The 456,776-nt window shown below is 71.2% G+C and carries 415 protein-coding genes, 4 tRNA genes, 13 pseudogenes and 2 riboswitches (2 of these 434 cut by a window edge); of the genes and pseudogenes, 279 read left to right on the top strand and 153 right to left on the bottom strand.

Translation table 11 applies throughout. The annotated features are described in order from the left end of the window. Both ACN26Z_RS28875 and ACN26Z_RS28870 read right to left on the bottom strand, forming a co-directional pair. A protein-coding gene (locus ACN26Z_RS28875; protein ID WP_421464286.1) for an APC family permease crosses the window boundary here: on the bottom strand, positions 1-434 show its beginning. Its footprint begins 799 nt before the window's first position; only the first 434 of its 1,233 coding nucleotides appear in the window; the start codon lies at positions 432-434; the stop codon falls past the left edge of the window. 9 nt (positions 435-443) lie between these two features. Further along, a complete protein-coding gene (locus ACN26Z_RS28870) occupies positions 444-1,205 on the bottom strand; it encodes a phosphatase PAP2 family protein (protein WP_421464284.1) in 762 nt (253 codons plus the stop codon). A gap of 103 nt (positions 1,206-1,308) precedes the next feature. Here ACN26Z_RS28870 and ACN26Z_RS28865 point away from each other — a divergent pair, with 103 nt between their 5' ends. Then, positions 1,309-2,517: a DUF4032 domain-containing protein gene (locus ACN26Z_RS28865; RefSeq protein ID WP_093403325.1), complete on the top strand. Its 1,209-nt coding sequence runs from the start codon at positions 1,309-1,311 to the stop codon at positions 2,515-2,517. Between the two features lie 17 nt (positions 2,518-2,534). Here ACN26Z_RS28865 and nagA read toward each other — a convergent pair whose 3' ends face one another. From nagA to ACN26Z_RS28850, 3 genes are read right to left on the bottom strand one after another with little or no spacing between them, the layout of a single operon-like run. Then, a complete protein-coding gene (gene nagA, locus ACN26Z_RS28860) occupies positions 2,535-3,644 on the bottom strand; it encodes an N-acetylglucosamine-6-phosphate deacetylase (RefSeq protein ID WP_421464282.1) in 1,110 nt (369 codons plus the stop codon). Continuing rightward, complete coding sequence (locus ACN26Z_RS28855) at positions 3,641-4,603, bottom strand: ROK family protein (RefSeq protein ID WP_421464280.1); 963 nt, start codon at positions 4,601-4,603, stop codon at positions 3,641-3,643. Before ACN26Z_RS28855 ends, nagA begins: the two co-directional genes overlap by 4 nt. Further along, positions 4,600-5,529, bottom strand: a complete 930-nt coding sequence (locus tag ACN26Z_RS28850; RefSeq protein ID WP_282236664.1) for an SIS domain-containing protein — start codon at positions 5,527-5,529, stop codon at positions 4,600-4,602. The genes ACN26Z_RS28855 and ACN26Z_RS28850 overlap by 4 nt, the downstream gene beginning before the upstream one ends. A gap of 196 nt (positions 5,530-5,725) precedes the next feature. Between ACN26Z_RS28850 and ACN26Z_RS28845 the strand changes: the two genes are divergently transcribed. From ACN26Z_RS28845 to ACN26Z_RS28820, 6 genes are all read left to right on the top strand, one after another. Then, positions 5,726-6,511 (top strand): DeoR/GlpR family DNA-binding transcription regulator, encoded by a 786-nt coding sequence (locus ACN26Z_RS28845; protein WP_093403331.1) that lies wholly within the window; start codon positions 5,726-5,728, stop codon positions 6,509-6,511. A gap of 155 nt (positions 6,512-6,666) precedes the next feature. Next, positions 6,667-7,677, top strand: a complete 1,011-nt coding sequence (locus tag ACN26Z_RS28840) for an ATP-binding cassette domain-containing protein (protein WP_421464277.1) — start codon at positions 6,667-6,669, stop codon at positions 7,675-7,677. Beyond that, positions 7,674-8,687 (top strand): ABC transporter permease subunit, encoded by a 1,014-nt coding sequence (locus ACN26Z_RS28835; protein ID WP_421464275.1) that lies wholly within the window; start codon positions 7,674-7,676, stop codon positions 8,685-8,687. Before ACN26Z_RS28840 ends, ACN26Z_RS28835 begins: the two co-directional genes overlap by 4 nt. Positions 8,688-8,834: 147 nt before the next feature. After that, complete coding sequence (locus tag ACN26Z_RS28830; RefSeq protein WP_421464273.1) at positions 8,835-9,224, top strand: DUF3263 domain-containing protein; 390 nt, start codon at positions 8,835-8,837, stop codon at positions 9,222-9,224. Between the two features lie 62 nt (positions 9,225-9,286). After that, positions 9,287-10,243, top strand: coding sequence for a hypothetical protein (locus ACN26Z_RS28825; RefSeq protein WP_421464271.1), 957 nt, complete (start codon positions 9,287-9,289; stop codon positions 10,241-10,243). A gap of 103 nt (positions 10,244-10,346) precedes the next feature. After that, positions 10,347-10,853, top strand: a complete 507-nt coding sequence (locus tag ACN26Z_RS28820; RefSeq protein WP_282236668.1) for a GNAT family N-acetyltransferase — start codon at positions 10,347-10,349, stop codon at positions 10,851-10,853. Positions 10,854-10,862: 9 nt separating this feature from the next. On the opposite strand, the pseudogene ACN26Z_RS28815 reads toward ACN26Z_RS28820, so the two are convergent. From ACN26Z_RS28815 to ACN26Z_RS28780, 8 genes and pseudogenes are all read right to left on the bottom strand, one after another. Further along, a pseudogene (locus ACN26Z_RS28815) lies at positions 10,863-12,422 on the bottom strand (AAA family ATPase); the annotation flags it as partial. A 182-nt stretch (positions 12,423-12,604) separates the two neighbouring features. Then, positions 12,605-13,208 (bottom strand): annotated as a pseudogene (locus ACN26Z_RS28810) (ATPase); the annotation flags it as partial. A gap of 34 nt (positions 13,209-13,242) precedes the next feature. Further along, positions 13,243-13,758: a hypothetical protein gene (locus ACN26Z_RS28805; protein ID WP_421464269.1), complete on the bottom strand. Its 516-nt coding sequence runs from the start codon at positions 13,756-13,758 to the stop codon at positions 13,243-13,245. Between the two features lie 42 nt (positions 13,759-13,800). Next, entirely contained in the window at positions 13,801-14,565 is a 765-nt protein-coding gene (locus tag ACN26Z_RS28800; RefSeq protein WP_421464267.1) for a GTP-binding protein, read from the bottom strand. Next, entirely contained in the window at positions 14,543-15,025 is a 483-nt protein-coding gene (locus tag ACN26Z_RS28795) for a DUF742 domain-containing protein (RefSeq protein WP_396884920.1), read from the bottom strand. The genes ACN26Z_RS28800 and ACN26Z_RS28795 overlap by 23 nt, the downstream gene beginning before the upstream one ends. After that, complete coding sequence (locus tag ACN26Z_RS28790) at positions 15,022-15,492, bottom strand: roadblock/LC7 domain-containing protein (protein ID WP_093403345.1); 471 nt, start codon at positions 15,490-15,492, stop codon at positions 15,022-15,024. Before ACN26Z_RS28790 ends, ACN26Z_RS28795 begins: the two co-directional genes overlap by 4 nt. Next, a complete protein-coding gene (locus ACN26Z_RS28785) occupies positions 15,489-18,056 on the bottom strand; it encodes a nitrate- and nitrite sensing domain-containing protein (protein ID WP_421464264.1) in 2,568 nt (855 codons plus the stop codon). Before ACN26Z_RS28785 ends, ACN26Z_RS28790 begins: the two co-directional genes overlap by 4 nt. After that, on the bottom strand, positions 18,043-19,215 hold the full coding sequence (locus ACN26Z_RS28780; protein ID WP_421464262.1) for a hypothetical protein: 1,173 nt from the start codon (positions 19,213-19,215) through the stop codon (positions 18,043-18,045). The genes ACN26Z_RS28785 and ACN26Z_RS28780 overlap by 14 nt, the downstream gene beginning before the upstream one ends. Before the next feature lie 368 nt (positions 19,216-19,583). Here ACN26Z_RS28780 and ACN26Z_RS28775 point away from each other — a divergent pair, with 368 nt between their 5' ends. Both ACN26Z_RS28775 and ACN26Z_RS28770 read left to right on the top strand, forming a co-directional pair. Next, a complete protein-coding gene (locus tag ACN26Z_RS28775; protein ID WP_421464260.1) occupies positions 19,584-22,451 on the top strand; it encodes an alpha/beta fold hydrolase in 2,868 nt (955 codons plus the stop codon). Next, positions 22,451-23,350 carry an ABC transporter permease gene (locus ACN26Z_RS28770; RefSeq protein ID WP_282236675.1) on the top strand — a complete coding sequence of 300 codons (900 nt, stop codon included), beginning with the start codon at positions 22,451-22,453 and terminating at the stop codon, positions 23,348-23,350. Before ACN26Z_RS28775 ends, ACN26Z_RS28770 begins: the two co-directional genes overlap by 1 nt. Before the next feature lie 41 nt (positions 23,351-23,391). Here ACN26Z_RS28770 and ACN26Z_RS28765 read toward each other — a convergent pair whose 3' ends face one another. Next, positions 23,392-24,129: a DUF4232 domain-containing protein gene (locus ACN26Z_RS28765; RefSeq protein WP_421464257.1), complete on the bottom strand. Its 738-nt coding sequence runs from the start codon at positions 24,127-24,129 to the stop codon at positions 23,392-23,394. 203 nt (positions 24,130-24,332) lie between these two features. On the opposite strand from ACN26Z_RS28765, the gene ACN26Z_RS28760 reads away from it, so the two are divergent. From ACN26Z_RS28760 to paaN, 5 genes are all read left to right on the top strand, one after another. After that, a complete protein-coding gene (locus ACN26Z_RS28760) occupies positions 24,333-24,779 on the top strand; it encodes a DoxX family protein (protein WP_093403352.1) in 447 nt (148 codons plus the stop codon). A 118-nt stretch (positions 24,780-24,897) separates the two neighbouring features. After that, positions 24,898-25,033, top strand: a riboswitch (SAM riboswitch). 9 nt (positions 25,034-25,042) lie between these two features. After that, the gene (gene thrC, locus ACN26Z_RS28755; protein ID WP_282236677.1) at positions 25,043-26,329 is read left to right on the top strand and encodes a threonine synthase; all 1,287 of its coding nucleotides are present in this window, start codon (positions 25,043-25,045) and stop codon (positions 26,327-26,329) included. Positions 26,330-26,568: 239 nt separating this feature from the next. After that, positions 26,569-27,588 carry a GNAT family N-acetyltransferase gene (locus tag ACN26Z_RS28750; RefSeq protein ID WP_421464254.1) on the top strand — a complete coding sequence of 340 codons (1,020 nt, stop codon included), beginning with the start codon at positions 26,569-26,571 and terminating at the stop codon, positions 27,586-27,588. Positions 27,589-27,638: 50 nt separating this feature from the next. Continuing rightward, positions 27,639-28,658: a GNAT family N-acetyltransferase gene (locus ACN26Z_RS28745; protein WP_421464252.1), complete on the top strand. Its 1,020-nt coding sequence runs from the start codon at positions 27,639-27,641 to the stop codon at positions 28,656-28,658. Positions 28,659-28,711: 53 nt separating this feature from the next. Continuing rightward, positions 28,712-30,385: a phenylacetic acid degradation protein PaaN gene (gene paaN / locus ACN26Z_RS28740; protein WP_421464250.1), complete on the top strand. Its 1,674-nt coding sequence runs from the start codon at positions 28,712-28,714 to the stop codon at positions 30,383-30,385. Positions 30,386-30,447: 62 nt separating this feature from the next. On the opposite strand, the gene ACN26Z_RS28735 is transcribed toward paaN, so the two are convergent. Beyond that, positions 30,448-30,978, bottom strand: a complete 531-nt coding sequence (locus ACN26Z_RS28735) for a GNAT family N-acetyltransferase (protein WP_282236681.1) — start codon at positions 30,976-30,978, stop codon at positions 30,448-30,450. A 211-nt stretch (positions 30,979-31,189) separates the two neighbouring features. Between ACN26Z_RS28735 and ACN26Z_RS28730 the strand changes: the two genes are divergently transcribed. From ACN26Z_RS28730 to groL (ACN26Z_RS28720), 3 genes are all read left to right on the top strand, one after another. After that, entirely contained in the window at positions 31,190-31,393 is a 204-nt protein-coding gene (locus tag ACN26Z_RS28730; RefSeq protein ID WP_013288855.1) for a cold-shock protein, read from the top strand. Between the two features lie 258 nt (positions 31,394-31,651). Further along, positions 31,652-32,575 carry a hypothetical protein gene (locus ACN26Z_RS28725; protein ID WP_282236682.1) on the top strand — a complete coding sequence of 308 codons (924 nt, stop codon included), beginning with the start codon at positions 31,652-31,654 and terminating at the stop codon, positions 32,573-32,575. A 275-nt stretch (positions 32,576-32,850) separates the two neighbouring features. Continuing rightward, entirely contained in the window at positions 32,851-34,473 is a 1,623-nt protein-coding gene (groL, locus tag ACN26Z_RS28720; RefSeq protein ID WP_093403361.1) for a chaperonin GroEL, read from the top strand. 103 nt (positions 34,474-34,576) lie between these two features. On the opposite strand, the gene ACN26Z_RS28715 is transcribed toward groL (ACN26Z_RS28720), so the two are convergent. Further along, positions 34,577-34,819, bottom strand: coding sequence for a hypothetical protein (locus ACN26Z_RS28715; protein ID WP_421464247.1), 243 nt, complete (start codon positions 34,817-34,819; stop codon positions 34,577-34,579). Between the two features lie 161 nt (positions 34,820-34,980). After that, positions 34,981-37,536, bottom strand: a complete 2,556-nt coding sequence (locus ACN26Z_RS28710) for a S8 family serine peptidase (RefSeq protein WP_421464245.1) — start codon at positions 37,534-37,536, stop codon at positions 34,981-34,983. Positions 37,537-37,651: 115 nt separating this feature from the next. Here ACN26Z_RS28710 and ACN26Z_RS28705 point away from each other — a divergent pair, with 115 nt between their 5' ends. Beyond that, positions 37,652-39,475: a glycerol-3-phosphate dehydrogenase/oxidase gene (locus ACN26Z_RS28705; RefSeq protein ID WP_282236685.1), complete on the top strand. Its 1,824-nt coding sequence runs from the start codon at positions 37,652-37,654 to the stop codon at positions 39,473-39,475. Between the two features lie 83 nt (positions 39,476-39,558). Then, entirely contained in the window at positions 39,559-40,083 is a 525-nt protein-coding gene (locus ACN26Z_RS28700) for a hypothetical protein (RefSeq protein ID WP_421464243.1), read from the top strand. Positions 40,084-40,096: 13 nt separating this feature from the next. Here the strand turns inward: ACN26Z_RS28700 and ACN26Z_RS28695 are convergent, their stop codons facing one another. Further along, on the bottom strand, positions 40,097-41,497 hold the full coding sequence (locus ACN26Z_RS28695; protein ID WP_421464241.1) for an FAD-binding oxidoreductase: 1,401 nt from the start codon (positions 41,495-41,497) through the stop codon (positions 40,097-40,099). Positions 41,498-41,563: 66 nt separating this feature from the next. Here ACN26Z_RS28695 and ACN26Z_RS28690 point away from each other — a divergent pair, with 66 nt between their 5' ends. Beyond that, on the top strand, positions 41,564-41,938 hold the full coding sequence (locus ACN26Z_RS28690) for a DUF4031 domain-containing protein (protein WP_421464239.1): 375 nt from the start codon (positions 41,564-41,566) through the stop codon (positions 41,936-41,938). A 29-nt stretch (positions 41,939-41,967) separates the two neighbouring features. Here ACN26Z_RS28690 and ACN26Z_RS28685 read toward each other — a convergent pair whose 3' ends face one another. Continuing rightward, positions 41,968-42,606, bottom strand: a complete 639-nt coding sequence (locus ACN26Z_RS28685) for a metal-dependent phosphohydrolase (RefSeq protein WP_093403370.1) — start codon at positions 42,604-42,606, stop codon at positions 41,968-41,970. Between the two features lie 109 nt (positions 42,607-42,715). Between ACN26Z_RS28685 and ACN26Z_RS28680 the strand changes: the two genes are divergently transcribed. Then, complete coding sequence (locus tag ACN26Z_RS28680; protein ID WP_421464237.1) at positions 42,716-43,978, top strand: FUSC family protein; 1,263 nt, start codon at positions 42,716-42,718, stop codon at positions 43,976-43,978. A gap of 87 nt (positions 43,979-44,065) precedes the next feature. Continuing rightward, entirely contained in the window at positions 44,066-45,562 is a 1,497-nt protein-coding gene (locus ACN26Z_RS28675; RefSeq protein ID WP_282240678.1) for a PrsW family intramembrane metalloprotease, read from the top strand. Positions 45,563-45,620: 58 nt separating this feature from the next. Here the strand turns inward: ACN26Z_RS28675 and ACN26Z_RS28670 are convergent, their stop codons facing one another. Both ACN26Z_RS28670 and ACN26Z_RS28665 read right to left on the bottom strand, forming a co-directional pair. Then, the gene (locus ACN26Z_RS28670; RefSeq protein ID WP_166458800.1) at positions 45,621-45,788 is read right to left on the bottom strand and encodes a hypothetical protein; all 168 of its coding nucleotides are present in this window, start codon (positions 45,786-45,788) and stop codon (positions 45,621-45,623) included. Positions 45,789-45,876: 88 nt separating this feature from the next. Further along, entirely contained in the window at positions 45,877-46,215 is a 339-nt protein-coding gene (locus ACN26Z_RS28665) for a GroES family chaperonin (RefSeq protein WP_093403375.1), read from the bottom strand. A gap of 166 nt (positions 46,216-46,381) precedes the next feature. Here ACN26Z_RS28665 and ACN26Z_RS28660 point away from each other — a divergent pair, with 166 nt between their 5' ends. Then, positions 46,382-47,680 (top strand): AI-2E family transporter, encoded by a 1,299-nt coding sequence (locus tag ACN26Z_RS28660; protein ID WP_282236689.1) that lies wholly within the window; start codon positions 46,382-46,384, stop codon positions 47,678-47,680. 39 nt (positions 47,681-47,719) lie between these two features. On the opposite strand, the gene ACN26Z_RS28655 is transcribed toward ACN26Z_RS28660, so the two are convergent. After that, on the bottom strand, positions 47,720-49,951 hold the full coding sequence (locus ACN26Z_RS28655) for an ATP-dependent DNA helicase (RefSeq protein WP_421464234.1): 2,232 nt from the start codon (positions 49,949-49,951) through the stop codon (positions 47,720-47,722). Between the two features lie 57 nt (positions 49,952-50,008). Here ACN26Z_RS28655 and ACN26Z_RS28650 point away from each other — a divergent pair, with 57 nt between their 5' ends. The 4 genes from ACN26Z_RS28650 to ACN26Z_RS28635 all read left to right on the top strand — a co-directional run bounded on the left by ACN26Z_RS28650 (position 50,009) and on the right by ACN26Z_RS28635 (position 53,319). Next, complete coding sequence (locus ACN26Z_RS28650; protein WP_421464232.1) at positions 50,009-50,515, top strand: DUF402 domain-containing protein; 507 nt, start codon at positions 50,009-50,011, stop codon at positions 50,513-50,515. A 102-nt stretch (positions 50,516-50,617) separates the two neighbouring features. Beyond that, positions 50,618-51,550: a PPK2 family polyphosphate kinase gene (locus ACN26Z_RS28645; protein WP_421464230.1), complete on the top strand. Its 933-nt coding sequence runs from the start codon at positions 50,618-50,620 to the stop codon at positions 51,548-51,550. Between the two features lie 133 nt (positions 51,551-51,683). Next, on the top strand, positions 51,684-52,310 hold the full coding sequence (locus ACN26Z_RS28640; RefSeq protein WP_093403380.1) for a DUF47 domain-containing protein: 627 nt from the start codon (positions 51,684-51,686) through the stop codon (positions 52,308-52,310). Positions 52,311-52,314: 4 nt separating this feature from the next. Then, positions 52,315-53,319, top strand: coding sequence for an inorganic phosphate transporter (locus ACN26Z_RS28635; protein WP_093403382.1), 1,005 nt, complete (start codon positions 52,315-52,317; stop codon positions 53,317-53,319). 49 nt (positions 53,320-53,368) lie between these two features. On the opposite strand, the gene ACN26Z_RS28630 is transcribed toward ACN26Z_RS28635, so the two are convergent. Continuing rightward, positions 53,369-54,337 carry a Gfo/Idh/MocA family protein gene (locus tag ACN26Z_RS28630; RefSeq protein WP_421464227.1) on the bottom strand — a complete coding sequence of 323 codons (969 nt, stop codon included), beginning with the start codon at positions 54,335-54,337 and terminating at the stop codon, positions 53,369-53,371. 77 nt (positions 54,338-54,414) lie between these two features. Here ACN26Z_RS28630 and ACN26Z_RS28625 point away from each other — a divergent pair, with 77 nt between their 5' ends. Beyond that, a complete protein-coding gene (locus tag ACN26Z_RS28625; RefSeq protein WP_421464224.1) occupies positions 54,415-55,245 on the top strand; it encodes an NUDIX hydrolase in 831 nt (276 codons plus the stop codon). Between the two features lie 9 nt (positions 55,246-55,254). Here the strand turns inward: ACN26Z_RS28625 and mshD are convergent, their stop codons facing one another. The 3 genes from mshD to ACN26Z_RS28610 all read right to left on the bottom strand — a co-directional run bounded on the left by mshD (position 55,255) and on the right by ACN26Z_RS28610 (position 57,921). Then, positions 55,255-56,181, bottom strand: a complete 927-nt coding sequence (mshD, locus tag ACN26Z_RS28620) for a mycothiol synthase (RefSeq protein ID WP_282236694.1) — start codon at positions 56,179-56,181, stop codon at positions 55,255-55,257. Between the two features lie 57 nt (positions 56,182-56,238). Then, positions 56,239-57,114, bottom strand: coding sequence for a polysaccharide deacetylase family protein (locus ACN26Z_RS28615; RefSeq protein ID WP_421464222.1), 876 nt, complete (start codon positions 57,112-57,114; stop codon positions 56,239-56,241). A gap of 69 nt (positions 57,115-57,183) precedes the next feature. Further along, the gene (locus tag ACN26Z_RS28610) at positions 57,184-57,921 is read right to left on the bottom strand and encodes a winged helix-turn-helix transcriptional regulator (RefSeq protein WP_093403700.1); all 738 of its coding nucleotides are present in this window, start codon (positions 57,919-57,921) and stop codon (positions 57,184-57,186) included. 253 nt (positions 57,922-58,174) lie between these two features. Between ACN26Z_RS28610 and ACN26Z_RS28605 the strand changes: the two genes are divergently transcribed. The 5 genes from ACN26Z_RS28605 to ACN26Z_RS28585 all read left to right on the top strand — a co-directional run bounded on the left by ACN26Z_RS28605 (position 58,175) and on the right by ACN26Z_RS28585 (position 61,641). Continuing rightward, complete coding sequence (locus ACN26Z_RS28605) at positions 58,175-59,203, top strand: hypothetical protein (protein ID WP_421464220.1); 1,029 nt, start codon at positions 58,175-58,177, stop codon at positions 59,201-59,203. Positions 59,204-59,307: 104 nt separating this feature from the next. After that, positions 59,308-60,093 carry a DUF2993 domain-containing protein gene (locus ACN26Z_RS28600; protein ID WP_093403390.1) on the top strand — a complete coding sequence of 262 codons (786 nt, stop codon included), beginning with the start codon at positions 59,308-59,310 and terminating at the stop codon, positions 60,091-60,093. A gap of 72 nt (positions 60,094-60,165) precedes the next feature. Continuing rightward, positions 60,166-60,243 carry an Ms5788A family Cys-rich leader peptide gene (locus ACN26Z_RS28595; RefSeq protein WP_311202345.1) on the top strand — a complete coding sequence of 26 codons (78 nt, stop codon included), beginning with the start codon at positions 60,166-60,168 and terminating at the stop codon, positions 60,241-60,243. 209 nt (positions 60,244-60,452) lie between these two features. Next, positions 60,453-61,301, top strand: coding sequence for a sulfurtransferase (locus ACN26Z_RS28590; RefSeq protein ID WP_093403392.1), 849 nt, complete (start codon positions 60,453-60,455; stop codon positions 61,299-61,301). Position 61,302: 1 nt separating this feature from the next. After that, positions 61,303-61,641, top strand: coding sequence for a DUF1416 domain-containing protein (locus tag ACN26Z_RS28585; protein ID WP_093403394.1), 339 nt, complete (start codon positions 61,303-61,305; stop codon positions 61,639-61,641). Between the two features lie 398 nt (positions 61,642-62,039). Here the strand turns inward: ACN26Z_RS28585 and ACN26Z_RS28580 are convergent, their stop codons facing one another. Then, the gene (locus tag ACN26Z_RS28580) at positions 62,040-66,416 is read right to left on the bottom strand and encodes a S8 family serine peptidase (protein ID WP_421464217.1); all 4,377 of its coding nucleotides are present in this window, start codon (positions 66,414-66,416) and stop codon (positions 62,040-62,042) included. Between the two features lie 288 nt (positions 66,417-66,704). Between ACN26Z_RS28580 and ACN26Z_RS28575 the strand changes: the two genes are divergently transcribed. Both ACN26Z_RS28575 and ACN26Z_RS28570 read left to right on the top strand, forming a co-directional pair. Next, entirely contained in the window at positions 66,705-67,244 is a 540-nt protein-coding gene (locus ACN26Z_RS28575; RefSeq protein ID WP_421464215.1) for a winged helix-turn-helix domain-containing protein, read from the top strand. A 12-nt stretch (positions 67,245-67,256) separates the two neighbouring features. After that, positions 67,257-68,114, top strand: coding sequence for a hypothetical protein (locus tag ACN26Z_RS28570; RefSeq protein ID WP_421464213.1), 858 nt, complete (start codon positions 67,257-67,259; stop codon positions 68,112-68,114). Positions 68,115-68,147: 33 nt separating this feature from the next. Here ACN26Z_RS28570 and ACN26Z_RS28565 read toward each other — a convergent pair whose 3' ends face one another. The 3 genes from ACN26Z_RS28565 to ACN26Z_RS28555 form a co-directional block, all read right to left on the bottom strand. Beyond that, positions 68,148-70,199, bottom strand: a complete 2,052-nt coding sequence (locus ACN26Z_RS28565; protein ID WP_421464211.1) for a glycogen debranching N-terminal domain-containing protein — start codon at positions 70,197-70,199, stop codon at positions 68,148-68,150. Continuing rightward, on the bottom strand, positions 70,196-70,576 hold the full coding sequence (locus tag ACN26Z_RS28560) for an SCP2 sterol-binding domain-containing protein (protein ID WP_421464209.1): 381 nt from the start codon (positions 70,574-70,576) through the stop codon (positions 70,196-70,198). The genes ACN26Z_RS28565 and ACN26Z_RS28560 overlap by 4 nt, the downstream gene beginning before the upstream one ends. A gap of 94 nt (positions 70,577-70,670) precedes the next feature. Beyond that, a complete protein-coding gene (locus ACN26Z_RS28555) occupies positions 70,671-71,045 on the bottom strand; it encodes a DsrE family protein (protein WP_093403402.1) in 375 nt (124 codons plus the stop codon). Positions 71,046-71,057: 12 nt separating this feature from the next. Between ACN26Z_RS28555 and mtfM the strand changes: the two genes are divergently transcribed. Together mtfM and ACN26Z_RS28545 are read left to right on the top strand one after the other, a co-directional pair. Then, positions 71,058-71,162: a small membrane protein MtfM gene (gene mtfM / locus ACN26Z_RS28550; protein ID WP_046570768.1), complete on the top strand. Its 105-nt coding sequence runs from the start codon at positions 71,058-71,060 to the stop codon at positions 71,160-71,162. Between the two features lie 63 nt (positions 71,163-71,225). Further along, positions 71,226-71,828 carry an FABP family protein gene (locus tag ACN26Z_RS28545; protein WP_421464206.1) on the top strand — a complete coding sequence of 201 codons (603 nt, stop codon included), beginning with the start codon at positions 71,226-71,228 and terminating at the stop codon, positions 71,826-71,828. A gap of 66 nt (positions 71,829-71,894) precedes the next feature. Here the strand turns inward: ACN26Z_RS28545 and ACN26Z_RS28540 are convergent, their stop codons facing one another. Continuing rightward, positions 71,895-72,743, bottom strand: a complete 849-nt coding sequence (locus ACN26Z_RS28540) for an aminotransferase class IV (protein WP_282236702.1) — start codon at positions 72,741-72,743, stop codon at positions 71,895-71,897. A gap of 68 nt (positions 72,744-72,811) precedes the next feature. On the opposite strand from ACN26Z_RS28540, the gene ACN26Z_RS28535 reads away from it, so the two are divergent. From ACN26Z_RS28535 to ACN26Z_RS28520, 4 genes are all read left to right on the top strand, one after another. Then, on the top strand, positions 72,812-73,240 hold the full coding sequence (locus tag ACN26Z_RS28535) for a Fur family transcriptional regulator (protein ID WP_093403408.1): 429 nt from the start codon (positions 72,812-72,814) through the stop codon (positions 73,238-73,240). Further along, the gene (locus tag ACN26Z_RS28530) at positions 73,237-74,349 is read left to right on the top strand and encodes a YgfZ/GcvT domain-containing protein (RefSeq protein ID WP_421464203.1); all 1,113 of its coding nucleotides are present in this window, start codon (positions 73,237-73,239) and stop codon (positions 74,347-74,349) included. Before ACN26Z_RS28535 ends, ACN26Z_RS28530 begins: the two co-directional genes overlap by 4 nt. Before the next feature lie 44 nt (positions 74,350-74,393). After that, on the top strand, positions 74,394-75,221 hold the full coding sequence (locus ACN26Z_RS28525; protein ID WP_282236704.1) for a 3-keto-5-aminohexanoate cleavage protein: 828 nt from the start codon (positions 74,394-74,396) through the stop codon (positions 75,219-75,221). Positions 75,222-75,314: 93 nt separating this feature from the next. Further along, complete coding sequence (locus ACN26Z_RS28520) at positions 75,315-76,301, top strand: asparaginase (RefSeq protein ID WP_421464201.1); 987 nt, start codon at positions 75,315-75,317, stop codon at positions 76,299-76,301. A gap of 53 nt (positions 76,302-76,354) precedes the next feature. Here the strand turns inward: ACN26Z_RS28520 and ACN26Z_RS28515 are convergent, their stop codons facing one another. Beyond that, positions 76,355-77,152, bottom strand: a complete 798-nt coding sequence (locus tag ACN26Z_RS28515; RefSeq protein ID WP_421464199.1) for an alpha/beta fold hydrolase — start codon at positions 77,150-77,152, stop codon at positions 76,355-76,357. Positions 77,153-77,263: 111 nt separating this feature from the next. Between ACN26Z_RS28515 and ACN26Z_RS28510 the strand changes: the two genes are divergently transcribed. The 5 genes from ACN26Z_RS28510 (at position 77,264) to ACN26Z_RS28490 (ending at position 81,105) form a co-directional block, all read left to right on the top strand. Next, entirely contained in the window at positions 77,264-77,866 is a 603-nt protein-coding gene (locus ACN26Z_RS28510; protein WP_421464197.1) for a helix-turn-helix domain-containing protein, read from the top strand. A 2-nt stretch (positions 77,867-77,868) separates the two neighbouring features. After that, on the top strand, positions 77,869-78,681 hold the full coding sequence (locus ACN26Z_RS28505; RefSeq protein WP_421464195.1) for a hypothetical protein: 813 nt from the start codon (positions 77,869-77,871) through the stop codon (positions 78,679-78,681). A gap of 70 nt (positions 78,682-78,751) precedes the next feature. Beyond that, on the top strand, positions 78,752-79,066 hold the full coding sequence (locus ACN26Z_RS28500) for a DUF2516 family protein (RefSeq protein WP_093403419.1): 315 nt from the start codon (positions 78,752-78,754) through the stop codon (positions 79,064-79,066). Then, positions 79,063-79,950, top strand: a complete 888-nt coding sequence (locus tag ACN26Z_RS28495) for an alpha/beta fold hydrolase (protein ID WP_093403420.1) — start codon at positions 79,063-79,065, stop codon at positions 79,948-79,950. The genes ACN26Z_RS28500 and ACN26Z_RS28495 overlap by 4 nt, the downstream gene beginning before the upstream one ends. Before the next feature lie 240 nt (positions 79,951-80,190). Next, the gene (locus tag ACN26Z_RS28490; protein ID WP_093403422.1) at positions 80,191-81,105 is read left to right on the top strand and encodes an SDR family oxidoreductase; all 915 of its coding nucleotides are present in this window, start codon (positions 80,191-80,193) and stop codon (positions 81,103-81,105) included. A 62-nt stretch (positions 81,106-81,167) separates the two neighbouring features. On the opposite strand, the gene ACN26Z_RS28485 is transcribed toward ACN26Z_RS28490, so the two are convergent. Genes ACN26Z_RS28485 through ACN26Z_RS28465 form a run of 5 tightly spaced genes read right to left on the bottom strand, consistent with a single transcriptional unit; the run spans position 81,168 to position 85,803 of the window. Further along, positions 81,168-82,169, bottom strand: coding sequence for a helix-turn-helix transcriptional regulator (locus ACN26Z_RS28485; RefSeq protein ID WP_421464192.1), 1,002 nt, complete (start codon positions 82,167-82,169; stop codon positions 81,168-81,170). A gap of 6 nt (positions 82,170-82,175) precedes the next feature. Continuing rightward, complete coding sequence (locus ACN26Z_RS28480) at positions 82,176-82,826, bottom strand: response regulator (protein WP_421464190.1); 651 nt, start codon at positions 82,824-82,826, stop codon at positions 82,176-82,178. Continuing rightward, positions 82,823-84,145 carry a sensor histidine kinase gene (locus ACN26Z_RS28475; protein ID WP_421464188.1) on the bottom strand — a complete coding sequence of 441 codons (1,323 nt, stop codon included), beginning with the start codon at positions 84,143-84,145 and terminating at the stop codon, positions 82,823-82,825. Before ACN26Z_RS28475 ends, ACN26Z_RS28480 begins: the two co-directional genes overlap by 4 nt. 4 nt (positions 84,146-84,149) lie before the next feature. After that, positions 84,150-84,884 (bottom strand): ABC transporter permease, encoded by a 735-nt coding sequence (locus tag ACN26Z_RS28470; protein WP_093403426.1) that lies wholly within the window; start codon positions 84,882-84,884, stop codon positions 84,150-84,152. A 10-nt stretch (positions 84,885-84,894) separates the two neighbouring features. Continuing rightward, the gene (locus ACN26Z_RS28465; protein ID WP_421464186.1) at positions 84,895-85,803 is read right to left on the bottom strand and encodes an ABC transporter ATP-binding protein; all 909 of its coding nucleotides are present in this window, start codon (positions 85,801-85,803) and stop codon (positions 84,895-84,897) included. Between the two features lie 128 nt (positions 85,804-85,931). On the opposite strand from ACN26Z_RS28465, the gene ACN26Z_RS28460 reads away from it, so the two are divergent. Together ACN26Z_RS28460 and ACN26Z_RS28455 are read left to right on the top strand one after the other, a co-directional pair. Beyond that, positions 85,932-86,753: an EI24 domain-containing protein gene (locus ACN26Z_RS28460; protein ID WP_093403429.1), complete on the top strand. Its 822-nt coding sequence runs from the start codon at positions 85,932-85,934 to the stop codon at positions 86,751-86,753. A gap of 1 nt (position 86,754) precedes the next feature. Then, on the top strand, positions 86,755-87,270 hold the full coding sequence (locus ACN26Z_RS28455) for an O-acetyl-ADP-ribose deacetylase (RefSeq protein ID WP_421464183.1): 516 nt from the start codon (positions 86,755-86,757) through the stop codon (positions 87,268-87,270). Here ACN26Z_RS28455 and ACN26Z_RS28450 read toward each other — a convergent pair. The 7 genes from ACN26Z_RS28450 to ACN26Z_RS28420 all read right to left on the bottom strand — a co-directional run bounded on the left by ACN26Z_RS28450 (position 87,267) and on the right by ACN26Z_RS28420 (position 95,058). Beyond that, positions 87,267-88,175: a GNAT family N-acetyltransferase gene (locus tag ACN26Z_RS28450; protein WP_421464181.1), complete on the bottom strand. Its 909-nt coding sequence runs from the start codon at positions 88,173-88,175 to the stop codon at positions 87,267-87,269. The genes ACN26Z_RS28455 and ACN26Z_RS28450 overlap by 4 nt on opposite strands. Before the next feature lie 131 nt (positions 88,176-88,306). Further along, a complete protein-coding gene (locus ACN26Z_RS28445; RefSeq protein WP_282236714.1) occupies positions 88,307-89,314 on the bottom strand; it encodes a LacI family DNA-binding transcriptional regulator in 1,008 nt (335 codons plus the stop codon). 19 nt (positions 89,315-89,333) lie between these two features. Further along, positions 89,334-90,704 (bottom strand): GH1 family beta-glucosidase, encoded by a 1,371-nt coding sequence (locus ACN26Z_RS28440; RefSeq protein WP_421464179.1) that lies wholly within the window; start codon positions 90,702-90,704, stop codon positions 89,334-89,336. Further along, positions 90,701-91,534 carry a carbohydrate ABC transporter permease gene (locus tag ACN26Z_RS28435; RefSeq protein WP_093403439.1) on the bottom strand — a complete coding sequence of 278 codons (834 nt, stop codon included), beginning with the start codon at positions 91,532-91,534 and terminating at the stop codon, positions 90,701-90,703. The genes ACN26Z_RS28440 and ACN26Z_RS28435 overlap by 4 nt, the downstream gene beginning before the upstream one ends. 103 nt (positions 91,535-91,637) lie before the next feature. Next, positions 91,638-92,645 carry a carbohydrate ABC transporter permease gene (locus ACN26Z_RS28430; RefSeq protein ID WP_421464177.1) on the bottom strand — a complete coding sequence of 336 codons (1,008 nt, stop codon included), beginning with the start codon at positions 92,643-92,645 and terminating at the stop codon, positions 91,638-91,640. Positions 92,646-92,757: 112 nt separating this feature from the next. After that, positions 92,758-94,065 (bottom strand): ABC transporter substrate-binding protein, encoded by a 1,308-nt coding sequence (locus tag ACN26Z_RS28425; RefSeq protein WP_282236717.1) that lies wholly within the window; start codon positions 94,063-94,065, stop codon positions 92,758-92,760. Positions 94,066-94,293: 228 nt separating this feature from the next. Continuing rightward, a complete protein-coding gene (locus tag ACN26Z_RS28420) occupies positions 94,294-95,058 on the bottom strand; it encodes a maleylpyruvate isomerase family mycothiol-dependent enzyme (protein ID WP_093403706.1) in 765 nt (254 codons plus the stop codon). 70 nt (positions 95,059-95,128) lie between these two features. Between ACN26Z_RS28420 and ACN26Z_RS28415 the strand changes: the two genes are divergently transcribed. Beyond that, positions 95,129-96,211, top strand: a complete 1,083-nt coding sequence (locus ACN26Z_RS28415) for a UDP-N-acetylmuramate dehydrogenase (RefSeq protein WP_421464174.1) — start codon at positions 95,129-95,131, stop codon at positions 96,209-96,211. An 84-nt stretch (positions 96,212-96,295) separates the two neighbouring features. On the opposite strand, the gene ACN26Z_RS28410 is transcribed toward ACN26Z_RS28415, so the two are convergent. Both ACN26Z_RS28410 and ACN26Z_RS28405 read right to left on the bottom strand, forming a co-directional pair. Then, entirely contained in the window at positions 96,296-97,093 is a 798-nt protein-coding gene (locus ACN26Z_RS28410; protein ID WP_421464737.1) for a class I SAM-dependent methyltransferase, read from the bottom strand. After that, positions 97,090-97,854 (bottom strand): SDR family oxidoreductase, encoded by a 765-nt coding sequence (locus tag ACN26Z_RS28405; protein ID WP_421464172.1) that lies wholly within the window; start codon positions 97,852-97,854, stop codon positions 97,090-97,092. Before ACN26Z_RS28405 ends, ACN26Z_RS28410 begins: the two co-directional genes overlap by 4 nt. 184 nt (positions 97,855-98,038) lie before the next feature. Between ACN26Z_RS28405 and mshA the strand changes: the two genes are divergently transcribed. The 3 genes from mshA (at position 98,039) to ACN26Z_RS28390 (ending at position 101,091) form a co-directional block, all read left to right on the top strand. Beyond that, positions 98,039-99,388: a D-inositol-3-phosphate glycosyltransferase gene (gene mshA / locus ACN26Z_RS28400; RefSeq protein ID WP_421464170.1), complete on the top strand. Its 1,350-nt coding sequence runs from the start codon at positions 98,039-98,041 to the stop codon at positions 99,386-99,388. A 73-nt stretch (positions 99,389-99,461) separates the two neighbouring features. After that, positions 99,462-99,995, top strand: coding sequence for a YbjN domain-containing protein (locus ACN26Z_RS28395; RefSeq protein WP_421464168.1), 534 nt, complete (start codon positions 99,462-99,464; stop codon positions 99,993-99,995). Positions 99,996-100,101: 106 nt separating this feature from the next. Beyond that, positions 100,102-101,091: a hypothetical protein gene (locus tag ACN26Z_RS28390; protein WP_421464166.1), complete on the top strand. Its 990-nt coding sequence runs from the start codon at positions 100,102-100,104 to the stop codon at positions 101,089-101,091. Between the two features lie 370 nt (positions 101,092-101,461). Here the strand turns inward: ACN26Z_RS28390 and ACN26Z_RS28385 are convergent, their stop codons facing one another. Further along, positions 101,462-102,763, bottom strand: a complete 1,302-nt coding sequence (locus ACN26Z_RS28385; RefSeq protein WP_421464164.1) for an MFS transporter — start codon at positions 102,761-102,763, stop codon at positions 101,462-101,464. Positions 102,764-102,815: 52 nt separating this feature from the next. Further along, on the bottom strand, positions 102,816-104,123 hold the full coding sequence (locus ACN26Z_RS28380) for an MDR family MFS transporter (protein ID WP_282236725.1): 1,308 nt from the start codon (positions 104,121-104,123) through the stop codon (positions 102,816-102,818). 151 nt (positions 104,124-104,274) lie between these two features. On the opposite strand from ACN26Z_RS28380, the gene ACN26Z_RS28375 reads away from it, so the two are divergent. Further along, a complete protein-coding gene (locus tag ACN26Z_RS28375; protein ID WP_421464162.1) occupies positions 104,275-105,042 on the top strand; it encodes a phosphoglyceromutase in 768 nt (255 codons plus the stop codon). 64 nt (positions 105,043-105,106) lie between these two features. Here the strand turns inward: ACN26Z_RS28375 and phoU are convergent, their stop codons facing one another. Next, positions 105,107-105,757 (bottom strand): phosphate signaling complex protein PhoU, encoded by a 651-nt coding sequence (gene phoU / locus ACN26Z_RS28370; RefSeq protein WP_282240680.1) that lies wholly within the window; start codon positions 105,755-105,757, stop codon positions 105,107-105,109. 199 nt (positions 105,758-105,956) lie between these two features. Here phoU and ACN26Z_RS28365 point away from each other — a divergent pair, with 199 nt between their 5' ends. Together ACN26Z_RS28365 and ACN26Z_RS28360 are read left to right on the top strand one after the other, a co-directional pair. Further along, positions 105,957-107,189 carry an ATP-binding protein gene (locus ACN26Z_RS28365; RefSeq protein WP_282236726.1) on the top strand — a complete coding sequence of 411 codons (1,233 nt, stop codon included), beginning with the start codon at positions 105,957-105,959 and terminating at the stop codon, positions 107,187-107,189. After that, the gene (locus tag ACN26Z_RS28360) at positions 107,186-107,869 is read left to right on the top strand and encodes a response regulator transcription factor (RefSeq protein ID WP_093403456.1); all 684 of its coding nucleotides are present in this window, start codon (positions 107,186-107,188) and stop codon (positions 107,867-107,869) included. The genes ACN26Z_RS28365 and ACN26Z_RS28360 overlap by 4 nt, the downstream gene beginning before the upstream one ends. A gap of 340 nt (positions 107,870-108,209) precedes the next feature. Here the strand turns inward: ACN26Z_RS28360 and ACN26Z_RS28355 are convergent, their stop codons facing one another. After that, positions 108,210-109,019: a hypothetical protein gene (locus ACN26Z_RS28355; protein WP_421464159.1), complete on the bottom strand. Its 810-nt coding sequence runs from the start codon at positions 109,017-109,019 to the stop codon at positions 108,210-108,212. Between the two features lie 72 nt (positions 109,020-109,091). Here ACN26Z_RS28355 and ACN26Z_RS28350 point away from each other — a divergent pair, with 72 nt between their 5' ends. After that, a complete protein-coding gene (locus ACN26Z_RS28350; RefSeq protein WP_093403459.1) occupies positions 109,092-110,036 on the top strand; it encodes a Ppx/GppA phosphatase family protein in 945 nt (314 codons plus the stop codon). Positions 110,037-110,111: 75 nt separating this feature from the next. Next, positions 110,112-110,918 carry a sugar phosphate isomerase/epimerase family protein gene (locus tag ACN26Z_RS28345; protein WP_170863399.1) on the top strand — a complete coding sequence of 269 codons (807 nt, stop codon included), beginning with the start codon at positions 110,112-110,114 and terminating at the stop codon, positions 110,916-110,918. Positions 110,919-110,949: 31 nt separating this feature from the next. On the opposite strand, the gene ACN26Z_RS28340 is transcribed toward ACN26Z_RS28345, so the two are convergent. From ACN26Z_RS28340 to ACN26Z_RS28330, 3 genes are read right to left on the bottom strand one after another with little or no spacing between them, the layout of a single operon-like run. Continuing rightward, the gene (locus tag ACN26Z_RS28340; protein ID WP_093403462.1) at positions 110,950-111,507 is read right to left on the bottom strand and encodes a CGNR zinc finger domain-containing protein; all 558 of its coding nucleotides are present in this window, start codon (positions 111,505-111,507) and stop codon (positions 110,950-110,952) included. An 18-nt stretch (positions 111,508-111,525) separates the two neighbouring features. Next, positions 111,526-112,692 carry a glutathionylspermidine synthase family protein gene (locus ACN26Z_RS28335; protein WP_282236729.1) on the bottom strand — a complete coding sequence of 389 codons (1,167 nt, stop codon included), beginning with the start codon at positions 112,690-112,692 and terminating at the stop codon, positions 111,526-111,528. A gap of 2 nt (positions 112,693-112,694) precedes the next feature. Next, the gene (locus ACN26Z_RS28330; protein ID WP_421464156.1) at positions 112,695-112,976 is read right to left on the bottom strand and encodes a hypothetical protein; all 282 of its coding nucleotides are present in this window, start codon (positions 112,974-112,976) and stop codon (positions 112,695-112,697) included. A 96-nt stretch (positions 112,977-113,072) separates the two neighbouring features. Here ACN26Z_RS28330 and ACN26Z_RS28325 point away from each other — a divergent pair, with 96 nt between their 5' ends. From ACN26Z_RS28325 to ACN26Z_RS28270, 12 genes are all read left to right on the top strand, one after another. Beyond that, positions 113,073-113,993, top strand: coding sequence for a proline dehydrogenase family protein (locus ACN26Z_RS28325; RefSeq protein WP_282236730.1), 921 nt, complete (start codon positions 113,073-113,075; stop codon positions 113,991-113,993). A gap of 91 nt (positions 113,994-114,084) precedes the next feature. After that, positions 114,085-114,885: an alpha/beta fold hydrolase gene (locus ACN26Z_RS28320; protein WP_421464154.1), complete on the top strand. Its 801-nt coding sequence runs from the start codon at positions 114,085-114,087 to the stop codon at positions 114,883-114,885. Continuing rightward, on the top strand, positions 114,878-115,456 hold the full coding sequence (locus tag ACN26Z_RS28315) for a TetR/AcrR family transcriptional regulator (RefSeq protein WP_421464152.1): 579 nt from the start codon (positions 114,878-114,880) through the stop codon (positions 115,454-115,456). Before ACN26Z_RS28320 ends, ACN26Z_RS28315 begins: the two co-directional genes overlap by 8 nt. Positions 115,457-115,527: 71 nt before the next feature. Further along, the gene (locus ACN26Z_RS28310; protein WP_282236733.1) at positions 115,528-116,940 is read left to right on the top strand and encodes a hypothetical protein; all 1,413 of its coding nucleotides are present in this window, start codon (positions 115,528-115,530) and stop codon (positions 116,938-116,940) included. 128 nt (positions 116,941-117,068) lie between these two features. Next, entirely contained in the window at positions 117,069-118,283 is a 1,215-nt protein-coding gene (locus ACN26Z_RS28305; RefSeq protein WP_282236734.1) for a hypothetical protein, read from the top strand. A 42-nt stretch (positions 118,284-118,325) separates the two neighbouring features. Continuing rightward, positions 118,326-119,714: an efflux RND transporter periplasmic adaptor subunit gene (locus tag ACN26Z_RS28300; protein ID WP_282236735.1), complete on the top strand. Its 1,389-nt coding sequence runs from the start codon at positions 118,326-118,328 to the stop codon at positions 119,712-119,714. Beyond that, complete coding sequence (locus ACN26Z_RS28295) at positions 119,711-120,421, top strand: ABC transporter ATP-binding protein (protein ID WP_093403472.1); 711 nt, start codon at positions 119,711-119,713, stop codon at positions 120,419-120,421. The genes ACN26Z_RS28300 and ACN26Z_RS28295 overlap by 4 nt, the downstream gene beginning before the upstream one ends. Beyond that, on the top strand, positions 120,418-121,602 hold the full coding sequence (locus ACN26Z_RS28290; protein ID WP_093403473.1) for an ABC transporter permease: 1,185 nt from the start codon (positions 120,418-120,420) through the stop codon (positions 121,600-121,602). Before ACN26Z_RS28295 ends, ACN26Z_RS28290 begins: the two co-directional genes overlap by 4 nt. Before the next feature lie 226 nt (positions 121,603-121,828). Beyond that, positions 121,829-122,038, top strand: coding sequence for a helix-turn-helix domain-containing protein (locus tag ACN26Z_RS28285; protein ID WP_007465625.1), 210 nt, complete (start codon positions 121,829-121,831; stop codon positions 122,036-122,038). A gap of 221 nt (positions 122,039-122,259) precedes the next feature. After that, complete coding sequence (locus ACN26Z_RS28280) at positions 122,260-122,361, top strand: 30S ribosomal protein bS22 (RefSeq protein ID WP_007465623.1); 102 nt, start codon at positions 122,260-122,262, stop codon at positions 122,359-122,361. Between the two features lie 117 nt (positions 122,362-122,478). Further along, positions 122,479-123,552, top strand: a complete 1,074-nt coding sequence (locus ACN26Z_RS28275; RefSeq protein WP_210937827.1) for an NAD-dependent epimerase/dehydratase family protein — start codon at positions 122,479-122,481, stop codon at positions 123,550-123,552. 161 nt (positions 123,553-123,713) lie between these two features. After that, positions 123,714-124,523 (top strand): lysophospholipid acyltransferase family protein, encoded by an 810-nt coding sequence (locus ACN26Z_RS28270; protein WP_282240681.1) that lies wholly within the window; start codon positions 123,714-123,716, stop codon positions 124,521-124,523. Positions 124,524-124,592: 69 nt separating this feature from the next. Here ACN26Z_RS28270 and ACN26Z_RS28265 read toward each other — a convergent pair whose 3' ends face one another. The 3 genes from ACN26Z_RS28265 to ACN26Z_RS28255 form a co-directional block, all read right to left on the bottom strand. After that, complete coding sequence (locus tag ACN26Z_RS28265) at positions 124,593-125,453, bottom strand: DUF5667 domain-containing protein (RefSeq protein WP_421464148.1); 861 nt, start codon at positions 125,451-125,453, stop codon at positions 124,593-124,595. Between the two features lie 283 nt (positions 125,454-125,736). Then, entirely contained in the window at positions 125,737-126,684 is a 948-nt protein-coding gene (locus ACN26Z_RS28260; protein WP_093403478.1) for an ECF subfamily RNA polymerase sigma factor, BldN family, read from the bottom strand. Further along, entirely contained in the window at positions 126,681-126,827 is a 147-nt protein-coding gene (locus ACN26Z_RS28255) for a hypothetical protein (protein WP_282236737.1), read from the bottom strand. The genes ACN26Z_RS28260 and ACN26Z_RS28255 overlap by 4 nt, the downstream gene beginning before the upstream one ends. 449 nt (positions 126,828-127,276) lie before the next feature. On the opposite strand from ACN26Z_RS28255, the gene ACN26Z_RS28250 reads away from it, so the two are divergent. From ACN26Z_RS28250 to ACN26Z_RS28205, 10 genes are all read left to right on the top strand, one after another. Continuing rightward, on the top strand, positions 127,277-128,857 hold the full coding sequence (locus ACN26Z_RS28250; RefSeq protein WP_421464145.1) for an AMP-binding protein: 1,581 nt from the start codon (positions 127,277-127,279) through the stop codon (positions 128,855-128,857). Beyond that, positions 128,850-129,101 carry a glutaredoxin family protein gene (locus tag ACN26Z_RS28245; protein ID WP_357584156.1) on the top strand — a complete coding sequence of 84 codons (252 nt, stop codon included), beginning with the start codon at positions 128,850-128,852 and terminating at the stop codon, positions 129,099-129,101. The genes ACN26Z_RS28250 and ACN26Z_RS28245 overlap by 8 nt, the downstream gene beginning before the upstream one ends. Positions 129,102-129,139: 38 nt before the next feature. Continuing rightward, complete coding sequence (locus tag ACN26Z_RS28240) at positions 129,140-129,802, top strand: HAD family hydrolase (RefSeq protein ID WP_396884871.1); 663 nt, start codon at positions 129,140-129,142, stop codon at positions 129,800-129,802. Positions 129,803-130,146: 344 nt separating this feature from the next. Next, entirely contained in the window at positions 130,147-130,917 is a 771-nt protein-coding gene (locus tag ACN26Z_RS28235; RefSeq protein WP_093403720.1) for a redox-sensing transcriptional repressor Rex, read from the top strand. After that, a complete protein-coding gene (locus ACN26Z_RS28230) occupies positions 130,914-132,242 on the top strand; it encodes a glutamyl-tRNA reductase (RefSeq protein ID WP_093403482.1) in 1,329 nt (442 codons plus the stop codon). Before ACN26Z_RS28235 ends, ACN26Z_RS28230 begins: the two co-directional genes overlap by 4 nt. Next, entirely contained in the window at positions 132,239-133,210 is a 972-nt protein-coding gene (hemC, locus tag ACN26Z_RS28225) for a hydroxymethylbilane synthase (protein ID WP_421464142.1), read from the top strand. Before ACN26Z_RS28230 ends, hemC begins: the two co-directional genes overlap by 4 nt. Beyond that, on the top strand, positions 133,207-134,787 hold the full coding sequence (locus ACN26Z_RS28220; RefSeq protein ID WP_396884869.1) for a uroporphyrinogen-III synthase: 1,581 nt from the start codon (positions 133,207-133,209) through the stop codon (positions 134,785-134,787). The genes hemC and ACN26Z_RS28220 overlap by 4 nt, the downstream gene beginning before the upstream one ends. A 35-nt stretch (positions 134,788-134,822) precedes the next feature. Continuing rightward, on the top strand, positions 134,823-135,806 hold the full coding sequence (gene hemB, locus ACN26Z_RS28215; protein ID WP_421464140.1) for a porphobilinogen synthase: 984 nt from the start codon (positions 134,823-134,825) through the stop codon (positions 135,804-135,806). A gap of 237 nt (positions 135,807-136,043) precedes the next feature. After that, the gene (locus tag ACN26Z_RS28210) at positions 136,044-137,330 is read left to right on the top strand and encodes an IS256 family transposase (protein ID WP_421460383.1); all 1,287 of its coding nucleotides are present in this window, start codon (positions 136,044-136,046) and stop codon (positions 137,328-137,330) included. Positions 137,331-137,633: 303 nt separating this feature from the next. Next, positions 137,634-138,140, top strand: a complete 507-nt coding sequence (locus ACN26Z_RS28205; protein WP_421464138.1) for a helix-turn-helix domain-containing protein — start codon at positions 137,634-137,636, stop codon at positions 138,138-138,140. A 19-nt stretch (positions 138,141-138,159) separates the two neighbouring features. On the opposite strand, the gene ACN26Z_RS28200 is transcribed toward ACN26Z_RS28205, so the two are convergent. Together ACN26Z_RS28200 and ACN26Z_RS28195 are read right to left on the bottom strand one after the other, a co-directional pair. Continuing rightward, positions 138,160-139,176: a GNAT family N-acetyltransferase gene (locus ACN26Z_RS28200; RefSeq protein ID WP_093403488.1), complete on the bottom strand. Its 1,017-nt coding sequence runs from the start codon at positions 139,174-139,176 to the stop codon at positions 138,160-138,162. Between the two features lie 72 nt (positions 139,177-139,248). Next, positions 139,249-140,463, bottom strand: a complete 1,215-nt coding sequence (locus tag ACN26Z_RS28195; protein WP_421464136.1) for a lytic transglycosylase domain-containing protein — start codon at positions 140,461-140,463, stop codon at positions 139,249-139,251. A gap of 56 nt (positions 140,464-140,519) precedes the next feature. Here ACN26Z_RS28195 and ACN26Z_RS28190 point away from each other — a divergent pair, with 56 nt between their 5' ends. Further along, entirely contained in the window at positions 140,520-140,738 is a 219-nt protein-coding gene (locus tag ACN26Z_RS28190) for a zinc ribbon domain-containing protein (protein ID WP_396884865.1), read from the top strand. 165 nt (positions 140,739-140,903) lie between these two features. Then, positions 140,904-143,732, top strand: coding sequence for an ATP-binding protein (locus ACN26Z_RS28185; RefSeq protein WP_282236744.1), 2,829 nt, complete (start codon positions 140,904-140,906; stop codon positions 143,730-143,732). A gap of 91 nt (positions 143,733-143,823) precedes the next feature. On the opposite strand, the gene ACN26Z_RS28180 is transcribed toward ACN26Z_RS28185, so the two are convergent. The 4 genes and pseudogenes from ACN26Z_RS28180 to ACN26Z_RS28165 all read right to left on the bottom strand — a co-directional run bounded on the left by ACN26Z_RS28180 (position 143,824) and on the right by ACN26Z_RS28165 (position 147,334). Then, the gene (locus ACN26Z_RS28180; protein WP_421464133.1) at positions 143,824-144,360 is read right to left on the bottom strand and encodes a phospholipase; all 537 of its coding nucleotides are present in this window, start codon (positions 144,358-144,360) and stop codon (positions 143,824-143,826) included. Positions 144,361-144,545: 185 nt separating this feature from the next. Beyond that, positions 144,546-145,271 (bottom strand): methyltransferase domain-containing protein, encoded by a 726-nt coding sequence (locus tag ACN26Z_RS28175; protein WP_093403496.1) that lies wholly within the window; start codon positions 145,269-145,271, stop codon positions 144,546-144,548. Between the two features lie 136 nt (positions 145,272-145,407). Further along, positions 145,408-145,659 (bottom strand): annotated as a pseudogene (locus ACN26Z_RS28170) (hypothetical protein); the annotation flags it as partial. A 37-nt stretch (positions 145,660-145,696) separates the two neighbouring features. Further along, positions 145,697-147,334 carry an ABC-F family ATP-binding cassette domain-containing protein gene (locus ACN26Z_RS28165; RefSeq protein ID WP_282236747.1) on the bottom strand — a complete coding sequence of 546 codons (1,638 nt, stop codon included), beginning with the start codon at positions 147,332-147,334 and terminating at the stop codon, positions 145,697-145,699. A 60-nt stretch (positions 147,335-147,394) separates the two neighbouring features. On the opposite strand from ACN26Z_RS28165, the gene ACN26Z_RS28160 reads away from it, so the two are divergent. From ACN26Z_RS28160 to ACN26Z_RS28150, 3 genes are all read left to right on the top strand, one after another. Further along, a complete protein-coding gene (locus ACN26Z_RS28160) occupies positions 147,395-148,147 on the top strand; it encodes an ROK family protein (protein WP_421464131.1) in 753 nt (250 codons plus the stop codon). Between the two features lie 91 nt (positions 148,148-148,238). Then, complete coding sequence (locus ACN26Z_RS28155) at positions 148,239-148,604, top strand: tetratricopeptide repeat protein (protein ID WP_093403502.1); 366 nt, start codon at positions 148,239-148,241, stop codon at positions 148,602-148,604. Positions 148,605-148,752: 148 nt separating this feature from the next. After that, complete coding sequence (locus ACN26Z_RS28150; RefSeq protein ID WP_013736060.1) at positions 148,753-149,007, top strand: Smr/MutS family protein; 255 nt, start codon at positions 148,753-148,755, stop codon at positions 149,005-149,007. Between the two features lie 5 nt (positions 149,008-149,012). Here the strand turns inward: ACN26Z_RS28150 and ACN26Z_RS28145 are convergent, their stop codons facing one another. After that, complete coding sequence (locus tag ACN26Z_RS28145) at positions 149,013-151,391, bottom strand: M28 family peptidase (protein ID WP_421464128.1); 2,379 nt, start codon at positions 151,389-151,391, stop codon at positions 149,013-149,015. Between the two features lie 157 nt (positions 151,392-151,548). Between ACN26Z_RS28145 and ACN26Z_RS28140 the strand changes: the two genes are divergently transcribed. The 7 genes from ACN26Z_RS28140 to ACN26Z_RS28110 all read left to right on the top strand — a co-directional run bounded on the left by ACN26Z_RS28140 (position 151,549) and on the right by ACN26Z_RS28110 (position 160,461). Next, a complete protein-coding gene (locus ACN26Z_RS28140; protein ID WP_170863401.1) occupies positions 151,549-152,799 on the top strand; it encodes a PP2C family protein-serine/threonine phosphatase in 1,251 nt (416 codons plus the stop codon). Further along, positions 152,796-154,586, top strand: coding sequence for a sensor histidine kinase (locus tag ACN26Z_RS28135; protein WP_421464125.1), 1,791 nt, complete (start codon positions 152,796-152,798; stop codon positions 154,584-154,586). Before ACN26Z_RS28140 ends, ACN26Z_RS28135 begins: the two co-directional genes overlap by 4 nt. Beyond that, positions 154,583-155,035, top strand: a complete 453-nt coding sequence (locus tag ACN26Z_RS28130) for a response regulator (protein ID WP_093403507.1) — start codon at positions 154,583-154,585, stop codon at positions 155,033-155,035. The genes ACN26Z_RS28135 and ACN26Z_RS28130 overlap by 4 nt, the downstream gene beginning before the upstream one ends. Continuing rightward, positions 155,028-155,837, top strand: coding sequence for an inositol monophosphatase family protein (locus tag ACN26Z_RS28125; protein WP_421464123.1), 810 nt, complete (start codon positions 155,028-155,030; stop codon positions 155,835-155,837). The genes ACN26Z_RS28130 and ACN26Z_RS28125 overlap by 8 nt, the downstream gene beginning before the upstream one ends. Before the next feature lie 296 nt (positions 155,838-156,133). Then, a complete protein-coding gene (locus tag ACN26Z_RS28120; protein WP_282240682.1) occupies positions 156,134-157,138 on the top strand; it encodes a coiled-coil domain-containing protein in 1,005 nt (334 codons plus the stop codon). 36 nt (positions 157,139-157,174) lie between these two features. Next, the gene (locus ACN26Z_RS28115) at positions 157,175-158,728 is read left to right on the top strand and encodes a fused MFS/spermidine synthase (protein WP_421464121.1); all 1,554 of its coding nucleotides are present in this window, start codon (positions 157,175-157,177) and stop codon (positions 158,726-158,728) included. Between the two features lie 71 nt (positions 158,729-158,799). Then, positions 158,800-160,461 (top strand): serine/threonine-protein kinase, encoded by a 1,662-nt coding sequence (locus tag ACN26Z_RS28110; protein ID WP_421464119.1) that lies wholly within the window; start codon positions 158,800-158,802, stop codon positions 160,459-160,461. A gap of 9 nt (positions 160,462-160,470) precedes the next feature. Here the strand turns inward: ACN26Z_RS28110 and ACN26Z_RS28105 are convergent, their stop codons facing one another. Continuing rightward, positions 160,471-161,142 (bottom strand): potassium channel family protein, encoded by a 672-nt coding sequence (locus tag ACN26Z_RS28105; protein ID WP_421464117.1) that lies wholly within the window; start codon positions 161,140-161,142, stop codon positions 160,471-160,473. After that, entirely contained in the window at positions 161,132-162,466 is a 1,335-nt protein-coding gene (locus ACN26Z_RS28100) for a TrkH family potassium uptake protein (protein WP_421464115.1), read from the bottom strand. Before ACN26Z_RS28100 ends, ACN26Z_RS28105 begins: the two co-directional genes overlap by 11 nt. A 290-nt stretch (positions 162,467-162,756) precedes the next feature. Between ACN26Z_RS28100 and ACN26Z_RS28095 the strand changes: the two genes are divergently transcribed. The 7 genes from ACN26Z_RS28095 (at position 162,757) to ACN26Z_RS28065 (ending at position 169,213) form a co-directional block, all read left to right on the top strand. Beyond that, a complete protein-coding gene (locus ACN26Z_RS28095) occupies positions 162,757-163,212 on the top strand; it encodes a hypothetical protein (RefSeq protein WP_421464113.1) in 456 nt (151 codons plus the stop codon). 325 nt (positions 163,213-163,537) lie between these two features. Then, entirely contained in the window at positions 163,538-164,743 is a 1,206-nt protein-coding gene (locus ACN26Z_RS28090; protein WP_282236779.1) for a substrate-binding domain-containing protein, read from the top strand. A gap of 6 nt (positions 164,744-164,749) precedes the next feature. Next, entirely contained in the window at positions 164,750-165,493 is a 744-nt protein-coding gene (locus ACN26Z_RS28085; protein ID WP_093403522.1) for an ABC transporter ATP-binding protein, read from the top strand. Next, positions 165,490-166,266 (top strand): ABC transporter ATP-binding protein, encoded by a 777-nt coding sequence (locus ACN26Z_RS28080; RefSeq protein WP_421464110.1) that lies wholly within the window; start codon positions 165,490-165,492, stop codon positions 166,264-166,266. Before ACN26Z_RS28085 ends, ACN26Z_RS28080 begins: the two co-directional genes overlap by 4 nt. Further along, complete coding sequence (locus tag ACN26Z_RS28075) at positions 166,266-167,156, top strand: branched-chain amino acid ABC transporter permease (protein WP_093403525.1); 891 nt, start codon at positions 166,266-166,268, stop codon at positions 167,154-167,156. The genes ACN26Z_RS28080 and ACN26Z_RS28075 overlap by 1 nt, the downstream gene beginning before the upstream one ends. Beyond that, positions 167,153-168,283 carry a branched-chain amino acid ABC transporter permease gene (locus tag ACN26Z_RS28070; RefSeq protein WP_093403527.1) on the top strand — a complete coding sequence of 377 codons (1,131 nt, stop codon included), beginning with the start codon at positions 167,153-167,155 and terminating at the stop codon, positions 168,281-168,283. Before ACN26Z_RS28075 ends, ACN26Z_RS28070 begins: the two co-directional genes overlap by 4 nt. 183 nt (positions 168,284-168,466) lie before the next feature. Then, positions 168,467-169,213, top strand: a complete 747-nt coding sequence (locus tag ACN26Z_RS28065; protein ID WP_421464108.1) for an SDR family NAD(P)-dependent oxidoreductase — start codon at positions 168,467-168,469, stop codon at positions 169,211-169,213. Positions 169,214-169,217: 4 nt separating this feature from the next. On the opposite strand, the gene ACN26Z_RS28060 is transcribed toward ACN26Z_RS28065, so the two are convergent. Beyond that, the gene (locus ACN26Z_RS28060) at positions 169,218-170,015 is read right to left on the bottom strand and encodes a hypothetical protein (RefSeq protein ID WP_282236783.1); all 798 of its coding nucleotides are present in this window, start codon (positions 170,013-170,015) and stop codon (positions 169,218-169,220) included. Between the two features lie 92 nt (positions 170,016-170,107). Here ACN26Z_RS28060 and ACN26Z_RS28055 point away from each other — a divergent pair, with 92 nt between their 5' ends. Both ACN26Z_RS28055 and ACN26Z_RS28050 read left to right on the top strand, forming a co-directional pair. Beyond that, a complete protein-coding gene (locus ACN26Z_RS28055; protein WP_421464106.1) occupies positions 170,108-172,282 on the top strand; it encodes a DEAD/DEAH box helicase in 2,175 nt (724 codons plus the stop codon). A gap of 69 nt (positions 172,283-172,351) precedes the next feature. Further along, complete coding sequence (locus tag ACN26Z_RS28050) at positions 172,352-173,377, top strand: hypothetical protein (RefSeq protein WP_421464104.1); 1,026 nt, start codon at positions 172,352-172,354, stop codon at positions 173,375-173,377. Positions 173,378-173,385: 8 nt separating this feature from the next. Here ACN26Z_RS28050 and ACN26Z_RS28045 read toward each other — a convergent pair whose 3' ends face one another. From ACN26Z_RS28045 to ACN26Z_RS28035, 3 genes are all read right to left on the bottom strand, one after another. After that, positions 173,386-173,838 carry a helix-turn-helix domain-containing protein gene (locus ACN26Z_RS28045; protein WP_210937859.1) on the bottom strand — a complete coding sequence of 151 codons (453 nt, stop codon included), beginning with the start codon at positions 173,836-173,838 and terminating at the stop codon, positions 173,386-173,388. 118 nt (positions 173,839-173,956) lie between these two features. Beyond that, entirely contained in the window at positions 173,957-175,132 is a 1,176-nt protein-coding gene (locus tag ACN26Z_RS28040; RefSeq protein ID WP_421464102.1) for a class I SAM-dependent methyltransferase, read from the bottom strand. Between the two features lie 228 nt (positions 175,133-175,360). Then, the gene (locus ACN26Z_RS28035; protein ID WP_282236787.1) at positions 175,361-177,067 is read right to left on the bottom strand and encodes a DEAD/DEAH box helicase; all 1,707 of its coding nucleotides are present in this window, start codon (positions 177,065-177,067) and stop codon (positions 175,361-175,363) included. A gap of 332 nt (positions 177,068-177,399) precedes the next feature. Between ACN26Z_RS28035 and ACN26Z_RS28030 the strand changes: the two genes are divergently transcribed. Beyond that, on the top strand, positions 177,400-178,053 hold the full coding sequence (locus tag ACN26Z_RS28030; RefSeq protein WP_282236788.1) for a ferritin-like fold-containing protein: 654 nt from the start codon (positions 177,400-177,402) through the stop codon (positions 178,051-178,053). A gap of 90 nt (positions 178,054-178,143) precedes the next feature. Here ACN26Z_RS28030 and ACN26Z_RS28025 read toward each other — a convergent pair whose 3' ends face one another. Both ACN26Z_RS28025 and ACN26Z_RS28020 read right to left on the bottom strand, forming a co-directional pair. Beyond that, positions 178,144-178,371, bottom strand: a complete 228-nt coding sequence (locus ACN26Z_RS28025; protein WP_093403539.1) for a DUF3107 domain-containing protein — start codon at positions 178,369-178,371, stop codon at positions 178,144-178,146. A 63-nt stretch (positions 178,372-178,434) separates the two neighbouring features. Then, on the bottom strand, positions 178,435-179,073 hold the full coding sequence (locus ACN26Z_RS28020; RefSeq protein WP_093403541.1) for a TetR/AcrR family transcriptional regulator: 639 nt from the start codon (positions 179,071-179,073) through the stop codon (positions 178,435-178,437). Between the two features lie 1,386 nt (positions 179,074-180,459). Here ACN26Z_RS28020 and ACN26Z_RS28015 point away from each other — a divergent pair. The 6 genes and pseudogenes from ACN26Z_RS28015 to ACN26Z_RS27990 all read left to right on the top strand — a co-directional run. After that, positions 180,460-182,100 (top strand): annotated as a pseudogene (locus ACN26Z_RS28015) (hypothetical protein); the annotation flags it as partial. A 23-nt stretch (positions 182,101-182,123) separates the two neighbouring features. Next, complete coding sequence (locus tag ACN26Z_RS28010; protein WP_093403545.1) at positions 182,124-183,098, top strand: alpha/beta fold hydrolase; 975 nt, start codon at positions 182,124-182,126, stop codon at positions 183,096-183,098. Positions 183,099-183,195: 97 nt separating this feature from the next. After that, a complete protein-coding gene (locus ACN26Z_RS28005) occupies positions 183,196-184,044 on the top strand; it encodes a DUF3152 domain-containing protein (protein WP_421464098.1) in 849 nt (282 codons plus the stop codon). Positions 184,045-184,216: 172 nt separating this feature from the next. After that, positions 184,217-184,936: a DUF3152 domain-containing protein gene (locus ACN26Z_RS28000; protein ID WP_282236790.1), complete on the top strand. Its 720-nt coding sequence runs from the start codon at positions 184,217-184,219 to the stop codon at positions 184,934-184,936. 101 nt (positions 184,937-185,037) lie between these two features. Next, positions 185,038-186,258, top strand: coding sequence for an adenylyltransferase/sulfurtransferase MoeZ (moeZ, locus tag ACN26Z_RS27995; RefSeq protein WP_170863402.1), 1,221 nt, complete (start codon positions 185,038-185,040; stop codon positions 186,256-186,258). 32 nt (positions 186,259-186,290) lie between these two features. After that, positions 186,291-187,211 carry a prenyltransferase/squalene oxidase repeat-containing protein gene (locus ACN26Z_RS27990; RefSeq protein WP_282236791.1) on the top strand — a complete coding sequence of 307 codons (921 nt, stop codon included), beginning with the start codon at positions 186,291-186,293 and terminating at the stop codon, positions 187,209-187,211. A 111-nt stretch (positions 187,212-187,322) separates the two neighbouring features. On the opposite strand, the gene ACN26Z_RS27985 is transcribed toward ACN26Z_RS27990, so the two are convergent. Both ACN26Z_RS27985 and proB read right to left on the bottom strand, forming a co-directional pair. After that, the gene (locus ACN26Z_RS27985) at positions 187,323-188,567 is read right to left on the bottom strand and encodes a glutamate-5-semialdehyde dehydrogenase (protein WP_421464096.1); all 1,245 of its coding nucleotides are present in this window, start codon (positions 188,565-188,567) and stop codon (positions 187,323-187,325) included. A gap of 28 nt (positions 188,568-188,595) precedes the next feature. After that, positions 188,596-189,705, bottom strand: coding sequence for a glutamate 5-kinase (proB, locus tag ACN26Z_RS27980; protein WP_170863403.1), 1,110 nt, complete (start codon positions 189,703-189,705; stop codon positions 188,596-188,598). 61 nt (positions 189,706-189,766) lie between these two features. On the opposite strand from proB, the gene ACN26Z_RS27975 reads away from it, so the two are divergent. The 3 genes from ACN26Z_RS27975 to ACN26Z_RS27965 are packed head-to-tail and all read left to right on the top strand — an operon-like array spanning position 189,767 to position 193,049. Continuing rightward, positions 189,767-190,072 (top strand): MGMT family protein, encoded by a 306-nt coding sequence (locus tag ACN26Z_RS27975; protein WP_421464093.1) that lies wholly within the window; start codon positions 189,767-189,769, stop codon positions 190,070-190,072. Positions 190,073-190,113: 41 nt separating this feature from the next. Further along, entirely contained in the window at positions 190,114-191,589 is a 1,476-nt protein-coding gene (locus tag ACN26Z_RS27970; RefSeq protein ID WP_421464091.1) for an MFS transporter, read from the top strand. Then, complete coding sequence (locus tag ACN26Z_RS27965; protein ID WP_421464089.1) at positions 191,586-193,049, top strand: pyridoxal phosphate-dependent decarboxylase family protein; 1,464 nt, start codon at positions 191,586-191,588, stop codon at positions 193,047-193,049. Before ACN26Z_RS27970 ends, ACN26Z_RS27965 begins: the two co-directional genes overlap by 4 nt. Before the next feature lie 105 nt (positions 193,050-193,154). Here ACN26Z_RS27965 and ACN26Z_RS27960 read toward each other — a convergent pair whose 3' ends face one another. Continuing rightward, positions 193,155-194,108 (bottom strand): hypothetical protein, encoded by a 954-nt coding sequence (locus ACN26Z_RS27960; RefSeq protein WP_282236797.1) that lies wholly within the window; start codon positions 194,106-194,108, stop codon positions 193,155-193,157. 253 nt (positions 194,109-194,361) lie between these two features. Here ACN26Z_RS27960 and ACN26Z_RS27955 point away from each other — a divergent pair, with 253 nt between their 5' ends. The 3 genes from ACN26Z_RS27955 (at position 194,362) to ACN26Z_RS27945 (ending at position 197,218) form a co-directional block, all read left to right on the top strand. Beyond that, a complete protein-coding gene (locus ACN26Z_RS27955; protein WP_282236798.1) occupies positions 194,362-194,940 on the top strand; it encodes an NADH-quinone oxidoreductase subunit B in 579 nt (192 codons plus the stop codon). A gap of 129 nt (positions 194,941-195,069) precedes the next feature. Continuing rightward, positions 195,070-196,386 carry a DUF2252 domain-containing protein gene (locus ACN26Z_RS27950; protein WP_282236799.1) on the top strand — a complete coding sequence of 439 codons (1,317 nt, stop codon included), beginning with the start codon at positions 195,070-195,072 and terminating at the stop codon, positions 196,384-196,386. A gap of 1 nt (position 196,387) precedes the next feature. After that, positions 196,388-197,218 (top strand): hypothetical protein, encoded by an 831-nt coding sequence (locus ACN26Z_RS27945; protein ID WP_421464086.1) that lies wholly within the window; start codon positions 196,388-196,390, stop codon positions 197,216-197,218. On the opposite strand, the gene ACN26Z_RS27940 is transcribed toward ACN26Z_RS27945, so the two are convergent. Beyond that, the gene (locus tag ACN26Z_RS27940) at positions 197,123-198,169 is read right to left on the bottom strand and encodes a glucose 1-dehydrogenase (protein ID WP_170863404.1); all 1,047 of its coding nucleotides are present in this window, start codon (positions 198,167-198,169) and stop codon (positions 197,123-197,125) included. The two genes, ACN26Z_RS27945 and ACN26Z_RS27940, sit on opposite strands and share 96 nt — an antisense overlap. 148 nt (positions 198,170-198,317) lie before the next feature. On the opposite strand from ACN26Z_RS27940, the gene ACN26Z_RS27935 reads away from it, so the two are divergent. Then, on the top strand, positions 198,318-199,121 hold the full coding sequence (locus ACN26Z_RS27935) for an NADH-quinone oxidoreductase subunit C (protein WP_282236801.1): 804 nt from the start codon (positions 198,318-198,320) through the stop codon (positions 199,119-199,121). Continuing rightward, the gene (locus ACN26Z_RS27930) at positions 199,121-200,083 is read left to right on the top strand and encodes a complex I subunit 1/NuoH family protein (protein ID WP_093403566.1); all 963 of its coding nucleotides are present in this window, start codon (positions 199,121-199,123) and stop codon (positions 200,081-200,083) included. The genes ACN26Z_RS27935 and ACN26Z_RS27930 overlap by 1 nt, the downstream gene beginning before the upstream one ends. Positions 200,084-200,177: 94 nt before the next feature. Here ACN26Z_RS27930 and ACN26Z_RS27925 read toward each other — a convergent pair whose 3' ends face one another. Both ACN26Z_RS27925 and ACN26Z_RS27920 read right to left on the bottom strand, forming a co-directional pair. After that, complete coding sequence (locus ACN26Z_RS27925) at positions 200,178-201,227, bottom strand: glutathione S-transferase family protein (protein WP_421464083.1); 1,050 nt, start codon at positions 201,225-201,227, stop codon at positions 200,178-200,180. 186 nt (positions 201,228-201,413) lie between these two features. Continuing rightward, positions 201,414-202,139 (bottom strand): CPBP family intramembrane glutamic endopeptidase, encoded by a 726-nt coding sequence (locus ACN26Z_RS27920; RefSeq protein WP_421464081.1) that lies wholly within the window; start codon positions 202,137-202,139, stop codon positions 201,414-201,416. A gap of 61 nt (positions 202,140-202,200) precedes the next feature. On the opposite strand from ACN26Z_RS27920, the gene ACN26Z_RS27915 reads away from it, so the two are divergent. Further along, positions 202,201-202,791: a TetR/AcrR family transcriptional regulator gene (locus ACN26Z_RS27915; RefSeq protein WP_282236804.1), complete on the top strand. Its 591-nt coding sequence runs from the start codon at positions 202,201-202,203 to the stop codon at positions 202,789-202,791. A 4-nt stretch (positions 202,792-202,795) separates the two neighbouring features. Here the strand turns inward: ACN26Z_RS27915 and ACN26Z_RS27910 are convergent, their stop codons facing one another. After that, positions 202,796-202,999: a hypothetical protein gene (locus ACN26Z_RS27910; protein ID WP_421464079.1), complete on the bottom strand. Its 204-nt coding sequence runs from the start codon at positions 202,997-202,999 to the stop codon at positions 202,796-202,798. Between the two features lie 312 nt (positions 203,000-203,311). Here ACN26Z_RS27910 and ACN26Z_RS27905 point away from each other — a divergent pair, with 312 nt between their 5' ends. The 9 genes from ACN26Z_RS27905 to ACN26Z_RS27865 all read left to right on the top strand — a co-directional run bounded on the left by ACN26Z_RS27905 (position 203,312) and on the right by ACN26Z_RS27865 (position 213,158). Continuing rightward, the gene (locus tag ACN26Z_RS27905; protein ID WP_421464077.1) at positions 203,312-203,950 is read left to right on the top strand and encodes a NuoI/complex I 23 kDa subunit family protein; all 639 of its coding nucleotides are present in this window, start codon (positions 203,312-203,314) and stop codon (positions 203,948-203,950) included. Next, the gene (locus tag ACN26Z_RS27900; RefSeq protein WP_421464075.1) at positions 203,947-204,483 is read left to right on the top strand and encodes an NADH-quinone oxidoreductase subunit J; all 537 of its coding nucleotides are present in this window, start codon (positions 203,947-203,949) and stop codon (positions 204,481-204,483) included. Before ACN26Z_RS27905 ends, ACN26Z_RS27900 begins: the two co-directional genes overlap by 4 nt. Further along, positions 204,480-204,866 (top strand): NADH-quinone oxidoreductase subunit NuoK, encoded by a 387-nt coding sequence (nuoK, locus tag ACN26Z_RS27895; RefSeq protein ID WP_421464073.1) that lies wholly within the window; start codon positions 204,480-204,482, stop codon positions 204,864-204,866. The genes ACN26Z_RS27900 and nuoK overlap by 4 nt, the downstream gene beginning before the upstream one ends. Beyond that, positions 204,863-206,812, top strand: coding sequence for an NADH-quinone oxidoreductase subunit L (locus ACN26Z_RS27890; RefSeq protein ID WP_421464071.1), 1,950 nt, complete (start codon positions 204,863-204,865; stop codon positions 206,810-206,812). Before nuoK ends, ACN26Z_RS27890 begins: the two co-directional genes overlap by 4 nt. Before the next feature lie 76 nt (positions 206,813-206,888). Then, entirely contained in the window at positions 206,889-208,430 is a 1,542-nt protein-coding gene (locus ACN26Z_RS27885) for a complex I subunit 4 family protein (RefSeq protein ID WP_421464069.1), read from the top strand. Positions 208,431-208,506: 76 nt separating this feature from the next. Next, on the top strand, positions 208,507-209,979 hold the full coding sequence (locus ACN26Z_RS27880; protein WP_421464067.1) for an NADH-quinone oxidoreductase subunit N: 1,473 nt from the start codon (positions 208,507-208,509) through the stop codon (positions 209,977-209,979). A 125-nt stretch (positions 209,980-210,104) separates the two neighbouring features. Continuing rightward, on the top strand, positions 210,105-210,980 hold the full coding sequence (gene htpX, locus ACN26Z_RS27875; protein ID WP_093403731.1) for a zinc metalloprotease HtpX: 876 nt from the start codon (positions 210,105-210,107) through the stop codon (positions 210,978-210,980). Between the two features lie 224 nt (positions 210,981-211,204). After that, entirely contained in the window at positions 211,205-212,464 is a 1,260-nt protein-coding gene (locus ACN26Z_RS27870) for an MFS transporter (protein ID WP_282236811.1), read from the top strand. A gap of 223 nt (positions 212,465-212,687) precedes the next feature. Then, the gene (locus ACN26Z_RS27865; RefSeq protein WP_421464064.1) at positions 212,688-213,158 is read left to right on the top strand and encodes a GNAT family N-acetyltransferase; all 471 of its coding nucleotides are present in this window, start codon (positions 212,688-212,690) and stop codon (positions 213,156-213,158) included. 116 nt (positions 213,159-213,274) lie between these two features. Here ACN26Z_RS27865 and ACN26Z_RS27860 read toward each other — a convergent pair whose 3' ends face one another. Further along, complete coding sequence (locus tag ACN26Z_RS27860; protein WP_210936658.1) at positions 213,275-213,769, bottom strand: YajQ family cyclic di-GMP-binding protein; 495 nt, start codon at positions 213,767-213,769, stop codon at positions 213,275-213,277. Positions 213,770-213,918: 149 nt separating this feature from the next. Between ACN26Z_RS27860 and ACN26Z_RS27855 the strand changes: the two genes are divergently transcribed. From ACN26Z_RS27855 to truA, 59 genes and pseudogenes are all read left to right on the top strand, one after another. Next, a tRNA-Tyr gene (locus ACN26Z_RS27855) sits at positions 213,919-214,002 on the top strand. 580 nt (positions 214,003-214,582) lie between these two features. Next, entirely contained in the window at positions 214,583-214,756 is a 174-nt protein-coding gene (locus ACN26Z_RS27850) for a hypothetical protein (RefSeq protein WP_170863405.1), read from the top strand. Between the two features lie 38 nt (positions 214,757-214,794). Beyond that, positions 214,795-217,320, top strand: a complete 2,526-nt coding sequence (locus ACN26Z_RS27845; RefSeq protein WP_421464062.1) for a putative bifunctional diguanylate cyclase/phosphodiesterase — start codon at positions 214,795-214,797, stop codon at positions 217,318-217,320. A 92-nt stretch (positions 217,321-217,412) separates the two neighbouring features. Next, positions 217,413-217,485, top strand: a tRNA-Thr gene (locus tag ACN26Z_RS27840). Between the two features lie 25 nt (positions 217,486-217,510). Next, positions 217,511-217,583 (top strand) — tRNA-Met (locus ACN26Z_RS27835). 134 nt (positions 217,584-217,717) lie between these two features. Beyond that, positions 217,718-217,885, top strand: coding sequence for a 50S ribosomal protein L33 (gene rpmG, locus ACN26Z_RS27830; RefSeq protein WP_093403583.1), 168 nt, complete (start codon positions 217,718-217,720; stop codon positions 217,883-217,885). 123 nt (positions 217,886-218,008) lie between these two features. After that, positions 218,009-218,455, top strand: coding sequence for a MaoC family dehydratase N-terminal domain-containing protein (locus ACN26Z_RS27825; protein WP_282236832.1), 447 nt, complete (start codon positions 218,009-218,011; stop codon positions 218,453-218,455). Position 218,456: 1 nt separating this feature from the next. Next, complete coding sequence (locus tag ACN26Z_RS27820; protein ID WP_093403586.1) at positions 218,457-218,849, top strand: MaoC family dehydratase; 393 nt, start codon at positions 218,457-218,459, stop codon at positions 218,847-218,849. 126 nt (positions 218,850-218,975) lie between these two features. Beyond that, a tRNA-Trp gene (locus ACN26Z_RS27815) sits at positions 218,976-219,048 on the top strand. A 210-nt stretch (positions 219,049-219,258) separates the two neighbouring features. Next, positions 219,259-219,648 carry a preprotein translocase subunit SecE gene (secE, locus tag ACN26Z_RS27810; RefSeq protein WP_093403588.1) on the top strand — a complete coding sequence of 130 codons (390 nt, stop codon included), beginning with the start codon at positions 219,259-219,261 and terminating at the stop codon, positions 219,646-219,648. Positions 219,649-219,685: 37 nt separating this feature from the next. Then, positions 219,686-220,408 carry a transcription termination/antitermination protein NusG gene (gene nusG, locus ACN26Z_RS27805; RefSeq protein ID WP_093403589.1) on the top strand — a complete coding sequence of 241 codons (723 nt, stop codon included), beginning with the start codon at positions 219,686-219,688 and terminating at the stop codon, positions 220,406-220,408. A 200-nt stretch (positions 220,409-220,608) separates the two neighbouring features. Continuing rightward, positions 220,609-221,040 carry a 50S ribosomal protein L11 gene (gene rplK, locus ACN26Z_RS27800; RefSeq protein ID WP_093403591.1) on the top strand — a complete coding sequence of 144 codons (432 nt, stop codon included), beginning with the start codon at positions 220,609-220,611 and terminating at the stop codon, positions 221,038-221,040. Between the two features lie 83 nt (positions 221,041-221,123). After that, entirely contained in the window at positions 221,124-221,840 is a 717-nt protein-coding gene (gene rplA, locus ACN26Z_RS27795; RefSeq protein WP_281564774.1) for a 50S ribosomal protein L1, read from the top strand. A 74-nt stretch (positions 221,841-221,914) separates the two neighbouring features. Further along, a complete protein-coding gene (locus ACN26Z_RS27790; RefSeq protein ID WP_421464058.1) occupies positions 221,915-222,703 on the top strand; it encodes an ABC transporter ATP-binding protein in 789 nt (262 codons plus the stop codon). Further along, on the top strand, positions 222,700-223,389 hold the full coding sequence (locus tag ACN26Z_RS27785) for a hypothetical protein (RefSeq protein WP_421464056.1): 690 nt from the start codon (positions 222,700-222,702) through the stop codon (positions 223,387-223,389). Before ACN26Z_RS27790 ends, ACN26Z_RS27785 begins: the two co-directional genes overlap by 4 nt. Positions 223,390-223,798: 409 nt before the next feature. Continuing rightward, positions 223,799-224,344 (top strand): 50S ribosomal protein L10, encoded by a 546-nt coding sequence (rplJ, locus tag ACN26Z_RS27780; RefSeq protein ID WP_013735964.1) that lies wholly within the window; start codon positions 223,799-223,801, stop codon positions 224,342-224,344. A gap of 56 nt (positions 224,345-224,400) precedes the next feature. Further along, positions 224,401-224,790, top strand: a complete 390-nt coding sequence (gene rplL, locus ACN26Z_RS27775; protein WP_210829560.1) for a 50S ribosomal protein L7/L12 — start codon at positions 224,401-224,403, stop codon at positions 224,788-224,790. Between the two features lie 570 nt (positions 224,791-225,360). Next, entirely contained in the window at positions 225,361-228,792 is a 3,432-nt protein-coding gene (locus tag ACN26Z_RS27770) for a DNA-directed RNA polymerase subunit beta (RefSeq protein ID WP_204000258.1), read from the top strand. 128 nt (positions 228,793-228,920) lie between these two features. Continuing rightward, positions 228,921-232,808 carry a DNA-directed RNA polymerase subunit beta' gene (locus ACN26Z_RS27765; protein ID WP_093403734.1) on the top strand — a complete coding sequence of 1,296 codons (3,888 nt, stop codon included), beginning with the start codon at positions 228,921-228,923 and terminating at the stop codon, positions 232,806-232,808. A 77-nt stretch (positions 232,809-232,885) separates the two neighbouring features. After that, entirely contained in the window at positions 232,886-233,233 is a 348-nt protein-coding gene (locus ACN26Z_RS27760; RefSeq protein WP_170863407.1) for a VOC family protein, read from the top strand. Between the two features lie 27 nt (positions 233,234-233,260). Further along, positions 233,261-233,635, top strand: coding sequence for a hypothetical protein (locus ACN26Z_RS27755; RefSeq protein ID WP_093403601.1), 375 nt, complete (start codon positions 233,261-233,263; stop codon positions 233,633-233,635). A 627-nt stretch (positions 233,636-234,262) separates the two neighbouring features. Next, positions 234,263-234,634 (top strand): hypothetical protein, encoded by a 372-nt coding sequence (locus ACN26Z_RS27750; protein WP_210936517.1) that lies wholly within the window; start codon positions 234,263-234,265, stop codon positions 234,632-234,634. A 577-nt stretch (positions 234,635-235,211) separates the two neighbouring features. Beyond that, entirely contained in the window at positions 235,212-235,586 is a 375-nt protein-coding gene (gene rpsL, locus ACN26Z_RS27745) for a 30S ribosomal protein S12 (RefSeq protein ID WP_013735958.1), read from the top strand. 1 nt (position 235,587) lies between these two features. Continuing rightward, entirely contained in the window at positions 235,588-236,058 is a 471-nt protein-coding gene (rpsG, locus tag ACN26Z_RS27740; protein WP_093403604.1) for a 30S ribosomal protein S7, read from the top strand. Between the two features lie 74 nt (positions 236,059-236,132). Further along, the gene (fusA, locus tag ACN26Z_RS27735) at positions 236,133-238,229 is read left to right on the top strand and encodes an elongation factor G (protein WP_093403605.1); all 2,097 of its coding nucleotides are present in this window, start codon (positions 236,133-236,135) and stop codon (positions 238,227-238,229) included. Between the two features lie 223 nt (positions 238,230-238,452). Further along, positions 238,453-239,646, top strand: coding sequence for an elongation factor Tu (tuf, locus tag ACN26Z_RS27730; RefSeq protein ID WP_093403606.1), 1,194 nt, complete (start codon positions 238,453-238,455; stop codon positions 239,644-239,646). 349 nt (positions 239,647-239,995) lie between these two features. Continuing rightward, on the top strand, positions 239,996-240,304 hold the full coding sequence (gene rpsJ / locus ACN26Z_RS27725; protein ID WP_007073037.1) for a 30S ribosomal protein S10: 309 nt from the start codon (positions 239,996-239,998) through the stop codon (positions 240,302-240,304). 11 nt (positions 240,305-240,315) lie between these two features. Then, a complete protein-coding gene (gene rplC / locus ACN26Z_RS27720) occupies positions 240,316-240,981 on the top strand; it encodes a 50S ribosomal protein L3 (protein ID WP_093403607.1) in 666 nt (221 codons plus the stop codon). After that, positions 240,978-241,628 carry a 50S ribosomal protein L4 gene (rplD, locus tag ACN26Z_RS27715; protein WP_093403609.1) on the top strand — a complete coding sequence of 217 codons (651 nt, stop codon included), beginning with the start codon at positions 240,978-240,980 and terminating at the stop codon, positions 241,626-241,628. The genes rplC and rplD overlap by 4 nt, the downstream gene beginning before the upstream one ends. Further along, positions 241,625-241,927 (top strand): 50S ribosomal protein L23, encoded by a 303-nt coding sequence (gene rplW, locus ACN26Z_RS27710; RefSeq protein ID WP_093403611.1) that lies wholly within the window; start codon positions 241,625-241,627, stop codon positions 241,925-241,927. The genes rplD and rplW overlap by 4 nt, the downstream gene beginning before the upstream one ends. 12 nt (positions 241,928-241,939) lie before the next feature. Then, positions 241,940-242,779: a 50S ribosomal protein L2 gene (rplB, locus tag ACN26Z_RS27705; protein ID WP_093403613.1), complete on the top strand. Its 840-nt coding sequence runs from the start codon at positions 241,940-241,942 to the stop codon at positions 242,777-242,779. Between the two features lie 12 nt (positions 242,780-242,791). Continuing rightward, on the top strand, positions 242,792-243,073 hold the full coding sequence (rpsS, locus tag ACN26Z_RS27700; RefSeq protein WP_013735950.1) for a 30S ribosomal protein S19: 282 nt from the start codon (positions 242,792-242,794) through the stop codon (positions 243,071-243,073). A 40-nt stretch (positions 243,074-243,113) separates the two neighbouring features. Continuing rightward, on the top strand, positions 243,114-243,569 hold the full coding sequence (gene rplV / locus ACN26Z_RS27695; RefSeq protein WP_093403614.1) for a 50S ribosomal protein L22: 456 nt from the start codon (positions 243,114-243,116) through the stop codon (positions 243,567-243,569). Beyond that, the gene (gene rpsC, locus ACN26Z_RS27690; RefSeq protein WP_093403615.1) at positions 243,569-244,435 is read left to right on the top strand and encodes a 30S ribosomal protein S3; all 867 of its coding nucleotides are present in this window, start codon (positions 243,569-243,571) and stop codon (positions 244,433-244,435) included. The genes rplV and rpsC overlap by 1 nt, the downstream gene beginning before the upstream one ends. Before the next feature lie 3 nt (positions 244,436-244,438). Continuing rightward, positions 244,439-244,864: a 50S ribosomal protein L16 gene (rplP, locus tag ACN26Z_RS27685; protein ID WP_007465292.1), complete on the top strand. Its 426-nt coding sequence runs from the start codon at positions 244,439-244,441 to the stop codon at positions 244,862-244,864. Next, positions 244,864-245,100: a 50S ribosomal protein L29 gene (gene rpmC, locus ACN26Z_RS27680; protein WP_076466662.1), complete on the top strand. Its 237-nt coding sequence runs from the start codon at positions 244,864-244,866 to the stop codon at positions 245,098-245,100. The genes rplP and rpmC overlap by 1 nt, the downstream gene beginning before the upstream one ends. Next, positions 245,097-245,375 carry a 30S ribosomal protein S17 gene (rpsQ, locus tag ACN26Z_RS27675; protein ID WP_093403616.1) on the top strand — a complete coding sequence of 93 codons (279 nt, stop codon included), beginning with the start codon at positions 245,097-245,099 and terminating at the stop codon, positions 245,373-245,375. The genes rpmC and rpsQ overlap by 4 nt, the downstream gene beginning before the upstream one ends. 95 nt (positions 245,376-245,470) lie before the next feature. Continuing rightward, on the top strand, positions 245,471-245,839 hold the full coding sequence (rplN, locus tag ACN26Z_RS27670) for a 50S ribosomal protein L14 (RefSeq protein ID WP_007073026.1): 369 nt from the start codon (positions 245,471-245,473) through the stop codon (positions 245,837-245,839). Beyond that, positions 245,836-246,156, top strand: a complete 321-nt coding sequence (gene rplX, locus ACN26Z_RS27665) for a 50S ribosomal protein L24 (RefSeq protein WP_170863408.1) — start codon at positions 245,836-245,838, stop codon at positions 246,154-246,156. The genes rplN and rplX overlap by 4 nt, the downstream gene beginning before the upstream one ends. Beyond that, positions 246,156-246,725, top strand: coding sequence for a 50S ribosomal protein L5 (rplE, locus tag ACN26Z_RS27660; protein ID WP_093403618.1), 570 nt, complete (start codon positions 246,156-246,158; stop codon positions 246,723-246,725). Before rplX ends, rplE begins: the two co-directional genes overlap by 1 nt. Position 246,726: 1 nt before the next feature. Further along, on the top strand, positions 246,727-246,912 hold the full coding sequence (locus tag ACN26Z_RS27655) for a type Z 30S ribosomal protein S14 (RefSeq protein WP_007073023.1): 186 nt from the start codon (positions 246,727-246,729) through the stop codon (positions 246,910-246,912). A gap of 97 nt (positions 246,913-247,009) precedes the next feature. Continuing rightward, entirely contained in the window at positions 247,010-247,417 is a 408-nt protein-coding gene (gene rpsH, locus ACN26Z_RS27650; protein WP_093403619.1) for a 30S ribosomal protein S8, read from the top strand. 16 nt (positions 247,418-247,433) lie between these two features. After that, positions 247,434-247,976 carry a 50S ribosomal protein L6 gene (gene rplF / locus ACN26Z_RS27645; protein WP_093403620.1) on the top strand — a complete coding sequence of 181 codons (543 nt, stop codon included), beginning with the start codon at positions 247,434-247,436 and terminating at the stop codon, positions 247,974-247,976. Further along, positions 247,973-248,362, top strand: coding sequence for a 50S ribosomal protein L18 (rplR, locus tag ACN26Z_RS27640; RefSeq protein ID WP_093403621.1), 390 nt, complete (start codon positions 247,973-247,975; stop codon positions 248,360-248,362). The genes rplF and rplR overlap by 4 nt, the downstream gene beginning before the upstream one ends. Before the next feature lie 34 nt (positions 248,363-248,396). Then, positions 248,397-249,011, top strand: coding sequence for a 30S ribosomal protein S5 (gene rpsE, locus ACN26Z_RS27635; RefSeq protein ID WP_093403623.1), 615 nt, complete (start codon positions 248,397-248,399; stop codon positions 249,009-249,011). Further along, a complete protein-coding gene (gene rpmD, locus ACN26Z_RS27630; RefSeq protein WP_018784560.1) occupies positions 249,011-249,193 on the top strand; it encodes a 50S ribosomal protein L30 in 183 nt (60 codons plus the stop codon). Before rpsE ends, rpmD begins: the two co-directional genes overlap by 1 nt. Further along, entirely contained in the window at positions 249,193-249,636 is a 444-nt protein-coding gene (gene rplO, locus ACN26Z_RS27625) for a 50S ribosomal protein L15 (protein ID WP_093403624.1), read from the top strand. Before rpmD ends, rplO begins: the two co-directional genes overlap by 1 nt. A gap of 233 nt (positions 249,637-249,869) precedes the next feature. Next, positions 249,870-251,192 (top strand): preprotein translocase subunit SecY, encoded by a 1,323-nt coding sequence (gene secY / locus ACN26Z_RS27620; protein ID WP_093403626.1) that lies wholly within the window; start codon positions 249,870-249,872, stop codon positions 251,190-251,192. Beyond that, positions 251,193-251,846: an adenylate kinase gene (locus ACN26Z_RS27615; protein ID WP_093403627.1), complete on the top strand. Its 654-nt coding sequence runs from the start codon at positions 251,193-251,195 to the stop codon at positions 251,844-251,846. Between the two features lie 88 nt (positions 251,847-251,934). Next, the gene (map, locus tag ACN26Z_RS27610; RefSeq protein WP_093403628.1) at positions 251,935-252,786 is read left to right on the top strand and encodes a type I methionyl aminopeptidase; all 852 of its coding nucleotides are present in this window, start codon (positions 251,935-251,937) and stop codon (positions 252,784-252,786) included. A gap of 92 nt (positions 252,787-252,878) precedes the next feature. Continuing rightward, positions 252,879-253,368: pseudogene (locus ACN26Z_RS27605) on the top strand (DUF1707 SHOCT-like domain-containing protein); the annotation flags it as partial. A 474-nt stretch (positions 253,369-253,842) separates the two neighbouring features. Continuing rightward, entirely contained in the window at positions 253,843-254,064 is a 222-nt protein-coding gene (gene infA / locus ACN26Z_RS27600; RefSeq protein ID WP_007073013.1) for a translation initiation factor IF-1, read from the top strand. Between the two features lie 91 nt (positions 254,065-254,155). After that, positions 254,156-254,269, top strand: a complete 114-nt coding sequence (rpmJ, locus tag ACN26Z_RS27595; protein ID WP_012184307.1) for a 50S ribosomal protein L36 — start codon at positions 254,156-254,158, stop codon at positions 254,267-254,269. A 214-nt stretch (positions 254,270-254,483) separates the two neighbouring features. Beyond that, positions 254,484-254,864, top strand: a complete 381-nt coding sequence (gene rpsM / locus ACN26Z_RS27590; protein WP_093403631.1) for a 30S ribosomal protein S13 — start codon at positions 254,484-254,486, stop codon at positions 254,862-254,864. A gap of 132 nt (positions 254,865-254,996) precedes the next feature. After that, the gene (gene rpsK / locus ACN26Z_RS27585; RefSeq protein WP_013288613.1) at positions 254,997-255,404 is read left to right on the top strand and encodes a 30S ribosomal protein S11; all 408 of its coding nucleotides are present in this window, start codon (positions 254,997-254,999) and stop codon (positions 255,402-255,404) included. A gap of 13 nt (positions 255,405-255,417) precedes the next feature. Further along, positions 255,418-256,044 carry a 30S ribosomal protein S4 gene (rpsD, locus tag ACN26Z_RS27580; RefSeq protein ID WP_093403633.1) on the top strand — a complete coding sequence of 209 codons (627 nt, stop codon included), beginning with the start codon at positions 255,418-255,420 and terminating at the stop codon, positions 256,042-256,044. Between the two features lie 95 nt (positions 256,045-256,139). Further along, the gene (locus tag ACN26Z_RS27575; protein WP_013735931.1) at positions 256,140-257,162 is read left to right on the top strand and encodes a DNA-directed RNA polymerase subunit alpha; all 1,023 of its coding nucleotides are present in this window, start codon (positions 256,140-256,142) and stop codon (positions 257,160-257,162) included. Positions 257,163-257,196: 34 nt separating this feature from the next. Further along, positions 257,197-257,757: a 50S ribosomal protein L17 gene (gene rplQ / locus ACN26Z_RS27570; RefSeq protein WP_282236837.1), complete on the top strand. Its 561-nt coding sequence runs from the start codon at positions 257,197-257,199 to the stop codon at positions 257,755-257,757. Between the two features lie 91 nt (positions 257,758-257,848). Continuing rightward, positions 257,849-258,679, top strand: coding sequence for a tRNA pseudouridine(38-40) synthase TruA (gene truA / locus ACN26Z_RS27565; RefSeq protein ID WP_421464042.1), 831 nt, complete (start codon positions 257,849-257,851; stop codon positions 258,677-258,679). Positions 258,680-258,713: 34 nt separating this feature from the next. Here the strand turns inward: truA and ACN26Z_RS27560 are convergent, their stop codons facing one another. Then, on the bottom strand, positions 258,714-259,817 hold the full coding sequence (locus ACN26Z_RS27560; protein WP_093403638.1) for a hypothetical protein: 1,104 nt from the start codon (positions 259,815-259,817) through the stop codon (positions 258,714-258,716). A gap of 128 nt (positions 259,818-259,945) precedes the next feature. Between ACN26Z_RS27560 and ACN26Z_RS27555 the strand changes: the two genes are divergently transcribed. From ACN26Z_RS27555 to ACN26Z_RS27545, 3 genes are all read left to right on the top strand, one after another. Next, a complete protein-coding gene (locus ACN26Z_RS27555) occupies positions 259,946-260,551 on the top strand; it encodes a class I SAM-dependent methyltransferase (protein WP_282236840.1) in 606 nt (201 codons plus the stop codon). Positions 260,552-260,598: 47 nt separating this feature from the next. Next, positions 260,599-262,278, top strand: a complete 1,680-nt coding sequence (locus ACN26Z_RS27550) for an ABC-F family ATP-binding cassette domain-containing protein (RefSeq protein ID WP_421464040.1) — start codon at positions 260,599-260,601, stop codon at positions 262,276-262,278. A 68-nt stretch (positions 262,279-262,346) separates the two neighbouring features. Next, positions 262,347-263,297: an aldo/keto reductase gene (locus tag ACN26Z_RS27545; protein ID WP_421464736.1), complete on the top strand. Its 951-nt coding sequence runs from the start codon at positions 262,347-262,349 to the stop codon at positions 263,295-263,297. Between the two features lie 130 nt (positions 263,298-263,427). On the opposite strand, the gene ACN26Z_RS27540 is transcribed toward ACN26Z_RS27545, so the two are convergent. Both ACN26Z_RS27540 and ACN26Z_RS27535 read right to left on the bottom strand, forming a co-directional pair. Beyond that, the gene (locus ACN26Z_RS27540; RefSeq protein ID WP_421464038.1) at positions 263,428-269,232 is read right to left on the bottom strand and encodes a ThuA domain-containing protein; all 5,805 of its coding nucleotides are present in this window, start codon (positions 269,230-269,232) and stop codon (positions 263,428-263,430) included. A 289-nt stretch (positions 269,233-269,521) separates the two neighbouring features. Then, complete coding sequence (locus ACN26Z_RS27535; protein WP_373870651.1) at positions 269,522-274,153, bottom strand: ThuA domain-containing protein; 4,632 nt, start codon at positions 274,151-274,153, stop codon at positions 269,522-269,524. Positions 274,154-274,549: 396 nt separating this feature from the next. Next, positions 274,550-274,659: riboswitch (TPP riboswitch) on the top strand. On the opposite strand from ACN26Z_RS27535, the gene thiE reads away from it, so the two are divergent. The 7 genes and pseudogenes from thiE to thiC all read left to right on the top strand — a co-directional run bounded on the left by thiE (position 274,654) and on the right by thiC (position 280,743). Beyond that, positions 274,654-275,277: a thiamine phosphate synthase gene (gene thiE, locus ACN26Z_RS27530; protein WP_421464036.1), complete on the top strand. Its 624-nt coding sequence runs from the start codon at positions 274,654-274,656 to the stop codon at positions 275,275-275,277. Its footprint overlaps the riboswitch before it by 6 nt. Continuing rightward, entirely contained in the window at positions 275,274-276,452 is a 1,179-nt protein-coding gene (thiO, locus tag ACN26Z_RS27525) for a glycine oxidase ThiO (RefSeq protein ID WP_421464034.1), read from the top strand. The genes thiE and thiO overlap by 4 nt, the downstream gene beginning before the upstream one ends. Next, positions 276,443-276,643, top strand: a complete 201-nt coding sequence (thiS, locus tag ACN26Z_RS27520; protein WP_093403646.1) for a sulfur carrier protein ThiS — start codon at positions 276,443-276,445, stop codon at positions 276,641-276,643. Before thiO ends, thiS begins: the two co-directional genes overlap by 10 nt. Before the next feature lie 5 nt (positions 276,644-276,648). Further along, positions 276,649-277,434 (top strand): thiazole synthase, encoded by a 786-nt coding sequence (locus ACN26Z_RS27515; protein WP_093403648.1) that lies wholly within the window; start codon positions 276,649-276,651, stop codon positions 277,432-277,434. A 65-nt stretch (positions 277,435-277,499) separates the two neighbouring features. Continuing rightward, positions 277,500-278,174 (top strand): annotated as a pseudogene (locus tag ACN26Z_RS27510) (thiamine phosphate synthase); the annotation flags it as partial. Positions 278,175-278,347: 173 nt separating this feature from the next. Then, on the top strand, positions 278,348-279,136 hold the full coding sequence (gene thiD, locus ACN26Z_RS27505) for a bifunctional hydroxymethylpyrimidine kinase/phosphomethylpyrimidine kinase (protein ID WP_093403649.1): 789 nt from the start codon (positions 278,348-278,350) through the stop codon (positions 279,134-279,136). Positions 279,137-279,150: 14 nt separating this feature from the next. Beyond that, complete coding sequence (thiC, locus tag ACN26Z_RS27500) at positions 279,151-280,743, top strand: phosphomethylpyrimidine synthase ThiC (RefSeq protein ID WP_093403650.1); 1,593 nt, start codon at positions 279,151-279,153, stop codon at positions 280,741-280,743. A 163-nt stretch (positions 280,744-280,906) separates the two neighbouring features. Here thiC and ACN26Z_RS27495 read toward each other — a convergent pair whose 3' ends face one another. The 4 genes from ACN26Z_RS27495 to ACN26Z_RS27480 form a co-directional block, all read right to left on the bottom strand. Beyond that, positions 280,907-282,757: a hypothetical protein gene (locus tag ACN26Z_RS27495; protein WP_093403740.1), complete on the bottom strand. Its 1,851-nt coding sequence runs from the start codon at positions 282,755-282,757 to the stop codon at positions 280,907-280,909. 78 nt (positions 282,758-282,835) lie between these two features. After that, entirely contained in the window at positions 282,836-283,165 is a 330-nt protein-coding gene (locus ACN26Z_RS27490) for a cupin (protein ID WP_093403652.1), read from the bottom strand. Further along, positions 283,162-284,112, bottom strand: coding sequence for an LLM class F420-dependent oxidoreductase (locus ACN26Z_RS27485; RefSeq protein WP_093403742.1), 951 nt, complete (start codon positions 284,110-284,112; stop codon positions 283,162-283,164). The genes ACN26Z_RS27490 and ACN26Z_RS27485 overlap by 4 nt, the downstream gene beginning before the upstream one ends. 73 nt (positions 284,113-284,185) lie before the next feature. Next, positions 284,186-284,995, bottom strand: coding sequence for an ABC transporter ATP-binding protein (locus ACN26Z_RS27480; RefSeq protein ID WP_093403653.1), 810 nt, complete (start codon positions 284,993-284,995; stop codon positions 284,186-284,188). A 267-nt stretch (positions 284,996-285,262) separates the two neighbouring features. Here ACN26Z_RS27480 and ACN26Z_RS27475 point away from each other — a divergent pair, with 267 nt between their 5' ends. Both ACN26Z_RS27475 and ACN26Z_RS27470 read left to right on the top strand, forming a co-directional pair. Further along, on the top strand, positions 285,263-286,288 hold the full coding sequence (locus ACN26Z_RS27475; protein ID WP_093403654.1) for an ABC transporter substrate-binding protein: 1,026 nt from the start codon (positions 285,263-285,265) through the stop codon (positions 286,286-286,288). 97 nt (positions 286,289-286,385) lie between these two features. Continuing rightward, positions 286,386-287,246, top strand: coding sequence for an ABC transporter permease (locus ACN26Z_RS27470; protein ID WP_093403655.1), 861 nt, complete (start codon positions 286,386-286,388; stop codon positions 287,244-287,246). Positions 287,247-287,272: 26 nt separating this feature from the next. On the opposite strand, the gene ACN26Z_RS27465 is transcribed toward ACN26Z_RS27470, so the two are convergent. Beyond that, a complete protein-coding gene (locus tag ACN26Z_RS27465; RefSeq protein WP_093403657.1) occupies positions 287,273-288,454 on the bottom strand; it encodes an ABC transporter substrate-binding protein in 1,182 nt (393 codons plus the stop codon). Between the two features lie 446 nt (positions 288,455-288,900). On the opposite strand from ACN26Z_RS27465, the gene ACN26Z_RS27460 reads away from it, so the two are divergent. From ACN26Z_RS27460 to ACN26Z_RS27445, 4 genes are read left to right on the top strand one after another with little or no spacing between them, the layout of a single operon-like run. Next, positions 288,901-291,996: a nitrate- and nitrite sensing domain-containing protein gene (locus ACN26Z_RS27460; RefSeq protein WP_421464029.1), complete on the top strand. Its 3,096-nt coding sequence runs from the start codon at positions 288,901-288,903 to the stop codon at positions 291,994-291,996. Further along, positions 291,993-292,400: a roadblock/LC7 domain-containing protein gene (locus ACN26Z_RS27455; protein WP_093403659.1), complete on the top strand. Its 408-nt coding sequence runs from the start codon at positions 291,993-291,995 to the stop codon at positions 292,398-292,400. The genes ACN26Z_RS27460 and ACN26Z_RS27455 overlap by 4 nt, the downstream gene beginning before the upstream one ends. Before the next feature lie 46 nt (positions 292,401-292,446). Continuing rightward, the gene (locus ACN26Z_RS27450; protein WP_093403660.1) at positions 292,447-292,809 is read left to right on the top strand and encodes a DUF742 domain-containing protein; all 363 of its coding nucleotides are present in this window, start codon (positions 292,447-292,449) and stop codon (positions 292,807-292,809) included. Continuing rightward, positions 292,790-293,413 carry a GTP-binding protein gene (locus tag ACN26Z_RS27445; protein ID WP_093403661.1) on the top strand — a complete coding sequence of 208 codons (624 nt, stop codon included), beginning with the start codon at positions 292,790-292,792 and terminating at the stop codon, positions 293,411-293,413. The genes ACN26Z_RS27450 and ACN26Z_RS27445 overlap by 20 nt, the downstream gene beginning before the upstream one ends. Before the next feature lie 49 nt (positions 293,414-293,462). Here ACN26Z_RS27445 and ACN26Z_RS27440 read toward each other — a convergent pair whose 3' ends face one another. The 6 genes and pseudogenes from ACN26Z_RS27440 to ACN26Z_RS27415 all read right to left on the bottom strand — a co-directional run. After that, positions 293,463-294,551, bottom strand: coding sequence for a uroporphyrinogen-III synthase (locus ACN26Z_RS27440; RefSeq protein ID WP_282236851.1), 1,089 nt, complete (start codon positions 294,549-294,551; stop codon positions 293,463-293,465). Beyond that, complete coding sequence (nirD, locus tag ACN26Z_RS27435) at positions 294,551-294,898, bottom strand: nitrite reductase small subunit NirD (protein WP_093411477.1); 348 nt, start codon at positions 294,896-294,898, stop codon at positions 294,551-294,553. The genes ACN26Z_RS27440 and nirD overlap by 1 nt, the downstream gene beginning before the upstream one ends. Next, on the bottom strand, positions 294,895-297,417 hold the full coding sequence (nirB, locus tag ACN26Z_RS27430) for a nitrite reductase large subunit NirB (RefSeq protein WP_093411474.1): 2,523 nt from the start codon (positions 297,415-297,417) through the stop codon (positions 294,895-294,897). The genes nirD and nirB overlap by 4 nt, the downstream gene beginning before the upstream one ends. Next, positions 297,414-298,859, bottom strand: a complete 1,446-nt coding sequence (locus ACN26Z_RS27425; protein WP_421464025.1) for an FAD-dependent oxidoreductase — start codon at positions 298,857-298,859, stop codon at positions 297,414-297,416. The genes nirB and ACN26Z_RS27425 overlap by 4 nt, the downstream gene beginning before the upstream one ends. Beyond that, positions 298,856-299,440 (bottom strand): annotated as a pseudogene (locus ACN26Z_RS27420) (molybdopterin oxidoreductase family protein); the annotation flags it as partial. The gene ACN26Z_RS27425 and the pseudogene ACN26Z_RS27420, both read right to left, overlap by 4 nt. A gap of 84 nt (positions 299,441-299,524) precedes the next feature. Next, positions 299,525-300,934 (bottom strand): annotated as a pseudogene (locus tag ACN26Z_RS27415) (molybdopterin oxidoreductase family protein); the annotation flags it as partial. A 237-nt stretch (positions 300,935-301,171) separates the two neighbouring features. Between ACN26Z_RS27415 and ACN26Z_RS27410 the strand changes: the two are divergent. From ACN26Z_RS27410 to ACN26Z_RS27375, 8 genes are all read left to right on the top strand, one after another. Continuing rightward, complete coding sequence (locus ACN26Z_RS27410) at positions 301,172-301,864, top strand: class I SAM-dependent methyltransferase (RefSeq protein WP_421464023.1); 693 nt, start codon at positions 301,172-301,174, stop codon at positions 301,862-301,864. A 32-nt stretch (positions 301,865-301,896) separates the two neighbouring features. After that, positions 301,897-302,154 (top strand): DUF6364 family protein, encoded by a 258-nt coding sequence (locus ACN26Z_RS27405; protein WP_093411463.1) that lies wholly within the window; start codon positions 301,897-301,899, stop codon positions 302,152-302,154. Next, positions 302,093-302,437 carry a type II toxin-antitoxin system PemK/MazF family toxin gene (locus tag ACN26Z_RS27400; protein WP_282236856.1) on the top strand — a complete coding sequence of 115 codons (345 nt, stop codon included), beginning with the start codon at positions 302,093-302,095 and terminating at the stop codon, positions 302,435-302,437. The genes ACN26Z_RS27405 and ACN26Z_RS27400 overlap by 62 nt, the downstream gene beginning before the upstream one ends. Positions 302,438-302,544: 107 nt before the next feature. Next, positions 302,545-303,912: a NarK family nitrate/nitrite MFS transporter gene (locus tag ACN26Z_RS27395; protein WP_093411458.1), complete on the top strand. Its 1,368-nt coding sequence runs from the start codon at positions 302,545-302,547 to the stop codon at positions 303,910-303,912. 210 nt (positions 303,913-304,122) lie between these two features. Further along, complete coding sequence (rplM, locus tag ACN26Z_RS27390) at positions 304,123-304,566, top strand: 50S ribosomal protein L13 (protein WP_093411456.1); 444 nt, start codon at positions 304,123-304,125, stop codon at positions 304,564-304,566. 20 nt (positions 304,567-304,586) lie between these two features. After that, positions 304,587-305,051, top strand: coding sequence for a 30S ribosomal protein S9 (gene rpsI / locus ACN26Z_RS27385; RefSeq protein ID WP_018784602.1), 465 nt, complete (start codon positions 304,587-304,589; stop codon positions 305,049-305,051). A gap of 134 nt (positions 305,052-305,185) precedes the next feature. Then, positions 305,186-306,538, top strand: coding sequence for a phosphoglucosamine mutase (gene glmM, locus ACN26Z_RS27380; protein ID WP_282236857.1), 1,353 nt, complete (start codon positions 305,186-305,188; stop codon positions 306,536-306,538). A gap of 238 nt (positions 306,539-306,776) precedes the next feature. Further along, complete coding sequence (locus ACN26Z_RS27375) at positions 306,777-307,757, top strand: hypothetical protein (protein ID WP_421464019.1); 981 nt, start codon at positions 306,777-306,779, stop codon at positions 307,755-307,757. An 11-nt stretch (positions 307,758-307,768) separates the two neighbouring features. Here the strand turns inward: ACN26Z_RS27375 and ACN26Z_RS27370 are convergent, their stop codons facing one another. Next, positions 307,769-308,962 (bottom strand): pyridoxal phosphate-dependent aminotransferase, encoded by a 1,194-nt coding sequence (locus ACN26Z_RS27370; RefSeq protein WP_421464017.1) that lies wholly within the window; start codon positions 308,960-308,962, stop codon positions 307,769-307,771. Positions 308,963-309,119: 157 nt separating this feature from the next. Here ACN26Z_RS27370 and glmS point away from each other — a divergent pair, with 157 nt between their 5' ends. After that, complete coding sequence (gene glmS / locus ACN26Z_RS27365) at positions 309,120-311,033, top strand: glutamine--fructose-6-phosphate transaminase (isomerizing) (protein WP_093411444.1); 1,914 nt, start codon at positions 309,120-309,122, stop codon at positions 311,031-311,033. 45 nt (positions 311,034-311,078) lie between these two features. On the opposite strand, the gene ACN26Z_RS27360 is transcribed toward glmS, so the two are convergent. After that, positions 311,079-312,677, bottom strand: coding sequence for an alpha/beta hydrolase (locus ACN26Z_RS27360; RefSeq protein WP_282236860.1), 1,599 nt, complete (start codon positions 312,675-312,677; stop codon positions 311,079-311,081). Next, complete coding sequence (locus tag ACN26Z_RS27355; RefSeq protein WP_282236861.1) at positions 312,674-312,973, bottom strand: type VII secretion target; 300 nt, start codon at positions 312,971-312,973, stop codon at positions 312,674-312,676. The genes ACN26Z_RS27360 and ACN26Z_RS27355 overlap by 4 nt, the downstream gene beginning before the upstream one ends. A gap of 192 nt (positions 312,974-313,165) precedes the next feature. Here ACN26Z_RS27355 and ACN26Z_RS27350 point away from each other — a divergent pair, with 192 nt between their 5' ends. The 10 genes from ACN26Z_RS27350 to ACN26Z_RS27305 all read left to right on the top strand — a co-directional run bounded on the left by ACN26Z_RS27350 (position 313,166) and on the right by ACN26Z_RS27305 (position 322,200). After that, the gene (locus tag ACN26Z_RS27350) at positions 313,166-314,635 is read left to right on the top strand and encodes an NAD(P)H-hydrate dehydratase (RefSeq protein WP_421464015.1); all 1,470 of its coding nucleotides are present in this window, start codon (positions 313,166-313,168) and stop codon (positions 314,633-314,635) included. 41 nt (positions 314,636-314,676) lie between these two features. After that, positions 314,677-315,795 (top strand): alanine racemase, encoded by a 1,119-nt coding sequence (gene alr, locus ACN26Z_RS27345; RefSeq protein ID WP_093411434.1) that lies wholly within the window; start codon positions 314,677-314,679, stop codon positions 315,793-315,795. After that, the gene (locus tag ACN26Z_RS27340; protein WP_282236864.1) at positions 315,792-316,895 is read left to right on the top strand and encodes an alpha/beta fold hydrolase; all 1,104 of its coding nucleotides are present in this window, start codon (positions 315,792-315,794) and stop codon (positions 316,893-316,895) included. Before alr ends, ACN26Z_RS27340 begins: the two co-directional genes overlap by 4 nt. Positions 316,896-316,900: 5 nt before the next feature. After that, entirely contained in the window at positions 316,901-317,380 is a 480-nt protein-coding gene (gene tsaE / locus ACN26Z_RS27335; RefSeq protein ID WP_093411481.1) for a tRNA (adenosine(37)-N6)-threonylcarbamoyltransferase complex ATPase subunit type 1 TsaE, read from the top strand. A 60-nt stretch (positions 317,381-317,440) separates the two neighbouring features. Continuing rightward, positions 317,441-318,142: a uracil-DNA glycosylase gene (gene ung, locus ACN26Z_RS27330; RefSeq protein ID WP_093411429.1), complete on the top strand. Its 702-nt coding sequence runs from the start codon at positions 317,441-317,443 to the stop codon at positions 318,140-318,142. Between the two features lie 297 nt (positions 318,143-318,439). Then, positions 318,440-319,591, top strand: a complete 1,152-nt coding sequence (locus tag ACN26Z_RS27325) for a glycoside hydrolase family 11 protein (RefSeq protein ID WP_396884795.1) — start codon at positions 318,440-318,442, stop codon at positions 319,589-319,591. 160 nt (positions 319,592-319,751) lie between these two features. Continuing rightward, positions 319,752-320,429 (top strand): tRNA (adenosine(37)-N6)-threonylcarbamoyltransferase complex dimerization subunit type 1 TsaB, encoded by a 678-nt coding sequence (gene tsaB / locus ACN26Z_RS27320; RefSeq protein ID WP_421464011.1) that lies wholly within the window; start codon positions 319,752-319,754, stop codon positions 320,427-320,429. 5 nt (positions 320,430-320,434) lie between these two features. Beyond that, positions 320,435-320,878 carry a ribosomal protein S18-alanine N-acetyltransferase gene (gene rimI / locus ACN26Z_RS27315; RefSeq protein ID WP_093405449.1) on the top strand — a complete coding sequence of 148 codons (444 nt, stop codon included), beginning with the start codon at positions 320,435-320,437 and terminating at the stop codon, positions 320,876-320,878. 7 nt (positions 320,879-320,885) lie between these two features. Beyond that, on the top strand, positions 320,886-321,932 hold the full coding sequence (gene tsaD / locus ACN26Z_RS27310; protein ID WP_210936597.1) for a tRNA (adenosine(37)-N6)-threonylcarbamoyltransferase complex transferase subunit TsaD: 1,047 nt from the start codon (positions 320,886-320,888) through the stop codon (positions 321,930-321,932). Between the two features lie 13 nt (positions 321,933-321,945). Next, entirely contained in the window at positions 321,946-322,200 is a 255-nt protein-coding gene (locus ACN26Z_RS27305) for a hypothetical protein (protein ID WP_421464009.1), read from the top strand. 22 nt (positions 322,201-322,222) lie between these two features. On the opposite strand, the gene ACN26Z_RS27300 is transcribed toward ACN26Z_RS27305, so the two are convergent. The 7 genes from ACN26Z_RS27300 to ybaK form a co-directional block, all read right to left on the bottom strand. Further along, positions 322,223-323,896 (bottom strand): copper resistance protein CopC, encoded by a 1,674-nt coding sequence (locus ACN26Z_RS27300; protein ID WP_421464007.1) that lies wholly within the window; start codon positions 323,894-323,896, stop codon positions 322,223-322,225. An 18-nt stretch (positions 323,897-323,914) separates the two neighbouring features. Continuing rightward, entirely contained in the window at positions 323,915-324,652 is a 738-nt protein-coding gene (locus ACN26Z_RS27295; RefSeq protein WP_093404904.1) for a DUF4142 domain-containing protein, read from the bottom strand. Between the two features lie 142 nt (positions 324,653-324,794). After that, a complete protein-coding gene (locus ACN26Z_RS27290; protein ID WP_093404906.1) occupies positions 324,795-325,976 on the bottom strand; it encodes an ROK family transcriptional regulator in 1,182 nt (393 codons plus the stop codon). A gap of 28 nt (positions 325,977-326,004) precedes the next feature. Further along, complete coding sequence (locus tag ACN26Z_RS27285; protein ID WP_093404909.1) at positions 326,005-327,264, bottom strand: sugar ABC transporter permease; 1,260 nt, start codon at positions 327,262-327,264, stop codon at positions 326,005-326,007. Beyond that, the gene (locus ACN26Z_RS27280) at positions 327,261-328,079 is read right to left on the bottom strand and encodes an ATP-binding cassette domain-containing protein (RefSeq protein WP_210936605.1); all 819 of its coding nucleotides are present in this window, start codon (positions 328,077-328,079) and stop codon (positions 327,261-327,263) included. The genes ACN26Z_RS27285 and ACN26Z_RS27280 overlap by 4 nt, the downstream gene beginning before the upstream one ends. 103 nt (positions 328,080-328,182) lie before the next feature. Further along, complete coding sequence (locus tag ACN26Z_RS27275; RefSeq protein ID WP_093404913.1) at positions 328,183-329,277, bottom strand: sugar ABC transporter substrate-binding protein; 1,095 nt, start codon at positions 329,275-329,277, stop codon at positions 328,183-328,185. A 211-nt stretch (positions 329,278-329,488) separates the two neighbouring features. Continuing rightward, a complete protein-coding gene (gene ybaK, locus ACN26Z_RS27270; RefSeq protein WP_421464003.1) occupies positions 329,489-329,968 on the bottom strand; it encodes a Cys-tRNA(Pro) deacylase in 480 nt (159 codons plus the stop codon). Positions 329,969-330,139: 171 nt separating this feature from the next. Between ybaK and ACN26Z_RS27265 the strand changes: the two genes are divergently transcribed. Continuing rightward, a complete protein-coding gene (locus ACN26Z_RS27265; RefSeq protein WP_421464001.1) occupies positions 330,140-331,324 on the top strand; it encodes a THUMP-like domain-containing protein in 1,185 nt (394 codons plus the stop codon). Between the two features lie 167 nt (positions 331,325-331,491). On the opposite strand, the gene ACN26Z_RS27260 is transcribed toward ACN26Z_RS27265, so the two are convergent. Both ACN26Z_RS27260 and ACN26Z_RS27255 read right to left on the bottom strand, forming a co-directional pair. Next, positions 331,492-331,683, bottom strand: a complete 192-nt coding sequence (locus ACN26Z_RS27260; protein WP_421463999.1) for a DUF397 domain-containing protein — start codon at positions 331,681-331,683, stop codon at positions 331,492-331,494. Beyond that, the gene (locus tag ACN26Z_RS27255; protein ID WP_421463997.1) at positions 331,674-332,474 is read right to left on the bottom strand and encodes a helix-turn-helix domain-containing protein; all 801 of its coding nucleotides are present in this window, start codon (positions 332,472-332,474) and stop codon (positions 331,674-331,676) included. Before ACN26Z_RS27255 ends, ACN26Z_RS27260 begins: the two co-directional genes overlap by 10 nt. A 360-nt stretch (positions 332,475-332,834) precedes the next feature. Between ACN26Z_RS27255 and groES the strand changes: the two genes are divergently transcribed. The 3 genes from groES to ACN26Z_RS27240 all read left to right on the top strand — a co-directional run bounded on the left by groES (position 332,835) and on the right by ACN26Z_RS27240 (position 336,634). Continuing rightward, positions 332,835-333,149: a co-chaperone GroES gene (groES, locus tag ACN26Z_RS27250; protein WP_089155197.1), complete on the top strand. Its 315-nt coding sequence runs from the start codon at positions 332,835-332,837 to the stop codon at positions 333,147-333,149. 76 nt (positions 333,150-333,225) lie between these two features. Continuing rightward, positions 333,226-334,875, top strand: a complete 1,650-nt coding sequence (groL, locus tag ACN26Z_RS27245) for a chaperonin GroEL (protein WP_421463995.1) — start codon at positions 333,226-333,228, stop codon at positions 334,873-334,875. Between the two features lie 145 nt (positions 334,876-335,020). Next, the gene (locus ACN26Z_RS27240) at positions 335,021-336,634 is read left to right on the top strand and encodes a molybdopterin-dependent oxidoreductase (RefSeq protein WP_421463993.1); all 1,614 of its coding nucleotides are present in this window, start codon (positions 335,021-335,023) and stop codon (positions 336,632-336,634) included. 106 nt (positions 336,635-336,740) lie between these two features. Here the strand turns inward: ACN26Z_RS27240 and ACN26Z_RS27235 are convergent, their stop codons facing one another. Further along, on the bottom strand, positions 336,741-337,124 hold the full coding sequence (locus ACN26Z_RS27235) for a WhiB family transcriptional regulator (protein ID WP_093405453.1): 384 nt from the start codon (positions 337,122-337,124) through the stop codon (positions 336,741-336,743). 253 nt (positions 337,125-337,377) lie between these two features. On the opposite strand from ACN26Z_RS27235, the gene ACN26Z_RS27230 reads away from it, so the two are divergent. Continuing rightward, entirely contained in the window at positions 337,378-338,178 is an 801-nt protein-coding gene (locus ACN26Z_RS27230; RefSeq protein WP_421463991.1) for a response regulator transcription factor, read from the top strand. A gap of 99 nt (positions 338,179-338,277) precedes the next feature. Here ACN26Z_RS27230 and ACN26Z_RS27225 read toward each other — a convergent pair whose 3' ends face one another. Further along, positions 338,278-338,688, bottom strand: coding sequence for a DUF5319 domain-containing protein (locus ACN26Z_RS27225; RefSeq protein WP_093405456.1), 411 nt, complete (start codon positions 338,686-338,688; stop codon positions 338,278-338,280). A gap of 194 nt (positions 338,689-338,882) precedes the next feature. Between ACN26Z_RS27225 and guaB the strand changes: the two genes are divergently transcribed. The 4 genes from guaB to ACN26Z_RS27205 all read left to right on the top strand — a co-directional run bounded on the left by guaB (position 338,883) and on the right by ACN26Z_RS27205 (position 344,828). Next, positions 338,883-340,445 carry an IMP dehydrogenase gene (gene guaB, locus ACN26Z_RS27220; protein ID WP_282236876.1) on the top strand — a complete coding sequence of 521 codons (1,563 nt, stop codon included), beginning with the start codon at positions 338,883-338,885 and terminating at the stop codon, positions 340,443-340,445. 37 nt (positions 340,446-340,482) lie between these two features. Continuing rightward, on the top strand, positions 340,483-341,601 hold the full coding sequence (locus ACN26Z_RS27215) for a GuaB3 family IMP dehydrogenase-related protein (RefSeq protein WP_093404935.1): 1,119 nt from the start codon (positions 340,483-340,485) through the stop codon (positions 341,599-341,601). A 102-nt stretch (positions 341,602-341,703) separates the two neighbouring features. Further along, entirely contained in the window at positions 341,704-343,134 is a 1,431-nt protein-coding gene (locus ACN26Z_RS27210) for a M1 family metallopeptidase (protein WP_421463988.1), read from the top strand. Positions 343,135-343,358: 224 nt separating this feature from the next. Beyond that, positions 343,359-344,828, top strand: a complete 1,470-nt coding sequence (locus ACN26Z_RS27205; protein WP_093404937.1) for a M1 family metallopeptidase — start codon at positions 343,359-343,361, stop codon at positions 344,826-344,828. 50 nt (positions 344,829-344,878) lie between these two features. On the opposite strand, the gene ACN26Z_RS27200 is transcribed toward ACN26Z_RS27205, so the two are convergent. After that, positions 344,879-345,991: an LCP family protein gene (locus tag ACN26Z_RS27200; protein WP_421463985.1), complete on the bottom strand. Its 1,113-nt coding sequence runs from the start codon at positions 345,989-345,991 to the stop codon at positions 344,879-344,881. A 239-nt stretch (positions 345,992-346,230) separates the two neighbouring features. Here ACN26Z_RS27200 and ACN26Z_RS27195 point away from each other — a divergent pair, with 239 nt between their 5' ends. Together ACN26Z_RS27195 and guaA are read left to right on the top strand one after the other, a co-directional pair. Continuing rightward, a complete protein-coding gene (locus ACN26Z_RS27195) occupies positions 346,231-347,916 on the top strand; it encodes an FAD-dependent oxidoreductase (RefSeq protein ID WP_421463983.1) in 1,686 nt (561 codons plus the stop codon). 88 nt (positions 347,917-348,004) lie between these two features. After that, positions 348,005-349,561, top strand: a complete 1,557-nt coding sequence (guaA, locus tag ACN26Z_RS27190; RefSeq protein ID WP_396884784.1) for a glutamine-hydrolyzing GMP synthase — start codon at positions 348,005-348,007, stop codon at positions 349,559-349,561. A gap of 327 nt (positions 349,562-349,888) precedes the next feature. Here the strand turns inward: guaA and ACN26Z_RS27185 are convergent. Next, a pseudogene (locus tag ACN26Z_RS27185) lies at positions 349,889-350,209 on the bottom strand (PspC domain-containing protein); the annotation flags it as partial. 144 nt (positions 350,210-350,353) lie between these two features. On the opposite strand from ACN26Z_RS27185, the gene ACN26Z_RS27180 reads away from it, so the two are divergent. The 3 genes from ACN26Z_RS27180 (at position 350,354) to ACN26Z_RS27170 (ending at position 353,672) form a co-directional block, all read left to right on the top strand. Beyond that, a complete protein-coding gene (locus ACN26Z_RS27180) occupies positions 350,354-351,301 on the top strand; it encodes an NUDIX hydrolase (protein WP_093404949.1) in 948 nt (315 codons plus the stop codon). 153 nt (positions 351,302-351,454) lie between these two features. Continuing rightward, on the top strand, positions 351,455-352,348 hold the full coding sequence (locus tag ACN26Z_RS27175) for an NUDIX hydrolase (protein ID WP_421463980.1): 894 nt from the start codon (positions 351,455-351,457) through the stop codon (positions 352,346-352,348). Positions 352,349-352,724: 376 nt separating this feature from the next. Next, a complete protein-coding gene (locus tag ACN26Z_RS27170; RefSeq protein ID WP_282240686.1) occupies positions 352,725-353,672 on the top strand; it encodes a CDP-alcohol phosphatidyltransferase family protein in 948 nt (315 codons plus the stop codon). Between the two features lie 206 nt (positions 353,673-353,878). On the opposite strand, the gene ACN26Z_RS27165 is transcribed toward ACN26Z_RS27170, so the two are convergent. The 3 genes and pseudogenes from ACN26Z_RS27165 to ACN26Z_RS27155 form a co-directional block, all read right to left on the bottom strand. Further along, on the bottom strand, positions 353,879-355,126 hold the full coding sequence (locus ACN26Z_RS27165) for a phosphatidylserine decarboxylase (RefSeq protein WP_093404954.1): 1,248 nt from the start codon (positions 355,124-355,126) through the stop codon (positions 353,879-353,881). A gap of 431 nt (positions 355,127-355,557) precedes the next feature. Then, positions 355,558-355,740 (bottom strand): annotated as a pseudogene (locus ACN26Z_RS27160) (hypothetical protein); the annotation flags it as partial. Then, positions 355,737-357,551 (bottom strand): PspC domain-containing protein, encoded by a 1,815-nt coding sequence (locus tag ACN26Z_RS27155; RefSeq protein WP_421463977.1) that lies wholly within the window; start codon positions 357,549-357,551, stop codon positions 355,737-355,739. The gene ACN26Z_RS27155 and the pseudogene ACN26Z_RS27160, both read right to left, overlap by 4 nt. Positions 357,552-357,723: 172 nt before the next feature. Between ACN26Z_RS27155 and ACN26Z_RS27150 the strand changes: the two genes are divergently transcribed. The 8 genes from ACN26Z_RS27150 to ACN26Z_RS27115 all read left to right on the top strand — a co-directional run bounded on the left by ACN26Z_RS27150 (position 357,724) and on the right by ACN26Z_RS27115 (position 367,394). Beyond that, positions 357,724-358,989: a PspC domain-containing protein gene (locus tag ACN26Z_RS27150; protein WP_421464735.1), complete on the top strand. Its 1,266-nt coding sequence runs from the start codon at positions 357,724-357,726 to the stop codon at positions 358,987-358,989. Continuing rightward, positions 358,989-359,675: a response regulator gene (locus ACN26Z_RS27145; protein WP_093405465.1), complete on the top strand. Its 687-nt coding sequence runs from the start codon at positions 358,989-358,991 to the stop codon at positions 359,673-359,675. The genes ACN26Z_RS27150 and ACN26Z_RS27145 overlap by 1 nt, the downstream gene beginning before the upstream one ends. Before the next feature lie 178 nt (positions 359,676-359,853). Then, positions 359,854-361,038 carry a thioester domain-containing protein gene (locus ACN26Z_RS27140; RefSeq protein ID WP_421463975.1) on the top strand — a complete coding sequence of 395 codons (1,185 nt, stop codon included), beginning with the start codon at positions 359,854-359,856 and terminating at the stop codon, positions 361,036-361,038. A 425-nt stretch (positions 361,039-361,463) separates the two neighbouring features. Further along, entirely contained in the window at positions 361,464-363,098 is a 1,635-nt protein-coding gene (locus tag ACN26Z_RS27135) for a peptide ABC transporter substrate-binding protein (protein ID WP_093404958.1), read from the top strand. A 100-nt stretch (positions 363,099-363,198) separates the two neighbouring features. Next, complete coding sequence (locus tag ACN26Z_RS27130; RefSeq protein ID WP_421463973.1) at positions 363,199-364,260, top strand: ABC transporter permease; 1,062 nt, start codon at positions 363,199-363,201, stop codon at positions 364,258-364,260. A gap of 72 nt (positions 364,261-364,332) precedes the next feature. Further along, complete coding sequence (locus ACN26Z_RS27125) at positions 364,333-365,268, top strand: ABC transporter permease (protein ID WP_421463971.1); 936 nt, start codon at positions 364,333-364,335, stop codon at positions 365,266-365,268. Between the two features lie 85 nt (positions 365,269-365,353). Next, positions 365,354-366,391, top strand: a complete 1,038-nt coding sequence (locus ACN26Z_RS27120; RefSeq protein ID WP_093404964.1) for an ABC transporter ATP-binding protein — start codon at positions 365,354-365,356, stop codon at positions 366,389-366,391. Further along, on the top strand, positions 366,384-367,394 hold the full coding sequence (locus tag ACN26Z_RS27115; protein ID WP_093404968.1) for an ABC transporter ATP-binding protein: 1,011 nt from the start codon (positions 366,384-366,386) through the stop codon (positions 367,392-367,394). Before ACN26Z_RS27120 ends, ACN26Z_RS27115 begins: the two co-directional genes overlap by 8 nt. 229 nt (positions 367,395-367,623) lie before the next feature. Here ACN26Z_RS27115 and ACN26Z_RS27110 read toward each other — a convergent pair whose 3' ends face one another. After that, positions 367,624-367,983 (bottom strand): chorismate mutase, encoded by a 360-nt coding sequence (locus tag ACN26Z_RS27110; RefSeq protein ID WP_374224716.1) that lies wholly within the window; start codon positions 367,981-367,983, stop codon positions 367,624-367,626. Positions 367,984-368,316: 333 nt separating this feature from the next. On the opposite strand from ACN26Z_RS27110, the gene pcrA reads away from it, so the two are divergent. Together pcrA and cpt are read left to right on the top strand one after the other, a co-directional pair. After that, positions 368,317-370,719 carry a DNA helicase PcrA gene (pcrA, locus tag ACN26Z_RS27105; RefSeq protein ID WP_282236884.1) on the top strand — a complete coding sequence of 801 codons (2,403 nt, stop codon included), beginning with the start codon at positions 368,317-368,319 and terminating at the stop codon, positions 370,717-370,719. A 21-nt stretch (positions 370,720-370,740) separates the two neighbouring features. Further along, the gene (gene cpt / locus ACN26Z_RS27100; protein ID WP_421463968.1) at positions 370,741-371,256 is read left to right on the top strand and encodes a chloramphenicol phosphotransferase CPT; all 516 of its coding nucleotides are present in this window, start codon (positions 370,741-370,743) and stop codon (positions 371,254-371,256) included. A gap of 39 nt (positions 371,257-371,295) precedes the next feature. Here cpt and ACN26Z_RS27095 read toward each other — a convergent pair whose 3' ends face one another. Next, positions 371,296-372,072, bottom strand: a complete 777-nt coding sequence (locus ACN26Z_RS27095; protein ID WP_421464734.1) for a M23 family metallopeptidase — start codon at positions 372,070-372,072, stop codon at positions 371,296-371,298. Between the two features lie 277 nt (positions 372,073-372,349). Continuing rightward, positions 372,350-373,063: a M23 family metallopeptidase gene (locus ACN26Z_RS27090; RefSeq protein WP_093404982.1), complete on the bottom strand. Its 714-nt coding sequence runs from the start codon at positions 373,061-373,063 to the stop codon at positions 372,350-372,352. A 471-nt stretch (positions 373,064-373,534) separates the two neighbouring features. Between ACN26Z_RS27090 and ACN26Z_RS27085 the strand changes: the two genes are divergently transcribed. From ACN26Z_RS27085 to sucD, 3 genes are all read left to right on the top strand, one after another. After that, on the top strand, positions 373,535-373,939 hold the full coding sequence (locus ACN26Z_RS27085) for a cobalamin B12-binding domain-containing protein (RefSeq protein ID WP_093404985.1): 405 nt from the start codon (positions 373,535-373,537) through the stop codon (positions 373,937-373,939). A gap of 508 nt (positions 373,940-374,447) precedes the next feature. Beyond that, a complete protein-coding gene (sucC, locus tag ACN26Z_RS27080; protein ID WP_093404988.1) occupies positions 374,448-375,626 on the top strand; it encodes an ADP-forming succinate--CoA ligase subunit beta in 1,179 nt (392 codons plus the stop codon). Between the two features lie 3 nt (positions 375,627-375,629). Next, positions 375,630-376,517 (top strand): succinate--CoA ligase subunit alpha, encoded by an 888-nt coding sequence (sucD, locus tag ACN26Z_RS27075; protein WP_093404991.1) that lies wholly within the window; start codon positions 375,630-375,632, stop codon positions 376,515-376,517. A 40-nt stretch (positions 376,518-376,557) separates the two neighbouring features. Here sucD and ACN26Z_RS27070 read toward each other — a convergent pair whose 3' ends face one another. Then, the gene (locus tag ACN26Z_RS27070) at positions 376,558-376,818 is read right to left on the bottom strand and encodes a hypothetical protein (RefSeq protein ID WP_093404994.1); all 261 of its coding nucleotides are present in this window, start codon (positions 376,816-376,818) and stop codon (positions 376,558-376,560) included. 179 nt (positions 376,819-376,997) lie between these two features. On the opposite strand from ACN26Z_RS27070, the gene ACN26Z_RS27065 reads away from it, so the two are divergent. Further along, on the top strand, positions 376,998-378,290 hold the full coding sequence (locus tag ACN26Z_RS27065) for a DUF6350 family protein (RefSeq protein ID WP_421463965.1): 1,293 nt from the start codon (positions 376,998-377,000) through the stop codon (positions 378,288-378,290). Positions 378,291-378,525: 235 nt separating this feature from the next. Here the strand turns inward: ACN26Z_RS27065 and ACN26Z_RS27060 are convergent, their stop codons facing one another. Together ACN26Z_RS27060 and ACN26Z_RS27055 are read right to left on the bottom strand one after the other, a co-directional pair. Beyond that, complete coding sequence (locus ACN26Z_RS27060) at positions 378,526-379,164, bottom strand: DUF4190 domain-containing protein (RefSeq protein WP_421463963.1); 639 nt, start codon at positions 379,162-379,164, stop codon at positions 378,526-378,528. Positions 379,165-379,171: 7 nt separating this feature from the next. Further along, positions 379,172-379,471 carry a CD225/dispanin family protein gene (locus ACN26Z_RS27055; RefSeq protein ID WP_093405475.1) on the bottom strand — a complete coding sequence of 100 codons (300 nt, stop codon included), beginning with the start codon at positions 379,469-379,471 and terminating at the stop codon, positions 379,172-379,174. Positions 379,472-379,626: 155 nt separating this feature from the next. Between ACN26Z_RS27055 and purN the strand changes: the two are divergent. Both purN and purH read left to right on the top strand, forming a co-directional pair. Further along, a pseudogene (purN, locus tag ACN26Z_RS27050) lies at positions 379,627-380,238 on the top strand (phosphoribosylglycinamide formyltransferase); the annotation flags it as partial. Then, the gene (gene purH, locus ACN26Z_RS27045; RefSeq protein WP_421464733.1) at positions 380,233-381,813 is read left to right on the top strand and encodes a bifunctional phosphoribosylaminoimidazolecarboxamide formyltransferase/IMP cyclohydrolase; all 1,581 of its coding nucleotides are present in this window, start codon (positions 380,233-380,235) and stop codon (positions 381,811-381,813) included. The pseudogene purN and the gene purH, both read left to right, overlap by 6 nt. 124 nt (positions 381,814-381,937) lie before the next feature. Here the strand turns inward: purH and ACN26Z_RS27040 are convergent, their stop codons facing one another. Together ACN26Z_RS27040 and ACN26Z_RS27035 are read right to left on the bottom strand one after the other, a co-directional pair. Next, positions 381,938-382,234, bottom strand: coding sequence for a hypothetical protein (locus ACN26Z_RS27040; protein WP_282236889.1), 297 nt, complete (start codon positions 382,232-382,234; stop codon positions 381,938-381,940). Continuing rightward, positions 382,231-382,614 carry a hypothetical protein gene (locus ACN26Z_RS27035; RefSeq protein WP_421464732.1) on the bottom strand — a complete coding sequence of 128 codons (384 nt, stop codon included), beginning with the start codon at positions 382,612-382,614 and terminating at the stop codon, positions 382,231-382,233. Before ACN26Z_RS27035 ends, ACN26Z_RS27040 begins: the two co-directional genes overlap by 4 nt. Before the next feature lie 504 nt (positions 382,615-383,118). On the opposite strand from ACN26Z_RS27035, the pseudogene ACN26Z_RS27030 reads away from it, so the two are divergent. Continuing rightward, positions 383,119-384,538 (top strand): annotated as a pseudogene (locus tag ACN26Z_RS27030) (helix-turn-helix domain-containing protein). On the opposite strand, the gene ACN26Z_RS27025 reads toward ACN26Z_RS27030, so the two are convergent. The 7 genes from ACN26Z_RS27025 to ACN26Z_RS26995 form a co-directional block, all read right to left on the bottom strand. Continuing rightward, the gene (locus ACN26Z_RS27025) at positions 384,539-385,105 is read right to left on the bottom strand and encodes an NUDIX hydrolase (protein ID WP_282236891.1); all 567 of its coding nucleotides are present in this window, start codon (positions 385,103-385,105) and stop codon (positions 384,539-384,541) included. It abuts the pseudogene before it with no gap. A 62-nt stretch (positions 385,106-385,167) separates the two neighbouring features. Next, positions 385,168-387,537, bottom strand: a complete 2,370-nt coding sequence (locus ACN26Z_RS27020; RefSeq protein WP_421463960.1) for a putative bifunctional diguanylate cyclase/phosphodiesterase — start codon at positions 387,535-387,537, stop codon at positions 385,168-385,170. Positions 387,538-387,631: 94 nt separating this feature from the next. Next, positions 387,632-388,660: an ABC transporter ATP-binding protein gene (locus ACN26Z_RS27015; RefSeq protein WP_421463958.1), complete on the bottom strand. Its 1,029-nt coding sequence runs from the start codon at positions 388,658-388,660 to the stop codon at positions 387,632-387,634. Further along, positions 388,644-389,681, bottom strand: a complete 1,038-nt coding sequence (locus tag ACN26Z_RS27010; RefSeq protein ID WP_421463956.1) for an ABC transporter ATP-binding protein — start codon at positions 389,679-389,681, stop codon at positions 388,644-388,646. Before ACN26Z_RS27010 ends, ACN26Z_RS27015 begins: the two co-directional genes overlap by 17 nt. Positions 389,682-389,688: 7 nt before the next feature. Further along, complete coding sequence (locus ACN26Z_RS27005) at positions 389,689-390,645, bottom strand: ABC transporter permease (RefSeq protein ID WP_421463954.1); 957 nt, start codon at positions 390,643-390,645, stop codon at positions 389,689-389,691. Further along, entirely contained in the window at positions 390,638-391,576 is a 939-nt protein-coding gene (locus ACN26Z_RS27000) for an ABC transporter permease (protein ID WP_421463952.1), read from the bottom strand. The genes ACN26Z_RS27005 and ACN26Z_RS27000 overlap by 8 nt, the downstream gene beginning before the upstream one ends. An 81-nt stretch (positions 391,577-391,657) precedes the next feature. Then, entirely contained in the window at positions 391,658-393,262 is a 1,605-nt protein-coding gene (locus tag ACN26Z_RS26995; protein ID WP_093405017.1) for a peptide ABC transporter substrate-binding protein, read from the bottom strand. A gap of 437 nt (positions 393,263-393,699) precedes the next feature. On the opposite strand from ACN26Z_RS26995, the gene ACN26Z_RS26990 reads away from it, so the two are divergent. From ACN26Z_RS26990 to ACN26Z_RS26980, 3 genes are all read left to right on the top strand, one after another. Further along, positions 393,700-394,560 carry a bifunctional methylenetetrahydrofolate dehydrogenase/methenyltetrahydrofolate cyclohydrolase gene (locus ACN26Z_RS26990; RefSeq protein ID WP_093405019.1) on the top strand — a complete coding sequence of 287 codons (861 nt, stop codon included), beginning with the start codon at positions 393,700-393,702 and terminating at the stop codon, positions 394,558-394,560. 80 nt (positions 394,561-394,640) lie between these two features. Further along, the gene (locus ACN26Z_RS26985) at positions 394,641-395,591 is read left to right on the top strand and encodes a malate dehydrogenase (RefSeq protein ID WP_282236895.1); all 951 of its coding nucleotides are present in this window, start codon (positions 394,641-394,643) and stop codon (positions 395,589-395,591) included. Positions 395,592-395,778: 187 nt separating this feature from the next. After that, positions 395,779-396,996: an NADP-dependent isocitrate dehydrogenase gene (locus ACN26Z_RS26980; RefSeq protein ID WP_093405024.1), complete on the top strand. Its 1,218-nt coding sequence runs from the start codon at positions 395,779-395,781 to the stop codon at positions 396,994-396,996. Between the two features lie 338 nt (positions 396,997-397,334). Here the strand turns inward: ACN26Z_RS26980 and galT are convergent, their stop codons facing one another. The 4 genes from galT to ACN26Z_RS26960 all read right to left on the bottom strand — a co-directional run bounded on the left by galT (position 397,335) and on the right by ACN26Z_RS26960 (position 401,525). Next, complete coding sequence (galT, locus tag ACN26Z_RS26975) at positions 397,335-398,411, bottom strand: galactose-1-phosphate uridylyltransferase (RefSeq protein WP_421463948.1); 1,077 nt, start codon at positions 398,409-398,411, stop codon at positions 397,335-397,337. Continuing rightward, positions 398,408-399,196: a DeoR/GlpR family DNA-binding transcription regulator gene (locus ACN26Z_RS26970; protein WP_282236897.1), complete on the bottom strand. Its 789-nt coding sequence runs from the start codon at positions 399,194-399,196 to the stop codon at positions 398,408-398,410. Before ACN26Z_RS26970 ends, galT begins: the two co-directional genes overlap by 4 nt. A 95-nt stretch (positions 399,197-399,291) precedes the next feature. Then, positions 399,292-400,821, bottom strand: coding sequence for an adenylyl-sulfate kinase (gene cysC, locus ACN26Z_RS26965; RefSeq protein ID WP_421463946.1), 1,530 nt, complete (start codon positions 400,819-400,821; stop codon positions 399,292-399,294). A 128-nt stretch (positions 400,822-400,949) separates the two neighbouring features. After that, entirely contained in the window at positions 400,950-401,525 is a 576-nt protein-coding gene (locus ACN26Z_RS26960) for a DM13 domain-containing protein (RefSeq protein WP_421463944.1), read from the bottom strand. A 177-nt stretch (positions 401,526-401,702) separates the two neighbouring features. On the opposite strand from ACN26Z_RS26960, the gene ACN26Z_RS26955 reads away from it, so the two are divergent. From ACN26Z_RS26955 to ACN26Z_RS26940, 4 genes are read left to right on the top strand one after another with little or no spacing between them, the layout of a single operon-like run. Continuing rightward, on the top strand, positions 401,703-402,617 hold the full coding sequence (locus ACN26Z_RS26955; RefSeq protein WP_396884766.1) for an ABC transporter ATP-binding protein: 915 nt from the start codon (positions 401,703-401,705) through the stop codon (positions 402,615-402,617). Beyond that, positions 402,610-403,491, top strand: coding sequence for an ABC transporter permease (locus tag ACN26Z_RS26950; protein ID WP_396884765.1), 882 nt, complete (start codon positions 402,610-402,612; stop codon positions 403,489-403,491). The genes ACN26Z_RS26955 and ACN26Z_RS26950 overlap by 8 nt, the downstream gene beginning before the upstream one ends. Next, entirely contained in the window at positions 403,488-404,441 is a 954-nt protein-coding gene (locus ACN26Z_RS26945; protein ID WP_421463942.1) for an ABC transporter ATP-binding protein, read from the top strand. Before ACN26Z_RS26950 ends, ACN26Z_RS26945 begins: the two co-directional genes overlap by 4 nt. Then, entirely contained in the window at positions 404,441-405,151 is a 711-nt protein-coding gene (locus tag ACN26Z_RS26940) for an ABC transporter permease (protein ID WP_421463940.1), read from the top strand. The genes ACN26Z_RS26945 and ACN26Z_RS26940 overlap by 1 nt, the downstream gene beginning before the upstream one ends. Before the next feature lie 97 nt (positions 405,152-405,248). Here the strand turns inward: ACN26Z_RS26940 and valS are convergent, their stop codons facing one another. The 5 genes from valS to ACN26Z_RS26915 form a co-directional block, all read right to left on the bottom strand. Then, the gene (valS, locus tag ACN26Z_RS26935; protein WP_421463938.1) at positions 405,249-407,813 is read right to left on the bottom strand and encodes a valine--tRNA ligase; all 2,565 of its coding nucleotides are present in this window, start codon (positions 407,811-407,813) and stop codon (positions 405,249-405,251) included. A 57-nt stretch (positions 407,814-407,870) separates the two neighbouring features. Next, a complete protein-coding gene (locus ACN26Z_RS26930; protein WP_396884761.1) occupies positions 407,871-409,748 on the bottom strand; it encodes an ABC transporter ATP-binding protein in 1,878 nt (625 codons plus the stop codon). After that, the gene (locus tag ACN26Z_RS26925) at positions 409,745-411,595 is read right to left on the bottom strand and encodes an ABC transporter ATP-binding protein (RefSeq protein ID WP_093405050.1); all 1,851 of its coding nucleotides are present in this window, start codon (positions 411,593-411,595) and stop codon (positions 409,745-409,747) included. Before ACN26Z_RS26925 ends, ACN26Z_RS26930 begins: the two co-directional genes overlap by 4 nt. Positions 411,596-411,662: 67 nt before the next feature. Then, on the bottom strand, positions 411,663-412,178 hold the full coding sequence (locus ACN26Z_RS26920; RefSeq protein ID WP_421464731.1) for a methylated-DNA--[protein]-cysteine S-methyltransferase: 516 nt from the start codon (positions 412,176-412,178) through the stop codon (positions 411,663-411,665). 99 nt (positions 412,179-412,277) lie between these two features. Beyond that, on the bottom strand, positions 412,278-413,771 hold the full coding sequence (locus tag ACN26Z_RS26915; protein WP_421463935.1) for a DNA-3-methyladenine glycosylase 2 family protein: 1,494 nt from the start codon (positions 413,769-413,771) through the stop codon (positions 412,278-412,280). 153 nt (positions 413,772-413,924) lie between these two features. Here ACN26Z_RS26915 and ACN26Z_RS26910 point away from each other — a divergent pair, with 153 nt between their 5' ends. The 3 genes from ACN26Z_RS26910 to ACN26Z_RS26900 all read left to right on the top strand — a co-directional run bounded on the left by ACN26Z_RS26910 (position 413,925) and on the right by ACN26Z_RS26900 (position 416,584). Further along, positions 413,925-414,407, top strand: coding sequence for a hypothetical protein (locus ACN26Z_RS26910; protein ID WP_093405057.1), 483 nt, complete (start codon positions 413,925-413,927; stop codon positions 414,405-414,407). Positions 414,408-414,491: 84 nt separating this feature from the next. Beyond that, entirely contained in the window at positions 414,492-415,577 is a 1,086-nt protein-coding gene (ychF, locus tag ACN26Z_RS26905) for a redox-regulated ATPase YchF (protein WP_093405060.1), read from the top strand. Between the two features lie 122 nt (positions 415,578-415,699). Further along, a complete protein-coding gene (locus tag ACN26Z_RS26900; protein ID WP_421463932.1) occupies positions 415,700-416,584 on the top strand; it encodes an LPXTG cell wall anchor domain-containing protein in 885 nt (294 codons plus the stop codon). Positions 416,585-416,626: 42 nt separating this feature from the next. On the opposite strand, the gene ACN26Z_RS26895 is transcribed toward ACN26Z_RS26900, so the two are convergent. The 4 genes from ACN26Z_RS26895 to ACN26Z_RS26880 form a co-directional block, all read right to left on the bottom strand. Further along, positions 416,627-417,349, bottom strand: a complete 723-nt coding sequence (locus ACN26Z_RS26895) for a SanA/YdcF family protein (RefSeq protein WP_093405062.1) — start codon at positions 417,347-417,349, stop codon at positions 416,627-416,629. Between the two features lie 109 nt (positions 417,350-417,458). Further along, positions 417,459-418,193, bottom strand: coding sequence for a class I SAM-dependent methyltransferase (locus tag ACN26Z_RS26890; protein WP_421463930.1), 735 nt, complete (start codon positions 418,191-418,193; stop codon positions 417,459-417,461). A gap of 237 nt (positions 418,194-418,430) precedes the next feature. Next, positions 418,431-418,793 (bottom strand): PH domain-containing protein, encoded by a 363-nt coding sequence (locus ACN26Z_RS26885; RefSeq protein WP_093405480.1) that lies wholly within the window; start codon positions 418,791-418,793, stop codon positions 418,431-418,433. Positions 418,794-418,832: 39 nt separating this feature from the next. After that, entirely contained in the window at positions 418,833-419,138 is a 306-nt protein-coding gene (locus ACN26Z_RS26880; protein WP_093405066.1) for a 4a-hydroxytetrahydrobiopterin dehydratase, read from the bottom strand. Between the two features lie 183 nt (positions 419,139-419,321). Between ACN26Z_RS26880 and ACN26Z_RS26875 the strand changes: the two genes are divergently transcribed. Then, positions 419,322-419,765, top strand: a complete 444-nt coding sequence (locus tag ACN26Z_RS26875; RefSeq protein ID WP_093405068.1) for a (deoxy)nucleoside triphosphate pyrophosphohydrolase — start codon at positions 419,322-419,324, stop codon at positions 419,763-419,765. A gap of 121 nt (positions 419,766-419,886) precedes the next feature. Here ACN26Z_RS26875 and ACN26Z_RS26870 read toward each other — a convergent pair whose 3' ends face one another. The 6 genes from ACN26Z_RS26870 to ACN26Z_RS26845 form a co-directional block, all read right to left on the bottom strand. Next, on the bottom strand, positions 419,887-420,957 hold the full coding sequence (locus ACN26Z_RS26870; RefSeq protein ID WP_093405069.1) for a succinate dehydrogenase/fumarate reductase iron-sulfur subunit: 1,071 nt from the start codon (positions 420,955-420,957) through the stop codon (positions 419,887-419,889). Then, positions 420,957-422,915, bottom strand: a complete 1,959-nt coding sequence (locus tag ACN26Z_RS26865; protein WP_093405072.1) for a fumarate reductase/succinate dehydrogenase flavoprotein subunit — start codon at positions 422,913-422,915, stop codon at positions 420,957-420,959. The genes ACN26Z_RS26870 and ACN26Z_RS26865 overlap by 1 nt, the downstream gene beginning before the upstream one ends. Positions 422,916-422,926: 11 nt before the next feature. Further along, positions 422,927-423,733: a hypothetical protein gene (locus ACN26Z_RS26860; RefSeq protein ID WP_093405074.1), complete on the bottom strand. Its 807-nt coding sequence runs from the start codon at positions 423,731-423,733 to the stop codon at positions 422,927-422,929. Between the two features lie 257 nt (positions 423,734-423,990). Further along, positions 423,991-425,439 carry a TldD/PmbA family protein gene (locus tag ACN26Z_RS26855; RefSeq protein ID WP_421463926.1) on the bottom strand — a complete coding sequence of 483 codons (1,449 nt, stop codon included), beginning with the start codon at positions 425,437-425,439 and terminating at the stop codon, positions 423,991-423,993. A 73-nt stretch (positions 425,440-425,512) separates the two neighbouring features. Beyond that, on the bottom strand, positions 425,513-426,949 hold the full coding sequence (locus ACN26Z_RS26850) for a TldD/PmbA family protein (RefSeq protein WP_093405079.1): 1,437 nt from the start codon (positions 426,947-426,949) through the stop codon (positions 425,513-425,515). Between the two features lie 94 nt (positions 426,950-427,043). After that, positions 427,044-427,592 carry a Uma2 family endonuclease gene (locus ACN26Z_RS26845; RefSeq protein WP_093405081.1) on the bottom strand — a complete coding sequence of 183 codons (549 nt, stop codon included), beginning with the start codon at positions 427,590-427,592 and terminating at the stop codon, positions 427,044-427,046. 269 nt (positions 427,593-427,861) lie between these two features. Here ACN26Z_RS26845 and ACN26Z_RS26840 point away from each other — a divergent pair, with 269 nt between their 5' ends. From ACN26Z_RS26840 to ACN26Z_RS26820, 5 genes are all read left to right on the top strand, one after another. Continuing rightward, positions 427,862-428,839 carry an ABC transporter ATP-binding protein gene (locus tag ACN26Z_RS26840; RefSeq protein ID WP_093405483.1) on the top strand — a complete coding sequence of 326 codons (978 nt, stop codon included), beginning with the start codon at positions 427,862-427,864 and terminating at the stop codon, positions 428,837-428,839. 8 nt (positions 428,840-428,847) lie between these two features. Continuing rightward, positions 428,848-429,861, top strand: coding sequence for an ABC transporter ATP-binding protein (locus tag ACN26Z_RS26835; RefSeq protein WP_093405083.1), 1,014 nt, complete (start codon positions 428,848-428,850; stop codon positions 429,859-429,861). Then, the gene (locus ACN26Z_RS26830) at positions 429,858-430,865 is read left to right on the top strand and encodes an ABC transporter permease (protein ID WP_093405085.1); all 1,008 of its coding nucleotides are present in this window, start codon (positions 429,858-429,860) and stop codon (positions 430,863-430,865) included. Before ACN26Z_RS26835 ends, ACN26Z_RS26830 begins: the two co-directional genes overlap by 4 nt. A gap of 68 nt (positions 430,866-430,933) precedes the next feature. Continuing rightward, on the top strand, positions 430,934-431,920 hold the full coding sequence (locus tag ACN26Z_RS26825) for an ABC transporter permease (RefSeq protein ID WP_421464730.1): 987 nt from the start codon (positions 430,934-430,936) through the stop codon (positions 431,918-431,920). Positions 431,921-431,967: 47 nt separating this feature from the next. After that, positions 431,968-433,710, top strand: a complete 1,743-nt coding sequence (locus tag ACN26Z_RS26820; RefSeq protein WP_093405089.1) for an ABC transporter substrate-binding protein — start codon at positions 431,968-431,970, stop codon at positions 433,708-433,710. A gap of 7 nt (positions 433,711-433,717) precedes the next feature. On the opposite strand, the gene ACN26Z_RS26815 is transcribed toward ACN26Z_RS26820, so the two are convergent. After that, entirely contained in the window at positions 433,718-435,865 is a 2,148-nt protein-coding gene (locus ACN26Z_RS26815; protein WP_093405091.1) for a S9 family peptidase, read from the bottom strand. A gap of 86 nt (positions 435,866-435,951) precedes the next feature. Between ACN26Z_RS26815 and mshB the strand changes: the two genes are divergently transcribed. From mshB to ACN26Z_RS26800, 3 genes are all read left to right on the top strand, one after another. Next, the gene (mshB, locus tag ACN26Z_RS26810) at positions 435,952-436,911 is read left to right on the top strand and encodes an N-acetyl-1-D-myo-inositol-2-amino-2-deoxy-alpha-D-glucopyranoside deacetylase (RefSeq protein ID WP_421463923.1); all 960 of its coding nucleotides are present in this window, start codon (positions 435,952-435,954) and stop codon (positions 436,909-436,911) included. Between the two features lie 14 nt (positions 436,912-436,925). Continuing rightward, positions 436,926-437,360 carry a hypothetical protein gene (locus tag ACN26Z_RS26805; RefSeq protein WP_093405489.1) on the top strand — a complete coding sequence of 145 codons (435 nt, stop codon included), beginning with the start codon at positions 436,926-436,928 and terminating at the stop codon, positions 437,358-437,360. Positions 437,361-437,472: 112 nt separating this feature from the next. Beyond that, on the top strand, positions 437,473-437,937 hold the full coding sequence (locus ACN26Z_RS26800; RefSeq protein ID WP_093405093.1) for a hypothetical protein: 465 nt from the start codon (positions 437,473-437,475) through the stop codon (positions 437,935-437,937). Between the two features lie 9 nt (positions 437,938-437,946). Here the strand turns inward: ACN26Z_RS26800 and ACN26Z_RS26795 are convergent, their stop codons facing one another. Further along, positions 437,947-438,957, bottom strand: coding sequence for a GNAT family N-acetyltransferase (locus ACN26Z_RS26795; protein ID WP_093405096.1), 1,011 nt, complete (start codon positions 438,955-438,957; stop codon positions 437,947-437,949). A gap of 79 nt (positions 438,958-439,036) precedes the next feature. On the opposite strand from ACN26Z_RS26795, the gene fdxA reads away from it, so the two are divergent. Next, positions 439,037-439,363: a ferredoxin gene (gene fdxA, locus ACN26Z_RS26790; protein WP_091422126.1), complete on the top strand. Its 327-nt coding sequence runs from the start codon at positions 439,037-439,039 to the stop codon at positions 439,361-439,363. Next, positions 439,360-440,463 (top strand): succinyldiaminopimelate transaminase, encoded by a 1,104-nt coding sequence (gene dapC, locus ACN26Z_RS26785; protein WP_275415530.1) that lies wholly within the window; start codon positions 439,360-439,362, stop codon positions 440,461-440,463. The genes fdxA and dapC overlap by 4 nt, the downstream gene beginning before the upstream one ends. Positions 440,464-440,554: 91 nt before the next feature. Here the strand turns inward: dapC and ACN26Z_RS26780 are convergent, their stop codons facing one another. After that, on the bottom strand, positions 440,555-442,399 hold the full coding sequence (locus ACN26Z_RS26780) for a M48 family metallopeptidase (protein WP_093405101.1): 1,845 nt from the start codon (positions 442,397-442,399) through the stop codon (positions 440,555-440,557). A gap of 345 nt (positions 442,400-442,744) precedes the next feature. On the opposite strand from ACN26Z_RS26780, the gene ACN26Z_RS26775 reads away from it, so the two are divergent. Genes ACN26Z_RS26775 through ACN26Z_RS26765 form a run of 3 tightly spaced genes read left to right on the top strand, consistent with a single transcriptional unit; the run spans position 442,745 to position 445,098 of the window. Then, entirely contained in the window at positions 442,745-443,755 is a 1,011-nt protein-coding gene (locus tag ACN26Z_RS26775) for a prephenate dehydrogenase (protein ID WP_421463920.1), read from the top strand. Positions 443,756-443,803: 48 nt separating this feature from the next. Continuing rightward, on the top strand, positions 443,804-444,451 hold the full coding sequence (locus tag ACN26Z_RS26770) for an SIMPL domain-containing protein (RefSeq protein ID WP_093405106.1): 648 nt from the start codon (positions 443,804-443,806) through the stop codon (positions 444,449-444,451). Next, the gene (locus ACN26Z_RS26765) at positions 444,451-445,098 is read left to right on the top strand and encodes a nucleoside/nucleotide kinase family protein (protein ID WP_282236925.1); all 648 of its coding nucleotides are present in this window, start codon (positions 444,451-444,453) and stop codon (positions 445,096-445,098) included. The genes ACN26Z_RS26770 and ACN26Z_RS26765 overlap by 1 nt, the downstream gene beginning before the upstream one ends. Here the strand turns inward: ACN26Z_RS26765 and ACN26Z_RS26760 are convergent. Together ACN26Z_RS26760 and ACN26Z_RS26755 are read right to left on the bottom strand one after the other, a co-directional pair. Further along, a complete protein-coding gene (locus ACN26Z_RS26760; protein ID WP_421463917.1) occupies positions 445,075-447,705 on the bottom strand; it encodes a hypothetical protein in 2,631 nt (876 codons plus the stop codon). The two genes, ACN26Z_RS26765 and ACN26Z_RS26760, sit on opposite strands and share 24 nt — an antisense overlap. Positions 447,706-447,808: 103 nt before the next feature. Continuing rightward, positions 447,809-448,366 carry a sugar O-acetyltransferase gene (locus tag ACN26Z_RS26755; protein ID WP_421463915.1) on the bottom strand — a complete coding sequence of 186 codons (558 nt, stop codon included), beginning with the start codon at positions 448,364-448,366 and terminating at the stop codon, positions 447,809-447,811. A 140-nt stretch (positions 448,367-448,506) separates the two neighbouring features. Here ACN26Z_RS26755 and ACN26Z_RS26750 point away from each other — a divergent pair, with 140 nt between their 5' ends. Beyond that, positions 448,507-451,836, top strand: a complete 3,330-nt coding sequence (locus tag ACN26Z_RS26750) for a S8 family serine peptidase (protein ID WP_421463913.1) — start codon at positions 448,507-448,509, stop codon at positions 451,834-451,836. Positions 451,837-451,883: 47 nt separating this feature from the next. Here the strand turns inward: ACN26Z_RS26750 and dapD are convergent, their stop codons facing one another. Beyond that, positions 451,884-452,843, bottom strand: coding sequence for a 2,3,4,5-tetrahydropyridine-2,6-dicarboxylate N-succinyltransferase (gene dapD / locus ACN26Z_RS26745; RefSeq protein WP_421463911.1), 960 nt, complete (start codon positions 452,841-452,843; stop codon positions 451,884-451,886). Between the two features lie 128 nt (positions 452,844-452,971). Here dapD and dapE point away from each other — a divergent pair, with 128 nt between their 5' ends. Continuing rightward, a complete protein-coding gene (dapE, locus tag ACN26Z_RS26740; protein WP_093405494.1) occupies positions 452,972-454,042 on the top strand; it encodes a succinyl-diaminopimelate desuccinylase in 1,071 nt (356 codons plus the stop codon). A 37-nt stretch (positions 454,043-454,079) separates the two neighbouring features. Here the strand turns inward: dapE and ACN26Z_RS26735 are convergent, their stop codons facing one another. Beyond that, positions 454,080-454,232 carry a hypothetical protein gene (locus tag ACN26Z_RS26735; protein WP_170863441.1) on the bottom strand — a complete coding sequence of 51 codons (153 nt, stop codon included), beginning with the start codon at positions 454,230-454,232 and terminating at the stop codon, positions 454,080-454,082. Positions 454,233-454,371: 139 nt separating this feature from the next. On the opposite strand from ACN26Z_RS26735, the pseudogene ACN26Z_RS26730 reads away from it, so the two are divergent. The 3 genes and pseudogenes from ACN26Z_RS26730 to ACN26Z_RS26720 form a co-directional block, all read left to right on the top strand. Further along, positions 454,372-455,196: pseudogene (locus ACN26Z_RS26730) on the top strand (TIGR00730 family Rossman fold protein); the annotation flags it as partial. A 143-nt stretch (positions 455,197-455,339) separates the two neighbouring features. After that, a complete protein-coding gene (locus ACN26Z_RS26725) occupies positions 455,340-455,885 on the top strand; it encodes a TIGR00730 family Rossman fold protein (protein ID WP_093405120.1) in 546 nt (181 codons plus the stop codon). A 244-nt stretch (positions 455,886-456,129) separates the two neighbouring features. Further along, on the top strand, positions 456,130-456,776 hold the 5' end (the start) of the coding sequence (locus tag ACN26Z_RS26720; protein WP_421463908.1) for a PD-(D/E)XK nuclease family protein. Its footprint extends 2,983 nt past the window's final position; the window shows 647 of its 3,630 coding nt (coding positions 1-647); it begins with the start codon at positions 456,130-456,132; its stop codon lies beyond the right edge, outside the window.

Raw genomic sequence — 456,776 nt, 5'->3', positions numbered from 1 at the left:
ATCCGGGTGGCGGCGGCGGTCTTGCCGATGCCGCGCAGGTTCACCGCGGTCACCGCGACAACCGCCAGCACCGCGACGAGCCGGGCCTGCCCCGGCCAGAGGTACGCGCCGATGGTCAGCGCCATCGCCGCGCAACTGGCCGTCTTGCCGATCACGAAACCCCAGCCGGCGAGGAACCCGGCGAACGGGTTCAGCCGCTCCCGACCGTAGACGTAGGTGCCACCGGACTCCGGATAACGGGCGGCCAGCCGGGCGGAACTTGTCGCGTTGCAGAACGCGATGAACCCGGCCAGGGCCAGAGCGAGAAGCAGTCCGGTGCCGCCGGCCGCCGCAGCGGCCGGGGCGAAGACCACGAAGATGCCTGCGCCGAGCATCGATCCGAGGCCGATGACGACGGCGTCCGGTACACCCAGCCGGCGCGCGAGTCGGTCCACGCCGGCACCCTACCGGTGCCGGGCGAACGGCCCGTCCCACTGCCGAAGGTGCCCGGGCAGCGGCAGGTCGTCCCAGGGCACCCGGTGCAGCAGCCGGTCCAGCAGCAACCCCAGCAGCAGGGCGGCCAGCCCGTCGGTGAGCCAGTGGAAGTTGAGGTAGGTGGTGGTGACCAGCAGGATTCCCGGCGGCGCGTACCGCACCAGCCGGTACAGGCCGGCCGGCAGCCGACCGACGGTCAGCGACACCAGCAGCAGGGCGATGACGCCGTACCAGACGATCGCGTTGGCCACGTGCCCCGACGGGTACGACATCGAGTAGGCACCGGCCGGCAGGTGGTTGAAGACCTGCACAGCCTCCTGCGGCGCCAGGAACGGCTCCTTGACCGAGGCGGTGGGCGCCGCCCGGTCGGTCCAGAGCTTGAGCGGACCGATGGTCACCATGGTGATCAGGAGGGCACCCGCGACCAGCAGGAACGGCCGGATCGTCCGGCGACGCCAGGCCACCGCCACCGCCAGTGCGCCGGAGAGCGGCAGCAGCAGACCGCCGCCCTGTCCGAGCAGGTTGAACGCCCGGGCGGTCCAGTACAGCGGGGCCGGGTCGTGGGTGAAGGCCCACTCGCTGACGGCGAGGTCGAGATCGAGCAGATGACCGCTGGCGAGCACGGCGGTCAGCGCCACGAACCCGGCCAGCAGCACGGCGTCGAACCACCAGCCGGCCGGGCGTACCGGTGCCGGGCGGATTCTCCGGCGTACCGATGTCGTCTCCCGCACCCCGATCACGCTACCGGCCCGCGCGGTGCCTCCGGCGGACGGCGACTGTGGGCCGAGCCACGTAGGGAGGCGTTCCGGCGGAGGAAACGTCAAACTTGACGCCGTGCGGATCACCTCGGCCCTCGTCGACCCGGCGCTGCTCGACCTTCCCTGGTCGACACCGCTGGAGCAGTGGCCGGCCGAACACCTGGTCGCGCTGCCGCAGGGCATCTCCCGGCACGTGGTGCGGTTCGTGCAGTTGGGCGGGCACGTCTACGCGGTGAAGGAGACCGGCGAGCGGGTGGCCGAGCGGGAGTACGACCTGCTGCGTGCCCTGGAACGGATCGACTTCCCGTCGGTGAAGGCGGTGGCGATCGTCGCCGACCGGGAGTCCGACGCCGGTGAGCCGCTGGACCCGGTACTGATCACCCGTCATCTCCAGTTCTCCCTGCCGTACCGGGCGCTCTTCTCCCACACGCTGCGGCCACCGACGATGGGGCGGCTGCTCGACGCGCTCGCCGCGCTGCTGGTCCGGATGCATCTGACCGGCTTCTTCTGGGGTGACTGCTCGCTGTCGAACACGCTGTTCCGGCGGGACGCCGGTGCCTTCGCCGCCTATCTGGTCGACGCCGAGACCGGGGCGCTGCGCAGCGTGCTCTCCAACGGCCAGCGTGGCGAGGACCTGGAGATCGCCCGGGTCAACATCTTCGGCGAGGCGCTCGACCTCCAAGCGGCCGGGCTGCTGCACGACTCAATCGACCCCGAGGTGGTCTGCGAGGAGGTGGTGCAGCGCTACGAGCGACTCTGGCACGAGATCACCTACGAGCAGCAGGTCGAGCGCGCGGCCCGGCACGACATCGAGGGGCGCATCCGCCGGCTCAACGAGCTGGGCTTCGATGTGGCGGAGGTGGCCATGTCGAGCATCGACAACGGCCGGTACCTGATTCGGCCGAAGGTGGTCGACGCCGGGTACCACCATCGCCGGCTGCTCCGCCTCACCGGGCTGGACGCGGAGGAGAACCAGGCCCGCAAGCTGCTCAACGACCTGGACGCGTACCGGGCGGAGAGCGACCTGACCGACGAGCAGCAGGCCGCGCACCGTTGGCTGACCGAGGTGTTCGAGCCGGTGGTCCGGGCGGTACCGGCGCACCTGCGGCGCAAGCTGGAGCCGCAGGAGCTGTTCGCCCAGATCATCGAGCACAAGTGGCTGCTCTCCGAGCAGGCCGGTCGGGACGTCGGGATGCGCCACGCGGTGCAGTCGTTCCTGTCGGACGTGCTGGTGCACCGCCCGGACGAGCAGGCCGTTCTCGGCGTGGAGATCTCCGCGGGCTGACCTGGCGGCTGCCGGGTTCACTCCACCCAGGCACCGGCCCGCATCACCCGGACGATCTCCAGGTCGTCGTCGAGCACCACCAGGTCGGCGCGGAGCCCGGTCTGGAGGGTGCCCACCTCGTCGCCGAGGCCGACGGCCAGCGCCGGCGTGGTGGACGCCATGCGTACCGCGTCGGGGACCGAGACCCCGGCGGCGACTGCACGGCGCAGCGCCGCGTCCATGGTCAGCGTGCTCCCCGCGATCGCCCCGTCGCGGGAGAGCCGGGCCACCCCGTCGCTCACCGTCACCGCCTGGCCGCCCAGCTCGTACTCGCCGTCCGGCATGCCGGCGGCGGCCATCGCGTCGGTGACCAGCGCGCACCGTTCCGGTCCGGCGGTCGACGTGGCGAAGGTGAGCGTCCCTTCGTGCAGGTGCACCCCGTCGGCGACCAGCTCGCAGATCACGTTCGGCGCGCCGAGCAGCGCCACCACGGGGCCGGGGTCGCGGTGGTGCACCGGGCGCATCCCGTTGAACAGGTGGGTGCCGACGGTCGCGCCCGCCGCCACGGCAGCGCGGGTCTGGTCGTACGTGCCGTCGGTGTGGCCGACAGCGGCGACCACCCCGTGTCGGGTGAGCAGTTCCACGGCCTCCAGCGCGCCCGCACGCTCGGGAGCGAGGGTGACCATCCGGACCGCGCCGTCACCGATCTTGATGAGCTCGGTCAGCTCGTCGGCGGAGGGATCCCGCAGGAACTCCGGATTCTGCGCACCGCACCGGGCGGCGGAGAGGTAGGGCCCCTCGAAGTGGATGCCGCCCAGCACCCCGTCGCGGACCAGCGGCGCGAAGGCGGCGGTGGCCGAGCGCATCAGCTCGAACGGGGAGCTGACCAGGCTGGCCAGCAGGCTGGTGGTGCCGTGCCGCAGGTGGAACGCGGCGGCGGCCCGGGCCTGGTCGGCGTCGCCGGTGGTGAAGGTGTGCCCGCCGCCGCCATGGCTGTGGATGTCCACGAACCCGGGCACGATCCAGTGCCCGTCGCGCACCGACGGGTACTCGGCGACCGCACTGATCCGGTCGCCTCTGACCTCGACGCAGCCCTGCCAGATCACCCCGCCGGGGGTCACTACCTTGCCGTTCACCCGTACGGTCATGGCGTCTCCAACTGGTCGAGGGCGAGTAGGGCGGCGCCGAGGCAGCCCGCCTCGTCGCCGAGGACGGCCGGGACCAGTTGCGGCTCCCGGTGGAAGGTCAGCCGGTCCCGCAGCGCGGCACGCAGCGGGTCGAACAGCCCGGCGCCGGCCTGGGCCAGGCCGCCACCGAGGACGATGGTCGCCACGTCGAACAGGGCCTGGGCGGTGGCGAGGCCGTCGGCAAGTGCCTCGACCGCCTCCCGCCAGACCCGGGTGGCCACTTCCTCGCCGGCCGCCGCCCGGGCAGCCACCTGGGCGGCGGTCACCATGGTCCGCCCCGGGCCCGGTCCGGCGGCGGACCCACCGTCCGGTGCGGTGGTCAGTTCGGCGTAGCGGCGGGCGACGGCCGAGGCGGAGGCGAGCGCCTCCAGGCAGCCCGACCGTCCGCAACCGCAGACCGGCCCGTCCGGGCGGACCAGGATGTGACCGAGTTCCCCCGCGGCACCGTGCGCCCCGGTGGCGGCCGAGCCGGCCACCACGTGCGCGGCGGCGATGCCGGTGCCGATCGCAACGAAAAGCACATGCCCGGTGGTTCGGCCGGCACCCAGCCGCGCCTCGGCGAGGCCACCGGCGCGTACGTCGTGGCCGAGCGCCGTGGGCAGGCCGAGTCGCGCGGACGCCAGGTCGCGCAGGGGTACGTCCCGGAAGCCGACGTTCGCCGACCAGACCGCGACGCCGCGCGCCTCGTCCACGACGCCGGGCACCACGATGCCGAGCGCGATCGGGGTGAGCCCGTCCGCGCGGGCCTTGCCGGCGAGTCCCTCGGCCACCGTCAAAATCGTCTCGACCACGGCGTCGGGGCCGCGCCCGGCGTCGGTGGGGTGTCGTTCGGCGTGCCGCACCACACCGTCCGTGTCGACAAGCGCGCATTTCATTCCGGTGCCACCCACGTCCAGCGCGACGGCAACCTCTCCGATCACGTGAGAACCACGGACCGGCTCAGGTGCCGGGGTGCGTCGGGGTCGAGGCCGCGACTGGTGGCCAGCGCGACGGCGAAGCGCTGGGCCAGGATCAGGTCGGCCATCGGGTCGACCGGGGTACGCCCGGCGGCCCACCGACCGAGCACCGTGCGGTAGCCGTGGGTGCGGCTGTGTGCGAAGGATGCGCCGGTGGCCGCGACGTCCTCGGGCAGCCCGTCGGGCAACTCGCCGAAGGCCCAGACCAGCCGGCCGGGAGCGGCCACCGAGATGGGGCCGTGCCGGTAGTCCATCGCGGGGTACGCCTCGGCCCAGAAGGTGGCCGCCTCGCGGCACTTCAGCGCGGCCTCCTGGGCCAGGCCGATCGTCCAGCCCCGACCGAGGAAGGTGACCTGCTCGATCAGGCTCGGGTCGATCGGCAGTGGGGCCCGGACGGCGACCTCCGCGTCGGCGACCAGTGCGGTCATGTTGTCGCCGAGGTTGGCGCGGAGCAGCGCCAGCGCGGTGGTGGCGAAGCGGGTCTGCACCACGGAGCGTTCGTCGGCGAACGGCAGGGTGACGGCGGCGTCTGCGATCTCCACCACCGGAGACCCGGGATCGCCGACCAGCACCGTGGTCGGTGTCCGGCCGCGCAGCGCGGCGAGCAGGTCCAGCACCTCCGTGGTGGTGCCGGAGCGGGTGATCGCCAACAGCCGGTCGTAGTGGCGGCCGGCGGGAAACTCGCTGGCCTGGAAGGCGTCGGTCTCGCCCTGGCCGGCTGCCTCGCGGCGGGCCGCGTACGCCATGGCCATGAACCACGACGTGCCGCAGCCGACGACGGCGACCCGCTCACCGGGGCGGGGGAGGCGGTCGAGCATCGCCGGGGCCAGCTCGCTCGCCTGACGCCAGCAGTCCGGCTGGCTCGCGATCTCCGCGTGGACGTACGCCATGAGAACTCCTCGCAGGGGCGGAGCCTTGCGCATTACGGCTCGTTAATCCCGTCTTTCGCGCGCCATTCTGCGTGAAACTTACCGGAAATGGCAACCACGGGAGCGATCGCGCAGAGATGGTTTTTGCCTCTTCGTAGTTTCGAGCACTACTGTGCACGCAACCAATCACCGATCGTGCAGACACGGGAGGCCCGGGGTGGACCGCTACGCGAGATGGAACGCCCTGCTCGAAATGCTTACCGACTCGGGCCGGGTCACCGTGGAAGAGGCCGCCGAACGGCTCGACGTCTCCCAGGCGACCATCCGCCGGGATTTCGACCAACTCGCGCAGCAGCAGATGATCACGCGTACCCGGGGTGGAGCGGTCGCCAACGGGGTCTCGTACGACCTGCCGCTGCGCTACAAGACGGCCAAGCACTCGGCGGAGAAGCAGCGCATCGGCGCGGCGGCGGCCGCGCTCGTCTCGCCGGGCACGGTGGTCGGCCTCAACGGTGGCACCACCAGCACGGAGGTGGCTCGGGCGCTGGCGGTGCGCCCGGATCTCAACACCAACGCCGAGGGCGCCCAGCTGACCGTGGTCACCAACGCCCTGAACATCGCCAACGAGTTGCTGGTCCGGTCCCGGATGAAGGTGGTGGTGGCCGGCGGCGTGGTGCGGCCCAAGTCCTTCGAGTTGGTCGGGCCGCTGGGCGGGGCGCTGCTACGCGAGGTCACGCTGGACGTGGCGCTGCTCGGGGTGGACGCCATCGATCCGCTGCTCGGTGCGGCGGCTCATCACGAGGGTGAGGCGGCGATGAACAACCTCATGGTGGCGCGGGCCAAGCGGGTCGTGATCATCGCGGACTCGTCCAAGCTGGGCGGTCACGCCTTCGCTCGGATCTGCCCGGTCGACCGGGTCGAGACGCTGGTCACCGATTCCGGCGCCGCGCCCGAGGTGGTCGACGCCTTCCGCGCCGCCGGGGTCCACGTCATCTGCGCCTGAGCGCTCCGGCCCCGAGCCTGACCTGGCGTCGCTTCGTCGACGCTCACGGTATTGAAATCTTCCGTTCGGCGTGGCGCTGCATACCGGGTATTGCCTGCGGCTGCATACCGCGTATGGTGTCGTCGTCGCCCACACACCAACGGGGGAGGTGCAGCTTGCCAGCTGTCCTGGAAATCGAAGGTCTACGAAAGACGTACCGAAGCCGACGCCGTGGCACCCGCAACGCCCTGGACGGCTTCGACATGCGGGTCGAGGCGGGCCAGGTGCACGGCTTCCTCGGTCCCAACGGGTCCGGCAAGACCACCACGCTGCGTACGCTGCTCGGCCTGATCCGGCCGGACGGCGGCCGGATGGCGATTCTCGGGCACGAGGTGCCCGGGACGCTGGACCAGGTCGCCCCGCAGGTCGGCGCGATCGTGGAGAGCCCGCAGTTCTTCCCGCACTTCACCGCGCGCTACACGCTGTCGCTGCTGGCCGGTGCCGGTGACCTGCCCGAGCAGCGGGTCGACGAGGTGCTGGAGCTGGTCGGTCTACGCGATCGGGCCGGTGAGCGGGTCAAGACGTACTCGCTCGGCATGAAGCAGCGGCTCGCGGTCGCCTCGGCGTTGCTCAAGAACCCGCGGCTGCTGATCCTGGACGAGCCGGCCAACGGCCTCGACCCGGGCGGCATCCGGGAGATGCGCACGCTGATGCGCAACCTCTCCGAGGCCGGCATGACGGTGGTGTTGTCCAGCCACATCCTCGGCGAGATCCAGCTGATCTGCGACTCGGTCACCATCATCTCGCTGGGCCGGCGGGTCGCCTTCGGCCCGGTCGACGAGGTGCTGGCACAGCACTCCTCAGGCGCGGTCCGGGTGCGGCTGGAGGCGGTCACCGACCTTCCGGTCGCCGCCACGGCACTGACCCGGGCCGGCGTACGCGTCACCACGAACGACGACCACCTGATGCTCGCCGGGGTGGACAAGCCGGCCACGGTCACCCGGATCCTGGCCGAGCAGGGCCTCTACGTCAGCGAACTCGCGCCGATCGCTGTCGACCTGGAGAGCGTCTTCCTCGAACTGACCGCCACCGCGCCGGTACCCGGCCAGCACCGGCAGGTCGACCAGTCCGTACGAATCGACGGGACGGCGCCGTCCGCACCCGCCGGAGGAGGTTGGGGCGCGTGAGTCTCTTCCGTACCGAGCTACGCCGGCTGGCCAAGCGGCGCTTCGCCCGTTGGATGACCGCCGGTGGCCTGCTGGTGCTCGTGCTGGTGGCGGCGGGCATGTTCCTGAGCAACCAGAAGATCGGCCCGGACCAGCTTGCGGAAGCGCGGCAGGCCGCCGACCGGCAGCATCAGGAGCAGGTCCGCTGGGCGGAGCAGGAGCGCGCAAACTGCGAGCGGGCCAAGGCAGCAGGCGAGAACGTCGACTACTACCCGGCCGACTGCGCCGAGATCAATCCGCCACCACGGGAGTCGATCGAGGAGCAGTGGTTCCTGCCCTCGACCTTCGACTTCCGCAAGAGCTTCGGCGAGATGCTGATTCCGCTCGCCGCGATTCTGGCCCTGGTCGGGTTCGTGGTCGGTGCCTCGTTCGTGGGTGCCGAGTGGAACACCGGCGGGATGATGAATCTGTTGCTCTGGCGGCCGAAACGGCTGACCGTCCTGCTGACCAAGCTGGGCGCGCTGCTCACCGGTCTGCTGGCGCTGGCACTGCCCGCCACGGCGGCCTGGTTCGGCAGCATGTGGCTGGTCGCCAACCTCCGCGGCACCACCGAGGGGATGACCTCGGGTACCTGGCAGTCGTTCCTCATCACCGGGCTGCGCGGCATCGTGCTGGCACTGGTCGCGGCGACGGTGGGCTTCGCTCTGGCCTCGCTCGGCCGGCACACCGCGATGGCGCTCGGCGGGGCGATCGCGGTCATGGTGGTCGGCCAGGTCGGGCTCGGCATCCTGCTGTCCATGGCGCAGGTGCGCTTCGCCGAGGCGTGGCTGCTGCCCACCTACGCCATCGCCTGGATGACCAAGACGGTCACGCTCCAGGACTGGCAGGCGTGCAACGCGACCTACACCGGTGAGTGCGAGCCGGCCACCCTGGACATCACCTGGCAGCACTCCTCGGTGCTGTTCAGCGTCGGGATCGTGCTCTTCCTCGGCGCGGCGCTGTGGACGATGCGGCGGCGCGACATCACCTGAGCCGGCCGGTGGCGGACCGTCCTCGCCGGAGCGGTCCGCCACCGCCCCTCTTTGTCGCGGTGGCCCGCCGGCTGGTGGGATGCGGCAGGTGGTGGCCCTCGTTAGGCTGATGGGCCAGGTTGGCCTTGCCGTGCCGGCCGCCCCCGGATGAGGAGCACGATGCAGCCCGCCGACGCCACCCCGGCAGCGCAGACCGGTCCGGACGCCGTCACGGTGCCACCGCCGAGATCCGCCCCCGAGGTCGAGTCGACGTCACCGGACCCTGCGGAGTCACCTGCCGACGCCGGTGGGGAAGCGGCCACGGCCAGCGGGCTGGACGAGCGGGAACGGCAGATGCTTGCCTTCGAGCGGCAGTGGTGGCGGCACGCCGGTGCCAAGGAACAGGCTATCCGCGACCGGTTCGGGCTCTCGGCCACCCGCTACTACCAGCTGCTGAACGCGCTGCTGGACAATCCGGCGGCCCTGGCCGCCGACCCGGTGCTGGTGGGCCGGCTGGTGCGGCTGCGCGCCTCCCGAACCCGCAACCGCCGCCGCTAGGCTTGCGACCTCGACGTGTCGTCCGGTGCTGAGTGGGTAGCCGGGGGCGCGGGGAGGTGGCGATGAGCGGCGGGGGGCCCAGACAGCCGGGACGAATCGCGCAACCGGAGACCAGCGTGCCCGAGGCGGCCCCGGACGAGCGCCGGCGAGGTGCGGTGGTCGGGACCGCACCCACCATGCGGGTACGATCCGCGTCCGCCCCGCCACCCGGCCGGGCAGTCAACGAGGACCTGGTGTTCCGCTTCGGGCCGCTGGTCGGGGTGCTCGACGGTGCCACCGTGCCGGAGGGCTTCGACACCGGCTGCGTACACGGGCCGCAGTGGTACGTCCGGCACCTGGCCGCCCGGCTCGGCCTGGCGGAGGCCGCCCGCCCGGCCGCCACGCTGGTGAGCAACCTGGCCGCGGCGATCCTCGCGGTCCGTTCCGACCATGGCGAGCAGTGCGACCTCGACCACCCCGGCACCCCGTCGAGCACGGTGTGCCTGCTCCGCGACGGCGGTGACCAGGTCGACTACCTCGTGCTCTGTGACAGTCCGCTGGTGCTCGACACCGGTGAGCGCGTCGACGTGGTGGCCGACGACCGGCTCGCGGCCTCGGCGGACAACCTGCGCGAGACCGCCGACCTGCTGCCCGAGCCGACCGACTGGGCCACCCGGTTCCGACGCGCCGTCACGGCGCAGCGGGAGCGGATGAACCGTACCCACGGTTACTGGGTCGCCGCCGCCGACCCGGACGCCGCCTACCACGCGGTGGTCGGCACCGTGCCACGGCACGGGCCGGCGGCGTTGCGCCGCGCCGTGCTGCTCTCCGACGGTGCCTCCGCCCTGGTCGAGGAGTTCGGACTGCTCGACTGGTCCGGCCTGTTGAACGTGGTGGCCACGGAGGGTCCGGACGGGCTGATCGACCGGGTCCGCACCGCCGAACGGGACCACCCCGACCGGCGACGCCGGCACAAGGCGGCCGACGACGCCTCCGCCGTCTACTGCGAGTTCGCCCGGCCGGACGATCGCGGAGCGTGACCCGGGAGGTGATTCGACCCGACCGGTCGGACCGGTCCGCCGGAGGGGCCGGTCGTCGCCAACCGGGTGGACGTGCGCCGCCGGGCGCGGGAGACTGCGGCACGTGACTGGTGCGGTCCGGTTGGAGCCGGTGGACGAGCGGAACCTCGAACCGTTGCTCTCCGTGGCGGTGGCCGAGGCGGAGCCGGCCGACGTGATGCCGCCGGTGGAGGCGCCGGCCGGCTGGTCGAACGCGCGGCGGGAGGCGTTCCGTGAGTTCCACCGGGCCAGCTTCGGTGGGCTCGACGCGACCGCCCGCAGCGCGATGTACGCGATCGTGGCGGGCGGCGAGGTGGTCGGAATGATCCGGATGAGCCGACGGGACGAGCCCGGCGTCGCCGAGGTCGGCATGTGGCTCGGCCGGTCGGCCCGGGGCCAGGGGATCGGCGCGGCAGCGCTACGCGAACTGCTGCACCTGGCGGCGGCGGCTGGCATGCGGACCGTGGTCGCGGACACCACACCGGAGAACCGCGGCGCGCTGTCTGTGCTGGGGAAGTGCGGCGCGAAGCTGCGCGAGGCCGATGACCGGGTGTACGCCGAGATCTCGCTGGACGACGCAGCTCCCTGTTGACCGGGATGCTCAGCCCCGTTGTTCGGCGTACGCGGCGAGCCAGGCGACCTGGGCCGGGTCCAGGGACGGGCGGACCCGGGACCGGGCCGCCGCCACGTGCTCGGCGGTGACCGTGGAGGCGGTGAGCGACTCGCGCATCGCGGCCAGCGCTGCCTCCCGGACCAGCGCCGCGCAGTCGGCGGCCGAGAACCCGTCCAACTCCGCGCCGAGGGCGGGAAGGTCGACGCCCTCGGCGAGGGGCACGTTGCGTGCTGCGGCGCGCAGGATCTCCGTCCGGGCCTCGGCGTCCGGTGGTGGCACGTAGACCAGCCGTTCCAGCCGCCCCGGGCGCAGCAGCGCGGGGTCGACCAGGTCGGGACGGTTCGTCGCGGCGACCACCACCACGTTGCGCAACGCCTCCACCCCGTCCAGCTCGGTCAGCAGCGCGGCCACCACCCGGTCGGCGGTGCCGCCGTCGGTGGCCTGGCCGCGTACCGGGGCGAGGGCGTCCACTTCGTCGAGGAAGACAAGCGTGGGGGCGGCCTCCCGGGCCCGACGGAACAGCTCCCGTACCGCGCGTTCGCTCTCGCCGACCCACTTGGACAGCAGCTCCGCGCCCTTGACCGACAGCACGTTCGCCCGGCCGGTCCCGGCCAGCGCGGTCACCAGGTAGGTCTTGCCGCAGCCCGGCGGGCCGTAGAGCAGCACCCCGCGCGGCGGTTGCACGCCGAGCCGGGCGAAGGTGTCCGGGTAGGTGAGCGGCCACAGCACCGACTCGGTGAGCGTCTGCTTGACCTCCACCAGGTCACCGACGTCGTCCAGGGTGACCCGGGCCAGTTCGAGGGTGGCGGCGGCCATGGTGGTCGGCCGCACCACCTCCAGAGCGGCGGTGAAGTCGGCCATCAGCACCGTGGGGGTCTGCGCCGACTTCTGCCGCAGCGCCGCGCGCACCCCGGCCTCGCGGACCAGCGCGGCCAGGTCGGCGGCGACGAAACCGGGGGTACGCGTGGCGACCTCGTCAAGCCGTACGTCGTCGGCGAGCGGCACCGGACGGGTCAGCACGGTCAGCTGCTCCCGGCGCAGCGCGGCGTCGGGCAGCGGCACGTCGATCCGCAACGAGAGCAGGTCCGGGGCGCGTAGCGCCGGGTCGACCGCTTCAGGTCGACTGCTGGTGCCGACCACCGCAGCTCCGGCCCGTACGAGTTGTGCCACGCACTGCCGGAACACGGTCGCCACCGGTCCGGGAGCCTCCGCCGGGGCCAGCGCCTCCACGTCGGTGACCAGCAGCACGGCCGGCCCGGCGGCCAGCGCCTCGGCCGTCACCGCCCGGAGCCGGGCTGCGGCCGAGTCGTTCGTCAACGCCGCGATCTCCGGCGCCCAGAGCGGATGCACCCGGGCGCCGACCTGGGCGGCCACCGCCCGCACCAGGGCCGCCTTGCCGGAGCCGGCCGGCCCGCTCACCAGCACCCCCAGCGCCACTGCGGTGCCCAACCGGCTGAGCACCTCCCGATGATGGAAACCGAGGTCGAGCAGCTCGGTCAGCTCCTCCGCCTGGGCGCGCAGGCCCGGCAGCTCGTCCACCGACGGCACGGCGCCGACGTTGGCGTCGGCGTCCGACTCGATGTCGGAACCACCAGCCGTCCCGGGCTCCGTCGAACGGCCGTCGACGCTACCGTCGCCAGTGGTGCCGCCCGTCGGCCAGCTGCCCTGCCCGACGCCCGTCGCCTGGCCGCGCGTTCCGTCGCCCGCCGCCCGGCTGGCCGCAGCGGTCGTCCGGGGGACGCCGGTGCCATTGTGGGTCGCGGGACCGTGTTCCCAGGCGACGAGGGTGTCCATGGTGACAAGCGCGCCCGGATCCGGTTCGGCGGCCAACACCCGCAGCAGGGTGCTGGTCCAGGCGTAGCCGACCCGGGTGGAGAGGCTGCGCCGGGCCGCCTCGACCAGGGCGCGGGTCGAGGCGTCCGGCAACACATCCTGCGGCAGCAGGGAAACGTCGTCCCCGGTGGTGACCACCTTGCCGAGCAGTGCCAGCCGCAGCATCTCGGGGGAGACCACCGCGACGACCTCGGCCGGCCCGGCGAGCAGCACCCGGCGGGCCGGGGTGACCGGAGTCGGGCTCAGTCTCACCTGCCCGCCGTCGCGTACGCCGAGGTTGCCCAGCATCAGGTCGTCGGCGTGCAGCAGGGCCGCGCTGGCGGTGCCCTCGGCCGCCGCGACGAGGCCGGCGGTCACCCGCCGTCCCGCGAGCCGGACCGGATCACCTGGGCGCAGCGCGAGGGCGGTGAGCGCCTCCGGGTGCAGCCGGACGATGCCCCGCCGGGCGTCCAGTGCGGCCGGCCGCAGGCTCGCGATCAGGGTCAGCTCGGGTTCGCCCACCGCCCGACCCTAGCGTGCGTGTGGAAGCCCCTGGTCAGCCTGCGGGTTCCTCCCCGGTGAGCAGGGACGGGTCGCGGCGGATCAGCTCGGCCAGCCGGGCTGCCGGATCCTCGCTCAGCCCGTCCTGGGCGGCGGACCAGCCGGGCACCGTCTTGACCGACAGTGGCCAGGAAGGTGGCGGCGCGGCCGGCTGTCCGCTGACCGTGACCTCCTGATCGACCCAGGCCACCCGCAGGTCGTACGCCTGCCCGTCGTGCTCGACCCGAGCGGCGATGGACGCCCCCGGGTGCGCGGCGACGGCCGCGCGCAGCGCCTCGGCCACGTCCTCCACCGGGTGCCGTGGCGGGGCCTCGTGGGCCGGTTCGTGGACCCCGGCCCAGCCGGGTCCCGCGTTGCGGCTGTCGGTCCGACCCCAACCGGCGCCGGACCCGTGGCCCGGCTCCGGACCGGGCTGGTCGTCGGCCGCCACGGTCGGGTCCGTGGCCCGTCGACGCAGCGCCTCCTCACGCCGACGCATCCGGGCCAGAGTCTCGTCCAGTCCGCCTCTCATCCGCCTCACCCCTTCCCACGAGGGGCCTGCGAGCCGGTCGGCTCAGGCCCGTTTCTCCCGGGTGGCCCGGTCCAGCGCCCGGTCCAGGACGACCAGCAGGGCGTCCCGGACCGAAAGCCGGTCCCGTGCGTCGAACTGCACCAGGGGTACATGTTCGCCGATCGCCAGAGCCCACCGGATCGCACCCAGGTCGTGCGCCAACCGCCCGTCGAAGGCGTTGACCCCGACCACGAACGGCAGTCCTGACCGTTCGAAGAAGTCGATCGCCGGGTAGCAGTCGTCGAGCCGGGCGCTGTCGACCACCACCAGTGCGCCGAGCGCACCCCGGGCCAGGTCGTCCCACATGAAGCCGAAACGGGTCTGGCCCGGCGTACCGAACAGGTAGAGCTTCAGGCTTCGATCGATGGTGACACAACCGAAGTCCATCGCCACCGTGGTGGTGGTCTTTCCGGAGCGCTGACCAGGGTCGTCGACCCCGATCCCGGCGGTGGTCATCTCCGCCTCGGTGGTCAGCGGAGCGATCTCCGAGATCGAGCCCACGGTGGTGGTCTTGCCGACCCCGAAGCCGCCGGCCACCAGGATCTTCACCGGTATCGGCGGGGTCACCCGGTGCGTACCCGTGGTGGCGGGCGTCGCGGCCGGCGGCCGGTACGGCGCCGGTGCGGCGTGGGCCGGTGGCGGGGGCGCGGTGGCCCGGCCGATGGACGGTGGGGTAGGTGTCGGACCGCCGTAGCGGGCCGCGGCGCTGTTGGCGGCGAGCGCGCCCGGTGGCGCGGCGGGCCAGTCAGGAGATTGCACGGAGTCCATCAATCACTCGCAGGATGACGTCGGGGTCGAGGGCGTCGTCGGCGTCGGTCACGTGTACGTCCAGGTGGCCGGCGGCGCGCAGATCGCCCACCAGCACTCGGGTCACGCCGAAGTGCAACCGGGTCTTGGCGGAGATCTCGGCCACCGAGATCGGCTCACCGCAGAGCGCCACGATCGCCTGGAGTTCCGGGCTCAACCGGGTGGCCGTGACGTTCCACGCTTCGGTGGTCGGTCGGGCGGTCACCTGGGTCTCCAGGCCGATCGTGGGGTCGGCGCCGGCCACCCGGCCGGCGGTCAGCACGAAGGGGCGAGGTCCGGTCGGCCCGGCCTCCTCGGGCTCCGGTCCGATCGCCGCCGGTGCGCCCGCCGGGCCGGCGGAGCCGGCCGGGGAGGACTCGCGCAGGTAGGGCCGGATGCGGATCACCGGCTCCTGTTCGGCACCGGCGGCGTCGGGATTCATTGCTGTACGGAGTTCTTGAGCTCGGCGATCAGGCGCGGGGTGAGCGCACCGCCGGCCCGACCGGCGAAGAGGGTCATCTCGTAGGCGACGGTGCCCAGGTTCGCCGACCGGTCGGCGACCACGCCGAGCACCGAACCGCTGCTGATCGCACTGATCAGGAGATAACCCTCGGCCATGTCCACCACGACCCGGTTGAGACCGCCCAACGCGTACCAACTGGCGGCCCCGCCGGCCAGGCTGGTCATCCCGGAGACGACCGCGGCGAGCCGCTCCGCGTTGGACCTGTCCTTGATCGCGGACATGGCCATCAGCAGGCCGTCCGACGACACGGCGATCGCCTCCAGCACCCCCGCGGTCCCGGAGGTGAAGGAATCCAGCAGCCAGTTGAAGGTGCGGGCCTCGGGGCTGAGGTCGCCGGCGGGGTGGCTCTGGTGGTCGAGGTTCTCGTGCACGTGCGGGCTGGTCAACGTGGCGTTCCTTCGTCGTCGCTGCGGTCGTTACGGACATCGCGCAGAGCCCGGGCGACGCCCGTCTCGAACGCGTTGATGCGATCGCGGACCTCGGCCGGATCGCCCGGGTCCTGGGTGAGCGGTTGTTGCGGTAGCTGCGCGATCAAGTTGGCGCCGGGCACCCTGCGGGACAGCTGAGTCAGCCCCGGCGGAGCGGGCGGCTCGACCGGCTGCGGCAGCGCGTCGGCCTGGCTCAACTCGGCCCGGCGTACCCCCGACTCGAACGCCTCGACGGCGGCGCGAGCGGCGCTCGGGTCCACGCTGCTGGAGGCGGCCCGGCCCACCTTCGGTGCCGTCCTCGGCAGGCTGGCGCCGGGCACCCGCTGCCGGATGCCGGGCATCGGGGCCGGCGGGGTGGCCGACGCCGGTGCGACCTGCGGAACCGTCACGGTCGCCGCGTCGATTGCGGCCGATTGCTCGTCGGTCTTCCCGACGGGCTCCGGGCCGGTGCCGAACGCGTCCCAGGACTCGGACAGTTCCATGCTCTCGGTTGCCCGGGTCAGCAACGTGGGATTGAACCCGACCGGTTCCGGCACGGGGGTGGCCAGGTCCACTGACGCCTGGGTGTCCCGGGTCGGTGGCGCCGGTTCGAGCTGGTGCCGGGCCGGCAGGGCGGCCACCGGCGCGGCCCGGCCGACCGGTGGAACGGGGAGGCCGGCCGGCTCGGGCGTCCCGACGACCAGCGACGTACGGGGAATCTGGAGGGTCGCGGTGACGCCGCCGCCCGGGGTGGCGGAGAGACCGACCGCCCACCGGTGCCGGCGGGCCAACCGACCCACCACGAACAGCCCCAGCACCTCGGTCGGAGCAAGGTCCAGCCGCTCCCGTCGGGTGATGCGGGCGTTCTCGTCGGCCAACCGCGCCTCGGTCATGCCGATGCCGTGGTCCACCACGGTGAGCTGTACGCCGTTCTCGGTGAGTTCGCCGCTGACCAGCACCCTCGTCTGCGGCGGCGAGAAGACGGTGGCGTTCTCCATCAGTTCGGCGAGCGCCAGCACCAGGTCGCCGACGATCGCGGGTGCGGCGGCGGCCTCGGTCGGCACCTGGACGTCCACCCGGGTGTAGTCCTCGATCTCACCGAGGGCGAGGCGGACCACGTTGGCCAGCGGAACCGGCGCGACGTGCGCGACGTCACCCACCGCGCCGGAGAGCACCACCAGGTTGCCCGCGTTGCGCCGCAGCCGGCTGGAGATGTGGTCGAGCCGGTACAGGTTCTCCAGCCGCCCCGGATCGGTCTCCTGCTGCTCCAACCGGTCGATCAGGGCGATCTGCCGACCGACCAGGTTCTGGGTACGCCGGCCGACGTGGCCGAACATCTGGGCGACGTTGCGTCGGCTCGCCGCCTGCCGCTCCACCAGCCGCGCGGCCGTGTTCTGTACCCGTTCGAAGGCACGGGCCAGGTCGCCGACCTCGTCCCTGGCGCGGACATCGACGGGATCGAGGCGAACGGGTTGGGCGTTGTCGACCTCGTCGTCGGCCACCCGGACCAGCTCGGACTCGGCGACCCGGGCGACCCGGTCCGCGGAGCGGGTGAGCCGGGTCAGCGGCCCGGTCACCGTGCGGCCGATGGCCAGGGCGAGCAGCACCACGCCGACCAGGATCACCGCGACCAGCACGGTCACCCAGTACGCCCCGGAGAGCGCCGTCTGCCGTTGTGCGCGTACCTCGGCGGTCACGTCGGCGACCAGTTTCTTCTCGACGAACTGACCCAGCGTGATCAGCGAGGAAACGGTGGGGAAGAGAGCCTGGATGGGGATGTCCGCCACCGCGGCCACCGGGTCCAGGGCGCTCTGTTGGAGGAACTCCGGGCTGGTTCGGGCGTCGACAGCGGTCTGCTCGATGTTCACAAGCGCCTGCTGCTCCGGGGTGAGCAGGCCGAGCATCTTGCTGCTCTCCGACTGGAGGGTGGCCATGTTGGCCACGAAGGCGGTGGCGAACTGCGGGTTCGGCGAGGCGGCGACCAACACGATCAGGGCACCGCCGCTGCTGAGGCCCTCGCTCTTGCGCAGGATGCTGTCCAGGGCCAGCGTCTGGCGTCCGGCCGGGGTCCGGGTGTCCACGTCGTGCGGCAGCCGCAACGAGTCGATCAGGGCGATGTGGACCGGCCCGTACGCGCCGATGACCTGCGGCGGCGCGGCCTGTCCGGCCAGTACCGCCGTGCGTACCTCGGCGAGTTGCGCAACGCCGTCGAGTGCCGTGTCCACCTCGGCCGGAAGGTCACCGTCGAAATCGGCCCGCAGATCGACGATCCGGTCGTCCACCTCCGCGATCTCCTGCACCAGCGTGGTGCGCTCGACCTGCCCGAGCAGGAGCCCGACGGCGAGCATCCGTTCCCGCTGCAGGTGTTGAAGCAGGGTGCCGACCCGGCTGGCGAGCTGGACGGTCTGGTCGATGTCGGCGGCCCGCTGGGCCACACCGGCTCGTTCCCAGACCACCGGCAGGGTCAGCCCAAGCATGCCGAGCAGGGGAATGGTCACCAGCAGGCTGAGTTTGCCGCGGATGCGGAGCCTACCGAGCAGCATCGAAGGGCCTCCACCGATCCGGCTCGTGGACCTGTCCCACCGGCTGAAGCGCCGGTGGTGGTTCGACGGGACGTGACCCGACGGCACCCCACTGGACGCCGGACGGCGGAGTCGGCACGCCGCCGCCTGCCGACGCGGCGGAGGTGTCTCTCGGACGGGACATCCAGCCGCTCACCGCGAGACCGGCCAGCAGCAGTGCGGCGAGGCCGCCCGCGCCGAGAATCAGCAGGCGATCCTGGTCCAGCCCGTCGAGTCGCTCCACCAGCAGCCGGTCGATCTCGTCGAGAAGGACCGGGTGGAGTTGCTTCGCGGCCTGCTGCGCCTCGTTGCGGGCGGCGAGGAGCCGCGTCGTGTCGACCGTGCCGGCCCGATCGACCGGCTGGGAGTGCAGGGCCATCGTCTCGACCGCGCGCTGGTAGGCGTCGAAGGGGGTGAGCACGTTCGCACCCAGGTCGGCGCTTTCCGTGTTCTCCACCACCGCCCGTAGGTTGCTGGCCAGGTCGTTGGCGGGTTGCAGGGCGGCAGCCCGGAGGGTGGCCAGCTGGCTGAGCGACTGGATCCGTTCGGCCGTGGGCCGGCGGTTCATCAGGACGGCCAGGTCGGTGAGGCGGCCGGCGGCCACCATCGCCTCCGGCATCTCCTCCGCGACGCCGTCCTGCATGAAGTACGCGTCGACACCGGGGTCCCGGATCAGGCCGGAGGTCTCCCGGACCTTGCCGTGCAGGGCCAACAGCAGGTCGGTGACCTCGCCGTACACGGTGAAGGCGGTCTCCGGGTCGGCCAGTGAGCGTTCGGGGAGCGCCTCCAACTTCGCGCGGAGCCCGGCCCACCGCTCGCTGGTGCTCAACTCACCACCGATGCGCGCGTCGACCGCGGCGGCCCGCTCGACTGCCTGGTCGAGGGTGTCCCGGCGCAGCGACCGGCCGGTGACGGCGGCGCTCTGCGCGTCGACAAGCGCTTCGGTCACCGGACCGAGAGCGCGGAGGTACTCGACGCCGAGACGTTCCCGCGCGACGACGTCGCGGTCGTTGTCGACGAACTGGTGTGCCTGTACGACGAGGAACGCCACCGGCAGCAGCAGCGCGGTGGCGAGTAGCAGCGGCAACAGCCGGCCCGGTGTCCGGGGCCGGCGACGGACCCGCGGAGCGGGAACGGTCATGGTTGTCTCCTCCGGCATGGCGCAGGTTGTCCGACGGCGTCGACGAGCCGGTCCCGTGCGCCGGACCGGAAAACTAATCGAAGGCTGGTGCTATCGGTCGGCCGGCAACCGTCAGCTTTGCGTCACTTCGAGCGATGTGACTCACGGCGAACAATTCGCTCACGGTAAGTGCCGTTCATGTGGGAGATAGGCGTACTTGAGTATAGATTCGAGCGAAAGGCAGGAATTTCCGCGATGCGAAGTCATCCCAAAGGTTCGCCGACTGGACGCTGTGCGGATGACCTTCGCCGGATGACGATCGGGCTACCAGAACGGACGTACGGCGGATCTCAGCTAATACCCAGGTTTCGGGCCGTACCGTGTGCCCAATGAGATCGCCGTTCTCGGCCGCGCGGATCCGACGTGCCCTGCCCACCGGTCGCCGGGCCGTCGCCGCCACCGCGGCTGTCGTCCTGCTGGCGGCGGCCGTGGTCTGGGCGGTGTGGCCGGACCGGCCGGCCTTCCGCACGGAGTCCGCGATGCTCACCGTCCGGTCCGGACCGGACGGTGACGAGCCGGTCGACCTGGACACCACGCTGTACCTTCCGCTCGACGCCGCCGCCGGCCGCGAGGTGCCGGCGGTCCTGCTCGCCCACGGCTTCGGTGGCACCAAGGAGTCGGTCCGCACCGACGCCGAGGATCTGGCGGACCGGGGGTACGCCGTACTGACCTGGACCGCGCGCGGCTTCGGTCGCAGCGGCGGCCAGATCCACCTGGACAGTCCCGACCACGAGGTACGCGACGCGCAGCGGCTGCTGGACTGGCTCGCCGCGCGTCCGGAAATCCGCACCGACGCCACCGGCGACCCCCGGGTGGGTGTGGTCGGCGGCTCCTACGGCGGTGCCCTGGCACTGCTGCTCGCCGCCCAGGACCAGCGGGTCGACGCGATCGTTCCCATGATCACCTGGAACGACCTGTCCCGCGCCTTCCTGCCGGAGAGCACCGGCGGCGAGCCGACCGAGGGCGTGTTCAAGTCCGGCTGGGCCGGCATCTTCTTCGGCGGCGGCGGAAACGTCGGCTCCGGCCCGGCCGGGATCTCCGGCACCGGCGCCGAGACGCCGGAGGGCGCGCCCGGCGCCGGGCCGCCCAGCCCCGCCCCGGGCCAGGGACCCGGCACCGCACCCGGCGCACCGGCCGTCGGCGGTCTGCCCGATCCCTCCTGCGGACGGTTCGCCGCCGACGTCTGCGCCGCGTACCTGCGCATCGCCGCCACCGGCCGGGCCGACCAGGGCGCCGTCGACCTGCTGCGCCGGTCCAGCCCGGCCGGGGTGCTGGACCGGATCACCGCGCCCACCCTGCTGGTGCAGGGCGCCGCGGACACCCTCTTCCCGCTCGCCGAGGCCGACGCCAACGCCCGGGGCATCGCCGCGAACGGCACCCCGGTCCGGGTCGCCTGGTTCACCGGCGGCCACGACGGCGGCTCCGGACCGCAGACCGACTCCGACCGGGTGAAGTTCCTGACCGCGCAGTGGCTCGACCACTACGTGTCCGGCGACGGTGACTCGCCCGGCGACACCTTCACCTTCTCGCGGATCGCCGGCTTCGACGCCATGGACCGTGGTTTGGTCGCCACCGGTTACCGCACCGAGGACTATCCCGGTATCAGCGGCGACTCCCGGGTGGAGGTGGCCGTGGCCGGCCCGGCTCAGCCGGTGGCCAACCCGCCCGGCGGCAACCCGGCCGCGATCTCCTCGGTGCCGTTCGCCGGCTCGCTGAGCTCGCTGCTCGGCGGGGTGGCCGGCGACATACCCGGGCAGCACGCCCGGTTCGAGTCCGAGCCGTTGACCGAGGCGGTCGACATCGTCGGTGCGCCGACCGTGTCGCTGCGCGCCGCGTCGAGCAGCGGCGAGGCCGTCCTCTTCGCCAAGCTCTACGTGGTCGACCCGGAGGGGGCGGCAACCCTGCCCAGCGGCCTGATCGCGCCGATCCGGCTCACCGGCCTGCCGGCAAGCGTCGACGCCGCCGCGCCGGTCACCGTCACCCTGCCGGCGATCGTGCACCGGGTGGAGGCCGGGCACCGGCTCCGGCTGGTGGTGGCCACCTCGGACCAGGCGTACACGACCCCGATCGAGCCGGCAGTCCACACCGTCGCGGTCGGCGACACGCCGATCAGCCTGCCGACTGTCGACAGCGACCCGATCCCCACCGAGGCGGCGCTCTGGCGCTGGATCCTGGTCGGGCTGCTCGCCGCGATCGTGGTCGGGCTCGTCGTGCTCGTGGCCGTGCTGCGCCGCCGGCACCGTCGCCAGGACACCTCCGTGCATCCGGAGTACGCGGACACCCCGCTGGCCGTGCGCCGGCTGCGCAAGGAGTACGCCGACGGCTTCGTCGCGGTCTCCGAGGTGGACTTCGAGGTGCACCCCGGTCAGGTGGTCGGCCTGCTCGGGCCCAACGGCGCCGGGAAGACCACCACGCTGCGGGTGCTGATGGGGCTGACCCAGCCGACCGCGGGGGAGATCTACGTCTTCGGGCACCGTCTGGTGCCCGGCTCGCCGGTGCTGTCGCGGATCGGTGCACTGGTGGAGGGGCCGGGGTTCCTGCCGCATCTGTCCGGCCTGGAGAACCTTGAGGCGTACTGGCGGGCGACTGGCCGGCCGAAGGCCGACGCCCACTTCGAGCAGGCACTGGAGATCGCTGGGCTGGGTTCCTCGGTACACCGGCGGGTGCGTAAGTACAGCCACGGCATGCGGCAGCGCCTCGCCATCGCCCAGGCCATGCTCGGTCTGCCGGAACTGCTGGTGCTCGACGAACCGACCGACGGGCTGGACCCACCGCAGATCGCCGAGATGCGCCGGGTACTCCAGCGGTACGCGACCGACGGTCGGGCGGTGCTGGTCTCCAGCCACCTGCTCGCCGAGGTGGAGCAGACCTGTACCCACGCCGTGGTGGTGAACAAGGGCCGCATCGTCGCCTCCGGACCGGTCGAGGAGATCGTCGGTGACTCGCCCAGCGTGCTGTTCGAGGTGAGCGACCCGACCGCGGCCCGGACCGTGCTCGACGGCCTCGGCGGCGTACGGGTGCTGGACGACGCCGACGGGCAGTTGGTGGTGGACACCAACGGCACCGCCCGCAGCGAAGTGGTCGCCGAGCTGGTCCGGGCCGGCATCGCGGTGGACCGGGTGGTGCCCCGGCGCCGCCTGGAGGACGCCTTCCTCGCCCTGGTGGGCGAGAACTCTCGGGGAAGCGGGGACCGGTGATGGCGGGATCGACTGTCGAGCCGACGCGGGACACGACAAGCGTCGCCGCCTCGGGAGCGGCGGCGGGTTACCGGCCCGCCCGGACGCTGCCGTTCGGTGCCGAGTTCCGCCGGCAGGCGTCGCGTCGGCGTACCCAGTTGGCGCTCGGCTTCATGGTGCTGCTGCCGCTGATCATCCTGATCGCGTTCCAGTTCGACACCAACGACGACGACAACGGCGGGGGCGAGTTCGGCAGCCTGATCGATCTCGCCACCTCTGGTGGGTTGAACTTCACCCTCTTCACCATCTTCGTGTCCGCCTCGTTCCTGCTTGTCGTCGTGGTCGCGCTGTTCTGCGGCGACACGGTGGCGAGCGAGGCGAGTTGGGGAAGCCTGCGCTACCTGTTGGCGATTCCGGTGCCCCGCGCCCGACTGCTCACGGTGAAGCTGCTTGTCGCGCTCGCGTACTCGGCGCTGGCACTGATCCTGCTCGCCGGTACGGCACTGGCCATCGGCACCCTGCGCTACGGCTGGTCGCCGCTGCGCAGCACGGTCGCCGCGCAGTTGGAGCCGGGCGAGGGGCTGCTGCGGTTGCTCGCGGTGCTCGGGTACCTGGCGATCGTCCTGCTGGTGGTCGCGGGCCTGGCCTTCCTGCTGTCGGTGACCACCGACGCGGCGCTGGGCGCGGTGGGTGGCGCGGTGCTGCTGTGGATTCTCTCCAGCATCCTGGACCAGATCACCGCGCTCGGCGCGATCCGGTCCTTTTTGCCGACCCACTACAGCACCGCGTGGTTGGGGCTGCTCTCCACGCCCGTACAGACCGACGACATCGTGCGGGGCACGGTCTCGGCGATCTGCTACGCGACCGTGTTCTGGGGTCTGGCGTTCTGGCGTTTCACCCGCAAGGACATCACCAGCTGAGCCCGCTGTCCGCGCCCGCTCCGCCCGTGTGCTCCGTCCGGTCAGAGTAGCGGGACCGGTGTGGTGGGCGGCGGGTTGGGCACCGCCCGCGTCGGCTCCGGCGTGCTCGGCTCGCGTTTCTGCCAGGCGCTGACCCCGAGCCGGTCGGTGTTGCCCAGGTCGATGTGGCCCTCTATGACGACCCGTTGCGCGGGCCGGCCGCGCAGCGGGGCGACGTCGAGGTGCTCGGCGTTGGTCGCCACCACTGTCGGGTTGTCGACCAGGTTGCGCCAGAGCAGGGCGGTGCCGGCCGCCTCGCCGGGGGCCAGGACCAGGGGGCGGGGTGGGTCGTCGAAGCCGGACGTGATCCCCTTCGCGCCGCGGATCACCCGAACCGGGATGACGTCGCCGTCCGCGTCGCGCAGGCGCGGCTCAGGGTAGCCGTGCAGCCGGTAGGGGCGGTCGCCGCAATTGACAAGTTCCAGGCCCATCGCCCGCAGCCCCATCGCGGCGCTGACGCCGCGGTAGGTGATCCGTACACCGGAGTCGGGGCAGCCGGACGTAGGGCCGTTGCTTCCCCCGGGATCGCCGTCCCGGGAGGGCGTGCCGCCGAGCTCGGCGGCGTCGGACGGTGCGCTGCCGGGCCCACGGGAAGCCGGGGTCGGGCCGGGCGGCGCACTCGCGAGGCCGCCGGCCGGGGCGCAGCCGGCGAGCAGGCCGAGCGTTGCGGTGATCGAGACCGACACGGCGACGAGCCGACGCCCACCGGGGGCCGGGCTGCGGACCGTTGTGGGTGGCATCGGAGCATCGTCGCACCCGGCCACGGCGGCTTGTGCTCCCGCCACCCACGTAAGCAGACCATAAGGTTTCCGTGGTAGGGGTGCCCCCGAAAGTTTCGGCCGCTAGACTGAGTGTGGGAGCGTTCCCAACAAGAGAGATTGCATCGACAACTATCTATAGATTCCGCATTCTGGTACCACCACCCCACTCGTAGGAGGTACCAATGCGTACTGACCGGTTCGGCGGGCCGGCTCTGTCCCTGTTCCGCATTGTCATCGGGCTGTTATTTCTCATTCACGGCATGTCGTCCGTCTTCGGCGTCTTCGGCGGCAACCGTGGCACCGGCGAGGCGGTGCCGCTCGGCCAGTGGCCGGGCTGGTACGCCGCGATGATCCAGTTGATCTGCGGTGCCCTCGTTCTCCTCGGCCTGTTCACCCGACCCGCGGCTCTGGTGGCGTCGGGCTCCATGGCCTACGCGTACTTCGTCGTCCATCAGCCCGAGGCGCTACTGCCGCTGCGCAACAACGGCGAACTGTCCGTCCTCTTCTGCTGGGCGTTCTTCCTGGTGGCGGTGCTCGGCCCGGGCACCTGGGCGGTGGACACGCTCTGGCGACGCGGGGCCGCCACGGTCGCCCTGGCCGAGGACGAACGGCGGTCCGTGCCAGCCTGACGGCGATGCTCAGCGGCGCCGGGGGGCACGAACGGCGCCGCTGAGGTTTCGCTCACAGGCTGAGATTGACAGGCGACGGCTGCGTCCGGATTGCCTAGACTCGGCGACACAACTGCATACCTCATCCAGAGGGGCTGAGGGATACGGCCCGACGACGCCCCGGCAACCACCTCGCGCGCTCACCGTTGAGCGTCCGGCGGGGCAGGTGCCAATTCCGTCCCCGCCGCAGGGTGCGATGCGGGGAAAGATGAGAGGACTTCGACATGACGTCGACGCTCGCCCCGTCCGGCATCGACACCGCCGCCAGCCCCGCCCGTGCCCTGGTCTGCCGGGCCTGTTCGGCCCGCTACCCGCTCGCCGCCCAGCACGCCTGTTACGAGTGTTTCGGCCCGCTGGAGGTCGACTACGACCCGGCCGCACTCGCCACCGTCACCCGCGAGCAGATCGAGGCCGGCCCGCGTAACCTCTGGCGCTACGCCGCCCTGCTGCCCGCCGGCCAGGACCCGGCCGCCCGGGTCACCCTGGACCCGGGTTTCACCCCGTTGGTGGCCGCCGACCAGCTCGCCGCCGAGTTGGGCATCACCGCTCCGCTCTGGGTCAAGGACGACAGCGCCAATCCCACCCACTCCTTCAAGGACCGGGTGGTGTCGGTGGCGCTGACCGCCGCTCGCGCGCTTGGCTTCTCCCGGTTCGCCTGCGCCTCCACCGGCAACCTGGCCAACTCGGTGGCCGCGCACGCCGCCCGGGTGGGTACGCCCTCCGTGGTCTTCATCCCCAGCGACCTGGAGCAGGGCAAGGTCGTCACGACCGCCGTCTACGGCGGTGACCTGGTCGCCATCGACGGGTCGTACGACGACGTGAACCGGCTCTGCGGCGAACTGGTCGAGACCGACGAGTTCGAGGACACCGCCTTCGTCAACGTCAACGTGCGGCCGTACTACGCGGAGGGGTCCAAGACGCTCGGCTACGAGGTGGCCGAGCAACTCGGTTGGCGGATCCCCGCCCAGGTGGTCATCCCGATGGCCTCGGGTGAGCTGCTCACCAAGATTGACAAGGCGTTCAGCGAGCTGGTCGAGATCGGCCTGGTCGAGGCCCCGGCCGGTGGCTGGAAGGTCTTCGGGGCGCAGTCGGCCGGCTGCAACCCGATCGCCACCGCACTGCACGGCGGCACCGACGTCATCACCCCGGTCAAGCCGACCGGGATCGCCAAGTCGCTGAACATCGGCGACCCGGCCGCCGGGCTGTACGCCCTGGAGGCGGTGCGCCGCACCGGTGGCTGGATGGACTACGCCGACGACGACGAGATCCGATCGGCGGTACGCCTGTTGGCGCGTACCACCGGGGTCTTCGCGGAGACGGCCGGCGGGGTGACCGTGGCGGTGCTGCGCAAGCTTGTCGAGTCGGGCCGACTGGACCCGACCGCCGAGACGGTGGTGTTCAACACCGGCGAAGGGCTGAAGACCCTCGACGCGGTCGCCGGCGAGGTCGGCCCCACCCACCGGATCAAGCCTTCGTTGCGGGCCGCTCGCGACGCGGGCCTGCTGAGCTGACGACGAACGGATTAGTAAGCGGCATTTCGCAGGGAGTGAGCGAAACACGCCGCCAGGGACTTGACGACCGCAAACGGACGGCGCAAGATGCTCCGTGCGGGAGGGCGCTTCGCCGTAGACTTTCAGTCTTTACGACCCAGCGCCGGAGGCGTTGTGCGATCGTCCCTCCCGACCAACGTCCGAGCGGGCCAGCGAAAATTCGCTGGCCCGCTCGTCTGTCGCTGGCGCAGGCTGCCGGCATGACCATCACCATCACCCCGGTCTGGGCCGCCGACGAGGCGGCCGTCGAGCAGGCGTATCAGATCGGTGCCGCACAGGTGGCCGCCGACGAGCCGGACTTCCCGCCGCTCTGCCGGCGACGATTCACCGCCCTGCTCCGCCATCCGATGCCGGGCTACGAAACCAGCATGCTGCTGGCGCGGATCGACGGTGTGCCGGCCGGTTTTCTCCGACTGGACCTGCCGCAGCTGGACAACACCGAAAACGCCTCCGCTGAGCTGATCGTGCATCCGGCACGACGCCGCCGAGGCGTCGGCCGAGCGTTGGCCGAACATGGCCTCGGCCTGCTACGCGATCGCGGGCGTAAACGGGTGAGTGCGATGAGCCGGGCGGAGCTTGCCGGCGAGCCCGGCCGTCGGTCGCCGGGTAACGCGTTCGCTGCGGCCATGGGCGCGGTCGACGCCCTGACCGATGTGCGGCGACGCCTCGACACCGCCGCCCTCGATCAGGCGAAGCTGGACGCGCTGCTGGCCGACGCCCGGGATCGCTCGACCGGCTACCAGGTGCTGTGCTGGCGCGGGTACACCCCCGACGACCTGGCCGCCGACGTGGCGTACCTCGACGGACGGCTGCTGGCCGACGCGCCGATGGGCGATCTGGCGTGGGAGCCGGAGCAGGTCGACGCCGACCGCCTGCGCGGCACCGAGTCGGCGCTGGACGCGCGGGGCCGGCGGCGTTACCACGTCGGCGTCCGCCACGAGGCATCCGGTCGGCTGGTCGCGTGGACGCTGTTGGACGTCGGTGCCTCCACGGACTGGCACTCGTTCCAGCAGATCACAATCGTCGACCCCGAGCACCGGGGACACCGGCTGGGCCTGCTCGCCAAGATCGAAAACTTGCGGCACCTGCTCGCCCACGAGCCGGGCGTACGAGTGATCGACACCTTCAACGCGGCAAGCAACGACCACATGATCGCCATCAACGAGCAGCTCGGTTTCCGGGTGCAGGACCGGTGGAGCAACTGGCAGCTCAACGTGTGACAGGCGAAAACCGGTGGCGGTGGCCGGGCGGTGCCGGCACGCTCACCGCCATGGACATCGCCGTCATGCCGTACGAGTCCACCGACGAGGCAGCGCTCGACGAGGCGTACCGCGTTGTCGCGGCGGCGCAGGCGGTCGACCTGCCCGATCTGCCGGTGGGAGACCGTGCCGAGTTCGGGCTCCTGGTCGCTCATCCGCCGCACGGCAACGTGATCCATCAGGCGTTGGCCCGGCGGGACGGCGAGGTGGCCGGTCACCTGCGGATGCGGCTGCCGCAACTGGAGAACACCGGCATCGCCACCGTCGAGCTGACCGTCGATCCGGCGCAGCGGCGGCGGGGATTGGGCCGAGCACTGCTGGCGTACGCCCGGAAGGTGGCCGCCGAGCACGGCCGCGAGCGGTTGATCGGTGAGACCCCCGGGCCGCTACCCGGCGGACCGGGGCGGGAGGCGCCCGGGGCGGCCTTCGCGGCGGCGGCCGGCGCGCAGGCCGCGTTGGCAGAGGTGCGGCGTCGACTGGACACCACGCGGCTCGACCCGGCGGCCCTGACCGCCCTGCACGATGCCGCCCGCGTCCGCGCCGCCGGTTACCGGACGGTGGCCTGGCGGGGGCCGGTGGCCGAGGAGTACGTGGTCGACATCGCCAGGCTGGAGAGTCGGCTGCTCGTCGACGCGCCGATGGGGGATCTCGCGATCGAGGCGGAGCAGGTGGACGCCGCGCGGCTGCGGGAGATCGAGCGGATCCAGCGATTGCGGGGCCGACGGCGTTACCACGTCGGCGCGGTGCACGAGGCGACCGGCCGGATGGTCGCCTGGACGATGATCGACAGGGGCCCGTCGACGCCGTGGCACGCCTGGCAGGAGATCACCATCGTCGACCCCGCACACCGGGGCCATCGCCTCGGCCTGCTCGTCAAGGTCGAGAACCTTCGGCACGCACTTGCCCACGAGCCGGCCCTGACCGCGATCGACACCTGGAACGCGGCGGTCAACGATCACATGATCAGCATCAACGAGCAGCTCGGGTTCCGCCCGGTCGACGCCTGGACCGATTGGCAGCTGACCATCTGAAGTTGTGACACGCCCCTACTGATCTGAGGGCTTCGTGTTGCATGATGGCGAGCATGACGGAGACCCCGCACCCCCGCTACGACAGGCACGCCGAGACCCTCAACCGCGCGCTGACCGCGATCACGGAGCGGGGATACTGGTCCGCCTACCCGGAATCACCAAGCCCACGGGTGTACGGCGAGACCGCCGCCGCCGACGGCAAGGCCGCCTTCGAGGCGTACCTGGGCGGGGACTTCCCGCTCGACCAGCCGGGTGACGGCGACCGGGTCGCCACCGAGCACAGCCCGTTCGGCGTCGCCCTGAACGTCCGCTACCCGCACGCCGACGCCGAACAACTGGTCACCGCCGCGTCAGCGGCGCTGCCCGCCTGGCGGGACGCCGGCCCGCAGACCCGGGTGGGTGTCTGTCTGGAGATCCTCGACCGGCTGCACAAGAACATCTTCGAGCTGGCCAACGCGGTGCAGTTCACAAGTGGTCAGGCGTTCGTGATGGCCTTCCAGGCCGGTGGCGCGCACGCCCTGGACCGCGCGCTGGAGGCGCTGGCCTACGCGTACGCGGAGATGACCCGGCACCCGGGCACCGCCGGCTGGGAGAAGGCCGCCGGCAAGGGCGACCCGCTGCGGATGTCCAAGACCTTCCACGTGGTGCCCCGGGGCGTGGCCCTCGTCATCGGCTGCAACACCTTCCCGACCTGGAACTCGTACCCGGGACTGTTCGCCTCGCTGGTCACCGGCAACCCGGTCGTGGTCAAGCCGCACCCGCGCGCCGTGCTGCCGCTGGCCATCACCGTGCGGTACGCCCGGGAGGTGCTCGCCGAGGCCGGCTTCGACCCGAACCTGGTGCTGCTGGCCGCCGAGGCCCCCGGCGAGAAGCTCGCCTCGACGCTGGCCCTGCACCCGGCGGTGAAGATCGTCGACTTCACCGGTTCCACCGAGTACGGCGACTGGCTGGAGGCGAACGCCCGCCAGGCGGCGGTGTACACCGAGAAGGCGGGGCTCAACACGGTGGTGATCGACTCCACCGACGACTTCGCCGGGATGTGCCGCAACCTGGGCTTCACGCTGACGCTCTACAGCGGGCAGATGTGCACCACCTCGCAGAACATCTTCATCCCCCGCGACGGCATCGACACCGACCAGGGGCACAAGAGCTTCGACGAGGTGGCCGGCGGCATCGCCGCGGCGGTCGGCAAGCTCACCGGTGACCCGGCCCGCGGGGTGGAACTGACCGGCGCGATCGTCAACGACGGGGTGCTGGAGCGGCTGAATGAGGTGACCAAGGTCGGTTCGCCGGTGCTGGAGTCGCGTACCGTCGAGCACCCCTCGTTCCCGGACGCCGTGGTGCGTACGCCGGCCATCGTGAAGTTGGACGCGGGTGACACCGAGACCTACTCGCGGGAGTGGTTCGGGCCGATCTCCTTCGCCATCGCCACCGACTCCACGGCACACAGCCTGGAGATCCTGCGCTCGACCGTGGGCGAGAAGGGCGCCCTCACCGCGGCGGTCTACTCCACCGACGACGCGGTGCTGGACGCCACCGAGGCGGCGGCGATCGAGGTCGGGGTGCATCTGTCAGCCAACCTCACCGGCGGCGTCTTCGTGAACCAGTCGGCGGCCTTCTCCGACTTCCACGGCAGCGGAGCGAACGCGGCGGCGAACTCGGCGTTGACCGACGGGGCGTACGTGGCGAACCGGTTCCGGGTCGTGCAGAGCCGCCGGCACGTCTGAGAGCTGATGCGGCTCCGGGGTCTTCCCCGGAGCCGCCCGGGTCGGCGATCGTCCGTCGGGGTCTACGCGGCCCTGCGCATCTGGAGTTCGCGCAGGGTGGGGATGTTGGGGTGCGGGACGCGGACACCTGTGTCGACGAAACCCAGCCGCTGGTAGGCCCGGTAGGCGAGGTCGTTGCCGACCACAACCTCGAGCATCAGCTCGTTCCGTCCGCAGGCCCGGGACCAGTCCGCCACCCCACCGACCAGCTCCGCGAGCAGGCCGGTGCCCCGCCAGCTCGGAGTGATGTAGACGGCGTAGAGCACGGTCACTCCCGGCTCGGCCGGGTGTGCCATGCCACCGACGTGCCCGACGAGCCGGCCGCCCGGATCCGCCACGAACTGCGCCGTGTCAGGGCCGGCGGAGACCCGGGCGACCCGGGCGGCGTACTCGGCGTGCGGTCGGGCCGCGGCCTCGGCGATCGTCTCCAGGAAGGCCAGCGGCGCGTCCGCGAGCATCTCCAGGCGCAGCGCCCGCATGCGAGCTGTGTCGGCTGGCTCGACTCGGCGGATGACGGCCCGGCGCAGGGCCGTCCCGTCGGTGACGCTTGTCATGCCGGAATGCTTATCACAATGACGTACGACGATACGGACGACTGTAATACGCCCGATTTGTGGTCGTGCGCCGTCGTCACTCCTCGTGTAGCGTGCGATTTCGGTCACCCGTTTCAGTGGTCGTCGCCGACCGCCGAAACCGGTGGTTTCCGGGTGTCGGTTCGCTGGCGACCCGAGGTAGTGGAACGCCGTGCAGAGTGAGGAAAACACCGTGGCACAAGGCACCGTGAAGTGGTTCAACGCCGAGAAGGGCTACGGCTTCATCGCCGTCGACGGCGGGCAGGACGTCTTCGTTCACTTCTCCGCGATCGAGATGGACGGCTACAAGGCGCTGGACGACGGTCAGCGGGTGGAGTTCGAGATCGCCCAGGGCCAGAAGGGGCCACAGGCCGAGCGGGTGCGCGTCATCGCCTGAGCGCCGACCACCCACCCCCCACCGACCGATCGTCGTCGGGGTGGCGTGACCATCGCCGGAGGGGGCAGCGGTGCCGGCGCCCCACAAGGGAAGATCATGGGCCGAGCCAGCCGTCGCTGAGGAGGTCCCATGTCCGACCAGCCGCCCCCGACAGGTCCGTCCTCTCCGCCTCCGGGTGAGCCGCAGCCGCCCGCCGGATGGGTTGGTCAACCACCCCTCCCGGGCCAGCCCGCGTACGGTGCGCAGCCGGCTCATCCCATGCAGCCGTCCCACCCCGGCATGACGCCGTATCCCGGCCAGCCGTTCTACGGCTGGTACCCCCCGGGCGGCTACGGCCTCGACCCCTCCGACGCCCTGGTGACCCCGCCCGGGGCCGGGCTGGGCGGCTGGTTCGCCCGGTGTGTGGGTGCCGCCCGCCGGGGGTGGCGACCCCTGCTGCCGATCCTCGTACTCACCCAGGCGCTGCCGGCCGCGGTGCTGTCGGTGCTCGTGTTGGCCGTGGACCCCTCGGCCCGCTGGGACGCCCAGCTCGCCAGCGACTCCGCCGCGCTGCCGGCGAACTTCTGGTCCGATCTCGCGACGCTCCTGGTCGTGGTGCTCGGTGGCAGCCTGCTGCTCGGTGTGGTGCAGGCCGTCGGCTGGGCCGCCGGCACCTGGGTGATCGCCCGGCAGGCGGTCGGCGAGTCGGCCGGCCTCGGTGCCGCCCTGCGCTACGGAGCGCGTCGGGCGCTCGGTCTGTGGGGCTGGACACTGCTCATCACCCTGATCATCACCTTCGGATTCTGTCTGTGCTTCCTGCCCGGCGTGTACGCGGCGTTCGCGCTGGCCCTGGCCGGCCCGGTCTACCTCTTCGAGCGGCACGATCCGCTCAGCAGGTCGCATCGAATGCTGCGTGACCGGCTGGGGCTGCTGCTCGGCCGGGTGGCGCTTGTGGGTGCCGCCGTGATCGGTTTCTCACTGGCCGCGAGCGTGCTGGAGTCGCTGGCGATCCTGCCGTTCGGCACCACTCCGTTGGACTCGCCGGGCACGGCGGTGGGCGCGGTGCTGACGATTGCGGTGGTCGCGGTGCTGACGCTGCCGGCGTACCTCGCGCAGCTGGTCGGGCTGGTCGTCACCTACGCCGAGCAGCGGGCACACGAGGGTCCGGTGAACGCCGCCCAACTGGCAGCCGAACTCGGCTGACCCGGGCCATCGTGCTTGCACTCGGCAGGGCAGAGTGCTAAACAAGTCATTGGCACTCGCATGGCGTGAGTGCCAGCTGGTCGGGACGGTGGGGCTGCGGTCGCGCTCGTGACATAACCACGGGTGGGGCACGTGGCCGGTCGTCGCGGGCTATCCGGCCCGGCCGAGGAGACGTCGCCGTCGCCAGGTGGCGACGTCCCAAGGTGCGTACACCAGACGGCCCATCCGGGGCACACACTCGGGTGGCCCGTGAGTGTCCAGGAGGACAACGCCGTATGGCCAAGATGATCGCGTTCGACGAAGAGGCGCGCCGCGGCCTCGAGCGGGGCATGAACCAGCTCGCCGACGCCGTGAAGGTGACCCTCGGCCCCAAGGGCCGCAACGTCGTGCTCGAGAAGAAGTGGGGTGCCCCCACCATCACCAACGATGGTGTGAGCATCGCCAAGGAGATCGAGCTCGAGGACCCCTACGAGAAGATCGGCGCCGAGCTGGTCAAGGAGGTCGCCAAGAAGACCGACGACGTAGCCGGTGACGGCACGACGACGGCGACCGTCCTGGCCCAGGCACTCGTTCGCGAGGGCCTGCGCAACGTGGCCGCCGGTGCCAACCCGATGGCCCTGAAGCGGGGCATCGAGGCTGCGGTCGCCAACGTCTCGGAGGAGCTGCTGAAGCTCGCCAAGGACGTCGAGACCAAGGAGCAGATCGCCTCCACCGCCTCCATCTCCGCTGGTGACGCCAGCGTCGGCGAGATCATCGCCGAGGCGATGGACAAGGTCGGCAAGGAAGGCGTCATCACCGTCGAGGAGAGCAACACCTTCGGGCTGGAGCTGGAGCTCACCGAGGGTATGCGCTTCGACAAGGGCTACATCTCGGCCTACTTCATGACCGACCCGGAGCGTATGGAGGCCGTCTTCGACGACCCGTACATCCTGATCGCGAACAGCAAGATCTCGTCGGTCAAGGACCTGCTCCCGATCCTGGAGAAGGTCATGCAGGGCGGCAAGCCGCTGCTGATCATCGCCGAGGACCTGGAGGGCGAGGCCCTGGCCACGCTGGTGGTCAACAAGGTCCGTGGCACCTTCAAGTCGGTCGCCGTCAAGGCGCCGGGCTTCGGTGACCGCCGCAAGGCCATGCTGACCGACATCGCCATCCTCACCGGTGGCCAGGTCATCAGCGAGGAGGTCGGCCTCAAGCTGGACGCCGCCAGCCTCGACATGCTGGGCCGGGCCCGCAAGGTCGTGGTGACCAAGGACGAGACCACCATCGTCGACGGTGCCGGCGACGCCGAGCAGATCCAGGGTCGGGTCAACCAGATCCGGGCCGAGATCGACAAGAGCGACTCCGACTACGACCGGGAGAAGCTGCAGGAGCGGCTGGCCAAGCTGGCCGGCGGCGTTGCGGTGATCAAGGTCGGCGCGGCCACCGAGGTCGAGCTCAAGGAGCGCAAGCACCGCATCGAGGACGCGGTCCGCAACGCCAAGGCCGCCGTCGAGGAGGGCATCGTCCCGGGTGGTGGTGTCGCGCTGGTCCAGGCCGGCAAGACCGCCTTCGACAAGCTCGACCTGGCCGGCGACGAGGCGACCGGCGCGCAGATCGTGAAGATCGCGCTGGACGCCCCGCTGCGGCAGATCGCCGTGAACGCCGGCCTTGAGGGCGGCGTCGTGGTGGAGCGGGTCCGCAACCTCGACTCGGGTCACGGCCTCAACGCCGCGACCGGCGAGTACGTCGACCTGCTGGCCGCGGGCATCATCGACCCGGCCAAGGTGACCCGTTCCGCGCTGCAGAACGCCTCGTCGATCGCCGCGCTGTTCCTCACCACCGAGGCCGTCGTGGCGGACAAGCCGGAGAAGACCCCGGCCGCACCGGCTGGCCCGGGCGGCGGGGACATGGACTTCTGAGTCCAGCTCCAACGCCGGAAGGGGCGGGCCGCGTCAGCGGTCCGCCCCTTCCGCTTTGTCGGCGGTGGCCGGCCGACCCTGCGTCGGCGGTGGCGGCTGGTCGCTACGTCGGCAGTGGCCGCTGGTTCCGTCGCTTCCGCGCCCGGTCGTACGGTGGTCGGTGCTGAACCGGCTCGTCCACCAGGATGAGCGGCTCCTCGGGTGGCTCGTCCACACCGGTCATCTCGGCCAACTGCTCGGCGTCGCCGTAGTCGAGCCGGTCGATCGGCAGTTGGCCGGGGACTCCGTGGACCGCAGCCCCGGTGGCTGGTGGGGCTTGCCGGGCCTGATCGTCGTCCGTGCTCATCGCTGCCTCCTCTACCGAAACGGTAGGGGCGTGCCGAGCACCGGGATGGGCGATTGGCATTATCGGGATCTATTTGCTATTTGCGCTTTTGCGGTGGCCAAGGGCGCTACGCCCGGAAGAAGACACGTCCGGTCCGAACGCCGCTACCGCCCGAATGACGATCAGTCACGGGCCGCCGACACGGCCGCGTACGCGTCGACCAGACCGGCACCCACGATGTTCGCCGGGCCGCCACATTCGTCGGTCCGCGCCCGGGCCGGGTCGTTGGTCTCGATCGGGTCGGCCGTGTCGCGGAGGATCCGCCGCGTCCGGTCAAGGTCGCCGACGAGTTCCGGGTTGGCTGACCACATCAACGCGACCACACCAGCCACCTGTGGTGTGGCCATCGAGGTGCCGTCGAGCACGGCGTACCCGCCGCCGGGCATCGCGGAGAGGACCTCCGCCCCCGGTGCCATCAGATCCGGTTTCGTCACTCCGGCGATCGTCGGGCCACGTGAGGAGAAGGCGGTGACCCGCCGCCGGTCGTCCACCGCACCAACGGTCAGCACGTCCGCGTACGGTGCGGGCGGGTCCTGCACGGAGCCGCAGAACGGGCCGGTGTTGCCGGCCGCCGCGACGACGAGAATCCCGGCGGCCTCCAGCGCTGCGGTGGCCGGCCGCAGCGCCGAGAGATCGCAGCCTTCGATCGGTGGGCAGCCCCACGAGTTGGTCAGGATCTCCGGCGCCCGGGCGGGCCGCCCCTGTCGGAACGGGTCGCCGCCGAGCGGGAAAGGCGCCAGCATGAACTGGAGGCAGTCGAGGTAGGCGGCCGGGTTCCCCAGATTGCGGTCGAGGTTGACGCAGCCGACCCACCGCGCGCCGGGGGCCACACCGATGCCGTCCCGCCCGACGGCGCTGCCCATCGTGTGGGTGCCGTGTCCGCTGCGGTCGGTCGGTGCCCCACTGCCGTTCCACGGGTCGAACCACGAGTCGTCGCCGCCCCGGAAACCCTGGGCCAGGGTCGGATGCCGCCCGTCCACTCCCGAGTCGGAACTGCCCACGGTCACGCCGTCGCCGGTCACGCCGAGTTCGGACCAGACCCGATCCGCGCCGATCATGGTGATGTTCCACGGCGGGCCGGACGGGGGCGGGGCGCTGCCGGTGGCGCTGTCGGCGGGCGCCGGCAACGGACGCAGTTGCTGGCTGACCAGTACCCGGGCCACCTCGGATCGGCTGGACAGCCAGGCCCGTACCGCCGGCCCACCAGCCACCTCGATCGCGTTGACGAGATAGTAGGGGGTGTGTGGCAGTCGAGCCCGCCGCAGATCGCGCCGCAGGTCGGCCTGGGTCCGGTCGGCGGTGTCGACCAACCGCCGGTAGACCTCCTCGGCGCGTGCGTCCCGGCCCGCCCGCCCTGGCTCGCCGCGCACACCGCTCAGGTCCGCCTGTTCGCGGAGCAGTACGAAGAGTCGCTCCCCGTGCAGCCCGGGCTGTCCGGCGGTCGCGCCGACCAGACCGACCGTGACCAGTAGCGTCAGGGCGCTCGCTGCGGCCAGCACCCGGCTCGGCGTGCGGGCCGAGCGGCGGGCCAGCAGCAGGCCGTACCCGACCGCCAGCACCAGTCCGACGGCGAGGCCGACACCGGTCGCGGCCGCGACCCAGAACGGCACGTCGCGGTTGCCGACCAGCAGCAGGCTGACCTCCTCCGGGTCGGTGAAGGCAAGCGGGCCGAACACGCCGAGCCCGACCAGCCAGGCGGTCGGCGTCCGACCGCCATCCCCGGCCGAATGGTGGGCCACGACGCCCCCGGCGATCGGTTGATCCGGCAGAACGCGGCGGGTGCCCGGGTGGGCGACACCACGTCCGGTGGCCGGCTGGCGGCTCATGGCCCGCAACGCGGCCAACGCGAAACCGGCCGGCGGCAGCGTCACCAGCAGGGGCAACTGCGCGCCGGAATGGCCGGTGCCGGCACCGATCAGCAGCAGCAAAACCCCGGCGACGAGCCCGCCCAGCAGCACCAGCCGGGCCGGTCGAGGTGGTTCGTCGGCCCCGAAGTGGCCCCAGAACCGAACGTCGAGCAGCGTCGCCGCCAGCACGCCGACGGCCACCGCAGCCAGCCCGGCGAGCATGGTCTCCAACAGCCCGCCGAGTGCGCCCCACCAGACCCAGGGCAGTAGCAGGGCGAGCCCGGCGGCCACCGCCAGCAGGGCCGCCACCGACGGCCGTCCGTCCAGTCGCGCCTGACGCCCGGTCGGGGCACCCACACGGACGTCCGATGCGGGCGGATGCGCCTGCCGCCCGGTCTCGGCTTGCCGGCCGGGGCCGAGGACGTGGGAGGGCAGCCGGGTCGTCACCACCGCCAGCAGCGCGGCCACGAGGGCCAGCGCGCCGAGGTACGCCTCGTGGTGCACCGGGGGGATCGTCCGCAGCAGCCCGAGCAGACCGAGTACGAGCGCACCGGCGAACCAGAGCCGGCCGGTGACGCGGACCGCCGCCGAGCGGGGAACGAGGGCCAACGGCAGCGTCGCGGCGGCGATCAGCAGCACGGTGAGCAGGCAGGCCACCGGCCAGAGCGGCACCAGCCGGTCCAACCCGCCGATCAGCACCACCTGGTCCACGGCCCAGCCGCCGGTCTGCGCCAGGACCGTGACCGCGACCGTCCAGCAGCCGGCGAGTACCGCCGCGACGATCGCCCAGGGGCTGGCGGTCGAGCCGGGTGTGGTGGGTTCCGCCCGCATCCGCACACAGTACGACGCAGCCGCCGCGCCGTCGGACGGATCTGGCGGGCAACGGATCCGAGGCCCCCGGGGCCGGCACGTGTCGGGGGAGGACCGGGCCGGTTAACGTGGACGGGTGCGTGATCCGAACGTTCTGCGGTCCGTTGCCGGGCAGCTGTCGCCCGCCCGCCGCGCCGCCGACCTGCGTCGGCTGCGGGCCGAGCGGTTCGACGTGCTGGTGATCGGGGGTGGGGTGACCGGTGCCGGCGCGGCCGTCGACGCCGCGTCCCGGGGCCTCAAGGTGGCCCTGGTGGAGGCCCGCGACTTCGCCGCCGGCACCTCCAGCCGGTCCAGCAAGTTGATCCACGGTGGCCTGCGCTACCTGGAGCAGTTGGAGTTCGGCCTAGTGCACGAGGCGCTGACCGAGCGCGGGCTGCTGGCCACCCGGCTGGCGCCGCACCTGGTGCGGCCGGTGCCGTTCCTGGTGCCGCTCCCGGCTGGGCAGGGCGTCCGCGACCTGCCCGCCCGACTGCTGCGGCGGGCCTACTACGGTGCCGGGGTGGCCGCGTACGACGCCTTCGCCGGCCTCTTCGGCGGCGGTCGGGGCATGCCGCTGCATCGGCACCTGAGCCGGGAGGGTGCCCGCCGGGTCTTCCCGAGCCTGCGCTCGGAGGGCCTGGCCGGGGCGATCCGCTACCACGACGGGCAGGTCGACGACGCCCGCCTGGTGGTCACCCTGGCGCGCACCGCCGCCAGCCTGGGCGTGACCGTGGTGAGCAGTGCCCGGGCGGTCGGGCTGATCCGGCAGGCCCGGGAGGTCACCGGGGTCCGGGTCCGTGACCTGGAGGCGCCCGCCGGTGCACCCGAAGCCGAGTTCGAGGTACGCGCCCGTACGGTCATCGCCGCCACCGGTGTCTGGACCGACGACATGTCCCGCATGCTCAACGACGTCGGGCTGCGGCCCGGGGTCCGGGTCCGGGCGTCCAAGGGGGTGCACCTGGTGGTGCCCCGCTCGGCGATCACGGGCGAGACCGGGCTGATCCTGCGTACGGCCACCAGTGTGCTTTTCGTCATCCCGTGGGGTGGGCACTGGATCATCGGCACCACGGACACCGACTGGCGGCTGGACCGTTCGCACCCGGCGGCCTCCGCCAGCGACATCGACTATCTGCTCCGGCAGGTCAACACGGTGTTGGACCGCCCGCTGACCACCGCCGACATCGAAGGGGTCTACGCCGGGCTACGTCCGCTGCTGGCCGGTGAGGCGGACTCCACCTCGAAGCTTTCCCGGGAGCACGCCGTCATCGAGCCGATGCTCGGGCTGCTCCTGGTGGCCGGCGGCAAGTACACGACGTACCGGGTGATGGCCGCCGACGTGGTCGACCGGGCGATGCGTCGGCTCGGTGGCCAACGGGTGTCGCGTACGGCTGATCTGCCGCTGCTCGGCGCGGACGGGTACGCGGCCATGTGGCGGGACCGGGCGGACCTGGCCCGCCGCCACGGCTTGCCGGTGGGCGTGGTGGAGCATCTGCTGGAGCGCTACGGAAGCCTGACCCTCGACCTGCTCGCCCTGATCGACGCCGACCCGTTGCTGGCCTCCCCGCTGGCGGGCGCGCCGGAGTATCTCGCCGCCGAGGTGACGTACGCGGCCCGCGCCGAAGGGGCATTGCACCTGGAGGACGTGCTGACCCGGCGTACCCGGATCTCGATCGAGACCGCCCACCGGGGCCTGGAGTCGGCCGAGCACGCGGCCGAGCTGATGGGCGCGGTGCTGGGCTGGGACGCGGCTCGGCGGGCACGGGAGGTCACCCACTACCGGGGCCGGGTGGAGGCCGAGCGACAGTCCCAGCTGATGCCGGACGACGCGACCGCCGACGCCGCACGACTCGGCGCGCCGGACGTGCGCGGCTACGCTGCGGATCGGGGCGCCGACGACGGCGCGGCGGGTGTGGCCCGCTGAGATCCACTCTGGAGATCGTCGAGCATGGATATCTCTTCGACGGGTTACGCTTCCTACCTACGGTGGGGTAAGTTCCGCGAGTGATGGCGCTTTCCCGATCACGACTGGCATTCCTGCCCGGCATCGTCCTGCTGGCGGTCGCTCTCGGCGGCTGTGCGCCCTTCGGCGACAACTCCGAACCGCCCGTGGAGGCGAGTCCGCCGGCCGCCGGGCAACCCGGCGGCGCAGGGGCCACCACAACCGGAAAGGGCCGGGTCAGTCTGCTCCAGAACGACGGGGCCGACGGTCCGCTGCGCACCCTGAACGTGGAGCCGGACGGGCGTTGGGAGTGCATAGACTGTGCCGGCGACGGAGTCACCTCGACCGGCGCGTTGACCGAGGAGCAGCGGGAGCGGCTGCAGCAGCTGCTGGCCGAGCCGGACTTGGCGCGGGAGACCGACGAGGCCCGCGGCTACCGGGTCAGCTGCGTCGGCGCGCTCACCTCCAGCCTGCTGACCGCAGCCGGTCTGATCACCTCGCAGGACTGTCCGGGGGAGGAGCGACCGCCGGTGGCCGAGGAGATCCTGCTGCTGCTCACGCAGAACACGCCCGCCGAGATGGTCGGCTGAACCGCCCCGACGGTCAGAGGACCTTTCCGGGGTTGAGCAGGCCGGTCGGGTCGAGCGCCGCCTTGATCGCCTGATGCACCCGTACGCCCACCGGACCGATCTCCCGGGCCAGCCAGTCCCGCTTCAGCAGCCCGACGCCGTGCTCACCGGTGCAGGTGCCGCCCAGGTCCAGCCCCAACCGCATGATCTCGTCGAAGGCCCGTCGGCCACGCTCCAGGCTCGCCGGATCGGCTCGGTCGACCACGATGTTGGGGTGCATGTTGCCGTCACCTGCGTGACCGACCACCCCGATCGGCACCTGGCACTCGGCCGAGATCCGGGCCACCCCGTCGAGCAGCGCGGCGAGCGCTCCCCGGGGCACCGCCAGGTCGTCGATGATCAGGCCGCCGCTGCCGCCCGGGTACGCCTCCGCGGCGTACTTCTCCATGGCCGGGTGAGCCGACCGACGGGCCTGCAACAGCGCGGCGGCCTCCACGGCGTCGCTGGCCGCGTACACCTCCTCGGCGCCGGCCGCCTCGCAGACCGCAGCCAACTCGGCCAGGTCCGCCGCCGCTCGGGGACCGGTGTCGGCGGCGGCCAGCAGCAGCGCCTCCGCGTCGGTGCGCAACCCCATCGGCCGGTACGCCTCGATCGCCCCCAGATGGGTGCGGTCGAGCAGTTCCAGCAGGCTGGGGGAGAGTCCCTGGGCCGCGATCCGGGCCACCGCCTCGCCGGCGCCCGCGGTCGAGCCGAACACGGCCACCAGGGTCAGCGACTCCGCGGGCGCGGGTCGCAGCGCCACGGTGACCTCGGTGATCACTCCGAGGGTGCCCTCCGAGCCGACGAAGAGCCGGGTCAGGTCGTAGCCGGCCACGCCCTTGGCGGTGCGCCGTCCAGTACGCAGCACCTCGCCGGAGGCGAGCACCACCTCCAGGCCGAGCACGTACTCGGTGGTCACGCCGTACTTGACGCAGCACATGCCGCCCGCGTTGGTGGCGACGTTGCCGCCGATCGTGGACGACTCCCAGGAGCCCGGGTCGGGCGGGTACCACAGACCCTGCTCACCCACGGCGGCGGTGAGCGCGGCATTGACCACCCCCGGCTGGACGACCGCGATCCGGCTCACCGGATCGATCTCCAGGATCGCGTTCATCGAGGTGGTGCTGATCACCACCGCGCCGGCGACGGAGTTCGCCGCGCCGGCCAGCCCGGTACGGGCACCCTGCGGCACCACCGGCACGCCGTGCCGCCCGGCCGCCCGGACCACCGCGACGACCTCCTCGGTGCTGCTCGGCCGGGTCACCACCAGCGGCGTGGCCGAGGCACACAGGTCGGCCTCGTCCCGCTCGTGCCCGCGCAGCAGGTCAGAATCGGTGAGCACCGCGTCCGGCCCGAGGGCGGCACGCAGGTCGTCGAGGAGCGGGGAGGTGGCCATGCGGCCGAGGTTACGACCGGCCACTTGTGATCATCAACCTGAGTCGGCGGCGGGTACGGTGGCGGGGTGATCTACGTGGACCGGCCGGCCTGGCCGGGGCGCGGCCGGCTCTGGTCGCACCTGATCAGCGATGTCGCCCTGGCTGAACTGCACGTCTTCGCCGAGATGCTGGGCGCCCCCGGGCGAGGCTTCGACCGGGATCACTACGACATTCCCGCCGAGCGCTTCCCGATGGCTGTCTGGCTCGGTGCTCAGGTCGTACCCAGCCGCGACATCGTCCGCCTCCTGCGCGCTGCCAACCTGCGCCGCCCGAAACACCTCTCCCGCCCCACTCGCCCCTCCCACCCGCCGCTTCCCCCGGCCGCCCCCGCCGCCGATCACGCAGGCGTGGTACGCATCAAAGCGGACGAAGCATCCATAACGCCTGCCGTAACTGCATGATCGGGGCGGGGCGGGGGTGGTGGGGCTTGTCAGGGGGTGAGGTGGGTCAGTTCGCGGGTGAGGTTGGTGTGGGCCGGGTGGGTCCAGCGGGCGGCCAATGCGGGAATGCGGTACAGGGAGGGCAGGGCGAGCAGGCCGGAGAGCACCCGGGCCCGGCCGGCCCGGTAGTCCGGCTCGGGCACGTGGGCGTACTCCCGGCGGATCGCGGCGGCGTACCTGTCGTACTCCGGTGGTGACGCGGCCAGCACGGCCAGGTCGGCGTCGCAGAGCAGCGCGCCGTCGGCGTCCGCCGGAGCCACCACGTGACCAGCGGTGAGCAGGACCAGTCGCTTCACCTCGGCCACCTCGGCGGGAGGCAGCCCCAACCGGGTGAGCAGGGCGTCGGCGAGCGCCGCGCTGTCCTGCTCGTTCCGGTCACCCGCCGCGCGGGGGTCGTACACCGCGTCGTGGCACCACGCGGCGAGTCGCACCAGGTCGGGTCGCGACGCGGTCGAGGCGTACCGGTCGATCACGTCGAGCACGGCGGCCAGGTGCGCGATCGTGTGGTAGTGCCGATGCGGCTCCCGCCACCGTTCGAGCAACTCCGCCCCGGCGGCGTCGACCGACGCGGGGTCACCCGCTCCGGCAGCCCGGGCGGCGGTACGCCATCGCGCGATCAACCCTGTCACCGGCCCGAGTCTGCCCGATCCCGGCGACGAGCCGTGATCCGGTGCCGCCGTCCGGAGTGATGTGCCGCTTCGGCGGGAATGTCCGGGCGTCAGGTGGGTAGTCCCGGCCATGACGGTGGCCCGGCGCGGACTTTCTCGGCTGCTGCGCCGAGACGGCGCGCGCGACGGACGGTCCGACGTCGACACGGCTCGGATCGCCGGGACCATGGCGCAGCTGCATCACCGGAGCAAGGCGACCCTGCGCGACCGCCTGCACCGGGTGCGCCTGTCACTCGGCCTGGCCGCGCAGGCGGGTCTGGCCGCCGGGCTGTCCTGGGTGGCCGCGCATGAGCTGCTGGGCAATCCGCAACCGGTCTTCGCCCCGATCTCCGCCGTCGGCACCCTGGCCGTCTCGGTGGGTCAGCGGTTCCGCCGGACCATCGAGTTGATCCTCGGGGTGGGCGTCGGGGTGTTCGTCGGCGACCTGCTGATCTATTTCCTCGGCACCGGGCCGTGGCAGCTCGGGCTGGTGGTCACCTCCGCCATCGTGCTCACCGTTTTCGCCGGGGGCAGCGTCGCCATCGTCATCCAGGCCGCGGCGACCGCGGTGCTGATCGTGACGCTCAGCCCGTCGGTGGAGGATCTGGAGATACCCCGGTTCATCGACGCGATCGTCGGCGGCAGCATCGCGCTGCTGGTCACCGCGATCCTGCTGCCGCTCAACCCGCTGCGGGTGCTCAACCGGGCGGCCCGGCCGGCGCTGGACCTGCTCGCCGCCCAGCTCGATCTCGCCGCCGACGGGCTGCGGGAGCGCGACGCGGGCAAGATCCAGAGCGCGCTGGACCGGCTGCGCGACAACAAGGAGGAGCTGGCCACCTTCTCCGAGGCGATCGAAGGTGCCAAGGAGACTGCGCTGCTCTCCCCGGCACGGTGGCATCGGCGCAGCGAACTCACCCATTACGCGGAGGCGGCCGACCCGATCGACCGGGCGATGCGCAACAGCGGCACGCTGATCCGGCGTGCGGTGACCCTGGTGGAGGACGACGAGCCGATTCCGGAACCGATGCCGGACGCCGTCGATCACCTGGCCGAGGCGGTGCGCCAGCTACAGAAGGAGTTCGCTCAGGGCGAGGAGCCTGAACAGGCCCGGGAACGGTCGCTGCGCGCCGTCAGCGAGGCCGGCCGGGCGTACGGCGACGGGGTGGGGTTCTCCGGCAGTGTGGTGGTGGCCCAGGTGCGTACCACCGCCAGTGATCTCCTGGTGGCCTCCGGCATCAGTCAGGAGGAGGCGAACCGGCTGGTGCGGCGCTCCTTCGGTGAACTGGACCGACCGGGGGCACCGGCCGGGCCGGAACCGGCCGTACAGCGGCCCACCGCACCCCCGGTCGGCTAGGCCGTGTGTCGAAGTCCCTGGCGGGGCTGCGGCGCGCCCTGGCACGTCGGCTGGCGGCGTTGCCGTCGCTCTGTCCTCGGGGTGGCCATGCGCCCGGCCCGACGGGCCGGGCATGACTACGCTGACCGCATGGCCGTCACCCCGTCCGGCGGATCACTGCCGCCGTCGCCGTCCGTGCCCGTCGCCCCAGGCGTGGAGGGTGGCGTACCCGGAATGCCGCGACGCCGCCTCAGCTGGCGACGGGCACTGGTGCTGATCGGGGTGATCATCCTGATCGCGGCCTGCGCGATCTTCATGATCTTCACGCTCGGCACCAGCCTTGGCGCAGAGGCGTTGCTGGTCGGCACCGCCGCCGCGATCCTGCCGGTCCCGGTGCTGGTGGCCTGCTTCCTCTGGCTCGACCGGTACGAACCCGAGCCGCTGAAATACCTGGTCTTCTGCTTCGCGTGGGGCGCCTTCGTCTCCACCGCCGCGTCACTGATGGTCAACGAGACGGCCGCCAACTGGTTCGACGACCAGGGGCTGCCCGTCGGGCTCACCGCCGTTCTGGTCGCGCCCTTCATCGAGGAACTGACCAAGACGCTCGGCCCGATCCTGCTGCTGGTGTTTCGGCGGCGGGAGTGGTCCGGCATCACCGACGGGCTGGTCTACTGCGGGCTCTCCGCGATCGGCTTCGCGATGGTGGAGAACATCCTCTACCTCGGCGGGCTCGGGTACGCCTCGGGCGTCGAGCAGTACGGGCCGGCGACCGGGGCGCAACAGGTCATCGCCATCTTCATCGTCCGGATCCTGCTCTTCGGGTTCGCCCATCCGCTGTTCACCTCGATGGCCGGTATCGGGCTCGGTATCGCCGCACGGTCGGCGGACCGTCGGGTGCGGTTCTTCGCCCCGGTCGCCGGGCTGCTGCTGGCGATGATGCTGCACGGGACGTGGAACCTGCTGCCGACGCTGACCCAGGCCACCGGTCAGGTGCTGATCTCGCTCTTCGGCTTCGTCGGCGTGATGGTTCCGATCTTCTTCGGCATGGTCGGCCTGGCGGTGTGGCTGCGGGCCTGGGAGGGACGGCTCACCGAGCGGGTGCTGCCGGACTACGTCCGGGCCGGTTGGCTCACGCCACCCGAGGTGGCCGCGTTGAGCAGCCTCGGTCGACGACACGCGGCCCGGGTGTGGGCCCGGCGGGTGGCCGGCGACGCCGGTCTACGGGCGATGCGTGGCTACCAGTTCGCGGCGACCCGGTTGGCGTTGCTTCGGGACGGCGCCACCCGAGGTCTGGACCGCCGCCCCGTCGACCGGGACCGGACGGCCCGGGAGGAACAGGAACTGCTCCACTCCATCGCCGCGTACCGGTCGTACTTCGTGGGCCGGGACCCGCAGTCGCCGGTCGGTGTCTGGGACGGGCACCGCTACCACCTGCGGTTCCCGGACGGTTCGCAGCGGGCGGTGGAGGCCCCCGAGGAGCCGGTGGTCCCGATCCCGGTGGTGCTCACCGCGCCGCCCCCGCCGCCCGCGTTCCCCGCCGGATACGGCCACCCCGGCTGGTACGGCCCCCGTCCCGCCGCCCCCTGGCCACCCGGCCACCGCTGACCGCCCCCGTCCGCCCGGTTCCGGCCCGGCCGGTGACCGGGGCGACCGCTCGGTGGGCTCACGTCATCAGGCTGGTGAGGAAGTCTCCGAGCCCCTGGGCCATCATCATCAGGGCCGCACCGATGGCCTTGAACATCTGTGCGGCGCCCTCCGGCCGGAACGCCATGAAGTAGATCAGAAACGCGAGGCTTCCCCAGGCCAGCACCTTTTTCACGAATACCGGCATCGTCCCTCCCCAGGCCGGTGGTGCGGCTGGCTTCCCGCCGGGGAGCGCGGCAAACGACGCGTGGGCCGTTCGAGGGGACCGAAGCCGGTCAGAGATAGAGACCTGTCGCGTTTTCCTCGATCCGCTCGGCGGCCACCGCGTGCACGTCGCGTTCGCGCAACAGCACGTAACCACGGCCGTGCAGCTCGACCTCGGATCGGTCATCGGGGTCGAAGAGCACCCGGTCGCCGGAGACGATGGAGCGTACGTTGGGCCCGACCCCGACGGCGGTGGCCCACGCCAGGCGTTTGCCCACCGCCGCGGTGGCAGGAATCACGATGCCGGCGCTGGAACGCCGCTCGCCTTCGCTGCCCTCCATCCGCACCAGCACGCGGTCGTGCAGCAGTCGGATGGGCAGGCCGGAGTCGAGGTTCGGATCGGCGGTCACGCCGCAGACGCTACCGTGTCGTCCCCCGTGGGCCGTCGGTGGTCACCTGGTTAGCGGACCGGTCGGGCGGGGCACTGTGGGTGGCGAATTCGTCCTACCGTTGCCTGGTCGGGCGTATCCTGTCCGACCTGACGCAGTGCGCAGGCCGATCTGCCGGGAGGTGCGCTTGAGCCGCTTCGAGCGGATACGCGGACGGCTGCGTCGCGCGTACGAGTCGGGCCGGGAATCGGTCAGAGCGGGTCGCCAGAGTCCCGCCGACGTCTCGGAGCCGCCCGGCCTGGCGTCGCCGTCGAACCCTGGGCCGGTGGCACCGGCGGCGGCGACGGTGGTCGGTGCCGAGACGCCCACCGCGCTGCACAACTCCACCTCCAGTCGGGACGACGCCGACGTGCCGCACGCACTGCGGATCGCCGCCGCGTGGTGCTGGCGGCTGATCGTCATCGGCATCGTCTTCTGGGCGCTGCTGAAGCTCGTCGGCACGATCAGCATCGTGATCATCCCGTTGGCGGTGGCGCTGCTGCTGTCGGCGCTGCTGGCACCCGCGGTCGGCTGGCTGCTGCGGGCCCGCCTGCCGCGATCCCTGGCGACCGCGGTGGTGCTGGTGACCGGGCTGGCCGCGGTGATCGGCACGCTCACCCTGGTGGTCAACGAGTTCATCAAGGGCGTTCCGGAACTGACCGCGAAGTCCACCCAGGGGTTGCAGCAGATCCAGGAGTGGCTCAAGACCGGGCCGCTGCACCTGTCGGACAACGACCTCGACCGGTACATCGAGGAGACCCAGCGGTGGGTCGACAACAACACCGAGCGGTTCACCAGCGGTGCCCTCTCCACCGCGGCCACCCTGGCCGAGGTGCTGACCGGCACGGTGCTGGTCCTCTTCGCCACCTTCTTCTTCCTGCGCGACGGCAACATCATCTGGCGGTTCCTGGTCCGGCTGCTGCCCGTTGCCGCGCGTTGGAAGGTCGACGACGCCGGTCGGGCCGCCTGGGCGACGCTTGTCGCCTACGTCCGGGCGACGGTGCTGGTCGCCTTCATCGACGCCGTCGGCATCGGCATCTTCCTGGTCATCTTCGACATCCCGTTCGCCTTTCCGCTGGCCGCCCTGGTCTTCCTCGGCGCGTTCATCCCGATCGTCGGTGCGACCCTCTCCGGGGGCGTGGCGGTGCTTGTGGCGTTGGTCGACAGCGGCCCGGTGACCGCGTTGATCATTCTGGGCGTGGTGATCGGTGTGCAGCAGGTGGAGGGACACATCCTCCAGCCGCTGATCATGGGTAGGGCGGTCGCCATCCACCCGCTCGCAGTGATCATCGGTCTGGCGGCCGGCGTCGTACTCGCCGGGATCACCGGCGCGCTGGTGGCGGTGCCCATCATCGCGGTGCTCAACACGGCGGTACGCCGCCTCGCCGCCCGGCGCGTTCCGGACACCCCGCCCGACGCCGTCGTCGTCGCCGCCCGGGCACCCTGACCCGGTCCGCGCGGTCGCCGGGCTGCGCCGTCGGCCGGATCAGCTCGCGGCGAGGCGGGTCAGCGCGCCCCGGGCCACTTCCGGGCGGGTCGTGTACCAGAACGGGGGCAACGAGCGGCGGAGGAACGAGCCGTAGCTGCGGGCCGTCTCCAGTCGGGAGTCGAGCACCGCCACCACGCCCCGGTCACCGCTGGCCCGGATCAACCGGCCCACGCCCTGTGCGAGCCGAACCGCCGCGATCGGGACGCTCACCGCGGCAAAGCCGGAGCCGCCCTGCGCGTCGACCGCCGCCGCCCGGGCCGCAGCGAGCGGTTCGTCGGGGCGAGGAAACGGAAGCCGGTCGATCACCACGAGCTGGCACGCGTCGCCCGGCACGTCGACGCCCTGCCACAACGACATCACCCCGAACAGGCAGCTCGACCGTTCCTCGCGGAAACGTCGGACCAGCAGCGGCAGCGTCTCCTCACCCTGAAGCAGCACCGGCAGGTCGGTCCGCGCGCGCAGCAGCTCCGCCGCCTGCTGCGCGGCCCGGCGCGAGGAGAAGAGCCCGAGCGTACGCCCACCGAGCGCGGTGACCAGCGCGAGCAGTTCCTCCCCGGCGGCCTCGGGCAGCCCGGAGGCCCCCGGGCGGGGCAGGTGGGCGGCCACGTAGAGGATGCCCTGCCGGGGATAATCGAACGGCGAGCCAACGTCAAGTGAACGCCACCCGAGCCCGGAGTCCGTCAACCCGTCGGCGGGGTCCGGCGGGCTCGGTGTCGTAGCACCCGCCGAATCGTCCGGCGTGGACGGTCGCCGGGTGGCCTGGGCGAGGGCGGCGGCGGCCGGCGACGGTGGGCCGGGCGGAGGCGAGTCGAGGCCCAGCGCCCGGGCGACCGTGTCGAACCGCCCGCCGAGCGCGAGCGTGGCCGAGGTGGCCACCACGGTCCGCTCGTCGTAGAGGTGGGTGGCCAGGGTGCCGGCAACCGAGAGCGGCGCCACCACAAGTGCCCGCCGTCCGGTCACGTCGTTGCGCTCCACCCAGGCCACGTCGTGCTCGGCCTCCTCCAGCAACCGCTGAGCGGTGGTGGACAACTCGTCGAGGACGGCCTTGGCCTGCTGCTTGCGTACCGGGTCGGGGTCGTCGGCCTTGACGTCGCCGATGCTGTCCAGAGCGGTACGGGTGGCGGCGTCCAACAGCGTGCAGGCCTCCCGTAGCGGGCCGGGCAACCCGCTCGTGATCCGCCCGACCGGTGCCTCGGCCAACCCGACCGCGAGGGCGTCACCCGATGCGGTCAGCGCTTCGGCCGTCTCCGGGCGCAGCAGCGGCCGCGCCCGCCGGGCGGACCTGTCGATCAGTTCCGGGGTCAGCTCCGCCTGGGCCGCCGAGGAGACCCGGTCCGCCAGTTCGTGGGCCTCATCGACGACCAACAGCCGGTGCGGCGGGACGATGTGTCGGCCGGCGAGCATGTCGACCGCGAGCAGGCTGTGATTGGTCACCACGATGTCCGCTTCCCGGGCCCGGGCCCGGGAAGCCTCGGCGAAGCACTCCGCACCGTACGGGCAGCGGGACGCGCCGACGCACTCGCGGGCGGGCATGGAGACCAGCCGCCACGTCTGGTCGTCGACGCCCGGGTCCAACTCGTCGCGGTCACCGGTGTCGGTCTCCAGGGCCCAGTCCCGCAGGCGCTGAATCTGCTTGCCCAGCCGGCCGGCCTCACCGAGCCAGCGGGTGCCGCCGGGGCGCTCGGCCGGAGCGTCGAAGAGAGTGTCCTCCGGCTCGTCCGCCGTGGAGTTCTCCAGCCGGGCGAGGCAGAGGTAGTGGTGGCGGCCCTTCAGCACGGCGAACGTGGGGCGGCGTCGGAGCAACGGTTCGACGGCGTCGGCCAACCGGGGCAGGTCGTGCTCCACCAGCTGGGACTGCAACGCCAGGGTGGCGGTGGAGACCACCACAGGGCCGTCCACAGTCAACGCGGGGGCGAGGTACGCCAGGGACTTGCCGGTGCCCGTGCCGGCCTGCACCAGCAGGTGGTCACCGGTGCTGACGCATTCCTCGATCGCCGCGGTCATCCGCTGCTGGCCCGGACGGGCCGTACCGCCGGGGACGGCGCCGACCGCAGCGGACAACAGCTCGGCGCCGCCCGGCCGGTCGCTCCGCCGACGTGCCTTGTCGCGGGCGTTGCCGGTGGCGGTGGCGGTGCGGGGCGGAGTCACCGTGGCACGGTACCCGCCGGGGCGGACGCGGTCGGTACCGAGCAGGCCGTGTCGCGGTCGCGCGGCACGGAATATCGCCATGTCGTCCGGTAACTTCCCGACGGCGAGGCGTGGGCGGAATCGGCTAGGGTGCGACTCATGTCGAGCGACGTGATCCGTGTGATCTACCGCAAGTTCGACGGCAGCGCCCACCGCGACTACCCGGCCCGTCGGTTGGCCGAGGACGATCTCGGCATCTGGCTCGGCGTGCCGGCCGGCACCAGCTCGGTCTACCACGGCCGGCCGTCGGTCGAGCAGATTCCCTTCGTGCTGTTGGTGCCGCACCACGCCTGGTGGACAGGCATGTTCAACCCGCCGCCCCGCACCAGCGAGGTCTACTGCGACATCGCCAGCCCGGCCCGGTGGGAGGGCGAGGACACGGTTCATCTGATTGACCTCGACCTGGACGTGGTCCGGCGTCGCGAGACCGGCCTGGTCGAGCTGCGCGACGAGGACGAGTTCGCCGAGCACCGGGCCCGCTTCGGGTATCCCGACGACCTGGTGGTGGAGGCTGAGGCGGCGGCACGCTGGCTGTTGGGCGCGCTCGGGGATGGCACGGAGCCGTTTGCCACCTCGTACCGCAAGTGGTTGGCCCTGGTGGTCTGACCGCTGCCGGCGGGCGGACCGTCCCCGACATCCCCGGCCCCGCACCCCGGCACGATGCGACTCCGTCGCGCGGACCGGCGGCGGGCGGGTGATGATGCTCCGATGGTGGACGACAGTGGCTTTGACGTGGTGGCGCCGAACGGCGGAGCGGTACGCGACCTGCTCCGGGTACGGCCCGGTGGCCCGGTGGACCTCGCGGAGATCGATCCCCGCTCGACTCCGGGGTTGCCCGGCCCGGAGGTGACCGGGCCGGACCGCAAGACCTGGGCCCGCCGGCAGCTCACCCGGCTGGGTGCGGGACTGGCCCGGCAGCAGGAGATGCTGTTCGCTGGCGCGAAGGCCGACCCGGGTGCCGGTCGGCGGGTGCTGCTGGTGCTCCAGGCGATGGACTGCGGTGGCAAGGACGGCACGGTCAAGCGGGTGGTCGGGGCGATGAATCCGCTCGGCGTGCACATCCGGGCGTTCGGCCCGCCGACCGCCGAGGAACTGCGGCACCACTTCCTGTGGCGGATCCGCCGGGCCCTGCCGCCGCCGGGCAGCCTGGGGGTCTTCAACCGCTCGCACTACGAGGACGTGCTGGTGCCCCGGGTCCAGGAGCGGGCGCCGGAGGAGGTCTGGCGACCCCGGTACGCGGAGATCGGCGAGTTCGAGCGGGAGTTGACCGACACCGGGGTGACCGTGGTCAAGGTCTTCCTGCACATCTCGAACGCCGAGCAGGCGGAGCGGCTGCTGGCCCGCCTCGACGATCCGACCAAACACTGGAAGTACCACCCGTCCGACGTCGACGCCCGGGCCAGGTGGGACGACTACCAGGCCGCGTACGCCGAGGTGCTCGCCAGGTGCGGTACGGACCTGGCGCCGTGGTACGTGGTGCCGGCGGACCGCAAGTGGTACCGGGACTGGGCGGTGGCGCACCTGCTGCGTGAGACGTTCGACACTCTTGATCTGGGGTATCCGCCAGCCGACTTCGACATCGAGCGGGAACGCGAGCGACTGATGGGAACCACGGGGCCGGTGAAGGTGAACGGAAGTTGAACGAGCGGTGAATGCTATCTGGCCAGGGGTGGGCCGGATAATCGCCGATCTGACGGTTCCCTAGCATTCCCCTCAGCAGGGCGCCGGAGCGACGGCCGCCACCCCTTCCACCCGACACGACGAGGTCCGTGCTGTGAGGTTTTCCTTCCGCCCCAACGAGGGCGCTTTCTACGAGCTCTTCACCAGGGCCGCGCAGAATCTGGTCCGGGGTACCGAGCTGCTCAACGAGCTGGCCCTGCCCGATGTCGAGGTGCAGTCGGTGAGCGAGCGGCTCACCGAGGTGGAGCACGACAGCGACCAGATCACCCACGATCTGTACAAGAAGATCAACTCCACCTTCGTCACCCCCTTCGACCGCGAGGACATCTACCGGCTCGGTTCGCTCCTGGACGACGTCATGGACCACCTGGAGGCGGTGGGCAACCTGCTCTACCTCTACGGGCTGACCAAGCTGCCGTCGCTGCCCCGGGAGATGCACGAGCTGGTGCACGTGCTCGACCAGCAGGCGAAGCTGACCGCCGACGCGATGCCCCGACTCAAGTCGATGAAGGATCTTGAGGATTACTGGATCGAGATCAACCGACTGGAGAACGACGGCGACCAGGCCTACCGGATGCTGCTGGTGCGGCTCTTCTCCGGTGAGTACGACGCGCTGACCGTGCTGAAGATGAAGGAGGTCGCCGACGAGCTGGAGGCCGCCTGCGACGCCTTCGAGCACGTCGCCAACACGGTCGAGACCATCGCGGTCAAGGAGTCCTGATCCTGTGAGTCCCGAGCTCATCGCCGTGCTGGCGGTGATCGGGGTGGCCCTGGTGTTCGACTACACCAACGGCTTCCACGACGCCGCCAACGCGATCGCGACAAGCATTTCCACCCGAGCGCTGACACCCCGGGTCGCCCTGGCCATGGCGGCGGTCGGCAACTTCATCGGCGCCCACTTCGGCGCCGAGGTCGCCAAGACCGTCGGCAGCGGCCTGGTCGAGCTGCCTACCGGCGTCTCCAGCCTCGGCATCGTCTTCGCCGGTGTGATCGGCGCGATCACCTGGAACCTCATCACCTGGTACTTCGGCCTGCCCTCGTCGTCCTCGCACGCCCTGATCGGTGGCCTGGTCGGCTCGACCGTGGCCGCCTCCGGCACCGTGCTCTGGACCGGCATCGGCGAGAGCGTGATCATCCCGATGATCCTGTCGCCGATGGTCGGCTTCATCCTCGGCTACATCGTGATGATCGCTGTGCAGTGGGTCTTCCGGAACGGGCACCCGGGCAAGCTCAACCGCGGTTTCCGCTGGGCACAGACCGCTTCGGCGGCGGCCATGTCGGTCGGCCACGGCATGCAGGACGCCGCCAAGACCATCGGCATCGTGGTGCTCGCCCTCTTCGTCGGTGGCTACCAGGACGATGCCACCTACATCCCGGAGTGGGCGTTCTGGACCTCGGCGGCCGTGCTGGCGGCCGGCACCTACGCCGGCGGCTGGCGGATCATCCGGACCCTGGGCCGGAAGATCATCGACCTGCGTCCGCCGGAGGGTTTCGCGGCCGAGACCGTGGCCAGCGGCGTGCTCTACTTCAACGCCCTGGTGCTTGGTGCGCCGATCTCGACCACGCACACGATCACCTCGGCGATCATGGGTGTCGGCGCCACCAAGCGGCTCTCCGCCGTGCGTTGGGGCGTGGCCGGCAACATCATCGGCGCCTGGATCCTGACCTTCCCGGCGGCCGGCTCGATCGGTGCCCTGATGTACTTCCTGGTCCGTCCCATCTTCAGCTGAGCACGGTCGAAGGGCCCCTGGGACACCCCAGGGGCCCTTCGACAGGCCGTCAGATGTAGGAGACGCCGATCTGGGCGCGGATGTCGTCCAGCAGGCCCATGATCTCCAGGGTGGCCGAGTGCGGTACCAACGGGCTCTCGGTGAGCCCCTCGGCCAGGCACCGCTGCACCTCGATGGCCTCGTGCTGGTAGCCCGAGCCGACCAACTCCTCGGTGATCGTCTCCGGCTCCGCGTCGCCCCGGTGGAGGGTGAACCTGTCGGGTCGGAAGAACGGCTCGGGCAGATCGATCCGACCGGTGCTGCCGGTGATCGAGGCGGTGAGCCCGGTGGCCCCCACCATGCCGCAGCTCAACGTGGCCACCGCACCGGAGTCGTAGCCGAAGACCAGGCCGGTGTTCTCGTCCGTACCCTCCGGACCCAGCTTCGCCCAGGACCGTACGTGCTGCGGCGTGCCCAGCAGCAGGTGGGCCAGGCTGATCGGGTAGACGCCGAGATCCAGCAGAGCGCCACCGCCCAGCGCCCGGGCGCGCATCCGGTGCTCGGGCGGGAAGGGGCCGGCGACGCCGAAGTCGGCCCGGACCCCGGTCAGGGTGCCGATCGCGCCGTCGGCGATCAGTTGACAGACCCGCCGGATGAGCGGGTTGCACCGCATCCACATCGCCTCCATGAGGAAGACCCCGGCGGCGCGGGCGGTGTCGATGAGTTCGGTGCTGGTGGCCAGGTCGAGGGTGAACGGCTTCTCCACCAGCACCGGCCGGCCGGCGGTGAGGCAGGTCAGGGCCGCCTCGTGGTGGGCGGCGTGCGGGGTGGCGACGTAGATCACGTCGACGTCGGCGTCCGCAGCCAGTTCCGCCCAGGAGCCGTACGCCCGTGGTACGGCATGCCGGTCCGCGAAGCGTTCCGCGGTCTCGGCGGTGCGGGAACCGACCGCGACGAGTTCGGCCCCCGGCACCAGCCGGAGGTCCTCGGCGAAGCGGGCGGCGATGTGGCCGGTGGCCAGGATGCCCCAACGAGTCATGGCGCGACGCTACCGAAGATCAGCAGAGGGCTGTACTGGGCATCCACGGGTCGGGACCAGGGGCCTAGTCTCGGCGCATGACGACCGACAGTGGCTTCCCGGCTCCGCCCGCGCTGGTGGAGCACGCCCGCAGGTTCCGGGCCTCTGGCGCGGTGCCTGCGGTACCCAGGGTGGCCGCCACCGTGCTGCTGCTCCGCCCGGCCGACGAGGGCTTCGAGGTCTACCTGATCCGCCGGGTCGTGGCGATGGCGTTCGGCGGCATGTATGCCTTCCCAGGTGGTGGAGTGGACCCCTCGGACTCCACCACCCACCTGGACTGGGCGGGCCCGGCACCGAGGGACTGGGGCGTACGCCTCGGGCTGGCTCCGGCGGCGGCGCAGGCGGTGGTCTGCGCAGCGGCCCGCGAGGTCTTCGAGGAGGCGGGGGTGCTGCTCGCCGGGCCGGACGCGACGCGGGTCGTCGGCGATGTCAGCGACGACGGCTGGGAGGCTGCCCGGGCCGACCTGGAACAGCGGCGAACCGGGTTCGCCGACCTGCTCGCCGGGCGCGGGCTCACCCTCCGGTCGGACCTGCTGCTGCCGTGGAGCCGCTGGGTGACCCCGGAATTCGAGGCACGTCGGTTCGACACGTACTTCTTCGTGGCGCTGCTGCCCGAGGGACAGCGGACCCGCGACGTCTCCGGTGAGGCCGACCACACGCTGTGGATCCGGCCCGACGAGGCGGGCCGGCAGGCGGCGGCCGGCGACCTGACAATGCTCCCGCCGACCCTGGTCACCCTCGGCGAGGTGGCCGCCTGCACCGATCTCGCCGCGGTGGCAGCGGCGGCGGCGGACCGCGACGCGGTCACCGCTATCACGCCCCGGCTGGATCTGTCCGACCCCGACCGGCCCCGGTTCCACCTGCCCTGACCGGACGGATCAGCCGAGTTGGTAGTTGACGTGGGCGGACCAGCGGGCGAAGCCGAGCCGCTCGTAGAGCGCCACCGCGCCGGTGTTCGACTCGTCGACGTACAGCATCACCCGGTCCAGTCCACGTCGGTCGCGCAGGTACGCCAGCCCGGCCATGGTCAGGGCCCGGCCGAGCCCGCCGCCGTGCACGGCGGGCTCCACCCCGAGCACGTACACCTCGCCGATGCGGGCGGAGCCGGGTCGCTCGTGCACCTTGGTCCAGTGGAAGCCGAGCAGCCGGCCGGTCGCCGACTCGACGGCGAGCAGGAAGCCGGCCGGGTCGAACCACGGTTCGGTGAGGCGTACCCGCAGGTCATCGGCGGTCCACCGGCCCTGCTCCGGATGGTCGGCGAAGGCCCGCGCGTTAAGCGTCAACCAGGCTTCCTCATCGCTGCCGGGGCGGAACGCGCGCAGCGTCACCCCGTCGGGCAGGCGCGGTTCGGGTAGCGGCGCGGCGAGCGGTCGACGTAGCTGCCAGAGGACCCGGGCGCGGTGAAATCCGAGGTCGACCGCGAGGGCAGCGGCCGAGGGGTGGTCGCCGTGCGCCCACGCCCGCAGTGGCCCGGCGGCGGTGGCCAGCACCCCCCGGGCCAGCGCCCGTCCGGTACCGCGCCGCCGGTACGCCGGGTGCACCATCAGCTCCACGCCGACGCCGCTGTCGGGGTCGGTCGTGTCGAGGTGCGCGTACCCGGTGAGCGTGCCGTCGGTGGAGCGGGCAACCAGGTGGCTCGCGGCAGCGTGCTCGTCGCGCAGGCGGAGCAGCACGTGCTCGTCCATCGGGTCCGCCCCGTCGGCGTCGCCGGCCGTCCGGGCGAGCGCCAGCACGTCGGTGATCTCCGCCGGGCCGAGTCGGTCGACGCGGCTGACCTGGTCGATGCCCGACTGGGTGCTGCTCATCGCATCACCGTAACCGCACCGGAGGTGCGCCGCCCGGAGGGACGGTTGGTACACCCGTCACAGTCCGCGCGGTGGCAGCGCCTGAACGTCGAACCGGCCGGCCAGTTCCGGCAGGATCCGGTACAACGAGTTGACGGTGCCCTGACGGTCGCCACCCGCGTCGTGCAGCAGGACGATCGAGCCGGGTCGTACCCCGTTGAGCACGGAGGCGGCGATCCGGGTGGCGCCCGGCGCCCGCCAGTCGGACGGGTCCAGCGTCCAGTGCAGCGGTGCCATGCCGAGGTCACGGGAGACGGAGATGACCGAGTAGGTCCAGGCGCCGCCCGGCTGCCGGTACCAGGCGATCGGCGCGTCGGGCACGGCGGCGCGGATCGCCTCGCTGGTCCGCATCAGGTCGGCGCGGATCCACTCGATCGACCGGGCGCCCAGGGCGACGTCATGGTCCCAGCTGTGATTGCAGAGGGTGTGCCCCTCGGCGACGATCTGCTCGACGAGCCAGGGGTACGCCTGGGCGTTCTTGCCGACCACGCAGAAGGTGGCCGTGACGTGGTAGTCCCGCAGGATCGCGAGAACCTGAGGGGTGTAGTCGGGGTGCGGTCCGTCGTCGAAGGTGAGCGCGACACCGGCGTCGCCGGTGCTCACACGGGTGCCCATCGGGCCGAAGTTCGGGTCCTGCCCCTGCTCGTCGGTGCGCTGCGACCCGTCCGACCCGGTGTCGGGTGCGCGGGTGGCGTCGGGCTCGGCGTCGATCGGGGCCGACTGGTCCGCGTACTCGGGGTGATCGGCGCCGGTCGCGGTGACGGCGGTGTCGGTCCGCGTCGCCTCCGGCACCAGGCTTCGTCCGAGCAGGTACGCCGTGCCGAGGACCGCCGTCACCACGAGCGTGATGATCCCGACGGCCCGTGCCGCCCCCACCTGGTTACCGCCCACCAATGCCCCCCGCTGGTCAACTGGCAGTCACCATAAGGCGCACTAGTCGACCAAAAAGGGCATATAGGAAATTTAGCCCTCGACGGTGAGGGCCCGCATCGGTAGCGGCGAGTGCTCGGCAGCCTCCGACAAGGTCCGCGACGACGGCACCACGAACTTGTAACCCACCTGCCGGACTGTGCCGATCATCGACTCGTACTCGGAGCCGAGCTTGGCGCGCAGGCGACGCACGTGCACGTCGACCGTCCGAGTGCCGCCGAAGTAGTCGTAACCCCACACCTCGCGCAGCAACTGGTCGCGGGTGAACACCCGCCCCGGGTGCTGGGCGAGGAACTTCAGCAGCTCGAACTCCTTGTAGGTCAGGTCGAGCGGGCGGCCCTTGAGCTTCGCCGCGTAGGTGTCCGGATCGATCATCAGCTCGCCGGCCCGGATGGATCCGCCGGCGCCGGCGGTCGCGTTGCTCAGCCTGCCGACCGCGAGGCGCAGCCGGGCCTCCACCTCGGCGGGGCCGGCGGAGGCGAGGATGACGTCGTCGACGCCCCAGTCGGCGTTGAGTGCGATCAAGCCAGCCTCGGTGACCACCGCGACCAGCGGCACGCCGAGCCCGGTGGCGTGCAGCATCCGGCAGGTGGCCCGGGCCTCGCTCAGCTCGGAGCGGGCGTCGACCAGCACGGCGTCCGGGCTCGGGCCGGCGACCAGGGTGCGGACGTCGCGGGGTGCGGTGCGGACCGAGTGCGGCAGCAGGTCCAGTGCCGGTAGCACTGCGGATGGTTCGCCTGCCCGTGCGGTCACCAACAGCAGGATCTCCACGATCACCTCCGTCCCGGCGGCCCGTTGCGGCCGCGCGCGACCAGCGGCACTCCTGCGGGGTGTGGCGCTGGGAACTTCCGTGGGTCCCGGCGTCGCTGACGGGCGGGTTTCGCCGTTGAGCGTAACCGATTGCTCGCGTACGACCCTGGCGCGGTTTCCTCTTTGCCCTATCTGCCCCTGATCGCGGCCCAGGTTTTAACGTCGCGGAAACGCTGGCACCCGCGATGTGAGGTTGGTCTGGCACGATCGGTGGGTGTTTCCCTCCAACTCGTCCGAGACCGGCCGTGACCCGTGGGCCGAGGATCCGTCCGTCCCGGGAGGCTCGGCGCCCCGTACCGGTCCGGCCGTGGAGACCGACGAGCGGCCCTCGCGTGGCCCCCGCCGCCTGCGCCGCGGCGGTTCGGCCCGCCGCGCCGACGACGCGGCGGATGCCGACGACGAGGAGGAGGAACCACCGGTCGAGGTACGCCGGCAGCTCTCCCTCGCCATCGGCGGCTTTGCCGCGCTGCTCGGTCTCGGCCTGGTCGTCGCCGCGCAGACGTCCATCCCCGGGCACCGGCTGCCCTTCACCCTCGTGGTGTTCGCCGTGCAGGCGCTGTTCGTGCTCGTCTGGACCATGGTCACCAGGCCACCGGCACTGGCGGTCGTCCTCGGGGTCGGCGCGGTGACCGCGGTGGCGGCCGACGTGGTGGCCGTACGGTCGGCTGAGGCCCGGTTGGCACCGCTGCTCTACCTCGCGGTCGGCGGGGTGCTCGCCGCGGTGCTCGGTCAACTGGTCCGACGGGTGGACCGGGTCCGGGTGACCGACTCGCTGCGGACCACCGCGACCATCGTGTTCGGAGTGGTCGCGTTGGCCACGCTCATCATGCTCAGCCGGATCCCGGCGGGCACCCAGACGATCGCCGTCTGCCTGACCGCGGCCGGCGTGGCGCTCACCGTCGCCCGGGTGACCGACGCCGTCGCGGCCTGGCCGAGGCTGGCCCCCCAGGTGCCCAGGGGGGCGGCGGGGGTGGTTGGCGGCGCGATGGTCGGCACGCTGATCAGCGCGCTTCTCGGTGGCTACCTGGTCACCCCGTTCACACCCACCCGGGCCGCGATCATCGGCCTGGTGGCGGCCGTCGTGGCCGTGCTGGCCGACCTCGCCGTGAGCTACGCCGAGGCGGGCCGGCTGATGGCCGGTGAAGTCCCGTCGGTCTGGGCCGTACGGCACGTGCAGGGGCCCCTCGGTGGCTTCGCGATGGCGGCGCCGGCCGCGTACCTGATGTGTCGGCTGGTGCTCTGACCGTCAGCGCGGCGACCGTCCGGCCGCGCGATTGAGAAATCCGGACCACGGGTACCACCGGTCCACCGCTGGCGGCATCGAGGTACGACGAGACAGGAGACGGCGTGGAGCAGGAGCAGACGTACGAACGGCGGCCGCGGCGACGTGGACGCAAGGTGCTGATCGGGTTCGTCGTCCTGCTGCTCGTGCTCGCCGGACTGATCGCCATCGCCGACCGGGTGGCGGCGAGCGTGGCCGAGCGCACCATCGCCGACGAGGTGCGCCAGCAGGTCGCCGAGCAGGGCGCGCAATCCTCGCCACCCGAGGTCGAGGTGGGTGGCTTCCCGTTCCTCACCCAGGTGCTCGACGGCCGGTACGAGCGCATCTCGATCAAGCTGCGGGACGTGCGGGCCTCGGTGCAGGGCGACGCGGTCGCACTGCCCAGTCTGGACGTCGACGCCCGAAACGTGCGGGCCTCGCTGGACACCCTGCGCACCGGCCAGGGTGAGGTCGTGGCCGAGACGGTCAACGGCACCGGCACCATCAGCTACCAGAGCCTGTCGGCCCTGCTCGATCGGGAGGGGCTGACCCTCGGTGAACGGGACGGGCAGCTCGCCGTCACCGCCCCGGTGGACATCCTCGGCCAGCGGTTGACCGTCACCGGCACCGCCGACATCGTCGTCGGTGAGCAGGGGCAGGTGGCCCTGCAGTTCGACGACCTGGACGCCGAGGGGCTGCCGGACGTGCCGTTGGCCCGCACCCTGGTGAGCAATTTCGCCCGCAGCATCTCGGTCGACGTGCCCCTGCCGGAGTTGCCGTTCCAGCTCACCGTCCGCGAGGTCCGGCCGCAGCCGCAGGGGCTGACGGTGACCGCCGACGCACGGGACGTGCCGATCAACTCGGTCGGCTGACCACCGGCTCGGCGTCCCGGATGCTGGTCGGCCCGATAGAGATATCTGGGATCGCTGGTAGGCTCCCTGCTCATGGGGACGCTCCTCACCAAACGGCGCGCGGTCGACCTGTGCCGCGTGGCCACCTGCCTGTGTCGCCCCGTCATCTGACGGCGGGGCTGACTCGGGCCGCCTAGCGGCCAAGGCACCAGGGGCACGCGTACCTCGTTCCCGGTGCACCCCACCGGACGCCCGGCAGCGGCGCCGTCGCACGAACCCGTGATCCGTTCCGAGCTATGGGTCCCGCGCGTGGTGCGACACCTTGACATCCCGATCTCCGCGCGCTGGCTCACCATCCATCCTCACCAGGGAGTGATCTGATGAGTCGCGACACCGCACTCGTCTCGGCCGAGTGGGCCGAGAAGAACCTCGACGCCCCGGGCGTCGTCTTCGTCGAGGTCGACGAGGACACCTCGGCCTACGACTCCGGCCACATCGCCGGTGCCATCAAGCTGGACTGGAAGAACGACCTCCAGGACCCGGTCCGCCGGGACTTCGTCAACAAGACCCAGTTCGAGGCGCTGCTGTCCGAGCGGGGCATCAGCAACGACGACATCGTCGTCCTCTACGGCGGCAACAACAACTGGTTCGCCGCGTACGCGTACTGGTACTTCAAGCTCTACGGCCACCGCGACGTCAAGCTGCTCGACGGTGGTCGTAAGAAGTGGGAGCTGGACGCCCGGCCGCTGGTCACCGACGCCGTGACCCGCCCGGCGACGCAGTACGTCGCCAGCGAGCCGGACACCAGCATCCGAGCCTTCCGGGACGAGGTCGTCGACGCGATCGGCACCAAGAACCTGGTCGACGTGCGTAGCCCCGACGAGTACGCCGGCCGCCTGCTCGCCCCCGCCCACCTGCCGCAGGAGCAGGCACAGCGCGGCGGCCACATCCCGACCGCGATCAGCGTGCCGTGGTCGAAGGCGGCCAACGAGGACGGCACCTTCAAGTCCGACGACGAGCTGCGCAAGATCTACGGCGAGGCCGGGCTGGACGACGGCAAGGAGACCATCGCCTACTGCCGCATCGGCGAGCGTTCCTCGCACACCTGGTTCGTGCTCCAGGAGCTGCTCGGCCACCGCAACGTGAAGAACTACGACGGATCGTGGACCGAGTACGGCTCGCTTGTCGGTGTGCCGGTGGCGCTCGGCGATGAGCCGGGGGAGGCCTGAGATGACCGCACCCACCGCAGCAAGCACCGCCGCCGCCGGTTGCGCGGCTCCCGATCAGGCCGCCCCGCTGCCGGCCGGCCTCGACCTGGAGCGGGAGACCGTCATCACCGGGGTCGTCCGCTCCGCGGAGGGCGAGGCGGTGCCGGGCGCGTACGTCCGTCTCCTCGACTCGACAGGTGAGTTCACCGCCGAGGTGGTGACCTCACCGGCCGGCCAGTTCCGCTTCTTCGCCGCGCCCGGCGCCTGGACGTTGCGGGCACTCTCCCGTCAGGGCAACGGAGACACCACCGTGACCGCCGGTCGCGGCATCAACGAGGTGGCCGTCACCGTCACCGACTGACAGCTCTGGCTGACCCGCTCTGATCGGCCTCGTGGCCCGCATCCCTCCCAACAGGATGCGGGCCACCCGCCGTCTGCACCCCACCCCGCCCTGAGCTGCGCACTCCCTGCGCCGCACGCCCCCCGCCGCACGCTGCCCGCCGCGCCCTGCGCGCTCCCCGCCCCCGCCCCCGCCTCCGCCCCCGCGAGGCTGTGGCAGCAACTTCGCTGATGTTGCTGCCTCGACGACGCCGGATACAGCAGTATCCCTGAAACTGCCGGGGGTTCCGGGCCGCTGGCCCCGGGGCGCCGCCCGGGGGCCGGGGGGCGAGTGTTGGCGGGGGTCCCGGGTGGGTGTTGGCGGGGGTCGGGGGCGGGGCGCCGGCCCGTGCGGGCCGGCGCCCCGCCGTGTGGGTCGGGTCAGATGCCGGTGGCTCTGGTGCAGGTGGAGGCGGGATCAAGGGCGAAGTCGAGCGTGCCGACGATGCCCGCCTCGATGCGGTGGCGCTGTACCTGCGGTACCCAGCCGTCCTTGGCCACGATGACCTCGTAGCGGCCCTTCGGCAGCCACCAGGCGTAGCGGCCGTTGCCGTCGGCCGTCAGGGTGGTTCCGGTGCCGGCCGAGATCAGGTTCACCCGTACCGTCGCCGGGATACCGACCGTGACACCGCCGCAGGTGGTGCCGGTGACGGTGCCCCGGATCTTGCCCCAGCTGGCCGGCGGCGACACGTTCATCTCCACCGAGACCGGGGTGACCGGGTAGGGGCTGTCGGAGGCGATGGCGAGTTCGCCCGCGTACCGGCCCGGTTGGGCGACGCCCGCCGCCTCGGTGGCCGTCAGGGTGACGGTCACCGTCCGCGACTCGCCCGGCGCGAGGGTGAAGGTGGCCGGGGAACTGTCCAGCCAGGGCAGGTCGGCCTCGGCTGCGCAGAGCTCCAGACCATCGAGCCGTTCGCTGTCCGCGCTGCCCACGAAGGAGCTGGGTGACCCGCCGATCTTGTACGCGCCGCAGGTGGCGGCCCCCCGGTACCGGCTGAACCGGGCGTTGGGCAGGTCACGCCAGGCGCCGGTGACCGGGTCGAAGCCGACCGTCCGGTTGGTGACCGCCGTCGAGCCGTCGGTCACCCCACCGGCCAGCACCAGCAGCCCGCCGGCCGCCGCGTACTGCGAGCCCCACAGCTCCACCGGCAGGTCCGGCAGCGGACTCCAGTTGTCGGCGGCGGGGTCGTACCGGTAGGCGTCGGTGTACTCCGTGCTGCCCGTGCCACCGGCACAGTAGACCGAGGCACCGATCCCGCCGCAGGCCAGCCACGACACCGGGTGTGGATAGGCGGCACCGGTGCTGAACGAGCCGGTGGCCGGGTCGAACACCACCAGGCCGTCGCTGTCGGTGCAGGTGGCGTCGGCGCAGCCACCCACCAGGTACACCTTGCCGCCGACCACGGCCGAGCCGGCCGCCGCGACCGGGGCCGGATTGGTCACTCCCGGCAGGGTGCTCCACGTGCCGCTGGCCGGGTCGAAGACGTCGACCGTGGCGACGGTGGCGTCATCGGCGCCCCAACCTCCGATCACGTAGAGCTTGCCGTCGACCGCTGCCGCAGCGGGCTTGGACCGTACCGTCGGCAGGTCGGGCAGGGCGGTCCAGGCACCCGGCGCAGGGTCGTACACCCATGCCTTGCGCTCGGTGCCGGTGCCACCGCCACCACCGACCGAGTAGATCTTCCCGTCCAGCCACGCGGCGGCGTTGTCGTAGATCGACGCCGGCAGCTTGGCGATCTCGGTCCACGCCTCGTCCTCGGCGGTAGCGGCCTGGGATGCCGCCCCGCCGTACGGGGTGCCGGTGCGGGCCTTGCTGATCCCCTTCATCTTCTGCTCCCGCAGCGGCGCGCTGTCGCGCCTGAGCAGTTCGAACTGACCGGCCCGTTCCAGCAGGTCGACGCTGGCCGGCGCGGTACCGCTGTTCCGAACCGTCACCCGGGTGGTGCGGCTGCTGCCGTACGGCTGATGTGACTCGATCGATGTCGGGCTGACCGTCAGCCGGCCTGCGGCGAGGGCGAAGTTGGCCCGCTTGACCCGGTCGGCGGTGACCGTCACCTCCTTGGTGACCGGCGCGTACGGGGTGCGGTCCGCGGTGAACGGGTGGGTGCCGGTGAGTCCGGAGAAGAGCCAGTAGAAGCCGTCCGGCTCGGCCGGGTCCTCGGGCGTGGCCGCCGAGACCGCCCGGTCCTCGGGACGGTGGTCGCTGGCCACCGTCACGCCGTTGAGCGGGTCACCGGTGTTGCGGTCCGTGGTGGTGCCTACCACCAGCCCGCCGGGCACCGGCGAGCATTCGCGGTTGACGACCTCCACGTCGTCCACCTGCCACCACCAGGCGAAGGTGCCGTTGAACCGGAAGCGGAACAGCGCGGAAGCGGCGTTCGCGGCCGGGTCGAGCGGTACCTCCTCGGTCCGGGGGCCACGCCGGCTGGCGGTCTGGTGCCAGACGTTGGTCCAGTTGGCCCCGCCGTCGGTGGAAACGTCGATGTCGGCGGTGTCGCTGATGCCGACGGCCCGCCAGTCGCTGCGGAACCGAAGCACCGGTGCGGCCGTCGTGGACAGGTCGACCGGCGGGGCGATCAGGTCGGTGTCCTGCGTGTTGCCGGAACCGAGGGCGTCGCTGTCGATGATGGCGAAGCCGCCGGTGCCGCCGGTGAGGTTGCCTCGGGAGTCGGGATCGTCGAAGACCCAGCCGCCGGAGGCGGTGCGGTTCTCCACTCTCCAGCCGGGCGGCGCGCTCGTGCCGTCGAAGCTCTCGGTGAGCAGCGGCGTACCGAACTGTGCCGTGTAGCCGGCGGCGTTGCAGGCGGCATCGACCGGTACCGCCACATTGATCTTGGTGGCGTCACCGCCGACCGCCACCTCACGGGTGACGGTGCGGTAGCCCGGGTACTGCGCGGTCACGGTCAGCCGGTACGAGGTGTTGCCGGGCAGGGTGACGGAGTACCGGCCGGTCACCGGATCGGTGAAGACCGGATCACCGGGCCGGCCCGCCACCTCGATCTTGGCGTACAGCGGCCAGTCGTGGCCGGAACCGTCGGTGACCTTCCCGCTCACCGTGACCGCCGGCGTGGCCAGCAGGGCGAAGTCCAAACTGACGGTGTCACCGTCGGGCACCGTGACGGTAGCCGACTCGTCGGCGTAGCCGTAGGCGCTGACCGTGAGCGTGGTCTCGCCGGCCGGCAGGGTGAGCGCGTAGCGCCCGTCGTCGTCGGTGGTCGTGCTGCGGGTGCCGTCGGTCACCGTCGCACCGGAGAGCGGGTCGTCGTCACCGGAGTCGGTGACCACCCCGGTGACCCGGCCGACCGGTCCACGGGGTGCGTCCCGCACCGCCGCGTACGCGTCGAGCCGCCCCTCACCGAAGACGTTGTTGTCGGCCGGCGTGCCACCGCAGGTGGTGGCGTCAACATCGCGGGCCGTACGGTCCAGCAGCTCCTCGGTCGCGGCGAGGTCCCCGCGCAGCCCGGGTGCCGCCGCCCAGAGCAGCGCCACCGTGCCGGCGACGTGCGGCGCGGCCATCGACGTGCCGCTGAACGAGGCGTATCCGCCGCTGGGAACGCTGGACCGGACGCTGCTGCCGGGGGCGGCGATGTTCGGCTTCAGCGGGTCGGTTCCGGAGCCGCGCCCGGAGAAACCGGCGATCACGTTGTTCACGTCGTACGCGCCGACGGCGTACGCGTCGGTGTAGTCACCAGGTGAGCCGGCGCTGCCACAGGCCGGACCGTCGTTGCCGGAGGAGAAGACGGGGAACATGCCGGCGGCCCGCCAGGCGGCCACGGTCTGCTGGTACCAGGGGTCACCACCGTCACCGCCCCAGGAGTTGTTCACGATGTCGGGCCGCAGGTCCGGCCGGGGATTCTGGCCGTTGGCGTCCGTGGGCGCGAGCACCCACTGGCCGGCGGCGAGCAGCGAGGCGTCGGAGCAGTCGTTCGACTCGCAGCCCTTTGCGGCGATCCACTTCGCGCCGGGGGCGACGCCGATCTGGTTGCCCGCGCCGTCGTCACCGACCATGGTGCCCATGGTGTGGGTGCCGTGGTCGTTGTTGTCACAGGGTGCGGTACCGGCGCACACACCGGCCGGATCGAACCAGTTGTACGCGTGGTCGAAGCTGCCGCCGCCGAGGTTGCCCCGGTAGGAGCCGACGAGGGCGGCGTGGTCGTAGCGCACGCCACTGTCGATGTTCGCCACCACGACGCCCTCGCCACGGGTGCCGAACTCGTCCCACACCCGCGGTGCGCCGATGTTTGTCAGTCCCCACTCGACGGCGGCGGTGCGCGCCCGAGCGGTCTCGGTCGCGGTGGGCCGGACCAGCGGGTAGCTGCGGCTCGGTTCGATCCGGGCCACCTCGGGCCGGCGGGCGATCTCGTCCAGCAGTGCCTTGTCGCCCTCGACCCGCACCGCGTTGGCGATCCAGTACGCAGTGTGCGGCACCTTGCGATCGTCGAGCAGCGTACGCAGGTCGCGTTGGGTGCGGGTGGCCGTGGTGGTGAGCAGTCGGTGTACCTCGCCGGCCCGGGCGTCGGGGTCACGCAGCCGGCTGGCCTGCGCCAACGGCGCGGTGTCGGCCAGGTAGACCAGGAAGGGCGCGGTCGACGTGGTGCCGAGCTGGTCGAGCAGCGCCGGGTCGACGGCGGCCCGGTGGGCCACCGGCGGTTGAGCCGGCGCGGCGAGCGCGGGCTGGCCGGTGACGCCCAGCACGGCAGCGGTCAACACCGCCACCGCCCGCCATCGTGGCGACCGGGTGGATGGTCGTGTGAACAATGTTCCTCCCCACGTCGTCGGTCCCGATCCGTTCGGGCCCGCACACCCGCGCGCCGCGACGCGGCTGCGCGCAGCGGCCGGGGCGATGTGGGTGGCCGGTGGTGGTGCCTCCGCCCGCTGAAAGTCATGCTCTTGCTCCGACCGTCGGTGATCAATGGACGGCGTCGGTCAGTACTCGGTCAGTGACGAGGCGCGATCCTGACAGTTAGGCTGCAACCGGGCGTCATCGGTGACCGTCACTGGCGATCGGTGGGAGTCGCAGGTCAGGGGCGCCCTGGGGGAGGCTTCGTGTCCGGTCCAGAGTTTCCGATCGTGGTCTGCGTCAGCTCCGACGCCACCGTCCGGCAGCGCGTGGTGCAGCGGCTGGAGGGTGTCGGGCCGGTGGTGATCTGCGCAGACCTCGCCCAACTGCGGGCGGTGTTCCCCGCCCCGTCGGCGGAGCCGGGAGGGCCGCTCGACGAGCCCGCCGAGCGTCCTCCGGAACGGCCGGCCACCTGGGGAGATCTGACGGTCGACCGGGCAGGGCACCTGGTCACCTGGCGCGGCGCACCGCTGGGGCTGACCCGTACCGAGCGGGAGTTGTTGGCCCGCCTGGTCAGTCCGCCCATCACGTTGTGGAGCTACGAGCGGCTGTTCGCCTCCGTCTGGGGTGGTGCCTACCTCGGCGACACCGCGATCCTGCACTCGGCGGTGAAGCGGCTGCGTCGCAAGCTACGGACGCTGCCCGACGGGCCGCAGGTGCAGACCGTACGCGGCGTTGGTTACCGGCTGAGCGTGCCGCCGGAGGCTGGCGACGGGCGTCCGGACGGACGGTCGCGCCAGGCGTGACACGATGGCCGGGTGAGCAACGCCGTCCACACCACCGCCCCACCGACCGGTCCCCGACCGCCGGCCGCCGGCTCCCGATGGCCGCGCTGGCTGATCACGGTGACGGCGGTCTGGGTGGTGCTGCTGGCCGGCCTCACCTGGATGTCGTCGGCCGAGGACCCACCGACCGTCCGGGAACAGCGCACCCTCACGCAGGCCGGGCCGGTGGTCGACGGTGCGATAGGTGAAATCGTCGCGGCGGCTGACGCGGGTGTGCCGGCGCTGGTCCCAGCCGAGGTCGACCGGGGCTGTCGGATCAGCCCGTTCGCAGACGGTGCGACGCTGACCCGCGCGGTCGACCTGGCCGCGCCGGTGGGCGAGGAGCAGGCCCTGCTGCGGCAGGTCGCCGACCGGCTGCCCGCGCGGTGGCGGGCCGGTGTCCGGCTCACCCCGGACGGCCCTCGCCTGCGCGCCGACGCGGGTGAGTTCGTCACCGTGACGGGGCGGCCGGCGACCGACGGTCGGATCCGGTTCACCGTCGACACCGGCTGCCGCCCGGTGGGCGACGACTACGACAGCGCCGGGGCCGCCCCGGCCGGCCCCGAGGCCGGGGTGCTGGCTGAGGTGGTGCGTGCGCTGAACGGCCGCGTCGACGACCCGGAGTCGGTGGTGAGCGCGCCCTGCCCCGGTGGCGGCGTGGCCCGCACCATCCGCGCCGTCGTCGACCCGGTGGCCACGGCGCCGCAGGCCGCACTCGCGCCGTTGGCCGGCGGCACGCCGGTGGTGGAAACCCCCGAGGTGTACGCCTACCGGCAGGACGGCGTCGCGGTGCTGGCCGATTTCCAGCCGGAGCAGGTCGTGGTCGCCGCGACGACGGGGTGCGCCGGCTGAGCCTCGCCGCTCTGCCGCCGAAGCTGAGGTCATTCAATCCGGTCGGCGCGGCCCCTCGTCGCGGCTGCGACCCAGCGCGTCCACCCGGCCCCACCGGCCGGGAATGTCCAACAGTTCCACCCGGCCCATCCCGGCTGGCACGTACGGGTCGATGATCAGGTGCTCGCCCTGCGGTTCGAGTCCGAGCATCACCCGCAGCAGCAGCAGCGGGGTGCCCGCCGACCAGGCCTGTGGGCTGCACGCGGTCGGATACTCCACCGGGTAGTCGGTCAGATCACGTTCGTAGCCGGCGAAGGCTTCCGGAAGCCGGCCGAAGAAGTAGCGGGAGGCCGCGAACATCGACTCGCAGATCCGACCCGCCTCCTCGCGGAGACCGTACTTCCACAGACCCCACGCGATGATCGAGTTGTCGAACGGCCAGACGGTGCCGACGTGGTATCCGATGGGGTTGTAACGTCCCTGGTCGTCGGCGAGGGTACGGACGCCCCAGCCGGAGAAGAGCCGGGGACCGAGCAGGTGCTCGGCGACCCGCTGAGCCCGGGAATCGTCGACGATGCCGCTCCAGAGCAGGTGCCCGATGTTGGACGTGAGCGCGTCGACCGGGCTGCCGTCGGAGTCCAGGGCCAGCGCGTAGTACTCCTTGTCGGGCAGCCAGAAGTCCCGGTTGAAGCGTTCCTTCAACTCGGCGGCCTCACGTTCCAACCGGTCGGCGTAGACCGGGTCGTTCCAGCACAGTCGAGCCAACCGGGCACCGCGCAGCTTGGCGTCGTAGGCGTAGCCCTGCAACTCGCAGGTCGCCCGGGGGAAGCTCGGCAACCGACCGTCGGAATAGCAGATCGCGTCCCAGGAGTCCTTCCAGCACTGGTTCTCCAGGCCGATCTTGGGGTTGCGGGTCTGGTACCAGACGTACCCGGTGCCGAGCAGGTCGCCGTACGTGTCGATCCAGGTCAGCGCGGCCCGTACCGAGAACTCCAACCGTTTGACCAACTCGACGTCGCCGGTCCACCGCTCGTACTCGTCGAGCAGGATCACGAACAGGGCGGTCGAGTCGGCCGCGCCGTAGTAGGGCGAGTGTGGTTGTTCCTCGAAGCCGGCGGATTCGCCGTAGCGCAACTCGTGCAGGATCTTGCCCGGCTCCTCGTCGCGGAAGTCGTCCACGCGGTGGCCCTGGAGACCCGCCAGCATGGTCAACGTCGGTGGGATCAGCTCCGGCACGAACGGCAGCACCTGAAGCGAGGTGAAGATGCTGTCCCGGCCGAACAGCGTCATGAACCACGGCAGGCCGGCGGCCATCAGCCGGACGCCGAGCGCGATCGACTCGTACCGCAGCGCGGCCAGGTCGGTCAGGCTGCGCCGGTACGCCCCGGCCATCGGCTCGCAGTCGCAGCCCAGCTTGGGTGCCCGGGCGACGAACTCGGCGTGTTCCGCCTCGATCGCCGGCGTGGTCCGGCTGCCCGCGAAGGGCAGCAGCGAGCGGACGTCCTGACCGCGGGCGCCGTAGATGACGACGTTCACCGTCAACCGGGTGGTCCACTCGCCGTGCGGCCCGATCATGATCGGAAAGGTCATGCCCCGGCGGTCGACCTGGGCGGCGGCGCTGCTCGTGATCGTCGTCTCGCGGTGGAAGGCGTCCCGCCGGTAGGTCAGCCGCAGCGAGTTCTCGCCGGGCGCGGCGGTGTTGTGCCCCTTCTTGCGCTGGGTGTCCTTGATCTCGAAGATGTCCGCGAAGTCGGAGGCCATCTCCATCCGGACGGTGAAGCTCATCTCCTGCCCGGAGTGGTTGAGCACGGTCAGTTCCTCGGACAGGTCGCCGCTGATCGCCCGACTCCTGATCACCGAGACCTTCGCGTCCAGGAAGTGGGTCGGCTCGCCCGGCACCAGGAAGTAGCGGGTCCGGTGGGACTCGGCGTCGTCGATGGAGAGGGCGTGCAGCCGCTCGCCGTCGATCAGCAGCAGCCAGGTGGACAGGAACCGGGTGTCGAAGGCGAACAGCCCGGTGGGAAAGTCCAGCGAGGGCTCGACGTCCCCACGGCGGTCGCTGACCAGGAACGTGTTGCCGTCGAGGATGCTGACCAGTTCCTTCACCGGGTCCACCTGGCGTGCTCGCGGGCGACCTCGCGCGGGTCGCGGGTGCCGGGTGCGGACGGGAAGAACAGCCGGAAGGCGAGAAACAGCACCACGTCGCCGCGAAAGGTGCTCTCGTTGCGAAGTACTGCGGAGATCGCCTGCGCGCGTCCGGTGACCAGCCGTTCGAAGAGATCGGCCGCGCAGTACCAGGTCGCGTCGCCCGGCTCCACCCCCTGGTCGACCTCCACGGCGCCGGGCCGCATCCGGACCAGCCAGTGCTCGGTGCGGTGCCCCTCGGACAGGTCGATCCGCAGCGTTCCCGCGACCGGAGTGCGGAGGACTTCCGGGGCGCGGGCCGGCAGGGTCGCGAAGAACTGCTGGGTGGCCTCGGTCACACCCGAATCGTAGGCATTCGCCCGCCTTGTCGGGCGGGTTCCGCCGCCTTCCCAGGCAGCGCCCGGCGAGCCTGGCCGGGCACTGACCGGCGAGTCAGTAGACGAGCGCCTGCGCGCCCTCGGCCATCGTCTCCTCGACGAAGACAGCCGCCCCGGCGATCCGTACTCCGGGGAGCACGTCACCGGAGTCGATGTCCCGGCGAGCGGCGCACTGGGTACAGGCCGTCACGGTGCCGGTGGCGAGGATCACGTGCAGCAGCTCGGCCAGCGGGGCGGAGTGCGGCAGTTCGAAGTTCTGCGCCCGGCCGGGCAGCGCGAACCAGGTCGACTCCCCGGTCAGCCAGAGGGAGACGGGCACCCCGGCGGCGGCTGCGGTGGCTGCCACGGTGAACGCCTGGGCGCACCGTTCCGGTGCGTCGGCGCCGGCGGTGGCCTTGACGACGAGAGTGCGGGCCATGACCGCCAGCATAGGATGACCCGGATGGTCACCGAGATCGGGTTCGTCAGCCTGCTGGTCGCCGGCCTGGGCGCGCTCGCCGGTGGCCTGGTCTATCTGGCGGTACGCATATCGAGAGGCAAGTGGTGATCCGGTGAGTGCGAGGAGTGAGCCGGTTTTGCGAGCCCCGCAGTCGCGAACGAAGGTGATCCGGTGAGCGCGAGGAGTGACGACAATCCGTTGGCGCCGCCGCCCTGGCTGAACGCGCCGCCGGTGGACGCGTACCCCTTCGAGGAGAGTCACGACCTGCGGGTCGGCCCGAAGCTGCACCCCACGCTCGACGGCCTGCTGCCGTACATCGGGGTGTGGCGGGGGCGGGGGCGGGGCGGTTTCCCCACCATCGAGGACTTCGACTTCGCCCAGGAGATCCGGATCAGCCACGACGGGCGTCCGTTCCTGCACTACGAGTCGCGGGCGTGGATCCTCGACGAGCAGAGCCGGCCGGTGCGGCCGGCCGGCCGGGAGGTCGGCTGGTGGCGTCCGGTGCTGAACGGCGACCGGGCCACCGACGAGCTGGAGGCCCTGCTGACCACCCCGACGGGGGTGATGGAGCTGCACGTCGGCCGGCGCAAGGGCACCCAGGTGGAGTTCGTCACCGACGCGGTGGTGCGCACCTCCACCGCCAAGGAGGTCACCGCCGGCCACCGTCTCTTCGGCATCGTCGAGGGCGCCCTGCTCTACGCGCAGGACATGGCCGCCGTCGGTCAGCCGTTGTCCCCGCACCTGTCGGCCCGCCTCATCCGGGTCGCCGGCTGATCCGCTTCCGCCTCCGGCCCGCCCCGCCGGAACGCCCGGCCCGGGTCAGCCGCCGCCGGTCCCGGTTCAGGGCAGCGGGAAGTCGAGCAGCTGCTGCAACGCGCGGGTGAGCGGGCTGGGCGGCAGCGGCTCACCGTCGAGGGTGTGTACCGCGACCAGGCCGCGTACCGACGAGGTGAGCCAGACCCCCTCGGCCTTGCGCAGCTCCGTCGGGGTGACCATGCGTTCGGCGGCCCCGCAGCCGACGTCGGCGGCGTGGGCGAGCAGCCAGGCGACGGTGGTGCCGGGCAGGATGCCGGTGCGTCCGGCGGGCACTGTGCACAGCGTCTCCCCGGCCAGCCAGACGAGGTTGGCGGTTGGTCCTTCCAGGGCGTACCCGTCGGAGGAGATCCAGAGCACGTCGTCCACGCCGGCCCGGGCGGCCCAGCGCCGGGCGGCGCTGCTGGCCCCGTACGACGTGGACTTGATGCCCGCCGGCAGCCAGTCCAGTTCCGGCCGGGCCTCGGCGGGCACCCCGAGGGAGAGGGTGGCGACGCTCACCCCGTCGTGCCGGGCTCGCCGGGCCGCGGGGGCGACCTCCGACAGGGTGGCGTAAACAGTCGGCGGGCCGCCGCGCTCCGGCCCCCGGGTGCAGACCAGCCGCAGTGCGCCCTCCACCTCGGCCGGCCAGTCGGCGGCCACCTCGTCCAGCAGTTCGACCAGGGCGTCGTCCGCCGGCAGGGCCAGTTCCACGGCGGCCGCGCCGCTCCGCAGCCGGGCCAGGTGCTCCTGGCGCAGCCAGGCTCGCCCGTCACGTAGGTGCATGGTCTCGAAGAGCCCGTCACCTCGCAGCACGCCGAGATCGTCGGCGCGCAGCACCGGCTCGTCGGCCGGTAGCCGCCCGCGACCCAGCACGCCGATCCGCGAGGTCACCACGGGGGCCGAGCATAGTGCGGTGCCGGTCGCGCCGGGAGGTACGCGCGCGGCCGAACTATGATCGGGGGGTGTCCGAATCCTCCCTCGCGGAACTGCTCCGCGCCCGTGGGCTCCGGCTGACGGCGCAACGACAGCTGATCCTCCAGGCGGTGCTGGACCTGGGGCACGCCACCCCCGAGCAGGTGCACACCGCCGTACGCGAGGTCGCCGCCGGGGTCAACATCACCACCATCTACCGCACGCTGGAGCTGCTGGAGCGGCTCGGCCTGGTCACCCACACCCACCTCTCGCACGGGTCGCCGACCTACCACGCTGCCGGTGAGGACCAGCACGTGCACCTGGTCTGCCGCGAGTGCGGCGCGATCGACGAGATGGATCCGGAACTGATGCGTCCGCTCTCCGACCAACTGGCCGGGGAACGGGGCTTCCGGGTGGACATCGGGCACGTCTCCTTCTTCGGCTTGTGCGCGCGGTGCGGAGACGGGGAAAAGACATGATCGACATCGCGGGCGCGGTGGCCGTGGAGAGCATCGACGAGGCCAGCCGGGATCAGCCGGAGCCGGCGCACGCCGCAGCCGGGGTGCGGGGGGTGGCCGCGCACTACGGCGACCCGATGCGCGAGCAGCGCCAGTTGGACACCGAGGTCGGCCTGGTGGACCGCTCCCACCGGGGCGTCGTCGCGGTGCCGGGTGCGGAGCGCATCTCCTGGCTGCACACCCTCACCACCCAGCACCTGGCCGAGTTGGGCCCGTGGCAGGGCACCGAACTCCTCGTGCTCTCGCCGCACGGCCATCTGGAACAGCACGCCATGGTGGCCGAGGACGGCGACACCACCTGGCTCGACACCGAGCCGGGGGCGACCGCGGGACTGCTGACCTACCTGGAGAAGATGCGGTTCTTCAGCCAGGTCGACCCCCGCGATGCCACCGCCGAGCACGCGCTGCTGTCGTTGGTCGGGCCGAAGGCCGCCGAGGTGGTGGCCCTGCTCGACGTACCGCCGCTCGCGGAGCCGGACGTGGTGGGGTTGCCCGGCCCGAAGTTCCGCTCCGGCGAGCTGCCGCCCCGCCCGACCGCCCGCTACGACGTACAGCCGCTGCCGCAGGGTGGCTGGGCCCGGCGCGGTCCGCTCGGGGTGGACCTGCTGGTTCCCCGACCCGCGATGGACCAGGTTGTCACGCGGCTGCGCGACAACGGGGTGCCCCCGGTCGGGCTGTGGGCGTACGAGGCGGTGCGGGTGGCCGCTCGGCGGCCCCGGGTCGGCGTCGACACCGACCACCGGACGATCCCCGCCGAGGTGAACCTGATCGCCCCGGCCGTGCACCTGGACAAGGGCTGCTACCGGGGGCAGGAGACGGTGGCCCGGGTGCACAACATGGGCCGTCCGCCACGCCGGTTGGTGCTGCTGCACCTCGACGGGGTGGCCTCGGACCAGTTGCCGGTCGCCGGTTCCCCGGTGACGCTGGACGGCCGTACGGTCGGTTTCGTCGGTACCGCGGTGCTTCATCACGAGCTGGGGCAGGTCGCGCTCGCGGTCGTCAAGCGTTCGGTGCCCGACGATGCCGCGCTCCGGGTGGGCGACAGCGTCGCCGCCATCGACCCCTCGTAGACACCGACACAGCTGGTGGCCGGGGGCGCTCTAGGATCGCCGGCATGACGACAGGGACGTTGATCACGGTTGCCCCCACCGGCGCGGAGTCGGCGAAGACCGAGGTGCCGGCGCTGCCGGTGACCCTCGACGAGCTGCTGCTCACCGCCAAGGAGTGCGAGGCGCTGGGCGCCTCCGTGATCCACGTGCACATTCGCGACGACGACGCCCGGCCGACCCTGGACCCGGGTCGGCTCCGGGCGACCGTGGCGGCGCTGCGGGAGAGCACCGACCTGATCGTGCAACTGTCCACCGGCGGTGCGGTCACCGACCCGGAGGCCGACCGGCTCGCCGTGCTGGACGCGGCCCCGGACATGGCCTCCTGCACCATGGGCACGGTCAACTTCGGTGACGAGGTGTTCCTCAACCGCTGGGAGTTCGTCGTCGACCTGCACACCAGGATGCAGGAGCGGGGCATCGTGCCGGAGTACGAGATCTTCGACCTCGGCCACCTCAGCGCCCTCCAGCGCCTGTTGGGGAAGTACGGCCTGCCGCACGGCGGTCACGTTCACGTCGACTTCGTCATGGGTGTGCCGGGAGGCATGCCGGGAACCACGGCGACGCTGGTGGCGGCCCAGCAGATGCTCCGGGATCTGCCGGAGGGCACCACGTTCTCGGCGACCGGGATCGGCCGCACCAGCCTTCCGGTGCTGCTCGCCGCGCTTTCCACCGGCGGTCACCTGCGGGTCGGGATGGAAGACACGGTCACGTACGCCAAGGGCCGCCCGGTGGAGTCGAACATGCAACTGGTCGCGCGTGCGGTCGGCTTCGCTCAGCTCGCGCAGCGTCCACCGCTGAACACCGCCGAGGCCCGCGAGCTGCTCGGCCTGTAAGGCACGAGTCGCCCGGCATCCTTTACGCCTGCAGGTGGAGTCCCAGCTCACCCCGGCGTGAGGTCGGCCGGACACCTCGGTACCGTCCACGTTGTGGGAAAGACGTACGAGGGCGGCGTACCGCTCGCCGAGGTGGTCCGGTCCGGCTTCGTGGAGGGCGTGCACCGCGGCTCGGTGGTGGTGCTCGACAGCGCCGGTGCGTCGCTGGCCGCGGCGGGCGACGTAACCTCGCCGATCTTCCCGCGCTCGTCGAGCAAGCCGATGCAGGCGGTCGGCATGCTCCGCGCCGGGCTGTCCCTCACCGAGCCTGCCGACCTGGCCATCGTCGCGGCCAGCCACGCGGGGGAGGAGTTCCACCTGGCCAGGGTCGCCGGGCTGCTCGCGGGTGCCGGGCTGAGCGAGGACGACCTGCACTGCCCGCCGGACCTGCCGGCGGGCGATCTCGCACGGATGGCGGTGCTGCGGGCCGGCGGCGGCCCTGCCCGGGTCCAGATGAACTGCTCCGGCAAGCACGCCGGGATGCTGTTGACCTGCCGTGCCGCCGGCTGGCCGCTGGAGGGTTACTGGCGGATCGAACATCCGCTCCAGCGACGGCTGCGCGCGACGGTGGAGGAGTTCACCGGCGAGGAGGCGGTGGCCGTCGGCGTCGACGGTTGCGGCGCTCCGGTGCTGTCCGCGTCGTTGACCGGACTGGCCACGGCATACCTACGGTTGGTGACGGCCGAAGGCGACACCGGGGCGGGCCTGGTGGCCGACGCGATGCGGGCGCATCCGGAGGTGGTCGGCGGTACGCAGGCGGACGACACCCGACTGATGCGTGGCGTACCCGGGCTGCTGGCGAAGATCGGCGCGGAGGGTGTCATCGCCGCGGCCCTGCCCGGCGTCGGCGCCGTGGCGCTCAAGATTGACGACGGCGCCGGCCGGGCCCGGATGCCGGTCCTGGTCTCGGCCCTGCGCCGGCTCGGCGTGGATGCGCCGGTCCTGTCGGAGTTCGCCGAGCTGCCGCTCTTCGGCGGCACCCTCCCCGTAGGCGCCACCCGCCCCTGCGACTCGTTGATCAAGAAGTTTGGTCGGGAGTAGCGTGAAATCCGACCAAAACTTCTTGATCAACGCGGAAAGGGGGGAGTGCGGGGTTAGGGGAGGAAGGTGAGGAGTTGCTGGTTTACCTGGGTGGGGTGTTCCAGGGGGAGTAGGTGGGCGGCGTTTGGGATGTCGGGTGGGCGTATCGCGTGGGGTGCCTCGGCCGCGATGCGATCGGCCAGGTGGCGGATGTCGGGCACGTCCGCCGCGCCGGCCGCGACCAGCACGGGCATGGTCAGCTCGGCGAGTCGCCCGATGGCCGGTGGGTCGAGCTCGGCCACGTCCACGGCGCTGAGCGCCAACTCGGCGGCGAGTGCGCGCTCGTCCATCGCGGTCGCGAAGGCGACCAGCTCAGGGTCGACGTCGGCGGGCTCGCGGTCCGGACCGACCACCCAGAACCGCACCTCACCTGCGGCAGTCGCGGCAAAGTCCTCCGGATCGACGTCGCCGACCAGGTGCTCCCACAGCTCGTTCGTCTGCTCTGACCATTCGTGGCCGGAGACCGCGGTGCCGAGCAGGGCCAGCGCGCTCACCCGGTGGGGGTGGGCGAGTGCGGTGTCGATCGCCACCGCCCCACCGAAGGAGCAGCCGACCAGTGCCGCGCTGGCCAGTCCGAGAGCGTCGAGCAGGCCGACCACGTCATCGTGGTGGGCGAAGGCGCTCGGTGGCAGCTCGGACTCCCCGTACCCGCGCAGGTCGAGGGCGATCACCCGGTGTCGGGTCGCGAGTGGGGTGATCTGGTCCCGCCACATCCGGCGGTCGGCGATACCGGCGTGCAGCAGGACGACCGGCGATCCGCTGCCGGCCTCGTCGTACGCCAGCAGAGCGCCATTTACCTGGATCTTGGTCACCGCAGGACGGTACGACCGGGCGGGAGCGGTGCGCAAGCCGGCGATGAGACATCGCTAACTTTGGCTAGCACTTTGCTTGCAGCTGCTAGCAGTGCGGGCTAGCGTTGAGTCATGGCCACTCCCAAGGACCTTCCCGACGTCGGCGGGTTCATTCGTGACCTGCGGCGGAACGCGAAGATTTCGCTCCGGCAACTGGCCGAGCAGGCGGGGGTCAGTAACCCCTACCTCAGCCAGATCGAGCGCGGCCTGCGCCGGCCGAGCGCGGAGGTGCTCCAGCAACTCGCCAGCGCGCTGCGGGTCTCCACTCCGGCGATGTACCTCCGGGCCGGACTGCTCGACGACAAGGAGGGGCAGGGTGTGCTGGCCGCCATCGCAGTCGATCCGGACCTGACGATGGCCCAGAAACAGTCCCTTACCCAGATCTACGAGACATTTCGCCGGGAGAATGCGCGGCTGACCGAGGCGACCGCGACGACGCCTGGCGCGAATGGTGAGACCGGCACCTCCGACGCGGATAACGTCACCGCCCCCGACGTGGCCAACCTGGCCGCGACCGGGCCCACCACCGCGGCGGGTACCCCGACCGAGGCGGTGCTCGAATCGGTCGCCGTGACCGAGGCAGGTTCCGCTCCCGCCCCGAACAGCACCCCGCCCAGGAAGGCCGCCCGCAAGGTGGTCCGCAAGACCGCGACAGCGGTCCAGGAGGAGAAGTAACGATGAGCCAGCCGAAGACCAATCGCATCCCTGCCCCGATCTACGCTGCGGCCGGCGCTGGTGAACTGGCCTTGCAGCAGCTGCGCAAACTGCCCACCGTGGTCGGTGAGCTGCGTGACCGCGTCGTCGCCGACGGTGGGCGGGTCGTCAACGAACTCGGCGGCAAGGCCGTCGTCACCGGCTTCGAACTGCGCCAGAAGGCCAACGACACGCTGCGCAACGCCAACCGGACGGCCGAGTCGCTGCGGCAGAAGGCCGCCCCGACGACCGACCTGAACCGGCTGCGTGAGCACGCCGACCTGGCCAAGCTCCGCGAAGCTGCGGACCTCAACAAACTGCGCGAGACGGCCGACCTGAACAAGCTGCGGGAAGCAGCCGACCTGGACCGTCTCCGCGAGATGGCGAGCCGCAACGCGGCGGTCGTCGTCGCCGGCGCCCAGGCCGCCCAGGTGCGGGCGCTGGCCGCGTACGGTGCGCTGGTGGCGCGGGGCGAGCGTGTCGTGGGCGCCGGCGTGCTGGAGGCCGCCGACACGGTGAACGCCGACATCGAGGCGACCGGGACGACCACCCCGACGGCGACCGTCGAGCAGACCGCGACCGTCGGGAAGTCCGCGCCGACCGAGACGACCGCGACCGTCGGGAAGGCCACGCCGGCCGAGGTGCCGAGCCCGGCGGAGGTGGCCGAGATCGTGGAGGCCAAGCCGGCCGCCGCGAAGAAGACCACCCGGGCGAAGTCGACCACCCGGCAGGCCGCTGCCAAGCGGACCGACAGCCCGTCGGCGAAGCTGCCCCGGGGTACCAAGCGGAGCCAGTGAGTCAGCAGCCGGCGGCCCCGGGACCGTCCCATCGCCACGGATCCGGGGTCGCCGGCATAAGCTTGCCGTCATGGCCAACGCCGCGCCGATCTTCGTTTTCGACGTCCGCTACGTGATCGAGCTGATCCTCTTCGTCTTCGCACTGATCGTGCAGGGGGTGGCTCTCGTGCACGCCGTCACGCAACGCTCCGATGCCTTCCCGGCGATCGGGACCCTGCCGAAGGGCGGCTGGATCGCGATCCTGGCGGTCACTCTCCTGCTCACCCTGCTCACCCGCTCCACCCTCAGCATCTTCGGGCTGATCGGTGTGGCGGCGGCTCTGATCTATCTGCTCGACGTCCGGGTCGGACTACGTGACCTAGGCGACAACAGAGGGTCCTGGTGAGATCTTTCCGCTGGCCACCACCGCCGGACGGCGGGCCACGCAGCTGGGGTCCCGGCCCGGGTGCCCCGCGGACCGGCCGACCGCCGTTACCCGACCCGGAAACGGAACTGGTCGCCACCCCGCACGGCGTACGTCTGGAGCGGCTGGTCACCGGTGTTGGTGACCCGGTCACCGTCTTCGCGCACGGGCTGGCCAACGGCATCGCCACCACCCGACCCTTCGGCAGCGGGGTCACCGGTCGCCGGGTCTTCTTCCAGTTCCGTGGCCACGGCCGTTCCGACGCGCCCGACGGGCCGTGGAGCTACCTGGACCTGGCCCGCGATCTGCGGGCGATAGCCGACCTCAGCGGCGCGACGCGCGCCTTCGGGGCCAGCCTGGGCGCCGGTGCGCTGTGCCGCCTGCTCGCCGAGAGCCCGGAGCGGTTCGAGCGGCTCGTCTTCTTCCTCCCCGCCGCGCTCGACCGGCCGCGCGGACCAGTCGCCCGGGCGCGGCTGACCGAACTGCTGGCGGCTGTGGAGAGCGGGGACGCCTCGGCGGTGGCGGAAGCCGTCTCCACCGAGCTGCCGCCGGCTGTACGCAACACGCCGGCCGGCTGGGCGTATCTGCGGCAACGGCTGGACCACCTGCTGCGCGACGGCCTCGCCGCCGGGCTGATCGACCTGCCGGAGCAGGCGCCACTGCCCGACGCCGGCGTGCTCGCCCGGGTGACCGCGCCGGCACTGGTCATCGCCGCCGAGGGCGACGACCTGCATCCGGTGGAGGTGGCCGAACAACTCGCCGCCACGTTGCCCCGGGCCACCCTGCACCGCTACGACCGCCCCGGTGTCCTCTGGACGGAGCGCGCCGACCTCCGCAGCCGGATCTCCGACTTCCTCAACGGCTAGCCCGTCGCGTGCCACCTAGCGCCCCCGCCCGCCACCCGTGGGATGCGGCATGCCGCGGCATCCGGCGTGCGGGAGGGCGCGACATGCGGTATGTCGGGGCATCCGGCGGGCGGTAGGACCCGGGATGCCGAAACTCGCGAGCCGGATTGTGGCCCTCCCGGGTCGATCAGCCGGCCCCTGTCGCGACGAGTCGCGAATACCTGCCACCAGATGGCAGGTATTGCTGGCAGCGTGGAGCGCATGACTAAACCGCTGATCGGAAAGGTGGCGCTGGTCGCCGGGGCCACTCGGGGGGCCGGCCGGCAGATCGCCGTGCAACTAGGCGCCGCAGGTGCCACCGTTTACGCGACCGGCCGCAGCAGCCGCGCCGGCCGTTCCGAACTGGACCGCCCGGAGACCATAGAGGAGACCGCCGAACTGGTCACCGCGGCCGGCGGCACCGGCATCCCGGTCCGGGTCGACCACCTGGTACCCGACGAGGTGCAGGCCCTGGTCGCGCGAATCGACGCCGAGCAGGGCAAGCTTGACGTGCTGGTGAACGACGTGTGGGGTGCCGACCCCTTGATCACCTGGGAGAAGCCGGTGTGGGAGCAGTCGCTCGACGCCGGCTTCCGGATGCTGCGGCTGGCGGTGCACACCCACGTGATCACCAGCCACTTCGCGTTGCCCCTGCTGATCCGCCGGCCCGGCGGACTGGTGGTGGAGATCGGTGACGGTACGAAGGCGTACAACGAGGAGAACTACCGGCTGTCGGTCTTCTACGACCTGGCCAAGACCTCGGTCAACCGGCTCGCCTTCAGTTGGGCCCACGAGGTCAGGCCGCACGGCGGTACGGCGGTCGCGCTCACCCCGGGCTGGATGCGCTCCGAGGCGATGTTGGAGCACTTCGGCGTCACCGAGGACAACTGGCGCGATGGCGCGGCCAAGGACCCGCACTTCCTCATCTCGGAGACTCCGACGTTCGTGGGTCGAGCCGTCGCCGCGCTCGCCGCCGACCCGGACCGGGCACGCTGGAACGGTCGGTCCGTCTCCGCCGGAGAACTGGCCAAGGTGTACGGCTTCACCGACGTCGACGGCTCCCAACCGGACGCCTTCCGCTACCTCAGCGAGGTGGTCGACGCCGGCAAACCCGCCGACACCACGGGTTACCGCTGATCCTCCCGCCCCGGCGTCCGCCCGTCTGAGCGGCCCGACCGGCGTGCACCCGACCGGCCGTACTACGCCGGCCGGTCGGGGAACCGGTCGTCGGCGGTGGAGTACAGGGCGGCGGCGCTCATCGCCGCCTCGGCCAGCCGCGACCGTAGCTCCGGCGGCTCGATCACCTCCACCTCCGGCCCCAGCGCGAGCAGTTGGGTGTACGCCACCTCGACGGACTCGACGGGCAGGCGGGTCACCACCCAACCCTGCCCGTCGGGTTCGCCCGCGGCGGCGACCGCCGCCTCGTACACGAAGGGGGCGTCGGCGAGGAAGCGGAGCCGGCGCAGGCCGGCGGGGCTCAACCGGATCGTCACCTCGACCCGGAGCATGCTTCGCAGGAACGCCTCGGCCTGCTCCCGCCAGTACCCCGCCAGGTCGAAGCCGGCGTCCCGGTCGAAGGTCTCCGTCCCCACCTCGACGTGGGTGACCCGGTCCACCCGGTACGTGCGGTACGCGTCGTCGACCCGGGCCACGAGATACCAGACCCCGCTCTTGAGGACCAGCCCGTACGGGTGCGGCTCCCGCTCGACCTCGCGGTCGCCGCGGCGGTAGCGCAGCCGCACCATCCGGTCCCGCCAGACCGCGCCGGCCAGGTCGCTCAGCCACGGCGGCGGCCCGGTCTCCCGGAACCAGCCGGGCACGTCCAGGTGGAACCGCTGGCCGGTGCGCGCGGGGGCGTCGCGCAGGCTCGGCGGTAGCGCCGCGAGGAGCTTCAGTTCCGCCGCCGCAACGGCGTCGGCGAGACCCATGTCACCGGCCGGGCCGGGCAACCCGGCCAGGAAGAGCGCCTCCGCCTCGTCCCGGGTCATCCCGGTCAGCCGGGTCCGGTAGCCGCCGAGCAGCCGGTAGCCGCCGGCCCGGCCCCGGTCGGCGTAGATCGGCACCCCGGCGGCGGAGAGCGCCAGCACGTCCCGGTAGACCGTCCGCTCGGAGACCTCCAACTCGCGGGCCAGTTCCGCCGCCGTCAGCGCCTCACGGGTCTGCAACAGCAGCAGCAGGGAGAGCAATCGCGACGCCCGCATCGACGCTCACCGGCCACCGGGGGTCAGCAACCCCCGGTCGTACGCGACGGCCACCGCGGCGGCCCGGTCGTTGACCCCGAGCTTGGCGTAGACGTGCAGCAGGTGGGTCTTCACCGTGGCCTCGCTGATGAACAGGCGCGCCGCGGCCTCGCGGTTCGACGATCCCCGGGCGACCAGGGTGAGCACCTCCAACTCACGCTGGCTCAGCGGTTCCTCGGCCGGTTGGCGTGGCGTCCGGAGGCGACCCATCAACCGGCCGGCCACGCTTGGCGCGAGCACCGACTCGCCTCGGGCGGCGGCCCGTACCGCCCGGACCAGTTCGTCGCGGGGCGCGTCCTTGAGCAGGTATCCGGTGGCGCCGGCCTCGATCGCCGGGAGCACGTCCGCGTCCGTGTCGTACGTGGTCAGTACCAGCACCTTCGCCGGGCTGTCCGTCGCGACGAGGCCACCGATCGCGGTCACCCCGTCCATCCCCGGCATCCGCAGGTCCATCAGCACCACGTCGGGGTGGTGCCGGGCGGCCATCGTCAGCGCCTCGGCGCCGTCCGCCGCCTCGCCGACCACCTCGAATCCAGGGTCGCCGGCGAACATGCCGCGCAGTCCGTCCCGCACCACTGGATGATCATCCACGATGAGCAGGCGTACCGGATCGGTCATGCGGCGGCTCCGGGCAGGGCCGGCACGGAGGCCGAGACGGCGGTCCCGCCACCCGGTTCGGACTCGACGGCGACCTGGCCACCGACCCGGTTGACCCGCTGCCGCATTGCGGTCAGGCCGTAGCTTCCGTCCTGATCCGGGGTGGTCGACTGGTTGGCCACGTCGAATCCCGATCCGTCGTCGCGGACGTCGAGGGTGACCACGTCCGACATGTACGACAGGGTGAGCCCGACCCGGGACGCGCCGGCGTGCCGGGCCACGTTGCTCAACGCCTCCTGCGCCGCCCGCAGCAGCGTCACCTCGATCTCCGGGTGCAGTGGGCGGGGCGTCCCGGTGGTGCTGACGCTGGCCGTCACCCCGTGCACTGCCGACCAGCGTTCACCCAGCTCGGAGAGCGCGTCGGGAAGGCGGGCCGTCTCCAGCGGCTCGGGGCGCAGCGCCCGGACCGACCGGCGGGCTTCGGTGAGGCTCTCCCGGGCCAGCGCCAGGGCGTTGTCCATGTGGCGTCGCCAGTCGGCGGAGCGGTCGCGGGTCTGCTCGGCCGCCTCCAGCTGGGTGATGATGCCGGTCAGGCCCTGGGCCAAGGTGTCGTGGATCTCCTGAGCCATCCGCTGCCGCTCGTCCAGTACGCCGGCCTCGCGGGCCTGGGTGAGGAGCTGGGCGTGCAGTCCTTCGTTCTCCCGCACCGTCTCGGCGAGCTGGCGGTTGGCGGCGGCGAGTTCGGCAACCAACCGCTTACGCCTGGCGTCCTCCCGCTCACCGACCAGGTTGAACCAGCTCACCGCACCGGCCAGGACCAGGTTGACAAGCACCAACACCAGCCACAGCGGCCAGTTCGACCACGAGGACGGCAGACCGCCGCCCTGCGCGGTGGCCACCAGCACGGCTGTCGCGGCCATACCGGCGAACCGCCATCGTCCGTTGAGCACGAGGAAGGCGTGCAGAAATCCGACCCAGGCGAAGAAGCCGTACCACGGGCTCGCGGCCACCAAAACGGCGGCGAAGGCGAGCAGCCCGACGTAGTAGACCGCCATCGACCGCTGCTGTCCCTGCCACTGAGGAGACAGCACGACATACCAGGTGACCCAGCAGGCGGTCAGCCCGGCGATCACCAAGGTGAGCGGCATCGGCAGCCCACGCGGTGCCGGCGCGAAGGCGGCCAGCAGCGAGCCCACGAGCAGGCCGCCGTAGGGCAGCACCCGGTGCAGCCGCGCCTCCCGCGCCCGCCAGTGGGTTAGCCAGTCGTCGGCGGGCAGGGTGTCGTCGCGGCTGGCCGTCGAGCCGTCCCCGCCGTAGGTCATCCCGTCCCCGCTCACCATGCGCTCACTCCCAGCGGAACAGCCTCGCCGCAGCGGCGCCGGCCGCCACGGCGATCACGGCCATTATCCCCAGGTGCAGCGGGTGCGGTGCGGTGCCGGTCCAGGCGTCGAGCAGCGCCTGGACCCCGGGCGGGGTGTAGGCGCCGATGTCGGCGAGGAAGTCGGGCAGCAGGAACCGGGGCAGGTACACCCCGCCGAAGAACATCGTCACCATGAACAGTGGTACCGCCAGCGCCTGGGCCGCCTTGGCGGTGGGCGCGACCGCCGCCACCAGCAGCCCCACCGCGAGCAGAGCGGCCGTACCCAGGACGAGCGCCACCGCGAACCCGAGCGGGTGCTGCGGCAACGGGGTGCCGAACGCCAGTCGGGCGATCACCGCGAGGAGCACCGCGCTGGCCAGGATGCCCACCAGGGCCAGCACGAGTTGAGCGGTCAGCAGCGCCAGCGGACTTGCCGGGGTGGTGGCCAGCCGGCGCAGGATGCCGCGCTCCCGGTAGGTGGCCAGCACGGTGGGCAGGGCGTTGATGCCAACCATGGCCAGCGTGACGACCAGCAGCGAGGGGGTGAAGTACGTGACGAAGGACTGGTTGCCGAATTCGGGGCTGGGTTCCCGAAGCGACGGAATCAGCCCGAGCACCACCAGGATCAGGGTGGGCAGGGCGACGGTGAGCATCAGCGTCGGAATGTCCCGTAGGTAGAGCTTTGCTTCAGTCCTGAGGATCTGGCCGAAGGCGTGCATCGTGTCCCCTTCAGTCGACGAACCGGCGCCCGGTCAGCTCGACGAACGCGTCGTCAAGCGTGGCCTGCTCCAGCCGTAGTTCGGCGGCGGTGATCTGGTGGCGGGCGAGCACCGAGGTGACCGCGTGCAGCACGTCACCGGTGCCGGTCACCACGATCTGGCTGCCGCTGCGCGTCACGGCCGTGACCTGCGGCAGGCCGGTCAGCAGCCGGTCGTCCAGTGGAGTGGACGGGCGGAACCGGATGCGCTGCTCGGGTGCTACGGCCGAAACCAGCCCGGCCGGGGTGTCCAGGGCCACAACCCGCCCCTTGTCGATCACCGCGAGGCGGTCACAGAGCCGCTCGGCCTCCTCCATGAAATGGGTGACCAGCAGGATGGTCACCCCGCGATCCCGGACCCGCTCGATCAGACCCCAGGTGTCCCGGCGTGCCTGCGGATCCAACCCGGTGGTCAACTCGTCCAGAATGGCGATCCGCGGGTTGCCGACCAGCGCCAACGCGATTGAGAGCCGCTGCTTCTGACCGCCGGATAGCTTCTCGTACGGGGTGTTCCGCTTCTCGTCGAGGCCCAACTCGCCGATGAGCTGCGTCGGGTCGGCCGGCTCGCGGTAGAACGACGCGTAGAGCTCCAACGCCTCGGCCACCCGGAGCCGGTCGGGCAACTGGCTCTCCTGAAGTTGCACCCCCACCAGCTGGCGCAGCCGGGTGGCGTCCCGGCGAGGGTCGAGCCCGAGGACCGACACCCCGCCCCCGTCTGGGACGCGCAGCCCGGCGACACACTCCACAGTGGTGGTCTTGCCGGCGCCGTTCGGGCCGAGTACGCCGAAGATCTCGCCGGCCTCGACGTCGAAGGACACGTCCGCCACCGCCACCGCCTCGCCGTACCGCTTGTGCAGGCTGGTCACCTCGATGACCGGCATGGCAGCCGCCTCTCGTCGTCAGTTCCGGGTACCGCTCAAGCGTCGCGGGAGGCGGCCGGCGACGAATCGACCGGCTGTAGGTGACCTTGGTCAGCTCCGGTTGATTCCGGCGATCCGTCAACCGGTGGATGCGCCGACGAGTGACTACGCTCCTGGACGTGCACGCATCCGAGCTTCCCTCCACCGCCGTGGGCGCGGGCCGCCGCTTCGTCGGCGGGGCCACGCTGCTCCTGCGGGGCATCGGCCTGTACGTACGCAGCCCAGGTCTGATGCTGCTCGGCGTCGTCCCGGCGCTGATCTCCGGGGCGATCTTCGCGACCGCGTACGCTCTCCTGGTCTTCTTCGTCGGCGACCTGGCCGCTGCGGCCACTCCGTTCGCCGACGACTGGGCGGCGACACCGCGCAGCGTGGTCCGGGTGATCGCCGCGCTGGCCTTCCTCGGTCTCGGTGGCCTGCTCACCGTTCTCACCTTCACGGCAGTCACCCTGGTCATCGGCGATCCCTTCTACGAGAAGATCTCCGAGCGGGTCGAGCGGCGCTACGGCGGTACGCCGGACGAGGTCGAGGTCCCGTTCTGGCCGTCGCTGCGTCGCAGCGCCGCCGACTCGCTCCGGCTGGTCGCCCTGGCGGCGTTGTTCGGCGTGCCGTTGTTCGCCGCCGGTTTCATTCCGGTGGTCGGGCAGACCGTGGTGCCGGTCATCGGCGCGTTGGTGGGCGGCTGGCTGCTCGCCGTGGAGCTGACCGGCGCGCCCTTCTCCCGGCGCGGCAAGCGACTGCCGCACCGGCGCGCGGCACTGAAGGTGGACCGACCCACCTCACTCGGCTTCGGAGTCGCGGTCTTCGTCTGCTTCCTGATCCCACTCGGCGCGGTACTGCTGATGCCGGCCGCGGTGGCCGGCGCCACCCTGCTGGCCCGCCGCTCCCTCGGCCAACCCATCACGGAGGGCTGACATGCACATCGCCCTGGTAGCGGGAGACATCACCACCGAACAGGTGGACGTGGTGGTGAACGCGGCGAACTCGTCGCTGCTGGGCGGCGGGGGAGTCGACGGCGCCATCCACCGCCGGGGCGGACCGGCGATCCTCGCTGAGTGCCGCGCGCTGCGCGCCTCGCGCTACGGGCGGGGCCTGCCGACCGGACAGGCGGTGGCCACCACGGCAGGTGACCTGCCGGCGCGTTGGGTGGTGCACACCGTCGGCCCGGTCTGGTCGGACACCGAGGACCGTGCCGCGCTGCTGCGCGCCTGCTACACCAACAGCCTCGCTGTCGCGGACGAACTGGGCGCGGCAAGCATCGCCTTCCCGCTGATCTCCGCCGGGGTCTACGGCTGGCCGGTCGAGGACGCCGTCCGTCAGGCCCTGTCGGTGCTGCGCGCGGCAACCCCGACGAACATCACCGTGGCTCGGCTGGTGCTCTTCGGCGCCGACACCCACGCGATCGCCGACCGGGTGTACGCGGAGGGTTAGCGCATCTCGCGTACGCAGGACCACTGCCTGGCCACCCGCCGGTAGCCGAGCCGGTCGTTGACCGCCAGCATCGCCGCGTTCGCCGCGTCGTTTCCGGTGTACGCGACGGTGACGCCGCGCGCCGCCGCCCGATGTAGTGCGGCCAGCTTCGCCAACCGGGCCAGCCCTCGGCCGCGGAAGTCCGGCACGGTGCCGGTGTAGTCCGACCACATTCGTGCGCCGTCCCGCTTCACCAGGCTGATCGCCACCAACTCGCCGTCGACCTCGGCGCCCATGCTGGCCTCCCGGTCCAGCCCGACGTTGTCCCAGGTGTCGGCGCACCAGGTGGCATATCCGATGGCGTCGGAAGTCACGTCACCCGGCTCGTCGGCGCTGGCCAGCACGTCCACCCGGTGGACCCGGCGGGGGTCGACCTCGGCCAGCGGGACCACCCGGACATCGTCAGGGACCGGTGGCAGCGGTGGCAGCGCGTGCAGCTCCAGAGCCGAGAAGTGCTCCTGACGACTCGGGATGAAGCCGTGCCGGCGGGCGAACGGCAGCGCCTCCGGCAGCGTACGGCCCCGTAGCCGGTTCAGGCCGAGCGGCGCGAGGTGCTCCAGCGCCCGGCCCAGCAGTGCCCCGCCGATCCCGCGTCGCCGCTGGTCCGGGTGCACGTGCAGCAGGGACACCTCGCCAACGGCTGCGCTGGTGTTGGTGTTGCGGGACGCCGACACCCAACCGATGACCTCCCCGTCGACCTCGGCGACGAAACCGCCCCAGTGCTGCTCCGCCGGTGGCGTCGAGATCAGCTGCCGGGTGGACGCGACACCCCGGATCAGGAAGGGAAACACGAGGGTACGCAGCGCCACCACGGCTGGGGCGTCGTCGGGATGTGCGGGACGGATCAGCGCGGACGGTTCAGGCATGCGCGGCAGGCTAACCAAACCCGACGGACCTCCGCGCCCGCTTTCCCACCCCTACCTCCGCTACGCCCGACGCAGCACCCAGGCGGTGGGTACGTTTCTTGTCGCCCGGGCGACAAGAAACGTACCCGGGTTCAGGCGGATTCGCGGATGATCAGCTCGGTGGGCAGGATGAGCGCCGGCTCGACGTCCTCCCCAGCGGCGAGGCGGAGCAGCAGCCGGGTGCCCTGCCGACCCAGCTCCACTATCGGTTGCCGGACGGTGGTCAACGGCGGATCGGTGTACGCGGCGGTCTCGATGTCGTCGAAGCCGATCACCGCCACGTCCTCGGGTACCCGACGTCCCGCCTCGCGGAGCGTACGCAGGGCGGCGTGGGCCATCAGGTCCGACGCGGCGAAGACGGCGTCCAGGTCGGGGTGGGCGGCGAGCAACTCCCGCATCGCCGCCGCTCCGGACTCGCGGGTGAAATCGCCGACCGCCACCATCTCGGGCAGCCCGGCGGCGGCGACGGTGTCCCGGTAGCCGGCCAGCCGCTCGATGCCGGCGACCATGTCCTGCGGTCCGGCGATGGTGGCGATCCGACGCCGGCCGCTGTCGATCAGGTGCCGTACCGCCCGGGTGACCCCGCCGACCTGGTCGACGTCGATGTACGGCACGTCCGCCCCGTCGAGCGGTCGGCCGCTGCACACCACCGGGATGCCCAGCGCGGCCAGTCGGGCGGGCAGCGGATCTGCCCCGTGCAGCGAGGCGAACAGCACCCCGTCGACGTGCCGACCGGTGGTGTACCGGGCGACCCGTTCATGCCCGGCCGGCGACCCGGCCAGCATCAGCACCAGCTGCTTGTCGGCGGCCTCCAACTCCTGTGCCGCGCCCCGGATGATCCCCGGGAACACCTGGTCGTCGGAGAAGACCCGGGTGGCCTCCTCCGGCATCACCAGGGCGATCGAGTCGGTCCGCTGGGTGACCAGGGTGCGTGCGGCCAGGTTCGGCACGTACCCAAGCTCGGCGACCGCCTGACGGACCGCCTCCTGGATCGGCTCGGCGACCGTGGTCGAGCCGTTGACCACCCGGGAGACGGTGGCCCGGGACACACCGGCCCGTCGTGCCACCGCTTCCAGAGTGGGCCGTTGCGCCCCCGTCATCGGAGAAACCACCACCTCGTCACAGCCCGTTCCGGGAGATCACCTCCTGGTACCACCGGGCGCTGGACTTCGGTGTACGCCGCTGAGTGAGGTAGTCGACGTGCACGATGCCGAATCGCTTACGGTACCCCTCGGCCCACTCGAAGTTGTCAAGCAATGACCATACGAGATAGCCGCGCAGGTCGACGCCCCGGGCGATGGCCTCGTGCGCGGCGCGCAGGTGGCCGTCGAGGTAGGCGATCCGGTCCGAGTCCTGGAGCGGGGTCGTCGGGTCGGCGGTCTTGTCCGGGAAAGCCGCGCCGTTCTCGGTGATCAGCAGCGGTACCGCCGGGTAGTCGGTGGCGATGCGCTCCAGCAGCCGGGTCAGTCCGGCCGGCTCGATCATCCAGCCCATGTCGGTGAGCGGCCCGACCGGTGCCAGGAACTGCACCTGTCCCTCGGTGCCGGGGTACGCCCCGCCACCACCGGCACCGTCCGTCCGGCCGGCGACGTAGGTGGGCGCGTAGTAGTTGATCCCGAGCAGGTCGATCGGCGCCGCGATGATCTTCTCGTCGTTGTCCTGCACAAAGGTGGGTTCGACGAACCGCGCCACATGCTCCCGGATGTCGTCCGGGTACCCGCCGACCAGCAGCGGATCGAGGAAGATCCGGTTGTGCAGGCCGTCGACCAGGCGTGCGGCGGCGGCGTCGGCCGCGCTGTTGGGATCGGCCGGGCATACGTCGGCGGGATTGAGCGTGACGCCGACCCGGCCGGCGCCGGCCGCGCGCAACGCCTGGGTCGCCAGGCCGTGCGCCAGCAGCAGATGGTGTACGGCGCTGAAGGCCGCGCCCGGATCCTGCACCCCGGGGGCGTGCACACCGTTGCCGTAGCCGAGGTACGCCGAGCACCACGGCTCGTTGAGCGTGGTCCAGGTGCCGACCCGGTCACCGAGGCGGGCGTACAACGCGGAGGCGTAGGTGGCGAAGTGCTCGGCGGTGTCCCGGCTGGTCCAACCGCCGCGATCCTGAAGGGTCTGCGGCAGATCCCAGTGGTAGAGCGTGATGATCGGATCGATGCCCCGGCCCAGCAGCGCGTCCGTCAGCCGGTCGTAGAAGTCAAGGCCGCGCGGGTTGACCGGGCCGCTGCCGTCGGGCTGGATGCGGGGCCAGGAAACCGAGAAGCGGTACGCCTGCAAACCCAGCTCCGCCATCAGCGCGACGTCGTCGGCGTACCTGTGGTAGTGGTCGCAGGCGACGTCGCCGGTGTGGCCGGCGTGCACCTTGCCCGGCGTACGGCTGAAGGTGTCCCAGATCGACTCACCGCGCCCGTCGTCGCGGGCCGCCCCCTCGATCTGGTACGCCGCAGTGGCCGCACCCCAGAGAAAGTTGTCCGGAAATCTCAACTCAGTCACGCCTTGACCGCACCTTCCATGATCCCGCCGATGATCTGGCGGCCGAACAGGACGAATACCAGCAGCAGGGGCAGCGTGGCGATGGCCGTGCCGGTGAAGACCTGGGACATGTCCTGGTAGTAGCCGTCAGACAGGGCCCGCAACGATAGCTGCACGGTGGGATTCTCCGGGTCGTTGAGCACCGCGTACGGCCAGAGGAAGTCGTTCCAGGTGGTCATGAAGGTGAGCAGGCCGAGGACGGCGGCGGCCGGCCGCAGCGCCGGCACCACCACGTTCCAGTAGATGCGGGCGGTGCCGCAACCGTCCACCCGGGCTGCCTCGATCAGCTCGCTGCTGACCGCCTGCCCGGCGTACTGCCGCATCATGAACACCCCGAAACCGGTGACCAGTGCGGGCATGATCACCGCCGGCAGCCGGTCGTTCAGGTTGAACTTCGTCATCAGGATGTACAACGGAATCACGCCCAGTTGGGTGGGCACCATCATCGTGGCAATGATGATCATCAAAAGTGCGTTGCTGCCCCGGAACCGCAGCTTGGCGAAGGCGAACCCGGCGAGGGTGGAGAAGAACACCACGGAGGCGGTGACCGTGATCGCGACGATCGCCGAGTTGATCAGACCGGTCAGGAAGTAGGCGTCGGTGTTGGCGAACAGCCGGGAGATGTTGGCCCCCAGGTTGCCGCCGGGCGTCACCGGCGGTGGCAGCTGGCCCATCGCATCGCTGGACCGGCTGGCCACCACGAACATCCAGTAGATCGGAAAGACCGACAGGACCCCGGCGGCGACGAGTGCGAAGTAGGTGAGCGGGCTCGCCCGCCACAACTGGCTCATCGCGCCACCTCGCTTCGCTCGGCGTCCCGATGAGCTTTACCAGCACTGAGCCGAATTGTTCGCTCGCTGCGCTCGCTCACCCGCGCCACCTCGCTGCGCTCGCTCATCGGGAGCCTCCCTTCCGCTTGCCGGTGTCCGGCCGGGCGCCGGCGCCGAGCCGGCGGATGATCAGTACGTTGATCGCCGCGACGATGGCGATCAGGGCGAAGAGCAGCCAGGCGACCGCCGACCCGTAGCCGAAGTTGTAGTACGGCGCGAAGGCGTTCTCGAACATGTACATGGTCATCGTCTGCGACTCGCGAAGCGGCCCGCCCCGGATCGCGTTGGTGCCGGAATGGAACAGCCGGGGCTCGGTGAACAGTTGCAGGCCGCCGATGGTGGAGATGATGACGCAGAAGATGATCGTCGGCTTGAGCAGCGGCACAGTGATGGTCCAGAACTGCCGGGCCCGGTTCGCGCCGTCGATCGCCGCCGCCTCGTAGAGGTCGCGGGGGATGGCCTGCATGGCGGCCAGGAAGATCAGCGCGTTGTAGCCGGTCCAGCGCCAGTCGACCATCGTTGAGATGGCCACCCAGGAGGCGAACCGGTTGGATTTCCACTCGATGCCGTCGACGCCGACCAGGTCGAGCAGCCAGTTGACCATGCCGAACTCACGGCCGAACAGCACGCCGAACACGATCGCCACGGCTGCCGTGGAGGTGACGTTGGGCACCAGCACCGCCATCCGCCAACCGGTACGCATCCGCAGCTGCCGGTTGAGCAGGTTCGCCAGCCAGAGCGCGGCGAGCAGCTGGGGGAGCGTGCTGATGACGAAGATGCCGAGGGTGTTGACCACCGAGTGCCAGAAGTCGCTGTCCGCCAGCAGCCGGGTGTAGTTGTCCGCGCCGACGAATGTGGGATTGCTGCCGAGCAGGTCCCAGTCGTGCAGGGAGACCCAGAAGGTGTACGCCAGCGGCCAGGCCCCGAAGATCGCGAAGATCACGAAGAACGGGGCGATGTAGAGGTAGGGCGAGTACTTCGCGTCGATCCGGCTCAGCCGGCCGGCCCGGGACGGGCGGCTGTCCCGCGGCGCCGGTCTGGCCGGCGGTCGCGCGTCGAGTTGCAACGCCATGACCCGTTGACTCCTTTCCACGCCCCCGCCCCGCGCCGGCCCAGGGCGAGCCGCCGTACGCGTACGACGCGGCGGACCTGGACCGGCGGCGGGGATGGGGCCGTCGGGCCGGTTACTTGGCGGCGGCCTTCTTGGCGTTGTTGATCGCGTCCTGCCAGCCCTGGTCGGGGCTACGCTGGCCCAGCTCGACGGTGCGGACCGCGTTCTCCACCTCGGTGCGGACGGCCTGGTTCTTCGGGCCCATGTAGACCGGCTTCAGGGTCTTCGCGCCCTCGCCGAAGATCTTGCCGACCGGTGCGTCGGAGAAGTACGCGTTGGTGGCCTCGGTGATGGCGGGGTCGTCCAGCGCCTGCGGCGAGGACGGCAGTGGACCCTTGGCCTTGAAGGCGCCGATGTGACCCTCGGCGCTGGTCAGGAACTTGACCAGCTTGACCGCCTCGTCCTGGTGCTTGCTCTGCTGCGGCACCGCCAGGTGCGAGCCGCCCCAGTTGCCACCGTTGCCCGGCACCCGGGCGATGTCCCACTTGCCCTTGGCCTCCGGCCCGGCGTTGCCCTCGATCACGCCGGTCATCCAGGCGGGGCAGGCGATGGTGGCGAACTTGGCCTGCTTGAAGGCGGAGACCCATTCCTCGGACCAGGAACCGTACTTGCCGGACAGGCCGGCGTTGACGATGTTCATGGTGATGTCCCAGGCCTGCTTGACCGCCGGGTTGGTGTCGACCACCAGGTTGTCGCTGGTGTCGTAGTAGTGGTAGCCCTGCGCGTTGCCGGCCGTCTGGAGCACGATGGTGTTGAAGGTGTTGGTGGCCGCGTCCAGGAACGACGCGCCGGTGTTGGCGGCCTTGAACTTCTCGCCGGTGGCGATGTAGTCCTCCCAGGTCGGCCAGAGTGCGGAGACCTGCTCACGGTCGGTCGGCAGGCCCGCCTTCTCGAACAGGTCGGTGCGGTAGCACATGGCCATGCCGCCCACGTCGGTGCCGAGCCCGATCAGCTTCTGGCCGTCGGCGGTGAGCCCCTGGTTCCACTTCCACTCCAGGAAGTTGCCCTTGAGGTCGGCGGCGCCGTGGTCGAGCAGGTTCACGAAGTTGTCCGGGTTGGCCTTGTACTCGACCATCAGGCCCTCTTCGATGGCCACGACGTCACCGGCGCCCTTGCCCGCGGCTAGCCACTGGGTCAGCTTCGGTGAGTACTCGTCGAGGTTGCCGCCGGTGCCCCGCTCGACGATCTTGATGTTGGGGTTGGCGTCCATGTACTGCTGGTAGAGCTGCTCGTAGCCGAACTGCCCGAAGACGTCGACGGTGAGCGTTATCTTGCCGTCCCCGGCGGCCTCGTCGCCGCCGCCGCAGCCGCTGCTGACGAGCAGGACGCCGGTGGCGGCCAGAGCGACCGCCGCGAGGCGGTGACGCGGGAATGTGCCCATTGTCTGATGACCCCTCTCAGGTCGGGGTGGTGGTAGAAGGTTCTGAGAGCGCTCTCTCGTAGCCTGCGGTCCGCCCCGGGACCGTGTCAAGAGAGCGCTCTCTCAGCCTCCATCACAGAATGGCCACAACCGGACCGCCGCCCACCCGCACTGATTGATCATGAGGTTGGCGGCAACCGGAGAGATCAACTGCCGCCCAACCTCATGATCGACGAGGGTGGGCGGGGGTCAGCCGGTGCGTACGCCGTCGAGCAGGGTGCGGTCGCCGGAGACGGTCAGGGTGTCGAAGCTGACCCGGCCCCAGAGCGCCAGCAGCAGGTCGCTGGCGGTGCCGGTGACCTGCACCCGGGCATGGTGGTCGTCGTGGTCGAGGATGGTGCCGGTGTCGAGCAGGGCCACCCCCTCGCCGCGCAGCCGCAGATACCACTCCTGGTCGGCGTCGGTGGCGGTCAACCGGACCACGCCCGCCCACGGGCCGCCCGACCTGCGGCGGCCCGCCGGCAGCCAGGTGTCCAGCACCTCGCTCACCCCGTCGGCCGCGAGCTTGGCCTCGACCGGCTCACCTGCGGCAATGGCGAGCTGGGCGTCCCAGCGGTGCACCGCCGTCTCATGGGCCATCCGACGTGGCCAGAAGCCCGCCTTCTTCGGCTGCGGAGCCCAGTTCCAAGCCGGCGCCTCCGGGTCGAGGGAGTCGAAGAGCGCCATCAGTTCGTCGTACGCCTGCTGCCACTGCTGCACGGCGGTGACGTCCGCCGCCGGCTCGACCGGCTGTGACCGGCTCTGCTGTGGTGCCGACGGGTCGCCTGAGCCGGCCACGGCATGCACCCACCGGTAGACGCCGGCGAGATGGCGGGTCAGGTCGGTCACGGTCCAACCGGGGCAGGACAGCACAGGTGTCTCGGGCGGTGCCTCGGCCACCGCGGCGGCGAACGCCGGGCCCTCCGCCCGGAGCGCGCCGATCCAGAAATCCTTGGTGCCGTGCAATCTGCTCATCGCCATCCTCCCGGGGGTGACCGGGCCACCAGTGGGTGCCACGGCTACCCCTCAGCCTAGGGTGAGAGGCGTGTCTGACGTCTACGCCCAGCCGACAGCCGCCGCGCAACCCGCCAGCACGGACGATCTGGCGCAATACACCACATTGTGCCTGGGTGGGCCCGCCGGCCGGGTGGTCAGCGCCACAAACGCCGACGAGATCGTCAGCCGGGTACGCGAGGCGGGCGCCGAGATCCTCCTGATCGCCGGCGGTAGCAACGTGGTGATCGGTGACGGTGGCTTCCCCGGCACGGTGGTGCTCGTCCGCTCCCGGGGGCTGCGGGTGCTCACCGAGGACGAGCAGACCGTGACGGTACGGGTCGAGGCCGGCGAGCCGTGGGACGACCTGGTCGCCGCGACGGTACGCAACGGCTGGTCAGGGCTGGAGTGCCTGTCCGGCATCCCCGGCTCGACCGGTGCCACGCCGATCCAGAACGTCGGGGCGTACGGGCAGGAGGTCGCCGAGACCATCACCGCCGTGCAGGTCTACGACCGGACGGCCGGCGCGGTCGGGCAGGTCGAGGCCGCCGACTGCGGCTTCGCCTACCGGTCCAGCATCTTCAAGTACAACGAGCGCTGGGTGGTGCTCTCGGTGGACTTCCGGCTGGCCCGTTCGCCGCTGTCCGGCCCGGTGCGCTACGCGGAGCTGGCCCGGGCGCTCGGCGTCGAGGTCGGTGACCGGGTGCCACTGGACCAGGCCCGGACCACGGTGCTGGGACTGCGCGCGGGCAAGGGCATGGTGCTCGACGCGGGCGACCCCGACACCCGCTCCGTCGGCTCGTTCTTCACCAATCCGGTCCTCGACGCCGCCGCGTACGAACAGTTGCGGCAGCGGGCCAACGGGCTGGGTGAGCCGCCGGCGTGGCCCGGTGCCGGCGGCGTGGTCAAGGTCAGCGCCGCCTGGCTGATCGACAAGGCCGGTTTCGGCAAGGGGTATCCCGGCCCCGAGGGCACGGCCATCTCCACCAAGCACACCCTCGCCCTGACCAACCCCACCGGCAACGCCAGCACCAAGGCCCTGCTCACCCTGGCCCGCGAGATCCGCGACGGCGTCCAGTCCCGCTTCGGCGTAACCCTCCACCCCGAACCCGTCCTCATCAACTGCACCCTCTGACCGGGTTGATCAAGACGTTTGCGTCAGCTTCCGCGCGGAAGCTGACGCAAACGTCTTGATCAACTCCGTGTCCGCCGGGCTCGTTCAGGTGGGGGAGACTGCGGGCCAGGGGACGGTGAGGTGGCCGTGGCGCCAGTGGCGGGGGCGGCCGAGGACGGGCCAGCCCTGGGCGCGGACAGCCGACACGGTGTGCAACCAACGTTGGCGCGGGCCAAAGGGGGCGTAGCCGGCAGCGGCCCGCCAGGCGTCGTCCAGGGCCCGGATCAGGTCGTGGATCCGCTCGCCCGGTACGTTGCGGTGGATCAGCGCCTTCGGTAGCCGTTCGGCCAGCTCGGCCGGACTTTCCAGCGTCGTCAGCCGAGCGGACAGGGTCAGCGAGCGCGGTCCGTCGGCATCGAGCAGCACCCACCCGCCGAGGCGTCCCAGCTCGTCGCAGGTACCCTCCACCAGCAGCCCACGCGGCGCCAGCCCGGCGCACATCGTGGCCCACGCGCCGGCCACCTCGCTCTCGTCGTACTGGCGCAGCACGTTGAACGCGCGGACCAGGGTGGGACGCAGACCGGCCAGTTCGAAGCCGCCCCGGGCGAAGGTGAGCCCGGGTGGGTCGGCGGCGGGCTGCGCGTCGGCGACGCGTACCGGATCGATCTCCAGCCCGACCACCCGCACGTCCGGGCGGACCCGGGCGGCGAGCCGGTCCCGCAGCTCCACCGCGGTCACCGGGGTCGCGCCGTAGCCGAGGTCCACCACAAGCGGGTCTGGCGCGGCGCGCAGCGGATCAGCGCAGGTCTCCACGACCCAGTTGTCGACCCGGCGGAGCCGGTTGGGATTCGTGGTTCCCCGGGTCGCCGCGCCGAGCGGCCGGGACGCCGGCGTCACCGTCAGCCCGTCCGGTGCACCTTGTGCTGGGCGGCCTGGGCCAGCGGCCGGACCACGAGACGGTCCACGTTGACGTGCTGCGGTCTGGTGGCGCACCAGGCGATGCAGTCGGCGACGTCCTCGGCGAGCAGCGGCTCCGCGACCCCGGCGTAGACCGCCTCCGCCCGCTCGACGTCCCCGTTGAAGCGGGTCAACGAGAACTCGTCGGTCTTCACCATGCCCGGGTCGATTTCGATCACCCGCACCGGGCGCCCGCACAACTCCAGCCGCAACGTGCCCGCGATCGCGGTCTGTGCGTGCTTGGCTGCGGTGTAGCCGCCCCCACCCTCGTAGACGGTGAAGCCGGCGGTCGACGAGACGACGACGACGGTGCCGGACCCGGAACTCTCCAGCGCTGGCAACAGCGCCTGGGTGACCCGCAGCGTGCCGAGCACATTGACGTCGTACATCCACTGCCAGTCACCGACCGCGCCGGACTCCACCGGATCCAGCCCACGTGCCCCGCCCGCGTTGTTCACCAGGAGGGTCACCGGCCCGCCGGCCTGCTGCGCGGCCCGGGCGAGGTCGGCCACCGACCCGTCGGAGGTGACGTCACAGCGCACCGCGGTGGCGGAGCCGCCGGCTGCGGTGATCTCCGCGACCAGTTCGGCCAGGCGGTCGGTACGCCGCGCCGCGGCGAGCACGTGGAACCCCTCGTCCGCGAGCCGCCGGGCGGTGGCGGCGCCGATCCCGCTGGATGCTCCGGTGACGATCGCGACACGACTCATCCGGCCATTCTCGCCCCCCGCCATCGGATGGCGGGCGGCACGGTCGCCATGAGGTCGGTCACGCCCGAAGGCCTGCCCGACGTATTACCCGTCGCCGATCGGGAAGATGACATCCGGCGCGGAGTGTTGACGCAGAAGCGCCGGTCGTGCGGGGACGGCATCAACCGTGGCAAAGGGAGCGGAAGTGGCGGAAGAGCACACCGGTGTCGGTCGTCAGCGAGGTTCCCTGCCGTGGCCGCGTCCCCGGCGGATCGCGACACTGTCGGTACACACCTCACCGTTGCACCAGCCGGGCACCGGGGACGCGGGCGGCATGAACGTCTACATCCTGGAGGTGTCCCGGCGACTGGCCGAGGCGAACGTCGAGGTCGAGATCTTCACCCGGGCCACCTCGGGCGACCTGCCGCCGGTGGTGGAGGTGGCCCCCGGAGTGCACGTCCGGCACGTGATGGCCGGCCCGCTGGAGGGCCTGACCAAGGAGGAACTGCCCGGCCAGCTCTGCGCGTTCACCGCGGGCGTGCTGCGCGCCGAGGCGGCCCGCCCGCCGGGCCACTACGACCTCATCCACTCCCACTACTGGCTCTCCGGGCAGGTCGGCTGGCTGGCCAAGGACCGCTGGGGGGTGCCGCTGGTGCACACCGCGCACACCCTCGCCAAGGTGAAGAACGCGCAGCTCGCTGCCGGTGACCGGCCGGAGCCGAAGGCGCGCGTGATCGGTGAGGAGCAGGTGGTCGCGGAGGCGGACCGGCTGGTGGCGAACACCCGGGTCGAGGCGCGGGACCTGATCGGCCGGTACGACGCGGACCCCACTCGGGTGACGGTGGTCGAGCCCGGGGTGGATCTGGAGCGGTTCCGTCCCGCTGTCGGCGACCGGGACGCGGCGACCACCGCCGCCCGGGTTCGGCTGGGCCTGCCGACCCGTGGTCATCTGGTCGCCTTCGTCGGGCGGATCCAGCCGCTGAAGGCGCCCGACGTTCTCATCCGCTCGATCGCCGCCCTCCGGGCGCGGGATCCCGAGCTGGCCCGTGAGGTGGCGGTGGTGATCTGCGGCGGGCCCAGCGGCACCGGGCTGGACCGGCCAACCGCGCTTATCGAACTGGCCGCCTCGCTCGGCGTCACCGACCGAGTGCACTTCCTGCCGCCGCGCACCGGAGTGGAACTGCCCCTGCTGTACCAGGCGGCCGACCTGGTCGCGGTGCCGTCGTACAACGAATCCTTCGGCCTGGTCGCACTGGAGGCCCAGGCCTGCGGTACGCCCGTCGTGGCCGCCGCCGTCGGCGGACTGGTCACCGCGGTGCGTGACCAGGTCAGCGGGGTGCTGGTGCGCGGACACGACCCGGCGGACTGGGCGGGTACGCTGGCCCGCCTGTTGCCCGACCGGGCCCGACGGGCGGAGTTGTCCGTCGGAGCCGCCCGGCATGCCCGAGCCTTCTCCTGGCATCGCACGGCCGCCGGCCTGCTCAGCGTCTACGGTGAGGCGATCGCCGATAACCGGGCCGGCCTCACCGCAGAACTCACCGCCTCCTGCTGTTGAGCGCAGGACTGGCTCGGCCCACCGGTCCGGTCCCTCCCGGCGACGCGGTGGTGATCGTCGTAGAGTTGGCCGGATGAGCGACCTCGGTGCACTGATCGAGTCCGTCTGCGCGGAGCGGGACCTCGCCTGCGAGTCCACCGGCCCGGGGTCGTACGCGGTGACCCTGCCCGGTACGCACAAGCTCAAGACGATCTGCAACCTGATCGTCGGTGAGCACGCGCTGCGGATCGAGGCGTTCGTGATGCGTCAGCCGGACGAACGGCGCGAGGAGCTGTGGGCCTGGTTGTTGCAGCGCAACGCCAAGATGTACGCGGTGTCGTTCTCCATCGACGCGGTCGGTGACGTCTACCTCACCGGCCGGGTCAACCCGGACAGTGTCGACGCCGACGAGTTGGATCGGCTGCTCGGCGCGGTACTGACCTACGCCGACGAGTCCTTCGACACGATGCTGGAGATCGGCTTCGGCAGCTCGATCCGGCGCGAGTGGGAGTGGCGGGTGAAGCGCGGTGAGTCGACCGCCAACCTGGCCGCCTTCGCGCACCTGTTCGAGCCCTCGGAGGCCGCCCGGTCGGCTCCGCCGGCAGCCGGGAACTCGGACGCCTCTTGACGGCAGCCGGAGGTTCGGACCGCTCCTGACGGGTAAGCCGCTGCGCGCGGTGCGGCGTTGGGACCCGCCGCGCCGAGACGGCGAGTGGCGAGGAGCGTGAGCATCCATGGCTCAGCGAAGCAGCTCGGGTCGCGGCGGGACCGCGACCAGGACCAGGCGGCAGGGCGGCAACCAGACCCCGAACACGCCACGGATCTCCGAGTCGGAGATCTCCCGCATGCGGGTGGACGACATTCGGGGACAGCTGCGGCGACACGGGGTCTCCGGCATCTCGGCCCTGCGTAAGCCGGAACTTGTGAAGACACTGGCGAAGACGCTGCGATCCAGCGGCGCCGGGCGCCGCAGCAGCGGCCCGGCCGGCCGGGCCGGCGCCACGAAGGCGTCCGGCACGAAACAGGCGGCTTCCGGCCGGACGGCGCCGGGACGGGCCAAGGCAGCGCCCGGGCGGGCCAAGGCGGCACCGGGGCGGGCCAAGGCGGCACCGGCGAAACGGGCTGCTCCGGCGCGCAAGGCGACCGGCGCGGCGGCCAGGTCGACCGCCGGCACCGCCCGCAAGGCGACAAGTGCGGCGCGCAGGTCCGAGACGGGTACGGCGCGGAAGAGCACGGCCGGAGCGCGGAAATCGGCCCCGCGCAAATCGGCCCCGAGCGGCACGACCACCACCCGCGCCCGTAAGGCGGTACCCACCCGCCGTCCGGCCGAGGCTCGGCCGGCCCGTGGTGGCGCGGCCCGGACCGGTCGGTCGACGTCACGGTCGGTCCGGTCGTCGCAGCTGATCTCCTCGCTCCAGGACCGGCCGGAGCGCCCCGGCCGCAGCCTGGTGACCACCAACCATGACGTCATTCGGCGGTGGGCCCGGGAGCGGGGCGCCAAGCCGGCGACGATCAGCGGTACCGAGCGCGCGGGTCGGGCCGGGGTGCTGACGTTCAACATTCCGGGTTACCGGGAGAGCAGCCGGATCCGCGAGATCACCTGGGACGAGTGGTTTCACACCTTCGACCTGCGCCGGCTGAACCTGATCTACCAGGAGCAGATGCGGGACGGCCGGCAGAGCAATTTCTTCCGGACCGAATCACCCGATCGTGAGGATGGGTGAGAGGTTTGCGGGAATAGCACTCGGGTACCCGCAGTTGGCCTTGACCGAGGGCCTAAGCGCCGTCTCCAAGGGGATCGCGCTGTGACGGGCGAGACAGCCGCTCAGGTTGAATCGCGAGGTCGGGCCGCACTAGCTTTATTGCACCGCGTCACGCTCGGTACCGTTCGGGGGAGCGGCGGATCGATCAGATCTGTGCAGCCGGGCGAGACGCGGGGGACGGGTGGACCGACACCGTTGGGGGACGGTGGCCCACCTGTTTGGACCGGCGGCGCGAGCGGGCGTCGCTTACGGGGGTGAGTGCCGCCCGCCGCCGCCGGTCGTACGACGTGAAATGCCCGGCACGACTTCGTGCCGGGCATTACGCGTGGGCTCAGGAATGCCCGGCCAGCGACGGCTCGGCCCGTTCGCCCTGACCACGCAGGGTGGCCACGCGTCGCTCCCGCGCCGGCCCGGCGAGCAGGTGCGCACCGGCGGCCAACAGACCCAGTGCGCCGACCAGCAGCCAGTGCCCGTCGCCCCAGCGTTGCAGGCTGAAGCCGCCGAGCGTCGGCGCGATGAAGGACGCTGCCGGGAAGGCCAGGTAGAACACCGACTGGTAGCGGGCCCGCAGCGCCGGTGGCGCCAGGTCCGCGTTGATCTGTGCGTTGGGTGGCGCGGCCAGCATCGAGCCGACCGTCCAGACCAGGCAGGCGCCCAGGTAGAACACGAGGTCGTCGGCGACGGCGAGCGCGCCGAAGCCGACGGCGAGCAGCGCCGTCGACAGGGCCAGCACGTGGGCCTTCCGGTGCCGGTCGATGAGCCGGGGTACGAACAACTGCCCGAGCACGATCAGGACGCCACCGAGGGCCACCACCGCGCCGTACGACGACGGCCCCAACCCGTCGGCCCGCATGGCCAAGGGCATGATCGTCGACGCCTGCATGGTCAGTACGGCGAGGACGAAGGTCAGCCCGACGAAGACCAGGAAGTGCCGATCGGTCAGCGCGGTGTGCAGCCCCGGGCGACGCGGGCGGCGGGGGCCGGCGGCCGGACTCGCCCGCATTTGCCGACGGGCCAGCGTCTCCGGGACCTTCCAGGCGATCAGCGCGGCGGTCGCCACCGTGGCGACCGCGTCGACCAGGAAGAGGGCCACGTAGCTTGCCTCGGCCAGCAGACCGGCCAGCAGCGACGCGACGGCCATGCCGAGGTTGAACGCCCAGAACTGCAGGTTGAAGGCGCGGGACCGGCGATGTTCCGGTACCACGTCGACGATCGCGGCCACGAAGGCCGGGCTCGGCATGGAGTGCGTGACCCCGACCAGCAGGGCGAGTGCCGCGATCACGCCCAGGTGCTGGCTGAGCGCCAGCGCGACCATCAGGGCGGCGGTGACCAGGTGAGCTGCCACCAGGGTCGAGCGTCGACCCCACCGGTCGGCGAGAACCCCACCGAGCAGCACCCCGACCGCGCCACCCGCGCCGTACGCGCCCACCACCACGCCGGCCAGCGACTCGCTGGCCCCCCGGGCCGCGGTCAGGTAGAGCGACAAAAAGAGCATCGCGAACGCGCCGGCCCGGTTGATCAGCAGGCCGGCCCAGAGGTACCAGAAGGTTGCGGGCAGGCCACCTGCGGTGTCGGTCAGCCAGCGACGAAGCGCCCCGGCCGGCACCCCGACCTTGCCAATCTGTTCGGACACCTAACAGATCTTGCCCGGGCTGATCGGCGGGTGGGACGCGGGGTGGCGGGGTTCACCCCCGGGAGGTGGCCACCGGCTCGGCCGCCTGCGGTGCGGCGGGCTGCGGTGCGGTCGACTGCACCGTCACCACCGGGGCGGTGCCAGCGGTACGCAACGCGACGGCACGCCGTTCCCGCGCGGGCCCGGAGAGCAGGTGGCCCACCGCCATCACCAGCCCGATCGCCGCACAGGCCGCCCAGAGGGTCGCGTTGCCGGCCTGCTCCCGCACCAGTCCGCCGAGGATCGGCGCCGCCGCTCCGGCGAGCTGCCAGGAGAGCGAGAAGACGCCCTGGTAGCGACCACGCAGCTGGGTGGGGGAGAGTTCGGCGATGAGGGTGGCGTTGGACGGCGAGTTGAGCATCTCGCCGAGGGTCCAGATCAGCACCGTCAGCCCGTAGAACCAGGCGACGTCGGCGAACGCGGTCAGCCCGAAGCCCACGCCCATCACCACCGCGGCCAGGGCGAGCACGTGTGAGCGGTTGCGCCCCTTGATCAGCCGGGGCACGAAGAGTTGACCGGCCACGATCAGCACGCCGTTGAGCGCGATCACCGATCCGTACGTGGCGGGGCTCAGGCCGGAGTCGGCCATCGCGATCGGCAGCATCGAGATGTGCTGGAGGAACACCAGCGCCCCGAGGAGGTTCAGCGCGACGAAGCCGAGGAACACCCGGTCGGTCAGGATGGTCCGCAGGGCTCTGGCCGGCACGCCGCCGCGTGGCATGCCGACGGTGACCGTCCGGGTCTCCTTGACCTTCACGAAGATGATCAGTGCGGTGACCACCGTGGTGGCCGCGTTGACCACGAAGAGCAGCAGGTAACCGGCCTGCGCGGCGAACCCGGCGAGCACCGCGGCGCAGGCGAACCCGAGGTTGATCGCCCAGTAGTTGAGCGAGAAGGCGCGCAGCCGGTCCCGCTCCGGCACCACGTCGATCATCATGGCGCCGAACGCGGGGCGGGCCGCCTCGGCGAAGAGGCCGAGCAGCAACGCCCCCGCCGCGACCGTCCACAGGTCACGGGCGAAGCCCATGGCGAGCATCATGGTCGCGGCGCCGAGATGGGCGGTGAGCAGGGTCGGCCGGCGACCCCACCGGTCGGTCAGGGTGCCGCCGGCGGTGGTGCCGACCGCGCCGCCGACGCCCCAGGCACCGAGCACCAGCCCGGCCTGCGAGGCGGAGAAGCCGCGTTCCTGGGTCAGGTAGATGGCGAGGAAGACCAGGACGAACGAGCCGAGTCGATTGATCAGCGTGCCCGTCCAGAGGTACCAGAAGGTCCTCGGTAGCCCACCTGTGGTGTCCCGGAACCAACCCCGCATCGCGCGCACGCCCGCGCCCCCGTTTCCGTAATGCCTGTTGCTCTTTTGGATCCTTACCAACCTAGTGGCGCGCCGGAATCAAGGTCACCTGTATTTCCACGTGGTGGTCGTCACCACCCTTCCCGCGCGGGCCATTGCGGGTTGCGGCAGGATGATCGGCATGACAGCTAGCGAGGGGCCCACCGTCGGGACGCTGGTCCTGCTGCGGCACGGCGAGAGCGACTGGAACGCCAAGAACCTCTTCACCGGCTGGGTCGATGTGGACCTGACCGCGAAGGGGGAGAACGAGGCGCGCCGCGGCGGCGAGCTGCTGCGCGAGCACGGCCTGCTGCCGGACGTGGTGCACACGAGCGTGATGCGCCGCGCCATCCGGACCGCCGAGTTGGCGCTGAACGCCGCCGACCGGCACTGGATCGCGGTGCGCCGGTCGTGGCGGCTGAACGAGCGTCACTACGGGGCGTTGCAGGGCAAGAACAAGAAGCAGACCCTGGATGAGTACGGCGAGGAGCAGTTCATGCTCTGGCGCCGGTCGTACGACACCCCGCCGCCGCCGATCGAGGACGACGACGAGTGGTCGCAGGTGGGTGATCCGCGTTATGCGCTGCTGCCGACCGAACTGATGCCGCGTACCGAGTGCCTCAAGGACGTCGTCGAGCGGATGCTGCCGTACTGGTACGACTCGATCGTGCCGGACATCCTGGCCGGCCGTACGGTGCTGGTGGCCGCGCACGGCAACTCGTTGCGGGCGCTGGTCAAGCACCTGGACCAGATCAGTGACGAGGCCATCGCGAAGCTCAACATCCCCACCGGAATCCCGCTGCGCTACGACCTGGACCCGCTGCTGCGTCCCCAGACGCTGGGCGGCACCTACCTCGACCCGGAGGCCGCCAAGGCGGCCGCCGCCGCCGTCGCCAACCAGGGCCGCTGAGCCGCCCGAGGACTTCGAGACGGACCCGAGGGGCCCCGGCGCTGGCCAGGGCCCCTCGCCGTGCTCAGGGGGAGGTTACGGGTTCGCCGGTGATCAGGTAGACCACGTGTTCGGCGCTGTTGACCGCGTGGTCGGCGAAGCGCTCGTAGAAGCGACCGAGCAGGGTGGCGTCGATCGCGGTCTCCACCCCGTACGGCCAGTCCGCGCCGAGCAGCACCCCGAACAACCCCTTGTGCAGCTCGTCCATCGCGTCGTCGTCGCCGTCCAGTTCCGCGGCGAGGTCGGCGTCAGGGTGGGCCAGCACCGAGGCGATCTTCTCGGCCATCCGGTCGGCGATGCCCGCCATGTCGGTGAAGACCGGGCGCAGCTCCGCCGGAACGGCCGGCGACGGGTGCCGGCGCAGCGCGGTCTTGGCCACGTGGTCGGCCAGGTCTCCCATCCGCTCCAGATCGGCGGCCACGTGCAGTGCAGTGATCATGGCGCGAAGGTCGGAGGCGACCGGTGCCTGGCGGGCCAGCAGGTCGCAGACGCGCTCCTCCACCTGGCGGTACAGCCCGTCGATCTCCGCGTCCCGCTCGATCACGGACTCGGCCGCCCGACGGTCGGCGGTGAGCAGGGCCCGGGTCGCCTGCCGCAGTGCCGCCCGAACTCCCTCGGCCATCTCGACCAGCAGTTGGCTGACGGCCTCAAGTTCGGCCCGGAACTCGTCGCGCATTGTCACGTCCTGTCCGTCGGTGCCGGCGAGCCCGCCGGCGGGATTTCCGCAGGTGCGCCGTCAAGCTATGACGCCCGGGCGGATCGGAGGTGAACGCCGATGAACTACGCCGGACGCGCGAGTGAACTTTCCCGGAAGTGAGAGTGCTTCGTCCTGTTCTGGGCGATAGCCAGGTTAACAATGACCATACGATCGCCGAGTGACGTGGGCGGTGACGGTGGGCGTGGCTGCGGCCCTGGTGGTCGGGGTGGCCGTCGGCCTGTGGTTGTCCCGGTTCGGTAAGGGGAGGCTCGCGATCGTCGACGAAGTGCAGGTCGGGCTCGGCCGCCGCGCGATCGATTCGCTGCGCGCGGGGGTCGTGGTGCTCGACGCGGACGATGTGCCCGTACTGGTCAATCCGGCGGCGCGGGCGATGGGACTGCTGCGGACCGGTGGGCGGCCGGGTTCGATCATGGCGCATCCGCTGATTCGTACCCTGGCGGGGCAGGTACGGCGCACCGGCGTGCGGCGCGAGATCGAGCTCGACCTGCCCCGAGGCCGCGACAACGCCGGGGAGAACCCGCTCGGCGTGCACCTGCGAGCGATGGGGCTGGGCAACGGCTACATCGCGGTGGAGGCGGCCGACGTGACCGAGTCGCACCGGTTGGCGAGGGTGCGCCGAGACTTCGTGGCCAACGTCAGTCACGAACTGAAGACCCCGATCGGCGCGTTGCAACTGCTCGCCGAGGCACTGCTGGACGCCACCGAGCCGGCCGACGAGGGGCGTCCGGATCTCTCCGAGGACCTGATCGCCGCCCGGCGGTTCGCCGAACGTATCCAGCACGAGTCGACCCGGTTGGGGCGGTTGGTGCAGGAGTTGCTGGAGCTGACCCGACTCCAGGGTGCCGAACCGCAGCCGGCCCCCGAGCCGGTCGGGGTGGACTGGGTGATCTCCGAGGTGATCGATCGCACCCGGACCGCCGCCGCCGCCCGCCGGATCGAGGTCACCGTCGAAGCGGAGCGGGGCCTGACCGTGTACGGCAGCGACAACCAACTCGCCACCGCGGTGGCGAACCTGGTGGAGAACGCCCTCAACTACTCCGGCGAGGACACGACGGTACGCATCGCCGCCCGGGCCGCCGGAGAGCAGGTGGAGATCGCGGTCACCGACCAGGGCATCGGCATCGCCCCCACCGACGTCGACCGCATCTTCGAGCGGTTCTACCGCGCCGATCAGGCGCGCTCGCGGGCAACCGGCGGCACCGGCCTCGGGCTGGCGATCGTCAAGCACATCGCGAGCAACCATGGCGGTCGGGTGGAGGTGGCGAGCACTCTTGGTGGTGGGTCGACGTTCACTCTCCGGCTGCCCGCTCGCCCGCCGGACGACCTGCTGGCGACACTGCCGCCTGCTGGGATCGAGCCCGGTCCGACCGATGAAAGGAAACGCCGTTGAGTCGCGTTCTGGTGGTCGAGGACGAGGAGTCGTTCTCGGACGCACTGTCGTACATGCTCCGCAAGGAGGGGTTCGAGGTTTCCGTGGCCGCCACGGGGACGTCGGCTCTCACCGAGTTCGACCGGACCGGTGCCGACATCGTCCTGCTCGACCTGATGCTGCCGGAGATGTCCGGTACCGAGGTCTGCCGGCAGCTGCGCCAGCGCTCGCACGTGCCGATCATCATGGTCACCGCTCGGGACAGTGAGATCGACAAGGTGGTCGGCCTGGAGATCGGGGCGGACGACTACGTGACCAAGCCGTACTCTCCCCGGGAACTGGTCGCCCGGATCCGCGCGGTGCTGCGCCGGCAGAGCCCGGAGGCACCCGAGTCGGGCGCGCCGACGCTCGCCGCCGGGCCGGTCCGGATGGACATCGAGCGGCACGTGGTGACCGTGGACGGCGGCGCGGTGCAGCTGCCGCTCAAGGAGTTCGAGCTGCTCGAACTGCTGCTGCGCAACGCGGGCCGGGTGCTCACCCGGGGCCAGTTGATCGACCGCGTCTGGGGTGCCGACTACGTAGGCGACACGAAGACGCTCGACGTGCACGTGAAGCGGCTGCGCTCGAAGATCGAGCCGGAGCCCTCCACCCCGCGCCACATCGTCACGGTGCGCGGTCTCGGCTACAAGTTCGAGCCCTGATCGGGCCGATCCGCACCCGCTCCTGACCGCCGTCGTTGGTGACGGCCTGTCACGACCTGGCGTAAGTGCGTTGCGTAACGGCGCAGCCGCCTGTCCGGTGCACTGTTCCGCTCCTTTGCTCTGCTTACACATACGCACAGCTCGGTGACCAGGATTTATGCGGTCGCCCTCGCGGCTGATTGTCGTGACGCCGACCACGCAGAGCTACCTGTGCGTATAGGTAAGCAGAGCAAAGGCGGCGAGGGAGTTGGTCGGGCCGGGTGCCGATAGTTACCCGGTGTGAGGATTGCTTCGGCGCGCGGCCAGGCCCGCGCGGCAAGCGACTTCGCGGCCGCCCGCGTCAGGCGCCGTCGGCAGGGTGCGGGGCGACGAGGCCCTGCCGGGTCCGCGCCGCGCACAGCTCGGCCAGCCTGGCGTACGCCGGCTCGCCGATGAGCGCGGTCAACTCCGGGGCGTACGACAGGTACATCGGGTCGGCCCCGACGTGCGCGTCGGTGGAGGAGGTGCACCACCAGTCGAGGTCGTGCCCACCGGCACCCCAGCCACGCCGATCGAACTCGGCCAGCGTGGACACCAGCACCTTCGTGTTGTCCGGCCGCTTCACCCACTCCTGATCACGGCGGATCGGCAGCTGCCAGCACACGTCCGGCTTGTACTCCAGCGGATGCGCCCCGTCGCGCAGCGCCTGGGCGTGCAGCGCGCAGCCGCTCCCGCCCGGGAAGTCCGCGTCGTTGAGGAAGACGCAGGGCCCGTCCGCTCCCTGGGTGGCGGTCCGCCGGGCCGGGTTCTTGCCGTCGACGGTGTCGTTCTCGGTCCAGTTCTTGAACCCACGCCGATAGTGCTGCCAGGTCTGCGGGGTCAGCCGCTTCACCGCGGCCCGTACCCGCGACTCGTCGTCGGAGTCGGTGAAGAACGCGCCGTGCGAGCAACAACCGTCGGCCGACCGGCCGGCGATGATGCCGTGGCAGCCCCGGCCGAAGATGCACGTCCACCGGGACAGCAACCAGGTGAGGTCGGCCCGGATCAGATGCCGCTCGTCCGCCGGGTCGACGAACTCGATCCACTCCCGGGGGAAGTCCAGCGGCACCTCCCGGCTGCGCGGGTCGGTCGGGTCGTCCACCAGCACGCGGAGTTCGATCTGCCCTGTCACCCGGCCAGCGTACGCGCGGTGCGGCGGGCAGGTCGCCGAGTGACGCGAACCGGGTGGGCCTAGGGTTCTTCCATGCGACTGGGTGTCCTCGACGTCGGTTCCAACACGGTGCACCTGCTGGTGGTCGACGCCCACCGCGGCGCGCACCCGTGGCCGGCGCATTCGGAGAAGGCCGTGCTGCGTCTCGCCGAGCAGATCGGCCCGGACGGCGCGCTCCGCGAGGCCGGCGCGGACGCCCTGGTCAAGGCGGTCGAGGCGGCGCGTACGTCGGCTGCCGGCCTGGAGGTGGACGACCTGATCGCCTTCGCCACCTCCGCGGTGCGTGACGCCACCAACGCGGCCGACGTCCTGACCCGGGTGCGGGACTCCACCGGCGTACGGCTGGAGGTGCTCTCGGGCGCCGACGAGGCGCGGATGACCTTCCTCGCGGTCCGGCGGTGGTTCGGTTGGTCCGCCGGGCGGCTGCTGGTGCTGGACATCGGTGGCGGCTCGCTGGAGATCGCGGCCGGCATCGACGAGGACCCGGACGTCGCGGTGTCGCTGCCCCTGGGCGCCGGTCGGCTGACCCGCGACCGGCTCGGGGTGGATCCGGAAAGCACCGTCCCGCCCGCACCGGAGACGGTGGAGGAACTGCGGCAGTACGTCGACGCCCACCTCGATCCGGTGGTCGAGCGGATGACCGAGGTGGGTTGGGAACGGCCGGTGGCCACCTCCAAGACCTTCCGTACGCTCGCCCGGCTCGCCGGTGCGGCACCCAGCGGTGCCGGGCTCTGGGCCCGACGCCGACTCACCCGGTCCGGGCTGCGACAGGTGCTCGGCTTCATCCGGCACATCCCACCGGCGCAGCTCGTCGAGTTGGAGGGGGTCAGCGCCGGGCGTGCCCACCAGCTGCTGGCCGGTGCCGTGGTCGCCGAGTCGGTGATGCGTCGACTCGGCGTGGACTCCCTGGACGTGTGTCCGTGGGCACTGCGGGAGGGCGTGATTCTCAGCCGGATGGATCGACTGGCTCCGGTGTGATCCCCGTCGTCCTCGCTGTCCGGTTTACGTACTCTCGTCAGGGTGTCTGAACGCGAGGCGGCTACCCTCGGTGGTGTGACTTCCCGCGTCCCGGTGCTCCTGTCCAGTTCCTCGGTCTTCCCTGAGCGGACCGCGGCGGCGTTTCAGCTGGCCGCGACCCACGGCTATGACGGCCTTGAGGTGATGGTGTGGACCGACGCGGTCAGCCAGGACGCGGGCGCGCTGCGCGGACTCTCCGATCACTACGGGGTGCCGGTGCTCTCCGTGCACGCTCCGTGTCTGCTGGTCACGCAGCGGGTGTGGAGCCCTGATCCGTGGGAGCGGCTCCGCCGGGCGGCGGTGCTCGCTGAGACGCTTGAAGCGCCGACCGTCGTGGTGCACCCGCCGTTCACCTGGCAGCGGGATTACGCGCGAGGCTTCGCCGAGGGGCTGGACCGGGTGGCCGGCGAGTTCGGTGGTCTGCGGTTCGCGGTGGAGAACATGTACCCGGTACGGATGGCCGGCCGCCAGTTCGTCCCGTACGTGCCCGGTTGGGATCCCACCGAAGCCGGTTACGCCTCGTACACCCTCGACCTGTCGCACTGCGCGGCCTCGCACACCGACGCATTGGCGATGGCCGACCGGATGGGCGACGGTCTGGCGCACGTGCACCTCGGTGACGGCACCGGCGAGGGACGCGACGAGCACCTGGTGCCGGGACGCGGCAACCAGCCCTGCGCCGAGCTGCTGCGCTCGTTGGCCGGGCGGGGCTTCACCGGCTCGGTGGCGGTGGAGGTGACCACCCGGGGCGCGAAGAGCCGACAGGTCCGCGAGGCGGATCTGCGTGAGGCGCTGGCGTTCGCCCGTCAGCACCTCAGCACGCCGTCCCCGGTCGACGCCTGAGCATCGGTTCCGACCGTCCCGGCACGCCAGGTCAGGAAACCGGTGTCAGCGGGTCCGGCTGGCTGGGCACGGCGGCCCGCTTGCGGGCCCGGTGGGCGGCCACGTGCGAGCGGGTGGCGCAGCGCTCCGAGCAGAACCGCCGGCAGCAGTTCGATGAGGTGTCCAGGTAGACGTTGCCGCAGCGGTCGTCGGCGCAGACGCCGAATCGGGCGCTGCCGTACTCGCACAGCCACACCGACAGGCCCCACACCGCGCCGGCCAGATACTCCGAACTGACCGATGCACCCCGGCTGGTCACGTGCATGTGCCAGTCGCTGGAGTCGTGCCCCGAGATGCGCGGCTGCACCGGGAATGCCTCCAGCAGGGAGTTCAACTCGCCCACCGCCTCGACGTCCCGCCCCGAGGTGCCGTACTCGAAGACGTCGCGCAGTCGCTTCTGCGCGCGCCGGAAGGTCGGCAGGTCCCGTTCCGCGACCTCGTGGCGCATCCACTCCTGGTCGTCGCAGAAGATGGCGCGCAGATCGTCGAGGTCGTCCAGGCGCGCGTTGACGAGGTCAACCCCGGTCCGGGCGTACGCGTCGAAGTTCACGCCCCAACGGTAGACGACTCAACCCGGGCGTGGCGCATCGATGTAGTGCGGCAGGAACCGCGCGTAGCCGTCGGTGATCAGGCTCGCGCTCTCCCGCAGCCCAACCCCCGCCGACTCCCCGTCGACGATCCAACTGCCCAGCACGAGGTGGCTCCCGGCGAATTCGGGCAACGCCCGGAACTCCTGGTAGCAGAAGCCCTCGTCGCCGTAGTCACCTGGATTGCTGATCTCCTCGCCGGGGGTGACGATCCGCACCGCGGCCCCCTCCCGACCGAGCAGCGGCTTGGCCACGTACTCGGGCATCCCGCGCGGCGAGTCCAGGTACGCCGGCAACAGCAGCTCGTGCCCCGGGTACAGCTCCCAGAGCACGGCCAGCAGCGCCTTGTTGGACAACAGCAGCTTCCAGGCCGGCTCGATCCAGGTGGTCGGGGTGCCCGGCTCCAGCGCCAGCGGGCCGTACGGCTCGGCGAGCATCCACTCCCACGGATAAAGCTTGAAGCAGGTGGTGACCGGGCGGTCGGCGGTGTCGACGAAACGTCGGCCGTCCCAACCGAGATCCTGAATCGGCAGCAGCTCGACGTCCAGCCCCGCCTGGCGGGCGGTCTCGGCCAGGTAGCCGGCGGTCATGTGGTCCTCGCCGGTCTCCTCCTCGTTCGACCAGACCACGTGCACCCGCCGGTCGTGCAGCCCGGCACCGATCTTCGCCCAGCTGCCGACGAGCCGTTCGTGCAGGCTGTTCCACTGGTCCAGGTCCGGTCGGGTGTGCTCCAGCCAGTACCACTGGATGATGCTCGCCTCGACCAGCGCGGTCGGGGTGTCGGCGTTGTACTCCAGCAGCTTCGGCGGCCAACTGCCGTCGTACCAGAGGTCGAAACGGCCGTAGAGGGTCGGTGGCGTCTCCCGCAGCGAGCGGGCGACCGCCTCGGCCGCCCACTCGGGGATGCCGAACTCGGCGTACCGGTTGCGCGCCACCACGTGTTCGGCGGCGGCCACCGACATCCGGTGCAGTTCCTCGGTGGCCTCCTCCAGCCGCAGCACCTCGTCCAGCTCGAAGGCGTACGCGGCGGTCTCGTCCCAGTACGACATCACTCCGCCGTCGGGCAGTTCCGTGTCGACGTAGACCAGGCCCTGCTCACGGATGGTGGTGTCCCAGTCGGGGCGCGGTGTGGTCGGCTCGCGACGCACGTTCAGCCGCCGCAGGAGGCGAGGTGGGTGCCGAAGCCGCCCCGGTCGGGCACGGCCGCGCCGACCGGCTCGGGCGCGGCCCGACCGACGCTGGTCTCGGCGGCGGGGGCAGGCACCCGCAGGGCCAGGGCCACCGTCTCGCCGCCGCCGGTCGGGCCGAGGGCGCAGTCGTCATCGTCGTCGTCGGAGGTCATGTTGCAGCCGGAGAGGGCGAGCGCCAGAGCGGTGATCGCGCCGAGCTGTACGGAGGCCGATCGGAGTCGGCGGCGAGGGCGTTGTTCCACGACATGGTTGTAACCGATGAACGCCATCCCGTCCGCCCCGGGCCCGGGGCGGACGGGGAACGTACCTGGCGGTCGGGTGGGCGTTACGCTCGGCTCATGCTCCGTTCCGTCATCCTCGCCGCCTCCCGGTCATCCCGGGTCGAGCGGCTCGTCGCGACGGCCCCGTTCTCCCGGGACGTCGTCCGCCGGTTCGTCGCCGGCGCCAAGACCGACGACGCGTTGCGCGCGACCCGCGAACTCGTCGACGACGGTCTCGCGGTCACCCTCGACAATCTCGGCGAGGACACCGTCACCGGTGAACAGGCAAACGCCACCCGGGACGAGTACCTCACACTGCTGCGAATGCTCGCCGAGGCGAAGCTGGCGCCCGCCGCGGAGGTGAGTGTGAAGCTCTCCGCGCTCGGCCAGGCGTTCGACGAGCAACTCGCCTACGACAACGCCCGGGCGATCTGCGCCGCCGCCGAGGCGGCGGGCACCACGGTCACCCTCGACATGGAGGACCACACCACCACCGACTCGACCCTGGACATCCTGACCAAGCTCCGTAAGGACCACCCGTCGACCGGGGCGGTGTTGCAGGCATACCTGCGGCGTACCGAGTCCGACTGCCGGGAGTTGGCGTCGGCCGGGTCACGGGTGCGGCTGTGCAAGGGCGCGTACCGGGAGCCGGAGTCGGTGGCTTACCAGTCGGCCCGCGAGGTCGACAAGTCGTACGTCCGGTGCCTCAACATCCTGATGTCCGGCGACGGCTATCCGATGCTGGCCACCCACGATCCGCGTCTGATCGCCATCGGCGAGGACCGGGCGCGCTGGTTCGACCGTGGCCCTGACCGCTTCGAGTTCCAGATGCTGTACGGCATCCGGCCGGAGGAGCAGGCCCGCCTGGTCGGCGAGGGCTACACGGTGCGCACCTACGTGCCCTACGGCGACGACTGGTACGGCTATCTGATGCGCCGTCTCGCCGAGCGCCCCGCCAACCTGGCCTTCTTCGCCCGCGCGCTCGCCTCCAAGAAGTAATCCTCGCCCGCACCCGTACCGCCGATCGACCCGGTCGGCGGTACGCGGCGCAGCCTTGACGTCGTCGGCTAATGCCATTAGCCTACTGGCTATGACAGCTAGCTTGGTGGAGCGTGCCGGCGGCCGGATCGCGTACGAGGTGCACGGGCAGGGGCCGCTTGTGGTGCTCTCGCACGGCATGGGAGAGAACCGGCACTCCTACCGGCATCTGATTCCGCTGCTGGTGGCGGCGGGCTACCGGGTCGCCTCGATCGACGTACGCGGGCACGGCGACTCCAGCGCCGACTGGCCGTCGTACGCCCCGGCGGAGGTGGGTGGCGACCTGCTCGCGGTGGTTCGCGACGTCGGTGGCGGTCCGGCCGTCCTGGTCGGCAACTCGTCCAGCGGCGCGGCCGTGGTCTTCGCCGCCGCCGACGCACCGGACCTGGTCAACGGCATCGTGCTGGTCGGCGCGTTCGTCAACCAGCCGAAGCTCAGCCCGTTCCTGCGGCTGGCCCAGACGGTGGTGCTGCGCAGTCCACGGTTGTTCGGCCTGTTCCACCGCACGCTCTTCCCGGTGCACCGTCCGGCCGACGACGCGGAGTACCGCCGGCAACTGGTGACGGCACTGCGTCGCCCCGGCCGGATGGTGCCCGTGCGGGGCGTCATCCACCCGGTGCAGCCGCACTGGACCGCCCGCGCCCCGCAGGTGCGTCAGCCGGTGCTGGTGCTGATGGGCACGAAGGACCCCGACTTCCCCGACCCGGGTGCCGAGGCGCGGGCCGCCCGGCGGCTCTTTCCGGTCGCCGAGGCGCGGATGCTCACCGACGCCGGGCACTACCCGCACGCCGACCGTCCAGAGGCGATGGCGAACGAACTGGTCGGCTTCCTGGCGGCGGCCAACCGTGCCTAGGGCCGGGCTCAACGCGCAGATCGTGGTGCGCGAGGCGGCCCGGCTGGTCGACGAGGTTGGGTATCACCGGCTCACCCTCGCCGCGCTGGCGAACCGGCTCGGCGTGGCGCTGCCCAGCCTCTACAAGCACATCAAGGGTGCCGAGGCGCTCGCGCAGCAACTGTCCGCGCTGGCCACCGCCGAGATAGCCGAGGAGATGACCACCGCCGCCGCCGGTCGGAGCGGTGAGGACGCACTGCGGGCCGTCGCCACCGCCTACCGTTCGTACGCCCGGCGGCACCCCGGTCGCTATCCCGCCACCCAACGGGTACCGGATCCGGCCGACCCGGCGCACCTGGCTGCCGGGGAGCGGGCGGTCGGCGTCGTCTACGCCATCCTGCGGGGTTACGGCATCGACGGTGACGCCGCGGTGGACGGGGTCCGGATGTTCCGGGCAGCCGTGCACGGTTTCGTCTCGCTGGAAGCGGCCGGCGACTTCGGGCTGCCGCGCGAACTCGACAGTTCCTTCGACCAGATGATCGCCGCGCTGGGCGTGGCGCTCCGTTCCTGGCCCGCGCCCGGCCCTGCCTGAACGTACGAACCGTGGCAACGGCCGGATGATCACTCTTCCGTCGGCACCACCACAGGCCTTACCCTGCGCCGGTGAATCACGGGGGCCCTGAGGGCGACGAACAGCCAGCGCCGACCGGTGCGACACCGGACGAGGTGACGGCGCAGCCGGCACAACTCCCGGCGGTGGGGGTGCCGCCCGTCGGCCCGACTCCCGACAGTCGGCCGCGTCGCCGATGGCCATTGTGGGCCGCGGTGGTCGCGGTGGTGCTGACGCTGAGCGTCGGCGTACCGGTGGTGCTGCTGACCGGCGGAGTGTCCGATGTCGAGGTCGGCGAGCCGGCGACCGCCGCCTCACCGACGGAGAACCCGACCACCGTCGCCGCCCGACAGGTCGCCGAACGGATCACCGCGCAACTCGACAAACAGGCCGCCGCGCTGCTCGGCGGCGACCGGTCCGGGTTCGCCGCGATCGCGTCTTCAGCCGTACGCCCAGATCTGCGCCGTCGGTTCGACGCGCTCAGGGCGCTGCGGGTCACGCACTGGCAGGGACGCCCGAGTGGCCTGCCCACCTCCGCGGGTCGGGCAGGCGAATGGCGGGTGTCGATCGAGTTCCAGTACTGCTTCGTCGTACCGAACTGTCATCCGAGCCCGGTGGCGGTCGAGACCCGGTGGCGTGACGGCGCGGAACCCCGGCTGCTGACCTTTCCGAAGTCGAAGTCCTCGGCGTATGTGAACGGCCGCTACAACGGTCAGCCCGGCGTCCTGCCCTGGGAGGTCAGCAAGCTTGCCGTCCTGGTCGGCAAGCGCGTGATGGTGGCCAGTACCCCGGCTCACCGGGATCGGTTGCCGGGACTGCTGAAGCGGGCCGAGGCGGCGGCGAAGGTGGCCGACAGCTACGTCGTGGCCGGTGCGCCACCTGACCTGTACCGCGTCTTCTATGCCGGGCCGAAAGAGTGGGACCGGTGGTACGGCGGTGACCAACCGGAATGGGGTGCCGGGTACGCGGTGAACGTCGGCGGCGGTCACCACGAGGTGGTGCTGGCGCCCGAGACGCTCGGTTACGGTCCCGGGCTGGACGAGGTGCTTCGCCACGAGTTGGCCCACGCCGCCTCGCTGCCCGACAAGAGCTACTGGGACGAGTCGGCGTGGTGGCTGATCGAAGGGTTGGCCGAGCACGCGGGTGCGGATGGCCAGCCGGTCGCCCGGTACGAGGGACTGGTACCCACCCGAGGGCTGGTGAAAGGCGACTGGGACGGCAAGCTCGACAAGCTCCTACCCGCCGACGACGCGTCCGACGAGGAGGTGGCAGGCACCTACGGGATCGCGTACCTCGCCTTCCGGCATCTGGTCGACCGCTTCGGCGAGGAACGGGCCTTCGCCTTCTTCAAAGCGGTGGTCCACGACCTGCGGCTACCGGCGCAGACCACCGAGGAGATCTTCGATGAGTCCTGGGCGAGCCTGCGCAAGGAGTGCGTCGCGTACATCCGCAAGGCCGTGCGGTGACCGGCATGACAGGTTCAGAGGTTCCTGCTGATCCGCCGGTTCCGGCACCCGGGCGACCTCAGCGGCGTTGGGGACTGTGGGCCGCGCTGCTTGTGGTCGTTTTGCTGGTGGCTTGCAGCCTGCCGGCGGTGACGGTACTGATGATCGGGTCCGGTCGCGAGGGCGCCGACGGCGCATCGAGCGAGTCGGCCGACCCGACCGAGAACCCGACCACTGCGGCAGCCCGGCAGCTCGCCGAGCGGATCGGCGCGCAGCTGAACCGTCAGGCGGCCGCCCTGCTCGACGGGGACCGGGCCGGGTTTCTGGCGATCGCCGAAACCGCAGCCGCGCGCACCGAGCTGCGCCGCCGGTACGACTCGCTCAGAGCGCTGCGGGTGGCCCGTTGGGTGGCCAGCCCGAGCGGCCTGCCCACCAGGGCGGGCGAGGCGGGCGAGTGGCGGATGCGTGTCTCGATGAACTACTGCTTCGTCACCGCCTCGTGCCAGCTCAGCCCGATGGTTGTCGACACCAGGTGGAGCGACGGGCCGGAGCCGCGGCTGCTGGAGATCGAGAGGTCAAAGCCCTTCCCGGACGTGCTCGGCCAAGCCAGCGGTCAGCCCGGCAACGTGCCCTGGGAGATCAGCGAGTTGACCGTGGTGGTGGGCAAACGAACTCTCGTGGCGACCGTACGGGAGCATCGCGAGTTGCTGCCGATCCTGCTGCTGCAGGCCGAGGCGGCAGCCAGGGTGGCAGATCGGTACGCGGTGGACGGCACGCCGCCGGACCGGTATCGGGTCTTCTATGCCGGCAAGAAGGAATGGCAGAGCTGGTACGGCGGCGAACAGCCCGAATGGGGGATCGGTACGGCGATAGGCATCGGCGGCGGCCACCACGAGGTCGTACTCGGGCCGGACAGCCTGTACTACGGCCCCTACCTCGACCAGGTGCTCCGGCACGAGTTCACCCACGCGGCGACGATGCACGACGGCTACTGGGAGGATTCGGCCTGGTGGCTGGTTGACGGGTTGGCCGAGTACGCGGCGGCGAACGGTCAACCGATTGCCCGTTACCCCGCGCTCGCCGAAACCCGGCGGCTGGTGCGTGGCGACTGGGACGGCAGGTTCGACGACCTCTACCCGACTGCCGAATTCTCGGGCGAAGAGGTGAACGGAACGTACGGCATCGCGTATCTCGCCGTGGGGTACTTCATGGAGCGGTTCGGTGCTGAGCGGTTGCTCCCCTTCTTCAAAGCTGTGGTGCACCAAGGCCGTCGACCTGCCCAGACTTCCGAGGAATTGCTGGGCGTGCCCTGGTCCGAGCTGCACAAGGAGTGCGTCGCGTACATCCGCAAGGCCGTGCGCTGACCTGGTGCCCTGGCAGGGTCGACATCGACAGGGGCTCGTAGCATGTGTCGCGTGCGCCGCCCCGACTCGCCGCGGCTGCCAGCCCCGCGGCTCCGCCTGCTCACCGTCCTGCTCGCCGTCACCGTCCTGACCCTCACCACCGCTGCCTCCTGCGGTGGCGACGAACCGTCGATCACGCTCGCCGCCGCGGCACGGGCCGCCGTGGCGGAGGAGATCGACGCCCCCGCCACTGTCGTCGCGCGGGCGGCGGCCACCCTGACCGCCCCGGCCGACGGCACGTTGGCCCGCCTCCGGGTGCAGCCGGGCCAGCGGGTCAAGCGGGGCCAGGTGCTCGCCGTGATCAGCTCACCGTCGGCCCGGGAACGGCTGCGCCAGGCGCGCAGCGCCCTGGCCGCCGCGAAGCGCGCCGGTGCCGGCGGTGGCGGCGGCAACCTCGCCGGTTCGCTGCGTGTCACCGACCGCGCCGCCGACGAGACGCACGCCGCCGCCCGTGCCGCGGCGGCGAAGATCAGCGATCCAAAACTCCGGAAGGCGTTGCTCACCCAGGTCGAGGCGGCACAGCGACGGTACGACTCGGCGGCCCGGGCCGCCGACCAGGCGGTACGGGAGGTGCAACGCGGCGTCCGGAACCTGAACTCCGCCGTCGGCGCGCTCGCCACCGCCCAACGACTTCAGGCCCAGCAGGCGTACGACCTGGCCAAGGCGACCGTCGACGCGTTGACCCTGCGCGCGCCGATCGCCGGGGTCGTGCAACCTGGCGGAGTCAGCACCGGCGGTGGCTCGGCGGGGGCGCTCGCCGGGCTGCTGGAGTCGGGCGGGGTGCCGGCGGGGCTCGACCCGGGGGCCCTCGGCGCGCCGGCCGGCCCGCCGCCCGGGGTGGACACCGCGATCCCGGTGGGTGGTCGGGTCAGCGCCGGCACCCCGGTGCTGACCGTGGTGGACACCCGCGACCTGGGCCTGCTCGCCGAGGTCGACGAGACGGACGTGCTGCTGGTCCGGCCCGGGCTCACCGGGACCGTCGAACTGGACGCCGTCACCGGTGCCACCTACGAGGCGACGGTCCGCTCGATCGACGTGCTACCCACCACGTCGGCGCGGGGCGGGGTGAGCTACCGGGTGCGACTCGCCCTCGGCGCCGGCCGCTACGGCGAGGCCGAGCCGGCGCCCGCGCCGCGGCCCGGGATGAACGCGGTGCTGCGGCTGCGGGTCCGGGAGGAGGCGGACGCGGTGACCGTGCCCGCGTCGGCACTCTTCTCGGTCGACGGCCGGGACACCGTGTGGCTGGTCCGCGACGGCCGTGCCGACCGGGCGGTGGTCACCGTCGGCGTGCAGGGCCAGGACCTGGTGCAGATCGTCGACGGGGTGCAGGCCGGCGACCGGATCGTCGTCCGGGGTACCGACCAGGTCCGCGAGGGCCAGGAGATCGGGTGAGCCGGGCACCGGCGATCGAGGCTTTCGACGTGTCCCGGACGTACGAGTTGGACGGGGTCTCCGTGCCCGCCCTGCGGGGGGTGTCGCTGACCGTCGCGGCTGGGGACTACGTGGCGCTGACCGGGCCCTCCGGATCCGGGAAGTCCACGCTGATGCACCTGCTCGGCGGCCTGGACCGGCCCAGCGGCGGCCGGCTGGTGATCGGTGGCCGGGAGGTGGGCACGCTCTCCGCCCCGGAACTGGCCCGGCTGCGCAACGAGACCATCGGCTTCGTGTTCCAGGCGTTCCACCTGCTGCCGCGTACCTCGGCGGTGGACAACGTGGCGTTGCCGCTGGTGTACCGGGGGGTGGGCGCGCGCCAGCGGCGTGAGCGCGCCGCCGCGATGCTGGGACGGGTCGGCCTGGGGCACCGGTTGCACCACCGGCCGAACCAGCTCTCCGGCGGTGAGCAGCAGCGGGTCGCCATCGCGCGGGCGCTGGTCACGGACCCGACGGTGCTGCTGGCCGACGAGCCGACCGGCAACCTGGACAGCACCACCGGCGCCGCCGTGCTGGAACTGCTGGAACGGCTCAACGTCGAGTCCGGGGTGGCGCTGGTGATGGTCACCCACGACGCGGAGGTGGCGGCCCGGGCCCGGCGACGGGTCGCGATGCGGGACGGCGTGGTCGTCACCGACAGCGCGACGGACGGCGGGGGCGGCGCGTGAGGCTGGCCGAGGCGTGGCGGGTGGCGTGGGACGCGCTGCGTGCGAACCGGATGCGCAGCGCCCTCACCATGCTCGGGGTGGTCATCGGGGTGGCCTCCGTGGTGCTGCTGGTGGCCATCGGGACCGGCACCAAGCAGCGGGTGGAACAGCAGGTGGAGGGCCTCGGCTCCAACCTGCTGCTGGTCGTGCCGGGGCGGCTGGACGTGGGCAGTGCGCCGGCGCTCTCCCCGCTCACCCTTCAGGACGTGGACGCGGTCGGCCGGGTGGTCGGTGATCCGAACCGGGTGGCCGTGACGGTCGCCTCGGGTGCGACCGTGCGGGCCGGCAACCGGGAGGACTTCACCACCGTCCAGGGGGTGTTGGAGACGACCCCCACCGTTTTCGCCCGGGAACTGGCCCGCGGGCGGTACCTGACCCGATCCGACGTGGACACCGGCCGGCGGGTCGCGGTGCTCGGCGACTCGGTGGCCCGGTCCCTCTTCCCGGATCGGGAGGCGGTCGGCCAGCAGATCAACGTGGCCGGCGTCCGCTTCCGGGTGATCGGCGTCTTCGTCCCGCTCGGGCAGAGCCTCGGCGTCGACCGGGACGACGAGGTGCACGTACCGGTGACGGCGGCGCAACGGCTCTACGGCACCCAGCGGGTCGACGCCATCGCGGTGAAGGCACCGGACCGGGAACGAATCGACGAACTGGGCGAGCGGATCGTGGCCGAGCTGAACGGTCGGCACCCCGGCACCGAGTTCAGTGCCGTCACTCAGGAGCAGATCCTCGGTGTGCTGGGCGACATCCTCGGCATCCTGACCGGCGTACTGGCCGCCATCGCGGGCATCTCGCTGCTGGTCGGCGGGGTCGGCGTTTCCAACATCATGCTGGTCTCGGTCCGGGAACGGACCCGGGAGATCGGGCTGCGCAAGGCGGTTGGCGCCCGTCCCCGGGACATCGGCGTTCAGTTCCTGCTGGAGGCGGTGCTGCTGACCTCCGTCGGTGGACTCACCGGGATGGCCCTCGGGGTGGGCGGCGCACTGCTGGTGGCCGCCGTCTCACCCATACCGGCGGCGGTGACCTGGTGGTCGCTGGCGCTGGCGTTCGGCGTCTCGGCAGCTGTCGGCATCGTCTTCGGGGTGGTACCCGCGCAGCGGGCCGGTCGGCTCGACCCGGTGGTGGCCCTGCGCACCGAGTGACATCCCCGATACCCGCGGCCGAGGTTGATCGTTGCCGAAATCCCGGGTACGGCACCCGACCAGGGGTTTTTCGTCACCAGGCCGACCCCGATCCATGATCAGTTGCAGGAAGGGATCGCGCCGGTCACAGCCGTCCCGCTACCGTACTGGTAACACGCGCGTCGCCGGCCGCGCGGGAGGACCCGTGTGGCGGCACGCGCCGGGCATGGGATGGGTCGGGTGAGCCATGGCCGGGTCGCAGTCCGACGGTCGGCTGTCGGAGGTCAAGTTCCTGACTGTCGCGGAGGTGGCGACGGTCATGCGGGTGTCGAAGATGACGGTCTACCGCCTGGTGCACAGCGGTGAGCTGACCGCCGTACGGGTGGGCAGGTCGTTCCGGGTGCCGGAGCACGCGGTGCACGAGTACCTGCGCGGCGCCTTCCAGGAGACCGCCTGACCCCTGGTGCGGCCGGGTCAGGTGGCCCGGCGGAAGGGGCATCGAGCGGGGGCGCGTTGGTCCTGCTGACGCAGTCCCGCTACGCTGGACTCCGATCGTGACCGCTGGTGCGCTCCGCCGCCCTTCCCGCCGGTCCGATCCCTGTCCGCAAGCGGTCGCTGACGCCACGGGTTCGTGGTGTCCTCCCGGTCGCGCCGCACGTTGCATCGAAAGGCTGTCGTATGGGCTCGGTGGTCAAGAAGCGCCGCAAGCGCATGGCTAAGAAGAAGCACCGCAAGCTGCTGCGCAAGACCCGCGTCCAGCGTCGCCGTCTCGGCAAGTGACCGATGCCGGGCCTGGTCCCGGCATTCGTCCCTCGCCAACTGTCGACCCTCGGAGGCTCAGGTGATCAGGCCGTGGCTGCCCCGGCTCGGTCCCACCTGCCGGGGTAGGTGCCAGACATGACCCCCGGTGGCTCCCAGAGCCCTCCGGGGGTCGTCGTCGTGACCGGGGTCAGCCGCTATCTCGGCGCGCACGTCGCCGCCCGGCTCGCCGACGACCCGCGGATCGACCGGGTCATCGGCATCGACCTGCCGGAGCCGGGGCCCGACATCGACGTGCTGCTCGACCGGGTGGAGCGGATCCGGGTCGACGCCGGCTCGGTCGGTGGCCTCCTCGCCGACCTCGACGTGGACACCGTGGTGCATCTGGCCCTGGTCAGCTCCCCGGATCCGCAGCACGGTGGCCGGGCGGCGATGAAAGAGCAGAACGTCATCGGCACCATGCAACTGCTCGCCGCATGCCAGCGCGCACCACGGTTGCGCAAGATCGTGATCCGCTCCTCCACTGCGGCCTACGGTGCCTCGTTCCGTGATCCGGCCGTCTTCACCGAGGAGACCGAGCCGCGCGAGGTGCCGCGGGGCGGCTTCGGTCGCGACATCCTCGACATCGAGGGGTACGTCCGAGGCTTCCGTCGTCGACGCGGTGACGTCACCGCCACCGTGCTGCGCTTCGCGCCGTTCATCGGCTCGACGGCGGACACCACGCTCACCCGCTACTTCGCGCAACCGGTGGTGCCCACCATCTTCGGCCGGGACGCCCGACTGCAGTTCCTGCACTTCGAGGACGCGCTGGAGGTGCTGCACCGGTCAGTGGTCGAGGATCATTCCGGCACCTTCAACGTCGCGGGGCCGGGGGTGCTCGCGTTGTCGCAGGCGATCCGCCGAGCCGGGCGGGTCGCCGTGCCGGTGCTGGAGCCGGGCCTGTCCGGCGCTGTCGCGCTCGCCCGGGTGATGGGGTTCGGCCGTTACGGTCTCGACCAGGTCGACCTCTTCGTGCACGGCCGGGTGGTGGACATCTCCCGGCTGGAACGGGAGTTCGCTTTCACACCCCGCTCGACCGCCGCCGCCTTCGACGATTTCATCCGGGCGCACCACGGGCGTGCCGTGGTGACCCGGGACCAGTTGGCCGCCGCCGAACAGTTGGTGCTGAACAACATCCGGCAGGTGCGCGCCGCCGTCCGGGAGCGGTCGTGACCGAGCCCGAGGAACGGCATGACGAGGGGGGCCTCGACGACCGGTACGTGGTGCCGGCGCCGGTGAGCCCCGATGCGGACCCGGCGCGGCGCAACGGGCACCGCCCGGGCGTACCGGACCAGGCGGGCGGCGACGTCTGGGACCGCCGGGTCGCCACCGGACTGGCCTTCCTGCGGCGACGGCTGGCCGGCGACTACGAGGTGGACGAGTTCGGCTTCGACCGTGACCTGACCTCGGCGGTCTTCCATCCGCTGCTGCGCCGGCTCTACCGTGACTGGTTCCGCACCGAGGTCACCGGCCTGGAGAACGTGCCGGCGGACGGGGCGGGACTCATCGTCGGCAACCACTCCGGCACCGTGGCCCTGGACGCGTTGATGCTCTCCACCGCGCTGCACCACGAGCATCCCGAGCACCGCTACCTGCGGCTGCTCGGTGCGGATCTGGTCTTCCGGATGCCGGTGGTCTCCGAGATCGCCCGTAAGACCGGCGGCACGATGGCGTGCAACCCGGACGCCGAGCGGCTCATGCGCCACGGCGAACTGGTGGGTGTCTTCCCGGAGGGTTTCAAGGGCATCGGCAAGTTGTACGCGGAACGGTACAAACTGCAACGCTTCGGGCGGGGTGGCTTTGTCTCGGCGGCGCTGCGCACCGGCACCCCGATCATTCCGGCGGCTATCGTCGGCGGCGAGGAGATCTACCCGATGCTCGCCGACATCAAGCCACTGGCCCGGCTGCTCAAGCTTCCGTACTTTCCCGTGACACCCACCTTCCCCTGGCTCGGGCCGCTGGGCATGGTGCCGTTGCCGAGTAAGTGGCTGATCGAGTTCTGCCCGCCGATCCCGACTGAGCACCTGATGGATTCGGCGGACGACCCGCTTGTCGTGTTCAACCTTGCCGACCAGGTACGGGAGACCATCCAGCAGACCCTGCACCAGTTGCTGAAGCGTCGACCCGACCCGTTCGGTCCCTGACCGACCGCGACAGTGACCGGCTGCCCGACGCCGTGCCGACTTCCCGGCGGGCTCGCGGTGCCCGCCCGGTCAGGAGCAGACGGCGGGCATCGGGCCGAGTGTGTCGCTGGTGACGGTGAGCTCCTGACCGCAGGCGATGGCGGCGCGCATGGCGTCGGCCCGCTCGGCGACGGACTCGAGCAGCGCCAGCGATTCGCTGGTGCGCGCCCGGTCGATCCGGGAGCCCCGGCCTTCCAACGCGTTGAGCGAACGTCGCTGGTCGGTGAGGAAGGCGTCGACCGCGGCCAGCGCCGCAGGGTCCGAACGCTGGGCGGCCGCTCCGGTGAGCAGGCGTACGCCCTGCCGGGTGTCCGCGTCCATGTCGTCCAACACGGCGCTGTAGCCGCTCGGGTTGCTCCGCAACGTGGCCGCCTCGGCCAGTCGGGTACGGGCGAAGTCGAGGAAGAGCTGTCCCCGGCTGATCTCGGAACTGGTGAGCGCGAGTTGCGCCCGTTCGGTGCCTCGCTTCATGCCGTACAGCGCGTCACCGGGCACCGCGTTCTCGCTGGCCGCCGAAATGCCGGAAACGGCCACCGCACCGGCGGCGATGCCGATCAGGATCGCACCGCGGGCGCGGGCCCGGCGGGCAGTCACCGCGGGCAGTAGCGACCCACGACTGGAAGCTGCCTTCTCGGCCGGCCGGGCCGCGGCAGGCGTCCCGATGCCCTCGCGAGCAGCGGTGGCCAGCAACATGGCCCGCAGGCCGGTGCGGAATTCCGGGTCGACCTCGGCCGCCGGCGGGTTGACGCCGAGGTGACGACCGAGCGTCACGAGCGGCGCGAGCCGATCGTCGTCCCTGGATCGCACGTGATGACGTCGGCCGCCGTTTGCTTCGTCGAGAAGCTGCGCGAAGCGCTCGGCGCGCCGACGGGAGAAGAGGGCGTTGTCCACCGTGGCACCTCCTCTCGCTGGTCACGGCCGGTCGGCCGTGTTCACCGCCAGCGACCGATGATCCCGTGACATCACGGCGGAGGGCCGTCGTCGGCTCCGTCGCAGATCATCCGAGGACCCCGTGGGTTCCCGACCTGTCACCGGTCGCACCCGGAGAAACGCGCCGCGCCGGGGGCGGGTTACGGCCCGGCCGGTGCCGAAATTACGCAAAGTGATCGCTGTCAGGTCGAGAATGCTCGGGATTCGGCCGGGCCGGACGACCCTCGTCGCGGTGCCGGGGAGGTCACGGCTGGAATCCGTCCGGGAGCAGCCGGGCCAGGGCCCGCACCGCCCGGTACTGCAACGCCTTGATCGCGCCCTCGTTCTTGCCCATCGCCCGGGCGGTCTCGGCAACCGAGAAGCCCTGGAGAAAGCGGAGCACGATGCACTCCTGTTGCTCGGGGTTGAGGCGTTTCACCGCACTCAACAGGGCGACGTTTGTGATGTGCTCCACCACCGCCGCCTCCGGGCTGCCCTCGGGACCGCGATCCTCCCGGTCGGCGTCGAGGACATCGCCGGTGGTCACCTCCAGCCGGTACCGGCCGGACTTGAAGTGGTCGGCGACCAGGTTGCGCGCGATGGTGACCAGCCAGGCGCCGAGGTCGCGGCCCTGCCAGGTGAAGCTGCCGATCCGCTTGAGTGCGCGTAGGAAGGTGTCCGAGGTGAGATCCTCGGCGAGTTGTCGATTGCCGACCCGGAAGTAGACGAAGCGGAACACGGTGTCCACGTAGCGGTCGTAGATCAGCCCGAACGCCTCGGCCTCACCGGCCTGGGCGCGTTCGACGAGGGCCCAGACCTCGGTCGCCGGATCGGAGGGATCCGGACGGCTCGGGAACCCGGTCGAGGTGCCGGTGGTCTCGGGTACCGCCGGAAGGATCGCCGTCTCGGTGGTGGACACCTCGGTGACCGGTGCATCCCCGCTGCGCCGGGCCTGGGCCGGCATCGTCGGCCGGTTCGGGGAGGCGACCCGGCCGCCAGCGGGTTTGGCGTTTCCCCCGGGCACGGGTGGTCGATGCGGCGGCTCGTTCTGATGGGGCCGGCTGCCCACCCGACGCGCGGTACCGTCGCCCCGGACTGCGAGGTTGGCCGACGCGTCCGGGGCACTGTGGGCGCCGCCGCGCTCGTTGATCGGAGTGCGGGCGGCCGGACCGGTCAGGCCGACCGGACGTTCGGCGAAGCCGAAGGTGGTCATCGCGCCGCCTCCGTTCCGCCGGTGGCCGGCGGGCTGGCGACGGCCGGTCGCCCGGTCGTCGCCCCGTCGGGCAGGTTGGCTCCGGGGTGTGCCGACGGGCGGCAGATCCCCTTGAGGTGCTGGTCCAATGCGCTCAACGGCACGGGGGCCTCCTCGGGCTGAGGGGTGTCGACTCACGGCAAATGGGGTGAGCCGACCCGAGTGATGATAGGGCCAACGTCACCCGCGCGTGGCAAGTCCGTTACACAGGGCCGAAGTATTTCCCGACGTGTCGCCGACCTGGCGGACCGGTTGTCCGTCGGGTGTGGTTGACAACCGGCGGTCCGGCTGATCCCCATTGGAGCCGCTGTTCGTGCTGGTGAGGGGGCGGATCGACGGTCGGCGTCCCGGGCCGGTGGAGGCTGGTGCCGGAACTGGAGCGGGACACCTGCGGTGCGTTGTCGTCGCGGCCGTGCCGCACCGTCGGTGACGTGGTCCGGTTCCGTGCACGGGACTCACCGGGCCCTGCGGGACGGCTGGCGCGTTCCTCCGGGTGCGGCCGGTGGTTCGCGGGCGTGGCCGTGCGGACCCGGCTGTGCCAGACTCAGCCACCGTGCAGGATCCTGACTCGGTTTCCGGTCCCAACCTCGCCGACCGTCTCCGCCGGGCGGCGGAGCTGTACGCCGGCAAGCCCGCACTGCACTGGCAGGATCGGACGATCACCTGGTCCGAACTGGACGAGGCGGTGAGTGGTACGGCCCGGGCGCTTGCCGACGCGCTGCCGGGGGCCGATGCGACCGGGCCCGGCGCGCGAGTCGCCGTGGCGCTGCCCAACGTGCCGGATTTCGTGATCAGCCTGCTCGGTGCGTTGCGGGCCGGCATGACAGCGGTACCCGTGAACCCCGGCCTGACCGCCCGCGAGCTGCAACACGTCCTGGCGGACTCGGGAGCATCGGTGCTTATCGCTACCGAGCGGATCCGGGCTCTGGTCGGGGAGCTGGATCTGCCCGCGTTGGTGGCGGTACACACCAGCGCGCCGACCGCCGGAGGCGACCAGAGGTTTCCGGTCCGGGGCGCTGACGACCTGGCGGTGCTGCTCTACACCTCGGGCACCTCGGGGTGGCCGAAGGGCGCCATGCTCTCGCACGGGGCGTTGGCGGCCAACCACGAGCAGGTCGACCGGATCGAGCCGCCGGTCGTCGGCCCCGACGACAGGGTGCTGCTGGCCCTGCCGCTCTTTCACGCCTACGGGCTGAATGCCGGGCTGGGCGCGGTGGTCCACCACGGTGCGACCGGGGTGCTCGTCGACGATCCGGGCGCCGACGCGGCGCTCACCGAGATCGCCCGGCACCAGGTGAGCGTGCTGGTGGGCGTACCGTCGATGGTGCAGACCTGGTCCCGGGCGGACGCCGAAAGCCTCGCCGCGGCGATGACCGCGGTGCGGATCGTGGTCTGCGGCGCGGCGCCGCTGGAGCCGGCCGACGCGGCCCGCTTCACCGAGGCCGCCGGCCGTCCGGTGCACGTCGGGTACGGCCTGACCGAGACCGCGCCGGTGCTCACCTCGACCCTGGTCGGCGGCGAACCCCGGCCCGGATCGATCGGCCGTCCCTTGCCCGGCGTGCAGGTGCGGCTGGTCGGGGCGGACGGTACGGAGTTGTGGCGCGACGGGATCGCCGCGCCCGACGACGACCCGGACGAGATGGATCTCACCGATCCGGCTACGGGCACCGATCCGGGTCAACTCGTGGTCCGCGGCGCGAATCTGTTCTCGGGATACTGGCCGGACGGCGCGGGCGGACCGGATGCCGACGGTTGGTGGGCGACCGGCGACGTCGCGTACGCCGATGCCGATGGCGATCTCTACCTGGTCGACCGGGTCGGTGAGCTGATCCTGGTCAACGGCTTCAACGTGTACCCGCACGAGGTGGAACTGGTGTTGTCGGCGCATCCGGCGGTGGCGGAGTCCGCCGTAGTGGGCGTGCCGCACCCGAGGACCGGAGAGACTGTCCGGGCGTACGTGGTGCCGATGCCGCAGGCCACGGTGGCCGGTACCGAGCTGATCGCCCACTGCACGCGTAATCTGGCCAGATTCAAGTGCCCGACCGAGGTCGAGTTCGTCGATGTGCTGCCGCGCTCGGTGATCGGGAAGGTACGCAAGACCCTGCTCGGTACGACGGAGGAGACCGATGCGTGAACCCCGCCTGACGCTCATCACCCGCCCCGGCTGTCACCTCTGCGAGGACGCCAAGGCGGCGCTCGACCGGGTGGTCGCGGTCACCGGCGACCGGTGGACCGAACGGGACGTCAGCGGTGACGTGGAGATGGAACGTGAGTACGGCGACCGGCTGCCGGTGGTGCTCCTCGACGGCCGGGAGCACGGCTACTGGCGGGTCGAGGAGGAACGGCTGCTGCGCGACCTGACCACCCCGCAGCTCTGAGCCCCTCGCGCCCTCCCGCGGCCGGATAGGGTGCGGCGATGACCCCTGCGAGCCCTCATCTGGTGTGGGACTGGAACGGCACCCTGCTCAACGATCTCAGCCTCGTGGTGGCCTGCACCAATGCGGTGTTCGCCAGCGAGGGCGGGCCGAGCGTCACCCCCGACGAGCACCGGGTCCGGTTCCGTCGGCCGATCGCCGACTACTACGCGGAGGTGCTCGGTCGCGCGGTGGACGACGACGCCTTCGGCCGGCTGGACAAGATCTTCCACGACGCGTACCGGGTGGGTCTGACCACCTGTGAGCTGGCGCACGACGCCGTGGAGGCGATGGCGGCCTGGTCGGGCAGCCAGTCTTTGTTGTCGATGTGGTTCCACGACGAGTTGGTACCCACCGTCGAGACGTACGGTCTGACCGGCCGGTTCGCCCGGGTCGACGGGCTGCGGGCGCAGGTGGGCGGCGACCGCAAGGCAGAGTCACTGGCACGGCATCTGGACGCGTTGGGCGTCGACGGCCGGTCGGTGGTGCTGATCGGCGACTCGCTCGACGACGCCGACGCGGCCCGCTCCGTCGGTGGCCGCGCCGTCCTCTACACCGGCGGATTCACCGACCGCGCCCGACTGCTCGCCTCCGGCCATCCCGTCGCCGACAGCCTCACCGAGGCCGTGACCCTCGCCACCGATCCCACCGCCAAACCGCGCTGATCATGAAGTTTGTGGCCCCCCAAATCGGCGTGTCGGGGCGATAACCTCATCATCGGCCAATTGGAATGGGAGCCAGGGGCTGCGTGTGATTGGTCAGAGAAGTCGGGATTGAGCGATAATCGCGCGGGCGCCTATGGCGAGGTGGTGATCGATCTTGCGGGATGGAGGGGCCGGTGGGGGCGCGGGCCGTGCCAGCAAGATCGCGATTTGTGCACGTCTTCACAAGCGCCTACTCTGTAATTCCGACGCGCCCTGCTAGCACAGCCGGCAACATCGGTCGCCAGCGGGAGTCCCGAAACGGCCGGCCGGTGGAGTTGGTCGAGGATCGCACCGCACGGAGTCTCATGAGTCAGCACCGTCACCCTGGCGCGCCCGGTCGCGCAGGTGCCGTACCGGCGCTCCCGGATCTGCCGGAGGCGACGGTGGCCCGGCTCCCCGAATATCTTCGTGCCCTGCACAACCTCGCCGAAACCGGTCACGAGACGGTTTCCAGTGAAGGATTGGCCAACGCCGCCGGCGTCAACTCGGCCAAGCTTCGCAAGGACCTCTCCCAGCTCGGCTCGTACGGCACCCGGGGCGTCGGCTACGACGTCGGGCTGCTGATCGACCAGATCGAGTACGTGCTCGGGCTCACCCAGCGTCGGGCCGTCGCCCTGGTAGGGGTGGGTAACCTCGGTCACGCCCTGGCCGGCTACGACGGCTTCGCCAGCCGCGGGTTCCGGATCGCCGCCCTCTTCGACGCTGATCAGGAGCGGGTCGGCGAGGAGATCAACGGTCTGGTCGTGCAGCACATCGACGAACTGCCCCGGGTCGCCGCCGAGGAATCCATCGCGATCGGTGTCATCGCCACCCCGGCAACCGCCGCGCAACGGGTGGCGGATCAGTTGGTCGCGGTCGGCGTGACGAGCATCCTGAATTTCGCTCCGTGCGTACTCTCGGTCCCCGAGGGGGTCGACGTGCGCAAGGTCGACCTGGCCATCGAGTTGCAGATCCTGTCGTTCCACGAGCACCGCAAGGCATCCCTGACCGCGCTTCCCGCCGCCGGTGGGTCCGCCCTCACCGCCCTGCCGGGTGGTCTCGCGGTCACCGAGAGCCAGGAGGCGATCGGCACGTGAAACTCCTCGTCGTGGGCGCGTCGTACCGCACCGCACCGGTCGCCACCCTGGAACGACTCGCGGTGTCACCCAGCGGGCTCGACCGCACCCTGGGGCGCCTGGTCGCGCAGCCGTACGTGAGCGAGGCCGTCCTCGTCTCCACCTGCAACCGGGTGGAGGTCTACGCGGCGGTGTCCGGCTTCCACGGCGGCCTCGGCGACATCTGTGCCATCCTCGCCGAGCAGGCGGGCTGCCAGCCGGCCGCGCTGGCCAACCACCTCTACGTGCACTTCGACTCGGCCGCGGTGGATCACGTCTTCCGGGTCGCCGCCGGGCTGGACTCGATGGTGATCGGCGAGGCGCAGATTCTCGGGCAGCTCCGGGACGCGTACCACTGGGCAAGTGCGGCCGACACCGCCGGGCGGCTGCTGCACGAGCTGATGCAGCAGGCCCTGCGGGTCGGCAAGCGGGCTCACTCGGAGACCGGCATCGACCGCGCCGGCCAGAGTGTGGTCACCGCCGCGCTGGGGCTCGCCGCCGGACACCTCGACGACGACCTCACCGGCCGACCCGCGCTGATCGTCGGAGCCGGGGCGATGGGCTCGCTGGGCGTGGCGACACTGTCCCGGCTCGGTGCCGGGCCGCTGACCGTGGCGAACCGCAGCACCGACCGCGCCGTCCGGCTGGCCGAGTCGTACGGTGCCGGTGCGCGACCGATGGCCGAGCTGGCCGAGACGCTCTCCACTGTGGACATCGTGGTGGCCGCCACCGCCTCCACCGAGCCGGTCCTCACCCGCGAGGTGGTCGCCGCCGCGGCGGCCGACCGCGACCCCGGGCGCGGCCCGCTGGTCCTGCTCGACCTCGCGGTACCGCGAGACGTCGGCCCCGGCGTCGCCGAGCTGCCCGGCGTCGAGGTGATCGACATCGACCGGATGGCGGCACTGCTCGCCGACGGTCCGGTCGCCGCGGACGCCGCCGCCGTCGAGCGGATCGTGGCCGGCGAGGTCGAGTCCTTCCTCAGTTGGCTGCGCGGCGCCGACGTCGCCCCGACCGTCGCGGCCCTGCGCGGACGGGCCGACGACGTGGTCACCGCCGAACTGCGCCGGCTCGCGCAACGCCGTCCCGACCTCAGCGACGACCAGCGCGCCGAGGTGGCGCGTACCGTGCACCGAGTGGTCCAGCGGCTGCTGCACCAGCCGACTGTCCGGGTCCGTCAGCTCGCCGCCGAACCCGGCGGTGACCAGTACACCGCCCTGCTGCGGGAACTGTTCGATCTCGAGGTTCCGCAGACCTCGCCGGTGGACACCGTGCCCGACATCACCCCACCGACCGGAGGCGAGCGATGAACGAGGCCCCGCTGCGCCTCGGTACCCGGGGCAGCAAGCTGGCGATGGCCCAGTCGGGCCACGTCGCCGAGGCGCTGACGGCCCGTACCGGACGCCCCGTCGAGCTGGTCGAGGTGGTCACCGCCGGTGACCGGTCCAGCGCGCCGGTGCACCGGCTCGGGGTCGGCGTCTTCGTCTCCGCGCTGCGTGACGCACTGGTCGCCGGGACGATCGACTTCGCGGTGCACTCGTACAAGGACCTGCCCACCGCGACCGCGGCGGGGCTGCACATCGCTGCGGTGCCGCCACGACAGGATCCGCGCGACGCGCTGATCGCCCGCGACGGCAGGACTCTCGCCGAACTTCCACCCGGCGCGGTTGTCGGCACCGGTGCGCTGCGCCGGATCGCCCAGCTGCACGCGCTGGGCATGCCCCTGTCGGTCACCCCGATCCGGGGCAACATCGACACCCGGCTTGCCCGGGTGCTGGGCCCAGAGGCCGACCTCGACGCCGTCGTCCTGGCCCGAGCGGGCCTGGCCCGCATCGACCGGAGCGACGTCATCACCGAGACGCTCGACCCGATGCTGATGCTGCCGGCACCCGCGCAGGGTGCCCTGGCGGTCGAATGTCGGGTCGACAACCCGGATCTGGTCGAACTGCTCGCCCTGCTCGACCATGCGCCGTCCCGTGCCGCGGTCACCGCGGAACGGGCGATGCTGGCCACCCTGGAGGCCGGATGCTCCGCTCCGGTCGCCGCCTACGCCGAACTCGCCGAAGGCGAGAACGGCGATGAGATCTACCTGCGCGGAGCGGTGATCAGCCCGGACGGTACCCACGAGGTCCGGCTGTCCCGCACCGGTACGCCCGCCGACGCGGCGGAGATCGGTAAGGCACTCGCCGCCGAACTCCTCGACCTCGGCGCCGACTCGATCCTCGGCCCGCAAGGACACGACGGCCCGGGGACCCAGCAATTTGGGAGCACAGAATGACCCGCACCCGTAAGCCCGTAGGCCGCATCGCGTTCGTCGGGGCAGGACCCGGCGACCCGGGCCTGCTGACCCGCCGGGCGCACGACGCCCTGGTCGACGCCGACCAGGTGGTGTACGACCGGGGAGTCCCCGAGTCGCTGCTCGACGTCGTCCGGGCCGAGGCCAGCTCCGATGCCCAGTTCACCCCGGCCGAGGGCGCGCCGGGCGACGTGGCCAAGATCCTGATCTCGGCGGCCCGTTCCGGGCAGAACGCGGTGCACCTGGTGGCCGGCGACCCGTTCGGCCACGACTCGGTGGTCAAGGAGGTGCAGGCGGTGGCACGTACCGCCGCGCACTTCGAGGTGGTTCCCGGCGTCGGCCAGGCCGAGGGGGTGGCCACCTACGCGGGCGTGCCGCTGCCGGGCGTACGCACCGCCGCCGACGTCGAGGACGTCAGTGCCCTGGACTTCGACGCGCTGGCAGCGGCCGTGCAGCGCGGTTCGCTGGCGCTGGCGGTCGACGCCGGCGACCTGGCCGCGATCCGGGACGGGCTGCTCGCCGCCGGCGTGGACGGCGGCACCGACGTCGGGGTGACCGGGGACGGCACCGGGGAGACGCAGTACACCACCACGTCGACCGTGGACTCCTTCGTCGCGGCGGCACTCGGCTTCACCGGCCGGGTCGTGCTGACCGTCGGTGACGGCGTGGGCCAGCGGGACAAGCTCAGCTGGTGGGAGAACCGCCCGCTGTACGGGTGGAAGGTGCTGGTGCCCCGCACCAAGGAGCAGGCCGGCGCGATGAGCGCCCGGCTGCGTGCGTACGGGGCGATTCCCTGTGAGGTGCCGACCATCGCGGTCGAGCCGCCGCGTACCCCCGCCCAGATGGAGCGGGCGGTCAAGGGCCTGGTCGACGGCAGGTACGCCTGGGTGATCTTCACGTCGGTCAACGCGGTACGGGCGGTCTGGGAGAAGTTCGCCGAGCACGGCCTGGACGCCCGGCACTTCGGCGGCGTCAAGATCGCCTGCATCGGCGACGCCACCGCCGACGCCGTCCGCGCCTTCGGTATCCAGCCGGAGCTGATCCCCACCGGTGAGCAGTCCTCCGAGGGGCTGCTGGCCGAGTTCTCGCCGCACGACGAGGTGCTCGATCCGGTCGGCCGGGTGCTGCTACCGCGTGCCGACATCGCCACCGAGACGCTCGCCGCCGGGCTCACCGAGCGCGGCTGGGAGGTCGACGACGTGACCGCGTACCGGACGGTCCGGGCCGCTCCGCCGCCCGCCGAGATCCGGGACGCGATCAAGTCGGGTGGGTTCGACGCGGTGCTGTTCACCTCGTCCTCCACGGTGCGGAATTTGGTCGGCATCGCCGGCAAGCCGCACACGCGTACCGTTGTTGCTGTCATCGGGCCCAAGACGGCGGAGACCGCGACGGAGTTCGGCCTGCGGGTCGACGTCCAGCCCCCGCACGCCTCGGTGCCCGATCTGGTGGAGGCGCTCGCCGGCTACGCCGTCGAGCTGCGGGAAAAGCTCGCCGCGATGCCGGCGAAGCAGCGCCGTGGTTCGAAGGTCCAGGGGCCGACCGCGCTGAGGTTCCGGTAGCCGTCTCGGCTCCGGCTGGTCGTCAGGGAGGGTTCGTGCCGTACCCAGAGATCCGGCCCCGCCGGCTGCGCCGCACCGCGGCGATGCGTCGGCTGGTCTCCGAGACCCGCGTCGACCCGGCCGAGCTGGTCGTGCCGATGTTCGTCAAGGAGGGGCTGACCGAGCCGCGCGCCATCGCCTCGCTGCCGGGTGTGCTCCAGCACTCGCGCGACTCGCTGCGCAAGGCGGCGGTGGAGGCGGTGCAGGCCGGCGTCGGCGGGATCATGCTGTTCGGCGTGCCGGCGTCACGCGACGAACGCGGCTCCGGCGGCATCGACCCGGACGGCATCCTCAACGTCGCCATCCGTGACGTGGTCGCCGAAGTGGGCGACGCCACCGTGGTGATGAGCGACCTCTGCCTGGACGAGTTCACCTCGCACGGCCACTGCGGGCTGCTCAACCCGGCCGGTGAGGTGGACAACGACGCCACCCTTGCCGCGTACGCCGAGATGGCGGTGGCCCAGGCCGCCGCCGGGGTCGGGGTGGTCGGGCCGTCCGGGATGATGGACGGCCAGGTCGGGGTGGTACGCCGGGCACTCGACGCGGCCGGTCACACCGACGTGGCCGTGCTCGCGTACGCCGTGAAGTACGCCTCGGCCTTCTTCGGCCCCTTCCGTGACGCGGTGGAGTCGGCGCTGGAGGGGGACCGACGGGCCTACCAGCAGGATCCGGCCAACCTGCGCGAGTCGCTGCGCGAGGTCGCGCTGGACGTCGCCGAGGGCGCCGACATGGTGATGGTCAAGCCTGCGCTGCCGTACCTCGACGTGGTGTCGGCGGTCCGCGCCGCCGTGGACGTGCCCGTGGCGGCCTACCAGGTCTCCGGCGAGTACGCGATGGTCGAGGCGGCTGCCGCGAACGGCTGGATCGACCGGGAGCGGGTGATGCTGGAAACCCTCACCTCAGTCCGCCGCGCCGGTGCCCAGATCATCCTCACCTACTGGGCCGTCGAGGCTGCCCAACTGCTCCGCCAGCGCTACTGACCTGCTCGACGGCCCTGCTCGCCTCTCCCACGACACCCGTCAGCACTGGTCGGCCAGCGGCACCTCGGCCACAGCTGTCACTCTGAGTGTTTCTCCTCCAACCCCACCGATGCACTCGCCCATCCTTTGCTCTGCTTCAACCCACGCACAGCTTGCGGAGGAGTCGTGGGTCTGTGGATCTAAAGGTGTTTCCGGCCTGACCTGCCGGGCGTTGTGCCTGGTGAGGAGGGTGCCGTGATGACCGCGACACTGAACGACCAGACCGGACGGAAGAAGCGGCCCGAGCCGTCGGCGGAGGCGAAAGCCGCCGCTGAGCTGGTTCGGGCCGCGAAGGAGCAGGGCTTGTCGTTGACGGGTCCGGACGGGCTGTTGAAGCAGTTGACCAAGACGGTCCTGGAGACCGCGTTGAACGAGGAGATGACGGAGCATCTCGGTTATGCCAAACACGAACCCGACGGCGCCGGCTCGGGCAACATCCGCAACGGCACTCGGTCGAAGACGGTGTTGACCGACGCGTCGGGACCGGTGCAGATCGACGTGCCGCGGGACCGGGCGGGCACGTTCACCCCGCAGATCGTGCGCAAGCGGCAGCGTCGCCTGTCGGGCGTCGATGAGGTGGTGTTGTCGTTGTATGCCAAGGGTTTGACCACCGGGGAGATCTCGGCGCACTTCACCGAGATTTACGGGGCTTCGGTGTCCAAGGAGACGATCTCGCGGATCACCGACAAGGTGATCGAGGAGATGACCGACTGGTCCCACCGGCCCCTGGACGAGATCTACGCGGCGGTGTTCATCGACGCCATCGTGGTGAAGGTGCGGGATGGGCAGGTGGCGAACAGGCCGTTCTATGCCGCGATCGGGGTCACCCTCGACGGGGACAAGGACATCCTCGGGTTGTGGGCCGGCTCGGGTGGTGAGGGCGCGAAGTTCTGGATGAGCGTGCTCACCGACCTGCGCAACCGGGGCGTGAAGGACGTGTTCTTCCTGGTCTGCGACGGGTTGAAGGGCCTGCCCGATGTCGTCACGAACGTGTGGCCGCAGACGATCGTGCAGACGTGCGTGATCCACCTGATCCGCAACACCTTCCGGCTCACCTCGCGGCGCTACTGGGATGAGCTGAAGCGCGATATCAAGCCGATCTACACCGCCGTCAACGCCACCGCCGCGAGGGCCGCGTTCGACGACCTGGCCGAGAAATGGGGCGGCCGGTATCCGGCGGTGATCCGGCTGTGGGACAACGCGTGGGCGGAGTTCATCCCGTTCCTCGACTACGACCTGGAGATCCGCACCGTCATCTGCTCGACCAACGCGATCGAATCGTTGAACGCCCGCTACCGGCGGGCGGTCAAGGCCCGCGGCCACTTCCCCAACGAGCAGGCCGCGTTGAAGTGTCTGTACCTGGTGACCCGATCCCTGGACCCCACCGGGGCAGGCAGAACCCGATGGACGATGCGCTGGAAACCCGCCCTGAACGCCTTCGCCATCACCTTCAGCGACCGCTTCCCAGCCGCTGAAACCTACTAACCAAGATCGCCGGAAACACCCTTAGCGAGACAGGCCCGTAGTCGTCGGCGGATGGCGCGTTGAGGACTCGGCCTTGCTCAGCTGCTGGTCAGAGAGGGTTGCGTGGGTTGAAGCAGAGCAAAGGGCGTGGAGGTGCTAGTAGGAAGGTCGGAGGGAGGAACCCTTTCGGTCACTCAAGGTGATCGTCGCTCACGGTGGCGGTCGTCTGCCTGGTGCGGGGTCAGTGGATGCCGCGGGGCTTGATATCCACAGGTTTTTCCACAGGGGTTGCTGCCCTGGTTCGTGCAGCGGCAAGGTCGGGGCATGTCCACCGTCTTCGAGCCGCCGGACCTCGGCCCCACCGTCGGTCCCTTTCCCATCGCCGGTCTGGTGCGGCGTGCCCGTCGGATCGTCGGGCTCAGCCAGTTGCGGATGGCCCGGTTCGCCAAGGTCTCCCCGTCGACCGTCGCGCGGGTCGAGGCGGGCAGCCTGACACCGAGCCTGGCGGTGCTGGAGCGGCTGCTGGCTGCGGCCGGGCTATACCTCGTGGCCGTCGACCAGGAGGGGCGGGTCGTGCTGCCGATGGAGGTCTGGGACGACACCCGGGACGGAGCCGATCGCCGCTACCCGGCTCACCTGAACACCATTCTCGATCCGGAACCGGGTGAATGGTGGGCGGACATCTACGGGCTGGCCCGACCGCCGGAGACCTACCACCGTTCCCGGGCCGATCGGGAGGCGCGGCGACGCCGCAGTCAGTGGGAGGTGCGGGTGGCCAGATACCGGAACGTGCCGCCTCCGCCCGACCCACGGGCCTGGTACCGGGACTGACCGCCGGAGGGCCGCCTGGTCAGCGCGTGGTGTCGATCCGGTGGACCAGCTCGGCGACGTCGATGCTGTATTCGCACCAGTCCCGGTCGGTGCGGTAACCCAACTCGGCGTTGACCTTGAGCATGGCCTCGTTGGCCTGCGCGTTCCAGGTCTGCACCTCGGTCAGCTGCGGCTCGGCCGAACGCAGCTCCAACAGCATCCGAGCCTTGATCGCGCGGTCGATGCCGTAGCCCTGGTGATCCTGCACCACGATCGTGTCGTACTGGTCGGCGCGGGTCGGATGCTGAGCCGGCACGACCACCTCGGTCAGGCCGGCCACCTCACCGGTCTGCTCGTGCAGCGCGAGCACGATGTACGGCTTCATGCCCCGTCGGTGCAGGCAGTCGAGGCTGTCCCGGAGCCGCTGCGGATCGTACGAACTGGGCCGTAGCTCGCCGTCCTCGATGTCCCGGATCTCGGCCTTGGCCCGCGCGTACGCCTCGATCAGTTCGTCCGGCGGGCCGCCGGGGTGGAACTGGACCTGGTAGCCCGCACCGAGCCCGGTCGACATCTCCGCCAACTCGGCCCAGTCGACGCTGGAGAGGTCCAGGACGCTTCGGGTCTCGACGTACTCCCGGCTGAAGCCGAGCGATTCGTAGAAGGCGACGGCAGGAGTGTCGCCGACCACCTCCACCCCGATCGACTCGAAGCCCTCCTGGTAGACGCGACGGGCCGCGCGCAGGACGAGATCACGGCCCAACCCGCTGCGCCGTGCGCTCGGGTGGACCAGGACCTCAAGCACGCCGATGTTGCCGAGCAGCAGCACGTGCACCTGCCCGAGGATGGCCCCCGGGCTGCCGTCAGCAGCTGGATCCTCCTCGGCGATCCAGGAGATCCGCCGTTCGCCCGGCATCACCTCGGCGAGGTACTCCCGCAGGGAACTCTCCCGCCACGGCGGATCCTGCGGGAGATCGGCCGCCAGGACCGCGTTCAGCGTGTCCAGCAGCGACGCGATCTCGGCGGACGACGCGGTCCTGGGGTCCCACTCGCGCACCATCACCCGTCTAGCTTGCCGTTAACCGCAGCCGGGGGGAAGTGTCCAGTTCTCCAATGTATGCGGACGATCACTTCACGTGCGACTGGCCTGTCCGTACCGGTTGGCGGCGTCGAAGACATCCTGGGCGTACCTTCGGACGTCGTTGTACGACAGAATCGCGTTCCACCAGTCACCCGGAATGGTGAGGTTCCGACCGCCCTTGCACAGGTACATGCCGGCGGCGAGCGCGGCGTCGTGGATGTTGTGCGGGTCCTTGCGGCCGTCGTTGTCCGCGTCGGCGCCGATCTCCGCCCAGGTGGTCGGAATGAACTGCATCGGCCCGATCGCCCGGTCGTAGGTGGTGTCGCGGTCCAACTCGCCCCGGTCGGTGTCGGCGATGCGCATCCGGTTGCCCTGACCGTCCAGCGGCAGACCGATGATCTCCGGGACCGCCCGGCCGTCCGCGCCGAGCTGGGCGTTGTTGGCCTGGCCGTGGCGGGACTCGACCAGACCGATCGCGGCCAACGTGGTCCAGCTCAGGCCGCAGGCGCGATCGGTCTCGGCAAGCACCAGCTCGGCGTAGCCGTACGCCTGCATGGCGATCGGGTCGATGCCGACCTTGGCGCCCGTGTCGCGGGCCCAGCCGGCCAGGGCGTCGGACGGGCGTCCACCGGCCGGCGCGGCGGCGCCCGGCGGGGTCACGCCCGGCGGAAGGGTAGCGGTGGGTGGCGGGAACTGCCCCGGCGGCGGCACCGCGCCGGACGGCGGCAGGTCGCTGGGCAGCGCGTCGGGCACCTCGGCGGTGGCGTCGACCGCCACCGGACGCGGGGCGCCGAGGGTGGCCGGCACGAGCAGTGCGCCGGCCGTGGCGGTCGCAGCGATCAAGGCCAGCAGGAACACGCCGGGCAGGGTCAGCCGGCCACTCGGCCGGCGCGACCAGTCGCGGGTCGCCCGGGCCGCGACCCGCGGCCCCGGCAGACGTACGGCGTGCACGAAGCGCACCCGGCGACGCCGGGCTGCCGGTGCGCCGGAGTCCGGAGTGGACTGCTCGACAGTGGTCTTCGGCGTCGATCCGGGAGCCGCAGCGCCGGTCGAGGCGCCTGCGGCGCTGTCGATGGCCGCTGCTGGGTCCGACTCGGTGGTTGGTGAGTCCAATGCCGCGTCGTCGGCCGGCTTGCCGGAACTCAGCCAGGGTCGGCGGGGCCGGGGCAGCCTGGTCGCCGGCCCGTCCGGGCCGGCACCGGAGTCGGCGCGCGGCGTGGCCGGTCGGAGGGGTCGAAGGGTGCTGCGCTCTTCGCCGTCTGCCACCCGTCGAGTATCACCCATGTCCCCGCCGACGTCAGGTCCGGTCGTAGGCTGATGGCATGCCCCGGTACGAGTTCCGTTGCCGCGCCTGCGGCGCCACCTTCGAGGTCAACCGTCCGATGGCGCAGGCCGGTGAGCCGGCGCCCTGCCCGCAGGGGCACGCCGACACGGTGAAACTGCTCTCCACGGTCGCGGTCACCGGTCGCGGCGGTGGCGGCTCCGGTGCCGCGTCCGCTGCCGGCGGCGGCGGTTGCTGTGGTGGCGGCTGCGGCTGCTGACCGCGCCGGCAATCTTCGTGGATGGGTGGTACGGGTGATGCCGGCCTTGCCCGGATGCCGGGTCCGATGGCACCTTGGGTCGGAGTCTTGGCCGGCCGTTCTCACGATGCGTGATGATCTGGTCTCGGGAAGTATGGTGCCGAGACCAGGGGGGAGGTTCCACGCATGCCGCCACGGATCCACCTCCCGACCGGCTGGGTGACCTTCGTTTTCACCGACATCGAGGGCTCCACCCGGCTGGCGCAGCTGCTCGGGTCGGGCTATCGGCCGGTGCTGGCCGAGCATCGACGGCTGCTCCGCCGCACGATCGCGGCGACCGAGGGCGCGGAGTTGCTGACCGAGGGCGACTCGTTCTTTCTCGCCTTCGATGACGCCGGAGCGGCGTTGACCGCCTGTCTGACCGCCCAGCGGGCGCTCGGTGAACACGACTGGCCGACCCCCGAGGCGGCCCCCCGGGTCCGGATGGGACTGCACACCGGTTGGGCGGAGCCACGCGACGGCGAGTACGCCAGTCCCGAGGTGCACCGGGCGGCCCGCGTCGCCGCGGCGGCGCACGGTGGGCAGATCCTCTGCTCCGGTGCCACGGCGCGGCGGGCCCGTCCACTGCCGGCCGGCGCCTCGCTACTAGACCTCGGGCTGCACCGGCTACGCGGCTTCGATGACCGGGAACGGCTCTTCCAGCTCGTCGCACCCGGCCTGGAACGGCAGTTTCCGCGACCGCGCACCGCCGACGCGGTGGCGCACAACCTGCCGATCCAGGTCACCACGTTCGTCGGCCGGCAGACCGAACGCGCCGAGCTGAGGCGACTCGTGGCCCGACACCGGCTGGTCACCGTGCTGGGCGCGGGTGGCAGCGGGAAGACGCGGCTGGCCGTGGAGTTCGCCACCGACCTGGTGGACGAGTACCCGGACGGCGTCTGGTTCGTCGACATCGCCGCGGTCACCGATCCCGGGCTGGTCGCCTTCGCGGTCGCCGCCGTGCTCGGGCTGCGTCCGGAGCCGGGCCGCCCGATGGTCGACACGCTTGTGGAGTACGCCGCTGCCCGCCGGATGCTGATCGTGCTCGACACCTGCGACGCCCAGCCGGCGTCCTGTGCCGAGGCGGTGTCCCGGTTGCTGGCCGGTGGCGGTGGCGTGCGGGTGCTGGCGACGACCCGGGAACCGCTCGGGCTGCCGGGCGAGGTGGTGTGGCGAATCCCGCCGTTGTCCGTCGACCCGGCACCCGACGGCACCGAGAGCGACGCGGTGGCGCTGCTGCTGGACCGTACGGCGGCGGCCCGAGGCGGACGGCAGCCCGACCCGTCCGAGTCGGCCGACATCCGCCGGGTGGTGCGCCGCCTGGACGGGTTGCCGCTCGCCATCGAGCTGGCCGCGGCCCGGCTGCGGGTGCTCTCGGTCGGTCAGCTCGCCGAGCGTCTCGACGACGTGCTCGGCACGCTCGACGCCGGCCGCGAGGATCCGCTGCCGGCACCGGCCGATCGGGGCAACACCGGCAACCAGCGGGACACGGTCGACCTGGCCGCGGCGGCCACCGGCGTCAACCCCTCGGCCCCGGCGACCCGAGCGGCGGCCCGCTCGGCTGTCGAACGGCACCTGACCATGCAGGCGACGGTGACCTGGTCCTACCGGACCCTCGGGCCACGGGCTGCGCGACTGTTGCGCTGGCTGGCCGTCTTCGCCGGCCCGGTCGACCTGCCGACGGTGGAGTGGCTGCTCGACGACGACCCGCTCGACCCGTTGTCGGTGCTTGTCGACAAGTCCATGGTGCTGGCGGAGCCGCATGCGGCCGGCTGCACCTACCGGATGCTCGACCCGATCCGGGCGTACGCGGCACGCCGGCTCGCCGAAGCCGGCGAGGAACAGGCGGCCCGTGACCGGCATGTGGCCTGGTCGGCGCACGCCCTGGAGCGAGCACACCTCGGCCCGGACGGGCAGCCGGTGACGCTGTCGCTGTACGCGCTGGATCCACTCGCCGGTGAGCTGCGTGCCGCGCTGCGCTGGTGCGCCACGGGTGGCAGTGCCCGGATCGGACTGCGGCTGGCTGGCGGGCTGGACCAGTGGTGGCGTGAGCGCGGACTGGCCCGGGAAGGCCGGCTCTGGCTGTTCCGGCTCTACGGCCGCCTGGCCGAGACCGGCGAGGTGATCCCGGAGGACGAGCTGGCGGCGGCCTACCACATGCATTCGCTGCACGCCGGTGGCGACGGCGAGTTCGGCGAGGAGCTGCGCTACTCGCAGCGGGCCGAGGCGGCGGCCCGCCAGGCCGGGGACGCCGGTCTGCTGGCCCGGGTGCTCGCCGGCCGCGCCGCCCCGCTCGTCGACATGGGACAGTTCGCCGAGGCGGAGCGGGTCTGCCGGGAGGTCATCGACTGGGCGCAGGACCAGGGGGTCGAGTCGGAGGCGTTGTTCGCCGTCTTCCGCCTGGCCGAGTTGCTGTGGCGGCGGGGCGCACTGGGCGAGGCGGCGGAGCTGCTCGGTGCGGCTCGTCCGGTGGAGGCGTCCCGCCCGGTCGACCGGGGACGCCGCTCGGTGGACATGCTGCTCGGCATGGTCGCGCTGGCGCGGGGTGACCTGGTGGCCGCGCACGAGCACCTGCTGGTGGCGCTGCGGTCGCGGATGAATCACGGCTTCCACGGGCGGGCCTGCGACACATTGAACGCGGTCGCGGTGCGTTGCGCGGTCGGTGGCCAGCCGCTGACCGGGGCTCGGCTCTTCGGTGCCGCCCAGGCGACCCGGGCGGGTCTGCGGTCGACGCCGGGCATCTTCGAGGCGTACTGGACGGAGCGGCAGGCGGCGCTGCGGCGGATGTTGGGCGACACGGCCTTCGACGAGGCGTACGGCGAGGGTGCCGAACTGGGGCTGGATGAGGCGGTCGCGTTGGCGCTCGGTGTCGAGCATCCCGACCTGGCGGCCGATTCGGGGCGGTTCGCCTCGGGGGCGGGTCGCTCCGCTCCACCTCGGCCCAGCGCTGTCGACCGGCACACCGAGCACGCCTGAGACCGTCGGGAATCCGCGCGCGGTTTCCCGACGGTCCCTGAGCGGCGGGACGCCCGACCACGGTTGCTGCCGGGCCGTTCGTCACTGTTCGTCAGGCGCGAGCGCGGCGCTCGGCGTCGGCCTTCATCCGGGCGGCCCGGTCGATGTCGGACTGCTGGACGGCGGCTACCGAGCCGAAGATGGCGACGGCCTGGTAGTAGGTCCACGCCAGGCTCAGGCAGGCCGGCCGGACGACGGAGTTGTAGGTGGCGCAGGACCGCTTCAGATCCGCGTAGAAGGCGCTGTCGAGGCGCGGCTTGGTGGCACTGAACTGGCCGACCGCCTTGTAGTTGCGGTAGCCGAAGTCGTGGCGGGCGCAGGAGAGGCTGAACTTGAATCCGAGCGGGTTGTCCGGGCTGGACGAGCAGTAGTCGGTGGACCAGTCGAAGTTGTACTCGGCCCAGGGCGCGCGGTTCTGGCGGGCGGAGTACCAGGCGTTGTAGCTGCTGGCGCTGGTCTGGGTCCAGCTGGACAGGACCGACAGCTTCTGCTGTGGAGTGACGGCCGCCGTGGCGGGGGAGGCCACGGCGAAGGCGGTGAGCAGCGCGAGTACGCCGGAGGTGAGGATGGTGGCGAAACGTCTGGGCATGGTCGTACCTCCGCGGGGGTGTGCGGTGGGGCCAGTTGTTACCGGCGAGTCACCGGGGTTAGATCAGTGTCGATCGATGACGCGGCCTGCCGGTGTTACCCGCGAGAAATATTGGTGACCTGTGCCGAAACAGACGAATGTCCTGGACACCGCCGGTGTCCAGGACATTCGTCGAGCGGACCTGCCTAGTCGAAGAAGCGGGCCAGGTGGGTGGCGGTAGGGCCGTCGTCCTCCGGTCCCAGCGGAGTGAGGTCGGCGAAGATGGACGCACCATCGCTGCCGGCGTGCAGGGGGTACCAGCGCGGCGTGCCCGGGGGGCGCATGACGCAGATGCCCTTGACCGTCTGCACGTCCAGCAGCCGCACGTGGGTCGGGTCGGCAACCGCGTTCACATGACCCCACCAGGGGCTCATCACGTGCAGCACACCCCCTGGGCGGAGCACCCGGTGACACTCGTCCAGCAGCGGCAGAAAGTCGATCAGGTGCTCCAGGATGTGTACCGCGAACAGCACGTCGACCGAGTCGTCGGCCAGTGGCAGGGAGCCGGAGAGATCGGCGACCGCGTCCACTCCGGGGGCGGGGAAGATGTCCAGGCCGAGATTGCCGGGCCACTGCTTGGTGGCGCCACAGCCCAGGTCGACCACCACCGGGTCGCGTCCGCCGACCCGTACCCGGCACCAGACGCCGAAGACGCCGGCCAGCCGGCCGACCTGCTCGCGTACCAGTCGCAGCTGTGCCGGCTCGTCGACCTCGCCGGTCAGGTGGGCGACGCCCCGGTCGAAACGGACCTCGACACCGAGCGGGCGCAATCGCTCGTCGTGGCGGACCTGGTCCAGCCACGCCTCGGTGAGGAACCCGTCCATCGCCCGCAGCCGCTCGGCGGAGGACGGGGTGTGTGCCAACGCGACCATACCGGCCACCTCCGGCCGGCCCGTTACCCGGATAGTTGCCCGGTATGCGCCGGTTGTCCCGGAAATCTGCGCCAGGTCAACGCGCGATGGGCCGTCGAGGACGTCCGGTACGCATCCGCTGCCGCGGTGCGGCCGCCGTCCGGGGCCGCTTCAGGTGATAGCGGTGCAACTCGTTGTTCCCGGGCAGGGACGGGTCCTCGCTCATCGCGACCAACTCCCAGCCCTGGTCGCCGGCCCGGTTGAGATGAGCCAGCGCGGTGTCGCCGTACGGCGTGACGTCGATCATCGAACCGTCGGGGCCGTACCAGGAGAAGATGACCTCGAAGCCGAGGTCGTTGGTGGCGGCCTGGCGGCGGCGCACCAGTAGGGCGTACTCCCACCTGAGCATGGGGTCATTGTCGCCCCACCGTCCGGATTCCGCCGGATCAAAACTCGGTGATCCGCCCGGCGTCCACCCGCAACCGCCGGTCGAGGCGTACCGCCTCCAGCATCCGCCGGTCATGGGTCACCAGCAGCAGCGTGCCCGGGAAGCTGGCCAGCGCGGACTCCAGTTGCTCGATCGCCGGCAGATCGAGGTGGTTCGTCGGCTCGTCCAGCACCAGCAGATTGACGCCGCGCCCCTGCAACAGGGCCAACGCGGCCCGGGTCCGTTCGCCCGGGGAGAGCGTCGCGGCCGGTCGCAGCACGTGCTGCGCGCGCAGGCCGAACTTGGCCAGCAGCGTACGCGCGTCGGCCGGAGACACGTCCGGCACCGCGGCCCGGAACGCGTCAAGCAGCGGTACGTCACCCAGGAACAGTCCCCGGGCCTGGTCCACCTCGCCGACCACCACGCCCGGCCCCAGCGCGGCCTGGCCGGCGTCCAGCGGCAACCGGCCGAGCAGGGCGGCCAGCAGGGTCGACTTGCCGGAACCGTTCGCCCCGGTCACCGCCACCCGGTCCGCCCAGTCGATCTGGAGGTTCACCGGGCCGAGGGTGAAATCGCCCCGGCGTACCACGGCGTCGCGGAGCGTGGCCACGACGGCGCCGGCGCGCGGCGCGGCGGCGATCTCCATCCGCAGCTCCCACTCCTTGCGTGGCTCCTCCACCACCTCCAGACGTTCGATCAGCCGCTCGGTCTGCCGGGCCTTCGCCGCCTGCTTCTCGGACGCCTCGGACCGGAACTTGCGGCCGATCTTGTCGTTGTCGGTGGCCTTACGCCGGGCGTTGCGGACCCCCTTCTCCATCCAGGCCCGCTGGGTACGCGCCCGTGCCTGGAGTCCGGCCCGCGTGTCGGCGTACTCCTCGTAGTCGGCGCGCGCCTGGCGGCGGGCCACCTCCCGCTCCTCCAGGTACGCCGCGTAACCGCCGCCGAAGTGGTTCACCTGCTGCTGGTGCAGGTCCAACTCCAGCACCGAGGTCACCGTGCGGGCCAGGAACTCCCGGTCGTGACTGACCAGGACCGTGCCGGCGCGCAGCCCGGTCACGAAGGTCTCCAGCCGGTCCAGCCCGGCCAGGTCGAGATCGTTCGTGGGCTCGTCGAGCAGGAATATGTCGTACCGGCTGAGCAGCAGCGACGCCAGGCCGGCCCGGGCGGCCTGGCCGCCGGAGAGACTGGTCATCTCCTGGTCGAGATCGACGGCGAGGCCCAGCTCGGCCGCCACCTCCTCGGCCCGCTCGTCCAGGTCGGCGCCGCCGAGCCCGAGCCAGCTCTCCAGCGCGGCGGCGTACGCGTCGTCCGCGCCCGGGGTGCCGGCGGTCAGCGCCTCCGTCGCCGCGTCGAGCGCAGCTTGCGCCCCGGTCACGCCGGTGCGGCGGGCCAGGAACGCCCGGACCGTCTCCCCGGGGCGGCGCTCCGGCTCCTGGGGCAGGTGCCCGATGCTCGCGCCGGGCGGGCTCACCGCGACGCTGCCGGCCTCGACCGGCAACAGACCGGCGAGCGTACGCAGCAGCGTCGACTTGCCGGCCCCGTTGGCCCCGACCAGGCCGACCACGTCGCCGGGCGCGACCACGAGGTCCAGGCCGGCGAAGAGGGTGCGTTCCCCGTGCCCGGCGGCGAGGTCCCGGGCGATCAGCGTGGCGCTCACAAACAGCCGAGCCTACCCGTCGCCGCGCGGCGGACCCTGCGACGAGGCAGACTCACGTGCGTGTTGACCACTCTGGCGATCGACTGCGGGGGCGGCGGAATCAAGGCCTCCGTCCTCGACGGCGCGGGCACGATGCGGGCCCAGCCGATGCGGGTGCCGACGCCGTACCCCCTGCCGCCGGACCTGTTCGTCCGCACGCTCGTGGAACTCGGCGGTCGGTTGCCGGCGGCCGGGCGGGTGACGGTGGGGATGCCCGGCATGATCCGGCACGGCGTGGTGGTGGCCACCCCGCACTACGTGACCCGGTCGGGCCCGCGCAGCCGGATCGACCCGGCGCTGCTCGCCGAGTGGTCCGGGTTCGATGCCCGCAGCGCGCTCTCGGCCGCGTTCGGCCTGCCCGCGCTGGTCCTCAACGACGCCGAGGTGCACGGTGCCGGGGTGGTCGCCGGCACCGGCTGCGAACTGGTGCTGACCCTCGGCACCGGGCTGGGCAGCGCCCTCTTCGACGGCGGGGTGCTCGCCCCGCACCTCGAACTGTCACATGCCCCGGTGCGTTGGGGCACCACCTACGACACGTACGTCGGTGAGCCTGAGCGCCGCCGGCTGGGCGACGCCTTCTGGTCCCGACGGATCCGGCAGGTGGTGGAGGGGCTGCGTCCGGTGTTCCGCTGGGACCGGCTCTACCTGGGCGGCGGGAACTCGCGGCGGATCCGCCCCGAGCAGCTCACCCGGATGGGTGACGACGTGGTGGTGGTCCCGAACAGCGCCGGCATTGTCGGCGGCGTCCGCGCCTGGGACCTCGCCACCGTGTGAGGCGGGCAGGAAAAGCCACCGGGAACAGTCGCGGTACGGCCGGTGTTGTGCCAGCGTCGGAGCAGTGGTGCGACACGGAGGGGGTGGCGGCATGGATCTTCTGGCCGAGTACCGACGGGCGACCCTGTTCTTCGAGGCGGGCGACCCCAGCAGCGCGGCCCGGCTGCTCGAACCGATCATCGAGGCGGAGCCGGACAACGCCTCCGTGCGCCAGTTGCTGGCCCGGGCCTACTTCCAGTCGGCACAGCTCAACCGGGCCGAGGAGCAGCTGCGGGAACTGGTCGACCGCAACCCCAGCGACCACTACGCCCACCACGTGCTGGGCCGGACGCTGGAGCGGCTCAACCGCTACACCGACGCGCTGCGTCACCTGCGCATCGCGGCGGCCATGCACTCGTCCAACGACGACTACACGACCGCCCTGCGCCGGGTCGAGACCCGGGTCGGCGGTCGCTGATCCCGGACACGTGTCGAGAGGGCAGCCCGAGTGGGCTGCCCTCTCGACGTCCGGGGGGCCCGGCAGCCGGCGTGCCCACGATGGCCTGGCCGGCGCCCGGCGTGCCTACCATGAGCCGCATGACAGCCGACCGGACGGTGGACGTGGCATGAAGCTGAAGCTGGACCTGCACGACATCTTCAACAAGGGCCACGACATCGACCGGGCACTGCGCGGGATCATGGACGAGGCGGTGGCCAAGAAGGCCACCCTCGTCGAGATCATCCCGGGCAAGGGCTCCGGTCAGCTCAAGAAGCGGGTGCTGCGCTTCCTCGACCAGAAGGACGTCAAGCAGCTCTACCACCGGGTCGAGAAGGACTCCAAGAACTTCGGCCGCCTCTTCGTTCACTTCCGCTGGAAGTAGCTGCCCTACAGCGGGTAGGTGCGGGCGACGGCGAGCATCTCGGAGCTGTGCGAGCCGGCGACGCCGACGTCCGGTGGGCGGGGGCGGAAGCCGGGCAGCGTGTCGAGGCCGTCGCTGGCGTCCATCGCGCGCAACGCGATCCGGTCAGTCTTCGGCGTGACGGTAAGCGTGACCTCGATCCCGTCGGGCGGTGGGGCGTGGAAGACCACCCCGAATCCCCAGCGGCCGTCGCGGGTCTCCACCGGAACCGGGCGGCCGGCGACCTCGACCCGCCGCACGTCAGCGGTGTTCGTGTCGACGTGCAGGGTGGTCAGGCGTACCTGGCGCTGCGGAGTGAGCCGGAGCGTCAGTGTGCGTTCGCCTGCGGTGGTGGTGTCGGTCAGCACATCCAACCGGGGCGCGGGTAGGTCCGCCGGCTGTGCCGGGCCGCCGAGCAACTCGTCGCCGCCGATTCCGGGGAACTCGTCGGCGACCTCGACCGGGCCGTCCACGTACTCGTCGGTCCAGGGCTGCGGCTCGCTCTCGTGGCTGAGCCAGCGGGCCTGGCCGGTGCCGGCGTCCAGCGCGTACATCAGGTGGGTGGGTGCGGGGTGCGTGGCGTCGAACCGGTCGACGGCGAGGCCGATCCCGGCGAGGACCACCGCGGCCAGTGCGGCGGCCCCGGCCGGCAGGGCGCCGAGTCGGCGGGCCCGCAGCGCGATCATGCCCCGCTGACCGCCGGCCTGTGGATGCAGCAGGTCGATCACGGGCAGCGCGGCGAGACCGAGCAGCACCGCGAAGAGCGCCGCGACGCCGCCCATCGCCATGCCCAGCGCCGGGAAGAGCAGCACGACGGTGGGGAGCAGCAGGAGCACCGCGACCGCGGCCGCGACGGTCACCGCGATCACCGGTACCGGGCCGTCGAGCCGGGTGGCCAGCGCCACCAGTCCGCCGAGCGCCCCGGCCAGGGCGGGCAGGGTCGCCAGGTACGCCCCGCCGGGCGCCAGGAAGGCGAGCAGCACGCCGAGCAGCGCCAGCCAGCCGAGTCCGCCGATCGCCAGGGCGGCCGGGCCGATCCGGCGTCGGCTCAGCGCGTACCAGGCGAACACGACGGCGGCGGCGAGCGACAGTACGGCCAGCCGGTACCAGGTCGGCCGGTACGGGTCGAGTAGTTCGGCGTAGCCCGGCCGGAGCGCGACGATCGCCGCCCAGAGCAACTGGGCGCCCAGCGGGGCCACCACGATCGGCACCAGGGCCAGGCCGAAGCCGGCGGCCAGCCGACCGGTGGTGACCCGGTGCCGGCGTCGGGCCAGCCAGCCGAGCCCGACCACGCCGCCCAGCGCCAGCAGCGCCAACGGCAGCACCAGCCAGCCGGGGTAGCGGGCGAGCCCGCCGGGCACGGGGAAGTAGGTGGCGTCGTGACCGGCGCGCAGGTCGCCGAGGTCGATCCGGCCGAACTCCCGGGCGAGACCGAGGGTGTTGTCACCGTGGTGCTGGAGGCTGGCCTGGTCCATCGAGGCGGGGGTGTCCAACGGCGTGTGGTAGATCGCACCGCCATCCAGGTACGCCGAGTTCAGCCCGAGGAACCCCTCGTCGAGGAAGGCGGTGAAGTCGGTGTCGTTGGGCAACGCGCGGTACACCTCCACCGCGAACGAGGTGCCCACCGGGTGCGGTGCGGCCCGGCCGAAGACCTCGACCAGACGCGCGTTCTCCGGCGACGTCTCGAACATGATCACCGGGCCGGTTCGACCCCTCGCCTCCAGGTTGAGCACCACACCCTTGTCGGCGGCGAGCGGGTGCTCGGAGGCGAACGTCGAGGCTCCGCAGAGGCACGCCTCCTCGGCGTCGGTGAGCACGAAGACGACGTCGTTGCGGGGCGCTGGGCCGTCGGTCAGCGCACGGGCCACCTCCAGGATCGTCGCCACCCCTGCGGCGTCGTCGTTGCCGCCCGGCCCGGTCTGCACCGCGTCGTAGTGCGCGACCAGGAACACCGTGCCGGTGGGGGCGGTGCCGGGCAGCCGCGCCACCACGTTGCGGACCCGGGCCAGGGTGGCGCCGCCCGCCGCGCCGCTGAGCTGCCCGGCCTCCTCGGCGACGGTGTCCTGCACCTGCGTCTCCAACCCGAGGCCACGCAGCGCGCCTTCCAGGTAGCCGCGGACCTCCTCGTTGGCTGGGCTGCCTGCAACGTGTGGCCGCCCGGCGACCTGCGTCACGTGTGGGTACGCGCGCCCGGCGCTGAACTCGTCCGTCGGCGCGTCGGTCGGCCGAGGGGCCGGAGGACGCAGGTCGAGCAGCGCGCCCGCGCCGACGGCGACGAGCGCGACGAGTGCCGCCAGCGCGGCGAGGGGACGTCGACGCGGCCGGGTGAGGGCGCGGTCGGCGGCGGGGGTGGGGGGTGCGCCCACGGGTGGCTCCTTGCGAGGGGGGTCCTGGGGTGGACATCATCCTCCATGCCACCTGAGGGTGCCCCGTCGTGTTGTGTGCGAACGTTGTCTAATACAGGATCAGCAGGGCACTCGGAAGGAGCCCGACATCACCAGCGATCAGCCGCCAATCGCGGCGGTGACCCGGCCGGCCCGGGGGACCGGGATGACCGGTCCCTCCGTCGTGTCGTGGCCGTACCCGCAGGGAGGGCTGGGTGGCAACCCGAACCTGCCACCCGGGGAGCGCCTGAGCGTGCTGCTGGTGGAGGACGACGAGGGTGACGCCTTCCTGGTCGGCGAGTTGCTGGCCGAGACGAACTCCGGAATCGACCTGCTGGTGGCGACCAGCCTGAGCGAGGCCCGCCAACGGATCGCGGGGGTCGACTGCGTACTGCTCGACCTGGGGCTGCCCGACGCGCAGGGGCTGGACGGGCTGCGGCAGGTGCTGGAGATGTCCGGCAGCGCGGCCGTCTGCGTGCTCACCGGTCGCACCGACGAGCACCTGGGCATCGTGGCGGTTGCCGAGGGGGCGCAGGACTACCTGGTCAAGGGCCAGGTCGACGGGGTGCTGCTGACCCGGGCACTGCGCTACGCGGTGGAGCGCAAACGGGCCGACGAGAACGCCCGCCGGCTGCGTGAGGTGGAGCTGCGCCAGGCCGAGTCGGCCCGGTTGGAGCGCGGCCTGCTGCCCCAGCCGCTGATGTCGACCGATCAGATCGCCGTACACACCTTCTACCGGCCCGGCCGGCACGCCGCCCTGATCGGCGGGGACTTCTACGACGTGGTGCAGACCCGTCCCGACCGGGTGGATCTGATCATCGGCGATGTCTGTGGGCACGGCGTGGACGAGGCGGCCCTCGGCGTCGAGCTGCGGGTGGCCTGGCGGGCGCTGATCCTCGCCGGGGTACCGGACGACGAGGTGCTCCCCGCGCTGGAACAGGTGCTGATGAGCGAGCGTCGGCTTCAGGAGATCTTCGCGACCGTGGCGACGGCCCGGCTGGACCTCAACGCCGGCCGGGCGACGGTGCGGCTGGCCGGCCACCCGCCACCGGTGCTGCTCGCCGGTGGGCGGGTGACTCCGGTGCCCGCCCCGGGTGGTCTGCTGCTCGGCGTACGGCCGCGTCGGCCCGTCGCCTTCGACCTGAAGTTCGACACCGAGGACTGGTCTCTGCTGATGTACACCGATGGTCTGATCGAGGGCCGGGTGGGCGCGGGCGACGAACGTCTCGACGTGCCCGGCCTGACCCGCCTGCTGACCGAGCCGGCCAGTCGGGCGGTTGCGCTGCCCGATCTGCCGGCCTGGCTGGTCGGGCGGGCCGAGCAGCTCAACGACGGCCCGTTCGCCGACGATGTGGCGATGCTGCTGGTCACGCGGGGTGGTGGCCGGTGACGGCCACGGGTGCCGGCTGGAGCCTGCGCGGCCGGCTGGCCGTGCTCGTCGCCGTCGTCGGGTTGCTGTTGCTCGGGGTGGCCGTCGCGGAGGCGGTGGTCGCCACCCGTAGCCGGGCGCACATCGACGCGGTGCTCAACGAGACAGGTCCGTTGCGGGCCCAGTCCCAGGAACTGCTCGCGGTCCTGGTCGACCAGGAGACCGCGATCCGGGGGTACGCGCTGACCGGCGAGCGGGAGGATCTCGCCCCGTTCGACACCGGCCGGCAGCGGGAGCAGGAGCTGGCCGCCTCGATGGACCGGCTGTTGGCCAGCTACCCGGAGCTGCGTGACGAGTTCGGCACGGTGCAGCAGCGGGCGGAGCAGTGGCGGCAGGCGGTTGCCCTGCCGGTCATCGCCGCCATCGAGACCGGTGGCGCCACCGCCGGCCAGCAGTTGCTCACCGACCAGTCGCGGCAGCAGTTCGACCAGATCCGGGTCGCCGTCGACGTGTTGCAGAACGGCATCCTCGAGGTTCGCGACGAGGCCGCGGCGAACGTACGCAGCACGAGCAACCTGCTGGTGCTGCTGCTGGTCATCGCGGCGCTCGTGGTGCTGGTCACCGGGGTGGTGCTGCTCACCTCGCTGGAGCGGATGGTGATCCGTCCGCTGACCAGCCTGGCCGGGCAGGTTCGGGAGGTCGCCGTCGGCGACTACGGCCACCGCATCGCCGGCACCGGTCCGCCGGAGTTCCAGCGCCTCGGCGAGGACGTGGACGCCATGCGCCAGAAGATCGCCGCGGACCTGGCCGAGGTGCGTGAGGCCCGGGAGCGCATCGAGTGGGTCAACGCTCAGTTGCAGAAGCAGGCCGAGGAGCTGACCCGGTCCAACCGTGACCTGGAGCAGTTCGCCTACGTCGCCTCGCACGACCTGCAGGAGCCGTTGCGCAAGGTGGCGAGTTTCTGCCAGCTGCTCCAGCGGCGTTATGCCGGGCGGCTCGACGAGCGGGCCGACCAGTACATCGCCTTCGCGGTGGACGGCGCGCAGCGGATGCAGCGGCTGATCAACGACCTGCTGGCCTTCTCCCGGATCGGCCGGCTCACCACGGGCTTCACCGATGTCGACCTGAACCGCCTGATGGCCGAGGTGGCGGCACAGACCGAGCCGGCCCGGCAGTACGCCGACGCCGAGCTGACCTGGGGCGAGCTGCCGGTGATCCGCGGCGAGGAGCCGCTGCTGACCAACCTGCTGGTCAACCTGGTCAGCAACTCCGTGAAGTTCCGTCGGGCGGATGTTCCGCCGAAGGTGCACGTCTCGGCCCGGCTGATCGGCGAGGATTGGGAGATCACCTGCCAGGACAACGGCATCGGGATCGAGCCGGAGTTCGCCGACAAGATCTTCGTCATCTTCCAGCGACTGCACGCCAAGGACGCGTACCCGGGTACCGGAATCGGGCTGGCGATCGTCAAGAAGATCGTGGAGTACCACGGCGGTCGGGTCTGGGTGGACACCGACGTGCCCGAGGGGACGGCGATCCGTTTCACCCTGCCCGCGCTGCCCGCCGACGCGGAGGCTGCGCAGAGCGCCACCGGCGCGGACGGGTCCGCTGCGGACGGGGAGGCTGCGGACGCCGCCGCTGCAGCGGCGGTGGGGACGGACGCGGCGGCAGGCCGGGCCGATGACGAGGTCCCGGCGGGTGACGGTACCGTCGGCGCCGAGGCCGGCGGCGACTCGCAACGCCCCTCGGCCGTCGCTGGCCTGCCACAGGCCGGCGGTGGGACAGGTGGCATGAAGGAGGCGGTGGGATGACCGCGCCGGCGGACGGTAACAGCCCGATCGAGGTGCTTCTGGTCGAGGACGACCCGGGCGACGTGTTGATGACCCAGGAAGCGTTCGAGGAGCACAAGCTGCGCAACCGGCTCAACGTCGTGTCCGACGGTGCCGAGGCGCTTGCCTACCTGCGTCGCGAGGGCCAGTACGCGGACGCGGAGCTGCCGGACCTGATCCTGCTCGACCTGAACCTGCCCCGGCGGGACGGTCGGGAGGTGCTGGAGGAGATCAAGAAGGACGAGCAGCTCCGCCGGATCCCGGTGGTGGTGCTTACCACCTCCCAGGCCGACGAGGACATCCTGCGCAGCTACCAGCTGCATGCGAACGCGTACGTGACCAAGCCGGTCGACTTCGAGCAGTTCATCGCGGTGGTCCGGCAGATCGACGAGTTCTTCGTCAGCGTGGTGAAGCTGCCGCCGCGTGGTTGACACCCTGCTCGACGACGTCGGCGAGCTGCTGCGGGAGACTGCCGACCGCGTCGTGCTGCCCTTGTTCCGCCATCTCGACGCCGCCGACGTGAGCGAGAAGGCCCCCGGTGAGCTGGTCACGGTCGCCGACCGGCGGGCCGAGGAAATGATCAGCGCCCGGTTGCTCCGGCTGCGCCCCGGCTCGGTGGTGGTCGGCGAGGAGGCGGTGGCCGACGATCCCGACCTGCTGCGTCACCTGCGTGCCTCGGGGGACGTCTGGCTGGTCGACCCGGTCGACGGCACCGCGAACTTCGCAGCGGGCCGCCGCCCGTTCGCCTTGATGGTCTCCCTGCTCACCGATGGCGAGCCGGTGGCCGCCTGGGTGTTGGACCCGTTGGCCGACGCGCTGGCGACTGGCCGTAACGGCGAGGGCACGTACCTGGACGGTCGGCCGTTGCACCTGCCCGACGGGGCACCGCCAACGGGTGAGCTGCGGGGCACCGCGATGACGAAGTTCCTGCCGGGGCCTTCACGACGCACGGTGGAGGCGGGCGGTGCGCGGCTCGGCGAGCTGCTACCGGGGCAGCATTGCGCCGGTCGCGAGTATCTCGACGTGCTCACCGGCCGGCAGCAGTTCGTGCTGTTCTGGCGGACCCTGCCCTGGGACCACGGCCCAGGCACCCTGCTGGTGCGGGCCGCAGGCGGAGTCGCCCGCCGGCTCGACGGCACGGACTACCACCCCGCCGACACCGAACACGGCCTACTGGTAGCCGCCAACCAGGAGGTCTGGACCAAAGTCCACACCACCCTCCTCCCCACCTGATCCCCTGCGCCCACCCGGTGTTGATCATGAGGTTGGCGGCGAGTTCGATCCGAAAGTGCCGCGAACCTCATGATCAACGCGGGGTAGGGGTGCGGAGAGTGAGGGGATGGTTGCGGGCGGTTGAGGGTTGGGCGGGGTTGGGGGTCGGCGGGCTGGTCGGGAGGGATGGTTCCGGTATCCTGACCGGCGGCCTTCCGCCAGCAGGCCGCCGACCGGCGCCGGCGGGGGCCGCCGCCGCGCAGTGGAAACCATCGGGGGCCGGCGGCCGACGAAAGGATGCTTTCGTGCGCAGGTCCATGCCCGTCCGGCGGTACGCCCACCGGCCGCTGATCGCCCTGCTCGCCGCCGTGGCGCTGCTGCTCGGCGTGGGTGCCGTGCCGGCGTACGCCGAGCCCAACGAGGGTGGCAGCAAGAAGCTGCGGGACGCTCTGGAAGCCACCGCCAAGGCGCACATCGACGCCAAGCGCAAGCTGGACGGCTCCAAGAAGCGGCAGAAGCAGATGGCCAAGGAGTTGTCCGCGATGGAGGGCCGGCTCAACGAACTGACCGCCATGGTCGGCGAGGTGGCCGCACAGTCCTACCGGGTCGGGCGGCTCAGCCCGGCGGCCGTACTGCTGGACAGCGCGACGCCGGAGGCGTTCGTGCAGCGCGCCGCCAACCTCGACATGATGGCCCAGCGGGACAGCCGCCGGATCCGGGAGCTGACCGAGGCGCGTGAGCAGGCCCGGCAGGCCAAGCTGGCGATCAACGCCGAGGTGCGCGAGCAGACCAAGCAGTTGGCCGTGATGGCTAAGAAGAAGAAGGAGGCCGAGGCGGCCCTGGCCGCGGTCAGCTCGGGTAGCGGCGGCGGGTTCAGCGGTGGCAGTTCCACCTCGGCGAAGCCGGCACCGCGTAACTCCGACGGTTCCTGGCCCGGCGAGTCGTGCTCGGTGAACGACCCGACCACCTCGGGCTGCATCACGCCCCGCACGCTGCACGCGCTGAAGCAGACCCAGGCCGCCGGATACAAGCGGCACGTCTCCTGCTACCGCAGCGGCGGCTCCGGCGAGCACCCCAAGGGTCGGGCCTGCGACTTCTCCGCCGCCACCAACGGCTTCGAGGACCGCACGGCGACCGGTGGCGACAAGTCGTACGGTGACAGCCTGGCCGCCTGGCACGTCCGCAACGCCGACCGGCTCGGCGTGCTCTACGTCATCTGGTACCGCCAGATCTGGCACCCGGGCACCGGCTGGCGGGCGTACAGCGGTAGCGGCAGCCCGGCCGCCGACCACACGAACCACGTTCATCTCTCGATGTACTGACCCGCCGGCCCGGGGCCGCTGCGTACCATCGCCACGATGAACTCTCCATCGCCTGACGTGGCGGCCCCAACCGCGCCGTCTTCGCCGGAGGTGCCCCGGGCCCTGCCCAACGGGCTCGCCGCGTTCCTGGTCTTCTACTCCAGTGGTGCCGTTCTGGTCCTGGAGACCGCCGCGCTGCGCCTGGTCGGGCCGTACGTCGGGGTCACCCTCCAGGTGACCAGCTCGGTCATCGGCATCGCGTTGGCGGCGATCGCGTACGGGGCCTGGGCGGGCGGCTGGCTGGCCGACCGGCGCAACCCGCGTACGCTGCTGGCCCCGGCGCTGGTGCTCTCCGGCATCGCCACCGCGATCACCCTGCCGGCGGTGCGGTACGCCGGTGAGGTGCTGCGGGGCGGTGCGGCAAGCGCCGTTCTGCTGCTGGTCGCGGTCGCCGTGTTCGCGCCCGCGATGCTGCTCTCGGCGGTCAGCCCACTGGTGATCAAACTTCAGCTCGCCGACCTGCGCCGCACCGGCCAGGTCGTCGGCCGGCTCTCCGGCATCGGCACCCTCGGCGCCGTCACGGCCACCCTGGTCACCGGCTTCGTGCTGGTGGCAGCCCTGCCGAGCACCGTCATCCTGTTCGGGTTGGCCGCCTCCCTCGGCATCACCGGCATCGCGCTCGGGGTGTACCTGCACCGGCAGGACCGGGCCGCCCTACCCGGGCCGGCCCGGGTCAAGGCCGTCCTGGCGGTGCTCGGCCTGGCCGGGGCCGGGCTGACCATGGTCGCCCCGAACCCGTGCGACGTCGAGACGGCGTACCACTGTGCCCGGGTACAGGCCGACCCGGGTCGGTCCAGCGGGCGGACGCTGCTGCTCAACTCGGCCCAGCACTCGTACGTGGACCTGAACGACCCGACCCACCTGGAGTACGCGTACACCCGGTGGATCGGCGCGGTGGCCGACGTGCTCGCCCCGTCGGGCCAGCGGCTCGACGCGCTGCACCTGGGCGGGGGCGGGTTCACCGTGCCGCGTTACCTGACCGCCACCCGGCCCGGCACCGACAACCTGGTGTTCGAGATCGACGGCGGGCTCGTCGAGCTGGGGGAGCGGCGACTCGGCGTACGCCAGGGACCGGACCTGCGGGCGGTGGTGGGTGACGCCCGGATGCTGGTGGCCGACGAGGCGACCGACAGCCGCGACTTCGTGGTGGGCGACGCCTTCGGGCACCTGGTGGTGCCCTGGCACCTGGCCACCCGGGAGATGGCCGCCGAGATCCGCCGGGTGACCCGCCCAGCTGGCGTGTACGTGCAGAATGTCATCGACTACCCGCCGCTGCGGTTCATCCGCAGTGAGGTGGCCACCGTCGCCGCCGAGTTCGGGCATGTCGCGCTGATCGCCCCGCCCGAGGCGCTGGCCGGCGAGCGGGGTGCGAACTTCCTCATCATGGCCTCCGACGCGCCACTGCCACTGGCCGCGGTACGGGCCCGGCTCGACGACGCCAACGAGCCGGCCAGTCTGCTCAGCGGCGGTGACCTGACGGACTTCGTCGGCGACGCGCTGGTGCTCACCGACGACTACGCTCCGGTGGACCAACTGCTCGCCACCGCCTGATCGGGTGACATCCGTGACCGAATCAGACCAGAAAGGTGTAGGCGGCCTCACGTCGGGCAACAACGCCGACCATGGGTGGTGCGGTGAGCAGAGGCGCGCAACTGCTCGGTGAGCGGTACCGGCTCATCGAACAGCTCGGCGCGGGCGGCATGTCGGTGGTCTGGCGCGGCTACGACGAGGTGCTCGGCCGGCAGGTGGCGGTCAAGGTGCTCGCGTCCCGGCTGGCCAGCGACCGCGCGTTTCGGCACCGGATCCGGATCGAGGCCCAGGCCGCCGCCCGGCTCTGCCACCCCAACATCACAAACGTGTACGACTACGGCGAGTCCGTGCAGGTCGGGTTGACCGTGCCGTACGTGGTGATGGAACTGATCGACGGCGGTCCGCTGACCGCGAGGTTGGCCCGCGACGGACGCCTGCCGTGGCGGGAGGCGGTGACGGTGGCGGCCGAGGTCGCCTCCGCGCTGGCCACCGCGCACGCCCGGGGTGTGGTGCACCGCGACGTCACCCCCGGCAACGTGATGCTCACCGCGACCGGGGTGAAGGTGGTCGACTTCGGCATCTCCGCGCTGGTCGGTGAGAGCGAGAAGGGGCCCGACGGCAACCTGCTCGGCACCCCGGCGTATCTCGCTCCGGAACGGCTCGACAACGGCCAGGTCAGCCCGGCCACCGACGTGTACGCGGTCGGGCTGCTGCTGTACCGGATGCTCACCGGTCGGCTGCCCTGGCAGGCCGACACCACCACCCAGATGCTGCGTGCCCACATGTACCGCGAGCCGGAGCCGATGCCCGACGTGCCGGGCCTGCCCGGTGCCGTCGCCGACCTCGTGCGGCGCTGCCTGGCGAAGCGGCCGGCGGATCGTCCGGCCACCGCCGAACTGGCCCGGGTGCTCGCGGAGGCGGCCGGCAAGGTGCCGACGGTGCCGGTGGGCAGCGGTGTGGGTGAGATCGGCCCGTCGTCGCTGGCCGACGCCGGTACCACGATCCTGCCCTGGTCCGCGGCGACCGACGCGCTGCCCCTGGCCGGCCTGCGCACCCGGCGCCGGCTGAACCGTCGGCGCCGGATCGAGGCGGTGACGGCCGCCGCCGGGTTGATGGCGGTCACGGCGGCGGTCTGGGGGGTCACGTCGCACAGCCCCGCCAGCGGCGGAATCGATCAGCCGACCCAGGCGCGTATCGGCGGCGAACAGGAGATTCCCTGCCAGGTGACGTACGCGCTGCGCAAGGATTCCGGCAAGGACTTCACCGCGGAACTGAGCCTGACCAACACCGGCGATCGTGAACTGCGCGACTGGACCATGAGCTTCGCGTTCCCCGGCGAGCAGCAGGTGACCGACGCGACTCCGGTGCCGGTGCGTCAACAGGGCCGGTCGGTGGCGGTGCAACCGGTCCCACAGCGGCCGGCGCTGGCACCGGGTGCCACCGAGAAGGTGAACCTGACCGGGCGGTACTCCGGGACGAACCCGCTGCCGGTGGAGTTCCGGATCGGCACGGCGGTGTGCGGGGTTCAGGTCTCAGGGGTGGCTGGCACCGCGCCCACCACCAAACCGGCACCCACCAAGTCGGCCACCGCCAAGACGGTGAAGGCAACGGCCGGCAAGGCCGGGTCCGGTGACACCAAACCGAAGGCGAAGAAGCCCAAGGCCGAGAAGGCCAAGCCGGACGACGACAAGGCGAAGGGCAAGGGTGGAGGCAAGCCGCAGCCGGATAAGCCCGGCAAGGGCTCCAGCCGGTGAGTTGAGCGGTCAGGACAGCGCGGCGAAACGCTGGATCTGTTCGATGGTTCCCTCCACGATGAGAATCGTGTCCTCGGTGAGGTCCAGGACGTGCGAGGCGTACCGGTACCGGTTCTCGCCCGGCCGCTTCACCCCGATCACCCGTACGCCGTAGCGGTCCAGCAGTTGAATTTCGCTGGTCGGGCGACCGGCGAGCGACCGCGGAACGCGGACCCGTGCCACTGCGAAGGCCTCATCGAACTCCACGAAGTCGAGCGTCCGGCTGATGATCAAATGGGCGAGCCGCTCGCCGGTCTCCGCCTCGGGAAAGATCACGCGGTGCGCGCCGACCGAGGAGAGGATCTTCGCGTGCTGGCCCGAGGTCGCCCGGGCCCAGATCTGCGGTACGCCCAGCTCGACCAGGGCGAGCACGGTGAGGACGCTGGCCTCGACGGAGGCGCCGATGGCCACCATCACCCGGGGCAGGTCGGACAGGCCGAGCTGGCGCAGCGCGCCCTCGTCGGTGGCGTCGGCCTGCGCCACCTGGTCGAGCATCGACGACCACTTCTGCACCTGCTGAGCGTCCCGGTCGATGGCCAGCACCTCGCGGCCGAGGGCGGAGAGCGATTCGGCCAGATGGCTGCCGAACCGGCCGAGGCCGATCACGGCGATGCCGCCCGGGTCCGATTTTCTATCCGACAATGGGTTGCTCCTCTGGGTATCGGTACAGCCGACGTCGGGTGTTCAGCGCGATCGCCGAGCCGAAGGTGAGCGGCCCGACCCGGCCGACGTACATGAGCGCGGTCAGCAGGAACTGGCCACCGTCGGACAGGGAGGACAGGACGCCCACCGAGAGCCCGGTGGTGCTGAAAGCCGACGTGACCTCGAACAACGCGGCGTAGAACGGAAGCTTGTCGGTCATCGCGATCAGCGTGGCGGTCCCGCCGGCCACGATCGCGACGCTGAGCAGCGCGACGGTGAGGGCCTGCCGCTGGCTGGCGGTGGCGATCCGACGGTGACCGACCGTGACGTCCGGCTCGCCGCGGACCTCCGCCCAGATGACGAAGGCGAGCAGGAAGAAGGTGGAGACCTTGATCCCACCGGCGGTGCTGGCGCTGCCGCCACCGATGAACATCAGCCCGATCAGCAGGATGTGACTCTCCTCCCGGAGCAGGTCGGTCGGCACCACCTCGAAGCCGCCGGTGCGGGCCAACGCGATCTGCGTGAACGCGGCCACCACCTTGCCGGGTACGTCGTACTGGCCGACGGTCCACGGGTTGGCCCACTCGGCGGACAGGAACGCGACCGCACCGAACACGACAAGCGCCGCGCTGCCCCAGATGGTCAGCTTGGTGGCGACCGCCCAGCGCGCCGGCTGCCGCCACTCGCGGACCGCTTCGAACAGGGCCGGGAAGCCGAGACCGCCGACGATCGCGCCGAGGGCCAACGGCAGGCTGACCCACGGGTCACGGGAGAAGGCCAACAGCCCGTCGGGGTAGAGCGAGAATCCGCAGTTGTTGAAGGCCTGGATGGAGTGGAACGCGGCGGACCAGAGGGACTGCCGGAACGGTTGGTCGTAGCCCAGCCAGAGCCGGCCGGTGACGACGACGGTCATCGCCAGCTCGCAGGCGAAGACCGTGGTGGCGATGCGCAGCAGCAGTCGGCGTACGTCGCCGATCCCGTACTCCGCGGTCTCGGCCCGCAACAGCAGCCGGTTGTGCAGCCCGAGCCGCCGGGACACGGTGAGGATCACCAGCGCGGCACCGGTCAGGATGCCGAGCCCACCCAACTGGGTGAGCACGGTGATGAGCGCCAGCCCGGAGCCGGACCAGTAGTTCGGGGTGTCGGTGACGGTAAGGCCGGTCACCGAGATGGCCGACGTGGCGGTGAACAGCGCGGTCATGAACGAGGTGTGCTGGTACTCGATGGTCATCGGCCGCAGCATCAACAGGCCGGTGCCGATCAGGATCGCCACCAGGAAGACCAGCGGCACGAGCCGCACCGGGTGACGAAGAAACCGACGCACCAGACAATCTTCCGATTCTGCGCGCGGTTCCGGGCCTGAACCGACATCCCGACGCCCCGCACCCCGACCCGCCCTTGCTCTGCCCCGTCCCGTCCCGGTCTAGCCGGCAACTTCGGGGATACTGCCGCCTCGGGCGCTGGCGACCCTGCAACTTTGGGGATGTTGCTGTCTCCCGCGACCACCGCCGTTCTCGAAGGGTTGCGGGGTATTGGATTGTGGGTCGTGGACGTAGCGTCGGCGAGGTAGGTGGGTGGGCTGCGGAGGGACGTCGGGTTGGGCGGCGGATGATCATGGATGCGACGTTGGTGCGCATCGGCCACGGGGTCGAGTTGCATCATCAACAAGGCCAGCGCGAGGCCGCTCGCGACCTGTTCGCGCAGATCTGGGACGAGATCGGCGGGGAGCGGGGCGACCCCTTGCACGTCTGCGTCCTCGCCCACTCGATGGCCGATGTGCAGGACGACCTTCACCGGGAGCTGCTCTGGGATCAGCGGGCGCTGGCAGCGGCCGACCAGCTCACCGACGCCCGGGTCGCGGAGGCCGGCGTGCCGATGACCGTGGCCGGCCTGTATCCGTCACTGCACCTCAACCTCGGTGACTGCTACCGCAGACTGGGTGATCTCGACCTGGCCCGCGACCACCTCCACCGCGCGGAGGCGGGGATGGTCGAGCTCGCTGACGACGACTACGGCCGGTTGATCAAGAGCGGCCTGGACCGACTGGCCGAGCAGCTGTCCGCCGGGTAGGAAACGGGCCGCCGTCCCGCGAGACACCGCGACCTGTGCCTTCGGCTGGCCCGGACGCCCCGACATGCCGCAACTCGTCGTCGCCGGAGAGCGTTCGCGAGTGGGCGGCGGACCGTGGCGGGGGGCGACACATGACGGCCGCGAACCGTGGCAGCGGGCGACCGCCGTTGTGCTGGGCCGGTGCGCCCGGGCTCCGGGCTTGTAAGTGCCGGCCACCTCGGCCCGGTTACTTGTGTGTTTCGACCACATGGCCCGTGGGTGACGTCACTTCTAGCGTGAGCCGACACATAAGGTTCCTCCCTCTGAGTCCTCACGTGGAGTCGCAATGACGGTCCGGACGACACGGCGGGTGTTCATCTCCGCCGCCACGATGATGGCCGCGGCGATCGCCGCCACGGCCTGTGGCAGCCCTCAGGACACCGCCAACGGCGGCGGCGACAGCGCCGCCCCGGTGAAGGTTGGTCTGGTCTACTCCCAGTCGGGAGCGCTGGCCAGTTACGGAAAGCAGTACATCGAGGGGTTCAGGGCCGGCCTGGACTTCGCCACCGACGGCACCAACAAGGTCGGCGACCGCACGATCGAGATCACCGAGGTTGACGACGCCGGTGACCCGGCTAAGGCGGTCTCCGCAGCCAAGGATCTGATCGGCAAGGGCAACAAGATCATCGCTGGTTCGACGGCCTCGGGCGTGGCGCTCCAGGTCGCCCCGATCGCCGCGCAGAACAAGGTGCTGTTCATCTCCGGCCCGGCCGCCACCGACGCGGTGACCGGCGCGAACAAGTACACGTTCCGCTCCGGCCGGCAGTCGTACCAGGACGTGGTGACCGCGAAGTCGTTCATCGGCGACCCGGCCGGCAAGAAGGTGGTGGTCTTCGCCCAGGACGGCGCCTTCGGCGACGCCAACGAGGCCGCGGTCAAGGCCGTCATCGGTGGAGCCGGCGCGAGCGTCAGCGCCGTCCGGGCGCCGGCCAGCGCGACCGAGTTCACCCCGTTCGCCAGCCAGATCAAGTCCGCCAAGCCGGACCTGCTCTTCGTGGCCTGGGCCGGTACCACCGCCCCGGCCATGTGGCAGACCCTGGACCAGCAGGGCGTGCTCACCTCCACCACGGTCGTCACGGGCCTGGACATCCGCGCCTCCTGGCCGACCTTCGGTGCCGCCGGCAGCAAGATCTCCTTCCTGTCGCACTACTTCGACGGGGCCAGCGACACCGAGGCGGCCAAGGCCGCCAAGGCGAAGGTCCCCGGCGGCACGCTCGACCTGTTCCACCCGGACGGGTTCGCCGCCGCCCAGATGGTGGTCCGCGCCGTGACCGAGGGTGGCGACGACGTCGAGAAGATGGTCACCGCGCTGGAGGGCTGGAGCTTCGAGAGCGTCAAGGGCAGCATGACCATCCGTGCCGAGGACCACGCGCTGCTCCAGCCGATGTACCAGGCGAGCCTGACCGGCAGCGGCGACACGTTCACCGCGACCGCTCAGAAGGCGCTCACCGGTGACGAGACCGCGCCGCCGGTCCAGGCAATGAAGGGCTGACGCGAGATGCTCGCCACCCGCGGTCTGACCTGGCGGATCGGTGAGGTCTCCATCGTCGACTCCGTCTATCTGGACCTGGCACCCGGGGAGTTTCTCGGCGTGATCGGTCCCAACGGCGCCGGCAAGACCTCACTGTTCAACCTGATCACCGGCCTGCGCCGGGCCACCGAAGGCCGGGTGACCCTGGACGGACAGGACATCTCTGCCCTGCCGCCGTACCGGCGGGCCCGGCTGGGCCTGGGCCGTACGTTCCAGGCGTCCTCGGTGTTCGGTTCGTTGAGCGTGCGGGAGAACGTCCGGCTCGCCGTGCAGGCACACCGCGGGGGTTCGCTGAAGCTGTGGCGGCGGGCGGCGGCCGACCGGGAGGTCGCCGCCGCCGCCGACGCGGCGCTCGACCGGGTCGGCCTGGCCCACCGGGGTACGGCGTTGGCCGGCACCCTCGCCCACGGCGAGAAGCGGAAGCTGGAGATCGCCCTGCTGCTGGCCGGCGAGCCACGGGTGATGCTGCTCGACGAGCCGATGGCCGGGGTCAGCGCCGAGGACGTGCCGGAACTGGTCCAGGTGATCCGTGCGTTGACCGGGGACAGCGGTCGAGCGGTGCTGATGGTGGAGCACCACATGGACGTGATCCTCGAACTGGCCGACCGGATCGCCGTCATGCACCACGGCGCGTTGCTGGCGTGCGACACGCCGGAGACGGTGATGGCCAACCCGACCGTACAAGAGGCCTACCTCGGGGAGTCGCTGTGAGCGAACCCGTATTGACCGTGGAGGATCTGTCGGTCCGGATCGCCGGGCTGCACATCCTCCAGGGAGTGTCGTTCACGGTCGCGCCGACCGGGGTCACCGTGCTGCTCGGCCGTAACGGGGTCGGCAAGACCACCACGCTGCGCGCCGTCGTCGGGCTGACTCCGCGCAGCGGCGAGGTACGCGGCACGGTCCGGATGGGCGCCCGGAGCCTGCTTTCCCAGCGGACCCACCGCCTGGTCCGCGATGGGCTCGGCTACGTGCCCGAGGACCGCTGCGTCTTCGCCGGACTCACCGTCGCGGAGAACCTGCGGCTCGCCGAGCGGCGCGGCACCACCCCGGCGTACGACCGGGTGTTCGCACTCTTTCCCGAGCTGGACCGGCGTTCCCGGCAGCGGGCCGGATCGCTCTCCGGTGGGCAGCAGCAGATGCTCGCCATCGGCCGGGTGCTGCTCAACGACAACCGGCTGCTGCTGGTCGACGAGCCGACCAAGGGGTTGGCGCCGAAGGTGGTGACCGAGGTGGCCGAGGTGCTGGAACGGGTCGCGGAGTCCGTGCCGGTGCTGCTGGTCGAGCAGAACCTGGCGGTGGTCCGGCGGCTGGCCCGCGACGCGGTGGTGCTCGCCGCCGGACGGGTCGCCTGGGCCGGCGACGCCCAGGAGTTGCTGTTGGAAACCGCGCTGACCCGGTCCCTGCTCGGCGTCGGCTCGGCAGAGGGCCACCAGCCCGCCAGCCAGCCGTCCGCCGCCGCGTCGGCCTCGGAGGACGGCAACTGATGGACGCGATCATTCTGCTGACGCTTACCGGGCTCGGCCTGGCCGCCCTCTACTTCCTGGTCGCCTCCGGGCTGTCGTTGGTCTTCGGCCTGGCCGACGTGCTCAACTTCGCGCACGGGCTGTTCCTCGGCGTCGGCGCGTACGCCACCTGGTGGGCGGCGGGGAACCTGCCCGGCGCCGGCCCCGACGGCCTCGGTTTCGTGGTCGCGGTCGCCTTCGGGGTGGCCGCCGGCACGCTGATGGCGGTGCTTGTGGAGCTGGTGCTGATCCGGCCGCTCTACTCGCGCACCATCGAGCAGGTGCTGGTCACCGTCGGCCTCTCGCTGGCCGGCGTGGCGTTGTTGCAGGCCACCTGGGGCGCCGACGCCCGACCTTTCCCCCGTCCGGCATGGACCCGCGAGGTGACCTCGATCTTCGGCGCGCAGGTGCCCAACGGAGGTCTCCTGCTGATCGTCGCTGCGGCGCTGGTGCTCGGCGCGATCCTCGCCTTCCTCCGCTGGACCCGCTACGGCCTGATCATCCGGGCCGGCGTGGAGAACCGGGAGATGGTGACCGCGCTGGGCATCGACGTACGCAAGGCGTTCACCCTGGTCTTCGCCATCGGCGGGGCGGCGGCAGCGTTGGCCGGGGCGCTGGGCAGCGTCTACTTCGGCACCGTCTCGCCGCAGCAGGGCGGCTCGCTGCTGATCTTCGCGTTCATCGTGGTGGTCATCGGCGGCATGGGCTCGGTGGTCGGGTCCGCGTACGCGGCGGTCGCGGTCGGGCTGCTGCAACAGTTCGTCAACTACTACGGCACCTCCGGACTGGGTGACATCTGCGTGGTGGCGTTGCTGGCCGTGGTGCTGCTGCTGCGTCCGCAGGGCATCGCCGGGAAGGCGGTTACGGCATGACCGAGGTCAAGAGCCCCGAGGTTTCGGCACCACCGGCGGCGGTGCCCGACGAGTTGACCGAGCAACCAGGCCGCTGGGGCCGGCTCCGCCCGTTCCTGCCGCTGGTCGCGCTGGTGGTGGCGCTGATCCTGCCGTACTCGACGCTGCACCTGCCGGGCATCTTCGAGGGCGCGCTGAACTCGCCGGGCACCCTGCAACTGCTCGCCGTGTGTCTGGTCTTCGGCGGTCTGGCGGCCGGTTACGACCTGCTTTTCGGGCGCACCGGAATGCTCTCCTTCGGCCACGCCCTCTACTTCGCCGCCGGCGTCTACGGCACCGACATCCTGATCACCCGGGCCGGGCTGCCGCTGTGGCAGGCCGCACCGCTGGCCATCGTGGGCGGAACCATCCTCGCCGGGCTGCTCGGTGCCGTGGCGCTGCGTACGGTCGGCATCGCCTTCGCCATGGTGACGCTGGCGTTCGCGCAGGTCGGGGCGATCCTGGTGGCCCGGGACTTCGGTGGCCTCACCGGTGGTGAGGAGGGGTTGCCGCTTGACGTCGCCGGGCTGCCGGACGGGCTGGTCGGGGTCACCAACACGGTAAACCTGTACTGGTTGGCGCTGGCGTATCTCGTGGTGGTGGTCTTCGTGGTGCACCGGGTCAGTGGCTCGCCGACCGGGCGGGTGCTGGCCGGGTTGCGCGACGACGAGCGCCGCATCGGCGTGCTCGGGCTGGATCCGTACCGCTTCAAGCTTGTCGCCTTCACGCTGGCTGGCGGCTTGGCGGCGGCCGGCGGGGCGGTCTACTGCCTGATCGTCGGCGGTGCCTCGCCGCACATCACCAGCAGCGAGCTGACCCTGTCGCTGCTGGTGATGGTGGTCCTCGGCGGGCCGGGTACCCGGTGGGGTCCGGTGCTGGGCGGCATCCTCTACATGTACCTGGACCACCGACTGGTGTCGTTCGGCACCTCCGACGCGGTGAACGCGCTGCCGGCGTTCCTCAGCCGGCCGCTGTCCCAGCCGCTGTTCGTGCTCGGCACGGTCTTCATCCTGGCCGTCTACTTCTTCCCCGGTGGCCTGGCCAGCCTCGCTCCTCGCCTGGCCCTGCTCCGTGACTCCCTGCGTCCCGGCTCCCGCCAGCGAGGTTGATCAGGCGGTCGGCGGGACGGCACGGACGGCGTGCCGTCCCGCCGCGCTAGCCTCATGATCGGTGGCCGGACCGACGCGTCGGTCCGGCCAGCCGGGCATCCGGCTGGTCACCGTCGCGCTGCGGCACGGCGGTGGCGGGTCCGGCCGGGCGCGTGCGGGAAAAGCAGCGACGGGGAGGACGGCATGAGCGAGCGGTTGGCCGTGGTCAGTGGCGGCGGTACGGGGATCGGGGCGGCGGTGGCACGGTCGCTCGTCCTGGACGGGTGCTCGGTGCTGGTTCTGGGCCGGCGCGCGGAGGTGCTCAGTGCGACGGTCGAGCGGATCGGCGCCGAATGTGGCCGTCCCGAGGCGATCCGTGCCGTGACGGCGGACCTCACCGACCCGGACCAGGCGGCGAAGGTGGTCGAGGCGGTGGGTGGTCGGCCGGTCGACGTGCTTGTCAACAACGCCGGCGGCTACCACAGCGCGGAAAGTGACACGCTTGCCGGGATCGCCGCGAACTGGCGGGCGACCCTGGACACCAACGTGCTCACCGCGGTGCTGCTCACCGAGGCGCTGCGGCCGGCACTGCGCCGGCCCGGCGGTCGGGTGATCCTGATCAGCTCCATCGCCGCACAGCGCGGTGGCGGTGACGCGTACTCGGCGGCGAAGGCGGCGCTGCACGGCTGGGCGTACAGCCTCGCGGCCCAACTCGGGCCGGATCAGATCACGGTCAACGTGGTCAGCCCGGGCTACGTCGCGGAGACCGAGTTCTTCGACGGCCGGATGACCCCCGAGGGCCACGCGCAGCGGGTGGCCGCGACCCTGGTCGGCCGGGCCGGGGTGCCGGACGACGTCGCCGAGTCGGTGCGCTACCTGGCCAGCCCCGCCGCCGGCTACGTCACCGGGCAGGTGCTCGGCGTCAACGGGGGGTCGGTGTTCGGCCGCTGACCCGTCAGCCGTTCAGCAGGTCGTACGCGGCGTTCGGGGCCTGCTGGGCCTGCTCCTCGGTGAACGCGACGACGGCGGGGGCGGCACCGAAGTCGAAGTACTCGACCACGTACTCGGACGCCTTCTTCTTGCCGGCCGGCGGGATCTCCAGCGTCAGCGAGGACAGGTTGCCGTCCGCGCCGACCACCGCGCTGAGCGGAAGCTGCCCGTCGGTGTCGTCGAGCGCGGCCACGCCCTCCAGGGCGTCAGCCAGCTCCGGCACCACGGACAGGTCCACCACACCGGTGTACGTCCCGGGCTCACCGGCCTGGACATCGGAGGCCGCGCGGATGATCGCGTCGGCGTTGCCCGGGTCGGTGCCCTCGTAGGTGGGCAGCGAGTCCGGTCCCTCGATCTTCGCCGGATCCAGCTCCATCCACTTGGTTGGCAGCTTCATCAGCTTCTGGATGTCCTTGGCACCCTTGAAGTTGACCTTCATCCAGGTGCGTGACTCGACCATCCGGAAGGACATCTCAAGCGTGAAGTCCTTGTCCTTGGTGACCGTGTCGATGTCCATGCCCCGGTTCACCGGGTCGACCACCCCGGAGACGTCCCCGGACGAGTCGCTGGTGGTGAAGCGGAAGGCCGGGTCCTGCTCACCCGGCACGGCCGCCAGCAGCTCCTGCTTCGGGTCCGGCGGTGGTGGCGCCGCCGCCGGAGTGGCCTCGTCGTCGCAGCCGGCCACCACTGTCGCGGCCAGCAGGGCGGCGGCCACGGCCGCGAGACGGCGGGTCGTGGCGGTGGTGCCGGTTCGCTGAGTCATCTCGTCTCTCTCTCCGGTATCGAACGGGAATGGTAGAACACACTCCCGGACGCGGCCCGGCTCTGCCGCCGCGACGCTGGTAGAAACGTCGGATGGGCCAGGAACGGACGGTGGTACGGCAGCGGGCCGAGGCGGTGCTGCGGCGGCTGGCCGGCGCGCAGGCCCGGCTCCGCGAGGACCAGTGGCGGGCGATCGAGGCGCTGGTGGTGGACCGGCGTCGGGTGCTCTGCGTGCAGCGCACCGGGTGGGGCAAGTCGGCTGTGTACTTCGTGGCGACGGCGCTGTTGCGCGACCGCGACGGCCAGGGCGCCGGGGCCGGACCCACCGGCCCGACCGTGATCGTGTCGCCGTTGCTGGCCCTGATGCGGAACCAGGTCGACGCGGCGGCCCGGGCCGGCATCCGGGCCCGCACCATCAACTCGGCGAACCTGGACGAGTGGGACGCCATCACCGCCGAGATCCACGCCGGCACGGTGGACGTGCTGCTGATCAGCCCGGAACGGCTCAACAACCCGGACTTCCGGGACGCCGTACTGCCGAAGCTGGCCGCCACCACCGGTCTGCTGGTGGTCGACGAGGCGCACTGCGTGTCGGACTGGGGGCACGACTTCCGGCCGGACTACCGCCGGCTGCGCACCTTCCTCGGTAACCTGCCCGAGCGCACCCCGGTGCTCGCGACCACCGCCACCGCCAACGCCCGGGTGACCCGGGACGTGGCCGAGCAACTGGGCACCGAACCGACAGCGGCGGCCGGGCCGCGACCGGACGTCCTGGTGCTGCGCGGCAGCCTGGACCGGGAGTCGCTGCGGTTGGGCGTGCTCGACCTGCCCAGCCCGGCGCACCGGCTCGGTTGGCTCGCCGACCACCTGGACCGGCTCCCCGGTTCGGGCATCGTCTACACGTTGACGGTGGCCTCGGCGACCGAGACCGCCGAGTTCCTCCGCTCGCGCGGTTGGGCGGTGGCCGCGTACACCGGGCAGGCCGAGGACGCCGACCGCCGCGCCGCCGAGCAGGACCTGCTGGACAACAAGATCAAAGCCCTGGTGGCCACCAGCGCGCTCGGCATGGGTTTCGACAAGCCGGATCTCGGCTTCGTCGTGCATCTCGGCGCGCCGCCGTCGCCGATCGCGTACTACCAGCAGGTCGGCCGGGCCGGGCGGGCCGTCGAACATGCCGAGGTGCTGCTGTTGCCCGGTGCCGAGGACGCGGCCATCTGGCGGTACTTCGCCTCACTGGCCTTCCCGCCCGAGGAGCAGGTCCGCGCGGTGCTGGCCGCGCTGCACACCGACCGGCCGCTGTCCACGCAGGCCCTGGAGCCGCTGGTGGATCTGCGCCGGGCCCGGTTGGAACTGATGCTCAAGGTGCTCGACGTGGACGGCGCGGTCCGCCGGGTACGGGGCGGCTGGCTCGCCACCGGGGAGCCCTGGACCTACGACGAGGCCCGGTTGCGTCGCGTCGCCGCCGCCCGCACCGCCGAACAACAAGCCATGGTCGAGTACGCGGCGACGACCGGCTGCCGGATGCGCTACCTGCGCGAATGTCTGGACGATGCGGAGGCGGTCGACTGCGGCCGGTGTGACCGCTGCGCCGAGCCGCTGTTCCCGCCCGAGGTGTCGGCGGCCGCGCTGACCGCCGCGCAGACCTTCCTCGGCCGCCCCGGGGTGCAGGTCGCGCCGAAGAAGCTCTGGCCGACCGGGCTGGAGTCGGTCGGCGTACCCCTGAAGGGGCGCATCGCCCCGACGGACCAGGCATTGCCGGGCCGCGCCGTCGGCCGGCTGTCGGATCTCGGCTGGGGCGGTCGGCTGCGCGGGCTGGTCGGCCCGGACGCGCCGGACGGCCCGGTGCCCGACGACGTGGCCGCCGCCGTCGTCGAGGTGCTCAAGGCGTGGGCGCACGGTGACGACCCCTGGCCGGACCGCCCGGCCGGGGTGGTCGCGGTCGGCTCCCGGACCCGTCCGGCGCTTGTCGGTTCGCTGGCCGAGCGGATCGCCGCCGTCGGCCGGCTGCCGCTGCTCGGCCAGGTGATCCCCACCGGGTCGGTGGCCGCCGACGGTCCGCGCGGCAACAGCGCGCAGCGGGTACGCGCCCTGCACGGCACCCTCACCGTCCCCGACCGTCTCGCCGAGGCCGTCGCCGACCTGGACGGCCCGGTGCTGCTGGTGGACGACCTGGTCGACTCCGGCTGGACCATGACGATGGCGGCCCGGGAACTGCGCCGCGCCGGCGCCACCGGCGTGCTGCCGCTCGCACTCGCCGTCGCCGCCTGAGGATGCGACCGGAACCACGATCCGGTCGGCCCGCCGGGTGTCCGATTCGCCCGGCGGTACGGTGGGCGCATGGCTGACCAGGCACCCGACGCGCCCGCGCTCGGGTCGGTACGCACCACCGAGCGACCAGTCGCCGGTCAGGACTCCGGCGTGACGCCGGCCCGCCGGGCGCCTGCCGCGGCCTCGGCCGTACCGGATCGCGCCACGCTGCGGCTGGCGCTGGTGGTGGGCGGGCTCGTGCTGGCGGTGCTGCTCGGATTCGGGCTCGGGCGGATCAACGGGGGCGGTGGCCCCACGGCGGCCGGCGGCACCGACAGCGCGCTGGCCGATCACCCCCACGCCCCCGGCGCCGGCGCGCACTCGCACGGCGCCGACCAGGACGCGGCGGCCGAGGCCGGCGGTCTGGCCGTCAGCCGCGACGGCTACACCCTGGCCCCGATGACCGCCGAGTTCACCGTCGGTCAGGCAGGTGAGCTGCGATTCCAGATCCGGGACGGGCAGCGGCGGACGGTCACCCGGTTCGCGGTGGTGCACGACAAGCCGATGCACGTGATCGTGGTGCGTCGGGACCTGTCCGGCTATCAGCACCTGCATCCGACCATGGCGGTGGACGGCACCTGGTCGGTGCCGCTCACGCTGCCGTCGCCCGGCGTCTGGCGCGCGTACGCCGATTTCACCGCCGTCGCCGACGACGGCCGACAGACGGCGACGACGCTCGGGGTGGATCTGGTCGCGCCCGGCAGCTACACGCCTCGTGACCTGCCCACACCGGCGACCACGGCCAGGGCCGACGACTTCACCGTCACGTACCAGGGGGTTCCCCAGCCCGGGCTCACCGTGCCGGTCGACTTCCGGATCACGGGGGCGGACGGCGCCGGCCCGGCGCTGGAGCGCTACCTCGGCGCGTACGGTCACCTCGTCGCGTTGCGCGAGGGCGACCTCGGCTATCTGCACGTGCACCCGGAGGCGGAGCTGGCCGACGGGGCGATCCGGTTCTGGCTGACCACGCCGGGGCCCGGGCGGTACCGCCTCTACCTGGACTTCGCCACGGGGGGAGAGGTACGCACGGCAGAGTTCACGGTGTCGGTGCCTTAGGCCCTGTGTCAGCCCGCCGTCCGGCGCATCGGTGCGGCGGTGGGGTCCGCCGGCCGGCGGACCGGCCGGCGGGCGAGGTAGCGCAGCAGGTCGCGGATGTGGTGTTTCTCTTCGGCCGGCACCGCCGGATCCGCCAACCGTTGCAGGATCACCCGCACATCGGCCTCCACCGGGCCGTCGTCGCCACGTCGCCAGGACCCGGGGCCCGCGTCGGGCAGACCGAGAGCGCGGAAGGCAGCCGCCACCGGCAGATCGAGCGCGGCGCAGAAGCCTCGGACCTTTGCCAGTTCGGGATAGTCCTGCCAGTCACCGGCGAGCCAGCGGAAGACGGTCGAGCGACCGACGCCGGTATGGGCGGCCAGGTCGGTGACGGTCCAGCCGCGCTCCTCGCGGGCATCGTCGATGGCGCGGCGTACGAAACGCGCGAAGGCCATCTGCGGCGAAACCTCTGCCGAACCCATCCGGTGGGTCTTCCCTCCCGACCGGCACCCGACGGTGCGCTCTTCGAGAGTAGTACGGGAAGGGCGCTCGACAACTGACTGATCGACCAGACGATTCCGGTGGCGAGCCGCTAATCCGTCACACCGTGGGCGAAGCCTGCGTGAGCAGCGTCTCCAGCCGGGGTGTGACCTGCCACTGGGAGACCAGGTCCCGGTACTCCGTGCGCTGGGCGGCGGTCGGGTCGGCACCGGTTCGCCGGGCCCGGATGAGCAGGTTCCGGGGGGTGTGTGCGGAGTCGACGAACTCGACCACCTCGGCCCGGTAGCCGTGCAACCGGAGCAGCCCGGCACGCAGCGCGTCGGTGAGGACGTCCGCGAAGCGCTCCCGCAGGATGCCCTGCCGGGTGAGCAGGTCGTACGGCCCCGGTGCCGGCCGGTTACGCAGCTGCCTCGCGACGTCGTGGTGGCAGCACGGCGCGGCGAGCACCCAGCGGGCGTGCCAGCCCACCGCCCGGGCCAGCGCCTCATCGGTGGCGGTGTCGCAGGCGTGCAGTGCGAGCACCAGGTCGGGCGGTGGTTCGACAGCCGCGTCGGCGATCGTGCCGGCGACGAACCGCACCCGTCCGGCCCAGCCCAGCCGCTCGGCCAGCTCGGTGTTGCGGCGGCGCTGGTCGTCGCGCACGTCCACGCCGACCAGCTCGACGTCCAGGCCCGACCGGGACAGGTAGCGGTACGCGGCGAAGGTCAGGTACGCGTTGCCGCAACCCAGGTCCACCACCCGCAGCGGTCGGTCCAACTGCCCGGCCAGCCCGTCCGGAAGGGTGGCGGTCAGCGCCCGCAGGAACGCGTCCACCTGTCGTCGCTTGGCCGCCGAGCCGCCGATCTCGGCGAAGAGCGGATCGCCCGGATCGAGCAGGTACTCCTTGGTCCGGTCGTGCCCGGTCGCTGCCGCTGGAGCGGCCGACCGGCTCGCCGTGCTGCGGTGCACCTGGGCCTCGCCCGACTTGGTGACCCGCAGTTGCAGGGTGGCGTCGGCGGTCTCCACATGCCAGTTGCCGAACGGCTCGGCCAGCAGCGCCTCCACCGCGGCGTCCGCCTCCGGCCCCGGGCTCAGGTTTCGGGAGTGTGGCCGGGCTCCGTCGGAGGTGGAGATCTGCAACCGCTGACCGGCCTTGAGGGCGACGGGCCGCAGTTCGGCCCGGATCACCGAGGGACGCTGGCCGCGCCGCCGTCCGGCCGCCACGGCCCGGGTCAGGCTCGGTCCGAGCAGCATCGAGCGGACCTCGGCCAGGGCGGAGTCCAGTGGTTCGGGCATCGCTCCATCTTTCGGGGAGGGATTCGGCGGCATTCGTCAGCTGGCAGGCGGTCCACGACCCCTGCGCTGCCCATCCGCCAGCTCTGCTTCAACCGACGCACAGGTTCCGGCGCTTGGCCGGTGCGTGGAGTGAAGCAGAGCAAAGGGGCCGGACAGCAAGCACCGCCCGGGCGGCGACGGGTCGGCCAGTGGCACTGGCCGCTCTCCGCCGCCTCGGGCGGTACGTGGTCAGTCGGTGGTCGCCTCGGCCGGCGTACCGCTGTCGGCTGCGGCACCACGGCGGCGTCGGCGGCGGCGCGGGCGCGGAGTGGCCTCACCGGCGCCGTCCTCGCTGCGGTCGGTGGTCGCCTCGGCGGGGGTGCCGTCGACGGCCGTCGACACGGTCTCGGCGCCCGCCACCGCCTCGCCGGCCCGGCGACGCCGACGACGCCGGGGAGTACGAGTGCCTTCCTCGGCGTCACTCGCGGTGGCGTCGGTCGGCGTGGTGTCGGCACCGTCCTGCCGGCGACCGCTGCCGCCGCGTCCGCGCCCGCCCTCACCACGACCGCCCTCACCACGACCGCCGTCGCCGCGACTGCGGCGGCGAGTGCCACGCGGCTCGCCCCGCCGGGAGCGGCCACCACCCAGGTCCTCCTCGACCTCGGCGGCCAGTCCCGCACGGGTGCGTTCCGCGGTCGGCAGGGTGCCGGTGATCTCGGTGGAGATGTGCAGGTCCGTGTAGAGATGCGGCGAGGTGTGGTACGTCTCCGGCGGCTCGGGCATGTCCAGGCCGAGCGTCTTGTCGATGATCCGCCAGCGGGGCATGTCGTCCCAGTCGACGAAGGTCACCGCGACACCGGTCGCGCCGGCCCGACCGGTCCGGCCGATCCGGTGGGTGTAGGTGTCCTGGTCTTCCGGACAGTCGTAGTTGATCACGTGGGTGACGCCGCTGACGTCGATGCCCCGGGCTGCCACGTCGGTGGCGACCAGAGTGTCGATCTTTCCGGCCCGGAACGCCCGCAGGGCCCGCTCGCGGGCGCCCTGACCGAGGTCGCCGTGCACCGCCGCGACCGCGAAGCCACGGAAGTCCAGGTCCTCGGCGACGCGGTCGGCGGCCCGCTTGGTCCGGGTGAAGATGATGGTCAGGCCGCGGCTCTCCGCCTGGAGGATCCGGGCCACGATCTCGATCTTGTTCATCGAGTGGGTGCGGTAGACAAGCTGTTCCGTCTGCGGCGACGGGCCGGTCTCGGCGGTGTGCCCGGCGTGGATGGTGATCGGGTGGCGCAGGAAGCGTCGGGACAGCGTCACGATCGGATCCGGCATGGTCGCGGAGAAGAGCATGGTCTGCCGGTCCTCCGGCAGCATCGCCAGGATCCGCTCGACGTCGTCGAGGAAGCCGAGGTCGAGCATCCGGTCAGCCTCGTCCAGCACCAGTGCGCGTACCCCGTGCAGGCGCAGATGCTTCTGCTTGGCGAGATCCAGCAGGCGTCCCGGAGTGCCGACGAGGATCTCCACGCCCTTGCGCAACGCCTCGATCTGCGGCTCGTACGCGACGCCGCCGTAGATCGGCAGCACCCGTACGCCCCGGGTGCGGCTGGCAGCGGCGATGTCCTTGGCAACCTGGATGCCCAGCTCGCGGGTTGGTACGACGACCAGGGCCTGCGGCAGCCCGTCGCCGCCCTCGTCGGGTGCGAAGACCCGCTCCAGCAGCGGTACGCCGAAGCCCAGGGTCTTGCCGGTGCCGGTCGGCGCCTGCCCGATCAGGTCAGCTCCGCGCAGCGCGATCGGCAGTGCGTACTCCTGGATGGCGAAGGCGCGGGTGATGCCGGCCGCGGCCAGCGCGTCGACGGTCTCGGCGCGTGCGCCGAGCTCGGCGAAGGTCGGTGCCTCCGGTCGGACCGGGGCGGTCGGGGCCAGTTCCTGGCCGTCGATAATGTCTTGAATCGGCTCACTCATGTGGATTTGGGGGTGCCCTCTCGTGGGTGCGCCCCGTCATGTCCTCAGGGCGCGTTCGGTATGGCGCGGGCCACACGGTCGGCGGCAGAGAGCCGGGCGGACCGGGCCGCACGCGCGCCGTGGGTCGGACTTCGACCGGATCGGAGTTGACTCCAGCCGGATCGGCACCTACGGCAACTCCTCCATGCTACCTGAACGGGCCAAACAGCGTCCCGATTCCGCGGGGGCCGGTGGCGGCGCAAAGGTTTGTAAGTGACCTGTATCACACATTGTCGGGGTGGCGGGTTTCGCTCGGGCCTGCCGGTACCCCGGCCGGACGGTAGCCTGCGCACGTGTCCGCCCCCACCCCGCCCGGCCACGCCGTCGCCGACCTGCTCGGTCTGGTGGCCCTCGGTGAACTGCTCGCTTTCGACCGGATGGCGGCCGACGCCCGGCTCGCTCCCGACCTGCGCCGCCGGGCAGCTTTGAGTGAGATGGCAGCTGCCGAGATCGCCAACTACCGGCGGGTGGCCGACCGGCTCACCGCGCTCGGCGTGCCGCCCGACGACGCGATGGCGGCGTACGTCATGCCGTTGCAGGCGTACCACGACTCGACCGAGCCTCGCGACTGGGCGGAGGCGGTCACCAAGGCGTACGTCGGTGACGCGATCACCGATGACTTCCTTCGGGGGATCGCGGTCGCGCTGGGAGAGCCCGACCGTCAGCTGGTCCTCGACGTGCTGCACGAGTCGCGGTACGCGGAGTTCGCCGCCGCCGAGATCCGGCTGGCCGTGGAGGCCGATCCGACCGTGGCGGGCCGGCTGTCGATGTGGGCGCGACGTCTGGTCGGCGAGGCGCTGTCCCAGGCGGGGCGGGTCGCCACCGCCGACCATGGGGCCCTCACCATGCTGATCGCCGCGGGTGGTGACGTCGACGTGGCGGAATTGTTCCGGCGGCTGACCGCTGCGCACACCGCGCGGATGGCCGCCGTCGGGCTCAACAACTGAGTTGGGCGCAACGACTGAGCAGAGACCGGCAACAGGGCGGTGCGGCGGGACAGCCCGCCCCGCCGGTCCTGTCGCCGGTCGGTCAGAACGTCAGCGGACGGTGAAACCGACCGCCCGAGGGGATGCCTCGGCGATCTCGACGTAGGCGACCTTGCCGACCGGCACGATCACCCGCCGCCCCTTCTCGTCGGTCAGGGAGAGAGTGCCCTCGCCCCTGGCGACGGCGTCGGTCACGATCCGCTCGATCTCGGCCGGCGACTGTGCGCTCTCCAGGACCAGCTCGCGCGGCGCGTACTGCACGCCGATCTTGACCTCCACTGTGCCTCCTCCATCGGGCGAAATGGCCGCCCTGCGAAGGCTATCCGATCACAAGGTCGAAGGTCAGGCTGACTCACCTTGCAGCGGGAAGCTGGCGATGCCCCGCCAGGACAGCGCCGCGACCAACGCCTCGGCCTCGGCCTTGGGTACCTGGCGGCCGCCGGCCAGCCAGAACTGCGCGGCGGTCTCGGCCGCGCCCACCAGGCCCGAGGCGAGCAGTTCGGCGTGCGCCCGGCTGACCCCGGTGTCGGAGATGATCGTGTCGGTGATCGCCGCGATGCAGCCCTGCTCGACCCGCTCCACGCGTTGCCGCACGGCCGGATCGTTGCGCAGATCCGACTCGAAGACCAGGCGGAAGGCTTCGCTCTCGTGATCGACGAAGTCGAAGTACGCCCGCACCGACGCGCTGACCCGCTCCTTGTTGTCGGTGGTGCTCGCCATGGCGTCGTGCACCTTGGCGACGATCGCGTCACAATGCGTGTCGAGCAACGCGAGATAGAGCTCCATCTTGCCGGGGAAGTGTTGGTACAGCACCGGCTTGGAGACCCCGGCCCGCTCGGCGATGTCGTCCATGGCCGCAGCGTGGTAACCCTGCGCGACGAACACCTCCTGAGCAGCGGCAAGTAGCTGCTTGCGGCGCGCCGAACGGGGCAGGCGCGTGGGTCGGCCGGCGGTCTGGGCGCCGTTCCCCACAGCGGTCATGGGAACCTCCGAGGTTGTCGTACGGGCCGGCATATCACCCGAACCCGGTCGGGGCCCCTCGGCCCCTCGCGGAATTGGCCCGCCGCTGTAACTTATCGCCACTGTCGCCACACGGTAGCCTCAGCGGGGGCGACCAAGGAGCGCGCGGTGAGTGAAACAGGGCAACCCGGTGCCGCCACCCCGGGAGAGCACGGCGACGGGACGGGTCAGCGCGATGACCTGGCCCGTTCCGGCAACGGGTGGGGTCCGCCACCGGTCGACTGGTCGTGGGGGCCCGAGGTCGTGCCCGGTTCCGAAGCGACCAGGCCGCGGCCGGAGTCCCCGTCCGGTTGGGCCACCGCCTCGTCACGCCATGCCGACCTGCCCGCTCCTGTCGGTGAGCAGGCGGAGCCGGAGCGGCCCGTGCGGGTCAACGGCAACCACGTCAACGGCCACCGAACGAACGGCACGCCCGTCGCGGACCAGACGCCGGCCAACCGGCATGCCCCGGTCAGCGCCCCGCCCGGCCTGCACGGGCCGGGTCAGGACCCCGGCAAGGACCGGCTTGTCGTACCGGCCCCACGCCCGGCGCCGTCCGGCGAGTTGCCGGTGACCACCGGCACCGGTCTGCCGACCTCGTCGCCCCCGGCCGTGCAGGTGCCGCCCGTCGGCACCGCTCCCTCCGGCTTCGAGATGCCACCCGGCCTGCACGCGCCCACCGCCGAACGGTCCGGTCAGGGCCCGACGGGTGGCCGGCAGCAGAGTTGGGACGAGGGCTTCCCGCCGGAGTCGGTCGGCGAGCCCTGGCCGACCGCGCCGGTCACCGATCAGGCCGGCGGGCCGGCCGACCACCCTTCGGGCGGCGCCGACCAGCCTGCCCGCTGGTCGCCCGCCGACCAGCCCGCCGGTGATGCGGACCGACCCAGCTGGGCCCAGCCCGGCCCGGCTCGCGACTGGGCGCCGCCGTGGGCGCGCGACGACGGTGAGTCCGCCGACCGTCGGTCCCGTGAGGCGCCGGCCCGGAACTGGGCCAGCGAGCCCAACCGCCCGTACGAGCCGGTCCGCGCCGAGCCGACCCGCCCGTACGAGCCGGTCCGTGCGGAGCGGCCCCGGCCGTACGAGACCCGCCGGGATGCCGAGCCTGCGGAGGGCGAGTCGCCCACCGCGCCCGAGCCCGGGGACACGCCGGCCGCCGTCGACCCGACCAGCGCACCCCCGTTCCCGCAACCGCCCTCGTGGGCGCGTGCGCCCGAGGTGCCGCCGGCCGAGGAGCGTCCGTCCTGGGCGCTGCCCCCGGCCAGCGGCGATCCGACAAGCGCCCCGCCGGCCCCCCAGCGGCCGTCGTGGGCGCGTGCGCCGGAGTCGCCGCCGGCGGAGCAACGTCCGTCCTGGGCGCTGCCGCCGGTCAGCGGCGCACCGGCGAACGAGGGCCTGCCCTGGGGTACGCGGAACGAGGAGGCCCCGTCCTGGGGCAACCGGTCCGGCGGCCAGCCGACCGACGAGCGTCTGCCGTGGGCGCTGCATCCGGCCAGTTCCCCGCCGGCCGGCACGCCATCCGGTGCGGTCGATCCGACCAGCGCTCCACCGGCCGGAACCCGGTCGACCGCCCCCATCGGCAGCGCGGCGCAGCCTGACCCGCCGAGTCGGCGGGAAACCCTCGATCCCGGCTCGACGCCACCGGTCGCCGAGGCCCGGTCGGCCGCCGATCCGCCCGGGTATCGTCCGTTCCGGCTGCGGCCGGTTCCGGACGAGCCGACAGCCACGCCCGTCTCTGCTCCCGCCCCGCCGGATCCGATCACCGGGCCGGCCGCGACCGACCAGGTTCCGGGTGAGCCCGGCCGCCGCGAGCGCACCCCCTCTGCGCCCGTCCCGACGAGTGCAGCCCCCTATGCGGCACGCCGGTCCGCGCCCGATCCGGTGCCGTCGACCGAGTCGGCCGGTGACCGATCGCAGGACAGCACCACGGCCGTGTTGCCGCAGCGCGTCCCTGCCGAACCGGACGTGCCCGTCGTGCCGGAGCCGCCAGCCGTGGAGCCACCCGCCGAAACCCCGGAACTCGCCCGGACCGCCACTCATCTCCGCCGTGACGACGAGCCGGCCACGCTGCGGGACCGGCCGGAGGGCTTCGACGTCAACGCGATCCTCGCCGCTGTCCGAGGAGTCGAGGGCGTCCGCGACGCCGCCCTGCGGCGTACCCCCGCCGGGGCGCACAGCCTGCGCCTCGACCTCGCCGACGGGGCCGACCCGGCCGAAGTGAGCCGACACGTCGCTCGCCTGTTGCAGGAGCGGATGGGGCTGGCCGCGGCACCGCGTGGCCTGCCCGGAGTGCCCGCTGCGCCGGTGCGTCGACGCGCTGCGGAGAGCCGGAGCGAGGCGGGTGAGACGCGTCCGGTCGCCGAGCCGCGGCGTCCGTCCGCCCGACCCGGTGGCACTCGGACGGAGGCTCCGCCGAGCCGGCCGGAGACCGTGCCGGAGACGACCCGGCGGCGCCGGCAGTCCCCGACTCCGCACCGGGGCCGGGCGGTAGTGGACGAGTCGGGTGTGCCGGGCAGTCCGGCGACCCTCGGTGCCTCCTACTCCGGCGGGCAACTCACCACGACCGAGTCCGCGCCGTCCCGGCCGCTGGACACCGGCGGGGTGCCGGGCCCCCGGGTGGTACTCGACCACGTCCAGGTGAGTACGTTCGGGCTGGACGCCAACGTCGAGGTCCGGCTGGTCGCGGGCGATCACAACGCCTCGGGGTACGCCACCGGACCCGCCGTGGACGGCTTCGTGCTGCGGTTGTGCGGCGTCGCGGCGGCGGCGGCGATCGACGAGCTGCTCTGTGCCGCCGTTCCCACCGCGGAACGTGGACGGTGCTTCGTGGAGCACGCCGCGGTGGTGCCGTTCGGCAACTGCGAGGTGGCCACCGTGGTGGTGCTGCTGGTCTGCGACGGCTGGGTCGAGCAGTTGGCCGGTTCCGCGCTGGTGGCCGGCGATCCCCGGCAGGCGGTGGTACGCGCCACCCTGGCCGCCGTCAACCGTCGGCTGGAGGCGCTGCTGGCGTGAGCCGTTCCAGGCAGACTGGAACGGTGAAGCCTGCCACCCTCTGGCCCGAAGGGCTGCTGCCCGCCCACTCGGTTCCGCCGCCCTGGCCGGGGCGCGAGGTGCGACTCGACGGAGCGGTCACCTACGTCCGGGAGACGCCGGCCACCGGCCCCGACGCCGAACCAGCGTTGTACGTGCACGGCCTGGGCGGCTCGTCGCAGAACTGGACCGACCTGGCCGGCCTGCTCGCCGAGCGGCTGGACGGTCAGGCGATCGACCTGCCCGGCTTCGGCCGCAGCGAGCCGGGCCGGCGCTACACGGTGCCGGTCTTCGCGGACCGGGTGATCCGTTGGATCGAGCACTCCGACCGTGGGCCGGTGCACCTGCTCGGCAACTCGCTGGGCGGTGCGATCTCGGTACGGGTGGCCGCCCTCCGGCCGGATCTGGTCCGGACACTGACCCTGGTGTCGCCGGCCCTGCCGTTCCTCGACTTCCGCCGGTCGTTGCAGGGACGGATGCTGCCGCTGCTGGCGATCCCCCGGGGCGAACGGGTGGCCGCCTGGCGGCTGGCCCAGCTCGCGCCCGAGGTGATGGCCCAGCAGGTCATGGAGGCGTGCGTGGCCGATCTCAGCCGGATCAGCGACCAGCGTAGGCGCGAGGCGCTGGAAGAGATCCGGGTCCGCTACGAGGCGGAGCACTACGCGGCGGCGTACGTGCGGACCTTTCGTGGCCTGGTGTCCAGCTTCGTGCGGTCGTACCTGCCCGGGTCGGGCTCGCTGTGGCGGATGGCCGGTACGGTGCGGGCACCGTCGCTGGTCATCGGGGGACGGCAGGACCGGCTGGTCGACGTGCGGGTGGCGCCGCAGGCCGCCCGGGTGATCCCGGACAGCCGCCTCCTGATGATCAACGGTGTCGGTCACGTGGCTCAACTTGAGGTGCCGCGCCTGGTGGCCCGGGCCGTGCTCGGGCTGCTCGCCGAGACTGGGGAACCCGCCCGCCGGGCCGACCTGGCAGGATGACCGGGTGCACAGCCCTGGTAGCCGTCTTCGATCGGCGCATTCCGCTGGCCGTCATGCCGTCCGGCGGGGCCGCGATGGTCAGACGGCGGACCGGACCGTGTCCGACGGGGGCGGGCGGCGTCGTCGGCGGCCCGGGACGGGTGCGCTGATCCGGCTGGCGGTGCTGGTGGCCGCCGTCGGTGCCGTGGTGACGATGGTGGCCGGCGGCACCGGTGTGGGCTCGGGGGCGGCCGACGAGGTCGACCCGGTGGGGTCCGGGCCGCCCGTGGCCCCGTCGTCCGTGGCACCTGTTGAGACGCCGTCGCCGGTGGCGGTGTCCCCGTCGCCCGCGCCACCGGTTCTGCAGGAGCCCGGTTCGATCCCGTCGACCGGCCCGGGTCGGTTCGGCTATGACGACCGGACCGGCCCGGTGCTGGGTACGGCCGGTGACCTCCGGCGTTACCGGGTGGCGGTGGAGTCCGGCGCCGGCGTGGACGCGGGCGAGTTCGCCCTGGCGGTGCGGACGGCGCTGGCCGGCCCGGGCAGCTGGGTGGACGGCGACCGGCTGCGGCTGCGGCAGGTCGAGCGCAGCGCTCGTCACGACTTCACCGTCTACCTGGCCACGGCCGGGACGGCGGGCCGGATGTGCGCGGCCGGAGGTGTGGACATCCGGGTCGGTGGCCGGCCGTACACCTCCTGCCGCGCGCCGGGGAAAGTGATCATCAACCTGGATCGGTGGCGGCTGTCGGTGCCGCACTTCGTCGAGGCCGACGTGCCGCTGTCGCTGTACCGGACGTACGTGGTCAATCACGAGGTCGGGCACGAGTTGGGCAACCGGCACGAGCGCTGCCCGGGGCGTGGCAAGCCGGCGCCGGTGATGATGCAGCAGACGCTCTTCCTCAAGGGGTGCGTCGCGAACCCGTGGCCGTATCTGGACGGCCGGCGGTACGCGGGCCCGCCGCTCTGAGCGGATCCATGCGGAGCGCACCCAGTCGATCAAAATGTGGTGATGCGCCGGAATAAGGTGCGACGATGGCGTCATGCCCTCTTCACCCCTTTGGCGCGATTGTCGGCGCTCGGGCGGCCCGCCGGAGCCCGACGATCGGCACTGCGGGCCGCTGGTCCCGTACCGGGTGATCGTGACGCTGGGCATGGTGCTCGTCCTGGCCGCCACCGCGGTGGTGCTGCTGGCCCGGACCGGTCAGCGGGTGGCCGCCCCGGAGCAGCAGGGCTTCGGCAACCGGATCGCGTCCGGCGCGGGAGGCGACGAGCGAATCGGGCCGAGCCGGTATCCATGGGCGGGCGTCGGCAGCTTCACGGTGGCCGGTGACCACTCGCCGGTGCACGGCGAGGACGGTCCGGTGGCCCGCTACCGGGTCGCCGTCGAACGGGGCACGGGCCAGGACCCGGCTGCCTTCGCCGCCGCGGTCGACGGGGTGCTGGCCGACGCGCGTAGCTGGATCGGCACCGGCCAGCTGCGCGTGCAGCGGATCGCCGAGGCGGAATCGGCCGACTTCACCGTCTACCTGGCCACCCCGCGCACCTCGGAGGCGATGTGCGCCGAGGGGGGCCTGAGCACCGAGGGCTACACCTCGTGCCGGCTGCCCGGGCAGGTCATCATCAATCTGGCCCGCTGGCTGGAGGCGGTGCCGGACTACGGCGCACCGCTGGAGGTCTACCGGGCGTACGTCATCAACCATGAGGTCGGGCACGAATTCGGGGAGGGGCACGAGGCGTGTCCGGCACCGGGTGACCCGGCGCCGGTCATGCAGCAGCAGACGTACGGCCTGGACGGCTGCCTGCCGAACGCCTGGCCGATCCTTGACGGGCGCCGGTACGCCGGCGAGCTGATCGGCTGACCACGGCGGCGGCAAGCGCTGACCGCCCGGCGGTATTCCCGCTCCCGCATAGCGGGCGACGTGTCCCTGCTCATGGTCGATGGGCGCGTCGCCGAGCGACAATGGCCCGGTTGCCCACCATCGATCCCGGGGAGTCCACCGTGTCGCTGCCCCCGCTCGTCGAACCCGCCGCCGAGCTGACCGTTGACGAGATCCGCCGCTACTCGCGCCACCTGATCATCCCGGACGTCGGGGTGGAGGGGCAGAAGCGGCTGAAGAACGCCCGGGTGCTCTGTGTCGGCGCGGGTGGCCTCGGTTCGCCCGCCCTGATGTACCTGGCCGCCGCCGGTGTCGGCACGCTGGGCATCATCGACTTCGACACCGTCGACGAGTCCAACCTCCAGCGCCAGATCATCCACGGGGTCTCCGACGTCGGACGCTCGAAGGCCGAGTCGGCCGCGGCAAGCATCCGCGAGATCAACCCGCTGGTGAACGTCGAGATCCACAACACCGCGCTGGACCGGGACAACGTCCGCGACATTTTCGCCCAGTACGACCTGATCGTCGACGGCACCGACAACTTCGCCACCCGCTACATGGTCAACGACGCGGCGGTGCTGCTCGGCAAGCCGTACGTCTGGGGGTCGATCTACCGCTTCGACGGCCAGGCGTCGGTGTTCTGGGCCGAGCACGGTCCCTGCTACCGCTGCCTCTACCCGGAGCCCCCGCCGCCGGGCATGGTCCCCTCCTGCGCCGAGGGTGGTGTGCTGGGCGTGCTCTGCGCCTCGATCGGCTCGATCCAGGTCAACGAGGCGATCAAGCTGCTCGCCGGCATCGGTGAGCCGCTGGTCGGCCGGTTGATGGTCTACGACGCGCTGGAGATGAGCTACCGCAAGATCAAGGTCCGCAAGGATCCGAACTGCGTGCTCTGCGGTGAGAATCCGACGCTCACCGATCTCATGGAGGACTACGAGGACTTCTGCGGCGCGGTGTCGGTGGAGGCCCAGGAGGCGGTGGTCGACGCGACCATCACCGCATCCGAGCTGAAGGAGTGGCAGGACGCCGGCAAGGACATCTTCCTCGTCGACGTCCGGGAGCCGGCCGAGTACGAGATCGTCCGCATCCCCGGGGCCACCCTGATCCCCAAGGGGGAGATCCTCTCCGGTGAGGCGCTGTCCAAGCTTCCGCAGGACCGGCAGATCGTGCTGCACTGCAAGTCCGGCGTCCGCTCCGCCGAGGCGTTGGCCGCGTTGAAGGCGGCCGGTTTCCGCGACGCGGTGCACGTGCAGGGCGGCGTGCTCTCCTGGATCAAGCAGATCGATCCGTCGCTGCCCGTCTACTGATCCGCAGCCGAGGGGCCCCTCCGCCGTGTCCAATGGGGGAGGGGCCCCTCGCCGCTACCCTGCCGTCGGTCGGATCTCACCTATCCGTCCTCCTGAGGCGAGATCACGTTTGCGCCGGTAGCGTGGCCGCCGTGGTCGACATCGACGCCGCGATCGGGTTCGTGGTGGCTCACGGAGATGCGGTGGAGCGTGCCCGCCTGTCCTGGCTGCGTACCGGCACGCAGCCACCGCCGGAGGTGCTCGACAGCGCCGAGGTCGGGCAGACACTTGGCGGCGGCTGGCCGGCGTCCTGGGGTGACGAGGTCGCCTCGGTCGACGCGACCTGTTTCCGCCTCGCGGAGCTGGACGACCTGGGCGCGCTGGGCCGCCCGAGCGCCCGCCGGGCCCTGGACTGGCTCGCCGCCGGCCAGCAGCGCGACGGCGGCTGGGAAGAGGACCCGGCCCTCGCGGACTCCGCGCCCGAGTGGGCCCGTCCGGGTGACCCGGAGGCGCGGCTGTACCTGACCGCCAACGCCGCCTTCTGGCTGACGGTGGCGGGCCTGGACGCGCGGGCCGCCGGTCCGTTGGACCACCGGGTCGGCGGGGCGTACGCCGGGGTGGTGCAGGCCGCCAGCCAGGCGCTCGCCGCTCAACTGCGCCCCGACGGCAGTTGGCCGTCCTTCCTGGCCGCCGGGTGGCTCAGCGCGGCCGTCCTGCATCGGCAGCAGATGTTCTACGAGTCGGCGCAGATCAAGGCGGTGTTGGCGGAGCGGTTGCCGCAGGCGTCGGCGGCCGATGCCGCCTGGCTCGCCGTGACGCTGCGCCGGGTGGGCGTCGATCATCAGGAGTGGACGCTTGTCGCCGCCCGACGCCGCCTCACCGAGACCCAGCGCAGTGACGGCGGCTGGAGCAGCGACGACGGCCACCAGTTCGACGTACACGCCACCCTCGCCGTGATCCGCGCCTTCCGCTGACCCCCGCCCCCGCTCCCCGCGATCTTGCAGCTATTGCCTCTACAAAGTGGGGCAACAGGTCCGTGTCGGCGACCGAAAGTGCAAGATCGCGGAGGGTGGCGCGGGTGCGGGTCAGGGGCGGAGGTGGCCGGTGCCGGTGACCACGTACTTGGTGCTGGTCAGTTCGGGGAGGCCCATGGGGCCGCGGGCGTGCAGCTTCTGGGTGGAGATGCCGATCTCGGCACCGAAGCCGAACTCGCCGCCGTCGGTGAACCGGGTCGAGGCGTTGACCATCACGGCCGCCGAGTCGACCCGGGCCACGAACTCCCGGGCGGCCGCCTGAGAGTCGGTGACGATCGCCTCGGTGTGGCCGCTGCCGTACCGCCTGATGTGTGCGACCGCCGCGTCCAGCGAGTCCACGACGGCGGCGGAGATGTCGGCGGCGAGGTACTCGGTGCCGAAGTCCTCGTCGGTGGCCGCAACCACGGCGTCGGAGTAGGCCACTACCCGTGCGTCGCCGTGCACGGTCACCCCGGCCTCGGCGAACGCGGCCAGCATCGCCGGCAGGAAGGCGTCGGCGACGTCGGCGTGCACCAGCAGCGACTCTGCGGTGTTGCAGGTGGACAGGCGCTGCGTCTTCGCGTTGAGGGTGATCGCGACCGCCATCGACAGGTCGGCGGCGGCGTCCACGTAGACGTGACAGTTGCCCACCCCGGTCTCGATCACCGGTACGGTCGACTCCTCGACCACGGTGCGGATCAGCGACGCCCCGCCGCGCGGGATCAGCACGTCGACCAGGCCCCGGGCCCGCATCAGCTCCTTGACCGAATCGCGGGAGCTGGCGTCCACCAGTTGCACCGCGTCCGCGGGCAGTCCGGCACCGTCGATGGCGTCCCGCAGCACCGTCACCAGCGCCGCGTTGGAGTGCGCGGCCGAGGAGGAGCCGCGCAGCAGCGCCGCGTTGCCGGCCTTCAGGCAGATCCCGGCGGCGTCCACGGTCACGTTGGGTCGCCCCTCGTAGATGACGCCGACCACTCCGAACGGCACCCGGATCTGCCGCAGCTCCAGCCCGTTGGGCAGGGTCGAGCCCCGGACCACCTCGCCCACCGGGTCGGGCAGCGCGGCCATCTGGCGCAGCGCGTCGGCGATGCCGGCCACCCGCCCCTCGTCGAGGGCGAGCCGGTCCAGCACGGCCGCGCTCAGCCCGGCGTCGCGTCCGGCCGCCAGGTCCGCGGCGTTCGCGGCCAGGATCTCCGGCGTACGCGCCACCAGCGCGTCGGCCATCGCGTGCAGCGTGGCGTCCTTGGCGGTACGCGTCGTCACGGCCAGCGTCTCCGCCGCCGTTCGCGCCCGGCGGCCCTGCTCGCTCACGCTCATTGCACAACTCCTCAGGTTGGACGGTCTCTTACAGCAGCACCAGGTCGTCGCGGTGGACGACCTCCCGTTCGTACGCCGGGCCGAGCGCCGCGGCGAGGTCGGCGGTCGACCGCCCGAGCAGGCCGGGCAGCTCGATCGCGTCGTAATTGACCAGCCCTCGGGCCACCGGTGCGCCGGAGGTGTCGACGAGGTCGACCGGGTCGCCGGCGGTGAAGGCGCCGTCCACGGCGGTGATCCCGGCGGGCAGCAGCGACTTGCGTCGCCCCACCACTGCGGCGACCGCGCCCGGGTCGAGGTGTAGCCGGCCCCGGGGCGCGGTGGCGTGGGCGAGCCAGAACAGCCGGGCCGCGGGTCGCCGGAGGCTGGGGTGGAAGAAGGTGCCGACCGGCTCACCGGCCAGCGCGGCGACCGCCTGGGCGGCGGAGGTGAGCACCACCGGGATGCCGAAGCCGGTGGCGATCCGGGCCGCTTCCACCTTGGTCACCATGCCGCCGGTGCCGACTCCCGCGCGGCCGCTGCCGCCGATCTCGACACCGACCAGGTCCGCCTCGTCGCGTACCTCGGGGATGCGGCGGGAGCCGGGTCGGGTCGGGTTCCCGGTCCAGAGCGCGTCGACGTCGGAGAGGAGTACCAGCAGGTCGGCGTCGACCAGCGCGGCCACCAGCGCGGCCAGCCGGTCGTTGTCGCCGAACCGGATCTCCTCGGTGGCGACCGTGTCGTTCTCGTTGACGATCGGCACCGCCCGCAGGTCGAGCAGCTTGCGCAGGGTGCGGTACGCGTTGCGGTAGTGGGCCCGTCGGGTCACGTCGTCGACGGTGAGCAGCACCTGGCCGACGGTACGACCGTGCCGGGCGAAGGCGGCCGCGTACCGCCCGATCAGCAGGCCCTGGCCGACGCTGGCGGCGGCCTGCTGGGTGGCCAGGTCTCGCGGTCGCCGGGGCAGACCGAGCGGGGCGAGGCCGGCGGCGATCGCGCCGGACGAGACCAGCACCACCTCGCGGCCGTCAGTGGCCCGTAGGCCGAGGGCGTCGACCAACGCGTCGACCCGCCCGTCGTCCAGACCGCCGCTGGCGGTGGTCAACGAGGAGGACCCGATCTTGACAACGACCCGCCGGGCCGCCGTGACTGCGTCGCGCACCCGCCCATTCTGCGCTGTCGTCGCGGCGTGGCCTGTCGCCGTTCCCATAGTCTGGCCGCTTGTGACACCTGACGAGTACGTCGAGGCCGTGCTGGAACTGGTCGACCGGATCCCACCCGGCCGGGTGATGTCGTACGGAGCGGTGGCCGAGGCGCTGGCCGACCGCTCCGGGCGGACGTCGGCGCGGCTGGTTGGGGCGATCATGGCCCGCCATGGTGCTGGGGCCCCGTGGCACCGGGTGGTGAACGCGTCCGGCGGGCTGCCGCCCCGGCTGGCCCGGGAGGCGCGGGCGCGTTGGCTCGCCGAGGGGACGCCGCTGCGCGGTACCGGGGTGGACATGCGGACGGCCGCGTGGTGGCCCGGGTAGGGGATGTGACCCTCGCCATAACGTGAGTAATATTCGGCTCCATGACCGCGCCGCCGGGTGGCTCCGGCCCACCGCCCACCCCCGGACAGCCCGCGCAGAGCCCAGCCCCACCGGGCACGCTGCCCAGGGGCGTGCACGCCGGCTATGCGCTCGGCTCGCTGGCGACCGGGGCCTTCGGCACCGTGCCGGGTCTGCTGCTGCTGCCCTATCTGACCGACACCCTCGGGGTGGCCGCCGGCGTGGCGGCCCTGCTGGTGCTGCTGCCGAAGGCATGGGACGTACTGGTCAACCCGGTCGCCGGGCGGATCTCCGATCGCACCAGGTCGAGGTGGGGCGCCCGTCGTCCGTATCTGCTCTTCGGCGGGCTGGCCCTGGCCGTGCTCTTCGGGGCCATCTTCGCCGCGCCGTTCGGCGCCGGTCCCGCCGCCGGGGCGTACGTCGCCGTCGCCTTCCTCGCCACCGCGACCGCGTTCGCCTTCTTCCAGGTGCCGTACGTGGCGATGCCGGCCGAGCTGACCAGCGACTACGCCGAACGTACCCGGATGATGACCTGGCGGATCGCGGTGCTGGCGCTGGCCATTCTGGTTGCCGGCGCGGTGGCCCCACTGGTGCGTGATGCGGCCGGCGGAGGTGTACCCGGACACCGATGGATGGGTGTCTTCGTGGCCGCCCTGATCACGCTCGGTGCCGTCGGCGCCTTCCTCGGCACCCGGTCCGCTCCGCAGGGCGCGGTCGGCGAGAGTGAGCCGAGCCTGCGCGCCCAACTGGCCGTCGCGGCCCGCAGCCGGCCCTTCCGGGCGCTGCTGCTCTGCTTCGTGGTGCAGTCCGCCGGGGTGGCCACGATCCTCGCCGGGGTCCAGTACTTCGCCGACCACGTGCTGCGGGACTCGACGACCGGCCCGACCGTGCTCTTCGTCTGCTTCGTCGGACCGGCGCTGGTGGTCATGCCGCTCTGGTCGCGGGTGGGCGCCCGGGTGGGCAAGCTCGCCGCCCTGGTCGCCGCGTCGTTGATCCTGTCGGCCGGCGGACTGGCGCTTGTCGCCGCGCCGGTGCTGCCCACCGCCGTGGTCTACCTGCTGGTCGCGGTGCTCGGCGTCGGGTACGCCGGTCAGCAGGTCTTCGCGCTGGCCATGCTCCCGGACTGCATCGCCTACGACACCGTGCGCACCGGGCGTCGGCAGGCCGGCGTCTTCACCGGGGTGTGGACGGCCGGCGAGACCTTCGGACTGGCCCTGGGCCCCGGCATCTACGGACTGGTCCTCGCCACCACCGGCTACGTCTCCTCCACCACCGGTACCGCCGCCACCCAGTCCGACACCGCCCGCCTCGGCGTCCTGCTCGGCTTCACCATCCTCCCCGCCCTCCTCATCGGCCTGGCCACCCTCCTGCTCCGCCCCTACGACCTGACCCCCGCCCGCCTCTCCGCCCCCACCCCACCCCCAGCCACCGCCGATCATGCAGTTGTGGCAGGAACAAAAGCCGCTGAAAGCCACGGAAAGGGCGCCACAACTCCATGATCGACGAGAAATGGCCGGACGGGACGCCGGCGGAGCAGGTGCTGGCGGAGATCCGGCAGCTGCGCGCGATGGATCGGCCGACGCACGGGGGGCGGTTGTTCGCGTACGTGTACGACCCGGCGGTGCCCGGGCTGGACGCGCTCGCCGCTGCCGCGTACGCCGAGAGCGCCCACGTCAACGGGCTCGACCCGACCGCCTTCCCCTCCCTGCTGGCCATGGAGAACGCGCTGGTCGCGGCGGCGGCGCGACTGCTCGGCGGCGGGCCGGGCACGAGCGCTCCCGAGGTCGTCGGCAGCGTCACAAGCGGCGGCACCGAATCGCTCATCCTGGCCGTGAAGACCGCCCGGGACGCTCGGCCGGACATCACTGCGCCCCGGATCGTGGTACCGGCCAGCGCCCATGCCGCGTTCGCCAAAGCGGCCCATTACCTGCGGGTGGAACTCGACACCGTGCCGATCGACCCGACCACGCTACGACCGGCGGTCGCCGACGTGGCTGCCGCCGTCCGGCCGGAGACGGTGCTGGTGGCCTGCTCCGCCCCCTCGTACGCGCACGGCGTCGTGGACCCGGTCGAACAGATCGCCGAGGTGGCCGCCGCCGCAGGGGTGCGCTGCCACGTCGATGCCTGCTTCGGCGGCTGGACGCTGCCGTACCTGCGTCGCCTGGGTCTGCCGGTGCCCCCGTTCGACCTCGCCGTGCCCGGGGTCACCTCGATCTCGGTGGACCTGCACAAGTACGCGTACGCGCCGAAGGGGGTGTCGGTGCTGCTGCACCGCGACCCGCAACTGCGCGCCCCGCAGTACTTCGCGTACGCCGACTGGCCCGGGTACACCATGATCAACCCGGTGATCTCGTCCACCCGTTCGGGCGGTCCGATCGCCGCCGCGTACGCCACCCTGCGGCACCTCGGCGACGACGGCTACCTGGCGCTGACCCGCCGCACCTGGACGGCGGTGGGCACGCTGGCCGACGCGGTACGCGCCACCGAAGGGCTGCGGCTGGTCGCCGAGCCGGAGTCGACAGTGGTCTGTTTCACCGCCGACGATCCCACGCTCGACCTGTTCCTGCTGGTGGACGAGCTGACCGCGCGGGGTTGGCACACTCAACCACAGCTCCGGTACGCCGACCTGCCGGCCAGCGTGCACCTCACGGTGACCGCGGCGGTGGCGCCGCGGGTGGCCGAGTTCGGTCCGGCGCTGGCCGACGCGGTCGCCGCGGCCCGCGCCGCCGGGCCGGTCGAGCTGCCGTCCGACCTACTGGCGATGGCCGGCAGCCTCACCCCGGAGGCGCTCACCCCGGAACTGGTGGCGGGACTGGCCGAAGGGCTCGGCCTGGGCGGCGGCGCTGGTGCTCCGGACCGGATGGCGGTGGTCAACACGCTGCTCGACGCCGCCCCGGCGGCGGTGCGGGAGCGGCTGCTTGTGGAGTTCGTCGGGCTGCTCCAGCGCCCGGCCTGGTGACCCGACGACGCCAGCGCCTGCCCAGTGACCCGATGACGTCGACGCCCGGCGTGGTGACCGACGACGTCCGGCCGGCGCCGTGGGCACCGGCCGGACGAGGGGCGGTCAGGCCGCGTCGGCCACGCGAACCGTGAATGATGCGGTGTTGTCGGCCGGGTCGGCGTCGGTCACGCTGTCGCCGTACCACTGGGTGCTGAGCTGCAACGAGACGGTGCCGAGGTCGCCCGGCACGGTCTCCGGCTCGGCGTGCAGCAGCACGTCGAAGCTCCGCTGTTCGCCGGTCATGAAGCGGTCGCCGGGTACGACGAAGTTGGTGAAGGAGCTCGGGGCGTCCTGCGGATCGGTGCCCCAGATCACCACGCCCGCCGGCAGGCCGGTCGCCTCGACCCACAGGTACTCGTGCGCGGTGTCGCCGGCCCACCCGACGGTCACCGGCAGCCTGCCCTGGTAGCTGCCGTCCGCCTGCCGGGTCAGCGTCACGGCCCCGGCCGTGGTGATGTCGGCGCGGGCCTGGCTGTCCTGCACGTAGGGCACCGGGTTGCGCAGCGAGCCCGAGGTGGAGCGGAAGCGGGCGGCGAAGCTGGCCCGGTCGGCGACCTCGTCCCGACCGTCGCCGATGTTTACCGAGATGCGCCCGCCCTTCGCGATCATCGCGACGTCCCGGGTCGGGGTGAGCACGTCAAAGGCGATCGAGAACGACCGGCTCTCGCCCGGCTCGATGTCGCCACCCGGCACCGAGCAGGTGGCTGTCCGTCGGTTGTCCTTCGGCGCGCCGAAGCCGCACGCCTCCTCCGGGCTGAGCATGCCCAGCGAACCAGCGACCGGCTCGACGACGTAGACGCTGAAGTAGGTGGCGGCCGGGCCGTTGTTGGTCACCGTGACCGGCAGGCTGCCGTGGTAGCCGCGGTCGGTCGGTTCGAGCACCAGCCGACCCACTGAGATGTCGGCGGTGGGGCTGCCGGTGGTGGGCGCGGCGGCGGCCGGTGCGGCGAGCGGCAGCAACACCGCGCCGGTGCCGAGCAGGATGCCGGCCAGCCGACGTCCGGTACGTGTCCTCATCTGGAAGGTCCTCCCGTGGTTCCCCGTCACCGCGCGGCTCGTCCGCGCGGTGTCACAAGTGGCACGCGACGGGCGTCGATCCGGTTGCCGACTCTTCTGCCGGAAGCCCGACAGCGATGCAGCCGTACGCGTAGCGATCCTCGTCGTTGTCGTGGTTCGGGCCCCGAGATGCGGAGTGCGCGACCCCCTGCCGGCCCGGGTTTCCGGCCTCGAACATTGTGGTTGACTGTCGGGGACAGGAGGGGGAGCGGTCGTGCAGCTGCCTGCGGTGCTCGGTGAGCCGATCCGGTTCGTGCTGAACTGGGGCCGCCGCTACTCGCTCTGGGTCTTCAACTTCGGGTTGGCCTGCTGCGCCATCGAGTTCATCGCGACCAGCATGTCCCGCCACGACTTCATGCGACTCGGCGTGATCCCGTTCGCGCACGGCCCCCGGCAGGCAGATCTGATGGTGGTCTCCGGCACCGTCACCGACAAGATGGCCCCGGCGATCAAGCGGCTCTACGACCAGATGCCCGAGCCGAAGTACGTGATCTCGTTCGGTGCCTGCTCGAACTGCGGCGGCCCGTACTGGGACTCGTACTCGGTGACCAAAGGGGTCGACCAGCTGATTCCGGTCGACGTCTACGTGCCCGGCTGCCCGCCTCGGCCGGAGGCGCTGCTGCACGGCATCCTCCGTCTTCAGGAGAAGATCGCCGCCGAGCAGTCCGGCATCGGCGGGGTGCCGCGCACCGACCCGCTCGCCGCACCGGTCGACGCGCCGCCCAGCGACGGCACTGCGGTCCGCTCCGTCGCTTCCCTGACCTCGCCACCGGTACGCCCGCCGCGCGCCTGACCGGGGCGACGCTGCTGGGTCGGGTCGCGGCCGGTGCCCGGCCGGGTGCGGGGGGCGGTCCGGTCGGTCCGGCGAGACCGGTCGCTCGGCTGGCCGTCCGGGTGGTGAGGTTTCGCTAGCGTACGGATCATGACCGACCTCGCCGAGCAACGTTCCGCCTTCATCATCGAGGTGCTGACCGAGGAGTTCGGCACCCTGATGGCGCTCGACCCGGCCGCCTTCCGGCGCAAGTTCCGCAAGATGGCGGCCTCGCCGTTCGCCTTCTACCGGGGCAGTGCCAGCCTGTTCTACGCCGATCAGCGTGGCGACTTCGCCGACGACAGCTTCCTGGACGCGCGGACCAGCCGGGTGTGGATCCACGGCGACCTGCACGCGGAGAACTTCGGCACCTACATGAACGGCTCCGGCCAGCTCGTCTTCAACGTCAACGACTTCGACGAGGCGTACGTCGGGCCGTTCACCTGGGATCTGCGACGGTTCGTCGCCAGCGTGGCGTTGATCGGCTACACCAAGGCGCTCTCCGACCGGATCATCAGCGACCTGGTCACCTGCTTCGCGAACGCGTACCTGATCGAACTGCGGGCCATCGCTGCCGGCGGGGACGACGCCATCGGGTCGATCACCCTGGACAACGCCGACGGTGTGCTGCGCCGGGTGCTCCAGCAGGCGCGGTTGAACACCCGGGTCGACCTGCTGCGGGGACAGACCACCATCGACAACTACGAGCGGCGCTTCTCCGTCGGCGACGGGGTGTACGAGATCGACGGTGACGTGCGGGCGCGGGTGTGCGCGGCGTTCGAGGCGTACCTGGACACGCTGCCGCCCACCACGGCGCAGGCCCGGCCGCTGGCCGCCCAGATCAAGGACGTGGTGCTGCGCAAGGGGGTGGGCATCGGCTCGGCCGGACTGCCGTCGTACAACCTCCTGTTGGAGGGGCACACCCAGGCACTGGAGAACGACGTCGTGATCTACATGAAGCAGGCTCAGGTGCCGGCGGTGGCCCGGTACATCGACGACGAGCGGGTCCGCGGCTACTTCCGGCACCAGGGACACCGCACCGCCGAGTCGCAGCGGGCCCTCCAGGCACACGCCGACCCGTGGGTCGGCTTCACCGAACTCGACGGCGTCGGCCAACTCGTCGCCGAGGTGTCCCCGTACGCGGCCGACCTCGACTGGTCGGACGTCAACGAACCGGAGGAACTGGCCGGGGTGCTGGTCGACCTGGGACGGTCGGTCGCCCGGATGCACTCGGTGGCCGACGACGAGTCCAGCCACGACCTGGTCGACTACTCGACCGAGGAGGCCATCGTCGCCGCTGTCGACGCGGACACCGCCGGCTTCGTCGGGCACCTGGTCGACTTCGCCCACACGTACGGGGTACGCGCCCGTCACGATCACCAGCTCTTCGTCGACCTGTTCCGCAACGGTCGGCTGCCCGGGATCTGAGGTGCCCAGACGCCTGCCCCGGTCGCTGGCCTGGACGCTACTCGCGCTCGCGCTGTCGAGCTTCGCGGTGGGGGTGGTGTGGGAAGCACGTGCCCTGGACCACATGCAGCAGCATCCGTACCTGGTCAACGTCCTGTCCGGGATGACCGGCTTCGCCACCAGCGCCCTGGTGATCACGCTCGGGGTCGACCGCGTGCTGCGGCGGGAGCACCTGCGGCGCTGGGGACGGATGATGGGTCAGGCGGTGGGCCGGATCCAGGCGGACCTGATGGACATCGTCGAGTGGCACCTGAGCGATGGACGGATCCGGCGGGAGCGTCATCGGTACGGGTATGCCGAAGGGCTGCTGGACACGCACCTGCTCGTCCGGACGCTCGTCACGGTAGCTGACCGTGGCGGACTCCGGGGGCCGGTCGATCGGGATCGGCTGGAGAGCCTGTTGCGCGTCGTCGACGAGTTGCTGGCGGTCTCCGTACCGGCCTTCGAACGTGCCTTCGACGTGCTCGCCGATCCCGCCGTGGAACGGGCGGTCGCCGAGATCAGACACGGCCGGGACCTCCTGTCGGAGGGGGTGGATGGAGAGCCGGCTCAGGTCGACACCAGGGCATTGCTGCTCGGCTCGATCGAGCTGGTCCGAGCGCTGACCGCGGTGGCAACCTACCGGCCCTACCGGAAGATGGTGCTCCGCCGGCAGCGGCTCCGTGGCGCCCGTCGCGCCAAGGAGGGAGCGACCGGCTCAGGCGGCGAAGTCGAGGACGACCTTGATGTCCTGCGGTCCGGGGGAGTAGGCGGTGGCGTACTGGGCCAGCGGCACGCGGCGGGTGATCAGTGAGCCGAGCCAGGCGTGGTCGGCCTTGGACAGTGCCTCGGCGGCGCCCTCCCAGTGACGCCGGTTGGCGTTCACCGACCCGAAGACGACGTTGTTCTCCAGGACGAGGGTCCGGTTCAGTGCGCCCGCGTCGAAGTCGATCGTCCGGCCGCCGCTGGACACCCCGGCCAGGCACACGATCCCGTTGGGGCCGACCTTGCACATCGCCTCCAGCACGACCACTGGTGCGCCGGTGCACTCGATGATGACGTCCGGTTCGAGGTCAAGCTGATCGAGCGGTCCGGAGTGGTACGTCGCACCGAGCGCGCCGGCAAGCGCCGGCTTGGGGCCCTCGGTGGCCAGATCGAGCACGTGCACCGAGAGACCCCGCTGGCTGGCCAGCAGCGCGGCGAGCAGGCCGATCGGCCCGGCACCGGTGATCAACGCCGTGCGGGGCTGCCACTCCGCCCGCAGGCCGATCCGGTCCACGTGGTCCCACGCCTTGACCATCACACTTGTCGGTTCGAGCAGCATGCCCACCTCGATCAGCGACGGGTCGAGCCCCACGGCGAAGCGGGGCTGCAACCGCCACCGCTCGCGGGCGAAGCCCGGCAACGCCTTGATGCCGTGCTCGGTGAACAGGCCGTTGCGGCACATGTCCCACTCGCCCACCGCGCAGTTCGGGCAGGGCATCGGATCGGGGTGCCGGACGATTCCGGCCACCAGGTCGCCGGGTTGTCGGGTACCGGTCGGATCCTCCAGCACCCGGCCCAGCGACTCGTGACCGAGCACCAGGTGGTCGGTGTCGGGCGGGGCCTCGCCGTACTGTCCGTCGATGATTTCGATGTCGGTGCCGCAGACGCCCACCGAGAGGGCCTCCACCAGGATCGGTCCCTCCTCGGGGGCCGGTTCCGGGTAGTCGTCGAGGAGCCGCAGCGAGCCGGGTACTCCGGGAATGACGGTCACAGCGCGCACGGGTCCATCCTGGTGACCACCGACGACCGGCATCGGCGAAGTCCGCGAGAGTCACCCGCCCGCGTGCACCCGTCCGGTCGGTCGGGTGCCGTCTGGCTCCGCATCGGCTCGGCCGAGGACTCCGGCCACAGGGCCTAGGATCAGCGACATGACACCGGAAGAGGTCGGCCAGCGGCTCGTCGCGTTGCTTGCGCCCGTCGAGGCCACCGCGACGGTCTCCGGCGGTGAGGTCCATTCCCGGGCCACCATCGACGTACCCCCGAACGCCTGGCGGGCCGCGCTGCTGGCCGCCCGCGACGACGCCGAGCTGGCCTTCGACTACTTCGACTGGCTGTCGGCCGTCGACGAGTTGGCCGACGGGTTCGACGTGGTGGCCCACCTCTGGTCCATCACGCACCGGCACGGGGTGCTGCTGCGTGCCCGGGTGTCCCGCCAGACACCGATTGTCGACTCCGTGGTGGCGGTCTACCCGGGGGCCGCCTGGCACGAGCGGGAAACCCACGAGATGTTCGGCATCGACTTCGCCGGGCACGCCGAGCTGCGCCCGCTGCTGCTGCCCCCGGAGTTCGAGGGGCATCCGCTGCGCAAGGAGTTCGTACTGGCCTCCCGGGTGGCGAAGCCCTGGCCGGGTGCGAAGGAGCCGGGTGAGTCGGAGGCCGGCGGTGGACGTCGCCCGATCCGACCCCCGGGTGTGCCCGCGCCGGGCGAGTGGGGAGTCGTGCCGACCCCCGCCGGTGCCGGTGGGGTGGGGGAGGGGCCGCGCGGCGGCACCCCGGCCCGCCCCGCCCGGGAACGCCCGGCCCGTCCGGCACCGGGTGCCCGCGGGCCGCGTACCCCTCGGGATGCCGGCTCCGCCGGGGCGGGCTCCCGGCCGCGCCCTGGCGGTCCGGCGCCTGCGGATGGGACAGCATCCGAGGGTGGTCCGGCACCGGATGACGGAGGTAGCGACTGATGCCGCTCTGGCTGGAACTGGTGGTCCGGATCGGTGGCGTGCTGGCTGCCTTCCTCGTGCTGCCGCTGTTGGTCGGACAGGCGGAACACAAGGTGATGGCGCACATGCAGGGTCGGCTCGGCCCGATGTACGCGGGCGGGTTCCACGGCTGGGCGCAGTTGATCGCCGATGGGGTGAAGTTCGTCCAGAAGGAGGACGTCACTCCCCGAGCCGCCGACCGGCCGGTGTTCCGGCTGGCTCCGGCGGTGGCGCTGGTGCCGTACCTGCTGGCCCTGCTGGTGATCCCGCTCGGCCCGAACGACCTGGTCGGCCAGCCGCTCGATGTCGGGCTGTTCTTCGTACTGGCGGTGGTCGGGGTGGGCGTGCTGGCCGTGCTCATGTCGGCCTGGGCGTCGGCCAACAAGTACAGCCTGCTCGGCGGGTTGCGCGGTGCGGCACAGCTGCTCGGCTACGAGTTGCCGCTGGTGCTGGCCGCCGCGTCGGTGGCGATGGCCGCCGGGACGCTCAGCCTCTCCGGCATCGTCGAGGCGTGGCAGCCGTGGTGGCTGCTCTGGCAGGCACCGGCGATGGTCATCTTCTTCGTGGCCGGGCTGGCCGAGATCCGCCGGCCGCCCTTCGACATGCCGGTCGCCGACTCGGAGCTGGTCTTCGGCTACCTGACCGAGTACACCGGCCTGCGCTTCGCGTTCCTGCTGCTGGCCGAGTACGTCGGCATCGTGGTGATCGCGGCGCTCACCACCGTGCTGTTCCTCGGCGGCTGGCAGGGCCCGTTCGCCGACGCGCAGCTCGGCTGGCTCTGGACCCTGCTCAAGGTCGCCGCCGTCAGCTTCGTGATCATCTGGCTCCGGGTCTCCTACCCACGACTCCGCGAGGACCAGCTCCAACGCCTCTGCTGGCTCGTCCTGGTCCCCGCCGCCCTGGCCCAGCTCGTCCTCACCGCCGCCATCCGCCTAACCCTCTAACCAATCCCGTTGATCAAGAAGTTTGGGTCGGGATCCGCGCGGATCCCGACCAAAACTTCTTGATCAACCCGGACGTCGCGCGGGGTGGGCGGGGCTAGGGGGTGGGGAGGGGGGTGTGGGCGGGGTTTACGCGTTCGGCGGGGGTGGGGGGTGCGGGTGGGGTACCGGTGCCGAAGGGGTGGCCGCCGAGGGACTCGCGGTCGTGGGGCTCCAGCCAGTTCGACAGGTCGGGGCCGAGCGGTACCACGCCGGTCGGGTTGATGTCGCGGTGCACCTCGTAGTAGTGCCGCTTGATGTGGTCGAAGTCGATCGTGTCACCGAAACCGGGCGTGGTGAACAGATCCCGGGCGTACGCCCACAGCACCGGCATCTCGCTGAGCTTCTGCCGGTTGCACTTGAAGTGGCCGTGGTAAACCGGGTCGAAGCGGACAAGCGTGGTGAACAGTCGGACGTCGGCCTCGGTGATCGTGTCGCCGACCAGGTAGCGCTGCCCGGCGAGTCGTTCACTGAGCCAGTCGAGCCGGTCGAACAGCCGCCGGTACGCCCGCTCGTACGCTTTCTGGCTGCCGGCGAAGCCGCACCGGTAGACGCCGTTGTTGACGTCGGCGAAGACCACCGCGTTTACCTCGTCGATCTCGCCACGCAGGTGCTCCGGATAGAGCTTCGGCGCACCGGGACGGTGGTACGCGCTCCATTCGGTGGACAGGTCCAGGCTCATCTGGGCGTAGTCGTTGGTAACCACCTGTCCGGTGGGCACGTCCACGATGGCCGGCACGGTGATGCCCCGGGGGTAGTCCGGGTAGCGCGCGAAGTAGGCCTCCTGGATGCGCTCGATGCCGAGCACCGGGTCCCGCCCGTCGGGGTCGAGATCGAAGGTCCAGCTCCGCGCGTCGTGCGTCGGACCGGCGACGCCCATCGAGATGGCGTCCTCCAGGCCCAGCAGTCGCCGCACGATGATCAGACGGTTGGCCCACGGGCAGGCACGGCTGACCACCAGTCGGTAGCGGCCCGGCTCGACCGGGTAGCCGTCCCGCCCGTCGGCGGTGATCCGGGTGGTGATGTAGTTCTGGTCCCGCTTGAACTCACCTGGCTCGACGTACTTCCCGGCGGTCTGAGTCCGGTCTGCGCCGTTGTTCTCCGTCATCGTCCCGCTCTCTGCCGTGCCAGCTCGCGTCCGGTCCCATCATGGCTGATGCCCCGTCCGCCGGCTCGGCGAGCGCGCCTGCCCGTCCGCCGGCTCGGCGCATGCGAGCGGTGTACCGGCGGCGAATCGGGAGTCGGTGAGGCCGTGCAGTGTCGAAGGCCGAGGGCGGTTGCCGCCCGGCGGTGATCAGGCGGCCTGCGCGGCGAAGGCGAGCGCGACCAGGCTGCCGTTGCTCACCGCGTGGGCGACGATCGGTACCCACAGGTTCCGGTGCCGCCGCAGCAACCAGGCGAAGAGCAGACCGGCGGCGAACGCGCTTATGGCGTTGAAGCCTCGGGGCAGGTGCATCACCGCGAAGAGGGCGGCAGAGGTCAGGAGCGCGGCGACGGCCGGCAGTCGGGCGGCCACCCCCTGGAAGAAGACGCCCCGGTAGAGCACCTCCTCGTACATCGGTGAGGCGATGGCCGCGAAGAAGAGGGCGAAGGTGAACTGGGCCAGCAACGGGCCGGCCGGGTAGCCGCCCTCGCCGCCGCCGTCGGCGGTCAGCGCCGCCGGCAGGACGAGCAGCAGGGCGAGGGTGAACGCCGCCTTTGCCAGACCCCAGCCGCCTGCCGCGCGTAGCTGCGCGGGCCGTGGGCGGTGCAGCAGGAGTGGAGCGCGTACCGCACCGAACCGGTGGTATGTCACGGCGATTCCGACCAGCAGCTGGACGCTGTTGATCGCAAGCCAGGCGACACCCAGGGCGACCACCTCGGAGGCGCCGAGTGCGGCCGGCCCTTGGGCGAGCAGGTCGGCCACCGTGGCGTTTGCCAGGCCGAAGCCAACCGCGAGGACGATCACCAGGTCGAGCCAGGTGAACCGGGTCGCGGTCGGGCTCGGGGTGGGTGGGGCCGGGGCGGTCTGCGTACTCATCGCCTTAATGTTAGTCAGGCGACCTATTTAGGTCAAGCGACCTATAACGTATCATCGCCTCATGCCGAAGGTGGTCGATCACGAGGAGCGCAGGCGGCGACTCGGTGCCGCCGCCTGCACCGTGCTGAGTCGTACCGGGGCGGCCGGGACGACGGTCCGGGCCGTCGCGGGTGAGGCGGGGATGCCACTGGCCACCGCCCAGCACTATTTACCGACCCGGGAACTGATGGTTCGGGCCGCGATGGCGCATCTGGTCGACCGGGTCGTCGACCGGGCTCGGATGATTCGGACCGGACCGACCGCCCTGGACACACTGCGGCTCGCCGTACTGGAACTCGTGCCCCTGGACGCCGACCGGATCTTCGAGGCGCGGGTCTGGTTGGTGCTCACCGCCGAATCCCTGATCGACGAGCGGATCGCCGGCGTGCTGCGGGACAACGCCGCCGAGCTACGCGGCAATCTTGAACGCCTGATCGACGAGGCCCGCGCGGACGGCAGCATCGCTCCGGACGTCGACGTGCCGGCGGCGGCGAGCGGGCTCGCCACACTGCTGGACGGGCTGACGGTCCGCCTGCTGTCGACCGCGCTCAGCCCTGCCGAGGCTCGCGCCGAGGTCAACGCCCATTTCGCCAGTCTGAAGAGACAGTCGTGACAGGTCAGCGGGAGCGGGGAGTGATCCGGGCGAGAGGGGTGTCCATGTCCCACGGGTCGGCCAACAGGATGCCGTCGCTCGTCCGGGAGACGATCTCCACCGCCAGCAGAACCTCGTTCGGCAGGTAGGAGGAGGGGTTGCGGGCAGCCGCGTCCAGCTCGGTGACCAGCAGGTCGGGAATGAGGAACCGGGTGCGGGACGTCCGCACCGACTCCCCTGGGTGACGTCGAACTCGGCGGGGCAGGTCTCCTGCAAGGCGGCGCCGAGCAGCATTGCGATGGATTGGTGCAGTCGCGTGAGGGAGGGCGACACGATCAGTTGTCCGTCCAGGAGTTCACGGCGGCGGCCGTCGTCGGGCAGGCGGTCGAGGTCGTCCGTCGTCCACTCGCCCGGCGCCAGGTAGTCGTCGTGCAGCGCGGCGGTCATTGACGGGTCCTTTCGGCGTGTCGTTCTCCCCGTGGCGACGGTACTACCGGCTACCCCCGGGTGGTGGTCGCGCGCGCCGTGCCCACAGGGCAGGATGTTCGGCATGAGCGAGCGCGAGCGAAGCGAGGCGACCGGCCTGCCCGGCAGCGGCTTGGTCAAGGGGCTCGCCGTCACGTTGAAGACGATGACAAAACGCTCCACCACGGCGCAGTACCCGGACGTCGCCCCGGAGCTGCCACCCCGCTCGCGTGGGGTGATCGCGCTGTTGGAGGAGAACTGCACGGTCTGCATGCTCTGCGCCCGCGAGTGTCCGGACTGGTGTATCTACATCGACTCGCACAAGGAGGAGGTGGCGGTGCCGGGCGCCGCCCGGGCCCGGCAGCGCAACGTGCTCGACCGGTTCGACATCGACTTCTCGCTCTGCATGTACTGCGGCATCTGCATCGAGGTCTGCCCCTTCGACGCCCTCTACTGGTCGCCGGAGTTCGAGTACGCCGAGTACGACATCAAGGACCTGCTGCACGACAAGGACCACCTGGGCGAGTGGATGGCGACGGTCCCGCCGCCACCGGCGCACGACCCGAACGGCGAGCCGGCCAAGGAGGAGACCGCCGCCGCGCGCAAGGCCGCCGTCCCGGGCTCGTCCGCCGCCCGTCCGACCACCCCGGGGGTACGGCCCGAGCGCCGGCCCGCACCACCCCGCGCCGCCGACGACGAAGGTACGTCCGCGTGACCGGGGTGGACGCGCTGCTGCTCGCCCTCGGCGCGGTGGCGGTCGGCTCGGCGGTGCTTGTGGTGGCCACCCGGCACCTGGTCCGCGCGGGTCTCTACCTGGTGGTCTGCCTCGGCGCGGTGGCCGGCATGTACCTGGTACTCGCCGCCGAACTGGTCGCCTGGGTCCAGGTGTTGATCTACGTCGGCGCGGTGGTGGTGCTGCTGTTGTTCGCCGTGATGCTGACCCGTGCGCCGATCGGCGCCTCGGACGATCTGGACCGCCCCGGCTGGCCGGCCGCGCTGATCGGCGGTGGGGTGGGGCTCGGGTTGGCGGCGTTGCTCGTCGACGCGTACCGCTGGACGACCGTGGAGCTGCCCGAGGCGGGCACCGCCGAGCGTCTCGGTGAGCAGGTCTTCAGCAGTTGGGTGCTGCCCTTCGAGGTGCTGTCGGTGCTGCTGCTCTCGGCACTTGTGGGGGCCATCGTGCTGTCCCGCCCCGACATCGGCGCCAGCAGGGACGACGCGACGGGCGATCGGGGGCGGTCGCGGTGAGGCCGGTCATTCCGTACGTCACCGCCGCGCTCCTGTTCGGCCTCGGCGTGTACGGCGTGCTGCGGCGGCGCAACGCGGTGCTGGTGCTGATGTCCGTCGAGCTGATGCTCAACGCGGTGAACCTGATCCTGGTCACCGCCGACACCACGGCGAAGGCGGTACTGCCGCACGGCGGGCAGGTCTTCGCGTTGTTCGTGATCGTGCTGGCCGCCGCCGAGATCGGGGTGGGTCTGGCGATCGTGCTCCAGCTCTACCGGATGCGGGCCAGCGTCGCCGTCGACGAGATCCCCCTGACCGAACAGCACGCCGCGGAACCGGTCGCCGCCACGACGGTCGGCCAGGCGTCACGGGCCGTCGGAAGCGAACCGGAGGGACCGCGGTGAGCGTCACGACGTTTGGTGCGTTGCTGCCGGCCGTACCGCTGCTCGCCGGCCTGACCGGCCTGCTGCTGCCACCGTCGCCGCGGGGCGCGGCCATCGGCGAGGCGGCGGCCCGCCGGGTGGCCGCCACCGTTGGCATCGCTGGCGCGGCCGGGGCGCTCGCCCTGGCGGTGGCCCTGCTGGTCACCCTGGACGGCCCGGCCGAATCTTCGAACACCTGGATCGAGTTGGGCGGGCTCACCGTCACCCTCGGGGTACGCCTCGACGGTGCCGCCGCCCTGGTCGCCGTCGCGGTCACCACGGTCGCCCTGGCGGTGCAGATCTACTCGACCGGCTACCTGCGGCAGGGGCCACCCGAGGAACCCGACCACCGTTACCCGCCGTACGCGGCGCAGGTCAGCCTCTTCACCGCCGCGATGCTGCTGGTGGTGGTCTCCGGGGACCTGATCCTGCTGCTGGTCGGCTGGGAGGTGATGGGCCTCTGCTCGTACCTGCTCATCGCCCACGACCGGCGGCTGCCGGAGGCGCCGGCCGCCGCGATGAAGGCGTTCCTGGTCACCCGGGTCGGTGACGTCGGCTTCCTGCTCGGCATCGCGCTGCTCGGCGTCTCGGCGGGCAGCTTCCGGATCGCCGACGTGCTCACCCACGACCACGGCACCACCACGCTCACCGCCGCCTGCCTGCTGCTGCTCGCCGGGGTAGCCGGCAAGAGCGCCCAGTTCCCGCTGCACACCTGGCTGCCCGACGCGATGGCCGGACCGACCCCGATCTCCGCGCTGATCCACGCCGCGACCATGGTGGCCGCCGGCGTGTACGCGGTCACCCGGCTGTGGCCGCTCTTCGAGGCCACCCCGACCGCGCTTGTCGTGCTCGGCGTGATGGCCTCGGTGACCCTGCTGCTCGGCGCGCTGGCCGCCACCGCCCAGGACGACATCAAGCGGGTACTCGCCTGGTCGACGGTGTCGCAGATCGGCTACATGACCGGGGCGCTCGCCGTCGGATCCCCGCCGGCCGCGCTGTTCCACCTGCTCACCCACGCGGCGTTCAAGGCACTGCTGTTCCTCGCCGCCGGTGCGGTGATCCACGCCGTCGGCACCACCCTGATGTCCCGGATGGGCGGGCTGCGGCGCAGCATGCCGGTGACCTTCTGGTGCACGGTGATCGGGCTCGGCGCGCTGGCCGGCGTACCGCCGCTCTCCGGTTTCTGGAGCAAGGAGGGGGTGCTCGCCGCCGCCGAGCAGGCCGCCCTGCACGGCGACGGCCCGGCACCGGCCTGGGTGGGCTGGCTGGTCTGGCTCGCCGGGCTGGTCGGTGTCGCCGTCACCGCCTGGTATGCCACCCGGCTGTTGCTTGGCACCTACTTCGGTGCGCCCCGCACCCCGCTTGACCGGCCGCCACACGATCCGCAGGCCGTGCTGCGCTGGCCGGTGCTGGCGTTGGCCGTACCGGCGGCCCTGCTCGGCCTGGCCGGCTTTCCGGGCTGGTTCTCCCGCCAACTGCAAGCCACCCTGCCCGTCGCTCCCGACGCCGTGTCGGATCTGCTGCCGCCGGACGCGCTGATTCACCTCACCCCGACCGTGCTGCTGCCGCTGGCGCTGCTGGTGATCGGTGCCGGCCTGGCGTGGGTCGGGTGGCGGCGGGGCGGCGGTGCCGACCCGGTGGCCGCGCTCGGTCCGCTGCGGCCGGTCTTCGCCCGCGCGTTCCGGCTCGACGACGTGCAGCACACCCTGGTCGTACGCCCGACCACCGCGATTGCGCGCGCGGCGCGTACCGCCGACGAGCGGGTGGTGGACGGTGCGGTCACCGGCACCGGACGCGCCGTGGGTGCCCTCGGCGGCAGGCTGGGCGTCCTGCACCGCGCGGCGCTGCCCCGGGCCGCCGCCGCGGTGCTGGCCGGCGCGCTGCTGATCGGCCTGGCCGCGGCGGCCCTGATCGGAGCGACGGCATGAGCGAACGTCAGCGAGCACACCACCTACCCGGCGTCCCGGTGCCGCCTGCCGGCCCGCCGGTCAGCGGGGGGCCGGCATGAACGTCGGGGAGTTCCTGCTGGTCTCGGTACTCGCGGTGCCGGCGCTCGGCGCGCTGGCGGTGGCGGCGACGCCCCGCGACCGGGCGGCGCGGATCGTGGGCACCGTGGCCGCCGCACTCACCCTCGTCGCGGCGGCGTCGCTGGTCGCCGGCCGGAACGCCGCATGGTCGGCGTACGCGCCCCAGGACGCCGCCGGGGCGGTGCGTCCCTGGCACTCGATCGACCTGCCCTGGGTCCCCGGGCTGGAGCTGCGCTTCCACCTGGGCGTCGACGGCATCTCCTGGCCGCTGGTGGTGCTCACCGCCCTGCTGACCCTGCTCTGCTGCGGCTACACCCTGTGGCGGGTGCCGGGCGGAGGCGACGGCCGGGCCCTGGTGGCGCTGCTGCTGGTCGTCGAGGTCGGCATCCTCGGCACCTTCCTCGCCTTCGACCTGGTGCTGTTCTTCCTCTTCTTCGAGGTCGTGCTGCTGCCGATGTACGCGATCATCGTCGGTTGGGGCGGCGACGGCACCGACCCGGCGGCACTGGACGCGCGGCGGCGGGCGGGGCGGAAGTTCGCCCTCTACACCCTGTTCGGTTCGGTGCTGCTGCTGGTCGGCGTGTACGTGGTGGTGGCCGCCGCCGGCACCGCCGACATCGTGGCGCTGACCGGCGGCACCGAGCTGTCCCGCACCACCCAGCTCGCCGCCTTCACCCTGCTCGCGCTGGCCTTCGCGGTGAAGAGCCCGCTGTGGCCGCTGCACTCGTGGCTGCCCGACGCGCACACCCAGGCACCCACCGTCGGTAGCGTGCTGCTCGCCGGGGTGCTGCTCAAGATGGGCACGTACGGTCTGATCAGGGTCGCCGTCGGGGTGGCCCCCGAGGGCGCCAGGTGGGCGGCACCGGTGCTCGGTGTGCTCGCCGTCGCCGCCATCCTGATCGGCTCGCTGGTCTGCCTGGCGCAGAGCGAGTTGAAGCGGCTGATCGCGTACTCAAGTGTCGGGCACATGGGCTTCGTCCTGCTGGGAGTCGCCACCCTGACCGCCACCGGCATCCAGGCGGCGCTGATCGGCAACGTCGCCCACGGCATCATCACCGGTCTGCTGTTCTTCCTGGCGGGCGCGATCAAGGACCGTACCCACACCGGCGCGCTCAGCGAGCTGTCCGGGCTGCGGGAGACCGCCCCGCGCCTGTCCGGGCTGCTCGCGTTCGCGGCGGTCGCCTCGCTGGGGCTGCCCGGGCTGGCCGGCTTCTGGGGCGAGGCGTTCGCCGTGGTCGCCGCCGTCGAGTCGGGTGGTGCGCTGTGGACCACGCTGGCGGTGCTGGCCGCGATCGGCGGGGCACTGACGGCGGCGTACCTGCTGCGACTGTTGCGGCGGGTGACCCACGGCGAGCCCAGCCCGGCGGTCGCCGCGCTCGGGCCCAAGCTGGCCGGAGCCGAACTGGTCGCCTGGGCGCCACTGGTCCTCCTCGCGCTGGCCGTCGGGCTGGCCCCGACGCTGGTGCTGGGCGTCGCCGAAGCTCCGGTCGAGGCCCTGGTGGGAGTGGTGGCGCGATGAGCGAGCGTAGCGAGCGATTTATTCGGCGCAGTGCGGTCGTGGCTCGTCGTGACGCCGAGCGTAGCGAGGTGGCGCGATGAGCGAGTCGAGTCTGGTGCAGGCCGTCGACCACGTGGCGCTGCTGCCGGCGTACCTGGCCGCCGGGACGGCGGTGCTGGTGCTGCTGGTGGACCTGCTGGCGGCCCGGCCACCGGCCACCGTCGCCACGGCGGTCACCGGCGCGGTCGCCACCGCGGTCGGCGCGGCGGCGGTCGGCTCGGGGGCCGAGCGACGCACGTTCTGCGTCGGTGCCGACTGCTCGTACGTCTTCGGCGGCCGGGCCGCCCTGGTCGCGGCGCTGGTGGCGCTGCTGGTCCTCGGGGTGCTGGCGTTGTCCGGGCCGCTGCTGCGGGCCGGGAACACCCCGGTGGGGGAGTACTGCTTCCTGCTCGCCTGCTCGATGACCGGTGGCGTGGTGCTCGGCGCGGCCGGTGACCTGATCACCCTGATCGTGGCGGTGGAGGTGCTCACCCTGCCGCTGTACGTCCTGGTCGGCCTGCGTCGGGGCAGCCTGGCCAGTGCCGAGGCGGCGGTGACCTTCTTCGTGGTCAGCGTGGTCGCCACCACGCTGACCCTGCTCGGTGCCGCGCTGCTCTACGCGGTCACCGGCGGGCTGCACCTGGAACGGCTGGGCACCCTCCTCGCCGACGAGGCGCTGCTCGACCTGCCGTTGACCACTGTCGCGGTGACGCTCGTGGTGGCGGGACTGGCGTTCAAGGTGGCGGCGGTGCCGTTCCACGCCTGGGCGCCGGCCACCTACGACGGGGCACCACTGCCGGTGGCCGCGTACCTGTCGACCGCGTCCAAGCTCGGCGGGGTGGTCGCGCTGCTGGCAGTGGTGCGGCAGGCGTTGCCGCCGGAGGTGACCGGGCCGGTGCTGGCCCTGGTCGCCGCGCTGACCATGACCGTCGGCAACCTGGTGGCCCTGCGCCAGCGGCGTACGGTCCGGCTGCTCGCCTGGTCCTCGGTGGCCCAGGCCGGCTACATCCTCGCCCCGCTCGGCGCGCTGGCCCTGACCACCGATGCGGAGGCCCGCACTGCCGCGTACGCCGCCGCCCTGGCGTACGCCGTCTTCTTCGTGCTGCTGGAACTGGCCGCTTTCGCCGGCGTGGTGGCCCTGCGTCCGGCCGGTGCCGACGGGGGCGGGCTCGACGACCTGCGCGGAGCGGCACGGCGGCACCCCTGGGTCGGTGCCGGGCTGGCGTTCGCGCTTATCGGCCTCGCCGGCCTGCCACCCGGCCTGGCCGGACTGTTCGCCAAGGTGACGGTGGTCCGGTCCCTGCTCGGTGGCGACGCCGGCTGGCTCGCCCTGGTGGTGGCGGTGAACGCGGTCATCGGCCTGGCGTACTACCTGCGGGCCGCCGCGCTGCTCTACGCCCCGCCCGGAGACCTCACCGCCCGTGTCGCCCGACCCGCCCGCGCGGTGGCTGCGGCGCTGGCGGTGGCGACCGTGGTGGCCCTGGTCGTCGGCTTCGCACCGCAGGTCGTGCTCGATCTCGCCGGGAGCTGAACCCGGGCCAGCCAGCGCGCCATCCGTCACTCAGGTAACTCTCAGTCATGAGACGGATGGTTGACGGGTACCGGGGTGTTGTACCGGTCAGCGGATCCCGGCATCCGTGCACCGAAGGAGTGATCGTGCACCACAACCGTCTGAAGACCGCCGCGCTGCTCGGCCTGCTCACCTCACTGATTCTGGCGGTGGGCTACTGGTTCGGCGGCAGCGGCGGCCTGGTCATCGCCGTACTCGTGTCGCTGGTGATGAACGGCGTCACGTACTTCTACTCCGACAAGCTGGCACTTCGCTCGATGCGGGCGCAACCGGTAAGTGAGGCGCAGTTCCCCGAGCTGTACCACATGGTTCGCGAGTTGGCCGCCGAGGCCCGACAGCCCATGCCCCGGCTCTACGTGAGTCCGACCGCCCAGCCCAACGCGTTCGCCACCGGGCGTAACCCGCAGAACGCGGCCGTCTGCGTCACCCAGGGGATCGTCGAGCTGCTCGACTACCGCGAGCTGCGGGGCGTCATCGGTCACGAGCTGTCGCACGTCTACAACCGGGACATCCTCATCTCCAGCGTGGCGGCCGGCCTCGCCGGCATCATCACCATGCTGGCGAATCTCGCCCTGTTCATCCCGCTGGGCGGCAACAGCGACGAGGACGGCCCGAACCCGCTGGTCCTGCTGCTCACCATCATCCTGGGGCCGATCGCGGCCACCGTCATCCAGCTGGCGATCAGCCGGAGCCGTGAGTTCCAGGCGGACGCCTCGGGTGCCGAACTGACCGGGGACCCGCTGGCGCTGGCCAGCGCCCTGCGCAAGATCCACATGGGTGCCCAGCGGCGGCCGTTGCCGGCCGAGGGGCAGCTCACCAGCACCGCGCACCTCATGATCGCCAACCCGTTCCGGGGTGGCGGGGTGGCCGCGCTCTTCGCCACCCACCCGCCGATGGAGCAGCGGGTCGCCCGGCTTGAGCAGTTGGCGAGCCAGACGGGCCCCGTGCGTTACCAGCGCTGACCCGCCCGGACCCAGCACCGGCGCGGGCGGCACAGTCCCTCGCCGGGGTGGAAGGGCAGCACGAGTTGCGGTATGCCGGCCGCTCGGAGGCGGTTCGAGAGAGCAGATTGCGGCATCCCGGGAACCGGGTGAGCGCCGCCACAGGGCCGGACCGCGGGGTCGGCCGGACCGGGGACGTTAGGGTCTAACTGAGTCTCGCTCATTACATCTCGTGGAGGTCCGCTGTGGCTGGGCTGCGCCGGTATCTGGCTGTCTGGCAGATTCCGGGCGCACCGACCCTGCTGATCACCGGCATCATCGGGCGACTCGGGATCGGCATGACGCCACTCGCGTTGCTGCTCGTCGTCGAAGGGGTGACCGGCCGCTACTCGTTGGCCGCCGCGGCCGGCGGCTGCTACGCCCTATCCGGCGCCACGCTGAGCCCGGTGGCTGGCCGGATCGCCGACCGGATCGGTCCCACCCCGGTGCTGCTCGGCACCGCGATCGCCCACCCGTTGGCCCTGATGGGGCTGCTCTGGGCGGCCCGCGCCGATAGCGCGCCCTTCGCGCTGGTCCTGCTGGCTTCGGCGGCGGCCGGTGGAACGTACCCGCCGATGACCGCCGCGATCCGTGGTGCCTGGAACGGCCTGACCAACATCGACTCCGGTCGGTACTACCTGCGCAACACCGCACTTGCCGCCGAAACCACCCTCTTCGAGATCGTTTTCGTGCTCGGTCCACTGCTGGTGGCCGGGTTCGTGCTGGTCGCCGACGCGGGGGCGGCGCTGATCGGTGCCGCCGTGGTGACCCTGGTCGGCACCCTGTCGGTTGCGCTCGGCCAGGCCATGCGCGGCTGGCGCCCGCACGCCCGGGAACATCATGCCCGTGGCCTCGGTCCGCTTCGGGTCGCCGGCTTTCCGGCGCTGCTGCTCTGCGTGGCCAGCATCGGCATCGCCTTCGGTGCGGCCGGCGTGACCGTTCCGGCGTTTGCCACCCGCTACAGCCCCGACGACCCGAACAGCCTCGCCGGCGTGCTGTTGGCCGTCTGGGGGGTCGGCAGTGCGATCGGGGGGTTCTGGTTCGGCGTCCGCCGGCCGGCCCGCAACATGACCCGCCTGTTCGCCTGGCTGCTCGCCGTGCTCGCCGGCAGCTTCGCTGTCTTCGCCGTGATGCCGACGCCAGTCGCACTGGGCGCCGCCCTGGTGATCGGCGGAGCCGCCATCGCTCCCGCGCTGACTCTGGAAAACACCCTGGTCGGGCGGATCTCGCCGACCAGCATGCTGAACGAGGCGTACACCTGGGTGGTGACCATGTCGGTAGGTGCGAGCGCGGTCGGCGGCGCCGTCTCCGGCCTGATCGTCGACCATGCCGGCGGGGTGCCCTGGGCCTTCCTGTTCGCCGGGTTCGCACTTGCCGTCGGAGCGGCGGTCGCCGCGCTGCCGGCCGGCCCCATCGCCCGCGCGGAGGCCACCGCCGTCCGGGCCGAGCAGCCCGCCGCGGCCTGACCCGCGCAATGATGGGTACGACGGCCGGATGTTCCTCTTCTTCTCGAACCGGATCGGCTGTCTGGGTTCGATCCTGGTGAGCGCGATCCTGACGGTCGTCCTGCTGCTGATCTTCGCCCGTTGACGCGGATCCCGACGCCCGGCCGGCCCGGTCAGGTGGGCCGGGCCGGCCGGCGGAGGTTCTCCCGTTGGGCGGTAGCCTCGCGTGCCGAGGAGGCGGTTCATGGAGCTGACCGCGCTGGGCCCGACCCATCCGGCCGTCGTGGCGAGCTGGGCGACCTCTGCCGAGGAGAGTCGTCGCTGGTGCTCCCGCGACCGAGTGACAGCGGAGAACGTCAGGCGCTGGGGAACCGAGCCCGACGTGCTCGCGTACCTCGCACTCCTCGACGGAGAACCGGCCGGCTACGGCGAGCTGTGGCTCGACGACGACGAGGCCGAGGTGGAGTTGGCCCGACTCATCGTGGCCCCGGCGCTGCGCGGCCGGGGCCTGGGCCGTCTGATGGTCACCCTGCTCACCAACCTGGCGCGGGACCACCACCCGACGGTGCTGATGCGATTGCATCCCGACAACGCTCCGGCGCTGCGCTGCTACACCGCCGCCGGCTTTGAACTGGTTCCCTCGGACGAGGCGGATCAGTGGAACCGGGGCCAACCCCTGCCGTACCTCTGGCTGCGCCACCGGCGCGACGACTGAACCAGACCGTTCGGAGGAGCACGCCGGATCCGTGGCAGCGCTCCGGTCAACGCATCGAGCTGTGGAGCGCAACAATCGCTGGCGGCGACGGATCGACGCGGCCGGTTCGAGACGACTTAGCGGTAGTTGGTGAACTGGAGGGCCACGCCGAAATCCTCGGCCTTGAGCAGCGCGATGACCGCCTGAAGGTCGTCCCTCTTCTTGCCGGTGACCCGCAGCTGGTCGCCCTGGATCTGGGCCTGGACGCCCTTGGGACCCTCGTCGCGGATCTTCTTGCTGATCGCCTTCGCCTTGTCCTGGTCGATGCCCTGGATCACCTTGGCGTCGAGCTTGAAAACCTTGCCCGAGGGGCGAGGATCACCCGCGTCCAGCGACTTCAGCGAGATGTTCCGCTTGACCAACTTCTCCTTGAACACGTCCAACGCGGCCCGGACCCGCTCCTCGGTCTCCGCCTGGAGGCTGATCGCCTCCTCACCCGACCAGGAGATCTCGGCGCCCGTGCCCCGAAAGTCGAACCGCGTCCCGAGCTCCTTGTCCGCCTGCCGGAGGGCGTTGTCGACCTCCTGGCGATCGACCTTGCTCACGATGTCGAACGACGGGTTCGCTGCCATACTCATGCTCCTGCTGTCTGGCTGTTTTGTGATCCTTTGGCCCTGGTTGCCCAGGGGTACGACCCCCTGACGGTACCCGGTTGCGGCGGCAACGGGTGGAGCCGCTATCCTTGCTTCCGCCGCCGCGCCACGGTGCGGTGGTACGCCCTGGCGGGTTGCCCGAGCGGCCAATGGGAGCGGACTGTAAATCCGTCGCGAAAGCTACAGAGGTTCGAATCCTCTACCCGCCACCAGGTGCACAAAGAGCCCCCTCACCAGCGAGATCTGGTGAGGGGGCTCTTTCGTGGGCCTACGTCGCGTCCCCGTTCGGTGAGCGGTGCCCGCGCCTGATCGGGTTGACCACCGCTCGGCCGGTCCACCACATCGACGATCCTGGGCGTGGCCCGACGGGGTGGCGGGCGTACATTGACTCTGTTCGCTGTTCCTCGGTGCTGGGGAGGTGGCTGTCCGGGGACCTGGGGCCGTGCTGCCGTCTGTTGCGTCGCATGTGCGCCACTCTCGCGAGTGGACGTTGACCGCGGGGCGCGGAGCGGCGAGAGTGGTGGAGCGACGTGTACGCGAACCTGCCAGGTTCGTGGTTTTCCGGCCAATACCGGCAAAACCGGTGCCTTGTCGTTTTGGGCACCCTCAGATGCTCCGATGGGGTGCTACCGGCCCAGAAGCCGGTCGACGACGGCTGGTCGCACGTCCGGGGGACGGCTATGCCCGTTCGCTGGCTTTTCCGGCTGCCTGGGCTGTGGCACGATCGGCGTACCCGTCACTACACCCCCGAAGGCAGGAGTGCTCCCGATGTCTCGTCGAAGGAGTGGTCGAGTGCTTGCCGCAGTCGCGGCAATCGCCATGCTCGCTACGGTGAGTGCTGCCGTGGTCGGATTCGGCGATGCGCAGTTCGTCGGTATCGGGTGGGAGAACAACCCGCTCCAGGCCAACGGCCTTGAGTGGGGCGCCCCCGCACCAGACGATGTGGTCGTTTCGAGCACACGCTGACCGGGAGGCACTCGGCAATCTGGTGAGGGGGCACCTGCGTGCCGACTAGAGAGGCACCGCGCCGCCCGATCGCGACCGCTTGGCTGATCACCACGCCCCTCGCGGCGCTGGCCGTTGCCAGCATCGCCATACTGGTCTTCACCGCGGAGTTCGACGAGCGGGATCTGCTCCTGGCGGCTCTCCTGCTGGTCGTGATGGTCATTGCGGGCATCCCGACCCTGAGTTTCGTCGTCCGGCGGCAGGCTTTTGTCGTCACCCTCACCGAGATACCACTGGTTCTCGCCTTCTACAGCCTCAGCCCGCTGCTGGTCGTGGTGATTGCGACCTGCGCGGCGATCATCACGCAGGCCTACCGTCGTTATCCGCCGCCGAAGCTGTGGTTCAACGTGGCAAGAGATGCGGCCGGGGTCTCGGTCGCGGGACTTGTCGTGGCGGTGGCGCTGCCGTTCGACGGGGTCGGCCCGGGCACGTGGGCGGTCCTGTTCGCCGCGATCACCGCGAACAGCCTCATCAGCCTGGTCGCGGTGGTCGGCGTGATCACCCTGCTGCAGGGCTGGCAGGGCTCCCGGGAGACGGCAAGTACGGCGGTTCAGCTCTTCCTCACTCTCGCGCTGAACGTCGCGATCGGTCTACTCATCCTGATCGCCCTGGCCAGCACCCTGTGGTCGACCCTGCTGTTGGGGGCGATCACCATTGCGGGCGTGCTGCTCTACCGGTCATACGCGCGTTTCCTCCGGCAGCACCGCACTCTCGGTGACATGTACGAGCTGACCCGCGCGATGGCCAGTGTCGGTGCGGAGGGAAATCTCGCAGACATCCTGCTGGGACGTATCCGGGCCCTGATGCAGGCCGAGTACGCCACGCTGTGGCTGCCGGCCCAGGGCCGGCATCCGGAGGTACTGCTCACCGCCCGGCTGGACGATCGGGGTCTGCTCGATGTGGCGCAAACCCCGGTGACGGTTCGTCAGCGCACCCTGGAGTCCGGTCAGACCCTGGCGGCCGGGCGACTGCTCGGCGGTGAACCGGAACTACGTCGCGAGTTGACTCGGCAGCAGGTCAAGGACGTCATTGCCGTGCCGCTGCGCTCCGGACAGGTGGTCATCGGCACGATCGAGGTGGTGAACCGCCTCAGCGACGTGGGGAACTTCGCCCCGGCCGACGTGCCGATTCTGGAGACGGTCGCCGCCCATGCCGCGGTCGCGCTGGAGAATTCCCGCCTGGTCGACCGGCTGCGGCACGACGCCTACCACGATGCGCTCACGAAGCTGCCCAACCGGCGCCGCATCCTCGGTGCGCTGGCCGAAGCGGTCCGGATCCGGGCGCCCGGCGAGGTGGTCGCGCTGCTGCTGTTCGACGTCGATCGGCTGCGTCAGGTGAACGAGGCGCTCGGCCACGCTGCGGGCGACAAGGTTCTGGTCGAGGTCGCCGACCGGCTGCGTGGCTGTGTGCCGTCGGCCGCGCTGGTCGGGCGGGCCGGTGGCGATGAGTTCCTGGTGACCCTGCGGCTGGAGAGCGCAGACGCCGCAGTGGAGCTTGCCGGCCAGTTGCGGGAACAGATCCGCGACGAGATGGTCTTCGACTCGCTCACGCTGGACGTGGACACCGCGGTCGGGGTGGTCGTACACCCGGATCATGGCGACGCCCCGGCGACCCTGCTGCAACGGGTGGACGTGGCCGCGACGGCGGCCAAGGCGGTCCCCGGCAGCGTGCAGCTGTACACGCCGGCGTTGGAGTCGCGGTCGCTGCACCGGCTCGGTCTCGCCGGAGACCTGCGCAACGCCCTCGACAACGGCGAGCTGGAGGTCTACTACCAGCCCAAGGTGACGCTGCGGGACCGCCGCCTCATCGGGGTGGAGTGCCTGGCCCGCTGGGAGCATCCGACGCACGGTTCGGTCACCCCGGCGGATTTCGTCGCCGTGGCCGAGCACACCGGTCAGCTCGGCCGGCTCACCGAGTTCGTGCTCCGGGAGGGGCTGCGGCACAGCCGGGACTGGGCACACGGCGGTCAGTCGCTCGCCGTCGCGGTCAACCTCTCCGCGCGTACGCTCACCGACCAGCACTTCCCGGAGCAGGTGCGGGAGTTGCTTGAGGAGTACGGCGTTCCGGCGCAGCTGCTGACCCTGGAGATTCCGGAAGCCGGCGTGTTGGACGGCACCGAGCGCCCGATCCCGACCCTGCGCCGCCTGCGAGACCTGGGCGTACGGCTCTCCGTGGACGACTTCGGCACCGGCAGTTCCTCGCTGGCCCATCTGCGCCGGCTGCCGGTGCACGAGGTGAAGGTCGACCACTCCTTCGTTCAGGGCATGGCCACCGATCCGGGGGACCTGGCGATCGTCAACGCCGTCGTCACCCTCTCCCAGCAGTTCGGTCTCACCGTGGTGGCCGAGGGCGTGGAGAGCGAGCTGACCCTGGAGTTGCTCCAGGACATCGGCTGCGAGGTCGGCCAGGGGTTCCTGTTCAGCCGCCCACTGCCGTACGAGCGGTTGGAAGCGTGGTTCGGTGCCCAGGTCGATCCGGAGTCGATCTCCAGCAGCGAGCTTCCGAGGCTGCGCGTGGTGCCCTGAGCTGGGCGTACGACCTCCCTGGGGATCCGATTTCACCAGTACGATCGGGCCGTGTACTCTTACCTCTGCGCGGGCACCGAGTGATCGCGCAGGCCCCCTTAGCTCAGTCGGCAGAGCGTCTCCATGGTAAGGAGAAGGTCTACGGTTCGATTCCGTAAGGGGGCTCAGAGGGTCCGGCTGGGCCCACCGCGGCGGTGTAGCTCAGATGGCAGAGCAAGCGGCTCATAATCGCTGTGTCGCCGGTTCAAGTCCGGCCACCGCTACTCTCGTCCGCCCCGGAGGGATCTCCGGTGGTCGGTGGGACGGGCGCCACAGGCGCCCGCTTTGCGTGTCCGCCCAGGTGGCGCGTACGCTTTAGCGCCGTAGTTGTATCCGTTATCGAGGAAGGCACTCCGCCGTGGCGAAGGCGACCGATGTCCGGCCGAAGATCACTTTGGCGTGTGTGGAGTGCAAGGAGCGCAACTACATCACGCGCAAGAACCGCCGTAACGACCCGGACCGCATCGAGCTGAAGAAGTTCTGCCCCCGGGACGGACGGCACACCCTGCACCGCGAAACGCGCTGAACCTGCCCGGGCCGATCGGCCCGGCTGCGCACGTATCCTGATCGCCGGTCCCTACGGACGGCGCGGCTGAGCCGACGCCGACCGCTCGGATCGGCGATCGTGCTTTGCGTGTAGGTTCGCGGCATGCCCCTGGACCAGTCCTTCGTCGGCCGGACCTATCCGCCGACCGCCCCCTATCAGGTGGGCCGTGAGAAGATCCGCGAGTTCGCGACGGCGATCGGCGCCACCGATCCCGCCCACCACGATCCGGCGGCCGCCCGCGCGCTGGGCCACCCGGACGTGGTCGCGCCGCCGACGTTTCCGGTGGTGATCACCATGGCCGCCAGCCGCCAGCTGATCGAGGACCCGGCGCTCGGCATCGACTACAGCCGGGTGGTCCACGGCGACCAGCGGTTCGCGTACACCCGGCCGGTGGTGGCCGGCGACGAGCTGGTCTGCGTCAACTCCGTCGAGGAGATCACCAGCCGGGGCGGCCACGAGTTCCTGACCACCCGGACCGATGTCAGCACGACCGCTGGCGAGTCGGTGGTCGCGGTCTGGTCCAAGCTCGTCGTACGCGGGGAGGCCTGACGTGGAACTGCCCACCCAGACGTTCCGGGTGACCCGGGCGGACCTGGTTCGTTACGCAGGTGCCTCGGGCGACTTCAACCCGATCCACTGGAGCGACCGGTTCGCCACCAAGGTGGGTCTGCCCGGTGTGATCGCCCACGGCATGTTCACCATGGCGCTCGTCGGTCGGGCGGTCACCACCTGGGCCGGCTCGCCCGACGCGGTGGTCGACTTCGGCGTGCGGTTCACTCGTCCGGTGGCCGTCCCGGACGACGACACCGGCACCGAGATCGTGGTGACTGCCGTGGTCCGTGAGGTGACCGACGCCGGTCTGACCAGGCTGGACGTAACCGCCACCTGCCTCGGTGAGAAGGTGCTCTCGCAGGCGCGGGCCACCGTGCGCACGGCCGGTTGACCGGTACCGCGCGGCACGTCGGGTAGACCGGTTGGGAAAGTCGGGTCGGTACCCGTACACTGGTCCGCCGTGGGGCAAGTGACCCCTGCCTGGTCGTGTGACCGGGCGGGGTGAGCGTTGCCGCACAGGGGTGTAGCTCAATTGGCAGAGCAGCGGTCTCCAAAACCGCAGGCTGCAGGTTCAAGTCCTGTCACCCCTGCGCCTCAGGCCTGACCGTTCCGTGGGTCCCGCCGCCTTCCGGTGGCGTCCGGCCCGTGGTGGTGGCATCGGCGGGGAGGTTCCGAGGCATCGGGCCTTCCGGTTGATCCGCCGGCCGCGGCCCGTCCCGGGACGGTTGGTCCGGCCGGCGTGACCAAGCGCCGCGCACGCGCACTGCGTGCGACACCGACATCCCGCGACGGAGGGCGAAGTGGCCGACAACAAGCGGCGCGGCGAGGACGCCGACGACGAGCGCCTGAACGACGAGGTCGTCAACGACAGCGCCGAGGACGACGCCACCGACGCGGACGAGCCGGTTTCGCGGGGTGGCACCGCCACCCGTTCGCGGGCCAAGGCCGATTCCGCCGACGGTCGCAAGACGCGTACCGACGCCGACAGGGTGGGCCTCTTCGGCCGCATCGCGCGTTTCATCCGCGAGGTCGTGGCCGAACTGCGTAAGGTCATCTGGCCGACCCGCAAGGAACTGCTGACCTACACGGCGGTGGTGATCGCGTTCGTCACGGTGATGCTGACGATCGTGGCTGTCCTGGACTACGGCTTCGCCAAGGGCGTGTTGTGGGTCTTCGGCAACCCCAGCTGACCGGCTGAACGTGCGATAGTGACGGAAGTGAGCAAGCGTGCCTGAGTACGACGAGACCGCCGCGACCCCGGACGAGCAGTCCACGGTGGCGACGGCGGCTGGTGACGAGTCGGTCGAGGCCGCCAACGAGTCGGAGTTCGCCATGACCGAGCCCGCTCCCGAGGAGGACTTCGACCCGGTTGCGGAGCTGCGGCAGAAGCTGCGCTACGCACCGGGCGACTGGTACGTGGTGCACTCGTACGCCGGTTACGAGAACAAGGTCAAGACCAACCTCGAGACCCGGATCACGTCCCTCGACATGGAGGACTACATCTACCAGGTCGAGGTGCCGACCCGGGAAGAGGTCGAGGTCAAGAACGGCAAGCGTTCCCAGGTGCAGGCGAAGGTCTTTCCCGGCTACATCCTCGTCCGGATGGAGCTGACCGCCGAGTCCTACTCCTGCGTACGCAACACCCCCGGGGTCACCGGTTTCGTCGGTGCCACGGACCGGGCCGACCGCCCGGCGCCGCTGAGCCTCGACGAGGTGCTCAAGTGGCTGGCACCTGCCGTCGAGACCGAGCAGAAGAAGGCCAAGCCGGAGGTCAAGGTCCTCGACTTCGAGGTCGGCGACTCGGTGACGGTCACCGACGGCGCCTTCGCCTCCCTGCCGGCGACGATCAGCGAGATCAACGCCGACCAGCAGAAGCTCAAGGTGCTGGTGTCGATCTTCGGCCGGGAGACGCCGGTGGAGCTGAACTTCAACCAGGTCGCCAAGATCTGAGCTGTCGACCATCGGTGGCGGGCGACCGCCGCCGGTGGTCGTCGTTCGTCCGGTTCACCCGCCCGGCCCACCTCCGTGGCCGTCGGGAACCAGGTCTGCGCTACCCTAGAACGTCGCCGCCGTCGCATGCGCGCTGACCGTGCGCGCCCCGACGGCGGTGTCGTGTGAACCTTTCCCAGTTCCAAGCCCCAGGAAGAGACATGCCTCCGAAGAAGAAGCTCGTCAAGACGTTCACGCTTCAGCTGCCGGCGGGCCAGGCGACTCCGGCGCCGCCGGTCGGTCCCGCGCTCGGTCAGCACGGCGTGAACATCATGGAGTTCTGCAAGTCGTACAACGCGCAGACCGAGTCGCAGCGGGGCGACATCGTCCCCGCCGAGATCAGCGTGTACGAGGACCGGTCCTTCACCTTCGTGTTGAAGACCCCGCCCGCCGCCCGGCTGCTGATCAAGGCTGCCGGTGTGCAGAAGGGCTCGGGCGTCCCGCACACGCAGAAGGTCGGCTCGGTGACCCGCGCTCAGCTGCGGGAGATCGCCGAGAAGAAGATGGCTGACCTCAACGCCAACGACCTCGACCAGGCTGAGAAGATCATCGCCGGCACCGCCCGGTCGATGGGTCTGAACGTCACCGACTGACGTCGGCCACCACCGACCCGTACGGATCGTGGGAGGGCGCGCGAGCACCGCGGCCCGCCAGAGACCACAGGAGTAGACAGAACATGCAGCGCAGCAAGAGCTACCGCAAGGCCGCCGAGGCCATCGACAAGTCGAAGCTCTACACCCCCGTCGAGGCCGTCAAGCTGGCCAAGGAGAGCACCGCCACCAAGTTCGACGCCACGGTCGAGGTCGCGATGCGCCTCGGCGTCGACCCCCGCAAGGCGGACCAGATGGTCCGCGGCACGGTCAACCTGCCGCACGGCACCGGTAAGACCGCCCGCGTGATCGTCTTCGCGGCCGGCGCGAAGGCCGAGGAGGCCGTCGCCGCCGGTGCCGACGAGGTGGGCACCGACGAGCTGGTCGCCCGGATCCAGGGCGGCTGGCTGGACTTCGACGCGGCGATCGCCACGCCCGACCAGATGGCCAAGATCGGCCGGATCGCGCGGATCCTGGGCCCGCGCGGTCTGATGCCGAACCCGAAGACCGGCACGGTGACCATGGACGTCACCAAGGCCGTGTCGGACATCAAGGGCGGGAAGATCACCTTCCGGGTGGACAAGCACTCGAACCTGCACCTGATCATCGGTAAGGCCTCGTTCTCCGAGGCCCAGTTGGTCGACAACTACGCGGCCGTCCTCGACGAGGTGCTGCGGGCCAAGCCGTCGGCCGCGAAGGGCAAGTACCTCAAGAAGGTCACCCTCACCACCACGATGGGACCGGGCGTGCCGGTCGATCCGAACGCGGTGAAGAACCTGCAGGAGGGCTCGGCCGACAGCTGAGCACGACGCACCGACGCGGCCCCGCCACTCATGGCGGGGCCGCGTTCGTCTGTCCGCTGTGGCAGGCTCACGGCATGTGGCTGGAGGACGTCGGGCTGCGGTACAACCGGCGCGGTCCGTGGGTGCTGCGCCAGGTGAAGGTAGGCGTCGCGCCGGGCGAGGCGGTGGTGGTGCTCGGCCGCAACGGTGCCGGCAAGTCGACACTGCTCCAACTCGTCGCCGGAGTCCTGCGGCCGTCCCGCGGGCGGGTGCTCGACCGGCCTTCGGTGGTGGGCTGGGTGCCGGAACGCTTCCCGGCCGACCAGCCGTTCACCGTCGACGGCTACCTCGCCGCGATGGCCCGGATCGCCGGGCTGTCCCCGATCACGGCGGATCGTGCGGTGCGGCGCTGGGTCGACCGGCTGGGCATCGGCCCGTTCCGCACGGTCCGGCTGTCCCAGCTGTCGAAGGGCACGGCACAGAAGGTCGGCCTGGCCCAGGCACTGCTGCGTCCGCCCGGCCTGCTCGTCCTCGACGAGCCCTGGGAGGGCCTGGACGCGGCGGCTCGCGAGCTGGTCCCGCAGGTGGTCGACGAGGTGCTGGCCGACGGCGGGTCGGTGCTGGTCAGCGATCATCGCGGGGAGACGGTCCGGCTGCCCGGCGCGCGGGAGTGGTTGGTGGCCGACGGGGCGGTGGTCGAGCGGGCCCCGTCGGATGCGGCGGCGGTCGCGGTGGTCGAGCTTGAGGTCCCGGTCGGGCAGTTGCCGGCCACCGTCGCCCGCCTGCGCGCCGAGGGCCACCACGTCCTGCGGGTACGCGGCCAGAGCGCACCGCCCGAGGCCATGCGGCCGGGGGCGGGACCGTCCTCCGAGGTGGCCCGATGACCGCCCTGGTCCGGTTCCGGCTCGCCGGCTTCCTGCGTACCGGACGGGCGCTGGCACCGGTGCTGGCCGGCCTGCTCACCCTCGGCATCCTGTACGGCGGCGGTCGGGCCCAGCCGGCGGAGGCCTACGGCGTATCGGCCGTGGTGCTTTTTCCCGTGCTGGCCTGGCAGACCAAGATCCTGCTGGACGTGGAGCCGGACGTGCAGCGCCGCCTGGCTCTGGTCGCGGTCGGCCCGGCACGGGAGCAGGCGGCGGGGCTGGTCGCCGCGCTGGTGGCCGGCCTTGGTCTGGTGGCGACCGCCCTGGTCTTTCCCTGGTTGGTCGGCGGGGTCGCCGGTCCCAGCCTGCCCGGTGACCGGTCAGTTCCCGCAGGCGTGGCGCTCGGTCTCTGGGCGCACCTGCTCGCCCTGCCAGCGGCCGTGGCGCTGGGCGCGCTGGCCAGCCGGGTGATCACCCGAAGTGCCGGCTACGGTGTGGCGGTGCTCACCCTTGGTACGGTCGGCGCGCTGGTGCTCGGTTTCTCGGGGTCGGTCGCGCCGTGGCTGGCGCCACCGCTGCTACCCACCGCCAGGGCGCTGGTCGGCCCGTTGTCCGGCTCGACCGCGCTGCTGCTGACGGCGTGGGCGCTGGCCTGGACGGCGGTGGCGCTGACCGGCTACGCCCGAGCCCGCACCCGGCGCGCTTAGCGCGTGGTCGCGTCCTCGGTCGAGGCGGGCAGGGCGTATCGCAGCGAGCCAGCGACTTGGACCATACGTGGCGATCGAGCTGTCGGCCGGGTGGCGGCCGTTGCCGCCGGGCCGGTCCGGGGGCGATTTGGCGGTTGCCGCAGGTGTCGCGTAGCCTGATGCGCGAAGTTCCACCCAGAGACCGCTGGTCACCGTGCCCCGGCACGGTCGAAGGTCCCGCGAAGACGGGCGACCCGCGTAGGGCGGCAAGCGACATCGGCAGCATCCTGTGGTCCGCCGACCATGTGATTCCGCCGTCCTCGCCCCGTGCGCCCTGCGCCGGGGCTTTTCTGTTGCCGCGACACCTCCGCCCCGTCACAGGCGCTCGCCTGCGACGGTGACCAGCCTCGAGCAACGAGAGAGGAGGGACATGGCGGACAAGCCGATCCGGGCCGACAAGGCCACGGCCGTCGCGGAGCTGACCGAGAGCTTCCGGAGCGCGGGTGCCACCGTGCTGACCGAGTACCGCGGTCTGACGGTCTCCCAGCTCACCCAGCTGCGGCGCTCGCTCGGCAAGGAGACCAGCTACACGGTTGCCAAGAACACGCTGGCCAAGCGTGCCGCGGCGGACGCGGGCATCTCCGGCCTCGACGAGCTGTTCACCGGTCCTACCGCGCTGACTTTCGTTTCGGGCGACGTCGTCGAGGCGGCGAAGGGCCTTCGCGACTTCGCGAAGGCCAACCCGAAGCTCGTCATCAAGGGCGGCGTCTTCGAGGGCAAGGCCATTTCTGCGGCCGAGGTCACGAAGCTCGCCGACCTGGAGTCCCGCGAGGTGCTGCTGGCCAAGCTGGCTGGCGCGATGAAGGGCAACCTGAGCAAGGCCGCGGCCCTGTTCCAGGCCCCGCTGTCGAAGACCGCCCGCCTGGCGGCCGCCCTGCAGGACAAGCGCGAGAAGGAAGGTGCCGAGGCGGCCTGAGGCCGCGCCGGCACACCACGTTCTTTAGTTTGAACCATTAGGAAAGGACGCCAGACATGGCGAAGCTCAGCACCGACGAGCTGCTCGACGCGTTCAAGGAGATGACGCTGATCGAGCTCTCCGAGTTCGTGAAGCAGTTCGAGGAGACCTTCGAGGTCACCGCCGCCGCCCCGGCCGCGATGATGATGGCGGGTCCGGCCACCGGTGGCGCTGCCGCCGAGGCCGAGCCGGAGAAGGACGAGTTCGACGTCATCCTCGACGCCGACGGTGGCAAGAAGATCCAGGTCATCAAGGTCGTGCGTGAGCTGACCGGCCTGGGCCTCAAGGAGGCCAAGGACCTGGTCGAGGCCGCCCCGAAGCCGGTCCTGGAGAAGGTCAACAAGGAGACCGCGGACAAGGCCAAGGCCAAGCTCGAGGGCGAGGGCGCCAAGGTCACCCTCAAGTGACCTGAGTCCCACCTGGCCGTCCCGGCTCGCGTGAACCGGGCAGAGCACGTCGCGGCGGGCGGCGATCCGACAGTGGATCGTCGTCCGCCGTGTTCGTGTACCGGCCCGCAACCGGCGTGAGCAGGGCGTGGAACCCGGTCTGCGGCGCGTGGACCGGGCCGGTGGACTCGCTCGTGGGTGGGAAAGAGCGTCCGATGCCGACAACGGCCCTTGACGCGGCCCTGGGCTGCCAGGCACGCTGACATGAGCAAGACCTTCCGCGCTTGCGACGGCCACCGCGCGGGTAATGCAGCGGCAGCACCACTCGCCACGCAGACCCGGGCGGCCCGGCAGGGACGTTGTGTTCCGAGCGGCCCGGTGCGACCCGTTCGAGGGGTCCCGAGGCACGTTCCGCAACAACCTGCGGGGTGGGCTGGACAGCGGTTAGCCTCTCGGCTACACTGCTAGTTTGCGCTGCCTTCCGACTTGACCCCTGCTCGGAAATGTCCGTTTGTGGATATTTTCTGGTGGGGTCATTGGAGTGCACGCGTACCAGCCGTTCTGCAGCACCGGTCCTCGGAAGGACGCATCTTGGCAGCTTCCCGCCCTGCGAAGACCAGTCGTACGTCGAGCGCATTCGCTCCCCGCCGAGTTTCCTTCGGTCGGATCACCGAACACCTCGAGGTCCCCAACCTCCTCGCCATTCAGAACGAGTCCTTCGACTGGCTCGTCGGCAACGAGGCTTGGCAGGGCCGGTCGGCGGACGACCCGCACGCACGCTCGGGTCTCGCGGAGATCCTCGACGAGATCAGTCCCATTGAGGACTTTTCCGGCACTATGTCGCTTTCCTTCTCGGCGCCGCGCTTCGACGAGGTCAAGGCCTCGATCGAGGAGTGCAAGGAGAAGGACCTCACCTACTGCGCGCCACTGTTCGTGACCGCGGAGTTCACCAACAACACCACCGGCGAGATCAAGAGCCAGACGGTGTTCATGGGTGACTTCCCGATGATGACGCCGAAGGGCACCTTCATCATCAACGGCACCGAGCGGGTGGTGGTCAGCCAGCTCGTCCGCTCGCCGGGCGTCTACTTCGACAAGCAGCCGGACAAGACCTCCGACCGCGACCTCTCCAGCGTCAAGGTCATCCCGAGTCGGGGTGCCTGGCTGGAGTTCGACATCGACAAGCGCGACACGGTCGGCGTTCGCATCGACCGTAAGCGTCGGCAGGCCGTCACGGTGCTGCTCAAGGCCATCGGATGGTCGGCCGAGCAGATCCGTGAGAAGTTCGGCTGGTCCGAGCTGATGATGACCACGCTCGAAAAGGACCACATCGCCGGCCAGGACGAGGCGCTCCTCGACATCTACCGAAAGCTGCGCCCTGGCGAGCCGCCGACCCGCGAGAACGCCCAGACCCTGCTCGACAACCTCTTCTTCAACCCGAAGCGGTACGACGTAGCCAAGGTCGGGCGGTACAAGTTCAACAAGAAGCTCGAGCTGGACGTGCCGATCACCACCGGCACGCTGACCGAGGACGACATCGTCGCCACCGTGGAGTACCTCTGCCGGCTGCACGCCGGTGAGGAGGGCTACGAGGCCGACGACATCGACCACTTCGGCAACCGGCGGCTGCGTACCGTGGGCGAGCTGATCCAGAACCAGGTTCGGGTCGGCCTGTCCCGGATGGAGCGGGTCGTCCGCGAGCGGATGACCACCCAGGACGTCGAGGCGATCACGCCGCAGACCCTGATCAACATCCGTCCGGTGGTCGCCGCGATCCGGGAGTTCTTCGGCACCTCGCAGCTGTCCCAGTTCATGGACCAGACCAACCCGCTGGCGGGCCTGACCCACCGGCGGCGGCTGAGCGCGCTCGGCCCCGGCGGTCTGTCCCGGGAGCGGGCCGGCTTCGAGGTCCGCGACGTGCACCCGTCCCACTACGGCCGGATGTGCCCGATCGAGACGCCGGAAGGCCCGAACATCGGTCTGATCGGCGCGCTGTCCACCTTCGCCCGGGTCAACCCGTTCGGCTTCATCGAGACGCCGTACCGGAAGGTCATCGACGGTCGGGTCACCGACCAGATCGACTACCTGACCGCGGACGAGGAGGACCGGTTCGTCAAGGCGCAGGCCAATGCCCCGCTGCGGGCCGACGGCTCGTTCGCCGAGGACCGCGTCCTGGTCCGCCGTAAGGGTGGCGAGACCGAGGACGTCCCGCCGGCCGCCGTGGACTACATGGACGTGTCGCCGCGGCAGATGACCTCGGTCGCGACCGCGATGATCCCGTTCCTGGAGCACGACGACGCGAACCGGGCCCTGATGGGCGCGAACATGCAGCGTCAGGCGGTGCCGCTGGTCAAGGCCGAGTCCCCGCTGGTCGGCACCGGCATGGAGTACCGTGCCGCGGTCGACGCCGGTGACGTGGTCGTGGCCGAGGTCGGTGGCGTGGTCGAGGACCTCTGCGCCGACTACATCACGGTCCACCAGGACGACGGCCACCGCCGGACGTACCTGCTGCACAAGTTCCGCCGCTCCAACGCCGGTTCCTGCGTCAACCAGAAGCCGGTGGTCTTCGAGGGCGACCGGGTCGAGGCCGGCCAGGTCATCGCCGACGGTCCGTGCACCGACGAGGGCGAGATGGCGCTCGGGCGCAACCTGCTCGTGGCGTTCATGACCTGGGAGGGGCACAACTACGAGGACGCGATCATCCTGTCGCAGCGCCTCGTGCAGCAGGACGTGCTCACCTCGATCCACATCGAGGAGCACGAGGTCGACGCGCGGGACACCAAGCTCGGCCCGGAGGAGATCACCCGCGACATCCCGAACGTCAGCGAGGAGATGCTCGCCGACCTCGACGAGCGCGGGATCATCCGGATCGGTGCCGAGGTCGTCCCCGGCGACATCCTGGTCGGCAAGGTCACGCCCAAGGGCGAGACCGAGCTGACCCCGGAGGAGCGGCTGCTGCGGGCCATCTTCGGCGAGAAGGCGCGCGAGGTCCGGGACACCTCCCTGAAGGTGCCGCACGGCGAGACCGGCACGGTCATCGGCGTGCGTACCTTCTCCCGGGAGGACGGCGACGAGTTGCCGCCGGGCGTCAACGAGCTGGTCCGGGTCTACGTCGCCCAGAAGCGGAAGATCCAGGACGGTGACAAGCTCGCCGGCCGACACGGCAACAAGGGCGTCATTTCCAAGATCCTGCCGGTCGAGGACATGCCGTTCCTGGAGGACGGCACGCCCGTCGACATCGTGCTCAACCCGCTGGGTGTGCCGAGCCGGATGAACATCGGCCAGGTGCTGGAGACCCACCTGGGCTGGGTGGCCAAGACGGGCTGGCAGGTCGAGGGCGACGACGCCGAGTGGAAGCGGCAGCTCCAGGGCATCGGCGCCGACTCCTCCGAGCCGGACACCAACGTGGCCACCCCGGTCTTCGACGGTGCCCGCGAGGAGGAGATCTCCGGTCTGCTCGCGTCGACCCTGCCCAACCGGGACGGTCGGCAGCTGATCGGTTCCTCCGGAAAGGCGCAGCTGTTCGACGGCCGTTCCGGTGAGCCGCTGCCCGACCCGATCGCGGTCGGCTACATCTACATCCTGAAGCTGAACCACCTGGTCGACGACAAGATCCACGCTCGTTCGACCGGTCCGTACTCGATGATCACGCAGCAGCCGCTGGGTGGTAAGGCGCAGTTCGGTGGCCAGCGTTTCGGCGAGATGGAGTGCTGGGCGATGCAGGCATACGGTGCCGCGTACGCCCTGCAGGAGCTGCTGACGATCAAGTCCGACGATGTTCTCGGTCGGGTGAAGGTCTACGAGGCCATCGTCAAGGGCGAGAACATCCCGGAGCCGGGCATCCCGGAGTCGTTCAAGGTGCTGCTCAAGGAGCTGCAGTCGCTGTGCCTCAACGTTGAGGTGCTTTCCAGCGACGGTGTGGCCCTGGAGATGCGCGAGACCGACGACGAGGTGTTCCGGGCCGCGGAGGAACTGGGTATCGACCTGTCCCGGCGCGAGCCGAGCTCGGTCGAGGAAGTGTGACGTTGGGGTTTCGGGGCGGGGCGACCCACTCCGGGCGGTCAGGCTTGATCCCTTCGTGGGTCACCCCGCCCCGAAACCAAAACCCGGTGAGCTGCTGACGCACCAAGCGACGTGTGAGGGATTTGAACGTGCTCGACGTCAACTTTTTCGACGAGTTGCGAATTGGGCTGGCGACCGCGGACGACATTCGTCAGTGGTCGCACGGCGAGGTCAAGAAGCCCGAGACGATCAACTACCGCACCCTCAAGCCGGAGAAGGACGGGCTCTTCTGCGAGAAGATCTTCGGTCCGCAGCGGGACTGGGAGTGCTACTGCGGTAAGTACAAGCGGGTCCGGTTCAAGGGCATCATCTGTGAGCGCTGCGGCGTCGAGGTGACCCGCTCGAAGGTCCGCCGTGAGCGGATGGGCCACATCGAGCTCGCTGCCCCGGTGACCCACATCTGGTACTTCAAGGGCGTGCCGAGCCGGCTGGGCTACCTGCTGGACCTCGCCCCGAAGGACCTCGAAAAGATCATTTACTTCGCCTCGTACGTCGTGACGAGCGTTGACGCCGAAGCGCGTCACCGTGACCTCTCGACCATCGAGAACGAGATCCTGGCCGAGAAGCGGCAGTCGGAGAACAGCCGCGACTCGGAGATCGAGAAGCGGGCGGCCAAGCTGGAGGCCGACCTGGCCGAGCTGGAGGCCGAGGGCGCGAAGGCGGACGTCCGGCGCAAGGTCAAGGAGGGCGGAGAGCGCGAGATGCGCCAGATCCGCGACCGGGCCCAGCGCGAGATCGACCGTCTGGACGAGGTGCTGGACACCTTCCGCAAGCTGGAGCCGAAGCAGCTGGTCACCGACGAGCTGCTCTACCGTGAGCTGCGCGACCGGTTCGGTGAGTACTTCACCGGCGGCATGGGTGCCGAGGCGATCAAGGCCCTGGTGCAGAACATGGACCTTGAGGCCGAGGCCGAGAACCTGCGGGAGACCATCCGCACCGGTAAGGGTCAGCGGAAGATCCGGGCGCTCAAGCGGCTCAAGGTCGTCGCGGCGTTCCAGAACACCCGCAACTCGCCGCTCGGCATGGTGCTGGACTGCGTACCGGTCATCCCGCCGGACCTGCGCCCGATGGTGCAGCTCGACGGCGGCCGTTTCGCCACCAGCGACCTGAACGACCTCTACCGTCGGGTGATCAACCGGAACAACCGGCTCAAGCGGCTGATCGACCTCGGCGCGCCCGAGATCATCGTCAACAACGAGAAGCGGATGCTGCAGGAGGCCGTCGACGCGCTGTTCGACAACGGCCGCCGCGGCCGGCCGGTCACCGGCCCGGGTAACCGTCCGCTCAAGTCGCTGTCCGACATGCTCAAGGGCAAGCAGGGCCGGTTCCGCCAGAACCTGCTGGGCAAGCGCGTCGACTACTCCGGCCGCTCGGTCATCGTGGTCGGCCCGAAGCTCAAGCTGCACCAGTGCGGCCTGCCCAAGCAGATGGCGCTGGAGCTGTTCAAGCCGTTCGTGATGAAGCGGCTGGTCGACCTCAACCACGCACAGAACATCAAGTCCGCCAAGCGGATGGTCGAGCGGCAGCGGCCGGTCGTGTGGGACGTGCTGGAAGAGGTCATCGGCGAGCACCCGGTGCTGCTCAACCGGGCGCCGACCCTGCACCGACTCGGCATCCAGGCCTTCGAGCCGCAGCTGGTCGAGGGCAAGGCCATCCAGATCCACCCGCTGGTCTGCACCGCGTTCAACGCCGACTTCGACGGTGACCAGATGGCGGTGCACGTGCCGCTGTCCGCCGAGGCCCAGGCCGAGGCGCGGATCCTGATGCTGTCGTCGAACAACATCCTCAAGCCGGCCGACGGCAAGCCGGTCACCATGCCCACGCAGGACATGGTCATCGGGCTCTACCACCTGACCCACCTCACCGCCGGTGAGCGCGGGGAGGGTCGGGCGTTCAGCTCGGACGCCGAGGCGCGGATGGCGTACGACAACGGCGAGCTGCACCTGCAGGCACCGGTGAAGATCCGGCTGCGGGACGTGGTCGAGGTGGACAACGGCGCCGGTGGGCAGCCGTGGACCGCGCCCGAGGGCTGGGTCCCGGGCGAGCCGCTCACGATCGAGACCACCCTTGGTCGGGTGCTGTTCAACGAGACCCTGCCGCAGGGCTACCGGTTCGTGAACTACGAGATCCGCAAGGGTCAGCTCTCCGCGATCGTCAACGACCTCGCCGAGCGGTTCCCGAAGGTGGCCTTGGCGGCCACCCTCGACGGGCTCAAGGAGGCCGGCTTCCACTGGGCCACCTGGTCCGGCGTGACCATCGGCATGGAGGACGTCATCGCTCCGCCGCGCAAGCGGGAGATCCTGGAGCGGTACGAGAAGGAAGCCGACCGGATCGACAAGCAGTACCAGCGTGGTCTGATGACCGCCGAGGAGCGTCGCGGCGAGCTCATCGAGATCTGGACCAAGGCGACCAACGAGGTCGCCAAGGAGATGGACACCGCGCTGCCGCAGGAGAACCCGCTGTGGAAGATGATCAACTCGGGTGCTCGCGGTAACCTGCTCCAGCTCCGGCAGATCGCGGCGATCCGTGGTCTGGTGGCCAACCCGAAGGGCGAGATCATCCCGCGGCCGATCAAGGCCAGCTACCGGGAGGGTCTGTCCGTGCTGGAGTACTTCATCTCCACGCACGGTGCCCGTAAGGGTCTCGCGGACACCGCCCTGCGTACCGCCGACTCGGGTTACCTGACCCGGCGTCTGGTGGACGTCTCGCAGGACGTCATCATCCGCGAGGAGGACTGCGGCACCGATCGGGCCATCCCGATGCAGGTCGGTCAGCAGCTCGACGGCCGGCTCGTGGTGCACGAGCACGCGGAGACCAGCGTGCACGCCCGTACCCTGGCCGACGACATCAAGGGGCCGGACGGCACCGTCGTCGCCGAGCGGGGCGCGGACATCAACTCGATCCTGGTCGACCGGATCGTCGCCGCCGGAGTCGAGACCGTCCGGGTACGCAGCGTGCTGACCTGCGAGTCGAAGCTGGGCGTCTGCGGTGCGTGCTACGGCCGCTCGCTGCCGACCGGCAAGATCGTTGATGTCGGTGAGGCGGTCGGCATCATCGCCGCCCAGTCCATCGGTGAGCCGGGTACGCAGCTGACGATGCGTACCTTCCACACCGGTGGTGTCGCGGGTGAGGACATCACCCAGGGCCTGCCGCGTGTCCAGGAGATCTTCGAGGCCCGGATCCCGAAGGGCAAGGCACCCATCGCCGACACCCCCGGCCGGATCCGGATCGAGGACGGCGAGCGGTCGCGCAAGATCGTGGTGATCCCGGACGACGGCAGCGACGAGATCGTCTACGACAAGATCTCGAAGCGGGTCCGGCTGCGGGCCCACGACGGCGACCACGTCGAGGTCGGCGAGAAGCTCACCGAGGGCACCATCGACCCGCACGAGCTGCTGCGCATCCTCGGCCCTCGGGCGGTCCAGGTCCACCTGACCCAGGAGGTCCAGGAGGTCTACCGCTCTCAGGGTGTGCTCATCCACGACAAGCACATCGAGATCATCATCCGCCAGATGCTCAAGCGGGTGACGGTCATCGACTCCGGCTCGACCGAGTTCCTGCCGGGTGTGCTTGTCGACCGGGCGCTGTTCGAGTCGGAGAACCGCCGGCTCGTCGGCGAGGGTGGCGAGCCCGCCGCCGGTCGTCCGGTGCTGATGGGTATCACCAAGGCCTCGCTGGCCACCGACTCCTGGCTCTCGGCGGCCTCCTTCCAGGAGACCACCCGGGTGCTGACCGACGCGGCGATCCACGCCCGCAGTGACTCGCTGATCGGTCTCAAGGAGAACGTGATCATCGGTAAGCTCATCCCGGCCGGTACCGGCATCAGCAAGTACCGCAACGTACGGGTCGAGCCGACCGAGGAGGCGAAGGCCAAGGTGTACTCGATGACCGGCTACCCGGAGACCGACTACGGTTTCGGGCCGGCCAGTGGCCAGGCGGTCCCGCTGGACGACTTCGACTTCGGGTCGTACCGCTGATCCGTCAGCTCTGACAACGAGGCCCCCGGCATCTGCCGGGGGCCTCGTTGTCGGTACCGGTCGCTATGGTCGCCGGTATGTCTGCGAGCCCACTACGCAAGGTCGACACGGTCTTCGTCAAGGTCGACGATCCGCACGCCGTGGCCGAGTGGTACGAGCAGGTACTGGGCTGGCCGGAGCTATTCCGCACCTCGCACATCGTGGTGCTGAAGGCACCGGAGGGTCCGCCGGTCACCTTGCTCAACCCGGGCGGCGGTGAGTGGTCCGGCTTCAACTTCCACGCTCCCGACGCGGCCACCGCGCGGGCCTGGCTGATCGAGCGGGGCGCCGAGGTCGGCGAGCTGAACGAGGCGCCCGACCAGCCGGTCACCTGGTTCTGGTTCCGTGACCCGCTCGGCAACCGGCTAGAAGTCTGCTCCTACTGATCCGGATCGCCCGGGCATGATGGAGACATGACGACCGCCGCCGGACCCATGCCGGTTGCACCTCCACCGGAGCCGCCCCGGCATCCGCTCGACCCGGATCCGGTCCGGGCGACCAAGGCTCGGGCGGTCTTCGCCCTCGGCCTGATGGCCGCATTGACGGGACTGCTGATCGGTGGCGTGGTACCGGCCACGGTGGCCCTGCACCTGGCCCGGCAGGCGCGTCGGGAGGCGTACGCCTCGGCGGGTTTCCTGACCGGTGCGGCCTGGCTGCGTCGTGGCGAGCGGCTGGCCTGGACGGGCCTGGTGCTGGTCGCGGTCAGCCTGGTGGTGGCGCTGGTGATCGGGGTGGTCCGGCTCGCCGAGTCGCCCTACGGGCAGGACTTCGCGCCTGAGGTCGACTGATCGGCACGCCCGGTGCGTCCTCGCGCCCGGCACCGAGGGGCTGACCGCCGACGGTAGCCTGACCGGTGTCCGTCGCGTGGTGCGTGGACGCTGCCCGACAAGGAGGATCCCGTGACGGAACCGGCGCGCCCCGAGGGCGGCGAAGCCGCTCAGCCCACCGTCGGGCGCCCCGATGCCGACCAGACGGGATGGGCCCGGCCTGGAAGCGATCGGGTCGAACCGGAACAGGCTGTCCCGCCGACCTCCCCGCCGGCACCTACCGCGACGTCCGCCGGTCCGCCGTCCGGCCCGCCAGTCCCGGGCCCACCGCCCGCCGCTGCCCCTTTCGGCCCGCCGCCCGCGAACTCGCCCTTTGGCCCGCCGCCCGGGTCGCCGGCCGCAGGCTCTCCTTTCGGGCCGCCCGGCTCGCCGACCTGGGGGCCGCCGCCCGGCTCGCCGGCTTGGGGGCCGCCGCCCGGCTCGGCACCGCCCGCTCCGGCGGCCTTCGGGCCCTCGGCGGGCGGTCCATCCGCCTTCGGGGCGGTGCCGGGGTCGCCGCCGGCACCGGGTGGGCCCACCGGCGGCCCAGGCTGGAGACAGCCACCGCCGCCGCAGGATCCTCCCCGACCGCCGAAGCGGGTCGAGCCGGTGCCCGGTACGCCGTTCGCGGTGGTGCACCTCGACGTGCCCCCGGTCGCTTCCGGCCTGGCGGTCGGCTCGCTGGTGGCCGGTATCACCTCGATTCTGGTCTCGATTCTGGTCATCTGCGTGGGCGCCATCGGGGGAGGGGCGAACGGAGCCTGGGCGGCGGGTGCTTTCGCCGCCCTCGGTGGCCTCACCGGGGTGGGCGCCGTCGTGGCCGGTCTGCTCGGCCTGCGGCAGATCCGCCGCCCGGCACCTCCGCCGGCGGTCCGCTTCACCGGGCGGGGCCTGGCCATCGCGGGAATCAGCTGCGGTGGGACCGGCCTGCTGCTCTGCCTGGTAGGCGTGGGGCTGGCGGTGCTGCTGGCACTGGCTTAGAACCGCCTGGCCATCGCCTCCCGAGAGACTCCGCCCCGGGTCGGGGCACCGCCGTGTCCCTGGCTTGTTCGGGCGAGCCTCTGCCGACACCTCGGCCGATCGCTGGCCGGGCTGTGGTCAGCTGGGGGCTCGCGGGCCGGTTTCCGGCAGAGCCGGTACACTTGTGTCCGTAGGTGCCCATCACGGGCGGGCGGTGCGACAGAGACCAGCCGGCAAGCGGTGCGACGTCCGGCAGGTCTTCCGTTTTGACCTGCGCGGCTGTGGTAGGTACTCTTTCCCCTTGTGCCCGGGCCTGCCCGGGCAACTCGTGCGTGCGCTGGAGCCGGTTATCCGATATCCGGACGGCACCACGATTGGAGCCAGAAGATCCGGCCTGCGGCAATCCGTGTGCCGGTGACAAACCCCGGGTCTGCGCGCAAGCGCCGGACGGGAACCGTGAGTTTGGCGACACGCCCGACCGCGGGTGCCGGGACCTCCGCGAGGTGGCCCTGGCCGGAATGTAGGAGAGCCGATCACGAGATCGGCTACGGCAGACGGCGCGGTCGCGAGCAGCGGCCGAAGGGAGCGGAGAAACCCGGTGCCCACCATTCAGCAGTTGGTCCGAAAGGGCCGTCAGGCGAAGACGACCAAGACCAAGACCCCGGCGCTCAAGGGATCTCCGCAGCGGCGGGGAGTGTGCACCCGGGTGTACACCACCACCCCGAAGAAGCCGAACTCGGCGCTGCGCAAGGTCGCTCGTGTCAAGCTCAGCAGCCAGGTCGAGGTGACCGCCTACATCCCCGGTGTCGGGCACAACCTGCAGGAGCACTCGATCGTGCTCGTGCGTGGTGGCCGGGTGAAGGACCTCCCCGGTGTGCGTTACAAGATCGTTCGCGGTTCGCTGGACACCCAGGGTGTCCGTAACCGCAAGCAGGCGCGCAGCCGTTACGGCGCGAAGAAGGAGAAGAGCTGACATGCCGCGTAAGGGACCTGCTCCGCGGCGACCGCTGGTCGCTGACCCGGTGTACAACTCGCCGCTGGTCACGCAGCTGGTGAACAAGATCCTGCTGCGCGGCAAGCGTCAGCTCGCCGAGCGCGTGGTCTACGCCGCCCTGGAGGGCTGCCGGGAGAAGTCCGGGACCGACCCGGTCGTCACCCTCAAGCGCGCCATGGACAACGTCAAGCCGACCCTTGAGGTGCGCAGCCGCCGTGTCGGTGGCGCGACCTACCAGGTGCCGGTCGAGGTCCGGCCGGCCCGGGCCACCACGCTGGGCCTGCGCTGGCTGGTGACCTACGCCCGCGCTCGGCGTGAGAAGACGATGATCGAGCGGCTGATGAACGAGCTGCTGGACGCGAGCAACGGCCTCGGTGCCGCCGTCAAGCGGCGCGAGGACACGCACAAGATGGCCGAGTCCAACAAGGCCTTCGCGCACTACCGCTGGTAACACCCTGGTCCCGGCGCCCTCCGGTGCCGGGACCGCCACCAGTTGTGTCGAGACGACGATAAGTAGGGATTGAAGTGGCCGCCGCAGACGCGCTCGCCAACGTACGCAACATCGGCATCATGGCGCACATCGATGCCGGTAAGACCACTACCACCGAGCGAATCCTGTTCTACACCGGTATCACGTACAAGATCGGTGAGGTCCACGAGGGCGCTGCCGTCATGGACTGGATGGAGCAGGAGCAGGAGCGCGGTATCACCATCACTTCCGCCGCCACGAAGTGCGAGTGGAAGGGCCACACGATCCAGATCATCGACACGCCCGGCCACGTCGACTTCACGGTCGAGGTGGAGCGGTCGTTGCGGGTCCTGGACGGTGCTGTCGCGGTCTACGACGGCGTGGCCGGCGTGGAGCCGCAGACGGAGAACGTCTGGCGTCAGGCGGACAAGTACAACGTCCCGCGGATGTGCTTCGTCAACAAGCTCGACCGGACCGGTGCCGACTTCTTCCGCTGCGTGCAGATGATGATCGACCGGCTGAACGCCACTCCGCTGGTGCTCCAGATCCCGATCGGGCTTGAGGGCAACCACATCGGCGTCGTCGACCTGGTCGAGATGCGCGCCCTCACCTGGCGCGGGGAGACCCAGAAGGGTGAGGACTACGCGATCGAGGAGATCCCGGCCGACCTGGCCGACTCCGCGGCCGAGTGGCGCGAGAAGCTGATGGAGACCCTGGCCGACGTCGACGACTCGGTGATGGAGAAGTACCTGGAGGGCGAGGAGATCTCCGTCGAGGAGATCAAGGCCGCCATCCGGCGGGCCACCATCGCCAGCAAGGCCAACCCGGTGCTCTGCGGCTCCGCGTTCAAGAACAAGGGCGTGCAGCCCATGCTCGACGCCGTCATCGACTACCTGCCGTCGCCGCTGGACATCCCGGCGATCGAGGGCACGGCCACCGACGGCGAGACGCCGATGCAGCGTAAGCCCTCCACCTCGGAGCCCTTCTCCGGCCTCGCATTCAAGATCCAGACCGACAAGCACCTCGGCAAGCTGACCTACGTCCGGGTCTACTCCGGCGTGGTCGAGTCCGGGTCCCAGGTGGTCAACTCCACCAAGGACCGCAAGGAGCGGGTCGGCAAGATCTACCAGATGCACGCCAACAAGCGGGAGGAGCGCAGCTCCGCCAAGGCTGGCGACATCATCGCGGTGCAGGGTCTGAAGCAGACCACCACCGGTGACACCCTGTGTGACCCGGCGAACCCGGTCATCCTGGAGTCGATGACGTTCCCGGAGCCGGTCATCGAGGTGGCCATCGAGCCGAAGACCAAGGCGGACCAGGAGAAGCTCAGCACCGCCATCCAGCGGCTGGCCGAGGAGGACCCGACCTTCCGCGTCAAGCTGGACGACCAGACCGGCCAGACGGTCATCTCCGGCATGGGCGAGCTGCACCTGGACATCCTGGTCGACCGGATGCGCCGCGAGTTCAACGTCGAGGCGAACATCGGTAAGCCTCAGGTGGCGTACCGCGAGACCATCCGCCGCACGGTGGAGAAGATCGAGTACACCCACAAGAAGCAGACCGGTGGTTCCGGCCAGTACGCCCGGGTGATCGTCAGCCTGGAGCCGCTGCCGCTGGGCAACGACGCGCCGACCTACGAGTTCGCCAACGCCGTCACCGGTGGCCGCATCCCCCGGGAGTTCATCCCCTCGGTGGACGCGGGCGCGCAGGATGCCATGCAGTACGGCGTCCTCGCCGGATTCCCGCTGGTCGGGGTCAAGCTGACGCTGCTGGACGGCCAGTACCACGAGGTCGACTCGTCGGAAATGGCATTCAAGATCGCCGGTTCGATGGTGATGAAGGACGCGGCCCGCAAGGCCGATCCCGCGTTGCTCGAGCCGATGATGGCTGTTGAGGTCACCACTCCCGAAGAGAACATGGGTGACGTCATCGGCGACCTCAACTCCCGACGCGGCATCATCCAGGCGATGGAGGAGCGCAGCGGCGCCCGTGTCGTCCGCGCCCTGGTGCCGTTGTCGGAGATGTTCGGCTACGTCGGCGACCTGCGGTCGAAGACCCAGGGCCGGGCTAGCTACAGCATGCAGTTCGACTCCTACGCCGAGGTTCCGGCCTCGGTGGCGAAGGAGATCATCGCCAAGGCGACGGGTGAGTGACGCTCACCTGACGTGATCGGATGATCCGACGGTGGTCGCGGAAGGAATTCCCCGACCGCGACCACCTCGGTCGGATTGTGTGAATTCCGGGCCTGTAGGCTTCATCGCCGCAGAACCCACAAAGCTCTCCGGCCGTCAGGCCGGAAAGGCTGTCGACAGAGTCCTAAGCGCCGCTCCTGGCGCGCCGGGGCGAACGAACCAAGAAGTCCACAGGAGGACACCAGTGGCGAAGGCGAAGTTCGAGCGGACTAAGCCGCACGTCAACATCGGCACCATTGGTCACATCGACCACGGTAAGACGACGCTGACGGCGGCCATCACCAAGGTCCTGCACGACCAGTTCCCGGACCTGAACCCGTACACGCCGTTCGACGAGATCGACAAGGCGCCGGAGGAGAAGGCCCGCGGCATCACGATCTCGATCGCACACGTCGAGTACCAGACCGAGGCGCGGCACTACGCGCACGTCGACTGCCCCGGTCACGCCGACTACATCAAGAACATGATCACCGGTGCCGCCCAGATGGACGGCGCGATCCTGGTGGTCGCGGCGACCGACGGCCCGATGCCGCAGACCCGCGAGCACGTGCTGCTGGCCCGCCAGGTTGGCGTGCCGTACATCGTCGTGGCGCTGAACAAGAGCGACATGGTCGACGACGAGGAGCTGCTGGAGCTCGTCGAGCTTGAGGTCCGCGAGCTGCTCTCGTCGCAGGAGTACCCGGGCGACGACCTGCCGGTCGTGCGCGTCTCGGCGCTGAAGGCCCTGGAGGGCGACCCGGAGTGGACCGGGAAGCTGATGGACCTGATGAACGCCGTCGACACCGCGATCCCGCAGCCGGAGCGCGAGACCGAGAAGCCGTTCCTGATGCCGATTGAGGACGTCTTCACGATCACCGGTCGTGGCACCGTCGTCACCGGTCGCGCCGAGCGCGGCATCCTCAAGCCGAACGAGGAGGTGGAGATCGTCGGTATCCGCGAGAAGTCGCAGAAGACGGTCTGCACCGGCATCGAGATGTTCCGCAAGCTGCTCGACGAGGCCCGTGCGGGTGAGAACGTCGGTCTGCTGCTGCGCGGCATCAAGCGCGAGGACGTCGAGCGCGGCATGGTGGTCGTCAAGCCGGGCACCACGACCCCGCACACGGAGTTCGAGGCGACGGTCTACATCCTCTCCAAGGAGGAGGGCGGCCGGCACACCCCGTTCTTCCAGAACTACCGTCCGCAGTTCTACTTCCGGACCACGGACGTCACCGGTGTCGTCACCCTCCCCGAGGGCACCGAGATGGTCATGCCGGGCGACAACACCACGATGACCGTGAAGCTGATCCAGCCCATCGCGATGGAGGAAAACCTCAAGTTCGCGATCCGGGAGGGTGGCCGTACGGTCGGCGCTGGTCGCGTCACCAAGATCATCAAGTGAGCTGGGTAACCCCGATTAGACCCGCCGCCGGTCGTGCGGCATACTAGTCAGGTTGCGTAACGACAGTTCGCCGCCCGTGTTCGGCTTCCGCTGAACCTCCGGGTAGGCAGAGCAGTCGGGCGTGGGGTGGTTGGCGGCCCGTCCGTCAACCACCCTCGCGCGGCGTTCAGGTCGCCTCAGTGCGATCGGCGCTTGGACCCACCGCGGTCAGGATCGCTCCGGTATCCCGGGGCGGAGCCTGGCCCCAGGGCGCGACACGCCCGACCGCGGGGGTGGGCGAAGAGGGTCTGTGCCAGCCGGTACAGGCACCCGCAACACAGCGGCATCGAGAGAAGGAACAGAAGCCACCATGGCGGGACAGAAGATCCGCATCCGGCTCAAGGCCTATGACCACGAGGTCGTCGACTCCTCGGCTCGGAAGATCGTCGAGACGGTGACGCGTACCGGGGCGCAGGTCGCGGGCCCGGTGCCGCTGCCCACGGAGATCAACCGTTTCTGCGTCATCCGCTCGCCGCACAAGTACAAGGACTCGCGCGAGCACTTCGAGATGCGTACGCACAAGCGACTGATCGACATCATCGACCCGACCCCGAAGACGGTCGACTCGCTCATGCGCCTCGACCTGCCGGCTGGCGTCGACATCGAGATCAAGCTGTAGGGACCGGACACATGGACAGGCAAGTTAAGGGGATCCTGGGCGCGAAGCTCGGCATGACCCAGGTCTGGGACAACAACCGCGTTGTCCCGGTGACCGTGGTTCAGGCCGGCCCCTGCGTCATCACCCAGGTTCGTGACGCCGACAAGGACGGTTACTCCGCGGTCCAGCTGGCGTACGGGACGATCGACCCGCGGAAGGCGAAGAAGCCGCTGCGTGGGCACTACGCCAAGGCTGACGTGGCGCCGCGCCGGCACATCGTCGAGCTGCGCACCAGCGACGCCGCGGACTACTCGCTCGGCCAGGAAGTCACGGTCGAGGAGTTCCCGGCCGGTGTCTCGATCGACGTGACCGGCAAGACCAAGGGCAAGGGCTACGCCGGCCCGATGAAGCGGCACGGCTTCCACGGTCTGCGCGCCAGCCACGGTGTCGAGCGCAAGCACCGCTCGCCGGGCTCGATCGGCGCCTGCGCCACCCCGGGTCGCGTCTTCAAGGGCACCCGGATGGCCGGCCGCATGGGCGGCGTGCGCTACACCGTGCAGAACCTGACCGTCCAGGCGGTCGACACCGAGAACAATCTCCTGCTCGTCCGTGGCGCCATCCCCGGCCCCAAGGGCGCGCTGGTCCTGGTCCGTACTGCGGCCAAGGCCAAGGCGAAGAAGGGCGGTGTGGGCAAGTGACCACCGTTGACGTCCTCAACTCCGAGGGCACCAAGACCGGCTCGGTCGAGCTGCCCGCCGACATCTTCGACGCGCAGGCCAACATCGCGCTGATGCACCAGGTCGTCGTGGCGCAGCTGGCTGCCGCTCGGCAGGGCACCCACAAGACCAAGACCCGGGGCGAGGTTGCCGGCGGCGGCAAGAAGCCGTACAAGCAGAAGGGCACCGGTCGTGCCCGGCAGGGCTCGATCCGCGCACCGCAGTTCGCCGGCGGTGGCGTGGTCCACGGCCCGGTGCCGCGCGACTACAGCCAGCGCACCCCGAAGAAGATGAAGGCCGCCGCGCTGCGTGGTGCCCTGTCGGACCGGGCGCGTGCCGGGCAGGTGCACGTCGTCGAGGCGTTCGTCTCGGGCGAGAAGCCGTCGACCAAGGCGGCCCTGACCGCGCTCGCCAAGCTGACCACCGCCCGGCGGGTGCTGGTCGTGTTGAGCAGCACCGACGAACTGAACTGGGTGTCGCTGCGCAACGAGCCGCGGGTGCACCTGATCGAGGCCGGCCAGCTCAACACGTACGACGTGCTGGTGGCCGACGATGTGGTCTTCACCAAGGAGGCCCTGGACGAGTTCCTGGGCGTGCCGGCCGAGACCACCGAGGAGGGTGGCAAGTGAGCACGATCGCCGATCCGCGCGACATCATCGTCGCGCCGGTCGTCTCGGAGAAGAGCTACAGCGAGCTGAACCGCAACTGGTACACCTTCCTGGTGCACCCGGACGCGAACAAGACGGCGATCAAGATCGCTATCGAGCAGATCTTCAACGTCCGTGTCCTGACGGTCAACACGCTCAACCGCGAGGGCAAGCGCAAGCGGACCCGTACCGGGTTCGGTAAGCGCAAGGACACCAAGCGGGCGATGGTGAAGCTGGCTGAGGGCGACCGCATCGAGGCCTTCGGCGGCCCGGTCAGCTGAGGGGTGTAGACAATGGCTATCCGTAAGTACAAGCCGACGACGCCGGGCCGGCGTGGCTCCAGCGTCGCCGACTTCGCCGAGATCACCCGGTCGACTCCCGAGAAGTCGCTGCTGGTCCCGCTGCCCAAGAAGGGCGGCCGGAACGTGCACGGCCGGATCACCGCTCGTCACCAGGGTGGCGGCCACAAGCGGCAGTACCGGCTGATCGACTTCAAGCGGGTCGACAAGGACGGCGTGCCGGCCAAGGTCGCGCACATCGAGTACGACCCGAACCGCACGGCGCGGATCGCGCTGCTGCACTACGCCGACGGCGAGAAGCGGTACATCATCGCGCCGAAGGACCTGAAGCAGGGCGACACGGTGGAGTCGGGCCCGAGCGCCGACATCAAGCCGGGCAACAACCTGCCGCTGCGCAACATCCCGGTCGGTACCACGATCCACAACGTGGAGCTGCGTCCGGGCGGTGGCGCCAAGCTGGCTCGCTCGGCCGGCGTCGGCATCCAGCTGCTCGGCCGGGAGGGCGCGTACGCGACCCTGCGTATGCCGTCCGGCGAGATCCGGCGGGTGGACGTGCGCTGCCGCGCCAGCGTCGGTGAGATCGGCAACGCCGACCAGTCGAACATCAACTGGGGCAAGGCCGGCCGGATGCGGTGGAAGGGCAAGCGCCCGACCGTCCGTGGTGTCGCCATGAACCCGGTCGACCACCCGCACGGTGGTGGTGAGGGCAAGACCTCCGGTGGTCGCCACCCGGTCAACCCGCAGGGTAAGCCCGAGGGCCGCACCCGTCGTAAGGGCCAGCCGAGTGACCGGCTGATCGTCCGCCGTCGCTACGCCACGCGTAAGCGCGGCTGAGGGAGATAAGACATGCCTCGCAGCCTGAAGAAGGGCCCGTTCATCGACGACCACCTGCTCAAGAAGGTGGAGACGCAGAACGAGAAGGGCTCGAAGAACGTCATCAAGACCTGGTCGCGCCGCTCGACGATCATCCCGGAGATGCTCGGGCACACGATCGCCGTGCACGACGGACGTAAGCACGTCCCCGTGTTCGTGACCGAGGCGATGGTCGGGCACAAGCTCGGCGAGTTCGCGCTGACCCGCACGTTCAAGGGTCACGAAAAGGACGACCGGAAGAGCCGCCGGCGCTGACGCCGCGGGCATACGGATAGAGGATCAAGGGGTTACAGCGATGCCAGGAAAGGGCGACGCTCCGGTGCTTCCGGGCGCGCGGGCGGTTGCGCGGCACGTGCGCATCTCGCCGATGAAGGCGCGCCGGGTGGTCAACCTCGTCCGCGGCCTGCCCGCGAAGGAGGCGCTCACGGTGCTGCAGTTCGCGCCGCAGGCTGCGAGCGAGCAGGTGTACAAGGTGCTCGCGAGCGCGATCGCCAACGCGGAAAACAACGAGCGGCTGGACCCCGACGCGCTGCTCGTCAGCGAGGCGTTCGTGGACGAGGGCCCGACGATGAAGCGGTTCCAGCCACGGGCGCAGGGCCGGGCGTACCGGATCCGTAAGCGCACCTGCCACATCACCGTGGCGGTCGAGGCGGTCGCGCCGGCCGCGCCGAGGAAGTCGGCGAACAAGGCGGCTCCGGCGAAGCAGACCGCGCCGGCCGAGACGCAGAGCAACACGGAGGGCGCCGAGTAATGGGTCAGAAGGTTCACCCGCACGGGTTCCGGCTCGGCATCTCGACCGACTGGAAGTCCCGCTGGTTCGCGGACAAGCTCTACAAGGACTACATCGGCGAGGATGTCAAGATCCGCCGGATGATGTCCAAGGGGCTGGAGCGCGCCGGCATCTCCAAGGTCGACATCGAGCGCACCCGCGACCGGGTCCGCGTCGACATTCACACCGCCCGGCCGGGCATCGTCATCGGCCGTAAGGGTGCCGAGGCCGACCGGATCCGCGGCGAGTTGGAGAAGCTCACCGGCAAGCAGGTGCAGCTGAACATCATCGAGGTGAAGAACCCCGAGTCGGACGCGCAGCTGGTCGCCCAGGGCGTGGCCGAGCAGCTCTCCAGCCGGGTCAGCTTCCGTCGCGCGATGCGCAAGGCGATGCAGTCGGCGATGAAGAACCCGATGTGCAAGGGCATCCGGGTGCAGGTCTCGGGTCGCCTCGGCGGCGCCGAGATGAGCCGCACGGAGTTCTACCGCGAGGGTCGGGTTCCGCTGCACACGCTGCGGGCCAACATCGAGTACGGCTTCTTCGAGGCCCGTACCACCTTCGGCCGCATCGGCGTGAAGGTCTGGATCTACAAGGGCGACGCGGTGCCGGGTCGGGAGACTCCGGCCGAGGCACCGTCGCGCCCGCGCCGGGAGCGCGGTGACCGGCCCGAGCGGCCGCGCCGTGGTCGGTCGGGTTCGTCCGGCACGACCTCCGGTGGCACCGAGGCCGGCCGGGCTGCCGCGACGACCGTCGCGCAGCAGGCCGAGACGCCGAGTGGCGAGCCGGTCGACAGCGCTGCTGTCGCGGCTGCGGCTTCGGCTCCGGCAGAAACGCAGCAGGAGGGCTGACAGATGCTGATGCCGCGCAAGCCCCCGAAGGGCTTCCGCAAGCCGCACCACCCGGACCGCAGCGGCGCGTCCAAGGGCGGCAACCGGGTGGTGTTCGGCGAGTTCGGGATCCAGGCTCTGGAACCGGCGTACGTGACCAACCGGCAGATCGAGTCGGCGCGTATCGCGATGACCCGCCACATCAAGCGTGGCGGCAAGGTCTGGATCACCATCTTCCCGGACCAGGCCCTCACCAAGAAGCCGGCGGAAACCCGGATGGGTTCCGGTAAGGGCTCGCCCGAGTGGTGGGTCGCGAACGTCAAGCCCGGGCGGGTTCTCTTCGAGATGTCCTTCCCGAACGAGCAGATCGCGCGAGAGGCGATGCGTCGCGCGATCCACAAGCTCCCGATGAAGTGCCGCATTGTTACGCGCGAAGTGGGTGAATCCTGATGGCAGCGGGCGTTAAGGCCTCCGAGCTGCGTGAGCTCTCCGAGGAGGAGCTGGTCACGAAGCTGCGCGAGGCCAAGGCGGAGCTGTTCAACCTCCGCGTGCAGGCCGCAACCGGGCAGCTGGACAACAACCGGCGGCTGCAGGTCATCCGTCGGGAGATTGCCCGGATCTACACGATCATGCGTGAGCGTGAGCTGGGGCTCTCGGCCGCGCCGACTGAGGTGACTGCAGGATGAGCGAGAACACGACCCCCACCAAGCCGCGGGGCCGCCGTAAGGTCCGCGAGGGCCTCGTGGTCAGCGACAAGATGGAAAAGACCGTCGTGGTCGAGGTCGAGGACCGGGTCAAGCACGCGCTGTACGGCAAGATCATGCGCCGGACCAGCAAGCTCAAGGTCCACGACGAGCAGAACTCGGCCGGCATCGGCGACCGTGTCCTGATCATGGAGACCCGGCCGCTCTCCGCCACCAAGCGGTGGCGGCTCGTGGAGATCCTCGAGAAGGCCAAGTAGCGAAGGCTCGAGCTCGGCCCAGACGGTCGGGCGCAGGTTCCGCCAGGCTCCGGCCGCCCCGGCGGCCGGAGAACCGGCAGACATAGGAGATAGACGTGATTCAGCAGGAGTCGCGACTGCGCGTCGCCGACAACACGGGTGCCCGGGAGATCCTGTGCATCCGGGTTCTCGGTGGCTCCGGTCGGCGCTACGCGAGCATCGGCGACGTCATCGTGGCCACCGTCAAGGACGCGATCCCGGGTGCCGGTGTGAAGAAGGGCGACGTGGTCAAGGCCGTCGTCGTCCGCACCGCCAAGGAGAAGCGGCGGCCGGACGGTTCGTACATCCGCTTCGACGAGAACGCCGCCGTCATCATCAAGGACGGCGGGGACCCGCGCGGTACCCGTATCTTCGGCCCGGTCGGCCGTGAGCTGCGGGACAAGCGGTTCATGAAGATCATCTCTCTCGCGCCGGAGGTGTTGTGACCGTGAAGGTCAAGAAGGGCGACACGGTCGTCGTCATCGCCGGCAAGGACAAGGGTGCCAAGGGTAAGGTCATCGCGGCCTACCCGCGGCAGGACAAGGTCCTGGTCGAGGGCGTGAACCGGATCAAGAAGCACACTCGCATCAGCACCACCCAGCGTGGCGCCAAGACCGGTGGCATCGTCACCCAGGAGGCCCCGATCCACGTTTCGAACGTGATGGTCGTGGACTCCGACGGCAAGCCGACCCGCGTCGGTTACCGGATCGACGAGAACGGCCAGAAGGTTCGCATCGCGCGTAGCACCGGTAAGGACCTGTGATGACCACGGCTACCGAAACCAAGACGATGCCGCGCCTCAAGGAGCGGTACCGCAACGAGATCATCGCCCAGCTGCGCGAGCAGTACGAGTACGGCAACCCGATGCAGGTGCCGCGGCTGGTCAAGATCGTCGTGAACATGGGTGTGGGCGAGGCTGCCCGGGACGCCAAGCTCATCGACGGTGCGGTCCGCGACCTGGCCACCATCACCGGTCAGAAGCCGCAGGTCCGGCGGGCGACGAAGTCCATCGCGCAGTTCAAGCTGCGGGAAGGCATGCCGATCGGCGCGAAGGTGACCCTGCGCGGCGACCGGATGTGGGAGTTCCTGGACCGGCTGCTGTCCATCGCGCTGCCGCGTATCCGTGACTTCCGCGGCCTCGACGGGCGCAAGCTCGACGGGCACGGCAACTACACGTTCGGTCTGACCGAGCAGTCGGTGTTCCACGAGATCGACCAGGACAAGATCGATCGCCAGCGGGGCATGGACATCACGGTGGTTACGACCGCCACGACCGACGACGAGGGCCGGGCGCTGCTGAAGCTCCTGGGCTTCCCGTTCAAGGAGAACTGAGATGGCCAAGAAGGCGCTGATCCTCAAGGCGGCCGCGAAGCCGAAGTTCTCGGTTCGCGCGTACACCCGCTGCCAGCGGTGCGGGCGTCCCAAGGCGGTCTACCGCAAGTTCGGGCTCTGCCGGGTGTGTATCCGGGAGATGGCCCACCGCGGTGAGCTGCCCGGCGTGTCCAAGGCTTCCTGGTAATAGCCCGGCGCGCTCCGGCGCGTCAGCTGGACTGTCTCTTCGCCGTAGGCCTGCGACGTGTCGCGGGAACCCCGGCGAGAAAGGTTGACGAGTTTTCATGACGATGACCGACCCGATCGCAGACATGCTCACGCGTCTGCGTAACGCCAACCAGGCGTACCACGACCGGGTGACGATGCCGTACTCGAAGATCAAGGCGAACATCGCCGAGGTCCTCAAGTCCGAGGGCTACATCGCCACCTGGGCAGTCGAGGAGCCCGAGGAGGGTGCCGTCGGCAAGCGACTGGTCGTCGAGCTGAAGTACGGCCAGAACCGGGAGCGGAGCCTGGCCGGTATCAAGCGCGTCTCCAAGCCCGGTCTGCGGGTGTACGCCAAGTCGGACGGGCTCCCCCGGGTGCTCGGTGGGCTGGGCGTGGCGATCATTTCGACGTCCCAGGGACTGCTCACCGACCGGCAGGCCCGCAAGCGGAGCGTTGGCGGGGAAGTCCTCGCCTTCGTCTGGTAACGGGAGACAGGTAGAAATGTCGCGTATTGGACGTAAGTCGATCCCGGTGCCATCCGGAGTCGACGTGACGATCGACGGCCGGACCGTCAAGGTCAAGGGCCCCAAGGGCGAGCTGTCGCACACCCTGGCCGAGCCGATCACCATCGAGCGGGCCGAGGACGGGCAACTGAGCGTCAACCGCCCGAACGACGAGCGCAAGGCCAAGGAACTGCACGGCCTGAGCCGTACCCTGGTCGCCAACATGATCGTCGGGGTCACCGAGGGCTACCGTAAGAGCCTGGAGATCGCCGGCACGGGTTACCGGGTCACCGCCAAGGGCAAGGACCTGGAGTTCGCGCTCGGGTTCTCGCACCCGGTGCAGGTGCAGGCGCCCGAGGGCATCACCTTCACGGTGGAGCGCCCGACGCTGTTCCACGTGGCCGGCATCGACAAGCAACTCGTCGGTGAGGTCGCCGCCAACATCCGGAAGATTCGCCCGCCGGAGCCCTACAAGGGCAAGGGCGTGAAGTACCAGGGCGAAGTCATCCGACGCAAGGCCGGAAAGGCAGGTAAGAAGTGAGCGCCACGCTGCTCAAGCGCCGCCGCGGCGTCGCCGCCAAGCGTGCCGTCGGGCGGGCGCGGCGGCACTTCCGAGTGCGCAAGAACGTCAGCGGCACCGCCGCGCGTCCCCGCCTGGTGGTCACCCGTTCGCTGCGGCACATCGTCGCCCAGATCGTGGACGACACCAAGGGTCACACCTTGGCGTCGGCCTCGACCCTGGACGCCTCGGTGCGCGGTACGGAGGGCGACAAGAGCGCCCTGGCTGGCAAGGTCGGCACCCTGCTGGCCGAGCGGGCCAAGGCCGCTGGCATCTCGAAGGTCGTCTTCGACCGCGGCGGCAACCGGTACGCGGGGCGGGTAGCCGCGCTCGCCGACGCCGCCCGCGAAGCCGGGCTCGAGTTCTGACAATCCCCGTCACGAGAGAGAAGGAAGGCTGCTGATGCCAGGTCAACAGCGCCGTGGCGGCGGGTCCGGTGGCAACGAGGGTGGTCGCCGCGACAACCGCCGTGAGGGCGGCCGCGGAAACGCGCCCGCCGAGAAGACCCCGCACCTCGAGCGGGTCGTCGCGATCAACCGCGTCGCCAAGGTCGTGAAGGGTGGTCGTCGCTTCAGCTTCACCGCCCTGGTGATCGTGGGCGACGGCGACGGCACCGTGGGCGTGGGCTACGGAAAGGCCAAGGAGGTGCCCGCGGCGATCGCCAAGGGCGTCGAGGAGGCCAAGAAGCACTTCTTCAAGGTGCCGCGGATCGGTTCCTCGATCCCGCACCCGGTCACGGGCGAGGACGCCGCCGGGGTGGTGCTGCTCAAGCCGGCCTCCGCCGGTACGGGTGTCATCGCGGGTGGCCCGGTCCGTGCCGTGCTGGAGTGCGCGGGCATCCACGACGTGCTCTCCAAGAGCCTCGGCTCGTCGAACCCGATCAACATCGTGCACGCCACCGTGGCCGCGCTGAAGGGGCTGGAGTCCCCGGAGGCCGTTGCCGCGCGCCGGGGCCTGCCGGTGGAAGACGTCGCGCCGGCGGCCATGCTGGCCTCGCGGGCGGAGGTGGCGTCCTGATGGCACGGCTCAAGGTCACCCAGGTCCGTTCCGAGATCGGGACCAAGCGCAACCAGCGGGAGTCGCTGCGTTCGCTCGGTCTCAAGCGGATCAATGACGTGGTGGTCAAGGAGGACCGGCCCGAGATTCGCGGCATGATCTTCACGGTCAACCACCTCGTGAAGGTCGAGGAGGTCGAGTAATGACGATCAAGGTCCATCACCTGCGTCCAGCGCCGGGTGCCAAGACCGCGAAGACCCGTGTGGGTCGCGGTGAGGGCTCCAAGGGCAAGACCGCCGGTCGCGGTACCAAGGGTTCGAAAGCCCGGAAGAACATCTCGGCGGCGTTCGAGGGTGGGCAGATGCCCATCCACATGCGCCTGCCGAAGCTGAAGGGCTTCAAGAACAAGTTCAAGGTGGTCTTCCAGGTCGTGAACCTGGACCGCCTGGCCGAGCTGTTCCCCAACGGTGGCCAGGTCGGCCCGACCGAACTGGTCGAGGCCGGCGCGGTCCGCAAGGGGCAGCCGGTGAAGATCCTCGGTACCGGGGACCTCGGCGGAGTGGCGCTCCAGGTGTCGGCGCACGCGTTCAGCGCGTCGGCCAAGGAGAAGATCACGGCTGCCGGCGGTTCGACGACCGAGCTGTAGAGCGGTTTTACCCATGGCGCCCGCCAGTTGATCCCAGCTGGCGGGCGCCATGGTCTACAACGGGCCTTCGCGCCCGGTAACATCGGATTCGGTTTATGTAGCCGGGCACATCTGCCCGGACCGGGATCGGGCTGTTAGAGTCCCTTCCCAGCCATGGATATCGGGCACTTGCCCGGAACCCACCCCGATCCGCCAGGGACGACCGGCGGCCCGCCTCGCGCAGGAGGAAGAAGTTGCTGTCCGCCTTTCTCAGTGCGTTCCGTACGCCTGACCTGCGCAAGAAGCTGCTGTTCACAGTCGGCATCATCGCGATCTACCGGCTCGGCGCCACGGTGCCCAGCCCGGGCGTCTCGTACGGCAACGTGCAGAAGTGCCTGGAGACCCTTGAAGGCTCCACAGGCGTACTGAACCTGCTCGATCTCTTCTCCGGCGGCGCGCTGCTGCAGCTGTCGATCTTTGCGCTGGGCATCATGCCCTACATCACCGCGTCGATCATCCTGCAGCTGCTGACGGTGGTCATTCCCCGGCTCGAGCAGCTCCGCAAGGAGGGCCAGGCCGGCCAGGCGAAGATCACCCAGTACACCCGCTATCTGACGCTGGGGCTGGGTGTCCTGCAGGCCTCGGCGTTCGTGGCGCTGGCCCGCTCCGGGCAGCTGTTCAACAACCAGTGCAACGAGGAGATCATCCCGACCGGCACTGGCATCCCGGACTGGCTGACCCTGTCCATCCTGGTGATGACGATGACCGCCGGCACCGGCATGGTCATGTGGCTCGGTGAGCTGATCACCGACCGCGGCGTCGGCAACGGCATGTCCGTCCTGATCTTCACCTCGATCGCGGCCCGGCTCCCCAGCGAGGGCTGGCGGATCAAGGAGAGCCAGGGCTGGTGGAAGTTCATGCTCGTCATCGCCCTGGTGCTGGTGGTCATCACCGCAGTGACCTTCATCGAGCAGGCGCAGCGCCGCATCCCGGTGCAGTACGCCAAGCGCATGATCGGCCGGCGGATGTACGGCGGCACCTCGACCTACATCCCGCTCAAGGTCAACCAGGCGGGTGTGATCCCGGTCATCTTCGGCTCGTCGCTGCTCTACCTGCCGCAGCTGGCCTTGCAGTTCTTCGACCAGAACGACCCGGGCAAGACCCAGGCGTGGATCCAGAACAACCTGGTCGACCCGACCAGCCCGATCTACATCGCGGTCTACTTCCTGCTGATCATCTTCTTCACGTACTTCTACGTCTCGATCACGTTCAACCCGACCGAGGTCGCGGACAACATGAAGAAGTACGGCGGCTTCGTGCCGGGCATCCGCCCCGGTAAGCCGACCGCCGACTACCTGGACTTCATCCTCAGCCGCATCACCCTGCCGGGTGCGCTGTACCTCGCGATCATCTCGATCCTGCCGAACTTCTTCTTCATCTGGCTGGACCGGCAGCAGTACCTCAACTTCCCGTTCGGTGGTACCGCAGTGCTGATCATGGTCGGCGTTGCTCTGGAGACGAGCAAGCAGATCGAGAGCCAACTGATGCAGCGGAACTACGAAGGGTTCCTGCGGTAGATGAGACTGGTTCTGGTTGGCCCGCCGGGTGCGGGCAAGGGCACACAGGCGGAGTTCATCGCCGCGCACCTGTCCGTGCCGAAGATCTCGACCGGCGACATCTTCCGGGCCAACGTGTCCCAGGGCACCCCGCTCGGCGTCGAGGCCAAGCGATACATGGACGCCGGCAAGCTGGTCCCGGACGAGGTCACCATCAACATGGTGCGGGACCGGCTCGCTGAGCCGGACGCCGCCGAGGGCTTCCTGCTCGACGGTTTCCCGCGTACCACCCCGCAGGCCGCCGCGCTGGACAAGCTCCTCGCCGATCTCGGAACCGCGCTGGACATCGTGCTCGAACTGGTCGTCGACGACGACGAGGTGATCCGCCGGCTCTCCGGCCGGCGTACCTGCCGGGGCTGCGGCAAGATCTGGCACGTCGAGTTCGATCCGACCAGCCGGGAAAGCATCTGCGACCGGTGCGGCGCGGAGCTGTTCCAGCGGGACGACGACAAGCCGGAGACGATCGCCGCCCGACTGCGGGAGTACGCCGAGAAGACCGCGCCGCTGGTGGACTACTACGGCGCGCAGGGCAAGCTGGTCGGCATCGACGCCACCGGCCCGGTGGAGGACGTCACGGTCCGCGCCATCGACGCCCTTCGCTCGTACGGGGGCTGAGGTCGCCCGGCTGCCAGCCGGATAGAGTGCTAACAGCGGGGTACGCCGGTCGTACCTCGCTGTTTCGGCAACGAAAGGTAGCGCCTCCATGCGTCGTCCCCAGCTGGACATCCAGCTGAAGACTCCTGAGCAGATCGAGAAGATGCGGGCCGCCGGCCTCGTGGTCGCGGAGGCGCTTCGCCGGATGCGGGAGGCGGTGGCCCCGGGCGTGAGCACCGCCGACCTGGATGCGATCGCCGAGACGACGATTCGTGCCGCGGGCGCGGTCCCGTCCTTCCAGGGCTACCACGGGTTCCCGGCGTCGATCTGCTCCTCGGTCAACGAGCAGATCGTGCACGCCATCCCGTCGCCGAAGCAGGTGCTCGCCGACGGTGACCTGATCTCGATCGACTGCGGCGCGGTGCTCGACGGGTGGCACGGCGACGCGGCGATCACGGTCGGCGTGGGCGAGGTCGATCCGGCGCTGCTGCGGATGGCCGAGGTCGCCGAGGACGCGATGTGGGCGGGGATCGCTGCCGCCGCTCGCGGTGCCGCCGGGGGCAAGGGCCGGCTGACCGACATCTCGCATGCGGTGGAACGTGCGATCCGTAAGGCGGGGCGCTACGGCATCGTCGACGGCTACGGCGGCCACGGCATCGGTACGGAGATGCATCAGGACCCGCACGTGCTCAACCACGGGCGGCCGGGTAAGGGGCCCCGGTTGGTGCCGGGGCTGGCGCTGGCCATCGAGCCGATGATCACCATGGGTTCCCCGCGTACGGCGGAACTCGCCGACGGCTGGACCGTCGTCACCCGCGACGGCTCGCGTGCCGCGCATGTCGAGCACACCATGGCCCTGCTGCCCGACGGGGTGTGGGTGCTTACCGCGCAGGACGGCGGCCGGGCCCGCCTGGGCGACCTGGTCACCGCTCGCCAGCCGAGCGCCACGCCGGCCGGGTAACGCGGGCGGCCACAGCGGCCCGGCATTGCCCGGGACCACGCTGGAGCGGCCGCCAGGGGCCATGCTGGCACTGCGGTGGCATCCTTGCCGGCATGGACGAGCGGGACGCTATGCGAGCAGCGGACGCCGACCGTCAGGCGGTCGCCGAACGACTCCGGGTGGCGCTCGACGAGGGGCGACTCGACCTGTACGAGTACGACGAGCGGTTGCAGCGGGCCTACGCCGCCCGCACCTACGCCGAACTCGACGCCCTCGTCAGTGACCTGCCGGTGCCCGGCGGCGCGGTGCTGCCGACGCCTCGGCAGCCGAGCGGCCCGCTGCCGGCCGAGGCCGGACGCGGGCCCACCGCGCGCTGGCTGGTCGAGGTATGGGAACCCTGGCTGAAGGTGGTCGGGATCGTGGTGGCGGTCTGGGCCGTCAGCTCGCTGGCGGCCGGTGAGGTGCTCTACTTCTGGCCGGGCTGGGTCGCGGGTCCGTGGGGTGCGGTGGTGCTGGTGCGTACCGTCACCGGGCTGACCAGTGGTGAGCCGGCGCGTTGGGCAGCCGAGCGGGAGCGCCGCCGGCAGCGGAAGGCGGAGAAGCGGGCGCTCAAGCGTGAGCGTAAGGCCGTCGGCCAGCAGCAGCCCGGCATCGCTGGCGCCCCTGGATCCGGCGCGGCGGCCGAGCAGGCGGTGCAGCAGGCGAACGGCGTCACCGAAGCCGCACCAGCGGCCGAGAGTGGCCGCACCGAAGGTGGGCGACCGACCCGCGACGGCGGCACCCACGGCGCCGCCGGGGCACCGGTGAGTGAGCCGACGCGGGGACCTGACCGGGGTGATGTGGGCTGAACGTCCCGTTTACTGGACCTGGTTGAGCCCAGGTGGCAGGTCGGTTTGGCGACCGCGTGCAGGCGGGCGTACACTTTCTGATCGGCGCGCAGCGTCCACTCCGTCATGCCCACCAGCGCTTCGGTGGGACGCGGAGCCGCGGCTGGCGCGGGAAGCCTGATCTTGGTCAAGCACCCGTGTAAGACGTTGTGGGCCGTCCGGAGCAACCGACGTCAGGACAGCGGAGGACATGCCGAAAAAAGACGGAGCCATCGAGATCGAAGGTCGGGTCATCGAGCCCCTGCCGAACGCTATGTTCCGGGTGGAGCTCGCCAACGGCCACAAGGTGCTGGCTCACATCAGCGGCAAGATGCGGCAGCACTACATCCGCATCCTGCCGGAGGATCGGGTCGTCGTCGAACTCTCGCCGTACGACCTGACCCGCGGGCGCATCGTCTACCGCTACAAGTAAGCCTGACGGCGGCCGGGAAACGTCCCGTGTCCGTCTTCGACGTCCGGTGTCGCGCCTCGTGATGCCGGGCCAGATGGGAAGTAAGGCAACCGTGAAGGTCAAGCCGAGCGTCAAGAGGATCTGCAACAAGTGCCGGGTTATCCGCCGGCACGGCCGGGTCATGGTCATCTGCACCGACCCGCGCCACAAGCAGCGCCAGGGCTGAACGAGCCCACACATCACACATGCTCGTCCCAGCCGCGAGCGGTGCGCAGCGCGTACTCCATCGTGGTTGACCCCCGGTCGAAGGCCGGGGCCCGCTCGGGCAGCGACCGATCCCGGTCGCCGGCGCCATCGGCGTCGGAAGGACAGGGACGGCCGGTAGCGGGGTGGGACGGGTCCACACCTTCGCCAGCACACCACGAGGAGTACGCCCGCACATGGCACGTCTAGTCGGCGTCGACCTTCCCCGCGAGAAGCGGATGGAGATCGCGCTCACCTACATCTTCGGCGTGGGCCGCACCCGCGCCCTGGAGACGCTCAGCGCCACCGGCATCTCGCCGGACAAGCGCGTTCGGGACCTCACGGACGAGGAGCTGGTCCAGCTCCGGAACCACATCGAGGCCAACTACAAGGTTGAAGGCGACCTGCGCCGCGAGGTCGCCGCTGACATCCGCCGCAAGGTTGAGATCGGCTGCTACGCCGGCATCCGGCACCGCCGGGGCCTGCCCGTACGTGGCCAGCGGACCAAGACCAACGCGCGGACCCGCAAGGGCCCGAAGCGGACGGTCGCCGGCAAGAAGAAGCCTGGCAAGAAGTAATAGTTCTTAAACCGGAACGCTGGTCGTTCTCCGTCGAGGTAGGGCGGGCTCCAACTGGAACCGGTGTCTACCTGATCAACGGGGCCAACAGCCAGAACCGATCGAGAACCTTAATCAGGAGCGCACAGACTTATGCCACCGAAGGCTCGTGCCGGAGCCGCTGTCAAGAAGGTCCGGCGCAAGGAACGTAAGAACGTCGCCCACGGGCAGGCGCACATCAAGAGCACCTTCAACAACACCATCGTCTCGATCACCGATCCGACTGGTGCCGTCATCTCCTGGGCCTCGTCCGGCCAGGTGGGCTTCAAGGGCTCCCGCAAGTCGACCCCGTTCGCCGCGCAGCTGGCCGCCGAGGCCGCCGCGCGTCGGGCCATGGAGCACGGCATGCGCAAGGTCGACGTGTTCGTCAAGGGCCCCGGCTCCGGCCGGGAGACCGCCATCCGTTCGCTGCAGGCCGTGGGCCTTGAGGTCGGGCAGATCTCCGACGTCACCCCGCAGCCGCACAACGGGTGCCGTCCGCCGAAGCGTCGTCGGGTCTGAGAGGTAGAGAGAGATGGCTCGTTACACCGGTGCCGACTGCCGCCGTTGCCGGCGGGAGAAGATGAAGCTGTTCCTCAAGGGCAGCAAGTGCGATGGTCCGAAGTGCCCGTTCGAGTCCCGGCCGTTCCCGCCCGGGCAGCACGGCCGCGGCCGCACGAAGGAGACGGAGTACCTGCTCCAGCTCCGTGAGAAGCAGAAGGCCCGCCGTGTCTACGGCGTGCTGGAGAAGCAGTTCCGCGGCTACTACGAGGAAGCCGTGAGCAAGAAGGCCAAGACGGGCGAGGTGCTGCTGCAGATCCTCGAGTCGCGGCTGGACAACGTGGTCTACCGGGCCGGCTACGCCAAGTCCCGGGACATGGCCCGTCAGCTGGTCAAGCACGGTCACTTCACGGTGAACGGCAAGAAGGTCGACATCCCGTCGTACCGCGTCAAGGAGCACGACATCATCGAGGTCCGGGGCAAGAGCAAGGAGCTCACCCCGTTCATCGTGGCCCAGGCCGAGGCCGGCTCCAAGACCGTTCCGGCGTGGCTGGAGGCGATCCCCAGCCAGATGAAGGTTCTGGTGCACTCGCTCCCGGCCCGACAGGTGATCGACACCCAGGTCCAGGAGCAGCTGATCGTTGAGCTCTACTCCAAGTAGGGCTCGTTGCGGTGGCCCGCCCGGCAGGGCGGGCCACCGGAACAGTTTGTGTCGTGGGCGTCATATGGCGGGCGCCCCGGAAGAGAAGAGAAGACATGCTCATCAGCCAGCGACCGACCCTCTCCGAGGAGTCGATCAACGAGACCCGGTCCCGGTTCACCATCGAGCCGCTGGAGCCGGGCTTCGGCTACACCCTGGGCAACTCGCTGCGGCGTACGCTGCTGTCGTCCATCCCGGGTGCGGCCGTCACCTCGATCAAGATCGACGGTGTGCTGCACGAGTTCACCACGATCCCCGGGGTCAAGGAGGACGTGGTCGAGCTCGTCATGAACATCAAGGAGCTCTGCGTCAGCTCCGAGCACGACGAGCCGGTCAGCATGTACCTGCGTAAGCAGGGTCCGGGCGACGTGACCGCCGGCGACATCCAGCCTCCGGCCGGTGTCTCGGTGCACAACCCGGACCTGAAGCTGGCCACCCTCAACGGCAAGGGCCGGCTCGACATGGAGCTGACCGTCGAGCGGGGTCGTGGTTACGTCACGGCGGCGCAGAACAAGCAGGCGGGCGCGGAGATCGGCCGGATCCCGGTCGACTCGATCTACTCCCCGGTGCTCAAGGTGACCTACCGCGTCGAGGCGACCCGCGTCGAGCAGCGGACGGACTTCGACCGACTGATCATCGATGTCGAGACCAAGCCGTCGATGGGGCCCCGCACCGCACTGGCCTCGGCCGGTTCGACGCTTGTGGAGCTGTTCGGGCTGGCTCGTGAGCTGGATGAGACCGCCGAGGGCATCGACATCGGCCCGTCCCCGCAGGACGCGCAGCTGGCGGCGGACCTGGCCCTGCCGATCGAGGAGCTGGACCTGACCGTCCGCTCCTACAACTGCCTCAAGCGCGAGGGCATCAACTCCGTTGGTGAGCTCATCGGGCGTACCGAGGCCGACCTTCTCGATATAAGGAACTTCGGTCAGAAGTCGATCGACGAGGTCAAGATGAAGCTCGCCGGGATGGGTCTCGGGCTGAAGGACTCGGCTCCGAACTTCGACCCGGCGCACGTCGTGGACGCCTTCGGCGAGGCCGACTACGACACCGACGACTACCGCGAGACCGAGCAGCTCTAGTCCGCGCTGCCGCCACACCTGAGGAGCACCAAGCATGCCCACGCCCACCAAGGGCCCCCGCCTCGGCGGCAGCCCCGCGCACGAGCGGCTGATGCTGGCCAACCTGGCCACCGCGCTGTTCCAGCACGGCAAGATCCAGACCACCGAGACCAAGGCCCGGCGGCTGCGTCCGCTCGCCGAGCAGCTGATCACCAAGGCCAAGCGGGGCGACCTCGCGTCGCGCCGGCGGGTGCTGACCGTGGTCAAGGACAAGGACGTGGTCTACGCCCTGTTCGACCAGATCGCGCCGCGGTACGCCAACCGCAGCGGCGGCTACACCCGGATCGTGAAGACCGGTCCGCGCAAGGGTGACGCCGCTCCGATGGCGATCATCGAGCTGGTCGAGGAGCTTCAGGTCGCCGAGCCGAAGGCGAACCGGAAGACCGCCGGACGCAAGGCCGCCCAGCAGGACAAGGTCGAGGCGCTGGCACCGACCGACGAGGCCCCCGCGTCGCGGCCGGCTGACCAGGACGCCGAGCCGCCGCAGTCGGCCTCCGGTGACACCGCCGCTGCCCGCGAGGACAGCGACCTGGCCACCGAGGAAGGCAAGGCCTGACCAAGGCCGGTGAGACAGGCCCTGAGGCCGTTGTCGGGCCCGGCATCCCCACCACGGGGGTGCCGGGCCTGACTCGTCGAGGAGGTACCACGTGGACGAGCGCACCCGGCTGCGGCTGGACGTCGCGTACGACGGCACGGCCTTCTCCGGCTGGGCCGCCCAGCCGCAGCGGCGCACGGTCGCCGGAGTGCTTGTCGAGACGCTGGACCTGGTGCTCGGCACCGGTGTCGCGACGGGACTGACCGTCGCCGGCCGCACCGACGCGGGGGTGCATGCCAGCGGGCAGGTCTGCCACCTGGATCTGCCTGTCGACGTCTGGCGGGCGCACGAGGGGCGGCTGCTGCGCCGGCTGGCCCGGCTGCTCCCGACCGATGTGCGGGTGCGGGCGATGCGGGCGGTGCCGGCGACCTTCGACGCCCGCTTCTCGGCGACCTTCCGCCGCTACGAGTACCGGGTGACCGACGCGCCGTGGGGATGCGACCCGCTGCGCCGGCACGAGATCCTGGCCTGGCCCCGGGCACTCGACCTCGACCGGCTCACCGCTGCGGCGGCCGGGCTGGTGGGGGAGCACGACTTCGCCGCGTACTGCCGGCGCAAGGAAAACGCCACCACACTGCGGGAGGTGACCAGGCTGGACTGGCGGCGGGACGCCGACGGGATCCTGGTCGCCACCGTGCAGGCCGACGCGTTCTGCCAGGCGATGGTCCGCAGCCTGGTCGGCGCCATGCTGGTCGCCGGGGACGGTCGCCGACCGGTGCCGTGGCCGGCGGACCTGCTGGCCCGTCGGGAGCGGGCCAGCGAGGTGACCGTGGCACCGGCGCATGGGCTGACCCTGGTGGCGGTCGGCTACCCGGACGATCCCGCCGAGTACGCGCGCCGGGCCGAGGCGACCCGACGGCTACGGGTTTCCGCCGACGGTTGAGCGGCCGGCCCTGCTGCTCGGCGTGGCCGGCCGGTCAGTCCTCGGTGGACTCGTCCTGGCTGCCGGTGTCGTCGGTGGGGCCCTCGGTCGGCTGGCTGGCCGTCCCACCCTCGGCCCGCCGCTCCAGCACCCCCTGGTTGAGGTGCTGTTCGAGCATGTCGAAGAGGATCTCGCGGACAACGGTGTCACCGGAGCGGATGGTGGCACCGTCGGTACGGGCGACCACCGCGTAGGCGATGTAGTGACCGCGTACCTGCCAGCCGACCCGCGCCGGTGCGGTGGCGATCACCTCCGTGTCATCCCCCGCCGACATGCCGCGGAAGCGGCCCTGCCGCTCGTCGAGCAGCTGGCGGATCCGATCGCGGGCCCGTTCGGCGCTGGACCGGTCAGTGAGATTGAACAGCCCTGTGGTGACCAGGTGGTCGCCGTCCGGTGCGCGGAGGGTGGCCCGGACAACCTGGTTGCAGCCGAGCCGTACCAGCAGGTCCGAGACCTCCCCGGTGGCGGCTACCGCACAACTGGCGCTGGACTGGGTACGGAGCACCTCGTAGCCGTTCTCACCGTCGCCAACGGCGAGAGTGCTGGCGGGGAACACCTCGCGGGCGGTGAGCGGCGCCTGGTCGGTGTCCCGGGAGTCGAGGTCGCTGGCCTCGGCGGGCACCGTGTCACGGGTGGTGTCCGGTGCGGCGCTGGGCCCGGCCTGCTGACCGATCAGGGTTCGACCGTCCATCAGGGTGGCGGCGGTGAGACCGCAGAGGGCGAGCAGCACCAGCGCCGCGGCACCGCCCACCAGCACCTGCCACGCGCGACCGCCACCTCGGCGGGGCGGCGGCGCGACGGTCGCCGTGCCCGGCTCCGGCGGTGCCGCCGCCACGCCGACCGACGTCGGTTCGCCGGGCGCGGGCGGCGCCGGGTCGTACCGTGGTGCCGGTTCCTGCTGCGTGGTGGGGAACGCCCTCCGTGGCGGCGTCGATGATGGCAGCATGATCTGGTTCGGGCGGGCCAGCGACGGGGTGGGGAAGCGCGACGGGGACGGCCCGGCCGCAGGCGGCGGGCCGGGCCGGGGCGAACTGCCCTCGGTCTCGTCGTCCCGGTAGGGGACGTATGCGTCCTCATCGGAGTCGTACCGATACACCATGCCGTCCAGAGTAGGGATGTTTATCCCTTTAGTAGGTATTTTGCGGAAATGCGCTGGATGAACGTGTCGGAGCCGGTGCGACCGCCGTACCGTCGGCCCGATCCGCACTCGGTGCGAGAATGGCCCGCGTGACCGGGGACCACTACTTCACCGCCGAGCCGACCGCGCCCGCCCAGGCGCGCGAGGTGCAGTTCACCGTCGCCGGCCGCGACTACACCCTGGCCTCGGCGTCCGGAGTCTTCTCGGCCAGCCGCCTCGACCCGGGCACGGCGGTGCTGCTACGCAAGGCCGAACTGCCCGGCACCGCGACCGCCGGTGCCCTGCTCGACCTCGGCTGCGGGTTCGGTCCGATCACCTGCGTGCTCGCCACCGTCGCGCCGACGGCGACGACCTGGGCGGTCGACGTGAACGAGCGGGCCCGGCATCTGACGGCTGAGAACAGCGCCCGGCTCGGCCTGTCCGAGCGGGTGCGGGTGACGGCTCCCGAGGAGGTACCCGCCGACCTGCGCTTCGCCCAGATCTGGTCCAACCCGCCGATCCGGGTCGGCAAGGAGGAACTGCACGAGCTGCTGCGGCGTTGGCTGCCCCGGCTCGCCCCGGGCGGGGTGGCCTGGCTCGTGGTGGCCCGCCACCTCGGCGGCGACTCGTTGCAGCGCTGGCTGGTCGAGCAGGGCTGGCAGGTGGATCGGCACGCCAGTCAGAAGGGGTTCCGGGTGCTGCGCGTCACCCGCTGACCGGGTAATCGGTTGGCCTGCCGGGCCGGCTCGGGCAGGATGCCCGCGTGGGATACGTGGACGTGGCGGCGGTCGGGCATGTCCTGCCCGACGGGCGGGAACTCTTCGCCGACGTGTCGTTCCGGGTCGGCGAGGGTGCCAAGGTGGCGCTGGTCGGGCCGAACGGCGCGGGCAAGACGACGTTGCTGCGGATGGTCGCCGGTGACCTGCCGGTGCGCACCGGTGCGATCGCGCGCACCGGTGGGCTGGGTGTCATGCGCCAGTTCATCGGCATGATCGGTGACGAGTCGACCCTCGCCGACCTGGCTCTGTCGCTCGCACCGCCGACGCTGCGCGAGGCCGGGCGCCGGCTGGCGGAGACCGAGGCGGCCATGCGCGACGCCGAGGTGCGCGGCAAGTACAGCACCGCCGCCGGCAAGGCCCAACTGGCGTACGCCGACGCGTTGGCCGCCTGGGGGGAGACCGGCGGGTACGACGCCGAGGTGCTCTTCGACACCGTCGCCACCATCGTCCTCGACCTGCCCTGGGAGACCGCCCGGCAGCGTCCGGTCCGGACGCTCTCCGGCGGGCAGCAGAAGCGCTTCGCGCTGGAGTTACTGCTACGCGGTCCGGACGAGGTGCTGCTCCTCGACGAGCCGGACAACTTCCTCGACGTACCCGGCAAGCGCTGGCTGGAGGCGCGGCTGCGGGAGTCGGCCAAGTCGGTGCTCTACGTCTCGCACGACCGGGAGTTGCTGGCGCACACCGCCGACCGGGTGGTCGCGGTGGAGGGCGGCAGCGCCTGGGTGCACCCGGGCGGCTTCGCGAGCTGGCACGCGGCCCGGCTGGCCCGCCACGCCCGTCTCGACGAGCAGCGCAAACGGTGGGACGAGGAGCACCAGAAGCTGCGCGAGCTGATGCTGATGTACAAGCAGAAGGCCGCGTACAACGACGGGATGGCCTCGCGCTACCAGGCGGCGCAGACCCGGTTGCGCAAGTTCGAGGAGGCCGGGCCGCCGCCCGTACCGCCGAAGGAGCAGGACATCCGGATGCGGCTGGCCGGCGGACGGACCGGGAAGCGGGCGCTGGTCTGCGAGCAGCTGGAGCTGGATGGCCTGACCTACCCCTTCGACCTGGAGTTGTGGTACGGCGACCGCCTCGCGGTGCTCGGTGCCAACGGAACCGGCAAGTCGCACTTCCTGCGTCTGCTGGCCCGGGGCGGGACGGACCCGGACCCGGCGAACAGCCCGGTCGACGGTGCGGCGGCGCTGGCCCCGGTGGCGCACGACGGGGTGGCCCGACTCGGCGCGCGGGTGCGTCCCGGTCACTTCTCGCAGACCCACGACCGGCCCGAGTTGATGGCGCGGACGCTCGTCGAGATCCTCTGGCGGGGTGACGAGCACCGGTCCGGCATGGATCGTCACGCGGCCATGGCGGCGCTGTCCCGGTACGAGCTGGCGGGGCAGGGTGACCAGCGCTTCGGCACCCTCTCCGGCGGGCAGCAGGCCCGTTTCCTGGTGCTGCTGCTGGAGCTGTCCGGCGCGACCATGCTGCTGCTCGACGAGCCCACCGACAACCTCGACCTGGCTTCGGCCGAGGCGCTGGAGGCCGGGCTCACCGCGTTCTCCGGCACGGTGGTGGCGGTCACCCACGACCGCTGGTTCACCCGGACCTTCGACCGGTTCCTGCTGTTCCGGGGCGACGGCGAGGTGGTCGAGACCGACGAGCCGGTCTGGGACGTGGCCTGAGCGGTCTGGTCCCGCGGTCGCCCCTGCGACCACCCGACGGGGCGACATATGGTGATCTCGTGAGTGAGATGACCTATCGCCGGCTGGGCGACTCCGGGCTCGTGGTGTCCGTCGTGGGGATCGGCTGCAACAACTTCGGCCGCAAACTCGATCTCGACGGCACCCGGGCGGTGGTCGACGCGGCCCTCGACGCCGGAATCAACTTCTTCGACACCGCCGACATCTACGGCGAGCCGCACGGTGCCTCGGAGGCACAGCTCGGCGCGGCCCTGAAGGGCCGCCGGGACGACGTGGTGCTGGCGACCAAGTTCGGCATGTCGATGGCCGGCAGCAACGGACGCGACTTCGGGGTACGCGGCTCGCGGCGGTACGTGATCCGGGCGGTCGAGGCGTCGTTGCGGCGGCTGGACACCGACTACATCGACCTGTACCAGTTCCACGAGCCGGATCCGGGTACCCCGATCGACGAGACGCTCTCCGCCCTGGATGACCTGGTCCGCGCCGGCAAGGTGCGGTACCTCGGCAACTCCAACTTCGCCGGCTGGCAGATCGCCGACGCCGACTGGGCGGCGAAGACCCGGGGGCTCACCCGGTTCGTCAGCGCGCAGAACCACTACAGCCTGCTCAACCGGGACGTCGAGATCGAGGTGCTGCCGGCCTGTGACCGTTTCGGGTTGGGCATGCTGCCGTTCTTCCCGCTGGCCAACGGGCTGCTCACCGGCAAGTACAAGCGGGGTGAGGCGCCACCCGCCGGCAGCCGCCTGGCCGGCGGTGGCCGGTACGCCCAGCGGCTCGCCGCCGCCGACTGGGACACCATTGAGGGCATCGAGGCGTACGCCACGGAACGGGGTGTGCCGATGCTGCACGTGGCGATCGGCGGGCTGGCCGCCCAACCGGCGGTCACCTCCGTCATCGCCGGAGCCACCACACCCGAGCAGGTACGCGCCAACGCGGAGGCCGGCGCCTGGCACCCCACCGAGGACGACCTGAAGGCCCTCCGCACGGTCCTCGACCGCTGATCCGCGCCACACTCTCGTGCGTTGATCATGAGGTTGGCGGCGAAGTTGCTCCAGAGTTGCCGCCAACCTCATGATCAACTGAGCTGTGTGAAGGGGCCCCGCCCGGACGGTGCCGGGCGGGGCCGTGGGCTTACAGCTTGCGGTTGGGGGCCAGGCGGGTGGGGTCGCCACCTAGGCGACCGGCACCCTTGACGGACTCGCCGTCGTTGGCGCGTACGCCCATCGTGCTGGCCGAGCCGCCGAGCCGGACGATCATGGCATCGGCGTCCCGGATCAGCACGTCCCGGATCTCCGCCTCGCCGACCAACTCTGCGTCACCGGCCAACGTGCGGAACGCGGTGAGCTGGTTGATCGCCCGCTTGTCGTTGCCGCTCGCCTCCGCCGTACGGGCGTTGGAGAGTCGCTTCGACAACTGGTTGTACGCCTTGTTGCTGAGTCGGCCCGTCGCCTTGAACCGGTCCAGCAGGTTCTGCATGTCCCGGAACGAGGTGGTGACGAAGAAGCGGACCGTGGTGGTGGTGTCGTTGCCCGCCTTGTCCGTCGCGGTGACGGTCAGCTCGTGCAGGCCCAGCGGCAGCTCGTACATCGCCTGGAGCGTGCCGCTGACGTAGGGCCGGTCGTTGAGCCGGCCGACCACTGTCGCGATGCCCGAGGTCGGGTCGACCGCCTGCCAGGACACCCGGACGTCCTGGCTGTCACCGTAGAGCTGGCCGTCGGCGATGCCGGAGACCAACAGGGTCGGCTTGGTGCCGTCGATGCGTACCACCGCCGCCTTCAACGTCTCGGCGTTGCCGGCGGTGTCGGTGGCCCGGTAGAGCAGCTCGTGGTCCCCGTCGCCACTGATCTCGACCGGCTCGGTGTACGGCGTCCAGTCGCCGCCGTCCAGCGACCACTCCAGCAGCGCCACCCCGGAACCGGCGTCGGTCGAGGTGAGCACCACCGGGACGGTGCCGTCGTGCCAGCCCTCGTCGTTCGCCGGGGCGAACGTCGCGGTGCTGACCGGCGCGGTGGCGTCGATGCGGACGGTGACCGCCTTCGTCTCCTCCACGTTGCCGGCCTCGTCGACGGAGCGGAACCGCAGCTCGTGCTCGCCGTCTCCGGTCACCGGCACCGGCTCGGTGTAGGCGGTCCACTCGGTGGCGTCATCGAGCTGGTACTCGGTGCGCGCCACCCCGCTGCCGCCGTCCTCGTCGGCGGCGGTCAGGGTGACCGTCGCCGGGCCGGTGAGCCAACCCTCGACCGGGGTGCCGGACACCTCGGCCGTGGTGACAGGGGCGGTGTCGTCGTCCGGTCCGGCCTCGGTGGAGAACCGGAAGTAGTCGAACGACGCCGACTTCGAGGCGGTCTGGTTGCCACTGAGGGTGAACACGCCCACCTTCGGGGTAGCCCCGACGGCCGCGTTGGTGAGTTCGGTCAGGGCCGTCCAGGTGGTGCCGTCGGCCGAGTACGACGCGGTGTAGGTGTCACCGCTGCGAACCAGCCGCAGATACCACTCGGCCGAGGTCAGGTTCTCCGCACCCGGCTGTGGATCCTGGATCGTCCCGTCGATCTCGCTGCGGAACTCGATCCGCCGGGACACCGGCTGGCCGGCCTGGTTGTCCACCACGAAGTCGAACTTCAGGTAGTTGTCGTCGTCGCCGTACACGATCAGACCGGCCTGCTGGTACTGCTCGTCCAGCAGACTGCCGTCGATCTTGGTCTCCATCGTCCAGTCGCCGCTCGGCGTGTTCTGGAGGATGAAGTTCGTCGGCCCGGTGTTGTTGGTGCCGTAGATGTCACCGTTGGGCACGTCGATGTGCAACGCGCCATCGCTGACCCGGTAGGCGCTCAGGTCCTCCCGGAGGATCGCGTTCCACCGGCACTTGTCCAGCGAGATGCCGGTGAACTCGTCGGACGGGTCGACCGGGCCGGCCGGCTCGTCCGGTATCACCTGGAACCAGTCGAACTCGGCCTCCACCACGGGTGCGTCGGTGCCCCCGTTGAGCGCGAACAGGCCGATCCGCGGGTTCTCGATGCCCTCCAACGCGGCCGAGCGACCGACCGGGGTGAAGGTCTGGCCGTCGGCCGAGAGCGCGGCGGTCAGGCTGGTGCCGTCGCTGCTCACCCGCAGGTAGACGGTGTCACCCGCCGGTGCGTCGGTGCTGTCGTCACCCTCGTTCCGTGGGGTGCCGGCGGTCTCCCGGATGAACTCCACCCGCCGGCTGCCGTTGTAGAGCAGGTCCAGCTTGGCGTAGTTCTCGTCGTCGCCGTAGACCAGCAGGCCGGCCTGCTGGTAGTTGGCCGTCACCGGCAGGGTGACCTTTGTGGTCGCCTGCCAGGCGCCCGACGGTGCCGGCTGGAGCACCAGGTTTGTGGCGTCGTTACGGCTGCCGTACAGGTCACCGGCCCCGGTGGGTAGCCGCAGCGCGCCGTCGGAGACGGACAGGAGCTGGTTCTCCCGCACCACGCTGGTCCACCGGTCGCGGTCGAGCGTGTCGCCGTCGAAGTTGTCCGAACGTGCCCCGAGGCACGACGTGTTCGGCGAGTCGACCCGGACCGGCACGGTCGCGTACGACCGGGCACCACGGCTGTCGGTCACCGTCAGGGTGGCGGTGAAGTTGCCGGGTGCGGCGTACGTGTGCTCGGCCTGGAGCGTGTCCGCCGTGCCGCCGTCACCGAAGTCCCACTCGTACGTGAGCGGGGTGTCGCCCTCGGGGTCGGTGGCGGTGCCGCCGAACGCGATGGTGAGCGGCGCGGTGCCGGTGGCCGGCGTGGCGGTGGCGGTGACCGCCGGCGGTGCGTTGTCGGTGACGCCCTTGCCGACGAAGTCCGCCCAGTTGACGTTGAACAGCGATCCCTCGCCGCCGGCCGGGTCCTGGGCCACGAAGTACAGCGAACCGCTCGCCGCACCGGTCACCGGTGCGGTGACGTCGGTGTAGGTCTGCCAGTCGCCGGTACCCGGCACGGTCGCCGAGGCGACCACCGGGCCGTCGACCGCGCCGGCCCGGACCTCGATCACGCCGCCGCTGGTCGCCGAGGCGACCCGGAAGCGGATCTCGTCGATCTCGGTCAGGTCGGCCGGTACGACCGACCACCAGTCGCCGTCCTCGATGGCGCCGATGTTCTGGCCGCCGCCGGCGGTGTCGCCGGTGGTCTCGCGCATCACCCCGGCGTCGCCGCCGCCGGTGCCGTCCTCGGTCCGGCCGGTCGCGGTGAAGTACTCGGCCTGCTTGCGCTTGGGCTGGAGAATCTCGATCGCCCGGCCGGTGAGCGGGTCGGCTCCGCCGGACCCGCCCTGGTCGGTGTAGGTCGCCTCGAAGACGGTGAAGACGTTCGCCTCCGCGCCGTGGCCGGCGGCGAGCTGGGTCTGCACCGTGCCGGTGCAGCCGGTGTGCTGCTCCAGCGGGTGGGCGTGCTCGTCGTGACCGAGCAGCACCTGGAGCTGGACGTCGGCGCAGTCGATCTCCCCGTCCTCCGGGTCGGTCACCGTGATCGTGTACTTGACCTGGTCGCCCCAGTCGAAGAAGCCACCGTCCGGCGGGAACTCGATCGTCACGGTCGGCGCGGTGTTGCCCACCGTGATCGGCACGTTCGCCACCGCCGTACGGCCCTTGGGATTGGTGACGGTGAGCTGGGCGGTGTAGTTGCCCGCCTCGGCGTACGTGTGGGTGGGGTTGGCCTCGGTGGAGGTGCCACCGTCGCCGAACGTCCAGGCGTAGGTGAGCGCTCCGCCGTCGGGGTCACGCGAGCCGGCGCTGGAGAAGGTCACCTCCAGCGGGGCCTGCCCGGAGGTGGGCTCGGCACTGGCCACCGCGATCGGCGCCCGGTCACCGGCGATGTAGTCGATCCGGTAGACGCCGGAGTTGTCGTTGTTGCCGCCGAAGCCGCTGCCCCACTCGATCAGGTACATCGCGCCGTCGGGACCGAACTCGAAGTCCATCGGGCGGATGAAGGACATCCCGGTGAGCAGCTGGTTGATGTCGACCAGCTCGGTGCCGTCCGCGGAGACCTGCATCGTGTACATCTTCGACTGGTTCCACTCGCCGAGCAGCGCCTTGCCGTCGTAGTACGCCGGCCACTTGCGGTTCGAGTCGAGGTCGGCGTCGTACCGGTAGACCGGGCCGCCCATCGGCGCGCCGCCGCCCCCGATCTCGGGGTAGCGCGGGTCACCGCCGTAGCCGTAGTCGACGGTGGCCGGGATGGCCGGCGGGAGGTTGGTCAGGCCGGTGTTGTTGGGTGAGTTGTTCACCACGGCGGCGCAGTCGAACTTCGGTCCACTCGGGCCGGAGGGGAACTGGTAGTCGTTGTACGCCTCGTTGGTGCCCGTGCAGTACGGCCAGCCGTAGTTGCCCGGTTCGGCGACGATGTTCCACTCCACCAGGCCCTCGGGACCACGGTCGGGGTTGTCCGACGAGGCGTCCGGGCCGTAGTCGGCGACGTAGAGGGTGTCGGTGGCCGGGTCGATGCCGATCCGGAACGGGTTACGGAAACCCATCGCGAAGATCTCGGGCCGGGTCTGCTCCGTACCCGGCGGGAAGAGGTTGCCCTCCGGGATGGTGTACGTCCCGTCGTCCTCCGGGTGGATCCGGATCACCTTGCCGCGCAGGTCGTTGGTGTTGCCGGAGGTGCGCTGCGCGTCGTAGTCGGCGCGTCCGGGCCGCTCGTCGATCGGCGTGTACGCGTCGGACGAGAACGGGTTGGTGTTGTCCCCGGTGGCCAGGTAGAGGTTGCCGTCGGAGTCGAACGTCATGGTGCCGCCGGCGTGGCAGCAGGTGTTGCGTTGGGTGTCGACCTGGAGCACGACCTCCTCGGTGGCCGCGTCGATCGAGTCACCGCTCACCGTGAACCGGGAGAGCACGTTGCGCGCCACCCCGTCGTTCGGCGCGTAGTAGAGGTAGACCCAGTTGTTGGTGGCGAAGTCCGGGTCGAGCCGGATGCCGATCAGACCGTCCTCGTTGCCGGTGAAGACGTCGAGGTCGATGGCGGTGACCGTGTTGCCGGTGTCCGGCTTGACGATCTGCACCCGGCCGTCGCGCTCGATGTAGAACACCCGGCCGTCGGGGGCGATGTCCAGCTCCATCGGGTTGCTGGTGTTGCTGTCCAGCGTCACCTTCTCGAAGCTGGCGGTCAGCGACGCCCCGCAGTCGGCACCCTGGATGCCGGCGGCGGTGCGGATGCCGCCGAGCAGGTGGGTGCGGAACTCCGGTTCGGCGTACGACTCGTCGGTGTGGCCGCCGCCGGTGTACCAGGCCCGGCCGCCGTCGTAGTCCTGGCACCAGGCGATCGGGTGGTCATGCCCCATCGCGCCGGAACCGGCGTTGTAGCTGGTCTCGTCGAGGGTGGCCAGCACGTGCACCGAACCGCGCGGGTTGGTGCGGTAGTTGTACCACTCGTCGTACCGGGACCAGCGCTCCGGCAGGTGCGCGGTGGAGGGGTGCGCCGGATCCTCGACCTTGACGGTGGCCGTCTGGTTGGCCGGGTGGCTGTTGAAGTACGCCCCCACCAGCTCGCCGTACCAGGACCAGCTGTACTCGGTGTCGGCGGCGGCGTGGATGCCGGCGTAGCCGCCACCGGCCTGGATGTAGCGCTCGAACGCCGCCTGCTGGTCGGCGGTCAGCACGTCTCCGGTGGTGGAGAGCCAGATGACCGCCCGGTACTGCGCGAGGTTGGCGTCGGTGAACGCACCACCGTCCTCAGTGGTGTCGACGGTGAAACCGTGCTCGACGCCGAGTTCCTGGATGGCGGCGATGCCGGTGGGGATGGAGGCGTGGCGGAAGCCGGCGGTCTTGGAGAAGACCAGCACCGAGAATGTCTCGGCGGCGGCCTCCGGAGCGGCCTGGGCGACGGGAGCCGGTGCGGCCTGGGCGGCCGGGGCCGCCAGGAGCATGGTCGCGGCGAGGCCGAGGGAGAGAAAGGCGGCGGTCAGGGGTGCGCGGGCACGAGGTGTTCGGGGCACTCCGGTCTCCTTTGTCCTTGCTGGACAGGGGTCACGGGGTCGGCCCGCCGAAGACCGTCCCAGATGGAGCTGGTCCGGACACCTTGCCGAAGGGTGCCGTGCCAGCATTTTTGTCGAGTCGCTGAACAAATTAGTTCCGTTAGAACGATTAATGGCAAGGCTTCAATTGATAACAGTTCGGTAAACGCAAGCGACATTCCCGCACAGCCCGGCCAAACCACCACGGCCGCCGGCCCGCACCTCGGGCAGAGGTACGGGCCGGCGGTGGTGGTTCGGTCAGATCGGCCGACTACCCAGGCGTGAGCCGGAAGTAGTCGAACGCGGCCGTCTTCGAGGCGGTCTGGTTGGCGCCGAGAGTGAACAGGCCCACCCTCGGGGTCGTCCCGACCGCGGTGCTCGTCAACGTCCCCACGGTCGTCCAACTCGTGCCGTCGGCCGAGTACGCGGCGGTGAAGGTGTTTCCGCTACGCGCCAGCCGCAGGTGCCAGATTCCCTGGGTCAGGCCGGTCGCCTGCGGCTGCGTACTCTGCACCGCCCCGCCGACCTCGCTGCGGAACTCGATCCGCCGCGAGACCGCCTGACCGGCCGCGTTGTCCGTCACGTAGTCGAACTTGAGGTAGTTGTCGTCGTCGGCGTAGACCAGCAGACCAGCCTGCTGGTACTGCTCGTTGAGCAGACTGCCGTCGACCCGGGTCTGCATGGTCCAGTTCCCGGCCGGGCTGTTCTGGAGGATGAAGTTCGTCGGCCCGGTGTTGCCGGTGCCGTAGATGTCACCGTTCGGCACGTCGATGCGCAACGAGCCGTCGGTCACCCGGTACCGGGTCGAGTCCTCCCGCACCACGGCGTTCCACCGGCACTTCTCCAGGCTGGTGCCGGTGAACTCGTCCGACGGTGCGACGACGCCCGTGGTGGCGTCCGGGGTGATCCGGAACCAGTCGAACTGGGCGTTCACCACCGGCGCGGTGGTGCCGCCGTTGAGGGCGAAGAGACCGATCCGGGGGTTGCTGATCCCGGCCAGCGCGGCGGACCGGCCGACCGCGGTGAAGGTCTGCCCGTCCGTCGAGTAGGCGGCGGTCAGGTTCGTCCCGTCACTTGTCAGTCGCAGATGGATGGTGTCACCGGTGGGCGCCGCGGTGGAGTCCGCGCTCTCGTTGCGCGGGGTGCCGGCGGTCTCCCGGAGGAACTCGACCTTCCGGTTTCCACCGTAGACCAGGTCCAGCTTGGCGTAGTTGTCGTCGTCGCCGTAGATCAGCAGACCGGCCTGCTGGTAGTCGGCCCGGGCCGCCACGGTGACCCGGGTGGTCGCCTGCCAGGCCCCGCTGGGCGCGGGCTGGAGCACCAGGTTCGTGGCGTCGTTGCGGGTGCCGTAGAGGTCACCCGCCGCGGTGGGCAGCCGCAGCGAACCGTCGGCGAGGGAGTACGACTCGGTTCCGCGCACCACGCCGGTCCACCGCTGACGATCAAGGGAGGTGCCGGTGAACTCGTCGGACCGCAGTTGCCCCGGCTCGGCCTGGCAGGGGTTGCCCGCCCCGTCGACCCGGATCGGCACGCTGGCCTGCCCCCGCGCGCCCCGGCTGTCGGTGACCGTCAGGGTGGCGGTGTAGCTGCCCGGCGTGGTGTACGTGTGGGTGGCGCTGAGCGTGTCCGCGCTCTCACCGTCGCCGAAGTCCCAGGCGTACGTCAGGGGGGTGTCCCCGTCCGGATCGGTCGCCGTACCGGTGAAGGCCACGGCCAGTGGCCCGGTCCCGCTGGTCGGGGTGGCCGAGGCGGTGACCGTCGGTGGGGCGTTGCCGCTCACCCCGGGGCCCACGAAGTCCATCCAGTTGACGTTGAACAGGGTGCCGGAGCCGCCGTTCGGGTCCCGGGCGACGAAGTACAACGCGCCCTCCGCGGCGGCGCCGTTGGGTATCTGCGCGGTGATGTCGGTGTACGTCTGCCATGCTCCGGTACCGGTCACGTTGGCGGTGGTGATCAGTGGTCCGTCCGCGGCTCCGGCGCGTACCTCGATCCGGCCGCCGGAGGTGGCCGAGGCGACCCGGAACTGGATCGAGGTGACGCCGGTCAGGCTGGCCGGACTCACCGACCACCAGTCGCCGTCCTCGATGAATCCGATGTTCTGCCCACCGCCGGCGGTGTCACCTGTGGTCTCCCGCTCCACCCCGGCGGTGCCGCCCCCGGTGGCGCCCGTCACCCGCCCGGTGGCGGAGTAGTACTCGGCCTCCTTGCGTTTCGGCTGAAGGACCACGAGCGCCCGGCCGGTCTGCGGCTCGGCCCCGTCGGACCCGCCCTGGTCGGTGTAGGTCGCCTCCAGCACGGTGAAGACGTTCGCCTCCGCCCCGTGGCCGTCGGCGAGCTGTGTCTGCACCGTGCCGGTGCAGCCGGTGTGCCGCTCCAGCGGGTGGGCGTGCTCGTCGTGGCCGAGCAGGACCTGGAGTTCGACCTCGTCGCAGTCGATCGTCCCGTCCTCCGGGTCGGTGACCTTGACGGTGTAGGCGACCTGGTCACCCCAGGCGAAGAAACCACCGTCCGGCGGGAACTCGATGGTCACGGTCGGTGCCGTGTTGCCGACGGTGATCGGCACGTTCGCCACCGCGCTCCGTCCCGCCGGGTTGGTCACCCGCAGCTGCGCCGTGTAACTCCCGGACTGGGCGTACGTGTGGGTCGGGTTGGCCTGGGTGGAGGTGCCGCCGTCGCCGAACGTCCAGGCGTAGGTGAGCGCTCCGCCGTCGGGGTCGCGCGAGCCGGCGCTGGAGAAGGTGACGGCGAGCGGTGGCGCTCCGGAGGTGGGGTTCGCCGAGGCGACCGCGATCGGGGCGCGGGCACCGGCCGTGTAGTCGATCCGGTAGACGCCGGAGTTGTCGTTGTTGCCGCCGAAGCCGCTGCCCCACTCGATCAGGTACAGCGCGCCGTCGGGGCCGAACTCGAAGTCCATCGGCCGGACGAAGGTCATCTGGTCGAGGATCCGGTTGATGTCGACAAGGGACTTGCCGTCCCGGCTGACCTGCATGGTGTACATCCGCGACTGGTTCCACTCGCCGAACATGGCCTTGCCGTCGAAGTACGCCGGCCACTGGCGGCGGGACGAGATGTTCGGGTCGTACCGGTAGACCGGTCCGGCCATGGGCGCTCCACCGCCGCCGATCTCCGGGTACCGGGAGTCACCGCCGTAGCCGTAGTCGACGGTGGCCGGGATGGCCGCCGGCAGGTTGGTCAGGCCGGTGTTGTTCGGGGAGTTGTTCACCGGCGCGGCGCAGTTGAACTTCGATCCGCTCGGGCCGGACGGGAACTGGTAGTCGTTGTACGCCTGATTCGACCCGTGGCAGTACGGCCAGCCGAAGTTGCCGGGCCGGTCGACGATGTTCCACTCCACCAGTCCCGCCGGGCCCCGGTTCGGGTTGCTGGTGGTGGCGTCCGGGCCGTAGTCGGCGACGTAGAGCACGTCGGTGACCGGGTCGATGCCGATCCGGAACGGGTTGCGCAGACCCATCGCGTAGATCTCCGGCCGGGTCCGCGCGGTGCCCGGGGCGAACAGGTTGCCGGCCGGAATGGTGTACGTCCCGTCGGCCTGCGGCCGGATCCGGAGCACCTTTCCACGCAGGTCGTTTGTGTTTCCGGCGGTGCGCTGCGAGTCGTAGTCAGACCGGCCGGAGCGCTCGTCCAACGGGCTGTAGCCACCGGACTCGAAGGGGTTGGTGTTGTCCCCGGTGGCCAGGTACAGGTTGCCGGCCGAGTCGAAGGTCATCGTCCCGCCCATGTGGCAGCAGGTGTTGCGCTGCGTGGGCACCTCCAGGACGACCCGCTCGCTCGACGGGTTGATCGTGTCTCCGGTGACTGTGAACCGGGACAGGTGGTTGCGGGAGCCACCCGCGCTCGGGGCGTAGTAGAGCCAGACCCACCCGTTGCTGGCGAAGTTGGGGTCGAGCCGGATGCCCAGCAGGCCGTCCTCGTTGCCGGCGAAGACGCTCAGCCGCAGCGCGGTGACCGTCTGGCCGGTGTCCGGCTTGATGATCTGCACCCGGCCGTCGCGCTCGATGTAGAAGACCCGCCCGTCGGGGGCGATGTCCAGCTCCATCGGGTTGCTGGTGTTGCTGTCCAGGGTCACCTTCTCGAAGCTGGCGGCCCGGCCGGCACCGCAGTCGGCGTGCACCACCCCGGCAGCGGTCTGGATACCACCGAGCAGGTGTTGCCGGAACTCGGCGTTGGCGAAGGAATCCTGGGTGTGCCCGCCACCTGTGTACCAGGACCGGCCACCGTCGAAGTTCTGGCACCAGGCGATCGGGTGGTCGTGCCCCATCGCTCCGCTGCCCGGGCTGTAGCTGCGCTCGTCGAGCGAGGCCAGCACCTGCACCTGACGGGCGCGGGGGTTGGTGCGGAAGTTGTACCACTCGTCGTAACGGGACCACCGCTCCGGCAGGTGCCGGGTCGACTCGTGGGTGGTGTCCTCGACCTTCACCGTCGCCGTCTGGTTGGCCGGGTGGTTGTTGAAGTAGGCACCGACCAGTTGGCCGTACCAGGCCCAGTCGTACTCGGTGTCCGACGCGGCGTGCACGCCGACGTATCCGCCACCGGCGCGGATGTAGCGCTCGAAGGCCGCCTGCTGGCTGGCGTTGAGCACGTCACCGGTTGTCGACAACCAGATGACCGCCTGGAACCTGGCGAGGTTGGTGTCGGTGAAGGCGGCGCTGTCCTCGGTGGTGGTGACGGTGAACCCGTTCGCCGTGCCGAGTTGCTGGATCGCGCTGATGCCGGCCGGGATCGAGTCGTGTCGGAATCCGGCGGTCTTGGAGAAGACCAGGACGGAGAACGGCTCCACCGCCGCCGCGGCGACCGGAACGGTGGGGCGGGCGGCCTGAGCGGCGGCGGGGCCGGTGATCGGGGCCGGTGCGGCGGCCAGGATGAGTGCAAGGGCGAGTAACGCCATGGTGACTGCGGCGAGCGGGGCTCGGCGCCGACTGAGTCGGGGCACGAAGATCTCCTCTGTCCGTGGGACGGTTCGGAGTGGACGGCGGTGGTCACTCCCGTCGGTCCGACCGCCCATACCTGACGAGCGAGGTCTGGGTGCCGACTCAGCCGATCCGATCACTCAATTTGCGTTAGTGAATCTAGTTTCGAGCAAGGTGGAGCCTTGTAACGTTTTGGTAACGGGGCCATTCCTATTGGTGTGAGTCACTGCATATCCGGCCTTTTTCCGGCCGCCGTGCTGCCGCGAGTCCGTTCAGCAGGCCGTGGCGGAGTCGGCATGACCGGGTGGCCCGCGCCGCCACCGGCGGCGCGGGACGGGCTTGGCGGAGCCGGCGAAACGACGTACGGTGACACCCAACGAACCCACGGGAGCCCGGTGTACCGGGCTGAGAGGGGGGCTGTGAGCCCCCGACCGTCGAACCTGATCCGGGTAATGCCGGCGCAGGGAGGAGTGTTGCCGTGCCGTCCCTGGGACGACTGCATCTGATCACCGACACCCGCGCCGGGCGGGATCCGCTCGCCGTGCTCCGTGCCGTGCTTCCGGTGGCCCACACCCAGCTGGTGGTGCAGGTCCGCGTGGAGGACAGCGCGACCGACCGGCAGGCGTACGAGCTGACCCGGCAGGTGTTGGCCCTCGGTGCGCCGTACGGAGTGCCCTGCCTGGTCAACGACCGACTGCACGTGGCACTGGCCACCGGCGCCGCCGGCGGCCACGTCGGTGCCGACGACCTGCCCGTGGCGGCGGCCCGGGAGGTGCTCGGACCGGCGGCGGTGCTGGGCGCCACCGCGCGGGAACCGGCAACCGCGCTCGCGGCGGTAACCGCCGGGGCGAGCTACCTGGGGGTGGGGCCGTGCCGCGCCACCGCCACCAAGGACGGGCTGCCACCGCCGATCGGTGTGGCAGGTGTCCGGGCGGTGGTCGAGGCGGTCGAGGTGCCGGTGATCGCCATCGGTGGGGTGACGGCGGCGGACGTGCCCGAGTTGCGGGCCGCCGGCGCGTACGGGGTGGCGGTGGTCGGTGCGCTCTCCGGAGCCGCCGATCCCGCCCGCGCCGCCGCCGAGCTGGTTCGGGCGCTGACATGACCGGCCGCCCCGCCACCACCAACGTGGTGTCGCAGCGCCGGCCCGATGTGGCCGTCGTGGGGGGCGGGCCGATCGGGTGGGCGGTCGCCTGGCGGTGCGCGGCGCGCGGGTTGCGCGTGGTCGTGCACGATCCGGCACCCGGGTCGGGCGCCTCGCACGTGGCTGCCGGCATGCTGGCACCGGTCGCCGAGGCGTACTTCGGCGAGCGGGAGCTGACCGCCCTGCTTACCGAGTCGGCCGGCCGCTGGCCCGGGTTCGCCGCCGAACTGACCGAGGTGACCGGCGCCGACATCGGCTACCGGACCGAGGGCACCCTGATGGTCGGGCTGACCGTCGACGACCTCGCCGAGGCACGTCGGCTCTGGGCGTACCAGCAGGAGCTGGGGTTGCCGGTGACGCCGCTGCGCCCGTCGCCGCTGCGCGATCGCGAGCCGGCGCTGGCGCCCCGGGTGCGCGGCGGCGCGCTCGCCGCCACCGACCATCAGGTCGACCCGCGCCGGCTGGTACCGGCGCTGCGGCTGGCGGCGGAGCGGGCGGGAGCGGTGCTGGTCGCCGAGCCGGTGCGCCGGCTGTCCGACGTCACGGCCGGCGCGACGGTGGTCGCCGCCGGCTGCGGCAGCGCGGCCCTGACCGGCCTGCCGGTCCGTCCGGTCAAGGGACAGGTGCTGCGGCTGCGCGCGCCGGATGGCGGGCCGCCAGGCTTTCGGCACGTGATCCGGGGGTACGCCGATGGCGAGCACGTCTACCTGGTGCCGCGCGACAGCGGTGAGGTGGTCGTCGGCGCGACCGTCGAGGAGCGCTCCGACCTGGACGTCTCCGCCGGAGCGGTGCTGCGGCTGCTGCGGGCCGCCGTCGATCTGCTGCCCGAGATCGCCGAGTACGACCTGGTGGAGACGCTGGCGGGGCTGCGCCCCGGCACACCGGACAATGCGCCGATCCTGGGCCCGTTGCCGGGGCACCCGGACGTCCTGGTCGCCACCGGCCACCACCGGCACGGGATCGTGCTGACCCCGGTCACCGCCGACCTGATCACCGATCTGGTCACCGGGGAGGGCAACTCCGACACACTGCTGGCGCCCTTCCGGCCGGACCGGTTCGCCGACCCGCCCGGCGTCGTGGGCGCACCGGTCGCTGGCGCTTTCCCGCACTCGACGGAGGAGAACTCGTGGAACTGACGGTGAACGGTGCCGGGCGCAGCCTGCCGGACGGACTGACCGTGGCCGACCTGGTCCGCGACATCACCGGCCAACAGCGCGGTGTCGCGGTGGCGGTCAACGGTGAGGTGGTGCCGCGTACCGGTTGGCCGGCGACGGTGCTGCGCGGCGGCGACCGGGTCGAGGTGCTCAGCGCCGCCCAGGGCGGGTGAGTCGGATGGACAGCGAATCGAGCGCCTTCGAGCTGGGCGGTGTCCGGTTCAACTCCCGGCTGATCCTCGGTACCGGCGGCGCGGCCAACCTGCACGTGCTTGAGCAGGCGATCCGGGCGTCCGGCACCGAGCTGGTCACCCTGGCGCTGCGCCGGGTCGAAACGGTGCCCGGCGGCTCGGGCGGTCTGCTGGACCTGCTCGACCGGTGTGGGGTGCGGCTGTTGCCCAACACCGCCGGCTGCTACACGGCGGGCGAGGCGGTGAAGGTGGCCCGGCTGGCCCGGGACGCGTTCGAGACCGACTGGGTCAAGCTGGAGGTGATCGGCGACGAGCGGACGCTGCTGCCCGACGGGGTGGAGTTGCTGCGCGCCGCCGAGGAACTGGTCGACGACGGGTTCACCGTGCTGCCGTACACCTCCGACGACCCGGTGCTGGCACGGCGGCTGGCCGACGTCGGTTGCGCGGCGGTGATGCCGGCCGGCGCGCCGATCGGCTCCGGCCTGGGGATCAACAATCCGCATCACATCCGGCTCATCCGGCAGGACGTGAGCGTGCCGGTGATCCTGGACGCGGGGATCGGCACCGCCTCCGACGCGGCGCTCGCCATGGAGCTGGGCTGTGACGCGGTGCTGCTGGCCAGCGCGGTGACCCGGGCCGCCGACCCGGTGGCGATGGCCACCGCGATGCGGTACGCGATCGCCGCCGGCCGCCTCGCCCACGCCGCCGGTCGCATCCCCCGCCGCTTCCACGCCCTGCCCTCCACCCAAGACGAAGGCCGCCCCCACCTGTGACCGCACAAGCTGATCTCGTGAATCTTGGCCTGGGAGCGCCCCTACAGGGGCCGGTTCGTACCAAGATCCAAGTGCCCTCGGGGGTCGTGCTGCTGACGGATCGGCGGGTGGCGCGGGGTGGGCTGGTTCGGGTGGTGGCGGCGGCCGTGGCCGGGGGAGTGGGCTGGGTGGTGCTGCGGGAGAGGGATCTGCCGCGCGTCGAACGCCTCGCCCTCGCCGTCGAGCTGCGGTCGATCCTGACCGAGGTCGGCGGAACTCTCCTCGTCGCCGGCCCCGACCCGCTGCTGGGCGACAAGCCGGGCCGGCCGGCCAGCGCCGAGAAAGCCGGCTCCCGCACCTGGGCCGGCGCCACCGGCACCGGCAGCTCCCTGACCGCGCTGCATCTGTCGGCGGCCGGGCCGTATCCACCGCCCCCCGCCGACCTGGTCGGCCGCTCCTGCCATGACCCGGCGGAACTGCGCCGGCTCACCACCGAGGACTACGTGACCCTCTCGCCGGTCTTCCCCACCCGCACCAAGCCTGGCTACGGCCCGCCCCTGCTCGCCGCAGGGCTGGCCGAGCTGATCCGGCTGAGCCCGGTGCCCGCGCTGGCCCTCGGCGGCATCGAAACCCCCGACCAGGTACACGCCTGCGTCCAGGCCGGAGCCACCGGAGTGGCAGTCCTCGGCGCCATCATGCGCGCCAACGACCCACAGCAGACAGCAAGCACCCTGACCGCCGCCTTCCACGCCACGACCGCTCCGGAACCCGCCAAGAATCCGCCAAGCTGGCACGTTCCGGCGGGCGATGACCACGACGGGGCTGCGGCCGACCGTGCCCACGCAGGGATCAAGCCTGACCGCCCGGAGTGGGCACGGTCGGCCGCAGCCCCCAACCGCAACCACAAGACAACCCCAGACCAAGAGGAACTGCCGTGACCCCAACCACCGTGCTGACCGTCGCCGGTTCCGACTCCGGTGGCGGCGCCGGCATCCAGGCCGACCTGAAGGTCTTCGCCGCGCTCGGCGCGTACGGCACGAGCGTGCTGACGGCGGTCACCGCGCAGAACACCCGGGGCGTGGACGCGGTGCTGCCGCTGCCCCCGCGACTGGTCACCGATCAGCTGGACAGCGTGCTGTCGGACTTCGCGGTACGGGCGGTCAAGACCGGGATGCTGGGCACCCCGGCCGTGGCGGCCGCGATCGCCGACGCGGCGGCGGCCGACCGGCTACCGCAACTGGTCGTCGACCCGGTGCTGGTGGCCACCAGCGGACACCAGCTCGGCGTGGTGGAGGCGGTGGAGCGGTTGCTGCCGTACGCCCGGGTGGCCACACCGAACAGCGCGGAGGCCGCCGCCCTCACCGGGGCGGCCGTGACCGACGTGGCGGAGATGACCACGGCGGCGCGGGCCCTGGCGGCCGGCGGACCGGAGTGGGTGATCGTGACCGGCGGCGACGTGGACGCCGGTGCGGAGGCGGTGGACGTGCTGCACGGCCCGGATGGGACGACGGTGCTGCGTGCCCCGCGGGTGCCGACCCGGCACACCCACGGCACCGGTTGCTCGTTCTCGGCGGCCGTGACGGTGCGGCTGGCGCTGGGCGATCCGGTGCCGGTGGCGGTCCGGGCGGCCAAGGAGTACGTGACCCGGGCGCTGACCGGCGCGCGGGACTGGGAGCTGGGCGCGGGCCGTGGACCGATGGACCACTTCGGCTGGTCCGCCTGATCAGGGAGGCTGTCATGCAGGCACGTCGCAAGGTGTACGTCGAGGGATCACGGCCGGACGTCCGGGTGCCGTTCGCGGAGGTGGAGCTGACCGGGGACAACCCGCCGGTACGGCTCTACGACACCTCCGGACCGGGCTCGGATCCAGAGGTCGGGCTGTCGCCGTTGCGGGGACCATGGATCGCCGAGCGGGCCGACGTGGCACCGGTACGCGGTGCCGGAACCCCACTGGCCGGCTCGGACGGCAAGCGGCCGACGCAGCTCGCATATGCCCGTGCCGGTGTCGTCACGCCGGAAATGGAGTTCGTGGCGATCCGCGAGGGGCTGGCGCCGGAATTCGTCCGGGACGAGATCGCGGCCGGGCGGGCCGTGCTGCCGCTCAACGTCAACCACCCGGAGTGTGAGCCGGCGATCATCGGCAAGGCGTTCCTGGTCAAGGTCAACGCGAACATCGGCACCTCGGCGGTGTCCTCGTCGGTGGCCGAGGAGGTGGAGAAGCTGACCTGGGCCACCCGATGGGGTGCGGACACGGTGATGGACCTGTCCACCGGCAAGCGGATCCACGAGACGCGCGAGGCCATCGTGCGTAACTCGCCGGTGCCGATCGGCACGGTGCCCATCTACCAGGCGCTGGAGAAGGTCGGCGGTGATCCGGTGAAGCTGAGCTGGGAGGTGTTCCGGGACACCGTGATTGAGCAGGCTGAGCAGGGTGTGGACTACATGACGGTGCACGCCGGGGTGCTGCTGCCGTACGTCCCGCTGGCGGTGGACCGGGTGACCGGCATCGTGTCGCGCGGTGGCTCGATCATGGCGGCCTGGTGCCTGGCGCACCACGAGGAGAACTTTCTCTACACCAACTTCCGGGAGCTGTGCGAGATCCTGGCCCGCTACGACGTGACGTTCTCCCTCGGTGACGGCCTGCGGCCCGGGTCGATCGCGGACGCCAACGACGAGGCACAGTTCGCTGAGCTGCGTACCCTCGGCGAGCTGACGAAGATCGCCTGGGAGTACGACGTGCAGGTGATGATCGAGGGTCCGGGGCACGTGCCGATGCACAAGATCAAGGAGAACGTCGATCTTCAGCAGGAGTGGTGCCACGAGGCACCCTTCTACACGCTCGGTCCGCTGACCACCGACATCGCGCCCGCGTACGACCACATCACCTCGGCCATCGGGGCGGCGATGATCGGCATGTTCGGCACCGCGATGCTCTGTTACGTCACGCCGAAGGAACACCTCGGACTGCCCGACCGGGATGACGTGAAGGCCGGGGTGATCGCGTACAAGATCGCGGCGCACGCGGCCGACCTGGCGAAGGGACATCCGGGAGCGCAGGCCTGGGACGACGCGTTGTCGAAGGCGCGGTTCGAGTTCCGCTGGGAGGACCAGTTCAACCTCTCGCTGGACCCGGAGACCGCGCGGTCTTACCACGACGCGACGCTGCCCGCCGAGCCGGCGAAGACCGCACACTTCTGCTCGATGTGCGGGCCGAAGTTCTGCTCCATGAAGATCACCCAGGATCTCAAGGAGTACGCGGCCCGCGGCATGCAGGACAAGTCCGACGAGTTTGTCGCCTCCGGCGGACGGGTCTACCTGCCACTGGCCTGACCGGTCGGGGCGGAGAGCGGGTAAGACTTCAGCGCCTCATGTCGGTGTGACGCGATCATGTCACTCAGACATGGGGCGCTGAAGTCTTACCGCCCCGGCAGGCACCCACGGTGAACGAGCGGTGAGCGGTGGGGTCGACGGCCGCTGGGGTGCGGGCGGGTGCTCAGTGTCGGTGATGCCGCCCGGTCGACCGCAGGGAGCGGCGTGGTCCCTTCGGCGGGTTGGACTCGTCGTCGTCATGTGGCCGGCTGAGCCCGGCGACCCAGTCGACGTACTCCTCATCCTGCGCCGGCAGCGGTTCGTCCTGCTCGGTCGCGGCATTCTCCGCGGACCGGGACCGGCCGCGTCGGAACAGCCCACGCCGGGTCTTCTCCGCTTCGCCGTCGGGCTGGACGTCCTCGGCCCGGACGGCGGGCGGCTTCGTGAAGGCGGCCGTGAGGTCACGGGCGGTGGCCGCCGTCTCGATGGAGACCTCCGGGGTCTCCGGGAGAGCCGCGGTGAGGCCGGATGATTCGGGTGCGGCGGGCTCGGCCGGCGCGCGACCGAGGTCGGGCAGCGCGAGCCGTTGCCGAGGCCGCGGTGCCACCTCGGGCGGTGCCTCCGCCGCCGAGCGGTCTCCGGCATCGTCCGCTGGGGCCTCGGTCTCCATGGTGGTCGGTGCCGCCCGGGGCAGGTCGCTGCCATCGCCCACCGGCGCCGGATCGGTCGCCGCCTCGGGCTCCGGGGTGGTGACCGCGTGCTCGGCATCGTCGCCATCCGGAGCGCTGTCCTGGGGCGCTTCGGTGTCGGTGCCTTCCGAGTCGGCTGCTGGCGCGGCCGCCGGTGGTGCGGTGACGGCGACGGCCTGCTCGGGGGTTACCGCATCGCCGGCGGTCGGCGTGGCCGCGGCGGCGGGCGGGTCGGTGTGCGCGATCGGCCAGTGCCAGTGCGGCGGTGAGCCGTCGGCAGCGGCGCGGGAACCGTCGTCGGGGCGGGTACCGCCGGTCGACCGGTCGGTCTCGGTGCCGTCGTCGATAACGACGACCTGGCCCGCCGAGGTGGCCGCCGCGTCGGCCGAGGACGTGGCCGACGCGGGTAGCGCGGGGGTCGCCGGCAACGGTTGGAGGATGGCGGTCGGCTCGATGGCGGTCCCGCTGGTGGGCGCGGCCCGGTGGGCGAGCCCGCCGGTGAGCGGCCAGGGCAGCAGGGCTGCCGCTGCCGAACCGAGCGCGCCGACCAACACCGCGATCAGCGCCGCATAGTAGGGGGTCAACTGGTACCGGTCACTCGTGTCACCCGGGCCGGCGGCCAGGTAGGCGAAGGCCACCAGTACCGGGCCGGCGATCCCACTGGGCCCACTGACAAGTGGAGGATGCCCCCGCCACCGGGCCGCCGCCGCGGTCGCCGCGCCAGCCAGCAGGGTCACCATCGGCAGGATCAGCAGCGCCAACTGCTGCGCGGTGCCGGCGGCGAGCCAGGCCGGCTCCAGCACGCCGAGGCGCACCGGGGTCAGCGTGCCGCTCGCCCCCAGCGACGGCAGCACGGACAGCAACGCCAGTAGCCAGACCGCTGCGGCCACCGCCGCCATGTTCCAGGCGAAGGGCGGCCGGACCAGCACGGCCAGCGCGGCACCGGCGCCGACCACCGCGCCGAGCCCGGCACAGATCGCCACGGCCCAGACCGGATCGACCGAGATGAGTTCGGCGCTGCGGGCCGGCTGCATGCACAGCGGTGCCACGACCGTGGCGCCGAGAGCGGCGCTGCCCGCCACGGCCAGTTGCCGCGGGGTGCCGGTGAGTTGCCCGCCGTGCCGGGCCAGCCGCTCGGTGAGCACGGCACCGATCACGGCGGCGTTCGTGGCGAACCAGCCGGCCCAGACGAGTTGGGCCGGCCACTGGTTGATGCTCGCGCCGGTGAAGCTTCCGGTGAGCCGCACGATGCCGAAGCCGAAGGCGAGACCGAGCTGACCGGCACCGGCCAGCAGGCTGAGGCCGAAGGCGGTGAACAGTAGTCGGCTCGATGTCCGATGGGCCATGACCGGCACGTTACGGTCCGTTTCCACCAATCGCCACCGGCACGCCGTGGACGGACGTATGACCTGCTCGCGGCGGGTCTACTTGAGCTCGACCAGCCGGGCCAGGTATGTCGTGTCGCCGACGTTCGTGAGCATGTGCACGGCTCCCGGATCGCGATAGACCACCCCGCCGGTCGGTTCGTCGGCGTCGATCCGCACACCGTCGACCGTCTGCACGAGGTTCTTCGCGCCCTGGACGGCCACCACGAGATAGGGGTGGTCGTGCCGGTGCAGCGGCTGGCGCTCACCGGGCTCCAGCCGGATGTGCCAGACCCGGACCCGGTCGTTCTCGAAGACGATCTCCTGTCCGACCGGGCCGAGCACAGGCTCGGAGCCGGACGTGGCAACCTCGGGTGGCGTCTCGGTCATCGGATTCCGTCCAGTCGGGGGAGCACCTCGGCGGCGATCAGTTCCAGGTGGTCCAGGTCGCTGAGGTCGATCAGGCGTAGATGCACCCGGGTGGTGCCGATCGCTGCGAACTCGCCGATCCGGTCGATGAGTTGCTGCGGTGAGCCGACCACCGGATCCTCGGGTGGTAGAGCGCTCTTGACGTGCAGCGGCGCCGCTCGCCGGCGGGCCTCGCTGTCGGTACGCCCAATCGCCACCACGATGCCGGCGGAGAGCGTCAACGGCCGACGTCCGGTGCCGGGGCGATCGACCCGTTGACTCGCCTCCTGGACCCGCTCGTACGCCTCACGGGCCTGTTCGACGCTGGTGAAGGGGACGTTGAACTCGTCGGCGTACCGGGCGGCAAGCTCCGGGGTGCGCTTGGGGCCCCGCCCACCGACGATCACCGGAGGGCCGGGGGTCTGCACCGGTTTGGGCAGAGCCGGCGATTCGGTGAGCCGGTAGTGGTCGCCGACGTAGCTGAAGGTCCCGCCGGACGGGGTGCGCCAGAGGCCGGTGATCACTTCGAGCTGTTCGGCGAGGCGGTCGAAGCGTTCACTGGTGCTGGGGAACGGGATGCCGTACGAGACATGCTCCCGGGCGTACCAGCCGGCACCGATGCCGAGCTCGACCCGCCCGCCACTCATCTGGTCGACCTGGGCCACCATCACGGCCAGCGGGCCGGGTAGCCGGAACGTCGCGGAGGTGACCAGGGTGCCCAGCCGGATCCGGCTGGTTTCCCGAGCGAGCGCCGCCAGGGTCAGCCAGGCGTCGGTCGGGCCGGGTAGCGCCGGTTCGTCGCCCATGGCCTGGTAGTGGTCGGCTCGGAGGAAGGCGTCGAAGCCGCCCTGCTCGGCGAGCCGGGCGAAGCGGAGCTGGTCGTCGTAGGTGGCACCCCGGTGCGGCTCCGTGAAGACGGCCACCCGCATGCTCATCCCGCCACCTCGCTGCGCTCGGCGGCGCGATGAGGCACCATCGCACCGAGCCGAATGATTCGCTCGCTCATCGCGTCACCTCGCTGGGCTCGCTCATCGTCTCCGTGCCAGCTCCCGCCGGCTGGTCGCGTTCCATCAGCAGCTCGTGCAGGTCGGCACTGACCTGGGCGACTTCGGTCAGGTGCGCGTTGCGGCCCAGGGTGCGAGGGCGGGGAATGGTCACCTCGACGACCTTGCGGACGCGGCCGGGGCGCGGGCTGAGCACCACCACCCGGTCGGCGAGCAGCACCGCCTCGTCGATGGAGTGGGTGACGAAGACGACCGTCGCGCCGCTGCGCATGTGCACCCGCTGGAGTTCGCCGGCGAGTTCCTCGCGGGTGAGCGCGTCGAGCGCGGAGAAGGGTTCGTCCATCAGCATGACCCGGGGGTCGCCGATCAGAGACCGGCACAGCGAGACCCGCTGCTGCATGCCACCGGACAGTTCGTGCGGCAGCCGCTTCTCGAAGCCGGAGAGCCCGGCCACGTCGAGCAGGGCACGGGCCCGGTCACGGTGCGCGGCCCGCTTCCAGCCGAAGACCTCCACCGGCAGCAGGACGTTGTCCAGCACGGTGCGCCAGGGCAGCAGGGCCGGCCGCTGGAACAGCATGGCGATGTCCCGGCGCGGTCCGGTGACCGGCCTGCCGTCCACGGTGACCTCGCCGGAGGTGACCGGGATCAGACCGGAGATCAGCCGCAGCAGGGTGGACTTGCCGCACCCGGAGCGGCCGAGCACAGCGACGAACTCACCCTCGGCGACGTCGAGGTTGATGCCCCGCAACGCCTCGACCCGACCGGCGCGGCCGTCGAAGGTGCGGGACACCTCGGAGATTCGGATCATCGCCGACGGGCCTCCCCTGAGTGGATAGTCAGGAACTGGCAAAGGCTATCGGCCCCGGTCCTGTATCGCACCGTCCGGGGTGGACATCACTTTGTATCCGTTCCGCAACCCGGTACGCCTGGCGTCGCAAAGGTGGGGTTCTCGTACGCTGTGCCCGCGAGAGTCCCCCTCGATACGCGGTGTCGGCTTCCATCCGGCTGCCGGTGCCGCCCCGACAACTCCCTTCCGGCGGCCCGACGCCCCGGTTGGAAAGGACAAGGTGCACTGATGAGAAGGCTGACCCGTACGGTCGCCGCGGCCACGATGGCCACCGCGCTCGCCCTGGTCTCCGCGTGCAGCAGCGGCTCGGATGACGCTGACGGCAACGACGTCGGCTCGTCCCTGGAGCAGGTGACCTACCTCACCTCGTTCGGCAACTTCGGGCGCGACGCCTACGCCTGGGTGGCCAAGGAGAAGGGCTACTTCAAGGACGCCGGCTTCGACGTCGAAATCAAGCCGGGGCAGGGCACCGGCGCCGTGATTCAGACGGTCGTCGGCGGTCAGGCGCACTTCGGCCCGATCGACCTGACCGGTGGGCTGCTTCAACTCGGCAACGGTGACGCGAAGGACTTCGTCGCGGTGGCCGCCATCCAGCAGCGCACCATGGCGGCCATCGCCACCGTCGACGACACGGGCATCACCACCCCGAAGGACCTGGAGGGCAAGACTCTCGCCGACACCCCCGGCTCGGTGGTCCGCAACCTCTTCCCGACGTACGCCCGCATGGCCGGCATCGACTACACCAAGGTGAAGTGGGTCAACGGCGAGGCGCAGACCCTGATGGGCACGCTGGCCTCCGGTTCCGTCGACGGCATCGGGCAGTTCGTGGTCGGCCAGCCGACCATCGAGGCGGTCACCAAGAAGAAGGCCGTCCTGCTGCCGTACAGCAACGTGATGCAGGACCTCTACGGCAACGTGCTGATCACCTCCAAGCAGTACGCCAGCGAGAAGCCGGAGCAGGTCAAGCGGTTCACCGAGGCGCTGCTCAAGGGTCTGGAGTACGCCCTGGCGAACCCGCAGGAAGCGGCCGAGATCCTGGCCAAGAACGCCGAGGCGGTCGTGCCCGCCGCCGCTGCCGCCGAGCTGCAGTTGATGGCCGGCTACGTCCGCTCCAGCAACTCCGGCACCGCGCTGGGCACGCTGGACAGCGGCCGGGTCGCCAAGAGCATCGCGATCCTGCGTGGTGCCGGCGCCCTGAAGTCGGACCTCACCCCCGACCAGATCATCGACTTCAACCTGGCGCCGAAGGCCTGAGCCAGTCGGTACCGCACAGAGCACGCCGCACCGCATCGCCGGTGCGGCGTGCTCTGCTCCCCGCTCACCAGAACGCGCTGAACCGCAGGAGGATCCGATGACCGACGTCCGTCCACGGCAGCCGGAGGCTACGCTCGCCCCCGAGCAGTCCCCGGCCGTACCGCGGGGCCGACGGTGGCGAGCGGGCGGCCTGCGCTCGGGTACGACGGCCACCCTGCTACCGGCCGCCGGGCTGCTGGTCGCGCTCGGTCTCTGGTGGCTGGTGGCCCGGCTGGAGCTGATCCATCCGGCCGCCCTGCCGCCCCCCGGTGACGTGCTCACGGCATTCTCCGACCGGCCGGCCCGGCTGCTGGAGCACACCGTCGCCACCACCGGTGAGATCCTGCTCGGCTTCGCACTCTCCGCGGTGGCCGGGGTGCTGATCGGCCTGGCGCTGGCGGCCTCCCGGACGGTCGAGCGGATGTTCACCCCGCTGCTGGTCGCGGTCAACGCCGTTCCGAAGATCACCCTGGGCCCGCTGCTGGTGGTGGCGCTCGGTTGGGGTCAGAAGCCGATCCTCACCATGGTCTTCCTGCTCTGCTTCTTCCCGATCGTGCTCTCCACCGCCACCGGGCTGACCACCACGCCGGCCGAACTGGCCGAACTGGTGCGGTCCTGGAACGCCTCCCGTTGGCAGACGTTCCGTAAGGTCCGCTTTCCGGCCGCGCTCCCGCAGATCTTCGTGGGGCTGAAGGTCGCCATGCCGCTGGCCGCGATCGGTGCGGTGATCGGTGAGTTCCAGGCCGGTGAGGGTGGCCTCGGCTACGTGATCCAGCAGTACGCCGGCATCGGCGACACCGCCACCGCGTGGGCCGCGATCATCCTCGTCGCCCTGGTCAGCATCCTGCTCTACGCCGCGCTGGTCCTCGTCGAGCGGCGCAGCCTGCCCTGGCTGCGGGAAACCACCTCCACCCGCTGAGGCGCCGTCGGGTGCCCTGCGGCGGTTCAGCTGGCCAGACGCCAGCGGCCGTTGCGGGCGATCAGGGTCGTCAGCGCCTGCGGCATCAGCCCGGAGTGGTTGTCCGGCGTCATCCGGATCGGACCGGACAGGCCGTCCATCTGGGACGTCTCCAGCACGTCGCGGAGGCGGTCCCGGTCGACCTCGCCGACGGGTCCGCCGGCCCGCAGCTCCGCGTCGGCGATCAGCTGGATCGCGTCCGCGGCGAACGAGGCGGAGCCGTGGTAGCCGCCGTACCTGGCGGTGTAGTCCTGGAACCACTGACGGCGCGCGGCCTTCGCGGGGGTGGTCGCGATGACGTCGTCGATCACCATCGTCTGGGTGAAGACCAGGGTGGCCCGTTCCGCCGACCTGGCGGCCGAGCCGAGGAAGAGGTCGCCCGCGGCGGAGGCGTCCAGGAACAGGGAGCCGGTGTAGTCGGCCCGCTTGACCGCGCTGGAGGCGAGCATCGCCTGCTCCGGAGGGGTCCAGATGATCACGGCGTCGGGGTCTGCCGCGACCAACCTGCCGGCCTGCCCGTCCAACTCCGTGTCGGTGCCGCGGGCGGACGCCTCGGTCAGCACCTGGATGCCGACCTTGCCGAACTCGCGGCGCAGGGCCGTTGCGCCCTCCTGGCCGTAGGCGTCGTCGCTGCGCAGGAGGCCGACCGTGTCGATGTTGCGGCGGCGCAGCTCGACGGTGAGCGCCGCAGCGTTGTCGGCGGCGTTGGGGGCCAGCTTGAACATGTAGCGGCGTTCCGCGACCGGGTTCACCACGGCGCCGGCCGCCGCGAGCGCGATGGTCGGGATCCGGTTCTCATTGACCGTACGCACCGCACCGACCGCGCATTCGTTGCAGCCACCCATGACGATGGCGGTGACCCGCTTGTCGTTGCTGAAGTCGACGATGTTCCGCAGTGACTCACTGGCGTCGGAACGGTTGTCCTTCAACAATAGTTCGACCTTACGGCCGTTGAGTGCCCCCGAGGCGTTCAACTGATCCCGCTTCAGTTCCAGGGCCTGCCGGTACGCCTTGCCGACCCCGGCCGCGGCACCGGAGAGCTCCAGGTCGGCGGCGATCACAATCGGGCTTGTGTCCTGCTCCTCCCCGCCGAACTGACAGCCGCCGAGGGTGGTGGCGAGCAGGGTCGACACGAGCGCCGTGGCGGTCGCGGAGCGGAAGGGGGTCAACTCGGTCCTCCTGATGCGGCACGGGCGGGGGCCCGGTCACCGGCGGCGCATCCGTCCTCTGTGGATAATGAGACGGCTCTGCCGTACCGTGTGCGCGAAGCCTGCAAAACCTTGCCAATGCCGGGCGCTGTGGTCAAGCGGGCCAGCGAAGACGTTTCGGGACGCCGATCCCACATACTGGCGTAACCAAATGTTTTCAAATGCTCACTGTGGCGAGTCGTATGGCCACTCTGGAGTTACATGCCCTGTTCAGGGGCGCTGTGGAAATGTAGGTATTAGTTGACCGCATCACGGGTTGCGTGCCGTCCGACCGTTTCCTGCCCTCCTGCGGCTTCCCAAACACGATCTCGTCTGATGAAATCGCGGCCGTGCCGCGCGTGGCGCCGGCCGTCGCTCCGCGTACGGGTCGGCGGTCCTGGCGGGAAGAAATCGACGGAGGCGATGTCGTGAGCACCGGACCGACGACCCTGCCCGCCCGTGGTGACGCCGCGCAGAAGGACGGCGGTTGGCTGCCCCGGCTGCGCGACGCGCGGATCCGGTCCAAGCTGGCGCTGATTCTGGTCGTTCCCGTGGCGGCGGTCATCGCGCTGGCCACGGTCCGCCTGGTCTCCGTCGGTGAGGGCGCCTACGACGCGAGTCAGTCCCGCGCACTCACGGCGTTGTCCATCGATGTCTCCGCGCTGACGAACGACCTGCACGCCGAACGGATGGCGGCGGCGGCCTACCTCGCCGCACCGCAACAGCGGGCCGACGCGTACAACCTGCGGGTTCGCGAGACCCAGCAGCGGATCGACGAGTACCGCGCGGAGCGGGACCGGGTCGGCGATGCGCCGGCGGCGGTCCGTGACCGGCTCGCGGCCATCGACGCGCACCTGGACACCCTCGACGGGACCCGGCAGGAGGTGCTCGCCCGGGAGCAGATGGAGGTCGCCGAGGCGGTGCTGCGCTACGGCGTGGTCCTCAACGACCTGGTCGCCTACGGCGACGGGCTGGCCCAGTTGCCCGGCGACGAGGAACTCGGTGACAGCCGCCGAGCGGTCGCCGCCTTCGCCCGGGCGAAGGCGGCCGTCGCCGAGGAGGAAGCGGTCACCTTCACGGCACTGAGTGGCGGCCGGCTGGACAACGAGCAGTTCTCCGCCTTCGTGGCCACCCTCACCGGGCAGCAGGAGGCGCTTGTCGCCTTCTCGCTCGCGGCCGACCCGGTGCAGCGTGCCTTGGTCGAGAGCACCGTTTCCGGTGACGCGGTGGTGCTGGCCGACCGGATCGCCACCGACATCAGCCGGTCGGTCAACCAGCGTGCGCCGTTCACCGCACAGGAAGCCACGGCGGCGATCGGCGCGGTGAACGAGCTGATGCGGTGGGCCGAGATCGAGCTGCAGAGCCGCCTGCTCGCCCAGGCCGAACAGGCCCGCTCCGACGTCATCCGGCAGGCCGTCGTCGAGACCACGTTGGTGCTGCTCACGCTGATCATCGCGGTGACCCTGGCCGTGGTGCTGGCCCGCTCGCTGAACCACTCCCTGCGCCGGCTGCGGGAGGGCGCGCTCTCCGTGGCGAACCACGACCTGCCGGAGGCGGTGCGTCGGCTACAGGGGATGGGCAACGTCAGCGACGGCAGCGTCGACGAGATCGTCCGCGAGGTACGCGACCCGATCCAGCTCAGCAACCGCGACGAGGTGGGGCAGGTCGCCTCGGCCTTCAACGTCGTCCACCGGGAGGCGGTCCGGGTCGCGGCCGAACAGGCGGCCCTGCGGACCAGCGTCTCGGCGATGTTCCTGAACCTGGCCCGACGCAGTCAGACCCTGGTCGACCGCATGATCGGCGAGCTGGACGCGATCGAGCGCGGCGAGGAGGATCCGAAGCGGCTCGCGCAGCTCTTCGAGCTCGACCACCTCGCCACCCGAATGCGCCGCAACGACGAGAACCTGCTCGTGCTGGCCGGTGCGGATTCGGCCGTACCGCGCCGCGACGACGCCCTGCTGGTGGACGTGCTGCGGGCCGCGCAGTCCGAGGTGGAGCTCTACAACCGGATCGAGTTCGGCACGGTCGACACCGACGTGTCCGTGGCGGCCCACGCGGTCAACGACGTGGTGCGGCTGGTGGCCGAGCTGCTCGACAACGCCACCCGTTTCTCGCCGCCCAACACCACAGTGGTGGCCGACGGGCGGCGGATCCGGGACTACGTGCTCATCCAGATCGAGGACCGGGGCCTCGGCCTCTCCGACGAGCAACTGGACTCACTCAACCGGCGGCTGGCCGCACCATCCGCCGTCGACGTGGCGGCGTTCCGCCTGATGGGTCTGGCGGTGGTCAGCCGGCTGGCGGCCCGCTACGGCATCCGGGTCGAGCTGCGGCGTAACGTCGAGGGCGGCACTGTCGCGCAGGTCACCCTGCCGGCCGCCACCGTGGTGCTGCCCAGCCTGCGCGGTCGCGACCAGGCGATCACCCGACCCCGGCAGCCGCTCGCGGTCGAGCAGACGCCGCTGGCGTCGGTCGGTCTTGGCGAGGGGGCCGGGGTCACCGGCCGCGGCAACACCGCCACCCTGGTCGACCGGTGGCACAACGGGACTTCCTCCGCCCCGCACTGGCCGGCGACGGAGGCGGCTCCCGCCGACCCGCCACCGGCCCGCACGCCGCCGCCGGCCTTCAACGGATTCAACGCGGGCACGCCGACGGTCGCGCAACCCACCCTCGATCCGCTGCCGAACCGGGGTGCCGGTGACCCGGGTCAGTCCGCGGGGCCCGGCCTGCCGGTGGGGCCGGTCGCGGGTGCGGGGGTCGCCGCGCCCACCAATTTCGCCCCGGCCGCCGGTCAGCAGCCCGGTGGCGGAGATTTCGACGGCTCCGGATTCCGTGGACTGGGCGCCAGCCTGGCTGCCACCGCACCGCCCCCGACGCGTCCGATCACCGTGCCACCCGAGCAGTCTTCCGAGGCGCCGATCTTCCGGGAGATGGAGGCGGTCTGGTTCCGGTCGCACGGCAACGACGTCACCACGATCTTCAGCCGGCCACAGTTCGACGAGCCACCCCCGCAGGCGGCCGCCAGTCCACCGGCGGCTCCGGTCGAGCCGACCAGGGGACGGAGTCCGTTGCCAACGCGTACGCCGGGCGCGGCCGCCGCCGCGACACCCGCCCCGCCACCGTCGTACACTTCCTCGTCCGCCAGCACGGCTGGTCCGGCGCCGAGCGCGCCGCCGACCCCGCCCGCGCCGCCACCGCCGTCCGCGCCACCGCCGTCCACCGGGCCCGAAACCGGTCCCTCGGAGGACGACGCCTGGCGCACGGCGGCCGACGAGGGCTGGTCACGGGCCAGCCGGGCGGCCGAGCCCACCCCCGCCGGTACGACCCGGTCGGGGTTGCCCAAGCGGGTGCCCCAGGCACAGCTCGTGCCCGGTGGCATCGAGCCTCGCGGCGGGCGTGAGCACGGCCGCCGGACCCCCGACGAAGTACGCGGTCTGCTGTCGGCGTATCACCGTGGCGTCCAACGTGGTCGGACGGCCGGCGCCAGTCAGATCAGCACCTCGACCAAGGAGACGAGCCGATGAACAGGCCAGCGGCCATACAGGACATGGGTTGGCTGCTCAGCAACTTCGCCGACAGCGTGGCAGGCATCGCCCACGTGGTGGCGGTGTCCGCGGACGGGCTGTTGCTCGCCTCCTCCCGGGATCTGCCGGCGGACCGGGCGGATCAGCTCGCCGCGATCACCTCCGGCGTGGTGAGCCTGACCGAGGGCGCCGCACGCATGTTCAGCGCAGGCGGCGTGTTGCAGACAGTGATCGAGATGGACAGCGGCTACCTGTTCCTGATGTCCATCAGCGACGGATCGTCGATGGCGGTGCTCGCGGCGCGTAGCTGCGACGTCGGCCAGGTGGGCTACGAGATGGCGTTGCTTGTGGAACGGGTCGGTGCGGCGCTGGTACCGCTGCCCCGGGACGCGGTGCGGTCGTAACGGGTGCGCCGGACCGGCGGGCGGAAGGCAGAGGAGGTGATCGCGGATGGAACGGCAGCGTGACCCACGGGGTGCGCTGGTTCGGCCGTACGCGGTCACCCGGGGCCGGACCGAGCCGTTGCAGGACATCGCGCTGGAAGCGGTGTTGGTGGCCAGTCCCACCCAGATCGCCGAATCACGTTTCGCCGGGCACGACAAGCATCGCATCGCCATGGTCTGCGAGGGCCGGCCCGAGTCGCTTGCGGAAATCGCCGCGTACACCCGGCTACCGCTGGGTGTCGCCCGGGTGCTGGTCGCCGACATGGTGGCCGAGGGCCTGCTGACGCTACAGACGGCCGCTCCCGCCACAGGTTACGAGGAGCGGATGGAAATGCTGGGAAGGGTGCTGAGTGGACTTCGCGAGCTATGACCCCGCCGGGGCCCGCCAGAGCCGGGGAATCATCTCCGCGAAGATCGTCGTCGCGGGTGGCTTCGGTGTCGGCAAGACCACGCTGGTCGGTGCGATCTCCGAGATCACACCGCTGACCACCGAGGCGGTGATGACCTCGGCCGGCGTCGGCATCGACGACCCGTCCAAGGTGCCGGGCAAGGAGACCACCACGGTCGCCATGGACTTCGGCCGAATCACCATGGCACAGGATCTGATCCTGTACCTCTTCGGTACGCCTGGGCAGACCCGGTTCTGGTTCATGTGGGACGAGATCATCCGAGGCGCGGTGGGCGCTGCGGTGCTGGTGGACACCCGCCGGATCACCGACGCGTTCGCCCCGCTGGACTACTTCGAGAACCGAAACCTGCCGTACGTGGTCGCGCTCAACCGGTTCGACGGCGCGCCGCAGTACGAACTGGACGAGGTCCGCGAGGCCCTGGCCATCTCGCCGGACGTGCCGTTGGTGATGACCGACGCCCGTCAGCGCGATTCGGTCAAACGGGTCCTGGTGACAGTTGTCGAACACGCCATGGCGCGACTTCAGGCCGAGCACGACCGGGGTTTCCCGACCCCGGTCGGTTAGGCCCTGTGTCGAAGTCCCGCCGGCCCGGTGACCGCCGGGCCGGCGGGGCTCAGTCGACGCGGAGGCGGTAGCCCCGTTTGACCACCGTCTGCACGACGCGTGGCGCCTTCAGGCCGGCCCGCAGCCGGGCCACCGCCATCTCCACCGCGTGCTCGTCGGCGCCCCGCGGCAGCGTCCGCAGCAGAGCGGTACGCGACAGCACCCGGCCCGGCGTCTGCGCCAGCGCCCGCAGCACCGCCATCGGCGCCGGGGCCAGCGGACGCAGCTCGCCGTCGACCACCGCGGCGTGGCCGCGCAGGGTGAGCAGGTGGCCGGCGACCTTGATGGTCACCGTGCGGCGGGGCAACTCGTCGACGATGGTGCGGACCAGCGCGCCGAGCCGGGCCCGGGTCGGCGCGCTCACCGGCACCCCGCGCCGGAGCAGCGGCTCGGCGGTGACCTGCCCGACGCAGCTGGCCAGCACGTCAGTGCGCAGCGCGTCCAGCACCGCGTCCGTGCGATCGCCGGAGGCCCGCAGCAGCGCCTCCACCGCCGGCGCCGAGGTGAAGGTGACCGCGTCGACCAGCCGCCCCGCCACCAGGTCGACCAGCCGGTGCAGCGGCGCAGGGTCGGTCGGTGGGGCCCAGCGGTAGACCGGGATCTCGATGACCGTGGCGCCGGCCTCCTCCAGCGCGCGGGTGCACTCGGGTTGCCGCTCGCCGTGCAGCTGCATGGCGATCACCTGACCCGACACGCCTCGCCGGCGCAGGTGATCGACCACCTCGTCGCAACTCTCCGAGGCGGGCGACCACTGGTCGAACAGGCCGGCAGCGCGGATCGCCCCACGGGCCTTGGGGCCTCGGGCCACCACGTACGCGTCGCCGAGGACCCCGCGCAGCGGCTCGGCGAGCCCCCAGCCCTCGGCTGCCTCCAGCCAACCGCGCATCCCGATGCCGGTGTTGGCCATCAGGATGTCGGGCGGCCGTTCCAGGCAGGCACGAGTGGCCTCGCGCAGCTCGGTGTCGTCCGCGAGCGGCACGATCCGCAGAGCGGGAGCGAGCACCACCCGCGCACCCCGCCGTTGGAGCAGCGCGGCGAGCTCGTCCCGCCGCCGGTCGGCGGTCACCCCGATGGTGAAGCCGGCCAGTTCCTCGCGCATCAGCCCTCCTGTCGCAGCCGCACCTCGACCATGCCGTTGTGGCAACGGATCTGGTGCCGAGCGACCGAAACGCCCGGCAGGTCGAGACAGTCCCCCGTGCGCAGGTCGTACACCTGCTTGTGCAGCGGCGACGCGACCGTCGGCACCTCGCCCCGGCTGCCCACGATGCCGCGGGAGAGGACGTACGCCCCGGAGACCGGGTCGAGGTTGTCGATCGCGTACAGCCCGTCCGCAGTCCGGAAGATCGCCACCTGCACCCCGGCGACCAGGGCGGCGACGCCCCGGTCCCGGTCCAGGCGATCCAACGGGCAGACGGTGACCCAGCTCAGTGTCGTCGCGGCGGTCATCGACGCACCTCCGGCAGGCCGAGCGCGACCGGTTGGCGGCCCTGCGCGCCGGACGGATGACCGCCGACGGGTATCGGCTGTCCGCGTTCGGTGACGAAGGTGATCGACGGGTCGGGGACCTCCGGCGCGTTGACGAACGAGGTGAACCGGCGTAGCCGGTCCGCGTCGGACAGGACGTCGCGCCACTCGTCCGAGTACGACACCACGTGCCGGGCCATCGCGGCGTCGAGTTCTTCGCAGAGGCCGAGCGAATCGTCCACGATCACCGCCCGGAGGTGGTCCAGGCCCCCGTCCATCGCCTCGATCCAGGCGGCGGTGCGTTGCAGCCGGTCGGCGGTACGGATGTAGTACATCAGGAACCTGTCGATCAGCGTGACCAGCGCCTCGGTGGACAGGTCGGTGGCGAACAGATCGGCGTGCCGGGGCCGGAAGCCGCCGTTGCCGCCGACGTAGAGGTTCCAGCCGGTCTCCGTGGCGATCACACCGAAGTCCTTGCTGCGGGCCTCGGCGCATTCCCGGGCGCAGCCGGAGACCGCCGATTTGATCTTGTGTGGGGCGCGGAGTCCCCGGTAACGCAGCTCCAGGGCGACGGCCAGGCCGACCGAGTCCTGCACGCCGTAGCGGCACCAGGTTGAGCCGACGCAGGACTTCACCGTGCGCAGCGCCTTGCCGTACGCGTGCCCGGACTCGAACCCGGCGTCCACCAGCCGACGCCAGATCTGCGGTAGCTGGTCGACCCGGGCGCCGAACAGGTCGATCCGCTGCCCACCGGTGATCTTCGTGTAGAGGTTGAAGTCGCGGGCCACCTCGCCGATGACGATCAGCTTCTCCGGGGTGATCTCCCCGCCCGGGATTCTGGGCACCACCGAGTAGCTGCCGTCACGTTGCAGGTTCGCCAGGAAGTGGTCGTTCGTGTCCTGCAACGAAGCCTGCTCGCCGTCGAGGATGTGGCCGTTGCCGAGCGAGGCGAGGATCGAGGCGACGACCGGTTTGCAGATGTCGCAGCCCTGTCCCCGACCGTGCTCGGCGATCAGCCGGGAGAACGTCCGGATGCCGCGTACCCGGATGATGTCGAACAGCTCCTGCCGGCTGACGTCGAAGTGCTCGCAGAGCGCCTTCGACTGGACGACGCCGGCCGCGTCGAGCAGTTGTTTGAGCATCGGTACGCAGGAGCCGCAGCTCGTCCCGGCCCGGGTGCACGCCTTCAGGGAGGCCACGTCGGCGCAGCCGTCCGCGATCGCCGTGTCGATGTCCGCCCGGGTGACCGCGTTGCAGGAGCAGACCTGGGCGGTCGCGGGCAGGGCGCCGGCCGTGGCGCCCACCGCTTCGTCGCCGGCCAGCAGGGCCAGCGGTGCGGCCGGCAGCGGCCCGCCGACGCTGGCGCGCAACGTGGGGTACGCGCTGGCGTCGCCGACCAGCACCCCGCCGAGCAGCGTGGACGCGTCGTCGGAGAGGACCAGTTTGGCGTACACCCGGGCGGCCGGGTCGGTCCAGGTGACGTCCAGGCAACCGGGCGTCGCACCGTGCGCGTCGCCGAACGAGGCGACGTCGACGCCGAGCAGCTTGAGCTTGGTGGCGGTGTCCGCGCCCGGGAAGGTCGCGGCGCCGCCGACCAGCCGGTCGGCCACCACCTCGGCCATCGCGTAGCCGGGGGCCACCAGGCCGTAGCAGGTGCCGTCGACCGCCGCGCACTCGCCGACCGCGTAGATCCGCTCGTCCGTGCTCCGGCAGGCGGCGTCGACCAGGACACCGCCGCGTGGCCCGATGTCGAGCCCGGCGGCCCGGGCCAACTCGTCGCGGGGCCGGATGCCGGCGGCCACCACCACCAGGTCGGCGTCGAGCACCGCGCCGTCGGCGAGTTCCAGCGCGGCCACCGCTCCGTCCGCGTCGGGCCGCAGCGCGGTGGTCGCCACGCCCAGGTGGCAGGCGACGTCCAGGTCCTCGACGTAGCGCCGGAGCATCGCGCCACCGGCGGTGTCCACCTGCACCGGCATCAGCCGCGGGGCGAACTCCACCACGCTGGTGGTCAGCCCGAGCAGGCGTAGCGCGTTCGCCGCCTCCAGGCCGAGCAGCCCGCCGCCGATCACCGCGCCGGTGCGGCGGTCCTTCGCGTACCGGCGGATGGCGGCGAGGTCGTCCAGGGTCCGGTAGACGAAGACGCCGGTCAGGTCCGCGCCCGGCACCGGTGGCACGAACGGGTACGACCCGGTCGCGAACACCAGGACGTCGTACGGGTGCTCGCCGGACGTCGTGGTCACCACCCGGCGGCTCCGGTCCACGCCGGTGGCCCGCTCGCCGAGGCGCAACTGCACCCCGTCGTGCGGGGTGTGCAGGTTCAGGTCCTCCTCGTCGGCACCGTCGAAGTACGCCGAGAGCCGCACCCGGTCGTACGCCGGCCGGCTCTCCTCGGCGAGCACCGTGACCCGCCACCGCCCCTGTGGGTCGCGGGCCCGCAGCGCGTCCACGAACCGCTGGCCGACCATGCCGTTGCCGATGACGACCACGTTGCCGCCGGTCATCGCCCCACCTCCACGGGATCCGTTCTGGACAACCAGTCGACGATGCCGGCGACCGCGTCGCGGCAGCTGCCGCAGCCGGTGCCGGCCCGGGTCCCCGCGACCACGGCGTCGACCGTGCGGGCTCCGTCCCGCCAGCAGCGCACGAGGGCGCCCTTGCTCACCGTGTTGCACTGGCAGACAGTGGCCGCGTCCGGCATCAGCGCCGGTGACGCGGCCGGTGCCGCGACCGCCCCGCCCACTGCCCGGCCGAGCAGCAGCGCCCGCCGGTCGGTGGGCACCGGGTGACCGCGGTCGAACAGTTGGATCACGGTGCCGACCGAGGGGTTGTCGCCGAGCAGGATCGCGGCGGCCAACCGATCGTCGTGAATCCGCAGCCGGGCGTACGTCCCCCGGGCCGGGTCGGCGAAGGTCAGCTCCTCGCCGGGGCCCTCCGTGGGGTCGCCCATCGCGGCGAGATCGATGCCGGCCGCCTTGAGCCGGGTGACCACCGGTCGCGCCCGGTACCGGGCCTGCGGGTCCTGCCCGGTCACCACCTGGGCCACCACCCGGGCCTGTGCCCAGGCCGGCGCCACCAGCCCGGTGAGCGTGCCGTCGTGCTGGGCACAGTCGCCGATCGCGGAGATGCGCTGGTCGCTGGTGCGCAGCCGGTCGTCGACCAGCACCCCCCGTTCCACCTTCAGGCCGGCTGCCGCGGCGAGGTCGGTGTCGGGGCGTACTCCGCAGGCGAGCACCAGCAGGTCGGCGTCGAGCGACCGACCGTCGGACAGCTCCAGCCGCACCCCGGTGGCGTCGGCGCGCAGCGCGGTCGGCTCCACCGCCAGGTGGGTGGTCACACCGAGATCGGCGAGCGTACCGGCGAGCATCGCCCCGGCGGCCGGGTCGAGCTGACGGTCCATCAGGTACGGCACCCGGTGCACCACGCCCACGTCGAGTCCGCGTAGCGCCAGCCCCCGGGCCGCCTCCAGGCCGAGCAGCCCGCCGCCGAGCACCAGGGCGCGCCGGGCGGCACCGGAGAGGGCGACAATGCGTCGACAGTCGTCCAGGGTGCGGAACGGGACCACCCGCTCCGGCAGGCGTGCCGGGTCGAGCCCGGGCAGGGCGGGCACCACCGCCCGGCTGCCGGTGGCGAGGACCAGGTGGTCGTAGGGGATCCGGTCGCCGTCGTCGGTGCGTACCAGCCCGCTGGCACGGTCGATCGCGCTGACCGTGACCCCGGTACGCAGGTCGACGCCGCGCCCGGCGACCTCCGCGAGCTCCACCTCCGACTCGCCGATCTTGCCGGTGAGCAGGGTGGACAGCATGATCCGGTTGTACGCGGGATGCGGTTCCGCACCCAGCACGGTGACCTTCAGGTCCTCGCCCCGGGCGTGCAGTTCAGCCGCCACCCGGGCGCCGGCCATGCCGTTGCCGACCACCACGATCCGCTCGCTGCGCCCGGTCATGCCTTCTCCACCCGTACCGCGCAGATCTTGAATTCCGGCATCCCGGAGACCGGGTCGACGGCGTCGTTGGTGACGGAGTTCGCCCGTGCCCGCCCACCCCAGTGGAACGGCGCGAAGACGGTGTCCGGCCGGATGCCCGGGCTCAGCCGGGCCGGTGCCTGGAACTCGCCGCGTCTGGAGAGCACCCGTACCGGCTCGCCGTCGGCGACGCCCAGCCGCTCGGCGAGATCCGGATGCAGCTCCACGAAAGCCTCAGGGGCGGCCCGCCGCAACGCGGCCACCCGGCGTGTCTGGGTGCCGGACTGGTACTGGGCGAGCACCCGGCCGGTGGTGAAGTGCAGCGGGTAGTCGGCGCAGACCTCCTCGGCCGCCGGCCGGTGCTCCACCGGGTGGAACCGGGCCAGCCCGTCGGGAGTGGCGAAGCGGTCGGCGAAGAGTCGGGGCGAGTCGGGCCCCTCGTCGTCGGGGCACGGCCAGAAGACGCCGTCCGCGGCGTCGATCCGGTCCCAGCTGATCCCGGCGTAGTCGGCGATGCCGCCGGCCGAGGCCCGGCGCAGCTCGGTGAAGACGACCTGCGGGTCCGATGCCTCCGCTTCGCTCGGGCGCGTGCCCGGGGTCGAGCCGGGGCCGTCTCCCGGCAGCGCGCGGAGTGAAGGTGTTCCTCGTAGCCGGGCGGAGAGGGCGGCCAGGATCTCCAGGTCGGTGCGGACACCCGACGGGGGCGGACGGAGCGCCCGTCGACGCAGCACCCGCCCTTCCAGGTTTGTCATCGTGCCGTCCTCCTCGGCCCACTGGGCGGTGGGCAGCACCACGTCGGCCAGCGCCGCCGTTTCGGAGAGCAGGAAGTCGGCGACGACCAGCAGGTCCAGGTCGCGCAGGCGGCCCTCGACCCGGGCGGCGCGAGGTGCGGAGACCACCGGGTTCGAGCCGAACACCAGCAGCGCCCGTGGCCCTCCGTCGGTGCCGAGCGAGTCGAGCAGTTGGTACGCCGGCACGCCCGGCCCGGGCAGCTCGTCGGCCGGCACCCCCCAGACCCGCGCGACGTGGGCCCGGGCCTCCAGGTCGTCGATCTTGCGATACCCGGGGAGCTGGTCGGCCTTCTGCCCGTGCTCCCGGCCACCCTGCCCGTTGCCCTGCCCGGTCAGACAGCCGTAGCCGGAGCCGGGGCGACCGGGCAGTCCGAGCGCGAGGGCGAGGTTGACGAAGCCGGTCACGGTGTCGACGCCCTTGGCGTGCTGTTCGGCGCCGCGGGCGGTCAGGATGATCGCCCGTTCGGCGGTGCCGAGCGCCCGCGCGGTCTCCTCCAGGTCGGCCACGGGCACGCCGGAGAGCGCTTCGGCGCGCGCGGGCCACCAGCCCGCCACGGTGCGTCGCACGGCGGTGAATCCGGTGGTACGGGTGGCGACGTAGTCACCGTCGACGTAGCCCTCGGTCAGGGCGATGTGCAGCAGCGCGCTGGCCACCGCCAGGTCGGTGCCGGGCAGCGGTTGCAGGTGGAGATCGGCCTGCCGGGTGGTGGCGGTCACCCGTGGGTCGATCACGATCAGCTTGCCGCCCCGCTCCCGTTGCTCGGTCAACCAGCGCACCAGCGGCGGCATGGTCTCCGCCGGGTTCGCGCCGACCAGCAGCAGAGTGTCCGCCCGACCCAGGTCGGACAGCGGGAACGGCAGCCCCCGGTCCACGCCGAAGGCGCGCATGCCGGCGGCCGCGGCCGAGGACATGCAGAACCGTCCGTTGTAGTCGATGTGCCGGGTGCGCAGCGCCACCCGCGCGAACCGGCCCAGCGCGTACGCCTTTTCGTTCGTGAGCCCGCCCCCGCCGAAGACAGCGACCGCGTCGCGGCCGTGCTTTTCCTGCACCTCGCGAAGCCCGGTGGTGATCCGGTCCAGCGCGGCCTCCCAGGTGGCCGGACGCAGCTCGCCGGTGGCCGGGTCGCGGAGCAGGGGAGTGGTCAACCGTTCCGGGTGGCTGAGCAGCTCCGGCGCGGTCCAGCCCTTCTGGCAGAGGCCGCCCCGGTTGGTGGGGAACTGGCGAGGTAGCACGCTTACCGCGTCGTCCTCCTCGCGCAGGACCATCCCGCACTGGAGGGCGCAGTACGGGCAGTGGGTCGCCACCTCCCGGGGCTCGCGCCCCGGTCGCGTCGCCGGCCGTGCACCGTCTGTCATGTCGGCAAAGCGTGCCGTTGGGCAGTTTCCGGTCCGCGTCCCGTTTGTTTCGGTCCTGTCAAGAGCCGCTCACACCGCACCTCGGCAGAGGGCCAGCTCGCACCATCTACAATGTGGGATAGATATCCTGAAATATGGGAGGTCGTCATGGGTGTGGCCGAGGCGTTCGACGCGGTGGCGGATGGCTACGATGCCGCCCGCCGCAGGCTCGTGCCCTGCTTCGACGCGTTCTACACCACCGCCGTCGAGGTGGCCGCGCCGCCGTTGCGCGCCGCCCTGGCGGCCGGGCGTACGGCCGAGGTGCTCGATCTGGGCGCCGGGACCGGCCTGCTGTCGTCGCTGATCTCCGCCGTCGTGCCCGGCGTGCGGCTGACCCTGGTGGACGGCGCGCCGCAGATGCTGGCCCTCGCCGCCGAGCAGTTGACCGGCCGGGGCGTCGCGCACCGGGTGGTGGTGGCCGACCTGGCTGACCCGCTGCCCGCCGGGCGGTACGACGCGGTGGTCAGCGCGTTGGCGATCCACCACCTCGACGACTCCGCCAAACGCGACCTCTACCGCCGGGCGGCTGCGGCGCTGGTGCCCGGCGGAGTCTTCGTCAACGCCGAACAGGTAGCCGGTCCGACCCCTGAGCTGGACCGGCGCTACCACGAAGTGTGGCTGGCACAGGTCGCGGCGCTCGGCGCCGACGCCGCCGAGATCGCCGCAGCCGAGCAGCGGATGGCCTACGACCGCCCCGCCCCGGTGGCGGAACAGTGCCGTTGGTTGACCGAGGCGGGCCTGGCGGACGTCGACTGCTTCTTCAAGGCGTGGCGTTTCGCCGTGATCGGTGGTCGGGGATGACTGGAAGTCATACCGGCGGGTAGTCTGCCGGTATGACAGCCAAGGTGACTCTGTCGTTCGCCGACGAGACGATCGCGGATGCCCGGCGGTTCGCCAAGCAGGAGGGGCTCTCGCTCTCAGCCTGGATGGACCAGGCGGCCCGGGAGAAGGCGCTGCGCGAGGTCTTCGCCGCGCACGCCGCCGCGGTCGGGCGGGCCGGGCTGGATCTGGAATCCGCCTCGCTGGCCGATGCCCAGGAGGTCGGTATGGTCGACGACCTGCTCTTCGGCGGTCCGCCGCGTGCTGCGTAGGGGCGAGGTCTGGCGGATCGAGGGGGCCCGGGAGCGCCTCGGCCTGGTGATCAGTTCCGATGTCTACAACTCGACGGCGGTGCCCATCGTGATCGTGGCCGAGGTGGTGGAGGCGGCGCTGCTGCGCGACTCACCACTGGCGGTGTCGATGGGGGAGCGGGTGGTGATGCCCGACCGGATCTCCTCGCCGATGAAGAAGTGGTTCACCGAGTGCGTGGACGTCGCCGACGCGGAGACGATACGGCGGGTGGACCGGGCGTTGCGTATCCTTCAGCAGCTCTGAGCCGACGCGCTCCTCACCGCCGCCGTCGAACGGTGGTGCGATCCACGTTGCCGATCTGACCCGAACGGCGAACGCCGCGGTAACGGCGGCTCCCTAACTTCTGCGGCATGACCACCACGAGCGAGCAGCCGACGGTAATCGAAGAGGAGAGCCTGGATCGCCGACCAGGTCGGTGGATCGGGCACTGGGCACCGGAGGATCCCGCCTTCTGGCAGCGGACCGGCCGCGGCGTCGCCCGACGCAACCTCATCTGGTCGATCTTCGCCGAGCACATCGGCTTCTCGGTGTGGCTGCTCTGGAGCATCGTCGTCGTCCGGCTCGGCGACTCCGGGTGGCAGCTCACCACCAGCCAGGCACTCTGGTTGACCGCCGTGCCCAGCGGAGTCGGCGCCCTGCTGCGACTGCCGTACACCTTCGCCGTGCCGGTTTTCGGCGGCCGCAACTGGACCGTCATCTCGGCGTTGCTGCTGATCGTGCCCTGCGCCGGACTGGCCTGGGCGGTCGAGCACCCGGAGATCGGCTTCGTGTCGCTGCTGCTGATCGCCGCCACGGCCGGATTCGGTGGCGGCAACTTCGCCTCCAGCATGGCCAACATCTCGTTCTTCTACCCGGAGCGGGAGAAGGGATGGGCGTTGGGGCTCAATGCCGCCGGCGGCAACATCGGGGTGGCCGTCGTGCAGTTCGTGGTGCCCCAGGTGATCGTGCTGGGCGGCGGGCTCGCGCTGGCCCGGGCCGGTCTGATGTACATCCCGCTGGCGGTGATCGCCGCCGTCTGCGCGTACCTGTTCATGGACAACCTGGTCGAGGCGAAGGCCGACGTGCGGCCGGTCTGGTCGTCGCTGCGGCACCGCGACACCTGGATCATGTCGCTGCTGTACATCGGCACCTTCGGCTCGTTCATCGGCTACTCGGCTGCCTTTCCCACCCTGCTCAACTCGGTGTTCGGTCGGCCGGACGTCGCGTTGGCCTGGGCGTTCCTCGGTGCGGGAGTGGGCTCGCTCTGCCGGCCGTTCGGTGGCCGCCTCTCCGACGTCGTCGGTGGGGCCCGGGTCACGGTGGCCAGCTTCGTGTTGATGGCGGTCGGTGCCCTGGGCGCACTCTGGTCGGTCGAGCAGCGCAACATGGGCCTGTTCTTCGTGGCCTTCCTGCTGCTCTTCGTGGCCACCGGCGTCGGCAACGGCTCGACCTACCGCATGATCAGCAGGATCTTTCAGATCAAGGGTGAGGAGCGGGGCGGCGCGCCGGAGGTGATGCTGGCGATGCGCCGGCAGGCCGCCGGTGCCCTGGGCATCATCTCCGCGGTCGGCGCCTTCGGCGGATTCCTGGTGCCGATCTGCTACGCCTGGGCCCGGTCGACCTACGGAGGCATCCAGCCGGCGTTGCGCTTCTACGTGGGATTCTTCCTGGTGCTGCTGGTGGTCACCTGGGCGGCGTACCTGCGTCCCGGCAGCCGGATGGCCCGCGCCGGGGTGTGACGACCGTCATGTAGGAACCCGCTCAGCCTCGCCGGCCGGACCCCGTTTTGACCGGCCGGCGGGGCTGCGGGTATCGTTGCCTGCTGTTGTACGACATCTGTGGGCGTGCCGCCTGAGGTACGCTTGGTCGTTCGTGCGCGCTGGTCCGGCTGGGATGTCCTGGTCACCTCGGCGCGCTACCCCAGACCGACGACGAGACAAGGTAGACCTGTGCGTACGTACAGCCCGAAGCCGGGTGAGATCGAGCGTCAGTGGCACGTCATCGACGCCTCTGATGTCGTGCTGGGCCGCCTGGCCACCCACGCCGCCACGCTGCTGCGGGGCAAGCACAAGCCGACTTTCGCGCCGCACGTCGACACGGGCGACTTCGTCGTCGTCGTGAACGCGGGCAAGGTAGCGCTGACCGGCAACAAGCGCCAGCAGAAGATCGCTTACCGGCACTCCGGTTACCCGGGTGGCCTGAAGCAGGTCGGCTACGAGGAGCTGCTGGCCAAGCGCCCCGAGCGGGCCATCGAGCTGGCGGTGAAGGGGATGCTCCCGCACAACAAGCTCGGCCGTCAGCTGATCAAGAAGCTGAAGGTCTACGCCGGTGCCGAGCACCCGCACGGCGCGCAGCAGCCGGTGCCGTTCGAGATCAAGCAGATCGCGCAGTGAGCGCGGGCGAAGGAAGCAGCATGACCGACATCACCGCCACCGAGGTCGCCCCTGAGGCCACCGAGGCGCCGGCGCCCGTCGCGCGCGCGCCTCGTGGTGACCGCCCGATCCAGACCGTGGGTCGGCGCAAGGAGGCCATCGTCCGGGTGCGCATCGTGCCGGGCACCGGCAAGATCACCTGCAACGGGCGTGACCTGGAGGCGTACTTCCCGAGCAAGGTGCACCAGCAGCTGATCAAGGATCCGCTGGTGACCGCCGAGAAGCCCGAGGCGTTCGACGTCATCGCCAACCTGCGTGGCGGTGGCACCACCGGCCAGGCCGGTGCGCTGCGGCTGGCCATCGCTCGGGCGCTGATCGTCAGCGAGCCCGACGACCGCCCGGCCCTGAAGAAGGCCGGCTTCCTGACCCGGGACGCCCGGGTCAAGGAGAGCAAGAAGTACGGCCTCAAGAAGGCCCGTAAGGCTCCCCAGTACTCGAAGCGCTGATCTCCAGCCGCACCTTGTACTTCTGACGGACGGCCGGTTCGCCTCCCCTCGACAGGGGGAGGTGGGCCGGCCGTTTCGTCGCCTCACGACAAGGCGTTTTTCCTCTATCGGCAGTTCATCGGAGGTTGGTGGGTATGGGCCGGTTGTTCGGCACGGACGGCGTACGCGGGCGGGCGAACGCCGATCTCACCCCGGAGTTGGCGCTCTCGGTGGCCGTCGCGGCCGCCCACACCCTCGCCGAGTCGGACCGTGGCCGCGCCCCCCTGGCCGTGGTGGGTCGGGACACCCGGGCCAGCGGCGAGATGCTTGAGGCTGCCGTGGTGGCCGGGCTGACCAGCGCGGGCGCGACGGTGATCCGGGTGGGTGTGCTGCCCACCCCGGCGGTGGCGTTCCTCACCGCAGAGGCCAAGGCGGATCTCGGCGTGATGCTGTCGGCCTCGCACAACCCGATGCCGGACAACGGGATCAAGCTGTTCGCGGCCGGTGGGCACAAGCTGCCCGACGAGATCGAGATGCGGATCGAGGCGGCGATCGAGGCCAACGCCACCACCGCCTGGAAGCGCCCGGTCGGCGCGGGAGTGGGCCGGGTACACGACCTGCTCGACGGCGCGAACCACTACGTGCAGCACGTCGCCGGAACCGCGGCGCACCGCCTCGACGGGATCAAGGTCGTGGTCGACTGCGCCAACGGCGCCGCCGCCGAGGTGGCCCCGGCGGTCTACCGCGAGGCCGGTGCCGAGGTCATCGCGATCAACGCCGAGCCGGACGGGCTCAACATCAACGACGAGTGCGGCTCCAACCACATCGAGGCGCTGCGCCAGGCGGTGGTGGAGCACGGGGCGCAACTCGGCATCGCGCACGACGGCGACGCCGACCGGTGCGTGGCCGTGACCGCCGACGGCGACGAGGTCGACGGCGACCAGGTGATGGCGATCCTGGCGCTGGCCATGCGAGAGGCCGGCACGCTGACCGGGGACACCCTGGTCGCCACCGTGATGAGCAACCTCGGTCTGCGCCTGGCCATGTCCGCGGCGGGCATCCGGCTGGTCGAGACCAAGGTCGGCGACCGGTACGTGCTGGAGGAGCTGCGCGCCTCCGGGCTGGCCCTCGGCGGCGAGCAGAGCGGACACATCGTGATGCCGGCGTACGCGACCACAGGTGACGGGGTCCTCACCGGGCTGCACCTGATGGCCCGGATGGCGGCCACCGGCCGCTCCCTGGCGGACCTCGCCAGCGTGGTCAACAAGCTTCCCCAGGTGCTGATCAACGTGCCGGTCGGCGACCGTACCGTCGGCGCCGCCGCACCGGCGGTACGCGCCGAGGTCGAGCGGGCCGAGGCCGAGCTGGGTGAGACCGGCCGCGTGCTGCTGCGCCCGTCGGGTACCGAGCCGCTGGTCCGGGTGATGGTCGAGGCCGCCACCGAGCAGAAGGCCCGTGAGGTCGCCGAGCGGATCGCCGACCACGTCCGTACCGCCAGTCCGGCCTGACCCACACCGCCGGCTGCGATCGGCTCGGCCGAGGCCGCACCCGCGTCCCCCTACTGTGTAGCGTGCCGTGGGACGATGACCGCCGGCCGCCGTACGGGCGGACGCCACATCTTCGGGGGTGACTGTGTCCCACCCAGGTTCTCCTGGTTCCCTCGGGCAGCCCGCCGGCCAGCCGCTGGCCGAGGCCCCGTCCAGCGCACCACAGAGCTGGATCGGGGCTCACTGGGGTCGCCTGCTCATGATCGTGGTTGCGCTGGGGCTGGCTGTCGGCTCCGTGGCGGCACCGTGGTCCGAGGTGACCCTCAGGGTGCTGGGCCGCACCAGGGGTGACTCGCTCGTCCATCAGGATTCGACCGCCGGGCTCGCGGTTACCGAGATCGACGGTTGGGGATGGGCGTACCTGCTCGTGCTGGTGCCGCTGGTGCTGCTGGCAGTTGCCTCGGCGGTGCTGCCGGGCACCGCGGGGCGGGCCGCAGCTGTCGCGGCGGGCGGCGCGCTGCTGGCCATGTCGACGGTCCTGGTCGGCGCCGCCTACCACCTCTCCTCAGGACCGGACGAGGCAGCTGCCCGCTGGGCCGAGGTCGTCCGCCGGCTGGCGCCGATGCTGGACGGGGACTACGGGTCCATCTCGTACGGCTACGACAGTCCCGGTCTGACGTTCGCGGTGCTCGCCGTCTCGGCCCTCGCCATCGTGGTGCTGACCAGTTGGTGGCCGGGCTCCGGCCGGATCGTCACCGCCGCGGCCGGCTCCTTGGCGCTGCTCGCCGGCCTGGCTCTGCCCTGGTTGACCGTGTACGGCGCGACCGCTGACGAACTGGACCGGCGCAACGTCTGGTGGCCCACCTTCGGCACCGCGTCGGTGCTCACCATGGTCGGCACGCTCGCGTTCGCCGCCCTGACCTGGTGGGCCGCGCTACGCCGGTCGACCCGGGGCCGGCTGCCCCTGCTGCTGGTGACGGTGCCGGCGGCCTTCGCGCTCGTCCTCATGCACGATTACCTCGGGCTGGACCCTGAGGAATGGCAGGACGCGGCCGAGCGTGCCCGCTTCCTCGCGGTCACCGACGACATCCGGTCCGCCGCCGAGCTGGCTCAGCTCGCGCCCGTACTCTTCCTCGTCGCGATGGTGCTGGCCTGGTCGGCGGCGCGTCGACGGGCCCGGGCCGCACGGTCACCGCACGCTGTGCCGGCGGACGCCGGGACTGCCTACGCGCCGGGTTGACCCGACTTCGATCATCGGAACTCGGGCAGCCGGCGCAGCCGGGTCACCGCCTCGGCCAGCACCTCCTGGCGTTTGCAGAAGGCGAACCGGATCAGCCGCCGGCCGGCCTCGGGATCGTCGTAGAAGACCTGGGTGGGCACCGCCACCACGCCGGAGCGCTCGGGCAGCGCGCGGCAGAAGTCGACCCCGTCGGTGCCGCCGAGGTCGGTGATGTCGGCGGTGACGAAGTACGTGCCCTCGGGGGTGAGCACGTCGAACCCGGCCGCGGTCAGCCCGTCGACCAGTTGGTCACGGCGGGCCTGTAGGTCGGCCCGGAAGGCGGTGAAGTAGTCGTCGGGCAGCGCGAGCGCCACCGCCACCGCTGGTTGCAGGGGCCCGGCGTTGACGTAGGTGAGGAACTGTTTGACCCGCAGCAGCGCCGACACCAGCGTCTCCGGCCCGCTGGCCCAACCCACCTTCCAGCCGGTGCAGGAGAAGGTCTTGCCGGCCGAGGAGATCCGCAGGGTGCGCTCGCGCATCCCGGGCAGCGTGGCCAGCGGCAGGTGCCCGCTGGCGGCGTCGGTGAAGGCCAGGTGTTCGTACACCTCGTCGGTGACCGCGTACGTGTCGTGCTCCTGGCACAGCTGCGCGATCAGGGTCAGCTCGTCCGACGTGAACACCTTGCCGGTCGGGTTGTGCGGAGAGTTCAGCAGCACCAGCCGGGTACGCGCGCCGAACGCGGCCCGTAGCTCCGCCGGATCGAAGGTGTACCGCCCGTCGGTGTCCGGGCGGAGCGTCACCGGTCGCCGGATCGCACCGGCCAGGGCGATCGAGGCGGCGTACGAGTCGTAGTAGGGCTCGAAGCAGACCACCTCGTCGCCGGGTTCGCAGAGGGCGAGGATGGCCGCGGCGATGGCTTCGGTGGCACCGGCGGTCACCACCACCTCGCCGTCCGGGTCGTACTCCAGCCCCCAGAAGCGGCGCTGGTGCGCGGCCACCGCCGCCCGTAGTTCGGGGACGCCAGGGCCGGGCGGGTACTGGTTGCGGCCGGCGGCCAGGGCCTCCGCCGCGGCGGCGAGCATCTCGGGCGGGCCGTCGGTGTCCGGGAAACCCTGCCCGAGGTTCACCGCGCCGGTACGCACCGCGAGGGCGGACATCTCGGCGAAGATCGTCGTCCCGAACGGGCGCATCCGGGCCACCAGCGGGTCGACATCGCTGCTCGTCACGCCCGTCAGGGTACGGGTGCGACGAGCCGAACCGCCCGCCACCCGAGCGCGTGCTTTGTCGCTCCGATCGCCACCATCGCCAGATCGCTCAAATTCAGTGATTGTTTACCCCGGTTTCAAGCAGACAACGTGAGCGAAACTGGTTAGGCTCCGAGCCATGTGTGGAATCGTGGGTTACGCCGGCGCCCGACCGGCGCTCGGCATCGTGCTCGACGGATTGCGGCGGCTGGAATACCGCGGCTACGACTCGGCCGGCGTCGCCGTCGTCTGCGACGGGGCGCTGCTGACCGAGAAGAAGGCCGGCAAGCTGGCCAACCTGGAGAAGGTGCTCTCCGAGCGGGCGGCCGAGGATCCGGCCGGCTGCGGCGCCAGCCCGATCGGCATCGGCGACGGCACCACCGGCATCGGACACACCCGATGGGCCACCCACGGCGGCCCCACCGACCGCAACGCCCACCCGCACCTGTCCCCCGACGGGCGGGTCGCGGTGATCCACAACGGCATCATCGAGAACTTCGCCAAGCTCCGAGCCGAGCTGGAGGACGAGGGCGTCACCTTCACCAGCGACACCGACACCGAGTGCGCCGCCCACCTGCTCTCCGCAGCCCTGACCGAGCTGCGGGCGGCGGGCCAGCCGGACGGGCCGCAACTGCTGACCGCGGCCATGCGGGTGGTCTGCCAGCGACTGGAGGGCGCCTTCACGCTGCTCGCCGTCGACTCGGCGATCCCCGGCGCGGTGGTCGGCGCACGCCGCAACTCACCCCTGGTCGTGGGCCGCGGCGACGGAGAGAACTACCTCGCCAGCGACGTCGCCGCGTTCATCGAACACACCCGGGACGCGGTCGAGCTGGGTCAGGACCAGATCGTGCTGATCACCGCCGAGAGCATCGAGATCACCGACTTCGAGGGGCAGCCGGCCAGCGGCAAGGACTTCCACATCGACTGGGACTCCTCGGCCGCCGAGAAGGGCGGCTACGACTGGTTCATGCTCAAGGAGATCGAGGAGCAGCCGCAGGCCGTCGCCGACACGCTGCTCGGACGGTTGACCGAGAGCGGCGAGATCATGCTCGACGAGGTCCGCCTCAGCGACCAGGATCTGCGCGACGTCGACAAGATCTTCATCGTCGCCTGCGGCACCTCCTACCACGCCGGGATGGTGGCCAAGTACGCCATCGAGCACTGGACCCGGATTCCCTGCGAGGTGGAGCTGGCCAGCGAGTTCCGCTACCGCGACCCGGTGCTGGACCGGTCCACCCTGATCGTGGTGATCTCGCAGTCCGGCGAGACAATGGACACCCTGATGGCGCTGCGGCACGCCAAGGAGCAGAAGGCCCGGGTGCTGGCCATCTGCAACACCAACGGCTCCACCATCCCCCGGGAGTCCGACGCGGTGCTCTACACCCACGGCGGCCCGGAGATCGCCGTCGCCTCCACCAAGGCGTTCCTCACCCAGGTGATCGCCTGCTACCTGATCGGGCTGCACCTGGCGCAGGTGCGCGGCGTCAAGTACGCCGACGAGGTGGCGGCTGTGGTCGAGCAGCTCCACCGGGTGCCGGACAAGCTGCGCGAGCTGCTCGGGCGGATCGAGCCGGTCCGCGAGCTGGCCCGCGAGCTGCGCGCCGAGTCGACGGTGCTGTTCATCGGCCGGCACGTCGGCTACCCGGTGGCGCTGGAGGGCGCGCTGAAGCTCAAGGAGTTGGCGTACATGCACGCCGAGGGCTTCGCCGCGGGGGAGCTGAAGCACGGCCCGATCTCGCTCATCGACAAGGGCACCCCGGTGATCTGCATCGTCCCCTCTCCGGTGGGCCGGGGCATGCTGCACGACAAGGTCGTCTCGAACATCCAGGAGGTACGCGCGCGGGGCGCCCGCACCATCGTCATCGCCGAGGAGGGCGACGAATCGGTGGTCCGCTACGCCGATCACCTGATCCACGTGCCGCGTACGCCGACGCTGCTCGCACCGCTGGTGACCACCGTGCCGTTGCAGGTGTTCGCGGCCGAGATCGCCGCTGCCCGGGGACACGACGTCGACCAGCCGCGCAACCTGGCCAAGTCCGTCACCGTGGAGTAGCCGCCGGGCGGCAACCGGCGGTCGACCCGGCCGCCGGTACCGACCTCAGCGCCCCAGCATCACCCGGGCCATGCCGTCCAGCGCCGGATTGTCCGGATGCCAGTAGCCGGTGTGGCCGTACCTGCCGCTGGGGAAGGTGCGGCCGCCGAAGCCCGGCTCGGCCGGGTCGTGCCCGAACCACAGTTCGTCGCTCGGCCCGGCCAGCCAGCCGGCGATGGTGCCGACCGGCGAGGCACCGAGCACCGCCCGCCGGGCCAGTTCGTCCGGCGGGCGGGTCAGCCGGATCACGTCGTCCGGTGCGGTGCTGGCCCACACCTGCCCGGGTGGCAACCCCAGGTCGGCCGCGTGCGTCACGCCGACGCCGGGTGAGCCGACGAAGACCAGCGCGTCGGCGGCGAGGCCGTGGTCGCGAGCAGCGGTGCCCACCACCAGCGACCCGTAGCTGTGCCCGAGCACGGTCTGCCGGGCCGGCGGGCCGTCGTGGGTGGCCCGGAGACCCTCCTGGAACCGGTGCAGCGCCTCCCCGGCCGCGCGGGCCTGCCCGTCCCAGGCCGCCTCGTGCAGGAAATCCGGGGCGTCGTAACCCAGCCAGAGCACCGCCGAGGTCTGCGCAGCCGGTGCCAGCTCGGCACCCCGGGCCAGCACCCGGGCCGCCCGGCCCAACTCGCCGGTGGCGTCGTCGAGCCCGGCGGTCATCCCGGGTACGTAGGTGAGCACATCCGTGGCCCGGTCGGGGTTGCCCAGCGCCACCACCGCCCGCCCCTCGCCACCGACGTCCAGGCCCAGCAGGTACGCCCGTGGCTGCTGGGGGGACTCCAGCCGGGCGACGAGCGCGTCCAGCCCGGACAGCGCGGCCTCGGCGCTTCGCAGCCCGGCCACTTCCAGCGGGCCGCGCGGCACCCGGGCCAGCAACTGCTCCCACCGTTCGACAAGCGCCGCTCGCCGGGCCGCGAGCAGTAGCCGGTTGGCCTGGTCACGGGCATCGGCGGGCACCCCGTCGAGCCGGCCGGTCAGCTCCGGCTCGTGCACCACCAACCAGCGACGCTCGGCCGGGGTCAGCCCGGCCCACCAGCGCCGCACCAGAGCCGGCTCGGCGTTCGGCGGTGGCCGGTACGACGGTGGCCGGGCCGTCCAGCCGCTACCGGCGGCCTCGGTCAGCCGCGCCAGCCGCGTCGTGGCCTCCCCGTCGGCCGTGGCGGCCAGGTCGAGGGCCTCCCGCAGGACCGTGGCCACCTGGGCCACCGTCGCGCCGGTGCGGTCGGACGGCAGCCGGGTGGGATCGGGGCGTACGCCACCCCGGCGGTCGATCAGCACACCGCTGGCGGCGGCCAACGTCACGGCCGCCGTCAGCCGAGCGCGGGCGGCCACCAACCGGGTGGCGAACTCGGCGAGCACCTGATCGGTCTCGATCGCGGCCGGTACCAGCGCGACCAGCTCGTCGCGCAGCCCGGTCAGCCGGGCACCGGCCGACTCGGCGGCACTGCCGGACCAGCCGGTGCGCAGGGCGGCGCTGCCGTCGACGAGCTCACCGGCCCGCCGCTCGGCCACCCCGGCCAGACTCGCCCAGGCCGATCCGGTGGCCCGCCACGCCGCCGGGTCGACCATGGAGAGCCGGGCGTAACCGACAGGCCCCGGTGCGCTCATCGGGGCAGGGCGGAGAGGCGGGCGGCGGCCCTGGCGTCCACCGACTCGTACGCCCCGGCGGCGGCGCGCACCCCGTCGCCGGTCTCCGCGACCCGGGCACCGAGCCGGCCGCACCAGGCGTGCACGGCCGCCTCCAGGCCGGCGAGCGCCCCCGCCGTCGACCATTCCCCCCGGACCGGTGCGGCCAGCCCTCGCCCGGCGGCCAACCCGTGCGCCAGCCGGTAGCCGGTGTCACCCAGCGACCGCCCGACCCGGTGCAGCAGTTCCGGCCGTACGGCCAGCTTCTCCTCGGCCATCGTTCCTCCCGCCTGACGTCAGCACGAGGCAGACGCTAGGCGGTGGTGGGGCCGGTGGCCGTGCCCTGTGGACAGCCGGCGGTGGGCGTACCTCCGGTTTGTCCACAGGTGTTGCCGGGCACGCCGCCGACGGCTATCTTGCCGCCTCCACGCCGGTAGGGTTGGCCGGGTGATCGGGAAACGGGGTGCGGCATGAGACCGGTCTGGCGGGTCGCGGACGTACGCGCGGCGGAGGCCGCGCTGATGGCCACGGTGCCGCCCGGCACGCTGATGCAACGCGCCGCCGCCGGGCTGGCCCGCCGCTGCGCGCTGCTGCTCGCCGAGCGGGGCGGGGTGTACGCCGCGCCGGTGCTGCTGCTCGTCGGCTCCGGCGACAACGGCGGTGACACCCTGTACGCGGGCGCCCGGCTGGCCCGGCGCGGTGCCGCCGTGTCGGCGTTGCTGCTCACCCCGGATCGGGCGCACGGCGAAGGGCTGGCCGCGCTCCGTGCCGCCGGGGGACGGATCGTGACGCGACCGCCGGCCGTGGTCGACGTGGTGCTCGACGGGATCGTCGGCATCGGCGGTCGCGGTGGCCTGCGGGAGACCGCCGAGCAGTTGGCGGCGAGTCTGCTGCGGCACCGGGGACGGGACGGCGAGCGGGCGACGGTCGTGGCGGTGGACGTGCCCAGCGGCGTAGCGGTGGACACCGGGGCGGTGCCGTTGACGCCGTCCGGCCGTCCGAATGCGGTGCGCGCCGACGTGACGGTGGCCTTCGGCGCGTTCAAGCCGGCCCTGGCGGTCGGTCCCGCCGCCGCGTTGGCCGGTGACGTGGAACTTGTCGACATCGGGTTGGCGCCGTGGCTGCGCGGCAGCCCCGCATTGCACGTCGTGGAGTGGTCGGACGTGGCCGACTGGTACCCGAGGCTCGGCCCCAGCTCGGAGAAGTACACCCGCGGGGTGGTCGGGGTGGCCACCGGCTCCGCGACGTACCCGGGCGCGGCGGTGCTCTCCGTCGGCGGCGCGCTGGCCGGCCCGACCGGCCTGGTCCGCTACGCCGGGGGTGCCCGCGACGAGGTGGTCCGCCAGCATCCCTCGGTGATCGCCACCGGCCGGGTCTCCGACGCCGGCCGGGTACAGGCGTGGGTGTGTGGGTCGGGGCTGGGCACCGACGAGCGGGCGGCCACCGAGCTACGGACCGTGCTCGCCGCCCCGGTGCCGGTGGTGCTGGACGCCGACGCGTTGACCCTGCTGGTCGACGGTTCCCTCGCCGACCAGCTGCGCCGACGCGACGCGCCGATCGTGGTCACCCCGCACGATCGGGAGTTCACCCGGCTCTGCGGGGAGGAGCCGGGCGCCGACCGGATCGCCGCCACGCTTCGACTGGCCGCCTGGATGAACGCGGTGGTGCTGCTCAAGGGGGACCGCACGGTGGTCGGCACGCCGGACGGGCGGGCGTACGTCAACCCGACCGGCACCCCCGCACTGGCCACCGGTGGCACCGGCGATGTGCTCGCCGGACTGCTCGGTTCGTTGCTCGCGGCCGGGCTGCCGGCGGAGCGGGCCGCCGCCGCGGCGGCGTACCTGCACGGGCTGGCCGGTCGGGAAGCGGCCCGGGGCGGCCCGGTGACCGCGCCGGACGTCGCCGTCGCGCTGCGTCCCGTGCTGGCCCGTCTGCCCTGAGTACCCGCCGGGGTGATCAGCCCGGAAAGTAGGGTGGGGGCATGTGGCAGGCCGAGGTACGTGTCGACCTAGACGCGATCCGGGAGAACGTGGACCGGCTGCGCGCCGGCACCAGCGCGGAACTGATGGCGGTGGTGAAGGGCGACGGTTACGGCCACGGCATGGTCCCGGCCGCCCGGGCCGCGCTCGACGCCGGGGCGGACTGGCTCGGCGTCTGCACCCTGGACGAGGCGCTGACGCTGCGCGCGGCCGGCATCGACGTCCCGGTGCTGGCCTGGCTGCTCGCCCCCGGGCTGCCGCTGCACACCGGCGTGACCGCCGGCGTCGACCTGGGAGTGGCCAGCCTGCCTCAGCTCGACGAGATGCTGGCGGCGAGCCGGACGGCCGGGCGACCCGCCCGACTGCACCTGAAGATCGACACCGGGCTGGCCCGGGGTGGCGCGACGGTCGCCGACTGGCCGGCTCTGCTCGACGCCGCCGCCAAGGCACAGGCCGACGGACTTGTCGAGGTGGTGGGGGTGTGGAGCCACTTCGTCTACGCGGACCTGCCCGGTCACCCGACCACGGACCGGCAGGTGGCGGTCTTCCACGAGGGGCTGGCCATGGTCGAGCGGGCCGGGCTCCGCCCGCGCTACCGGCACCTGGCCAACTCGGCGGCCACGCTGACCCGGCCGGACACCCACTTCGACCTGGTCCGTCCGGGGCTGGCCGTCTACGGCCTCTCCCCGGTGGCGGGCGAGACGTACGGGCTGCGTCCGGCGATGACCGCCCGCGCCCGGGTGATGCTGACCAAGCGGGTGCCGGCCGGTGCTGGCGTCTCCTACGGCCACACCTACACGACCGAACGCGAGGCCAACCTGGCCGTGGTACCGCTCGGCTACGCCGACGGGGTGCCCCGGCACGCCTCGAACTGCGGACCGGTGCAGCTCGGCGGGGTCCGCCGGACCATTTCGGGGCGGGTCTGCATGGACCAGTTCGTGCTCGACTGCGGCGACGACCCGGTGGCCGCCGGCGACGTGGCGACCCTGTTCGGCAGCGGGTCCGACGGTGAGCCCACGGCCGACGACTGGGCCGAGGCGGTCGGCACCATCAACTACGAGATCGTCACCCGGTTCGGCAGCACCCGGGTCCCGCGCGTCTACGACGGCGATCGGACATGACCGGTTGGCAGATCCCGCGGCCCCGGACCACCGCCGGAAAGGCCGCCGGTCTGGTCGGTGCGGCGCTGGGGGTGGCCGCCGCCGGGCTGGCCGCCGGGGTCGCCACGGAACGCGCCCTGGTCCGCCGGCTGAAGTCGGACCCCACCGACCCGTACGCCGACGAGGTCTTCGGTGACCAGCGGTACGACGAGGCGTACCGGCTGGAGATGCCAGACGGCACCGACATCCACGTCGAGGTGGTCGAGCCGACCCGCCCGGTCGACGGCAACCCGACCGTGCTGCTGGTGCACGGCTTCTGCCTGGACATGGGCACCTTCCACTTCCAGCGCAAACTGCTCGCCGAGCGGGGTGAGCACCGGATCGTCGCGTACGACCAACCGGGGCACGGCCAGTCGGGGCGGCTGGAGACCGGCGAGTACGACCTGACCGCGCTCGGCCGTACGCTGCGCCGGGTGATCGACGAGGCGGCCCCGGAAGGGCCACTGGTGCTCGTCGGTCACTCGATGGGTGGCATGACCATCATGGCCCTGGCCGAGCTGTACCCGGAGATGTTCGGCGACCGGGTGGTGGGGACCGTGCTGATGGCCACGTCGGGCGGGCTGCTGGCAGAGACGAAACTGGTCGCGCCCGCCCTGCTCGGCCGGGTGGGTGCGCCGGTGCTCTACATGGCGGGCAACGTCACCCGGTACGGCGGGGCGGTCATCGACCGGGCCCGCCGCTCGACGACGAACGTGGCCTGGTTGCTGACCCGAAGGTACGGCTTCGGCACCCGTCAGCCGAGCCCCGCCCTGGTGTCGTATGTGGAGGAGATGAACTCCCGCACCTCCGCCGACACGGTGACCCGTTACCTGCGTACCCTGGCGACCCACTCCCGGTTCCCGGCGCTGGCCGCGTTGGCCGGCACGCCGGTGCTGGTGATCGTGGGAGACAAGGACATGATCACACCGTTGACCCACTCGGAGGAGATCGTCCGTCGGCTGCCGCACGCCGAGTTCGTCAGGATCCCCGACAGCGGTCACGTGGTGATGCTGGAGCACGCCGACGAGGTCAACGCCGCGGTGCTCCGCTTCCTCGACACCTGCGGGCGGGAGGACTCGTGACCGAGGTGGTGCTGCCGACGGTCGCGGACACGTACGCCTTCGGACGCCGGCTGGCCGGGCTGCTGCGCGCCGGCGATCTGGTGCTGCTCACCGGCCCGCTGGGTGCCGGCAAGACCGCGCTGACCCGGGGGATCGGCGCCGGCCTGGGAGTGCTCGGTGACATCACCTCCCCGACGTTCGTGATCGCCCGGGTGCACCGCCCGGACCCGACGAGCGGGCGAGGTGTGTCGCTTGTGCACGCCGACGCGTACCGGTTGGGTGACGCGGGCGACCCCCGGGCCGAGATCGACGACCTCGACCTGGACGCTTCGGTCGACGACTCGGTGACCGTGGTCGAGTGGGGCGAAGGACTGGTCGAGCAACTGGCCGATGCGCATCTGCGGGTCCGTCTGCACCGGCACGACGACGACACCCGCACGGCGGAGCTGGAGCCGGTCGGCGGCGACTGGGCGGAGCGCCTGGCGGCCCTCGCCGCCCTGGGCTGAGCGCTGTCGTACCCGCTGCCTACAGTGCCCGGAGACGATCCGACCGGTGAGAGGTTGCCGATGCCCGACGACACCCCTGCTCTCGACCTGCTGGCGCTCCTCCCCGACGAGTGGCGGGCGGTGCTGACCCCTCATCTCGACCCGGCCCGGGTGTCCGCGTTGAGCGCGTTCGTCGCCGCGGAGTACGCCGCCGGCCCGGTCTTCCCGCCGGTAGAGGATCTGTTCTCGGCCTATCGGCTCTGTGCACCGTCGGCCTGTCGGGTGTTGATCCTCGGGCAGGATCCCTACCACCGCGCCGGCCAGGCCCACGGGCTCAGCTTCAGCGTGCGCGAGGGGGTGTCGGTGCCGCCGTCGCTGCGCAACGTCTTCAAGGAGCTGGGCGAGGATCTGGGCATGCCGAAGCCGCGCAGCGGCAACCTCGACGGCTGGGCGGCGCAGGGTGTGCTGCTGCTCAACTCGGTGCTGACCGTGCGCCAGGGCACCCCCGGGTCGCACGCCAACCGGGGCTGGGAGGAGTTCACCGACGCGACCATCCGGGCACTCGACGCGCTGGAGTCCCGAGTGGTCTTTCTCCTCTGGGGCGGGTACGCGCGCAAGAAGGCGGCGCTCGTCGGCAACCCACAGCACGTGGTGCTGGAGGCGGGCCATCCGAGCCCGATGAATCCGCGTGGTTTCCTCGGCAGCCGGCCGTTCAGCGCCGCCAACAAGGCCCTCGCCGACGCCGGCCTGTCCACCATCGACTGGGAGCGCTCGGCCGGCTGAGCCGCCGTACGCTCCCTCCACGTCGTCCGCACGTACCAGGCGGTGGTACCCGCCTGGCTGGTCGGTGGGGCCGGTCGGACGAGGGTTCTTGACTGACGTCGTAGTTGCGATAACGATATCAAAATATCGATGTCGGCTTACGTCTTCAGTCTGGGGGGTCAGCGACGACGCGAAGCAGCAGTGGAGCACCCACCCGACCGACAGTTCGGCAATTCGTACAACCATGGCGCGACATCGACGTGCGGTGACCGTCCCCTCGACCGCACGCACCCCGCCTCGAAGGAGAAACACACCACCATGAACGAAATCCCCACACACCGTAAGAGTCGCCGACGCGGCCGCATCAGGATGCTGGCTGCCGCGGCCTTCGCCGCAGTGTTGGCCACCACCGGCACCGTCGCGATCTCGGCCAGCCCCGCCCAGGCCGAGGCCGACCGGCAGGTCTGCTCGAACACGGAAGGTACCCACAACGGGTTCTTCTTCTCGTTCTGGAAGGACAGCGGCGACGCCTGCATGGTGTTGCGCGAGAACGGCCGCTACTCCAGCTCGTGGAGCAGGAGCACCAACAACTGGGTCGGTGGCAAGGGCTGGAACCCGGGAACCCGCCGCACGATCAGCTACTCGGGTAGCTACAACCCGGGTAACAACAACAGCTACCTCGCCCTGTACGGCTGGACCCGTAACCCGCTCGTGGAGTACTACATCGTCGAGAACTTCGGCAGCTACAACCCGAGCAGCGGGGCCACCCGGCTGGGCAGCATCACCACCGACGGTGGCACCTACGACATCCTGCGTAGCCAGCGGGTCAACGCCCCGTCGATCGACGGCACCCAGACGTTCTACCAGTACTGGAGCGTCCGGCAGCAGAAGCGCAGCAGCGGGACCATCACCACCGCCAACCACTTCGACGCCTGGGCGCGGGTTGGCCTGAACCTCGGTAACCACTACTACCAGATCATGGCCACCGAGGGTTACCAGAGCCAGGGAAGTTCGGACATCACCCTCTCGGAAGGCGGCACCCCCGGCCCCGGCCCGACCAACCCGACCACCCCGCCGCCCAGTGGCGGTTCCGGCCAGATGATCGTCGGTCAGCAGTCCGGCCGGTGCCTGGACGTGCCGAACTCCAGCACCAGCAACGGTACCCAGATCCAGTTGTACGACTGCTGGGGTGGCTCGAACCAGCGGTTCACCCACACCTCGAGCAGGCAGCTCACGGTGAACGGCAAGTGCCTGGACGCCTCGAATTCGGGCACCAGCAACGGCACAGCGGTGATCATCTACGACTGCCACGGCGGTGCGAACCAGCAGTGGAACATGAACTCCAACGGCACGATCACCGGAGTGCAGTCGGGGTTGTGCCTCGACGCCGGTGGCAGCGGTAACGGCGCGAGAATCCAGCTGTACAGCTGCTGGGGTGGAGCAAACCAGCAGTGGAGCCGCCGCAACTGATCCATCGCAACTGATCCATCGGACAGGGGCCAGGCGCTCACGGGCCTGGCCCCTGTCTCCGCTCATCGTCATGGGCGTGGTGCGCCCGAGCGCTACGACCCGCCGGCGATGGCGGGCGGGCGTTCAAGGGCCGGAGGCGATGCGGCTAGGCTGGGTCATTGTGCTCGTACTGGTGGTGGACAGCTCGACCCCGGCGGTGACCGCGGCGCTCGTCGAGGTCACCGCGAGTGGCGTCACGACCCGGGCGCACCGGTGCACCGTCGACGCGCGGGCGCACGGCGAACTGCTCGCCCCGCAGGTCGACGCGGTGCTCGCCGACGCGGACGCCCGTCCCGCCGACCTGCACGCGATCGTCGCCGGGGTCGGCCCCGGCCCGTTCACCGGGCTGCGGGTGGGCCTGGTCACCGCCGCCACCATGTCGCAGGTGCTCGGCATTCCCGCGTACGGTGTCTGCTCGCTCGACGCGATCGGGCACCCGGCGGCGGCCGGCGAGCCGGTGCTGGCGGCGAGCGACGCGCGCCGGCGGGAGACCTACTGGGCGGTCTACGACGGCGCGGGCGAGCGTCTCCTCGGGCCGGAGGTCGGCGCTCCGGCGGTGGCCGCCGATCGGGCCCGGGAACTGGGCGCGACCGCCGCCGTCGGTGACGGTGCCCATCGCTACGCCGAGGTGCTGGGCCTGCCGCTGCGGGCCGAACCCCGCTATCCGGACGCGGGCGCGCTGGCCACCCTGGCCGCCGAGCGGATCCGGGCCGGCGCGGCGGGTGACCCGCTCACCCCGCTCTACCTGCGCCGACCGGACGCGGTGGCCGCCACCGCGCGCAAGCCGGTGCTGCCGTGAGCCGGTTGCGGCCGGCCCGGTTCCGCTGGTGGCACATCGACGAGGTGCTGCCGATCGAGGCGGATCTCTTCGGTGCCGAGCAGTGGTCCGCGGCGATGTTCTGGAACGAGTTGTCCCACGGGCATTTCTACCGGGTGGTCACCGACGACGACGGCGGGGTGCTCGGCTACGCCGGGCTCGCCGTCGCACCGCCCGACGAGGCGTGGGTGCAGAACATCGCGGTCCGGCGGGAGGCGCAGCGCCGGGGCATCGGCAAACTGCTGCTGGAGGCGCTGCTCGCCGAGGCTGGTCGGCTCGGCGTACGCGCCGTGCTGCTGGAGGTCGCCGCCGACAACGCCCCGGCCCAACGGCTCTACGCGACGTACGGGTTCGAGCCGATCGGCGTACGGCGCGGCTACTACCAACCGAGCAACACCGACGCGCTGGTGATGCAGCGCACCCAGGACTGAGAAATCCATGGCTGACGAACCACTGATCCTCGGCATCGAGACCTCGTGCGACGAGACCGGCGTCGGTGTCGTACGCGGCCACACGTTGCTCGCCGACGCGCTCGCGTCCAGTGTGGACCAGCATGCCCGGTTCGGTGGGGTGGTGCCGGAGGTGGCCAGCCGGGCGCACCTGGAGGCCATCGTGCCGACCATGCAGCGGGCACTCACCGAGGCCGGGGTGACGCTCGCCGACGTGGATGCGATCGCGGTCACCGCCGGGCCGGGCCTGGCCGGGGCGCTGCTGGTCGGGGTGGCCGCCGCCAAGGGGTACGCGATCGCCGCGGAGAAACCGGTCTACGGCGTCAACCATCTCGCCGCGCACGTCGCGGTGGACACGCTGGAGCACGGTCCGCTGCCCGAACCGGCGATCGCGCTGCTGGTCTCCGGTGGTCATTCGTCGCTGCTCCTGGTCGACGACCTGGCCCGGGGCGTGACCCCGTTGGGCGCCACCATCGACGATGCGGCCGGCGAGGCGTTCGACAAGGTGGCCCGCCTGCTCGGTCTGCCGTTCCCCGGTGGGCCGTACATCGACCGGGAGGCCCGGGCCGGTGACCCGGCGGCGATCGCCTTCCCGCGTGGACTGACCGCCGCCAAGGATCTCGTCGCGCACCGCCACGACTTCTCCTTCTCCGGGTTGAAGACCGCGGTGGCGCGGTGGGTGGAGGCTCGCCAGCGGGCCGGCGAACCGGTTCCGGTCGCGGACGTCGCCGCGTCCTTTCAGGAGGCGGTCTGCGACGTGCTGGTGAACAAGGCGCTGGACGCCTGCCGTAGCCGGGGCGTGCCGACCCTGGTGATCGGTGGGGGAGTGGCGGCCAACTCACGGTTGCGGGCGATGGCCGAGCAGCGGGCGGCCCGGCACGGCATCCGGGTCCGCGTGCCCCGGCCGGGCCTCTGCACGGACAACGGCGCGATGGTGGCGGCCCTCGGCTCGCACCTGGTCGCCTCGGGTGTCGCGCCCAGCCGGCTCGATCTGCCCGCGGATTCGGCCATGCCGCTGACCACTGTCAGCGTCTGAGGAGGACGGCGACGTGATCGTACGGATGTGGGAGGCGCGGGCGGAGCCGTACGCGCTCGCCGACCTGATCACCTGGGTCTGCGACAGCGCGCTGCCCGAGTTCGAGCACGACCCGCTGCACGTGTCCAGCGAGGTCTTCTCCTCCACCGACCACCGGGTCGTGGTGATCTCCAAATGGCGCAGCAGCCCTCGACCGCTGCCCGACCCGCCGGTGATGCTGCTCGCCCGGGCACCGCACTCCTGGGACTTCACCCAGGTCGACCGCTGAGGCGTCGTCGGGCCAGGGCAGGTCAGCGGATGGTCACCGTGGTGGTGGCGGTGGAACGGTCGATCTCGCTGGTCCGGGCGCTGACCCGCAATGTCCAGTCACCGGCGACCGGGAAGTGGATCTCGGCGCTGCCGTGGTGCGGTTCCAGCGCGAAGACCTCGACGGTGATCGGCTCGATGCCGGCCTCCGGCAGGGCGGCGGTGACCGTCCACTCCGCCACCGGCAACTCCTTCGCCTGCGGCGTGTAGACGTACGCGTGCAGGCTGTTCGCGGTGCCGGCGACCGCCGGGTAGATGTCGAACTGCAGGGTGAACAGGTCGGTGGTGAGCGACTGCGCGACACCCTCCCGGTTCACCCCGTCGGCCGCCGTACCGACGGAACGGCCCGGCGGTGTCTGCACCAGCACCGCCGTCAGCGCCAGCACCACCGCGGTCACGGCGAGTTCCACGCCGGCCGCCCGAGCGATCCAGCGGGGACGGGCCGCCGCGCCCCGCCGCCTGATCAACCGGCGTTGCCCGGCCGCCACCGCCAGCACCCCGGCCAGCAGCGCCGCCTTGGCCAGCAGCAGGCGGCCGTAGGTGCTGCCCCACAGGGCCGAGAGGCGGCCGAGTTCGATCACGGCCTGCCCGAGCCCGGCGGCGACCAGCCAGGCCACCGCGAGGGTGGCCAGCCGGGACCAGGCCGGCAGGATCCGGGCGAGCACCCGCTCGTGCGTGCCTCGCAGCAGGAACACGGTAAGCGCGAACAGTCCACCCAACCAGGCGGTCACCCCGGCGACGTGCAGGGTGCCCAGCGCGATGCTCACCGGCGGCAACGGCGAGGCGACCGGATGCCCGGCCAGTGGCCAGGTGACGAACCCCGCCACTCCGATCACCGCCAGTGCCGCACCGCGTACCCGGCTGGCGAGGCCCCGACCTGTCGACGAGCGCTCACCAGCGCCCCGCAGCACCGCCGGCAGCAGGGCCGCCGCCAAGCCGACCAGCGCCAGCCGGGTGGCCAGCACCACTCCGACGTCGCTGTCCGCCACGGTCCGCAGGTCGGCCGGGGAGAGCTGGCCGACCGGCGCACCGACCACCTGGGCCGCCTGCCCGACCCAGGTGCCGAGCGTGCCGGCGGCGACGAGGCCGAGCCCGCACAGCGCGGTGGCCGTGGCAGCCCGACGGGAGCGACGGCGGGGCCACATGGTGGCCACGAGCAGCGGCGGGCCGACCGCCAGGAGCAGCCCGAGATACCCGAGGTACTTGGCGGCCGGCACCAGCACCCCGGCCGGTGACTCGGACTCCGCCAGGGCCGGCTCGGGCGGGGTCGCCGACGGTGCCCCGGCGGCGAAGGTGAAGCTGCCCGCGACCGGGTGACTGTCCGCCGAGATGACGCGGTAACTGACCAGGTAGGTGCCGAGTGGACGGTCCGAGGGCCGCAGGGCGATCCGGATGGTCCGGTCCCGGACCTCGGGTTCGCCGACGTTTATCCGCTTGCCGTCCGGGGCGAGGACCTGCACCCGGCCGGGGACCACGGCGATGGTCTCGCTGAAGGTCACCAGCACTTCGCGCGGCGCGTACCCGAGCACCTCGTCGCGCTGCGGGGTGGTGGCTACCACCACGGCGTGCGCCGCCGCTGGGCCGGCGGGACCCAGGGCGGCGCACAGTGCGGTGAGGACCAGCCCGAGCAGGGCGCCGGCTCGGGTACGAACGGTCATCGAAGCGGGTGGCGGCGGTCAGCTGCGACGGAACATGCGGTACGTGAGGAAGCCGCCGGTACCGAGGGCACCGAGGAAGATCGCCCAGATGAGCGTGTTGCTGACCCCGATCTGCGGGCCGGTGTTGGCCTGCGCGGCGGCGAGCAGTCCGTCGTTGCCGGGGGCCGGCAGCGCGGCGGGCGGCAGCTCGGCGTACCGGACCAGGCCGGTGCTCTCCAACATCCGCATGTGGTCACCGACGAAGGTGTTGGCCGAGTTGGCCAGGTCCCGGATCACCTCGTTGCGGGTGCTGGCCCGGACCGCGCCGATCACCGGGAAGATCTTGCCGTGAGCGACCCGGAGTCGGGTGACGAAGATCTGGTCGAAGCGGGCGCCACGGGCGTCCTTCATCTCGGTGAGCCAGCCCTGCTGTTCGGCGGTCGGCGCGTTGGGGATGACGGCGCTCAGCTTGTTGGCCGCCTCCACGGTGATCCGGTCGAGCTCCTCGTGCTGCCGGGCGATTTCGGCGCCCACCTCGCGGACCACCTGCGAGCTGCCCTTTTCGGCGGCCATCTGCCCGGCTGGCATCTCCCAGAGCCCGGCCAGCCGCACCCCGTCGAGCAGGGCCTGGTCGGCGGCGGCGAGTTGCTGAGCGGCGGGCGCGGCCAGGGCCACACCGGGCAGGACGACGAGGGCTGCGACGATCGTGGTGAGCAGCACCGCCAAGCGACGGGACCGGTTGCCCTGCCGGCGACGAGCGGAATCCAGCGGTGCCATGTCTGCGACGCCTCCTCGGACGAGAACGATCGTTGAGCGATGGACGTCCGCACCCCGTCGGCCGTCCGCAACCTGGTACGGATTGTTCGGCCGATCAGTTCATCGGTTGGCGAAACCGGCTCGCGAAATACGGAACTGGAGATCAGTTGACGTCGAGCGGGTCGGCCAGCAGCCGGTCGAAGGCGAGTTCGGCCGCGCCGACCAGGGGAGCGTCCTCACCGAGCTTCGGCGTACGCAACCGGACGTGTTCAAGGCAGGCCGGCAGCCCGTTGGAGTTGAGCCGGCTGCGCACCTGGGCGGCGGCGGCCAGATAGAGGTCGCGCATGGTGCCGCCGAAGATGACCATTTCCGGGTTGAAGATGTTGACCAGGTTGGCGACACCGAAGCCGAGCCAGTCGCCGGCCTGGCGTACCGCGATCTGGGCCTGGGCGTCGCCGCGGTCGGCGGCGTCGAAGACCGCCAGCATCGCCTCCCGGCCCCGGGCGTCGGAGCGGCCGGCGGCCCGGAGCAGCCCGTGCTCGCCGATCTCGGTCTCCCAGCAGCCCCGGTTGCCGCACTCGCAGCGGGCCCCGTCGCGGACCACCACCATGTGCCCCACCTCGCCGCTGTAACCGCCGTGCCCGGTCAGCCGCCGGCCTGCGGCGATGATCCCGGCACCGACGCCGACGTCGCCGTAGAGGTAGATGACGTTGTCGCAGCCCGCCGCCGCGCCACGGGCGTGCTCGGCGAAGGCCGCCACGTCGGCCACGTTCCCGACCGTGACCGGCACGTCGACCCCGAGTTCGGTGCCGAGCGCGGTGCCGATCGGTTCGTCCACCCACCCGGTGGTGGGTCCGAGCCGGACCAGGCCGTCGTCGCGACGGACCATCCCGCAGACCGCCACTCCGGCACCGACGCAGACGGCGTCCTCCGGCATCGCCTGCCGCATCTCCTTGACCGCGCCGGCCAGCAGTGGAGCGGCCTCCGCGGCGGTGAGACCGCGTGGGCGGTCCAGCTCCCGGCGGTCGAGCACCGCGCCGCCGAGCCCGACCCGCGCGGCCCGCAGCCGGTCTACCTCGATGCTGTACGCGTACGCGAAGACCCGGTCCGACTCGGGCCGGACGACAAGCGACGGTCGTCCGGCCCGGCCGGTTTCCTTCGGCGCCCCCTCAGTCACCAGGCCGGCCGCGGCGAGGTCGGCGGTGAGCGCGCCGATGGTGCTCCGGTTCAACCCCAGTGCGGTGGTCAGTTCCGCACGCGTGGTGGCACCGTGCACGTGCACGTAGCGCAACAGGGCACCGAGATTCTGCCGACGAATCTCGTCCTGGCTCGGTCCCACGCGCATCGGTTGTGACTACCTTCGGTGCAGCGGATCAGCGGCTGCCGCTGGCGGCGGCTCGTCGGCGCGACAGCGCGTCGACGCTGGCCGCCAGGAGCAGCACCACGCCGGTGACCACGTACTTGACGCCGGAGCTGTAACCCATCAGACCCATGCCGTTGTCGATCACCGCGACCACCGCGCCGCCGAGTACCGCGTCCAGCACCCGGCCCTTGCCGCCGAAGAGGCTGGTGCCACCGATCACGGCCGCGCCCACGGCGTAGAGCAGCACGTTGCTGCCGCCGGTGTTCGGGTCGACGGAGTTGGCCCGGCTGGCGGCGACGATGCCGCCGACGGCGGCCATGGTGGAGCAGATGACGAAGACCGAGATGCGGATCCGGTCCACGTTGATGCCGGCCCGGCGGGCGGCTTCCTTGTTGCCGCCGACCGCGTAGATGTGCCGCCCGTAGCTGGTGCGATGGAGCACGAAGGTGCCGATGATGAGCAGCACGGCGATGATCGGCACCACGATCGGCACGCCCTTGAGCGAGCTGATCAGCACGTTGCGGCTGCGCTCCAGGTTGAGCATGTAGACCGCGAGGCCGAGGATGACGGCCAGCCCGCCGATCCGGGCGAGCACCACCGCCATCGGGTCGGTGACCAGGCCACGTGCGGCGCGGTTGCGGTAGCGCAGCAGCTGGACGGCGGCGTACCCGGCGACGGCCACGGCGGCGAGCGCCCAGCCGAGCAGCGGTGGCAGGTTGCGGTTGGCGATCGCCACCAGCACCGAGTCGCGCACCGAGATGTTGCGGCCTTCCTCCATGAGCAGCAGCACCACGCCCTGGAAGGCCAGGAAGCCGGCCAGGGTGACCACGAAGGACGGAATGCCGATCTTGGCGACCAGGAGGCCGAGGATCGTACCGATCACCATGCCGGTGAGCACGGCGGCGGCCACCGCGACGTACCAGGGATAGCCGAGCACGGTGACCACGTTTGCCAGCACCGCCGCGCAGACGCCGCTGGCGAAGCCGGCCGACAGGTCGATCTCACCCAGCAGCAGGACGAAGACCAGACCCATCGCGATCAGGGTGACCGCCGCGCCCTGGGTGAACAGGTTGGCGAAGTTCCCGGCGCTGAGGAACGAGGGCCGCAGGATCGAGAAGACCGTGCAGAGGACGAGCAGGCCGAGGACGGCGGGGAGGGCGCCGATGTCGCCACCGCGTACCCGTCGCCAGTAGTCGCGGACGTGGCTGCCGACGGAGGGTGTCGACGTGACGGCGGCCGGCCCCTCCTGCTTGACGGCGGTGGTGCTCATGAGACGCCTCCCGTGGTGCTGCCGGCCGGCGCCGCGCCGTTGCCGTTGGTGGCCGGGTCGCCGGTGAGTCCGAGCCCGCCGGAGCGACCGGCGGTGATCAGCTCGACCACCTGCGCATGAGTGATGTCGGTGGTCTTCACCTGAGCGACCATCTGGCCGAGGTAGAGCGCGGCGATCCGGTCGGAGACGGCGAAGACGTCGTTCATGTTGTGCGAGATGAGCACGACGGCCAGACCGTTGTCGGCCAGCCGCCGGACCAGTTCGAGCACCTGGGCGGTCTGCGCGACGCCGAGCGCGGCGGTCGGCTCGTCCAGGATCACCAGCTTGCTGTTCCAGAGCACGGCCTTGGCGATCGCCACCGTCTGGCGCTGGCCGCCGGAGAGGCTGGAGACGAGCTGGCGCAGCGACTTGACGGTGCGTACGGAGAGCCCGGCGAGGGTGTCGGCCGCCATCTGTTCCATCGTCGGCTCGTCGAGGACGATGCCGCTGCGCTTCTCGCGGCCGAGGAACATGTTCTGCACGATGTCGAGGTTGTCGCAGAGCGCGAGGTCCTGGTAGACGACCTCGATGCCGAGCGCCGCGGCGTCGCGTGGGCTGTGGATGTTCACCGGCCGGCCGTCGAAGACGAACTGCCCGGCGTCGGTCGGGTAGATGCCGCTGATGCACTTGACCAGGGTCGACTTGCCGGCGCCGTTGTCACCGACGAGCGCGGTGACCTCGCCCGGGTAGGCGGCGAAGGCGACATCGCGTAGAACCTGGACGGGACCGAAACTCTTGTCGATCCCGCGTAGCTCCAGCAGAGGGGTCGCGGACACGGGGTTCTCCTTTGTCACGGAGGGAGATCGGGGCCCGTCCAGCGGCGGCACGCCGCCCGGCACGGGGTTACCGTGCCGGGCGGCGCCGCCTAGGCGGGTGAGGTCAGCTGATGCCCGCTTCGGTGCAGAGCGCGGCGAAGTTGCCGGTGCAGACCTCTTCCTTGGTCACGAAACCGTCGGCGATGACGTCCTTGACGTTCTCCTTGTAGATCGCCTGCGGGGTGAGCAGGACGGCGGGGACGTCACGGTTGCCCTCGGGGTCCTTGACGGTCTGGCCGGTCTCCTTGCGCTCGCCCTTGGCCAGCGCGATGGCCAGCTCGGCGGCGGCGTCGGCCTCCTGCTTGACGGCCTTGTAGACGGTCATGCACTGGTCACCGGCGAGGATGTTCTGCAGGCCCTGCGTGGTGGCGTCCTGGCCGGTCACCGGAACCTTGCCGTTGAGCTTGTTCTTCTTCAGCACCGAGATGGCGGCGTTGCCGAGGCCGTCGTTCGCGGCCAGCACACCGTCGATCTTGCCGCCGGTCTGGGTGAGCATCTGCTCGAAGATCGTGGCGGCCTGGGCGTTGTCCCAGTCCGGCACGGACTGGTCCGGGCCCTTGACGTACTCGTTGGCGTCGAACTTGGGCTTGAGGATCGAGTCGTAGCCGTTCTTGAACAGGGTGGCGTTGTTGTCGGTCGGCGACCCGTTCAGGTACGCCACGACCGGCTTCTCCGCCTTCTGGTCGGTCAGGCACTTGGCCAGGCCCTCGCCCTGGAGCTTGCCGACGGCCTCGTTGTCGAAGCTGACGTAGTACTCCGCCGAGCCGCCGAGGGTGAGGCGGTCGTAGTCGATGGTGGCGACGCCCTGCGACTTGGCCTTGTCGAGGACGGCCTTGCCGGTGCCGGAGTCCAGGTTCACGATCATCAGCGCGGTGACGCCGCTCGTGATCATCTGGTCGGCGATGGTCTGGAACTGGGTCTTGTCACCCTGGGCGTTCTGGATGTCGTATTCGACGCCGGCAGCTTCGAACGCGGCTTGGAGGAACTTGCGGTCGGCGCCCTCCCAACGGGCGGAGGACTTGCTGTCCGGCAGGATCACGCCGATCTTCGGGGTCACGTCGGAGCCGGCCTGGTCGCCGCCGGACTCGTCGCCACAGGCCGTCAGGCTGCCGAGGGCCAGCAGGCCCACGGTGCCGACGGCGAGGAAGCCCTTGCGCATGTGCAGGGTCCTTTCGAGGGTGGGGAAGGGTGTCGGTGTTTTGTTTTGTTGTGTCCGGCAACGTATTCCGCGCCACACGCCAGCACAAGGGTGGGCCGGTCACGAGTTTGTTGTCGGCGGTAACAATTCAGCAACGCCAGCGACACCTCGCCGCCACCGTGCCTGCGACGACCCTGGTGTCCGGGTCGCCGGTCGGTGGATACGGGTCGGGTCAGGGGCTCGAAAGCGGGGCGAACCGGGCGTCAGTGAGGGCGGCCAGGTCGGCCGGGGCCAGCTCCACCTGGAGCCCCCGGCGGCCGGCCGAGACGTACACCGTCGGATGCGTCAGGGCGGAGACGTCGAGGACCGTGGGCAGCCGTCGCCGCTGGCCCAGTGGGCTGATCCCGCCGCGTACGTAACCGGTGGCCCGCTCGGCCGTCGCCCGCTCGGCCAACGTGGCCCGCTTGCCGCCCACCGCTGCCGCGAGCGCCTTGAGGTCGAGATCGCCGGTGACCGGCACCACCGCCACCGTCAGCGCCCCGTCGACCTCGGTGACCAGGGTCTTGAAGACCCGCTCCGGCGCCACCGCCAGCGCGGCGGCGACCAGCGCGCCATAGTTGGGCTCATCAGGCGAGACGTCGTACGGATGGGTGCGATGGTCGACCTTCCGCTTGGTCAGCAGCGCGGTCGCCGGGGTGCCACGTCCCGCCATGCCCGCCAACGTAGCCCCGACCGGCTGACCGAAGGGCCCAACATGCCGCAAGTCGCGCCTTCCGGCCGACGTGAGGGCCCAGGATGCCGCAAGTCGCGACCGGCATGCCCGGCGAGAGGCCGGCCTGGGCCTCGGGCGGGGCAGGTGGGGGCGGGGCGGAAGAATAGGCGGGTGGATCTGGAGCAGTTCGCCGCGTTGCGTACGCCCGAGGGGTCGGCCGCGCTCGACGCGGCGGCCGGGGTGGCCGGCGGTGATCCGCTGGCCGCGGCGGTGGCGCTGCGCTCGGCCGGGGTGCCCGGCGGGCTCGCGGCGGCGGCGCTGACCCAGGCCGAGCTGCGCCGCCGGGCGGTCGGCAAGTTCGGGCCGGCGGCGGTCGGCATGTTCTTCACCCGGCCGGGGCTGGAACAGGCCACCCGCCGGGTCGTCGCCGACCGGCGGGCCCGGCGGCTGCGGGCGGCCGGGGTGCGCACACTTGCCGACCTGGGCTGCGGGCTGGGCGCCGACGCGCTCGCCGCCGCCCGCGCCGGCATCCGGGTGTACGCGGTGGAAGCCGACCCGCTCACCGCTGCGCTGGCCGAGGCGAACGTCCAGGCCGCCGGGCTGGCCGACCTGGTCACCGTCGAGTGTGGCGACGCGACGGCGTTCGACGTGACAGGGGTCGAGGCGGTCTTCTGCGACCCGGCCCGACGCCGGGCCGGCACCGGTCGCCGGATCTTCGACCCGAACTCGTACTCACCGCCGTGGGACTTCGTGACCGGCCTTGCCGAACGGGTGCCGCGCACGGTGGTGAAGGTCGCGCCGGGGATCGACCACGCGCTGATCCCGCCCGGCGCGGAGGCAGAGTGGGTGAGCGTCGACGGCGACCTGGTCGAGGCGGCCCTCTGGTGCGGCGAACTGGCCGAGGTCTCCCGCCGGGCCACCGTGCTGACTGGCGAGTCGGTGCACCGGTTCGCGGGGTCGGGCACCCACGAGGCGCCGGTCGGGGCGGTACGGCGCTTCGTGTACGACCCCGATCCGGCGGTGGTGCGCGCACACCTGATCGCCGAGCTGGCTGCCGACCTGGACGCCACCCTCGCCGACCCGACCATCGCCTACCTCTACGCCGACACGGCCCGGCGCACGCCGTACGCCCGCTGCCTGGAGGTGACCGACGTGCTGCCGTTCTCCCTCAAGCGGCTGCGGGCGCTGCTGCGGGAACGGCGGGTCGGCCGGGTGGAGATCCTCAAGCGCGGCTCCGCGCTGGAGCCCGAACGGCTCCGGCGCGACCTGCGGCTGGTCGGCGACCAGCCGGCGAGCCTGGTGCTCACCCGGGTCGCCACCGCCCCGACGGTCCTGGTCTGCCGCCCGGTGGCCTGAACCCCGCCCCGCTGGCCGGGCCGCTCATGTGCAGCCGGCGGACGCGGGTTGCGGCATCCTGGCTGTCAGCTCGGCGGGAGACCGCGTCATGCCGCAACTCGCGGACCCCAGCGCGGGAGGGCTGGGACCGGGTCGGCGCAAAAGGGGGAGCGCCGGGTCGGGGTTGGTCAGCGGGTGGGGGCGTGGGGGGCGATGAAGGCGCGCCAGGCAGCGGGGGTGAAGGCGAGCGCCGGGCCGGCCGGGTCTTTGCTGTCGCGTACGGCGACCACGCCGGGCAGGTTGTCGGCGACCTCGACGCAGGCGCCGCCATTCTGATTGCTGCGGGAGGACTTGCGCCAGGCGGCGCGGGTCAGGTCCATGACTTCGCCACTTCCTCGATCAGGCGGGCGGACTGCCGGTGTGGCAGCGCCTCACCGGCCACAGTCTCCCAACGCCGCCCCAGGCTGGCAAGGTCGTTCGGGCTGTCCACTGTGTGCCCCCGGAGCTGGTTGTCCAGGTGGGCCACCTCGGTGCCGTCAGCCAGCCGGGCCAGCACGAACGGCCCGGCAAGCCCGCCGTACCACGGGGTCTCGGCCGGGATGATCCGCACCTGGACATGCGGGCGGTCACTGACGGCCAGCAGGTGTTCCAACTGCTCGCGCATGGTCGCGCGCTCGCCGACCTGCCGGCGCAGCACCTGCTCGTCGAGCACCGCGACGAGCTGCGGTGGCTCCTCGCGGGCGAGCACCTCCTGCCGGGTCATCCGGGCCAGCACCCGCTTCTCGATCTGCTCGTCGGTCAGCGGTGGACCGGCCCGGAGCATCGCCCGTGCGTACGCCTCGGTCTGGAGCAGGCCCGGCACCACGGCCGGGTCGTACCAGCGCAGCGCGACCGCCTCCCGCTCGATCTCGCCCCACGGCCGGAACCAGTCCGGCTCGGCGTGCAGCCGGATCAGCTCCAGCATCCCGATGAAGAGGCCGCCGGTCTCCAGCACCCTGTCGAACCGGGCCAGGTAGTCGGCGCTGAGCTGGTTCGGGCCGATCTCCATCGCGCTCACCGCCGACGTGGAGTAGTTGATCATTTTGCTCAGCTCCTCCTGGCTGAGCCCGCGCACCTTGCGCGCCCGGCGCAACTGGTCGCGCAGGAACCCCAGGGTTGGTACGTCCGCCATGTGCCTGCCCTCCGTGACGTGGTCGCGCCGGAGAGTAAGGGGCGGTCGCCGGGCGAGGAAGAGACTGTCGGCGTGTTGCGGTAAACGCTGGCGAACGACGCCGGAAGAGTTGGTAAAAAGTGGCGGAGGGGCGGCGACACGAGGGTGGTGGATTGGCACTCTCCTTGACGGAGTGCTAGCCGAGGAATAACCTGCGATTAGCACTCTCACCCTGAGGGTGCCAACCTTCGGGCCCTGGTGTCCGGGGGTTGAACGCCAGGCGGACCGGCACCCGCGACGACGGCCCCGCCCGGTGGCATGTGGCAGATTGACGCCGGTCGGCATGCCGATCGGCAACGAAACCAAGTACCCCAGGAGGGTATGCCCGTGACTACCGCGACCAAGGTTGCGATCAAGCCGCTCGAGGACCGCATCGTGGTCCAGGCGAACGAGGCCGAGACCACCACCGCCTCGGGCATCGTGATCCCCGACACCGCCAAGGAGAAGCCGCAGGAGGGCACCGTCCTCGCTGTCGGCCCGGGCCGGATCGACGACAAGGGCAACCGCGTGCCGATCGACGTCTCCGTCGGCGACACCGTTCTCTACTCGAAGTACGGCGGCACCGAGGTCAAGTACGCCGGCGAGGAGTACCTGGTGCTCTCCGCCCGCGACGTCCTCGCGGTCATCGAGAAGTAAGTAAGACAGACCGATCAGTGTCGTTGCCCCGGTCCGGCTCGCCGGGCCGGGGCGACGTCGCTTCGAAGGGACATTCATGGCGAAGATCCTGAGCTTCTCGGACGACGCCCGGCACCTGCTGGAGCACGGTGTCAACGCGCTCGCTGACGCGGTCAAGGTCACCCTCGGGCCGCGCGGGCGCAACGTCGTCCTCGACAAGAAATTCGGTGCGCCGACGATCACCAACGATGGCGTGACCATCGCCAAGGAGATCGAGCTCACCAACCCGTACGAGAACCTCGGCGCGCAGCTGGTCAAGGAGGTGGCGACCAAGACCAACGACGTCGCCGGCGACGGGACCACCACCGCGACCGTGCTCGCCCAGGCCATGGTCCGCGAGGGCCTGCGCAACGTCACCGCGGGCGCCAACCCGGCCGGCCTCAAGCGGGGCATCGACGCCGCCGCCACCAAGGTCTCCGAGGCGCTGCTCGGCAAGGCCGTCGAGGTCTCCGACAAGAAGTCGGTCGCGCACGTCGCGACGATCTCGGCGCAGGACGCCACCATCGGCGAGCTGATCGCCGAGGCGATGGAGAAGGTCGGCCGCGACGGTGTGATCACCGTCGAGGAAGGCTCCGCCCTGCACACCGAGCTGGACGTCACCGAGGGCCTCCAGTTCGACAAGGGCTTCATCTCGCCGAACTTCGTCACCGACGCGGAGTCGCAGGAGTCCGTCCTGGAGGACGCGTACATCCTGATCACCACGCAGAAGATCTCCGCGATCGAGGAGCTGCTGCCGCTGCTGGAGAAGGTTCTCCAGAACAACAAGCCGCTGCTCATCATCGCCGAGGACGTCGAGGGTCAGGCGCTGTCCACCCTGGTGGTCAACGCCATCCGCAAGACCATCAAGGTCTGCGCGGTCAAGGCACCCGGTTTCGGCGACCGCCGCAAGGCGATGCTCCAGGACATGGCGATCCTCACCGGCGCCGAGCTGGTCGCCCCGGAACTGGGCTACAAGCTCGACCAGGTCGGCCTGGAGGTGCTGGGCAGCGCCCGGCGCATCGTGGTCGACAAGGAGAACACCACGATCGTCGAGGGCGGCGGCCAGGCCAGCGAGGTGGCTGACCGGGTCGCGCAGATCCGCAAGGAGATCGAGGCCTCGGACTCCGAGTGGGACCGGGAGAAGCTCGCCGAGCGGCTGGCCAAGCTCTCCGGCGGTGTCGCGGTGGTCAAGGTCGGCGCGGCCACCGAGGTCGAGATGAAGGAGCGCAAGCACCGCATCGAGGACGCCATCGCCGCGACCAAGGCCGCGGTCGAGGAGGGTACGGTGCCCGGCGGCGGTGCCGCCCTGGCGCAGATCCTGTCGGTGCTCGACGACGACCTCGGCTTCACCGGCGACGAGAAGGTCGGCGTGTCGATCGTGCGTAAGGCGCTTGTCGAGCCGCTGCGCTGGATCGCCCAGAACGCCGGCCACGACGGCTACGTCGTCGTGCAGAAGGTCTCCGGCAGCGACTGGGGCCACGGCCTCGACGCCGCCGTCGGCGAGTACGTCGACCTGACCAAGGCCGGCATCATCGACCCGGTCAAGGTGACCCGCAACGCGGTCACCAACGCCGCGTCGATCGCCGGTCTGCTGCTCACCACCGAGAGCCTCGTGGTGGAGAAGCCGGCTGAGCCGGAGCCTGCCGCGGGTGGCCACGGCCACTCGCACGGCCACGGTCACAGCCACCAGCACGGCCCCGGCTTCTGAGCCTGCCGTACGCCGAACGTGGGGCGCACCGTCGACGAGACGGTGCGCCCCACGCGCATGAGCGGGACCGGCCTACCGGTGACGAGAGGTTACGGAACGCTGTCGTCGACTACCGGACCGTCGGGCGGTGGGAAACACTGGGCGGGTGAGCAGCACGACACCCCGGTTCGCGGCCCTGGCCGGCATCGCCGCCGCTGCGGCTGCCATCGGCACCGCCGAAGTGGTTGCCGCCCTGACCGGCCCCCGATCGTCGCCGCTCGTCGCGGTGGGCGGTCTCGTCGTGGACACCGCCCCCGAGCCGGTCAAGCGGTTCGGCATCGAGGTCTTCGGCACGTACGACAAGATCGCCCTGCTGGTCGGTACGGCACTGTTGCTCGGCGGCTTCGCCGCCCTGATCGGCATGCTGGCCGCCCGGCGGCTGACGGTGGGCCTGGCCGGCATCGTCGTCTTCGGCGGGATCGGCGCGGCGGCGGCCCTGACCCGGGCCGGCGCGGACGCCGCCGACGTGCTCCCGTCGCTGCTCGGAGCGGCGGTCGGCGGGGTGGCGCTCTGGGCGTTCGTCGCCGGCCCGCTGGAACTCGACCCCTGGCCGTGGGCCCCACCGACGCCGTCCGGCAGTCCGTCGGTCCCGGGAAGCCCGCCGGCCTCCGGCGGCCCATCGGACCCCGCAGGTCCGGGGCGGCGGGTCGACCCGGACTCGCGGCGGCGGTTCCTCACCGGCGTCGGGACCGTGCTTGGAGTGGCTGCCGTCGGGGGAGTGGCGGGCCGGTGGCTGGCCGGCCGTCAGGGCGTGTCGGCCGCCCGCGAGGCGATCACGCTGCCGGCCCCGGTCTCCGCCGCACCACCGGTGCCGGCCGGCGCTGACCTGGCCCAGCCCGGGCTGGCCAGTTACGTCACGTCGAACCGGAGCTTCTACCGGATCGACACCGCGCTCGTGGTGCCGCAGGTCGATCCCGCGACCTGGCAGTTGCGCATTCACGGCCGGGTCCGCAACCCGGTCACGCTGAGCTACGCCGATCTGCTTGCCCGGCCCATGGTGGAGCGGTACGTCACGCTGGCCTGCGTCTCGAACGAGGTCGGCGGCGACCTGATCGGCAACGCGCGCTGGCTCGGCGTGCCGATCCGGGAACTGCTCGACGAGGTGGGGCCGCTGGACGGCGCCGACCAGGTGGTCGGGCGTTCGGTGGACGGTTGGACCTGTGGCACCCCGACGGCCGCGTTGCGCGACGGGCGGGACGCCCTGCTCGCGGTCGGCATGAACGGCGAGCCGCTGCCGGTGCAGCACGGCTTCCCGGTCCGGATGGTGGTGCCGGGCCTGTACGGCTACGTGTCGGCCTGCAAGTGGATCACCGAGCTGGAGCTGACCAGTTTCGCGGACTTCGACGCGTACTGGGTGCCCCGGGGGTGGTCGGCGCAGGGGCCGATCAAGACGCAGTCGCGGATCGACACACCCCGCCCGCGCAACCGCCCGGCCGCCGGCCCGGTCACGGTCGCCGGCGTCGCCTGGGCACAGCACCGGGGCATCGAGCGCGTCGAGGTACGCGTCGACGAAGGGCCCTGGCAGGAGGCCCAACTGGCGCCGACCGTCTCGGTGGACACCTGGGTGCAGTGGTCGTGGCAGTGGCCGGCGACCCCGGGCGAGCACACCCTCCAGGTGCGGGCGACGGACAGCACCGGCGAGACGCAGACCGCCCAACGGCAGGACGTCGCCCCCGACGGCGCGACCGGCTGGCATTCCGTCACCCTCACCGTCACCTGACCCCGAGGTACCGGCGCTCCGGTACCGGCCGGGAGTGGCGGGAGTGTGCGGACAGCGCGACGCCGCGTCCCTCTGGTCGGGACGCGGCGTCGGTGGTGCGGTCTGGTCAGGCGACGTTGCGCTGGATGGGCACCGTCGAGCGGTGCGAGCTGCCCAGCCGGGCCTCCAGGCGGTTGATGTCGACGCGGGTCTGGCGGCGGTCGGCGAGATCCTCCCAGCCGACCGCGAGCAGTCGCAGCCGCTCGGACTCGCTGAAGCCGCCCCAGACGCCGTACGGCTCGCGTACCGCCAGGGCGTGCGCGGCGCACTCGGCGCGGACCGGGCAGGCCCGGCAGACGGCCTTGGCGGAGGATTCCCGGCGGAGTCGGGACGAGCCGCGCTCACCGTCGGGATGGAAGAACTGGGCGCTGTCGCGGCCCCGGCAGGCACCGAGCCGCTGCCAGTCCCAGAGGTCGATGATGGGTCCGGGCAGTCTACGTACGTTCGACATCAGCACCCCTCCTCTCGCGCGGCACCGCGAGACAGCTTGTGGCCGGTTGTCCGGGCGGCGGGCCGCGCAGGCGCACCGTTCCCGGCCTGGCCACTCCCTACCCGGGCGTCTCTCGCCTCACACGTCTTTGATCCAAAACATCTGGCAGATTGCGGCATATGCCCTATCTGTCGGAAAAGTTGGGAGGATTGCCCGGAACCTCCTCCCGACCGGGGCAGGTCATGGTCTGCTCGTCAGCGGAGAGGAGATGCCTGTGCGTACCGTTCTCGTGTGCGTTCGAACGCCGCTCGCGGCGCAGCACCTGACCTCCGCGGCAGCGCGGTTGGGATTGTCGGGTGCCGTCCGGACGGCGGTCTCCGACCCCGAGGTGATGTTGCGGTTGGCCGAACGTCCGGCCGATGTGGTGCTCGCCGACACCGCGCTCACCCGCCCCGACAGCGTCGGCTTCGTCCGCCGGGTGCTGGCCCGCGCTCCGCAGGCCGCTGTCCTGCTGCTCGGCGCCGAGGAGTCCGAGGCGGCGGCGGCGACCATCGGTGCCGGGGCCCGCGGGCTGATCCAGGGGGTCGACCAGGATCTGACCAGCGCCGTCGCCAAGGCGCTGCTGCTGCTGGCCGCGCCCGGTCGGACCAACCGGCACCGGATCGCCGATCCGGCCCGGGACGCCGCGGCGGTCGGCAGCCCGGCCCGGCCGGCCCCCGGTGGTCGTACCGGCGGCGAGGCGCCCACCGCCTGGCCGGGTTCGGACGCGGCGGGCGGCCCGGCGGTGGTGCCGGTGCAGCGTGGCGATGACCCCGCCGACCCGGGTGCCGAGCCCGAACCGGGCAAGCCCACATCGCCACCCAGAACCAACCGGTCCGCGATCGGCCTCACCGAGCGGGAACTACAGGTGCTGCTCGGCATGGCCGAGGGCAAGAGCAACGCCGAGATCGGTCGGGAACTGTTCGTCTCCGAGGACACCGTGAAGACCCACGCCCGCCGGCTGTTCCGCAAGCTCGGTGCCCGCGATCGGGCGCACGCCGTGGCCGCCGGCTTCCGGGCCGGTCTGGTCGCGTAGCAACCCGGCCGGTTCGGCCTGGCCGATTCCGCCGGCCGGACCGGCCCGGCCGGTCGAGCCGAGCGGGCCAGTCCGCCTAGTTGCGCTTACGGTGACGGGTCAGCGGCCCGAGCCGGGCTCGTCCTCGGTGCCTTCGCTGAGGGTGTCGTGCACGCCGTCGGCGTAACCCCGGGCATAGTCCCAGGTGACGTAGTGGTCGGGGTCGGGATCGTAGGCCGGCTCGTGCACCCGTGGGCGCCCCGAGCTGAGCAGGTGCCGCAGGTTTCCCCGGAGCAGGTCCCAGTCGAAGTAGTGCGGTTCCCGGCAGTCCTCACACTCGATGACCAGCCCGCGTACGCCGATCGGCGCGAGCAGGGCCTGGTAGATCTCCAGGTCGGCGAGATCCTCCAGCACGTCCTGGCGCTCGACGTCGGTCAGTGGGTCCAGCGGCGCGTCGTCGTCGGGGGCCTCCAGGTCGGCCGCCGGATCGGTCGGGTCGCCGGTGAACGGGTCGATGGGATCGTCGTGCACCCCCTCACCGTAGTCCCCTGCCACCGCCGACGCGTGTCCCCCGGTCGCGCGAGCCGTCACCGGGGCGGGCACCGCGCGGTTCAGGAGGAGAAAGCTTCAGTGGGTACGATGAGGCTGACACCCTCGCCCGGCGTTCGCCGGTGCCCCCGTGCCACCTCGCTGAAGCCCGGTTCGAGCAGCTCAGGAGAGCAATCGTGGAGAATTCGCCCCGTACCGACCTTCCCGCCGGCGTCGAGGGCGGCGAGTTGGGTGGCCATCTGCCCGAGCTGCCCGCCGGTTCGGCCCGGGTGGTGCCGCTGGGGCTGACCTTCGACGACGTGCTGCTCCAGCCGGGTGAGTCCGACGTGGTGCCGAGCCGGGTGAACACGATCACCCAGTTGACCCGTAACGTCTCGCTCTCCATCCCGCTGCTGTCCAGCGCGATGGACACGGTCACCGAGGCCCGGATGGCGATCGCGATGGCCCGCCAGGGCGGCATCGGCGTGCTGCACCGCAACCTCTCGGTGGAGGACCAGGCGCTCCAGGTCGACCTGGTCAAGCGCTCCGAGTCGGGCATGATCACCAACCCGGTGACCGCGAGCCCGGACGACACCCTCCGCGAGGTCGACCAGCTCTGCGGGCGCTACCGCATCTCGGGTGTGCCGGTGGTGGACGCCCAGGGGCAGCTGGTGGGCATCGTCACCAACCGGGACATGCGCTTCGTCTCCGACCCGGCCGTGCCGGTCCGCGAGATCATGACCAAGGCGCCGCTGGTCACCGCCCCGGTCGGGGTGAGCAAGGACGAGGCGCTCGGCCTGCTGCGCCAGCACAAGGTCGAGAAGCTGCCGATCGTCGACGGCTCGGGCAAGCTGCGCGGGTTGATCACCGTGAAGGACTTCACCAAGAGCGAGCAGTACCCGAGCGCCACCAAGGACGAGGCGGGGCGGCTGCGGGTGGCGGCGGCCATCGGTGTCGGCGAGGACGCGTACAAGCGCGCCCGGGCACTTGTCGACGCCGGCGTCGACGTCATCATCGTGGACACCGCCCACGGTCACCAGCGCGCGGTGCTGGAGATGGTCAGCCGGCTCAAGAAGGACGTCGCCGTCGACATCGTCGGCGGCAACGTGGCGACCTACGCCGGTGCGCGGGCGCTTGTCGAGGCCGGCGCCGACGGGGTGAAGGTAGGTGTCGGCCCGGGCGCGATCTGCACCACCCGGATCGTGGCGGGCGTCGGTGTTCCGCAGATCACGGCGATCATGGAGGCCACCCGGGCGGCCCGTCCGGCGGGCGTGCCGGTCATCGGTGACGGTGGCATCCAGTATTCCGGCGACATCGCCAAGGCACTTGTCGCCGGCGCGGACACGGTGATGCTCGGCAGCCTGCTGGCCGGTTGCGAGGAGAGCCCCGGTGAGCTGATCTTCGTCAACGGCAAGCAGTTCAAGACGTACCGCGGCATGGGCTCGCTCGGCGCGATGCAGTCCCGTGGGCAGGCCAAGTCGTACTCCAAGGACCGCTACTTCCAGCAGGACGTGACAAGCGACGAGAAGTTGGTCCCGGAGGGCGTCGAGGGTCAGGTGCCGTACCGTGGGCCGTTGGCCCGGGTGGCCCACCAGTTGGTCGGCGGCCTGCGGTTGGCGATGGGGTACGCGGGTGCGGAGAACATCCCCGAGCTGCACCAGCGGGGTCAGCTCATCCGGATCACCGCGGCCGGGCTCAAGGAGAGCCACCCGCACGACATCCAGATGACCGTCGAAGCCCCCAACTACCACACCCGCTGACCCCTCCCCCCACCCCCGAAGACATCTGGAGTGCCCCATGCGTGACGTGGTCGAGATCGGGCTGGGCAAGACCGCGCAGCGCGGCTACCACTTGGACGACATCGCCATCGTGCCGTCCCGCCGGACGCGGGACGTCGACGACGTCTCCACCGGGTGGCAGCTGGACGCGTACCAGTTCGGCATCCCGTGCGTCGGGCACCCCTCCGACGCGACGATGAGCCCGGCCTCGGCCGTCCGGCTCGGTCAGCTCGGCGGGCTCGGCGTACTCAACGTCGAAGGGCTGTGGACCCGTTACGAGAACCCGAGCAAGGTGCTTGAGGAACTCGGCGGCCTCGACGAGGACGCCCGCGCCACCAAACGGCTCCAGGAGGTGTACGCCGAGCCGATCCGGCCGGATCTGATCACCGAGCGGGTCCGTGAGCTGCGCGACGGTGGCGGCACCGTGGCGGTGCGCGTGTCACCGCAGCACACGCTGGCGCTGGCACCGGTCATCCTCGACGCGGGCGTCGACATCCTGGTCATCCAGGGCACCATCGTCTCGGCCGAGCACGTCTCGACCACCGATGAGCCGCTCAACCTCAAGGAGTTCATCGCCGACCTCGACCTCCCGGTCATCGTCGGCGGCTGCACCGACTACAAGACGGCCCTGCACCTGATGCGCACCGGCGCAGCCGGCGTGATCATCGGTATCGGTGGGGACGAGTGGTCCACCACCGAGTCGGTGCTCGGCATCCGGGTACCGATGGCCACCGCGATCGCTGACGCCGCCGCAGCCCGCCGCGACTACCTCGACGAGACCGGCGGGCGGTACGTGCACCTCATCGCCGACGGCGACATCCGGACCTCCGGCGACATCGCCAAGGCCCTCGGCTGCGGCGCGGACGCGGTGATGCTGGGCGAGCCGTTGTCGCTGTGCGAGGAGGCGCCGGCCGGCGGGTCCTGGTGGCACTCGGCGGCCAGCCACCCGTCGCTGCCCCGCGGCGCCTTCGAGACCGCCGGTGAGCCCCTCGGCTCGATGGAGCGTCTTCTCTTCGGCCCCGCCGACGAACCGGACGGCCAGCTCAACCTCTTCGGTGGCCTGCGTCGTGCCATGGCCAAGTGCGGCTACCGCGACCTCAAGGAGTTCCAGAAGGTCGGCCTCGTCCTGGACCGCTGAGCCGATCATGCAGTTGTGGCGCCCGGTTGGTTGGGTGATGCCCGGTTCGCCACGTGCCACAACTCCATGATCGACGGACCGGGCGGCAGTAGGCTCGGGCTGGTGAGCAGCAGGGTTGGCAGGTGGTGGGGGGCCGGTGCGGCGGCGCTGGTCGCGGCCGTGGTGGCGGCGGTCGTACTGTTCAGCGGCATCGGGGGTCGGGACGCGGCGACGCCGGGCGAATTCCGGGCGGGCAGCGTCGATCTCGGCGACCCGTACGTGCCGGGCAGCGGCAACGGCGGCTACGACGTGGCCCACTACCGGCTCGTGGTGCGCTACGACCCGGCTGATGACCGGCTCACCGGCAGCGCCGAGATCACCGCGACCGCCACCCATGCGCTGTCCCGATTCAACCTGGACCTGTCCGGGCTGGAGGTCAGCTCGGTGACAGTGGACGGTGCCTCGGCCGAGCACCGGCGGGACGACGGCGAACTGGTGGTCACCCCGGCCCGGGGGCTCGACTCCGGTAGCCGGTTCACCGTGGAGGTCGACTACGGCGGTGTGCCCGAGGCGGACGCCGACGGCGTGCTGGGCAGTGGCGGCTTCCAGCACACCGACGACGGCGCGATCGCCCTCGGCCAACCGCACTCGGCGGCCACCTGGTTCCCGGTCAACGACCATCCGTCGGACAAGGCAACCTACGACCTTCAGGTGACAGTCCCGGACGGGCTCGCCGCGCTCAGCAACGGGGTGCCTGGGGAGCGGACCAGCGCCGACGGCTGGACCACCTGGCGCTGGGCCGAGCGCTCGCCGATGGCGAGCTACCTCACCACGCTGGTGATCGGCGACTACCGGGTGCAGACCGGCGAGCACGCCGGCAAGCCCATCGTCACCGCCGTACCTGACGGAGCGCCGACGACCGGGCCGGCGGCGACCTCCCTGGCCCGCACCGGCGAGATCGCCGACTTCCTGACCACCCGCTTCGGGCCGTACCCCTTCGAGTCGTACGGCGGCGTGGTGGTCTCCGACGGCCGGATCGGATACGCGCTGGAGACCCAGTCCCGGCCGGTCTACGGGCCGGGGTTCTTCCGGGGCGGCGAGCCGAACTACAGCGTGGTCGCCCACGAGCTGGCCCACCAGTGGTTCGGCAACAGTGTGGCGCTGGCCCGCTGGGGCGACATCTGGCTCAACGAGGGCTTCGCCAGCTACGCCGAGTGGCTGTGGGAGGAACACGACGGCGGGCGCAGCGCCCAGCGCAACTTCGAGATCCAGTACGCGGCCACCGACTGGTCCCGGCGTACCCTCGACCCCGGCCCCGGCCAGATGTTCAGCACCGCCGTCTACAAGCGCGGGGCGCTCACCGTGCACGCGTTGCGGCGTACCGTCGGCGACGACGCCTTCTTCGAGATGCTGCGGACGTGGACCAGCGAGCGTCGGGACGGCACCGCCACCACCGACGACTTCGTCGCCCTGGCCGAACGGGTCTCCGGCCGCGACCTGGGCCCGTTCTTCGACGCCTGGCTGACCGGCACCGCCGCACCCACCCGGCCCTGACCGGCACCGCCGCACCCGCTGTCCTGATTGGGCATCGCCGTGCGCGTCCTGCCTGACGGGCGTCTCGTCCGCCCGGCCGCCGTCGGCCGGAGAACGGCTCGCGGCCACCGCCCGAACGACGTTCTTCCAGTGATCATTCGATCGGTAGGCTGCGGCCTGCGATCGGACTGTCGGTCGCGCGGGCCGGCCGTCGGCCGGTCACGTGTCACGGGGAGGAACGAGCGATGACAGGTGTGCGGACGCACCTTCGGCGGAGCGTGGCTCTGCTGCTGGTGGGGACGTTGGGGCTGACCGGCTGTGATTCGGCCGCCCCGGAGGAGGCGGAGCCGAGCACGGCGACGCCGAGCGAGTCGGCGACACCGCCACCGGACTTCCAACCGGGTGCCGCGGGAGCCGGGGATCCGTACTTCCCGAGTTACGGCAACGGCGGCTACGACGTTGCCGGCTACACGGTGAAGGTCCGCTACGACCCGGCGAAGGACCAGCTGAGCGGCGTCACCACGGTCCAGGCGAAGGCGACGGCCGATCTGTCGTCGTTCAACCTCGACCTGGCGCACCTGAAGGTCAGCCAGGTCACCGTGGACGGTGCACCTGCGCAACACCGGCAGGAGAAGAACGAACTGGTCGTCGCTCCAGCGGATGGGCTGGTGTCCGGCCGGGACTTCACCGCCGAGATCACCTACGCGGGCAAGCCGAAGTCACTGAAGAACCAGGCGGTCGGTGAGGGTGGTTGGCTGCACACCAGCGACGGCGCGATCGCACTCGGCCAGCCCGAGTCGGCAAGCACCTGGTTCCCGGTCAACGACCACCCGTCGGACAAAGCCACCTACCGGTTCGAGATCACCGTCCCGGACGGGCTGACCGCGATCAGCAACGGCGTTCCGGGCGGCAAGACCAGCACCGCCGGCTGGACCACCTGGCGCTGGGCCGAGAACACGCCGATGGCCAGCTACCTGAGCATGGTGACGATCGGAAAGTTCCGGATCAAAGAGGGCAGCCACAAGGGACGGCCGGTGTTCAACGCGGTCACCACGAAGGTGTCCAAGGGCGCGGCGGACGCCTCGATGGCCAAGACCCTCAAGGTGGCCGACTACCTGGAAACCGTCTTCGGCCCGTACCCGGTCGAGGCGTACGGCGGAGTGGTCGTCTCGGACGAGCGGATCCGGTACGCGTTGGAGACGCAGAGCCGGTCGGTCTACTCGGCCGGCTTCTTCCGGCGGGGCGAGAACACCGGAGTGGTCGCGCACGAGGTCGCCCACCAGTGGTTCGGCAACAGCGTGGCGTTGAGCCGGTGGCAGGACATCTGGCTCAACGAGGGACTGTCGTCGTACGCCGAATGGTTGTGGGCCGAGCACACCGACGAGTTCACCGCGAAGGAGGCGTTCGACATCCGGATGGCGCGGGTGCCGGCGGAGGTCTGGCGTACGCCGCCGGGCAAGCCGGGGGTGAAGAACATGTTCAGCGAGTCGGTCTACCAGCGCGGCGCGATGACAGTGCACGCCCTGCGGGTGTCCGTCGGCGACAAGGCGTTCTTCGAGATCCTCAAGACCTGGGCGCGGGAGAAGCGCGACGCCAACGGCACCACTGAGGAGTTCGTGGCGCTGGCGGAGCGGATCTCCGGTGAGAAGCTGGACAAGCTCTTCGACGCCTGGCTCTACGGCAAGAAGAAGCCGGCCGCGCCGAAGCGTCTCTAGGGCCTTCCGCCACCGGGCGAGGCGTTCCATCGCCCGGTGGCGGGGGTCGGTCAGCTCTTCACCTTCAGCTTCGGATTGTCGGCCAGGAAGGCGTCGGCTTTTCCGGCGCGCAGTTGGGTGAGGAAACGGCGGCCGACGGAGGTCAGCTCCTCGCCCCGGTAGGCGTTGCCCCGACCCACCGATGCCCCGGGCAGCCCGACCAGCGTGACCGCCTGCGGCGACAACGAGCCCAGGGCGTACGCGAAGTCCACGATCCGCCGGCCGCCGACGTAGAGCAGCGCGTCGTCGAGCGCCGTGACCACCTGTTCGACCCGCTCGGGCTGCCGGGCCAGATCTTGGTCGAGGATCTTCCCGATCAGCGCCCGGATCAGCTGCTGGTGGTGGCGTTGCCGGGCGTAGTCACCACCGGGCAGGTAGCGCTGGCGGGCGTAGTCGAGGGCCTGCCATCCGTTGAGGTGACGCTCGCCGGGCTCGTAGACCATCTGTGGCCCGACGTAGCCGCCCACGCCCGGGCCCGGCTTTCGGTGCTTGCCGTCGGGTTGCCGGTGCCGCGACACGACCCGCTGGTCGACGCGGATGTCCACGCCACCCAGGCTGTCGACCAGCTCGTCGAAGCCGCCGAAGGTGAGCACCGCGCCCGCGTCGATGCGCAGGCCCGTGTAGTCGCTGACCGTACGGCGCAGCAATTCGTACCCCTGGGCGGCGTCGGGTCGCTTGGGGCGGCCCGGCACCCGGCTGCCGTAGCTCATCGCATGGGTGAGCTTGGTCCGCCCGCCCGGGTAGCCGGCCGGCTTGTAGGCCGGGATGTCCACCACCAGATCGCGGGGCAGGGAGAAGAGATACGCCTGCGACAGCCCCGCCGGCACGTGCAGCACGAGTACGGCGTCGGCGTGCGGCTCCCAGCCGGGCACACTCACCCGGGTGTCCACCCCGACCAGCAGCAGGTTGAGCGGACCGGTGATGTCGGCACCCGGCGGCGGGCTCGGGCTCGGGCTGGGGCTCGGGCTGGGCGACTCGCTCGGGCCGCCGGTGGCGGCGGTCGGTGTCGGTCGGTCGTCGCTGCCGGTACGCGCCATCACCACGCCGATCACCGCGACCACCACAAGTGTGACCAGGCCGGCCAGCACCAACGTCAACCGTTTCCGGTCTGCTCCGAGCATCATCCCCCGCCTCCTTAGGGCGTCTGTCGAATCCCTGCCCGCCTGCGACGCCGCCTGCGACCGCCTGCGACGCCGCTCGGCTCGACGGAGAACTTCGACACCCGCCCTGGGTCGATATCGGTCCAACGCGCTGAACCGGGCTCGTGGTTGCGTCCCGAACGGGCGAGACTGACGCGGTGCGGAGCATGATCGCGCGGATTCAGGTCCTGGCGCGAGAGCTACTCGCAAGTAATGATGCGTTCATGCGGTACGACGTGGTGGTCATCGGGTCGGGCTTCGGCGGCAGCGTCGCCGCGTTGCGGCTGGCCGAGAAGGGCTACTCGGTCGGCGTACTGGAGGCGGGCCGGCGGTTCGCCGACGACGAGTTCCCGCAGACGTCGTGGCGGCTGCGTCGTTTCCTCTGGGCACCGCGGCTGGGTTGTTTCGGCCTCCAGCGCATCACCCTGCTCCGGGCGGCTCACCGGCGAGCCGGCGGCGGCGTGCTGGTGCTGTCCGGAGCCGGCGTCGGTGGTGGTTCGCTGGTGTACGCCAACACCCTCTACGAGCCCCTGGACGCCTTCTACGACGACCCGCAGTGGCGGCACCTGACCGACTGGCGGGCCGAACTGGCCCCCCACTACGACCAGGCCAAACGGATGCTCGGGGTGACCAACTATCCGATCGCCACCGGGGCGGACCAGGCGATGCGGCAGGTCGCCGAGCGGATGGGAGTGGGGCACACCTTCCACGCCACCCCGGTCGGCGTGCACCTCGGACGGCCGGGGGAGCGGGTCGCCGACCCCTACTTCGGCGGGGCCGGCCCGGAGCGTACCGGCTGCACCCACTGCGGCGCCTGCATGACCGGCTGCCGCGTCGGCGCGAAGAACACGCTTGTCAAGAACTATCTCTGGTTGGCCGAACGGCTCGGCGTGCGGGTACATCCGCTGACCACGGTGACCTCGGTACGGCCGGTCGACGGCGGGTACCAGGTGCACGCCGAGCGCACCGGCACCTGGCTGCGCCGCAGGTCGCAGGTGATCCACGCCGACCAGGTGATCTTCGCCGCCGGTGCGCTGGGCACCCAGCGGCTGCTGCACGAGATGCGGGAACAGCGGCACCTGCCCAACCTCTCGTCCCGGCTCGGCGAGCTGACCCGGACCAACTCGGAGGCGATCCTGGGTGCCTCCGTACCGCGCCGGCGGGCCCGGGAGCGTGGGTTGGACCTCACCGAGGGAGTGGCCATCACCAGCTCGTTCCACCCGGATCCGCAGACCCACATCGAGCCGGTCCGCTACGGCCGGGGCTCCAATGCGATGGGGCTGCTCCAGTCGGTGCTTGTCGACGGCGGGCCGCACCGGCTGCGCCGGTGGCTCGGGCAGCTGCTCCGGCAGCCCCGGGTGGCCGCCCGGCTGCTCTCCGTCCGACGCTGGTCGGAGCGTACGGTGATCGCCCTGGTGATGCAGTCGACCGACAACTCGCTGACCCTCCGGCTGCGGGGCCGCCGGCTCGTCTCCGGCCCGGGCCACGGTCGCCCCAACCCGACCTGGATCCCGGCCGGCAACGAGGCGGTCCGGCTGCTCGCCGAGGAGATCGACGGTACGGCGGGCGGCGCGCTGACCGAGCCGTTCGACATCCCGGTGACCGCGCACATCCTGGGCGGTGCGGTGATCGGCGCCACCGCCGCCGATGGCGTGATCGACCCCTACCACCGGGTGCACGGTCACCCCGGCCTGCACGTCGTCGACGGTGCCGCCGTCTCGGCCAACCTGGGCGTCAACCCGTCGCTCACCATCACCGCCCAGGCCGAGCGCGCTCTGTCCCTCTGGCCCAACAAGGGCGACCCCGACCCCCGCCCCGCCCCCGGCTCCCCGTACCGCCGCCTCGCCCCGATCGCCCCACACCACCCCGCCGTCCCCCCACACGCCCCCGCCGCCCTCCACCACCCCTGACGGGGGTGTGTCGACGGGGGGCGGTGGGCAAGGGAGGGCGGGGTGGGGGCGGGGGGAGGGGGCGTCACGCTGGGTAGGATTGCCGGCTATGAGCCTGCCGCGTCCTGTCCTCGTGGTCGACTTCGGAGCCCAGTACGCCCAGCTGATCGCCCGCCGGGTACGCGAGGCGAAGGTCTACTCCGAGATCGTTCCGCACACCACGCCCGTGGCCGAGATGCTGGCCCGCGATCCCGCCGCGATCATCCTCTCCGGTGGCCCGGCCAGCGTCTACGAGCCGGGCGCCCCGCAGGTCGACGACGGGCTGTTCACCGCAGGCGTGCCGGTCTTCGGCATCTGCTACGGGTTCCAGGCGATGGCCCGCTCCCTCGGCGGCACGGTGGCGCGCACCGGCAGCCGCGAGTACGGCGGCACCCCGCTGCGTCCCCGCCTGCTCGAACCCGGCGTACTGCTCCGTGACCTGCCGGCCGACCTGCCGGTCTGGATGAGTCACGGCGACTGCGTGACCGAGGCCCCGGAGGGCTTCACGGTGACCGCCGAGTCGGCGGGTGCGCCGGTCGCCGCGTTCGAGGACGTCACCGGCCGACGGGCGGGCGTGCAGTTCCACCCGGAGGTGGGGCACACCGCGTACGGGCAGGAGATGCTGACCCGCTTCCTCTACGAGATCGCCGGGATCGAGCCGACCTGGACGGCCGAGAACATCATCGACGAGCAGGTGGCCCGGATCCGCGATCAGGTCGGCGACAAGGAGGTCATCTGCGGCCTGAGCGGCGGGGTGGACTCAGCGGTCGCCGCCGCGCTTGTGCACAAGGCCGTCGGCGACCAGCTCACCTGCGTCTTCGTCGACCACGGGCTGCTGCGGGCGGGCGAGGCCGAGCAGGTGGAGAAGGACTACGTCGCGGCGACCGGCATCAAGCTGAAGGTGGTCGACGCGGCCGACCGGTTCCTCGGCGCGCTGGCCGGGGTGACCGACCCGGAGCAGAAGCGAAAGATCATCGGGCGGGAGTTCATCCGGGTCTTCGAGGCCGCCGCCCGGGAGATCGCCTCGCACGGTGACGTCGAGTTTCTGGTGCAGGGCACCCTCTACCCCGATGTGGTCGAGTCCGGCGGGGGCACCGGTACCGCCAACATCAAGAGCCACCACAACGTCGGCGGATTGCCCGAGGATCTGAAGTTCGCCCTGGTCGAGCCGCTGCGCACGCTGTTCAAGGACGAGGTCCGTACGCTCGGCCTCCAGCTCGGGCTGCCCGAGGCGATGGTCTGGCGGCACCCGTTCCCGGGCCCCGGCCTGGCCATCCGGATCATCGGGGCGGTCGACCGGGAGCGGCTCGACGTGCTTCGCCGGGCCGACTTCATCGCCCGCCAGGAACTCAGCGCCGCCGGTCTCGACCGGGACGTCTGGCAGTTCCCGGTGGTGCTGCTGGCCGATGTACGCAGCGTCGGGGTGCAGGGTGACGGGCGCAGCTACGGGCATCCCGTGGTGCTGCGCCCGGTGTCCAGCGAGGACGCGATGACCGCCGACTGGTCCCGGCTGCCCTACGACGTGATCGCCCGGATCTCCACCCGGATCACCAACGAGGTGGCCGAGGTGAACCGGGTGGTGCTGGACGTCACCAGCAAACCCCCGGGCACCATCGAGTGGGAGTGACGCCGTACCCCGTCGTGGTGCGCTGACGGTGTCTCAGGCCGGCGGCTGAGGTGCCGGTCGCGGCGTCGGTTCCGGCGTCGCCCCGGCCTCTGACGTGGTGTCCGGATGCGCCGCCTCGGCGTCGGCTGCCGCCGGGCCGTCCGCGGGCTGCGTCGGCAACTCGTCGGGACGCGTGGGTGTGGCCCCCGGTCGGGCCGACGGACCTTCGGGGCGAGCCGGGCCGATGTCGGCAGGCGCCGATGGTTCCGGCCGTGCGGGCGGAGCGTCGGGGTGCGGGGTCGATGCGGCCGGGGTGGCTGCCGGCGGCCAGGTGGTCGGTGCCGGCGGTCCGGCGTGTGGCCCCGGGCCGGTCGGCCCGGGGAACGGCCAGGCGGGGTGCGGTGTGGCGGTCGGCTGGGGCGGCGCGCCGGGCGTCGGGTGCGGCCAGGCGGGTGCGCCGGCCGGCTCCTCGGGCATCAGGAACCACATGATCGGGTACGCGAGGGCGGCGATCCCGCCGGTCACCAGGGTGACGACGGCGAATGCCACCCGGACCAGGGTGGGATCGACGCCGAAGTAGCGGCCGAGACCGCTGGCCACCCCGGCGATCATCCGGTCGGTGGTGGGGCGGCGCAGTTGCCGGTACGGAGCGTGAGGTGTGGAAGTCATGTCTCCACGGTCCTCGTCGCGCAGCGTATCGACCTCGGTGACCGCCCGGATCCCTACCCTGAACCCTGTCTCAGGGGCGAGGTATCAGTCAGGAATCCGACTCTTTTCCGCGTCGGTAACGGGTGGCGGGGAGAATTTGGCTCCGTGACCACCATGCTGGAGCCGCTGCGCAGGATCGCGGCATACGCAGTCTGTACTGATTCCGTAGACCGAGTGCTGCTGGTCCGCGCATCGGAGCGCTCCGGCACCCCCGGCACGTGGTCCCTGCCCGGCGGGGCGGTCGACCACGGCGAGGACCCGCACCACACCGTCGTCCGTGAGACCGCCGCCGAGACCGGCCTGTCGGTGGCCGTCGCCAGCCTGCACGACGTGCTGGCCGACATGCGGGCACTGCCCGAGCGGGGCATCACCATCCACACCGACCGGTTGGTCTACCGGGTGTCGGTCCGGGGCGGCTCGCTCACCGACCGGGTCGACCGACCCACCGACCTGGCCCGCTGGTTCACCCGGGAGGAGGCGGCGCGGTTGCCGCTCCGCTCGTTCACCGCCCGCGCGCTCGGGCTGCCCGCCTCGTCGGCGGACATCGTGCCGGACGAGCCGCCGGAGTTCCCCTCCTTCTACGCGGTGCCCGGCCCGGACGGGCTGCACCGGGCGCAGCGCTTCGCCGCGTACGCCGTGGTGACCGACCCGGAAGGTCGGGTGCTGCTGACCCGGGTTTCCGACGGCTACCCGGGTGCCGGCTGCTGGCACCTGCCCGGGGGCGGTACCGACTACGGCGAGCAGCCGGGCGCGGCGCTGATCCGGGAGCTGGTCGAGGAGACCGGGCAGACCGGGCGGCTCGTCGGGCTGCTCGGGGTGGCCAGTCACCGGGATGCTGCCTCGCTCGGCCCGGAGGGTTACCCGATCGACTGGCACGGGGTGCGGGCCTTCTACCGGGTGGTGGTGGACCAGCCGGCCCCGCCCACCGTCGGTGACGTCGGGGGCTCCACCTGCGAGGCCCGCTGGTTCGCCCGGGAGGAACTCGGCGCCCTGCCCACCGACCGCCTCACCGAGGTCACCGCCGAAGCCGTCCAAGCCGCCCAGCTGACCTGACCCACCCACCCACGCGTGCGTGCCTGGGTACGTGCGCGCGTCGATCATGAAGTTATTGTTCCGACAAGCCTGGCGACGGCGATAGCTTCATGATCGACGCTGTTCCGCGGGACGCGGTGGCGCGGGCGCGGTGGTGGACGGGGGCGTGGGGTTGTGGAGCGGGTGCGGCGGGTTGGCGCGTACGGCGTGTTGCGGGACGCCGAGCGGCAGGTGTTGCTGGTGCGGGGCTCCTCGTTGGCGGACTTTCCCGGGGTGTGGTCGCTGCCCGGCGGTGGACTGGAACACGCCGAACATCCCGCGCACGCGGTGGTCCGCGAGGTCGCCGAGGAGACCGGGTTGACCGTCGAGGTGAGCGGGCTGCGCGCGGTCGTCGCTGACGTGGTGCCGTACCCGGAGCTCGGGGTCGCCCTGCACACCGATCGGATGCTGTTCGACGTGGCGACGATCGGTGGACGGTTGTGTGCCGAGCGCGACGGCAGCACCGACCTGGCCCGTTGGCTGACCCTGGACGAGGCGGCCGAGCTGCCGCTGCTGCCGTTCACCGCCGAAGCTCTCGGTCTGCCGGTTGTTCCGCTGCCCTCCGATGCCCTGCGCCGTCGAGAGCCGTTCCCCGGCCCTGGGATCAATCGCCGGCAGCGCTTCGGGGCGTACGGGATGGTCACCGACCCGGACGGACGGGTGTTGCTGACCATGATCGCCGAGGGCTACCCGGGAGCGGGCCGATGGCACCTGCCCGGTGGAGGCACCGATCACGGTGAACAACCCGTCACCGCGTTGCTACGGGAGCTGGTCGAGGAGTCCGGCCAACTGGGCCGGGTGACCGGGCTGATCGGGGTGGACAACCTGCACAATCCGGCGGCCCTGGGCCCGGAGGGATACCCCATCGACTGGCACGGCATCCGGGTCGTCTACCGGGTGGAGGTCGACCTGCCGACCGAACCGGCGGTGACCGAACTGGCCGGCGGCTCCACCGCTCGTGCCGCCTGGTTCACCCCAGTTGAGCTGCGGAATCTTCCGTTGACTGAGATCGCCGTGATGGTCCTGTAGCCGTCCAGGTGAACCCACGGTGACCATGTCGGGCCGATCTCGCCACCGAGCCGGGGCGGACGACCTCCGGTACAGTCAAGGCAGGGCAGGCGTAGAAAACGGGCGATGGTGTCCCGGATGGGAATAAGACGGCGGTTCGCGCGGTTAAGGGAGATATAAGTACCGCCGGCAGCTATCGCCATTCCCCACCCCCCTGTGCGATGGTGTACTCCGCAAAACGGCTGCCGGGCCAGGAAGGTCCGGCACGAGACAGCCGGACGCCCGCCACGTTGCGGTAAGCCGATCCGGTGATGGAGGAAACGTGCCGAGAGCCCCATGGCGCCGGCGTCGTACGACTGACAGCCCGCGTCCCGCAGGGCGAAGCTGGACGGGCCCGCTGCGCCGCAGCGGCACCCTCGCCCGCCAGGTCCTGCTGGTCCGCGTCGGCCGCCGAGGTGCGGAGATGCACGGCGCGACCGACCTGTTGCCCGAGCCCCGGTATCAGGACCGCCCGCGTCGCCGATACGGCCTCCGGCGGTCCCGCCGCACCGGGATGGAGACCATCGCCCCGGTCGGCCCACTGGCCGGCCCGGTCACGGTCAACCCACCCGTTGCGCCGGCTCCGGCGCTGGACGCGTCGACAGCGACACCGGCGCCGCTGCTGCCAGGCGAGCGGACCCCGGCCCGGCGGATGAAGTTCGCCCTGGTCAACGCCTGCACGCTGGCCAGCCTGCTGCTCGGCATCAACGCGATCTTCGTCGCCATGCAGGGTGAGGTGCGGCTGGCCGCGTTCCTCCTGATCGCCTGCGTCGCGTTCGACGGCCTGGACGGCGCGCTGGCCCGCAAGCTCGGGGTGTCCAGCCCGTTCGGTGCCCAGATGGACTCGCTGGCCGACATGTGCTCCTTCGGTCTCGCCGCACCCGTGGTGGTCTACGCGTCGCTGGCCGGTTCCGCGCCGACGGCCGCCGCCGCTGTGGCCGCCGCGCTCGTCGCCGCCTGCGCCGCCATCCGGCTGGCGAGGTTCAACGTCTCGCCGAGCGACGGACGGTTCTTCTCCGGCGTACCCACCACCATGGCCGCTGCCGTGCTCGCCCTGATGGTGGTGATCGGAATGCCGGTGCCGGGGGCGGTGCAGATCGCCGGGGTGGCCCTGCTCGCCTTCACCATGGTCAGCAGCTTCCCCTACGCCAAGCTCGCCCGCCTGGTCAAGCTGCCGCCGTGGGTCTGGCTCGCGCCGGTGATCGGCGCCCTGATCGACGTCCGGCTCACCTTCGGGCTGATCGTGGTCGGATATCTGGTCAGCGGTCCGGTGCTCTGGCTGCGCCAGCGTCGCACCATCGTCTGACCCGCTGCTGAAAAGGGGTGTCGCGGCCAAGCCGCGACACCCCTTTCTCTTCGCCCCATCTCCGCCAGGCGGCACCCAACTCGCGGCATGTCGCGGCCTCCGGGCCGGCTGAGGGCCCAGGTTGCCGCAACCCGCGTGCGGCCGCGACCCGCGTGCCGGCCCAGATCCGCGTGCCGGCCGCGACCCGCGTGCGGTCGCCTACCGGGTCAGCGCCAGCGGGCGATCACGGTCGATCCACCGATCACCTTGTCACCCGGGCCGACCAGCGGCTCCGCGGCCTCTGCCGGCAGGTAGACGTCGGTACGCGAGCCGAAGCGGATCAGCCCGAACCGTTCGCCCCGGGCCAGCAACGCGCCGATCGGAGCGCGCTGCACGATCCGGCGGGCGATCAGGCCGGTCCGCTGGGCCACCACCACGGTGCCGTGGGCGGTGTCCAACACCGTGTAGGCGGCCACGTTGTGCTCCGCGTCCGGCTTCATCGCGTTGACGAACCCGCCGTCGGCGACGAAGTAGTCGACCACCTTGCCGGCCACCGGGGAGCGGTTGACGTGCACGTCCAGCACCGACAGGAAGACAGCGATCCGGAGGAACTCGCTGTCGCCGAAGCGCTCGTCCGTCAGGCGCTGCACCGACAACACCTGTCCGTCGGCGGCGGCCACCACGGCCGACGGGTCCTCCGGCACGTCCCGCTGCGGGTCCCGGAAGAAGGCCGCCACCGGCGCGGCGGCCAGCGCGGGCAGCAGCCAGAGCTTCGACTTCGGTCGGGCCAGTCGGGTCAGCGCGGCCAGCCCGAGGGCGATGCCGGCGGCGGCGACCCCGTTGGAGTCGATGTGCATGTCGCGGCTGAGCGGCACGCTCGACGGCCGGTACGCGGGAGCGAGCCGCTCGGCCGCTGCGGCCTCGGCCGGGGTGAAGCGGAGCCGGTACACGCGTACCGGCGGGTTGTTGAGCAGCACCAGGTCGTTGCCGACGCCGTACAGCGCGCCCTGCCGGTCCAACTCGGCGGCTGCGCCGGCGGTCCGGGCGACGGCGGTGGCGACGCTGAGCACCGCGCCGTCGGCCAGGTACTTGGTGAGTGTCCCGATGGTGGTGCGGGCCTCGTCAGCGGTGCCGGTGAACGCCTCGGCGGCGATGACCACCGCAGCGGCCTCCGCCTCGGCGAGGCTGTCCACGACCCGGACCCGCTCGGCGACCCAGCGGCCCTGGGCGGTGACGTGCTCCCGCAGTGCCGTGGCGCTGACCCGTTCGGCGGGTACCAGGGTGAGGGTGTCGCCGGGCAGCATCGCTTCGATCGCCGCGGTCAGCACCGCGGACTCCGGAGCCGCGCCGACCAGTAGGGCGGCCTTCGGTTCGTTGATCCGGGCAAGCTCGGAGACGAGGGTACGGGCGGCGCGCTCGCCGAGGCGGACCGGACCGGATCGGTCGGGCGTACGCACGGCGGGGGACTGGGTCATGTCGAACGGGCTCCTGACGGGTAGAGGCGACTGACGCGATGGTCACCGCCGGCGGCGAGGTCGGCCCGGCCACGGACGGCCCGCGCGCCGACGACCCGCGGGGTTGCCCTGCGGCGCGGGCCGGCCAGCGCTGGCGGGAGCACACCGGCCAGCATAGGCGGCGAGCGACAGTGGCCGCACGGTCAGGCGTCGCGCCCCTGCCGTCCGGGCGGTGGCGTCTCGTCCGCCCCGCCGAACAGATCCAGCGTGCGGTCCACCTGCGGATCCGGGTCGGCCGCCCGTGCCGAGCTGACCGGGGCCGGCTCGTCCGTCGGGGTGTCGGGACTCACCGGGCCCGGAAGCGGATCGGCGGCGCTCTCCGCGGCGTCCGGTGCGGATTCTTTCCGGCCGGTGTCGTCGGGAGTGTCGGCCGGTGCGGGCCGACCGTTGTATCGGCTGGAACGCAGGGCGCCGATCAGGCCGAGCCCGCCGACCAGGATCAGTCCGCCGGCCAGGAACCAGCCGGCCGGTGGCAGTACGAGACCGAGCACCTGGGCGAGCAGCCACCAGGCGGCGAGGGCGAGAAAGAGCAGCCCGAAGGCGAACGACACCAGGTCGGTGCGGTGGGTCCTCACCGGGTCACCTCCATGTGTCCGGCGTTGACGTGCAGGTTGAGGCGCAGTTTGCCGCCCCCGGCGCCGTCCGGACCCAGATCGACGACGTCAACGGGCCGGTTGTCCATGCCCTGCGTTCGCTGGCCGAGGACGTTCGCGTCACCGGCGGTCACCTGGGTCACCGCCGTGACGTCCACGTTCGGTGGCAGCACCACGGTGGCCTCACCGAAGTTGATGGCGACGGTTATCTCCGTCTCCTGCTGGTCGAAGTCGATCGCCCGCAGGTCGAGCACCGCGTCGCCGAAACTCTGTTCGTACCGGACGGCGAGGTCGCGGTGGCTCGTCGGTGCCCAGGTGACCGCGCCGTCCACCCCGCGTACCCGGTCGTAGGACTCGACGACCGTGACCACGGCCAGGGCGGCGGCGGTCACCAGCCCGAGCGCGATCAGCCAGCGGGCCCGCCCGAACCAGGTACCCACGAGCAGGCCGAGGCCGATCACCGCGAGTGCCGCGGCGAAGTAGGCCGACGCGCCGATCTCGAAGACGTCCAGCAGGTCGAGCACGCCGACCAGCCCCAACGCGACAAAGATCAACGAGAAGGTCACCGCGCCCAGGGCCGATCGTTCCCGTGGCTTGCGGGGCGGCTTCGACTTGGGCGGTGGCGGCGGGGCCACCTTCGGCGGCCCGGCGTAAGGGCCGTGCGGGGCGAACGGGGGACGGTAGGTCGGTGGGGTGACCGCCGGGCCCGCCGCGGCGGCGCTCGTCGGCCATGCCGACGCCGTCGGCAACTGCATGGTTGGCTCCTCAGGCCCGCCCGGCACCGACGGTGCCGAGGGAACGCCGGACGTCGGGCCGGTTGGGTGGAAGACGGGCGGCGCGACCGTCGTGGTCCGGCCGAATTCCGGGTACGCGGCCGGATAGGCGGTCGGCCCGGGATAGCTGACCGGCGGCACCGGACCGGGTGGCGGAGGTGGACTCGCGCCGACACCAGCGTCCGGCGTACCCGGTACGGCCGACTCGGGTCGGGCTTCGCGCTGCTGACGATTCAGCAGCAGCGCGCCGCCGACCAGGATGGCCGCGCCGAGCAGTACCGCGCGGAAGGCGTCGGTGACGACGAAGCCGAAGCCCACCGCCACCACCACGCCGAGGACGATCACGGTGACCGGGGACATGCTGGAACGCCCACGGCCCAGCATGGACTCGATGGGCGAGGCGGTGTCGCCCTCGCCCGGGATGATCAACCAGGCGGCGACGTAGACCAGGATGCCGACACCGCCGAAGAAGCCCAGGACCGCCAACAGCACCCGCCAGAGCACGGGGTCGGTGTTGGTGGCTCGACCGACGGCAGCACAGACGCCCGCCAGGTAGCGGCCCTCGCGTGGCCGGACCAGCCCGTACCGCGAGGTGAAGCCGGCGCCGCCGAACGGCCCGCCCGGGCCGCCTCCCGGCGGCGGCGCACCGGCCCCGCCCCACCACCCTGGCCCGCCGGGTCGGCCCGGTCCGCCCGGCCCCCCCGGTCCGCCCGGCCCCCCGGGTCCGCCCGGCCCCCCGGGTCCGCCCGGCCCCCCGGGTCCGCCCGGCCCCCCCGGCCCGGCGGACGGTGGCGCGGTGTGCCATGCCGTTCCGCCGGTGGGCGGTGGCGCGGCGGCAACGGGCGGCGGTGCGTCGTCCCACGCCGCTCCACCGGTGGGCGCCCGCCCGTCGGCCGGTGCGGCCGGGCCGTCCGCCTCGGCACCGGGGGATTCGGGTACGGCCGGCCCGGTGGCCGCCGGAGGCGTCGACTCCGGTTCGGTCGGCCCCGGCCGGTGCGGCTGGGCAGCGTCGTCGGTCATGCCTCGATCCTGCTGCGCCCGATGCCCGAGCGGCCTCCGGAAGCGACCCTGACCCCACCCTGAGATCCGACCGGCCCGAATGTCGGGGGCGTCCCCGTGGTCGGGCGGCCACGCCGCGTGTGACGATCGGATCGGCGCCGGAAATCCTCGCCTCTCGTCCGGCTCGACCGTCCTGACCAGGGAGCCCGCGATCAGCAGCATCAGTCAACCACCCCGCCTCTACCGCGCCCCGGAGCACCGGATGGCCGCCGGGGTGGCCGCCGGCATCGCCGAGCATCTCGGAGTTCCGGTGGTCCGGGTCCGGATCGCCTTCATGGTGCTGCTCGGGCTGAGCGGGTTGGGTCTGCTGCTCTATGCCGCCTTCTGGGCGGTCGTGCCGCTGCGACCCGGTGACAACGCCGTACCGCCGCGCCGCGATGTCGGCCAGCTGCTGCCCTTCGTGGCCATCGGGCTCGGCGTACTGCTGATCCAGGTGATGGTCTTCGACTCGGTCGGCGCGGCCGGCACGGCGGGCTGGTTGGTCGCCATCATCGCGGTCGGCGCGGGCGTGATCTGGCACCAGTCCGCGCCCGATCGGCGACGGCAGTGGGGCGAGTCGATGCCGGTGCCCTGGCTCGGCGCGGTGATAGAGGAGAGCGACCGGCGGGCCTTCGTGCTGCGCTTCGTCGGGGGCGGGGTGCTGGTCGCGGTCGGCATCATCGGTGTGGCCGCGGTCTACTCCCCGGCGCAGAACCTCGACGCCGTGATCAACGGTGTGATCTTCGCGTCGGTCGGGCTGGCGGGTGTGGGGGTGGTGGCCGCGCCGGTGCTCTGGCGCACCTGGAACCAGCTCCGCTCCGAGCGCGAGGGGCGCATCCGCGAGCAGGAGCGGGCCGAACTGGCGGCCATGGTGCACGACCAGGTGCTGCACACCCTCGCGTTGATCCAGCGCAACGCCAGCGACGTCAAGACGGTGCAGCGGCTCGCCCGGGGCCAGGAGCGCTCGCTGCGCAACTGGCTCTACAAGCCCACCGCGTCACCCACCGAACGCCTCGCCGCCGCGCTGGAGCAGGCCGCGGCCGAGGTGGAGGACACCTTCGCGATCACCGTGGAGGCGGTCGTGGTGGGCGACCGGGAGACCGACGAGCGGGTCGGCGCGCTGGTGGCCGCGGCGCGCGAGGCGCTGGTGAACGCCGCCCGGCACGCCGGGGTGCAGACCGTCTCGCTCTACGCCGAGGTCGAGCCCGAACAGGTAAGTGTCTTCGTACGGGATCGGGGTGTCGGGTTCGATCCGGATACGGTGGAGGACCATCGGCACGGTGTCCGAGGCTCGATCGTCGGGCGGATGAAACGGCACGGTGGCCGGGCGGAGATCCGCTCCCGGCCTGGAGAGGGGACCGAGGTCCGGCTGATCCTGCCGATCGCCCGGGAGTCGGCCACTGCGGAGAGGGACAAATGATGGCCGAGCAGTCGACACCACCGGTCGAGCCGGAGAGCACCGGGCCCGGACGGCTGCGGGTGTTCCTGGTCGACGACCACGCCATGTTCCGAGCCGGGGTACGCGCCGAACTCGGTGCGCACGTCGAGGTGGTGGGCGAGGCGAGCACGGTGGCCGAGGCGGTCAGCCGGATCGCGGCCACCGGACCGGACGTGGTCCTGCTCGACGTGCACATGCCCGACGGTGGTGGGCGGGCGGTGCTGGAGGCGATGCGGCGCAGCCATCCCGAGGTCCGCTTCCTGGCACTCAGCGTCTCCGACGCGGCCGAGGATGTGATCGGGCTGATCCGGGCGGGTGCGCGTGGTTACGTCACCAAGACCATCTCGCCGGACGAGTTGGCCGCGGCGATCCGGCGGGTGGCCGACGGCGACGCGGTGTTCAGCCCGCGCCTGGCCGGTTTCGTACTGGACGCCTTCGCCGCCCGGCCGGACGCCCCGGTCGCCGATCCGGAACTGGACCAGCTGACCAACCGGGAACGCGAGGTGCTGCGGCTGCTCGCCCGGGGGTACGCGTACAAGGAGATCGCCCGGGAGCTTTACATCTCGATCAAGACCGTCGAGACGCACGTCTCGAACGTGCTGCGCAAACTCCAGATGTCCAACCGGTACGAGCTGTCCCGCTGGGCGGCGGACCGGCGTTTGGTATAACCGACCTTCTCGGCATAAGCGGCTAATCAGGCCGCAGGGCGTGACATGTGATCAAGTCGCGGTCAATAATGCCCCTCGCCTTTCCTTGCGTGCGGATGCCGTTCATCCCGCGGGAACGGCGACTCCGGCCACCCGCGCGTACGCGGGTCACTCCCTGCCCGAGAGGTGCACGAAAATCATGATCGGACAACGAGGACGGCGCTGGGCGCGGATCGCGCTCGCGGCCGTCACCGGCGGCGCGCTGGCGCTCGGTGCCGCCGCCCCTGCCGCCGCCGAGGACCCGGCCACCGGCGTGGCGAAGTCGGTGCCGGACAGCACCGTCAAGCTGCTGCTCGACGGCAAGGTCAAGCGGACCTCGGCACTGGCAATCAAGATCGACGGAAAGCAGCTTCCGGCCTTCTGCATCGACTACCACACGAACGTCGCGATCAACGGCAAGTACCAGGAGGGCACCTGGGACGAGTCCCAGGTGAAGAACCTCGCGAAGGTGCAGTGGGTGCTGACCCACGGGTACCCGAACGCCGACTCCGCCGCGCTGCTGGCCGCCGCCGGTGCCACCGTGCCCGCCGGGACGGACGCGAAGGTACGCCGCAACCTGCTCTACTTCGGTACCCAGACCGCCGTGTGGCACTTCAGCGACGGCATCGAACTCGGTGACTGGACCGCCGGGCGTGGCCTGATCAACAAGCAGCGGTACGCAGTGATCAAGAAGGTCCACGACTACCTGGTCGCGAATGCCACCGACCAGCCCGAGCCGAAGGCCGAGCTGAGCATCGATCCGGCCACCGCCACCGCGAAGGTCGGGGAGAAGGCCGGTCCGTTCACCGTGACGGGGCCGGCGGGTGAGATCACGCTGGCCGTCACCGGCGGGTCGGCGGTCGACGCCGAGGGCGCGCCCGTGACCACGACCGACAACGGCGGCCAGTTCTGGCTCACGACCGAGGAAGCCGGCGAGGTCAGCGTGACCGCGTCCGCCGCCGACTCGGTCTCCTTCGGCCGGGTGTTCCTCTACACCGGGCCCAAGGCGGCGCAGAAGCTGATCCTGGGCGGCAGCACCGGCGCCACGGTGACCGCCGAGGCGAAGGCCACCTTCACGGCGCCGCAGCCGAGCCCCGAGCCGACGACGCCGGAGCCGACGCCGTCCACCCCGACGGAGTCCCCGTCGCCGGAGCCGACGCCGAGCACTCCCGAGGAGTCGCCGGCGAGTCCCGCCCCGTCCACCTCGCCGGCCTCGAACGACGGTGGTCTGCCGCTGACCGGTGCGCCGATCGTCACCGCGATCGCCGCCGGCCTGGTGCTCCTGGTCGCCGGTGCGGTCACCGTCCTGGTGCTGCGTCGTCGCAGGATCCACTTCACGGCCTGATCACCACGCCGCGACACCACGTCCGACCCCGGATTCCGCAGCAACGCGGGATTCGGGGTCGGACCGCTTTTGGGGGGCAGGAGTCCGTCAGCCGACCAAGACGATCGACCGCTGGTCTGGAATCAGACTCATACTTTCGGATAGGATTGCGGAAGGAGTGGCGGGATTCACGTCGATGCTCCGGCGGGTTCGCGGAGTCGTCGGGCCCGCGTCATCCGACGGTCGGCCGAGCGTGGAAATGTGGTTGACGAGCAGCTCATACCATGCCTCCGACGCGCCGGAGTGGTGCCTGTGGGTCGATGTCGGCACCGTCCCGGGCGGGTATCGGGTTGATAACACGCCTTCCCGCCTGGGCGCATCGGGTGTCACAGTTGCAGGCACCTCACAACCCCCTCGTGAGCCGAGCGCCCTGAGGAGGCACTCCCATGCGCGGGAAATTCCTGAAGGTGGCGGTCGCGGCGACCGCCACCGCCATGTTGGCTACCGCCTGTAGCAGCGGTGGCGACGACAACGAGCCGGCCGGCGAGTCCGGCGGCACGCTGCGGGTGTACAACGCCGAGCCGGCGTTCCTGACCCCGTCCGGCGGCGACGACGAGCCGTCGTTGTACGTGATCCGTCAGCTGTACCGCGGTCTGGTCAAGTACAACGCCGAGACCTCGGCGGTCGAGATGGACCTGGCCGAGTCGGTCGAGTCGACCGACCAGAAGCTGTGGACGATCAAGCTCAAGAGCGGCTACACCTTCGACAACGGTGAGCCGGTCAACGCCGACGCGTTCCTCCGGTCGTGGAACTACGCCGCTTATGGGCCGAACGCCCAGAACAACGGCTACTTCATGAAGCGGATCGCCGGTAAGGCGGACGTGGCGCCGGCGGACCCGGACGGCGAGGGCCCGAAGAAGGCTCCGGAGCCGACCGCCGAGACCATGTCGGGTCTCAAGAAGGTCGACGACCTGACCTTCACCGTCGAGCTCGACGCGCCGTTCTCCGGTTTCCCGACCACGATCGGTTACCCGGGCTTCTTCCCGATGGCCCAGGCCTGCGTCGACGACATCGCGAAGTGCAACGAGACGCCGATCGGCAACGGCCCCTACAAGATCGATGGCAGCTGGCAGCACAACGTCGCCATCAACCTGGTCCGTAGCGACACCTGGAAGGGTGAGCCGGGCAAGCCGGACCGCATCGAGTACCGGATCTTCGCCGACATCGACGCCGGCTACGCCGCCTTCCAGGCGGGCGAGCTGGACGTGCTCTACACGCTGCCCCCGGCCCGCTACAAGGAGGCCCAGGCGCAGTACGGCGACCGGATGTACGAGCAGCCGGGTGACAGCTTCACCTACGTCGGTATGCCGCTGTACCAGGACGCCTTCAAGGACAAGCGGATCCGTCAGGCGCTGTCGCTGTCGATCGACCGTCAGTCGATCATCGACGCGGTCTTCGACGGCCGGTTCACCCCGGCGACCGGCTACGTGGCCCCGACCTTCGAGGGTGCTCGCGAGGGCGTCTGCAAGTACTGCACCAAGGACGTCGAGAAGGCCAAGCAGCTGCTCGCCGAGGCTGGCGGCTGGCCGGCCGGTGAGAAGCTGATCCTGTGGGCCAACGCCGGTGCCGGCCACGACCTGTGGCTGCAGGCGGTTGGTGACCAGATCAAGGAGGCCCTGGGCATCGACTACGAGCTCAAGGTCAACCTGCAGTTCGCCGAGTACCTGGAGACCGCGGACCAGAAGAAGTTCACCGGTGGGTTCCGCCTCGGCTGGGGTCCGGACTACCCGTTCATGGAGACCTTCCTCTACCCGCTGTACGGCACCGGTGCCGGCAGCAACAACTCGGGCTACACCAACCCGGAGTTCGACGCTCTGATGAAGGAGGGTGACTCGGCCGACTCGATCCAGGCCGCGATCCCGTCCTACCAGAAGGCGGAGGACATCCTCGGCGAGGACCTGCCGGTCATCCCGATGTGGTTCAACAAGGTTGGCGCGGTCTACAGCGAGAACGTCGACCAGTTCGTCTGGAACGCCGTCTCGGATGCCGACTACGGTGCGATTTCGCTGAAGCAGAACTGAGCTTCAGACTCCTGATCCTGCCGTAATACGACGTGGCGGCAACGGTGACCCCAACAGGGTGATCGTTGCCGCCACGTCAGCGCCGAGAGGAGACCCCGTCATGGGGCGCTACGTCATTCGACGGTTGCTCCAGTTCATCCCCACCGTGCTGGGCACCATGTTCCTACTGCACTACATGACCTCGCTGGCGATCCAGTTCAGCGGGAACCCGGTCCGGGCGCTGTTCGGGGACCGGACGCCGCCGCCCGCGCTGCTCCAGGCGATCACCGAGCGGCTCGGCTATGGTGACCCCTGCCTGGACAAGCGGGGCGACCCTTGCCTCTGGCGTGAGGCGGAAAGCGGCAGCGGCTGGTTGGGCACCGGCTACGAGCCGGGATTGTTCTTCGACCGGCTGGGCAACATCTTCTTCCACTTCGACTTCGGCATCAACCTGCGCCAGCGGGAGGTCACCGACCTGGTCGCCGATGCCATTCCGTTCACCCTCAAGCTGCTGGTCATCGCGATCGTGTTCGAGGCGGTCGTCGGCATCGCAGCGGGTGTGCTTGCCGGTCTGCGCGGGGGTAGCTTCACCGACTACCTGGTAAAGATCAGCACGGTCTTCGTCATCTCGGTGCCGATCTTCGTGTTGGGCGTGGTGGTCCGGGAGTTCGTCGGGGTCAAGTTCGGCAACGTGCTGCGGGGCCAGGACTGGATCCCGGACGTGATCGCGTCCGGCATGTTCAGCCCCGGCTTCAAGCCCGACTATCCGTTCGCAAGCCTGATCATTCCCGGCATGGTGCTCGGCGCGGTCTCGCTCGCTACCACCGCCCGGCTCACCCGGACCAGCATCATGGAGAACATCCGTGCTGACTACGTCCGTACCGCCAAGGCCAAGGGGCTGACCAACAAGCGCGTCATCGGCGTGCACACGCTCCGCAACTCGCTGATCCCCGTGATCACCTTCCTCGGCGTCGACATCGGCGCCGCGATGGCCGGCGCGGTCGTCACCGAGACGATCTTCAACGTGCCGGGCATCGGCCGGCTGGTGACGATGTCGGCGCGTACCGGTGAGTCCTCGGTGGTGGTCGGCGTGGTGACCATGCTGGTGCTGGTCGTCCTGTTGGCCAACCTGCTGGTCGACCTGCTCTATGCCGTGCTCGACCCGAGGATCCGCTATGAGTGACCGAATCACGGTGGCGGACGTAGGTCTTCCGACCGTTCCTGATGGCCGGGTGGAGCGAAACGAGGTGTGGACATGAGTGACCTGACGAGCGCGGGCACCGCCGTCGGCGGTGCGCCGGTGGCCGGTGACGGCCCTACGCCTGACGCGCCGGGCGGCAAGGAGCGCAACGCGAGCCTGTGGGCGGATGCCCGTCGGCAGCTGCTGCGCGACCCGGTCTTCGTGATCGCCTGCCTGTACATCCTCATGGTCGGCTCGATGGCGCTCTTCCCGAAGCTTTGGACCAGCCAGGACCCGCGGGCGTGCAGCACCGACAGGTCCCGGGTCGCGCCGAGCTGGGACCACCCCTTCGGCTTCGACATCCTGGGTTGCGACTACTACTCGCACGCAATCTACGGTGCCCGCCCGTCGATGGTGATCGCGGTGATGGCGACCAGCGGCATCGTGGTGTTCGGTGGGGTGCTCGGCCTGCTCGCCGGCTACTACGGCGGCTGGGTCGACGCGATCATCTCCCGGGTGATGGACATCTTCTTCTCGCTGCCGTTCCTGCTCGGCGCGATCGTGTTCCTCACCGTGATCAAGCGGCAGAACATCTGGACCATCACCGCGGTGCTGTTCCTACTGGCCTGGCCGACCATCGCCCGGATCATCCGGGGCAGCGTCATCTCGTCGAAGGACCTGGACTACGTGCACGCCGCGAAGGCGGTCGGCGCCCGCAACTCCCGGTTGATGTTCCGGCACATCCTGCCGAACGCGATCGCCCCGATGCTTGTGTACGCCACCATCGTGCTCGGCTCGTTCGTCGCCGCCGAGGCCACGTTGACCTTCCTCGGTGTGGGGCTCCAGCCGCCCGCGCAGTCCTGGGGCATCATGATCAGCGCTCACCAGGTCTACTTCCTGGACGACCCGTGGCTGCTGCTCTTCCCCTGTGGTCTGCTGGTCGGCACGGTGCTGTCCTTCATCCTCATGGGTGACGCGCTGCGTGACGCCCTCGACCCGAAGTTCCGGTGAGTCCGATGAGCGAGTCTCAGCGAGCGAATCATCAGCACAGGGCGACGGTGCCTCATGAGGGCACGGAGCGAAGCGGAGTGCCGGCATGAGCACTGATGTGAACGTCAAGATGGAGGCGCTGGCGGGCGTGGACCCGGATGCGCTGCCGCTGCAGGTCAAGGACCTGCACGTGGAGTTCCGCACCCGCAACGGCATCGCTCACGCCGTGAACGGCGTGAGCTTCGACCTGCGAGCGGGTGAGACCCGGGCGATCCTCGGCGAGTCCGGCTGCGGCAAGAGCGTGACCGCTCAGGCGATCATGGGCATCCTGGACACCCCACCCGGCTTCATCACCGGCGGTGAGATCCTCTACCGGGGCGTCGACCTGCTCAAGCTGCCGGAGTCGGAGCGCCGCAAGGTGCGGGCGAACCGGATCGCGATGATCTTCCAGGACGCGCTCTCCGCGTTGAACCCGGTCTTCACCGTCGGTTTCCAGCTGGCCGAGCTGTTCCGCAAGCACCGGGGCATGTCCCGGCAGGACGCCAAGGCCCGTGCCGTCGAGCTGCTGGACCTGGTGAAGATTCCGGCGGCGAAGCAGCGGGTGAACGACTACCCGCACCAGTTCTCGGGTGGTATGCGGCAGCGCGTCATGATCGCGATGGCGTTGGCGCTCGACCCCGAGGTGCTGATCGCCGACGAGCCGACCACCGCGCTGGACGTGACCGTGCAGGCGCAGATCATGGCGCTGCTCGCCGAGTTGCAGCGGGAACGGAACATGGGCCTGGTGCTGATCACCCACGACATGGGTGTGGTGGCCGACGTGGCGGACCGGATCTCGGTGATGTACGCCGGCCGGGTCATCGAGGAAGCCGGCGTGAACGACATCTACGCCAGCCCCGCCCACCCGTACACCAAGGGTCTGCTGGAGTCGATCCCGCGTCTGGACCTCAAGGGTCACGAGCTCAGTGCCATCAAGGGCCTGCCGCCGATGCTTACCAACATCCCGCCGGGCTGCGCCTTCAACCCCCGGTGCGGGTACGCGCAGGAGGTCTGCCGGAAGGACCCGGCGCCGCCGCTGTACCAGGTGTCGCCGAGCCGGACGGCCGCCTGCCACTTCTGGAAGGAGGTCAAGGGCGATGAGTGATGTGGTGCTGGAAACCCGCGACCTGGTCAAGCACTTCCCGCTGACCCGGGGCATCGTCTTCAAGAAGCAGTACGGTGCGGTGCAGGCGGTCGACGGGGTCAACCTGCAACTGCGGCGCGGCGAGACGCTGGGCATCGTGGGCGAGTCCGGCTGCGGCAAGTCGACGTTGGCCCGGCTGCTGGTGGGGCTGGAGACGCCGACCTCCGGCGACCTGTTCGTGCAGGGCAAGAACATGTCAAACGTCGGCGCCGAGGAACGACGTCGGGGCCGGCGCAACATCCAGCTGGTGATGCAGGACCCGTACACCTCGCTCAACCCGCGGATGACCGTCGGCGACATCATCGGCGAGCCCTTCGAGGTGCACCCGGACGTGCTACCGAAGGGCAAGCGGCGGGCCAGGGTGCAGGAGCTGCTCGATCTGGTCGGTCTCAACCCGGACCACATCACCCGGTACCCGCACCAGTTCTCCGGCGGTCAGCGGCAGCGCATCGGCATCGCCCGGGCGCTGGCGCTCAACCCGGAGATCATCCTGTGTGACGAGCCGGTCTCCGCGCTGGACGTCTCCATCCAGGCCCAGGTGATCAACCTGCTGGAGAAGCTCCAGAAGGAGCTCGGGCTGTCGTACATCTTCATCGCCCACGACCTGTCGGTGGTCCGGCACATCGCCGACCGGGTCGCGGTCATGTACCTCGGCAAGATCATCGAGATCGGCACCGAGGACGAGATCTACGACAACCCGACCCACCCGTACACGCAGGCACTGCTGTCGGCGGTGCCGGTGCCGGATCCGAAGCTGCGTGGGCATCGGGATCAGATCGTGTTGACCGGTGACGTGCCGTCGCCGGCCAATCCGCCCTCGGGCTGCCGGTTCCGTACCCGGTGCTGGAAGGCCCAGGACATCTGCGCCGAGCAGGTGCCGCTGCTGGAGGTCCGCGACAGTTCGGGCCACCCGAGCGCCTGCCACTTCGCTGAGGTACGCGACGTGGTGCACGCGTCGGAGTAGCCCCACAGACGCCGCCGCTCCCGTCCATCCGTACCGGAAGCAGCGGTGAAGGTAGTGCCTCCTCAGTGATTCGGGGCGTCGGCCGTCACCAGCAGCCGGCGCCCCGGTCCACATCCTGCAACACCCACCCACCCAGCCCCAGGTTGATCAAGAAGTTTGCGTCTGGAACAGCGCGAACGCAGACGCAAACTTCTTGATCAACGGGGCGGTCGGGGGGTGGGGGTGGGGGTTAGAGGGGGCCGCGGCCGGCGCGGAGCAGGAGTAGGGCGAGTTGGGTGCCGTCTGCGCCCAGGGCCGACCGGAACCGCTCCAGGATCTCCTGCTCGCGGGAGAGGACGAGCCGGGTACCGCCCGAGGCCATCCGGGTCGCACCGACCTCCCGGGAGAGCGCGGCCCGCTCCTGCCACAACTCGATCAGCGCTCGGTCGATCTCGTCGATCCGCACCCGGATCTCGGCGATTCGGCTCGCGGCGTCCGGCTCGGCGGTGCCCGTGGCGGGGGTGCCCCCCTCCGGCCCGGTGGCACCGGCGCCGTTCGAGATCGTGCCGGACCCGGTCGCGCCGCCGTTCTGCTCCATCACGTCTGTCATCTTCAGGTACCCCTCGCGGTGTGGTGCCCGTTGCCCGGATTCCGGGACGCGAAAAGCCCCGGGCTCCGAGAGCCCGGGGCTTTTCGTAGGTCTGATCGATCAGGCGCGACCTACGGCTGCCGGACTCCCGGAGCCGTAGTAAAAGTAGAAGCGCTTGTCGAACACGCTGCCGAGTATGCCGCCGGACCGGGTCGGCGCGCAAGGAAAGGCCGGGGAAGGCTCTCATCCGCTCACCTGTCGGGAAGAATCCCTCCCGCCGGTGCTGCCGGGTCACGCCACCGGGCGGTGCCGTCGGCGGGCGATGTCCGGCCGGCGGCATAGACTCGCCGTGCGATGCATCCTCTCTTCGACATCCCCGCGTCCCCGCCCGAGCCCGAGCCTGCCCGGGCGCTGCAGCCTCATCGGCCCGCGCCCGGCCGCCTCGACCCAACGCAGCTGGTGGAGGGACTCAACGGCCCGCAGCGGGACGCGGTCACCCATGCGGGCTCGCCGCTGCTGATCGTGGCCGGCGCCGGGTCCGGCAAGACCCGCGTGCTGACCCACCGGATCGCGTACCTGCTCGCGGCGCGGGACGTGCATCCCGGCGAGATCATCGCGATCACCTTCACCAACAAGGCCGCCGGCGAGATGAAGGACCGGGTCACCGCCCTGGTCGGCCCACGGGCCCGGCTGATGTGGGTCTCCACGTTCCACTCCGCCTGCGTACGGATCCTGCGTGCCGAGCACGAGCAGGCCGGCCTGAAGTCCACGTTCTCGATCTACGACGCGGACGACTCCCGCCGGCTGATGCAGCTCGTCGCCCGGGAGCTCGACCTGGACCCGAAGCGGTATCCGGCGCGGGGCCTGGCCGCCCAGGTCTCGAACCTCAAGAACGAGCTTGTCGACCCGGAGACGTTCGCCGCGCGGGCCAGCGGCCCCAACGAACGCGCCCTGGCCGAGGCGTACGCCCTCTATCAGCGGCGGCTCCGCGAGGCCCACGCGCTCGACTTCGATGACCTGATCATGACGACGGTGCATCTGCTCCAGTCGCATCCGCACGTCGCGGAGAGCTACCGCCGTCGTTTCCGGCATGTGCTGGTCGACGAGTACCAGGACACCAACCACGCGCAGTACGTCCTGATCAAGGAGTTGGTCTCCGGCACCGAGGGCCTCGACCCGGCGGAGCTGTGCGTGGTCGGCGACGCGGACCAGTCCATCTACGCCTTCCGGGGCGCGACGATCCGCAACATCCTGGAGTTCGAGCGCGACTTCACAAACGCCCGCACCATCCTGCTGGAGCAGAACTACCGCTCCACGCAGACCATCCTGAACGCCGCGAACGCGGTGATCGACCGCAACACGTCTCGCAAGCCGAAGCGATTGTGGAGCGACGCCGGCCAGGGTGAACCGATCGTCGCGTACGTCGCCGACACCGAGCACGCCGAGGCGGACTGGGTGGCCCGGGAGATCGACAGGTTGGTCGACGACGGGGAGACGCGTCCGGGCGACGTGGCGGTCTTCTACCGCACCAACGCCCAGTCCCGGGTCTTCGAGGAGGTGTTCATCCGTCTCGGTCTGCCGTACAAGGTCGTCGGCGGGGTGCGCTTCTACGAGCGCAAGGAGGTCCGGGACGCCCTGGCCTACCTGCGCTCGGTGGTCAACGACGACGATACGGTCAGCCTGCGGCGAATCCTGAACACCCCGCGCCGGGGCATCGGCGATCGCGCCGAGGCCTGTGTGGAGGCGCTGGCCAGCCGGGACCGGATCTCCTTCGGTGCCGCGTTGCGGCGCGCCGGTGACGCGCCGGGGATCTCGACCCGGGCGGCCAACGGCATCGCCGACTTCGTGGCGCTGCTCGACTCCGCCCGTGAGCTGGCCGTCGACGGCACCCCGGAGGAGGTGCTGGAGGCGGTGCTGACCCGTTCGGGTTACCTGACCGAGCTGGAGGAGAGCCTCGACCCGCAGGACGCCGGCCGGGTCGACAACCTCCAGGAACTGGTCAGCGTCGCGCGCGAGTACACCGAGCGGATCGAGGCGACCGGCGCGGAGGGGGAGCGGGCCACCCTGGCCGGTTTCCTGGAGCAGGTCGCGCTGGTCGCCGACGCCGACCAGGTGCCCACCGACGACCCCGAGCATCAGGGTGTGGTCACCCTGATGACCCTGCACACCGCCAAGGGCCTGGAGTTTCCCGTGGTGTTCCTGACCGGCCTGGAGGACGGCGTCTTCCCGCACCTGCGCTCGCTCGGCGACACCCGGGAGTTGGAGGAGGAGCGTCGGCTGGCGTACGTCGGCATCACCCGCGCTCGGCAGCGGCTCTACCTCTCCCGGGCGGTGACCCGCTCGGCGTGGGGCCAGCCGTCCTACAACCCGCCGTCCCGATTCGTCGAGGAGCTGCCGCCAGAGCTGGTCCGCTGGGAGCGGACCGAGGGCTCGTACACCTCGTGGGGCGGCGGTGGCGGCGGCGTGGGCGGTCGCGCGGAGCGGACCCCCGGCGGTCGCGGTGGGTTTGCCGGCGGCACGCCCCGGGCGGTACAACTGGCCCGCAAGCTCGGGGTGGACGGCAGCCGGCTGGCCACCGCGAGCGAGCTGCCACAGGGGCCGAAGGTCACCGCCGGGGACCGGGTGAACCACCAGCGGTACGGTCTCGGTCGGGTGGTGGCGGTGGAGGGGCACGGCCCGGGTGCCCGGGCACAGATCGACTTCGGTGACCAGACGTTGTGGCTGGTGCTGCGACACGCCCCGATCGAGAAGATCTGACCCGGAAGGACGACCCAGCGGATGACGGTTCAGGTCATCGTGCTCAATGGCGGATCCAGCTCAGGCAAGTCGGGAATTGTCCGCTGCCTCAGACACCTGCTCCCCGGGCCCTGGATCAACCTCGGGATCGACGACCTGATCGAGCGGTTGCCACCGTCCATGGTCACCTTCGGGTCGCAGGGTGAGGTCATCCTGGGCGAGGGCTTCGACGGCATGCAGCACGCCTGGTGGGTCGGCGTTGCCGCGATGGCGAGGGCCGGTGCCCCGGTCATCGTCGACGACGTGTTTCTCGGCGGGGGTGCGTCGCAGGAGCGCGTTCGCCGGTACCTGGACGGCCTCCGGGTGCTCTGGGTCGGAGTGCGCTGCGACCCCGACATCGCGGCCGCCCGGGAGATCGCCAGAGGCGACCGGGTGACCGGCATGGCCGCGTCGCAGGCCGCGGTCGTGCACCAGGGTGTCGCGTACGACGTCGAGGTGGACACCAGCCGCACCGAATCGCTGGACTGTGCCCGTGCGATCGTCGCGCGGCTGAGCTGAACTCGTCGGCGCGGCGCCTGAGCCGCGTCACCCGGCGGGTCAGCAGGCCACGTCGATGCCCCGGGCGCGCAGGAACGGCGCCGGGTCGATCTGGTTCCACATCTGGCCCTGGTGCACCTCGAAGTGCAGATGCGGGCCGGTGGAGTCGCCCGTGGAGCCCTCCAGGCCGATCGTCTGCCCGGTGCTGACCTTCGCACCCACGCTGACCCTGGCCGTGCTCAGGTGGGCGTAGTGGGTGAGGTAGCCGTTGCCGTGGTCGATGACCACCGAGATGCCGTACCCGTCGCCGACGTCGCCGGCCTTGGTCACGGTGCCGCCGAAGGCGGCCCGGACGGGGGTGCCGGCGGGCATGGCGAAGTCGATGCCGGCGTGCAGGGTGCCCCACCGGGGCCCGTAGCAGGAGGTGATGGCACTTCCGGCCATCGGCAGGACCCAGGACGACTTCGGCTTCGTACTCTTCTTCGGCTTCGCCTTGGCGGTGGCCGTTCGGCTGGCTTTCGGCTTCGGCTTCGGGCTGGGCTTCGCGGTGGGGCTGGCGCTCGGCGACTGGCTCGGTGACGGGCTGCCCGAGGCGGCGAGTTCGCGAGCCGACCGGTCGGCTCGCTCGGCGGCCTCGGCCCGGGCCTGGGCGTCCAGGGCGACCGGGCTGGTGGTCGGCCGCGCATCGCGGTCGGTCATGACGACACCGCCGACGCCCACCGCCGCCAGGGCGACCGCACCGACAGCCAGCAGCCGGGAGCGCCGGCTCAGGCGTCGCCGATGGCGGGCCGGGGCGTGGGGGATCTCGCGGGTCGGGGTGGGGCTGTCGTCCTGCACGGGTACGGACCTCATTGGTTTCGAGTGGTACGTGACCTCGAAATCCTGGTGTCGGTCCGGGCGGTGCCGGGTACCGGGGGTGTGGACGGCGCGGGCGGTGGTCGGTGCGGCTGTCCGCCTTCGTGTCGGGCTGTTCCCGACTGCCCGATGTTGATCCGCCCGGCTTTGTGCCGCCCGTCACATTTGTGCGAGTGAGCTGGGACACTTGCGGGCGCGAGGTACCAAGCGAAACCGCCCGGATCGACAGATCCGGGCGGTCAACAGGCGTTACGGCCGGTCAGGACGCGGCTACCTCGCTGTAGATTGCCTCGACTTGTAGCTTGATGTCCACTCCGCGCTCCTGAAGCCACGGCACCGGGTCGAGTGGCTCGCCCTTGACATGGATCTCCAGGTGCAGGTGGGAGCCGTAGGAGTGGCCCGTGTTGCCGACCAGGCCGAGCTGGTCACCCGCCTTGACCTGCTGCCCCTCGCGCACGCTGAGCGCGGAGGAGTGGCCGTAGATGGCCTCGCTGCCGTCGGCGTGCTGGACGATCACCGCGTTTCCGTAGCCGCCGAACCAGCCGGCCTTGGTGACGGTGCCCTCGTGGATGGCGACGTACGGGGTTCCCTCCGGCGCGACGAGGTCGACGCCGGTGTGCAGCTTGCCCCAGCGCATGCCGTAGGGAGAGTTGAAGTCGTAGCCCTGAAGGGGGAGCAGCCATACGCCGGTGTCCTCGGCGCTCTCCGGGCCGGTGCGACTGTCCCGGGAGGCTCGCTCGGCGGCGTCGGCCCGCTCGGCCGCGCCCTGGTTGCTGATCGACGCCTGCTTCAGCTCGTCGAGCACCGAAGGGCTGACGCTCTTGGCGTCCGGCATTGCGTTGGCACCCAGCGCCACCACACCGGCACCGACGAAGGCGGTGGTGACGACCGCGGCGTAGCGGCTGCGCGGGGGGGTGGGTACGCGGCGGCGGCCGCGATATCGATCGGGCTCAGACGACAGGCGCTGGCGCACGCATACCCTCCGTTGTCGGGGTTCCGATGCGGATCAGCCGTCGTCCGAATCTGGTGACCGTGCGTCGGCTGGTCGCGTCGTCACCCGTCCGTAGACCTGATGACAACCGTGGACACGGTAGCCAACCGTCAGTCCTGTCACAAGCCGGAGCGCCGAATTGGTTGCAACGTTCTGTCCGCTTCCGTACTGGATTGTCATGGCTCGGGGATGTAGTGGGGTGTCCTCGTTATCCTCCGTTCGTCGCACACCGTGACCGATCGGCGGAGTCGTCCCGCTTGACGCGTCCCGTATTGGTCGTGCCTGTGCGTGAGGTGTCGATGATGCCTGCGTGAGGTGGCCGGAGGCTGCGGCGAGTCCGAATGCCGAACGCCGTTTACCGCTCGCCCTGCCGGCCCCGGTTCCCCGGCCCCGGCCGGGCGGGTTACCGTTCGTTCAGGTGAAAGCCGCGGAGCCGGTGAAAGGGATGCCCAGATGAGCTCTCGTGTTCGGGTCGTCGTCGCCAAGCCGGGCCTGGACGGCCACGACCGTGGCGCCAAGGTGGTGGCGCGCGCTCTCCGTGACGCCGGCATGGAGGTCATCTACACCGGCCTGCACCAGACCCCGGAGCAGATCGTGGAGACCGCGATCCAGGAGGACGCCGACGCGGTCGGTCTCTCGGTGCTCTCCGGGGCGCACATGACGCTGTTCCGCAGGGTCCTTGAGCTGCTCGACGAGCGGGAGGCACGGGACATCGTCGTCTTCGGCGGAGGCATCATCCCGGAGGCCGACCTTCCGGAGTTGGAGCGGCTCGGCGTGGCCAAGATCTTCACCCCGGGCGCCACCACCGCATCCATCGTGGAATGGGTCCGGGACAACGTCGCCCAGCCGGTGGCCTGAGCACAGGGGAGGGGCCGGACGCACCCCTCACACGTCCGGCCCCTCTATGCACGATGCCCCGCCGCCACCCCTCGACCGACAGGGCATCGGCCGTTTCCGTCTTCGCGCTTTCCAGCGCTCCGACACCTGACTCAACGACGCCCTTCCTGCGGGGTTACGCAGGACCGCCGAGAACTGTCACCGCCCTGACAAGATCGCTCGAACGGGTGACGTCGCCCGTACCGGGCCCTGCCGGCGGGCCGCGCATCGGCCCGGGCTGTGCATTACCGCACACCGCGCACCCGCTCGGTTGCCGGAGGTGTCGGCATCGCTAGGCTGCGCCCAATGAAACCTTTCCCACCTCCCTCTGCGAGCCGGACCGTCAGGTCGGCTGCGGCGCGTGGTCGCGGTGGCGAGGGTTCGACGGCCCACGTCAACTTCAACTGATGTCGGGCATCACACTGTTTTCTTTCCATACGCTGGTGGCGGCGCGACGGTGCGCCGCAGAGACGGGACGGGACGCGCAATCGTGGACCTGTACGAGTACCAGGGGCGGGACCTGTTCGAGCGGCACGGGCTTCCCGTGCTCGCCGGCGGCGTCGCCACGACCCCGGAGGAGGCCCGCGCGATCGCCGAACGCCTCGGCGGCCGGGTGGTCGTCAAGGCACAGGTGAAGGTCGGCGGCCGAGGCAAGGCGGGCGGCGTCAAGCTGGCCGAGGGCGCGGAGGAGACGGTGGCCCGCGCCACCGACATCCTCGGCATGGACATCAAGGGCCACACCGTCCACAAGGTCATGATCACCGTGACCGCGGACGTGGCCGAGGAGTACTACTTCTCGTACCTGCTCGATCGGGCGAACCGCACGTTCCTCTGCATCGCCAGCGTCGCCGGCGGCATGGACATCGAGCAGGTCGCCGCCGAGACCCCCGAGAAGGTCGTCAAGGCGCCGATCGACGCTGTCAAGGGCGTGGACGAGGCGAAGGCGCGGGAAATCGTCGAGGCGGCCGGCTTCCCGGCCGAGGTCGCCGACCAGGTCGTCGACGTCGCGGTCGGCCTGTGGCGGGCGTTCGTCGCCGAGGACGCCACCCTGGTCGAGGTGAACCCGCTGGCCAAGACCGCCGAGGGCAAGCTGCTGCTGCTGGACGCCAAGGTGACGCTTGACGAAAACGCCGGCTTCCGGCACCCCGACCATGAGGCGCTTGTCGACCAGGCAGCGGTGGACCCGCTGGAGCAGGCGGCCAAGGAGAAGGACCTCAACTACGTCAAGCTCGACGGCGAGGTCGGCATCATCGGCAACGGCGCGGGCCTGGTCATGTCGACCCTCGACGTGGTCGCCTACGCCGGGGAGCGGCACGGCAACGTCAAGCCGGCCAACTTCCTCGACATCGGCGGCGGCGCGAGCGCCGCGGTCATGGCCAACGGTCTGGAGATCGTCCTCTCCGACCCGTCGGTCAAGAGCGTCTTCGTCAACGTCTTCGGCGGCATCACCGCCTGCGACGCGGTCGCCAACGGCATCGTGCAGGCGTTGGGCCTGTTGGAGCAGCGGGGCGAGCAGGTCACCAAGCCGCTCGTCGTCCGCCTCGACGGCAACAACGCCGAGGCCGGTCGAGCGATCCTCGACGGCGCGAACAACCCGCTGATCGAGCGGGTCGACACCATGGACGGCGCGGCCGAGCGGGCCGCCGAGCTGGCGGCTGCGGGGGTCTGACACATGGCTATCTGGCTGACCAAGGACTCGAAGGTCATCGTCCAGGGGATGACCGGTTCCGAGGGTTCCAAGCACACCCGCCGGATGCTCGCCGCCGGTACGAATGTGGTGGGCGGCGTCAACCCGCGCAAGGCGGGCACCACCGTCGACTTCGACGGCACCGAACTGCCGGTCTTCGCCAGCGTCGCCGACGCGATGAAGGACACCGGCGCCGATGTCACAGTCATCTTCGTACCGCCGCAGTTCACCAAGGCGGCGGTCATCGAGGCGATCGACGCCGAGATCCCGCTGGCCGTGGTGATCACCGAGGGGGTGCCGGTGCACGACACCGCCGCCTTCTGGGCGTACAACGTGGCCAAGGGCGAGCGGACCCGGATCATCGGCCCGAACTGCCCCGGCATCGCCTCGCCGGGCGCCTCGAACGCCGGCATCATCCCGGCCGACATCACCGGCTCCGGCCGGATCGGTCTGGTCAGCAAGAGCGGCACCCTGACCTACCAGATGATGTACGAGCTGCGGGACATCGGCTTCTCCACCTGCGTCGGCATCGGCGGCGACCCGATCATCGGGACGACGCACATCGACGCGTTGGCCGCCTTCGAGGCCGACCCGGACACCGACGCCATCGTCATGATCGGTGAGATCGGCGGGGACGCCGAGGAGCGGGCGGCCGAGTTCATCAAGGCCAACGTCAGCAAGCCGGTGGTCGGCTACATCGCCGGTTTCACCGCCCCACCCGGCAAGACCATGGGGCACGCCGGTGCGATCATCTCCGGATCGGCGGGCACCGCCGACGCCAAGAAGGAAGCGCTGGAGGCGGTCGGCGTGAAGGTCGGCAAGACGCCGACCGAGACCGCCAAGCTGATGCGCGAGATCATGTCCGCGGGCTGAGCGGAACACGCATCGAGGGGCCGACCGGAAGGTCGGCCCCTCAGCGGTTCCAGTACGGGTAGTTGCCGGTCGCCTGCAGGATCAGGCTGACGACGATGTTCAGCACGCCCAGCGCGATGGCCACGTAGCCCAGCACCGGCGACTGGCGGTACCGGCGCGCGTCGCGGATCGACAACCAGCCGAAGACGATGCCGAGGATGCCGCAGCAGAGCACCCCGGTCACAATGCCGAGCACGCCCCAGAGAGTCGTGCGGTCCCGGCCGGCCGGTGGTGGCGGGGGCGGTGGATACGGAGCGTTCACGACTCCCCTTCCGGTCACATGCTGCCGCGACGTCGGTCACGGCCCCTGTGCCGAGGCTAGAGGAGCCGGTGCCCGCCCACGCCGGATCAGGCGAACTGGTGCGTTCGGCGACCGGGCGTCGGACGCACCGAGCGGGTGTCGGGCAGCCAGGGTCGGCACGGCATGCCAGAGTAGAGCCGATGTCCTTCGTCACCCCTGACCAGCCTCGCCGGGCCACCGACGCCCGCGGCGTCGGCGCCCGGCCACCCGGCCGCGCCGGCCCTCCGCGCCGGGTGCCCGCTGCGCGGGCGGCACCCTCGGGGCGCAGCCACGCGCCGCTCGCGGTCGCCGCACTGGTCGCCGCCAGCGGGGCGACCGTCACCACCTGGCTTCCCGTGGCGCTGGCGCTCTGGCTGTTCCAGCTCAGCGAGGGGGCCGGCAGTCTGCTCGACGCCGCCCGTGCCGGGGCGGCGGGCTGGCTCCTCGGTCACGGAGTTCCCCTGGCCACGGCCACCGGCCCGCTGGGCCTGGCGCCGCTCGCGGTGACCGCGCTGGCGGTGTGGCGGCTCACCCGGGCCGGGGTGCACGCCAGTCGCGCGATCGGTGCCCGCGGCGGCCGTTCGCCGAGCCGTACGCTCGCCGCCGCGACAGCGGTAGGTGTCGCGTACGGGCTGTTGGGAACGCTTGCCGCCATCGTGGTCGGCGCGGGTGGTCCCGGTGTGTCGCCGGTACGCGCCGGGCTGACGCTGGTGACCGTCGGCACCCTCGCCGCCGGTGTCGGTGCCGCCCGCACGACCGGGGTGGCGGAGGTCTTCGCCGCGCAGGCACCGATGCCGTTGCGCGAGGGCGTGCGTGCCGGTCTGGTCGCCGCGCTTGTGCTGCTCGGCGCGGGAGCCGCCGTGGCGGGGCTGGCGGTGGCGACCGGCGGTGGTGACGCGGCCGACCTGATCGGCGCCTATCAGACCGGTGTCGCCGGTCAGGCCGGCATCACGCTGGTCAGCCTCGCGTACGCGCCGAACGTCAGCGTGTGGTCGGCCAGCTACCTGCTCGGCCCCGGCTTCGCGGTCGGCACCGACACGGCGGTACGCACCAGCGAGGTGTCGGTCGGCGCGCTACCGGCTCTGCCGTTGTTCGCCGGTCTGCCCAGCGGGCCGGTCGACGGGCTCGGCGCGGTCACCGTACTCGCCCTGCCCGTCCTCGTTGGAATGGCCACCGGCGGGTTGCTCGCGCGCCGTCTGCTGCGCCTGGCCATCGCCGAGCGCGCATCCCTGTCGTGGCGGCGGCTGCTCGTACCGGCGGCGCTCGCCGGACCGGTGGCCGGCCTGCTGCTCGGCGCGGCGGCCAAGGCGTCCGGCGGGCCGCTGGGTGGCGGCCGGCTGGCGGAGGTCGGGCCGGTCGGTTGGCAGGTGGCGCTCGCGGCGCTGCTGGTCACCGGTGCCGGCGCGCTGCTCGGTGCCGCCGCCATCCGCTGGCTCGCCCGACTCGCCACCTGAACCTCCCGCCGCGCCCCAGCCCGTGGGTGCCTCCCACGCCGGGAGACTGCAGAATCCCCGATGTTGTGGCCCGCCTGGGTGCGCAAGGCGGCAACATCCCCGATGTTGTCCGTGCATCCCGCGCCGGAGGCGGTAGGGCTGCGGTGGGTGGGGGCTCAGGGAAGGGGTGGGGCGGCTCTGATGAGGCAGGGGCGTCCCGGCTGTTCCGGGACGCCCCTGGCGGTGGGCAGCTACGTCAGGGATACATCGATCCGTCGACGTTCAGTGCCACCACGACGATCTGTAGCAGACCCAGCAACAGCCCCACCGCGCCGCAGATCAGGCCGGCGAGTGCCTGGCCGGAGTTGCCGGCCAGCCCCTGGTCGGCCTTCTGCTTGCCCAGCCAGCCGGTGACGAGTGCTGCCAGTCCCAGCGGGATACCGAGGTAGCAGCAGCTCAGCGGAATCGACGCGATACCGAGGATCATCGCGATCAGGCCGAGGGTGTTCTGCTGACCCTGCGCGCCGGTGAAGCCAGCGTGCGGGTACATCGGCGTGCCGCCGTAGGGCTGCGCAGCGTACGGGTCGGCGTAGGGCTGCCCGTAGCCCGGCTGACCGTACGCCGGGGGCTGGCCGGCCGCCGGTGGAGGACCGGCCGGCGGAGCGTACGGGTCGTAGGGCGCGGGCGAGGCCGGCGGCGGGGCCTCCGGCTGACCCGGGACCGGGGGATGCTGACCGTACGGATCGGCCGGTGGCTGCTGACCGTACGGATCGGTCGGCTGGGCGTACGGGTTGGCCGGCGGTGGCGCGTACGGGTTGGCCGGCTGGGGTGTGGTCGGGTCCCCGTACGGCGGCTGCTGGCCGTACGGGTCCTGACCGGGGTGACCGGGCTGCATCCGGTGCTCAGTAACCGCTGGCGTTGCTGTCGCTCATCGAGCCCAGCAGGCCGCCGCCGAGGCAGCACACCAGGACGATCGCGAGCCAGGCGATACCGACGATCAGGGCCCACTTGGACCACTTCTTCGACTCGGCCGCCGCAGCCTGGGCACCGGCGTAGTCACCCTGCTGGAGCAGCGGGTTGACCTTCGAGGCGTTGATGATCGCCGGGATGGCCAGCGGCCAGAAGAGGAAGATCGCGACGATCGACATTGTCATGTTGTTGTCGACCGACTGCGGTGGCTGTGACTGGTACTCGGGCTGCATGACGACGTGCTCCTCACGGTTGTTTCGCTGACGGGTGTGGGACCGGACATGCGCCGGTCCCAAGCGACCGGCAGCGTACCCGCTTTCGGCCAGTTCGGTGGTCACGCGCGCCGCGCTGCCCAGCGGATGGGCACCGGTCGGCGGCCGGATAGGGTGTGCCGGTGACCCAGTCCGCCCGTATCGTCGTTCTTGTCTCCGGCTCCGGAAGCAACCTTCAGGCTCTGCTGGACGCGACCGCCGACCCGGCGTACGGGGCACAGGTGGTCGCGGTCGGTGCGGACCGCGACGGCATCGCGGGCCTGGACCGGGCCGTCGCCGCGGGGGTGCCCACCTTCGTGGAGCGGGTCAAGGACCATCCGGACCGCGAGCAGTGGGACGTCGCGCTCACCGCGCGGGTCGCCGAGCACCGACCCGACCTGGTCATCTCGGCCGGGTTCCTGAAGCTGGTCGGTCCCCGCTTCCTCGACGCTTTCGGCGACCGCTACCTGAACACGCACAACACCCTGTTGCCGGCGTTTCCCGGCATCCACGGCCCGCGTGACGCCCTCGCCTACGGAGTCAAGGTGACCGGGGCGACCCTCTTCTTCGTCGACGCCGGGATGGACACCGGCCCGATCGTCGCGCAGGTGGCGGTGCCGGTACGCGACGACGACGACGTCGACACGCTCACCGAGCGCATCAAGGAAGCGGAGCGGAGCCAGCTCGTCGAGCAGGTGGGCCGGCTGGTCCGTGAAGGTTGGACGATCACTGGAAGAAAGGTCATGGTCGGCGTGAACCCCATCCAGGACGGGCGTCGCCCCATCCGGCGAGCACTTGTCAGCGTCTACGACAAGACCGGCCTGGCCGGCCTGGCCCAGGCACTGCACGCCGCCGGTGTGGAGATCGTTTCCACCGGCAGCACCGCGTCGACGATCGCCGCGGCGGGGGTGCCGGTGACGCCGGTGGAGCAGGTGACCGGCTTCCCGGAGATCCTCGACGGGCGGGTCAAGACCCTGCATCCGGCCATCCACGGTGGGCTCCTCGCCGACCTGCGCAAGGACGCGCACACCGCCCAGCTCGACGAACACGGCATCGCCGGGATCGACCTGCTGGTGTCCAACCTGTACCCGTTCCAGGACACCGTCGCCTCCGGGGCCGGTCAGGACGAGTGCGTCGAGCAGATCGACATCGGCGGCCCGGCGATGGTGCGGGCGGCCGCCAAGAACCACGCCTGCGTGGCCGTGGTCACCGACCCGGGTGCGTACCCGATGCTGCTGGCCGCACTCGACGGTGGTGGCTTCACCCTGGCGCAGCGTCGGGCGCTGGCCGCCCGCGCCTTCGCCGACATCGCCGAGTACGACGTGGCGGTCGCCGAGTGGTTCGCCACCTCGGTCGCCCCGGCGGCGGAGGGCATGCCGGAGTTCGCCGGTCTGGCGCTGCGCCGGCAGTCGGTGCTGCGCTACGGCGAGAACCCGCACCAGACCGCCGCGCTCTACGCCGACCCGGCCGGCCCGGTGGGGCTGGCTCAGGCCGAGCAGTTGCACGGCAAGGAGATGTCCTACAACAACTACGTCGACGCGGATGCCGCCTGGCGGGCCGCGAACGACTTCGCCGACCAGCCCGCGGTGGCCATCATCAAGCACGCCAACCCGTGCGGCATCGCGGTCGGCACCGATGTGGCGGAGGCGCACCGCAAGGCGCACGCCTGTGACCCGGTCTCCGCCTTCGGTGGGGTCATCGCCGTCAACCGGCCGGTCTCGGTCGAGCTCGCCGGGCAGATCGCCGAGATCTTCACCGAGGTCGTGGTGGCACCCGACTACGAACCCGGTGCGGTGGAGACACTCCAGGCCAAGAAGAACATCCGGCTGCTGCGCGCGCCCGCCTTCCAGCCGCGTCCGACCGAGTGGCGGCAGGTCAGCGGCGGCGTGCTGGTGCAGCTGCGTGACGCGGTCGACGCCGAGGGCGACGACCCGGCCAGCTGGCGGCTGGCCACCGGCGAGCCGGCCGACGAGGCGACCCTGGCCGACCTGGCCTTCGCCTGGCGGGCGGTACGCGCGGTGAAGAGCAACGCGATCCTGCTGGCCCAGGACGGCGCCACGGTGGGCGTCGGGATGGGGCAGGTCAACCGGGTCGACTCGGCCCGTCTCGCGGTCAGCCGGGCCGGCGCCGACCGGGCGCGCGGTGCGGTGGCCGCCTCGGACGCGTTCTTCCCGTTCGCCGACGGCCCGCAGATCCTCATCGACGCGGGCATCCGGGCGATCGTCCAGCCCGGCGGCTCCATCCGCGACGAAGAGGTGATCGACGCCTGCAAGCGGGCCGACGTCACCATGTACCTCACCGGCACCCGCCACTTCTTCCACTAGGCCCGGTCCTGTTTCTCAGCGGATGAGATGCGAATGCGAGATGTTGGACAGTTTCCGTTAGGCACTAACGGAAACTGTCCAAGATTTGGACCGAACCTGTAGCTGGAGACTGCATCGCCGGTGGTCATCCGGTCTGGTGGCGTCCGGCCCGGCCCGGTTCGGCTGGCACGGTTGCGATACGTCGCTCCGGTGCTTCCATTGGCTGCCTGGTCCAGCCGATGAAGCGGCGGTGCAGCGCTCCGGCCGGTGCCCAGGGCATGTCCTCGGCGGCCCGGACGAGATAGCCACCGAGGTAGAGGGCCAGCGACACCGGCGCGTCGGCGTACTCCGCACGTAGCTCCCGCCGCCGCGTGGGACAGGGCCACGGCAGGTCGCAGCCGCCGCAGCTCCAGATCGGCAGGACCGGCCCGTGGGTGGTCACCGCACACCACCCAGGAACCGGGCGACACTCGCGCGGGCCTGCCTGCTGGTCGCCCACTCCACCTGCCAGCAGGGGTACGGGGACAGCCGCGACCACCACGCCCGGCAGCCGACACACATGCCATCGAGCCCTCGTACGTGCACCACGAGGATCATCTGCTCCGGGCCGCCGATCACTGCTCGTTCTCCTGCGGCCAGTGACCCCGGTTGATCGGTATCCGGTGCCGGGCACGACACGGAAGGTCGGCTCCGCATCGGCAGACGCGCCGCCACAGTTGCCACGACCATACAGGTCGATGCCGTCGGGCGAACGTCAACGCGGTGGCCGACAGGTACTCGTCGTACGAGACGCGTCGCACGCTCGAAGCCACCCGTCCGAATGAGTCGGACACGGATCGGCTCACCGGAGCTTCCCCGGCTGAGGTCTGCTGGCTGGCTTGCCGGGCGTGACCCACGGCCGCTCAGAGCTGCCGTCGGGCGGTAGGCGTGCTGCGTGGTCGAGCAGCCGTCGTTGCGCTGCTGCCTGCTCGACGTCCTGGTACCGCTGTCCGGTCCCCGGCGGTGGTGGCGCTGCAGGACGCCGCAGCAGCCATCGCATCAGTCCGGGCAAGTGCGATCGGAGCGTCACAGTTCCGCCTCCTCGATCAGCGTCGGGAGGGCGGATCCGATGAGAGCTTCTGGGCCTTGGAAGCAGCCTGCCCATGCCAGGTTCAGCGCGTTGGCGACATCGACGTTCATGTGCGAGACGATTCCGCTGGACTAGCTGTGGCGGCCATGTCGGCTGGTCATGTCACGGTGACATGCGCTGCCTCGACCTGTCCGGACGGCAGCCCTAGGCTCCGGATTGAGCACCATGAGTAGTCGCCCGACGACGCTGGAGTCGCTGTGCCGTTCAATCATCTCCGGATTCCTGATGACCTCTGGTCGCGCGAGGACATACGTGCGGCACTGGCTGCCCGCGATGTTGGGACGTTGTTTCGGCTGCTCTCCCGGTACACCGGGGCGAGCCAGACCCGCATCGGTGCCGCCGTCGGCTTGGGGCAGGGTTACGTCAGTCGAATCATCGCCGGCCGGAAGGTCACGTCGATCGACGTGTTGGAGCGGATCGCCGACGGCTGCGGTATGCCCGACGAGTCACGGATGACGCTCGGTCTCGCGCCGCGCCAGCGGTCATGTCGCCCTGACATGGCTCAGCGTTGGGACGGCCGGCAGAGTGACGTGCCGGTCAACCGATCCTGGCGCGAGGATGCGCGCTGCCGCGCAGTTGTGGGAAGGCGACGTGAACCGTCGAGAAGTGCTCCGTCAGACAGTGTTCAGCTCTGCCGCGTACACCCTGCCCGCGCTGCGCTGGTTCACCGCCACCAACCCGCAACCCGTCGCACAGGAGGGTCGACGAACGGTCGGTCAGCCCGATATCGACACCATCCGCGAGATGACCGCCACGTACCGGCGACTCGACAACCAGCACGGCGGCGGCCACGCCCGCAACAACGTCACCCGCTACCTCCACCAGGAGGTCACGCCCCTGCTGACCGAGGGCCGATACGACCCACCGACCGGCCGCAAGCTGCTCACCGCCGTCGCTGAGTTGACGCAGCTCGCCGGCTGGCAGGCGTACGACATGGCCGAACACGGCCTCGCCCAGCGATACCTCACCCATGCCCTCGACCTGGCCCGCACCGCCGACGATCCCGGCCTGGGCGCCGAGATCCTCGCCGCGATGAGTCACCAAGCCACCTACCTCGGCCACACCGCCACCGGCGTCGACGTCGCCCGCGCCGCCCGGCAGACCGCACACCGCGCCGGAATCACCGTGCTGACCGCCGAGGCGCTGGTCATGGAAGCCCATGCCCACGCCGTCGCCCGCGACGCGCCCGCCTGCGCCACCGCCTTGCACCAGGCGGAACAAGCCCTCGACCGAGCCGACCGCAGCGGCGACCCGCAGTGGCTCGGGTACTTCGACGAGGCATACCTGTCAGCCAAGTTCGGCCACTGCTTCACCGCCCTCGGCCAACACCGCCAGGCCGAACGCTTCGCCGCGCGATCCCTGCGCATGGACGAGCGCTACGTACGCGGCAAAGCCTTCAACCTCGCACTCCTGGCCACCATCCAGGTCCGCCACGGCGAGCCCGACCGCGCCAGCGTCATCGGCGGCCAAGCCCTCACCCTGACCACGCAACTGAAGTCCGCCCGCGCCGTCCGCTACGTACGTGACCTGCAAACGGACCTTATGGCGCACCGCCGGCGACCGACAGTCCGCAACCTCATCAACCGCATCGACGCGGCGCTCGGGCAGCGCCGCTGACTACAAATCGCCGTGAGCCTTACGCGCGACCAGGTCCAAAACCGCAATGACCGTACCGGCACCCACGATCTCGCCCTGGGAGACGAGATGCCGGGCCTCCTCCAGCGGGATCCAGGCGACCTGCTCGGCCTCGTTGATGTCCACCGGAGCACCGATGTGCTCCGCATCGCGGGCAAAAAACAGCAGGTTCTCCGCGTCTGCGGTCGCTACCCATGGCTGGAACGACAGCAGCGGCTCCACCGCACCCGGACGCCAACCGGTCTCCTCCTCAACCTCCCGGACCGCGCACGTTGCCGGATCTTCCCCTTCATCGACGTAACCACCGGGCAGCTCCCACACCCAACGGTCGAACACGAACCGGTGCCGCCGCATCAGCAACAGCCGCTCCCGACCGTCGAGCACCGCGACCATCGCCGACCGAGGCGCCCGAATCACGTACTGCTCGAAGCGGACCCCATCCGGCAACTCCACATCAGCGATGCTCAACCGCGCCCGCCGGCCACCATCCACCACCCGCTCACCGTGGATCGTCCACCGCGTCGATCCGGTGCCCTGTTCTTCCACCATCCGGCCAGTATCCGACCAGCGCTCCATCTGCCGCCCCACCAGATCGGCCCGCCGGTTTTCGGTCAGGTCGGCGGTCGGCTGGCTGTCACGGTCTGCTGCCGGGCGAGTAGGCCGGCGATGCCGTCGGCGGTCATCGGTCGGGCCAGGTGGAAGCCCTGACCACGGGTGTAGCCGAGGGCGCGGAGGACGGCGACCTGTTCGGCGCTCTCGACGCCCTCGGCAACGGTTTCCAGGCCGAGCGCGTGGGCGAGCTGGATCACCGCGCGGGCCACCGCCCGCCGGGCGTCGGCTGCCGCTGCCTGGCCGTCGTCGATCTCGATACCGTCGACGAAGGACTTGTCGAGCTTCACGATCGCGGCGGGGAAGGCGCGCAGCAGGCTCAGCGACGACTCGCCGGTGCCGAAGTCGTCAAGCGACAGGCGGATGCCCATCCGGTCGAGTTCGAAGAGGGTTCGGGAGACCTGCTGACCGCGCAGCACCGCCGATTCGGTCACCTCCAGCACCAGTCGCTCGCACGGCAGCCCGCTCTCGGCGAGCGCGGCGGTCACGTCGGAGACGAAGTCGGGATCGTGCAGTTGCCGCGCGGAGACGTTCAGGCCCGCCTCCCGGAGTGCGTCCGGCCCGAACTCCCGGGACCACGCCGCCGCCTGGCGGCACGTCTCGCGCAGCACGAACCGGCCCAGCGGCACGATCAGACCGGTCCGCTCGGCGGCCGGGATGAACTCGGCCGGGCTGACGACCCCGCGGGTGGGGTGGTGCCAGCGGACCAGCGCCTCGACCCCGACCAACCAGTTGTCGTCGAGCCGCAGGATCGGCTGGTAGACGACCCGCAGCTCGTTGTCGTCCAGGGCCCGCCGTAGCTCGCCGCCGAGCTGCATGTGCGCCAGTACCGGCTCACCCATGCCGTCGACGTACCGTACGAAGCTCGCCTTCCCACGCTGCTTGGCCGTGTACATGGCGACGTCGGCGTCCCGCAGCACCGAATCGACGGTGGCGCCGGGCGCGGTGTCGGCGATGCCGATGCTGGCCTGCACCAGCAGGCGGTGCTGACTGATCGGCTGGTCGAGCGCGGCCAGCAGCCGGCCGGCCAGTTCCTCGGGGTCGGCGTCCGCGCCGGTGAGCAGCACGGCGAACTCGTCACCGGCGACCCGTACCGGCAGGCCGTCGTCGCCGACCTCGGCACGCAGCAGCTCGGCGACCGACACGAGCAGCCGATCACCGACGCCGTGCCCGAGCAGGTCGTTGACGGTCTTGAAGTCGTCGAGGTCGACCAGGAGCACCGACGCGGGCGTCGTGGCGGTGAGCGCGGACGCGAGCCGGTCCCGGAACAGCGCCCGGTTGGCCAGCCCGGTGAGGCCGTCGTGGCTGACCTCGTACTGGAGGCGCTCCTCCTGGACGCGGGTGTTGCGCAGCAGCCGGGCGTTTTCTCGATAGGCGATGAACTGCCGGACGCTTACCAGCGCGGTGACCACCACGGCGGCGATCAGGACCAGCCGGACCGGCAGGGTCAGGGGGGCGCCGAACGCGACGGCGAGCAGCGGCACGTCGACCGCCACCACCGCCAGGTACGGCAGCAGCACGCCGTTGGGGGTCTGGTCCCGGCGGACACCGAGGTCGGCCCGCCACTGCGCCCTGACGCCAAGCGTGAAGAACACCGGGGTCAGCGGCATCACGATCGCCTGGACGGGGATGCCGGCGACGTAGCCGTACCGGACCGCGAGCACGGCGACTATCCCGGCGGTGACGCCGCCACTGGCCGCGACGAATCGTAGGGCGACGCGATCCACCGGGCCACCGGCGACGAAGGACACCTTCGTCGCGGCGCCGATCGCGACCAGGAAGGCGAGCCCGACCAGCGCCATCGCCTGCGGGCTCCACGGCTCGTCGGCGGTGAACATCGGGGCCAGCCCGACGTAGCAGAGCAGGGCCGCGCAGCCGAGGAACGCGATTGCGCGGTCGAGCAGGATGCGCCACCGCTCGACATCGCCGGTCTCGGCGATCGGCACCCGGGCCACCGCCCAGATGGCGACGACGAACCCGATCGCCACGCAGGCCGCCGCCGGCAGCGGCATGCTTCGGGTACGGGCCTCGGCGGCGTGCGTCAGCATGTCCAGCGCCAGCCAGCCGTACCCGATCGTGATGGTGGCCGCCGCGACGAGGAGCGCACGCCAGAAACGTCGGGTGACCGGGTCGAGGCTGGCGTGGCGGAGCAGGTGTACGACGGACCCGGCGGCGAAGATCCCGCCGACGGGAACGAAGGTGTACGCGAGCGCCTCGGTGCCCGCGCCGACCGTGAAGTTCGCGACGCACCAGGCGGTGCCGAGGACGGCGACCGCGACGGTGGCCTGCACGTACCGGACGGTGATCCGGCTGTTCGTCGCGGCGGCCCCGGCCGTGGGGCCCGTCGTCGGCCATAGCGCCACCTGCGTCACGGCTGTAGACCCTAGTGAGTGAGCAGAGGATCGCCATCCGTCATCGGGTGGTTCTTCGATGCCGCAGTATCCACTAGGGAGGGAGGTCGGGCGCTCACTCTCCCGGGCGCAGTTCGGCGAAGTGGCAGGCCGAGGGGTGCGGGTCGGCAGCGCGCAGCACCGCCTGCGGGTCCTGGGTGGCGCAGATGTCCTGCGCCTTCCAGCACCGGGTGCGGAAGTGGCAGCCGCTCGGCGGATCCGCCGGGCTCGGGACGTCGCCGCGCAGCCGGATGATGCTGCGGTGTTCCCGGGCGTCCGGGTCCGGCACCGGGGCCGCGGAGAGCAACGCCTGGGTGTACGGGTGGGTGGCGCGATCGTAGATCTCGTCCTCGGTGCCGATCTCCACGATCCGGCCCAGGTACATCACCGCGATCCGGTCGGAGATGTGCCGCACCACCGACAGGTCGTGGGCGATGAAGATGTAGGACAGGCCCAGTTCGTCCTGAAGTTCCTCCAGCAGGTTTATCACCTGCGCCTGGATGGAGACGTCCAGCGCGGAGACCGGCTCGTCGCAGACGATCACCTCGGGGCGCAGCGCCAAGGCCCGGGCGATGCCGATGCGCTGCCGCTGGCCGCCGGAGAACTGATGCGGATAGCGGTTGATGTGCTCCGGGTTCAACCCGACGACGTCGAGCAGTTCCTGGATCCGCCGCTGGCGGCTGCCCTTCGGGGACGCCTCCGGATGGATCTCGAACGGCTCGCCGATGATGTCGCCGACGGTCATCCGTGGGTTCAGCGAGGTGTACGGGTCCTGCATGACCATCTGCATGTTGCGCCGGATCCGCCGCAGCTCACCGCCGGAGGCGGCGAACAGGTCGCGACCGGCCAGCGTGGCGCGGCCGGCGGTCGGCTTCTCCAGCCGCATCAGCAGTCGGGCCAGGGTGGACTTGCCGCAGCCCGACTCACCGACGACGCCAAGTGTCTCGCCGCGGCGCAGCTGGAAGCTCACCCCGTCGACGGCCTTGACCGCACCGGTCTTCTTGCGGAACAGCACGCCCTGCGTGATCGGGAAGTGTTTGACCACGTGGTTGACGTCGAGAAGCGTCTCGCCGCGGATCTTGGTGGAGCTAGTCGGCGCGGTCATCGCGTACCTCCTGGGCGAAGTGGCACGCGCTGGTCCGGCCGTCGCCGAGGACCAGGTCGTGCGGCACCACGTCCACGCAGACCTGCTGCACGTACGGGCACCGGGGGTGGAAGGGGCAACCGCTGGGGATCCGCATCAGGTTGGGCGGCAGGCCGCGGATGGTGGACAGCTTCCCGCCCCGCTGGTCCAGGCGCGGGATCGAGTTCAGCAACCCCTTGGTGTACGGATGGGCGGGCGCCCGGTACAGCGACCGGACATCGGCGTGCTCGACGATCCGGCCCGCGTACATGACCGCGATCCGGTCCGCGACGTCGGCCACCACACCGAGGTCGTGGGTGATCAGGATCATCGCCATGTTCAGGTCCCTCCGCAGGTCGGCGAGGAGATCCATGATCTGGGCCTGCACGGTGACGTCCAGGGCGGTGGTGGGCTCGTCGGCGATCAGCACCTTCGGCTCCATCGCCAGGGCCATCGCGATCATCACCCGCTGCCGCATGCCGCCGGAGAACTGGTGCGGGTAGTCACCGAGACGCCTCGCCGCCCCGGGGATCTGCACCAGGTCCATCAGCTCCACCGAGCGGCGGCGGGCGTCCGCGCGGGACATGCCGACTCGCTGGCGCAACGTCTCGCCGATCTGCCAGCCGACCGGGAAGACCGGGTTCAACGCGGAGAGGGCGTCCTGGAAGATCATCGCTATGTCCCTGCCCCGGATCTGCCGGCGCTGCTCCTCCGCCAGGCTGAGCAGATCCTGGCCGGAGTAGCGGATCTCACCCGAGCTGATGTGCGCCGGCGGAGTGTCCAGGATGCCCATGATGGCCTGGGCGGTGACGGACTTGCCGGAGCCGGACTCGCCCAGCACGGCGAGGGTCTCGCCCGGATCCAGGTGGTAACTGACCCCGTTGATCACCTTGGCCACGCCCTCGCCGGTGCGGAACTCGACGTGCAGATCGCGTACCTCCAGCAGGTGCCCGCCGGGCGGGGTGGGCGAGGCCGGCGTCGGCCGGACGGCGTGCTGACTCATGAGGGGATCACCGGAGCTTCGGGTCGAAGGCGTCGCGGATCGCGTCGCCGAGCATGATGAAGGCCAGCACGGTCAGCGCCAGGAAGGTCGACGGGACCACCAGCGGGGTCGCCGACTCCCGCATGTGCACCCGACCATTGTTGATCTCGATGCCCCAGGAGATGGTCGGTTCCCGCAGCCCGATGCCGAGGAAGGAGAGCGTTGCCTCGGCGGCGATGAACGAGCCGAGCGCAATGGTCAGGACCACGATGGCCGGGGCGAGTGCGTTCGGCAGGATGTGCCGCCACATGATCCGTCCGTTGCCGGCCCCCAGCATCCGCGCCGCGGCCACGTAGTCCTGCTCCCGGGCGGTGATCACCGAGGAACGGACCACCCGGGCCGCGGTGGTCCAGCCGAGCACCGCCAGCACGAAGATGACCGCGGCGACGCGTACCGTGGCGCTGTCGCTGCCGATGCGCTTGAGCAACACGATCGCGGCCAGCAGCAGCGGGATGCCGAGCACGATGTCGATCACTCGGGAGAGCACCGCGTCGACCCAGCCGCCGAAGTAGCCGGCGACCATCCCCACGACCAGCGCGATCAGGCCGGTGAACAGCGCGCTCAGGGCGCCGACCAGCAGCGACGCTCGAGCGCCGTAGACCGCCCGGGCGTACGTGTCGCAGCCCTGGAAGTCGTACCCGAAGATGGCGCCGCCGGAGGGCGGCGCGTGCTGTCGGGACAGCACGCAGTCGGCGGGGTCGTTGCTGGTGAACAGGCCCGGCACGGCGGCCATCGCGGTGATCAGCAGCACCAGGGTCAGGCTGATCCAGAAGATCGGCTTTCGGCGCAGGTCGCGCCAGGCGTCGCCGGCCAGGCTGCGCGGCTTGCGGGGCCGGTCCACCTGGTTCGGCGTGCCCGGTTCCCCGGAGGGCCCGCGCCGCGCGGCCTGGTTCTCCGACGCCGCCACCGTCTCGAAATCACTCATAGCGGATCCTCGGGTCCAGAACGGCGTACAGGACGTCGACCACCAGGTTGGAGACCAGGTAGACCACGACGAGCACGCTGACGATGCCCACCACCAGCGGGCCGTCCTCGGTGCGGATGCCGCGGAAGAGGTTGAAGCCGACGCCGGGGATGTTGAACACGCCCTCGGTGATGATCGCGCCGCTCATCAGGTTGCCGACCTCGACGCCGAGGAAGGTGATCACCGGGATGAGCGAGTTGCGCAACACGTGCACGCTCACCACCCGCCGATTCGGCAGGCCCTTCGATCGCGCGGTGCGCACGTAGTCGGCACGCAGGTTCTCGGCCACCGAGGTACGGGTCAGCCGGAGCGCGGTGGCCAGGGAGAGCGAGCCGAGCACGATGCCCGGCAGCAGCAGCGCGAAGTAGTCGGGGTCGGCGCCGGCGGTGGGCGGGAAGACCTGCCATTTGACGCCGAGGAAGTACTGTGCCAGCGGGGCGAGCACGATTGTCGGGATGCCGAGCACCAGCAGGGTCAGCAGCAGGGTGGCGTTGTCGAAGATGCTGGCCCGCCGGATGCCGGCGAGGACGCCTGCGGTGACGCCGAAGATGACCGCGACCGCGATGGCGATCAGGGCCAGCCTGATCGTGACCGGCCAGGCGGCGGCGAGGATGTCGCCGATCGACCGTCCGGTGAGCGACTCGCCCAGGTCGCCGCGGAGCAGATTCGAGATGTAGTCGAAGTACCTGTAGAAGAAGCCGCCGATCCCGGTGGCGTCGAGGTGGTACTTCTCCGTGAGGTACGCCCGCTGTGCGGCGGTGACCGGGCGCTCCCCGGCGAGGGCCTGGATCGGGTCGCCCTGACCGGCGAACATCAGCGCGTAGACGATCAGCGTGGTCCCGAAGAAGGCCAGGACCATCTGGAGCAGACGCCGCACGATGAAGCGGAACATACTTGGCAGTCTCCCTGAAAAGGGGCGAACCGCGTGGCGGGTCGGGTCACCTCGCGATGACCCGACCCGCCGACGTGTGTGTTACTTGATCGCTTCGATCTTGGTCAGGTTGACCCGGTCGAAGAGATCCATCTCGACGTTCTTGACCTTGGTCGAGTGGCCGAAGTTGTTCTGGCCGAACCGCAGCGGTACGACCGGCAGGTCCTCGGCCAGCAGGTCCTCGGCCTCCTGGTACTTCTTGATCGCCTCTTCCTCGCTGGGGGCGCTGGCGCCCTCGGCGAGCAGACGGTCGAAGTCCGGGTTGCTGTAGCCGTAGTAGTTCGACGAGCCGTTGGTGCTGTACAGCGGGCCCAGGTAGTTCTCCATGGACGGGTAGTCCATGATCCAGCCCATCCGGAACAGGCCCACCGGCTGCTTTGCCTTGACCTTGGTCAGCAGGTCGGCGAACTTGGGCTCGGCGCTGCCGACGCAGTCCACGCCCAGGTTGGCCTTGAGCTGGTTGCAGGTGGCGTCGATCCAGTCCTTGTGGCCACCGTCGCCGTTGTAGGACAGGGTGATCTTCGACGGGCCGCCGGCGGCCTGGTAGAGCGCCTTGGCCTTGGCCGGGTCGAACTCGCCCGCCGCGCCGACGGTGTTCTCCCGGTAGCCGGCGACGGCCGGGGAGACGAACGCGCGGGCCGGCTGCTGCGAGTCCTTGAAGATCGACCGAGTGATCTCCTCGCGGTCGATCGCCATGGAGATGGCCTTGCGCACATCCGGGTTGCTGAACTCCTCCTGGAAGGTGGGGAAAGCCAGGAAGTGCAGCGACGACGCCGGGCTCTGCACGAAGCGGTCGCCCAGATCGGTGCCGGCGGTGGAGAGGTTCTCCGTCGGGATGGTCTTGATCACGTCGAGGTTGTCCGACAGCACGTCCGCGTACGCCGCGGTCAGCTGCTGGTAGATCCGGAACTCGACGCCGGCCACCTTCGGCTGCTCGCCGGGGAAGGCGTCGTACCGCTCGACCTCGACCTTGGCGTCGTGCTGCCAGGTGCCCTTCATCTTGAACGGGCCCTGGCCGATCGGCGCCTGCTCGTAACCCTCGACCAGTTCGCCGGGAGCGCTGAACGCGGCCTCCGGCAGCGGGTAGAAGGCGGTGTAGCCGAGCATCGACTTGAACTCGCTGTACGGCTGCGCGAGCGTGACGGTGAAGGTCAGGTCGTCGACCTGCTTCAGCCCGCTGAGCGTCTCGGCCTTCGGGCTCTCACCCTGGAGGTCGTCGTAGCCGGCGATCTTCTCGAAGAAGTAGCTGGAGTTCTGCCCGTTCGGCGCGTACGCGCCGTAGTTCCAGGCGTCGATGTAGTTGTCGGCGGTCACCTTCTCGCCGTTGTGGAACGTGTAGCCGTCCTTGAGCTTGATCGTCCAGGTGGTGTTGTCCTCGGACGTGATCGACTCGGCGGCCACCTCGTACGGCTTGTGGGCCTCGTCGTAGTCGACAAGCGGGCTGAACAGGGCGGCGAGCACCTGGGAACCGCTCGTCTCGTTGGTGTTGGTCGGCACCAGGTGCTGCGGCTCGGCGATCTCGATCCGCACGGCCGCGTTGGGGTCGCTCTCGCCGGATCCGCCGTCGCCGCCCGAGCCGCAGGCCACCAGGCCCAGGGTCACCGCGAGCGGGAGGGCGGTCCAGGCGGCGAGCCTACGAACACGCATCTAGCCTCCTCATCTCCATTACGCTGCGCAGTCGGGCCCGGCTTTGGGGTAACGCTGCGCAACGACGGGCAACGGTAGGTCGTATGCCGCGAGTCGGCAACGTAGCGGTTGCGAAGGGGTAACAGAACGCCACCCCCGGTCTTGTCGGTCTCCCGGTCGCGTGCTACGCGCATCGCTGCGCTACCGGCTTGAAGTGCGGAGATATGGACCGATTGGGCGACGTTGGCGGCCCGGTGGGGCGCCTGGTCTTGGCCCGTCATGATCGTCGGATTGTGGGCCTTCGTGTCCGCACGTCCGGAACCGAGGTGTTCGGCTCCACATATTGTCACGCTAAGTGACGAATCACACCTCACGCAAAGTAGTCCGGCTGGACGGCTGGCTGGTCGGGTCGTCGAGGTCGGGGGAGCCGGTGGCGGCGGGCGTGAGACGATCTGCTCGTGACGGCGACGCTTCTGGACGGCAAGGCGACCGCGGCCGAGATCAAGGACGAGCTGCGGGCGCGGGTGAAGGCGCTGGCGGAACGGGGCACCGTGCCGGGGCTCGGCACGGTGCTGGTCGGGTCCGATCCGGGCTCCCAGGCGTACGTCAACGGCAAGCACCGGGACTGCGCCGAGGTCGGCATCGCCTCGATCCGTCGGGAGTTGCCGGCCGACGCCACCCAGGAGCAGGTCGACCAGGTTCTCGCCGAGCTGAACGCCGATCCGGCCTGCCACGGCTACATCGTCCAACTGCCGTTGCCGGCACACCTGGACACGCAGCGGGTGCTGGAGCTGATCGACCCGGACAAGGACGCGGACGGCCTGCACCCGGTCAACCTTGGTCGGCTGGTGCTCGGTTACGATGCGCCGCTGCCCTGCACCCCGCGCGGCATCGTGGAGTTGCTCCGTCGGCACGACGTGCCGCTGCGCGGCGCCAACGTGGCGGTGGTGGGTCGGGGCAACACCGTCGGACGCCCGCTGGGGCTGCTGTTGACGCGGCGGAGCGAGAACGCCACAGTCACCCTCTGCCACACCGGCACCCTGGATCTGGCCGCGCACACCCGGGCCGCCGACATCGTGATCGTGGCGGCGGGCGTACCCGGCCTGCTCACCGCGGACATGATCAACCCGGGTGCCGTCGTGGTCGACGTGGGCATCACCCGGGTGATCGGTTCCGACGGCAAGGGCCGCTACACCGGCGACGTGGACCCGGAGGTCGCCGAGGTGGCCGGCAAGCTGGTGCCGATGCCCGGCGGGGTCGGACCGATGACCCGGGCCATGTTGCTCACCAATGTCGTGGAGCGGGCCGAACGCTCATAACCGTCCGCCCCTGGCCCGATCGGTGCCAGGATGGCTGATACGGTCCGGAAAACCGACTGGTATCAGGGAGTGGGACGACCATGGGTAAGAAGGTCACTGTCGTCGGGGCCGGATTCTACGGCTCCACCACCGCGCAGCGCCTGGCCGAGTACGACGTCTTCGACACCGTCGTGATCACCGACATCATCGAGGGCAAGCCCGCGGGTATCGCCCTCGACCTCAACCAGTCGCGTGCTGTGGAGGGCTTCGAGACCACTGTCGTCGGGGTCACGACCGGCCCGAACGGTGAGGGCTACGAGGGCATCGAGGGCTCGGACGTGGTCGTCATCACCGCCGGCCTGCCGCGGAAGCCCGGGATGAGCCGGATGGACCTGCTGGAGACCAACGCCAAGATCGTCCGCCAGGTCGCCGAGAACGTGGCCAAGTACGCCCCGAACGCCGTCGTCATCGTGGTCTCCAACCCGCTCGACGAGATGACCGCGCTGGCCCAGATCGCCACCCAGTTCCCGCGCAACCGGGTGCTCGGTCAGGCCGGCATGCTGGACACCGCCCGGTTCACCAACTTCGTCGCCGAGGCGTTGCAGGTGCCGGTGAAGTCGGTGAAGACGCTGACCCTGGGCTCGCACGGCGACACCATGGTTCCGGTGCCGTCGCAGAGCAGTGTGAACGGCAAGCCGCTGCGCGAGGTGATGCCGGCCGAGCAGATCGAGGACCTGGTCGTACGTACCCGCAACGGTGGTGCCGAGGTGGTGGCCCTGCTCAAGACGGGGTCGGCGTACTACGCCCCGTCGGCGGCAGCGGCCCGGATGGCGAAGGCGGTCGCGGAGGACTCCGGCGAGGTCATGCCGGTATGTGCCTGGGTCGACGGCGAGTACGGCATCTCCGGTGTCTACCTGGGCGTCGAGGCCGAGATCGGTGCTCAGGGCGTCAAGCGCGTGGTGGAGACCGACCTCGACGCCGACGAGCTGGCCGCCCTCAAGGAGGCCGCCGAGGCCGTCCGCGCCAAGCAGGCCGACGTCGCGTCCATGTGACCGCACGAAATGAGTCGATCAAGAGGTTTGCGTCTCGGGAAAGCTGATCCGAGACGCAAACCCCTTGATCAATCTGGCGGTTCGCCGGTGGAGGCACGGGCCGACCGGTGGGCGCGGCGTTCCTTGTCCGAGCCGATCCAGTACGCTCGTACTGCTTGAGCATGTCCCCTGAGAGGAGCGCCGGCCGATGGCGAAGATCAAGGTAAACAACCCGGTCGTGGAGCTCGACGGCGACGAGATGACCCGGATCATCTGGAAGCAGATCCGGGAGCAGCTGATCCTGCCCTACCTCGACGTCGACCTGCACTACTACGACCTCTCGATCCAGCACCGCGACGCCACCGACGACCAGGTGACCGTCGACGCCGCGAACGCAATCAAGGAGCACGGCGTCGGCGTCAAGTGCGCCACCATCACCCCGGACGAGGCGCGGGTCGAGGAGTTCGGCCTGAAGAAGATGTGGCGGTCGCCGAACGGCACCATCCGTAACATCCTCGGCGGCGTCGTCTTCCGCGAGCCGATCATCATGTCCAACGTGCCGCGGCTCGTCCCCGGGTGGACCAAGCCGATCATCATTGGCCGGCATGCCCACGGCGACCAGTACAAGGCCACCGACTTCGTGGTCCCGGGCCCGGGCACGGTGACCATCACCTACACGCCCGCCGACGGCTCGCAGCCGGTCGAGATGGAGGTCGCCAACTTCCCCGGCGGCGGCATCGCGATGGGCATGTACAACTACGACGAGTCGATCCGGGACTTCGCCCGGGCCTCGTTCCGCTACGGCCTGGACCGCAACTACCCGGTCTACATGTCCACCAAGAACACCATCCTCAAGGCGTACGACGGCCGGTTCAAGGACATCTTCGCCGAGGTGTTCGAGAACGAGTTCAAGGCCGAGTTCGACGCCGCCGGCCTCACCTACGAGCACCGGCTCATCGACGACATGGTCGCCGCCGCGCTCAAGTGGGAGGGCGGCTACGTCTGGGCCTGCAAGAACTACGACGGTGACGTGCAGTCCGACACCGTCGCGCAGGGCTTCGGCTCTCTCGGCCTGATGACCTCGGTCCTGCTCTCGCCCGACGGCCGTACCGTCGAGGCCGAGGCCGCTCACGGCACCGTCACCCGGCACTACCGCCAGTGGCAGAAGGGCGAGAAGACCTCGACCAACCCGATCGCCTCGATCTACGCCTGGACCCGTGGCCTGGCACACCGGGGCAAGCTGGACGGCACCCCGGCGGTCAGCGAGTTCGCCAACACGCTGGAGCAGGTCATCGTCGACACCGTCGAGGGCGGCCAGATGACCAAGGACCTCGCGCTGCTGATCTCGCGGGACGCCCCGTGGCAGACCACCGACGAGTTCATGAACACGCTCGACGAGAACCTGGCGCGCCGCCTGGCCGCCTGAGTCTCACCCGCAGTTCACCGAGCCCGCCGGCCCGAGCGCCGGCGGGCTCGGTGTATCCGGTACCCGCAGCGGCGGCGTGTCGCGACCGGACGCGCCCGTCGGCGTCACTTCGTCCGGCGCGCCTCGTTGACCTGGATGGACGAGATGCCAGTCCCGTCCTGGAAGGTTGACCGTCGCCACCGCGCGACTCGCGTGCCCAGCAGCCAGCCTTCCCGGCTGTCGAGTACAGCCAGCCGTCCCTTCCCCGCGGGGGGCCCTGTCCCGGGCCCCCCGCGCCCTGCTGTCCGCAGGGCCGTAGCTCCGGCCCTGCCCGGCGCGGCGACCGAGGCGTACCGCCGTCACATCGCGCGCAGCAACTCGGCGGCCCGCTCCGGGGCGATGTCGTTGATGAAGACCCCCATCGCCGACTCCGAGCCGGCGAGGTACTTCAGCTTGTCCGCCGCCCGTCGGACGCTGAACAGTTGCAGGTGCAGATGCCCCAGCTCACGCTCGACGCGGACCGGTGCCTGGTGCCAGGCTGCGATGTAGGGCATGGGCGTGTCGAACAGCCCGTCGAAGCGGCGCAGCAGGTCCAGGTAGAGCGGCCCGAAGGCGTCGCGTTCCGCCTCGGTCAGCGCCGGCAGGTCGGGCACCGCCCGGTGCGGCGCGACGTGCACCTCGAACGGCCACCGGGCGGCTGCCGGGACGTACGCCGTCCAGTGCGGGTTCGTCGCCACCACCCGCTCGCCGGCGGCGCGTTCGGCGGCCAGCACGTCGGCGTAGAGGTTGCCGCCGCCGGTGCGCTCGGCGTGCCGGCGGGCCGCGCCCAGCAGTGACCGGGTCCGTGGGGTGACGAACGGGTACGCGTAGATCTGCCCGTGCGGGTGGTGCAGCGTCACCCCGATCTCCACCCCCCGATTCTCGAAGCAGAAGACCTGTTCGACGCCGGGCAGCCCGCCGAGCACGGTGGTCCGGTCGGCCAGCGCGTCCAGCACCGTACGCACCCGGCTCGGCGGTAGCGCGGCGAAGGAGGCGTCGTGGTCGTCGGTGAAGCAGACCACCTCACAGCGCCCCTGCCCCGGGCGGACCGGAGTGAACGGGGTGATCGCGGCCGGCTCGGCCACCACCCGCCCGCTCAGCGCCGGAAACCGGTTCTCGAAGACCGCGACCGCGTACTCCGGGGCCGGGATCTCGCTGAGCCGGTCCGGCGTCGAGGGGCAGAGCGGGCACTGGTCGGCCGGGGGAAGGAAGGTCCGGGTCTGCCGGTGCACCGCCAGCGCCACCCACTCGTCGGTGAGCGGGTCGTAGCGCAGTTGGGAGGCGGGTGGGGGAGGCGGCAACGCGCGCCGGTCCGGCTGGTCCCGGACGGCGTCGTCGCGCTCGTCGAAGTAAATCAGTTCGCGGCCGTCGGCCAGGCTGATCGCCGTACGTTTCATCGCAATGTCCCGCCTTCGGTGACCGGCACGACGATCAGCTCGCCGACCCGGTCGGTGAGCAGTCGTCGGGCCTCCGGTGCCAACCGGTCGTCGGTGACCAGCACGTCGGCCGTGTCCAGTTCGGCGATGGCGGAGATGCCGACCGTGCCCCACTTGGTGTGGTCGGCGAGCACCACCAACCGGTCCGCCGCCGCGACCAGGGCCCGGTTCGTCTCGGCCTCGGTCAGATTCGGGGTGGTGAAGCCGGTCCGCTCGGTCATCCCGTGCACGCCGAGGAAGAGCAGATCCAGGTGCAGGGTCCGGACGGCGCCGACGGCCAGCGGCCCGACCAGGGCGTCGGAGGGGGTGCGAACCCCGCCGGTCAGCACCACCGTCTGGTCGGTGCGGCCCCGCTGGTGCAGGATGTCGGCCACCGGCAGCGAGTTGGTCACCACGGTCAGGGCCGGCACGGCGATCAGCTGCCGGGCCAGTTCGGCGGTGGTGGTGCCGGCGGAGAGCGCGATCGCCGCTCCGGGCCGGACCAGCTTCGTGGCACGCGCCGCGATGGCCGTCTTCTCGGCCTGCTGGCGTACCGACTTGGCCCGGAAACCCGGCTCGTCCGTGGCGCCGGTTGCGGTGGCGCCGCCGTGCACCTTGGCGAGCAGGCCACGTTCGTGCAGCAGGTCCAGGTCACGGCGGATGGTCATGTCGGAGACGCCGAACTCGGCGGCCAACTCGCCGACGCGTACGCCGCCGGTCACGCGGACCCGATCGAGGATCGCCGCATGGCGCTGCCGCGCGAGCATCGACCCCTCCCGGCCTCACATGAGCGAACAGATCCGAACAGAAACAAACATTAGCGCTCAGGGTCGACCACGGGGAAGGGAGGATGCTTCCGGGGTCAGATCGCGGGCAGGCGCGGCTCCACCCAACCGGTCTCGGTCAGATGGTGCAGGACCCGTCGTACCGCCTCGTCGACGGAGAGATCGGTGGTGTCGAGCACCAGGTCCGCGTCGGTCGGCTCCTCGTACGGGTCGTCGATGCCGGTCATCCCGGTGAGCAGTCCCGCCCGGGCGCGGGCATACAGGCCCTTACGGTCGCGCTTCTCGCAGACCTCCAGCGGAGTGGCGACGTGCACCAGCACGAACCCGGCGCCGGCCGCCATCGCCATCTCCCGGGCGGTCGCCCGGGCCTGGGCGTACGGGGCGATCGGGCAGCAGATGCCAATGCCGTGGTGCCGGGCGATCTCGGCGGCGACCCACCCGATGCGACGCACGTTGGTGTCCCGGTCGGCCTTGCTGAAGCCCAGCCCGGCGGTCAACTCGCGACGAACCACGTCACCGTCGAGCAGCGTGACCGTCCGCTCGCCCTCCTCACGCAGCGCGTCGGCGAGCCCCCGGGCGACTGTCGACTTGCCGGAACCGGAGAGCCCGGTCAGGAACACCACCAGGCCGCGGTGCCGCCGGGGCGGCCGGGCCCGGCTCAGCTCCTTCGCCACCGCCGGGGGAGTGTGCCACTCGGGCAGCGGGAACCCGCGGTCCAGCAGGTCTTCGATCTCCGCCTGGCTCAACGCCAGCCGTCGGTTGCGGGGCGGGATGTCGTCGCGCCAGCGCCACTGGCCGTCCCGGTTGTCGTAGGCCAACTCGCGGGGCACCAGCACGCGCAGCCCGGCCCCGGAAAGCATCTCGCCGGTGGAGAGCAGGTGGGTGACGCCGTACGCGGCGGAGACCCGGGCAAGCAGCAGGGCGTCACTGATCTCGTCGCGTCGCCGGGAGAACGGCACGGCTACCAGGGTCGCCGGCGGCATCCGGTCCCGGGCGGCGAACACGCTGCGGACCAGCGCCTCCGGCGGTAGTCCACCGGTGCCGTCCTCGCCCACCGGAATCATGATCAGCAGGTGAGCGCTCAGGGTGCGTACGGCATGTGCGATCTGCGCCAGTTGCGGCCGGTGCAGCGGCCGGTCGGCGACCACCCCGAGCACCCGGCCGGGCGGCAGCAGCGCACGGATCTCCTCAGGCGTACGCCGCAGCCGCTGGAACGGACCGTGGGCGCCGTCGCCCAGCCGGCGCACGGTGCCGCCGACCCCGGCCACGCCGTCGCGGATCGTCCAGGCGTCGGTCACCTCCAGGGCCGCCATCGGTGCGCCCTCGCTGTCGGTGAGCACCAGCGTCCGGCGGCCCGGGTCGGCGAGGTCGAGCTGCTGCACCACCGTCGCGGGCACCTGGAGCGGGACGGCGACCGGCCACGGGGAGTCGTCGACGAGCCGGCCCCGGCGGCTGACCGAGACGAGGTCGGCCCGGGTCATGAACCCGACCAGCGGCGCGTACGCACCGATCAGCAGCAGCTCGAGATCCGCGAGCTCACCGGGACGCGGCGTGTACGTCGGTGCTTCCCGCAGCACCTCGTCGGGCAGCACCCACCCGTTGCTCATCAGACCCCCAACTCCGGCGACCGGCACACAGTTTCGCAGCCGGTCGCCGATCGGTCGAGAGCGCCACCATGCCCGCCGTGCCACTGCTGTCGACGGGCCGCTTCGCGATGTCGTACGCGTTCGGCCGCTCAGCCCAGCGTGGCCGCGCCGAACGAGACCGCGAACCGCTTGCACCAGATGGAAACGCTTGTCAGGTCCGCCAGCTCGACATCGTTCGGGATCGGGTAACCCTGGTCGCCGCGATTGCCCTTGAGCCGCCCCAACTCGACCCAGTGGCCGTCGTCGAACACGTGCCACCCGTCCCGGCCCTCGATCACCGGCTGGTCGGTCAGCCACACCCGCAGGTCCGGGCCGTTGGAGGTGTCCAGACCCACCAACTCCAGCCGGTGCTGCCCGTCGGCGGTGCGTACGATCCGGGCGCTTCCGGAGGTGTCGTGCTCGTGGCTGATGAAGTCACCGGAGCTGACCAGGGTCGCCGCCGCGGCGTCGGGGGAGGCGGGCGGGGCGGAACTGGTCGGCGTGGCCGAACCGGTTGGTGCGGCGGAGGTCGCCGGGGTGGCGACCGTGGACAGCCGCTCGGCCACCTCGGCGTCGGTCAGCAGCTTCCACGGCTGGAACCAGTACAGGCCGAAGGCCGAACCGGCGGCCAGCACGGTGATCGCGATCCACGTGAGCGGGGTACGGAACAGGCGGCGAATGAGCATGTCCCAGTCTGTCGCGGCTGGTCGCGTGCTGTCAGCCGCGCAAATCTTACGAACTGCGAACCGACTGCCGACCGGTCGCGGCCGATCTCCCTAGGGGGAGGTGGCGTGCCGGTATCAGGGGAAACGGGGGTTGCTTCCGGAGCGCGGTGCATTGTCCGACCGCTCTAGGCTGACGACGTGACACTGATCGCAACCGAGTCGTTGACGAAGGTCTACGGCGGCGGAGTCACCGCACTGTCCGATCTGACGGTCGCGGTGGAACCAGGGATCGTCGGCCTGGTCGGCGCCAACGGCGCCGGCAAGTCCACTCTGATCAAGCTGCTGCTCGGCCTGCTCACTCCCACCCGTGGCCGGATACAGGTGCTGGGCCTGGACCCGACCGCCGACACGGCGGCCGTGCGGGCCCGGGTCGGCTACATGCCCGAACACGACTGCCTGCCGCCCGACCTTTCCGCCGCCGAACTGGTCACCCATCTGGGGCGGATCAGCGGCCTACCGCGCACGGTCGCCCGGGAACGGGCCTCCGAGGCGCTGCGCCACGTGGGTCTGCACGAGGAGCGCCACCGGCCGGTGGGCGGCTACTCCACCGGCATGAAGCAGCGGGTCAAGCTCGCTCAGGCGCTGGTGCACGATCCCGACCTGCTGCTGCTCGACGAGCCCACAAACGGTCTCGACCCGGCCGGGCGGGACGCGATGCTCGCACTGGTGCAGCGGATCGGCACCGAGTTCGGCATCTCCGTGCTGGTCTGCTCGCACCTGCTCGGTGAGGTCGAGCGGATCTGCGACACCCTGGTCGCCATCGAGGGCGGGCGGCTGCTGCGGGCCGACCACATCGCCGCCATGACCTCGGCCACCGACGTGCTCGCGGTCGAGGTCAGCGAGGGCACCGAGGCGCTGGCCACCCGGCTGGCCGCGCTCGACCTGCCGGTGGGCCGGGAGGGCAGGCTGCTGCTGGTGCCGCTGTCCGACGAGCGCACGTACGACCTGATCCTCGGTGCGGTGGCCGAGCTTGACCTGCCCCTGCACCGGCTGGACCAGCGCCGGCACCGGGTGGCCGAACTCTTCGCCCGGAGGGAGAACAGCCATGCCTGAGCCGACCGGCGTCATCCACGACATCGGCTACCAGCGCTACACCGGTCCCCGGCTCGGCCGCCGGCACGTCTTCGGGGCGCTGTACCTGCACGGTGTGCGGACCACCTTCGGGCTGGGGCGCAGCGCCAAAGCCAAGATCTTTCCCTGGCTGGTGGTCGGCATCGTGCTGCTGGTGGCCGCCGCGGTCACCGCGATCCGCAGCCAGATCGGCGAAGTGATCATGACGTACGCCCAGTTCGCCGACGCGATGAGCTGGCTGGTCATCTTCTTCGTCGCGGTGGCCGCGCCCGAGCTGGTATCCCGGGACATGCGCAGCGGTGTCCTGCCGCTGTACTTCTCCCGGCCGCTGCCGCACGCGGACTACCCGCTGGCCAAGCTGCTTGCCCTGGTCACCGCGCTTTTCCTGCTGCTCGGCGCGCCACAACTGCTGATGTTCCTCGGCGGTGCCTTCACCGCCGACGGCATGGGCGCGGTCTGGGACGAACTGCTCGACCTGCTGCCCGGGCTGCTCTACGCCGGGTTGTGGGCGGTGGTCTTCGCCTCGGTCGGTCTGCTGGTCGCCTCGATGACCGGAAAGCGTGCCTTCGCCGCCGGCGGGATCGTCGCCGTGTTCCTGATGACCACGCCCATCGTCGGCATCCTGTCGGTCCTGCCGTCGCAGGCGGCTAACCAGCTCGCCGGCATCGCCTCGCCGCCCACCCTGGTGCAGGGCGTCGGCCTCTGGACGATGCGCGACCTGCTGATCACCGAGTCCAACACCGCCGACCTCGACCTCGGGGCCTTCGGCCCGGTGTACGCGCTGGCCGCCGTCGCGCTCGTGGCGGGCTGCGTGGCCCTGCTGCTGGCCCGCTACAAGAAGGTGGCCGCACGATGACCATGACGAACACCGCACCGGCGGCCACCGCCACCACCACCAGCACCCTTGACCTCGCCGGGGTCTCCCGCTGGTACGGCAACGTGGTCGCGGTCAACAATGTGAGCATGAGCCTCGGGCCCGGGGTGACCGGGCTGCTCGGACCAAACGGGGCGGGCAAGACCACCCTGCTGCACATGATGGCCGGCTTCCTCACCCCGTCCCGGGGGCAGGTGACCCTGGACGGCCGGCCCACCTGGCGCAACCCGGAGGTATACCGGCGACTCGGCCTGGTCAGCGAGCGGGAGGCGGTGCACAGCTTCCTCACCGCGTTCGAGTTCGTGCTGGCCACCGCGAAGCTGCACAAGCTGCCGGATCCGCAGGCCGCCGCCCGCCGCGCCATCGACCTGGTGGAGATGGCCGACGCCCAGGACCGCCGCATCGGCACGTACTCCAAGGGCATGCGGCAGCGCACCCGGGTGGCGGCGGCGCTGGTGCACGACCCGCAGGTGCTGCTGCTCGACGAGCCGTTCAACGGCATGGACCCGCGCCAGCGGTTGCACATGATGGAGCTGCTGCACTCTCTCGGCGACGCGGGCCGGACGATCCTGTTCAGCTCGCACATCCTGGAGGAGGTCGAGCAGGTCTCCGGCACGGTGCAGGTGATGGTCGCCGGTCGCCTCGCCGCCTCTGGCGACTTCCGGACCATCCGGCGGCTGATGACCAACCGGCCGCACGTCTTCGCCATCCGCTCCACCGACGACCGGGCGCTGGCCGTCGCGTTGATGGCCGAGCCGTCGGTCAGCGGGGTCGAGCTGGGCCGCGAGGGCCTGACCGTACGCGCCGGTGACTACGGCGCCTTCACCCGGATGCTGCCGAAGGTCGCCCTGGCCCGGGGCGTACGGGTCCAGCAACTGGTACCCGAGGACGAGTCCCTGGAGAGCGTCTTCTCCTACCTGGTGGAGGCCTGATGTCCACTGTCTCCTGGATCACGATGCGCGGCCTGTTCGGGCGTCGCCGATTCCTGCTGCTGCTTCCGCTTCCGATACTCCTGGTGGGGCTGGCGGTGCTCTCCCGGGCACTCGGGGTGACTCCCGCCGACTGGGGGCCGCCGGTGCTGGTCGGCCTCGGGTTGGCCGTGGTGCTCCCGGTGGTAGCCCTGATCGTCGGCACCGGCGTGCTCGGGGCCGAGATCGACGACGGCACGGTGGTGCACGTGCTCACCACGCCATTGCCGCGCTGGCAGATCGTGCTACCCAAGCTGGCCGTCGCGGCCGGGGCCACCGCGGTCACCGTCGCGGTCCCGCTGTTCGCGGCGGGCCTGCTGGCCGACTCGGTACGCCTCGGCGTGGCGCTCGCCGTCGCCGCGTCGGTAGGTGCGCTGGCCTACACCGCGCTGTTCGTGGCGGCCAGCCTGCTCACCCGGCGGCCGGTGCTGCTCGGCCTGGTCTACGTGCTGATCTGGGAAGGGCTGCTCAGCAACGTGGTCACCGGCACCCGGGTGCTGTCGATCCAGCACTACGTGATCGCCCTGGCCGACCGGCTCGCCCCGACCAACCTGCTCAGCACCACGGTCTCCGTGCCGGTGGCCGCCGTGATGACCGCGCTGATCATCGTCGCCGCCACCTTCCTCTCCATCGACCGCCTACGCTCCTTTTCAGTAGCCGGCGAAACCAGCTGACCCACCTCTAGGCGGGTGTCGGGAGGCAGCACTTTCGGGGGACGTGCTGCCTCCCCGGCTGTTGAGGCAGCACGTCCCCCGATGTTGCACGGCATCCTCAGAAGGCGCAGGCGATGACCAGGGTCGGGGTGCGGTCGGGGAGCAGGTCGAGCTTGGTGATGCGGCCGGCGGCGCGCAGGTCGTCGATTACCAGCGTGAGCTGGTCGAGTACGGCGGCCGGGCCGAGCGCCTCGGCCAGCGGCACCTCCGCCTTCATCGACAGCTTCCGTTCCGACTTGGCCCGGCGGACCTGCCCCAGCGCGTCGGCGGCGAGCCGCAGCAGGTGCGGGTCACCTTCGCCCTGGATCGCCCGGCCCACCTCGTACGTGGTCGGCCACGGCGCGCGGTGCACCGAACCGTACCGCCACCACAACCAGACCTCCTCGGTCGCGTACGGCAGCACCGGGGCGAAGAGCCGCAGCTGCACCGAGAGTGCGGTGGCCAGCGCCGCCCGGGCCGAGTCGGCCCCGGCTCCGCTGCCGTAGGCGCGTTCCTTCACCAACTCGATGTAGTCGTCGCAGAACCGCCAGAAGAACGACTCGGTGGCCTGGAGTGCGGCCGTGTGGTCGTACCCCTCGAACGCCGTCGTCGCGGTGGCCACCACCTCGGACAGTTCGGCGAGCATGGCCCGGTCGAGCGGTTCCGTCGCGGGTGCGCGCAGCGCGTCGGCGGCGCCCAGCCCGAGCGCGAACTTCGACGCGTTGAGCAGCTTGGTGGCCAACCGCCGGCCGATCCGGATCTGGGCCGGGTCGAAGGCCAGGTCGGTGCCGGGCTTGCCGCTGGCCGACCAGTACCGCACCGCGTCCGAGCCGTGCTGTTCAAGCAACGCCATCGGGGTCACCACGTTCCCCTTGGACTTCGACATCTTCTTGCGGTCCGGGTCGAGGATCCAGCCGGACAGCTCCGTCGTCCGCCAGGGCAGCACGCCGTGCTCCAGATGCGACCGGACCACTGTGGCGAACAGCCAGGTGCGGATGATGTCGTGCCCCTGCGGGCGCAGGTCCATCGGGAAGACCCGCCGGTACAGATCCGGGTCCCGTTCCCAACCGCCGACGATCTGCGGAGTCAGCGACGAGGTGGCCCAGGTGTCGAGCACGTCCGGGTCGCCGATGAAACCGCCCGGCACGCCGCGCTGCGACTCGTCGTACCCCGGTGGGGTGTCCTCGGACGGGTCGATCGGCAGCGCGGACTCCTCCGGCGTGAGAGGCTGGGCCCAGTCCGGTTCGCCAGCGTCGTCGAGCCGGTACCACACCGGCACCGGCACCCCGAAGTAGCGCTGCCGGCTGACCAGCCAGTCGCCGGTCAGGCCGCCCACCCAGTGTTCGTAGCGGTGTCGCATGTGCTCCGGCACCCAGCGCAGCTCCCGCCCGCGTGCCAGCAGATCCTCCCGCAGACCTGTGTCGCGGCCACCGTTGCGCAGATACCACTGCCGGGTCGAGACGATCTCCAGGGGCCGGTCGCCCCGCTCGTAGAACTTCACCGGGTGGGTGATCGGGCGCGGCTCGCCGACCAGGTCATCCGCCTCGGTCAGCTGCTCCACAACGGTCCGTCGGGCGCCGTTCACCGGCTGCCCGGCCAGCGCCGCGTACGGCTGCGCGGGCACCCCGGCCGGCGGCTCCGGCAACAGCCGGCCGTCCCGGCCGACGACTACCCGGGTGTCCAGGGCCAGTTCCCGCCACCAGGTCACGTCGGTCAGGTCACCGAAGGTGCAGACCATCGCGATGCCGGTGCCCTTGGCCGGGTCCGCCAGCGGATGCGCGCGCACCGGCACCTCCACCCCGAACACGGGGGTACGCACAGTCGTGCCGACCAGGTCCGCGTACCGCTCGTCGTCGGGGTGGCAGACCAGCGCGACGCAGGCCGGCAGCAGCTCCGGCCGGGTGGTGTCGATCAGCACCGCCCGCCCGCCCGGTCCGTGGAAGCGCAACCGGTGGTACGCGCCGGGGCGTTCCCGGTCCTCCAGTTCGGCCTGCGCCACGGCGGTGGCGAAACCGACGTCCCACAGCGTCGGCGCCTCGGCCTGGTACGCCTCGCCCCGGGCCAGGTTGCGCAGGAAGGCCCGCTGGGAGGTGGCCCGGGCCACCGGCCCGATTGTGGTGTACATCAACGACCAGTCCACCGACAGGCCGAGCCGCCGCCACAACGCCTCGAAGACCTGCTCGTCGGCGACGGTCAACCGTTCGCACAGCTCGATGAAGTTACGCCGGGAGATCGGGGTCGGGTTCTTCCGGGCGGCGTCGTTCACCGGTTCGGTCGGTGGTGCCCAGTCCGGGTCGTACGGCAGCGAGGGGTCACATCGCACCCCGTACACGTTCTGCACCCGACGTTCGGTGGGCAGGCCGTTGTCGTCCCAGCCGATTGGGTAGAAGACCGTCCGGCCGCGCATCCGCTGGAACCGGGCGATCAGGTCGGTGTGCGTGTACGAGAAGACATGCCCCATGTGCAGCTCGCCCGATACGGTCGGCGGCGGGGTGTCGATCGCGTATACGTCCGACCGCTGCCTGCTGCGGTCGAACGCGTACGTGCCCTCCTCCTGCCAGCGGCGCGACCAGGTCTCCTCGAGCCCGTCCAGAGCCGGACGCTCGGGGACGCCGGTGCGGGCCGTCCTCGCCGTATCAGTCATCCGTAGATCGTAGGCACCGGGACCGTGACGGGCACGCCATTACCTGATCACCAACGGTCAGAGCAGCGAGTCGCGCCACTGGCGGTGCAGGTCGGCGTACCGGCCCCCGCCGACGATCAGTTCGGCCGGCGGCCCGTCCTCGACGATCCGGCCCCGGTCGAGGACCAGGACCCGGTCGGCGGTCTCCACGGTCGAGAGCCGGTGCGCGATCACCAGCGCGGTCCGGTCCCGCAGGATGCTGCCGAGCGCCTGCTGCACCAGACGTTCGGTCGGCACGTCCAGCGACGAGGTGGCCTCGTCGAGGATCAGCACCGCCGGGTCGGCCAGGAACGCCCGGGCGAAGGCGACCAACTGCCGCTGCCCGGCGGAGAGCCGACCACCGCGCCGGTGGACCTCGGTCGCGTACCCGTCAGGCAGCGCCGAGATGAAGTCGTGCGCGCCGATCGCCCGGGCAGCGGCCTCGACGGCGGCGTCGTCGGCGTCCGGGCGACCGAACCGGATGTTGTCCGCGACGGTGCCGCCGTACAGGTGCGTCTCCTGGGTGACCAGCACCATCGCCCGACGCAGCTCCGCGTCGGCCACCTCGCGCAGGTCCACGCCGCCGAGAGTGACCGTGCCGCTGTCCGGGTCGTGGAACCGGGCGAGCAGCTTGGCGACGGTGGACTTGCCGGCGCCGGTCGGCCCGATCAGGGCCACGGTCTGCCCGGCCGGGATGGCGAGGTCCAGCTCGGTGAGGATCGGTGAGTCCGGGCGGTACCCGAACGACACCGCGTGGAAGCGGACCGCGCCGCGGGCCGGGCCGTCGGGCAGTGGCACGGGCCGGGTCGGTTCGGCGACCGAGGGCCGCTCGTCGAGCACCCCGGCGAGCTTCTCCAGCCCTGCCGTCGCCGACTGGAGCGAGTTGTAGAACTGGCTCAGCTCCTGCATCGGTTCGAAGAACCGGCGCAGGTAGAGCAGGAAGGCCGCGAGCACACCGACCCCGGTGTCGCCGCCCAGCACCCGGGCGCCGCCGTAGCAGAGCACCACCGCGACCGTGACGTTGCCGATCAGCTTGATGCCCGGTGAGTACGTCGCGATCAGGTGGAAGGCGTGCCGACTGGACCGACGGTAGTCGTCGTTGACCGAGTCGAAGATGTGTTGGTTGCGCGCCTGCCGGCGGTACGCCTGAACCGCCCGGATGCCCCGCATCGACTCGACGAAATGGACGATGACCAGTGCCATCGCCTCTCGGGTACGGCGATAGGCGGAGGCCGAGGCGCGGGCGAACCAGCGGGACAGCCAGAACAGCAGCGGGAAGGCGAGCAAAGTCACCGAGGCCAGCGGCAGGTCCAGCCAGAGCAGGATGCCGGCCACCGAGACGATCGTCAGGGCGGCCATCACCAGGCTCTCGACACCCCCGTCGACCAGCTCGGCGATCGAGTCGATGTCACTGGTCAGGCGCGAGATCATCCGCCCTGACGTGTATCGCTCGTGGAAAGCCACCGGCAGGTGCAGGAAGTGTGCGTACACCCGGCGGCGCAGGTCGAGCAGGACGGCCTGGCCGATGCGGGCGGAGATGGTGAGGAAGCCACGCCGGGCCGCGTACTCGATGCCGGCCGCGGCGGCGAACGACACGGCCACGGCGATCAACGGGCCGGGCTCGCCGGCCCGGAGCGGCTCGATCGCCCGGTCGATGCCGAGCATGACCAGGTACGGCCCGGACATGGCCGCGGCGTTCTGGGTCAACAGCAGCGCGACCGCCGTGCCCAGCCGGGCCCGGTGCGGGCGCAGCACGTCCGCCAGCAGCACCCGGCTGCGGGCCCGGAGCCGGGCCACCGCCGCCGGATCGCTGTCCTCGGCGAGGCTGCGGTCGGCGTTCGGGTCCGGTGCCACCCCCCGCCAGTGCGCCGGGTCCGCCTCGGGCGGTGGCTCCGGCACGGCCGACGCGGCGGTCACGAGAGCACCAGGGGAGAGCCGCCGGGCGTCGGATCGGTCGATGTCGGTGTGCCGGCGATCGACGCCGCGGCCGGCTCGGCGGAGAGCAGCCCACGATAGGTGGGAACGCCGGCGAGCAGCTCGGTGTGGGTGCCGACGGCGGTGATCCGGCCGTGCTCCAGCAACGCCACCCGGTCGGCCAGGGCGATCGTGGACGGACGGTGCACCACCAGCAGCGCGGTGGTGTTGCGCAGCACCCGCTTGAGCGCCGACTCCACCAACGCCTCGGTGTGCACGTCGAGCGCGGAAAGCGGGTCGTCGAGCACGAGCACCGCCGGTCGGATCAGCACCGCCCGGGCCAGGGCGAGTCGTTGCCGCTGGCCGCCGGAGAGCGACAGGCCCTGCTCCCCGAGCCGGGTACGCAACCCCCACGGCAGGTCGTACGCGAACTCGGCCTGGGCCAGTGCCAGCGCGGCCCGGACCTCGTCCTCGCCGGCGTCGGGCCGGCCCAGGGTGAGGTTCTCCCACACCGACATGGAGAACAGCGTCGGCTCCTCGAAGGCGACCCCGACCAGGCCGCGCAGCGACGCCAGCCGCAGGGCGCGCAGGTCGTGCCCGTCGAGGGTGATGCGGCCGGCGCTGACGTCGTGCAGTCGAGGTACCAGGGACAACAAGGTGCTCTTGCCGCTGCCGGTGGCGCCGACCACGGCCACGGTCTCGCCGGGCTCGACGGTGAGATCGAGGCCCCGCAACACCGGAACCGCGCTTCCCGGATAGCGGAAGCCCACCCCCTCGAAGCGGAGCCGACCGCGCACCGTCGAGCGCACCAGGGCGATGGCGACCGGACGATCCGCGATGGCTGGCCGGGTGTCCAGCACCTCCTGGATCCGGTCCGCGGCGGTGGCCGCCTCCTGCCCGTTGGCGATGATCCAGCCCAGCGACTGCACCGGCCAGATCAGCATCAGCTGAAGGCTGACGAAGGCGACGAGCTGACCGATGGTGAGCCGTCCGCCGGCGACCGCGGCTGCTCCGGCCACCAGGACCGTGCCCAGGGTCAGGTTCGGCACCAGGTCCAGCAGCGCCGAGGTGCGGGCGAGCAGCCTGCCCTTGCCGATCCCGGTGTCGTGCAGCGCCTCGGTGCTGGCGGCGAACCGGGCGGCCAGTTGTGGTCCCCGCCCGTACGCCTTCATCGTGCGTAGGCCCTGCGCGGTCTCCTCGACCAGCGTGGCCACGTCGCCCTGCTGGTCCTGCATGCGGCGGGACGCGACGTGGTAGTGCCGACCGAAGCGGCGGGCGATCAGGAACAGCGGGACCGCGCTGGCGGCCACCAGCATCCCCAGTGCGGGGTGCAACCGGATCAGCAGCACCACCACGACCAGGTAGGTGACCAGATTGAGTACGAGGAAGAACAGGCCGAAGGAGAGAAAGCGGCGCAGCACCGACAGGTCGCTTGTGATCCGGGAGAGCAACTGGCCGGACGGCCACCGGTCGTGGAAACTGGCCGAAAGTCCTTGCAGGTGGGCGTAGACATCGGTGCGGATGGCCGCCTCCATCGCCACCGAGGACGACGACTGCACCCATCGACGGATGAAGATCAGCAGGGCTTCGGCCAGGCCGAGCAGCAGTGCCAGCCCGGCCAGCAGGAACAGGCCGGTCAGGTCGCGCCGGGCCACCGGCCCGTCGACCACCCGTTGCGCCACCAGAGGTACGGCGATGCCGGCGCCCGTGGCGGCGAGCCCGGCCAGCATCAGCCACCCGAACTCGACGGCGTGTGGACGCAGATAGCGGCGCAGTCGCCAGAGGTTGCGCAGGGGATGTCGACGAATCTCGCCCCGGTCGGCCGGGCCGCCGCCGCTCCCCGCAGCCACTACCCGACGGTAGCCGCATCTGGCAGCAACGCCGGTGTCGGCTTGCTGTCAGCAGCGCGGTACGGGGCTAGCCGAGTCGCTCGTGGTCGAGGAGCCAGCGTTTCACCGGCAGCCCCCAGCGGTAGCCGCCGAGTGTGCCATCGGTGCGCAGCACCCGGTGGCAGGGGACGAACAGCGCGGCGGCGTTGCGGGCGCAGGCCGCCGCGGCGGCGCGCACCGCGGAGGGACGGCCGGCCAGGGCGGCGTACCCGGTGTAGGTGACGGGTGCGCCCGGTTTGACCTCGCGTAACACCCGCCAGGCATGGGACATGAACGCCCCGCCGGTGTGCTGTTCGACCGGGACGTCGTCGATCGCGGTCAGGTCGCCGTCGAGGTAATCGCTGACGGCTGCGGTGACCGGGCCGAGATCCGGCCGGTGTCGAGGCTCACCGCGCAGGCTCGGGTGTACGAGCGGCAGCAGGTTCGCCGGGTCCGGGGTGAAACCGGACGCCCGTACCGCGCCGTCCGGACCGACGAGAACGGTGAACGGCCCGGCGGGGGTGTCGATGACTCCGCTGTCGATCATGCTGCTCGTGGTGTTCATACTGCTCATGCGGCTCTCCAGGGTCGGATCGATGCTGGCCTGCCCAGGGCACCCAGGCTGGGTCGGGTGGTTGGATTCGGGCGGAGTCGGCGGCGGGGCTCACGCCGATCGCCAGAGACGGATCACGGCGTACGACCGCCAGGGGCGCCAGCGGACGGCGTACTCGTCGAGGGTCTTGGGGTTGTCGGTGAGGCCGAGGGTGGCGGCGCCCCGACGTAGCGCGAGGTCGGTGGGGAGGAACGTGTCGGGGTCGCCGAGCGCGCGCATGGCCAGGTAGCCGGCCGTCCAGCCGCCGATGCCAGGGATTTCGGTCAGCCGCCGCACCGTCTCCTCCCGGTCACCACCGGGCTCCAGGTCAAGCTCACCGGCCGCGACCGCCCGTGCCACCGCCCGGATCGTCTCACGCCGCCCCACCGGCATCCGAAACCCCGAATCGGCCACCCCCAGCACCTCCTCCGCCGTGGCGAACCCGTGCAGCGCCCCGCCCCGAGACCCCTCCTGCTGATCAAGAAGTTTGCGTCGACCGGGAACGCTCTCGGAGTCCACAACTTCTTGATCAACGGTGCCGGTGTGGGCGAGGAGGCGAGTGAGGGTGGTGCGGGCGGAGGCCAGGGAGACCTGTTGGGTGGCGATGGCGCGGACGGCGATCTCGAAGCCGTCCACCGCACGGGGGACGCGTACCCCAGGCTCGGCCGCCACCGTCGCGGCCAGCGCGGGATCGGCGGCGAGTGTCTGGTCGACGGCGAGCGGATCCGAGTCCAGGTCGAACAGGCGCCGGCAGCGGGCCACGGCGGGAGCCAGATCGCGCAGGTCGGTCAGGCGCAGCGTCGCCGCCACATGACCGACCGCCGGGCTCAGCGTGGCCTCTCCGGGGCCGTGCGGCAACCGCAACCCCCGCCGGTACGTACCGTCGACCACCTCGTCGACCCCGGGCAGCGTGCGACGGGCGAGGAAGTCGAGCAGCGCGGCGGCGTGCAGCGGCGGCCGGTACGCCAACCGCAGGGTGACCGTGCCCGCACCACCGACGACCGTGTCGTGTCCGCTACGCAGCTGCGACGGTGGTGCGCCGTAGACCGCGCGTACCGTGTCGTTGAACTGCCGGACGCTGCCGAACCCGGCGGCGAACGCGATCTCGGCCAGGCCCAGCCCGGTCGTCTCGATCAGGGTTCGGGCGGTCTGCGCGCGCTGAGCCCTGGCCAGCGCCAGCGGCCCCGCGCCGAGTTCCGCCCGCAGCATCCGGTGCAGGTGTCGCTCGGTGTAGCCGAGCCGGGCGGCCAGCCCCGGCACCCCGTCACGGTCGACCACACCGTCGGCGATCAGTCGCATCGCCCGGCCCACCACGTCGGCCCGTACGTCCCACTGGGGTGAACCGGGGGAGGCGTCCGGGCGGCAGCGACGGCAGGCGCGCAGCCCGGCCCGTTGGGCCGCCGCCGACGACGGGAAGAAACGCACATTACGCCGCTTCGGGGTCATCGCCGGACAGGACGGCCGGCAGTAGATCCCAGTCGAGGTCACGCCGGTGTAGAACCAGCCGTCGAACCGCTGGTCACGGCTGTCGACGGCCCGGTAACACCGTTCGAAGTCCAGTTCCACGTAACCGATGATGCGCCTGCTCCCGCCCACCCGGCTCGCGGAATTCGGACCACACCCTCCGTCTCGCGGCAAGGGCGGGCGGGCAGGGCAGGGGAGGGGAAGTGTCGGTTGTGGTGGGTAGCGTGCGGCCACCAACTCCAGAAGGGTGCGGCAATGGTTAGCGTGGCGGGTCGGGCGGCGTCGGGACACGAGCACCCACCACTCGACCCGACAGCGGTCCAGCGCTTCTACCGCCGGATGCGCGCCGTGGCGCCGGCCGCGGTCGGTGCCATCGAGCGGGACCGCGCCGATGATCCGGGTCGTGCCTTCGGCGACACCGCCTGCGGTCGGCTGGTCGGTTCGCTCGACCGGGACGGGGTGCGCGCGCTCGGGATGTGGGTGCATCACTGGTGCATGCGCTTCTATGACGACGACACCCGCGCCGCACTGCGGCTGCTCCGGGAGATCGCAGCTCGACCGGCCCTGGGCTGGACGGCCGACGAGGTCCACTGGATGCTCGGTGAGTCACGGCACGCCGCGCCCGCCGCCGACGCCCGTTTCACGCTCCCGCTGGCCGCCGCCGCCGAACTCGCCCCCGGTGCTCTCCGGATCGACCTGCTGGTGCCGCGCCAGGCGACACCCCGGCACGACCGGTGACACCAGCGGCGCCCTGCCACACCCTGACGGCGGGTCGGGCCTACCTGCCGGCGGCCGAGCGGTACCGGCGTAAGCTGGCTCGTCGTGAGTCTCACCATCGGCATCGTCGGCCTGCCCAACGTCGGCAAGAGCACCCTGTTCAACGCGTTGACCAAGAACGACGTGCTCGCCGCGAACTACCCGTTCGCGACCATCGAGCCCAACGTCGGTGTGGTCGGGCTGCCGGACGAGCGGCTGCACAAGCTCGCCGAGATCTTCAGCTCGCAGAAGGTGATCCCCGCGCCGGTGTCGTTCGTCGACATCGCCGGCCTGGTGCGCGGCGCCTCGAAGGGCCAGGGGCGGGGCAACGCCTTCCTGGCCAACATCCGGGACGCCTCGGCGATCTGTCAGGTGGTGCGGGCATTCTCCGACCCGAACGTGGTGCACGTCGACGGCAAGGTCTCACCGGCCGACGACATCGAGACGATCAACACCGAGCTGATCCTGGCCGACCTCCAGACGCTGGAGAAGGCGCTGCCCCGGCTGGAGAAGGAGGCCAAGCTCCGCAAGGATCGGGCCGCCGCGGTGGAGGCCGCCCGCCGGGCCGTCGACGTCCTGGACGGCGGCACCACCCTCTACGCGGGTGCGGCGGCAGCCAACATCGAGCTGGAGCACCTGCGTGAGCTGCACCTGCTCACCACCAAGCCGTTCCTCTACGTCTTCAACGTCGATGAGGCCGAGCTGAACAATGCCGAGTTCCTCGACGAACTTCGGGCGCTGGTGGCACCCGCCGAGGCCGTCTTCATGGACGCCAAGATCGAATCCGAGCTGGTGGACCTGCCCGAGGAGGAGGCACGGGAACTGCTGGAGTCGATCGGGCAGGCCGAGCCGGGGCTGGACCAACTCGTCCGGGTGGGGTTCCGCACGCTCGGCCTCCAGACGTACCTCACCGCCGGCCCCAAGGAGGCGCGGGCCTGGACCGTGCCGATCGGCGCGACCGCTCCGGAGGCCGCCGGGGTGATCCACTCCGATTTCCAGCGCGGCTTCATCAAGGCCGAGGTGGTCTCCTACGCCGACCTGGTCGGGGCCGGTTCGATGGCTGCGGCGAAGGCGGCGGGCAAGGTCCGCATCGAGGGCAAGGAGTACGTCATGCAGGACGGCGACGTCGTCGAGTTCCGCTTCAACGTGTAGGCGGTGGCTGACGGAGTTGCCCGTCGCGGGGTACCTCCGAAGCGGACCGGAGGCGTCCTGCGCGGCGTAACCCGGATCGGGTAACGTGACGCGGTCATCGACGGATATCCACGGGGGTTTCCTTGACCACGCCTCGTTCTGCCCTGTGCGCTGTCAGCGCCGCACTGCTTGCGGCCGGTCTCGCCGCCGCGCCCGCCACTGCTGCTCCGGCCCAGCCGGCACCCGACTCGGCGAAGCTGGCGGCCGGCACCGAGCAGCTTCCGCCCACCGACGGTCGGCGCGGCTACCTGGTTGGTCAGGGCGAGGACGTGCCCGCCCTGATCGGCGTCACAAACAAGGGGGACGCACCTGTCGACGGCGTGGTCGTGCACATCCGGATCCTCAACGACCTGGACTTCACCAAGACGTACGAGAACTGCTGGTACGGCGTCGACAGCAACCAGGAGTCGGCCTGGTGCGAGTTCGATGTCGAGCTTGCCCCGGGCGCGAGCCTGGCGGCGCTGGGCGCCGGCATCTCCACCAAGCCGGACGCTCGCCCGGAGAACATCTCGTCGATCATCCACTTCTGGCGCAGCAAGGAGTACGTCGACCGGCTCGGCGGCATCCAGAAGCTGGCCGACGACTGGGCCGGGCAGGGCACCAGTGCCGTCCGGGGCACCGGTGGCCCCTTGACCCTGGCCGCCCCGTCGGCGCCACTGGTGGGTCTGGAGCCGCCGAACCCCCTCGGCTTCGTTGGCGTCGTACTCAAGACCGCCCCGACGCCGACCCCGACGGCCACGCCCACCGCGACCCCGACGGCCACGCCCACCGTGACTCCGACCGGCACGCCGACGGACGTCCCTCCGGCCAGCCCGGGTGCGCCCGGCGACGATGACGGTCAGGGCGGCGGGTTGCCGGTGACCGGCGCCCGGACCGCGACGGTGGCCGCCGTGGGGGCCCTGCTGCTGCTCCTCGGGGGTGCCGCCTACCTGATCGCCCGTCGCCGCCGTACCCGCTTCGTGGCGTAGGCCCGGCGCTGTTCGGGATTTGACGCCCTGCCGGTGCCGGTGTCAGCCGGCCCGCAGGGCGTCGTCGATACCGGTCTCCCGGTCGCCGAGATGCACCGGGTCGCGGCGGGAGAGCACGTCCAGCGCGGCCTTGAGGCCGGCACCGTACTCGCGGGCCGAGCTGATCCGCCAGGTGCGGTGGCTCAGCTCCCGCGCGGTCTCGTCGCCGACGCCGTTGGCGTCGATGCCGAGATGACGGCAGACCGTGACGGCACGGGCCAGGTGGAACTGCTGCGTCACCACCGTCGCCCGCTCCACCCCGAAGATCCGCTTCGCCCGGGCGCACGAGTCGTACGTGTCGAAGCCGGCGTGGTCGAGAACCACCTTGTCGGCCGGCACCCCCTGCTCGACCAGCCAGCGCTGCATCGCCTCGGGCTCGTTGTACTCGTGACGCATGTTGTCGCCGGAGACCAGGATCGCCTGCACCTTGCCGGTGGCGTACAGCTCGCGGGCGATCTCCAGCCGGGCGGCGAGGAACGGCGCCGGTGTGCCGTCGGGCTGGACCCGGGTGCCCAGCACCAGGGCGACCGGCGCCTCGGGCACCGTCGCGATCGGGTAGGTGCGCCCCTCGGCCCCGGAGCGAATCCAACTCGCGCTCGCCCACACGCCGGCCGTCAACAGCACGACACCGGACACGCCGGCCAGTACCGCCCGGCGCAGCCAACGCCCGCGGTGCCGGTCCCGGATCTGACGAAGTCTGGCCGGCAGCGAAGCACGGATCGGCATGTGGGCCAGTATTTCAGCCCGGTGCGAGCCGATCAGCGAGCCGGCGGTGCCGGGCAGGCGCGATGGTGCGGGCACGACGGGCGGAGCGCCGTCGTACCCGCGCCGTCAATTACCTGAGCCGGTACACGGAGATGTGCGAGGTGCTGTCCGGGCCGAAGGGCGACCGGTCCCAGTCGGCGTACCGCTCGGTGAGCCGGAGACCGGCCTGTTCCGCCAGCTCGTCGATCTGCTCCGGCCACAGGTAACGCATCGCGAACGGGTGCAGGTGCACCCCGGCGGAGTGGAACGTGATGGTCTGCCGGAGGAACGTCTGCGCCGCCCGGTCGTACTTGTGCAGACGGATGGTGGCCGACTCCTCGGTCACCTCCCGCATCTGGACCTGTTCGTCCCGGTCGAAGTCCGCCGGGTCGGGCACGAACGTCTCGATGACGAACGCGCCGCCGGGGGCCAGCACCCGCGCCACGTTTCGGAAGCAGTCCGCCTGCCGCTGCGCGCGTACCAGGTTGAACAGGGTGTTGTAGACCAGGTACGCCACGGTGTACGGGCCGGTCACCGGCACGTCCGCCATGTCGCCGATGGCCACGGGGATGGTGCCGCCACCAGGCTTGGCGCGCATCTTCGCGACCATTTCCGGCGACGCCTCTACCCCCTCCACCGCGATCCCGCGTTCGGCCAGGGGAAGGGCGACCCGACCGGTGCCGATGGCCAGTTCCAGCGCCGGGCCGCTGCCAGCCAGCTCGGCGAGGAACTCCACCGCCGGTGCCGGGTCGGGTAGGCCGCCCGGCAGGTCATAGGTGTCGGCCCAGAGCCGACCGAAGTGTCCCGGGTCGTCGAAGACCGACATCAGCGGCCTCCGTGGTTGCTACCGGCGCCGCACGGCGCCTTGTCCGTTGATTTCCACGTACGCACGAAGCCTCGATTCGATGGGGTTGACGGTGCCTACTCGCTGCCTGGGCGTCGCGGTGTGCCTCATGTCGTCGCTCCCTTCGTTCGGCTGGCTCGTGAGTCAATCGGCATTGGTGGCCGGCGGCAACTGGAATTCACCGGGCGCGCTGATCCGCTGCGCGACCCGGGAAGTTGGTCAGCTGATGTAGTGCAGGATCACGTTGTGCACGTGGTGGCTCTTCTGGTCGCCCCGGAACTCCACCTCGTAGGTGTGCGTACCGACGTGGATGGCGATCGCGCCGGTGGAGAAGAACGAACCGCCCCACGACTTGTTGCTGACCACGCTCACGCTGGTGATCTTCGAGTACGGGATGCTGGTGATCGCGTACTTCTTGCCGACGAACGAGCGGTCCTGGATGATGACGCGCCGGTCGGTCAGCCCGATGAAGCCGGTGCCGGTGCCGACGGCGTCGTAGACGGCGATGATCTGTTCACCGTCGAGCAGCCCGCTCTGGATCTGCTGGAACTGTTCCTTGCGGTCATAGGTCGCGTTGGCCATGGTGCCCACGGTAGGCAGCGTCCGCCAGCGGACGCACCGTCAGCCCTCGGTGACCGCGCGGTAGGCGTCCTCGATGCGGGCGGCCAGCAGGACCTCGCCCTCGGAGAGGGGCTCGCTGCCGTGCCCGACCCGGATCTGGGTGTGATCGGCGCGCCGGCGGATCTCGGGGCGCAGATGCAGCGCGTCGGCGACCACCTTCACCCGCTCGGTGAGCGCCGCGTGCTGCGTGTCGTCGATGACGAGAGTGCGCCGGATCTGCTCACCCTCACGCGTCCAACCGGACAGTAGGGTGAGGGCGTCGCTGAGGTAGTCGTGTTTCGTCCGACCGCCAAACAGCGCCCGCATCACCGCTCCTCCCAGGCTTCGTTGCCGGCTTGTGGCCAAATCGTCGCCGCCCCGTGTCTTTGTCGGTGCCTCTAGTCTTACGTCGCACGGAGGGTGTGTCCACGCCCACACTTCTGGGGATTCCTGGCCTGACGGACGACCAAGCTACCCAAACCGCCGATTGATCTGGCACTCTGGACGCCCGTGCGGACCGAACGGGCGAACGGCGGCGGACAAGCCGTACGGCGCGATCCGAAGGTGATCGTCGGCGCGGCCATCATCAGGGACGGGCGGGTGCTCGCCTGCGCCAGATCCGCCCCGCCCGAGGTGGCGGGCATGTGGGAGTTCCCCGGGGGCAAGGTGGAGCCGGGGGAGAGTGAGACGGCGGCGCTGGCCCGCGAGTGCGTCGAGGAACTGGCCGTACGCGTGGAGATCGGTGCGCGGGTCGGCCGTGACGTCCGGATGGCACACGGTCGTTCCGTCCTCAAGGTGTACGCCGCGCGCCTCCTGTACGACGACGAACCCCAGGCCCTCGAACACTCCGCCCTACGCTGGCTCTCCGCCACCGACCTGGACACCGTCACCTGGCTCCCCGCCGACGCCCCCATAGTCGCCGCCCTCCGCCCCCTCCTCCTACCCTCGCGATGATCAAGAGGTTCTGGTCTCGGAGAACGCTCTCCGGGGACCAGAACCTCTTGGTCAACAGGTTGGGGCGGGAATGGGGCGGGGGCCGCGGCGGATGCCGCGGCCCCCGGTGTCGCTCGGGTGGTTAGTGGTTGGGCTTGTCCTGGTCGGGGTGGGCGAAGTTCAGGTGCTCGGGGGGGAGCGGGAAGGTGACGTCGTCGCCGAACGGGCTGGGGGCGGCGGCGCGGTCGAAGGTGAGCTCCGTCAGGGGGAGCTTGCCGCTGGCGTCGACCGCCGGGGCGGTCGGGTGGGGCACCTCGCGGTGCCAGTTGACGCCCTGCTGAGCCTGCACCTCGGCCTGGGCGTCATGGGAGCCGCCGGCGTGTGAGTGCACACCGCCGCCCGCGGCGCTGGAGCGCACCGCGCCCGGGGAGTGTCCGCTGGTCACGCTGGTCTGAGGCACCTGACCCCTCCGGAAGATCTTGCTACCGAGCCACACAAGTGGATCGTACCTGCGGTCGACGACCCGTTCCTTCATGGGGATGATCCCGTTGTCGGTGATCTTGATGTGCTCGGGGCAGACCTCGGTGCAGCACTTGGTGATGTTGCAGAAGCCCAGGCCCTGCTCGGTCTGCGCGTAGTCCTTACGGTCGGTCCTGGTGTCCAGCGGATGCATGTCCAGCTCCGCGGCCCGGATGAAGTACCGGGGACCGGAGAACGCCTGCTTGTTCTCGTCGTGGTCCCGGATCACGTGGCAGACGTTCTGGCACAGGAAGCACTCGATGCACTTACGGAACTCCTGCGAGCGCTCCACGTCGACCTGCTGCATCCGGTAGTCGCCGGGGGCCAGATCGGGCGGTGGAGCGAAGGCGGGCGTCTCCCGCGCCTTCTCGTAGTTGAAGGACACGTCGGTGACCAGGTCCCGGATGATCGGGAACGTCCGCAACGGGGTCACCGTGATCGTCTCGTTCTCCTCGAACGTCGACATCCGGGTCATGCAGCCGAGCTTGGGCATCCCGTTGATCTCCATCGAGCAGGAGCCGCACTTGCCGGCCTTGCAGTTCCACCGGCAGGCCAGGTCGGGCGCGTCGGTGGCCTGCAACCGGTGGATCACGTCGAGGACCACCTCGCCCTCGTTGACCTCGACCGTGTAGTCCTGCAGGTCGCCGCCGTCGGCGTCACCCCGCCAGATCCGGAACTGGCGCTTCGTTCCCATCAGCGGTTCTCCTTCTCGGCGTCAGCGTCGGTGGCCGCAGCAGCGGCATCGGCGGCGACGAGGGCGTCGAACTCGGTGAGTTCCTCGTCGGTGAGGTACTTGGCCAACTCGGCGCGGTCGAACAGGCCGATCAACTCGGAGCGCATCTTCGGCAGCGGCTTGCGCTCCAGTCGGACGGCGTCGCCCACCAGCGAGCAGACCAGGTTGACCCGTCGCCACTGCGGATCCATGGTGGGGAAGTCCTCGCGGGTGTGGCCGCCGCGCGACTCGCGACGCTCCAGCGCCGCCTTCGCGGTGCACTCGGAGACGACAAGCATGTTGCGCAGGTCGAGCGCGAGATGCCAGCCCGGGTTGTACCGCCGGCCGCCCGCGGCGCTGACCTTCGCCACCCGTTCGCGCAACTCCGCCAGTCGGGCCAGCGCATCCTCCAGTTCGGCCTCCCGCCGGATGATGCCTACGAGATCCCCCATCACCGCCTGGAGGTCCTGCTGGAGGGTGTACGGGTTCTCGCCGGTGTCCCGCTGCAACGGCGCCAGGGCGGTCTCCACAGCCGTCTCCACAGCCGTCACCGCCACCCGGGGTCGGCCGGTCAGCTGGTCGACGTAGGTGGCCGCGTGCCCGCCCGCCCGCTTGCCGAAGACCAGCAGGTCGGACAGGGAGTTGCCGCCCAGTCGGTTGGAGCCGTGCATGCCGCCGGAGACCTCACCGGCGGCGAACAGCCCACGCACCGAGCCGTACGCGGCGCCGCTGTCCGGGTCGACCTCCACGCCACCCATCACGTAGTGACACGTCGGGCCGACCTCCATCGGCTCCTTGGTGATGTCGACGTCGGCCAGCCCCTTGAACTGGTGATGCATCGACGGCAGGCGACGACGGATCTCGTCGGCCGGCAGCCGGGAGGCGATGTCCAGGTAGACGCCGCCGGCCGGCGTACCCCGACCGGCCTTGACCTCGCTGTTGATCGCCCGGGCGACCTCGTCGCGGGGCAGCAGCTCCGGCGGACGCCGGTTGTTGTCCGGGTCGTCGTACCAGCGGTCCGCCTCCTCGGGCGTCTCCGCGTACTGCTTGCGGAAGACGTCCGGGACGTAGTCGAACATGAACCGCTTGCCCTCGGAGTTCTTCAGGATGCCACCGTCGCCGCGGACCGACTCGGTGACCAGGATGCCCTTGACCGACGGCGGCCAGACCATGCCGGTCGGGTGGAACTGGAGGAACTCCATGTTGATCAGAGTGGCTCCGGCGCGCAGCGCCAGCGCGTGACCGTCTCCGGTGTACTCCCAGGAGTTCGAGGTGACCTTGTAGGACCGGCCGACGCCACCGGTGGCGAGCACCACGGCGGGTGCCTCGAAGAGGACGAACTCGCCGGACTCCCGGTAGTAGCCGAAGGCGCCGGCGATCCGGTCCCCGTCCAGCAGCAGCTCGGTGATGGTGGTCTCGGAGAAGACCTTGATCCGGGCGTCGTACGAGCCGTGCTCGCGCTTGTCCTCCTGCTGCAACGAGACGATCTTCTGCTGGAGGGTGCGGATCAGCTCCAGGCCCGTCCGGTCGCCGACGTGGGCCAGTCGGGGGTACTCGTGGCCGCCGAAGTTGCGCTGCGAGATCTTGCCGTCCTTGGTGCGGTCGAACAGCGCGCCGTACGTCTCCAGCTCCCAGATCCGCTGCGGCGACTCCTTGGCGTGCAGCTCCGCCATCCGGAAGTTGTTGAGGAACTTGCCGCCGCGCATGGTGTCCCGGAAGTGCACCTGCCAGCTGTCCCGGCTGTTCACGTTCCCCATGGCCGCGGCGGCGCCGCCCTCGGCCATCACCGTGTGCGCCTTGCCGAACAGCGACTTGGAGATGATGGCGGTCTTCTTGCCGGCCAGCCGCGCCTCGATCGCCGCGCGCAGGCCGGCGCCGCCGGCCCCGATCACGACGACGTCGTAGTGGTGTCGTTCGATGCGAGTGGTAGTGGTCGTCATGTCAGGGGCCCTCAGTTGATGAACCGCAGATCGGAGATCCACTCAGCGGAGACGGCCATGACGTAGAAGTCGGTCAGGGCCAGTGTGCCGAGCGTGATCCAGGCGAGCTGCATGTGCCGGACGTTGAGCCAGGAGACGTAACCCCAGGCCCGGTAGCGGACGGGATGCTTGGAGAAGTTCTTCAGTCGCCCGCCGATGATGTGCCGGCAGGAGTGGCAGGAGATCGTGTACGCCCAGAGCATGACCACGTTGCCGAGCAGGATCAGGTTGCCCAGCCCGAAGCCGAAGCCCTCGGGGCTGTGGAAGGCCAGGATCGCGTCCCAGGTGTTGATCAACGAGATGATCGCGGCGAAGTAGAAGAAGTACCGGTGCGAGTTCTGCACGATCAGCGGGAACCGGGTCTCACCGCCGTAGGAGGCGTGACCGTCAGGCACCGCGCAGGCCGGCGGCGACAGCCAGAACGACCGGTAGTACGCCTTGCGGTAGTAGTAGCAGGTGAGCCGGAACAGCAGCAGGAACGGCAGGGTGAACGCGGCGTCCGGAATGATCCACCAACCGGGCAGGTACTGCCCGAAGTGGGAGGCCTCCGGTAGGCACCGGTCGGTCACGCACGGAGAGTAAAACGGGGTCAGGTAGTGGTAGTCCTCGACCCAGTAGAAGTCGTGCATGAAGACCCGGACCGTCGCGTACGCTACCCACGCACTGAGCCCGATTACCGTGATCAGCGGGGCAAACCACCAACGGTCCGTCCGCAACGTCTTCGCCGCGATGGCGGCGCGTGCGCGCACGCCTCGCGGTTTCGTTGCCGATGATGTCATTCGCGTCGTCTCCCTGACGGGGCCCTGTCACGGGCGGCGGAACACTTCCGGGCGGCACGCGGACGGGCGAACCCGCACCCGCCTGCCGCGTCATGCGCACACCAACGACCGCACCGGCGTACCGGAGCAGCTAAGTGACACACGTTACGCCGATCTAGGCGGGCCGTCCGCGCAAGGCAGTGTCCCGTGTGTCCCGCTCTTTGGAAAGCCTCTCTCCATGATCAATATTCGGGTGCCCGGAAAAGATCGACAAACGGTCAACCGGAGGTGCCGCCGGTGAAGTTCCACGAGGCCAGCCGCAGCGACGGCGCCGCCCACCAGGCACCGTCCGCGCGGTCCGGCAGGCGTACCGCGCGCCGACCCAGCTCCAGTACCGCACCGGGCGCGAGCGCCCGCGGGTACGACTCGGTGAAGCGCAGGTCGCGGACCGCTCGGGTGACCCGACCGTCCTCGACCAGCCACAACCCGTTGCGGGTCAGGCCGGTGACGACCAGACTCAGCGGATCCAGGACCCGGGTGTACCAGAGGTCGCTGACCAGCAGGCCGCGCTCCATCCGGGAGACCAGGGCGGCGGTGTCCGGATCCCCGATCGCGCCGTCCACTGCCGGGCCGCCGACCCCGTGACCGCCAGCCACGAAAACGCCCGTCGGGTCGGCTGCGCCCGCCGTGCCGGCAGGGGCCAGGCGTAGGTTGCGGGGGATCGGGCCGAAGGTGGCGCTGCCGGCCCAGGCGTGCCCGGTCGAGGCGACACCCAGCTCTGCGGCGCTGCGCCGATCGTGGACCACGGCGCTCGTGGTGCCGGCGTCCACCAGGGTCAGTGCCCGGCTCGGCGTACCTTCCAGGTCGAACGGGAGCCCCGAGGCCGCGAGTGGATCGTCGACCAGGGTCACCGCCCGATCGAACTGAGCCGTGCCGGGTACGGCGAACGACTGACGTTCGGCGTACCGCCGGCCGTTGAAGCCGTACCAGGCCAGGTTCGAAAGCAGGTCCGCGACGGCTGGCGGCTCCAACACCACCGGATAGCGCCCGGGCGACAGCTCGACCGGTTGGGCCGCTGCTCGCGCCTTCGCGGCGGCCCGCCGCCCCAGGTCGGTGCCGTCGAGGTCGGCGACCCGGTCGACGTGCTGTCGGGCCGTGCCGTCCGCGCCGTCGGCCCGGGCGATGCCGTCCATCGCCGCATCTGCCGCCTGCCCCTGTGCGAAGTGGCCGGCCGAGTTCGCGAACGCCGCCACGCGGTAACCGGTGCGGCAGTAGCCCGCGGTCACCAACCCGCCGGCCGCGTCGACGAACGCCCGGACCAGGGCGGCCCGTTGGTCCGGGCCGGCGTGTGCCGTGGCCGGATCCCACCCCGGCGAGGGCGCCACCGGTGCCGCGGGCGCGAGCCCCGGCCAGGCCGGATCCGGTGGAGTGAACCGGGCCGCCGCCAGCACCCGCTCCACCAGCGTGCGTAACCCGTCGGTGGTGACCGCGTTTCCGCTGCCGGCGGCGGTACGCCCGGCCAGGTGGACCCGCAGGCGGACGTCCACGGAGGACGCGGCCACGTTCTGGTGGATCGCCGAGTTGGCGAATCTGGTCAACGCCGACTCGGCCCGGGTCACCGTCACCTCCGCCTGCGCGGCCGGCCCGGCCAGTCGGGCGACCAGGTCCACCACGCGGCCGGCGACGTCCAACTCGGTGTCGCCGGCCGGCACGGGGGTGCCACTCACGCCGCCTCCCGGTGGTCGGCGACGACGTACGGCGTCACCACGGCGTGTCGACGGGTGGCCCGCTCATGTTCGGTCACGCGCGTACCCCCACCCGGACGTTGCGGAAGCGGGCCGGTGCCGACGGGTGCCCGGTGTGCCCGATCTGGCCGGGCTGGCCCTTGCCGCAGTTCGGGGTGCCCCACGGCACCGTCTCCGAGGAGAGCATGTCCATCGAACGCCAGAACAGCGGACCGATACCGGTGTACGTCGGGTTGCGCAGCATCCGTCCGCGCCGGCCGTTGCGGATCTCCCAGCCGATCTCGCAGCCGAACTGGAAGTTCAGCCGCTTGTCGTCGATGGACCAGGAACGGTTGACGTCCATCAGCACCCCCTCGTCGGTGGCGGCGACGATCTCCTCCAGGGTGTGCGGGCCCGGTTCCAGGCCCACGTTTGTCATCCGTACCATCGGCAGTCGCGCCCACCCGTCGGCGCGTACGCTGCCGCCGTGATCGAGGCCCGCGACGGCGGCCGAGTCCCGGCCCGCCAGCACGCCCACCCAGCGGCCGTCCCGCACCGCGTCGCGCTTGACCGCCGGTGAGCCCTCGTCGTCGTAGCCGAAACTGCCCAGGGCGCCGGGGATGGTCGGGTCGATGGTGATGCTCATCAGCTCGGAGCCGTACCGCAGCGAACCGAGCTGCGCGAGATCCAGCCATGAGGTGCCGGCGAAGGCCGCCTCCCAGCCGAGGATCCGGTCCAACTCGATGGCGTGCCCGACCGACTCGTGGATCTGCAGGGCCAACTGCTCGCCGCCGAGGATCAGATCGGTCTCGCCGCTGGGGCAGAGCGGTGCGGTCAGCAGTGCCCGCGACTCCTCGGCGATCCGTGCCGCGTGTGCGGTCAGCTCCAGCGAGTCGACGAGCTCCCAGCCGGTGGTGCCGTACTGGCCGCGGTAGCTCGGCCAGGACCGGCGTTGGGTCTCACCGGCGCCGACGGAAGTGGCCGAGATGCCACCGCCGCACTCGCGGATGCGCTGGTCGATGCGGTGCCCCTCGCTGGAGACGAACCACTTGGCGGTGTCCCAGATCTGGTAGAGCCCCTCGGCGAGGTCGGCACCGTGCTCGGTCATGGTGCGGGTGGCGGCCACCAGCAGGTCGCCCTTGACGGCGAGGGAGACGCCGAGCGGGTCGACCTCGCAGGGCGAGGACCAGCTCGCCGTGACCGGGGTGGACGCGACCAGGTCGACGGGTGGGCCGGAGACCAGCGCACTGACCGCCGCGGTCCGCGCGGCCCGGTGGCCGGCGTCGCGGGCGGCCAGGTCGGACAGCTCCGGCACGGCGTGGAAGCCCCAACTCGAACCCACCAACGCGCGTACGCCCAGACCGACGCTCTCGTCCTGGTCGAGCGACTCGATGTCGCCGTTGCGGGCGGTCATCGACTCGTAGCGCCGGTGCATCACCCGAACGTCGGCGTACCGGGCACCAGCGTCCAGCGCCGCCTGCACCGCCGCCTCGGCCACCTCGAATTCGCTCACGGCGACGCCTCATCGTGCGCGTTCACGAGACGCGTTGCCCCGGTGTCCATGCGGTCGCTCATGGCCCGACCCTAGGCGACCCGACCGACAACCGTCAGGGAAGCAGGTCCTCAGGCCGGATGGTCGCTTTGACTGGTTCGGTGAGCACCAGAACCTGGCCCGGCTCGGTCGCACTCTCCACCACGTAGTGCCGACCGCGTTTGCGGTAAAGGTGGAGAGCGCCGCTCGCCTGCTCGATGAGCAGGTACCACTCGATGCCCGCGGCGGCGTAGTAGTGCATCTTGAGCACCTTGTCGGTGGCCGCGTTGCTCGGCGAGATGATCTCGCAGACGAGATGGACGTCGACGGCCTCCACGTTTGGCGCGTCGAAGTCGATCGGGCCGGTGATGACCAGGTCGGGAATGGGGATGCGGCCGGGTCGGAGCCGGACGTTCACCCCCTCCAGAACGTGCAGTCCGGCCTCCCTGGCCGGGCCGCGCAGTGTCGCGTGCAGCTCACCGGAAATGTTCTGGTGGCGTGGGGTGGGGGCTGGGGTCACGTGCAGGCTCCCGTCGAAGAGTTCGACGCGCTGGGAGGTCTCGCCGAGGGCGAGGTACTCCTCCTCGGTCCACGGGCCCTCGTGGTCGAACACCGCCACGGTCATGGTCACCTCCGCTCGTCTCGCCGGGATCCTGCCTGCCGGGCTGCCCCCCATGGTCGCACCTTCCGTGCGACCAGCGCGGCAGTCGGTGGTGACCGGCAGTGGTGCGGTGGGGGACGGTTCGTGGGATCCTTTCGGGACGACGGGGGTGGTAGCTAATTTCGGCTGCATGAAGCGGTGGTAGTTCCCTTCGTCGTGGGCGGAGGGAGGCGATCGTGGACCCCTACCTGCGAGTGACCGACCTGCGGGTGGACTTCACCAGCACCGACGGCATGGTGCGCGCGGTCGACGGGGTCTCGTTCACCGTCGAGCGCGGCCGCACCCTTTGCGTGGTCGGCGAGTCCGGGGCGGGCAAGAGTTCCCTCGCGCTGGCCCTTCTCGGCCTGCACGACCCGCGTCGGGCCACCGTGGCCGGTGAGATCACCGTCGCTGGGCACGGGCTGGTCGGTCGACCGGAGGCCGCGCTTCGCCGGCTGCGTGGCCGGGACGTGGCGATGATCTTCCAGGATCCGCTCTCGGCGCTGCACCCGTACCATCCGGTCGGCCGGCAGATCGCCGAGGCGTACCGGGTGCACCACCGGCGGGCCGGGCGCGCCGAGACGCGTCGGCGGGTGGTCGAGATGCTGGACCGGGTCGGCATCTCGCAGCCGGACCGGCGGTACGACCAGTACCCGCACGAGCTCTCCGGCGGTCTGCGCCAGCGGGCGATGATCGCCATGGCGCTGGTGAACGATCCCGCCCTACTGATCGCCGACGAGCCGACGGCCGCGCTGGACGTCACCGTGCAGGCGCAGATCCTGGAGCTGCTTACCGACGTGCAGGCCGAGTACGGCACCGCGATCGTCCTGATCACGCACGACCTCGGCGTGGTCGGTCAGGTCGCCGACGACGTGCTGGTGATGTACGCCGGCCGGGTGATGGAGCGGGGCCACGCCGGGCAGGTGCTGCGGACGCCACAGCATCCGTACACCTGGGGTCTGCTCGCCAGCGTGCCGTCGTTGCGGGGTGACCCCGAGGCCGACCTCAGGCCGATACCGGGGCTGCCGCCGAACCTGCTCGACCTGCCGGACGGTTGCGTTTTCCACCCGCGTTGCCGGCACACCGAACCCGTCGGTCACCGGTGCCGCACCGAGCCACCCCAGCTGCGTGCCGTCGGGACGGGCGGGCACCGGCTGGCGTGCCATCTCCCGACTCGGGAACGCATCCGACGCCAGGCCGAGGAGACCACCCGGGTGGGGGTGGCGCGGTGACCGTCGGGATGGTCGACCAATCCGGTCCGCTGCTGCGCGTCCGTGGCCTGACCAAGCACTTTCCGGTGCGGAGCGGCAGTGGTCGGTGCGGCCCGGTACGGGCCGTGGACGGGCTGGACTTCGAGGTGCAGGCGGGCGGAACGCTCGCTCTGGTGGGCGAGTCCGGCTGCGGCAAGAGCACCACGGCCCGGTTGCTGGTGCGGCTGCTGGAGCCGACCGGCGGCAGCATCGAGTTCGCCGGCCGCGACCTCACCCGGGCCGGGCGGCGGCAGCTGCGCCCGCTCCGCGCCCAACTCCAGATCATCTTCCAGGACCCGTACGCCTCGCTGAACCCCCGGCACCCGGTCGGCCAGATCATCGCCATGCCGTTGCGGGTCAACCGGATCAGTCCGCCGGGCGGAACCAAGGCGCGCGTCCGGGAGCTGATGGAGCTGGTCGGCCTGAATCCCGAGGACGCCAACCGCTATCCGCACGAGTTCTCCGGCGGCCAGTGCCAGCGGGTCGGCATCGCCAGGGCGTTGGCGACCGGACCTCGGCTGGTGGTGGCCGACGAACCGGTCTCGGCGCTGGACGTCTCGGTCCAGGCCCAGGTGGTCAACCTGCTCCGACGACTGCACCGCGACCTGGGGCTGGCCCTCGTCCTGATCTCCCACGACCTTGCCGTGGTACGGCACCTCTGCCAGCAGGTCGCGGTCATGTACCTCGGTCGGATCGTCGAGATCGGGGACCGGGACGACATCTACGAGCGGCCGCAGCATCCGTACACCCGGGCGCTGCTGTCGGCGGTGCCGCAGGTCGGCCGGCTCGACCCGGCCGGCTGGCTCCGGCTCGCCGCGGACGCGGCCAGCCCGATCGACCCGCCCTCGGGCTGCCGGTTCCGTACCCGCTGCCCGAAGGCGCGCGACCGGTGCGCCGTCGAGGAGCCGGCCCTGACCCGGCGCGACGGCGGCGGACAGGCCACCGCCTGCCACTTCCCCGACTCGGGTCCGCTGCGTCCGGAGCGGGTGCGAGCCTCGGCATGAGCCTTTCACCTGGGGACGGCGCGGTGCGGGTCCCGATCGGGCCGGGCGGCGCGGCCGGCGGGTCCCGTGGCCGCCGGGCCGTCGGGGCGTCGCCCGGGCAACTGGTCTGGCTGCGGCTGCGTGGTGACCGTACCGCGTTGGTCAGCGGGGCGACGCTGATGCTGTTCGTGCTGGTGGCGCTGGCCGCGCCGCTGATCGAGCTGGCGTACGGGATCGGTCCGCAGGACCAGTTCCAGGGCAAGCTGGACGGATTCGGCCTGCCACTGGGCCACGCCGGTGGTGTCTCCGGGGAGCACTTCTTCGGGCTGGAGCCGGGGCTGGGCCGGGACGTGTTCATCCGGCTGGTGTACGGCCTGCGGACGTCACTTCTGGTCGCGGTCACGGCGGCGGTGCTCACCGCGGTGATCGGTGTCGTGCTCGGCACGCTGGCCGGCTATTTCGGCGGCTGGCTCGACGCGGTGGTCACCTGGATCACGGATCTGACCCTGGCGCTGCCGTTCCTGATTGTCGCCCTGGCGTTGACGCCCACGCTGACGCTGCGCCTGCACGGACAGCGGGACGCGGTGCCACCGGCCTTCGGGGTCGGCGTACTCATCGTGATCTTCGCGGTGTTCGGGTGGACCGGCACCGCCCGGTTGGTCCGGGGCCAGGTGGTCGCGCTGCGGGAGCGGGAGTTCGTGGCGGCGGCCCGGGCCAGCGGGGCAGGTCCGGGGCACATGCTGTTCCGGCAGTTGCTGCCGAACCTCTGGGCGCCGATTCTGGTGTCGTTCTCGCTCGCCGTGCCGCAGTTCATCACCGGTGAGGCGGCGCTGTCGTTCATCGGTGTCGGGCTGACCGAGGAGACACCGAGCTTCGGCCGGATGATCTACCAGAGCCTGGGCTACCTTCAGACCGACCCGGCGTTCGTCTTCTTCCCCGGCGTCCTGGTCTTCGCGCTGGTGTTCGCCGTCAACCTGGTCGGGGACGCGCTGCGCGACGCGCTGGACCCGAAGTCGCCCCGATGAGGTGACCGGATGAACGCGAGAAGCACAGCGTGGCGGAGCCCTGCGGACTCGGATCGGGGCCGTCCCTGATGGCGCGCTTCCTGGTCAAGCGGATCCTGTCGGCCGTGCTCGCCCTCTTCGCGGTGAGCGTACTGACCTTCCTGATGTTCTTCGCCCTGCCCCGCGACCCGGTCAGCGGCATGTGCCCGAAGAACTGCAACCCCGAGCGGCAGGAACGGGTACGCCAGGAGTTGGGGCTGAGCGATCCGCTCGTCGACCAGTACGCGGGCTACATGTTGGGCATCGTCACCGGTCGGGATCTGGGCGGCGCCCAGGGCGGACGCTGTGACGCGCCCTGCCTGGGCTGGTCATACGTGAACAACGAGGCGGTCACCGACACCCTCGTCCGGGTGGTGCCGGTGACGCTGAGCATCGTCGTCCCGGCGGCCGTCCTGTGGCTGCTGCTCGGGGTGGGCCTGGGCCTGGTGTCGGCGTTGCGCCGTGGCACCTGGATCGACCGGGCCGCGATCGGCTTCACGCTCGCCGGTGCCTCCCTACAGCTGTACTTCGTCGGCGCGGTGCTGCTGCTGGTCTTCGTGCACACGCTCGGTTGGCTGCCGGTGCCGAGCTACACGTCGCTGTTCGACGACCCGGTTCGCTGGGCCGGGGGCCTGGTACTCGCCTGGCTGTCGTTGGCGCTGCTCTTCTCCGCCGGTTACGCCCGACTGTTCCGGGCCCAACTGCTGGAGACGTTGAACGAGGACTTCGTGCGTACCGCCCGGGCAAAGGGCCTGTCCGGTCCGGCGGTGTACGGCCGGCACGCGCTGCGCGCAGCGATCGCTCCGGTGGTGACCGTCGCCGGCCTCGACGTCGGCGCGGCGCTCGGCGGCACAGTGATCACCGAGACGACCTTCGGTATCCAGGGACTCGGCCGTACCGCCGTCGATGCCGTACGCGCCGGCGACCTGCCGACCATCATGGCCACCGTGCTGGTCGCGGCGGTCTTCGTGGTGCTGGCGAACCTGCTGGTGGACCTGCTCTACGCGGTCATCGACCCACGGGTCCGGTTGGGCTGAGCCGGGTCGGGACGGCACGGACTCATCGACGACTGAGGAGGCAACAGATGCGACCACGGGTGGCGGTTGCGGTGAGTGGCGCGTTTGCGCTGGTGGCGGCCTTGAGCGCCTGCCCGGCGAACACCGGCGGGAGCCCGTCGGTGGACTCCGGCCGGCAACCCACCGGGGTCATCGCCACCGACCCGAAGGACTCGACCGGCCCGGCGCCGGAGTTGGCGGGCGCGCGGCGTGGTGGCACCTTCACCGTCCTCCGCGAAACGCCGATCTCCCACCTGGATCCGCAACGGACGTACTCGTTCGCCGGCCTGATGGCCGTACCGCTGGTCGCGCGCAGCCTCACCACCTGGAAGGACGACGGTGCGGGCAACCTGACGCTGGTCGGTGATCTCGCCGAGACACCCGGCCGCGACGTCAACGACGACTGCCGGATCTGGGAGTTCACCGTCAAGGACGGGGTGCGCTTCGAGGACGGCCGACCGGTCACGGCCAGGGAGATCGCGTACGGGATCGCCCGGTCCTTCGACCCGGACCTGACCGGCGGCCCCACCTACCTGCAGGAGTGGCTGGCCGACACGCCGCAGTACGACACCGCCTGGGATTTCACCGCCAACCGCGGCTCGCTGCCGCCGGGCCTGACCACGCCGGACGCCCGGACGTTGCGCTTCGAGTTCGCCAGGCCCCGCTGCGACCTGCCGTTCGCGGCGTCACTGCCGTCGACCGCGCCCCTGCCACCCGACCGGGACACCGGGGTCAACCTCGGCAATGCGCCCTTCTCGTCGGGGCCGTACAAGGTCACCCGCTACCGGCCGGGCATCGAGATCGTGATGGAGCGCAACGAACACTGGGACGCCGGCACGGATCCGGTACGCCACCAGTACCCGGACCGCTTCGTGTGGAGTTTCGGCGCGACCCCGGACGCCGCTGCCAACCGGATCATCGCCGACAACGGCACCGACCGGAGCGCCCTGTCCTGGGACTACGTGCCCGCCTCGCTGGTCGCCCGGGTCGCGGGTGACGCGGCGCTGCGGTCCCGGACGCTGCTGTCGCCGACGCCGAGCGCCAACCACCTGGTCATCAACAACGAGCGGGTCACCGATCTGCGGGTGCGCCAGGCGCTGAACCACGCCATCGACCGGGAGGGTCTGGTGAAGGTGCTCGGCGGGCCGCACGTCGCGGTGCCGATGACCACCCTGATGCCACCGGCCACCATCGGGCACCGGGCGTACGACGCGTATCCGGCAGGGCCGAACGGCGACCCGGACAGGGCCCGGGAACTGCTCGGCGGGCAGCGTCCCGAACTGGTCCTCGGCGCCGCCGACAGTTCCGTCGAGCAGCAGGTGGCGACGCAGCTCAAGGGCAACCTGGAGCGCGCCGGATTCGTCATCACGATCCGGAACATCCCGGACGACGCGAAGTTCGACGAGATCAAGAAGAGAGGCAACCCGTGGGATCTCTATCTCAGCTCGTGGGCCGGCGACTGGCCCAGCGGCGCGTCGATCCTGCCGGTCCTCTATGACGGTCGCGCCATCCGAGCCACCGGCAACAGCAACGAGTCGTACTTCAACGATGCCACGATCAACGCCGAGTTCGACCGGATCCTCGCGCTGCCACCGAGCGAACAGGGCCCACACTGGGCGCGACTCGATGAGCGGATCATGAGGGAGCACGCCCCGGTGGTCCCGCTCTACGTCGACGTGGCCTACCTGGTACACGGCTCCAAGGCCGGCGGGGCCTTCGTCTCCAGCGTCTTCGGCTACCCGTCGCTTGTCGACGCCCACGTCGAACCGTAGCCCCGACTCACATCCCGAGGTTGGTGCGGAGGAAGTCGAGTTCCAGGCGGAGGAGGCGTTCGGCGAGGCCACCGGCGGCCATGTGGGTGCCGCTGGTCAACGGCAGCACCGAGTGCGGCCGGCCGGTGGCCAGCAACGCCGCCGACAACCGCAGCGTGTGCGCCGCCACCACGTTGTCGTCGACCATGCCGTGCACCAGCAGCAGCGGTCGGGCGTGCGCCGGGTCGGTGACCGGCTCGGCGGCCAGTTCCACGAGCGAGTGGTGCGCGTAGACGTCCTCGCCGTCGGCGGGCAGACCCAGGTACCGCTCGGTGTACGCGGTGTCGTACAGGGCCCAGTCGGTGACCGGCGCACCGGCGATGCCGCACCGGAACAGCTCCGGATGCCGCAGCACCGCCAGGCCGGCCAGCCAGCCACCGAACGACCAGCCGCGCACCGCGACCCGGTCCAGGTCCAGGTCGGGATGCTTGTCGGCGAGCGCGGTGAGCGCCTCCACCTGGTCGAGCAGGATCACGTCGGCCACCCGGCGGTGGATGGCCTTCTCGTAGGACGGGGCGATGCCCGGCGTACCCCGGTTGTCGGTGACCACCACCGCGAAGCCGGCGTCGGCCCACCACTGCCGCTCCAGCCAGGCCGAGCGCGCGGCCACCACCTCCTGGTGACCCGGGCCGCCGTAGACGTCCAGCAGTACCGGCAGCCGACGGCCGGTGACGTGGTTGTCCGGGTAGAGCACCGCCGAGGGAAGCCGACGGTCGGTCACCCGTTCCAGCAGCGGCAGCGGGGAGTAGCTGGGCGTGGCGGCCAGCGACCGCAGCGTGCCCACCTCGCGATCGCCCTGGTGCACCGTCCACCGGACGCCCGGGTGATCCAGCGAGGCGCTGCCGATGACCAGCACACCGCCACCGACCGCGCCGACGTGCCAGCCGGCGTCGCTGGTCAGCCGGCGGGCGTCCACGCCGCCGCCGATGCTGGTCCGGACCCGGAACAGGTGCTGTTCGCTCGGCTCGCCGTCGCTCGCCTCGACCAGCAGGTCCGCCGGACCACTGCTGGCGGCGAGCCGGCCGACCACCCGGCGCACGTACAGCGAGGGTGGAGTGAGCAACGTGCCGTCGGCGAACAGGCAGCGTGCGTCGTACCCGTCGTGGGCCAGCTCGCCGCCGACCAGCACCCGCCCGTCGGGCAGGTGCACGGGGGTGCCCGGGATCGGCTCGACCCAGCGGGGGTCGGCCAGTTCGGCGTGCACCTGGGTCTCCCCGGTACGTGGATCGACCGCGAGCACCAGCCCGTGCTGCTGGGCGCGACGCAGCACGGTGATCAGCGGGGCGCCCTCACCCCAGTGCACCGCGGTCAGGTACGGGTACGTCTCCCGGTCCCAGTGCACGTCGACCCAGCCGCCGTCGAGGTCGAGCAGGTGCAGGCTGACCTCGGCGTTGGAACCACCCGCCACCGGGTACGCGACGCTGGTCGGCGGGCTGGCCGGCTGTGCCGGATCGTGCAGGTGCCAGCGGGGCAGCCGGGACTCGTCGACCCGGGCCGCGAGCACCGACCGGCCGTCGGGTGCCCACCAGTAGCCGCGGTGCCTGTCGAACTCCTCCGCCGCGATGTGCTCGGCCAGTCCCCAGAGCACGCCGGAGTCCTCGCCGGCCAGCATGGTGTCGGCGCCGTCGGTGTCGATCACCCGTAGCTCGCCCCGACGTACCCCTTCGGCGGCGTCGGTCACGTAGGCCAGCCGCTGCCCGCTCGGGTCCGGCCGTGGGTCGAGCACCGGCCCGACGGCGGGCACCTCGATCACGTCGCCATGCACCAGGTCTGCCCGGAACAGCCGCCCGGCCAGCGCGAACACCGCGACCCGTCCGGCGGCGTCGAGGGCGTACGAGCCGATGCCGGAGGCGGTCAACCGCAGGCGCTCCCGCCGGGCGCGTTCCCCCGGGCTCAGCCTGTCGGGGTCGGCGTCGGTGCCGAGCAGGGTGCCCGGATCGGCGATCAGGCGTTCCGTGCCGGTCGCCACGTCCAGCAGCCAGAGCGCGTCGGCCGGGTCCTCCGGTCCGGCCGAGCGTAGGAAGACCACCCGGGCACCGTCGTCGGCCACGGAGACGGCACGCGGCGCCCCGTGGCTGAACCTGCGGGTGCGGGCGGCCAGCTCGGGAAAGTCCACAGGCCAGATCGTAGGCCGGTACCGGGCCCGATGTGAGCGACCTGCGCGGACGCGTCTGGGCCGGCAGGCGAGAACCGCCGGTTAGAGTGACCGTCGTGACGACGCTGACTGACCGCCGCCTGCTGCTGGTCCACGCGCATCCCGACGACGAGTCCATCGGCACCGGCTCGACGATGGCCCACTACGCGGCCACGGGTGCCCACGTCACCCTGGTGACCTGCACCCTGGGCGAGGAGGGTGAGATCCACGTACCGGAGCTGGCCGGGCTCGCCGCGGCCGAGGCCGACCAGCTCGGCGGGTACCGGATCGCCGAGCTGGCCACCGCCTGCGCCGAACTGGGCGTCACCGACCACCGGTTCCTCGGCGGGGCCGGCCGCTACCGGGACTCCGGGATGATGGGCCTGTCGACCAACGAGCATCCCCGGGCCTTCTGGGGCGCCGACCTCGACGAGGCCGCAGGGTATCTGCTGGAGATCATCCGGGAGGTACGCCCGCAGGTGGTCATCACGTACGACGACAACGGCTTCTACGGCCACCCCGACCACATCCAGGCACACCGGGTGACGATGCGGGCCGTCGAGCTGGCCGCCGCCGAAGGGCTCGCACCGGCGAAGGTCTACTGGACGGCGATGCCGCAAAGCGTGCTGGAGGCCGGCCTGACGCACTTCGCGGAGGCGTCGGACAACCCCTTCGCCGGTATCGCCGACGCCACCGAGCTGCCGTTCTGCACGCCCGACGAGGAGATCGCGGCCCGCATCGACGCCACCGAGCAGCACGCCGCGAAGGAGGCGGCGATGCGCGCTCATGCCACCCAGATCCCGGCCACCTCCTGGCTGTACTCGATCGCCGGCAATTTCGGTGCCGAGTTCATGGGGGTGGAGTACTTCACCCTGGCGCTGGGGGAGAAGGGGCCGGGCAGCGGCCCGTACGGCTGGGAGTCGGACCTGTTCGCCGGGGTGGCCGCCGCAGCGTCGGACGCGGCCGGCGGCCCGGACGTCGTCGGCACCTCCGGCAGTAGACCGGTCACCCCGGCCGGTCACCGGTGACCCTGCCCGCCGCGATGTCGGTCGCCCCGCAGGAGCAGCAGCCGCCCCGGCCGAGCCGGAGGTGGCGACGTCCGATGGACCTCGGCCTGCGGGTGGCCGGCGGCATGTTCGCCGTCCTGGCGGCGATGCTGAGCGCGGTGCTGGAACTGCTGCTCGCCCCGCTGCGGATCGGCGGATACCTGATCGGCGTCACGGTGCTCGTGGCCGTGGCGGCGAACATCGCGTTGAGCTGGTTGGCCGTCGAGTCCGTCGGCCGTCGCTGGGCGGTGGCGCTGCCGGCGCTGCCCTGGGTGGCCATCATGGTGATCGCCGCCGACCGGACCAGCGAGGGCGATGTACTGCTCGTCGGCAACTGGGTCGGCCTCACCCTGGTGGTGGGCGGTGCGATGACCTTCACGGTGATGGCGTTCCGGTCGATCCTCGCGCCGGCCCCGGCCTCCGGTCGGTAATCTCGCACCGGCGCCGACCTCCGGACGGTACTGACGTCGCTCAGCGCCGGGTGGTAGATATTCCTGCCAGGAGACCCGCCATCCGGGCGGGCCGTACGGCGGGAGGCATGTGATGGGACAGCGGTGGCGTGCGGTCGGTGTGCTCGCGATCGCACTGTTCGCGGTCAACGTGGTCGCCCGGCTGGTCATCCGGTTCGGCTTCGACGGCAACGACAGTGTCGCCGACCGGGTGTCGCTCGGGATGTTCGTGGTGATCGGCCTGATGCTGGCCGGTGTCGCCTTCGTCTGGGGTGAGCGGCGTCCGTTGGCCCGCTGGGCCGGCGAGGTGGCCGCCGCGATCGGAATCGCGGTCGGGTTGACCGTGCTGATCGGGCCGCTGCTGGTCGGTGACAACCCGTTCGCCGGTGGCGGCGGGACGTTCTTCGCGCAGATCGGCCTCTACCTGGTGGCGACCACCGTCGGGACGATGCTGGGCTACCTGCTGCTGGTCACGCTCGGTCGCGACTACCGTTCGCGCAGCCTGCAACGGTACGCCGAGACCACCGCGGCCAAGCCCCGCCGCGTGGTCCGCCGCTGACCGACGGGGTCAGTGCGGCGCGACGCGGGTCAGATAGGTGTGGTGGGTGGTGAAGCCCAGCTTGCGGTAGAGCGCGACGGCACCGGTGTTGCTCTGCTCGACCTGGAGGAACGCGTCGGTCGCACCGGCGTCGGCGGCCCAGTCGGCGAGTGCCCGGATCAGCCGGACGGCCAGTCCCTGCCGGCGTGCGGCGGGCAGCACCTCGATCAGGCACAACCCGAGCCAGCGCCCCTGGCCGGTCACCGTGCCCCGGCCGATCCCGACGAGTGCGCCGTCGACGTACGCGTGGGCGAAGCGGATCTGGTCCACGGCGGTGAGGACGTGTCGCGCGGCGTCCGGCAGCCCGCCCTTGCGACCGGCGGCCACGGCCAGCCAGTCCGCTGACGGTGCTGCGGCCAGCTCGACCACCGGGCCGGCCGAGCCATCCCTGCCGGTCGGGTCGCCGGGGATGCCGGCGGCGCTCGCGACCGCGTCGGGCGGTGCCGACGCGCTGAGGGTGGCGAGCGGGACAGTCTGCACCAGCACCGGTGGGCGACTACCCCAGCCTCTCCGGTCGAGTTCGCTGCCGACCGGCGCGGCCAGCGGCAGCGGCGTGTTGACCATGGCCGGCCGTCCGTGGCCGGCGTACCAGCGTTCGACCGCGTCGACAGCGGCCGGCAGCGGACGGTCCGGATCACCCACCGGAAGCGCCGAGTTGGCCCGGCCGGTCCAGCCGTCGGCGTCCCGCAGCAGCCACTCACCGAGCCGGGCCCGCACGGGGGCCGGCCACGCCTCGTCGGCGGCGAGTTCCAGCTCGACCATGGCGGCGGCGGTCGGCCGCCGGGCCGCCGGGACCCGCTTGGCCCGGTGCACCTCGGCGATCGGCACGCGCAGCCGCCCCTGTCGGGTGGTGAGCGTGAGATGCGTCTCGGTCAGCTCGACCAGCTCACCGAGGGCATCGGAGTAGACCGGCCGACCACCGCGTACGCCGACGCGACGCCGCACCACGATTCGGTGTCCCAAGTCTTGCTCTCGGAGCACGATCGACCTCCTCCCCGGCGAGATACTAGGCTCTTACCGTCGCGGGTGATCGCGGCATGTCTTGCGGAGGAGAAGACCGGTGACCTACATCATCGCCGAGCCGTGCGTGGATGTGCTCGACAAGGCGTGCATCGAGGAGTGCCCGGTCGACTGCATTTACGAGGGCAATCGGATGCTCTACATCCACCCCGACGAGTGCGTCGACTGTGGTGCCTGTGAGCCTGTCTGCCCGGTGGAGGCGATCTTCTACGAGGACGACGTCCCGGAGCAGTGGAAGGACTACACCGGCGCCAACTACGAGTTCTTCGAGGAGCTCGGCTCGCCCGGCGGGGCCTCGAAGATCGGCAAGGTGGAGAAGGACGCCACCTTCGTCGCCGCTCAGCCGCCCCGCGGCGAGGGCCACTGAACCGGCCCGCCCCGGTCTCGTCGCGACTGCCCGAGTTCACCTGGGACACCCTGGACGCCGCGGCCACGCTGGCCGCGGCGCATCCGGACGGCCTGATCAACCTCTCCATGGGTACGCCGGTCGATCCGGTGCCCCAGGTGATCCGGCAGGCCCTGGCGGACGCCGCGGACGCGCCCGGCTACCCGCTGACCGCCGGTGCCCCGGCGCTGCGGGACGCGATCACGGGCTGGGTGTCGCGGGAATGTGGCGCCGGCCCGGACGGGTTCGGGGTGCTGCCGACGATCGGCTCGAAGGAACTGGTGGCCTGGCTGCCCACCCTGCTCGGGGTGGGGCCCGGCGACGTCGTGGTGGTCCCGTCGATCGCCTACCCGACCTACGAGGACGGCGCACGGCTGGCCGGCGCCACCACGGTGCGCGCCGACTCGCTGACCGCCGTCGGTCCGACGTCCCGGGTACGCCTGGTCTGGGTGAACTCGCCGGGCAACCCGACGGGCCGGGTGCTGCCGGCCGCGCACCTGCGCAAGGTGGTGGACTGGGCCCGTGAGCGCGGTGCGGTGGTGGCCAGCGACGAGTGCTACCTGCCGTTGGGCTGGGACGCCGAGCCGGTGTCGGTGCTGTCGCCCGAGGTGTGTGGCGGCTCGTACGACTCCGTGCTGGCGGTTCACTCGCTGTCCAAGCGTTCCAACCTGGCCGGCTACCGGGCCGGTTTCGTGGCCGGCGATCCGGCCCTGGTGGCCGAGCTGCTCAAGATCCGCAAGCACGCGGGCATGATCGTGCCGGCGCCGGTGCAGGCGGCCATGGTGGCGGCCCTGCGCGACGAGCGGCACGCCGACGAGCAGCGGGAGCGGTACGGTGCGCGGCGCGAGACGCTGCGGGCGGCGTTCATGGACGCCGGTTTCACCGTGGAGCACTCCGAGGCGGGGCTCTACCTGTGGCTGACCCGCGGCGAGGACTGCTGGGCCACCGTCGACTGGCTGGCCCGGCGGGGCATCCTGGTCGCCGCCGGTGTCTTCTACGGTCCCGGCGGGCGGCAGTACGTCCGGGCGGCGCTTACCGAGTCCGACGAGCGGATCGCGGCGGTCGCCGCCCGCCTGGCCTGACCACGTCCGAAGGCGGTGGCGTCCCGGCCCGGGATCCCGACCGCCGTGGAGGCCGCTCCCGATTCGCCCGGGGAGCGGCCTCGACGGCGGCTCAGTCCTCGTTGATCCGCTCGAACACCCGGAGCAGGTTGTCCCGGCTGTGCCGCTCCAGCAGCACGCTGCCGTACAACTCCTGTAGCGCCACCGTCCGGCCGCCGTGCAGCCTCACCTCGGCCTTCAGCGGGATCTGCCTGGTCACCTGCACCGACACCATCTCCTCGTACGGGAGGAACTGGTGTCGGGCGGCCAACGTCGCCACCGGCGTCGATTCGAGCAGGTTCTTGAGCCGCTTCTCGCCGTCGCCGGCCTTGCCCGGGCCGCCGACCAGGATCAGACCGCGGTCGAGGATCAGCAGGTCGTGCTGCACGCCGTCGACCTTCACGTTGCCGATGGCGCCGATGACGCCGGCGTTGTCGGCGGTGGCCCGGCTCTGCACCACGGTCGCGGTGGAGGGGTCGACGCCAAGCTCGGCGAGCCGGGCCAGGGCCTCATCGAGGGTCTCCGCCGAGACCGCCAGCTTGGCGATCTCGGCGAGGTCCAACGGCTCACCGCCGACGCCGACGAACTGGGCCGGACCGCTCCAGGACAGCTGCCAGCGGGCCCGCTGGGCGCGGATAGCGGCGTTGACCAGCAACATCTCCATCGGCCCGGCGAACCGGGCCGCCGCCTCCTGGCGGTCGGCATCGCTGAAGAACTGCTCGGCGAACTCGCCCAGGCGACCCGTCCGGACCAGGTCGAGGACGGTTGCCAGACCCGGTTCGGGGTCGCCGGTGAATCGGCCGGCCGCCCGGTAGATGCCGTCCGCCTGGCGCTGCCCACCGGCGGCGATCGCCGCGTGGGTGAATTCCGGCCAGGGCAGCACCTGACGGTTGCCGATGTCGATGACGAGGCTCTGCAACCGGCGGCCGGCGTCCAGGACGTCGGCGAGCAGCACGTGTGCGGGACGGTCGTCGGTGCCTGCCGTTCCGGCCGGCAGTTGTGCCATCGCCTCGATCCGGACACCGATCGGGGGGTGGGTGTCCCACCGGGACGGCTCGCGGTCCGGCACGTCCTGCTGGAGCTTGGCGATCTCGTCCCGGCGGGCCTGGAGCAGTTGTCCGAAGCCGCCGAACAGATCGTCCGGAGCGAGGCCGGCCTGCCAGCCCGACTCCACGTACCGGCCGGTGAAGAAGTTCCAGGCCGCGTCGAGCGCCGGCAGGCTGCGGAGCGCGGACGTGGCCGCCTCGTGGCCGGCGAGTTGGACGGAGGCCCGGTCGGCCTCCAGCTCCTGCCGCCGTGACGCGGCGTTGTCGACCATCAGGTACAGCTTCGCGTACCCCTTGAAGACCAGGCCGATGGGGTTGCGCGGTTTGATCCGCTCGATGGTGCCCTCGATCGCCAGCCGTCCCCGGTAGGCGACGCCACCGAGTCGGGTGTGCTTGCCGGAGTAGTGACCCAACTCGTGGGCCAGCACCGAGCGGAGCTGGTCGACCCGCATCGCCTGAAGCAGCGGCAGACCCACGTAGAGGGTGCGCCGCCCGCCGATCAGCCCGAGCAGCCGGCTCTGCTCGCCGACCGCCGCGTTCACCTCCGGCACCAGCCGGATCTCGTCCGGCGCCCGGGTGCCAACCGCGTCGGCCAGTTCCCGGACGGTGGCCCACAGCTGGGGTGCCTCCCGCTCGTCGAGCACCAGGCCCGGCGCCGGCTCGTTCTTCGTCCGGATCGCCCGCCAGAGCCCGACCGCCACCGCACCCAGCGCGACGATCAGCGGCAGCAGCAGCTTTCCGGTGACCAGTCCGTTCGTGTGGCCGTACAACCAGACGCCGAGGGCGGCGACGGCCGCCAGCTGGAGCAGCGCGACAACGTAGAACCCGATCAACATGACCACCGAGGCGAGTGCCCGGTACGTCGCGGCCATGGCCGTTCCTCCCCGTTCCGTGCCCGCGCGGCTGCGGGCGGCGGAGCGGACCGTACGACGTGGAGGTTTGTCGGACAACCCCCATCCGGTCCGGTTCGGCCGGCTCTTCGATCTTGCCGGCCGCATCCCAGGAGGAAGGGCGCGCACGGGGAGTCGGAGCGCCGGGCGACGCGTACCGGTTGGACGGTGCAGCCGGCTGCCGGGCGTCGTGCCGGCCGGCGATATCCTCGGGCGCGGACGCAGGGCGTGCCGCCGGCCCTTCGGGGCAGTGCGGCGGGATCCGGCAGGCACGCCGCCGCGGGGCCGGCCGGCTCCGTGACGCAACGGGAACGCCGAGGTACGCGGATGGTGCTCAGGGCTGACGCACGGCTGCGGGCAGCGGTGGTCGGCACCGGCCTGATCGGTGGTTCGGTGCTGCTCCGGCTGCACGCCGCCGGAGTGGACGTGACCGGCTGGGATCCGGACGAGCGGACCCGCCGGCAGGCCCGACTGGCCGGCGTACCGACGGCGGACCGGCTGGCCGACGCGGTGGCCGACCGGGACGTGGTGTTCCTCGGCGGGCCGCTGCCTACGCTGCCCGCGACCCTGGTCGAGGTGGCCGCCGCCACCGCCGAGCACTGCCTGCTCACCGACGTGGGCAGCACCAAGGCCGAGCTGGTGGGGTTCGCCGCGGAACAGGGACTGACCCGCCGGTTCGTGCCGGGACACCCGATGGCGGGTACCGACCGGGCGGGGCTCGCGGCGGCGCTACCGGAGTTGTTCACCGGCGCTGCGTGGGTGCTCTGCCCCGCACCCGACGGGCTGGCCGCGTTCCGCCGCCTCGCCACCCTGGTCACCGACGTCTTCGCCGCCCGGGTGGTGCCGATGGCGGCGGACCGGCACGACGCCGTGGTGGCGCTCGCCTCGCACGTGCCGCACCTGCTCGCCGGGGCGCTTGCCGGTGCGGCGCACCGATCGCCGTTGCGCGAGGCGGTCCTGGCGCTGGCGGCCGGAAGCTTTCGGGACGGCACCCGGGTCGCCGGCACCCCGGCGCAACGCACCGGGAACATGCTGCGCGGCAACCGCGACCAGGTGCTGGCCGCGCTGGACCAGGTCACCGCCTTCCTCGACGAACTGGCCGGCGCGTTGCGTTCCGACGACGCCGACGCCCTCACCGCCCGCTACACCGAGGCCGGTGCCGCCCGCGCCGAGCTGGCCGGCCGCCCGTACGACGAGCAGGTCAGGTCGTTTCCGCCGGGTGCGGAACCGGCCGAGGTGGCCTGGCTGCACGGCATCGGAGCGGCCGGTGGCCACCTGAGCGGGTGTCGGGACGTGGCCGGCACCGTCTCCTATGTCGCCCACCTCCCGCAGACCTGAGCGGCTCATCGGTGGGCGCGGCGACGGGCCCGCCAGTAGGGTGAGGGCATGGTGGACGGACCAGTCGTGACCGTACGCGGCGAGGCGTACCGCGAGGTCACGCCGGAACTCGCCCGGTTCACGGTGACCGCGCTGGCCCGGGACCGGGAACGGGAGCCGACGTTGACCCGGCTGGCCGAGCGGGCCGCGGCGATCCGGGTCCTGCTCGACTCGTACGGCCCGACGATCGACCGGCGCGAGACCGGCGAGCTGCGGGTGCGCCCCGAGACCCGCCGCTCCGGGGAACGGGTCGTGGCCTGGCACGGTTCGGTGGTCACCACGGTGACGGTCAGCGACTTCACCGCCCTCGGCGAGTTGATGTTGCGCTTGGCCGACCAGGATCAGGTCGAGGTGGCGGGCCCGTGGTGGGCGTTGCGTCCCGACAGCCCGGCCTACCGGCAGGCCCGGCACACCGCGATCAGTGACGCGTTGCAGCGGGCCCGCGAGTACGCCGAGGCGCTCGGCGCCCAGGTCACCGACCTGGTCGAGTTGTCCGACGAGGGCGGCACCGCCCAACCGATGATGGCTCGGATGGCGTTCGACGCCGGTGGCGTCGAGGCCGGTGGCACCCCGGAGCTGGAACTCGACCCGCAGCCGCAGGGCGTGCACGCGGCCGTGCGGGCCCGGTTCACGATCAGCCGGCCGGTCCTGTCCTGATGACCGTCGCGCAGGTGCTGTCGGTCGAGGCGCTGCTGGAGCGGGCCCGGGGGCTGGCCGATGCCGGCCCGAGACAGCTGCTCGGCATCACCGGGGCACCTGGCGCCGGCAAGTCCACGCTGGCCGCACAGGTGGTCGAGGCGGTCGGCCCGGCGGCCCGGCTGGTGCCGATGGACGGCTTCCACCTCGCACAGGACGAGTTGCGTCGGCTCGGCCGGGAGTTGCGGAAGGGCTCGGTCGACACCTTCGACGCCAACGGCTACGTCTCGCTGCTGCGTCGGCTGCGGCGCAAGGAACCGACGTCGGTCTGGGCGCCGCAGTTCCGTCGGGATCTGGAGGAGCCGATCGCCGGTGCGATCGAGGTGCCACCGGAGGTCCGGTTGGTGGTCACCGAGGGCAACTACCTGTTGATTCCGAACTGGCCCTGGGACGAGATACGCGCCCTGCTGCACGAGGCGTGGTTCCTGGACCTCGACGCCGACCTGCGGCGGCAGCGGCTGGTCGCCCGACACATGGCCTACGGCCGGTCGGAGCAGGACGCCCGAGCCTGGGCGCTGGGCAGCGACGAGGTCAACGCGGCGCTGGTGGCCGACACCGCCGACCGGGCCGACCTGGTGGTACGCCTAGCCGAGCCCCCGCCGGGGTGACGGGACCGCCCGCCGCAGCAGCCACGCCACCCGGGATCTCTCCCGTTGGAACTCGGCGGCCTCCGGGTAACCGCTGTGGCTGCGGATCGGTGGGTCGGCGACTTCGCCGTCGCTCGGATGCAGTGCCTCCGGGTCGGTCACCGCGATGTCCCGTTCCCCGGCGGTGACCGGCCAACCGAGCGGGTCGGTGTCCCGCCAGAAGTTCGTCCATCGGGTGCCGCCACCCGGGCGGGTCAGCGCCTCGGCCAGCACCGGTAGCCGGTCCGGCCCGAAGTAGGCGGGAAAGATCCGGCCGTAGAGGCGGGTCAGCTGGCAGCCGTAGGAGAAGAACCAGATCCGGCGCCGCCACCGGTTCGGCATCTGCAGGATGACCGCGGTGCAGATCACCGTGCCCTGGCTGTGCCCGGACAGGATGATGCCGTCCACCCGGCGCGGGTCGTGCTCGGCCAGTGCGATAAGCCCGGCCGTGCGGGTGAGCAGTTCGGGCACCGCCCGCTCGGCGTAGCTCGGTGGCGCGAGCGGGTGGGCGGCGCGCGGCCAGAAGGTGCCCACGTCCCAGACCACGCCGACGGAGCGGCGGATGGCGTTCTTGCGGTAGACCAGCAGGCCGACGGCGGCCACCGCCACCGGAAGCAACCCGAGCAGCGCGTCGCCGACGTCACCCACCGCCTTGATCACCGCGGTTGTTCCGCCTGTCGTCATGTTCTGCGGGCGGGCCGCGGAGAGGACGGCCACGCAACTCAGCACGGCGACGACGGCCATCGTGCCGGCGTACCAGCCGATCAGGCGCAGCGCGTGTTCGCCGACCAGTCGGTGCAGCGCCTGGTGGGTGCTGACGTCCCGGGCGCGACGCAGGTCGTGTGCGGACAGTCGGCCGCCCCGGGCACTCAGCCGGGCGTACTCCCGGCGGCGCAGTCGGTGGAACAGCACCACGGCGCGGACGGCGACCAGGGCGAGGATCAGCAGTGCGGCGGCGAAGGTCAGGCCGGCCCAGGCCACCGGTGCTGGCGTGACCACCACGGACCGGCCGGCGGAGGTGTCCCCGCCGTTGAGCCGGTTGGCGACCCAGTAGAGCACGCCGGCGCTGTACGCGAGGCTGAGCAGCCAGCCGAAGCCGGCGATGACGGCGGGCGCCCGACCGCGCCAGGCCAGGTCGGTGTGCGGTTCGAGGGGTTGTTTGACCGTGGTGGGGCGGATCCGGGGCAGCAGCAGGCCGACCGTGGCGAGGGTGAGCAACGGCAGGGCGAACTGCCACAGCGTCACTGGGGCCGGTGGTGCGGCAGGCAGCCAACCGTGGCACCAGGCGGCGCCGAGGGCGATCAGCAGCGCGATGGCGGCCGTTGTGGCGCCGCCGCGCCGTCCGGAGCGGGCGGTCGCGCCGATCGCGATGAGCAGTAGCAGTTGGCCGGTGCCCAGCCACGCGATGACCCGGTCGAAGCCCGGCAGCGACCGGTCAGTCCGGCATCCGGGCTGGGTGGGATCAAGGTCGCAGCCGGCGGTCGGACGCAGTTCCGCAAGCGCGCTGCCTGCGGTGCCGTCGGGCAGCAGCAGCACCGCGAAGGTGCCGGCCAGGCCGAGTCCGGTGAGGAGGATGACCGCGATGCTCCATCGGCCGAGCGGGGTGGCACCGTCGCGTCGGGTCAGGAAGGGTCGGCCGATGGCCACCAGCGTGACCGTCAGGACGGCGATGAAGGCGGCCACGGCCGTCCAGGTGAGCACCGCCCGTGCGCCGTGTGGCGGGTCGAGCACGGTGACCGTGCCGAGCGGGACCGCTGCCGCCACCACCGTGCCGGTGCACAGGTGCAGGACGGCCGCCCGACGTAGCTGTCCCTCCCCCCACCAGAACGTGGGGTCCTGGAGGGGATTGGTCGGGGGGCCGGGTGGTGGCTCGGGCACGGGCGGCGGCTCCTGCGCCGGCTGGCCGACCGGCACGTCGACGTCTGCCGGCGGCGGGGTACGGCGTCCCGCAGGGTTCGTGGTGGGGTCGGCGGGCATCACCGCCTCGTACTGGTAGGTCCGCCAGGTGACCAGGCCGAGCACTCCGATCATGGCGAGTGGCACGGTCAGGCCGACGGCCAGGGCCCGCCCGCCCTGCTGCCACCAGGAACCGGCGAGGAACTCCCACGGGCCCGGAATCCGGCTCAGGCAGCCCTCGTCCACGCACTGCCAGCCGATGAGATCGACTCCTACGCCGGTCATCGCCAGCACGGGGGTGCCGGTCAGGCTCAGGCAGAACAGCCTGATCAGCCAGGCTGTCATTCCGGAGCGGCTGGCCAGCCGTTCGGTGGTGGGGTCCGCCGGTATGCCCGGACGGGCGTGCAGCGCCACGTTGGCCAGGGTGAAGGGCAGCAGCAGCGTCCACAGGGCCCGCTCCACGTCGCGTGCGGTTCGCGCGCCGGAGGTCAACTGCCCCCAGCTGTACGCCTCGACGACGATCGGGTCGAGCGGCGCGGCTGCCGCAGAGCGGTAGAAACCGGTGACCGGGCCGCCCGCGACGAGCCGTGGCTGAGGTGACTCACCCCCGGGTTCAGCTGTCAGCCCCAGGGTCTCGGCCGGCGGTGTGTTGGACACTCCGTGTACGCGTAGTTCGAGGATCCGGCCTCCCATGCGAGCCTCCCGGTGACGCATCTGTCACCTACAGTGCCCGATGCGGTGCACTGGTCGCCACTCGCCAGGGAGATGTTTGCGCAGGTAGAAGGTTAATCGAGGGTCAATTGAGTTGGCGTACCGGGCGGGCCGGGTTACCGACCGCGACGACTTTGGCGGGAAGATCACGGGTCACCACGGCACCCGCCCCGACCACTGTGTTGTCACCGACGGTGACTCCGGCGAGGACTATCGCTCCGCCGCCGAGCCAGGCGTTGTCACCGATGGTGATAGGCCGGGCCGCCTCCCACTTCGCCCGACGTGGTTCCGGATCCACCGGGTGGGTGGGGGTGAGCAGTTGCACGTTCGGGCCGATCTGGACGTCGGCGCCGATGGTGATCGGTGCGACGTCGAGGAAGACCGCGTGGTAGTTGACGAAGCTGCGGGGCCCGATCCGGATGTGGTAGCCGTAGTCGCAGTAGAAGGGTGGCCGGATGCCGGTCTCCTCGCCGAGCTCGCCGAGCAGCTCGTGCAGCGCCGCCTGACGTGCCTCCTGATCGTCGACGCCAATGTTGTTGATCCGTTCCATCAGGCGCAGGGCACGGAGGTGGTCGGCGATCAGTTCCGGGTCGTCGGCCAGGTAGGCCTCACCGGCGAGCATGCGTTCCTTCATGGACGTCATCCGTCCGATCATGCCCGGCGCCGTCGCGGCAAGGACTCAACTTCGTCGAATTCTTGACTCCCATTTGCATACTCAGTATGCAAGTGTGATGAGAGTCGATGTGTCCTACATCGATGTAGACGCTCCAGAGGAGGATTCAGTTGCGACGAAGGAGCAAACTGACCGCCACCGGACTCGTGCTGGGTCTGGTGCTCGGCGTACCGGCGGCGGCCACGGCCGCACCGGCTGCGCCGACAGCGGCCCTACCGACCCAGTCCCTGACCGACAGGCCGGACGCCGGCCGCGGTGCCACCACCGTCACCCTGGTCACCGGTGACCAGGTCACGGTCACTGCGCGCGGGGCGAGCGTACGTCCGGCCGAGGGCCGCGACGGCATCCGCTTTCTCACCCAGCGGCAGCGGGATCACCTCTGGGTGGTGCCGCAGGACGCCCTGCCGTTGATCCGCGACGGGCGGGTCGACCGCCGGCTCTTCGACGTGGCCGGGCTGATCGCCGCCGGCTACGACGACGCGCACCGCGACGACCTGCCGCTGCTCATGACCTACGGGTCGAACGCTCGGCGGGCCGGCACACCCGACGGGGTGACCGTCACCCGTGACCTGACCGCCATCAGTGGTGTCGCGGCCACCGCGGACAAGCAAAGCGTGGGCCAGGTCTGGGCCACGGTCGCCGGTGCCAGCGGCGCCCGGTTCGACGCGGCGGGGGGTGTCGAGCGGATCTGGCTCGACGGCCGGCGGCAGCTGACGCTGGAACACAGCGTGCCGCAGATCGGGGCGCCCGCCGCCCACCAGGCCGGCTTCACCGGTCAGGGGGTACGCGTGGCGGTGCTTGACACCGGCGTCGACGCCGCGCATCCCGACCTCACCGGCCGGGTCGCCGAGTCGAGGAACTTCACCGAGGAGACGAACCCGGGCGACATCGTGGGGCACGGCACCCACGTCGCCTCGATCATCGCGGGCAGCGGCGCCGCCTCGGACGGCCGCAACCGGGGTGTGGCACCCGACGCGACAGTGCTCTCCGGCAAGGTCTGCGAGGAGTACGGGTGCACCGAGTCGGCCATCCTGGCCGGCATGCAGTGGGCCGCCACCGAGGTCGAGGCCGACGTGGTGAACCTCAGCCTGGGCGGGGCGGACACTCCGGAGGTCGATCCGCTTGAGGAGGCGGTGAACACGCTCACCGAGCAGACCGGTGCCCTCTTCGTGATCTCCGCCGGCAACGCCGGACGGACCGGCACGGTCGGCTCGCCGGCCAGCGCCGACGCCGCGCTCGCCGTCGGCGCGGTCGACCGGGACGACCAACTCGCCGACTTCTCCAGCCAGGGCCCGCGGGTCGGTGACGACGCCCTCAAGCCGGAGATCACCGCCCCGGGAGTGGACATCGTGGCCGCCCGGGGGGAGGGCACGCAACTCGGTGAACCGGTCGGCGAGCAGTACGTCTCGCTCTCCGGCACCTCGATGTCCGCACCACACGTGGCCGGTGCGGCGGCGCTGCTCGCCCAGCAGCACACCGACGCGACGGCGGAGCGGCTGAAGGCCACCCTGATGGCCTCGGCCCTGCCGCATCCGGACCTGACCGCGTACCAGCAGGGTGCCGGCCGGGTCGACGTGGCGCGTGCCATCAACCAGTCGGTGGTCAGCGAGCCGGCGAGCGTCTCGTTCGGCCGGACGCTCTGGCCGCACGCCGACGACGAACCGATCCAGCGCGAGGTGACCTGGCGCAACACCGGCACCGCGCCGCTCACCCTGGACCTCAGCATCGAGGCCACCGGCCCGGACGGCGAACCCGCGCCGGCCGGCGTGTTCACGCTCGGTACGCAGCAGGTCCAGGTGCCGGCGGGCGGGACCGCGTCGGCCACGGTCACCGTCGACACCAGCGTCGACAGCCCGGACGGCCACTACACCGGTCGGGTGGTCGCCCGTGCCGGTGACCTGGTGGCGATCACGCCGGTGGCCGTGCACAAGGAGGTGGAGAGCTACACGCTGACCCTGCGCCACCTGAGCCGTGAGGGTGCCGTGCCGGACGAGTACGCGACCTTCCTGCTCGGGCTGGACGACTTCACCGACATCTTCGTGTCCGACCCGGACGGCACCGCCGAGGTGCGGGTGCCCAAGGGGCGGTACGGGCTGGCCAGTTTCCTGTTCGACGAGGCCAGCGAGGAACTGGTGCTGATGACCCAGCCGGAACTGGTGGTGGAGTCGGACGCCGAGACCGTGGTGGACGCGCGTACGGCGAAGCCGGTGCGGATGACGGTGCCGGACCGGTCGGCGACGCCGGCGCTCGTCGCTGTCGACGCGTACTTCCTGTTCGACGAGGGGATAGCCGGGTTCGGTGCGGTCGCCGACGACTTCGGTGGGCTGTTCACCGGGCAGCTCGGCGGCCGGACTGCGGCAGACCACTTCTTCGCCGTGTTCAGCAGCCAGTTCGCCGACCTGGAGGCGGCCAGCAGCCCGTATCTCTACGCCCTCGCCGAGATGGTGCCGGGCCGGATGCCTGCCGGGTTGACCCGGCACTACCGCAGCAGTGACCTGGCCACCGTCAAGCAGACGTTCCGGGACGGCTACCCCGGCACGCTCGCCGAGCGGATGTCCTTCGCCCTGTTCGAGCCCGACCTGGGCGGCTGGGCGGTCGGGCTGCCTTCCGCGGTACCGGGTCAGCGGGTCGAGTACTACAACACCGGGGCGGTGCGTTGGAGTACCGAGCTGTGGTTCGGCACGCGCAGCGACGACGTGCCCTGGCTCGAACCGGTGGCCGTGCTCTTCTCGGAACCGACGACGTACCGGGCCGGGCGGACCTACCGGGAGGTCTGGAACGGTGCGCCCCACGGACAGTCGTTCCCGGTGCCGCGCTGGCCGGACGACGGCCTGACCCGGCAGGGTGACCTGATCACGCTGTCCGTGCCGCTGTACAGCGACGCGGCCGGACACCTGGGCAGTTCGCTTACGGACGCCGGACGTACCGCCCTGTACCGCAACGGCAAACTGGTGAATGAGTCCGAGGATCCCGGCTGGGGCCAGTTCGAGGTGCCCGCCGGTCCCGCCAGGTACCGGCTGGAGACGTCGGCGAAACGTACGGTAAGCGACCTGAGCACGGAGGTTGCCACCACCTGGACCTTCCGGTCCCGGCACGTACGCGGCGACGACCCGGTGCGGCTGCCCGCCTCCGCGATCCGGTTCGCGCCGCGGCTGGACGAGCGGAACGCGGCTCCGGCGGGCCGGTCCTTCGTGATTCCGGTCGCGTTGCAGCGCCAACCCGGCGCACCGGTGGCGAAGACGGCGTCGTTGACCGTCGAGGTCTCCTACGACGGCGGCAAGCGCTGGCAGCGCGCCAAGCTACGCAAGGTCGGTAGCGGCTGGCAGGCCACCGTGCAGCACCCACGCGGCACCGGCCACGTGTCGTTGCGGGCCACCGCCCGCGACACCGACGGCAACACCGTCACCCAGCGGATCATTCAGGCGTACCGCCTGCGGTGAGCCGCACCGGCGGGGCGGGCCCGATCAGGGCTCGCCCCGCCGGGGCTTCAGTCGTTGGCGTGCAGGGCGGCGTTCAGCTCGATGCCCCGGCCGGTGCGGGGACGGGCCTCCAGCGCGCCGGAGACCGAGTTGCGCCAGAACAGCAACCCGTCGACGCCGGACAGCTCGCGGGCCTTGACGACCCGGCCGTCCGGGAGACTGATCTTCGAGGCGGCGGTGATGTAGCAACCCGCCTCGACGACGCAGTCGTCGCCGAGCGAGATGCCGACGCCGGCGTTGGCACCGACCAGGCTCCGCTCGCCGATGCGTACCTTGTCGGTGCCGCCGCCGGAGAGGGTGCCCATGATGGAGGCGCCGCCGCCGATGTCCGAACCGTCACCCACCACCACGCCCTGCACGATGCGCCCCTCGACCATCGAGGTGCCGAGCGTGCCGGCGTTGAAGTTGACGAAGCCCTCGTGCATGACTGTGGTACCGGCGGCGAGGTGCGCGCCGAGCCGGACCCGGTCGGCGTCGGCGATCCGCACCCCGGAGGGCACCACGTAGTCGGTCATCCGCGGGAACTTGTCCACCCCGTACACCCCGAGGTGGCGGCCGGCGGCCCGCTCGATGACGCGCAACTCGTCCACCCGCTCCGGCGGGCACGGCCCGGCGGAGGTCCAGGCCACGTTGGCCAGCTTGCCGAAGATGCCGTCGAGGTTGATCTCGTTGGGCCGCACCAGGCGGTGGGAGAGCAGGTGCAGCCGCAGGTACGCGTCCGCCGCGTCCTTGATCGGATCGTCGAGCGAGCCGATGACGGTGACCACCTGGACGGTACGCAGACCCGGCAGGGCTCGGTCGCCGATCGCGCCGGGCGGCAGGTCCAGCACGTCGGCCTCGTCCTCACCGGCGACCAGTGGCAGCTCGCCGAGGCCCAGCTTGCCGGTCGGGTACCAGGCGTCCAGCACCTGGTCCTCGGCGGTGACGGTGGCCAGGCCGATGCCCCACGCGGATTGTGTGGACGTCACTTACTCACCTCTCGTTCCCCTGCGGGCTGCTGCTGCTGCTCGCGACTGCGGCTCTCCGGCCCACGCCTCGTGCTGCGTCGAAGGGCTCGCGTCTCACGGTCGCCGGTTGTGACGGTACCGTGCGGACCATGGAGAACCCGCTTACCCCCGAGGTCCTCGCCGATCCGGTGGCGTTGACCCGCGCGCTGGTCGACATCGAGTCCGTGTCCCTCAACGAGAAGGCCATCGCCGACTGCGTGGAGGAGGTTCTGCGGGTGGTCCCGCACCTGACCACCTACCGGTACGGCAACACCGTGATGGCCCGTACCGACCTGGGGCGGGCTTCCCGGGTGGTGCTCGCCGGCCACCTGGACACGGTGCCGCTGAACAACAACTTCCCGTCGACCCTGCGCGGCGACCTGATGTACGGCTGCGGCACCTCGGACATGAAGTCCGGGGTCGCCTATGCACTGCATCTCGCGACGAGCCTGCCCGCGCCACGCTACGACGTGACGTACTTCTTCTACGAGGCCGAGGAGATCGAGTCGAGGTACAACGGCCTGCACCTGGTCGCGCAGGCGCACCCGGACTGGCTGGAGGCCGACTTCGCGCTGCTGTTGGAGCCGACGTACGGCATCGTCGAGGCCGGCTGCCAGGGCACCATGCGAGCCGTGGTGGTGACCACCGGGGTACGGGCCCACTCGGCCCGTTCCTGGCACGGGGTCAACGCGGTCCATGGTGCCGGTGAGGTGCTCCGCCGCCTGTCGACGTACCAGGCCCGGCGGGTAACCATCGACGGCTGCGATTACCGGGAAGGGATGAACGCGACCCGCATCCACGGCGGGGTCGCCGGCAACGTGGTGCCGGACCGGTGCGAGATCGAGGTGAACTACCGCTTCGCGCCGGACCGTACGCCGGCCGAGGCCGAGGCGCACCTGCGTGAGGTCTTCGCGGACTACGAACTGACCGTGACCGACTGCGCGGCCGGTGCCCTGCCCGGGCTGGAGGCGGCTCCCGCCCGCGAGTTCCTGGCGGCGGTGGGCGCCGCGCCCATCGGCAAGCTGGGTTGGACCGACGTGGCCCGGTTCGCCGCGATGGGGATTCCGGCGCTCAACTTCGGCCCGGGTGATCCGAACCTGGCCCACCACCCGGACGAGCACGTCGAGATCAGCAAGATCCGCGACGGTGCGGCGACGCTGCATCGCTGGCTTGCCGCCTGATCGTCCCGGCCCCGTCAGCGGGTGAGCGCGTCGACGGTCAGACGGCGCTCAGGTGGGACTCAGCGCCCGGATCGGTCGGCGGTTCGGGTGGCTTGTCGAGCAGGCGGGTGCGGCGGCGCTCGGCCACCACGTCGCGGATGCGTCGCTGCATCTGGCGGCGAATCCGGATCCGTTCGTTGTTGCTGATCACGCTGTCTCCTCCCCCGAAGCCTGCGCGCCGGGGCATACCCGGTATGTGAATAGTAAGACGTACGGGAAAGCGATTTGGTTGCACAAGATCACAAAGTGTTTGCCGGGTTCTCCGGCCGGACTCCACTACGGTTGCTTCCATGACCCAGAGCAACCGGCGCGAACGAGAACAGGAGCGGCATCGCGGCGCCGTCACACTACGTCGCCAGTCGATCACCAATAGCACTGCGGATCAACGCCTGCTGGACTCCCGGGCGCGGGCCGACTGGAAGACGAAGGACGCCTGGCGGGCGTTGCGGATCCTCTCCGAGTTCGTGGAGGGCTTCGACACCCTCGCCGATTTGCCGCCGGCGGTCAGCGTCTTCGGGTCGGCGCGCAGCAAGCCGGACAGCCCCGAGTGTCAGCTCGCCGAGGCGCTGGGGGCGGCGCTGGCCCGGGCCGGCTACGCGGTGATCACCGGCGGCGGTCCGGGCGTGATGGAGGCGGTCAACCGGGGGGCCAGCGAGGCCGGCGGCCACTCCGTCGGCCTCGGCATCGAACTCCCCTTCGAGCAGGGCATCAACGAGTGGGTCGACCTGGCCATCGACTTCCGCTACTTCTTCGCCCGCAAGACCATGTTCGTCAAGTACGCCCAGGCGTTCGTGGTGCTGCCCGGCGGGTTCGGCACCATGGACGAACTCTTCGAGGCGCTCACCCTGGTGCAGACCGGGAAGGTCACCCGGTTCCCGGTGGTGCTGATGGGCGCGGACTACTGGCAAGGGCTGCTCGACTGGCTGCGTGACACGATGGCCGCCGAAGGCAAGATCGGCCCGGTCGATCTGGAGCTGATCTGCGTCACCGACGATGTCGCGGCGGCGGTGCGGCACATCGTGGAGGCCGAGGCCGCCCTCAGCGTCGAGCAGGAGACCGTCCGCGAGGAAGCCGTCGCCCGGGTCGCCGCCGACCAGCAGGCCGCCGCCACCGAGTCGGCCGCCGCCAACGGGCAGGCGGCTGCGCAGGGTTCGGCTGGCCTCAACCGGCAGGCGGCGGAGAGGTCGGCTGCTGCTGACGGGTCGTCGGTCGCCGCGGACGAATCCGCCGCGACCGACGACCCGGCGGGGCGCTGACGATGGCCGCGATCTGCGTGTTCTGCGCATCCTCCCGCACGCTCGACAAGCGTTGGCTGGACCTGGCTGCCGACACCGGTGCGGAGATTGCTCGGCGTGGGCACACGCTGGTAAGCGGCGGGGGCTGCGTCGGGATGATGGGTGCGCTGGTCAACGGCGCACGCGCGGCGGGAGGTCGCACGGTGGGCGTGATCCCGCAGGCACTTGTCGACCTGGAGGTCGCCGACCTCGCCTCCGACGAACTGCTGGTCACCGAGTCGATGGCCAGTCGGAAGATCCTGATGATCGAGAAGTCGGACGCCTTCCTCACCCTGCCCGGCGGGCTCGGCACGCTCGACGAACTCTTCGAGGTCTGGACCACCGCGACGCTCGCCCTACACCACAAGCCGATGGTGTTGGTCGACACCGACGGTTTCTACGACCCGCTGCTGGAGTGGTTGCGCAAGCTGACCGATCAGACCTTCCTCAAGCCCGCCGGCTTCGACCTGCTGCGGTCGGTCGACACCGTCCCGAGTGCGCTCGATCTGATCGAATCCCACCTCACCTGACCGCCGCCTGGCCGTGACGCGGCCCGGCCGCCCGTCGCCCCGGCCGCCCGGCTCGGGACGTGGTCGGCTCGGGATGCGGTCGGTTCGGGATGCGGTCGGCTCGGCTTGTGATCGGCTTGGGATGCGGCGAACCGGGCCTTCCCGTCGAGCGGAAGCCCCGACTTGCCGCAAGCCGAGCGCCGGACACCGACCGGGCGGGTGTGGCGGGTCGGGCGGTGTCGCAGGGCCGTGATGGGATGGCGGGATGCAGGCGTACCGGTTGGTGCGTCGGCCCGCCGGGCCGACCGAGGGGAGCGGCCCGTCCGTCGAGCCCCCCTCGGATGCCGCTCACCCGCAGGCCGGGCAGGGGCAGGGCGCGCCGGATCAGGTCAGGTCAGGTCAGGCCGGGCAGGGTCAGGGCGCGCCGGATCAGGCCGGGCAGGGTCAGATCACGTCAGGTCAGGCCGGGCAGGGTCAGATCAGGTCAGGTCAGGCCGCGCCGGGTCACGCCGCGTCCGGTCAGGCCGAACAGGGTCAGGCCGCGCCGGGGCAGATCGATCCGCGGCAGGCGGAGGTCGTCGCGCACACTGCTGGTCCAATGCTCGTGGTGGGCGGGCCGGGCACGGGTAAGACCCGGACCCTCATCGAGGCGGTCACCGCCCGGGTGACCGAGGGTGTCGACCCGGAGCGGATTCTGGTGCTCACCTTCAGCCGACGCGGTGCCGCCGATCTGCGGCACCGGATCGAGGCGCGGATCGCCGCGACCGGTCAGCGGGTGCTGCGTGAGCCGCTGGTGCGCACCTTCCCCGCGTACGCCTTCGGTCTGCTGCGACGGGCCGCTGCCGAACGCGGCGAACCGTCACCCCGGCTGCTCACCGGTCCGGAGCAGGATCTGATCATTCGCGAGCTGCT

The sequence above is a fragment of the Verrucosispora sp. WMMD703 genome (assembly GCF_049178935.1).
GTDB classification, from domain to species: Bacteria; Actinomycetota; Actinomycetes; order Mycobacteriales; family Micromonosporaceae; genus Micromonospora; species Micromonospora sediminimaris.
The sequence above is the reverse complement of the archived record's forward strand: the minus strand, read 5'-3'. Positions and strand labels throughout refer to the sequence as shown.

Coding starts and splice junctions, on each gene's coding strand:
- nagA (WP_421464282.1), bottom strand. CDS start 3,644: ATGACCGTACGGGTGAACGGCAAGGTAGTGACCCCCGGCGGGGTGATC.
- ACN26Z_RS28850 (WP_282236664.1), bottom strand. CDS start 5,529: ATGGCGTACGTCCACGCGGAGATCGCGAGCCAGCCGGACTGCTGGCGT.
- ACN26Z_RS28830 (WP_421464273.1), top strand. CDS start 8,835: ATGAGGAGCACGATGCAGCCCGCCGACGCCACCCCGGCAGCGCAGACC.
- ACN26Z_RS28825 (WP_421464271.1), top strand. CDS start 9,287: ATGAGCGGCGGGGGGCCCAGACAGCCGGGACGAATCGCGCAACCGGAG.
- ACN26Z_RS28805 (WP_421464269.1), bottom strand. CDS start 13,758: ATGAGAGGCGGACTGGACGAGACTCTGGCCCGGATGCGTCGGCGTGAG.
- ACN26Z_RS28800 (WP_421464267.1), bottom strand. CDS start 14,565: ATGGACTCCGTGCAATCTCCTGACTGGCCCGCCGCGCCACCGGGCGCG.
- ACN26Z_RS28795 (WP_396884920.1), bottom strand. CDS start 15,025: ATGAATCCCGACGCCGCCGGTGCCGAACAGGAGCCGGTGATCCGCATC.
- ACN26Z_RS28785 (WP_421464264.1), bottom strand. CDS start 18,056: ATGCTGCTCGGTAGGCTCCGCATCCGCGGCAAACTCAGCCTGCTGGTG.
- ACN26Z_RS28780 (WP_421464262.1), bottom strand. CDS start 19,215: ATGACCGTTCCCGCTCCGCGGGTCCGTCGCCGGCCCCGGACACCGGGC.
- ACN26Z_RS28775 (WP_421464260.1), top strand. CDS start 19,584: ATGAGATCGCCGTTCTCGGCCGCGCGGATCCGACGTGCCCTGCCCACC.
- ACN26Z_RS28770 (WP_282236675.1), top strand. CDS start 22,451: ATGGCGGGATCGACTGTCGAGCCGACGCGGGACACGACAAGCGTCGCC.
- ACN26Z_RS28765 (WP_421464257.1), bottom strand. CDS start 24,129: ATGCCACCCACAACGGTCCGCAGCCCGGCCCCCGGTGGGCGTCGGCTC.
- ACN26Z_RS28760 (WP_093403352.1), top strand. CDS start 24,333: ATGCGTACTGACCGGTTCGGCGGGCCGGCTCTGTCCCTGTTCCGCATT.
- thrC (WP_282236677.1), top strand. CDS start 25,043: ATGACGTCGACGCTCGCCCCGTCCGGCATCGACACCGCCGCCAGCCCC.
- ACN26Z_RS28750 (WP_421464254.1), top strand. CDS start 26,569: ATGACCATCACCATCACCCCGGTCTGGGCCGCCGACGAGGCGGCCGTC.
- ACN26Z_RS28745 (WP_421464252.1), top strand. CDS start 27,639: ATGGACATCGCCGTCATGCCGTACGAGTCCACCGACGAGGCAGCGCTC.
- paaN (WP_421464250.1), top strand. CDS start 28,712: ATGACGGAGACCCCGCACCCCCGCTACGACAGGCACGCCGAGACCCTC.
- ACN26Z_RS28735 (WP_282236681.1), bottom strand. CDS start 30,978: ATGACAAGCGTCACCGACGGGACGGCCCTGCGCCGGGCCGTCATCCGC.
- ACN26Z_RS28725 (WP_282236682.1), top strand. CDS start 31,652: ATGCAGCCGTCCCACCCCGGCATGACGCCGTATCCCGGCCAGCCGTTC.
- groL (WP_093403361.1), top strand. CDS start 32,851: ATGGCCAAGATGATCGCGTTCGACGAAGAGGCGCGCCGCGGCCTCGAG.
- ACN26Z_RS28715 (WP_421464247.1), bottom strand. CDS start 34,819: ATGAGCACGGACGACGATCAGGCCCGGCAAGCCCCACCAGCCACCGGG.
- ACN26Z_RS28710 (WP_421464245.1), bottom strand. CDS start 37,536: ATGCGGGCGGAACCCACCACACCCGGCTCGACCGCCAGCCCCTGGGCG.
- ACN26Z_RS28700 (WP_421464243.1), top strand. CDS start 39,559: ATGGCGCTTTCCCGATCACGACTGGCATTCCTGCCCGGCATCGTCCTG.
- ACN26Z_RS28695 (WP_421464241.1), bottom strand. CDS start 41,497: ATGGCCACCTCCCCGCTCCTCGACGACCTGCGTGCCGCCCTCGGGCCG.
- ACN26Z_RS28680 (WP_421464237.1), top strand. CDS start 42,716: ATGACGGTGGCCCGGCGCGGACTTTCTCGGCTGCTGCGCCGAGACGGC.
- ACN26Z_RS28675 (WP_282240678.1), top strand. CDS start 44,066: ATGCGCCCGGCCCGACGGGCCGGGCATGACTACGCTGACCGCATGGCC.
- ACN26Z_RS28670 (WP_166458800.1), bottom strand. CDS start 45,788: ATGCCGGTATTCGTGAAAAAGGTGCTGGCCTGGGGAAGCCTCGCGTTT.
- ACN26Z_RS28655 (WP_421464234.1), bottom strand. CDS start 49,951: ATGGCGATATTCCGTGCCGCGCGACCGCGACACGGCCTGCTCGGTACC.
- ACN26Z_RS28650 (WP_421464232.1), top strand. CDS start 50,009: ATGTCGAGCGACGTGATCCGTGTGATCTACCGCAAGTTCGACGGCAGC.
- ACN26Z_RS28645 (WP_421464230.1), top strand. CDS start 50,618: ATGGTGGACGACAGTGGCTTTGACGTGGTGGCGCCGAACGGCGGAGCG.
- ACN26Z_RS28630 (WP_421464227.1), bottom strand. CDS start 54,337: ATGACTCGTTGGGGCATCCTGGCCACCGGCCACATCGCCGCCCGCTTC.
- ACN26Z_RS28625 (WP_421464224.1), top strand. CDS start 54,415: ATGACGACCGACAGTGGCTTCCCGGCTCCGCCCGCGCTGGTGGAGCAC.
- mshD (WP_282236694.1), bottom strand. CDS start 56,181: ATGAGCAGCACCCAGTCGGGCATCGACCAGGTCAGCCGCGTCGACCGA.
- ACN26Z_RS28595 (WP_311202345.1), top strand. CDS start 60,166: ATGGGGACGCTCCTCACCAAACGGCGCGCGGTCGACCTGTGCCGCGTG.
- ACN26Z_RS28590 (WP_093403392.1), top strand. CDS start 60,453: ATGAGTCGCGACACCGCACTCGTCTCGGCCGAGTGGGCCGAGAAGAAC.
- ACN26Z_RS28585 (WP_093403394.1), top strand. CDS start 61,303: ATGACCGCACCCACCGCAGCAAGCACCGCCGCCGCCGGTTGCGCGGCT.
- ACN26Z_RS28555 (WP_093403402.1), bottom strand. CDS start 71,045: ATGCTGGCGGTCATGGCCCGCACTCTCGTCGTCAAGGCCACCGCCGGC.
- mtfM (WP_046570768.1), top strand. CDS start 71,058: ATGGTCACCGAGATCGGGTTCGTCAGCCTGCTGGTCGCCGGCCTGGGC.
- ACN26Z_RS28530 (WP_421464203.1), top strand. CDS start 73,237: ATGATCGACATCGCGGGCGCGGTGGCCGTGGAGAGCATCGACGAGGCC.
- ACN26Z_RS28525 (WP_282236704.1), top strand. CDS start 74,394: ATGACGACAGGGACGTTGATCACGGTTGCCCCCACCGGCGCGGAGTCG.
- ACN26Z_RS28510 (WP_421464197.1), top strand. CDS start 77,264: ATGGCCACTCCCAAGGACCTTCCCGACGTCGGCGGGTTCATTCGTGAC.
- ACN26Z_RS28505 (WP_421464195.1), top strand. CDS start 77,869: ATGAGCCAGCCGAAGACCAATCGCATCCCTGCCCCGATCTACGCTGCG.
- ACN26Z_RS28500 (WP_093403419.1), top strand. CDS start 78,752: ATGGCCAACGCCGCGCCGATCTTCGTTTTCGACGTCCGCTACGTGATC.
- ACN26Z_RS28490 (WP_093403422.1), top strand. CDS start 80,191: ATGACTAAACCGCTGATCGGAAAGGTGGCGCTGGTCGCCGGGGCCACT.
- ACN26Z_RS28485 (WP_421464192.1), bottom strand. CDS start 82,169: ATGCGGGCGTCGCGATTGCTCTCCCTGCTGCTGCTGTTGCAGACCCGT.
- ACN26Z_RS28480 (WP_421464190.1), bottom strand. CDS start 82,826: ATGACCGATCCGGTACGCCTGCTCATCGTGGATGATCATCCAGTGGTG.
- ACN26Z_RS28475 (WP_421464188.1), bottom strand. CDS start 84,145: ATGGTGAGCGGGGACGGGATGACCTACGGCGGGGACGGCTCGACGGCC.
- ACN26Z_RS28470 (WP_093403426.1), bottom strand. CDS start 84,884: ATGCACGCCTTCGGCCAGATCCTCAGGACTGAAGCAAAGCTCTACCTA.
- ACN26Z_RS28465 (WP_421464186.1), bottom strand. CDS start 85,803: ATGCCGGTCATCGAGGTGACCAGCCTGCACAAGCGGTACGGCGAGGCG.
- ACN26Z_RS28460 (WP_093403429.1), top strand. CDS start 85,932: ATGCGCCGACGAGTGACTACGCTCCTGGACGTGCACGCATCCGAGCTT.
- ACN26Z_RS28455 (WP_421464183.1), top strand. CDS start 86,755: ATGCACATCGCCCTGGTAGCGGGAGACATCACCACCGAACAGGTGGAC.
- ACN26Z_RS28450 (WP_421464181.1), bottom strand. CDS start 88,175: ATGCCTGAACCGTCCGCGCTGATCCGTCCCGCACATCCCGACGACGCC.
- ACN26Z_RS28445 (WP_282236714.1), bottom strand. CDS start 89,314: ATGACGGGGGCGCAACGGCCCACTCTGGAAGCGGTGGCACGACGGGCC.
- ACN26Z_RS28435 (WP_093403439.1), bottom strand. CDS start 91,534: ATGAGCCAGTTGTGGCGGGCGAGCCCGCTCACCTACTTCGCACTCGTC.
- ACN26Z_RS28430 (WP_421464177.1), bottom strand. CDS start 92,645: ATGGCGTTGCAACTCGACGCGCGACCGCCGGCCAGACCGGCGCCGCGG.
- ACN26Z_RS28425 (WP_282236717.1), bottom strand. CDS start 94,065: ATGGGCACATTCCCGCGTCACCGCCTCGCGGCGGTCGCTCTGGCCGCC.
- ACN26Z_RS28420 (WP_093403706.1), bottom strand. CDS start 95,058: ATGAGCAGATTGCACGGCACCAAGGATTTCTGGATCGGCGCGCTCCGG.
- ACN26Z_RS28405 (WP_421464172.1), bottom strand. CDS start 97,854: ATGAGTCGTGTCGCGATCGTCACCGGAGCATCCAGCGGGATCGGCGCC.
- ACN26Z_RS28395 (WP_421464168.1), top strand. CDS start 99,462: ATGAGCGACCTCGGTGCACTGATCGAGTCCGTCTGCGCGGAGCGGGAC.
- ACN26Z_RS28390 (WP_421464166.1), top strand. CDS start 100,102: ATGGCTCAGCGAAGCAGCTCGGGTCGCGGCGGGACCGCGACCAGGACC.
- ACN26Z_RS28375 (WP_421464162.1), top strand. CDS start 104,275: ATGACAGCTAGCGAGGGGCCCACCGTCGGGACGCTGGTCCTGCTGCGG.
- phoU (WP_282240680.1), bottom strand. CDS start 105,757: ATGCGCGACGAGTTCCGGGCCGAACTTGAGGCCGTCAGCCAACTGCTG.
- ACN26Z_RS28350 (WP_093403459.1), top strand. CDS start 109,092: ATGCGACTGGGTGTCCTCGACGTCGGTTCCAACACGGTGCACCTGCTG.
- ACN26Z_RS28325 (WP_282236730.1), top strand. CDS start 113,073: ATGCTCCGTTCCGTCATCCTCGCCGCCTCCCGGTCATCCCGGGTCGAG.
- ACN26Z_RS28320 (WP_421464154.1), top strand. CDS start 114,085: ATGACAGCTAGCTTGGTGGAGCGTGCCGGCGGCCGGATCGCGTACGAG.
- ACN26Z_RS28300 (WP_282236735.1), top strand. CDS start 118,326: ATGTGTCGCGTGCGCCGCCCCGACTCGCCGCGGCTGCCAGCCCCGCGG.
- ACN26Z_RS28285 (WP_007465625.1), top strand. CDS start 121,829: ATGGCCGGGTCGCAGTCCGACGGTCGGCTGTCGGAGGTCAAGTTCCTG.
- ACN26Z_RS28280 (WP_007465623.1), top strand. CDS start 122,260: ATGGGCTCGGTGGTCAAGAAGCGCCGCAAGCGCATGGCTAAGAAGAAG.
- ACN26Z_RS28275 (WP_210937827.1), top strand. CDS start 122,479: ATGACCCCCGGTGGCTCCCAGAGCCCTCCGGGGGTCGTCGTCGTGACC.
- ACN26Z_RS28260 (WP_093403478.1), bottom strand. CDS start 126,684: ATGACCACCTTCGGCTTCGCCGAACGTCCGGTCGGCCTGACCGGTCCG.
- ACN26Z_RS28245 (WP_357584156.1), top strand. CDS start 128,850: ATGCGTGAACCCCGCCTGACGCTCATCACCCGCCCCGGCTGTCACCTC.
- ACN26Z_RS28240 (WP_396884871.1), top strand. CDS start 129,140: ATGACCCCTGCGAGCCCTCATCTGGTGTGGGACTGGAACGGCACCCTG.
- ACN26Z_RS28235 (WP_093403720.1), top strand. CDS start 130,147: ATGAGTCAGCACCGTCACCCTGGCGCGCCCGGTCGCGCAGGTGCCGTA.
- hemC (WP_421464142.1), top strand. CDS start 132,239: ATGAACGAGGCCCCGCTGCGCCTCGGTACCCGGGGCAGCAAGCTGGCG.
- ACN26Z_RS28220 (WP_396884869.1), top strand. CDS start 133,207: ATGACCCGCACCCGTAAGCCCGTAGGCCGCATCGCGTTCGTCGGGGCA.
- ACN26Z_RS28210 (WP_421460383.1), top strand. CDS start 136,044: ATGACCGCGACACTGAACGACCAGACCGGACGGAAGAAGCGGCCCGAG.
- ACN26Z_RS28205 (WP_421464138.1), top strand. CDS start 137,634: ATGTCCACCGTCTTCGAGCCGCCGGACCTCGGCCCCACCGTCGGTCCC.
- ACN26Z_RS28200 (WP_093403488.1), bottom strand. CDS start 139,176: ATGGTGCGCGAGTGGGACCCCAGGACCGCGTCGTCCGCCGAGATCGCG.
- ACN26Z_RS28190 (WP_396884865.1), top strand. CDS start 140,520: ATGCCCCGGTACGAGTTCCGTTGCCGCGCCTGCGGCGCCACCTTCGAG.
- ACN26Z_RS28185 (WP_282236744.1), top strand. CDS start 140,904: ATGCCGCCACGGATCCACCTCCCGACCGGCTGGGTGACCTTCGTTTTC.
- ACN26Z_RS28180 (WP_421464133.1), bottom strand. CDS start 144,360: ATGCCCAGACGTTTCGCCACCATCCTCACCTCCGGCGTACTCGCGCTG.
- ACN26Z_RS28175 (WP_093403496.1), bottom strand. CDS start 145,271: ATGGTCGCGTTGGCACACACCCCGTCCTCCGCCGAGCGGCTGCGGGCG.
- ACN26Z_RS28155 (WP_093403502.1), top strand. CDS start 148,239: ATGGATCTTCTGGCCGAGTACCGACGGGCGACCCTGTTCTTCGAGGCG.
- ACN26Z_RS28150 (WP_013736060.1), top strand. CDS start 148,753: ATGAAGCTGAAGCTGGACCTGCACGACATCTTCAACAAGGGCCACGAC.
- ACN26Z_RS28130 (WP_093403507.1), top strand. CDS start 154,583: ATGACCGCGCCGGCGGACGGTAACAGCCCGATCGAGGTGCTTCTGGTC.
- ACN26Z_RS28120 (WP_282240682.1), top strand. CDS start 156,134: ATGCCCGTCCGGCGGTACGCCCACCGGCCGCTGATCGCCCTGCTCGCC.
- ACN26Z_RS28115 (WP_421464121.1), top strand. CDS start 157,175: ATGAACTCTCCATCGCCTGACGTGGCGGCCCCAACCGCGCCGTCTTCG.
- ACN26Z_RS28110 (WP_421464119.1), top strand. CDS start 158,800: ATGGGTGGTGCGGTGAGCAGAGGCGCGCAACTGCTCGGTGAGCGGTAC.
- ACN26Z_RS28095 (WP_421464113.1), top strand. CDS start 162,757: ATGGATGCGACGTTGGTGCGCATCGGCCACGGGGTCGAGTTGCATCAT.
- ACN26Z_RS28090 (WP_282236779.1), top strand. CDS start 163,538: ATGACGGTCCGGACGACACGGCGGGTGTTCATCTCCGCCGCCACGATG.
- ACN26Z_RS28085 (WP_093403522.1), top strand. CDS start 164,750: ATGCTCGCCACCCGCGGTCTGACCTGGCGGATCGGTGAGGTCTCCATC.
- ACN26Z_RS28075 (WP_093403525.1), top strand. CDS start 166,266: ATGGACGCGATCATTCTGCTGACGCTTACCGGGCTCGGCCTGGCCGCC.
- ACN26Z_RS28070 (WP_093403527.1), top strand. CDS start 167,153: ATGACCGAGGTCAAGAGCCCCGAGGTTTCGGCACCACCGGCGGCGGTG.
- ACN26Z_RS28065 (WP_421464108.1), top strand. CDS start 168,467: ATGAGCGAGCGGTTGGCCGTGGTCAGTGGCGGCGGTACGGGGATCGGG.
- ACN26Z_RS28060 (WP_282236783.1), bottom strand. CDS start 170,015: ATGACTCAGCGAACCGGCACCACCGCCACGACCCGCCGTCTCGCGGCC.
- ACN26Z_RS28055 (WP_421464106.1), top strand. CDS start 170,108: ATGGGCCAGGAACGGACGGTGGTACGGCAGCGGGCCGAGGCGGTGCTG.
- ACN26Z_RS28050 (WP_421464104.1), top strand. CDS start 172,352: ATGGCTGACCAGGCACCCGACGCGCCCGCGCTCGGGTCGGTACGCACC.
- ACN26Z_RS28045 (WP_210937859.1), bottom strand. CDS start 173,838: ATGGGTTCGGCAGAGGTTTCGCCGCAGATGGCCTTCGCGCGTTTCGTA.
- ACN26Z_RS28040 (WP_421464102.1), bottom strand. CDS start 175,132: ATGCCCGAACCACTGGACTCCGCCCTGGCCGAGGTCCGCTCGATGCTG.
- ACN26Z_RS28035 (WP_282236787.1), bottom strand. CDS start 177,067: ATGAGTGAGCCGATTCAAGACATTATCGACGGCCAGGAACTGGCCCCG.
- ACN26Z_RS28020 (WP_093403541.1), bottom strand. CDS start 179,073: ATGACCGCTGTGGGGAACGGCGCCCAGACCGCCGGCCGACCCACGCGC.
- moeZ (WP_170863402.1), top strand. CDS start 185,038: ATGGCCCGGTTGCCCACCATCGATCCCGGGGAGTCCACCGTGTCGCTG.
- ACN26Z_RS27990 (WP_282236791.1), top strand. CDS start 186,291: ATGGGGGAGGGGCCCCTCGCCGCTACCCTGCCGTCGGTCGGATCTCAC.
- ACN26Z_RS27985 (WP_421464096.1), bottom strand. CDS start 188,567: ATGAGCGTGAGCGAGCAGGGCCGCCGGGCGCGAACGGCGGCGGAGACG.
- ACN26Z_RS27970 (WP_421464091.1), top strand. CDS start 190,114: ATGACCGCGCCGCCGGGTGGCTCCGGCCCACCGCCCACCCCCGGACAG.
- ACN26Z_RS27965 (WP_421464089.1), top strand. CDS start 191,586: ATGATCGACGAGAAATGGCCGGACGGGACGCCGGCGGAGCAGGTGCTG.
- ACN26Z_RS27960 (WP_282236797.1), bottom strand. CDS start 194,108: ATGAGGACACGTACCGGACGTCGGCTGGCCGGCATCCTGCTCGGCACC.
- ACN26Z_RS27950 (WP_282236799.1), top strand. CDS start 195,070: ATGACCGACCTCGCCGAGCAACGTTCCGCCTTCATCATCGAGGTGCTG.
- ACN26Z_RS27935 (WP_282236801.1), top strand. CDS start 198,318: ATGACACCGGAAGAGGTCGGCCAGCGGCTCGTCGCGTTGCTTGCGCCC.
- ACN26Z_RS27930 (WP_093403566.1), top strand. CDS start 199,121: ATGCCGCTCTGGCTGGAACTGGTGGTCCGGATCGGTGGCGTGCTGGCT.
- ACN26Z_RS27925 (WP_421464083.1), bottom strand. CDS start 201,227: ATGACGGAGAACAACGGCGCAGACCGGACTCAGACCGCCGGGAAGTAC.
- ACN26Z_RS27920 (WP_421464081.1), bottom strand. CDS start 202,139: ATGAGTACGCAGACCGCCCCGGCCCCACCCACCCCGAGCCCGACCGCG.
- ACN26Z_RS27915 (WP_282236804.1), top strand. CDS start 202,201: ATGCCGAAGGTGGTCGATCACGAGGAGCGCAGGCGGCGACTCGGTGCC.
- ACN26Z_RS27905 (WP_421464077.1), top strand. CDS start 203,312: ATGTTCGGCATGAGCGAGCGCGAGCGAAGCGAGGCGACCGGCCTGCCC.
- ACN26Z_RS27885 (WP_421464069.1), top strand. CDS start 206,889: ATGAACGTCGGGGAGTTCCTGCTGGTCTCGGTACTCGCGGTGCCGGCG.
- ACN26Z_RS27880 (WP_421464067.1), top strand. CDS start 208,507: ATGAGCGAGTCGAGTCTGGTGCAGGCCGTCGACCACGTGGCGCTGCTG.
- ACN26Z_RS27865 (WP_421464064.1), top strand. CDS start 212,688: ATGGAGCTGACCGCGCTGGGCCCGACCCATCCGGCCGTCGTGGCGAGC.
- ACN26Z_RS27860 (WP_210936658.1), bottom strand. CDS start 213,769: ATGGCAGCGAACCCGTCGTTCGACATCGTGAGCAAGGTCGATCGCCAG.
- ACN26Z_RS27825 (WP_282236832.1), top strand. CDS start 218,009: ATGCCCCTGGACCAGTCCTTCGTCGGCCGGACCTATCCGCCGACCGCC.
- rplK (WP_093403591.1), top strand. CDS start 220,609: ATGCCTCCGAAGAAGAAGCTCGTCAAGACGTTCACGCTTCAGCTGCCG.
- rplA (WP_281564774.1), top strand. CDS start 221,124: ATGCAGCGCAGCAAGAGCTACCGCAAGGCCGCCGAGGCCATCGACAAG.
- ACN26Z_RS27790 (WP_421464058.1), top strand. CDS start 221,915: ATGTGGCTGGAGGACGTCGGGCTGCGGTACAACCGGCGCGGTCCGTGG.
- ACN26Z_RS27785 (WP_421464056.1), top strand. CDS start 222,700: ATGACCGCCCTGGTCCGGTTCCGGCTCGCCGGCTTCCTGCGTACCGGA.
- rplJ (WP_013735964.1), top strand. CDS start 223,799: ATGGCGGACAAGCCGATCCGGGCCGACAAGGCCACGGCCGTCGCGGAG.
- rplL (WP_210829560.1), top strand. CDS start 224,401: ATGGCGAAGCTCAGCACCGACGAGCTGCTCGACGCGTTCAAGGAGATG.
- ACN26Z_RS27760 (WP_170863407.1), top strand. CDS start 232,886: ATGTCTGCGAGCCCACTACGCAAGGTCGACACGGTCTTCGTCAAGGTC.
- ACN26Z_RS27755 (WP_093403601.1), top strand. CDS start 233,261: ATGACGACCGCCGCCGGACCCATGCCGGTTGCACCTCCACCGGAGCCG.
- rpsG (WP_093403604.1), top strand. CDS start 235,588: ATGCCGCGTAAGGGACCTGCTCCGCGGCGACCGCTGGTCGCTGACCCG.
- rpsJ (WP_007073037.1), top strand. CDS start 239,996: ATGGCGGGACAGAAGATCCGCATCCGGCTCAAGGCCTATGACCACGAG.
- rplC (WP_093403607.1), top strand. CDS start 240,316: ATGGACAGGCAAGTTAAGGGGATCCTGGGCGCGAAGCTCGGCATGACC.
- rplB (WP_093403613.1), top strand. CDS start 241,940: ATGGCTATCCGTAAGTACAAGCCGACGACGCCGGGCCGGCGTGGCTCC.
- rpsS (WP_013735950.1), top strand. CDS start 242,792: ATGCCTCGCAGCCTGAAGAAGGGCCCGTTCATCGACGACCACCTGCTC.
- rplV (WP_093403614.1), top strand. CDS start 243,114: ATGCCAGGAAAGGGCGACGCTCCGGTGCTTCCGGGCGCGCGGGCGGTT.
- rpsC (WP_093403615.1), top strand. CDS start 243,569: ATGGGTCAGAAGGTTCACCCGCACGGGTTCCGGCTCGGCATCTCGACC.
- rplP (WP_007465292.1), top strand. CDS start 244,439: ATGCTGATGCCGCGCAAGCCCCCGAAGGGCTTCCGCAAGCCGCACCAC.
- rpmC (WP_076466662.1), top strand. CDS start 244,864: ATGGCAGCGGGCGTTAAGGCCTCCGAGCTGCGTGAGCTCTCCGAGGAG.
- rpsQ (WP_093403616.1), top strand. CDS start 245,097: ATGAGCGAGAACACGACCCCCACCAAGCCGCGGGGCCGCCGTAAGGTC.
- rplE (WP_093403618.1), top strand. CDS start 246,156: ATGACCACGGCTACCGAAACCAAGACGATGCCGCGCCTCAAGGAGCGG.
- ACN26Z_RS27655 (WP_007073023.1), top strand. CDS start 246,727: ATGGCCAAGAAGGCGCTGATCCTCAAGGCGGCCGCGAAGCCGAAGTTC.
- rpsH (WP_093403619.1), top strand. CDS start 247,010: ATGACGATGACCGACCCGATCGCAGACATGCTCACGCGTCTGCGTAAC.
- rplF (WP_093403620.1), top strand. CDS start 247,434: ATGTCGCGTATTGGACGTAAGTCGATCCCGGTGCCATCCGGAGTCGAC.
- rpsE (WP_093403623.1), top strand. CDS start 248,397: ATGCCAGGTCAACAGCGCCGTGGCGGCGGGTCCGGTGGCAACGAGGGT.
- rpmD (WP_018784560.1), top strand. CDS start 249,011: ATGGCACGGCTCAAGGTCACCCAGGTCCGTTCCGAGATCGGGACCAAG.
- rplO (WP_093403624.1), top strand. CDS start 249,193: ATGACGATCAAGGTCCATCACCTGCGTCCAGCGCCGGGTGCCAAGACC.
- ACN26Z_RS27615 (WP_093403627.1), top strand. CDS start 251,193: ATGAGACTGGTTCTGGTTGGCCCGCCGGGTGCGGGCAAGGGCACACAG.
- map (WP_093403628.1), top strand. CDS start 251,935: ATGCGTCGTCCCCAGCTGGACATCCAGCTGAAGACTCCTGAGCAGATC.
- infA (WP_007073013.1), top strand. CDS start 253,843: ATGCCGAAAAAAGACGGAGCCATCGAGATCGAAGGTCGGGTCATCGAG.
- rpsM (WP_093403631.1), top strand. CDS start 254,484: ATGGCACGTCTAGTCGGCGTCGACCTTCCCCGCGAGAAGCGGATGGAG.
- rpsK (WP_013288613.1), top strand. CDS start 254,997: ATGCCACCGAAGGCTCGTGCCGGAGCCGCTGTCAAGAAGGTCCGGCGC.
- rpsD (WP_093403633.1), top strand. CDS start 255,418: ATGGCTCGTTACACCGGTGCCGACTGCCGCCGTTGCCGGCGGGAGAAG.
- ACN26Z_RS27575 (WP_013735931.1), top strand. CDS start 256,140: ATGCTCATCAGCCAGCGACCGACCCTCTCCGAGGAGTCGATCAACGAG.
- rplQ (WP_282236837.1), top strand. CDS start 257,197: ATGCCCACGCCCACCAAGGGCCCCCGCCTCGGCGGCAGCCCCGCGCAC.
- ACN26Z_RS27560 (WP_093403638.1), bottom strand. CDS start 259,817: ATGGTGTATCGGTACGACTCCGATGAGGACGCATACGTCCCCTACCGG.
- ACN26Z_RS27545 (WP_421464736.1), top strand. CDS start 262,347: ATGACCTATCGCCGGCTGGGCGACTCCGGGCTCGTGGTGTCCGTCGTG.
- ACN26Z_RS27535 (WP_373870651.1), bottom strand. CDS start 274,153: ATGGCGTTACTCGCCCTTGCACTCATCCTGGCCGCCGCACCGGCCCCG.
- thiO (WP_421464034.1), top strand. CDS start 275,274: ATGACCGGCCGCCCCGCCACCACCAACGTGGTGTCGCAGCGCCGGCCC.
- ACN26Z_RS27515 (WP_093403648.1), top strand. CDS start 276,649: ATGGACAGCGAATCGAGCGCCTTCGAGCTGGGCGGTGTCCGGTTCAAC.
- thiC (WP_093403650.1), top strand. CDS start 279,151: ATGCAGGCACGTCGCAAGGTGTACGTCGAGGGATCACGGCCGGACGTC.
- ACN26Z_RS27495 (WP_093403740.1), bottom strand. CDS start 282,757: ATGGCCCATCGGACATCGAGCCGACTACTGTTCACCGCCTTCGGCCTC.
- ACN26Z_RS27490 (WP_093403652.1), bottom strand. CDS start 283,165: ATGACCGAGACGCCACCCGAGGTTGCCACGTCCGGCTCCGAGCCTGTG.
- ACN26Z_RS27485 (WP_093403742.1), bottom strand. CDS start 284,112: ATGCGGGTGGCCGTCTTCACGGAGCCGCACCGGGGTGCCACCTACGAC.
- ACN26Z_RS27480 (WP_093403653.1), bottom strand. CDS start 284,995: ATGATCCGAATCTCCGAGGTGTCCCGCACCTTCGACGGCCGCGCCGGT.
- ACN26Z_RS27475 (WP_093403654.1), top strand. CDS start 285,263: ATGAGAAGGCTGACCCGTACGGTCGCCGCGGCCACGATGGCCACCGCG.
- ACN26Z_RS27470 (WP_093403655.1), top strand. CDS start 286,386: ATGACCGACGTCCGTCCACGGCAGCCGGAGGCTACGCTCGCCCCCGAG.
- ACN26Z_RS27455 (WP_093403659.1), top strand. CDS start 291,993: ATGAACAGGCCAGCGGCCATACAGGACATGGGTTGGCTGCTCAGCAAC.
- ACN26Z_RS27450 (WP_093403660.1), top strand. CDS start 292,447: ATGGAACGGCAGCGTGACCCACGGGGTGCGCTGGTTCGGCCGTACGCG.
- ACN26Z_RS27440 (WP_282236851.1), bottom strand. CDS start 294,551: ATGCGCGAGGAACTGGCCGGCTTCACCATCGGGGTGACCGCCGACCGG.
- nirD (WP_093411477.1), bottom strand. CDS start 294,898: ATGACCGCCGCGACGACACTGAGCTGGGTCACCGTCTGCCCGTTGGAT.
- nirB (WP_093411474.1), bottom strand. CDS start 297,417: ATGACCGGCGGCAACGTGGTCGTCATCGGCAACGGCATGGTCGGCCAG.
- ACN26Z_RS27425 (WP_421464025.1), bottom strand. CDS start 298,859: ATGACCGGGCGCAGCGAGCGGATCGTGGTGGTCGGCAACGGCATGGCC.
- ACN26Z_RS27410 (WP_421464023.1), top strand. CDS start 301,172: ATGGGTGTGGCCGAGGCGTTCGACGCGGTGGCGGATGGCTACGATGCC.
- ACN26Z_RS27405 (WP_093411463.1), top strand. CDS start 301,897: ATGACAGCCAAGGTGACTCTGTCGTTCGCCGACGAGACGATCGCGGAT.
- ACN26Z_RS27400 (WP_282236856.1), top strand. CDS start 302,093: ATGCCCAGGAGGTCGGTATGGTCGACGACCTGCTCTTCGGCGGTCCGC.
- ACN26Z_RS27395 (WP_093411458.1), top strand. CDS start 302,545: ATGACCACCACGAGCGAGCAGCCGACGGTAATCGAAGAGGAGAGCCTG.
- rpsI (WP_018784602.1), top strand. CDS start 304,587: ATGACCGACATCACCGCCACCGAGGTCGCCCCTGAGGCCACCGAGGCG.
- glmM (WP_282236857.1), top strand. CDS start 305,186: ATGGGCCGGTTGTTCGGCACGGACGGCGTACGCGGGCGGGCGAACGCC.
- ACN26Z_RS27375 (WP_421464019.1), top strand. CDS start 306,777: ATGATCGTGGTTGCGCTGGGGCTGGCTGTCGGCTCCGTGGCGGCACCG.
- glmS (WP_093411444.1), top strand. CDS start 309,120: ATGTGTGGAATCGTGGGTTACGCCGGCGCCCGACCGGCGCTCGGCATC.
- ACN26Z_RS27360 (WP_282236860.1), bottom strand. CDS start 312,677: ATGAGCGCACCGGGGCCTGTCGGTTACGCCCGGCTCTCCATGGTCGAC.
- ACN26Z_RS27355 (WP_282236861.1), bottom strand. CDS start 312,973: ATGGCCGAGGAGAAGCTGGCCGTACGGCCGGAACTGCTGCACCGGGTC.
- ACN26Z_RS27350 (WP_421464015.1), top strand. CDS start 313,166: ATGAGACCGGTCTGGCGGGTCGCGGACGTACGCGCGGCGGAGGCCGCG.
- alr (WP_093411434.1), top strand. CDS start 314,677: ATGTGGCAGGCCGAGGTACGTGTCGACCTAGACGCGATCCGGGAGAAC.
- ACN26Z_RS27340 (WP_282236864.1), top strand. CDS start 315,792: ATGACCGGTTGGCAGATCCCGCGGCCCCGGACCACCGCCGGAAAGGCC.
- ung (WP_093411429.1), top strand. CDS start 317,441: ATGCCCGACGACACCCCTGCTCTCGACCTGCTGGCGCTCCTCCCCGAC.
- ACN26Z_RS27325 (WP_396884795.1), top strand. CDS start 318,440: ATGAACGAAATCCCCACACACCGTAAGAGTCGCCGACGCGGCCGCATC.
- tsaD (WP_210936597.1), top strand. CDS start 320,886: ATGGCTGACGAACCACTGATCCTCGGCATCGAGACCTCGTGCGACGAG.
- ACN26Z_RS27300 (WP_421464007.1), bottom strand. CDS start 323,896: ATGACCGTTCGTACCCGAGCCGGCGCCCTGCTCGGGCTGGTCCTCACC.
- ACN26Z_RS27295 (WP_093404904.1), bottom strand. CDS start 324,652: ATGGCACCGCTGGATTCCGCTCGTCGCCGGCAGGGCAACCGGTCCCGT.
- ACN26Z_RS27290 (WP_093404906.1), bottom strand. CDS start 325,976: ATGCGCGTGGGACCGAGCCAGGACGAGATTCGTCGGCAGAATCTCGGT.
- ACN26Z_RS27285 (WP_093404909.1), bottom strand. CDS start 327,264: ATGAGCACCACCGCCGTCAAGCAGGAGGGGCCGGCCGCCGTCACGTCG.
- ACN26Z_RS27275 (WP_093404913.1), bottom strand. CDS start 329,277: ATGCGCAAGGGCTTCCTCGCCGTCGGCACCGTGGGCCTGCTGGCCCTC.
- ybaK (WP_421464003.1), bottom strand. CDS start 329,968: ATGGCGGGACGTGGCACCCCGGCGACCGCGCTGCTGACCAAGCGGAAG.
- ACN26Z_RS27260 (WP_421463999.1), bottom strand. CDS start 331,683: ATGGACCTGACCCGCGCCGCCTGGCGCAAGTCCTCCCGCAGCAATCAG.
- ACN26Z_RS27255 (WP_421463997.1), bottom strand. CDS start 332,474: ATGGCGGACGTACCAACCCTGGGGTTCCTGCGCGACCAGTTGCGCCGG.
- groES (WP_089155197.1), top strand. CDS start 332,835: ATGCCCGTGACTACCGCGACCAAGGTTGCGATCAAGCCGCTCGAGGAC.
- groL (WP_421463995.1), top strand. CDS start 333,226: ATGGCGAAGATCCTGAGCTTCTCGGACGACGCCCGGCACCTGCTGGAG.
- ACN26Z_RS27235 (WP_093405453.1), bottom strand. CDS start 337,124: ATGTCGAACGTACGTAGACTGCCCGGACCCATCATCGACCTCTGGGAC.
- ACN26Z_RS27215 (WP_093404935.1), top strand. CDS start 340,483: ATGCGTGACGTGGTCGAGATCGGGCTGGGCAAGACCGCGCAGCGCGGC.
- ACN26Z_RS27205 (WP_093404937.1), top strand. CDS start 343,359: ATGACAGGTGTGCGGACGCACCTTCGGCGGAGCGTGGCTCTGCTGCTG.
- ACN26Z_RS27200 (WP_421463985.1), bottom strand. CDS start 345,991: ATGATGCTCGGAGCAGACCGGAAACGGTTGACGTTGGTGCTGGCCGGC.
- ACN26Z_RS27195 (WP_421463983.1), top strand. CDS start 346,231: ATGCGGTACGACGTGGTGGTCATCGGGTCGGGCTTCGGCGGCAGCGTC.
- guaA (WP_396884784.1), top strand. CDS start 348,005: ATGAGCCTGCCGCGTCCTGTCCTCGTGGTCGACTTCGGAGCCCAGTAC.
- ACN26Z_RS27165 (WP_093404954.1), bottom strand. CDS start 355,126: ATGACCCAGTCCCCCGCCGTGCGTACGCCCGACCGATCCGGTCCGGTC.
- ACN26Z_RS27155 (WP_421463977.1), bottom strand. CDS start 357,551: ATGACCGACGACGCTGCCCAGCCGCACCGGCCGGGGCCGACCGAACCG.
- ACN26Z_RS27145 (WP_093405465.1), top strand. CDS start 358,989: ATGGCCGAGCAGTCGACACCACCGGTCGAGCCGGAGAGCACCGGGCCC.
- ACN26Z_RS27140 (WP_421463975.1), top strand. CDS start 359,854: ATGATCGGACAACGAGGACGGCGCTGGGCGCGGATCGCGCTCGCGGCC.
- ACN26Z_RS27135 (WP_093404958.1), top strand. CDS start 361,464: ATGCGCGGGAAATTCCTGAAGGTGGCGGTCGCGGCGACCGCCACCGCC.
- ACN26Z_RS27130 (WP_421463973.1), top strand. CDS start 363,199: ATGGGGCGCTACGTCATTCGACGGTTGCTCCAGTTCATCCCCACCGTG.
- ACN26Z_RS27125 (WP_421463971.1), top strand. CDS start 364,333: ATGAGTGACCTGACGAGCGCGGGCACCGCCGTCGGCGGTGCGCCGGTG.
- ACN26Z_RS27120 (WP_093404964.1), top strand. CDS start 365,354: ATGAGCACTGATGTGAACGTCAAGATGGAGGCGCTGGCGGGCGTGGAC.
- ACN26Z_RS27115 (WP_093404968.1), top strand. CDS start 366,384: ATGAGTGATGTGGTGCTGGAAACCCGCGACCTGGTCAAGCACTTCCCG.
- ACN26Z_RS27110 (WP_374224716.1), bottom strand. CDS start 367,983: ATGACAGACGTGATGGAGCAGAACGGCGGCGCGACCGGGTCCGGCACG.
- pcrA (WP_282236884.1), top strand. CDS start 368,317: ATGCATCCTCTCTTCGACATCCCCGCGTCCCCGCCCGAGCCCGAGCCT.
- cpt (WP_421463968.1), top strand. CDS start 370,741: ATGACGGTTCAGGTCATCGTGCTCAATGGCGGATCCAGCTCAGGCAAG.
- ACN26Z_RS27085 (WP_093404985.1), top strand. CDS start 373,535: ATGAGCTCTCGTGTTCGGGTCGTCGTCGCCAAGCCGGGCCTGGACGGC.
- sucD (WP_093404991.1), top strand. CDS start 375,630: ATGGCTATCTGGCTGACCAAGGACTCGAAGGTCATCGTCCAGGGGATG.
- ACN26Z_RS27065 (WP_421463965.1), top strand. CDS start 376,998: ATGTCCTTCGTCACCCCTGACCAGCCTCGCCGGGCCACCGACGCCCGC.
- ACN26Z_RS27060 (WP_421463963.1), bottom strand. CDS start 379,164: ATGCAGCCCGGTCACCCCGGTCAGGACCCGTACGGCCAGCAGCCGCCG.
- ACN26Z_RS27055 (WP_093405475.1), bottom strand. CDS start 379,471: ATGCAGCCCGAGTACCAGTCACAGCCACCGCAGTCGGTCGACAACAAC.
- purH (WP_421464733.1), top strand. CDS start 380,233: ATGGTCGGCGTGAACCCCATCCAGGACGGGCGTCGCCCCATCCGGCGA.
- ACN26Z_RS27025 (WP_282236891.1), bottom strand. CDS start 385,105: ATGGTGGAAGAACAGGGCACCGGATCGACGCGGTGGACGATCCACGGT.
- ACN26Z_RS27015 (WP_421463958.1), bottom strand. CDS start 388,660: ATGACCGCGCCGACTAGCTCCACCAAGATCCGCGGCGAGACGCTTCTC.
- ACN26Z_RS27010 (WP_421463956.1), bottom strand. CDS start 389,681: ATGAGTCAGCACGCCGTCCGGCCGACGCCGGCCTCGCCCACCCCGCCC.
- ACN26Z_RS27005 (WP_421463954.1), bottom strand. CDS start 390,645: ATGAGTGATTTCGAGACGGTGGCGGCGTCGGAGAACCAGGCCGCGCGG.
- ACN26Z_RS27000 (WP_421463952.1), bottom strand. CDS start 391,576: ATGTTCCGCTTCATCGTGCGGCGTCTGCTCCAGATGGTCCTGGCCTTC.
- ACN26Z_RS26995 (WP_093405017.1), bottom strand. CDS start 393,262: ATGCGTGTTCGTAGGCTCGCCGCCTGGACCGCCCTCCCGCTCGCGGTG.
- ACN26Z_RS26985 (WP_282236895.1), top strand. CDS start 394,641: ATGGGTAAGAAGGTCACTGTCGTCGGGGCCGGATTCTACGGCTCCACC.
- ACN26Z_RS26980 (WP_093405024.1), top strand. CDS start 395,779: ATGGCGAAGATCAAGGTAAACAACCCGGTCGTGGAGCTCGACGGCGAC.
- galT (WP_421463948.1), bottom strand. CDS start 398,411: ATGAAACGTACGGCGATCAGCCTGGCCGACGGCCGCGAACTGATTTAC.
- ACN26Z_RS26970 (WP_282236897.1), bottom strand. CDS start 399,196: ATGCTCGCGCGGCAGCGCCATGCGGCGATCCTCGATCGGGTCCGCGTG.
- cysC (WP_421463946.1), bottom strand. CDS start 400,821: ATGAGCAACGGGTGGGTGCTGCCCGACGAGGTGCTGCGGGAAGCACCG.
- ACN26Z_RS26960 (WP_421463944.1), bottom strand. CDS start 401,525: ATGCTCATTCGCCGCCTGTTCCGTACCCCGCTCACGTGGATCGCGATC.
- ACN26Z_RS26950 (WP_396884765.1), top strand. CDS start 402,610: ATGCCTGAGCCGACCGGCGTCATCCACGACATCGGCTACCAGCGCTAC.
- ACN26Z_RS26945 (WP_421463942.1), top strand. CDS start 403,488: ATGACCATGACGAACACCGCACCGGCGGCCACCGCCACCACCACCAGC.
- ACN26Z_RS26940 (WP_421463940.1), top strand. CDS start 404,441: ATGTCCACTGTCTCCTGGATCACGATGCGCGGCCTGTTCGGGCGTCGC.
- valS (WP_421463938.1), bottom strand. CDS start 407,813: ATGACTGATACGGCGAGGACGGCCCGCACCGGCGTCCCCGAGCGTCCG.
- ACN26Z_RS26920 (WP_421464731.1), bottom strand. CDS start 412,178: ATGAACACCACGAGCAGCATGATCGACAGCGGAGTCATCGACACCCCC.
- ACN26Z_RS26910 (WP_093405057.1), top strand. CDS start 413,925: ATGGTTAGCGTGGCGGGTCGGGCGGCGTCGGGACACGAGCACCCACCA.
- ACN26Z_RS26895 (WP_093405062.1), bottom strand. CDS start 417,349: ATGCCGATCCGTGCTTCGCTGCCGGCCAGACTTCGTCAGATCCGGGAC.
- ACN26Z_RS26890 (WP_421463930.1), bottom strand. CDS start 418,193: ATGTCGGTCTTCGACGACCCGGGACACTTCGGTCGGCTCTGGGCCGAC.
- ACN26Z_RS26885 (WP_093405480.1), bottom strand. CDS start 418,793: ATGGCCAACGCGACCTATGACCGCAAGGAACAGTTCCAGCAGATCCAG.
- ACN26Z_RS26880 (WP_093405066.1), bottom strand. CDS start 419,138: ATGCGGGCGCTGTTTGGCGGTCGGACGAAACACGACTACCTCAGCGAC.
- ACN26Z_RS26870 (WP_093405069.1), bottom strand. CDS start 420,957: ATGGGAACGAAGCGCCAGTTCCGGATCTGGCGGGGTGACGCCGACGGC.
- ACN26Z_RS26865 (WP_093405072.1), bottom strand. CDS start 422,915: ATGACGACCACTACCACTCGCATCGAACGACACCACTACGACGTCGTC.
- ACN26Z_RS26860 (WP_093405074.1), bottom strand. CDS start 423,733: ATGACATCATCGGCAACGAAACCGCGAGGCGTGCGCGCACGCGCCGCC.
- ACN26Z_RS26845 (WP_093405081.1), bottom strand. CDS start 427,592: ATGACCGTGGCGGTGTTCGACCACGAGGGCCCGTGGACCGAGGAGGAG.
- ACN26Z_RS26840 (WP_093405483.1), top strand. CDS start 427,862: ATGGTGCGCGCGGTCGACGGGGTCTCGTTCACCGTCGAGCGCGGCCGC.
- ACN26Z_RS26835 (WP_093405083.1), top strand. CDS start 428,848: ATGGTCGACCAATCCGGTCCGCTGCTGCGCGTCCGTGGCCTGACCAAG.
- ACN26Z_RS26830 (WP_093405085.1), top strand. CDS start 429,858: ATGAGCCTTTCACCTGGGGACGGCGCGGTGCGGGTCCCGATCGGGCCG.
- ACN26Z_RS26825 (WP_421464730.1), top strand. CDS start 430,934: ATGGCGCGCTTCCTGGTCAAGCGGATCCTGTCGGCCGTGCTCGCCCTC.
- ACN26Z_RS26820 (WP_093405089.1), top strand. CDS start 431,968: ATGCGACCACGGGTGGCGGTTGCGGTGAGTGGCGCGTTTGCGCTGGTG.
- ACN26Z_RS26805 (WP_093405489.1), top strand. CDS start 436,926: ATGTCGGTCGCCCCGCAGGAGCAGCAGCCGCCCCGGCCGAGCCGGAGG.
- ACN26Z_RS26800 (WP_093405093.1), top strand. CDS start 437,473: ATGGGACAGCGGTGGCGTGCGGTCGGTGTGCTCGCGATCGCACTGTTC.
- ACN26Z_RS26780 (WP_093405101.1), bottom strand. CDS start 442,399: ATGGCCGCGACGTACCGGGCACTCGCCTCGGTGGTCATGTTGATCGGG.
- ACN26Z_RS26775 (WP_421463920.1), top strand. CDS start 442,745: ATGGTGCTCAGGGCTGACGCACGGCTGCGGGCAGCGGTGGTCGGCACC.
- ACN26Z_RS26770 (WP_093405106.1), top strand. CDS start 443,804: ATGGTGGACGGACCAGTCGTGACCGTACGCGGCGAGGCGTACCGCGAG.
- ACN26Z_RS26765 (WP_282236925.1), top strand. CDS start 444,451: ATGACCGTCGCGCAGGTGCTGTCGGTCGAGGCGCTGCTGGAGCGGGCC.
- ACN26Z_RS26760 (WP_421463917.1), bottom strand. CDS start 447,705: ATGGGAGGCCGGATCCTCGAACTACGCGTACACGGAGTGTCCAACACA.
- ACN26Z_RS26755 (WP_421463915.1), bottom strand. CDS start 448,366: ATGACGTCCATGAAGGAACGCATGCTCGCCGGTGAGGCCTACCTGGCC.
- dapE (WP_093405494.1), top strand. CDS start 452,972: ATGGAGAACCCGCTTACCCCCGAGGTCCTCGCCGATCCGGTGGCGTTG.
- ACN26Z_RS26725 (WP_093405120.1), top strand. CDS start 455,340: ATGGCCGCGATCTGCGTGTTCTGCGCATCCTCCCGCACGCTCGACAAG.